Annotated in this window: 415 protein-coding genes, 2 tRNA genes and 12 pseudogenes (2 of these 429 only partly in view); 178 read left to right on the top strand and 251 right to left on the bottom strand. The window is 63.0% G+C overall.

All coding sequences use genetic code 11. The annotated features are described in order from the left end of the window. The 7 genes and pseudogenes from GWK63_RS05620 to GWK63_RS05590 all read left to right on the top strand — a co-directional run. A protein-coding gene (locus GWK63_RS05620) for an efflux RND transporter periplasmic adaptor subunit (RefSeq protein WP_039998722.1) crosses the window boundary here: on the top strand, positions 1-749 show its 3' portion. 73 nt of this gene lie to the left of the window's left edge; 749 of the gene's 822 nt are visible here — the last part of the coding sequence; the start codon falls outside the window, past its left edge; its stop codon occupies positions 747-749. 20 nt (positions 750-769) lie between these two features. Next, positions 770-2,107, top strand: a complete 1,338-nt coding sequence (locus GWK63_RS05615; protein WP_083824419.1) for an efflux RND transporter periplasmic adaptor subunit — start codon at positions 770-772, stop codon at positions 2,105-2,107. A 19-nt stretch (positions 2,108-2,126) separates the two neighbouring features. Beyond that, on the top strand, positions 2,127-3,737 hold the full coding sequence (locus GWK63_RS05610) for a site-2 protease family protein (RefSeq protein ID WP_007397962.1): 1,611 nt from the start codon (positions 2,127-2,129) through the stop codon (positions 3,735-3,737). A gap of 46 nt (positions 3,738-3,783) precedes the next feature. Further along, complete coding sequence (locus GWK63_RS05605) at positions 3,784-4,734, top strand: sensor histidine kinase (protein ID WP_223846647.1); 951 nt, start codon at positions 3,784-3,786, stop codon at positions 4,732-4,734. Positions 4,735-4,924: 190 nt separating this feature from the next. Further along, positions 4,925-5,836 carry a sulfite exporter TauE/SafE family protein gene (locus GWK63_RS05600; RefSeq protein WP_010509936.1) on the top strand — a complete coding sequence of 304 codons (912 nt, stop codon included), beginning with the start codon at positions 4,925-4,927 and terminating at the stop codon, positions 5,834-5,836. 44 nt (positions 5,837-5,880) lie between these two features. Continuing rightward, positions 5,881-6,668, top strand: a pseudogene (locus GWK63_RS05595) (IS5 family transposase). Between the two features lie 69 nt (positions 6,669-6,737). Next, a protein-coding gene (locus GWK63_RS05590; protein ID WP_099046888.1) for an IS5 family transposase occupies positions 6,738-7,486 on the top strand; the annotation gives its coding sequence in 2 pieces (ribosomal slippage) (positions 6,738-7,029 and positions 7,029-7,486; 750 coding nt in all). Between the two features lie 6 nt (positions 7,487-7,492). Here the strand turns inward: GWK63_RS05590 and GWK63_RS05585 are convergent. Beyond that, positions 7,493-8,428, bottom strand: a pseudogene (locus GWK63_RS05585) (IS630 family transposase); the annotation flags it as partial. A gap of 65 nt (positions 8,429-8,493) precedes the next feature. Here GWK63_RS05585 and GWK63_RS05580 point away from each other — a divergent pair. Continuing rightward, positions 8,494-9,708 carry an IS256 family transposase gene (locus tag GWK63_RS05580; protein ID WP_061276891.1) on the top strand — a complete coding sequence of 405 codons (1,215 nt, stop codon included), beginning with the start codon at positions 8,494-8,496 and terminating at the stop codon, positions 9,706-9,708. A gap of 514 nt (positions 9,709-10,222) precedes the next feature. Here the strand turns inward: GWK63_RS05580 and GWK63_RS05570 are convergent. From GWK63_RS05570 to GWK63_RS05515, 12 genes and pseudogenes are all read right to left on the bottom strand, one after another. Continuing rightward, positions 10,223-10,633, bottom strand: coding sequence for an RrF2 family transcriptional regulator (locus tag GWK63_RS05570; protein WP_010511654.1), 411 nt, complete (start codon positions 10,631-10,633; stop codon positions 10,223-10,225). A 169-nt stretch (positions 10,634-10,802) separates the two neighbouring features. Then, the gene (locus tag GWK63_RS05565; protein WP_007396722.1) at positions 10,803-12,140 is read right to left on the bottom strand and encodes a histidine kinase dimerization/phospho-acceptor domain-containing protein; all 1,338 of its coding nucleotides are present in this window, start codon (positions 12,138-12,140) and stop codon (positions 10,803-10,805) included. Beyond that, positions 12,137-12,808 carry a response regulator transcription factor gene (locus GWK63_RS05560; RefSeq protein ID WP_007396721.1) on the bottom strand — a complete coding sequence of 224 codons (672 nt, stop codon included), beginning with the start codon at positions 12,806-12,808 and terminating at the stop codon, positions 12,137-12,139. The genes GWK63_RS05565 and GWK63_RS05560 overlap by 4 nt, the downstream gene beginning before the upstream one ends. Beyond that, positions 12,808-15,882 carry an efflux RND transporter permease subunit gene (locus tag GWK63_RS05555; protein WP_007396720.1) on the bottom strand — a complete coding sequence of 1,025 codons (3,075 nt, stop codon included), beginning with the start codon at positions 15,880-15,882 and terminating at the stop codon, positions 12,808-12,810. The genes GWK63_RS05560 and GWK63_RS05555 overlap by 1 nt, the downstream gene beginning before the upstream one ends. Further along, positions 15,882-17,033 (bottom strand): efflux RND transporter periplasmic adaptor subunit, encoded by a 1,152-nt coding sequence (locus GWK63_RS05550; RefSeq protein WP_019086194.1) that lies wholly within the window; start codon positions 17,031-17,033, stop codon positions 15,882-15,884. Before GWK63_RS05550 ends, GWK63_RS05555 begins: the two co-directional genes overlap by 1 nt. Continuing rightward, on the bottom strand, positions 17,030-18,286 hold the full coding sequence (locus tag GWK63_RS05545) for a TolC family protein (RefSeq protein ID WP_019086195.1): 1,257 nt from the start codon (positions 18,284-18,286) through the stop codon (positions 17,030-17,032). Before GWK63_RS05545 ends, GWK63_RS05550 begins: the two co-directional genes overlap by 4 nt. 11 nt (positions 18,287-18,297) lie before the next feature. After that, positions 18,298-18,774, bottom strand: a complete 477-nt coding sequence (locus tag GWK63_RS05540) for a hypothetical protein (protein WP_370664434.1) — start codon at positions 18,772-18,774, stop codon at positions 18,298-18,300. Positions 18,775-18,972: 198 nt separating this feature from the next. Further along, positions 18,973-19,485 (bottom strand): annotated as a pseudogene (locus GWK63_RS05535) (transposase); the annotation flags it as partial. Between the two features lie 519 nt (positions 19,486-20,004). Continuing rightward, on the bottom strand, positions 20,005-20,304 hold the full coding sequence (locus GWK63_RS05530; protein ID WP_078527732.1) for a type II toxin-antitoxin system PemK/MazF family toxin: 300 nt from the start codon (positions 20,302-20,304) through the stop codon (positions 20,005-20,007). Positions 20,305-20,406: 102 nt separating this feature from the next. Beyond that, complete coding sequence (locus GWK63_RS05525) at positions 20,407-20,559, bottom strand: AbrB/MazE/SpoVT family DNA-binding domain-containing protein (protein WP_053323998.1); 153 nt, start codon at positions 20,557-20,559, stop codon at positions 20,407-20,409. A 69-nt stretch (positions 20,560-20,628) separates the two neighbouring features. After that, complete coding sequence (locus GWK63_RS05520; RefSeq protein WP_223846644.1) at positions 20,629-21,255, bottom strand: MucR family transcriptional regulator; 627 nt, start codon at positions 21,253-21,255, stop codon at positions 20,629-20,631. A 426-nt stretch (positions 21,256-21,681) separates the two neighbouring features. Further along, complete coding sequence (locus GWK63_RS05515) at positions 21,682-21,981, bottom strand: WGR domain-containing protein (RefSeq protein ID WP_112209951.1); 300 nt, start codon at positions 21,979-21,981, stop codon at positions 21,682-21,684. Positions 21,982-22,522: 541 nt separating this feature from the next. On the opposite strand from GWK63_RS05515, the gene GWK63_RS05510 reads away from it, so the two are divergent. The 4 genes from GWK63_RS05510 (at position 22,523) to GWK63_RS05490 (ending at position 25,755) form a co-directional block, all read left to right on the top strand. Further along, positions 22,523-22,912 (top strand): hypothetical protein, encoded by a 390-nt coding sequence (locus GWK63_RS05510; protein ID WP_110569790.1) that lies wholly within the window; start codon positions 22,523-22,525, stop codon positions 22,910-22,912. 61 nt (positions 22,913-22,973) lie between these two features. After that, on the top strand, positions 22,974-23,978 hold the full coding sequence (locus tag GWK63_RS05505; protein WP_172459709.1) for a thiol:disulfide interchange protein: 1,005 nt from the start codon (positions 22,974-22,976) through the stop codon (positions 23,976-23,978). Further along, a complete protein-coding gene (locus tag GWK63_RS05500; RefSeq protein WP_110569791.1) occupies positions 23,975-24,511 on the top strand; it encodes a hypothetical protein in 537 nt (178 codons plus the stop codon). Before GWK63_RS05505 ends, GWK63_RS05500 begins: the two co-directional genes overlap by 4 nt. A 447-nt stretch (positions 24,512-24,958) precedes the next feature. Next, a protein-coding gene (locus GWK63_RS05490; protein WP_082779839.1) for an IS5 family transposase occupies positions 24,959-25,755 on the top strand; the annotation gives its coding sequence in 2 pieces (ribosomal slippage) (positions 24,959-25,298 and positions 25,298-25,755; 798 coding nt in all). A 6-nt stretch (positions 25,756-25,761) separates the two neighbouring features. Here GWK63_RS05490 and GWK63_RS05485 read toward each other — a convergent pair. From GWK63_RS05485 to GWK63_RS05460, 6 genes are read right to left on the bottom strand one after another with little or no spacing between them, the layout of a single operon-like run. Further along, positions 25,762-26,259, bottom strand: coding sequence for a hypothetical protein (locus tag GWK63_RS05485; RefSeq protein WP_112209948.1), 498 nt, complete (start codon positions 26,257-26,259; stop codon positions 25,762-25,764). A gap of 23 nt (positions 26,260-26,282) precedes the next feature. After that, positions 26,283-28,643, bottom strand: a complete 2,361-nt coding sequence (locus tag GWK63_RS05480) for a DotA/TraY family protein (RefSeq protein ID WP_110095200.1) — start codon at positions 28,641-28,643, stop codon at positions 26,283-26,285. A 22-nt stretch (positions 28,644-28,665) separates the two neighbouring features. Beyond that, a complete protein-coding gene (locus GWK63_RS05475) occupies positions 28,666-30,078 on the bottom strand; it encodes a hypothetical protein (protein ID WP_112209946.1) in 1,413 nt (470 codons plus the stop codon). A gap of 10 nt (positions 30,079-30,088) precedes the next feature. After that, positions 30,089-31,273, bottom strand: coding sequence for a hypothetical protein (locus GWK63_RS05470; RefSeq protein ID WP_112209944.1), 1,185 nt, complete (start codon positions 31,271-31,273; stop codon positions 30,089-30,091). After that, on the bottom strand, positions 31,273-31,860 hold the full coding sequence (locus GWK63_RS05465; protein ID WP_010515543.1) for a hypothetical protein: 588 nt from the start codon (positions 31,858-31,860) through the stop codon (positions 31,273-31,275). The genes GWK63_RS05470 and GWK63_RS05465 overlap by 1 nt, the downstream gene beginning before the upstream one ends. Then, entirely contained in the window at positions 31,857-32,246 is a 390-nt protein-coding gene (locus tag GWK63_RS05460) for a hypothetical protein (RefSeq protein ID WP_223846643.1), read from the bottom strand. The genes GWK63_RS05465 and GWK63_RS05460 overlap by 4 nt, the downstream gene beginning before the upstream one ends. On the opposite strand from GWK63_RS05460, the gene GWK63_RS05455 reads away from it, so the two are divergent. The 17 genes from GWK63_RS05455 (at position 32,245) to spt (ending at position 48,344) form a co-directional block, all read left to right on the top strand. Further along, positions 32,245-32,622 carry a hypothetical protein gene (locus GWK63_RS05455; protein ID WP_061275214.1) on the top strand — a complete coding sequence of 126 codons (378 nt, stop codon included), beginning with the start codon at positions 32,245-32,247 and terminating at the stop codon, positions 32,620-32,622. The genes GWK63_RS05460 and GWK63_RS05455 overlap by 2 nt on opposite strands. A 343-nt stretch (positions 32,623-32,965) precedes the next feature. Next, the gene (locus tag GWK63_RS05450) at positions 32,966-33,769 is read left to right on the top strand and encodes a helix-turn-helix domain-containing protein (RefSeq protein ID WP_026019698.1); all 804 of its coding nucleotides are present in this window, start codon (positions 32,966-32,968) and stop codon (positions 33,767-33,769) included. A gap of 247 nt (positions 33,770-34,016) precedes the next feature. After that, positions 34,017-34,895, top strand: coding sequence for a hypothetical protein (locus tag GWK63_RS05445; RefSeq protein ID WP_172459708.1), 879 nt, complete (start codon positions 34,017-34,019; stop codon positions 34,893-34,895). 132 nt (positions 34,896-35,027) lie between these two features. Beyond that, complete coding sequence (locus tag GWK63_RS05440) at positions 35,028-35,663, top strand: DotI/IcmL/TraM family protein (RefSeq protein WP_053323851.1); 636 nt, start codon at positions 35,028-35,030, stop codon at positions 35,661-35,663. After that, positions 35,660-36,640, top strand: a complete 981-nt coding sequence (locus tag GWK63_RS05435; RefSeq protein WP_112209942.1) for a DotH/IcmK family type IV secretion protein — start codon at positions 35,660-35,662, stop codon at positions 36,638-36,640. Before GWK63_RS05440 ends, GWK63_RS05435 begins: the two co-directional genes overlap by 4 nt. Further along, on the top strand, positions 36,640-37,878 hold the full coding sequence (locus tag GWK63_RS05430) for a DotG/IcmE/VirB10 family protein (RefSeq protein ID WP_112209940.1): 1,239 nt from the start codon (positions 36,640-36,642) through the stop codon (positions 37,876-37,878). Before GWK63_RS05435 ends, GWK63_RS05430 begins: the two co-directional genes overlap by 1 nt. 531 nt (positions 37,879-38,409) lie before the next feature. Beyond that, complete coding sequence (locus tag GWK63_RS05425; RefSeq protein WP_223846642.1) at positions 38,410-39,111, top strand: hypothetical protein; 702 nt, start codon at positions 38,410-38,412, stop codon at positions 39,109-39,111. 17 nt (positions 39,112-39,128) lie between these two features. Continuing rightward, positions 39,129-39,674: a hypothetical protein gene (locus GWK63_RS05420; protein ID WP_010515535.1), complete on the top strand. Its 546-nt coding sequence runs from the start codon at positions 39,129-39,131 to the stop codon at positions 39,672-39,674. 960 nt (positions 39,675-40,634) lie between these two features. Continuing rightward, a complete protein-coding gene (locus tag GWK63_RS05415; protein WP_223846694.1) occupies positions 40,635-40,853 on the top strand; it encodes a BrnT family toxin in 219 nt (72 codons plus the stop codon). Continuing rightward, positions 40,822-41,100: a helix-turn-helix domain-containing protein gene (locus GWK63_RS05410; protein ID WP_039736545.1), complete on the top strand. Its 279-nt coding sequence runs from the start codon at positions 40,822-40,824 to the stop codon at positions 41,098-41,100. Before GWK63_RS05415 ends, GWK63_RS05410 begins: the two co-directional genes overlap by 32 nt. 187 nt (positions 41,101-41,287) lie before the next feature. Then, on the top strand, positions 41,288-41,758 hold the full coding sequence (locus GWK63_RS05405) for a hypothetical protein (protein ID WP_112209937.1): 471 nt from the start codon (positions 41,288-41,290) through the stop codon (positions 41,756-41,758). 274 nt (positions 41,759-42,032) lie between these two features. Then, the gene (locus GWK63_RS17205; protein WP_223846641.1) at positions 42,033-42,434 is read left to right on the top strand and encodes a hypothetical protein; all 402 of its coding nucleotides are present in this window, start codon (positions 42,033-42,035) and stop codon (positions 42,432-42,434) included. A 13-nt stretch (positions 42,435-42,447) separates the two neighbouring features. Further along, on the top strand, positions 42,448-42,912 hold the full coding sequence (locus tag GWK63_RS05395) for a hypothetical protein (protein ID WP_223846640.1): 465 nt from the start codon (positions 42,448-42,450) through the stop codon (positions 42,910-42,912). Positions 42,913-43,770: 858 nt separating this feature from the next. After that, on the top strand, positions 43,771-44,904 hold the full coding sequence (locus GWK63_RS05385; RefSeq protein WP_007400087.1) for a hypothetical protein: 1,134 nt from the start codon (positions 43,771-43,773) through the stop codon (positions 44,902-44,904). A gap of 53 nt (positions 44,905-44,957) precedes the next feature. Continuing rightward, positions 44,958-46,697, top strand: coding sequence for a fatty acyl-AMP ligase (locus tag GWK63_RS05380; RefSeq protein ID WP_172459707.1), 1,740 nt, complete (start codon positions 44,958-44,960; stop codon positions 46,695-46,697). Positions 46,698-46,883: 186 nt separating this feature from the next. Further along, on the top strand, positions 46,884-47,135 hold the full coding sequence (locus GWK63_RS05375) for an acyl carrier protein (RefSeq protein ID WP_007400085.1): 252 nt from the start codon (positions 46,884-46,886) through the stop codon (positions 47,133-47,135). Positions 47,136-47,141: 6 nt separating this feature from the next. Beyond that, positions 47,142-48,344 carry a serine palmitoyltransferase gene (gene spt, locus GWK63_RS05370; protein ID WP_007400084.1) on the top strand — a complete coding sequence of 401 codons (1,203 nt, stop codon included), beginning with the start codon at positions 47,142-47,144 and terminating at the stop codon, positions 48,342-48,344. Here the strand turns inward: spt and GWK63_RS05365 are convergent. Both GWK63_RS05365 and GWK63_RS05360 read right to left on the bottom strand, forming a co-directional pair. Continuing rightward, positions 48,328-49,302 (bottom strand): protein-tyrosine phosphatase family protein, encoded by a 975-nt coding sequence (locus GWK63_RS05365; RefSeq protein ID WP_007400083.1) that lies wholly within the window; start codon positions 49,300-49,302, stop codon positions 48,328-48,330. The genes spt and GWK63_RS05365 overlap by 17 nt on opposite strands. A 7-nt stretch (positions 49,303-49,309) precedes the next feature. Continuing rightward, complete coding sequence (locus GWK63_RS05360) at positions 49,310-50,290, bottom strand: diacylglycerol/lipid kinase family protein (protein WP_007400082.1); 981 nt, start codon at positions 50,288-50,290, stop codon at positions 49,310-49,312. A gap of 159 nt (positions 50,291-50,449) precedes the next feature. On the opposite strand from GWK63_RS05360, the gene GWK63_RS05355 reads away from it, so the two are divergent. The 8 genes from GWK63_RS05355 to GWK63_RS05320 all read left to right on the top strand — a co-directional run bounded on the left by GWK63_RS05355 (position 50,450) and on the right by GWK63_RS05320 (position 57,541). After that, positions 50,450-51,367 (top strand): metallophosphoesterase family protein, encoded by a 918-nt coding sequence (locus GWK63_RS05355; protein WP_007400081.1) that lies wholly within the window; start codon positions 50,450-50,452, stop codon positions 51,365-51,367. Further along, positions 51,364-52,596, top strand: a complete 1,233-nt coding sequence (locus GWK63_RS05350; RefSeq protein ID WP_007400080.1) for an LptF/LptG family permease — start codon at positions 51,364-51,366, stop codon at positions 52,594-52,596. Before GWK63_RS05355 ends, GWK63_RS05350 begins: the two co-directional genes overlap by 4 nt. After that, complete coding sequence (locus GWK63_RS05345) at positions 52,593-53,702, top strand: LptF/LptG family permease (RefSeq protein ID WP_007400079.1); 1,110 nt, start codon at positions 52,593-52,595, stop codon at positions 53,700-53,702. The genes GWK63_RS05350 and GWK63_RS05345 overlap by 4 nt, the downstream gene beginning before the upstream one ends. Beyond that, positions 53,699-54,481 (top strand): sterol desaturase family protein, encoded by a 783-nt coding sequence (locus GWK63_RS05340; RefSeq protein WP_007400078.1) that lies wholly within the window; start codon positions 53,699-53,701, stop codon positions 54,479-54,481. The genes GWK63_RS05345 and GWK63_RS05340 overlap by 4 nt, the downstream gene beginning before the upstream one ends. Positions 54,482-54,483: 2 nt before the next feature. After that, positions 54,484-55,251 carry a nucleotidyltransferase family protein gene (locus GWK63_RS05335; RefSeq protein ID WP_007400077.1) on the top strand — a complete coding sequence of 256 codons (768 nt, stop codon included), beginning with the start codon at positions 54,484-54,486 and terminating at the stop codon, positions 55,249-55,251. 19 nt (positions 55,252-55,270) lie between these two features. Beyond that, positions 55,271-55,774 (top strand): MmcB family DNA repair protein, encoded by a 504-nt coding sequence (locus GWK63_RS05330; RefSeq protein ID WP_007400076.1) that lies wholly within the window; start codon positions 55,271-55,273, stop codon positions 55,772-55,774. Between the two features lie 27 nt (positions 55,775-55,801). Further along, positions 55,802-56,590, top strand: coding sequence for an inositol monophosphatase family protein (locus tag GWK63_RS05325; RefSeq protein WP_007400075.1), 789 nt, complete (start codon positions 55,802-55,804; stop codon positions 56,588-56,590). A 132-nt stretch (positions 56,591-56,722) separates the two neighbouring features. Then, positions 56,723-57,541 (top strand): lipid-binding SYLF domain-containing protein, encoded by an 819-nt coding sequence (locus GWK63_RS05320; protein ID WP_007400074.1) that lies wholly within the window; start codon positions 56,723-56,725, stop codon positions 57,539-57,541. A gap of 25 nt (positions 57,542-57,566) precedes the next feature. On the opposite strand, the gene mltG is transcribed toward GWK63_RS05320, so the two are convergent. The 10 genes from mltG to GWK63_RS05270 form a co-directional block, all read right to left on the bottom strand. Continuing rightward, on the bottom strand, positions 57,567-58,571 hold the full coding sequence (mltG, locus tag GWK63_RS05315; protein WP_007400073.1) for an endolytic transglycosylase MltG: 1,005 nt from the start codon (positions 58,569-58,571) through the stop codon (positions 57,567-57,569). Positions 58,572-58,628: 57 nt separating this feature from the next. Continuing rightward, complete coding sequence (fabF, locus tag GWK63_RS05310; protein ID WP_039999889.1) at positions 58,629-59,861, bottom strand: beta-ketoacyl-ACP synthase II; 1,233 nt, start codon at positions 59,859-59,861, stop codon at positions 58,629-58,631. Between the two features lie 123 nt (positions 59,862-59,984). Then, complete coding sequence (locus GWK63_RS05305) at positions 59,985-60,224, bottom strand: acyl carrier protein (protein ID WP_003618476.1); 240 nt, start codon at positions 60,222-60,224, stop codon at positions 59,985-59,987. 258 nt (positions 60,225-60,482) lie between these two features. Beyond that, the gene (gene fabG / locus GWK63_RS05300) at positions 60,483-61,238 is read right to left on the bottom strand and encodes a 3-oxoacyl-[acyl-carrier-protein] reductase (protein WP_034932522.1); all 756 of its coding nucleotides are present in this window, start codon (positions 61,236-61,238) and stop codon (positions 60,483-60,485) included. A gap of 64 nt (positions 61,239-61,302) precedes the next feature. Next, a complete protein-coding gene (fabD, locus tag GWK63_RS05295; RefSeq protein ID WP_039999834.1) occupies positions 61,303-62,229 on the bottom strand; it encodes an ACP S-malonyltransferase in 927 nt (308 codons plus the stop codon). A gap of 116 nt (positions 62,230-62,345) precedes the next feature. Continuing rightward, entirely contained in the window at positions 62,346-62,879 is a 534-nt protein-coding gene (locus GWK63_RS05290) for a YdcF family protein (RefSeq protein ID WP_050800789.1), read from the bottom strand. A 5-nt stretch (positions 62,880-62,884) separates the two neighbouring features. Next, positions 62,885-64,159, bottom strand: coding sequence for a class I SAM-dependent methyltransferase (locus GWK63_RS05285; protein ID WP_007400067.1), 1,275 nt, complete (start codon positions 64,157-64,159; stop codon positions 62,885-62,887). Positions 64,160-64,168: 9 nt separating this feature from the next. Continuing rightward, the gene (locus tag GWK63_RS05280; protein WP_039999832.1) at positions 64,169-64,927 is read right to left on the bottom strand and encodes a glycine betaine ABC transporter substrate-binding protein; all 759 of its coding nucleotides are present in this window, start codon (positions 64,925-64,927) and stop codon (positions 64,169-64,171) included. Positions 64,928-64,962: 35 nt separating this feature from the next. After that, complete coding sequence (locus GWK63_RS05275) at positions 64,963-65,580, bottom strand: Dabb family protein (RefSeq protein WP_039999886.1); 618 nt, start codon at positions 65,578-65,580, stop codon at positions 64,963-64,965. A gap of 81 nt (positions 65,581-65,661) precedes the next feature. Next, positions 65,662-66,486 (bottom strand): acyl-ACP desaturase, encoded by an 825-nt coding sequence (locus GWK63_RS05270; RefSeq protein WP_034932518.1) that lies wholly within the window; start codon positions 66,484-66,486, stop codon positions 65,662-65,664. Positions 66,487-66,671: 185 nt separating this feature from the next. On the opposite strand from GWK63_RS05270, the gene sucC reads away from it, so the two are divergent. The 7 genes from sucC (at position 66,672) to GWK63_RS05235 (ending at position 73,372) form a co-directional block, all read left to right on the top strand. Continuing rightward, entirely contained in the window at positions 66,672-67,871 is a 1,200-nt protein-coding gene (gene sucC / locus GWK63_RS05265) for an ADP-forming succinate--CoA ligase subunit beta (RefSeq protein ID WP_007400063.1), read from the top strand. A 4-nt stretch (positions 67,872-67,875) separates the two neighbouring features. Beyond that, a complete protein-coding gene (gene sucD, locus GWK63_RS05260; protein WP_007400062.1) occupies positions 67,876-68,748 on the top strand; it encodes a succinate--CoA ligase subunit alpha in 873 nt (290 codons plus the stop codon). A gap of 126 nt (positions 68,749-68,874) precedes the next feature. Next, positions 68,875-69,891: a biotin synthase BioB gene (gene bioB, locus GWK63_RS05255; RefSeq protein WP_034932475.1), complete on the top strand. Its 1,017-nt coding sequence runs from the start codon at positions 68,875-68,877 to the stop codon at positions 69,889-69,891. A gap of 85 nt (positions 69,892-69,976) precedes the next feature. After that, positions 69,977-70,612 carry a 7-carboxy-7-deazaguanine synthase gene (gene queE / locus GWK63_RS05250; protein WP_007400060.1) on the top strand — a complete coding sequence of 212 codons (636 nt, stop codon included), beginning with the start codon at positions 69,977-69,979 and terminating at the stop codon, positions 70,610-70,612. A 1-nt stretch (position 70,613) separates the two neighbouring features. Further along, positions 70,614-71,351 carry a 7-cyano-7-deazaguanine synthase QueC gene (gene queC / locus GWK63_RS05245; RefSeq protein ID WP_007400059.1) on the top strand — a complete coding sequence of 246 codons (738 nt, stop codon included), beginning with the start codon at positions 70,614-70,616 and terminating at the stop codon, positions 71,349-71,351. Further along, positions 71,344-71,880, top strand: coding sequence for a 6-pyruvoyl trahydropterin synthase family protein (locus GWK63_RS05240; protein WP_007400058.1), 537 nt, complete (start codon positions 71,344-71,346; stop codon positions 71,878-71,880). Before queC ends, GWK63_RS05240 begins: the two co-directional genes overlap by 8 nt. 31 nt (positions 71,881-71,911) lie before the next feature. After that, positions 71,912-73,372, top strand: a complete 1,461-nt coding sequence (locus tag GWK63_RS05235; RefSeq protein WP_034932469.1) for a SulP family inorganic anion transporter — start codon at positions 71,912-71,914, stop codon at positions 73,370-73,372. A gap of 189 nt (positions 73,373-73,561) precedes the next feature. Here GWK63_RS05235 and GWK63_RS05230 read toward each other — a convergent pair whose 3' ends face one another. The 9 genes from GWK63_RS05230 to GWK63_RS05190 all read right to left on the bottom strand — a co-directional run bounded on the left by GWK63_RS05230 (position 73,562) and on the right by GWK63_RS05190 (position 82,489). Continuing rightward, positions 73,562-74,446, bottom strand: coding sequence for a hypothetical protein (locus GWK63_RS05230; RefSeq protein WP_039999827.1), 885 nt, complete (start codon positions 74,444-74,446; stop codon positions 73,562-73,564). Beyond that, positions 74,443-75,393, bottom strand: a complete 951-nt coding sequence (locus GWK63_RS05225; protein WP_007400054.1) for an MlaD family protein — start codon at positions 75,391-75,393, stop codon at positions 74,443-74,445. Before GWK63_RS05225 ends, GWK63_RS05230 begins: the two co-directional genes overlap by 4 nt. Continuing rightward, positions 75,393-76,088, bottom strand: coding sequence for an ABC transporter ATP-binding protein (locus tag GWK63_RS05220; protein WP_112209933.1), 696 nt, complete (start codon positions 76,086-76,088; stop codon positions 75,393-75,395). The genes GWK63_RS05225 and GWK63_RS05220 overlap by 1 nt, the downstream gene beginning before the upstream one ends. 2 nt (positions 76,089-76,090) lie before the next feature. Further along, positions 76,091-76,993 (bottom strand): MlaE family ABC transporter permease, encoded by a 903-nt coding sequence (locus GWK63_RS05215; RefSeq protein WP_034932466.1) that lies wholly within the window; start codon positions 76,991-76,993, stop codon positions 76,091-76,093. Then, a complete protein-coding gene (locus GWK63_RS05210) occupies positions 76,990-79,332 on the bottom strand; it encodes an adenylate/guanylate cyclase domain-containing protein (protein ID WP_034932465.1) in 2,343 nt (780 codons plus the stop codon). Before GWK63_RS05210 ends, GWK63_RS05215 begins: the two co-directional genes overlap by 4 nt. A 97-nt stretch (positions 79,333-79,429) precedes the next feature. Further along, on the bottom strand, positions 79,430-80,110 hold the full coding sequence (gene dnaQ, locus GWK63_RS05205) for a DNA polymerase III subunit epsilon (RefSeq protein WP_007400050.1): 681 nt from the start codon (positions 80,108-80,110) through the stop codon (positions 79,430-79,432). Further along, positions 80,107-80,736, bottom strand: a complete 630-nt coding sequence (gene coaE / locus GWK63_RS05200) for a dephospho-CoA kinase (protein ID WP_034932463.1) — start codon at positions 80,734-80,736, stop codon at positions 80,107-80,109. The genes dnaQ and coaE overlap by 4 nt, the downstream gene beginning before the upstream one ends. Positions 80,737-80,738: 2 nt before the next feature. Further along, a complete protein-coding gene (locus GWK63_RS05195) occupies positions 80,739-81,641 on the bottom strand; it encodes a shikimate dehydrogenase (RefSeq protein ID WP_371440465.1) in 903 nt (300 codons plus the stop codon). Continuing rightward, positions 81,620-82,489 (bottom strand): N-formylglutamate amidohydrolase, encoded by an 870-nt coding sequence (locus GWK63_RS05190; RefSeq protein WP_050800787.1) that lies wholly within the window; start codon positions 82,487-82,489, stop codon positions 81,620-81,622. Before GWK63_RS05190 ends, GWK63_RS05195 begins: the two co-directional genes overlap by 22 nt. 231 nt (positions 82,490-82,720) lie before the next feature. Between GWK63_RS05190 and argH the strand changes: the two genes are divergently transcribed. Next, complete coding sequence (gene argH, locus GWK63_RS05185) at positions 82,721-84,148, top strand: argininosuccinate lyase (protein WP_007400045.1); 1,428 nt, start codon at positions 82,721-82,723, stop codon at positions 84,146-84,148. Continuing rightward, positions 84,145-84,318 carry a hypothetical protein gene (locus GWK63_RS05180; protein ID WP_007400044.1) on the top strand — a complete coding sequence of 58 codons (174 nt, stop codon included), beginning with the start codon at positions 84,145-84,147 and terminating at the stop codon, positions 84,316-84,318. The genes argH and GWK63_RS05180 overlap by 4 nt, the downstream gene beginning before the upstream one ends. Before the next feature lie 118 nt (positions 84,319-84,436). Here GWK63_RS05180 and GWK63_RS05175 read toward each other — a convergent pair whose 3' ends face one another. After that, positions 84,437-84,835 carry a cytidine deaminase gene (locus GWK63_RS05175; RefSeq protein WP_007400043.1) on the bottom strand — a complete coding sequence of 133 codons (399 nt, stop codon included), beginning with the start codon at positions 84,833-84,835 and terminating at the stop codon, positions 84,437-84,439. A gap of 78 nt (positions 84,836-84,913) precedes the next feature. Here GWK63_RS05175 and lysA point away from each other — a divergent pair, with 78 nt between their 5' ends. Both lysA and GWK63_RS05165 read left to right on the top strand, forming a co-directional pair. After that, complete coding sequence (gene lysA / locus GWK63_RS05170) at positions 84,914-86,284, top strand: diaminopimelate decarboxylase (protein WP_034932513.1); 1,371 nt, start codon at positions 84,914-84,916, stop codon at positions 86,282-86,284. Next, positions 86,281-89,004: a DUF4175 domain-containing protein gene (locus GWK63_RS05165; protein WP_007400041.1), complete on the top strand. Its 2,724-nt coding sequence runs from the start codon at positions 86,281-86,283 to the stop codon at positions 89,002-89,004. The genes lysA and GWK63_RS05165 overlap by 4 nt, the downstream gene beginning before the upstream one ends. A gap of 65 nt (positions 89,005-89,069) precedes the next feature. Here GWK63_RS05165 and GWK63_RS05160 read toward each other — a convergent pair whose 3' ends face one another. The 8 genes from GWK63_RS05160 to glmU all read right to left on the bottom strand — a co-directional run bounded on the left by GWK63_RS05160 (position 89,070) and on the right by glmU (position 97,983). Next, positions 89,070-89,240, bottom strand: a complete 171-nt coding sequence (locus GWK63_RS05160) for a hypothetical protein (RefSeq protein WP_157771998.1) — start codon at positions 89,238-89,240, stop codon at positions 89,070-89,072. A 23-nt stretch (positions 89,241-89,263) separates the two neighbouring features. Continuing rightward, positions 89,264-91,888 carry a cation:proton antiporter gene (locus GWK63_RS05155; RefSeq protein ID WP_007400040.1) on the bottom strand — a complete coding sequence of 875 codons (2,625 nt, stop codon included), beginning with the start codon at positions 91,886-91,888 and terminating at the stop codon, positions 89,264-89,266. A 225-nt stretch (positions 91,889-92,113) separates the two neighbouring features. Then, entirely contained in the window at positions 92,114-92,734 is a 621-nt protein-coding gene (locus tag GWK63_RS05150; RefSeq protein ID WP_007400039.1) for a thiamine phosphate synthase, read from the bottom strand. Next, entirely contained in the window at positions 92,731-93,501 is a 771-nt protein-coding gene (locus tag GWK63_RS05145) for a thiazole synthase (RefSeq protein ID WP_007400038.1), read from the bottom strand. Before GWK63_RS05145 ends, GWK63_RS05150 begins: the two co-directional genes overlap by 4 nt. 4 nt (positions 93,502-93,505) lie before the next feature. Then, positions 93,506-93,706, bottom strand: coding sequence for a sulfur carrier protein ThiS (gene thiS / locus GWK63_RS05140; protein WP_039999822.1), 201 nt, complete (start codon positions 93,704-93,706; stop codon positions 93,506-93,508). A gap of 28 nt (positions 93,707-93,734) precedes the next feature. Further along, the gene (locus tag GWK63_RS05135) at positions 93,735-94,727 is read right to left on the bottom strand and encodes an FAD-dependent oxidoreductase (RefSeq protein ID WP_034932453.1); all 993 of its coding nucleotides are present in this window, start codon (positions 94,725-94,727) and stop codon (positions 93,735-93,737) included. 65 nt (positions 94,728-94,792) lie between these two features. Further along, a complete protein-coding gene (glmS, locus tag GWK63_RS05130) occupies positions 94,793-96,616 on the bottom strand; it encodes a glutamine--fructose-6-phosphate transaminase (isomerizing) (protein WP_007400035.1) in 1,824 nt (607 codons plus the stop codon). After that, positions 96,616-97,983: a bifunctional UDP-N-acetylglucosamine diphosphorylase/glucosamine-1-phosphate N-acetyltransferase GlmU gene (gene glmU, locus GWK63_RS05125; protein ID WP_166498135.1), complete on the bottom strand. Its 1,368-nt coding sequence runs from the start codon at positions 97,981-97,983 to the stop codon at positions 96,616-96,618. The genes glmS and glmU overlap by 1 nt, the downstream gene beginning before the upstream one ends. Positions 97,984-98,098: 115 nt before the next feature. Between glmU and GWK63_RS05120 the strand changes: the two genes are divergently transcribed. After that, positions 98,099-98,779 carry an HAD hydrolase-like protein gene (locus tag GWK63_RS05120; RefSeq protein ID WP_007400033.1) on the top strand — a complete coding sequence of 227 codons (681 nt, stop codon included), beginning with the start codon at positions 98,099-98,101 and terminating at the stop codon, positions 98,777-98,779. A 6-nt stretch (positions 98,780-98,785) separates the two neighbouring features. On the opposite strand, the gene gyrB is transcribed toward GWK63_RS05120, so the two are convergent. The 6 genes from gyrB to mutM form a co-directional block, all read right to left on the bottom strand. Then, positions 98,786-101,254 (bottom strand): DNA topoisomerase (ATP-hydrolyzing) subunit B, encoded by a 2,469-nt coding sequence (gyrB, locus tag GWK63_RS05115; protein WP_034932511.1) that lies wholly within the window; start codon positions 101,252-101,254, stop codon positions 98,786-98,788. 90 nt (positions 101,255-101,344) lie between these two features. Next, positions 101,345-102,469, bottom strand: a complete 1,125-nt coding sequence (gene recF / locus GWK63_RS05110) for a DNA replication/repair protein RecF (protein WP_007400031.1) — start codon at positions 102,467-102,469, stop codon at positions 101,345-101,347. Between the two features lie 25 nt (positions 102,470-102,494). Next, on the bottom strand, positions 102,495-103,619 hold the full coding sequence (gene dnaN, locus GWK63_RS05105; protein ID WP_034932448.1) for a DNA polymerase III subunit beta: 1,125 nt from the start codon (positions 103,617-103,619) through the stop codon (positions 102,495-102,497). A gap of 115 nt (positions 103,620-103,734) precedes the next feature. After that, on the bottom strand, positions 103,735-105,195 hold the full coding sequence (gene dnaA / locus GWK63_RS05100; RefSeq protein ID WP_039999817.1) for a chromosomal replication initiator protein DnaA: 1,461 nt from the start codon (positions 105,193-105,195) through the stop codon (positions 103,735-103,737). Between the two features lie 356 nt (positions 105,196-105,551). Next, a complete protein-coding gene (gene rpsT / locus GWK63_RS05095) occupies positions 105,552-105,821 on the bottom strand; it encodes a 30S ribosomal protein S20 (RefSeq protein WP_034932446.1) in 270 nt (89 codons plus the stop codon). A 105-nt stretch (positions 105,822-105,926) separates the two neighbouring features. Then, entirely contained in the window at positions 105,927-106,799 is an 873-nt protein-coding gene (gene mutM, locus GWK63_RS05090) for a bifunctional DNA-formamidopyrimidine glycosylase/DNA-(apurinic or apyrimidinic site) lyase (RefSeq protein WP_039999815.1), read from the bottom strand. Positions 106,800-106,828: 29 nt separating this feature from the next. On the opposite strand from mutM, the gene GWK63_RS05085 reads away from it, so the two are divergent. The 5 genes from GWK63_RS05085 to GWK63_RS05065 are packed head-to-tail and all read left to right on the top strand — an operon-like array spanning position 106,829 to position 112,399. Further along, positions 106,829-107,626 carry a class I SAM-dependent methyltransferase gene (locus GWK63_RS05085; protein ID WP_039999812.1) on the top strand — a complete coding sequence of 266 codons (798 nt, stop codon included), beginning with the start codon at positions 106,829-106,831 and terminating at the stop codon, positions 107,624-107,626. Continuing rightward, entirely contained in the window at positions 107,626-108,861 is a 1,236-nt protein-coding gene (gene coaBC, locus GWK63_RS05080) for a bifunctional phosphopantothenoylcysteine decarboxylase/phosphopantothenate--cysteine ligase CoaBC (protein ID WP_007400024.1), read from the top strand. The genes GWK63_RS05085 and coaBC overlap by 1 nt, the downstream gene beginning before the upstream one ends. Further along, positions 108,858-109,322 (top strand): dUTP diphosphatase, encoded by a 465-nt coding sequence (gene dut, locus GWK63_RS05075; protein ID WP_007400023.1) that lies wholly within the window; start codon positions 108,858-108,860, stop codon positions 109,320-109,322. The genes coaBC and dut overlap by 4 nt, the downstream gene beginning before the upstream one ends. Beyond that, positions 109,319-111,037, top strand: coding sequence for an ABC transporter permease (locus tag GWK63_RS05070; protein ID WP_007400022.1), 1,719 nt, complete (start codon positions 109,319-109,321; stop codon positions 111,035-111,037). The genes dut and GWK63_RS05070 overlap by 4 nt, the downstream gene beginning before the upstream one ends. A 6-nt stretch (positions 111,038-111,043) precedes the next feature. Beyond that, positions 111,044-112,399: an ABC transporter ATP-binding protein gene (locus tag GWK63_RS05065; RefSeq protein WP_007400021.1), complete on the top strand. Its 1,356-nt coding sequence runs from the start codon at positions 111,044-111,046 to the stop codon at positions 112,397-112,399. A gap of 110 nt (positions 112,400-112,509) precedes the next feature. On the opposite strand, the gene msrA is transcribed toward GWK63_RS05065, so the two are convergent. The 4 genes from msrA to GWK63_RS05045 form a co-directional block, all read right to left on the bottom strand. Further along, positions 112,510-113,064: a peptide-methionine (S)-S-oxide reductase MsrA gene (msrA, locus tag GWK63_RS05060; protein ID WP_007400020.1), complete on the bottom strand. Its 555-nt coding sequence runs from the start codon at positions 113,062-113,064 to the stop codon at positions 112,510-112,512. A gap of 39 nt (positions 113,065-113,103) precedes the next feature. Continuing rightward, positions 113,104-115,797, bottom strand: a complete 2,694-nt coding sequence (locus GWK63_RS05055) for a valine--tRNA ligase (protein WP_039999808.1) — start codon at positions 115,795-115,797, stop codon at positions 113,104-113,106. 304 nt (positions 115,798-116,101) lie between these two features. Next, positions 116,102-117,535 carry a TolC family outer membrane protein gene (locus GWK63_RS05050; RefSeq protein ID WP_039999806.1) on the bottom strand — a complete coding sequence of 478 codons (1,434 nt, stop codon included), beginning with the start codon at positions 117,533-117,535 and terminating at the stop codon, positions 116,102-116,104. Between the two features lie 97 nt (positions 117,536-117,632). Continuing rightward, positions 117,633-118,319, bottom strand: a complete 687-nt coding sequence (locus GWK63_RS05045; protein ID WP_039999804.1) for a protein-L-isoaspartate O-methyltransferase family protein — start codon at positions 118,317-118,319, stop codon at positions 117,633-117,635. Positions 118,320-118,501: 182 nt separating this feature from the next. On the opposite strand from GWK63_RS05045, the gene GWK63_RS05040 reads away from it, so the two are divergent. The 3 genes from GWK63_RS05040 (at position 118,502) to GWK63_RS05030 (ending at position 121,026) form a co-directional block, all read left to right on the top strand. Beyond that, positions 118,502-118,575: transfer RNA gene (locus GWK63_RS05040), tRNA-Cys, on the top strand. 415 nt (positions 118,576-118,990) lie between these two features. Then, positions 118,991-119,578 (top strand): hypothetical protein, encoded by a 588-nt coding sequence (locus tag GWK63_RS05035; RefSeq protein WP_166498134.1) that lies wholly within the window; start codon positions 118,991-118,993, stop codon positions 119,576-119,578. Between the two features lie 95 nt (positions 119,579-119,673). Further along, positions 119,674-121,026, top strand: coding sequence for a purine-cytosine permease family protein (locus GWK63_RS05030; RefSeq protein ID WP_039999882.1), 1,353 nt, complete (start codon positions 119,674-119,676; stop codon positions 121,024-121,026). Here the strand turns inward: GWK63_RS05030 and GWK63_RS05025 are convergent. Next, positions 121,023-123,212 carry a beta-N-acetylhexosaminidase gene (locus tag GWK63_RS05025; protein WP_007400011.1) on the bottom strand — a complete coding sequence of 730 codons (2,190 nt, stop codon included), beginning with the start codon at positions 123,210-123,212 and terminating at the stop codon, positions 121,023-121,025. The genes GWK63_RS05030 and GWK63_RS05025 overlap by 4 nt on opposite strands. A gap of 9 nt (positions 123,213-123,221) precedes the next feature. After that, positions 123,222-124,511 (bottom strand): MFS transporter, encoded by a 1,290-nt coding sequence (locus tag GWK63_RS05020; protein ID WP_223846639.1) that lies wholly within the window; start codon positions 124,509-124,511, stop codon positions 123,222-123,224. A gap of 155 nt (positions 124,512-124,666) precedes the next feature. On the opposite strand from GWK63_RS05020, the gene GWK63_RS05015 reads away from it, so the two are divergent. The 5 genes from GWK63_RS05015 (at position 124,667) to GWK63_RS04995 (ending at position 129,602) form a co-directional block, all read left to right on the top strand. Beyond that, positions 124,667-126,028, top strand: a complete 1,362-nt coding sequence (locus GWK63_RS05015) for an aminotransferase-like domain-containing protein (protein ID WP_007400009.1) — start codon at positions 124,667-124,669, stop codon at positions 126,026-126,028. 75 nt (positions 126,029-126,103) lie between these two features. Beyond that, positions 126,104-126,400: a putative quinol monooxygenase gene (locus GWK63_RS05010; protein ID WP_007400008.1), complete on the top strand. Its 297-nt coding sequence runs from the start codon at positions 126,104-126,106 to the stop codon at positions 126,398-126,400. Beyond that, complete coding sequence (locus GWK63_RS05005) at positions 126,375-127,565, top strand: arabinose transporter (protein WP_039999801.1); 1,191 nt, start codon at positions 126,375-126,377, stop codon at positions 127,563-127,565. The genes GWK63_RS05010 and GWK63_RS05005 overlap by 26 nt, the downstream gene beginning before the upstream one ends. Continuing rightward, complete coding sequence (locus tag GWK63_RS05000; protein ID WP_039999799.1) at positions 127,562-128,794, top strand: Tm-1-like ATP-binding domain-containing protein; 1,233 nt, start codon at positions 127,562-127,564, stop codon at positions 128,792-128,794. The genes GWK63_RS05005 and GWK63_RS05000 overlap by 4 nt, the downstream gene beginning before the upstream one ends. Further along, positions 128,772-129,602 carry a phosphoenolpyruvate hydrolase family protein gene (locus GWK63_RS04995; RefSeq protein WP_007400005.1) on the top strand — a complete coding sequence of 277 codons (831 nt, stop codon included), beginning with the start codon at positions 128,772-128,774 and terminating at the stop codon, positions 129,600-129,602. Before GWK63_RS05000 ends, GWK63_RS04995 begins: the two co-directional genes overlap by 23 nt. 117 nt (positions 129,603-129,719) lie before the next feature. On the opposite strand, the gene GWK63_RS04990 is transcribed toward GWK63_RS04995, so the two are convergent. Continuing rightward, positions 129,720-130,265: a Dps family protein gene (locus tag GWK63_RS04990; RefSeq protein WP_007400004.1), complete on the bottom strand. Its 546-nt coding sequence runs from the start codon at positions 130,263-130,265 to the stop codon at positions 129,720-129,722. 79 nt (positions 130,266-130,344) lie between these two features. Here GWK63_RS04990 and GWK63_RS04985 point away from each other — a divergent pair, with 79 nt between their 5' ends. The 3 genes and pseudogenes from GWK63_RS04985 (at position 130,345) to GWK63_RS04975 (ending at position 132,022) form a co-directional block, all read left to right on the top strand. Then, complete coding sequence (locus GWK63_RS04985) at positions 130,345-130,554, top strand: hypothetical protein (protein ID WP_139064310.1); 210 nt, start codon at positions 130,345-130,347, stop codon at positions 130,552-130,554. Positions 130,555-130,593: 39 nt separating this feature from the next. Continuing rightward, positions 130,594-131,550 (top strand): hypothetical protein, encoded by a 957-nt coding sequence (locus tag GWK63_RS04980; RefSeq protein ID WP_112210168.1) that lies wholly within the window; start codon positions 130,594-130,596, stop codon positions 131,548-131,550. A 75-nt stretch (positions 131,551-131,625) separates the two neighbouring features. Further along, a pseudogene (locus tag GWK63_RS04975) lies at positions 131,626-132,022 on the top strand (transposase). A gap of 138 nt (positions 132,023-132,160) precedes the next feature. On the opposite strand, the gene GWK63_RS04970 reads toward GWK63_RS04975, so the two are convergent. The 12 genes from GWK63_RS04970 to GWK63_RS04915 all read right to left on the bottom strand — a co-directional run bounded on the left by GWK63_RS04970 (position 132,161) and on the right by GWK63_RS04915 (position 147,544). Beyond that, positions 132,161-132,931 (bottom strand): glucose 1-dehydrogenase, encoded by a 771-nt coding sequence (locus tag GWK63_RS04970; RefSeq protein ID WP_034932307.1) that lies wholly within the window; start codon positions 132,929-132,931, stop codon positions 132,161-132,163. Positions 132,932-133,075: 144 nt separating this feature from the next. Beyond that, positions 133,076-133,975 (bottom strand): glucose-1-phosphate thymidylyltransferase RfbA, encoded by a 900-nt coding sequence (rfbA, locus tag GWK63_RS04965; protein ID WP_007400000.1) that lies wholly within the window; start codon positions 133,973-133,975, stop codon positions 133,076-133,078. After that, complete coding sequence (rfbB, locus tag GWK63_RS04960; RefSeq protein ID WP_034932309.1) at positions 133,972-135,048, bottom strand: dTDP-glucose 4,6-dehydratase; 1,077 nt, start codon at positions 135,046-135,048, stop codon at positions 133,972-133,974. The genes rfbA and rfbB overlap by 4 nt, the downstream gene beginning before the upstream one ends. 229 nt (positions 135,049-135,277) lie before the next feature. Continuing rightward, a complete protein-coding gene (locus GWK63_RS04955; RefSeq protein WP_007399997.1) occupies positions 135,278-136,429 on the bottom strand; it encodes an acyltransferase family protein in 1,152 nt (383 codons plus the stop codon). A 30-nt stretch (positions 136,430-136,459) separates the two neighbouring features. Next, on the bottom strand, positions 136,460-137,014 hold the full coding sequence (locus GWK63_RS04950; RefSeq protein WP_034932314.1) for a polysaccharide biosynthesis/export family protein: 555 nt from the start codon (positions 137,012-137,014) through the stop codon (positions 136,460-136,462). 96 nt (positions 137,015-137,110) lie between these two features. Continuing rightward, positions 137,111-138,484, bottom strand: a complete 1,374-nt coding sequence (locus tag GWK63_RS04945; RefSeq protein WP_099963188.1) for an outer membrane beta-barrel protein — start codon at positions 138,482-138,484, stop codon at positions 137,111-137,113. 8 nt (positions 138,485-138,492) lie between these two features. Further along, complete coding sequence (locus GWK63_RS04940; RefSeq protein WP_007399994.1) at positions 138,493-139,971, bottom strand: flippase; 1,479 nt, start codon at positions 139,969-139,971, stop codon at positions 138,493-138,495. Then, a complete protein-coding gene (locus GWK63_RS04935; protein ID WP_007399993.1) occupies positions 139,971-141,122 on the bottom strand; it encodes a glycosyltransferase family 4 protein in 1,152 nt (383 codons plus the stop codon). The genes GWK63_RS04940 and GWK63_RS04935 overlap by 1 nt, the downstream gene beginning before the upstream one ends. Before the next feature lie 18 nt (positions 141,123-141,140). After that, positions 141,141-143,315: a GumC family protein gene (locus tag GWK63_RS04930; RefSeq protein ID WP_034932316.1), complete on the bottom strand. Its 2,175-nt coding sequence runs from the start codon at positions 143,313-143,315 to the stop codon at positions 141,141-141,143. A 41-nt stretch (positions 143,316-143,356) separates the two neighbouring features. Further along, positions 143,357-144,172, bottom strand: a complete 816-nt coding sequence (locus tag GWK63_RS04925; RefSeq protein WP_172459704.1) for a WecB/TagA/CpsF family glycosyltransferase — start codon at positions 144,170-144,172, stop codon at positions 143,357-143,359. 38 nt (positions 144,173-144,210) lie between these two features. Then, a complete protein-coding gene (locus GWK63_RS04920; RefSeq protein ID WP_223846638.1) occupies positions 144,211-145,710 on the bottom strand; it encodes an exopolysaccharide biosynthesis polyprenyl glycosylphosphotransferase in 1,500 nt (499 codons plus the stop codon). 355 nt (positions 145,711-146,065) lie between these two features. Further along, a complete protein-coding gene (locus GWK63_RS04915) occupies positions 146,066-147,544 on the bottom strand; it encodes a mannose-1-phosphate guanylyltransferase/mannose-6-phosphate isomerase (RefSeq protein WP_034932322.1) in 1,479 nt (492 codons plus the stop codon). Between the two features lie 315 nt (positions 147,545-147,859). On the opposite strand from GWK63_RS04915, the gene GWK63_RS04910 reads away from it, so the two are divergent. Further along, the gene (locus GWK63_RS04910; RefSeq protein ID WP_007399986.1) at positions 147,860-149,191 is read left to right on the top strand and encodes a UDP-glucose dehydrogenase family protein; all 1,332 of its coding nucleotides are present in this window, start codon (positions 147,860-147,862) and stop codon (positions 149,189-149,191) included. Positions 149,192-149,387: 196 nt separating this feature from the next. Here GWK63_RS04910 and GWK63_RS04905 read toward each other — a convergent pair whose 3' ends face one another. The 4 genes from GWK63_RS04905 to GWK63_RS04890 are packed head-to-tail and all read right to left on the bottom strand — an operon-like array spanning position 149,388 to position 153,850. Beyond that, entirely contained in the window at positions 149,388-150,353 is a 966-nt protein-coding gene (locus tag GWK63_RS04905; protein ID WP_039999794.1) for a glycosyltransferase family 2 protein, read from the bottom strand. Beyond that, positions 150,350-151,549, bottom strand: a complete 1,200-nt coding sequence (locus GWK63_RS04900; RefSeq protein WP_223846637.1) for a glycosyltransferase — start codon at positions 151,547-151,549, stop codon at positions 150,350-150,352. The genes GWK63_RS04905 and GWK63_RS04900 overlap by 4 nt, the downstream gene beginning before the upstream one ends. Before the next feature lie 2 nt (positions 151,550-151,551). Then, positions 151,552-152,697, bottom strand: a complete 1,146-nt coding sequence (locus tag GWK63_RS04895) for a glycosyltransferase (RefSeq protein WP_007399983.1) — start codon at positions 152,695-152,697, stop codon at positions 151,552-151,554. Positions 152,698-152,740: 43 nt separating this feature from the next. After that, complete coding sequence (locus GWK63_RS04890) at positions 152,741-153,850, bottom strand: GumK N-terminal domain-containing glycosyltransferase (protein WP_034932328.1); 1,110 nt, start codon at positions 153,848-153,850, stop codon at positions 152,741-152,743. Positions 153,851-154,165: 315 nt separating this feature from the next. On the opposite strand from GWK63_RS04890, the gene GWK63_RS04885 reads away from it, so the two are divergent. From GWK63_RS04885 to rfbD, 5 genes are read left to right on the top strand one after another with little or no spacing between them, the layout of a single operon-like run. After that, a complete protein-coding gene (locus GWK63_RS04885; protein WP_039999793.1) occupies positions 154,166-155,347 on the top strand; it encodes an acyltransferase family protein in 1,182 nt (393 codons plus the stop codon). Further along, positions 155,331-156,686 (top strand): hypothetical protein, encoded by a 1,356-nt coding sequence (locus GWK63_RS04880; protein ID WP_034932332.1) that lies wholly within the window; start codon positions 155,331-155,333, stop codon positions 156,684-156,686. Before GWK63_RS04885 ends, GWK63_RS04880 begins: the two co-directional genes overlap by 17 nt. Beyond that, positions 156,683-157,705: a glycoside hydrolase family 5 protein gene (locus GWK63_RS04875; protein WP_007399979.1), complete on the top strand. Its 1,023-nt coding sequence runs from the start codon at positions 156,683-156,685 to the stop codon at positions 157,703-157,705. Before GWK63_RS04880 ends, GWK63_RS04875 begins: the two co-directional genes overlap by 4 nt. Positions 157,706-157,750: 45 nt before the next feature. Beyond that, positions 157,751-158,320: a dTDP-4-dehydrorhamnose 3,5-epimerase gene (gene rfbC / locus GWK63_RS04870; protein WP_007399978.1), complete on the top strand. Its 570-nt coding sequence runs from the start codon at positions 157,751-157,753 to the stop codon at positions 158,318-158,320. 47 nt (positions 158,321-158,367) lie between these two features. Beyond that, positions 158,368-159,252 (top strand): dTDP-4-dehydrorhamnose reductase, encoded by an 885-nt coding sequence (gene rfbD, locus GWK63_RS04865; RefSeq protein WP_007399977.1) that lies wholly within the window; start codon positions 158,368-158,370, stop codon positions 159,250-159,252. Between the two features lie 139 nt (positions 159,253-159,391). Here rfbD and GWK63_RS04860 read toward each other — a convergent pair whose 3' ends face one another. Further along, positions 159,392-160,279 (bottom strand): hypothetical protein, encoded by an 888-nt coding sequence (locus GWK63_RS04860; RefSeq protein ID WP_223846636.1) that lies wholly within the window; start codon positions 160,277-160,279, stop codon positions 159,392-159,394. 345 nt (positions 160,280-160,624) lie between these two features. Between GWK63_RS04860 and GWK63_RS04855 the strand changes: the two genes are divergently transcribed. Continuing rightward, entirely contained in the window at positions 160,625-161,782 is a 1,158-nt protein-coding gene (locus tag GWK63_RS04855) for a DegT/DnrJ/EryC1/StrS family aminotransferase (RefSeq protein ID WP_223846635.1), read from the top strand. Between the two features lie 45 nt (positions 161,783-161,827). Continuing rightward, positions 161,828-163,210, top strand: coding sequence for an FAD/NAD(P)-binding protein (locus GWK63_RS04850; RefSeq protein WP_007399973.1), 1,383 nt, complete (start codon positions 161,828-161,830; stop codon positions 163,208-163,210). Here GWK63_RS04850 and GWK63_RS04845 read toward each other — a convergent pair. From GWK63_RS04845 to GWK63_RS04815, 7 genes are all read right to left on the bottom strand, one after another. After that, entirely contained in the window at positions 163,204-163,362 is a 159-nt protein-coding gene (locus tag GWK63_RS04845; protein ID WP_157998293.1) for a hypothetical protein, read from the bottom strand. The genes GWK63_RS04850 and GWK63_RS04845 overlap by 7 nt on opposite strands. A gap of 137 nt (positions 163,363-163,499) precedes the next feature. Next, positions 163,500-164,870, bottom strand: coding sequence for a sugar porter family MFS transporter (locus tag GWK63_RS04840; RefSeq protein WP_034930897.1), 1,371 nt, complete (start codon positions 164,868-164,870; stop codon positions 163,500-163,502). A gap of 48 nt (positions 164,871-164,918) precedes the next feature. Beyond that, positions 164,919-166,049 carry an L-dopachrome tautomerase-related protein gene (locus tag GWK63_RS04835; RefSeq protein WP_007399970.1) on the bottom strand — a complete coding sequence of 377 codons (1,131 nt, stop codon included), beginning with the start codon at positions 166,047-166,049 and terminating at the stop codon, positions 164,919-164,921. 113 nt (positions 166,050-166,162) lie between these two features. Next, a complete protein-coding gene (xylB, locus tag GWK63_RS04830; RefSeq protein ID WP_039999791.1) occupies positions 166,163-167,632 on the bottom strand; it encodes a xylulokinase in 1,470 nt (489 codons plus the stop codon). A 403-nt stretch (positions 167,633-168,035) separates the two neighbouring features. Continuing rightward, on the bottom strand, positions 168,036-169,178 hold the full coding sequence (locus GWK63_RS04825; protein ID WP_007399967.1) for an acetoin dehydrogenase dihydrolipoyllysine-residue acetyltransferase subunit: 1,143 nt from the start codon (positions 169,176-169,178) through the stop codon (positions 168,036-168,038). 1 nt (position 169,179) lies between these two features. Then, on the bottom strand, positions 169,180-170,208 hold the full coding sequence (locus tag GWK63_RS04820; RefSeq protein WP_007399966.1) for an alpha-ketoacid dehydrogenase subunit beta: 1,029 nt from the start codon (positions 170,206-170,208) through the stop codon (positions 169,180-169,182). A 32-nt stretch (positions 170,209-170,240) separates the two neighbouring features. Continuing rightward, positions 170,241-171,206 (bottom strand): thiamine pyrophosphate-dependent dehydrogenase E1 component subunit alpha, encoded by a 966-nt coding sequence (locus GWK63_RS04815; RefSeq protein ID WP_007399965.1) that lies wholly within the window; start codon positions 171,204-171,206, stop codon positions 170,241-170,243. A gap of 219 nt (positions 171,207-171,425) precedes the next feature. Between GWK63_RS04815 and GWK63_RS04810 the strand changes: the two genes are divergently transcribed. Beyond that, positions 171,426-172,376 (top strand): helix-turn-helix domain-containing protein, encoded by a 951-nt coding sequence (locus GWK63_RS04810; RefSeq protein ID WP_007399963.1) that lies wholly within the window; start codon positions 171,426-171,428, stop codon positions 172,374-172,376. A 202-nt stretch (positions 172,377-172,578) separates the two neighbouring features. Here the strand turns inward: GWK63_RS04810 and msrQ are convergent, their stop codons facing one another. The 9 genes from msrQ to GWK63_RS04765 form a co-directional block, all read right to left on the bottom strand. After that, positions 172,579-173,208, bottom strand: a complete 630-nt coding sequence (gene msrQ / locus GWK63_RS04805; protein ID WP_007399961.1) for a protein-methionine-sulfoxide reductase heme-binding subunit MsrQ — start codon at positions 173,206-173,208, stop codon at positions 172,579-172,581. Between the two features lie 2 nt (positions 173,209-173,210). Continuing rightward, on the bottom strand, positions 173,211-174,155 hold the full coding sequence (gene msrP / locus GWK63_RS04800; RefSeq protein WP_007399960.1) for a protein-methionine-sulfoxide reductase catalytic subunit MsrP: 945 nt from the start codon (positions 174,153-174,155) through the stop codon (positions 173,211-173,213). 361 nt (positions 174,156-174,516) lie between these two features. Next, positions 174,517-178,467 carry a cellulose synthase subunit BcsC-related outer membrane protein gene (locus tag GWK63_RS04795; protein WP_039999790.1) on the bottom strand — a complete coding sequence of 1,317 codons (3,951 nt, stop codon included), beginning with the start codon at positions 178,465-178,467 and terminating at the stop codon, positions 174,517-174,519. 7 nt (positions 178,468-178,474) lie between these two features. Next, positions 178,475-179,632 (bottom strand): acyltransferase family protein, encoded by a 1,158-nt coding sequence (locus GWK63_RS04790; protein WP_039999788.1) that lies wholly within the window; start codon positions 179,630-179,632, stop codon positions 178,475-178,477. Between the two features lie 87 nt (positions 179,633-179,719). Next, entirely contained in the window at positions 179,720-180,388 is a 669-nt protein-coding gene (locus GWK63_RS04785; protein WP_007399956.1) for an SGNH/GDSL hydrolase family protein, read from the bottom strand. Positions 180,389-180,502: 114 nt separating this feature from the next. Then, positions 180,503-185,029, bottom strand: coding sequence for a UDP-forming cellulose synthase catalytic subunit (gene bcsA, locus GWK63_RS04780; RefSeq protein WP_039999867.1), 4,527 nt, complete (start codon positions 185,027-185,029; stop codon positions 180,503-180,505). Between the two features lie 680 nt (positions 185,030-185,709). Continuing rightward, positions 185,710-186,957, bottom strand: a complete 1,248-nt coding sequence (locus tag GWK63_RS04775; RefSeq protein ID WP_007399953.1) for a glycosyltransferase family 4 protein — start codon at positions 186,955-186,957, stop codon at positions 185,710-185,712. A gap of 42 nt (positions 186,958-186,999) precedes the next feature. Then, complete coding sequence (locus GWK63_RS04770) at positions 187,000-188,295, bottom strand: capsule biosynthesis protein (RefSeq protein ID WP_039999787.1); 1,296 nt, start codon at positions 188,293-188,295, stop codon at positions 187,000-187,002. Between the two features lies 1 nt (position 188,296). Continuing rightward, positions 188,297-189,652: a capsular polysaccharide export protein, LipB/KpsS family gene (locus tag GWK63_RS04765; protein ID WP_223846634.1), complete on the bottom strand. Its 1,356-nt coding sequence runs from the start codon at positions 189,650-189,652 to the stop codon at positions 188,297-188,299. Here GWK63_RS04765 and GWK63_RS17200 point away from each other — a divergent pair, their 5' ends adjacent. Further along, positions 189,653-190,114 (top strand): hypothetical protein, encoded by a 462-nt coding sequence (locus tag GWK63_RS17200; RefSeq protein ID WP_223846633.1) that lies wholly within the window; start codon positions 189,653-189,655, stop codon positions 190,112-190,114. Positions 190,115-190,227: 113 nt separating this feature from the next. Here GWK63_RS17200 and istB read toward each other — a convergent pair whose 3' ends face one another. Continuing rightward, positions 190,228-191,073 carry an IS21-like element helper ATPase IstB gene (istB, locus tag GWK63_RS04760; RefSeq protein ID WP_007396167.1) on the bottom strand — a complete coding sequence of 282 codons (846 nt, stop codon included), beginning with the start codon at positions 191,071-191,073 and terminating at the stop codon, positions 190,228-190,230. Beyond that, positions 191,070-191,669 carry a transposase gene (locus GWK63_RS04755; protein ID WP_166498081.1) on the bottom strand — a complete coding sequence of 200 codons (600 nt, stop codon included), beginning with the start codon at positions 191,667-191,669 and terminating at the stop codon, positions 191,070-191,072. Before GWK63_RS04755 ends, istB begins: the two co-directional genes overlap by 4 nt. Before the next feature lie 367 nt (positions 191,670-192,036). Here GWK63_RS04755 and GWK63_RS04750 point away from each other — a divergent pair, with 367 nt between their 5' ends. The 14 genes and pseudogenes from GWK63_RS04750 (at position 192,037) to GWK63_RS04690 (ending at position 205,511) form a co-directional block, all read left to right on the top strand. After that, complete coding sequence (locus tag GWK63_RS04750; protein WP_112209923.1) at positions 192,037-192,657, top strand: sterol desaturase family protein; 621 nt, start codon at positions 192,037-192,039, stop codon at positions 192,655-192,657. 966 nt (positions 192,658-193,623) lie between these two features. Then, a complete protein-coding gene (locus GWK63_RS04745) occupies positions 193,624-194,793 on the top strand; it encodes a site-specific integrase (protein ID WP_034931190.1) in 1,170 nt (389 codons plus the stop codon). Positions 194,794-195,151: 358 nt separating this feature from the next. Continuing rightward, entirely contained in the window at positions 195,152-195,643 is a 492-nt protein-coding gene (locus GWK63_RS04740) for a DUF2946 family protein (RefSeq protein ID WP_029329788.1), read from the top strand. Positions 195,644-195,788: 145 nt separating this feature from the next. Beyond that, complete coding sequence (locus tag GWK63_RS04735) at positions 195,789-197,969, top strand: TonB-dependent receptor domain-containing protein (RefSeq protein WP_082770917.1); 2,181 nt, start codon at positions 195,789-195,791, stop codon at positions 197,967-197,969. A 125-nt stretch (positions 197,970-198,094) separates the two neighbouring features. Further along, complete coding sequence (mbnA, locus tag GWK63_RS17460; RefSeq protein WP_074448733.1) at positions 198,095-198,193, top strand: methanobactin; 99 nt, start codon at positions 198,095-198,097, stop codon at positions 198,191-198,193. A 54-nt stretch (positions 198,194-198,247) separates the two neighbouring features. Then, positions 198,248-199,069, top strand: a complete 822-nt coding sequence (gene mbnB, locus GWK63_RS04725; RefSeq protein WP_010517450.1) for a methanobactin biosynthesis protein MbnB — start codon at positions 198,248-198,250, stop codon at positions 199,067-199,069. Positions 199,070-199,076: 7 nt separating this feature from the next. Next, a complete protein-coding gene (mbnC, locus tag GWK63_RS04720; protein ID WP_166498133.1) occupies positions 199,077-199,631 on the top strand; it encodes a methanobactin biosynthesis protein MbnC in 555 nt (184 codons plus the stop codon). Then, positions 199,628-200,533: an MbnP family copper-binding protein gene (locus tag GWK63_RS04715; RefSeq protein WP_157132976.1), complete on the top strand. Its 906-nt coding sequence runs from the start codon at positions 199,628-199,630 to the stop codon at positions 200,531-200,533. Before mbnC ends, GWK63_RS04715 begins: the two co-directional genes overlap by 4 nt. A gap of 31 nt (positions 200,534-200,564) precedes the next feature. Further along, a complete protein-coding gene (locus tag GWK63_RS04710; RefSeq protein WP_050800618.1) occupies positions 200,565-201,710 on the top strand; it encodes a methanobactin export MATE transporter MbnM in 1,146 nt (381 codons plus the stop codon). A 47-nt stretch (positions 201,711-201,757) separates the two neighbouring features. Next, positions 201,758-203,047 (top strand): aminotransferase class III-fold pyridoxal phosphate-dependent enzyme, encoded by a 1,290-nt coding sequence (locus tag GWK63_RS04705; protein WP_157132979.1) that lies wholly within the window; start codon positions 201,758-201,760, stop codon positions 203,045-203,047. 99 nt (positions 203,048-203,146) lie between these two features. After that, on the top strand, positions 203,147-203,524 hold the full coding sequence (copC, locus tag GWK63_RS04700) for a copper homeostasis periplasmic binding protein CopC (RefSeq protein WP_010517558.1): 378 nt from the start codon (positions 203,147-203,149) through the stop codon (positions 203,522-203,524). Next, the gene (locus GWK63_RS04695; RefSeq protein WP_034931184.1) at positions 203,521-204,411 is read left to right on the top strand and encodes a CopD family protein; all 891 of its coding nucleotides are present in this window, start codon (positions 203,521-203,523) and stop codon (positions 204,409-204,411) included. Before copC ends, GWK63_RS04695 begins: the two co-directional genes overlap by 4 nt. Before the next feature lie 179 nt (positions 204,412-204,590). Then, positions 204,591-204,734 (top strand): annotated as a pseudogene (locus GWK63_RS17525) (LysR family transcriptional regulator); the annotation flags it as partial. Between the two features lie 132 nt (positions 204,735-204,866). After that, complete coding sequence (locus GWK63_RS04690; RefSeq protein WP_228120804.1) at positions 204,867-205,511, top strand: LysR family substrate-binding domain-containing protein; 645 nt, start codon at positions 204,867-204,869, stop codon at positions 205,509-205,511. Between the two features lies 1 nt (position 205,512). Here GWK63_RS04690 and GWK63_RS04685 read toward each other — a convergent pair whose 3' ends face one another. From GWK63_RS04685 to GWK63_RS04625, 13 genes and pseudogenes are all read right to left on the bottom strand, one after another. After that, a complete protein-coding gene (locus tag GWK63_RS04685) occupies positions 205,513-205,752 on the bottom strand; it encodes a DUF2274 domain-containing protein (protein WP_007397926.1) in 240 nt (79 codons plus the stop codon). Continuing rightward, the gene (locus tag GWK63_RS04680) at positions 205,749-206,948 is read right to left on the bottom strand and encodes a TrbI/VirB10 family protein (RefSeq protein WP_110581267.1); all 1,200 of its coding nucleotides are present in this window, start codon (positions 206,946-206,948) and stop codon (positions 205,749-205,751) included. The genes GWK63_RS04685 and GWK63_RS04680 overlap by 4 nt, the downstream gene beginning before the upstream one ends. Then, positions 206,945-207,175, bottom strand: a pseudogene (locus GWK63_RS17400) (TrbG/VirB9 family P-type conjugative transfer protein); the annotation flags it as partial. The gene GWK63_RS04680 and the pseudogene GWK63_RS17400, both read right to left, overlap by 4 nt. 118 nt (positions 207,176-207,293) lie before the next feature. Continuing rightward, positions 207,294-208,064 (bottom strand): annotated as a pseudogene (locus GWK63_RS04670) (TrbG/VirB9 family P-type conjugative transfer protein); the annotation flags it as partial. Next, entirely contained in the window at positions 208,061-208,744 is a 684-nt protein-coding gene (trbF, locus tag GWK63_RS04665) for a conjugal transfer protein TrbF (RefSeq protein ID WP_034933516.1), read from the bottom strand. The gene trbF and the pseudogene GWK63_RS04670, both read right to left, overlap by 4 nt. 5 nt (positions 208,745-208,749) lie before the next feature. Continuing rightward, the gene (trbL, locus tag GWK63_RS04660) at positions 208,750-210,177 is read right to left on the bottom strand and encodes a P-type conjugative transfer protein TrbL (RefSeq protein WP_034933517.1); all 1,428 of its coding nucleotides are present in this window, start codon (positions 210,175-210,177) and stop codon (positions 208,750-208,752) included. 5 nt (positions 210,178-210,182) lie between these two features. After that, positions 210,183-210,986 carry a P-type conjugative transfer protein TrbJ gene (gene trbJ / locus GWK63_RS04655; RefSeq protein WP_034933520.1) on the bottom strand — a complete coding sequence of 268 codons (804 nt, stop codon included), beginning with the start codon at positions 210,984-210,986 and terminating at the stop codon, positions 210,183-210,185. Further along, positions 210,983-213,436 carry a conjugal transfer protein TrbE gene (trbE, locus tag GWK63_RS04650; RefSeq protein WP_110581268.1) on the bottom strand — a complete coding sequence of 818 codons (2,454 nt, stop codon included), beginning with the start codon at positions 213,434-213,436 and terminating at the stop codon, positions 210,983-210,985. Before trbE ends, trbJ begins: the two co-directional genes overlap by 4 nt. A 15-nt stretch (positions 213,437-213,451) precedes the next feature. Then, positions 213,452-213,730: a VirB3 family type IV secretion system protein gene (locus GWK63_RS04645; protein WP_007397919.1), complete on the bottom strand. Its 279-nt coding sequence runs from the start codon at positions 213,728-213,730 to the stop codon at positions 213,452-213,454. Beyond that, the gene (locus GWK63_RS04640; RefSeq protein ID WP_034933525.1) at positions 213,730-214,098 is read right to left on the bottom strand and encodes a TrbC/VirB2 family protein; all 369 of its coding nucleotides are present in this window, start codon (positions 214,096-214,098) and stop codon (positions 213,730-213,732) included. The genes GWK63_RS04645 and GWK63_RS04640 overlap by 1 nt, the downstream gene beginning before the upstream one ends. Beyond that, positions 214,095-215,099: a P-type conjugative transfer ATPase TrbB gene (gene trbB / locus GWK63_RS04635; protein WP_082770880.1), complete on the bottom strand. Its 1,005-nt coding sequence runs from the start codon at positions 215,097-215,099 to the stop codon at positions 214,095-214,097. Before trbB ends, GWK63_RS04640 begins: the two co-directional genes overlap by 4 nt. A 145-nt stretch (positions 215,100-215,244) precedes the next feature. Continuing rightward, positions 215,245-215,691, bottom strand: a complete 447-nt coding sequence (locus tag GWK63_RS04630; protein ID WP_010517994.1) for a hypothetical protein — start codon at positions 215,689-215,691, stop codon at positions 215,245-215,247. Positions 215,692-215,698: 7 nt separating this feature from the next. Continuing rightward, positions 215,699-217,690, bottom strand: coding sequence for a conjugal transfer protein TraG (locus GWK63_RS04625; protein ID WP_010517992.1), 1,992 nt, complete (start codon positions 217,688-217,690; stop codon positions 215,699-215,701). A 288-nt stretch (positions 217,691-217,978) separates the two neighbouring features. Here GWK63_RS04625 and GWK63_RS04620 point away from each other — a divergent pair, with 288 nt between their 5' ends. Further along, positions 217,979-218,233, top strand: coding sequence for a type II toxin-antitoxin system Phd/YefM family antitoxin (locus tag GWK63_RS04620; protein WP_010517990.1), 255 nt, complete (start codon positions 217,979-217,981; stop codon positions 218,231-218,233). Continuing rightward, positions 218,233-218,661: a type II toxin-antitoxin system VapC family toxin gene (locus GWK63_RS04615; protein WP_034932826.1), complete on the top strand. Its 429-nt coding sequence runs from the start codon at positions 218,233-218,235 to the stop codon at positions 218,659-218,661. The genes GWK63_RS04620 and GWK63_RS04615 overlap by 1 nt, the downstream gene beginning before the upstream one ends. A 13-nt stretch (positions 218,662-218,674) precedes the next feature. Here the strand turns inward: GWK63_RS04615 and GWK63_RS04610 are convergent, their stop codons facing one another. The 13 genes from GWK63_RS04610 to GWK63_RS04550 form a co-directional block, all read right to left on the bottom strand. After that, positions 218,675-220,414, bottom strand: a complete 1,740-nt coding sequence (locus GWK63_RS04610; RefSeq protein ID WP_034932823.1) for a relaxase/mobilization nuclease domain-containing protein — start codon at positions 220,412-220,414, stop codon at positions 218,675-218,677. Between the two features lie 282 nt (positions 220,415-220,696). Then, positions 220,697-221,413, bottom strand: a complete 717-nt coding sequence (locus tag GWK63_RS04605) for a lytic transglycosylase domain-containing protein (RefSeq protein ID WP_034932820.1) — start codon at positions 221,411-221,413, stop codon at positions 220,697-220,699. A 4-nt stretch (positions 221,414-221,417) separates the two neighbouring features. Then, the gene (locus GWK63_RS04600; protein ID WP_034932818.1) at positions 221,418-221,756 is read right to left on the bottom strand and encodes a DUF736 domain-containing protein; all 339 of its coding nucleotides are present in this window, start codon (positions 221,754-221,756) and stop codon (positions 221,418-221,420) included. A 1-nt stretch (position 221,757) separates the two neighbouring features. Then, positions 221,758-222,315 carry a S26 family signal peptidase gene (locus tag GWK63_RS04595; RefSeq protein WP_084149795.1) on the bottom strand — a complete coding sequence of 186 codons (558 nt, stop codon included), beginning with the start codon at positions 222,313-222,315 and terminating at the stop codon, positions 221,758-221,760. Further along, positions 222,312-222,809, bottom strand: coding sequence for a DUF2840 domain-containing protein (locus tag GWK63_RS04590; RefSeq protein WP_034932813.1), 498 nt, complete (start codon positions 222,807-222,809; stop codon positions 222,312-222,314). Before GWK63_RS04590 ends, GWK63_RS04595 begins: the two co-directional genes overlap by 4 nt. Next, positions 222,806-223,891, bottom strand: coding sequence for a replication initiator protein A (locus tag GWK63_RS04585; RefSeq protein WP_197713592.1), 1,086 nt, complete (start codon positions 223,889-223,891; stop codon positions 222,806-222,808). Before GWK63_RS04585 ends, GWK63_RS04590 begins: the two co-directional genes overlap by 4 nt. A 7-nt stretch (positions 223,892-223,898) precedes the next feature. Next, positions 223,899-224,150: a helix-turn-helix transcriptional regulator gene (locus GWK63_RS04580; protein WP_084149793.1), complete on the bottom strand. Its 252-nt coding sequence runs from the start codon at positions 224,148-224,150 to the stop codon at positions 223,899-223,901. 221 nt (positions 224,151-224,371) lie between these two features. Next, on the bottom strand, positions 224,372-224,920 hold the full coding sequence (locus GWK63_RS04575) for a DUF2285 domain-containing protein (RefSeq protein WP_223846632.1): 549 nt from the start codon (positions 224,918-224,920) through the stop codon (positions 224,372-224,374). Between the two features lie 19 nt (positions 224,921-224,939). Further along, positions 224,940-225,158 (bottom strand): transcriptional regulator domain-containing protein, encoded by a 219-nt coding sequence (locus tag GWK63_RS17195; RefSeq protein WP_075595803.1) that lies wholly within the window; start codon positions 225,156-225,158, stop codon positions 224,940-224,942. 139 nt (positions 225,159-225,297) lie between these two features. Beyond that, positions 225,298-225,561, bottom strand: coding sequence for a hypothetical protein (locus GWK63_RS04565; protein ID WP_034932810.1), 264 nt, complete (start codon positions 225,559-225,561; stop codon positions 225,298-225,300). A 131-nt stretch (positions 225,562-225,692) separates the two neighbouring features. Then, positions 225,693-225,977, bottom strand: a complete 285-nt coding sequence (locus GWK63_RS04560) for a helix-turn-helix domain-containing protein (RefSeq protein ID WP_034932808.1) — start codon at positions 225,975-225,977, stop codon at positions 225,693-225,695. Positions 225,978-226,133: 156 nt separating this feature from the next. After that, a complete protein-coding gene (locus tag GWK63_RS04555; protein ID WP_166498132.1) occupies positions 226,134-226,286 on the bottom strand; it encodes a hypothetical protein in 153 nt (50 codons plus the stop codon). A gap of 343 nt (positions 226,287-226,629) precedes the next feature. Then, on the bottom strand, positions 226,630-226,953 hold the full coding sequence (locus GWK63_RS04550) for a DUF736 domain-containing protein (protein ID WP_034930119.1): 324 nt from the start codon (positions 226,951-226,953) through the stop codon (positions 226,630-226,632). A gap of 885 nt (positions 226,954-227,838) precedes the next feature. Between GWK63_RS04550 and GWK63_RS04540 the strand changes: the two genes are divergently transcribed. Further along, on the top strand, positions 227,839-228,441 hold the full coding sequence (locus tag GWK63_RS04540; protein WP_239015994.1) for a plasmid pRiA4b ORF-3 family protein: 603 nt from the start codon (positions 227,839-227,841) through the stop codon (positions 228,439-228,441). A 175-nt stretch (positions 228,442-228,616) separates the two neighbouring features. Here the strand turns inward: GWK63_RS04540 and GWK63_RS04535 are convergent, their stop codons facing one another. The 8 genes from GWK63_RS04535 to GWK63_RS04495 all read right to left on the bottom strand — a co-directional run bounded on the left by GWK63_RS04535 (position 228,617) and on the right by GWK63_RS04495 (position 238,277). Then, on the bottom strand, positions 228,617-229,552 hold the full coding sequence (locus GWK63_RS04535; RefSeq protein ID WP_034932802.1) for a DUF2493 domain-containing protein: 936 nt from the start codon (positions 229,550-229,552) through the stop codon (positions 228,617-228,619). A gap of 313 nt (positions 229,553-229,865) precedes the next feature. Continuing rightward, on the bottom strand, positions 229,866-230,912 hold the full coding sequence (locus GWK63_RS04530) for a DUF7146 domain-containing protein (protein ID WP_034932798.1): 1,047 nt from the start codon (positions 230,910-230,912) through the stop codon (positions 229,866-229,868). Next, positions 230,899-231,339 carry a hypothetical protein gene (locus GWK63_RS04525; RefSeq protein WP_034932795.1) on the bottom strand — a complete coding sequence of 147 codons (441 nt, stop codon included), beginning with the start codon at positions 231,337-231,339 and terminating at the stop codon, positions 230,899-230,901. Before GWK63_RS04525 ends, GWK63_RS04530 begins: the two co-directional genes overlap by 14 nt. 84 nt (positions 231,340-231,423) lie before the next feature. Then, positions 231,424-232,626, bottom strand: coding sequence for a DUF932 domain-containing protein (locus GWK63_RS04520; protein ID WP_110581269.1), 1,203 nt, complete (start codon positions 232,624-232,626; stop codon positions 231,424-231,426). A 136-nt stretch (positions 232,627-232,762) separates the two neighbouring features. Beyond that, the gene (locus GWK63_RS04515) at positions 232,763-234,841 is read right to left on the bottom strand and encodes a ParB/RepB/Spo0J family partition protein (RefSeq protein WP_034932831.1); all 2,079 of its coding nucleotides are present in this window, start codon (positions 234,839-234,841) and stop codon (positions 232,763-232,765) included. Positions 234,842-235,307: 466 nt separating this feature from the next. Beyond that, positions 235,308-236,633: a helicase-related protein gene (locus GWK63_RS04510; protein ID WP_197713591.1), complete on the bottom strand. Its 1,326-nt coding sequence runs from the start codon at positions 236,631-236,633 to the stop codon at positions 235,308-235,310. 113 nt (positions 236,634-236,746) lie between these two features. Next, positions 236,747-237,334: a recombinase family protein gene (locus GWK63_RS04500; protein ID WP_034927478.1), complete on the bottom strand. Its 588-nt coding sequence runs from the start codon at positions 237,332-237,334 to the stop codon at positions 236,747-236,749. 340 nt (positions 237,335-237,674) lie between these two features. Further along, positions 237,675-238,277: a cytochrome b gene (locus GWK63_RS04495; RefSeq protein ID WP_223846630.1), complete on the bottom strand. Its 603-nt coding sequence runs from the start codon at positions 238,275-238,277 to the stop codon at positions 237,675-237,677. Between the two features lie 163 nt (positions 238,278-238,440). Here GWK63_RS04495 and GWK63_RS04490 point away from each other — a divergent pair, with 163 nt between their 5' ends. From GWK63_RS04490 to GWK63_RS04465, 6 genes are all read left to right on the top strand, one after another. Beyond that, a complete protein-coding gene (locus tag GWK63_RS04490; RefSeq protein WP_034927481.1) occupies positions 238,441-239,136 on the top strand; it encodes a VIT1/CCC1 transporter family protein in 696 nt (231 codons plus the stop codon). Positions 239,137-239,213: 77 nt separating this feature from the next. Next, on the top strand, positions 239,214-239,567 hold the full coding sequence (locus GWK63_RS04485; RefSeq protein WP_034927484.1) for an ArsR/SmtB family transcription factor: 354 nt from the start codon (positions 239,214-239,216) through the stop codon (positions 239,565-239,567). Further along, complete coding sequence (gene arsC / locus GWK63_RS04480) at positions 239,564-239,986, top strand: arsenate reductase (glutaredoxin) (RefSeq protein WP_034927487.1); 423 nt, start codon at positions 239,564-239,566, stop codon at positions 239,984-239,986. The genes GWK63_RS04485 and arsC overlap by 4 nt, the downstream gene beginning before the upstream one ends. Beyond that, positions 239,986-241,281, top strand: coding sequence for an arsenic transporter (locus tag GWK63_RS04475; protein ID WP_034927490.1), 1,296 nt, complete (start codon positions 239,986-239,988; stop codon positions 241,279-241,281). Before arsC ends, GWK63_RS04475 begins: the two co-directional genes overlap by 1 nt. A 25-nt stretch (positions 241,282-241,306) precedes the next feature. Next, positions 241,307-242,005, top strand: a complete 699-nt coding sequence (gene arsH, locus GWK63_RS04470; protein WP_034927494.1) for an arsenical resistance protein ArsH — start codon at positions 241,307-241,309, stop codon at positions 242,003-242,005. 8 nt (positions 242,006-242,013) lie between these two features. Beyond that, on the top strand, positions 242,014-243,093 hold the full coding sequence (locus tag GWK63_RS04465; RefSeq protein WP_034927498.1) for an ArsO family NAD(P)H-dependent flavin-containing monooxygenase: 1,080 nt from the start codon (positions 242,014-242,016) through the stop codon (positions 243,091-243,093). Positions 243,094-243,358: 265 nt separating this feature from the next. Here GWK63_RS04465 and GWK63_RS04460 read toward each other — a convergent pair whose 3' ends face one another. Further along, positions 243,359-243,757 carry a MerR family transcriptional regulator gene (locus GWK63_RS04460; RefSeq protein ID WP_003618791.1) on the bottom strand — a complete coding sequence of 133 codons (399 nt, stop codon included), beginning with the start codon at positions 243,755-243,757 and terminating at the stop codon, positions 243,359-243,361. A gap of 73 nt (positions 243,758-243,830) precedes the next feature. Here GWK63_RS04460 and GWK63_RS04455 point away from each other — a divergent pair, with 73 nt between their 5' ends. From GWK63_RS04455 to GWK63_RS04440, 4 genes are read left to right on the top strand one after another with little or no spacing between them, the layout of a single operon-like run. Next, entirely contained in the window at positions 243,831-244,481 is a 651-nt protein-coding gene (locus GWK63_RS04455) for a cation transporter (protein WP_010516881.1), read from the top strand. Next, positions 244,474-245,916 carry a TolC family protein gene (locus GWK63_RS04450; protein WP_019088956.1) on the top strand — a complete coding sequence of 481 codons (1,443 nt, stop codon included), beginning with the start codon at positions 244,474-244,476 and terminating at the stop codon, positions 245,914-245,916. Before GWK63_RS04455 ends, GWK63_RS04450 begins: the two co-directional genes overlap by 8 nt. Continuing rightward, on the top strand, positions 245,913-246,947 hold the full coding sequence (locus GWK63_RS04445; RefSeq protein WP_034932598.1) for an efflux RND transporter periplasmic adaptor subunit: 1,035 nt from the start codon (positions 245,913-245,915) through the stop codon (positions 246,945-246,947). Before GWK63_RS04450 ends, GWK63_RS04445 begins: the two co-directional genes overlap by 4 nt. Beyond that, complete coding sequence (locus tag GWK63_RS04440) at positions 246,947-250,081, top strand: efflux RND transporter permease subunit (RefSeq protein WP_112210252.1); 3,135 nt, start codon at positions 246,947-246,949, stop codon at positions 250,079-250,081. Before GWK63_RS04445 ends, GWK63_RS04440 begins: the two co-directional genes overlap by 1 nt. A 455-nt stretch (positions 250,082-250,536) precedes the next feature. Here GWK63_RS04440 and recD2 read toward each other — a convergent pair whose 3' ends face one another. Further along, positions 250,537-252,723 (bottom strand): SF1B family DNA helicase RecD2, encoded by a 2,187-nt coding sequence (gene recD2, locus GWK63_RS04430; protein ID WP_110581322.1) that lies wholly within the window; start codon positions 252,721-252,723, stop codon positions 250,537-250,539. A gap of 241 nt (positions 252,724-252,964) precedes the next feature. Here recD2 and GWK63_RS04425 point away from each other — a divergent pair, with 241 nt between their 5' ends. The 8 genes and pseudogenes from GWK63_RS04425 to GWK63_RS04390 all read left to right on the top strand — a co-directional run bounded on the left by GWK63_RS04425 (position 252,965) and on the right by GWK63_RS04390 (position 258,680). Continuing rightward, positions 252,965-253,153, top strand: a complete 189-nt coding sequence (locus tag GWK63_RS04425) for a hypothetical protein (protein ID WP_070325067.1) — start codon at positions 252,965-252,967, stop codon at positions 253,151-253,153. Positions 253,154-253,166: 13 nt separating this feature from the next. Beyond that, a pseudogene (locus GWK63_RS04420) lies at positions 253,167-254,034 on the top strand (recombinase family protein); the annotation flags it as partial. 91 nt (positions 254,035-254,125) lie between these two features. Then, positions 254,126-254,695, top strand: a pseudogene (locus GWK63_RS04415) (IS110 family RNA-guided transposase); the annotation flags it as partial. Positions 254,696-254,862: 167 nt separating this feature from the next. Beyond that, positions 254,863-255,165, top strand: a complete 303-nt coding sequence (locus tag GWK63_RS17455) for a hypothetical protein (protein ID WP_166498131.1) — start codon at positions 254,863-254,865, stop codon at positions 255,163-255,165. Between the two features lie 129 nt (positions 255,166-255,294). Continuing rightward, positions 255,295-255,543, top strand: coding sequence for a hypothetical protein (locus tag GWK63_RS17450; RefSeq protein ID WP_166498130.1), 249 nt, complete (start codon positions 255,295-255,297; stop codon positions 255,541-255,543). 1,410 nt (positions 255,544-256,953) lie between these two features. Further along, complete coding sequence (locus GWK63_RS04400) at positions 256,954-257,751, top strand: hypothetical protein (RefSeq protein ID WP_039999474.1); 798 nt, start codon at positions 256,954-256,956, stop codon at positions 257,749-257,751. Between the two features lie 180 nt (positions 257,752-257,931). Next, a pseudogene (locus tag GWK63_RS04395) lies at positions 257,932-258,063 on the top strand (IS21 family transposase); the annotation flags it as partial. 179 nt (positions 258,064-258,242) lie between these two features. Then, positions 258,243-258,680 (top strand): ATP-binding cassette domain-containing protein, encoded by a 438-nt coding sequence (locus GWK63_RS04390; RefSeq protein ID WP_223846693.1) that lies wholly within the window; start codon positions 258,243-258,245, stop codon positions 258,678-258,680. 50 nt (positions 258,681-258,730) lie between these two features. On the opposite strand, the pseudogene GWK63_RS04385 reads toward GWK63_RS04390, so the two are convergent. After that, positions 258,731-259,651: pseudogene (locus GWK63_RS04385) on the bottom strand (ParB/RepB/Spo0J family partition protein); the annotation flags it as partial. A gap of 228 nt (positions 259,652-259,879) precedes the next feature. Next, positions 259,880-260,203, bottom strand: a complete 324-nt coding sequence (locus tag GWK63_RS04380) for a hypothetical protein (protein ID WP_139064305.1) — start codon at positions 260,201-260,203, stop codon at positions 259,880-259,882. Between the two features lie 894 nt (positions 260,204-261,097). Here GWK63_RS04380 and GWK63_RS04375 point away from each other — a divergent pair. Continuing rightward, positions 261,098-261,550 carry a hypothetical protein gene (locus GWK63_RS04375; RefSeq protein WP_007399361.1) on the top strand — a complete coding sequence of 151 codons (453 nt, stop codon included), beginning with the start codon at positions 261,098-261,100 and terminating at the stop codon, positions 261,548-261,550. A gap of 25 nt (positions 261,551-261,575) precedes the next feature. After that, complete coding sequence (hpxZ, locus tag GWK63_RS04370; protein ID WP_007399360.1) at positions 261,576-261,965, top strand: oxalurate catabolism protein HpxZ; 390 nt, start codon at positions 261,576-261,578, stop codon at positions 261,963-261,965. A 48-nt stretch (positions 261,966-262,013) separates the two neighbouring features. Here the strand turns inward: hpxZ and GWK63_RS04365 are convergent, their stop codons facing one another. Next, entirely contained in the window at positions 262,014-262,826 is an 813-nt protein-coding gene (locus tag GWK63_RS04365) for a hydroxyethylthiazole kinase (protein WP_007399359.1), read from the bottom strand. A 175-nt stretch (positions 262,827-263,001) separates the two neighbouring features. Here GWK63_RS04365 and GWK63_RS04360 point away from each other — a divergent pair, with 175 nt between their 5' ends. Continuing rightward, positions 263,002-263,502: a hypothetical protein gene (locus tag GWK63_RS04360; protein ID WP_007399358.1), complete on the top strand. Its 501-nt coding sequence runs from the start codon at positions 263,002-263,004 to the stop codon at positions 263,500-263,502. 165 nt (positions 263,503-263,667) lie between these two features. Here GWK63_RS04360 and GWK63_RS04355 read toward each other — a convergent pair whose 3' ends face one another. After that, the gene (locus GWK63_RS04355; protein ID WP_007399357.1) at positions 263,668-265,371 is read right to left on the bottom strand and encodes a thiamine pyrophosphate-binding protein; all 1,704 of its coding nucleotides are present in this window, start codon (positions 265,369-265,371) and stop codon (positions 263,668-263,670) included. On the opposite strand from GWK63_RS04355, the gene GWK63_RS04350 reads away from it, so the two are divergent. Both GWK63_RS04350 and GWK63_RS04345 read left to right on the top strand, forming a co-directional pair. Next, positions 265,370-265,717, top strand: coding sequence for a hypothetical protein (locus GWK63_RS04350; RefSeq protein WP_007399356.1), 348 nt, complete (start codon positions 265,370-265,372; stop codon positions 265,715-265,717). The two genes, GWK63_RS04355 and GWK63_RS04350, sit on opposite strands and share 2 nt — an antisense overlap. A gap of 11 nt (positions 265,718-265,728) precedes the next feature. Then, complete coding sequence (locus GWK63_RS04345; RefSeq protein ID WP_034931616.1) at positions 265,729-266,181, top strand: hypothetical protein; 453 nt, start codon at positions 265,729-265,731, stop codon at positions 266,179-266,181. Positions 266,182-266,420: 239 nt separating this feature from the next. Here GWK63_RS04345 and glk read toward each other — a convergent pair whose 3' ends face one another. Together glk and GWK63_RS04335 are read right to left on the bottom strand one after the other, a co-directional pair. Then, entirely contained in the window at positions 266,421-267,389 is a 969-nt protein-coding gene (gene glk / locus GWK63_RS04340; protein WP_007399354.1) for a glucokinase, read from the bottom strand. 258 nt (positions 267,390-267,647) lie between these two features. Continuing rightward, on the bottom strand, positions 267,648-268,445 hold the full coding sequence (locus GWK63_RS04335) for an SDR family NAD(P)-dependent oxidoreductase (protein ID WP_039999406.1): 798 nt from the start codon (positions 268,443-268,445) through the stop codon (positions 267,648-267,650). Between the two features lie 157 nt (positions 268,446-268,602). Between GWK63_RS04335 and GWK63_RS04330 the strand changes: the two genes are divergently transcribed. Next, positions 268,603-269,763 (top strand): hypothetical protein, encoded by a 1,161-nt coding sequence (locus GWK63_RS04330; protein ID WP_007399350.1) that lies wholly within the window; start codon positions 268,603-268,605, stop codon positions 269,761-269,763. Positions 269,764-269,777: 14 nt separating this feature from the next. Here GWK63_RS04330 and thiL read toward each other — a convergent pair whose 3' ends face one another. The 11 genes from thiL to GWK63_RS04275 form a co-directional block, all read right to left on the bottom strand. After that, positions 269,778-270,752: a thiamine-phosphate kinase gene (thiL, locus tag GWK63_RS04325; RefSeq protein WP_007399349.1), complete on the bottom strand. Its 975-nt coding sequence runs from the start codon at positions 270,750-270,752 to the stop codon at positions 269,778-269,780. Positions 270,753-270,768: 16 nt separating this feature from the next. Beyond that, a complete protein-coding gene (gene nusB / locus GWK63_RS04320) occupies positions 270,769-271,302 on the bottom strand; it encodes a transcription antitermination factor NusB (RefSeq protein ID WP_007399348.1) in 534 nt (177 codons plus the stop codon). Between the two features lie 72 nt (positions 271,303-271,374). Then, a complete protein-coding gene (gene nrdR / locus GWK63_RS04315; RefSeq protein ID WP_034931674.1) occupies positions 271,375-271,881 on the bottom strand; it encodes a transcriptional regulator NrdR in 507 nt (168 codons plus the stop codon). A gap of 63 nt (positions 271,882-271,944) precedes the next feature. Then, complete coding sequence (recQ, locus tag GWK63_RS04310; protein WP_039999403.1) at positions 271,945-273,777, bottom strand: DNA helicase RecQ; 1,833 nt, start codon at positions 273,775-273,777, stop codon at positions 271,945-271,947. Positions 273,778-273,800: 23 nt separating this feature from the next. Beyond that, entirely contained in the window at positions 273,801-274,175 is a 375-nt protein-coding gene (locus tag GWK63_RS04305) for an OmpA family protein (RefSeq protein ID WP_007399345.1), read from the bottom strand. A 136-nt stretch (positions 274,176-274,311) separates the two neighbouring features. After that, a complete protein-coding gene (gene cydC / locus GWK63_RS04300; RefSeq protein WP_007399344.1) occupies positions 274,312-276,009 on the bottom strand; it encodes a thiol reductant ABC exporter subunit CydC in 1,698 nt (565 codons plus the stop codon). Then, on the bottom strand, positions 276,006-277,718 hold the full coding sequence (gene cydD, locus GWK63_RS04295; protein WP_039999401.1) for a thiol reductant ABC exporter subunit CydD: 1,713 nt from the start codon (positions 277,716-277,718) through the stop codon (positions 276,006-276,008). The genes cydC and cydD overlap by 4 nt, the downstream gene beginning before the upstream one ends. Before the next feature lie 98 nt (positions 277,719-277,816). Next, positions 277,817-279,619: a sensor histidine kinase gene (locus GWK63_RS04290; RefSeq protein ID WP_172459703.1), complete on the bottom strand. Its 1,803-nt coding sequence runs from the start codon at positions 279,617-279,619 to the stop codon at positions 277,817-277,819. Continuing rightward, entirely contained in the window at positions 279,620-279,802 is a 183-nt protein-coding gene (locus tag GWK63_RS04285) for a hypothetical protein (protein ID WP_112209917.1), read from the bottom strand. It abuts the gene before it with no gap. Positions 279,803-279,950: 148 nt separating this feature from the next. After that, on the bottom strand, positions 279,951-280,514 hold the full coding sequence (locus GWK63_RS04280; RefSeq protein ID WP_112210166.1) for a sigma-70 family RNA polymerase sigma factor: 564 nt from the start codon (positions 280,512-280,514) through the stop codon (positions 279,951-279,953). 104 nt (positions 280,515-280,618) lie between these two features. Continuing rightward, positions 280,619-281,101, bottom strand: a complete 483-nt coding sequence (locus tag GWK63_RS04275) for a sigma-70 family RNA polymerase sigma factor (RefSeq protein WP_007399338.1) — start codon at positions 281,099-281,101, stop codon at positions 280,619-280,621. Between the two features lie 139 nt (positions 281,102-281,240). Here GWK63_RS04275 and GWK63_RS04270 point away from each other — a divergent pair, with 139 nt between their 5' ends. The 3 genes from GWK63_RS04270 to GWK63_RS04260 all read left to right on the top strand — a co-directional run bounded on the left by GWK63_RS04270 (position 281,241) and on the right by GWK63_RS04260 (position 285,371). Further along, on the top strand, positions 281,241-281,981 hold the full coding sequence (locus tag GWK63_RS04270) for a response regulator (protein WP_007399337.1): 741 nt from the start codon (positions 281,241-281,243) through the stop codon (positions 281,979-281,981). Between the two features lie 130 nt (positions 281,982-282,111). Continuing rightward, positions 282,112-283,503 carry an alpha,alpha-trehalose-phosphate synthase (UDP-forming) gene (locus tag GWK63_RS04265; RefSeq protein WP_007399336.1) on the top strand — a complete coding sequence of 464 codons (1,392 nt, stop codon included), beginning with the start codon at positions 282,112-282,114 and terminating at the stop codon, positions 283,501-283,503. Positions 283,504-283,544: 41 nt separating this feature from the next. Continuing rightward, complete coding sequence (locus GWK63_RS04260; RefSeq protein WP_007399335.1) at positions 283,545-285,371, top strand: ABC-F family ATP-binding cassette domain-containing protein; 1,827 nt, start codon at positions 283,545-283,547, stop codon at positions 285,369-285,371. On the opposite strand, the gene GWK63_RS04255 is transcribed toward GWK63_RS04260, so the two are convergent. Then, positions 285,359-286,378 (bottom strand): Gfo/Idh/MocA family protein, encoded by a 1,020-nt coding sequence (locus tag GWK63_RS04255; RefSeq protein ID WP_034931587.1) that lies wholly within the window; start codon positions 286,376-286,378, stop codon positions 285,359-285,361. The genes GWK63_RS04260 and GWK63_RS04255 overlap by 13 nt on opposite strands. Before the next feature lie 267 nt (positions 286,379-286,645). On the opposite strand from GWK63_RS04255, the gene secD reads away from it, so the two are divergent. Both secD and secF read left to right on the top strand, forming a co-directional pair. Further along, on the top strand, positions 286,646-288,196 hold the full coding sequence (gene secD, locus GWK63_RS04250; RefSeq protein ID WP_007399331.1) for a protein translocase subunit SecD: 1,551 nt from the start codon (positions 286,646-286,648) through the stop codon (positions 288,194-288,196). 13 nt (positions 288,197-288,209) lie between these two features. Further along, entirely contained in the window at positions 288,210-289,160 is a 951-nt protein-coding gene (gene secF, locus GWK63_RS04245) for a protein translocase subunit SecF (protein ID WP_039999455.1), read from the top strand. A gap of 60 nt (positions 289,161-289,220) precedes the next feature. On the opposite strand, the gene GWK63_RS04240 is transcribed toward secF, so the two are convergent. Then, entirely contained in the window at positions 289,221-289,718 is a 498-nt protein-coding gene (locus GWK63_RS04240; RefSeq protein WP_039999398.1) for a hypothetical protein, read from the bottom strand. A gap of 130 nt (positions 289,719-289,848) precedes the next feature. Continuing rightward, positions 289,849-290,361, bottom strand: coding sequence for a large conductance mechanosensitive channel protein MscL (gene mscL, locus GWK63_RS04235; protein ID WP_112209915.1), 513 nt, complete (start codon positions 290,359-290,361; stop codon positions 289,849-289,851). A 254-nt stretch (positions 290,362-290,615) separates the two neighbouring features. Here mscL and rpmE point away from each other — a divergent pair, with 254 nt between their 5' ends. The 3 genes from rpmE to GWK63_RS04220 all read left to right on the top strand — a co-directional run bounded on the left by rpmE (position 290,616) and on the right by GWK63_RS04220 (position 292,444). Next, positions 290,616-290,846 (top strand): 50S ribosomal protein L31, encoded by a 231-nt coding sequence (gene rpmE, locus GWK63_RS04230; protein WP_034931579.1) that lies wholly within the window; start codon positions 290,616-290,618, stop codon positions 290,844-290,846. Positions 290,847-291,039: 193 nt separating this feature from the next. Continuing rightward, entirely contained in the window at positions 291,040-291,603 is a 564-nt protein-coding gene (locus tag GWK63_RS04225; RefSeq protein ID WP_007399324.1) for an Hsp20 family protein, read from the top strand. A 253-nt stretch (positions 291,604-291,856) separates the two neighbouring features. Then, complete coding sequence (locus tag GWK63_RS04220; protein WP_007399322.1) at positions 291,857-292,444, top strand: DUF1013 domain-containing protein; 588 nt, start codon at positions 291,857-291,859, stop codon at positions 292,442-292,444. A gap of 43 nt (positions 292,445-292,487) precedes the next feature. Here the strand turns inward: GWK63_RS04220 and GWK63_RS04215 are convergent, their stop codons facing one another. Next, positions 292,488-292,658, bottom strand: coding sequence for a YdcH family protein (locus tag GWK63_RS04215; protein ID WP_083824484.1), 171 nt, complete (start codon positions 292,656-292,658; stop codon positions 292,488-292,490). 162 nt (positions 292,659-292,820) lie between these two features. Here GWK63_RS04215 and GWK63_RS04210 point away from each other — a divergent pair, with 162 nt between their 5' ends. From GWK63_RS04210 to GWK63_RS04200, 3 genes are all read left to right on the top strand, one after another. Continuing rightward, on the top strand, positions 292,821-293,021 hold the full coding sequence (locus GWK63_RS04210; RefSeq protein ID WP_007399319.1) for a YdcH family protein: 201 nt from the start codon (positions 292,821-292,823) through the stop codon (positions 293,019-293,021). An 81-nt stretch (positions 293,022-293,102) separates the two neighbouring features. Then, the gene (gene purE / locus GWK63_RS04205; protein ID WP_034931662.1) at positions 293,103-293,561 is read left to right on the top strand and encodes a 5-(carboxyamino)imidazole ribonucleotide mutase; all 459 of its coding nucleotides are present in this window, start codon (positions 293,103-293,105) and stop codon (positions 293,559-293,561) included. Further along, positions 293,558-294,706: a 5-(carboxyamino)imidazole ribonucleotide synthase gene (locus GWK63_RS04200; protein WP_034931576.1), complete on the top strand. Its 1,149-nt coding sequence runs from the start codon at positions 293,558-293,560 to the stop codon at positions 294,704-294,706. Before purE ends, GWK63_RS04200 begins: the two co-directional genes overlap by 4 nt. 5 nt (positions 294,707-294,711) lie before the next feature. Here the strand turns inward: GWK63_RS04200 and GWK63_RS04195 are convergent, their stop codons facing one another. After that, positions 294,712-295,383, bottom strand: a complete 672-nt coding sequence (locus GWK63_RS04195) for a JAB domain-containing protein (RefSeq protein WP_007399316.1) — start codon at positions 295,381-295,383, stop codon at positions 294,712-294,714. 83 nt (positions 295,384-295,466) lie between these two features. Between GWK63_RS04195 and GWK63_RS04190 the strand changes: the two genes are divergently transcribed. Continuing rightward, positions 295,467-296,159 carry an HAD hydrolase-like protein gene (locus GWK63_RS04190; RefSeq protein WP_007399315.1) on the top strand — a complete coding sequence of 231 codons (693 nt, stop codon included), beginning with the start codon at positions 295,467-295,469 and terminating at the stop codon, positions 296,157-296,159. A 105-nt stretch (positions 296,160-296,264) separates the two neighbouring features. Here GWK63_RS04190 and GWK63_RS04185 read toward each other — a convergent pair whose 3' ends face one another. Next, a complete protein-coding gene (locus GWK63_RS04185; RefSeq protein WP_223846629.1) occupies positions 296,265-296,942 on the bottom strand; it encodes a JAB domain-containing protein in 678 nt (225 codons plus the stop codon). 106 nt (positions 296,943-297,048) lie between these two features. Here GWK63_RS04185 and GWK63_RS04180 point away from each other — a divergent pair, with 106 nt between their 5' ends. From GWK63_RS04180 to GWK63_RS04160, 5 genes are all read left to right on the top strand, one after another. Next, entirely contained in the window at positions 297,049-299,262 is a 2,214-nt protein-coding gene (locus GWK63_RS04180) for an ATP-dependent helicase (protein ID WP_112209913.1), read from the top strand. After that, positions 299,263-300,165: a 50S ribosomal protein L11 methyltransferase gene (locus GWK63_RS04175; protein ID WP_007399311.1), complete on the top strand. Its 903-nt coding sequence runs from the start codon at positions 299,263-299,265 to the stop codon at positions 300,163-300,165. Further along, on the top strand, positions 300,158-300,676 hold the full coding sequence (locus tag GWK63_RS04170) for a GNAT family N-acetyltransferase (RefSeq protein ID WP_007399310.1): 519 nt from the start codon (positions 300,158-300,160) through the stop codon (positions 300,674-300,676). The genes GWK63_RS04175 and GWK63_RS04170 overlap by 8 nt, the downstream gene beginning before the upstream one ends. Before the next feature lie 29 nt (positions 300,677-300,705). Further along, entirely contained in the window at positions 300,706-302,478 is a 1,773-nt protein-coding gene (locus GWK63_RS04165; protein WP_007399309.1) for an aminopeptidase P family protein, read from the top strand. Between the two features lie 172 nt (positions 302,479-302,650). Then, positions 302,651-303,679 carry an isocitrate/isopropylmalate dehydrogenase family protein gene (locus GWK63_RS04160; protein WP_007399307.1) on the top strand — a complete coding sequence of 343 codons (1,029 nt, stop codon included), beginning with the start codon at positions 302,651-302,653 and terminating at the stop codon, positions 303,677-303,679. 195 nt (positions 303,680-303,874) lie between these two features. Here GWK63_RS04160 and uraH read toward each other — a convergent pair whose 3' ends face one another. The 17 genes from uraH to GWK63_RS04075 form a co-directional block, all read right to left on the bottom strand. Further along, complete coding sequence (uraH, locus tag GWK63_RS04155) at positions 303,875-304,231, bottom strand: hydroxyisourate hydrolase (protein ID WP_007399306.1); 357 nt, start codon at positions 304,229-304,231, stop codon at positions 303,875-303,877. Continuing rightward, positions 304,228-304,755, bottom strand: coding sequence for a 2-oxo-4-hydroxy-4-carboxy-5-ureidoimidazoline decarboxylase (gene uraD / locus GWK63_RS04150; protein ID WP_039999392.1), 528 nt, complete (start codon positions 304,753-304,755; stop codon positions 304,228-304,230). Before uraD ends, uraH begins: the two co-directional genes overlap by 4 nt. Further along, positions 304,752-305,663, bottom strand: a complete 912-nt coding sequence (gene puuE / locus GWK63_RS04145; RefSeq protein WP_034931563.1) for an allantoinase PuuE — start codon at positions 305,661-305,663, stop codon at positions 304,752-304,754. The genes uraD and puuE overlap by 4 nt, the downstream gene beginning before the upstream one ends. Before the next feature lie 20 nt (positions 305,664-305,683). After that, the gene (locus GWK63_RS04140) at positions 305,684-306,913 is read right to left on the bottom strand and encodes a pyridoxal-phosphate-dependent aminotransferase family protein (RefSeq protein ID WP_007399303.1); all 1,230 of its coding nucleotides are present in this window, start codon (positions 306,911-306,913) and stop codon (positions 305,684-305,686) included. Further along, a complete protein-coding gene (locus tag GWK63_RS04135; RefSeq protein WP_039999451.1) occupies positions 306,910-308,181 on the bottom strand; it encodes an allantoate amidohydrolase in 1,272 nt (423 codons plus the stop codon). The genes GWK63_RS04140 and GWK63_RS04135 overlap by 4 nt, the downstream gene beginning before the upstream one ends. Continuing rightward, on the bottom strand, positions 308,175-309,767 hold the full coding sequence (locus tag GWK63_RS04130; RefSeq protein ID WP_039999390.1) for a gamma-glutamyltransferase family protein: 1,593 nt from the start codon (positions 309,765-309,767) through the stop codon (positions 308,175-308,177). The genes GWK63_RS04135 and GWK63_RS04130 overlap by 7 nt, the downstream gene beginning before the upstream one ends. Continuing rightward, positions 309,767-311,140: an AtzE family amidohydrolase gene (locus GWK63_RS04125; protein WP_034931560.1), complete on the bottom strand. Its 1,374-nt coding sequence runs from the start codon at positions 311,138-311,140 to the stop codon at positions 309,767-309,769. Before GWK63_RS04125 ends, GWK63_RS04130 begins: the two co-directional genes overlap by 1 nt. Continuing rightward, positions 311,137-311,370 carry a DUF4089 domain-containing protein gene (locus tag GWK63_RS04120; RefSeq protein ID WP_007399299.1) on the bottom strand — a complete coding sequence of 78 codons (234 nt, stop codon included), beginning with the start codon at positions 311,368-311,370 and terminating at the stop codon, positions 311,137-311,139. The genes GWK63_RS04125 and GWK63_RS04120 overlap by 4 nt, the downstream gene beginning before the upstream one ends. Before the next feature lie 42 nt (positions 311,371-311,412). After that, the gene (locus GWK63_RS04115) at positions 311,413-312,870 is read right to left on the bottom strand and encodes an NAD(P)-binding domain-containing protein (RefSeq protein ID WP_007399298.1); all 1,458 of its coding nucleotides are present in this window, start codon (positions 312,868-312,870) and stop codon (positions 311,413-311,415) included. Between the two features lie 171 nt (positions 312,871-313,041). After that, positions 313,042-313,998 carry a LysR family transcriptional regulator gene (locus GWK63_RS04110; RefSeq protein WP_007399297.1) on the bottom strand — a complete coding sequence of 319 codons (957 nt, stop codon included), beginning with the start codon at positions 313,996-313,998 and terminating at the stop codon, positions 313,042-313,044. Between the two features lie 19 nt (positions 313,999-314,017). Further along, positions 314,018-314,851 (bottom strand): xanthine dehydrogenase accessory protein XdhC, encoded by an 834-nt coding sequence (gene xdhC / locus GWK63_RS04105; RefSeq protein WP_007399296.1) that lies wholly within the window; start codon positions 314,849-314,851, stop codon positions 314,018-314,020. A gap of 3 nt (positions 314,852-314,854) precedes the next feature. Next, positions 314,855-317,224: a xanthine dehydrogenase molybdopterin binding subunit gene (xdhB, locus tag GWK63_RS04100; protein ID WP_050800739.1), complete on the bottom strand. Its 2,370-nt coding sequence runs from the start codon at positions 317,222-317,224 to the stop codon at positions 314,855-314,857. Further along, a complete protein-coding gene (xdhA, locus tag GWK63_RS04095) occupies positions 317,217-318,707 on the bottom strand; it encodes a xanthine dehydrogenase small subunit (protein ID WP_050800745.1) in 1,491 nt (496 codons plus the stop codon). The genes xdhB and xdhA overlap by 8 nt, the downstream gene beginning before the upstream one ends. Positions 318,708-319,012: 305 nt before the next feature. After that, entirely contained in the window at positions 319,013-320,389 is a 1,377-nt protein-coding gene (locus GWK63_RS04090; RefSeq protein ID WP_007399292.1) for an amidohydrolase family protein, read from the bottom strand. 4 nt (positions 320,390-320,393) lie between these two features. Beyond that, the gene (locus tag GWK63_RS04085; protein WP_007399291.1) at positions 320,394-321,890 is read right to left on the bottom strand and encodes a Ppx/GppA family phosphatase; all 1,497 of its coding nucleotides are present in this window, start codon (positions 321,888-321,890) and stop codon (positions 320,394-320,396) included. 48 nt (positions 321,891-321,938) lie between these two features. After that, a complete protein-coding gene (locus GWK63_RS04080; RefSeq protein WP_371440450.1) occupies positions 321,939-324,242 on the bottom strand; it encodes an RNA degradosome polyphosphate kinase in 2,304 nt (767 codons plus the stop codon). 69 nt (positions 324,243-324,311) lie between these two features. Then, positions 324,312-325,079 (bottom strand): HdaA/DnaA family protein, encoded by a 768-nt coding sequence (locus GWK63_RS04075; protein WP_007399288.1) that lies wholly within the window; start codon positions 325,077-325,079, stop codon positions 324,312-324,314. Between the two features lie 136 nt (positions 325,080-325,215). Here GWK63_RS04075 and purM point away from each other — a divergent pair, with 136 nt between their 5' ends. Together purM and purN are read left to right on the top strand one after the other, a co-directional pair. After that, entirely contained in the window at positions 325,216-326,313 is a 1,098-nt protein-coding gene (gene purM, locus GWK63_RS04070; protein ID WP_007399287.1) for a phosphoribosylformylglycinamidine cyclo-ligase, read from the top strand. A 58-nt stretch (positions 326,314-326,371) separates the two neighbouring features. Continuing rightward, positions 326,372-326,944: a phosphoribosylglycinamide formyltransferase gene (purN, locus tag GWK63_RS04065; RefSeq protein WP_237701103.1), complete on the top strand. Its 573-nt coding sequence runs from the start codon at positions 326,372-326,374 to the stop codon at positions 326,942-326,944. Positions 326,945-327,171: 227 nt separating this feature from the next. Here the strand turns inward: purN and ndk are convergent, their stop codons facing one another. Then, a complete protein-coding gene (gene ndk, locus GWK63_RS04060) occupies positions 327,172-327,594 on the bottom strand; it encodes a nucleoside-diphosphate kinase (protein ID WP_034931550.1) in 423 nt (140 codons plus the stop codon). A 159-nt stretch (positions 327,595-327,753) separates the two neighbouring features. Here ndk and GWK63_RS04055 point away from each other — a divergent pair, with 159 nt between their 5' ends. Continuing rightward, positions 327,754-329,640 carry an ABC-F family ATP-binding cassette domain-containing protein gene (locus tag GWK63_RS04055; protein ID WP_039999387.1) on the top strand — a complete coding sequence of 629 codons (1,887 nt, stop codon included), beginning with the start codon at positions 327,754-327,756 and terminating at the stop codon, positions 329,638-329,640. A gap of 102 nt (positions 329,641-329,742) precedes the next feature. Here the strand turns inward: GWK63_RS04055 and GWK63_RS04050 are convergent, their stop codons facing one another. After that, the gene (locus GWK63_RS04050) at positions 329,743-330,936 is read right to left on the bottom strand and encodes an MFS transporter (RefSeq protein WP_172459702.1); all 1,194 of its coding nucleotides are present in this window, start codon (positions 330,934-330,936) and stop codon (positions 329,743-329,745) included. Positions 330,937-331,161: 225 nt separating this feature from the next. Between GWK63_RS04050 and GWK63_RS04045 the strand changes: the two genes are divergently transcribed. Then, complete coding sequence (locus GWK63_RS04045) at positions 331,162-332,286, top strand: AI-2E family transporter (protein WP_007399280.1); 1,125 nt, start codon at positions 331,162-331,164, stop codon at positions 332,284-332,286. A 222-nt stretch (positions 332,287-332,508) separates the two neighbouring features. Here the strand turns inward: GWK63_RS04045 and GWK63_RS04040 are convergent, their stop codons facing one another. The 5 genes from GWK63_RS04040 to GWK63_RS04020 form a co-directional block, all read right to left on the bottom strand. Beyond that, positions 332,509-332,784 carry a hypothetical protein gene (locus tag GWK63_RS04040; RefSeq protein WP_039999441.1) on the bottom strand — a complete coding sequence of 92 codons (276 nt, stop codon included), beginning with the start codon at positions 332,782-332,784 and terminating at the stop codon, positions 332,509-332,511. A gap of 248 nt (positions 332,785-333,032) precedes the next feature. After that, a complete protein-coding gene (locus GWK63_RS04035; protein WP_007399277.1) occupies positions 333,033-333,620 on the bottom strand; it encodes an HAD family hydrolase in 588 nt (195 codons plus the stop codon). Beyond that, positions 333,617-334,111: a hypothetical protein gene (locus GWK63_RS04030; RefSeq protein WP_007399276.1), complete on the bottom strand. Its 495-nt coding sequence runs from the start codon at positions 334,109-334,111 to the stop codon at positions 333,617-333,619. Before GWK63_RS04030 ends, GWK63_RS04035 begins: the two co-directional genes overlap by 4 nt. A 16-nt stretch (positions 334,112-334,127) precedes the next feature. Next, positions 334,128-335,267, bottom strand: coding sequence for a DegT/DnrJ/EryC1/StrS family aminotransferase (locus GWK63_RS04025; protein WP_034931541.1), 1,140 nt, complete (start codon positions 335,265-335,267; stop codon positions 334,128-334,130). Then, the gene (locus GWK63_RS04020; RefSeq protein WP_007399274.1) at positions 335,264-337,234 is read right to left on the bottom strand and encodes a polysaccharide biosynthesis protein; all 1,971 of its coding nucleotides are present in this window, start codon (positions 337,232-337,234) and stop codon (positions 335,264-335,266) included. Before GWK63_RS04020 ends, GWK63_RS04025 begins: the two co-directional genes overlap by 4 nt. 67 nt (positions 337,235-337,301) lie before the next feature. Between GWK63_RS04020 and GWK63_RS04015 the strand changes: the two genes are divergently transcribed. Beyond that, a complete protein-coding gene (locus tag GWK63_RS04015; RefSeq protein ID WP_007399273.1) occupies positions 337,302-338,339 on the top strand; it encodes a glycosyltransferase family 4 protein in 1,038 nt (345 codons plus the stop codon). A gap of 65 nt (positions 338,340-338,404) precedes the next feature. On the opposite strand, the gene GWK63_RS04010 is transcribed toward GWK63_RS04015, so the two are convergent. From GWK63_RS04010 to GWK63_RS04000, 3 genes are all read right to left on the bottom strand, one after another. Next, positions 338,405-338,860 (bottom strand): hypothetical protein, encoded by a 456-nt coding sequence (locus GWK63_RS04010; protein WP_007399272.1) that lies wholly within the window; start codon positions 338,858-338,860, stop codon positions 338,405-338,407. A gap of 49 nt (positions 338,861-338,909) precedes the next feature. Next, positions 338,910-339,332 (bottom strand): MarR family winged helix-turn-helix transcriptional regulator, encoded by a 423-nt coding sequence (locus tag GWK63_RS04005; protein ID WP_112209909.1) that lies wholly within the window; start codon positions 339,330-339,332, stop codon positions 338,910-338,912. A gap of 164 nt (positions 339,333-339,496) precedes the next feature. Then, positions 339,497-340,936, bottom strand: a complete 1,440-nt coding sequence (locus GWK63_RS04000) for a leucyl aminopeptidase family protein (RefSeq protein WP_039999385.1) — start codon at positions 340,934-340,936, stop codon at positions 339,497-339,499. Between the two features lie 127 nt (positions 340,937-341,063). Here GWK63_RS04000 and GWK63_RS03995 point away from each other — a divergent pair, with 127 nt between their 5' ends. The 3 genes from GWK63_RS03995 (at position 341,064) to fdxA (ending at position 344,506) form a co-directional block, all read left to right on the top strand. Then, positions 341,064-343,679, top strand: a complete 2,616-nt coding sequence (locus GWK63_RS03995; protein ID WP_039999383.1) for a helicase-related protein — start codon at positions 341,064-341,066, stop codon at positions 343,677-343,679. 5 nt (positions 343,680-343,684) lie between these two features. Beyond that, positions 343,685-343,984, top strand: a complete 300-nt coding sequence (locus GWK63_RS03990; protein WP_007399268.1) for an RNA-binding S4 domain-containing protein — start codon at positions 343,685-343,687, stop codon at positions 343,982-343,984. Between the two features lie 189 nt (positions 343,985-344,173). Then, a complete protein-coding gene (fdxA, locus tag GWK63_RS03985; protein WP_039732808.1) occupies positions 344,174-344,506 on the top strand; it encodes a ferredoxin FdxA in 333 nt (110 codons plus the stop codon). 132 nt (positions 344,507-344,638) lie between these two features. Here the strand turns inward: fdxA and cyoD are convergent, their stop codons facing one another. From cyoD to GWK63_RS03960, 5 genes are all read right to left on the bottom strand, one after another. After that, entirely contained in the window at positions 344,639-344,968 is a 330-nt protein-coding gene (cyoD, locus tag GWK63_RS03980) for a cytochrome o ubiquinol oxidase subunit IV (protein WP_014106571.1), read from the bottom strand. Then, on the bottom strand, positions 344,968-345,573 hold the full coding sequence (gene cyoC, locus GWK63_RS03975; protein ID WP_034931528.1) for a cytochrome o ubiquinol oxidase subunit III: 606 nt from the start codon (positions 345,571-345,573) through the stop codon (positions 344,968-344,970). The genes cyoD and cyoC overlap by 1 nt, the downstream gene beginning before the upstream one ends. Further along, the gene (gene cyoB / locus GWK63_RS03970) at positions 345,573-347,567 is read right to left on the bottom strand and encodes a cytochrome o ubiquinol oxidase subunit I (protein ID WP_007399264.1); all 1,995 of its coding nucleotides are present in this window, start codon (positions 347,565-347,567) and stop codon (positions 345,573-345,575) included. The genes cyoC and cyoB overlap by 1 nt, the downstream gene beginning before the upstream one ends. 5 nt (positions 347,568-347,572) lie before the next feature. Continuing rightward, positions 347,573-348,499 carry a ubiquinol oxidase subunit II gene (gene cyoA / locus GWK63_RS03965; RefSeq protein ID WP_166498128.1) on the bottom strand — a complete coding sequence of 309 codons (927 nt, stop codon included), beginning with the start codon at positions 348,497-348,499 and terminating at the stop codon, positions 347,573-347,575. A gap of 651 nt (positions 348,500-349,150) precedes the next feature. Next, positions 349,151-349,930 (bottom strand): Bax inhibitor-1/YccA family protein, encoded by a 780-nt coding sequence (locus GWK63_RS03960; RefSeq protein WP_007399260.1) that lies wholly within the window; start codon positions 349,928-349,930, stop codon positions 349,151-349,153. Between the two features lie 197 nt (positions 349,931-350,127). On the opposite strand from GWK63_RS03960, the gene thpR reads away from it, so the two are divergent. The 5 genes from thpR (at position 350,128) to GWK63_RS03935 (ending at position 356,300) form a co-directional block, all read left to right on the top strand. Then, the gene (gene thpR / locus GWK63_RS03955; protein WP_039999380.1) at positions 350,128-350,676 is read left to right on the top strand and encodes an RNA 2',3'-cyclic phosphodiesterase; all 549 of its coding nucleotides are present in this window, start codon (positions 350,128-350,130) and stop codon (positions 350,674-350,676) included. Positions 350,677-351,147: 471 nt separating this feature from the next. Continuing rightward, positions 351,148-353,367, top strand: coding sequence for a PQQ-dependent dehydrogenase, methanol/ethanol family (locus GWK63_RS03950; protein WP_007399258.1), 2,220 nt, complete (start codon positions 351,148-351,150; stop codon positions 353,365-353,367). Positions 353,368-353,420: 53 nt separating this feature from the next. After that, positions 353,421-354,827, top strand: a complete 1,407-nt coding sequence (locus GWK63_RS03945; protein ID WP_007399257.1) for a c-type cytochrome — start codon at positions 353,421-353,423, stop codon at positions 354,825-354,827. A gap of 141 nt (positions 354,828-354,968) precedes the next feature. Beyond that, positions 354,969-355,673, top strand: a complete 705-nt coding sequence (locus tag GWK63_RS03940; protein ID WP_039999377.1) for an NAD-dependent deacylase — start codon at positions 354,969-354,971, stop codon at positions 355,671-355,673. A gap of 9 nt (positions 355,674-355,682) precedes the next feature. Beyond that, on the top strand, positions 355,683-356,300 hold the full coding sequence (locus tag GWK63_RS03935) for a uracil-DNA glycosylase family protein (RefSeq protein ID WP_007399254.1): 618 nt from the start codon (positions 355,683-355,685) through the stop codon (positions 356,298-356,300). 143 nt (positions 356,301-356,443) lie between these two features. Here GWK63_RS03935 and GWK63_RS03930 read toward each other — a convergent pair whose 3' ends face one another. From GWK63_RS03930 to GWK63_RS03920, 3 genes are read right to left on the bottom strand one after another with little or no spacing between them, the layout of a single operon-like run. After that, the gene (locus GWK63_RS03930; protein WP_034931631.1) at positions 356,444-357,172 is read right to left on the bottom strand and encodes a MarC family protein; all 729 of its coding nucleotides are present in this window, start codon (positions 357,170-357,172) and stop codon (positions 356,444-356,446) included. 41 nt (positions 357,173-357,213) lie between these two features. Then, on the bottom strand, positions 357,214-359,313 hold the full coding sequence (locus GWK63_RS03925) for a lysylphosphatidylglycerol synthase domain-containing protein (protein ID WP_007399251.1): 2,100 nt from the start codon (positions 359,311-359,313) through the stop codon (positions 357,214-357,216). A gap of 10 nt (positions 359,314-359,323) precedes the next feature. Further along, positions 359,324-360,931, bottom strand: coding sequence for a lysine--tRNA ligase (locus tag GWK63_RS03920; RefSeq protein ID WP_039999375.1), 1,608 nt, complete (start codon positions 360,929-360,931; stop codon positions 359,324-359,326). Between the two features lie 130 nt (positions 360,932-361,061). Between GWK63_RS03920 and GWK63_RS03915 the strand changes: the two genes are divergently transcribed. Next, on the top strand, positions 361,062-364,004 hold the full coding sequence (locus GWK63_RS03915) for an ATP-dependent DNA helicase (protein ID WP_007399249.1): 2,943 nt from the start codon (positions 361,062-361,064) through the stop codon (positions 364,002-364,004). 51 nt (positions 364,005-364,055) lie between these two features. Here the strand turns inward: GWK63_RS03915 and GWK63_RS03910 are convergent, their stop codons facing one another. Next, positions 364,056-364,259: a cold-shock protein gene (locus GWK63_RS03910; protein WP_010507660.1), complete on the bottom strand. Its 204-nt coding sequence runs from the start codon at positions 364,257-364,259 to the stop codon at positions 364,056-364,058. Between the two features lie 339 nt (positions 364,260-364,598). Between GWK63_RS03910 and GWK63_RS03905 the strand changes: the two genes are divergently transcribed. Then, positions 364,599-365,345, top strand: coding sequence for a class I SAM-dependent methyltransferase (locus GWK63_RS03905; protein WP_007399246.1), 747 nt, complete (start codon positions 364,599-364,601; stop codon positions 365,343-365,345). Positions 365,346-365,468: 123 nt separating this feature from the next. Here GWK63_RS03905 and groL read toward each other — a convergent pair whose 3' ends face one another. From groL to GWK63_RS03890, 3 genes are all read right to left on the bottom strand, one after another. Continuing rightward, positions 365,469-367,118, bottom strand: a complete 1,650-nt coding sequence (gene groL, locus GWK63_RS03900; RefSeq protein WP_007399245.1) for a chaperonin GroEL — start codon at positions 367,116-367,118, stop codon at positions 365,469-365,471. A 63-nt stretch (positions 367,119-367,181) separates the two neighbouring features. After that, a complete protein-coding gene (locus GWK63_RS03895) occupies positions 367,182-367,472 on the bottom strand; it encodes a co-chaperone GroES (RefSeq protein WP_034931502.1) in 291 nt (96 codons plus the stop codon). Positions 367,473-367,833: 361 nt separating this feature from the next. Then, positions 367,834-367,995 carry a hypothetical protein gene (locus tag GWK63_RS03890; protein WP_007399242.1) on the bottom strand — a complete coding sequence of 54 codons (162 nt, stop codon included), beginning with the start codon at positions 367,993-367,995 and terminating at the stop codon, positions 367,834-367,836. 91 nt (positions 367,996-368,086) lie between these two features. On the opposite strand from GWK63_RS03890, the gene GWK63_RS03885 reads away from it, so the two are divergent. Continuing rightward, positions 368,087-368,749, top strand: coding sequence for a dienelactone hydrolase family protein (locus GWK63_RS03885; protein ID WP_039999372.1), 663 nt, complete (start codon positions 368,087-368,089; stop codon positions 368,747-368,749). A 157-nt stretch (positions 368,750-368,906) separates the two neighbouring features. Here GWK63_RS03885 and GWK63_RS03880 read toward each other — a convergent pair whose 3' ends face one another. Together GWK63_RS03880 and GWK63_RS03875 are read right to left on the bottom strand one after the other, a co-directional pair. Further along, complete coding sequence (locus GWK63_RS03880; RefSeq protein WP_007399240.1) at positions 368,907-369,812, bottom strand: S-methyl-5'-thioadenosine phosphorylase; 906 nt, start codon at positions 369,810-369,812, stop codon at positions 368,907-368,909. Beyond that, positions 369,802-370,614: a cytochrome c1 gene (locus tag GWK63_RS03875; protein WP_039999370.1), complete on the bottom strand. Its 813-nt coding sequence runs from the start codon at positions 370,612-370,614 to the stop codon at positions 369,802-369,804. Before GWK63_RS03875 ends, GWK63_RS03880 begins: the two co-directional genes overlap by 11 nt. Positions 370,615-370,789: 175 nt before the next feature. Here GWK63_RS03875 and hemF point away from each other — a divergent pair, with 175 nt between their 5' ends. Then, positions 370,790-371,698 carry an oxygen-dependent coproporphyrinogen oxidase gene (hemF, locus tag GWK63_RS03870; RefSeq protein ID WP_007399237.1) on the top strand — a complete coding sequence of 303 codons (909 nt, stop codon included), beginning with the start codon at positions 370,790-370,792 and terminating at the stop codon, positions 371,696-371,698. 116 nt (positions 371,699-371,814) lie between these two features. Then, on the top strand, positions 371,815-372,897 hold the full coding sequence (locus tag GWK63_RS03865) for a hypothetical protein (protein WP_007399236.1): 1,083 nt from the start codon (positions 371,815-371,817) through the stop codon (positions 372,895-372,897). 27 nt (positions 372,898-372,924) lie between these two features. On the opposite strand, the gene GWK63_RS03860 is transcribed toward GWK63_RS03865, so the two are convergent. The 5 genes from GWK63_RS03860 to GWK63_RS03840 all read right to left on the bottom strand — a co-directional run bounded on the left by GWK63_RS03860 (position 372,925) and on the right by GWK63_RS03840 (position 378,074). Further along, on the bottom strand, positions 372,925-373,539 hold the full coding sequence (locus GWK63_RS03860) for a Smr/MutS family protein (RefSeq protein WP_007399235.1): 615 nt from the start codon (positions 373,537-373,539) through the stop codon (positions 372,925-372,927). Positions 373,540-373,685: 146 nt separating this feature from the next. Beyond that, positions 373,686-375,098, bottom strand: a complete 1,413-nt coding sequence (locus GWK63_RS03855; protein ID WP_007399234.1) for a cytochrome-c peroxidase — start codon at positions 375,096-375,098, stop codon at positions 373,686-373,688. Positions 375,099-375,180: 82 nt separating this feature from the next. After that, positions 375,181-376,071: a DNA-methyltransferase gene (locus tag GWK63_RS03850; protein WP_034931496.1), complete on the bottom strand. Its 891-nt coding sequence runs from the start codon at positions 376,069-376,071 to the stop codon at positions 375,181-375,183. Positions 376,072-376,113: 42 nt separating this feature from the next. Then, positions 376,114-377,340 (bottom strand): murein transglycosylase A, encoded by a 1,227-nt coding sequence (gene mltA / locus GWK63_RS03845; protein ID WP_112209907.1) that lies wholly within the window; start codon positions 377,338-377,340, stop codon positions 376,114-376,116. A 47-nt stretch (positions 377,341-377,387) separates the two neighbouring features. Further along, positions 377,388-378,074 carry a Tim44/TimA family putative adaptor protein gene (locus GWK63_RS03840; protein WP_139064304.1) on the bottom strand — a complete coding sequence of 229 codons (687 nt, stop codon included), beginning with the start codon at positions 378,072-378,074 and terminating at the stop codon, positions 377,388-377,390. Between the two features lie 202 nt (positions 378,075-378,276). Between GWK63_RS03840 and secB the strand changes: the two genes are divergently transcribed. Beyond that, positions 378,277-378,798, top strand: a complete 522-nt coding sequence (gene secB / locus GWK63_RS03835; RefSeq protein ID WP_034931491.1) for a protein-export chaperone SecB — start codon at positions 378,277-378,279, stop codon at positions 378,796-378,798. Positions 378,799-379,020: 222 nt separating this feature from the next. Here the strand turns inward: secB and GWK63_RS03830 are convergent, their stop codons facing one another. Together GWK63_RS03830 and hemC are read right to left on the bottom strand one after the other, a co-directional pair. After that, entirely contained in the window at positions 379,021-379,734 is a 714-nt protein-coding gene (locus GWK63_RS03830) for a uroporphyrinogen-III synthase (RefSeq protein ID WP_039999367.1), read from the bottom strand. 17 nt (positions 379,735-379,751) lie between these two features. After that, positions 379,752-380,834, bottom strand: a complete 1,083-nt coding sequence (hemC, locus tag GWK63_RS03825; protein ID WP_007399228.1) for a hydroxymethylbilane synthase — start codon at positions 380,832-380,834, stop codon at positions 379,752-379,754. Between the two features lie 71 nt (positions 380,835-380,905). Here hemC and tsaD point away from each other — a divergent pair, with 71 nt between their 5' ends. The 6 genes from tsaD (at position 380,906) to GWK63_RS03795 (ending at position 390,927) form a co-directional block, all read left to right on the top strand. Continuing rightward, positions 380,906-382,021, top strand: coding sequence for a tRNA (adenosine(37)-N6)-threonylcarbamoyltransferase complex transferase subunit TsaD (gene tsaD, locus GWK63_RS03820; protein WP_007399227.1), 1,116 nt, complete (start codon positions 380,906-380,908; stop codon positions 382,019-382,021). Positions 382,022-382,127: 106 nt separating this feature from the next. After that, positions 382,128-383,099: an NAD(P)H-dependent glycerol-3-phosphate dehydrogenase gene (locus tag GWK63_RS03815; protein WP_007399226.1), complete on the top strand. Its 972-nt coding sequence runs from the start codon at positions 382,128-382,130 to the stop codon at positions 383,097-383,099. A 105-nt stretch (positions 383,100-383,204) separates the two neighbouring features. Beyond that, the gene (locus GWK63_RS03810) at positions 383,205-383,690 is read left to right on the top strand and encodes a glutathione peroxidase (protein ID WP_007399225.1); all 486 of its coding nucleotides are present in this window, start codon (positions 383,205-383,207) and stop codon (positions 383,688-383,690) included. A 22-nt stretch (positions 383,691-383,712) separates the two neighbouring features. Then, the gene (gene murJ, locus GWK63_RS03805) at positions 383,713-385,269 is read left to right on the top strand and encodes a murein biosynthesis integral membrane protein MurJ (protein ID WP_039999365.1); all 1,557 of its coding nucleotides are present in this window, start codon (positions 383,713-383,715) and stop codon (positions 385,267-385,269) included. Positions 385,270-385,333: 64 nt separating this feature from the next. Further along, the gene (gene mutS, locus GWK63_RS03800; protein ID WP_099963264.1) at positions 385,334-387,949 is read left to right on the top strand and encodes a DNA mismatch repair protein MutS; all 2,616 of its coding nucleotides are present in this window, start codon (positions 385,334-385,336) and stop codon (positions 387,947-387,949) included. Between the two features lie 80 nt (positions 387,950-388,029). After that, positions 388,030-390,927 (top strand): [protein-PII] uridylyltransferase, encoded by a 2,898-nt coding sequence (locus GWK63_RS03795; protein WP_039999363.1) that lies wholly within the window; start codon positions 388,030-388,032, stop codon positions 390,925-390,927. Positions 390,928-391,078: 151 nt separating this feature from the next. On the opposite strand, the gene GWK63_RS03790 is transcribed toward GWK63_RS03795, so the two are convergent. After that, complete coding sequence (locus GWK63_RS03790; RefSeq protein ID WP_007399220.1) at positions 391,079-393,034, bottom strand: tetratricopeptide repeat protein; 1,956 nt, start codon at positions 393,032-393,034, stop codon at positions 391,079-391,081. A gap of 95 nt (positions 393,035-393,129) precedes the next feature. On the opposite strand from GWK63_RS03790, the gene GWK63_RS03785 reads away from it, so the two are divergent. From GWK63_RS03785 to GWK63_RS03760, 6 genes are all read left to right on the top strand, one after another. After that, entirely contained in the window at positions 393,130-394,650 is a 1,521-nt protein-coding gene (locus GWK63_RS03785; protein ID WP_007399219.1) for a carboxypeptidase M32, read from the top strand. Between the two features lie 242 nt (positions 394,651-394,892). Next, positions 394,893-396,044, top strand: coding sequence for an L-dopachrome tautomerase-related protein (locus GWK63_RS03780; protein ID WP_039999361.1), 1,152 nt, complete (start codon positions 394,893-394,895; stop codon positions 396,042-396,044). Positions 396,045-396,121: 77 nt separating this feature from the next. Further along, positions 396,122-397,528: a threonine synthase gene (gene thrC, locus GWK63_RS03775; protein WP_007399216.1), complete on the top strand. Its 1,407-nt coding sequence runs from the start codon at positions 396,122-396,124 to the stop codon at positions 397,526-397,528. A gap of 77 nt (positions 397,529-397,605) precedes the next feature. Then, positions 397,606-398,871, top strand: a complete 1,266-nt coding sequence (locus tag GWK63_RS03770; protein WP_007399215.1) for a M16 family metallopeptidase — start codon at positions 397,606-397,608, stop codon at positions 398,869-398,871. Further along, positions 398,868-400,208 carry a TldD/PmbA family protein gene (locus tag GWK63_RS03765; protein WP_007399214.1) on the top strand — a complete coding sequence of 447 codons (1,341 nt, stop codon included), beginning with the start codon at positions 398,868-398,870 and terminating at the stop codon, positions 400,206-400,208. Before GWK63_RS03770 ends, GWK63_RS03765 begins: the two co-directional genes overlap by 4 nt. Positions 400,209-400,362: 154 nt before the next feature. Then, on the top strand, positions 400,363-401,337 hold the full coding sequence (locus tag GWK63_RS03760; protein ID WP_007399213.1) for a Tim44 domain-containing protein: 975 nt from the start codon (positions 400,363-400,365) through the stop codon (positions 401,335-401,337). 369 nt (positions 401,338-401,706) lie between these two features. Here GWK63_RS03760 and GWK63_RS03755 read toward each other — a convergent pair whose 3' ends face one another. The 13 genes from GWK63_RS03755 to GWK63_RS03695 form a co-directional block, all read right to left on the bottom strand. Continuing rightward, positions 401,707-401,856 carry a hypothetical protein gene (locus tag GWK63_RS03755; RefSeq protein ID WP_007399212.1) on the bottom strand — a complete coding sequence of 50 codons (150 nt, stop codon included), beginning with the start codon at positions 401,854-401,856 and terminating at the stop codon, positions 401,707-401,709. Between the two features lie 35 nt (positions 401,857-401,891). Then, on the bottom strand, positions 401,892-402,851 hold the full coding sequence (locus tag GWK63_RS03750; RefSeq protein ID WP_007399211.1) for a heme o synthase: 960 nt from the start codon (positions 402,849-402,851) through the stop codon (positions 401,892-401,894). A gap of 2 nt (positions 402,852-402,853) precedes the next feature. After that, positions 402,854-404,143: a cbb3-type cytochrome c oxidase subunit I gene (locus tag GWK63_RS03745; protein WP_039999358.1), complete on the bottom strand. Its 1,290-nt coding sequence runs from the start codon at positions 404,141-404,143 to the stop codon at positions 402,854-402,856. A gap of 253 nt (positions 404,144-404,396) precedes the next feature. Further along, on the bottom strand, positions 404,397-405,110 hold the full coding sequence (locus GWK63_RS03740; RefSeq protein ID WP_007399209.1) for a class I SAM-dependent methyltransferase: 714 nt from the start codon (positions 405,108-405,110) through the stop codon (positions 404,397-404,399). Positions 405,111-405,334: 224 nt separating this feature from the next. Continuing rightward, on the bottom strand, positions 405,335-406,345 hold the full coding sequence (gshB, locus tag GWK63_RS03735; protein WP_007399207.1) for a glutathione synthase: 1,011 nt from the start codon (positions 406,343-406,345) through the stop codon (positions 405,335-405,337). Between the two features lie 111 nt (positions 406,346-406,456). Then, positions 406,457-406,993, bottom strand: a complete 537-nt coding sequence (greB, locus tag GWK63_RS03730) for a transcription elongation factor GreB (protein ID WP_007399206.1) — start codon at positions 406,991-406,993, stop codon at positions 406,457-406,459. Then, positions 406,987-407,880: an aldose 1-epimerase gene (locus tag GWK63_RS03725; RefSeq protein ID WP_039999435.1), complete on the bottom strand. Its 894-nt coding sequence runs from the start codon at positions 407,878-407,880 to the stop codon at positions 406,987-406,989. The genes greB and GWK63_RS03725 overlap by 7 nt, the downstream gene beginning before the upstream one ends. Before the next feature lie 43 nt (positions 407,881-407,923). Continuing rightward, positions 407,924-410,167, bottom strand: coding sequence for an excinuclease ABC subunit UvrB (gene uvrB, locus GWK63_RS03720; RefSeq protein ID WP_007399204.1), 2,244 nt, complete (start codon positions 410,165-410,167; stop codon positions 407,924-407,926). Positions 410,168-410,237: 70 nt separating this feature from the next. After that, positions 410,238-411,632 (bottom strand): ABC1 kinase family protein, encoded by a 1,395-nt coding sequence (locus GWK63_RS03715; RefSeq protein WP_034929253.1) that lies wholly within the window; start codon positions 411,630-411,632, stop codon positions 410,238-410,240. After that, positions 411,613-413,457, bottom strand: a complete 1,845-nt coding sequence (locus GWK63_RS03710) for a M3 family oligoendopeptidase (protein ID WP_007399202.1) — start codon at positions 413,455-413,457, stop codon at positions 411,613-411,615. Before GWK63_RS03710 ends, GWK63_RS03715 begins: the two co-directional genes overlap by 20 nt. 194 nt (positions 413,458-413,651) lie before the next feature. Continuing rightward, a complete protein-coding gene (gltB, locus tag GWK63_RS03705; RefSeq protein WP_112209899.1) occupies positions 413,652-418,184 on the bottom strand; it encodes a glutamate synthase large subunit in 4,533 nt (1,510 codons plus the stop codon). Between the two features lie 2 nt (positions 418,185-418,186). Next, positions 418,187-419,641, bottom strand: coding sequence for an NAD(P)-dependent oxidoreductase (locus GWK63_RS03700; protein WP_007399200.1), 1,455 nt, complete (start codon positions 419,639-419,641; stop codon positions 418,187-418,189). Positions 419,642-419,794: 153 nt separating this feature from the next. Then, the gene (locus GWK63_RS03695; protein WP_039999355.1) at positions 419,795-420,688 is read right to left on the bottom strand and encodes a complex I NDUFA9 subunit family protein; all 894 of its coding nucleotides are present in this window, start codon (positions 420,686-420,688) and stop codon (positions 419,795-419,797) included. Positions 420,689-420,912: 224 nt separating this feature from the next. Here GWK63_RS03695 and GWK63_RS03690 point away from each other — a divergent pair. The 7 genes and pseudogenes from GWK63_RS03690 (at position 420,913) to hpf (ending at position 426,717) form a co-directional block, all read left to right on the top strand. Beyond that, positions 420,913-420,999, top strand: a tRNA-Leu gene (locus GWK63_RS03690). A gap of 252 nt (positions 421,000-421,251) precedes the next feature. Continuing rightward, positions 421,252-421,899: a ribonuclease D gene (locus tag GWK63_RS03685; RefSeq protein ID WP_007399197.1), complete on the top strand. Its 648-nt coding sequence runs from the start codon at positions 421,252-421,254 to the stop codon at positions 421,897-421,899. Positions 421,900-421,948: 49 nt separating this feature from the next. Further along, positions 421,949-423,004, top strand: a complete 1,056-nt coding sequence (locus GWK63_RS03680) for a KpsF/GutQ family sugar-phosphate isomerase (protein WP_007399196.1) — start codon at positions 421,949-421,951, stop codon at positions 423,002-423,004. Continuing rightward, a pseudogene (gene lptC / locus GWK63_RS03675) lies at positions 423,001-423,871 on the top strand (LPS export ABC transporter periplasmic protein LptC). Before GWK63_RS03680 ends, lptC begins: the two are co-directional and overlap by 4 nt. Further along, complete coding sequence (locus GWK63_RS03670; RefSeq protein WP_396415489.1) at positions 423,777-425,009, top strand: LptA/OstA family protein; 1,233 nt, start codon at positions 423,777-423,779, stop codon at positions 425,007-425,009. The pseudogene lptC and the gene GWK63_RS03670 overlap by 95 nt, the downstream one beginning before the upstream one ends. Next, the gene (gene lptB, locus GWK63_RS03665) at positions 425,006-425,797 is read left to right on the top strand and encodes an LPS export ABC transporter ATP-binding protein (RefSeq protein ID WP_007399193.1); all 792 of its coding nucleotides are present in this window, start codon (positions 425,006-425,008) and stop codon (positions 425,795-425,797) included. The genes GWK63_RS03670 and lptB overlap by 4 nt, the downstream gene beginning before the upstream one ends. A gap of 284 nt (positions 425,798-426,081) precedes the next feature. Next, a complete protein-coding gene (hpf, locus tag GWK63_RS03660; protein ID WP_034929229.1) occupies positions 426,082-426,717 on the top strand; it encodes a ribosome hibernation-promoting factor, HPF/YfiA family in 636 nt (211 codons plus the stop codon). Between the two features lie 131 nt (positions 426,718-426,848). Here hpf and GWK63_RS03655 read toward each other — a convergent pair whose 3' ends face one another. Next, positions 426,849-427,109, bottom strand: coding sequence for a DUF1150 family protein (locus GWK63_RS03655; protein ID WP_007399191.1), 261 nt, complete (start codon positions 427,107-427,109; stop codon positions 426,849-426,851). A gap of 84 nt (positions 427,110-427,193) precedes the next feature. After that, positions 427,194-427,673 (bottom strand): Hsp20 family protein, encoded by a 480-nt coding sequence (locus tag GWK63_RS03650; RefSeq protein WP_007399190.1) that lies wholly within the window; start codon positions 427,671-427,673, stop codon positions 427,194-427,196. A gap of 223 nt (positions 427,674-427,896) precedes the next feature. Here GWK63_RS03650 and def point away from each other — a divergent pair, with 223 nt between their 5' ends. The 3 genes from def (at position 427,897) to truA (ending at position 430,276) form a co-directional block, all read left to right on the top strand. Beyond that, complete coding sequence (gene def / locus GWK63_RS03645; RefSeq protein WP_007399189.1) at positions 427,897-428,439, top strand: peptide deformylase; 543 nt, start codon at positions 427,897-427,899, stop codon at positions 428,437-428,439. A gap of 81 nt (positions 428,440-428,520) precedes the next feature. Further along, complete coding sequence (gene fmt, locus GWK63_RS03640) at positions 428,521-429,456, top strand: methionyl-tRNA formyltransferase (RefSeq protein WP_039999350.1); 936 nt, start codon at positions 428,521-428,523, stop codon at positions 429,454-429,456. Continuing rightward, positions 429,449-430,276 (top strand): tRNA pseudouridine(38-40) synthase TruA, encoded by an 828-nt coding sequence (truA, locus tag GWK63_RS03635; RefSeq protein ID WP_007399187.1) that lies wholly within the window; start codon positions 429,449-429,451, stop codon positions 430,274-430,276. Before fmt ends, truA begins: the two co-directional genes overlap by 8 nt. A gap of 92 nt (positions 430,277-430,368) precedes the next feature. Here the strand turns inward: truA and GWK63_RS03630 are convergent, their stop codons facing one another. The 9 genes from GWK63_RS03630 to rpmH form a co-directional block, all read right to left on the bottom strand. Beyond that, positions 430,369-431,010, bottom strand: coding sequence for a hypothetical protein (locus GWK63_RS03630; protein WP_007399186.1), 642 nt, complete (start codon positions 431,008-431,010; stop codon positions 430,369-430,371). Beyond that, complete coding sequence (gene dapE / locus GWK63_RS03625; RefSeq protein WP_007399185.1) at positions 431,010-432,167, bottom strand: succinyl-diaminopimelate desuccinylase; 1,158 nt, start codon at positions 432,165-432,167, stop codon at positions 431,010-431,012. Before dapE ends, GWK63_RS03630 begins: the two co-directional genes overlap by 1 nt. A 23-nt stretch (positions 432,168-432,190) precedes the next feature. Further along, positions 432,191-433,039, bottom strand: a complete 849-nt coding sequence (dapD, locus tag GWK63_RS03620) for a 2,3,4,5-tetrahydropyridine-2,6-dicarboxylate N-succinyltransferase (protein WP_007399184.1) — start codon at positions 433,037-433,039, stop codon at positions 432,191-432,193. 122 nt (positions 433,040-433,161) lie between these two features. Further along, on the bottom strand, positions 433,162-434,067 hold the full coding sequence (gene argB, locus GWK63_RS03615; protein ID WP_007399183.1) for an acetylglutamate kinase: 906 nt from the start codon (positions 434,065-434,067) through the stop codon (positions 433,162-433,164). Between the two features lie 72 nt (positions 434,068-434,139). Further along, complete coding sequence (gene yihA / locus GWK63_RS03610) at positions 434,140-434,811, bottom strand: ribosome biogenesis GTP-binding protein YihA/YsxC (RefSeq protein ID WP_034929215.1); 672 nt, start codon at positions 434,809-434,811, stop codon at positions 434,140-434,142. Between the two features lie 11 nt (positions 434,812-434,822). After that, the gene (gene yidC, locus GWK63_RS03605; RefSeq protein WP_039999339.1) at positions 434,823-436,577 is read right to left on the bottom strand and encodes a membrane protein insertase YidC; all 1,755 of its coding nucleotides are present in this window, start codon (positions 436,575-436,577) and stop codon (positions 434,823-434,825) included. After that, positions 436,577-436,873, bottom strand: coding sequence for a membrane protein insertion efficiency factor YidD (gene yidD / locus GWK63_RS03600; RefSeq protein WP_112209895.1), 297 nt, complete (start codon positions 436,871-436,873; stop codon positions 436,577-436,579). Before yidD ends, yidC begins: the two co-directional genes overlap by 1 nt. After that, positions 436,870-437,220 (bottom strand): ribonuclease P protein component, encoded by a 351-nt coding sequence (gene rnpA, locus GWK63_RS03595; protein ID WP_007399179.1) that lies wholly within the window; start codon positions 437,218-437,220, stop codon positions 436,870-436,872. Before rnpA ends, yidD begins: the two co-directional genes overlap by 4 nt. A 76-nt stretch (positions 437,221-437,296) precedes the next feature. Then, a complete protein-coding gene (gene rpmH, locus GWK63_RS03590; protein ID WP_007399178.1) occupies positions 437,297-437,431 on the bottom strand; it encodes a 50S ribosomal protein L34 in 135 nt (44 codons plus the stop codon). A gap of 152 nt (positions 437,432-437,583) precedes the next feature. Between rpmH and GWK63_RS03585 the strand changes: the two genes are divergently transcribed. Then, entirely contained in the window at positions 437,584-437,811 is a 228-nt protein-coding gene (locus tag GWK63_RS03585) for a hypothetical protein (protein WP_166498127.1), read from the top strand. Positions 437,812-437,826: 15 nt separating this feature from the next. Here GWK63_RS03585 and gloA read toward each other — a convergent pair whose 3' ends face one another. From gloA to folK, 20 genes are all read right to left on the bottom strand, one after another. Next, positions 437,827-438,216: a lactoylglutathione lyase gene (gene gloA, locus GWK63_RS03580; RefSeq protein WP_007399175.1), complete on the bottom strand. Its 390-nt coding sequence runs from the start codon at positions 438,214-438,216 to the stop codon at positions 437,827-437,829. Between the two features lie 16 nt (positions 438,217-438,232). Further along, complete coding sequence (locus tag GWK63_RS03575) at positions 438,233-439,105, bottom strand: LpxI family protein (protein WP_007399174.1); 873 nt, start codon at positions 439,103-439,105, stop codon at positions 438,233-438,235. After that, entirely contained in the window at positions 439,095-439,946 is an 852-nt protein-coding gene (gene lpxA, locus GWK63_RS03570) for an acyl-ACP--UDP-N-acetylglucosamine O-acyltransferase (RefSeq protein WP_007399173.1), read from the bottom strand. Before lpxA ends, GWK63_RS03575 begins: the two co-directional genes overlap by 11 nt. A gap of 130 nt (positions 439,947-440,076) precedes the next feature. Next, entirely contained in the window at positions 440,077-440,562 is a 486-nt protein-coding gene (gene fabZ / locus GWK63_RS03565) for a 3-hydroxyacyl-ACP dehydratase FabZ (protein WP_007399172.1), read from the bottom strand. Between the two features lie 94 nt (positions 440,563-440,656). Next, positions 440,657-441,742, bottom strand: a complete 1,086-nt coding sequence (gene lpxD / locus GWK63_RS03560; protein WP_396415485.1) for a UDP-3-O-(3-hydroxymyristoyl)glucosamine N-acyltransferase — start codon at positions 441,740-441,742, stop codon at positions 440,657-440,659. Positions 441,743-441,752: 10 nt separating this feature from the next. Further along, complete coding sequence (locus GWK63_RS03555) at positions 441,753-442,610, bottom strand: OmpH family outer membrane protein (protein WP_007399170.1); 858 nt, start codon at positions 442,608-442,610, stop codon at positions 441,753-441,755. A gap of 7 nt (positions 442,611-442,617) precedes the next feature. Beyond that, entirely contained in the window at positions 442,618-445,035 is a 2,418-nt protein-coding gene (gene bamA / locus GWK63_RS03550) for an outer membrane protein assembly factor BamA (protein WP_007399169.1), read from the bottom strand. Between the two features lie 192 nt (positions 445,036-445,227). After that, positions 445,228-446,337, bottom strand: a complete 1,110-nt coding sequence (gene rseP / locus GWK63_RS03545) for an RIP metalloprotease RseP (protein WP_007399168.1) — start codon at positions 446,335-446,337, stop codon at positions 445,228-445,230. A gap of 48 nt (positions 446,338-446,385) precedes the next feature. After that, positions 446,386-447,543 carry a 1-deoxy-D-xylulose-5-phosphate reductoisomerase gene (dxr, locus tag GWK63_RS03540; protein ID WP_039999333.1) on the bottom strand — a complete coding sequence of 386 codons (1,158 nt, stop codon included), beginning with the start codon at positions 447,541-447,543 and terminating at the stop codon, positions 446,386-446,388. A gap of 44 nt (positions 447,544-447,587) precedes the next feature. After that, positions 447,588-448,430, bottom strand: coding sequence for a phosphatidate cytidylyltransferase (locus GWK63_RS03535; RefSeq protein WP_083824476.1), 843 nt, complete (start codon positions 448,428-448,430; stop codon positions 447,588-447,590). Continuing rightward, a complete protein-coding gene (uppS, locus tag GWK63_RS03530) occupies positions 448,414-449,088 on the bottom strand; it encodes a polyprenyl diphosphate synthase (RefSeq protein ID WP_237701102.1) in 675 nt (224 codons plus the stop codon). Before uppS ends, GWK63_RS03535 begins: the two co-directional genes overlap by 17 nt. Before the next feature lie 129 nt (positions 449,089-449,217). Next, complete coding sequence (gene frr / locus GWK63_RS03525) at positions 449,218-449,784, bottom strand: ribosome recycling factor (protein ID WP_007399164.1); 567 nt, start codon at positions 449,782-449,784, stop codon at positions 449,218-449,220. 55 nt (positions 449,785-449,839) lie between these two features. Next, positions 449,840-450,583 (bottom strand): UMP kinase, encoded by a 744-nt coding sequence (pyrH, locus tag GWK63_RS03520; protein ID WP_007399163.1) that lies wholly within the window; start codon positions 450,581-450,583, stop codon positions 449,840-449,842. 116 nt (positions 450,584-450,699) lie between these two features. Beyond that, positions 450,700-451,617, bottom strand: coding sequence for a GTPase Era (gene era / locus GWK63_RS03515; RefSeq protein WP_007399161.1), 918 nt, complete (start codon positions 451,615-451,617; stop codon positions 450,700-450,702). Continuing rightward, positions 451,614-452,390, bottom strand: a complete 777-nt coding sequence (gene rnc / locus GWK63_RS03510) for a ribonuclease III (protein WP_007399160.1) — start codon at positions 452,388-452,390, stop codon at positions 451,614-451,616. The genes era and rnc overlap by 4 nt, the downstream gene beginning before the upstream one ends. Before the next feature lie 2 nt (positions 452,391-452,392). Continuing rightward, on the bottom strand, positions 452,393-453,199 hold the full coding sequence (gene lepB, locus GWK63_RS03505) for a signal peptidase I (protein WP_034929354.1): 807 nt from the start codon (positions 453,197-453,199) through the stop codon (positions 452,393-452,395). A 127-nt stretch (positions 453,200-453,326) separates the two neighbouring features. Further along, a complete protein-coding gene (gene acpS / locus GWK63_RS03500; protein ID WP_112209893.1) occupies positions 453,327-453,740 on the bottom strand; it encodes a holo-ACP synthase in 414 nt (137 codons plus the stop codon). Positions 453,741-453,743: 3 nt separating this feature from the next. Then, the gene (locus GWK63_RS03495; RefSeq protein ID WP_007399157.1) at positions 453,744-456,035 is read right to left on the bottom strand and encodes a RelA/SpoT family protein; all 2,292 of its coding nucleotides are present in this window, start codon (positions 456,033-456,035) and stop codon (positions 453,744-453,746) included. 60 nt (positions 456,036-456,095) lie between these two features. Then, positions 456,096-456,491 (bottom strand): DNA-directed RNA polymerase subunit omega, encoded by a 396-nt coding sequence (gene rpoZ / locus GWK63_RS03490; RefSeq protein ID WP_007399156.1) that lies wholly within the window; start codon positions 456,489-456,491, stop codon positions 456,096-456,098. Positions 456,492-456,573: 82 nt separating this feature from the next. After that, entirely contained in the window at positions 456,574-457,107 is a 534-nt protein-coding gene (gene folK / locus GWK63_RS03485; RefSeq protein WP_007399155.1) for a 2-amino-4-hydroxy-6-hydroxymethyldihydropteridine diphosphokinase, read from the bottom strand. Between the two features lie 196 nt (positions 457,108-457,303). Here folK and GWK63_RS03480 point away from each other — a divergent pair, with 196 nt between their 5' ends. Further along, positions 457,304-457,912, top strand: a complete 609-nt coding sequence (locus tag GWK63_RS03480) for a LabA-like NYN domain-containing protein (RefSeq protein WP_007399154.1) — start codon at positions 457,304-457,306, stop codon at positions 457,910-457,912. Between the two features lie 72 nt (positions 457,913-457,984). Here GWK63_RS03480 and GWK63_RS03475 read toward each other — a convergent pair whose 3' ends face one another. After that, positions 457,985-459,481 (bottom strand): malate:quinone oxidoreductase, encoded by a 1,497-nt coding sequence (locus GWK63_RS03475; protein WP_007399153.1) that lies wholly within the window; start codon positions 459,479-459,481, stop codon positions 457,985-457,987. Between GWK63_RS03475 and GWK63_RS17040 the strand changes: the two genes are divergently transcribed. Beyond that, positions 459,480-459,923, top strand: a complete 444-nt coding sequence (locus tag GWK63_RS17040; RefSeq protein ID WP_157998291.1) for a hypothetical protein — start codon at positions 459,480-459,482, stop codon at positions 459,921-459,923. The two genes, GWK63_RS03475 and GWK63_RS17040, sit on opposite strands and share 2 nt — an antisense overlap. Here the strand turns inward: GWK63_RS17040 and GWK63_RS03465 are convergent. Further along, positions 459,846-460,799 (bottom strand): bifunctional enoyl-CoA hydratase/phosphate acetyltransferase, encoded by a 954-nt coding sequence (locus tag GWK63_RS03465; protein WP_007399152.1) that lies wholly within the window; start codon positions 460,797-460,799, stop codon positions 459,846-459,848. The genes GWK63_RS17040 and GWK63_RS03465 overlap by 78 nt on opposite strands. Before the next feature lie 185 nt (positions 460,800-460,984). Here GWK63_RS03465 and GWK63_RS03460 point away from each other — a divergent pair, with 185 nt between their 5' ends. Beyond that, on the top strand, positions 460,985-461,373 hold the 5' portion of the coding sequence (locus GWK63_RS03460; protein WP_007399150.1) for an NAD(P)-dependent oxidoreductase. The gene runs 487 nt beyond the window's last position; the window shows 389 of its 876 coding nt (coding positions 1-389); it begins with the start codon at positions 460,985-460,987; the stop codon falls past the right edge of the window.

Genomic DNA, 461,373 nt, shown 5'->3' with positions numbered 1-461,373 from the left:
GACCGGTCGCACCCGCCGGGATGACGCCAGCCACCACGGCGCCTGTCCCGCAGCCTGATATCCCCCCCACGGCAGAACCGGACAGCACGGCGGTCCCTGCCCCCAGCGTACAGGTAACCGCCCCCATGAGTGCGCAGATCAGCGCCAGCATGTCGGGCCAGCTTGAAAAATTTCCTTTGCGCGACGGTGACCACTTCCATAAGGGCGACGTCCTGGCCGAATTCCGCTGCGGCCAGCAGAAGGCAACCCTTGCCCACGCCCATGCCGAATACATCAAGCGCCGTGGCCTGCTGGACGTGCAGAACAAGATGAAGGCACTGGGCCAATGGAGCGTATCGGACCTGCGCTCGGCTGCGGCCGATGAACGCGCGGCCAATGCCGATCTGGAAATGGCCAGCGCCGTTGTGGCGCAGTGCGTGATCGAGGCCCCGTTTGACGGGCGTGTTTCCAATACAATGGTGCATAATTACCAGTATCTTTCAGCCGGAACCCCCATGCTGGAAATACTGGATGATACCTCGCTTGAACTGTCCATGATCGTCTCATCCATGGAACTGCGCCATCTGCAGCCCGGTACCTCGTTCAAGGTCCACATACTGGAAACGGATGCCATTTACCCTGCAACCATCAGCCGCATCTCGGGCAAGGTGGACCCCGTCAGCAAGACCATCAAGGTCTATGGCAAGCTGACCCGTCCCGCCCCCGACCTGCTGCCGGGCATGACAGGAGAAGCCCAGTTCGGTCAATGAGGGCGGATGGCTGACGGATCATGACCTTCCCCCCGCCTGATCCCGCACGCATGCAGCAAGGCCGGCAGGCCGCATTGCTGCGGCTGTCGGCCCTTGTGCATCTATGCGAACGCCTGCGGACCAGCCCGCCCGATGAACTGGATTTCGTGCTGGTCAACGAAAGCCATAATCTCCTTCCCTACCAGCAGGCCGCCCTTTACCGCACGGACAAGGCAGGGATTGCCGCCATATCCGGCACGGCGGTATTCGATGCCTCCGCCCCCTATGTGCGCTGGCTGGCCCAGGTGTTCGAAAGCATCACACCCCGGACAGAGGCCGTGGTACTCGATGCCGCGACCCTGCCTGCGGCACTGCGCGATGAATGGGCGCAATGGATGGCCCCCCATGCCGTGCTCATTCCGCTGCCCGGACGGCATGGCCGCGCAGGCACACTGCTTGTCGCACGACCGGATGCGTGGACACCGCCCGACATCCAGGCCCTGTGCATGATTGGCGGCGAGTATGCGGAAAGTCGCCAGCTTATCGCCTCTCAACCACCCAGGCCACGCGATACACGGATGCGCAGGCGCATCGGTGCCATACTGGCGGCCACGGTGCTGGTGGCGTTCTACCCGGTCCATTCATGGGTCCTGGCCCCGGCCGAAGTCGTGCCGGTGGCCCCTGCCTATGTGCGTGCGCCCTTTGCCGGTATCGTCCACCAGCTTGATATCCCCCCCAATACCGCCGTGCAGGCCGGCACGCCAGTGGTGGAACTGGAGCGCGCGCAGCTTGAAAGCCAGTACCAGGTTGCCCGCAAGGCGCTGGAAGTGGCGCGGACCCAATATGATGAAGCCATTCAGGCCGGTATGCTGGATGCCAAGGCCCGTGCCCAGGCTGGTGAACTCAAGGGCCGTATCGATGAAGAAGCAGCCCAGATGCGCTACCAGAGCGAACTGCTGCACCGCGCCACCCTGACCGCCCCGATAGACGGGCTGGCGCTTTACAACGACCCATCAGAGTGGGTGGGACGCCCGGTCGAGGCTGGCGAGCGTATCCTCATGGTCGCCCCTGCCCTGTCCCGCCGGATCGAGATCCGCCTGCCGGCAACCGAGACCGCACAGTTCCCCCCTGATGCGCGCGTGCGTTTTTTTGACAACGTGCACCCCGATCATCCGGCGGAAGGGCATCTGGTCTTTACCTCCTACGCCAGCACGCCCACGCCTGCGGGCACACTGGCCTATACCCTGCGTGCCGACCTGAACAGCGACATCCGCCTTGGCCTGCGCGGCACCGCGCGCATCTACGGCCCACGGCACATGCTGGTGCTGTGGGCCCTGCGCAAACCACTGGGCGTGGTACGGCAATGGCTTTCCTTCTAGCCAGCCCGCAAGGCGGCGCATGAACGCGCGCGCTCCCTGGCCTGCCCTGCGTGATGACCTGGAACTGTTACGGGGGCCCGTTGTAACCGGCGCGCCGACATGGACCCTCTATGACCCCACCCGCCACCGTTACGTGCGCATTGGCAGCATGGAAATGGAAATACTGCAGCGCTGGGACCTGGCTGACCCGGACACGATTGCCCGCGTGGTCAGTGAACAGAGCACGTTTGATATGCAGCCTGCCGATGTCACGGCCTTCGCCGCCTTCCTGCGGCAGGCCGGGCTGACCACGGCCCAGACCAGCGCGGACAGTGCCCTGCTGGCCCGGCAGGCACGCAAGCCCCCATTGCTGTCATGGATACTGCATCATTACCTTTTCCTGCGGGTACGGTTATGCAATCCTGATCCGGTCCTAAAACGTTGCATTCCACTAACGAACTGGCTTTTTACCCGTCAGTTCTGTACCGGCCTTGTGCTGGCGGTGGGGCTGGCATTGATCCTGGTCGTGCAGCAATGGAGCCTTTATGTCGCAGGGTTCATGCATCTCATCACCCCGCAAGGTGCGATCGGGATTGCTCTGGCGCTGACATGTAGCAAGATGGTACATGAACTGGGCCATGGTATCGCGGCACGCCATTTTGGCTGCCGGGTACCCGCAATGGGGATTGCCTTTCTGGTCCTGTGCCCCGTTTTATGGACCGATACAACTGATGCGTGGCGACTGATCCGTGCGCGCGACCGGCTGGTTATCGACTGCGCTGGCATGGTGGCGGAAATCATGCTGGCGACACTGGCCACCATTATCTGGAGCATCGTGCCCGACGGCGCGCTGCGTGATGGCCTGTTTACGTTAAGCAGTTCGACATGGGTCCTTACCCTGTCGGTCAATCTCAGCCCACTGATGCGGTTTGACGGGTATTATATTCTTTCTGATCTCATGGGCATTCCCAACCTGCAGGAACGCGCATTTGCGTGGACACGCTGGCGCACCCGCAAGTTCCTGTTTGGTATGGATACCCCCCCGCCCGAGGTCTTTCCCGCGTATCGGGGGCTCATGCTGACCGGCTACAGCATGGCGACATGGCTTTATCGTTTTTTCCTGTTCACCGGCATTGCACTGGTTGTCTATCATGCGGTTTTCCCCGCGCTGGGCGTGGTTCTGATGGGAATTGAAATCTGGTTCTTTGTTGCCCGCCCCATCATGGGAGAACTGGCGCAATGGGCACGGCAGGCCCTGCAGGCGCCAGGCAGCCGCCGCGTGCATGTTACGGGCGCCGCTTTGGCCATACTGCTGGCACTCCTGGTACTGCCATGGAGTCACTCTGTGCGCGCACCTGCCGTATTGCGGGCGGAAGGGCAGAGCATGCTTTATACGCAGGATCCCGGCCAGGTGGTGCGCCTGCTCCCGACAGGCAGCATGGTACAGGCAGGCGAAACCGTAGCCGAACTGCGCTCCCCCCAGCTTGACCATGACCGCGCCGTATCGATGGCACGACTGGCGACGCTGGAAGCCACATTATCGGAGCGGATGTTTGGCGTGGAAGATACAGCCTCGCTTGATGATACGCGCGACAAGATCGAACAGGAAACAGCCGAGCGCCTGCGGGCTGAAGCCGCCATAAGTGTCTGACCGAAAATGAGTTGAGTGATTTCAGTGGATTATGATTCATGGGTTTGTGACGATTTCATCCTCGCACATTTCGTGCGGGGGCCGTCCACAACATCACCTCTCAACGATCCTGTGGGGCATTGCAGGATTTGGTCTGATAGGGGTAGCAGGCGGCCTTTTCCTGAGCAACCTGATCCTGAAATGGATCGAGACGATAAGCAGGACGGCACGGAGCATCATGCAGGGCGATATGTCTCGCCGCATCCCGCTACGTGGCACGGATGATGAGCTTGATCATCTCTCGGAGAGCCTCAATGCGATGCTCGACCAGAATGAATACCTGATTGCAAGTCTGAAACAGGTCTCCAATGACATCGCGCACGACATGCGCCGCCCGCTGGCGCGTATGCGCCAGAATCTTGAGCGCGCCATTGGGGCACATGGACCTTCCGATACCATGCATGAGCAGGTCGAGTGTGCAATCGAGGATCTGGATGCCGCATTGGAAATATTTTCCTCGCTGCTCAAGCTGGCGCAACTTGAGTCCGGGGCATGGAACAACGAAATGGAACCCCTCGATCCCGCACGACTTCTGGAATCAGTTCTAGAACCGTATCGCTCCGTTATCGAAGACAATGGACAGCGCCTGGAAACCGAAATCATTCCCGCCTGCCCTACCGTCACCGGTCATCCAGTCCTTTTACGGCAGGCGTTCTCCAACCTGATCGAGAATGCCGTACGCCATACGCCCGACCAGACCACCATCACAGCGACCATAATGCTTTCGGACAAGACCATCACGATAGAAATAGCCGATAATGGTCCAGGCATTCCGGACGAAGCCATGCTTCGGGTATTCGACCGCTTTGTCCGTCTTGATACAAGCCGTACGCATGACGGTAACGGGCTAGGGCTTACCATGGTGAAAGCCGTAGTACAACTGCACCGGGGCACGATCGTCTTGTCTCACAACAACCCTGGCGTAAGGTGTATCGTTAAATTACCCATAGAGCTCTAGCCTTCACGGCCTCATAGACAGCAGACCTCCTGGCTGGTTAGAGATGTGCAAATACGACTGAAGATTGGGGCATTGTAAGCTGACATCCCCGTGAGCTTTCGCCAGAAATAATGATGCCGCGCGCCCATGCGATGTGGCCGCCTGCAACGGTCCCGGCGAGCAGGGATCCAAATCGGGATTCATACAAACCATGCTGCTCTGGTCCCTGATTCTGGTTGCATCAGCCGCGGCATTTGGCCTGAGCGCCGTGTCGGGAGGCGGTGCCGGGCTGCTCCTAATGCCCCTGCTGGGGCTGGTGCTGCCTGGCACTCAGGTGCCAGCCGCCCTGTCGATCGGGACAGTTGCCAGTTCGGCGACGCGCATCATCTCGTTCCGGCAGGCGATCCGGTGGGACATCGTCCGGCATTTTGCGCCCACCGCGTTGCCCTTCGCCGCCCTGGGCGCATGGGCATTGAGCCGTATGGAGCCAGCCTATCTGTCGCTGCTTCTTGGCGTATTCCTGATGGGGAATCTTCCCCTTCTCTTTCGCAAGCCTGCACCCCAGGTCACTGTGAAAACGCCCCACGCTATCGAACTGCACGTGCTGGGTGCTACCGCCGGCTTCATTTCCGGTTTTACCGGAGCGGTCGGCCTGGTGTTCAATGGGTTTTATTATCGACTTGGTCTGCGGAAGGAAGAAATCGTCGCAACCCGCGCGGCCAACGAAATCATGCTGCATGTGCTCAAGATCGCTCTCTACGCTGAGTTCGGCCTGTTGAATACCCGGGCCAGCATTGCGGGTATCGCTGTTGCTGCGGCGGCGGTTCTGTCATCAATAATCATGAAGTACCTGTTGCCGCACCTGCATGATCGCCTGTTTCACCATATTGGTCATGCCGCCATGGTCGTGGCGGGTGTCATGATGGTGATCTCCGCCAGTAGTCAGTTAGCGCGGCAGGCAAATGTCACGGTGCATTTCGCCCACGTAGCCCATGAAGCCGCAGCGTCCGTGTCATGGCGACAACACACTTTCGCGGTCGAATGGGAAAATGGTGATGAACGCGAGTTGAGCCCCCGAGTGCTTTCCAGACTGGCTTCATCCCCTATGATAACAACCCATTGATTTAAGTGCGGGAATCTGATTCAGGCTCTGTGAGGAGACTGGAGATGAGCGACCTGTTTTGGCTGCCGGACGAACAAATGGAGCGTCTGCGGCCCTTTTTCTTTAAGAGCCATGGTAGAGCCTGCGTTGATGACCGCCGAATGCTGAGCGGCATCATTTTTGTCAATCGGAACGGCTTGCGCTGGCGCGATGCGCCCCGGGAATACGGTCCACATAAGACGCTCTAAAACCGTTGGAAGCGCTGGGGCGCCATGGGGATCTGCGCCCGGATGATGGACGGTCTGGCTGCCGGAAAGGCAGAGCCCCAGACCATCATGACTGATGCGACGTATCTCCAGGCACACCGCACGGCTTCGAGCGTGCGGCTAAAAAAGGGGATCCAGGTCGCTTGATCGGCCGCACCAGAGGGGCATAAACACGAAGCTGCATGCGATCACCGACCAGAGTGGGCGACCGCTGAGCTTTTTCATGACTGCGGGACAGATAAGCGATTATACCGATGCCGCTGCCCTGCTGGATAGTCTTCCTGAAGCACAATGGATGCCGGGAGATCGCGGGGATGACGCCGACTGGTTCAGGGACGCCCTGGAAGCAAAAGGTATAAAAGCCCTGCATTTCAGGACAGAAATCTCGCGGAAAACCGGTCAGATACGACAAGAGAAAATATAAACGCCGCAATCGCATCGAGATCATATTCGGAAGGCTCAAGGGCTGGCGGCGGGTTGCAACCCGCTACAACAGATGCCCGACCGTCTTCTTCTCAGCCATCTGTCTCACCGCAACCGTCATGTTCTGGCTATGTGTCCCGAGCCTAGGGCCTGTTAGATCTTAAAATACTTCCTATATTGTATGGATTGAAGAAGGAGACGGAACAGGCACTTTCACTGATGAGACATGGGCGATCTGGGAACCGCTGATTGAGGCGGTTCGGCCAAGGGGCAAGACACCGCCCCATGATCTGCGGCGTACGATAGCAGCGATCTTCTGGCGTCATGAGAATGGTGCGAAATGGCGAAGTATCCCCGCTGAGCTGGGTCCGTGGTGGCGGGCGGCGCAGCTTTTCATCCGCTGGGCGAAACTGGGGGTGTGGGAACGCCTGCTCGAACTGGTTCAGGACCACCACGGAGTGGCGCTGGGCATGACTTTTCTGGATGGCACGAACATCAGGGCTCACCACAAGGCGGCGGGAGCCCAAAAAAAGGGGCCTCTTTCGAAGAGCGAGACCATCGTGAAGCACTTGGCCGCTCTCGCGGCGGCTATGGCACAAAAGTGTGCGTGATCGCGGACGGACACGGAAAAGCCATTGGTTTCGCTCTGGCACCCGGACAGGCCCATGAACTGCCACTGGCGCCAGCCATGCTCGACGATCTCCCCTCTGTTCCCCTGTGGGTCGTGGCGGACAAAGGCTACGCGTCAGACGCCTTTCGTGAACGGATATGGGACATGGGAGCCCGACCGGCCATTCCCGCGAAACGACGCGATGCGCCGGTCGCCTGTCCCAAATGGGCCTATCGATGCCGACATCTTGTGGAGAACCTCTGGGCTCGTCTCAAGGAATGGCGCGCTGTCGCAACCAGATACGAAAAAACAGCAACCTCGTTCCTCGCGGTCATCCACATCGCTGCCGCCGCAGACTGGATCAAGTGCTAACAGGCCCTAGTCACCTGAATCTGAAGTTCGGTTCATTGTCTTGTGACAAAAGCGCTTCACCGAGGCGAGGATCTGGTCGGCTGATTTGACCCACCGATACGGCTTGGGATTTTCGTTATGTGCGTCGATAAAAGTTGTGATGTCGGCTTCGAGTTCAGTTGTTGACCGATGCACGCCGCGTTGGAGTTGCTTGCGCGTCAGTTCGGCGAACCAGCGCTCTACCTGATTGATCCAGGAAGCCGAGGTGGGTGTGAAGTGAACATGCCAATGCGGGCGGCGTGCGAGCCATGTCTTGATCGTGGTCGTTTTATGCGTGGCGTAGTTGTCCATCACGAGATGAACATCCAGGCCAGCAGGGATCTCAGCGTCGATACATTTCAGGAAGTCCAGAAATTCCGTGGTACGATGACGTTTGTAGCATTTGCCGATCACCGCACCTGTTGCGATGTCGAGGGCTGCAAACAGCGACGTCGTGCCGTTCCGGAGATAGGTATGGGTACGTCGTTCCGGCACGCCCGGTGCCATAGGCAGGACTGGCTGTTCGCGGTCCAGCGCCTGGATCTGGGATTTCTCGTCGACGCACAGCACGATCGCACGGTTCGGTGGCGACATGTAAAGACCGACAATATCCCGAACCTTGTCGACAAATAGCGGGTCCGTCGACAGTTTGAAGGTTTCGGCCCGATGCGGCTGCAGACCGAAGGCGCTCCAGATCCGGCGGATGGTCGTATGCGACAGGCCGATCTCGGCAGCCATGGAACGGATCGACCAGTGGGTCGCGTCTTTGGGCGTTGTGTTCAGCGTGCGCTCGATGACCTGCGTAACCTGCGCGTCCGACACCGTGCGGGGCCGGCCGGCACGATATTCGTCGGTCAGGCCTTCAATGCCATCTTCGACAAACCGCCGCCGCCATTTGCCGACGGTGTGCTCATGTACCCCCAGGCGGAGAGTGTCCGATCTTCTGTGTATAATTGATCTGGTCCATACTTCACCGAAAGGAAGTATGAATGACCATCTCGAAGGAACTCCTGGACGAATTGCTGACGGGCGTGAAGCGTCCTGAAGACCTGCTCGGAGACAGCGGGTTGCTGAAGGAGCTGAAAATTCGGCTCATGGAGCGTATGCTGGGTGCAGAGTTGAGCGCGCATCTGGGCTATGAGGAAGGCAAGGCTGCCCCGCCGGGCCAGTCGAACCGGCGGAATGGCTCCACGACCAAGGTGCTGAAAGGCCAGGACGGCGCCTTTCCGGTGACGGTGCCGCGCGACCGCGACAGCAGCTTTGAGCCGGAGCTTATAAAGAAGGGCCAGACCCGGATCGACGGGATCGACGACAGGATCATCGGTCTCTATGCCGCCGGTCTGACGGTCCGGGACATCCAGACCCATCTGCTTGATCTTTATGGCCTGAAGGTCTCTCCCGACCTGATCAGCCGCGTCACCGATGCCGTGCTGGACGAGGTCCGGGAGTGGCAGGGCCGGGCGCTGGATCGGATGTATCCCATCGTGATCTTCGATGCCCTTCGGGTAAAGATCCGCGATGCTGACAGCCGGACCGTTAAAAACAAGGCGGTTTACGTTGCTCTCGGTGTCACCCGCGAGGGAGTGCGCGAGGTTCTGGGGCTCTGGATCGCCGAGAATGAAGGCGCCAAATTCTGGCTTTCGGTCATGAACGAGTTGAAGAACCGGGGCATCCAGGACATCCTGATCGCGGTCGTGGACGGGCTGAAAGGCTTTCCCGAGGCCATCACCGCCGCCTTTCCCGAGGCGATGGTTCAGACCTGTATTGTTCACCTGGTGCGCCACAGCCTGAACTTCTGCTCATGGAAGGACCGCAAGGCCGTGGCTGCCGACCTGCGCCGGATCTACGGGGCGGCGACCGCTGACATGGCGGCCGCAGAGCTCGATGCGTTCGAGGAGAAATGGGCCGGGAAATACGCGTCGATCGCCCCGGCATGGCGCCGGGCATGGCCAGAAGTGATCCCGTTTTTTGCCTTCGATCCGGCGATCCGCAAGATCATATACACTACGAACGCCATCGAGAGCCTGAACCGGGTCATCCGCAAATCGATCAAGACGCGCGGTTCGTTCCCGACCGACGATGCCGCAACGAAGCTGATCTACCTGGCGATCCGCAGCTTCGAGAAAGACGGGCGGAATGTTCGGGAATGGTTTGCAGCCCGCAACCAGTTCGCCATAATGTTCGGCGAGCGCTTCGCCGCTTGAGTATCTGAAAACCCATGGGCCAGGCCAGATACACAGACTTCAGGACACTCCCCCCAGGCGTGCAGCGACTTCCTTGCTCTGCAAGCCTTCGGCGCAGAGCAGAACCATCCGGCAGCGATCCGACAATGACCGCGGCGCCTTGTGACGCCGGACCTGCCCTTCAAGAAACGTCCGCGCCTGCGGACGCAGTACTACCTGACCTGCCTGTCGTCCCGCCATCGTTCTGCTCCCGTCAGTGCGACAGGAATATCATATAATGATGCTTATTTCAGTTCCAGGTGACTAGAAGCCGTCCGTACTTTGGTAAAAATCTTTCAACACCGTAATAATAATAACGTCCGCTATCATTATATTACCCGCAACAAAATGAACTTTGCACCTGAAGATTATATGAATCTTACTTCACACGAGATTCACTATGACTACAGTGACATTTTTTTCATCGACGGCTTCAAATGTTCTATCAACTGTTTGAGGGAGGCATCATGCCAGGATGGAAAAGTGAGCAAACACATTATCCTGAACCACTAGTGAGATCCAGTAAGCTCATTCCATCGGAAAATGCCATAAATGCATCAACGGCCTGTACTATGAGATGGCGAAACTGACAAGCATTGCCCAGTATACACTGGTTATTGCCAGATGGGTGACAGGCGCCAGGGGATTCTTTTTCAGTTTCCATGAGCCGCATAATATGACCGACGTTGATGTTTCTGGCAGACACAGCCAGACGGATGCCACCAGTACCTCCCCGGGTACCTTGTACGATCCCGGCATGACACAGGTGTTGTACAACTTTCACAAGATGATTGTGCGAAATGCCCTGCAACTCAGTGATGTTCCTGACGGTAACACGCGAATCAGGATTACACGCCAAGTGGATCAACACACGGAAAGCGTAGTCGGTACGCAGCGAAAGAGGCATCAACCCCACCACCCATAGGCACGTGTTGACTGATTTTCCCAAGCAGCCTCTAAGAATATTGCCAACGGGCTGCTGTACCAGGCAACCGTGACGCAGGGCATTCGTGACATAGGGGAGTAGAGTACGCAAAATGGAGTTGCCTGCGCGTCTGTTCCTCTACTGTCATGAATTAGGTTACCTTCGAGTTTGGAAAGGTGACACACACACCAAATCCTCTGGCAGATCCTGTAAGTGGGGAACGTAAGCGCAGAGTAACGTCCATTTGGGTAGCGATATTACTGGCAATGGCGAGACCCAGGCCACTGCCATGATTACCGGTCCCGCCGCGCACGAATGGGCTAGTCAGCCGCTGGAATATGCCGGGTGGCAGCGCGGGGCAGTCATTGGTGATGTCGATTCCACCATCTGGTAGCACGGCCACCCGCACGGGCATATGGTGCCCTCCATGCAGCAGGGCGTTTTCAAGCAGGTTGCGCAACATGATGCCGGTCGCATCCATGTCACCATGTACGAATATGTGGTGAATCCCGTCTGGCGCGATGACAATGCCCTGCCCGTCACACGGATTATGCCCAAGATCATCGACAAGGACATGCACTACGGTCATCAGGTCGAAACGGTCGCGCCGGAAAGCGACGCCGGACGAGGCGCGGGAAAACTGCAGCAGTTTTTCCACCGTGCGGCCCAGCCTGCGGGTCCGGTCGGCAATGAGCTCCACCCGCCGGCCCGTATCCGAACCCGCCGGCATCAGTCGGCCCAGCATCTGTACCTGCGCCAGAAGGGCTCCAAGCGGGTTACGCAGTTCATGCGCAGCGCTTGCGGCAAAGGCGCGCTCGGTAGAGAGCGCTGCCTCCAACCGCGCCAACAGCGTATTGATCGAGCGCTGGATGGAGACTAGTTCGTCAGGGAGATCAAGGGGGGGAATGGGCTGAAGGTTGCCGCTGCCACGTGCGCGCATCTCGTCATGCAGCAGGTCCAGCGGGCGCAGGGCGCGCCGCACGATCAGGCGCACCAGCCACCAGATCACCGGCATGAAAAGCAGCATGGGCACGACAGAGATCAGCATCGCGCGCCGGACGGCCTCGCGCCGGTGGAAGGTCGGTTCCCCCACAAGAACGCGGTATTTCTCCGCCACGGGTGACGCGACATAAACGCGAAAATGCGGAACATTAGCAAACCCGGTCCGCCACGCGCGCTCGAATGCGTCCTGCGGGGCATTCTGGGAACGCAACACGACATGCCCGGTCACATCCACGATCTGATAGGCCAGGGTGCGTGGCCCGACTTCCGGCAGCCAGGCGATGGATGACGCCGCACCCGGATCATGCAGTCGTGTCTCCACAGCCGTCTGCAGGCGCTCGGAAACTTCCTGCAGCGAGTTGTCCAGCCGTTCCGTTACCTCGTAGCGGGTAAATCCACCTACCGCGACACTGAGGATCAGCAGCCCCAGTATCACGACCATGAGTACGCTGCTGATGATCCGGGTAGACAGGCTCCAGCTTTTCATGCGCCGTCCCTTGCATCGAGGCAGTAGCCACGGCCGCGTATGGTCCGGATGACCGTGTTGCCGACCTTGCGCCGCAGGCGGCTGATGAAAACCTCGACGGTATTGCTGTCCACGTCCCGGTCCAGCGCATACAGCGCGGTGTCAATCTGCTGGCGCGAATAGATCCGGCCCGGACTGCGCGACAGCAGTTCCATGATGCTCCATTCCCGCGCGGTCAGGTCCAGCCGCTCGCCATCACGCGATACAGACCGGTTCTCCCGGTCTATCGTAATCTCTCCCACGCGGCAGTGCGCGTGCCTGCGCGGCGATGCATACCGGCGGGCCACTGCCGCAATACGGGCCACGAGTTCATTCAGGTCATAGGGCTTGACGATATAATCATCTGCCCCTTCGGACAGACCCGCGATACGGTCACTGATCTGGTCCTCTGCCGTGGTGATGAGGATGGCGATGTCTGATGATGTCCGACGGACCTCACGCAACAGGTCGCGCCCACTTCCATCGGGCAGGCCAAGGTCGAGCAGCATGAAATCATAATCCACCGTTGCCATGGCCGCGCGCGCGTCCTCCAGCGTCGTGAACCAGTCCACGGCATGCCCGTCCAGACCCACGCGCTCCTGCACCGCCACACCCAGATCGTATTCATCCTCGACAATAAGGATACGCATCAGTCCTGATCCTTTTCCCGCATGACCCGGGCATACAGTGATGGCAGCACAAGCAGGGTCAGCAACGTGGACGTGACCAGCCCGCCGATCACCACACTGGCCAGCGGGCGCTCGACTTCCGCGCCCGCACTTTCGGAAAACGCCATGGGAAAAAAGCCAAGGCTGGCGACAAGGGCTGTAGCCATGACGGGACGGAAGCGGGATTCCGCGGCCGCAAAGGCCGCCTGTGCCACGGCCATTCCCCGTGCCCGCAGGGCTGCGATCTCACTGACCAGCACCACGCCATTCAGGATCGCCACGCCAAACAGCGCGATGAAGCCGATCCCCGCCGAAATGCTGAACGGCATGCCGCGCAGCGTCAGCGCCACGATGCCGCCGGTTGCCGCCACCGGCAGGTTGACGAACACCAGCAGCGCGGGCCGCACTGCGCCAAACGCCACCACCAGCAGCGCAAAGATCAGGCCAAGGGCAACGGGCAGCACGATCTCCAGCCGCCTTGTAGCTGATTGCAGGTTACGGAACTGCCCGTCCCACTGCATGGTATAGCCCGCGGGCAGCTTCACGTCCCGCGCCACACGGGCCTGTGCTTCGGCTACATAGGAAGACAGATCACGCCCGCGCACATTGGCCTGCACCACCATGCGCCGGCGTACCCGGTCGCGGCTTATGCGCGGCGGCCCATCGACTTCATGCACATGCGCCACCTGTGACAGCATCGCATTCCCCTGCCCGTCCATCCGCCGGACCTGCAGCGCGCCAATGGCGGCGGCGGATGTCGCCACGCGGGGGTCAAGGCGGACCTGCGTGCCGATGATGGCGTTATCCACGATCACCGGCCGGGCGCCGATATGCCCGCCTATGGCCTCCACCGTATCGAGAATGTCCTGCACCGCCACATTGCGGCTGGCAGCCTGCGTGCGGTCAATGTCGACCACGATCAGCGGCACGGTGCCGTCCCCCGCAGCCGCCACGTCCGCTGCCCCCTTCACGCCGGACATAGCCGCCACCACCCGGTCACCCAGCTCGGCCAGCATGGCCAGGTCATCGCCAAAGATCGAGACGGCAATCTGCGTGCGCACGCCAGAGAGCAGGTCATCCATGCGCATCTGCACCGGCTGGCTCCATGAATACAGCGCATCGGGCAGTTCGCGCCGCAGGGTATCATCCATCGCGGCGACCAGCCCCGCCTGCGTGCGGGCGGTTTTCCATGTGGCGGGTGGGTTGAGGAAGATGAAGCTGTCGGTCTCGTTCACGCCCATCGGGTCGGTGGGAATGGCCGATGTGCCGGTATTGCTGACCACCGCGCGCACTTCGGGGAAGCGGCGCAGGATCTGCTCCTGCTTCGTGACTGACGCCAGAACCGTATCAAGCGAGGCCGAGGGCAGCCGCGTGGTGGTGACCGCCAGCGCCCCTTCATCAAGCTGGGGAATGAACTCACCGCCCAGCCTCATCGCAAGCCCCGCTGAAAGGGCCAGCACCACCAGCGTACCGCCAAACAGGATGCGTGGATGGGTTTCCCCCCATGTCACCATATGGGTATAGGGCCGGCGCAGGAAGGCAATCAGCCGCGTATCACCCGCAGGCCGCACGCCCCCCAGCGCAAGGGCGGCCAGAACGGGCACGCAGATGAAGCAGTACGCCAGCGACGCCAGCAGCGCCATGATGACCGTCTGCGCCATGGGGCGGAACATGTGCCCCTCGATCCCCTGCAGGGTCAGGATCGGCAGATAGACCATGATGATGACCAGTATGGCAAACCCCACCGGGCGCATGACCTGCTGCACGGAGGAGATGACCAGCGGAATGAATTCGGCGTCCGGCTCCTCCTCCCTGCGCGACAGCACATGTTCGATCACCACCAGCGAACCATCGACAATCATGCCGAAATCGATTGCGCCAAGGCTGAGCAGGTTGGCCGAGATACCGAACTGCCGCATGCCCGCCATCGCGCAGACAAGGGCAACCGGAATGACCGAGGCAATGACAAGGGCGGCCTGCCAGCTCCCGATCACCACCACCAGCACCCCCACCACCAGCACGGCGCCCATCAACAGGTTGTCACGCACGGTGGCGATGGTCTGCCCGGTCAGGGTGGCGCGGGTGTAATAGGGTTCGATCGTGACGCCTGCGGGCAAAGCCTGCCGTATGCCCGGCAGCGCACGGTTGATGGCGGCAAGCGTTGCGTTGGAACTCGCCCCGCTTTCCATCATCACCACGCCGATCACGATCTCGCCCTGCCCGTCACGCGTTACCGCCCCCAGACGGGTGCGCGCGCCTGCGCGCACGCGGCCAAGATCGCGCAGCCGCACGGCGGACCCATCGGGGTTGGTGCGCACGGCAATGTTGCCAAAGTCGGCCAGGCTGCCGACCAGCCCGCGTCCGACCACGCTCTGCTGTTCGGCATGGTGCGTGATCCATCCGCCGCCGGATGCCGCGTTGCCGGCATCCACCGCACGATAGACCTCGCCTACCGAAAGGTTGCTGCCGATCAGCCGCGCGGGGTCCAGCGTCACCTCATAGGTTTCTTCCGCCCCGCCATTGACGTTGACATCCACCACACCGGGTACAAGACGCATCTGCGGCACCACGGTCCAGTTCATGATGCGGTTGAGTTCCATGAGCGAACCCCCCGCGCCACGGATCTGGAACTGCATGATCTCGCCCATGCCGGTAGCCAGCGGCCCCATGCTGACGGTAATGCCGGGCACGGATATGCTGGCGCGCGCCTGCTGTATGCGCTCGTTCACGCGGGTGCGGTCCAGGTTGATGTCGGTATCATCGGCAAACTGCACATACACCACCGAGACGCCGCCGCGCGATACGGAACGCAGGTCAGTCATGCCGGGGATTCCGGTCATGCTGGTCTCGACGGGAAAGGTGATGAGTTTTTCCACTTCCTCCGTCGCAAGGCCCGGCGCCACGACCGAGACGAGAACCTGCCGGGGCGAAATATCCGGCACCGCTTCCACCGGCAGGCCCAGGACAGTCATGATGCCCGCGGCCAGCAGCAGGCCAAGACCGCCCAGCACCAGCATGCGCGCGCGGATCAGGGTGGCAAGGTAGGCATGTGCCATCAGTCTGCATCCATTCCGGCCAGACCGATGACGGAACGCAGGGCAAAACTACCATGACCCACCACCGGCTCGCCCTCTGTCAGGCCGGAACGCAGCACTGCCTGCCGCCCGTCATCCAGTGCCACATCGACCACGACCGGCCGGTAGTCCGTCGCGTTCACCCGCACGAACACGACGCTGCGCCCGTCAATCTGCTGGATGGCTTCGGACGGCACGACAAGACCCGCCACGCTGTCACGCTGAGCCAGTGCGGAATCCAGCACCATACCGGGCACCAGCGCGCCAGTGGGGTTTGACACACGGCTTATGACCCGGACCAGCCCGGTCAGGGAACTGGCCATCCCGTCCACCGTATCGATACGGGATGTAAACGGGCCGTCTGCCGTCCGCGTTACCTGCTGGCCGCCTGGTGCGATCCGCGCCGCCTGGTCCGGCGGGATGTCGGAGACAAGCCATATGCTGGACAGATCCGCGACGGTGGCCACATCCATGCTCGGGTCCACATCACCCGCCACTGACGTACCGATCACCTGCACCATGCCGTTGACAGGGGAGATCAGGGTCGAGGTTTCGTCTTCCGCGCCCTGACTGTCCTGCTCCGATGATGAATTGAACTCCTCGGCAAAACGGTGGCCCAACGTGTCCACATCCGCCTGGCGTGCACGCATGGTGGCATCCGCCTGTGCCAGCACGTCCTGCCTGCGGCGCAGTTCGGCCAATGATATGCTCTCGCCAGCCAGTGCCCTAGCCCGCTGCACCGCGCCTGCCGCATCGGTCCGGGCCGCAATGGCGGCAGCAAGCGCTGCACGCATCTGAACCGCCTGCAGGCGCGCAACATGCAGGGAATGATCCTGATAGCGCACCAGCGCCTGCCCCCGCTGCACGGATGCTCCGGGCTGTACCAGTACTGCCAGCACCTTGCCACTGCCGGCGGGATGGATATGAACGACCCGCGTCGTATCGGGCATGACCCGGCTCATGACCGGCAGCATGGGTGCCACGCGACCCGGCGTGGCTGTGACGATGGTTACCCCTTCATTGGCAACCGCCGCCCCGTCCAGCTTCACGATCGGGGGCAGCGTCCCCTCCCCGGCATGGGCAGGCAGGGCGGACAGGCCGAGAAGAAACAGGATGGAGGCAATCCGCTTCATGGCACGACACCTGTTGCAATCAGCATGCGGATGCTGGCGACATGCCATTCCACTTCAGCCCGGACACTGGCCAGTCGGGTATTGGCGGCCGCCTGCCGGGCGGCAAGCGCCGTATCCACACCGGCTTCGCCTACTTGCCAGGCCCGTTCCTGCGCCTGGGCCCGCTTTTCCATATTCTCTGCGGCACTGCGGGTAGCCTGTCGTGCCGTGGTGGCCGCGATCAGGCGTTCACGCACGCGCATCATTTCCAGATGCACCATGCGCCGCGCCTGCGTTTCCTGGCTGGTGGCCGTGGCCAGGCGGTTGCGGGCTTCGGACATGATGGGGGTGTTACGGACCTCGCTGGGCAGGGGGATGCTGAAATTCACGCCCACACGATCATCCCACGGGCTGCCGTACTGCTTTTCATGAATGGCGTCCACGCCGATTTCCGGGTTGGGCATGAACGAACGGCGCGCCAGTTTCATGTTCGCTTCGGCGGCTTCCACATTGCGGTGCGCGACCTTTATGCGGGGATCGTTGTCTTCCATGTCGCGCGGGCTGACAAAACGGGCCTGCGTCACGTCGCCGCCACCATAACGGCTCAGGTCAGGCACAACCGGGCGCCCCAGCAGCACCTCCAGGGCCGTAGTCGCGTTCTGCGCTTCCTCCTGTGCCAGGGCCAGTTCATTGCGCGCGTTCTCCATCGCCGCCTGCGCCATCTGCCCATCGACCGAGGCCAGTTCCCCACCATGCACCGCATGCGTCGCATTGCCGGCCATGCGCGCTGTCGCATCGTACAGGGCATGGGCCACATCCATCCGGGTACGGGCAATCAGGGCGGCGGCAGCTGCGTCCAGCACCCGGATGGATAGCGCCATGTGTTCGACATTGAGCTGCTCATCAATCGACGCGGCTTCCGCGCTGGCTACCTGTTTTGTTGCACTGCCCTGCCCCGGCAACCACAGCGGCACCGATACGCCGCCCTGATAGGTTGTATAGCCTTCGTTACTGCCCAGCATGTGGTCATCCATGTATTCACCCGACAGGGTCGGGCCGCCGGCAAACCATGACCCGGCAGCGCTGGCGCGGGCGCGGGCGGAATGATGGCCGACCTGAAGTTCGGTGCGGACGGGATCGATCGCCCAGGCCATGCCGACGGCTTCATGGAAGGATGGGCCAGGGCGGGCGTCCTGGGCCAGGGCCATCCATGGCAGGGCACAGGCCATGGCGATCGACACGATGGGGGGGATGGGGGGGATGGCGCGGTTCATGCTTCAGGCCATCATGGAATGGCGCGACCACCATGGCTGATCCGTTCGGCCAAATCGCTCCACAGTCGCGCCATCAGCAGATTGATCTCGGACGTGACCGAAAACGGGGACTGCGAACGCGCCAGGGGCGAAAGGGACATGCGTTCCCCGATGACAAAATGCCCCTGCGAGAACAGCCGGGCCGAAATCGCCCCCTGCTGCCCCTGCCCCATGGGCCTCGTAACGGAAATACGCAGGTGTGGCGGCGGGTCGGCAATGAGACCGAAGACATGCCGTTCAGCTTCATCAGAGGGGCACGCCACGCCCTGCAGCACGGCGTCACGCAGTACGGAATGGGGATAACCCCCATACATGCCATCTACATGCAAACGTATACCATGCCGGACCGTCATACATATGCCCTCTGTCCCATCATCCGCCCAAGCGGCCGACACCCCTAGGAAGAAAATACAGGCTGCATACAGACTATCCCGCACTATCCTTTGCATAATAAGCGTCTGTTCCCCGGCGTACATAAAGTTCCTGCCATCACGACGATGACTTTCTGACGGTAACAGAGAAACCTGACGTGAACCTGAACATCCGGTCTACAAAAGAGAATTTATATTATGAAAATGATTATCATTTCTATATTTAGAGTAAGCGATAATTTCATATGTGAATTTAAGGCTCTGTTAGAGCCTGAATTAGAAAGCGGTTTGATTGATTTGTCTCAGCACCCTGCAGATATGGACAATCATCAACTGTGCACAGGATAACGAGATTGGTGCCTCGACATGTTTCGTGAAACGGCGGCAGCGTCCGAGCCATACGAAGCGACGCTCCACGATCCAGCGTTTCGGCATGATGATGAAGCCTTCAGCCCGATCGCTGCGCTTGACGATCTCGATCGTCCGTCGGCCACGTTCGACCAGCACACCACGCAACTTCTCGCCAGCATATCCACCCTCACCAATCAGATGGCGCAGCCAAGCGAACAATGAGCGTATTTTGGTTGCTGCCGGCGGCGCACCGTTATGATCCTGAATGTCGGCGGGATGCACGACAGCTGCCACGACATGACACAGCGTGTCGGTCGAGATATGCCGCTCGCGACCCTTGATTTTTTTTGCTCGCGTCATAACCACAGCGGCCGCTGTTGTAGCGGTTTTAACCGACTGGCTGTCAATAACACCCACCGAAGGCGTGGCGTCTTGCCCACTTGTGCTGCTCTGCCACAGCTGGCTAGGCTCGTATCTCGGATTTGAGCATCTGTTAAAGTTCCTTGCTACGGACGGACATGATGTTGTCGTGCCCTCGGTACCCAGCTCTGCCTTTTTCAACCCGATCACCGGTATCATACATAGGCCCGCGTTGTGCAGCCGCACTCATATGCGGGCTGATGGCTCGTCTAGCCGGTACCCGGCGTTTTGAACGCTCATCGGCGTCAGGATAAGGCTCCAGACTCACCCCGCACCCAGACTGAAACAGGTGATTTCACACCCCTGCCCAATTAGATTACAAAACCCGACCACAGCCCGGTGCCATTGCTAACGTATAGCAACCTACCGCCAGGAATGTGCTGGCAGCCGCAACCGAACGTGACCCTGTTCGGCTGTGCTGCACATCTCATGTTTCCGTTTTCTGGCGCAGAGGCCAACGTTGCCCTGTATGTCGGCGTAGAACGTGGTTGATCGCTCATCAGACAAGCGCATGGAGCGTCGAACCTACAACACATATTAAGAAGTCCGGCAGGACATGTTTGAATACATAGAAATGTTCGGGCTTCCCTGTTTTCCTCGGCCAGCCAGTAATCTGGCATGCTGACGAACTGCCTCAATTTCCTTTGCCGAGACCTTTCCTTTGAGCTTCGCGTTCCGCATCCGCCAGTCCAGACTTCTCACCTGATCAGAGAGGACCACACTGGCGGGTTTTACTACTACGGCTACTTCAAACGGATAGCCTTTGATTTTAGTGGTCATGGGGCAGCAAAGCGTCATCCCCGCTTTGGCATTATAACTTGCAGGGCTGAGAAGCACCGCAGGCCGATGCACAGCCCGTTTCCGCCCCGGCTGAGGGATCAAATTCCAACCAGACAATGTCGCCGCAGTCCGGAACCCACGTGACCTGCGATTTGGTGTTCACCAGCTTTCGTCACCTACAGACTGTCCAAAGTCAATTTCATCATGCCCGTTCAGATCGGTAATCCCGGCGACGAGATCTTCCAGTTTGAGCAGTGTGGCGCGAACTGGCGCAATGATAACTCGAACATCTTCCTCATGAACATTCATCATCTGATCATCCTGACGTTCGGGTGATGCCTGGCTGCCTTATGACAAAGCCGGATAGGCTGGGCTGATCAGTCAGACCTTGGCCCCTTTTGCTTTCGTGCCGGTCTTCCGTACCGCACGCGGTCTCGCTGAAGTCTTGGAACCCGGCGTTTTCTTTGGCGATGCCGCGGAAGATCCGGTTTCAGTTGCCGACGACCTGGATCGCTTCGAAATCGTTTTTTTGGGGGGTAATACAGCCTCTGCAGTGTCGACCAACACTTCTTTCGTCGCACTATCGACAGAAGGTGCTGCGGTTGCTTCGTCCACGGGAGCGGTCTGGGGCACCAAAACCTTACGTCCGAGACCCGCGTCTCGCGCCAGAGTCGCCCGCATTTTGGCATACTCCGGAGCAACCATGGGATAATCCATAGGAAGCTGCCACTTCTCTCGGTATTGCGTTGGCGTCATTCCGTACCTTGTCTGCAGGTGACGCTTGAGCATTTTGAGTTTTTTGCCATCTTCCAGACAGACGATGTAGTCAGGAAATACCGACTGCGCGACTGGAACTGCGGGTTGCTGGGCAGGGATGCTGCTGTTTTTCTCTGTGGCCGGTGTTGTTTCGCGGATAGCGGCGTAGACATCGCGGATAAACGCCGGGACATGTTCTGTCGGCAGAGAGGTATTGGTATTGCCGAGATGCGCTGCCACGATGTCGCTCATGGCAATTACAATTGCCGGGGTTAGGTCGTCTGATTGGTCCATGATAAAGCCTCTCCGCTATATTTTTGCCGAATAACATTGCCGGAGTGTAAGTCTTTATGCAATCGGCAAAATATGGCGTATCGAAAGCTAAATTATATATTGCGGTACGTTGCCTACATCGATCACATTGCACCATGAACATCAAGTTTTACGCAAATTGTATGCGGCGGAGCCTGCCCCTGATTACGCTATCAGACGGCGTAAACTGGCTTATGCAGCGGGCCTTTCACGAAAACTACGGCTCACCTCAATGTCGATGATAAGTTTTTTTAGTCGGAATATATCCACACACGAATTTTCCATGACGTGGTGAGCGGATACAGTATTTATCTCTATCACCTGTCTGATGATCACCCCGGGTTATCCTGCAGATAATGCTGCCAGTCATGACTGTGTAACGATATAGCCGCGTTTCAGGCGATAACGGATCATCGCGGTCAGAGCATTCACCGCAGCGCCTTCGTCGGGATAGAGATCCACGCGCTGGGTGCCAGCTGTCCCGATCCTGCCCCAGTTACGAACAAGTGCAGCACCACCGAACAGGTCGGGCTGAACTGACAGTCCGTAATACCGCCACTCATTGAAACTGGGTTGAATACGGCGCAACTGGACCGATAGCGGGAACAGTCCAAGTTGTATTGTTTTCCCTGAGGGAACGGCGCTCCTTGATCTTCTGGATGTCATATTGGTCCTGCGCATCGCATGATGCTAACATGATCTATTATCCAAGTACAGATATTCTGAACTTCTTTCAGCCTTTTGCAACTCCGCGTGGAGCATGCATGGATCATTTCCTACGATCTATGGGTCGGATGATACGATGCGGATGTCTTCCGATACGTCAATCATCCAGCACATTGGTGGTTGCCTCAAGCCATGACCCGGTCGAAGATGACGTAGAAGACGCTTTTTCTCGCCACTCAGGCGTGACTGCCCTTCGATCAGCCAGAAAGTGCAGGGCATGTTTCGAACATGCGTTGCCCGCAGAATATTGACGAAACACTTGGTAACAATAATGAGATATACGTTACAACAAGACGGAATCGTGTAGATTGAGCAGCCTGATCATGATTCCGTGGAGCCAGGTGACCAGATTAAATCACTACGGAAATCGTCAACAATAGCAAAGTATATCGGGTTATGCCGCTCCAGCGCTCCGTAAGAAACATGGCAACCGTGCACTGCGTTGCTTCAGTGTGTTCGTCTTGATCCGTGTGAGGATGATATGAAGTTTGATGAACTTCGCTCGCGTTTCGAGCTTATCGATGACGAACAATCCGGACAGCTATGTCTGACGCTGGTTCAGGCGATTTTAGCGCTGAGATGCAATATTGAATACATTGCTTCTCCAGCGAAAACATCAACTGCCAGGCGTGAGCAGGCAAGATCATTGCACCCCATTCTGGTGCTTTGCCACGAAAAAGGCCGTCAGTTGAAAGACGACCACCCGAATTCCCATTATTTGCAACTCCGCGTTGATATTCTTGTAAAAATGATAAGCGAGATGTCGGTCGAGGAGTTAGGAAGCGAAGCAGAAGATACGTTTATTCTCTCCCCGATCCCCCCCCCTTTTGAAAATCTCCTGTCTCAAGAAAGGGGAAACGACAAGGGATGATTTTTTAATCGCAGTCGCATGATCAGGGCGTACAGGACATAGGTATTGTCCGGAGTCCGCCATGCGCTGTTTCTACGTGTTGCCATTTCTCCTGCTCATGCACGCGCCAGCGCGAGGACAGCAATGCTCTGTGTCTACTCCGATTGAGTCCAGGAGCGACACCATAGGGCCGACCCTGGAACATGATGATAAAGGTAGGACCGATGCAGTCGCCCACCTTGGGATCGCAGGGGCCAACATCGAAAAACTACCCGATCTCCACGGGTTCGAAGCTGGCATCGCCCATACCCGGAACGAACTCCTGGTCTTTTTCGCCCCGGAAAGCCACGCGATCGTGCTTAGCGGCACGCTGATCCCGGTACCCTACGACACCCTACGTTCCCTGGCCGGGTCGCGCGCCCACGATCTCGCACCGGTCGATGGCATCAGGGGAATGTTTGTTCGGGCGGATAACCGTTTTCAGGTCGTCTATGCGACCCCGGATGGCAAGGCAGCAGTCGCGGCCCGGATGTGGGGTGCCGCTGGACAGGACATCACGAAAGACCAGATCAGGGGCATTCCTGGAGCCGTCCCAGAAATCAGTATCTCTGGCGCTTCATCCGACGCTAACGAACAGTCCGAGTTCCAGGGGCTCTCGGGAGGCCTTATAGGGATACCTTCCGCCCCGGAAGTCATCATGTTCATAGACCCGCAATGCATTTACTCGATGAAGGCGATGCATATCCTTCAGCCCGCAATCGATGCAGGGAAAGTTCGCCTGAAAATAGTCCCGCTGTCATTGCTTGATTACGAGGATAACGGCGCCAGTACCGTCAATGCGAGAGCCATGCTATCGCTCCCGGCAAACGAGATGGCACAAGCGTGGGTCAACGGTCGTCTAAACCCGGGATTGGCTGCACCTGAACCGGATAGTGGGGAGAATCTTGCCCGTAATACCCGGATTGCACGGCAGATAGGGCTCACAGGGACACCAACGTTCGTCTGGATGCACCGCAATGGCGGGACCGGCCGGCTCGACGGCGTTCCCACGGATGTCGCCACATTTCTCACCTCGGTCTCGCAATGAAGACACGACAGGACCAGACCGGCCCGCGGCGTTTTTTTGAAAGAACGCGCAAGGTGGCCCGCGTGGTGATTGGCGACCCACGTACATTGGTCGCCTGGTCCGATGTAACGAGGAATGCCGCGCTGATTGAAGCCCTCGGGAAGGCATTACTGAAGCCTAAAGCCGGTATGCAGGGCCCGCGGGCGCCAGACGGTACCCCTATTGATATCGCCGCGGTCGCTGCCGAATACGGCGTCGAACCCCGCGTTGTGGCGATCTTACTCGATCAGAGACAGCATGAGACATACAGGCGGGCGCTTGCTGCCAGTATGCTCGCTGTTGTTCTGGTGCTTGGCTGGACCGGAGAAATGCTCCTTTCCCACTGGAAGGGCAGCCAACTCCTTGCTGCGCTGGAGTTCGCACCCTTCTGGACATTTCTGACACTCGTGGCGTTTCAGAACGCGTGGCTCAACTGGCAGATCCGCGAACGCCGCCTGGGTTCCGCCCGCCAATTTGTCGCCACCGCCGACAGCCTCATTCCACGCAGGCCGTAACCGCAAGTCCATCTGCTTTACGCTGGTGAATAGATAGGATTGGCGGAGCACTCAGAACGTGCCGGGTGGCGCGTTCTTGTCGCCGCCCTGAGCGCCTGTTGCCCAGGAGGCATGTTCGTAATCCTCGCGCCCCGACATCGCCCGTGGATCATCAGGCCGGACGATCGTACCGGCGCGATCGTACGTAGGGGGTGTCCAGATTACACGTGTCGATCCGTAGGCCACGTGCGGATCATAACGCGCATGCCTGGTCGGGGGAGCCTTTGGGCCATGCACATGTGCAGCAGACGACACGTTGCCAGCGCTGCATGCCGCAAGCCAGGGGGAGAGGACAAGAGGTAGAATGAGATGTTTCACGAATGGTCTCCCGCTTAGAGGAGACCATCCTGACAAAGTATCTTGCGACTAGGGCCTGTTAGATCTTGAATTTCTTCCCATATTGTAGGGATGGAAGAAGGAGACAGAACAGGCACCTTTACGGACGAGACATGGGCGATCTGGGAACCTCTGATTGAGGAGGTTCGCCCGAGGGGCAAGACGCCGCCACATGATCTGCGGCGGACGATAGCAGCGATTTTCTGGCGTCATGAGAATGGCGCGAAATGGCGGAGTATCCCCGCTGAACTGGGTCCGTGGTGGCGGGCTGCGCAGCTTTTCATCCGCTGGGCGAAGCTCGGCGTATGGGAGCGGCTGCTCGCACTGGTTCAGGAACAACAGGGAGTGGCATTCGGAATGACTTTTCTGGATGGCACAAACATCAGGGCTCACCACAAAGCGGCGGGAGCCCAAAAAAAGGGGCCTCTTTCGAAGAGCGAGACCATCGTGAAGCACTTGGCCGCTCTCGCGGCGGCTATGGCACAAAAGTCTGCGTGATCGCTGATGGACATGGAAAAGCCTTCGGTTTTGCGCTGGCCCCTGGACAGGCTCATGAACTGCCTCTGGCACCAGCCATGCTCGACAGCCTTCCCGCCACTCCCCTGTGGGTAGTAGCGGACAAGGGCTACGCGTCGAACGCCATGCGTGAACGGATATGGGACATGGGAGCACGGCCAGCCATTCCCGCGAAACGACGCGATGGCCCGGTCGCCTGCCCCAAATGGGCCTATCGGTGTCGGCATCTCGTTGAGAACCTCTGGGCTCGCCTCAAGGAGTGGCGCGCTGTCGCAACCAGATATGAAAAAACAGCAACGTCGTTCCTCGCGGTCATCCACATCGCTGCCGCAGCAGACTGGATCAAGCCCTAACAGGCCCTAGGACTGCCGCTTTCTCCATTCATTTTCCATGGAAAGATAGCCCCAAATCCGTCGTTCCATGTTCTCGGCTTTAGTCTTCAGCATTGTATGGTCGTCGCTAAGTCGATGGTATTTATCGTGGGCTGCCGCAAGATCGCACGCCAGGCGTTTCTCTCGGTCCCCAGCAGCCTTAAGTTGAACTGCCTGCCGCGCAGTTGCTGCATCTGCGAGAGCGAGAGTGTCTTTCAGGTCTTTGATCTGAGCCTCCAGACCAGAAGCATATTCCCTGGATCTGAGCAGATGCTCCTCAAGTCTGTCAGATTCCGCGTTCTTCTGTCGCAGTAGACTTGTCATCTGCGAAAGCAGGTGAGCAAGTTCATCGGCTTCTGTCGGTCGCGCAGGCCGTCGGCCGTAAAGCGCACGTTGTATGGAGTTCCCCAGCGTCTGTTCGTACTGGTGCGATGCACGTCCCAACATGAACGCTGCAGCCCCGCTCAGGCCACCACAGTTCGACATCTCAGTTCCTCCTGACCCTAAAGTCAGACGCTCTTTTTCATTGTTGTATCACTTATCAGGGCTCGAGCACCAGAAGATATGCCACCGTTGCCTTGTCCCGGCCCATTCTGATTATCTGCTTTATTTCCTGCCAGAGACTGCTGAATCGAGAGCAACGTGCCCGCCATACCGACAACGGCGGCGTCCCTGCTGAACTGGTCGATATCAACGCGATCCACGTCACCAAATCCGATCATCGCGGGAACCCGCTGGGGCAGGATCGAGATCATCCTGAATGAAATGAACGCCAGGGTGACGTGAATCATGACAAAGAGGCTAACCAGAACAATCATGCCGAGGAAGTTGCTGACAATCCAACCGTTTGACAGCACCAGTCCGGCCGCAATGCCGAAACACATGTGGATCAGCCACGACACTGAATCAAATATAAAATATCCGAGGAAAAGCCCGAATAGCATCAGTACCGGCCGGAAGATGACATTGAACAGAAGGGCATAACCCTGTTTTGCATGACCGTGCAGCCCTTCCCCGTTCATGGTCATATGCGCGAGCATCCACAGAGGTGCTGCAATCACGGACTCACAAACCATGATGAACCACCCGGCTACGGCAAACATCCACATGACAAACGGGATCATCGGGATGACATAGGCGATGGTGAGGCCTGGCATAAGCATGGCGAAACAGCCGCCGATAATCGGCGCGCCAAAAAAGTGCATCAGCGCGTGCCCGGCCCCGGCCGCAACGGCGCCTTCTGGATTCCCGCTCAGAAGCGACAGCACGCCGATACCAACGGTCCCGGCCGTAGAAGAAAGAACCGACGCAGTGCCCATGGTGAGAAGGGCAGTCGTGATCATCCAGTTTCCAAGTGACATGAGATTGCCAAACGGATCCGTCCAGTAGCCGTTCGTCCCGGACGGCTCGATAAATCCGGTCACGATCTGCAGGGCGTAATCGTTCAGGTGCAGGGCGCGGAACAGCTGGTCGAGCACTCCCGCACCGTCTCCACCCGGTATTGCGCCCGTGTACAGGTCAGCATTCCCGCCTGGCGCGGTCACGCCGTCCTGCGTCGCAACCATGCTGTCGATGTTCTCCATAAAGGTGTCCGCAGACTGCACCAGGGGCGCAATGTCCGAGGCAAGATAGTTTCCGAGACCGGAATAGGATGGCGTAGTGATGGTTGGCGTTGCGGTCATGAGAGACAGGGTCTGGCCATTGAGGCGCGCGAATTCGAGATAGTAGGCTCCTGCGCCAGTCCACCCGAGATTATCCATCTGGTTGCTGGTGTTGACCGCATCTCCGTTCGTCGAAATCCCCCATTGGTGGAGCGCTAGCGTCTGATTGTTGACCGTGTCCTGAAGCTTCGAGCGCAGTTGTGCCGCCTGCGTCGTGAGACGCGACGCATAATCGTTGGTGGCATTGACGATGATGGTCATGAGTGGGGCCAGGGACGCTGTCGTTTTCGTCTGCCAGTAATTCTGCGCGACCTGCGCAACCTGGCTGCGAATGTCGCCAAGGATCACGGAATCAAGAACCTGTTTTTGCATACCCGCCTGGTCGACCTGGAAACCAGCCAGATTCACTGCGTCAGTATTGGGCGCCTGCAGACTTACGGCCCCGCAAACTGGTGTCCCGTCTCCTGCGCCGGCTGCCATATTGTAAGAATAGTTGATGATTCCCATCTTCCCGCCGGTCACGGACAGGACGGTCTGCCCGGTCGGGGCCGCAATCAGGTTCGTGTTATTCGCAGCAATGTTAATAATGGCCCGGCAGAACTCATTTTTCACAAGACCGGTCACAATCCCTTTTGTGCCGGGGATAAGGGGCTGTGCGATGACCTTGCCGTCTGGTCCGATTGCTTGCTTCGCCTTGTCATAGACGACCTTCGCCATACCGATGCCCCAAAGCGAGCCCTGCACGACAACGGCCTGCGCCGCATTGAAGCCGGTTGTCGGAAGCGGCCACATCAGGATGGCCGCAATCCCGATCCGCACGATCGACATGCTGGTCTGGTTGTTACCAAGGAGTTGTGCTGTTTCTGCACCCCGGTGGATGTTCATGAAGTAGATATAGCTTACGACCGCCATCGCAAATGCCATGACGAACCCGGAGAACCACCCGATCATGGTTCCTATGACGGTCGCCTCGTTGCCGATGCTGGGCGCGCCCGTATCCTGCCCGAAAACCGGGAATACGGACCGGATGACCTGCGCCGCCCAATCACTGCCAGGATCGAGCAGGTCCCATGTCACATTATAGCCCGTGCTGCTGGCTGCATCCCCTGAACCGGTCGCGACGACCGTCTGCGCTGCAGCGGACACGGTAAGAGCCGACAGAAACAGGAGCGGCAGGATGGCGAATACTGGACGGCGAAAGGGCGTCATGGTTTGTCCTCCAGCGGCGAAGTCACGGCGCAGGACTGGCGGTGGGACCGGGATGCATCCGCGTCATGAAATCCGTGACCGCAGTCACAGCCTTGTGCATCATCTCGCGGACCTTCTCGCTCACATCTTCCAGCGCACTGGCCCCTTCTTTTTTTCCGGGCACTTCGGCCGCGGTCCTGCCAATCTCGGCATCGATCTGGGTGAAGCGCTGCGTCACACTGCCGGGCATTCCCATGCGCTGGCCTGTTGCCTCGGCGGCTTCCCTTCCTTTTCCGTAGGCTTCGAGTTTGCTACTGATATTCTCCAGCTGCGCTGCAAACGCCTGGTTATTCTGTTTCTCCGTCACAAACTGGCTATGCAGATCGGCATACCGGCCACCAGCCTTCATCTCCGACAACACACCGGCAACACCGTCAGGATCGCCCTTTCCTGCATCTGAGATCGCCGCCATGATCGAGGAAGCTGGTCGCTCCCTGAGGTCACGCAGGGCCTCCACCGCCTGCTTTCCCAGCCGTTCGGTCGCCTCCAGGCTCTTTTCGTCACGCGCGTTGTGCAGCCGGGTGCTGAAATCGGCGGCCTTTTCCATCCATGATGATGCCGGGTTCGCAGGCTGGCTATCAATGCGCGAGGCAATCGCTTCCGCAAGGCGGGCAAAGCCCCCACCGCGAATAACCTTGACCTCCTCCTGATCCCTGGCCGCCGCGTTCGTTTCCCGTGTGTTCGCTGCCGCCTTTTCCTTTGTGCCGTTGCCATCCATCGTCGATCGGCTTTCCGGCGCATCTTTTGCGGGACCTGTCTGTTTCTCTCGAAAGTCCTTCTGAGGATCCATCGTATGGGTCTGTCCGGGTTGGCTGCTGGCCGACTGCTCCGGTCCTTGCGGAGCGCCCTCCCCCGGCGACGCCATTCCTCGGGTTTTGTCCGCCTGACCTTTCTCATCGTGCGCAGACCCGGCAGCATGGTCATGCCCTGACGCTGGCTGGTGCCCTGGTTCGGGAAAGATGGTCGCCCTCAGGTTCTCGATGGTGTGCGCGATGTCCGGGTGGTCCGGATCCTGATGTCCTTCAACCAGTTCGCTAGCAAGTGTCCGGATCGCGTTTACTTCCGGCTGCTGAAGGCGATGCGTTTCACGCATCATGGCGGCGACCACAGGTTCATCCAGACCTAGATAATGCGCCGCGCGCTCTGTCATTTCAGCATGCAGCGGGTGATCGTCCTTAAGCGTGGGTCCCAGAAGACGCTCCACATCCTGAACAGCATAAGCGACGCGCGTACGGAACCCGGGATCATTCTGGACGTCAGGGTCACGGGATTGCTGCCGCAGCCGGTCATATGCGGCGGCCTGCCCGGGCGCCTGCTTCCTGTATTCGGACTGCACGCGATCGAGGGTTTTCAGCACATCTTCGATATCATCGGTTTTCTGCAGGGCCTCAGACATGACGAACCTCTTATGGGTTGATCGTGGGAGACGGCATCGGGGTGAGGCCGTCCTTGAAGGCGACCTCTTCTTCCTGTGCGACCCGGGTAGCCCCCATGGTCGCCAGATAGAGACTGAGGCGGTAGTTCTGGAGTGCCAGGTAATTGGCCTGCGCCATTTCGGTGGCGACCTCGCGCATGACGGACGCGGGAGGCATTGCCTGGAGCGAGGCGTTCCAGCTTACGCTGGACACCCTGCGATTGACTTCCAGCGCCATGGCCTGCAGCCACGACGCCTTGTCGAGCGGCGTGAGCCCCTCGGCCGTCATTTCAGCCTTCTGGTCCCGCGTGAGCGTGACAGACGGAACGCCAAGTGATGTGACGTAGCCCGCGACCCAGCGGGCAAGAGACATACGGCTGTTGTATGACCGTCGGCGGGTCGCGGCTTCACGTCCACGAAGGCTGGACAGCTGCTCGCCACGCAGGGCTGCAGGCGCTACTGGCTGGATGAGGGTAGTCGCATAATCATTGGCTGCATCCACAGCTCCATCCGCAGATAGGGTATCAGCGCCGAACAGGCTGGCAGCACGCTGGTCGGCGTTCGGCAGCCGGGACACGGAAGAGCAGAGCCCCTGGGCCACGTCGTCCGACGAACAGTAGCGCTTGAGGTGCAGGGACATGTTCGCATCCGTGCCTTGTGACTTGCCGTAATAGGAGGGCGTTCCCTGACCTGCCTCACCGCGGGGATCGCTCACGGTCGCAATGGCGTACACCGCAGAGCGCGCCGCTTTGGACGCGGCCACGGTGGACTGCTGGGCGTCAAGGCCCGCGCAGAATTCCGGGTTCATCATATGCTCGTCCCGGATTCCGGTTTCCTGCTGGCGCCGTAGAAATCCGGCCATCGCTGCGTCCTGGGCATCCATGAGTTGCGACTGGGCACCGACCTGGGCTTTCGCGTAATTGGCAACCTGCGTGAAACCCTTCGTCAGGAGAGACGCAACGGAATTCGGGTTTGTAAGGCTACTGAGGTTTGAATCGATGCTGTCCGTCAGATTTTTTGTCATCGTATTGAGGGCGTTGCCCGTGAACGCCTGAAGAAGCTTGATCGCTGCAACGACAGCGGCGTCACTGAAAAGCGCGTATGCCGGACGCGGCGTGACTGCCAGCACGCAGACGCACGAAGCAACACCAATGATAACCATCTGCAGCCTGCGCATCAGAACACTCCGTCCACGAGATTGCTCAGGCTGTATCCGGTCGGAAGCTGGGGAGATCCGTTGATATACAGATCAGTCGTACCGCTCGACGTCCCCGCAATGGCGGTCGCGATTGGCGGCCCACCACCACCGAAACTCAGGCTCGGGCACATGAGCCCGCTACTCGAGCCAAAACCGAGCCCCAGGTTAACGCCTGACAAACTGAGTCCACATTGGGTCGACCCCATGGCGTTACCCCATGCCGCCTGTGCGGCCTGACAGACCTGGCCACCTATCTGGCCCTCGACGGCCTGCAGGAGTGCCGCGGGGTCAAGGCCGTTCGTGATGAGATTCAATCCGGTGCCGTTGAAAAAATTGCTCAGGCAGGATAGGCCGTTGACGCTATCCGGCTGCTTTTCGTAAGCATCGTTGGCCTGAACGCGTTCGTTTACGGCTGTTGCCGCCGCCTGGGTCAGGGCGGCGCAGCCGACGCTTCCCGTAGATGTCGTGGCGCCAGAGGCGGCTGATGACATGGTCTGCGCATGCCCCTGTATCGATACAAGAGCGGCGGCCACTGACAACAGGACACGGAAGCGCAGACCGATCATGCGGCCTCCTGACGTGTAGCCGGACGCGTCACAGCCTCCAGCAGGGCAATCCTTTCCGGAGCAAGAAGGCGATGAAGCGCCTGGCGCCTGCTTTCCGAGATTACGCCCCGTCCAAAAGGGCTGTCCGCCGACAACAGGTCCCTGCGGCCGCGCAGATAGGGGATCAGCGCGTCAAGGGAGCTGACCAGATCCGGCCATTCATGCGGCGCGACACCAGCGAGGATGGCGTGCCAGGCCGTCCTCGCTGTCATATCATTGTCCAACATCGCGATGACGTCCTCCCCGCCCCTGATGCGCCAGATCTCGCCGAGCGCATCCAGCGCAAGGGAGACATTGGGCATCGGGGAAGAAAGTCCGGATTTCCGGACGGATGAGGGCTTGTTCATGGAACCTTCCTCGGGTGATGACGACGAAGGTGTCGGGCCATCATGCGACCAGTCAGCGAATTCGACGTCGGACCGCGACTTTATTATGACCAACATCAATGACGTCACCCGCCTGGGCTACCGTGGTCGCCAGAACCTTGTTCCATTCCCGGCCGCCCTGCCAGTCAACAGGAACGCTGGTGTCCACGTCCGCCGCGAACACCACACGCACCCCATGCGGAACGATCTGACGCACGGCGAAACCAAGTGGGACCTGCTTTCCATAACCGCTGGCGATATGGAAATACCGACGGGCTGGAACATTCCCGGATGTTCGAGGATCCACACCAGTATCAGCCAATGCGCCCGGACCTTCCTGCCCAGCGTCTCCCGGTGATGGTAAGGCTTCCCCGCCGGTTGTCCCCATCAACGCCGGCTGGGACGGAGTGTCCGGAGAAGTTGTCTGGACAAGATGAAACGCGGCAGGTGTGACAGATATGGGGCCAGAGGCCAGCGCCATAACCACGGCAGGCATAACAGGCATATGAGTGTCTCCATCAAGTTCTCCTGACCAGAGCAGCGGCCTTTGCGACCTCAGACACCTTTTTTGCGGGCTCCAACTCGACTATCATGACGTTCCGTCACGCGTGATCCCCTGTCAGGACGTGACCAGTCGATATCTTCTGGATGTTGGAAGTTTCTTTTGCCGAGGAAAACGCCCGCCGTGAGAGTAAACGAAAATGTCCCATGACAATGGCAAGATGCAAGCCGAGGCTTTATTTGCATCCGGCCAATTATATAGAGACATCGGGAAAATCATTTATGACAGGCGAACTGCGCTTGACTGGACGCAGGTACACCTCGCCAAACTGGCACGGTTGAATGTATCGGTCATACGGAGCATCGAGGCAGGTCGTCCGGTTTCCCTGGAAACATTATCGGCGCTGCTACGGGTATTTAAGATAGATCCGCGCGATATTCTTCCGCAAGGCGCACCGGAAGGTACATGGTTTGCCCATCTGGATCTCGTGGCATCCGCCACGCAGCTGAAAAAGACCATGAAGCAGTGTTCGGACTACAATCTGGCAATCCAGAAATTACGCGACATTATTGGAAATATTTCAAAGACGTTTAACCTGCCGGAAATACCGGCCAGATTGCCGATCGATCATTATTCACACAGTGTCGCCTTCACCTCGGGGGAACGGCAGGACCTCCTTGAGATATTTGGCCGCAGGATTCAGATATTCAGGACGCTTCAGGGGGCAACAGCGAGCCAGATTGCCCATAAATCACATGTTTCCCTGACCAGCCTGAGCCTGATCGAAGCAGGGCTCAGAAATCCGAGCCTTGAAACGGTTTATCGCATCGCCGAAGGACTGGCCGTCTCCGTTTATTACCTGATCCCGGGAATACATGACGACGCAGACCTTTTGCGTTCCCTGGACATGACCGCGTGGGCAATGTCCGCGCAATCACAACTCGAAGCCCTCGCTGATCTCGAGTCCATTATTGGTCACCTCGACGATATCGCAAGCCACTGACCGGGTGATGAAGGTATGGAGACTGTCAGGAAAGAGGTCTCCTTTCTTATGGCAGGCCATATGCCTTGGGCTGTCCATTCCAGGTGATGTGGCCCGGCGGATCACCAACGCGGACCGGAAACCGCGTCTGGAATCATATTAGCGCGTTCTGCGCTATTTATTTCTTGACGGTTATATAACGCTTAAGAGATATTATTCCCAAAACACGTAGCCTATCCCGAAAACGCGATGACGAGGGCATACCGCCATGAAGTCAGCATCGTTCGGCCAGGTCATAAAACACGGTCTGTTTACATGGCTTCAGACCTATCCCACACCAGAAATGACACGCGCCCTTTATGCCAGGCTGCGCGACGAGGTCCTTGTGGCGACAATGCTCACCCTGACAGTGCAGGATGTGCAAGAGTCAGTTGCGCAATGGGCCGACCGACCCCGGAATGTTTTTTATGAAGCGTCTACGCGCAGGGGAGCGTGGACAAGGACCCAGCTACTCATCCTCGGCCAACGGTGGCTCTGTGGTGATAAAACCGCCGACATAGCCGAGATGCTTGGCCGCTCGGCCGGGAGCGTGCGTGCAAAAAGAAAGCAGCTTGGCCTGCCACCGCGCATCAGGCTTTCAAAAATACAGGCGGAGACCATACTTGCCGAAAAGCGGAGCGCCATTCCCGCAGATCCCGAAGCTGTCCTGACATGGGAACAGGCCTTCCTGCTTCCTCATGAAGCCCGGCGGGGACGGACATGGCTTGTCAGGAACAGCCTCAACAGGTTGACCCTCACAGGACATAAGGGCGGAGACAAGGTACGGTGGCACGAGGCCGCCAACATTGAAATCGCCTACCGCCATTTTGCATTTCAGAACCCGCGTGAAATTGCGCGGGACTTCCTTATTTCGGAAAGCGCGCTGAAATCCCAAAGCTGCTGGGAGCAGCTTCCGCCACGACGCGGCGCCAAAGTGCCCTGGTTCATTCATGCGAGGGCCGAATATTATATCGGCGAACACCACTACATCCGGCGGGAATGCCTCTGCAAGAGCGGATGCTTTTTCTGGACCACCCGCAAGGGGGGCGACCGTGTCAGCAGACGATACCGCCGCAGCATTGCCGCCACGCATGGCATTGCCGCCTGAGTAGTAGCGGGAATCATCAAAGAAAAAACGTGCCGGTCGCAAGATAGACTTCCAGCCTGCTCTCATCACCGTCGGGAAATGAGAGTAGAGTGATGATCGCCTTTTTTCATGCCCCCGTAAGGGAGGCGCGCCATGCGGCTGTTTAATTCCGCAGTAACCAGGCGGCTTACCGACCCCGACTTTCAGGGGATTGTTGTAGACAGATCACTGCTGCTCAACATCGCACTGGCGGGCGTGGTCATCGTGTTCGCGGCGCACGACGCCTATATCCGTGCACACCCGCCCACACCCCTCTATTTCTACGTTGACGGCCAGAATGCTCCCCGACCGGCCGTGGCCCTCACCAGTCCGGTACTTGGCCAGGACCAGCTTCTCGGCTGGGCCGTCAAATGGGCGATCGCACCCTACAACATCAACTATCGTGATTTTCCAACCCAGATGAACACCGCGGGCGCTCACTACACGCTCAACGGATGGAACACCTTTGCAAAGTCTTTCATTACGCAGGGGAATCTGGCGAAACTCAGGGATGCAAAACTGCTCTGTTATGCGCAGCCGACACGGGCCGCGACCGTACGCGCCGAGACAGTCGTGCAGGGACACGCGCGCTACGTGATACAGTTTCCTTTCATCCAGACCTGCGAAAACGTCAACCAGCAGAATACGCAAATGCTGATGGCAACCGTGACGATTGATCGCGTGGAGGACCTGGATCACCCGGATGGACTGGCCATCGAACAGCTTGTCGTCTCGTCGGGGAGGGAGTGACAACCGTGCGAATTCTCTCTCTCTTTCCGCTGACCCTGTCCATCCTGCCACTTGCGGCACTCGCACAGCAGCCATCACAGCCCGGGCCTGCGGCAACGACACCTGCAGACGATCAGGATCAGGCAGCCGAAGATGAAGCCGAGCATGAGGCCATTCCGTTCACGCCCGAAGAAATCCTTCGGCTGGGGGAACGCCTGAAGAACGTGCGTCGTGCCACGGAGCAGGTCGGTACGGAATTCGCGACCCCTAATGCGCGCCCTGCGATCCGTGTCTCCTTTGCGCCTGGTCAGCAGACAAGCCTGATCTTTACGACAAAAGGCTATCCGACCGCATTGTCCTTCGTGGACAGCACGGGACAGCCCTGGCCGATCGCATGGAATACGTCTGGCAATTCCGCCAACCCGGACGGCAGCACGAACTGTGCTTCCGGCAAAAGCGGCGCGTCGGCCGGGAATCCTGCGGTCGAGACAACGGGTTTCTATACCTGCGTCCCGTTCAAGGGCTCCAATACCATCAATATCGAACCGATGTCGCTCCAGCCCAGAGGTGGACTGCTCGTAACGCTTCAGAACGCGCCAAAGCCGGTCTCCTTCCTGCTGATCGCGGGGCGTGGATCCTACGATGACAACCTGACCGTTCGCATGTCCGAGGGAGGGCCCAATGCCCGGGAGCCGGTCGACAGCCGCCCCGGAGTGCCCGCGACAGGCGAGCCCTACATGAACGCCATGCTAAGCGGCATTCCACCAGCGTCAGCCGTTCCGCTGGCCGTCGAGGGTATTTCACCCGACGACGTGCGCGCCTGGCGGATTGGAAACGAGGTCTATCTTCGCACGCGCCTTCATCTCATGACGCCCTCCTCGGACAGCATGGAGCACGGTGAAGGGGGATACACGCTCTATGCCTTCCATGAGTCCCCCGTTGTCCTTCTCTCCGATGCGGGACGGACGGTCTCGGCCCATATCAGGGACGCACAGTGATGAAACCCAGATTCAACCAGCTATTCAGTGATGCGTCGCGGGGCGGAAACCGGCGTCTGCTCGCAATCCTTGGGAGTATCGGCACCGTTCTTGGTGTCACGCTGCTCATCTCCACCATCCACCGTAAGGAGCTTCCACGCTCGGACCCCGGCAGGCCGCCCGCCGCCAACCCCCTGCCCGGCGGCCTGAATTCCAATCCGCGTCAGCAGGAACTCCGCGAAGATCAGATCCGCGACGAGGCTGGTCGGGCACAGACTGCGGGACAGTCGTATTCACCTGATATTGCGCCGGGCACGCTCACCCATCCCGACGACAAGCCTCCCCCGCCCGCAGTCGCCCAGGAGGTCGGGGCGGACGCCAACCCGGCGATGGCCAGGGCCGCCGCGGCGCCAGCCCCGCACGCGCCTGAGGTCGTGCCAAGCGTTCCCGTCGTACCAGTGCAGACGGATGCAGCCTTCCGTGCAGCCATGCCACGTGACCCGCAGCTCCAGAAAGACGCCATCACCGCATACAGACATGCGATCATGGATCTCGCGGGCCGTCTTGATGGACGCTTTCCGGTCACAAATGTCCTGTATGAAAAGACGGAAACCGGAAGGGAGCAGACAAAAAAACCGGTGGTCTCCCCTTCAATAACTTCGGCGGCGACAGCAAATTCCCAGACGGCCCTCTCCCGCGTCCTTGTTCCTGCCGGGCGGGGGATTTACGCCCATACGGTTTCAGCAACCAACAGCGATCTCGGGGGAGAAATCATCCTGGAAGCTGATTCAGGTCCACTCGCTGGCGACAGGATGAAAGCATCCGTCAGAAGGGCCGGGGGACATCTGAACAGGCTGGTTGTCCGCGTTGATCAGGTCTTCCATAAGAATGATCCGACCCCGATCCAGGTCGAAGGTATGGTGGTTGCGCCGGACACCATGGAAGCTGCGGTAGCCTCAAGCGTTGACCAGCTATACGTTGAGCGCTTTGTTCTTCCCGCCGCAGCCGCCTTTGTCCAGGGGCTCGGGCAGGCGATCGAGATGACGTCGAACACGACCGGTTCGATCGGAGCCCTCGGCAACGTCAACTACGTCCAGTCACTGAATTTTCCGCAACAACTGGGCGTGGCGGCCGGTGCAGCGGCCTCGCAGGTCAACAGCGCGCTCATGCAGCAGATGCCGACCCAGCCGCGCGTAAATCTTGTCGCTCAGGTCAGTGTTGGCGTGATCTTCATGTCGGACGTCGTCATGAAGAAGTAAGTTTTCGAGCACCGGTCGCATGATATTGGCGAATTCTGCACTCTCTACCAGAAGGCAGCATTCACCATGACCTCAGCCGCAACCGCAACGACGTCCCGGGATCCGTTCAGCGCGGATCGCGGCATCGAATCTGTTCCGTTCCGCAAGCTGGGCACAATGCCCGAGCCTGACCCTTCGCCCGAGGCGGACATAATTGCCGAGCCTCCCTCCCCTCACCCGCAACCTGTGACAGCAGCACCTGACAGGAACCGACCCGTTCCACATGCAATGGCCCTTTTCAGGGCGCTTCCGCGTCGCAGGCAGGTCATGATCGCGGGCACCGCCGTCGGCAGTCTGCTCTCCCTCTTCCTCGTGATGGGCATAGCAAAGAGGCAGGCGTCTCCCGTGGGCCAGGAAGTCGGAATGATTTCCGCCCCGCTGCCATCAGGCCCCAAAGCGTCTCCAGCGCCAGGGCACTCACCTACATCATCGCCATCACCCCCGGCACCTCAGGTCTCGGCTACAGATGAGGATCTCAAGGCACTCCTTGCTATGAAAAAGCCGCCCCATCCCGCCGTCCCAACACCGGCACCTCTGCCGACCGAGAACACGCCCGCGCAGAAACACGACACTGGCATCGAAAAGGCTGTTACGACGGACGATGCGGTCCAGAAAGCAACCCGCCTGCAAGCTGCTCCCATGACATCGGACGACCAGTTGCAGGTGCTGCAGCTTGTAACGGAAGAAGCAGCACTGGTGCAGCGGACCCGCAGCGACATCGCAGCACTCCGGCAGGATCTTGACCGGCTGCGTATCGCAGATACGGCAAAAGCTTCGGATCTCAACCGCCGGATGTCGCTCCTCGAAGCCAAACGGGCCGTGGCCGACGCCGAAGCGCCCCCGTCAGATGGACCGGCCGCCACACGCGCCGCGGCCGACAAGGCACGGGCAGCCCTGGAAGCAGCGGCGGCCGAGCCGCAGCTGGCGCCAACGCCGCCGCAATCTCCAGCGTACCGGACAGCGAAAATGCGCCAGATGCCTCCTGCTCCGCCCCCGACATGGACGCCGCACTACCGGATACTTGCCGCATCTCCCCAGCTTGCCATGGTGCAGGACGACGCTGCGCCGGCCGGGCAACCGCCGCAGTCCGAAATCGAAATCGGCACCGATCTCCGCGGATATGGTCGTGTGCGCGCCATCTCCCAACGCGGCACGATGTGGGTGATCCAGGCTGAACGCGGCATCATCCAGTAAGGCAAGGACACATCGACGTGCAAGGTCTGGTCAACCTCGTCAACGATCTCGCTCTCGCCATGGCCTGGCTGCTGCCAATGGCCTGCTATATTGCAGCGTGGATTGCCTTCCTGACCGGGGCATGGGGATTATGGCAGCAGCGCCAGCCCCAGAACCCGTTCGTCGGGCGCCCCTGGGTGCCCTGGATCGGGATTGTCCTCTCTGGCGTCTTTGCCACCTTTGACAGGATACTCACCAAGTCCACCACCTCTGCCGGTCTCGATACGCAGGTTTCGCTGGGAGCTTCTGTCACCGGCTATACGGATGCCGCGACCGGAAGCGTCATTTCCGGGACGGGCCCAGAGGATGCCATCCTGTCAATCGTCAGTGATTTCGCCCTGTTCTTCGAAATGTTCGGCGCCTGGGCGGCGTTCATGGCGGTCGTTGCGTGGAACGCGTCGGCGACCGGAAAAACAAACCGCTCAAAACTCAGTTGCCTCATCCAGTTCGTTTTCGGGGTAATCCTCCTTAACCCCGTCAAGGAAGCAACCTGGATCCTGAGCCACTGGACAACGTCCGGCTAAAATCATGACCCAACCCGTAGCGCTGAGATTGGCCAAGGTTCGACACTTTCTTCCTGCGCATTTTTTTGATAACCGATAAACATGATAAAATTGGGAAATAATAACCCGAAAAAGCGGGGCGCGCCCCATCTGGAGAGATGGCCACATATGGCCGTGCGCCAGGGCATTAACCGTGCTGGAGCAATCCACCGCCTGATCGCAAGGGAACTTGAAGCCGCCGAACGCGATGGCTGGGATGGGTAATCCTGTTCATAACGAACGGACCAAGCTGCGGGCAAACCTGCTGAATACCGCTGCAGGATCTTGCCTTTCGCTAGGTGTTCTATCTCCTTTGGCTGCGTCATTTTTTAATCTGACAGCCAACCGCGTTCCTGCTCATATCGTTATCTTGGGAGTCGCTTTCTGGCTGGGAATGGCGTATTTTCGCCATCAGCGGGCACAAGCCGTTTTAGGAGGGCTTCGAGAATGACCTTTATGCAGTTCTTCGCCTTCATTGGCATGCCAATCATCATTGGCGTTCTTGGTTATGGTATTTCTAAAATGCCTATCAAGGATAATTGAAAATTTATCGTCCATTCCAACCAACGGTTGACCGTGTGAAACTTGTTTACAATGAGGGTAACAGGCCCATCAAAGTTGAGGTCCGTGCAAAAACAGGGGTGTATTCGCGGTAGTACCTAAACTACGCTCGATCACTTTCGCTTACTGTTCATATTTTCCAGAAATTAAACAAGAAATATTTCGTTATTACTAAGGATTCGAGCGATTCTGGATAAAGATATATGCCCCGGATTTTTATGCTATCGGGCATACGAGGTTGATGGCGACCTGTCGAAATGGCTAAAAGTTACGGGATGCCCGTAGTTTTCACTTTACAATAACTACGGTAATCCCGTATTATCGTCTCATGGATAACAGGTTTGACCCCGCAAAAGACCTCGCCAACCAAAAAAGCACACGCTGTCTCTGACCTTTGGCGACCGTATTTTCGAGGACGATAATCACCTGATCTTGCCCACCATCCGCATTGAGGATGAGGAGGATCGCTACAAAGTGGTTGGCGTCGTGGGCGAGAAGCTGTTCACCGGTGTGTTTGTCTGGCGGGACGATCTGCCCCGCTTCATTTCCGTGAGAAGGAGCAACAAAGGTGAAGAGAGAGCATATCATTCTGCCTGCTGATCCGGCGGATTCCAAAGACCGCGCGGTATCCATCGAAGGCATGGAGCGTGGGCAAAGGGCGCGGTTGATCCGTAAAACCCGTAACGATCTCGGTCTGTCTCAGGTCGAGTTTGCCAGCCGTTTCCGCGTTCCTGTCGGCACGTTACGGGACTGGGAGCAGGCACGGGCGATGGCCCCCGACTTCGCTGTAGCCTACGTTCGGGTCATCGGACGGCACCCCGATATGGTAGCTCAGGCGGTGGCCTGAGCTGCCTTCCCAACGAACCGGGGATTCAGCCCATCAACCCCAAACGCCGGATAGCCATTTTTATACCGAAGTCATAGTATACCATTCGATAAGACAGATTTTTTCGGAAAAAACATTCGCAGTCGCATGTTACTGGCCGAAGACTCCCCCGAGGGACATGCCTCCCTCTTTAACGGAGCCCTTGACCATGAACCTCTCTCGCACAAGCATCCCCGACACGGGGCGATCGACGCGTCTCTTGACCAAACGGGTCGGATACAGCCAGCGTGCCGTCACGGCACTTGGCACATTGGCCGTCCCGATCCTCATTGCCAGCCATGCGCTGGCCCAATCCGCAACCGGCAGCGCAAACGGTATCGGGGCCCAGATGCAGGCCACCGCCCAGGAGGGGCTGACAGCGGGCGGCTTTGTCGCTGCAGCATGCATGTATGTCGCTGCCTTCATCTGCTTCATCGGCGGCGTATGGGCGGCCTGGCAGAGCCGCAACGAACAGAACCGTTCGCCCGGAAAGGTCGGTATGGCAATCGCCGGCATCGTGCTGTGCGGTCTTTTCGCAACGGGTCCGCAGTGGATCAACAAGGCTGCCAACACCGCGTCCGGCGGCTCGGCAACCGTTGGTACGCAGGCTCAGGCCTATCAGTTCACGAGCGGCGGCTAGGAACCCGATCGCAATGGCCCGTCTCACACAGTCTTTCCGGCTGCTGCCGCGCCCATGGGATCCGTCAGCGCCAGGCGCCAGGGAGATGGGTGAGCCGGGCCTTTTCACATGTGCCTGCTGCGGCCTGATAACGCCTGGTCGCAGGTTTCCATGGCATGGTGACGGACCCGGGCCTGTCTGCGCCTTATGCAACATCCTGCAGGATCCGACCCGTCCGGCCATTGAACGCGAAGCCGTCCTGATATGGTGGCCGAAACTGCCGCAGACCCGCATCATGACCCTGACCCGCTGCGCGCATCAGACCCTCATGCAGACGCTCGGCAATGGGCCAAACGGACAGGATGCCGTCTGGCATCGTGCAATAGACGCGATCGCGTCAGGGGCGGATACCGCGATGATGCCTGCGCAATGCAAAAGCGCTCTCGCTGTGCTCCGCGCCCTGCACGCGCGCACTGCCGAAGCCCGGCGGCGGCTGGAGACAACGTCACCCCGGCTACTGGCGACTGCCCTGCTGATGGCGAACCGGGCGGCCCCACAGATCAATGAAAGCGCGACCGCCCTGATGGACGGCATCCGGCTCCTCCCCTTGGGCCGTCTCTATGACGGCGCCACAGATGTCTACCCGGCGCTTGTCAGGCAATGGCTTGACACCGATCCCCAACCGATCATGACATGACAGGATCACATCGATGGGCGGCATTCTTTCCAGTCTGCTGGCCGGCATCAGCCTCGGGCTACGCCAGCCCCTTGCCTCGTTCTGCGATGTGGAAAGTACGCACGGGGACCATCTCATCACCAAACGCGGTGAATATGTCTCCGTACTGCGCATCAATGGCCTGCGTCGCATGTGCACGCGGCAGGAAGTGGAAGCGCTCGCCGAGCAGCAGCGTATTGAACTGCAGGGTCTACTTGAAGAGCGTGGCCATGCCATTGTGGGATGGTATATTTCCGATCCCGAGCGCTCAGGTATCGAGATTGACCGCCTGAGTCTCAATGGTTGCCGGTCCATAGCCAGACAGATCGGAGCGGACCTTTCGGACGTCATCGAAGAGAGGCGCCGGCGCTGGCCAAACGTCATGCGCTGGGAGGCCACCTGTTACGTCCTGTGGACCCGGCCCAGCGTGCTGACGCGTGAGGACCGCAAACAGGTGTAAATGCTGTTTCAAAATTCCCCACATGTGCTGTCGGAAAATTCCCCAGCACGGATATGGTGATCAGCCATTGAGGTGATCGATAGCTCCATGCTTTGGGGGCCTACCGCGGCGCTTTGGCGCTGCCGGTGGCATCAGATTGGCGTGGGCCCGTGTATGCTCGGGGATCAGATCGGCATGCTGGCGCAGGCGATAGCTGGCACCTTCGATGTGGACGACGTAAAATAAACAGAGCCAGTCCAGGCTTCTTAACCATAAAACAGGATAAACCCGCATACAGCTTCAAAACACTCAACGCATATTCCTAAAAAGATACGCCAAGCTACCCTAGACCAGTCTCACCCAGTCCAGGCCGCCAATCATCACCCCCTAAAGAGCAACAACCGCGCCGCCAGCATATCCCTTCCAGATACTCTCTCTATTCTCTTGTCAAAGACCCGCCGGAGCAGCAGCGCCGTCCGGTGAAGGGGCTTTTACGGATATTGGCCCACCCTGTCAACGCTACCCCCAAAACACAGGAAAACAACGGAAATCCGCCATAAACCCCACTTAACATTCACAATGCGAACCAAAAAAACGAAGAAAAAAAGATATTTATGTGAAAAAAGGAGGGGCAGGCCCCTCCCTGTCTCCTGTCGCTGGTTTCCCTGCCCTGCTTCGGCCGCAAATGGATGCCGGGATGGCAATCCATCCGGGTCGCGGATCAGGGTCCGCATGCGCTGGGCAGCCTATATGAAATGTCGGCCGCCCCGCATGACCGATATGATATGTTACTCTTGGTTAGTTCATCTCATGAAATCATTCGGGCTAAACTGTTGCGGCTGTCTTCCTTTTAAGGTTTGCGTCAGGTTTATTATCTAAGTGTCACATATCCTGTTCCCCTATCTTGCCCAGCCACATCAGGAATTCCACTCGCTTCCCATCGCGCTGGAAATGGCCCGGCTTGATCCAGACGTCACGATCCATATTGCCAGCCTGACAGCCGAGCGCGATTCCCGCATCCGCAATCTGTCCAGACTCTATCCTGATGCGCGGGTTGTCTTTGATATCCTGAAGATGCCGGACTGGCTCCGCCGACATGTCCAGCGCCATGGCCCGACCCCGCTGGGCAAGATAGCGGTGCTTTTTCTGAACAGAAATTATTTCAACAGATTTCAGGCCATCGTAGTGCCGGAACGTACATCCCTCCTGCTCCGCAAGATGGGCGTACATCATCCCCGGCTGATCTGGACCCGGCACGGCGCGGGCGACAGGGCCATAGGCTTTGCGCATGATGCGGCGAAATTCGATTACATCCTGATGGCGGGCCACAAGGTGGAAGCCCGCCTGCTTGAAAGCGGCGCCCTGCGGCCAGGGCACTATACATCAGGAGTCTACGCCAAATTCGACATGGTACGCCGCCGGCATGCCAGGAATGCCCCCCTGTTCCCCAACGGACGGCCGACCATACTCTATAACCCGCATTTCAGCCTGGGCCTGTCGTCATGGCCACGATTTGGCATGGATATCCTGCGGTATTTCGCCCGACAGACAAAATACAATCTGGTGTTCGCCCCCCATTACCGACTGTTCGACACAAACCGCGCCAGAGCCATGAAAATGCTGGCCCCCTTTACCGACCAGCCTCACATGATTATTGATCCGGGCAGCGACAGAAGTGTCGATATGACCTATACCATGGGTTCAGACCTGTATCTGGGCGACGTGAGCAGCCAGGTCAGTGAATTCCTGATAAAACCAAGACCCTGCCTGTTCCTGAACGCCCATCATACCCGGTGGCGGGACGATCCCAATTACCAGAGTTGGACCCTGGGGGACGTGCTGGACAGCGTGGATGACCTGGGTCCTGCCCTTGACAGTGCTTTCCTGTCGCATGCAAATTTCCTTGATCGACAAAAAGAGTATATATGGGAGACCTTCGGGTTTGCGGCGCCACAGGATACGGCAGCCAAGGGCGCGAAATCGATCATTGACTTTTTGAGGGTAATTGGTTGAACACCGCCCATTCGCCGTTTCAAGTTACGTCTGTGGAAGTCACATTACCGGAAATGATAAGCCTCCCGACCCCCTCCGATTCTGGTCTGCCGCGTCGTTACGGCAATTTCCCGACGTTCCCGGCTGCGCTGGATTATGCCGCACAGGGCAAGAGCGGTTTCAACATCTACTCTGGCAAGGGTGTACTGCTTGAGGCACTGCCCTACAGCACCCTGCGCGAGCAGGCGATCGAGACCGGCAGGCGCCTGCTTTCCCTGGGGCTTGAGCCGGGTGAGCGCGTGGCCATCGTGGCCGAAAGCGATGGCGATTTCGCACGCATCTTCTTTGGCTGCCAGTATGCCGGGCTTGTGCCCGCCCCGCTGCCGCTGCCCGTGGCCTTTGGTGGGCGTGAGGGTTATGTCGCCACATTGCGGGGCATGATCGAGGGTGCTGCCGCTTCCGCCGTGGTCATTGCCGAGATCATTGCCGGCTGGACAGATGAAATCACGAATGGCCTTGACCTGAAGTTCTCCGGCACGCCCGCCCGGCTGCTGGAAATGCCCATTACCGTCGAGACCCTGCCAGCCGTCCGGCCGGATGACCTGTCCTACCTGCAGTTCTCATCGGGCAGCACGCGCTTCCCCATGGGCATTGCGGTCACGCAGCGTTCGGGCATGGCGAATGCCCATGCCATCGCCCTGAACGGGCTGAAGGTACGGGAAACAGGAGACCGCTGCGTTTCCTGGCTGCCGCTTTACCATGACATGGGACTCGTGGGATTCTTCCTGACCCCCATGACTTGTCAGCTCAGCGTGGACATGCTGCCCACGCGTGAGTTCGCGCGCCGCCCCCATGTGTGGCTGGACCTGATCAGCCGCAACCGCGGTACGATTTCATACAGCCCGTCCTTCGGTTACGAACTGTGCGCCCGACGTGCCACATCGATCGAACTGGATCTCTCGACATGGCGCGTCGCGGGTATCGGCGGGGACATGATCCGCTACCATATCCTGGAAGATTTCGCGCAGCGCTTCGCATCCGCCGGTTTTGACAGCCGGGCGTTCACCGCCAGCTACGGCATGGCGGAAGCAACGCTGGCCATAAGCTTCGCGCCACTGGGGTCGGGCATCCGTACGGATACGATCGACCTGCGTGCCCTTGAGACACGCGGCGAGGCCGTACCATCCAACGACCCGGCACGCGCGCTGCGCACCTTTGTCATCTGCGGCGCGGTCCTGCCCCAGCACGAGCTGGAAGTCCGTGACAGCGAAGGCCGCGTGCTGTCGGACCGCAAGGTCGGCACCGTATTCGTACGCGGGCCCAGCCTCATGCAGGGCTATTTCCGCCGCCCGCAGGAAACCGCGCGCGTGGTGGACGCGGAAGGCTGGCTCAACACCGGTGACCTGGGCTACATGCTGGATGGGCAGGTTGTCGTGACCGGGCGCGCCAAGGACCTGATCATCATCAATGGCCGCAACATCTGGCCGCAGGATCTGGAATGGTCGGCCGAGACGGAAATCAGTACCCTGCGCAGCCGCGACGTGGCTGTATTCTCGGTCGATGAAGATGAAGGCGAGAAGATCGTGGCCCTGGTGCAGTGCCGCGCCTCCTCCCCCGAAGCCCGCGAAACGCTGAAAACCGAGACGGCCAACCTGTTCCGTCGCCAGCATGGGGTGGATGTGTCCATCATCCTGGTACCGCCCCATACCCTGCCCCAGACATCATCGGGCAAGCTGACGCGGGCACGGGCAAAGGCAATGCTGCTGGCGGGCGCTTTCCAGCCACTGGAAGCCTCGTCCGTATCGGTCGTCTGACGTCAGGGGGCGCCATGCCTCCGGTGTCCGCGCAAAGCGGGACTGGTCAAAAACCAGTTTTTCGCCCATAAGACTTCCGATCAGGGGGCGAATACAGTCCCCACCCCCGGTTTATGGATCGTGGGCAGGTCATTCATGCTGTTCCCCTGCCCGTGTGCAGGCTGGACGTGCCATAAGGATGTAGGAATGAGTGAAACGGTAGCGAGCGTCTCCGCGCTGATCGTGAAGACGCTGCTGGCGAACCCAAAGGTTCCCCGTGATATCAATGGCAGCAGCAAGATCGTTGAAGATCTGGCCTTTGATTCACTGGCCGTCATGAATTTTGTCATGGAAATCGAGGATACCCTCGATGTGTCCGTGCCGCTTGACCGGCTGGCTGATATCCGCACCATCGATGATCTGGCGGCCTGCATCGTCTCCCTCAAGCAGGCGTCCTGACGCATCATGTCAATTTTCTCGAAATATGAGGGGCTGGCATCAGCCCTGGCCGCTGTCACCGCCGGCGGTGGCCGCAACCCCTTCAACGTGGTTATCGAAAAACCCATTTCGTCGACGGTCGGGCTGATCGAAGGGCGCGAGACACTGCTGTTCGGGACCAACAACTATCTGGGTCTCAGCCAGTCACCTGCCGCGATCGACGCTGCGGTAAAGGCCGCCCGGGCATATGGGGTGGGCACCACGGGTTCGCGCATTGCCAACGGCACGCAGGGACTCCACCGCCAGCTGGAGGAACGTCTGTGCGCGTTCTTCAGGCGTCAGCACTGCATGGTGTTCTCCACCGGCTACCAGGCCAATCTGGGTACGATCTCGGCACTGGCGGGCAAGGACGATTACCTGCTGCTGGATGCGGACAGCCATGCCAGCATCTATGATGGCAGCCGCCTTGGCCATGCGCAGGTGATCCGCTTCCGCCACAATGATGCCGATGACCTGCACAAGCGCCTGCGCCGCCTGGATGGCACGCCGGGTGCGAAGCTGGTTGTTGTTGAAGGCATCTATTCCATGATGGGCGATGTGGTGCCCATGGCGGAATTCGCGGCCGTCAAGCGTGAGACCGGCGCATGGCTGCTGGCCGACGAAGCCCATTCCGTGGGCGTGATGGGCGAACATGGCCGGGGCGTGGCGGAAGCCGATGGCGTGGAAGCGGATGTGGACTTTGTTGTCGGCACCTTCTCCAAAAGCCTTGGCACGGTGGGGGGATACTGCGTGTCCAACCATGCGGGACTGGACCTGATCCGCCTGTGCTCGCGCCCCTACATGTTCACCGCGTCCCTTCCGCCGGAAGTGATTGCCGCGACCATGGCCGCGCTGGATGAGCTGGAAAACCGGCCGGAACTGCGGGTCCGCCTTATGGACAACGCCCGCAGGCTGCATGCGGGGCTTCAGGCCGCCGGCCTGCGCACGGGCCCGCAGGCCAGCCCTGTCGTGTCCGTCATTCTGGACGAAGTCCCGACGGCGGTCGCCTTCTGGAACCGGCTGCTTGACCTGGGGGTTTACGTCAATCTCAGCCTACCACCCGCAACGCCTGACCAGCACCCGCTCCTGCGGACATCGGTCATGGCGACGCATACGCCGGAGCAGATTGACCGGGCAGTGGAAATTTTTGCCACGGTGGCAGGCGAGATGGGGATCAACCGCGCCGCCTGAAAAAACCGGCCTGCCGTAGCTTCCACAACAGATACGGCAGGCAGATCAGTGGGTGCCGTTCGGAAAACGGGCCAAGCGGCAGAACGATGCCGGAATGGCGCTGTATTTTCCATGCGATGTAGCGCGCGCCCCCTTCAAACGTGAAGGCCCCCTTGGCCAGCCTGCCGATGTTCAGCACACGCCCCAGCCGCCCGCGCAGCCACCAGCCTTCGCGCATCCTGCGGCGCAGGCCCGGCGTAAGGCGGGGGGCAAGCACATCCCCGCTGCGTTCAAAGGGCAGGCCGTCGGCCAGCCATATATCCGGCAGCAGGGTCCTGTAACGCTGCTCATGCCCCTCCAGCAGGGTCCGGGGCCTGCGCCCGTTCTCCACCCGCAGCTCCGCGGCATAGGTATGGCTGAACAGGGCCAGCCAGAAATCATCCGCCGTGCCTGACGCAGGCCCCAGCGCCGCCGCCCAGCGTCCCGCCTGCGCCACCGCGCGCACGATGCAGGCCAGGATGGCATCCGCCGCCTCCGGCCCGCGCACCCATACCAGACGTACCGGCTGACAGAAACGCGCCCACACCGTGGTATCCAGCGATGCCCGCCCCGTCATGCGCCGGAACTGCGCTATGGACAGGATGGCAACCTTGGCGCGGATGATGCGCCCGTCCACGGGAATTTCATGATATTCGACATTGGGGGGCAGCAGCCGGTTGGCCTCGCGTGCCAGGGGGCGCGATCCCCAGTCTTCCAGCCGCTCAACGATGACATAAAAGTCCAGGATACCGTCAGGGTCCGATGCACGCAGGATCGAACCGTAAAAGATCACGCCCAGGGGCTGCGCCCCGCCGACAAGCTGCGCCACGAACGCCGTAACAGACGGAGCAACCGGCTGGACCAGTTCACCGGCCAGCAGGTGCGCGATCCGGCCAGCGGCAGCCAGGCGGCCTGTCGGTGCGGGCTGGGGCATGGTCATCGCTCCTTCAGGCATGGATGAAATCTATGGGGGCGGTGGCGGACAGGATGATGCGCCCGGCCGCACCGGGGGAAAAGACCTCTCCGTCCAGCACGAAGTCGGAATGCAGCAGCATTTCGATCCGGTCCTCGCAGCCGCTGCTGTAATCGGGGCTATGGCGCAGCCATGCGGGCTGCCGTCCACGCAGCAGCGCCCATGCCGCAGCCGCCAGCCGGACCGGATGGCCTGCCACATGCAGGAAATTGATGGCATCGTCACGCATGCCGCGCCCCGTCCAGAACGGCCATATGCGATAGGGCAGCCGCTGGAGGGTGGTGGACAGGAACAGGAAGCAGTTGCCATCCAGCCGTGCCGTCTGCCCGGGCAGGACCGTCATGGGGTCCCCCTGCATCCATTCCTGCCGGGAACGGCGCGTGAGCAGGCGCGCAACGGATGACAGGAAGGAGACGATCACCGCCATCTCATGGGAATAGTTGTTCAGGATTGCGGGCTGGTGGGCCAGTTCTATGCCGCGCGTGAAGGCCGCCGCCCCGTGAAACATGCCCACGACCGGGGGCCGGCCATCGCTATCGGGCCATTGCACCACCAGCCCGCAGCGCCTGCGCACGTTGCGCCGCAGCCGGTCGGACAGGGCAAGCTGCTGCAGCCGTTCCAGTGCCGGGGTGCCACGCAGGCCAAAGCCCACATCCCCCGCAATCAGGTTGGTATTGCCCGAAGGCAGGACGGCAATGGCCGGCAGGCGGTCAGGGGCGTAATGGCGATGCACGGCGCTCAGCACATCGCTTACCGTTCCGTCCCCGCCATCTATGACAATACAGTCCATGGCGCATGCGGCCAGTTCGGCAACATGGGCATCCAGACGGGAACGATCAGCCGGATCGATGAAACTGCTTCCCAGCAGTGCCCGGGCCGTCTGGGCATAGGTACTCGTGTCGCCCATATTCCGCCGGCTGCGCGGGTTGTAAACAAGCGCAAAACGTCCGGTCACTGATTATCCCATCCCTGTCTGAAATTTGACTTACAGGCCATAAGCAACCATCTGCCTTCTATTGCAAGGCACGAAAAGATGGTGTCCCCCCTGTGGTGGTCTGGCACAACACGGACCCGTGCCCGGCCCGGCGGGCATGATGCAAGGAAAGAGGCGAGCTTGAACCCGATCACCATCGCACATCTGTCAGACCCCCATCTGCCAACGGAAATGGCGCCGCCCCGCCTTGCAGACCGCCTTAACAAACGCATGTTCAGCCATATTTCATGGCGGCGGCATCGCCGTTTCATCCATCGCCCCGAAATCCTGGCGCGGGTCATGGCCGATATGGCCGCCACGCCTGTCGACATGATTGCCGTAACCGGGGACCTGACCAACATGGGCCTGCCGGGGGAATGCCGCAACGCCCTGCGCTGGCTGGAACGCATGCCCGCCCCCTGCACAGTCATACCCGGCAATCATGACACCCTTGTGCATGCCGACTGGCAGCAAACCGTGGGCCTGTGGCAGCCGTGGATGGGGGCGCTGCCCTTTCCCTTCGTGCGGCGGGTCGGGTCAGTTGCGCTGATCGGGGTCAGTTCGGCCGTGCCGACGCCGTGGTTCAGGGCGACCGGCACCCTGGGGGTGCGGCAGGCGGCACGGCTGCGCACCCTGCTGCACGAGACCGGGCGGCAGGGGCTGTGCCGCATCGTCATGATCCATCACCCGCCGGTCGCCGGGCTGGCCGTTGCCCGCAAGGCCCTCCGCGACCCGGATAATTTCGCTGCCTGTATTGCGCACGAAGGGGCGGAGATGGTACTGCATGGCCATATTCATACCTCAAGCATATCGTCCCTCCCCGGACCTCAGGGGGCCGTGCCGGTTCTGGGGATTGCCTCGGCTTCCGCCCGCTCGGCGGATCCCCTGCGCGCGGCAGGGTGGAATCGCATCACGGTCCACAGGGGAGACACGGGTTACGCACTGGGTGTCACACGGCGCTGCTTCCCCGACGGGGGGCAGGCTGTTACCAGCCAGGAAACTGTCTTCACGCCCCTTTCGCCTTCCCGTTCCTTTCCGGGTATAAGCATATCTTCATGAACCGCATGTCGTTCCATTCCCGGATATTGGAGAAGCTGGCGCCAACCACCATGGACCGGTATCTGCTGCGCCAGGTCGTGCCACCGTTCTCGATCGCGCTGGGCGTTGTCATGGCGGCGCTGCTTCTGGAACGCCTTCTGGTACTGTTCAACCTGCTGGCTGCCAATGGCAGCTCGATGAAAACCTTCTTCGCGCTGCTGAGCGACCTGATCCCGCATTATCTGGGCCTGGCCCTGCCCGCCGCGATGTGCGTCAGCGTGTTTTCCGTCATCCGGCGGATGAGCGCCAATCACGAAATCGATGCGCTGATGGCAAGCGGGGTTTCGATTTTCCGCATCTGCCAGCCCTTTGTACTGACAGGGGCGATATTCGGCTTCCTGGCTTTCTCGCTTTACGGCTTCATACAGCCCTATGCGCGCTATGATTACCGTTCGGCCTTCTACTTCGCCAGCCATGCGGGCTGGACGCCGCACCTGCAATCCAAGATGTTCGCCCTGTCGGATGATATCGTCCTGACAGCGGAAAACGTCGACCATGCCGGCTCGCGGATGTGGAATGTCTTCATCCGTGACGGGACGGACAAGGCGCATGTCCGCTTTATTTCCGCGCAGAAGGGCTATCTCTTCAATCCGGCGGATGGGTCGAACATACGCCTTGACCTGGTTGATGGCACCGTCATCACCGACAGCCAGGACAAGCCACCCACCATCACCAGCTTCAGCCGGACCACGCGCATGATCTCGACCAAGGGCAAGCTGGATACCGAAGCCTACCGCAAGCGGGGTGAGACCGAACGCGAACTGACCGTGCCGGAACTGTATTACGGCATAAGATACGGCAACCCCACCATCAGCCATTCGTACATGATCGCGGAGCTGAATTTCCGTCTGGCCCGCACGGCGGCCATTCCCTTCATTCCCATCCTGGCCTGTGCCCTGGCGGGTGTACGCAAACGGCAGAAGAACAATCCGGGCCTGGCCATTGCCGCCATCACGCTGGTCGGCTTCGACCATACGCTGCAGATGGGCATGAGCTTCGTCGCCAACATGCATATGTCACCGCTGCTGGTGATCTGGCTGCCCACCCTGGTTTTCAGCCTGATCTGCGTGGGCGTGCTGATCCGTCAGGCAGGCGGCCTGCGCATCCTGCTTGAACAGGGGCCAGCCCTGCCCCCCCGGCAGCTTTCCGCCGATGGCCTGCCGCGCCGCATGATGGAACACCAGGCATGAAGCACCGGCTGCGCCTGGCCAGCGGTACGGTCCTGCTGGGCTACCTGTCACGCGAGATGATGGGCAAGGTATTCGCCACCGCCGTCATCGTGGTCTCGCTCATGGAAATCCTGTCCCTGCTGGAACAGGTGACGGAGATCATGCACCGTCATCTGGGCCTGACGGGGGTGCTGTATTACGCGGTCATGCGGCTGCCGCTGCTGTTCTGCAATGCCATGCCGATCGCCGTGCTGATCGGCGCCCTGCTGGCGCTGGTGCAGATGACCACGTCAAACGAGATCGCGATCATGCGGGCGGCGGGCCTGTCCACACCGGGGCTGATCAAGCTGTTCCTGCCCACAACCATCGCGCTAGGCATATTGTGCGGGCTTGTGAATGACCAGGTCACCCCGCGTACCGAACAGGCCCTGGCCCAGTGGTGGAATGTCACCACGCCCGGCGCCATTGCCGAGGCGCACAACTACTGGGTCCGTTCGGGCAATGACCTGATCAGCATCCATTTCCTGGGCAGTGGCGCCAGTGTCCTCGGGGACGTGACGGTCTACCACCGCGACCGCCAGAGCCTGCTGCAGAAGGTGACCACGCTGGACACGGCGCGCTATGTGCATGGCCACTGGTATGGCACGCCCACACGCATGCTCAGCGTCATCAGTCCCACCCGCATCGACCTGCTGGATGTGCCGCCCGGACAGAGCATCCGGCTTGACTGGCCCGATACGCTGACCCCGGGCTACATCACCCAGCTGACCATAAGTTTCACCCAGTCCATCAGCACGATGCTGGACGAGGAGGCCGGCCGGCTGCCTTCCAGCCAGTCCCCTTCGTTCTTCCTGACGGAAATACTGGGACGCATCATGTTACCCTTAACCTTCACGGTAATGCTGTTACTGGCGGTGCCGGTGGTCTATATCCCCCCGCGGGCTGGCATCCGCAGCTGGCTGCCGGTATGGTGCCTGGGCGCCGGCCTGCTGTTTGTCGTATTCCAGGGGCTGCTGCGCGCGCTGGGAAATGCGGGAACGCTGCCCTCGCTTATGGCGATATTCGTCGGGATTCTTATTTTCATCCTTGGCGTCATCACCGTGCTACTGAGGATTGAAGAGCGATGATTACCAAGACACTGAAAAACAGTTCAATCCGCACGGGCCGGAGCTTCGACCTGGGCAAGATGAACCTGTCACAGCTCTGGATTGCCTACCTCACCTATCCCACCATCCTGCTCTATTTTGCCCTGGTTGCGTGCAGCTTTACCGTCATGGCATATACCTGGACCACCCTCGCGCCGGTTGCGGTCAGCATCGGGGCGGTCATGCTGGTCTACCCGCTGGTCTGGTACGCCATCCACCGCTTCATCCTGCACGGGCGCTTCCTCTATCGCATGAAATGGAGCGCATCGCTGTGGAAACGCATCCATTTCGACCATCATCAGGACCCGCACCTGCTGGATGTGCTGTTCGGCTCGCCGCTCAACACCATTCCCACCATCGCCATCGTGACCATTCCCATCGGCTATGCCATTGGTGGCATGCCTGCGGCGGCGGCGGCCTTTGGCGCCGGGCTGACCATTACCTGCATCTATGAATTCTTTCACTGCATCCAGCACCTCAACTACAAGCCACGCATGAGCTGGATCCAGCGCATGAAGCAGCGCCACGTCCTGCATCACTTCCACAACGAGAACGGCAATTACGGCATCACCAGCTTCGTGGCCGACCGTCTGTTCCGCAGCTATTACCGTGACGCGCGCGGCTGCCCGCGCAGCCCCACGGTGTTCAACCTTGGCTACGACGTCAAGGAAGCCCAGCAGTACCCCTGGGTGATGGAAGAGACCGGCGCCCCCCCGCGTGACCGGCCCGATGGCGCCAACCCCACACGCAACGCGGCATGAGCATGGGGCTTAATGTCCTTATCCTTGCCGGAAGCCGGGCCGGACGGGTTGACCCGATGGCACAGGCTGCCGGTCTTTCGCACAAGGCGCTGCTGCCGGTCTGCGGCACCCCCATGATCAGCCGGGTCGTCACCGCACTGAAATCGGTCGAGACAATTGGCCGGATCGCCATCTGTATCGAACGGCCGGACGTGCTGGATGGCGTCGTGCCCGATGACGTGACCTTCATCCCGCCCGCCGCCGGACCCAGCGCCAGCGTCATGAACGCGCTTGACACGCTGGGCACGCCGCTTCTGGTCACCACGGCGGACCATGCCCTGCTCCAGCCGGGCTGGGTGCGCAGCTTCGTGCAGGCGGCACAGGAAAGCGGGTGTGACGTCGCCGCCGCAATCGCCATGGAACAGTCGATCCTGCGCGATGTCCCAGGCACGAAACGTACCATGATCCGGCTGGCCGATGGCGCGTTCTCGGGCTGCAACATGTTCCTGTTCCGCACGCCTGCCGCGGCCGGGGTGATCCGGCTGTGGCAGAAGCTGGAGGCGGATCGCAAGCATCCATTGAAAATGGCGCGCATTCTGGGGCCGGGCATCCTGCTGCGCTTCGTATTCCGGCGCCTGACACGCGCGGATGTCTGCCGCCGCATCGGCCGGCTTTCCCACGCGCGCGTGGCCCTGATCCCGCTGGCTGATGGCCGGGCCGCGGTGGATGTGGACAAGCCGGCCGATCTGGAACTGGTCATCCATCTGCTTTCCACGGCATCCGCCACCTGAACCGGCCCGGCATTACCCGATGTCAGGCCCCCTGCCTGCCCCCCATATCCAGACGGCGATACGCATGGGCGCAAGCCAGATGTGCAGGCTGCATGGCTGGGCGGTCCTGCATGAATTCGGCCTGCCTGACCGCAGGCGCGCCGATATCATGGCCCTGACGCCGCAGGGCCATCTGGTATGTATCGAAATCAAGTCGGGCCTGCCCGATTTCCGGGCCGACCATAAATGGCCCGATTACCTGCCGTGGTGTGACCAGCTCTATTTCGCGGTCAACCAGGATTTTCCCCACACGGTCCTGCCCGACACCGCCGGCCTGATCGTTGCCGCCACCGGCAGGGGCGCCGATGACAGGCCGACCTGCGTGGATTGCGCACTCATCCGCCCCGCGCCCCACATCCCACTGGCCCCGGCACGCAGGCGCAGTCTGACCCTGCGGTTTGCCATGCAGGCCGCCGAACGGCTGGGCCGGACAGAGATGCCGCAACTGGACCAGACACTCAGAACGGCATTACGTGTGGAATAGCATTTCCATCCCATGAAAGGTGACCCGATGACCCAAGCCATCCTGACCCGCTTTGAAGCCGCGCGCTCCGTCGTGCGTGATGCCGCCGCCCTGGCGATGAAGATGCGACCCGCCCCCGGCGGCCCGCAGGGCACCCAGAAAAGCGCGCAGGACTGGCTGACGGAAGCCGATGGCGCGGTCGAGGCGTTCATATCGGAGCGAATCGGCACGCTGTTCCCCGAAGACGGATTTCAGGGCGAGGAAGAAGGACGCACCCGCACCGGTGCCCTGCGCTGGGTGGTGGACCCCATTGATGGTACGTCAAACTATGCCCGAGGCCGCAACCGCTGGTGTGTCTCGCTCGGCCTGATGGAGGGCGATACCCCGGTTGCCGGTATTATCGAGGCCCCGGCCCTGGGCGAGACCTATACGGCGGTGCGGGGCCATGGCGCCTTCCTCAACGGCCAGCGCATCAAGGCCTCCCCCGTGACGGATACGGCGTCCTCCCTGATCGAGATGGGGTGGAGCAACCGCGTGCCGCCCGGCGTGTTCCAGCAGAAGATTGATGCGATCCTGAACCTTGGCGCCATGCCGCGCTCGGGCGGTTCGGGGGCCATCGCGCTGGCCGAGGTCGCCTGCGGGCGACAGGATGGCTATCTGGAAATCCGCATCAACCTGTGGGACGTGGCGGCCGCCCTCGTGCTGCTGGAAGAAGCGGGGGCCTGCGTCTCCCCCTTCCTGCGCGATGGTGGCCTGACCGATGGCATCAGCATCCTTGCCGCTGCTCCCGGCATTGCCGATGCGTTTTCCCGCGCTGTCGGGGTTTCCCTTAAATAACGGCAATATATGGCGGCGGGCCGCCTGGCGGGCTTGCCTTGCGGGCCATGATTCGGCCATGAAAACAGACCACTCCATGGCACGGGCCGTTTTGGTGGATCTGCCGTTACGAATCGGAAGGGGAGCACGGTTTTGCGCACATCTCATTTCATCAGGACATCACTTGCCACCCTAACCCTGATGATGCCGCTCCACAGTGCCCTTGCGGCCAGCATGGAGGAAGAACAGAGCCTGGTTGACCGTGCCACCCTGACCGTGCGGGACATGTTTTCCACTGCCACGGCGAACAGCAAGGTCACCCGCTATCTGGCGCAGTCGCGCGGCGTGATTGTCTGCCCCTCTGTCTTTCGCATGTCCATTGCCTTTGGCGGCGGCGGCGGCGGCTGTGTGTTCCTGACACGTGATGCCCATGGCTCATGGTCGGACCCGGCGTTCTACCGCATGTCCTCGGCCAATTTCGGGCTACAGCTTGGCATGCAGGATGTGGAAGTCATGCTGTTCGTCATGACGGACCAGGGCGTGCAGTCCCTGCTGGACAGCCAGTTCAAGCTGAGTGCGGATGTCGGCACATCCTTTGCCTCATCCGGCTCGGGGCTGGAAAGCGGCACGGCGGGTGAGCACAACACCAGCATCAAGGGCGTGCAGAAATCCAAGGGACTGTTTGCCGGTGCCGCGCTGGGTGGGTCCAAGATGCGGGTGAATAGTGCTGCCAATCGCGCCTATTACAACCAGATCGTGGGGCCGGAAGATATCGTGGTGTCCATGCGGGTCAACAATTCCGGTGCGGACCCGCTGCGCTCTGCCCTGACCGAAGTGCTGACCACGGCCCAGAGCCGCCCGGACAAGAACGGGCAGGCCACGACCGGCACAACAGCGGCCCCGGTGGCGCAGGAGCCTACGGCCGTGGCGCCGTCCGGCTCGGTCAGCAGCCAGAGCCTGCCGCCCCAGTAACATCAGGCAGGGCGCGGCATGGCCCCTATTTTTCCCCGGCTACGGGCTGCTGCCCCCGCCTTGTCGCGCGGAAGGCCGAGACATTGCGGTTATGATCACCCAGCGTGGTTGCAAAGTCATGACCGCCATGGCCATTCGCCACAAAATAGAGCTGATCCCCCGATGCGGGATGGGCCGCCGCCTCCAGTGCCGCCACGCCGGGTGAGCAGATCGGGCCGGGCGGCAGGCCGGTTATGACATATGTATTATAGGCCGTGGGCTGAAGCAGGTCGGCACGGGTCAGGGCATGGCCCAGTGGCCCGACACCTTTGTTCAGGCCATACACCACGGTCGGGTCGGATTGCAGGCGCATGCCCTGATGCAGGCGGTTGAGAAAGACACGCGCCACCATCGGTCGCTCATCCGCGCTGCCCGTCTCGCGTTCGATCATGGACGCCAGCACCAGCAGGTCATGGCGGTCCATGATGGCGGGATCGGCCACCCGTCCTTCCCATGCACGATCCAGCGCGCGGCCCATGGCATGCTGCATGCGCGCCAGCATCTGCGCGCGCGGCATGCCCCATTCGTAATCATAGGTCAGCGGCATGACCGACCCTTCATCGGGGAAGGGAAAGCTGCCGTCCATATAGGGCGCCTGTTCCAGCAGGGCCGCGATCTGGATGGCGGACAGCCCTTCGGGGATGGTCAGCCTGTGTATGACCGGCCTGCCATGGCGCAGGACCTGCAGCACCTGATGGATGGAAGCATGGGCGGGAAAAACCAGTTCCGCCGCATGGAAGGCCCCGTCCACCCGTGTCAGGGCGGTTGCGATCTCAAAGACTTTCCGCGTGATCCAGTCACGTTCCAGCACGCCCGTGTCCTGCAGTGTGACCAGCACCTGCGCCACTCCGCCATGCGGGATCACTACCGTATGCTGGTCGGCCAGTGGGCCGGGGGCATCATAGTGCCGCACCCCCAGGAACGCGATGCCGAGACCTGACAGGACAAGCAGCAGAAAGGCCCCTGCCAGTACCGCCAGAATCCTGCGCACGCCATCCCCTTGTTCGTCTTGCCAAAAATGGAAAGGGCGCCCGCAGGCGCCCCGGTCTCATACGCCGCGCAGGATCACGCTGGCATTGGTCCCGCCAAAGCCGAAGCTGTTGGACAGGATCGTATCGATCTTGCGTTCCTGCGCCGTATGGGCCACCCGGTCGATCACGCTCTCCCGCGACGGGTTGTCCAGATTGAGCGTGGGCGGCGCCACGTTATCGCGGATGGCCAGAATGGAATAGATCGCTTCCACAGCGCCTGCCGCTCCCAGCAGATGGCCCGTGGCCGATTTGGTGGAGGACATGGCCAGCCTGCGCGCATCATCGCCAAACAGGCGTTCCACGGCTTCCAGCTCCAGGTCATCGGCCATGGTCGAGGTGCCATGCGCGTTGACGTACTGGATATCCGCCGTGGTCAGGCCCGCGCTGCGCACGGCGTTCTGCATGGCGCGGAAAGCCCCTTCATGCCCGGGGGCAGGTGCGGTGATGTGATGCGCATCACCCGACATGCCGTAGCCAATCACCTCGGCATAGATATTGGCGCCACGAGCCCTGGCGTGCTCGTATTCTTCCAGCACGACGATACCGGCACCCTCACCCATTACGAAACCGTCGCGGTCGCGGTCCCACGGGCGGGATGCCTTCTCCGGCGTGTCATTGAAATGGGTGGACAGCGCCTTGGCCGAGCAGAACCCCGCGATGCCCAGCGGACACACGGCGGCTTCCGCCCCGCCAGCCACCATGACATCGGCATCACCCAGCATGATCATGCGGGCGGCGTCACCTATGGCATGCACGCCGGTGGCGCAGGCCGTAACCACCGAATGGTTTGGCCCCTTGAATCCGTATTTGATCGAGACATGGCCCGAGACCAGGTTGATCAGGGCGGACGGGATGAAGAAAGGCGAAAGCCTGCGCGCCCGTCCTTCCTTTACCGTCACCGATGCCTCGTAGATGGTCTGGAGTCCGCCGATACCGGCACCGATCATGACGCCGGTGCGGCAGCGGTCTTCCTCGGACTCCGGCTTCCAGCCGGAATCCTCGACCGCCTCGGTCGCGGCCACAAGACCAAGATGGATGAAGCGATCCATCTTTTTCTGGTCCTTGACCGGTATCCAGTCCGAAAGGGTCAGGCCGCCACTTTCCGTCGGCCCCGCGGGGACTTCGCCCGCAACCTGTGCCGGCAGGTCGGATGCGTCGAACGAGGAAATGCGGCCAAAGCCGTTTTCCCCGGCCAAAAGGCGTGACCAGTTACGCTCCACACCCAGTCCGAGAGGGCTGACAATACCCATACCGGTCACGACAACGCGCCGCTGTCCAGACGTCAATCCGGTAGACTGCATCAACCCGTCCTGCTCCTGAAAGTAACGATACCTGACTGAATTCGTAAAAACATGATCGGAAAAAGGGACCGATCAGGCAGCTTTCTGCTTCTCGATGTAGTCGATCGCGTCCTTTACGGTCGTGATCTTTTCAGCCGCGTCCTCGGGGATCTCGACACTGAACGCTTCCTCGAAAGCCATGACCAGCTCAACCGTGTCGAGGCTGTCCGCACCCAGATCGTCGATGAACGAGGCATCGGGGGTAACCTTGCTTTCGTCCACACCAAGGTGCTCGACTACGATCTTCTTAACCTTATCAGCGATTTCGCTCATCTGTCTCTGCTTCCTGTCTGCCCCTGAATGAAACGGGCGGTTCGAAACGTGTTCGTCCTGTACGTCCCTGCAAACCGGCGTTGCGTACCGGCCCGCTTCGGACGAAGCTGCGGGCGATTAGCACGGTTTTGATGTGATCGCCAAGGCGGCGATTGCATTTCCTGTCCGCGCGCCCTGCAATCAGGGACAGCCGGGGCCTGATGGCCCCTTCTTTTTCTGTCACCTGCAAGTCTGCTGTCGGGCAGAATATCACATCTGTCAGGGCATCGCCATGCCACCATTGACATGAATTGTCGCCCCCGTGATCCAGCCCGCCTCGTCCGATGCAAGGTAGACCACGGCGGGTGCGATATCCTGCGGCTGGCCCATGCGGCCCAGCGGGATGGCGCCTACCAGCTTTTCCTTCTGCGCATCAGGCAGGACATCGGTCATGGCGGTCTGGACAAAGCCCGGCGCCACGGTGTTCACGGTCACGCCCCGGCTGCCCGCTTCCTGCGCCAGCGACTTGCCCATGCCGATCATGCCGGCCTTGGCGGCGGCATAATTGGCCTGTCCGGCATTGCCCGTCACCCCCACCACGGAAGCGATGTTGACGATCCGCCCCGCCCTGCGGCGCAGCATGCCCTTCAGGGCGGCGCGGCACAGGCGGAAGGGGGCGGCAAGATCCACGTCCAGCACGCGGCTCCAGTCCTCGTCCTTCATGCGAATCGCAAGCGTGTCGCGCGTCAGGCCAGCATTGTTGACCAGAATGGCCAGTGGCGCCCCCGCCTTTTCCTCGGCCGCCGCCACCAGGGCTTCGGCAGCCGCCGGGTCGGACAGGTCGGCCGCACAGACATGCACCCGTTCAGCCCCGCCCTGCGCGCCAATTTCGGCCGCCACGTCCTCCAGCACGCCCTGACGGGTGCCCGACAGCACGACACCCGCCCCCTGCGCATGCAGCGCACGGGCGATCTCGCGCCCGATTCCCCCCGATGCGCCGGTTACCAGTGCTATTTTTCCATCCAGCCTGAACATGACCTGTCCGTTTCCTTCGGTATCCATCAATGAAACATGCCCCGTGACGCGGGCATGGGCTTTTTCAGCGTGCGGCCAGATAGGCCTCGATATCGGCAGGCGTGCCGACCGAGCGGGTCGCCACGTCGCCGTTGATGCGGCGCACCAGCCCCGCCAGGACCTTGCCCGAACCGATCTCGACAAAGCTGTCGATCCCCATGCCCACCATGGCGTCAACGCTTTCGCGCCAGCGTACCGTACCGGTGACCTGGCGGACCAGCAGGTCACGGATCGTGGCCGGGTCCGTGACCTTGGCCGCCGTGACATTCGCCACCAGCGGCACAGCCGGGGCTGCGATGTCCGTATCGGCAAGGGCCGCGCGCATCGCGTCCGCCGCGGGTGCCATCATGGAACAGTGGAAGGGGGCCGAGACCGGCAGCTTGAGCGCCCGCTTGACGCCCTGCGCCCTGGCCAGGGCAATCACGCGGTCAATCGCCGCCATCTGGCCCGCCACGACCACCTGGCCACCGCCATTGTCGTTGGCGACCTCCAGCACCTCCGTGTGGGTTTTGCCGGCTTCGTCAGTAAAGGTCGCGGCTTCGGCGCACAGGCTGGCGGCACGGTCCATGTCCATGTCCGCGCCGATCAGGGCCGCCATGCCACCCTGGCCGGGGGGAACGGCTGCCTGCATCGCATTGCCGCGCAGGCGCAGCAGGCGGGCGGTCCGGGCAATGCCCAGCGCCCCGGCTGCGGCCAGGGCGGAATATTCGCCCAGCGAATGCCCCGCCACCAGGGCCACATCGCGCTTCAGGTCCAGCCCGCCTTCGCGTTCCAGCACCCGCAGCACGGCCAGCGAGACGGCCATCAGCGCCGGCTGGGCATTGTCGGTGCGGGTCAGCTCCTCCATCGGCCCTTCGAACATGAGCGTGGAGAGATGCTGCTCCAGTGCATCATCGACTTCCTGAAACACCTCGCGCGCGGGGGCAAAGGCTTCGGCCAGATCGCGACCCATTCCAACTGACTGGCTTCCCTGACCGGGGAAAACAAAGGCTTGCACAGGCATGACTTCCATCCACACTCATGTTGTTTTTCGTGTCCCCCGCGTGATGCGGGCTTGGGCGGACGGTGTCAATCACCATCACGCCCGGCCCGCAGCCGCCACAGGACAAGCAGCAGCACATCCCACGGCAGGGCCGCCCCTTCCCGCAGGCGCCAGAACCAGCGCCTGCCCCACCGGCGCGCGGCGGGCACCGGGGGCGGCGGCACGCGCCGTACCCGCCAGCCCATCATCCGCATGAGTACAAGGCAGCGTGGCAGATGATAGGCACTGCTGGCCACCGCCACCGGCCCCGCATGCCCGGTCGCCCGCAAAAGCCGCGTGCAGGCGATGACGGAGGCCAGCGTGTCCGGCGCCGTATCTTCCACCAGCACGCTGCCCGGCGCGGCACCGGCATCAAGAAGCAGGCGGGCCATCACGCTGGCCTCCGTCAGGCCCGATGGCCATGAAGGGCCGCCAGTGGGCATGTACACGACCGCGCCGTGCTGGCGACCAAAGGCGTGGGCGGCTTCCACCCTGCACCGCAATGTGCGGGCCGCCGTGCCATCGGGCCGCAGTTTCGCGCCGAATATGACAACCGGCAGCACGCCGCCCCCCTGCCGCACGCCTGTCAGCGCGGTGCGCGCAGCAGCACCCGGTTAAGCGATTCCAGCGTGGTGAACATCTGTTCCCATACCCGGGCGAACCGGCTGGCGGATACGCCACGCGTTTCCATGATCGCGGCGATGTCGCCCACCGTGCGTTCGCCATCGATCAGCGGCAGGATGCCGCGCGCCTGCGGCGGCAGCGCAACGGCGACCTGCAGGGTGCCAAAGGCGAAGGGCAGCCGGTCATCCGGCCCCATCATGCGGGCCAGTTCAAGGCCGGGGATCTCGCGCATGACCGGCACGGCACCGGGCGCCAGCGCATCCGCGCGCTTCACAGGTTCACACGCACGGCGGACATAGGCGACGTGCGTCGCCATGTTCCCCGCCACATCCTCGGCCACGGCCTGACGCGCCCGTTCGGGCAGGCCGGCAATGCGTTCACGCAGGCGCGGGTCGGGCAGCAGCAGGGCGGGATCGTAGCGGGCGGGTTCCATCAGGCAGGCCGCCGCCAGCCCCGCGCGGTCCAGCAGCGCGTGGAAGGCGGTGATGTCATACGCCCGGTCACGCGGGTTGAGCAGCAGGTCATACAGCCCGGCATCCCCCCCGCTCAGATGGTCGCCAAAATTGACGTTCTGCCGCAGCCATGCGGTAGCGGGCAGGTGGCGCATGACCCGGCGCGCAACGTCCAGCCTGCGCGCGGGGGCGTCATCCACCGGGGCCAGACGTTCCAGCGCGTCCTGCAGCATGTACACGCCGGTGCGCCCGTAAGGGGCATAGACCATGAGGCCCATCCCCCCACCGGGCGCCAGCACGCCTTCCAGCGCCGCCAGCCCGGCATCGGGGTCCGGCAGGTGATGCAGCACGCCGCAGCAGTCGATATAGTCGAACGGCCCCGGCGCCACCGTGGCAAGGCTGGACAGGTCACCGCGCACGAAGCGCATGTTGCCCAGCCCACGTATTTCCGCCCGGCCGCGCGCGATCTCCAGCGCCCTGGGTGAGCGGTCAAGGCAGAGCACCTCCCCCCCGCGCCCCGCACGCGCCATGTGGGTGGCCAGCATGATCGCGCCATCGCCCGTGCCACAGCCCGCCACAAGCACCCGCAACGGGGTGGATTGCGGACGCATGGCGCCAAAAACCCAGTAATCGATTTCCCGCAGGTGACTGGGGCTGCCAATCAGCAGCCTGTCCTTTTCCTCCCGCGGGTCACGGGCGGGATAGGGATACTGCTCGTACTGGGCCTTCAGGCCCACGTCCCGCGCATCATGGGCGGGAGACCCGTCACCTTCATGCATGGTCATGGCGGGGCCTCAGCGCGGCAGCAGCTTGCCGCGCTGCCACGCCTCGGCCGCGTCCTCGGCGCTCATGCCCTCGGTGCGCATGGCGTGGTCCAGCGCACTGACAACCTTGTTGCCCAGTGTCAGTTCATCCAGCTCGTCCAGCAGGTCCTGGTCCATTTCCGCACGGATGGCGGAGCGGAGCAGGATACGCGCGTCCTGTTCCGGTCCGCAGGCCCCCTTGGGGTCTTCCAGCTGGACCACGCGCTGGCCGTAATGGACGAAGGAGGGCTGCCAGACGGGAATGATCTCGGGCAGGCTGTTTTCCAGCACCTGGGCGGCATGATCGCAGGCTTCCGCATCGGGGCGGACGGCGATGGTGTAGCCCGCTTCGGTCAGGTTGTAGGCCGCGACGACCTGGCGCACCAGATCGATGACCGAGGCCGGGGCCACGATCTCACGCCCCACCGGACAGTCGGCGGCGGCCAGTTCGGCAATGGAGGTGATGCCGGTGGCGGCCGCTTCGGGCACGCACCAGCCAAAGGCCGGACGGTAGAGCTGCCCGAAGGCTTCCATGCCCAGCCCCTCCGCCAGGAAACCCGCATCGACATCGGGGAGCCATGCGGAGACGAACAGGTCCACATCCCCCTGGCGCATGTGCGCTTCCATCCCGGCGCGGGAGGCCGCCACGTATTCGACCTCAAGGTCATAGGCCTCCAGCACACGGGCCACGGCGGCGGCACTGGCCTGCTGCACGGTATTGTCCAGATGCCCGAGGGTCACGGTTGTCATGATGGTGTCACTCCTTGAAGGGGATATCCGGTCCGTCAGCCCTGCTGCCGGGGAACCTGCGCGCCACCGGTGCGGACCGGCACGGCGTGCTGGGGATGGGGGGTGGGAAGGGCATAGTCGAACACGACGGCGGAAACGATATAGGGGGCCGCGAATTTCTTGAATGCTTCATGCGCGGGATCGAAATAGGCGGGATCGGTCACCACGGGGCGGCCGACATAGTAATTTCGGTCCCCTTCGGAGCGGAAGGTCACGACAAAGGCCTGCTGCAGCCCTTCATCCGCCCCCTCGCCGCTGATCTGGGCGCCCGTCTCGATGGCGGAAATGACGGGGGAGCCGTCCTCGCGCCGTGAAACCTGACCCAGCGCCATGAAACGCCGCACCACTTCGGCACGCTGCGCGTCGGTAATGGTGGGCAGGAAACGCAGCAGCACGATATGGCGCACCCTGCCCGGATGGAACCCGGCGGCGGTAAAATTGCGCAGCCCGATCTGCGATGCCATGAGCCGCTCGGCGCGCGTGGCGTCGCTGATCCGGGATTCAGGCGCTGAATCCACCCCGGCGGGAGCCGGCGTGGCCGGCACGTCCGCCCGCGCGGCCCCCGCCAGCATCAGGCAGCCCGCGGCCAGAAGGGCGGCGCCGCGCGTTTTCATGCCCTGAACCGTCATACCGTCTATCTTCATTCCTGTCCTATCTTCATTCCTGTCAGTGCCGTTGTAGCGGGACGCAACCGGTCAGGCCGTGGCCAGGACGCGGGCAAAGCGGCGCTGGCGCATCATCAGCAGCCGGTACAGCCCGCGGGCGATCAGCGCATGCAGGCGGCCATGGGGCGTCCAGCCTATGGTCTTGAGAATCATGCCCGTCACCCTGACGGCGTGCCGTGGCTGGTAGAAACGCAGCGCGCGCGACATGTAGGCCGCGATGCAGCGCCGGTGGTCATAGGGCAGGCCCGCCGGTTCGTTGGTGGTGTGGTAGGCGGAGGCCAGTTCATCATCCTCGCTTTCCGTCACCCGCCCGAGCGCGATACGGGTGCGCTGCCATACGCCCAGCCGCTCCCGGCGCAGGTAGCGGTTCATATGGTCATAGAACAGCTTGAAATGACGGTATTCATCCGCCGCGATCTGCCGGCATATCGCCCTGAGCACCGGCTCGTCCGTTGCATCGGCCAGGGCGGTATAGAAGGATGACGTACCCGTTTCCACCATGCAGCGCGCGATCAGTTCCCCCGTGCGCGACCCGCGGATGGAGGCATCCACATCCAGATCCAGCCGGTAGGACTGCCGGTAACGCTCGAACGCGGCCATGTAGTCCCATGCCGGATCAGCCAGCATGGCCCACCGGCCCAGCGCATCGCCGTGCTGGACTTCCTCCTCCGCCCAGTTGTCCGCCGCCTGCCGGAAAGCGGGATCATCGGCAAAGACGTTCTTGAGATAACGGGCATAATCCAGCCCGTTACGCTCCACCACCGATGCGGCCTTCACCAGCGGGACAATGTCAGGGTCCACCCGCTGCGGGTCGAAACGTTCCCAGTTCATCTGTTCAATGCGCCAGTGTTTCATCGCAACCTGTTCTTCTGCATTTTCTCCATCACGGCGCGCCGCGCGTGCCACTGCCTGCGACGACATGACACATGTTTCATGTTTACGCCAATTCTGCCTGTATCCCACCCCTGTCATTGCGGGGCCAAATCGTGCTAGGGGCGTAGCCCGACACCGCCAATAAGAACGACAGATTGGGTCGCCAAATGAATATTCACGAATATCAGGCAAAGGCGCTGCTGCGCTCCTACGGCATGCCCGTGCCTGAAGGACGTGCCGCCACCACCGCAGCCGAAGCCCTGGAAGCCGCGCGCGGCCTTGCCGCGCCCGTGACCGTGGTCAAGGCACAGATCCATGCGGGCGGACGCGGCGCGGGGCATTTTGCCGGCAGGCCCGAAGGCAAGGGCGGCGTACGCCTGGCCCGCAGCCTGGACGAGGTCGATGCCGCAGCCCGCTCCATGCTGGGTGAGGTACTGGTCACCAAGCAGACGGGACCCGCAGGCCGGAAGGTGCGCACGCTGTATATCGAGTCCGGGTGCGACATCGCACGCGAACTGTATTTCTCCATGCTGGTGGACCGGGTCAGTGGCCGTATCGTGATCGTGGCCTCCCCCGATGGCGGCATGGAAATCGAGGAGGTGGCCGCCCGCACCCCCGAGCGTATCCTGAAGGAGTATGTCGACCCGGCAAAGGGGCTGTGCGATTACCAGTCCCGCGATCTGGCGGTGCGGCTGGGCCTGACGGGCCGTGCAATCCGCGCGTTCCAGAACGTGGTGCGCGCGGCCTACACCGCCTTTACCGGCCTTGATGCCGCGATTGTGGAAATCAACCCGCTGGTAGTGACGGGCAGTGGTGACCTGCTGGCGCTGGACGCCAAGATGTCGTTTGACGAGAACGCCCTGTTCCGCCACCCCGAACTGGCCAGGCTGCGTGACGAGCACGAGGAAGACCCACGTGAGCGTGAGGCCGCCGGCTACGGCCTGGCCTATGTGGGGCTGGACGGCAACATCGGCTGCATGGTCAACGGCGCGGGCCTGGCCATGGCGACGATGGACATCATCAAGATGGAAGGCGAGGAACCGGCCAACTTCCTTGATGTCGGCGGCGGCGCCTCGAAGGAACGCGTGGCGGCGGCTTTCCGCATCCTTGTCAGCGACCCCAAGGTGCGCGGCATCCTGGTCAACATCTTCGGTGGCATCATGCGCTGTGACGTGATTGCCGAGGCCATCATCGCCGCCTCGCACGAAACCGGGCTGAATGTGCCGCTGGTCGTGCGCCTGGCGGGCACGAATGTGGAACGCGGCAAGGCGCTGCTGGCTGAATCCGGCCTGACCATCATCCCTGCCGATGATCTGGGCGATGCCGCCCGCAAGATCGTGGCCGCCGTCCGTAACGCGGGAGCCTGAGTGAATGTCCATTCTTGTCAACAAGTCCACCAAGGTCATTACCCAGGGCTTTACCGGCGCGCAGGGTACCTTCCATACCGAACAGGCCATCGCCTATGGCACCCGCATGGTTGGCGGGGTCACGCCGGGCAAGGGCGGCAGCGAGCACCTTGGCCTGCCCGTGTTCGATACGGTCTGCCAGGCGCGTGAGGCCACGGGGGCCGATGCCTCCGTCATCTACGTGCCACCCGCGGGGGCCGCGGATGCGATACTGGAGGCGATCGCCGCCGAAATCCCGCTGATCGTCTGCATTACCGAAGGCATTCCGGTTCAGGACATGGTGCGCGTGCGCGCGGCACTGGAGCGCTCGGGCAGCCTGCTGATCGGCCCCAACTGCCCCGGCATCATCACCCCCGATGAATGCAAGATCGGCATCATGCCCGGTCCCATCCACCGCCGCGGGCATGTGGGCATCGTCTCGCGCTCGGGCACCCTGACCTATGAGGCCGTGGCCCAGACATCGGCCATTGGCCAGGGACAGAGCACCTGCGTCGGCATTGGTGGCGACCCGGTCAAGGGCATGGACTTTACCGATGTGCTCGAACGCATGATCGCGGACCCCGACACCCATTCCATCGTCATGATCGGTGAGATTGGCGGCACGTCCGAGATCGAGGGCGCGGAACTGATCCGCGCCAGCGGCACGCGCAAGCCGGTGGTGGGCTTCATCGCGGGCGCCACCGCGCCGCCGGGCCGCCGCATGGGCCATGCGGGGGCGGTCATTACCGGCGGGCACGAAACCGCCAGCGCCAAGATCGAGGCGATGCGCGAAGCGGGCATCCATATCTCGCACAGCCCGGCGGAACTGGGTGTGACACTGGCCCGCGTGCTGGGCTGATCCCCCCGTCGCTGATCCCCTGTCCCGGCAATGACCCCATAACGATAAAAAAGTGGTCATTGCCGGTTTTCTGTGGCACAGCCAGTGCCGTTTTCCACCTTCATCATCGCCACAGGAGCCAGACCGATGCCCGATGGGAGCAGCCCGGACACCCTGCCGCATGCCGGCCCCACCAGCCTGCCCCCCGTCAGGACGGACTGGACGCGCGATAAGGTGGCGGCCCTTATGGCCCTGCCCTTTCCCGACCTGATCTACCGCGCGCAGACGGTCCATCGCGCCCGCTTCGACCCCACGGAAATGCAGATTTCCACCCTGCTCTCCATCAAGACCGGCGGCTGCCCCGAGGACTGCGCCTACTGCCCGCAGAGTGCGATGCACGAGGATGGCGGCGTAAAGGCCAGCCGCCTGATGGCGGTGGAGGACGTGCTGAAGGAAGCCCGCGCGGCAAAGGCCGCCGGGGCCGCGCGCTTCTGCATGGGGGCGGCGTGGCGCAGCCCGAAGGAACATGACCTGGAAACCGTGTGCGCCATGGTGGAAGGGGTCAAGGCGCTGGGGCTGGAAAGCTGTGTCACGCTGGGCATGCTGGACAATGCCCAGGCGCACCGGCTGAAGGATGCCGGGCTGGACTACTACAACCACAACATCGATACCTCGCCCGAATATTATGGCGACATCATCTCCACCCGTACCTTCCAGGACCGGCTTGATACGCTGGAAAACGTGCGGGACGCGGGCATCAATGTCTGCTGTGGCGGCATTGTGGGCATGGGCGAGGACAGCACCGACCGCGCGGGCATGATCGCAACACTCGCCAGCCTGCCCCGCCACCCCGAGAGCGTGCCGATCAACATGCTCGTGCGCGTGGAGGGTACCCCCCTTGCCAGCCGGACGGAAGAGGCGGTCGATCCGATCGAATTCGTGCGCACCATTGCCGCCGCCCGCATTACCATGCCCGCCAGCCGGGTGCGTCTTGCCGCAGGGCGTGAGGACATGACGGATGAAGCACAGACGCTGTGCTTCCTTGCCGGTGCCAATTCCATTTTCTATGGCGAGCGCCTGCTGACCACCCCCAATCCCGCCGCCCTGCGCGACCGGCAGTTGCTGGACCGGCTGGGCATGCATACATCCCACAAACAGGGCTGAACCCGACGCAGCCGGGCGCGGGACCGGCCGGGGCATTTTCCCACGCTGGCCCGCGGCCTGCCGCGTTCAGTATGAAATCCGGAACATGTCCTATACCGTAAAGGAAATATTCCCCACCCTGCAGGGTGAGGGCGCGCATGCGGGCCGCACGGCGGTATTCTGCCGCTTTACGGGGTGCAACCTGTGGTCGGGGCTGGAGCGCGACCGGGCACGGGCGACCTGCCGGTTCTGTGACACGGATTTCATCGGCACCGATGGCGCTGGCGGCGGCCGCTTCGCCAGTGCCAGCCTGCTGGCCGACGCCATCGCCGCCCACTGGCCCGCCCCGGACAGGAAGGCCGCCTTCGTGGTCTTTACCGGCGGCGAGCCCCTGCTCCAGCTTGATGACGCACTGATCACCGCCGTGCATGCACGCGGGTTCGAGATTGCCGTGGAAACCAACGGCACGCTCCGCGCGCCCGGCGGGATTGACTGGATCTGTGTCAGCCCCAAGGCGGGTGCGCCACTGGTGCAGACCAGCGGCCATGAACTCAAGCTGGTCTATCCCCAGCCGGATCTGCTGCCCGGACAGGTGGCGGGACTGGACTTCAGCCAGTTCTGGCTGCAACCCATGGACAATGCCGCGCGCGATCACAATACGCGTGCCGCGGTTGACTATTGCCTGCATCATCCGCAATGGCGTCTGTCATTACAGACCCACAAGCTGATCGGGATACCCTGACATGAGCGTCTCCCCCCCTCCCTCCACGCCCGCACGCGAAGCGGCACTGGTCCTGTTCTCCGGCGGTCAGGATTCGGCAACCTGCCTGGCATGGGCGCTGGCCCGGTTTGGGCGGGTGGAAACGCTGGGCTTCGATTACGGGCAACGTCACGCGGTGGAACTGGAATGCCGCGCCACCCTGCGCGAAGGCATGGCGACCGAAAACCCGCAATGGGCCGCACGGCTGGGAGCGGACCATACGCTGGATCTCGCGGTTCTTGGCACCCTGTCGGATACGGCCCTGACGCGTGAGGCCGAGATCACGCTGAACGAGAACGGTCTGCCCAACACCTTCGTACCCGGCCGCAACCTGCTGTTCCTGACCTTTGCGGCGGCACTGGCGGCGCGGCGTAATATCCGCCACATCATAACCGGCGTGTGCGAGACGGATTATTCCGGCTACCCCGACTGCCGGGATGATACGATCAAATCCCTGCAGGTGACCCTGAACCTGGGCATGGCCAGCCATTACGTGCTGCACACGCCGCTCATGTGGCTGGACAAGGCCCGGACATGGGAACTGGCCCGCACGCTGGGGGGTGACGCGCTGGTCGGTCTGATCAACCGCGAAAGCCACAGCTGCTACCTGGGCACACGCGGCACGCTGCACCCCTGGGGCCATGGTTGCGGGACGTGCCCGGCCTGCCAGTTGCGCAAGGCGGGGTGGGAGCGCTTCCTCGCGGAATGTTGCCATGTTTGAACTGGTCTTTACCCGCCGTTTTTCCATGGCGCACCGCCTGCTTGCGGGCGGGAGCGAGCGTTGCGCCCTGCCCCACGGCCACAACGAATATGTCCGTGTCAGCCTGCGCGCCACGGCCCCCACGGCCCTTGACGGGCATGCGAACATGGTCCTGCCCTTCCAGCGTGCAAAGGGCATCTGGCACCAGTTCATCGACAATCATGTCGATCATGCCCTGCAGCTGGCGCAGGATGACCCCCTGCTGGGCTGGTTTGCCCAACATGAACCCCAACGCGCCCAGCGCATCCTGGTCACGCCGGGAGACCCGACCACGGAACTTCTGGCCTGCCTGCTCATGGCCAAGCTCAATGCCTTCCTGGCCGCCGATGGGGGTATCCTGTCCTGCGCCAGCATAGAAATTGACGAGACCCCCACCAACACGATCCGCTACGGCGGCGACCCGCTTGCGGTGCTGCCACAGCCGCGTCCCGCCGCGCAGTGCTGGTGGCGCCGGGCGGACATGACCATCGCCGATACCGGCCTATCCTGACCAACCCGCCCTGAAAGGTTCCGCCCCGCCCATGTCAGCTCTTACCCGCTACCGCCAGGAATGGTTCGGCAACATCACACGCGACACATTGGCCGGCATGGTCGGGACCTTTGCACTGATCCCCGAAGTGATCGCCTTTTCTTTCGTGGCGGGCGTGGACCCGGCGGTGGGGCTTTACGCATCCTTCGTGATAAGCGTGGTGATCGCGCTGACCGGCGGCAGGCCGGGCATGATATCGGGGGCGGCGGGATCGGTGGCGCTGGTGGCGGCCGCCCTGGTGCGCGGCCATGGCGTGCAGTACCTGCTGGCGGCCACCCTGCTGTGCGGGCTGCTGCAGGTGGTGTTTGGCATATTGCGGCTGCATGTCCTCATGCGCTACGTCTCGCGTCCGGTGCGCACGGGGTTCGTCAACGCGCTGGCCATCCTGATCTTTTCTGCACAGCTGCCGCATATGCTGCATGTAACGTGGCATACCTACGCCATGATCGCGCTGGGGCTGGTGATCATCTATTCCGTGCCGCGTGTCTTCTCGGCCATCCCCTCGCCACTGATCTGCATCGTGGTACTGACGGTGATTGCCGTCCTTTATCCGATGCCGCTGCATACGGTGGCCGACCTTGGCCGCCTGCCCGACAGCCTGCCGCATCTGGTCTGGCCTGACGTGCCCTTTTCACTCGATACCCTTGGCATCATCGCCCCCTATGCGCTGGCCATGGCGAGCGTGGGCGTGCTGGAATCCATGATGACCGCCCGCGTGGTGGATGACCTGACCGAAACCCACAGCAGCAAGCAGCGCGAATGCCTGGGCCTTGGCGTAGCCAATATCGCGGTCGGCCTGTTTGGCGGCATTGCGGGCTGCGGCATGATTGGCCAGACGGTTGGCAACCTGCGCTATGGCGGGCGGGGACGGCTGTCCACCTTTGTGGCGGGTGCCTTCCTGCTGCTGCTCATGGTCCTGCTGCGCCCATGGGTGGCCCAGGTGCCGGTGGCGGCGCTGGTGGCCATCATGATCATGGTCTCGGCCAGCACGTTCTCGTGGTCGTCGCTGCGGGACCTTGTGCATCATCCGCGCACCACCAGCGTCATCATGCTGGCCACGGTTGCGGTGGTCGTGGGCACGCATGACCTTGCGGCAGGTGTTGCGGTGGGCGTGCTGCTCAACGGGCTGTTCTTCGCCTTCCAGGTCTCGAACATGCTGACGGTCGACAGCACGCTTTCGGCCGATGGAACCGGCCGGACCTATGTGGTCGACGGGCAGGTTTTCTTTGCCTCATCCGACAGCTTTGCCGATGCTTTCGACCTGCATGATACCGCCCGTCACATCACCATCGACCTGACCCGCGCCCATCTGTGGGACATGACAGCGGCAGGAATGCTGGAAGAACTGGTGGGAAAGATGAAGGCACAGGGCATGCAGGTCCACCTGGTCGGCCTGAACAGCGCCACCACCGCCCTGCTAAGCCGCCATACCGGGCTGGAGAACCTTGCCTGATCACCGGCCCGGCCCCTGCTCCGCCGCGCTGAAAGCAGTGTACTGATAAAAAACAGGGCGGTTCCGGATGTCGCCTTTTTTCAAAAAGACGACATCCCCCGCAGCTTTTTTGAAAAAAGCTTCCCCTAACACTTCCTTATAATGTGCAGGCTGTCTTCAAAAACCGACTTTTCAGACAGTCTGTTCAGCCTACTTCCCGCGCGCGGGCGGTGCGGGGTCCACAAAGGGATCGGCCGCCACGGCGGACCCGGCCTGCCTTGCCCACTGGTCGGCCGCAGCCGTATCACCGGCCTGCCGCGCGCTCTGGCTGGCGCGGGCATAAAGCTGGGCCGCCGCCTGCGCATTGCCCGAACGGTCCGCCGCACGGGCCGCGACACCCAGCGTGCGTGCCATGTCACGGTAATCCACCTGTGTCTGGTGAAGTGTGGCCGCCTGCATGGCATCCTGCCATGCCGTCTGGCTGCTGCCAGCGGTGGCCAGCAGGTTGCGGGCTGCGATCTCCCGTGCATCAGCGGTCCAGCTATCGGGCACCTTGCCGGTCAGGGTGGCGAAATAGGCCGCCACCGAAGCCAGGGTGGCATGGTCCCCGCTATCATCGGCAATCAGGCCGCGGATAAGCTGGGCCTTTTCCGTAATATCCGCATCCTGGCCCGAGGCCGCGCGTGCGGCAGCGCCAGCTGCTTCCGTCTCGCGGCCCAGCCGGTGCAGCGCACCGGCCTGTACCAGATCCAGCCCGGCATCATCCGCCGTCTGCCCGCGCAGCGAAAGGGCTGACCGGGTCGCGGCCAGTGTGGACAGCGCATCCGCCGGCCTGTTCTGATCCAGTTGCACGGTCGCCAGATTGTAACCCGCATCGCCTATGGCCGTCACGTCGTCACGCGCCAGTGCCCGCTTGCCTGCGGCGCGGTACTGCTGTTCCGCGACCGCCAGCCGGTCCAGCCCCACGGCGTCATGCGCGCTGTCCATATGCTGTGACAGCGTGCTGTCGACAGGGGAGACAGCCTTCCCCCCCCCACCACATCCGGCCAGTGCAAGGGCAAGCCCCAGGGCCAGGTAATCTTTCCTCATCTTCATGGCTGCACCTTCTGCGGTGACAGGCGTGCGTGCCTGGCTGTTGTCTTGCTGCCACTGCCACCCAGTATCCACAGGCCCCGCATCTGGTCGACCAGCTTCTGCAGGCTGGCCGCCGTTGTCTGGGCCTGTACCAGAAGCACGGGAAGCTGCTGGCTGGCATCCTTCAGGTTCCGGGTGATGGCAGGGGTTGCATCACTCAGGTCACCCGTCGCCTTCTGCACATTGGTCATGCTGGCATTGGCCCGCTCCATCACGGTGCCAAGCTGTTTTTCAATGGGTGTAAGCTGGCTGACCGTGGCGTTCAGGCTGGTGATCATCTGCTCGGCCTGACGGATCAGGTCATCATTGGTCATGAGCCGCCCGATCGATCCCTTGCCCGCATGCATGTCGGTAATGGTGGCATCCAGCGTTGCCATCATGTGCTGGGCATTGTCCAGAACCGGGATGACACGGTCACGGATGTCACTGAAGGTCTGGGTAATGGTATCGGCCGGGTTCGGGGCATTGGTGGCGCTGAGCACCGCATAGCTCCAGTCCAGCTTGTCCCCTACCCCGCGTGAGATATCGATGTAGCTGGCCCCGGCCACCACAAAGCGCCTGCGGATGATGGCCGTGCTGTCCCGGCGGATATAGGGTTCGATATCCGGATCGATTTCGGCAATGGCATACATGCCGCCCGCGGGGTTGATGCGCACCCGGCGCACGGTGCCGGCATGAATGCCCATGACCTCCAGATCATCGCCAACGGACAGGCCGCTGACCCCGTTTTCGGGCAGCACGATCCGCAGCCTGCCCGCGGGCGTCAGCCAGTCACGCAGCACACCCGCCTCGATCACCGCGCCAAGCAGGATGACAAGTGCCAGCAGGACAAGAATGCCCACCCATTCATCGGCGTAACGGACCCGCACGAGCTGCCGGATACCATCTGACTGTTGTTTCTGGACCATTACACCACCCGCATGGAAAAAAGACCTTCATCAAGAAGGCGCATGTGGATATTCACCGCCTTGCGATAATCATGCCAGGCCGCCCCCGAACGGACGAGCCACAGGACCCCGCACCCCCGGTCACGGGCGGCGGTCAGCATTTCAAGGAACGGCAGCACCGTCTCTTCGGGCAGCATGTCGGATATGTCCTCCAGCACCAGCAGGGCCGGCCGCCCCATGAAGGCCCGCACGCAGGCCGCGCGCGCCAGATCCGCCGCCGAAAGCCGGTCCGGGGCCGAGATGGGCAGGCCGGGCAGGCCGAATTTGTGCCCAAGCTCCGTGGCATGCAGCACGACATGATCAAACGGCTCGGATGTATGGTACAGGTGCGGCAGCATGATGTTGAGATGCGTGCCGAACATGTCCAGCCAGCCACCATGACGTGAAATACGGCCAATGCGCTCGCGCAGTGCATTGAGCTGCCGGTCACGCAGCACGCTCCAGTCCAGCCCCATGAATTTGATGCTGCCCTGCGTGAGCGAGATCATGCCCGTGCACAGATCGGCGAACAGTGCCGCGCGCTCGACATCGCGACAGTCTATCACCGCGCATTCGCCGGGCATGATCCGCAGGTTGTAGGGCGCGGGCATGAGCCCGCTTTCCTCGAACGACGGGACGGCATCACGCAGTTCCAGCAGGGGCGCGTTTGCTGCCATGATCAGAAATCCAGCATGAAGAGAATGTTGACCACCAGCACCAGCATGATCCCGCGCGCGAAGCCGCGCGGCATGATGGTGGCCATCGTATCGGTGCTGCTTACCGTCAGGCCGGAAATACACGCACCCAGCCCCACGAAAAAGCCGACCAGCACGAATTTGAGCGGGATGATCAGGTAATCCCACGTGGTCATGGCCGCAAGGACATTGAAGAAGAAGGTCCAGACCGAAGACGTGATGGCCCCGCTGGCATGCGCCACGACAAAACCCATGAGCAGCGAGACCACGGCAAAGATCATACCCAGCGTGAAGCCCCCCAGCGTGAAGGCAAAAGTACGTGGCATGACCAGCGCCAGGAACGGGTCGATGCCCCGGGCCTGCAGCCCCCGCACTTCGCCCCCCAGCACCATCATCCCGATTTCGGTCAGCGACAGCATGCCGCTGCGCCCCATAAGGATAATGCCCACCAGGATGGGCGAGATTTCACGCACCAGTACCGATACCAGAATGGACCCCGTCATCTGGGCCATGCCGGCATAGCCCAGCCAGTAAGCCGCCTGGGACACCACCATGAGACCCGCAAGGGTGGCCGTGATCACGATGCTGAGGAACCCGCCACTGACCACCTGCCGCAGGGTGGCGCGGAATTCATACTTGACCGGCCTGCGCCACGAATTGGGCCGCAGGCTTTCACGCAGCGTGCCCCACCCGGCGCCGATCAGCAGCAGCGTGAAACGGACCTGATGGCGCGTCAGCCGCCCGATGGCCGCAAGCCACGGCGCAAAACGGCCCAGCAGCGCGATCAGGCGCCCCCTGTTTTCGGGTTCAGGCTGCGCGGATGGAAGGGCCATGCCACCGGGCCGCGCCGTGCCCTGCCCTGTTGTGTCGGGCGGGGTTCCGGTCATCGGCGGCCAGCCAGCACGTAGGTGCGGGTCAGCCCCGCACCCGGTATGAAGAAGCGCCCGCGCTCACGGAACAGGAAATACTGCCGCAGGTCGAGATAGACATCCTCCGACACCTGGATCGTACCCACGTCCGGTGCCCCCTGCGCCATCATTTCCGCCATGCCCATGGCATCGCCCCACAGGTTGAATGCCTGGGGGTCCTTGCCCAGCATGCCGCCATAGACCGGTCCCACATCGATGCCGATGCGGAAGACCGGGTCGAGATCGGCCTGAGACAGGGCGGCCAGCGTGCTCTCGCGCATCATGAGCGCGGCATTGGCAATGCGGTAGGCCGCCCCCTTGTCCGGCGTGCGGGACCATCCCGCCACGCACACCACGCGATGGCCCAGCATGCGGATGGAATACAGGCCGCACTGATGGGCGATATCCTGCAGCATGCCCGCCATGGAATCGAGCAGCTTGATATTGGACGTGGGGTCGTTCTGGGCCGTCATCACCACATCGGACAGGCTGATCACCATGATGGCCACGGCGGGATAGAATCCCTCGATACTGGCCGGATCGGGCGCGCCTGCCCCCCCATGCATGGACAATGCACCGGGCCGGAGCAGGAACCCCTGGCTGGGATCGCGCTGCATGTCTTCCGTCGAGGGTTCGGACTCCAGTTCTTCCTTCGCCGCGGCAACGGCGGTGTAATGCTGGGCCGAGAAACGGGCGGCGGTGACCCCTGCGATCATGTCCACGAAATGCGAGACCATTGCCGCGCGCGGCGCATCTTCCAGCGTGATCACCCCCACCGGGCCGGTGCTGCCCTGGATCGGGCTGCAGAACAGCGCCGTGCTGCCGAAACTGCGCATGTACACACGGTAGAAGGCCACCGAGCGCTCATCCTTTGAGGCATCCTGCGCCACCAGCGCGTCACCATGCGAGACGGAATCGAAAAAGCTTTTCAGGTCGGTGGTGGACATTTCAAACCCACCGGAATGCACGTCCTGCTGGCGGTCATAGGAATCGATGCACATCAGGGTGTGCCCGTCATGCAGGATGCGCCATATTGCCGCACGGCGGGCATGCGACTGGTCGGCCAGCGTCTCGGTCAGGACAAGCGCGTTGTCCTCGGGGTTGAACAGGTCGGGATAGCTTGCCACGGACTGCAGGGCATGGCTTTCGTAATTGGCCACGGCGCGGGACTGCGCGATCTGGCCGCGCATGCGGTCGGCCCGCCGGGCCTGCAGGAACAAAAGCAGCCCGAACGCCAGGGCCATCAGCACGACCAGCACGAAGAACACCAGGTTCTGCCGGCCATCCGCCATGGCAAAGCGGGAGAAGTCATCCTCCGGTGCCACCAGCAGCAGGACCCAGCTGTCCTTGCCCACCGGCAGCTGGGCCGTAATGGTGACGTATTTCTTGTTCTTGACCGTGACCGTGCGCGCGCCATACCCATGCACGCGGTACTGGTCGAACGCCTTGGTCATGACCGGGAAACGGGCGGGGTCCAGGGTCATCCGGTCCGCATCGCCATGCGCCCTGGCCTGCGCTTCCGCCATGCCATGCCCGGCCACGACGTGCCCTTCCTGATCCATCAGGATTGCCGTGCCGCTCTCGCCAATCCTGAGGGAGTTCAGGAAATTGTTGAGGTGGTTGAGCGACATGTTGATGGCATAGACATAGGTCTTGTCATTCGTGCCCTTGTACGGCACGGCCGCGGTAATGGTGATCTGCTTGGTAACTTCCACCACATAGGGATGGGTCCAGGCCAGCTGCCCGGCCTTGACCGTGTCGGCAAACCAGGCATGGCCACGCGGGTCATACGTACCCGCCGGCGTCTCCCACTTCTTGAGTACCTTGCCGGTGGGGTCTCGCAGTTCGTGGGTGAAACCCGCCTTGGGCGTGTCCTGATCGTGCAGGGTGGTTATGGCGACATCCTGACTGTTGTCACCATGTTCAAGCGTGCTGAAATTGCCGTCGCTATCGGCAATATAGAAGGACTGTATCTGCTGCACGTTGCGCAGCATCGTGCTGCTGTAGGCGGTGAATATCTTCTGTTCCACCTCCGGCGCGCCATGTTCGAGCATGTCGCGCGCGACAATGGCACCAGCGGAGGCCGGCATGAGAAAGGAGCTGACTTCCTTGGCAATATAGTCCTGCTGGCTGACCAGCAGGTCATGCGTAAGGGTAAGGGCGCCGGTACGCACCGTGCGGTAGGAATGCCACCCCACGGCCGCGATGATGCCAATGGTCGAGACGACAGCGGCTACCGGAATGCCGATATGGAACAGGAAGCGCCTGACCTGATCAGAAGGGGCAATCGTGGGATCGACAATCTCGTCCGTGGACAATGCTCTCTTCCTGTTCAAGACATCCATTATTCCGAATGTGATCCAGTGTACCCGAAACGGGCCACCGCGACCACCGTCTTTGTTACATGGCGCCCATTCAGTCGTTCCACAGCGGGCTGGACAGCCTTGCCACAAAGGTTTCGTGGGCCGCGATTTCAGCCGCGTCGGGCGTTACGCGCACCACCGCGTGGCCTGCCGGGCGGACATAGTCATAAGTGGCGATGCCGCCCCCGCCGTCCTCGACCGCCAGGCTCAGGCCACGCTGGCGCCCTCCGGTCAGTTCCAGGTAGACCGCGGCCAGCAGCCGGCAGTCCAGCAGGGCGTTATGGGTGGTCCGTTCCGACAGGTCGATCGAAAAACGGCGGCACAGCGCATCCAGGCTGTTGGGCATGCCCGGAAAACGTTCGCGTGCCATGTCCAGCGTATCGACCATGCGCCCCATGTCCAGAACGGGCTGGCCCGCCCGCGCCAGTTCCGCGTTGAGGAAGCCGAAATCGAAGCGCGCGTTATGCGCGATCAGCGGATCATCGCCCACGAATTCCAGGAAGCCGGAAGCCACTTCGGCAAATTTCGGCTTTCCCTCCAGATCGGCGCGGGTAAAGCCATGCACGCGCGAGGCTTCCTCGGGCACATCGCGTTCAGGATCGATCAGCACATGGAAATTACGCCCCGTGGGCAGATCCCCCACCAGCTCAAGGGCCGCGATTTCAATCACCCGATCCCCCTTGAGCGGATCAAGCCCCGTGGTTTCGGTATCGAACAGGATGGTCCGTTTCATGCCCGCTTTCCCCTTGCCGCGGCCCATGCGGCGGGGCCTCCCTCACGCATCGCCTGCAGCAGACGCCGCACCTGCCTTACTGTTTCATGCCGTGACAGGCCGGTCCTGATCACGGCATCCGCCCGTCGCCGCCGCAGGGCATCGGGCATCTGCCGGGCCAGAACGGCATCGATCTGCCCCGATGTCATGGTACCCCGGCGCATGACGCGCGCACGCTGGATGGCGGCTGGCGCGCTGACCACGGCCACGCGGTCACACTGCCGCTGGGCGCCCGTTTCAAACAGGAGCGGGATATCCAGCACGACCCACCGGCACCCGTCACGCCGCGCGCGGGCAAGAAAACGCTGCCTTGCCCTGCGTACCAACGGGTGCATGATCGCCTCCAGCCCGCGCATGACCGCGGGGTCCGCCAGTGCGGCCGCCCGCAGGGCCACACGGTCCAGAACCCCGCCCCGCACGCAGCCGGGCACAAGCCGGTCAATGGCGGGAAGGGCGGCCCCATGCGGGGCCTGCAGGGCGCGGACCACGGCATCGGCATCGAATATCCTGACCCCCGCCCGCCTCAGCAGGCGGGCCGTGGTGGACTTGCCCATGCCGATCCCGCCCGTCAGTCCCAGCACCCGCATGCTCAGCCCGCGTCCCGTGCCCGCGGGTGGCGCAGGTCGGCATCCAGCAGGGCTTCGACCGCCGGCCCGATATCCGGTTTCGCGCCGAACCATTTCTCGAACCCCAGCCCGGCCTGATGGATCAGCATGCCCAGCCCGTCAACCGTACGCAGCCCATGCCCGGCCGCCCATTCCAGCAGTCCGGTCCGGCGGGGCACATAAACGATGTCACAGACCACAAGCGCCGGATCGGCCTGTGCCAGATCAAGCGGAAACTGTGCCTGCGCGCCCCCTTCCATCCCGATCGAGGTGGTGTTGACCAGCATGGCGCAGCCGGGCAGGACACTGCCTGCCTGCGCCCAGTCCACCACCACGACCCCTTCAAGCGACGCGGCAAGGGCATCGGCACGGGCACGCGTGCGGTTGGCCACCAGCACTTCCATCCCCCGGTCCAGCAGGCTGGCGGCAATGGCGCGCGCGGCACCGCCCGCCCCCAGCAGCAGGGCGCGGCCGCCGTTCACGGCAATGCCATGCGCCTCCACATTGGCGACAAAGCCGTCACCATCGGTGGAATAGCCCTCGATTTTGCCATCACTGTCAAAGACCAGCGTATTGACCGAACCCGAACGCCGGGCGGACCGGTGCAGGCGGTCCACGATCCGGTAGGCGGATTCCTTGTGCGGAATGGTGACATTCACCCCACGGAATCCCGCCGCAAGCAGGCCCCGCACCGCCGTCTCGAACTGACCGGGCGCCACGGGCAGCGGCACGTAGGCGCCATTGATCCCGCCCTGCCGCAGCCACCAGTTATGCATGAGCGGCGAGCGCGAATGGGCCACCGGCCACCCGATTACCCCGGCCAGCAGCGTGTGCCCGTCAATCCGGATGTTCCCTGCGTCGGGCATCATGTCCCCTGTCTTTTCCATCGTGCCTTTCCCTGCGTGGACGGGCCTGAAGTCTGGTGACTGAACTCCTGCCAGGCCTGCGGCAGGATACGGGCCAGACGGGCGGCCCATTCCGCCTGCCCCTGCGGGGTCGCGATCAGGTCCTGGCGTATCTCGATTTCAAGATAGGGCAACCCGCGCCCTTCCGCATGCACCGGCACGGTATAGTCGCTGCTGTCGGTCAGGGCATAGGGTTCGTTACTGCCCACCACCAGCCCGTCCTCGGCCGCCAGCAGGTCCCGCACCCGCAGGCCGAAGGCGGGGTTGCGGTTATGCAGCACGCCGGTATGCCACGGGCGGTCGGCGCCGTTCATACGGTCGGTAAAACTGTGCAGCGAGACCAGCACCACCGGCAGCCCCGCTTCCAGCCTGGTCGTGATCTCGTCACTGATCTGCCGGTGGTAGGGCAGGAATATCTCTTCCACCCGGCAGCCTTCCTGTGCGGCGGTGATGCCGGTATTGGCAGGCACGGCCGTGCCGTCGCTGTGCCGCACGATCGATGTGGGATGGCCGGGCGCGCGGTTGCAGTCAATCACGAGGCGGGAATAGGCCTGCTCGATCAGGATGCAGTCCAGGTGCTGCGCCAGCAGGCGCCCGGTCTCCGCCATACCCAGGTCACAGGCGATATGGCGCGCGCGGTCCTGCGCGCTGACCCCCATGTCCCCCAGTGCCGCGGGAACGGCGCGGCCCGCATGGTCGCTGACCAGCACGAAGGGCAGGCCGGGCGGCTGGGCACCTTCCATGACCGATGTGCCGAACTGGATGACAGGCGCCGGGTCATCACACGTCAGCAGGCGTGACGGTTCCTGCGCAAGGGCTGCATGTTGCATCGTAGCGGCGCGTCCTCTGGCCATGGGCGGGTTGGATGGCCGACCCTACAGGCCCGGCCACGGGAACGAAAGACCCCTGTCCACGCACCCTGCCCCGCCCGCCACGCCGCGCGGCATGGGCAGGGTGATTGTATCTGGCGCTTCACCCCGGTAGTGTGCGCCACGCCGTGGCCTGATGCCATGACAGGCACGACATGATCATTTTCACACTTTGGGTAGCTGGAATACACGATGCCGGGGAACGCAAAAACGCCGACGGATCAGGACGCGCACAAGGCCAATGCACAGTGGGGCGGCCGGTTTGCCGGCGGGCCTGCCGCCATCATGCAGGACATCAACGCCTCCATCGGGTTTGACAGGGCATTGTGGCGACAGGACATCGCCGGTTCAAAAGCCCATGCCGCCATGCTGGCGAAAACCGGCATCATTTCCGCAGACGATGCCCGGGCCATTACCGAAGGGCTGGATCAGATCGGCGGCGAGATTGCGGCGGGCACCTTTGAATTCAGCACGGCGCTGGAAGATATTCACATGAATATCGAAGCCCGCCTGTCCGAACGGATCGGGGAGGCAGGCAAGCGCCTGCACACCGCGCGCTCGCGCAATGACCAGGTGGCCACCGATTTCCGCCTGTGGGTGCGCGATGCGATTGACGGGCTGGAACACCAGGCGGCCTCGCTCCAGCGCGCCCTGGCGCGCCGGGCACTGGAACACGCGGCCACCCCCATGCCCGGCTTCACCCACCTGCAGACCGCCCAGCCCGTGACCTTTGGCCATCACCTGATGGCCTATGTGGAAATGCTGGCCCGCGACCGGGGCCGGCTGGCTGACGCGCGGCGCAGGCTCAATGAATCGCCGCTGGGGTCGGCCGCCCTTGCGGGCACGTCCTTCCCCATCGACCGGGAGATGACGGCCCGCGCGCTGGGCTTCGACCGCCCCACCGCCAACTCGCTCGATGCCGTGTCGGACCGGGACTTCGCGCTGGAATACCTCTCCGCCCTGTCCATCATGGCGATGCACCTGTCACGGCTGGCGGAAGAGATCGTGATCTGGTGCTCGGCCCCCTTCTCCTTCATCCGCCTGTCCGATGCGTTCACCACCGGTTCTTCCATCATGCCGCAGAAGCGCAACCCGGATGCCGCCGAACTGGTCCGCGCCAAGGGCGGGCGCATTACCGGCGCGCTGGTGGGCCTGCTTACGGTCATGAAGGGCCTGCCGCTGGCCTATGCCAAGGACATGCAGGAAGACAAGGAACCCGTCTTTGCCGCGACCGATGCCGCCAGCCTCAGCCTGGCGGCGATGGACGGCATGATCCGTGACCTGAGCGTGAACACGGAGCAGATGCGCGCCTATGCCGGGTCGGGATTTTCCACCGCCACCGATCTGGCCGACTGGCTGGTGCGCGTGCTCAGGGTGCCGTTCCGCACCGCGCACCATGTAACCGGACGGCTTGTGGGCAGGGCGGAGGCAAGGGGGGTTGGCCTGTCCGACCTGACACTGGAGGAAATGCAGGCGGAAGAGCCGGGCATCACCGCCGATATCTTCTCGGTGCTGACGGTCGATTCCTCCATCGCCTCACGGACCAGCTACGGCGGCACGGCGGCAGGCAATGTGCGCGCGCAGGCCACGCGCTGGCTTGATGCACTGGAGACGGCATGATGCGCAAGCCTTCCCCGACACGTCCCCGCTTCATGCCCGCCTTCAGGCTGGTCACGCTTGGCATGCTGGTCCTGGCAACCACGCTTGGCGCGTGCGGGCGCATCGGGCCGCCGCACCAGCCGGCGGGCACGCGTGATTACTACCGGACCTACCCCAGCCCGGACCGTTAAAAGGCTATTTCAAAAAAAACTCCGGCTACCGCCTTTTTTTCGGAAAGGCGGCATTACCCGGGATTTCTGAAAAAAGCTTCATCCGGAACGTATCCGGCCCTGCCGCCACGCCCCCTGTTCAGCGCAGGTTGTCCGGCCCGAAACTGTCCGGCAGCAGTTCCGCAAGCGTGCGCACCAGACGCACCGTCCCGCTGGGGGAAACCATCGTAACCGGCGTTTGGGGCGCCCCGAATTCACGGATCTTCTGCCTGCACCCGCCACATGGCGTGCAGGCGGCATCCCCCCCGCCGCACACCACGACACGACGGATATGCCGCCCGCCCGCCATCACCATGGCCGCTATGGCGCCGGCTTCGGCGCAGGTGCCTTCGGGGTAGGCCGCGTTCTCCACATTGCCGCCGGCGAATATACGGCCATCATCCGTCTCCACCGCCGCCCCCACCTGGAAGCGGGAATAGGGCGCATAAGCGCGCCCATATGCGTCAACTGCCGACTGCACAAGGGGCTTGATATCCATAACCGGTTGTCCTTCTCGTTCTTTCCTGCGCCAGACACCTTGGAAGGGAGGGGGCAAGGCGGTATCGTGCATTCCATCATGGCTGAAGCTTCCCCCCCCTGTCCCGGACAGGACCCCTCCGTTGCCGCTCTTCTGGCCGTCCGCCCGGCGCTGTCCATGCATGCCATGGACGGGCTTGTGCTGGAAGAGGTGCCCCTCAACACCATTGCCGACGCGCTTGGCACGCCCACATGGGTCATGAGTGCCGGCACCCTGCGCGCCCGCTACCAGCGCCTTGCCACGGCATTCAGGGCAACGGGGCGGCCGGTTTCCATTCACTTCGCCGTCAAGGCCAATGACCATCTGGCCGTACTGCGCGTGCTGGCGGCACAGGGGGCCGGGGCGGATGTGGTCAGCGGGGGCGAACTGCAACGCGCCTTGATGGCGGGCATACCGGCGGCGCGCATCGTCTTTTCCGGCGTGGGCAAGACCATGCCCGAGATGCAGGCCGCCCTGCGCGCGGGCATTGCCCAGATCAACGTGGAAAGTGCGGAAGAGCTTGAACTGCTGTCCACCGTGGCGCAGGCCGAAGGGCTGGAAGCCCCGGTCGCCCTGCGCATCAACCCCGATGTGGACGCGGGCACCCACGCCAAGATCACCACCGGCCTTGCCACCAACAAATTCGGCATTCCCTACAACCGCGCGGTCGATCTGTACGCCCATGCCGCCACCCTGCCCGGCATCCGCCCCGTGGGCCTGGCCATGCATATCGGCAGCCAGATCGTGCGCATGCAGCCCTACCGCACGGCCTATGCCCGGCTGGCCGATCTGGTCCGCGCCATCCGGGCGCGGGGCCTGCACATTGAGGCCCTGGACTGTGGCGGAGGGCTGGGCATTTCCTACCGCGATGAAACCGAGGGGGCGCCCGAGGCGCTGGCGGCCGCCATCCACGGCGAACTGGGCGGGCTGGGCACGCGACTGGCCATCGAGCCGGGGCGCTGGCTGGCCGGTCCCGCCGGCCTGCTGCTGAGCACGGTCATCCTGCGCAAGCGTGGCTATGAGGGCATGCCGCCCTTTCTGGTGCTGGATGCGGCCATGAACGATCTCATGCGCCCCAGCCTGTATGATGCGTGGCATGGCATCATTCCCCTGTCGGCCAGGGACGCCGTCGCCCCTGCCGAGCAGGTGCATGTTGTCGGCCCCGTCTGTGAAAGCGGCGACACCTTCGGCCATGACCGCACCCTGCCGCACATGGACGCCGGCGCCCGGCTGGCCCTGCTGGATTGCGGCGCGTACGGCATGGTGATGAGTTCAACCTACAACGCCCGCCCGCTGGCGGCACAGGTCATGGTTGATGGCGGCCACTGGGCCGTGATCCGTGAACGGCAGGCAATCACGGAACTCTGGGCCGCCGACAGCATTCCCCCATGGGTGGATGAAACCCTTCTCCCATCTGGCGGAGGCCTATGACAGCCGGGCAGGACAGCCCCCAGACCAGCGGCGGCCTGCCGCAACGCCTGGCCCGTGCCCGCCGGCAGGCCCGCCGCGCCCTGTGGGCGGAGCGGCTGTGGCCGCTCATGCTGCCTGCGGCGGATACGGCCATGGGCATTGCCCTGCTGGGCCTGACCCGCCTGCCCCAGCACCTGCCCGACAGCCTGCATGCCATCCTGCTGGCCGGCTGTATCGCGGGAGTGGGCCATGCCACATGGCGGCAATGGCGCGGGATACGCCGCCCCACCCCGGCCGAGACCGACCGGCGGGTGGAGCAGGCATCCGGCCTGAGCGGCCAGCCGCTGCGCACCCTGCAGGACCGCCCCGCTTCCCCCCCCACACCGGAAACCGGCTATCTGTGGCAGCTTCACCTGAACCGTATCATGGCAGGCATGGGGCCGCTGCGCGGGGGGTGGCCACGGCCGCGCCTGCGGGGCGCACGATGGTGGGCCGCGACGCCGGTCCTGGCCGTACTGCTGGCCGGTGGGCTGGCGTGGAACGGCAGCCATGCCCCCAGCCGGATCATGGCCGCCTTCCTGCCCGGCGTGGATGACAGCGACACCCCCGTCCCCCAGATCAATGCATGGATCACGCTGCCCGATTATGCCCCCGGCGCCCCGGTCTTCCTTGATGCCGCGCATGACAGCGCAGACGTGCCCGCGGGCGCACAGCTGAGTGTAACCCTGAACGGGCTGGACGGCCGGCCCGTCCTGCGCGCACGGGCCAGCATGGGGCCACATGGCTTTCATGCACTGGGCAATGGCAGCTGGACCATGCAGGCCACCGTGCTGGCCAGTGGCCGCCTGACCCTGCGCGGCCGGGGCCGGACGCTGGCGCGGTGGACCCTGCACGTCACCCCCAATCCCGCCCCCGACATTGCATGGGGCAAGGACCCTGGCAGCAGGGAGGGGGAATGGCGCACCCGCCTGCCCTATCACGCAGCCCAGCCCTATGGCATCGCGTCCATCCATGCCGAACTGGTCATGCCCGACAGCCCGCATGATATGCTGGACGTGCCCATTCCGCTCAATGGCCATCCGCGCGTGGCCGATGGTGTCGCCACACCCGACCTGTCCCAGAACCCGTGGGCGGGAGAGGACGTGACCGCACGGCTGGTCGCCACCAGCAACAGCGGCACACACGCCACATCCGCCCCCGTGCGGCTGCGCATCGGGGCACGCCCCTTCGTCAATCCGCTGGCCAAGGCCATACTGGACATACGCAAGCGCGTGGCCCTGCACCGTGAAAACCGCGTGCAGGCCGGGCGTGAACTGCTGGCACTGGCGCAGGCCGATACCATGCTGACCCACCATGCCGGGCTGATGGTGGCGCTAACCAGTGTCGCCGCCGTGCTGGGCAGCGACGACGTGACGGATGACTACGCCATAGCCCAGGCCACCGGACGGCTGTGGTTCCTGGCGCTGGATATCGAGCATGGCCGGCGCGACATGGATAACGCACAGGCCGATTTTGGCGTACAGGCCGCGCAGGAAGCGGTGCGCGAGCAGCTTGAGCACATGCGTGAAATGGGGGCGAAGGGACAGGGGCCGGACCAGCAGGCGGAACTCCAGCACCGCATGCAGGCGCTCAGGGACGCCATTTCACGCAAGATGCAGGCACTGGCCCAGCAGGCCATGCGCGACCATGCCGCCATGCCCGCCATTCCAGAAATGACATCGCGGGGGGAACAGAACCTCTCGCAGATGATGCAGCAGCTGCAGGATGACGCGGCAGGCGGCCATAATGCCGACGCCATGCAGAAACTCCAGCAGATGGAGGACATGGCCGAGGGCATGCGCAACGCCACCCCGCAGGACATGGTCGCCCTGGCCCGGCAGCTGCAGGCCCGCCAGCAGGCAATGGAACTGCGCCGTGACCTGCGTGATCTGGTCAGCCGCCAGTCACAGTTGCTGGACCACGCCCAGCTGCGCATGGATCAGGACCAGCGCCAGCGCGATCAGGAAGCGGCCAGCCACCAGACCGACATGGATGAGGACGGGGGCGACCTGTCCACCATGTCCACGGCCGACCTGCTGCGGCAGCTGGGTGTCACCCCGCCGGGTGCTGCCCCGCAGCCGCAGCCCGCAACGCCCACACCCGCCAGCATGACACCGGAGGCCCGCGCCACCCAGCAGCATGCCGACCGTGCGGTGCAGCATGCCCTGGCCCGCGCCCTGCATGAACTGCAGCGCGAGTTCAGGCAGCTTGGCGGCAAGGACATGCCCGCGCTGGACAAGGCACAGGCGGACATGAAAGCCGTGCGCGCGGCACTGGGCGCGGGCAAGGACCCCGATGCCGCCAGCGCCGAGAAAAAGGTACTGGCCGACCTGCAGCAGGGTAGCCAGCAGATGCGCCAGTCCATGCGCAGCCAGAGCGCACAGGGGGCGATGACCGTTTTCCTGCCCATGCTGTCACAGGAGAACGGCAGGGGCAGTCATGGCAGTGGGGGCGATCATCCCGCCAGTGAGGATGACGAGGACGACACGGACCAGCAGGCCGGGGGCAGCGGAGACCGCGACCCGCTTGGCCGCAAGACCGGCGGTACCCATGCGGGCATGGATAACGACACCCATGTGCCAGACAAGGCCAGCCGTGAGCGCGCGCGTGAAATCGAACAGGAACTGCGCCGCCGCGATGCCGACCGCACCCGGCCGCCGGAAGAACTGGAATATCTCGACCGGCTGCTGCGCGCTTTCTGACCCGTGGGCAGGACTGGTCGCCCGCTCCGCCATGCGGACAGGGGTTCATAACCGCTTTGTTGCGGTCATAAGCCAGCCCCTTTCCACAAAGCTTCAGGGAACGCCGCCTTTTTGAAAAAAGGCGGCACCCAAAAACTTTTATTCTTTATCAACAAGTTATTTTGTGGCGGCCATTCACGCCCCGTTGTCCATGCAAAAAACGCCCGCAGCCACGCCAGGGCCAACGGGCGTTCCATGGAGACCGGCTCCCCTCATGGGATCAGGCGTCGGTTGCCTCGCTGTCATGATTGATCGGAATGGCGCGTGTGACCGGGGCCGTGGCCAGGTCAATGGCATCATAGGACGGCGGGCTTTCCGGCGCATCTTTCCCGGCCTGTGGCAGAAGCTGGGCATCGGGCAGTTCACCCTTGCTGCGCGCCTGCACCAGACGTTCAAGGTTTTCACCGATACGGGGATAGTCTTCCACCAGCTTGCGGAAATCGCGTGCGCTCATGGTCATGAAATGGCCGAACTGCAACGACCGGCTGGTTGCGGTTACCCGTTCGTCGCGCAGCGCTTCCTCCGCCCCCAGTACGGCGCCCGCGCCAAAACGGACATCGTGCTTGGGGTAATGGGTCTCTGCCAGTCCCGCGCTGATGAAATAGACCGTGCGCACCTTCTGCCCCTTGCGGTACAGCCGCTCACCGGGGGAGGAAAAGTGGATGGACATCTTCATCGCCACGTCATGCAGCACGCCATCGGCAACCCCTTCGAACAGGGGGAAGTTGTGGATGCGGCTTTCAATCCCGGCGCGGATGTTGAACTTCAGGCGGAAATCAAGCTGTTCACGCCGATGTTCCACATCCTTGTGCAGTTCGCGGTGCAGTTCCTCGCTCAAAAGCGAGTCGGCCATCAGGGTATCGTATTTTTCCTCTTCCAGCCTGAGCGCGATCTGGCGCAGCATCCGGTTTTCCAAGGCTTCGGAATAACCGTGATAATGCAGCCGCAGGGTTTGCAGGGCTTCATCCAGCAGCTTGCACTGGCGGCCCAGCACCTCTCCCACGATTTCACTGATGCGCGTACCAAGCGTGGGCTCCATGCGCTGGCGCATGAAACGTGTAAGCGAAAGCGAGACGAAATAGCCGATCATCAGCATCTCGAACCGCTCCATCATGCAGTACATGAGCGGCGTATCGAAATTGAAGCGGTGATGGATGACCTGCGCCACACGGAAACGCAGCGAGGGCCGCAGCCGGCGCCGCAGGGCGCGGACATAGCCAAAACGCCCTTCCAGCCGCGCGCCGTCCACCATCGCCTCGGCCGAACGGAGCAGCGTCTCCATCACCCGGCGCGACAGCCCCTGTATGCGGAACAGGTCCAGCAGGATGGAACGCTCCCGGTTGGCAATGACAATCAGCGCCAGTGTCACACGCTGCCGGTCCCCCAGGGCAGTGTCAAAGGTATTGGCCTGCTCTTCCGAATGGACGCGGCGGTCCAGCACATCGACCACGGTAGTGGTGACATTGGGCGAGAAACCCAGCTCCCCCGCCACTTCGCGCGTCTGGTCACGTACCTCTCCCAGCCCGATGGCCAGGATCTGGTGGCGCAGCGCCTGATCGATCAGCGGAAGCTGGTCCAGCTTGAGAAACAGCACGAGATAGCGCAGCGACAGGCCGTTGACGAACAGCGTGATCAGCACGAAGCCCGTGGCGATGATGCCGATGAAATGGGCAACACTGCTGGAAACATGTTCGTTCTCGGTCACCGCCAGCGCCAGCGCCAGTGTGATCGCACCGCGCAGCCCCCCCCACACCATGGTCACCTTGAACGGCGTTGGCACCGGTGGCGACAGCTTGGTGGCGGCAAGAACGGGCAGCATGCCAAACACCACCGCCCCGCGGGCCAGCAGCCCGGCACCTGCGGCCAGCAGGATCAGCACGCAGTCCCATCTGGTCATGCCCACCAGCAGGCGCGGCACCAGCATGGACGCCAGCACGAACACCAGCGACCCCGCCCAGAACACAAGCTGCTGCCACAGCTCGTTCAGGAACCGCCATGTCTGGGGCCGGAAGGTGGACGGGCCATAGATGGAGATGGTCAGCCCAGATGCCGCCGTGGCCACGACACCGGAAAACCCCAGGAATTCATCACAGACGATATAGGCCAGGTAGGGCAGCGCCACGGTCAGCGTGACTTCGGCCGCCGGGGCCGCCCCCAGCGCCGGAATGAGCATGAGCGTCAGCCGCCCGAACACCACGCCGATGATGAGCGCGCCGATGAAGGAGACGAGGAATTCCAGCATCGCCCCGCCCAGCATGATCTTGTGATGCGAGGTGATGGAGCCGAGCAGGATGGTGAAGATGGAAATGGCGGCGGCATCATTGAGCAGCGCCTCGCCCTCCACCAGGCGGGTCAGGCGGCTTGCGGCACCGATTTCCTTGAAGATGCCCGCCACCGCCGACGGATCGGTCGTGGCCACGATGGAGCCCAGCAGCAGGCACACCGCCAGCGGCATGCCGGCAAAGGGATAGAGCGCGAAGCCGATCGCCGCCGTGGACACGGCCACCGCCACCACGGCCAGAAGCAGCACGGTCGCGGTTTCATGCGCAAGCCTGCGCACGTCAATGCCCAGCGCGCCCTGAAACACCAGTATGGGCAGGAAGATCAGCAGGAAGGCTTCGCTATTCAGCGGGAAGTCCAGCAACGTCTGCGCCGCGCCACTGAAAATTTCCATATGGGAATTGCGCAGTACCAGATCGGCCGCGCCACCAATCACGATGCCCACAATGGCCAGCAGGACGGTTTCGGACAGTTCCAGGCGGCGGGCAAGCGGCTGCACCGCACTGACCACGACAAGCAGTACGGCAATTGCCATCAGGATTGCTGCCAGACCCGCTATCTCCATTCAAAATCCCCGATTCATGGCCATGCGACGACTATAGTCCAATCCTAGTGACCGACCATGAACAGATTATGTTCATTACATTGCAGATCAGCGAAACGGGACCTGAGACGACCGGTATCCGGTGGCATGGAAGCACGGCCACATGGATTGCCCGGTCAAGTATCAATAATGCCACAGGCCCGTTGCAGGAACAACATAGGCCAGATCACTTTATGTTCCAGTCCTTCACATCCCCGCCGGGACTGCCGTTGCCGCCAGCCATGCCTTTACCTGCGCCTGCGGGTCGGGCATGCGGATGAAGTCGGATACGGCGGAAACACAGTCCGCCCCGGCCGCCAGGCACAGCGGCGCGCGTTCAAGCGTAATCCCGCCAATGGCAACCAGCGGGATGGTGCCGATGCGCTGCTTCCACCGGGTCAGCTTGCCCGTTCCCTGCGGAGCCCAGGGCATTTTCTTGAGTTTTGTGGGCCAGACCGGACCCAGCGCAACGTAATCGGGTGCAACCGACAGGGCACGCTCCAGCTCCGAATCGCTATGCGTGCTGACCCCCAGCCGGATGCCTGCGGCACGGATGGCGGACAGGTCCGCCGTATCCAGATCCTCCTGCCCCAGATGGATGTAGTCCACCCCTTCCGCTATCGCGATCCGCCAGTAATCATTCAGCACCAGCGTCACGCCATGCGCCCGTGCCTGGCGGATTCCTTCGCGGATTTCATGGTGCAGGGCCTCATCCGCCATGTCCTTCAGGCGCAGCTGTATCAGCCTTGCACCCGCCTGCCCCAACCGGGCAACCCACTGCGCGGTATCGACAACCGGATAGATGCGCGAGGGCAGCGGGGTGTTCATAGTACCGCCTGCCCGATGACGGGGGTGGAGGGCACGGCCATGTCGCGCTCTTCCATCGGGTCGGCCACATAGGCCATGCGCCCGGCCTCGACCGCCAGGGCAAAGGCACGCGCCATTTCCGCCGGGTTGCCGGCCTTGGCAACCGCCGTATTGATCAGCACCGCATCATAGCCCAGTTCCATGGCCTGCGCCGCATGCGAGGGCACGCCGATCCCGGCATCCACCACCATCGGCACATCGGGGAAATGGGCCCGCAGCGCGCGCAGGCCGAACAGGTTGTTCAGCCCCTTGCCCGAACCGATGGGCGCGCCCCAGGGCATCAGGACCTCACACCCCGCGCGCAGCAGGCGTTCGGCGCCGACTAGGTCCTCCGTCATGTAAGGAAAGACCCTGAAGCCATCTTCCACAAGAATCCGCGCGGCCTCGACCAGTGCGAACATGTCGGGCTGCAGGGTATCGGATTCGCCAATCACTTCGAGCTTGATCCAGTCGGTGCCAAACACCTCACGCGCCATCTGCGCCGTGGTCACGGCTTCGCGCACGGTATGGCAGCCCGCCGTATTGGGCAGCACGGGCACGTCCAGTTCCCGGATCAGGTTCCAGAACGCTTCCCCCGCACGCGATCCCGCTGCCTCGCGCCGCAGCGATACCGTCACCACCCCGGCGCCGGCACGCCGTACCGCGTCACTCAGGATTTCGGGCGAGGGATACTGGGCCGTGCCCAGCATCAGGCGTGACGTCAGCGCCGTGCCATAGAAAAGGGTCATGCCGTCATCCTCCCTGCATGGGGGCCAGAATTTCCACCCGCGCACCCTCGTGCAGCGGCTGGGCAGCACGCCTGCCCGCCGGTACGAAGGCACCTTCCACGGCCGTGGCAATGCGGGCCTTCGCGTCATAGCCCAGTTCTTCAAGCAGGGCCGCGAGTGTGGTGGCCGTTACGTCGTGGTGGTTGTCGTTCACCATAATCTGCATGTCCAACTCCTGTGCGGGAGGGTCCGGTTCACGCGCCGAACACGATATCTGCCGCCTCCGCCGCCCTGACGGGGGAAAGCAGGAAGCCATGGCGGTACATGCCATTGATGTGGATGTGCCGCCCGTCGCGCCGGACGGCGGGCATGTTGTCGGGATAGGACGGACGCAGGCCGGTACCGGTCTCCAGTATCTCGGCCTCGCCAAAGGCCGGGTGCAGGGCATAGACCGCGCCCAGCATCTCCACCATGGAGCGCAGGGTCATGGGACCTGCGTTTTCACTTTCGATCATGGTCGCGCCCACCATGTACACATGGTCGGCACGCGGCACGATATAGATGGGAATGCGCGGATGCAGCATGCGCACGGGCCGGCGCAGCCCCACATCGGGACAGCGCAGCAGCAGCATCTCGCCCCGCACCCCGCGCATGTCCGCCATCTGGCTGCGTGCCGCAATGCCCGTGCAGTCCAGCACCCAGTCATGGCCGTCCATGGCCTGACCGGCGGGAACGTTGAAACTGATTTTTCCACCCAGGGCCACCAGCCTGTCCGCCAGCGCCACCAGCGCCCGGCGCGGATCGACATGGCCTTCGCCGGCAAAGAACAGCGCACGCGAAAAACGGTCCGCCAGATCGGGTTCAAGGGCCGCGATCTCGCCCTCGCCTATGGTGGTGAAATGCGCGGTCCGGCGGCCGAAACGCGCGATCTCACCCACATCGCGCGCGGGGGCAAGGACCAGAGTGCCATTGCGCACGACACCGGGCACATGCGCATCCCACCAGTCGAGGGAGGAAAGGGACTGCCCGGTCACCTCCGGTGTTGCGGACTCCGCCTCGCACCATGGGGCCAGCATGCCCCCCGCCTTCCATGAAGCCCCCGAACCGACCCGTGGCCCGCTTTCATGCACATGGACCCGCGCCCCCCGTTCGGCCAGCGTCACGGCAGCCGTCAGGCCGGAAACGCCCGCCCCCCGTACAAGGACGGATGGCCCCGATCCGGTAGGTAAAGCCGTTTGTGCTGCCATGCGCTGCGTCCCCCTGCTGTTGTCGCGACGACCCGCGATGATTGTGCCGACCCGCTCCCGCCTGTCTATTCAACAGTAACGGACTTGGCGAGGTTGCGGGGCTGGTCCACATCCGTACCCTTGAGCAGGGCCACTTCATAGGCCAGGATCTGCACCGGAATGGTCTGGAGAATGGGGGCCACGAATTCATCCACCGTGGGAATGGCCACGACGCATTCCGCGATTTCACGCAGGCGCGGCGCCCCGGCCATATCGGTAAACACCAGCAGCCGCCCCCCGCGCGCACGGGCTTCCTGCAGGTTGGACAGGGTCTTCTCGAACAGGGGCCCCGAGGGCACGGTCGCCACCACCGGCACGCTGCTGTCGATCAGCGAGATCGGCCCGTGCTTCATTTCCCCCGCCGCATAGGCCTCGGCATGGATATAGGTGATTTCCTTGAGCTTGAGTGCCCCTTCCAGCGCCACGGGAAACATCGCCCCGCGCCCCAGATAGAGGACATCGCGCGCATCCGCCACAATGGCGGCCATGCGGCGGATCTCGTCATGGCGTTCGAATACTTCCGTCGCCTTGCTGGGCAGGTCAAGCAGGGCGGTGACCATCGCCTCTTCCGTGGCGCCATCCAGCAGCCCCCGCGCCCGGCCAAGGGCAATGGTCAGGCACGCCAGCACCGAAAGCTGGGCAGTGAACGCCTTGGTACTGGCCACCGATATTTCCGGTCCCGCCACCGTGCCCAGCACGGCATCGCTTTCGCGCGCCATGGTGCTCTGTTCCACATTGAGCACCGAGACGATATGCTGCCCCGCCGCCCGCATGCCGCGCAGGGCGGCCAGCGTGTCCGCCGTCTCGCCCGACTGGGAAATCAGCAGCCCCAGCCCCCCCTGCGCCAGCGGCGGGTTGCGGTAGCGCATCTCGCTCGCCACATCGATATCGACCGGCAGGCGGGCATACTGCTCGATCCAGTAACGCCCGATCATACCGGCGTAAAAGGCTGAACCGCAGGCGGTCAGCACGGCACGGGGAATGGTGGCCAGGTCAAAGGGCAGTTCAGGCATCACCACGCGGCGGGTGGCCGGGTCGATCAGGCGCTGCAGGGTCTGGCCGATCACCACCGGATGCTCGTGCAGTTCCTTTTCCATGTAATGGCGGTACCCATCCTTGCCTACGGATGCCGCGATCAGCGCGGTCAGACGCACCGGACGGTCAACCGGATTGCCCGCCATGTCAAAGAACTCCGCGCCCTGTGGCGTGATCACGCTCCAGTCGCCATCATCAAGATAGGCGATGCGGCGGGTCAGCGGCGCAAGGGCCAGACTGTCGGAACCGAAGAACATCTCGTTGTCCCCGAACCCCACCACCAGCGGCGCGCCATGCCGCGCGCCGATGACCATGCCGTCATGCCCGGCAAAGATCATGGCCAGCGCATAAGCACCCTCCAGCCGCTTGAGGCACTCATGCGCCGCCTCCCGCGGGGAAAGGCCACGCTGGAGGTGATAATCCACCAGCTGGGCAATGGTCTCGCTATCCGTATCGGTCGAGAACACCTGCCCTGCCGCCTCCAGTTCGTGGCGCAGTTGCTCGAAATTCTCGATAATGCCGTTATGCACGACCGAAACCCGCTCCGTCCCATGCGGATGGGCATTGTTTTCGGTGGGCGCGCCATGGGTGGCCCAGCGTGTATGGCCAATCCCGGTAACACCCGGCAGCGGCAGGCGCGCCAGCAGGCTGGCCAGATGATCCAGCTTGCCTGCCGCGCGGCGGCGCTCGACCTGCCCCTGCTCAAGCGTTGCGATACCGGCGGAGTCGTAACCGCGATATTCCAGCCGGCGCAGCGCGTCCAGAATGACTGGCGTGGCCTGATTGCTTCCTACAACCCCAACAATGCCGCACATCAGCCCTGTTCCTTCTTTTTCTTCAGCCGGTCCCGAAACGTGTCGGCATGGCCTGCCCGGTTGGCCTGCCGGGCACGCCCCAGGGCCATGGCGCCATCGGGCACATCATGGGTGATCACGCTGCCTGCCGCCGTCAGCGCCCGCGCGCCCACCCGCACGGGCGCCACCAGTACCGAATCCGAACCGATGAAGCTGTCCGCCCCGATTTCGGTGGCATGCTTGAACACCCCGTCGTAATTACACGTAATGGTGCCCGCGCCAATATTGGCGCGGGCACCCACCGTGGCATTGCCAAGATAGGTCAGGTGGCTGGCCTTGGCCCCCGCGCCAAGGGTGGTGGCCTTCAGCTCGACAAAATTGCCCACGCGCGCCTGCGCGCCAACGTCCGTTCCGGGACGCAGGCGGGCATAGGGGCCGATCTGGGCATCGGGACCGACCACGGCGCCTTCCACATGCGAGAAGGCGTGGATTTCCGTGCCCCGCCTGACATGCACGCCCGGTCCGAACACCACATGGGGATGCACCACCGTATCGGGTTCCAGCACGGTATCGGCGCACAGGAACACCGTATCGGGCGCAACCAGCGTCGTGCCACCCGCCATGGCCGCCTGCCGCAGGCGGGCCTGCACGCAGGCTTCGGCCTGCGCCAGTTCGGCACGGGAATTGATGCCACGCAGTTCGTCCTCTGGCGCGACCACGGCACGCACATGCCGCCCATCCGCCACGGCACGGGCCACCACGTCGCCCAGATAATACTCACCCTGCGCGTTGTCGTTGCTGATCCCATCCAGCCAGCGGCGGAAATCGGCCGCATCGGCACACAGCACGCCCGCATTGCACAGCCCGATCGCGCGCTCGGCCGGCGTGGCGTCCGCCCATTCCACAATGCGCACGACCTGCCCGTCGTGCGTCACGACACGGCCATATTTCGCCGGGTCCGCCGGCTCCATGGCCAGCAGGGCAAGTCCCGTATCATCGCAACGCCGCTGGGCCAGCAGCGCGCGCATGGTGCCGGGCGTAATCAGCGGATTATCACCATACAGGACCGCCACATCACCATAGCCAAAGACACTTTCGGCCTGGCGGGCGGCATGGCCGGTGCCAAGGCGGTCGTGCTGCACCACCACCGCATGCGGGGCGGCCAGTGCCGCCACATCGTCCATGCCGGGTCCGATCACCACCACGATCCGGTCAAACACCTGCGCTGCGTTATCCAGCAGGTAACGCAGCATGGGCCGGCCCGCCAGCGGATGCATGACCTTGGGCCGCTCCGACTTCATGCGGGTGCCCCGCCCCGCTGCCAGGATGACAGCGGTCGACAGGCGGGCGGGGGGAGAGGATAGTGCGGGATCGGTCTTGGTATTCATGGCAGTGTGCGGGTACTCCGCCCCCGCGCACCCTGTCAAACCCTTATGCATGCCCGAGACCATCACTTAGAATTTCCGATTGCTACTTTCCCGCCCGGATCATCACGAGGAGTTCATGATGACATCTTCCCTGCCCCGCCTGGCCGTTTTTGACATGGACGGCACGCTGATCGACAGCCTGCCCGACCTTGCCGCCTGCGCCAGCCGGCTGCTTGTGCATTACGGCCTGTCCCCGATCACCCCCGATCTTGTACGTCCCATGGTTGGCGATGGCGTGGCGATGCTTGTCCGCCGCCTGCTTGCCCATGCCGGACCGGCTGCAACGGGAATTGACCCCACCGAGGCCACGACCCGCTACATGGCCGATTATACCCCGCATTCAACCGACCTGTCCCGCCCCTTTCCCGGCACGGAGACCATGCTGGCCCGCCTGCGGGCGGACGGATGGCACATGGCTGTCTGCACCAACAAGCCCGTTGCCGCCGCGCGCCATATCCTGAAAGGTCTGGGACTGGAGGACTGGTTTATCGCGGTTGGCGGGGGCGACAGTTTCGCCGCCCGCAAGCCCGACCCGTGCCCCCTGCTGGGCACCATAGAACTGGCGGGCGGCGACCCGCGCCGCGCCATCATGACCGGGGACCATCATAACGACGTGGCCTGCGCCCTTGGCGCGCATGTCCCCGCCATATTCGCCCGCTGGGGTTACGGGCAACCGGACATGGAAGCCGGTGCCACGGTTGGCGCCGATTCCATTGCCGAAATTGCCCGCCTGGCAGGCGAACTGATCCCGGCCTGACGGCTGCTACACGTCGAGATTGGCAACCTTGAGCGCGTTGCCCACAATGAAGTCGCGGCGGGGTTCGACCACATCGCCCATCAGGGTGGAGAAGACCTGCGCCGCATTCTCGATGTCACCCACCTTGACCTGCAGCAGCGTGCGCATGGCGGGGTCCAGCGTGGTTTCCCACAGCTGCTCGTCATTCATCTCGCCCAGGCCCTTGAAGCGGTTGATGGACAGGCCCTTGCGGCCCTGCGCCAGAATCCGTTCATACAGCGATGCCGGACCATTGAAGGACTGGGGCGCGCCATCCAGCAGCAGGGTGATCGGCTGCGTGAAATCGGCCACAAGCCGCGCATGGCGTTCAGCCAGCCAGCGCACTTCCGCACTCCGCAGGGCCGTGGCCTCCAGCCGGTAAACTTCCCCGACACCGCGCACGCTGCGCGCCATTTCAAGCCCGCTGTTACTGACCGCGACCTTCCACCCACGCTCGGCCGGGGGGGAAACCGCATCCAGCCTTGCCTGCAGGTCCACGATCCGCTCCGGCATGGCCTGCAGGTCGGGACGCAGCACGCCCGCGATGGCCGCCTGTTCCAGCACCCATACCGGCACCCGCGCCGACAGGCGCGACAGGGCACGCGTCACGTCACGGATGAACAGGACTTCGGCACGCATGGCCTCGCCCGTGAGTTCACGCCCGTCGGCATAACGCAGCGCCGCATTGGCCAGCGCCTTGTCCAGCAGGTAAGATTCAAGGGCGGCATCATCCTTCAGGTACCGCTCGTCATTGCCCCGCTTGGCGCGGTACAGCGGCGGCTGGGCGATATACAGGTACCCCTTCTCAATCAGTTCGGGCATCTGGCGGAAGAAGAAGGTCAGCAGCAGCGTGCGGATGTGCGAGCCATCCACGTCGGCATCGGTCATGATGACAATGCGGTGGTAGCGCAGTTTCTCGATGGAAAAGCCGCCATGTTCCACGTCACCCCGGCCGATGCCGGTGCCCAGCGCCGTGATCAGCGTGCCGATTTCAGCCGAGCCGAGCATACGGTCGAAACGCGCGCGCTCCACATTGAGGATCTTGCCCTTGAGCGGCAGGATCGCCTGAAAGCGCCGGTCCCGCCCCTGCTTGGCGGTGCCGCCCGCCGAATCCCCCTCAACCAGGAACAGTTCACATTTGGAAGGGTCACGCTCCTGACAGTCCGCCAGCTTGCCCGGCAGGGAAGAAATGTCCAGCACACCCTTGCGCCGCGTCAGTTCCCGCGCACGGCGCGCGGCCTCACGGGCGGCTGCGGCATCCATCACCTTGGCCACGATGTGGCGGGCTTCCTTGGGGTGGGTCTCGAACCAGTGGGAGATCATGTCGGCTGCGGCCGCATGCACCACCGGCTGCACTTCGGAGGAGACCAGCTTGTCCTTGGTCTGGGATGAAAATTTGGGGTCGGGCACCTTGACCGACAGCACGGCGGTCAGGCCCTCGCGCATGTCCTCGCCATTCAGGGCGTGGCTGTCCTTCTTGGTGGCGTTCGCTTCGGCATACCGGCCCACCACACGGGTCAGCGCCTGACGGAAACCGGCCAGATGCGAGCCGCCGTCACGCTGCGGAATATTGTTGGTGAAGCACAGCATGGTTTCATGGAAGCTGTCGTTCCATGTCAGCGCGAATTCGACCTTGATGCCATTTTCATCATTCTGCAGGCTGCCGGTGATCGGCGGCTCGACAATGGCGGTCTTGCCCTGGTCCAGCCATTCCACGAAGGCGCACAGGCCGCCTTCGTAATGGAAGTTTTCCTCCCGCGCGGGCTCATGGCGCTCATCGCGCAGGACAATCTTCAGCCCGGAATTGAGGAAGGCCAGCTCACGCAGGCGGCGCTCAAGGATCGGGAACTCGAATTCGACCTTGGCAAAGGTCTGGGCGCTGGGCTTGAAGGTGACCTGCGTGCCGCGTGGCTCGGCACTTTCCCCCACCACGCGCAGCGCCTCGTCACGCTCGCCATGGCGGAAACGGATCACATGCTCCCGGCCTTCACGCCAGATGCGCACTTCCATCCATTCGGACAGCGCGTTGACCACCGCCGCCCCCACGCCGTGCAACCCGCCCGAGACCTTGTAGGAGTTCTGGTTGAACTTGCCCCCCGCATGCAACTTGGTCAGCACGACTTCGGCGGCACTTACCCCTTCCTCATGATGCATGTCGGTCGGGATGCCGCGCCCGTCATCGCGCACGGTCACGCTGCCATCGCCATTGAGCGTCACGATACAGGTGGTTGCAAACCCGGCCTGTGCCTCATCCACGGCGTTATCAATGATCTCGAAGGCCATGTGATGCAGGCCCGAACCATCATCGGTATCACCAATATACATGCCGGGGCGCTTGCGTACCGCATCAAGCCCGCGCAGAACCGAGATGGATGCCGCATCGTAATCCGCAGCGGGAGGGATGCTGCCTGCGACCTCGGCATCGTGTTTCTGGTCGGGACTGGATTGATCGGACATGCCGGCAGATGCTCCACAGCGGATAACAACAAAACAACAGAATGCATTATAGCCCGAACCGGCCCCCGTAACCAGCATTCCCGGCCGAAATCATGCACCGTGTGCAAGATTGCCCTCACCCGGCGTCACGAATTCGGCGCTCTGGCGGAGCGGGTCAAACTGTTCCCTGTCCGTTCCGGTCAGCATCACCCCGGTCCGCATGCGGCCCATGGCATGGAACAGGGCATCACGCCGCGCCGCATCCAGATGCACCAGCGGTTCATCCAGCAGCAGCAGCGGGGCCTGCCCCCGGCAGGCGGTCAGAATCCGGGCATGCGAGAGTATGATACCCACCAGCAGCGCCTTCTGCTGGCCCGTGCTGGACTGGCCGGCCGGTCGGTCCGTCAGCCGGTCGGCCATGTGCAGGTCGGCCCGGTGGGCGCCAAAACGGCTGCCACCGCGCTGCCGGTCCACCGCGCGCGTGCCGGCCAGGCATTCGGCCAGCCAGTCTTCCACCGCCAGCGCGGGTTCGTGTGCCAGACGCCGTGCGATCACACAGTCCAGCGCAAGCCGGGCGGCGGGAAAACCATCAAGCAGGGCCTGCCCGTCGGCATTGAGGCGCGCCACCATGTCCGCCCGTGCCGCCGTGGCCGCCACCGCATGCCGGGCCATGGTCCGCTCCAGCGCGGCCAGCCAGTGCGGGTCCGCCCCGTACTGCGCCAGCACGCGGCCGCGTTGCAGCATGGCCCGGTCATGCGCCGCCACTTCCCGCGCGTGGCCGGGTTCCAGCGCCAGGACCAGCCGGTCCAGAAAGCGGCGACGTCCGGCAGCGCCTTCCTGAAACAGGCGGTCCATCTGCGGTGTCAGCCATACGGCGGCAAAATATCCGGAAATACCATCGCGGTTACGCAGGGTCTGGCCATCTACCCGGAACGTCCGACGCTCGGGCCGGAGCGGGTCCGCCCCCGTGGCCAGCGATACCGGCAGGCCATCCGGCCCCGGCAAGTCCGCCACGTCGGCCGCGATCCCCCACAGGGCCTCGCCATGCCGGGGCAGTTCATCCATGCGTGCCCCACGCAGGCCACGACCCGGCGCCAGCAGGGACAGCGCTTCAAGCAGATTGGTCTTGCCGCTGCCATTCGGCCCGGTAATGACCGTGACCGCCCGCTGCGGCCGCCATGAAAGATGGCGGTAATTACGGAAATCCGTCAGCACCAGCCGGTTGACAAAGGCCATGCCGGGGTAGCCTGGCCCGGCGCGCTTACACGCGCATCGGCATCAGCACGTACAGCGCGGAAGGACTGTCCACGTCGCGCACGATGGTCGGGGCCGAACTGTCGGAAAACGCGAATTCGACCTCACGCTCCACCTGATCGGTAATATCGTTGAGGTAGCGGGCCTGAAAACCGATCTCGATTGGACTGGCCGCATAGGAGACGTGGTTTTCATCCAGTTCCTCGGTGGCCGTGCCCTGGTCCTGGCTGGCGGCGGACAGCGTAAGCAGGTTGTGTCCCATGCTCAGCTTGACCGGGCGCGAACGCTCCTGGCTGATCGCGGCCACGCGCGATACGGCATCGGAGAAGATCTTCTTGCCCACACGCAGGATCTTGTCATTGCCGTGCGGAATCACACGCTCGTATTCGGGAAAGGTCCCGTCGATCAGTTTCGAGGTCAGCGTGATGTTGCCGATCGAGAACTGGATGCGCGTGTCGGACAGCGCCACGGCCACCTGCTCCGGGCCTTCATCCAGCAGCTTGCGCAGTTCGGCCACGGTCTTGCGCGGCACGATCACGCCGGGCATGCCCGCGCTGCCCGCGGGCAGTTCGGTCTCGACCCGGGCCAGACGGTGGCCATCGGTCGCAACCGCGCGCAGGACCGGCCCCGTCTCGCCTTCCGCCACATGCAGGAAGATGCCGTTGAGGTAGTAGCGCGTCTCCTCGGTGGAGATGGCAAAGCGCGTGCGGTCGATCAGGCCGCGCAGCACCTGGGCCGGCATGCTGAATTCATGCGGCAGCGCCCCGGCCATCATGGAGGGGAAATCATCCACGTCCAGCACGTTCAGGCTGGTGGCGAACCGCCCGGCCCGCAGCCCCAGCGGCGCGTCACCGCCCGCATGGTCAAGTTCCACCTGCGCGCCATCGGGCAGCTTGCGCACGATCTCGTACAGGACCGCAGCCGGCGCCGTCACCGCGCCATCGCGCTGTGTTTCGGCCGCAACGCCTTCCACCACCGCAATTTCCATGTCGGTTGCGGTCAGCGTCATCGCCCCGTCCACGACATTGATCAGCACGTTGGCCAGAATGGGGATGGTATTGCGCTTCTCGGCAACGCTCTGGATATGGGCCAGTGCCTTGAGCAGCGTTACGCGGTCGGCCTTCAACTTCATCGGTACGATATCCTCCACCCCGCGCCACGATCGGGCAACGCCATGACGGGGCCGACATGTCTAGCAGGCGTGCACGACACAGGTAAAGGGGCGCGGGTGCCCCTGTGGCCCGGCATCAGCTTTCCAGCATGCGGCGCAGCAGTTCCACATCCTCGGCAAAGGCCGGGTCTTCCGCCATGAGGCCCGTCACGCGGGAGACGGCATGGATGACGGTGGTGTGGTCACGATTACCGAACTTGCGCCCGATTTCCGGCAGGGAGCGGCTGGTCAGCTGCTTGGCCAGGTACATCGCCACCTGCCGGGGGCGGGCCACCGCCCGCGCACGGCGCGCGGAAGACATGTCGGTCAGGCGGATGTTCCAGTGCTCGGCCACCTTGCGCTGGATTTCCTCGATCGTGACACGACGGTCATGCGCCTTGAGGATGTCGTGCAGCACATCCTGCGTCGCCTCCAGTGTTACGGGGCGGCCGAACAGGTTGGCATGGGCGATCAGGCGGTTGAGCGCGCCCTCAAGCTCGCGCACGTTCGACGTGATCTTGTGCGCAAGGAATTCCAGCACCTTGGCGGGCACCACCACGCCGGATGCGGTGGCCTTGGCCTCAAGGATGGAAATGCGCAGTTCGAACGTGGTGGCGTGGATATCGGCCACCATGCCGCAGCCAAGGCGGGTGCGCAGCCTGTCCTCCAGCCCCGACAGGTCGGAAGGCGACTTGTCGGCCGAGACCACGATCTGCCGCCCCGCATCCACCAGTGCATTGAAGGTGTGGAAGAATTCTTCCTGCGTGTTGTCCTTGCCGATCAGGAACTGCAGGTCATCGATCATCAGCACATCGACGGAACGCAGCTGCTCCTTGAATTCCATGGTGGACTGGGAGCGGATGGCGGCGATGAAGCGGTACATGAACTTCTCGGCCGACATGTACGCCACCGAAACCCGCCCCTCCCGCACCAGTTCGGCGCCGATGGAATGCATGAGATGGGTCTTGCCCAGCCCAACCCCGCCGTACAGGAACAGCGGATTGAATCCGGGGCTGGAGGGCTGCTCGGCCACGCGGCGGGCGCAGGCATAGGCGAATTCGTTGGGTTTGCCCACGACGAAAGTGTCAAACGTGAAGCGCTGGTCCAGCGGGGCAGCCAGATCGGTACGCACCTCGGCAGGGCGCGGCTCCTCGGGCACTGGCGCGGATGCCGCCGGACGGGGGGCCGCCCTGTCGGGCGACGGGGCGGCGGGTACGGGGGGCGTATCCTCCCGCCCCGCGGGCGCGGCATCGGTGGCAGGGCGGGCAACCTGCAGTTCCACGCGCCGGATGGCGGGCACTTCCGCGTTCCACAGCGTGCCCAGCCGGTCACCATACTGCCCGCGCACCCAGTCCCGCAGGAAGCGGGTGGGCAGGTAGAGGGTAATCTCATCCTCATCCACCGGGCCGACCGTGATCTGGCGCAGCCATGTGCGGTATTCGACCTCCCCCACCTCGACCTTCAGCCGTTCGCAAATGCGCGACCAGTGAATGGCGAGCACACTTTTCTGCGCGTTGGCTTCCGCCACAGCGTCATAGCCTCCCAGTCCACCCGTCATATCCGCTCCCGGCCATATGGGGCACGGCCGCCATGCGCCCCCGCGCATGCCCCCTGCCCCCTTATTCAACCTGTTCCGCAACGCCATCCGCCCCGCACAGGGCAGGCGGACGGCCGTGCCCCCGACACGACCCACAATCCGGCCCGAACGGGCCGGATCAACGATGACGCTGGAGTTATCCACACAAGCTAGAGCACGGGATGGTACGAAGCAACGGGAATCTGCCGCCCCACCATCAAAACCCGATTACGTCTGGCAACAGAAATACAAAAAGGGCTGCAACCGCCAATATTGACGGCGCGCAGCCCCTTCCGTTACTTCCGAAATTCTTTCAGGCGAAAGAAAACGGCCGTATATTACGCGGCAGCAAGCGACTTGATGCGTGCGGACAGGCGGGAAATACGGCGTGCGACCGTGTTGGCATGCATAACACCCTTGCCAACGGCGCGCTGCAGTTCCGGCTGGGCCTCACGCAGGGCGACAGCGGCCTCGTCCTTCTTGCCGGCCAGAATAGCGGTCTCCACCTTCTTGACAAAGGTGCGCACGCGCGACATGCGCGCCGTGTTGCGGGCGTTGCGGACTTCGTTCTGACGGATGCGCTTGCGCGCGGATGCTGTATTGGCCATTGCTCTCAGTTCATCTGCATAAATCAGGTTACGGCGGTCCGCCACCCGATCGTTGCGGACATCCACATATCAGGCAGGCGGTCTAGTCCACCCGGGGCCTGTTCGTCAAGACAAGTCTTTGCCCCCATCGTTTTTCATCCCCTGCCGGCGGGGGCAGAAAAAGGTCGAACGCCCGGACTGGGTGATGCGCACCACCCCGCCACACACGGGCGGGCCGGGGCAGTCAGGGCAGCCCTGCCCCGCGCGCCCATATACACGCCATGCATGCTGGAAATAACCCAGCTCCCCATCGGGTTGCACGTAATCACGTAGGCTTGAGCCGCCAGCGGCGATCGCCTCTTCCAGCACGGCACGGATTTCGGTGGCAAGCCGGTCATATTCCGCCCCGCTCACGTCACCTGCGGCGCACGCGGGGTGGATACCGGCACGGAACAGGGCTTCAGACACATATATATTGCCCAGGCCCGCCACCACGCGCTGGTCCAGCAGCAGCGCCTTGATACTGCTGCGCCGCCCCCTGCCGCGCGCGGCAAGCCATGCGCCATCAAAGCGGTTGCCCAGCGGCTCCGGCCCCATGCCCGCCAGCAGGCGGTGGCCTTCCACCGCACTGGCGGGCACCAGGTCGACCATGCCGAAGCGGCGCGGGTCAACCAGCCCGCAGCGCGCGCCCTCGGCCGTTTCAATCACCAGATGTTCGTGCAGCGCGGGGGAAACAGTCCCTGCCGGCGTCGAGAGCAGCACGCGCCCCGACATGCCCAGATGCACGACCAGCACCATGCCACCCGAAAGGGTGATGAGGATATATTTTCCCCGCCGGGCGAATCCATCCACCCTGCGCCCCGCGAGCGCATCAGCCAGACCGGGGGGAAACGGCCATCGCAGCCCGGTATGGTGCGTGCTGGCGCGTGAAATAGTGTGGCCTTCAAGATGCACTCGCATCCCGCGCATCACAGTTTCGACTTCAGGGAGTTCCGGCATGGCCTCATCTGGGGTTATACCTGTGCATCATGACCGACAATAGCCAGCCACACCACCCCTCCCCTTCCGCAGGCCGTCCCGGTGACCGCTCGGCGGATACCACCGATTTCGGCTTCCGCGATGTGCCATTGCGCGAGAAGAAATCCCTGGTCCGCAACGTCTTTGACAGCGTGGCCTCCAAATACGACATCATGAATGACGTCATGTCGCTTGGAATCCACCGCGCGTGGAAGAAGATATTCGTCAACGAACTCGCCCCGCATCCCGACCTGTCGCTGCTCGACCTGGCCGGCGGCACGGGTGACATCTCGTTCGGCTGGCTGCGCGGTGGCGGTGGCCCCGCCATCCTGTCCGACATCAATGTCAGCATGCTGAGCGTGGGCCGCAACCGCGCGCTGGAGCGCGGGCTTGTGTCCGGCCTCAACTTCGTGGCCGTCGATGCCGAGGCCATTCCCCTGGCCGACAATTCGGTGGACCGCGTCTCCATCGCCTTCGGCCTGCGCAACTGCACCGACAAGCTGCAGGTACTGCGTGAGGCACGGCGCATCCTGCGTCCCGGCGGGCGGTTCCTGTGCCTTGAATTCTCCCGCGTGCAGGTCGCGGCCTTCGCCCCGGTCTACGATGCCTGGTCCTTCCATGTGCTGCCCCGCATGGGGGCTGCAATCGCGGGCGACCGGGAAAGCTACCAGTACCTGGCCGAGAGCATCCGCATGTTTCCCGATCAGGAAACGCTGGCCGACATGATGCGCGAGGCCGGGCTTGAGCGTGTCTCCTACCAGAATCTGTCGGGCGGGATTGCCGCGATCCACTCCGGCTGGAAGATCTGATGGGGGCACCGGCGGAACGCTCTGTCCTGCTGGTGGTATGCGGGGGCATTGCCGCCTACAAGGCGCTGGAGCTTGCCCGCAGGCTGCGTGAGCACGGCATGCGCGTCCGCCCGGTGCTGACGGCGGCGGGTGCCCGATTCGTCACCCCTATGGCGCTGCAGGCGCTGTGCGGGGAGCGGGTATCGGGTGACCTGTTTTCCCTGACCGAGGAAAGCGAGATGGGCCATATCGCCCTTTCGCGCAGCAGCGACCTGATCGTGGTCTGCCCCGCCACGGCCGACATCCTTGCCCGCATGGCGGCAGGGCTTGCCGATGATCTGGCCACCACCCTGCTGCTGGCCACCGATACCCCCGTGCTTGTTGCCCCCGCCATGAACGTACGGATGTGGGAACACCCTGCCACGCAGGCGAATGTCGCCACCCTGCGCGCGCGTGGCGTGGCCTTCGTGGGGCCGGAGCACGGGCTTATGGCATGCAACGAGACCGGCCCGGGCCGCCTGGCCGAGCCGGAAGCCATACTGGCCGCCATCCTATGCCAACTGGATGAGGATAAACCCCTGTCCGGATACACCGCGCTGGTGACCGCCGGGCCAACCCATGAACCTGTTGATCCGGTGCGCTACCTGGCCAACCGCTCATCGGGCACGCAGGGCTATGCCATCGCTACGGCACTGGCACAGGCGGGGGCCACGGTCACGCTGGTCAGCGGGCCGACCACGCTGCCCGACCCGCCCGGCGTCACCACCATACGGGTGGAGACAGCGCGTGACATGCTGGATGCCTGCCAGCAGGCGCTGCCGTGTGACATCGCCATCTGCGCCGCCGCCGTGGCCGACTGGCATGTCGCCCCCAGCGCCCAGAAGATCAAGAAAACGGCAGACAGTACGCCGCCCGTGCTGCATCTGGTCCCGAACCCGGACATTCTGGCCACCCTGAGCCAGCCCTCCCCCAACCGCCCCCGTCTGGTCATCGGCTTTGCGGCGGAAACCGAGCATGTCCTGGCCCACGCCACCGCCAAGCGCCTGCGCAAGGGATGTGACTGGATGGTGGCCAATGATGTCAGTCCCGCCACCGGCATCATGGGCGGGAGGGAAAACGAGATCATCCTGATTGACAATGCGGGATCCGCACACTGGCCCCGACTGGACAAGCTTCAGGTCGCCCATCGGCTGGTCGCGCGGATCGCAGCCTTCCTTCACCCAGCCCAAGCGAAACCTGACGGACTCCAGACATGACCACGACCGCCCCCCTTTCCATCCAGGTCCGCCGCCTGCCCCACGCGCACGGCCTGCCCCTGCCATCCTACGCCACGGACGGAGCGGCGGGGATGGACCTGCTGGCCGCCGTGAGCGAACCCGTGACCATACAGCCCGGTGGCCGCGCGCTGGTGCCCACGGGGCTGTGCGTGGCCCTGCCCCGGGGCTTCGAGCTACAGGTGCGCCCCCGCTCGGGCCTGGCGCTGAAGCATGGCATTACGCTACCCAATTCGCCCGGCACGATCGATGAGGATTACCGCGGCGAGATCGGCATCATCATCCTCAATGCCGGCAGCGCGCCCTTTGTCATCGAACGCGGCATGCGCATCGCGCAGGGCGTGCTGGCCCCGATCGTGCGCGGGACATGGGTCGAATATGCGGAACTGGAAGAAACGGCACGCGGCGCGGGCGGCTTTGGCAGTACGGGCACCGCAGGGTGAGTGAAACCGGACTGCCGGGCAACCTGCGTGTCCGCCCCAACCTGGCGGACCTGCTGGGGCTGCTGGCGATCATGGCGGGGGCGGCTGTCATTGCCACTGCCGGCCGCCACATGCTGGTGCCCATTCCCGCCAGCGAGACGGGCACCATACACCTCAGCCCCGCATGGCTGCCCGCCTATGCCGTGCGAACCACGCTGCGCATGTTCGCAGCCCTTGCGGCATCGCTGGTCTTTACCTTCACCTATGCGGTCTGGGCGGCCAAGAGCAGGCGGGCGGCGCAGGTGCTCATTCCCCTGCTCGACATCCTGCAATCCGTGCCCATCCTGGGGTTCCTGACCTTTACGGTCGTATTCTTCCTTGGCCTGTTTCCGGGCCGGATGATGGGGGCGGAACTGGCCGCCATCTTCACCATCTTTACCAGCCAGGCCTGGAACATGGCCTTTGCCATGTACCAGGCGCTACGCACCGTCCCGCCCGATCTGGAGGAAGCGGCGCGCTGCTTCGGCCTGACACCATGGCAGCGTTTCTGGCGGCTGGAAGTGCCCTTTGCCATTCCATCACTGGTCTGGAACACCATGATTTCCATGTCCGGCGGATGGTTCATGGTCGTGTATTCCGAAACGATCACGGTGGGCAGTACCGACATCGCCCTGCCCGGAATCGGTTCCTATGTTGGCGTGGCCATAGAACAGCGCAACATAGGGGCGATTTTCTACGCCATCATCGCCATGCTGGCGGTCATCACCATCTATGACCAGTTGCTGTTCCGCCCGCTGGTGGCATGGTCCGCCCGGTTCAGCACCGATGATGGCGCGACCATGGCCGCCCCTGACCCATGGGTGCTGACCCTGCTGCGCCGGACCCACCTGCTGCGCCAGTTCTGCCTGCGGCTGGGTGACACCATGACGCGCATCGGCTGGCTGGCTATAGGCCCGCGTCCCTCGCAGCCCGTCCGCGCCATCATTCCTTCCCGCCTGATGGACGGGGCATGGGGCATGGCACTGGCGGTCTGTGCGCTGACCATCGGCTGGAAGACGTGGACCTACGGCAGTTCCCATTACAGCGTGGCGCAGGTGCTGCATGTGGTCATGCTGGGCGGGATCACGCTGCTGCGGGTCATGGGCACGGTTATCGTGGCCTCACTGGTGTGGGTACCGCTTGGCATATGGCTGGGCCTGTCCCCCCGCCGGGCACGGCATGCGCAGATGGCGGCACAGTTCATGGCGGCCTTTCCGGCCAACCTGTTCTTCCCGCTTATGGTGATCGGGATCGTGCACTGGCATCTGAACAGCAATATCTGGCTGACCCCGCTCATGCTGCTGGGCACGCAGTGGTATATCCTGTTCAATATCGTGGCGGGTGCCTCTTCCTATCCCGGTGACCTGCTGGAAGCTGCCAGGAACTTCCATGTCAGGGGCTGGCTGTGGTGGCGGCGCATCATGCTGCCGGGCATCATGCCCTATTTCATTACCGGGGCGCTGACCGCATCGGGCGGGGCATGGAACGCGGCCATCGCAACCGAAGTGGCAAGCTGGGGTGACACCACGCTCAGCGCGCAGGGCCTGGGCGCCTATATCGCGCATGCCACCGTGGCGGGTGCGACCGACCGGGTGGGGCTGGGCATGGCCATCATGGCGGGCTTCGTGCTGCTGCTCAACCGCGTACTCTGGCGCCCGCTCGCCAATTATGCCGCCCGGCACTATACCTTTGACTGAGAGTTCATGATGCAGCCCAACACCGCCGCCCCCACCACGGCAAAGACCGGGACGGAGCTTGTCCGGATCGTCAACTGCCGCCAGGCCTATCACAAGGAAAGTGCCACCGACCTTGTGGTGCTGGACGGGGTCAACCTGTCCATACGCAGCGGGGAAATCGTGGGGCTGCTGGGCCGGTCGGGTTCGGGCAAGTCCACGCTTCTGCGCATCATCGCGGGGCTGCTGCCGCCCACATCGGGCGAGGTGATCTGGAAGGGCAGGAAGCTGGAAGGCCCGGCGGATGGCATTTCCATGGTGTTCCAGTCCTTTGCCCTGTTCCCGTGGCTGACGGTACAGAAGAATGTGGAACTGGGGCTGGAAGCACAGGGTGTTGCGCCCGCCGAACGTGAGAAACTGGCGGAAGATGCCATTCACCTGATCGGCCTTGGCGGGTACGAGAACGCCTATCCCAAGGAACTGTCGGGCGGGATGCGCCAGCGCGTTGGGCTGGCGCGTGCGCTGGTGGTGCGACCCGACCTGCTTTTGATGGACGAGCCCTTTTCCGCGCTGGACGTGCTGACGGCAGAGAACCTGCGCACCGACCTGGTGGAACTGTGGGCGGAAAAGAAACTGCCCATCCAGTCCATCCTGCTTGTTACCCATAATATCGAGGAAGCGGTGCTGATGTGTGACCGCATCCTCATCTTCTCCTCCAATCCCGGAAGGGTGGCGTACGAACTGCAGGTCCCCTTCGAACACCCCCGCAACCGCGAGGACATGGCCTTCCGCCAGTTCGTGGACCGGATTTACGCACTCATGACCCGTCGCGCACCGGTCGTGTCGGAAGCGGACATGGCCGATCCCGAGATGCGGCATGTGCAGATTACCGCCGATGCCGTGGCCCTGCCCGCGCTGCCGATCAACACCATTGTGGGCATGATGGAAACCCTGGCGGCGGACCCGCTGCATGGCCGCGCCGACCTGCCGCTGCTGGCCAGCCGGCTGCAGCTTGAACTCGATGACCTGTTCCCCCTGGGCGAATCCCTGCAACTGCTGGGCTTTGCCGAACTGGAGGACGGGGACATCCTGCTGACCCCCGAGGGCTTGCGTTTTGTCCAGAGCGAGCATGACACGCGCAAGACGATCCTGCGCGCCAGCATGCTGCACAACCTGCCCATGGTACGCACCATCCGCGCGGTGCTGGACGAACGGCCCAACCACCGTGCCTCCGCCGAGCGCTTCCGTGACGAACTGGAGGACAGCATGTCCCCCGACTATGCCCGCCAGACATTGCAGACCCTGATCGGCTGGGCGCGCTATGCGGAACTGTTCGACTTTGATGAGGAAGCCGACCAGCTTTTCCTTGAGGACGAAACCGAGTAGACGCGTTTGAAAAAATAGAAGTCTTTGGTGAAGCTTTTTTCAAAAAGCTTCAAGGAACGCCGCCTTTTTGAAAAAAGGCGGCACCCAAAAACTTTTATTCCCTTTTCATACTAACCCGCCGTATCCACCAGCCGGTCACGGAACAGGCGGCGCATCTTGGCGATCTTGGGCGGGATGACCGCGTTGCAATACGGATTGCCGGGATTACGGGCAAAGTAGTCCCGGTGATAATCCTCCGCCGGCCAGAAATGATCCAGCTTTACAATCTCGGTCACCAGCGGGTTCGGCCACACACCTGCCGCCGCGATCTCGTCACGAATGGCGCAGGCAGTCTTTTCCTGCTGTGCATCCTGCCAGAAAATGGCGGAACGGTACTGCGTGCCCACATCATTGCCCTGCCGGTTGAGCGTGGTGGGGTCATGCATGACAAAGAAGATACGCAGCAGGTCGGCGCAGGACAGTTCGGCGGGGTCGAACGTCACGCGCACGACCTCCGCATGGCCGGTGCGACCCGTGCAGACCTGCTCGTAGGTCGGGTTGGGGGTCTGGCCGCCCGCATAGCCGGGTTCGATCGCCTGCACGCCGCGCAGTTCCCTGAACGGGGCTTCAATGCACCAGAAGCAGCCCCCGCCCAGCACCAGTGTTTCCAATGCCTGTCCGGTCATATCTGCGTCTCCCCCTGTTCCATGCGGTTGTAGCGGGCCTCAGCCGATACGGGCCAGGGCCGCCTGCAGGCGCGTGCGTTCCGCCATGAACGCATCCAGCCGCTCGCGGTTTTCCGCCACCACTTCCGGCTTGGCACGGGCAACGAAATCCGCATTGCCCAGCTTGCGCTCGACCTTGGTGATCTCGCCCTCCACCTTGGCGCATTCCTTTTCCAGACGCAGGCGTTCCTGCGCGATGTCAATGATGCCCGCAAGCGGGATGACCAGCGTCGCCTCATCCACCACAAGCTGGGCCGCGCCCTGCGGCATGTCGCCTTCCAGCGGCAGCACTTCGGATACGCGGGCCATGCGGCCAATGGCTTCCGACCACTGGGCCGCGCGCGCCACGGTGGTGGCGGATGCATCACGCAGCAGCACCGGGGCAAGGCGGGATGGTGGCACGTTCATTTCCGAGCGCACGGTGCGGATGGCGCTGATGAAGCGGATCAGCCACTCCATCTCGTCACGGGCTGCCGCCGCTCCTTCCAGATGTTCGGGCTGCGGCCACGGCGCGGTCATGAGCGTGCCTTCCGCCCCGAAGCCGAAATGCTGCCACAGCGTATCGGTCATGAAGGGGGTCACGGGCTGCATCAGGCGCAGGATGGTACCCAGCACATGGGCCGCCACCGCCCGCGTCTCGACCGCTTCCGCCGTCTCGCCCGCGCCAAAGACCGGCTTGGCGAATTCAAGGAACCAGTCACAGAAGCAGTTCCACACAAAGCGGTAGCAGGTCGCGGCATATTCATCAAAACGGAAGGATTCGAGCGCCTTCGTGGCGTCTTCCACCGCCTGGGCCAGTTCGGCCAGAATCCACCGCCCCAGCGGGGACCGGACGCTGGCGGGGCTGAACCCTTCAACCGGCGCCACGCCGTTCATTTCGCAAAACCGCGCGGCGTTCCAGATCTTGGTCATGAAGGAACGGTATTCCTCCACCCGCTTGCGGCCCAGCTTGACGTCACGCCCCAGCCCGGTCAGCGCGCAGATGCAAAAGCGCGTGGCATCCGCGCCATAGGTGTCGATCATTTCCAGCGGGTCAATGCCGTTGCCCTTGGACTTGGACATCTTCTGCCCACGCTCATCGCGCACCAGCCCGTGGATGAACACCTTGCGAAACGGCACATCCTTCATGAAGTGCAGGCCCATCATCATCATCCGCGCAACCCAGAAGAAGATGATGTCAAAACCCGTAACCAGAACATCGGTCGGGTAGTAGCGTGCAAGGTCCGCCGTCCGCTCCGGCCAGCCAAGGGTGGAGAACGGCCACAGGGCGGAGGAGAACCATGTGTCCAGCACGTCCTCGTCCCGTGTCAGCGCCGTGTCCTGCCCGTAATGGCTGCGGGCCTGTGCTGTCGCGTCGGCCTCGTCATGGGCTACGAACACATGTCCGTCCGGGCCGTACCACGCCGGGATGCGGTGCCCCCACCACAACTGGCGGCTGATGCACCAGGGCTGGATGTCGCGCATCCAGGCGTAGAAGGTGTTTTCCCACTGCCGGGGCACGAATTCGATCTGGCCACTTTCAACCGCTTCGATCGCGGGACCGGCCAGGGTCTTGGCATCACAGTACCACTGGGTGGTCAGGCGCGGCTCGACCACGGCACCGCTGCGTTCGGCATGGGGTACCTGGTTGGTGTGGGGCTCGATCTTTTCCAGCCATTCCAGGCGTTCCAACTCGGCCACCATCGCCTTGCGCGCCGCATCCCGCGGCATGCCCTCCAGCGTGCGGACGAAGGCGGGATCGGCCAGCCCTTCCTCCGCCCGCAGTTCGCCCTCGATCTCGGCCAGCGTGATGCGCGCTTCCTCATCCAGCACGCTGGGCATGTCCAGCCTGTGGCGGCGGCCGACCTCAAAATCGTTGAAGTCATGGGCGGGCGTGATCTTGACCGCGCCGCTGCCCTTGGTCGGGTCGGAATGTTCATCGGCCACAATGGGAATGCGGCGGCCGGTCAGCGGCAGGATGACGTTCCTGCCCACAAGATCGGCATAACGCGCGTCATCGGGGTGGACGGCCACGGCCATGTCACCCAGCATGGTCTCGGGCCGGGTGGTGGCGACCGTGATGGTGCGGCCCGGCTGCCCCTCGACAGGGTAGCGGATATACCACAGGCTGCCACGCGTCTCGCGGTTGTCCACTTCCAGGTCCGAAATGGCGGAACGGAAAGCCGGGTCCCAGTTGACCAGACGGCGGTCGCGGTAGATCAGCCCCTCACGATAGAGGGTGACGAACACCTCTTTCACCGCGTCCGACAGGCCATCATCCATGGTGAAGCGTTCGCGCTTCCAGTCCAGTGAACTGCCAAGGCGGCGCAGCTGTTTCGTAATGCCGCCGCCGGATTCGGCCTTCCATTCCCACACACGCTCGACAAAGGCGTCGCGGCCCATTTCCTGGCGGGACGTACCCTCCTTCTGCAGCATCCGCTCGACCACAAGCTGGGTGGCGATACCGGCATGGTCGGTGCCCGGCTGCCACAGCACGTCGCGCCCCTGCATGCGGCGCCAGCGGATGAGCGTGTCCTGCAATGTCATGGTCAGGGCATGACCGATATGCAGCGTGCCCGTCACGTTGGGCGGCGGGATCATGATGGTATAGGGCGCGGCCGTGCTGGCTGGCTGTGCGCCAAAGGCGCCGCTGGCCTCCCACAGGGCATAGAGGGAAGTTTCTGTCCCGTCGGGGGAGAACGACTTGTCAAGCATCACGAAAAACCAGATCCACCATAATCAGACGCAGGGCCGGACAAGACGCCCGACCAAGGGCAGATATACCCCAAACCGGCGCGAAGGGAACGCCACTGCCGCAATCTTTATGCGCGCCTGCCGGATGGACGGGTATCGTGCGCCGCAAGGAACCGTTTCCCATCGTCCTGCCAGAAATTGTCGGGTAAATCAGGCAGGCGCTTCCGGGAAAACCTTTTTCAGAATGCTTCCGGTTACGTCTTTGAAGAAAGGCGACCCCCAGAAACTTTTATCTGTCACCGATTGTCTGTTTTTAAAGACTTCCCTAGCGGCCGGGCTGGCTGGTGGCGTAGTCACTTATCCCCCACAGCCGGTCATGCACGGCATGATAATAGGCGCGCTCATCATATAGCGGCACATCAAGGTTGAGATCACGCGCCGTCAGGCGGCCAATGGCCGCTGTGGCCTGATAGGTGGACTGGACAAGGTTGCCCGCGCTGCGGACCAGCGCGATCTGGGCCTGCAGCAGGGTTTCCTGCTGCTGGAGCACGGACAGCGTGGTGGTGGTGCCCACAATGGCCTGACGCTGCATGCCGTGCAGGGCGGTGGCATCGGCGGCCACGGCCTCGCGGTTGCTGTCGATGGCCGCCCGGTTGGCCTGCATGCGCTGCCAGCTTGCCGCGGCCAGCTGCACCGCGGTCCGGCGCTGCACGTCCACCGCCTGTGCGGCTTCCGCCGCCTGCTGGCGGGCCATGCGCACGGCGGCATATTCCCCACCCCCCTGATAAAGGGGCAGGGATGCGGTTACGACGGCATATTTATTGTCCGCCAGCGAACGCCCTTCATCCTGATTGATGCCGTGCATGTAGGCCGCCTGTGCATTGATGGTGGGCATGAGGGCGGCAAAGGCCACACCGACCGCATCCTTCTTCGCGGCTTCATCAAACAGGGCGGCGATGACCTGCGGGTTGTTCTGAACCGCCTGTGTCATGATTTCCTGTTCGGTACGCAGCGGCAGCACCAGCGGCTGGGGCGGGGTCAGGTCGTCGGGCGCGTCGGTTCCCACGACCTGGCGGTAGGTGGCACGGTCGGCCTGCAACGTGCCTTCGGCCAGCTGCCGCACCGCCCGCGCATTGGCCAGCGCGCCCTGCGCCTGCGCGACATCGGTATGGGTAATCTCACCACCATGGGCGCGCAGTTCGGTGGCGCGCAGCTGGGCGGCGTAGACCTGTTCGTTATTGATGTCGATGCTCAGGATCTGTTCGTCCTCGACCACGTTGATGTAGGCATTGACCACATCGGTAAAGACCAGCTGCTCCGCCGCGATCAGCCGGGCGCGTTCGGCCATGACCGCATGGCGGGCCTTGTGCGTGGTGGCCGTGGTCTTGCCACCGGTATAGATGGGCTGGGCAATGCTGACGCCACCGGAATAGCCGGGTGTGTCGTACTGGCGGGCATACCCGTCTTCCCCCGCCGTGGGGGCCATGCGGGTCACACCGGAATAATAGGACATGGAGGCGGTACCGGTAATGGTCGGCCGCCAGCCCCCCAGCGCCTGGGGCACCTGTTCATCGGTTGCGCGCAGGCTGGCACGCTCCTGACGCAGGACCGGATTGCTCAGGTAAGCCGCCGCCAGAGCCGCACTGAGGGTATGCGGCACCTCCGTGCCGGGTGGGTCCATATGGGGCGTGCGCCCCAGTGCCGTGCCGCAGCACAGGATGGCCGCGCTCCCCGTTCCGATTACCCACTGACCCTTCATTGCCTCACCTGCCACCTGACATGCCATGCAGGGCCCTGGCCCTGACGGCACGTCTAGCAGCAGGATATTGCCCCCACGTTAACCGGGGACACGGGCATCAGAACACGAAGGCCGGGGCCGGTTCCAGTTCGGGCAGGAGGGGAACCGCCGCGTCGAACAGCGGCTGCGCCGCACTACCCTGCGGGGTGGGCAGCACAAGGCTGACCGATGTCACCCCCCCATCGGCACATATGGGCGCGATGATCCGCCCCCCTTCGGCCAGTTGCGCCACCAGTGCCGGGGGCACCTGCCGCACCGCGCCATCGATCAGGATCAGGTCATAGGGGCCATCAGCCGCATCCCCCTTTACCAGCGCGCCTTCGTGCCAGTGAACGTCCGGCGCCCATTGCCGGCACAGGTCCCGGCCAGCTGCCGCCAGCCGTGCATCCGATTCCAGTGCCGTGACCACAAGCCCCTGCCCCATGCCGGCCAGCAGCGCGGCCACATAACCCGTGCCCGCGCCCACGACCAGAACCCGTGCCCCGGGATGGATGTCGGCCACCTGCAGCATGCGGCCGGTCACGCGTGGTTCGGTCAGGTAGCGCCCCTCGCCCAGCGGCAGGTTCTGGTCGGCATAGGCGAAGGCCCGCAATGCGGGCGGTACCGCCAGTTCACGCGGCAGCGCGCGCATGGCGGCGATCACCGCCGGGTTGCTGACCTGCGCGGGACGGATCTGCGCATCCACCATGCGCTGGCGGGCGGCTACGGGATCAAGCGGGGCGTAATCGGGGTCTGTCCTGTCCATAACGTTTCCTTGAAGCATGGCACCCAGGCCCTGGGTATCGCGCTGCGGCCCGGCCGGACGGGCGGGAAGTTCCCGGCTTTTTTCATATTTATGCGCCCCTTTTACACGGAAACAACGCCCGACCCGCACACAACGGCTTGACCTGCACCACATTTCGGCAGATATACCCCCTGTGTCGCTGAGGTCTGGTGGCAGAATGGTGATGCAGCGGACTGCAAATCCGCGTACGTGGGTTCGATTCCCGCCCAGACCTCCAGTCCATCCCCGTCAGGGGAGGACAATGATTGACACAATCCCCGAAAATCTGCCGTTTCCTTTCCTCATGCTACGATAGCCAATGACGGGGAAAGACGCCGGATGAGCAGGTGTAGCGGGAATATCCCAGCTCACAGCCTTCGCGCCTTTCCACTGGCCCTGCAACCGATACGGCGCCAAGGCGTTCTTCGTCATGGTCGTGATGCTGCGGGGCGGCCGTGCGGATGGTGCCCGCCAATAACCAGCATGACGAGGACGTCCTGTCATGCCTGCATGTTGTTCCCTTCTGCCGGAAACGCATTCCCCTGTTCTGCGACTTTTAATGAATTTGAAAATTTTAACCGCGACCATGGTCCCGGATTCATATCAGACAGGAATCATTACAGACATGATGACAAACATATGACAGGAATATCATGAAAAAGATGATCCTGTGCCTGGGCATGCTGGGTATGGCAGGCTGTGCCGCGCAGCCTTCGGCGGTCACTGCGCAATACGTCAATCCCGAACCCTTCATGCGCCGGACCTGCGCACAACTGGCCTGGCTGGACGAAACGGACACACAGGCCCTTGCCACGGCGGGCACCCGCGCACCGGCATATGCCCGCCCTTCAACACCCGGCCAGATCAGGGGGGAACTGGAAGCCGTCCATACCGCCGAACGGGGCAAGAACTGCGTCGGCCGCTATAACGCTACGGATTATGACAGCAGCGGCGCGGTCTATCCCGACCGGATACTGCCAGACAGCACCGCCCCGGCCGCCACGCCCCTGCCACGCTCCCTGCCCGCCCGGCCCGATGTGAATGCAGGCACAGGCACAGGCACAGGCACAGGCACAGGCACAGGCAGCATCACAGCCCATTCCTCGGTCGCACAGCAGAAACTCTCCACGCCGGGCTACACGTCCCCTGCCAGCCGCCCCGCCAGCTACCCCACCCCCACCATGCCGGTACCGGCCGCGGGCTATACATCCCCTTCCTATTCCACCAGTCCGTTCCAGTAACCGCGCCCGCTGCCTGGCCACCGGAACCGGCCGCCTCCGTTCCCGGCCATACGGTGGATATATCCATCACAGGGTTCATCAGGCATACAGTCCTGATGAGCACGGCGTTTGAAAACCATACCATCTACCAGATCCCCCATGACCAGCGGCATGGGCGGATACGTGACCTGTTTGCCGTATGGTTCAGCACGAACCTGACGTTGCTGACCGTCGTGACCGGGACGCTGGGCACCGACCTGTTCGGGCTGTCGCTGCCGCTGGCCATGCTGGCCATCGTGCTGGGCAACCTGGTGGGTGGCGTGGTCATGGCGCTGCATGCGGCGCAGGGCCCGATGCTGGGCGTGCCCCAGATGGTGCAGAGCCGGGGGCAGTTCGGCTCCTTCGGGGCAATGCCCATCATCTGCCTTGTCGTGCTGATGTATATCGGGTTCGTGGCCTCCAACTTTGTGGTGGGGGGAGAGGCGCTGTATACCGCCCTGCCCGCCACCGGACGCACCCGTGCGATCCTGCTCATCGCGCTGCTCAGTTTCGTGCCCTGCTGCATGGGCTACCGTATCATCCATGCGTGGTCCAAGGTGGTGACGTGGGTAGCAGGCAGCGTGATCCTGTATTGCCTGTGGCTGGGCTGCACGGCGCTTCCACCGGGTACCATGGTGGACATGCACGGTTCCGTTGCCGGGTTCTGCAGCACGTTTACCGCTGCCGCCCTGTGGCAGATCGCCTATGCGCCCTATGTTTCCGACTCGTCACGTTACCTGCCCGCCAATGAATCCGGCAGCCGCGCCGCCTTTCTGACCACCTATGCCGGATCAGTCACCGGCACCGTCCTGCCCATGATCCTGGGCGGCATGATCGGGCTGCTGGCCCATGGTGCCCCGGTCGCCACGGTCATGGCCCGTCTGGCGGGAGCATGGGCGACGCCCGTGCTGGTTGTCCTGTCGCTTTCGATTGCACTTGGCAATGCCATGAGCCTGTATGGCGGGGCCCTGTCCGCCATAACCGTGATCCAGACCTTTATGCCCGACTGGCGCGCGGCATTGCGCGAACGCACGCTGGTCACCCTGCTGCTGGTCGGGGCGGCACTGGCCATGGGGCTGGGCATGGCTGACAGTTTCCTGAAATCCTATGCCGCCTTTCTGGACCTGCTCATGGCGGTGATGGTGCCCTGGACCGCCATCAACCTGGCGGATTACTACCTGCTGCGCCGGGGCCGGTATGATATACCCTCGTTTTTCCGTCAGGACGGCGGGGTGTATGGCTACTGCAACCTTCCCGCCCTGTGGGCATATGCCATCGGGGTGGCGGTGGAACTGCCCTTCATGCAGAACGGGTTTCACAGCGGCTTTCTGGCGCGCGCCCTGCATGGGGTGGACATATCGTGGGCCGTGGGGCTGCCGGTCACCACTTGGCTGTATGTCCGCGCGGCCCCGCATCGCAACCGGGACTAGCCCCCGGGCCGGGCCGCCGCCACCAGCGCGGCAATGCCCGGGGTTACGGCCTGCAGCAGGTCACCCGCGGGCTGGGGCATGGTCCTGACGGCCAGAATGGACTGGCTGGCCGCAAACTGGGCCCGGGCCGTGGCCAGCACGTCGCGCGCACGGGGCTGCCAGCCGGTATGCGCATTCTCCAGCGCATCCAGCCCCGCCTGCGCCAGTTGTGCCAGCAGGGCCGATGCGGGCAGGGCTTCATCAAGGGCCGTATCAACCCGCGCGGCCTGCCGCAGCCGTCCGTCGTTGTCACGCCACAGCTCCAGCCGGACACGCAGGGTGGCGGCCAGATCACGCCGCCCGGCCAGATAGGCCTGCACGTCGCGCATGAACGCGGCTGCCGCAAAACTGTCAGGCGTTGCGATGTCGGCCACCCGGTCAAGTGTCTGCGGGGTCTCGGTGGGGGGAATACGGCCCGGACCAAAAACGTGGTTAAGGGCGTAATTGCGCACGGGGCTTACGACTGAAAGCAGGGTTGCAAGGGGGGCCGTAGCGTGCGGCGCAAGGCGGTCCATCATGCGCTGTCGGTCCAGCGTGGCATGGTTGCCCAGTTTTTCCAGTTCCGCCTGCACCACGGGCAGGCGCATGGCCAGACTGTCCGCATCCCGCACGGATGCCGGTGACCAGAACCGCTCCGCCAGGGCTGCGCTACGCGGCCACAGGCGGGAATCCAGCATGTCCTCCGTCACGATTTCGGTCCACAGCGCGGCTTCGGCGCCCATTACGCGCCGGTCCTGTGCCGGGGTCATGCGGGCCGTGGGGTCAAGCGCGAAGGCATCAAGAAAGGACGCATGCGCCTGCGCCACCTGATCTGGCGGCAGGCCATTGCCCTGCGGGTCCAGCGGATCGACGCGGTAGTGCTCCTGCGCGGGCAGCAGCAGGTCGAGATAATACCCCGCCGAAACCACAACCGGATGCCCCGCCGCCGTGGCCTGCGCCGTATAGCGTGACCCCCGCCACGGCTCGATCACGATGGAGGCGGGCACCGGGGCCTGGATCAGTTCATCCCACCCCATCATGACCTTGCCCGCCTGCGCCAGCATGGCCTGTATGCGCTGCGTGAAGGCCGCCTGGAGTGCTGGCGCGTCGGCATAGCCATGCTGCTTCATGAAAGCGCTGATCTTCGGGTTGGCGGTCCATTCATCGGGCCGGACTTCATCCCCGCCTACATGGAAATAGGCATCGGGGAACAGCCCCGCCATTTCATGGTACAACTGCGCCAGGAAAACATAGGTCTGCGGGTTGGAGGGATCGAGTGCGGCGCGCACCACCCGTCTGGGGTCCATGGGGGTGGTAACGGGCTGGGCGGCATACTGGGGGTAGGCGCGCAGCAGGGCATAGCTGTGGCCCGGCGCATCAAACTCCGGCACGATGCGGATACCCCGATCGGCCGCGTATCCGACCAGCGCACGGACCTGCTGCCGGGTATAATACCCGCCTGCCCCCGCAACCTGCTGCAGGCGGGGGAACAGCCTGCTTTCCACCCGGAAGCCCTGCCCATCGGACAGATGCAGGTGCAGGACGTTGAGCTTGGTCAGCTCCATCATGTCCATCTGCCGCTCCAGCGCCGTGACCGACATGAAATGGCGGCTGACATCAACCAGCAGCCCCCGCCATGCAAAACGCGGGCTGTCATCCACAACGGCACCCGACAGCACGGCCCCGGTGTCACGCGGCTCCACCAGTTGCAGCAGCGTGCTCAGGCCACGCAGCACGCCCGCCGGACCATCCGCCACCAGGGTTACGCCCTGCGGCCCCGTGCGCAACCGGTAGTGCTCGCGCATGTGGATGGTAAGCCAGTCCGGGTCGGGGTTGCGGCAGGTAATGCGCAGGATCAGTCCCGGGCTGCCATCCGGCACGGCATTCCAGCCGGACAGTGCCGTCAGCCGTGCGGCAAAACGCACCACCGCCCTGTCCAGTACGGTCGGGTGGGCGCCCTGCCATTCCACTTTCATGCCGCCGGTCAGGGCCAGCGTGCCGCCCCGCTGGTGATAGTCCATGGGCTGCGGCATGAGCACGGGTGCCGCGCGTCCCCGCCCCATTGCGGCAAACACCCCCATCGCCAGCAGCAGTGGCAGGCGGGACCGGATGCAGCGGGCACGAAACATGAGCGTACTCTTTTCCACGATCAGATGAACAGGGGCCATGCTGCCCCATTACGCCCCGCTTCCCAACCCTTTCGTCACCGGATGCGCCGCCCACGCGGACAGAACGAGCGCATACAGCCCGATCAGCAGGTAGGAGCCGGTCATAAGCCCGATAAACGCCACCTGCATCCCCACGGGACCGATCAGCAGCGCAAAGACCTGCGGCATGACCGCCCCGCCGGAAAAGGCCATGACCAGCAGGGCCGCCGCCCGGTCCTGCCTGTCCCCCGCCGCGTGCAGCACCAGCGGGAACACGATGGGCATCATCATGGCATTGGCCAGCCCGAGCAGGGCGATGCACGCAACCGACCCCGCGCCCTGCAGGCAGGCCGCCACAAGGCACAGCACGATGCCCAGCGCCGCGCTCCCTGCCAGATAACGCGCTACCCCGCACCGCGCCGGCACGACCAGCGTGCCCACCCCGTAACCCGCCAGCATGGCCCCAAGGGTAAGGGATGTCAGAAACCGCACGCTTCCCAGCGAAAGCCCCATTCCGCGCCCATACAGGCCAATGCCATCCCCCGCCATGACTTCCACACCCACATAGACAAACACGATACCCACCCCCACCCATGCCCGCACGGGCATGCGGCGCATGGCCGCCGGCATACGTGGCGCGGGCAGGCACAGGGCGGGCAGCCCCGCATGACGCAGCCCCACGGCGGCCAGCAGCAGCACCAACGCCAGACCACGATAGGGCACCACCACGGCCCGGGCGAACGCCGCCAGCACCCCCGCGCGCTGCCCGCCGTCCACCGCCGCAGCCAGTCGGGCCACCACGCCGCCGATATCTGGCATGACAAGGAGTGAAAATACAACAGGTGCGATAATACCAGATACCTTATTGGCAATCCCCATGATTGCAATACGCCCCGCCGCCCGGCCCGGCGCGCCCAGCAACGTGACATACGGGTTGACCGTAACCTGCAGCAGCGTCAGCCCCGCCCCCAGTACGGACAGGCCACCCAGCGCGCCCGGATACCACAACCGCCCCACACATTCGCCAAACAGCAGCGTCCCGCCCGCCATGATGGCCAGCGCCAGGCTGATCCCGCCACGCAGGCCCGTCCACCGCGCCACCGCCATGGCGGGAAAGGCACAGACCAGATAGGACAGATAGAAACACAGCGGCACCAGAAACGCGCCCACCGGCCCCAGCCCGAAGGCGACCTGTACGAACGTGATCAGCGGGCCGTTGAGCCATGTCACGAACCCGATCACGAAAAACAGCCCGCCCATGACCATAAGCGGCCGCCTGCCATATGTTCCCTGCCCCACCGATGCCTGATCCCCGCCCACAGCCGCCTCCTGTCGTCCCCACGCGCCCCCGCACGACGCCGGTTATGACGATAGCGTAACATGCGGCCCCGAAACCTGTCCCACCCGCCGGTTCCGTAACGGGGGCCGGGCTGCTATGGCTTGGGCGCCCCATCAACAGGACAGGCTGGCCCGCGATGCGCCTGCGCTCCCCATGGCCCCCCCATCTGCCCGCCGGTGACACGCCAGCCGCCGAACGTCTGGCCGATGCACTGGCGGGTGACATACTGGGGGCCAGACTGAACGCGGGCGACCGCCTGCCCGCCCATCGGGACCTTGCGTGGCGGCTGGGCATCGGGATCGGCAGCGTCACCCGCGCCTATGGCATGCTGGAACGCCGGGGGCTGGTGCGCAGCGTGCGCGGGCGGGGCACCTTCGTGGCGTCGCATCCCGGCGGCAATGGCTGCGTGATCGACCTGTCCGCCAACATGCCGCCCCCCATGTTCGGTGACCGCGCGCTGGCACGCACGCTTTCACGGCTGGCCCGCACGGTGGACCCGGCGCTGTTCAACGTCTATCCCCCCGTTGCCGGGCATATCGAACACCGCCGCATCATGAGCCACTGGCTGGCGGAACTGGGTGTGGATATCGCCCCCGACGGGCTGCTGCTGGCCAGCGGGGCACAGCAGGCGCTTGGCGTGGCGCTGGCGGCAAGCCGGCAGGTGGCCCGCACGGTCCTGACCGAGGACCTGACCTATCCCGGCATGCTTTCCCTGCTCCGCCAGGCGGGGCTGCCCCCGCAGGGGCTGGCAATGGATGCATGTGGCGTGCTGCCCACGGCGCTTGAACACGCATTGCGCCGCAACGGCCACGGGCAGTGCGTGCTGTATGTCACGCCCACCATGCACAACCCCACCACCGCCACCATGGACCTTGCCCGCAGGCAGGACGTGGTGCGCCTGTGCCGCGCGCATGATGCCCTGATCATTGAGGACGATGTCTATCACTGCGTAGCCGATGACACGCTGCCCGCACTGGTTACGCTGGCACCGGAACGGACCTTTCATGTCAGCAGCCTGTCCAAGACACTCAGCCCCGGCCTGCGGATTGGCACGCTTGCCCCTCCGGCCCCGTTCATGGCGGCGGCGTGTGAGGCGCTGCTCAACTCATCGCTCATGATCGCACCGCTATCCTATGCCCTGATGGCGCAGTGGATGCTCGATGGCACGGCCGTCTCCGTGCGCCGCGCCCTGCGCACGGAAGCCCGGCGGCGCAGGGAACTGGTCCTGCACAGGCTTGGCCCCCATGTCACCCCGCCGCGCCATGATGCCTTTCATGCCTGGATGCCCATGCCGCAGGAACAGGCCCTGCGCCTTGAGGCGGAAGCCGCACGCCATAACGTGAAAGTGACACCGCTGGCCCCCTTCATGACCAGCCCGCGCGCATGCGGCCATGCGGGCATCCGCCTGTGCCTTGGCCCGGCCCCCCTGCCGGACCTGACGGAAGCCCTGTGCCGCCTGCGTGCGTTATGCGGTGAGCAGGGCAAAAGTGTCACGTGACACTTTACCGATGGAAGAAAAGTGTCACACCCGCCTATCATCGTTCCATAGTCACAGCATCCGGTAGATACACCCATGACGGATCAGCCCATTACGGTCATCGCCACCCTGCGCGTGCGCCCCGGACACGAACGGGCGGCGCTGGACGCCATCCGCCACTGTGTTGCGGCATCACGGCAGGAGGCGACCAATCTTTCCTATCAGTGCCACCGTGACATCAGGGATGGGGACGTGTTCGTATTCGTCGAACGCTGGGCCAGCCCCGAAGCCCTGGCGGTACATGAAACCACACCGCATTTCCGCGCCATGGCGGATGTGTTCAAAACCGCGCTGGCCGAACCGCTGCATGTCCGCATCACCCGTGAAATCTGACCCGGCGCCGCGGCTGCTGGTCCGTCTGGCCGCTGCCCTGTTCCTGTCCTACATGGCGGTGGCGCTGCCGCTGGCGGCCCTGCCGGTCTCGATCCTGCACTGGCCGGGCTATGGCAACGGGCTGGCGGGGCTGGCGGTGGGGATTGCGTTCTTCTCCACCATCCTCAGCCGCAACCATGCCGGCGCCTATGCCGACATGAAGGGCGGGCGGCCGTGCATGCGCGCGGGTCTTGCGCTGTATGTCACGGCCAGCATGATCTGTGTACTGGCCGGATTGTCCGCACTGCCCTTCACCATCCGTTACGCCATACTGATCACGGGCCGCCTGCTGCTGGGTGTCGGTGAAAGCCTGACCATTGTGGGCATGCTGGGCTGGGGCATCGGGCTTATGGGGCACGAACGCGCGGGCCGCGTGCTGGCCTGGACGGGGGCAGCCATGTACGGCGCCTTTGCCGCCGGTGGCCCGATCGGGCTGGCGCTGTATGAACACGGTGGCATCGCAACCCTTATGGCGGTATCGGCCCTGCTGCCGCTGGCAGGGCTTGCCCTGGTGCATGGCGTGCCCGCCACCACACCACATGCCGGGGCAAGGCCACCGTTCTGGCGCATACTGGGTACCATTCGCTGGCAGGGCATGGCGGTTGCCCTGCAGGGGGTGGGATTTGCGGCACTGGGCGCGTTCCTGCCGCTGCGTTTCATCCATGCGCACTGGTCCCATGCCGGGCTGGGACTGACCTGCTTCGGGGTGGCGTTCGTGGCCGGACGGGTTGCCTGCGGGCACCTGCCCGACCGCATTGGCGGGCTGAAGGTGGCGCTGTTCTCGCTCATGATCGAGGCGGCAGGGCAATACCTGCTCTGGTGCGCGCCTTCCCCGCTGCTGGCCTTTGCGGGCGCGGTCCTGACCGGGGCGGGGTGTTCCATGGTCTATCCCTCGCTTGGGGTGGAGGTGGTGCGCCTGGTGCCGCCGCACATGCGCGGCACGGCACTGGGCGGTTTCGCCGCCTTTCAGGATCTGGCCTATGGCGCGACCGGCCCGCTGGCGGGGCTGCTGGCGGACCGCTTCGGGTATGACATCGTATTCCTGCTGGGCGGCCTGTGCGCCACCGGGGCCGTCACCATCGTCCTGGCGCTGCTGAACGCCCCCGTGGCGGAGGGTACGCGGTGACGGCAGGCTGCGTGTACGTTCTGGGCACCTGCGACACCAAGCTGCCCGAACTGACCTATATCCGCCAGATCCTGCATGACAGCGGGGTGGACGCACGGATCGTGGATGTCAGCACCCGCGGCCACGCGGGCCATGCCGATATCAGCGCCCGCACGGTGGCCGGTTTCCACCCGCAGGGGGCAGGCCACGTATTTGGTGATGACAGGGGCCGTTCCATCGCCGCCATGGCGGAAGCACTGCGCCACTACCTGACCACGCGTGAGGATATGCGCGGCGTGATTGCCATTGGCGGTTCGGGGGGCACGGCGCTGGTGGCCCCGGCATTGCAGGCGCTGCCGCTCGGGCTGCCCAAGCTGGTCGTCTCCACCGTGGCCTCGGGCAATACCGCGCCTTATGTGGGTGGAGCGGATATTGCCATGCTGTATTCCGTAACGGACATGGAGGGGCTGAACCGCCTCTCCCGCATCATCCTGTGCAATGCCGCCCATGCCATGGCGGGCATGGTGCGCACACCCTGCCAGCCTGTGGCCGACCCGCGCCCGGCCATCGGGCTGACCATGTTCGGGGTCACCACGCCATGCGTGAACCATGTGCTCCGGCACCTGTCCGCCCGCTTTGACTGCCTGGTATTCCATGCCACCGGCACGGGAGGCCAGGCCATGGAACGGCTGGCGGACGCGGGCATGATACGCGGCTTTGTCGATACGACCCTGACCGAGTTCTGTGACCGGGTGGCAGGCGGCATATTCCCGTGTGACAGTGACCGGCTTGGTGCCGTGATCCGCACCCGCCTTCCCTATGTGGGCAGTTGCGGCGGGCTGGACATGGTCAATTTCGGCGCGCGCGCCACGGTGCCCGCGCAGTACCGGAACCGCGTTCTTGTCGAACACAACCCCCAGATCACCCTCATGCGCACCAATCCAGCGGAATGCCGGGCCATGGGCCACATGATCGGCCATCAGCTGAACCGGTGCGAAGGCGAGGTCCGTTTTCTCTATCCCGAGGGCGGGTTCTCCCTGCTTGACCAGCCGGGCGCGCCTTTTCATGACCCGGCGGCGGATGAAGCCTTTTACGCGGCCCTTGCCGAAACACTGGAACAGACCCCCCGACGCCGCCTGATCCGCCTGCCCCATGCGATCAACGACCCGGCTTTCGCCGCGGCGCTGGCGCATGAATTTTCACGCCTATTCACGGAGAATACAGACAATGCCCCGTATCCCACGCAGTGAGATCCTTGCCAGGTTCCGCACCCTGATCGCTGAACGCAAACCCATCGTGGGCGGTGGCGCGGGCACCGGCCTGTCCGCCAAATGCGAGGCGGCGGGCGGCATCGACCTGATCGTGATCTATAATTCCGGTCGCTACCGCATGGCCGGGCGTGGTTCGCTGGCGGGCCTTCTGGCCTATGGCAACGCCAACCAGATTGTCATGGACATGGCGCGCGAGGTCCTGCCCGTGGTGCCGCATATTCCGGTCATGGCCGGTGTAAACGGTACGGACCCGTTCGTGGATTTTGACGTGTTTCTGGACGACGTGAAGCGCGTGGGCTTTTCGGGCATCCAGAACTTCCCGACCGTAGGGCTGATTGACGGCACCTTCCGCAAGAACCTGGAAGAAACCGGCATGAGCTACAGCATGGAAGTGGATGTGGTGGCCCGCGCATGCCGCAAGGACCTGCTGACCACGCCCTACGTGTTCAACGAAGCCGAGGCGGTGGACATGGCCAAGGCGGGTGCCGATGTGCTGGTGGCGCATATGGGCCTGACCACCGGCGGCGCCATCGGTGCGGAAACCGCGTTCACGCTGGAGGATTCGATTGCCCGCATCAACCAGATTACCGAAGCCGCGCGTGGCGTGCGCTCCGACATCATCGTGCTGTGCCATGGCGGCCCGATCGCCATGCCGGCGGATGCGCAGAAAGTGCTCTCGGCCTGCCCGGACTGCCACGGGTTCTATGGGGCGTCCAGCATGGAACGCCTGCCGGTCGAGGTTGCGCTGACCGAACAGACGCGCAACTTCAAGGCCATGACACGCTGAACATCAAGCCTGTCGGACAGAGAACGTTTCCGGGAGCCGCCTTTTTTCAAAAAGGCGGCGTCCTCTGAAGCTTTTTGAAAAAGCTTCACCAAAAACCTTTATTTCCTATTTAATTCTTCAACTATTGTGCCCAAAGGCCGGGCGGGTAGCCTCAAACAGGAACCATGTCCGGCGTTCGGTCTCGTCAATCCAGGTTTCCAGCAGGCTGGCGGTGGCGACATCATTGCCTTCGTCGCACACCGCATGCACCGCGCGCAGGCGGGCGGTCAGGGCCAGGTTGTCCTCACGCAGTTCGGCCAGCATATCCTCGGGCGTGACGTATTCCGCATCATTATCGGCCACCCTGGTCAGGCGGCTGATTTCACCCACCGAATGGAGCGTATTGCCCCCGATCTTGCGCGCGCGTTCAGCCAGCGGGTCGGTCATGGCGAAGATCTGCTCGCCCTGCTCATCCAGCAGCAGGTGGTAATCACGGAAATGCCGGCCACTCATGTGCCAGTGGAAATTCTTGGTCTTGATGTAAAGCGCGAACACATCCGCCAGGACCGATTTCAGTCCGCCGGCTATTTCCCGCACCGCTTCGTGCTTCAGGTCCGTGGGCGTACCCAGATAGGTCCGGACATGGGCCTTGCCCGCTTCTGCCGCCGCCTTGTTTGTCATCATTGTCTCCACTGCTTGTGTTCCATCGGGGAAACAGGCGTGCCGACGTCACGATGTTTTTTCTGTCCGTGCGGCGGCCTGCATGCGCACCCATAACGCCCATCTGGCGGCAAGTTGCATGCATGGCGGCCCTGCGGTGGAGAAAGGGCGGAAAGACCATTTTTCAGTTGCAATTGATATTCGTTTGCAATATCAAAAAAACACTCACGGCTTTCTCAGACAGTTTTCCCAACCGTCGATTTCCCAGCACCCGGCCGTGAAAACTCATGCGGCATCACCACACGCAGGGTGATGCCGCACTTCTTCCTTTCATGCAGGGATCATGTCCATCATGAGTGAAACCACAGGATGCACGGCCGACTGGCACCTTGAACACTCCGCCCCCGCCCGGTTCCTCCGCTATCTTGATCCCTGCCGTCCCTTTGCCCGGCAGATCAACATGCTGGCCGGGCGCTTCCGTGATGTACAGGCCCTGTGCAGCGCGGGTACGCACCCGCCGGAACTGACCCGGCTGCGCAATGCACTGGCGTTCCACCTGGTCAAGATGTCACGCTGGTGGCGGTTTGACTTCTGTCCCCGTGGCGTGACCGGGGTACGCAACCCGCTTTTCCTGACCTATGTGAAGGCCCATGCCGAACGGGTGGTGGAAGATGAAGCCCTGTTCGACCTGTTTACCATGCAGCGCCACATGCATGCGGGCGATGGCGGGCATATCCTTGTACTGGGGCGTGACGGGGCGACAACGCCCGCCCTGTCCATTCTGTATGGCGTGGACGGGCAGCGGAATTTCCGCTTTGCCACCGGCTCCCCCGGGGTTGAGCCGTTATGGAACGGGCAGGCCTACCCGGATTTCGCATCCGCATGGCTGGCGGCACAGGCCGTGCATGCCCTGATCCGCGATGACAGTACCGGCCTGCATGAATACGAGACCGCCAACCGCGAGCATCTGTGGGCACGGGCGTGGCATCAGCAGCATTTCCACCGCAGTGGCCAGCTTCCCCTTATCCGGCTTTACGCACAGGCCCATACCCAGTTGCAGAACTGCCAGTCCGCTTTCGGCAAGGCCGAGATGAAGACGATCGTGGACCGGCTGGCCTTTGAAATCACGCGCGCGGCCTACCACCGCCACATGACCGTGGCGGACATGATAGAGGAAAGCGACATGCTGGCCATCAACCTGCGCTCGGCCAACATGATCAAGCAGCGCGCCCGGGCCTATGTCGCCACCTGCATGGACCCCGTGACCCGGCCGGAACTGGATATCCTGCTGGACCGCGTGGTGTCTTAGTGTCTGACCGAAAATGAGTTGAGTGATTTCAGTGGATTATGATTCATGGGTTTGCGATAACCTGATGAGATCAAGATGGCCTGGACTGAAATCACCCGCGCGCAGTATCGCCGGGACGACCTGGAGTATGCAAGCGACCTTCGCGATGCGGAGTGGGCGCTGATTGCGCCTTTGATGCCCGAGAAGAAACGACTGGGGAGACCACGACGTACGGATTTATGCCGGCGAGAAGTTGCGTGGTGCGCTGGCTGAACTCGGCCGATGGACGATCGAGATCGTCAAGCGTAGCGATCGGGCCGAAGGCTTCGTCGTCCTGCCCAAACGCTGGATCGTGGAGCGCAGCTTTGCATGGCTCGGACGCTGCCGTCGCCTCACGAAGGATGTCGAGGCAACAATCTCTTCATCCCACGCGTGGTTGATGATTGCCCATATCCGCAGAGTTCTGCGAAAAATCAATCAAACCGCTTTCTGATTCAGGCTCTTACATCCCGCGCCGCTGCCCCTGAGTGCCGGCATCGGAAAGTTTTTGGGCGTCGTCTTTTTGAAAGAAGACGACGCCCAAAAAACTTTTACTTCTTATCTTCAGGAATACACTGCAGAACAACCGCCTTTATTGTGCGGTATAACCACCATCAATAACCAGTTCGCTTCCGGTCATGAATTTGGATTCATCGGATGCAAGGAACAGGATTCCGTAGGCAATGTCATCCGCCTCCCCCAGATGGCCAAGCGGATGCAGGTCGATCAGCTTCTGGCGGGCGGCTTCCTGATCCGGTGTCCCGGACGTAAGCCCCTGCACCATGGGGGTCCAGATATAGCCGGGATGGACGGAATTGACCCGGATCTTGTAGCCAGAGCGCGCGCAGTGCAGGGCAGCGGACTTGGTGAACAGCCGTACGCCCCCCTTGCTGGCGTTATAGGCGGCCAGCGTGGGATCGCCCACCAGCCCCTCGATGGACGAAAGATTGATGATCGACCCGCTACCCTGCGGCTTCATGGCCTCCACCGCGTAACGGGTGCCCAGGAACACGCCATCAAGGTTGACCGCCTGAACCCGACGCCAGTCCGCAAGGGAAGTGCTCTCGACCGTGCCGGTATAGGCAATACCGGCATTGTTGACCGCAATGTCCAGCCGCCCGAAGCGGGCCTTGATCGCGGCCATGGCCTTGCTCCAGTCCTCCTCCACCGTCACGTTGAGGGGCACGAACAGGGCCTCCCCTCCCGCTGCCTCGATCTCGGCCACCACGGCGTGACCTTCCTGCGCCTTCATGTCGGCCACGACCACCCTGGCCCCTTCACGCGCCAGCAGCAGGGCCGTTGCCTTGCCAATACCCAGCGCAGCCCCCGTAACCAGCGCCACCTTTGCCGATACCCGTCCCATGATTCTCTCCCCGGTTTCAGGTCCTGTCAAAACGATGGGCGGAGCCTGCCCCCTTTATGCGAAGGACACACTGATCCAGCCCCGACAACACCACTTTATGATATGCTTGCCCCTGTATCCGGGTGGCCGGAACGGGACGGATGTTCAGAATTCCCCCGTGGCGATTTCCATAAGGATACGCCCGAGTTCGGTCTTGATCATGCGCCGGGCATAGGCCTCCAGCTGGGTGGCATCGATAAAGCCCATGCGGAACGCCACTTCATGCGGGGACCCCACCAGCAGCCCCTGCCGGGACTGGATGGTATGCACGAACTGACCGGCTTCCATCAGGCTGTCGGGCATGCCGGCATCAAGCCATGCACAGCCGCGCCCCAGACGCTGCACATGCAGCGCCCCCTTCTGCAGGTAAATCCGGTTGAGGTCGGTAATCTCCAGCTCGCCCCGGGCGGATGGCCTGAGACCGCGCGCGTATTCACGCACGTTGCCATCATAGAAATACAGACCGGTCACGGCCCAGTTGGATTCCGGGTCGGTAGGTTTTTCAACAATATCGTGTGCATGGCCATCCTCGCCAAAACTGACCACGCCATACCGTTCGGGATCACGCACCTGATACGCAAAGACCGTGGCCCCCACCGGCCGCGTGGCGGCAGCGCGCATCTGCTTGCCCAGATGGTCGGCAAAGATCAGGTTGTCACCCAGCACCAGCCCGCAGGGCGCGTCATCCAGCCAGTCATCGGCTATGACAAAGGCCTGGGCAATGCCATCGGGTGACGGCTGTTCACGATAGGTGAAGGTAACACCCATATCCGACCCGTCCCCCAGCAACCGCTGGAACTGCGGCAGGTCGGCCGGGGTGGAAATGATCATGATATCGCGTATGCCCGCCAGCATGAGGGTGGAGAGCGGGTAGAAGATCATCGGCTTGTCATAAACCGGCAGCAGCTGCTTGCTGACCGCGAGCGTCATCGGGTGCAGGCGGGTGCCCGACCCGCCCGCCAGCAGGATACCCTTGGTCGGCTTCTGCTGTATCTGTTCGTTCATGCTGCTGTTCCCATTGTCTTTCCTGCCTGCCCCAGGCGCTGGCCCGCATAGCGGGCGGCCCGTATGGCTTCCCACCATTCCCGGTTATCAAGATACCACTGTACCGTACGGCGGATACCGTGTTCAAAATCATGCCGCGCGCGCCAGCCCAGCGCGCGTTCGGCATGGGAGGGATCGATCTCGTAGCGGAAGTCATGCCCCGGCCGGTCGGCCACATGCCGGATCAGACGCGCATGCGGGCCGGACGGGTCCGGGCGCAGTTCATCCAGAATGGCGCAGATCGCTTCGACCACCTGCATGTTGGTGCGTGGCTGGCGGGCCCCTATGGCGTAGGTCTCGCCCGGCTGGCCATGTTCCACCGCGCGCACCAGTGCCTCGGCATGATCTTCCACGAACAGCCAGTCCCGCACGTTCTGCCCCGCGCCATAGACCGGCAGTTCCTGCCCTTCGATCGCATTGATGGTGACAAGGGGGATCAGCTTTTCGGGGAAGTGCCAGGGGCCATAATTATTCGTGGTATTGGTAACAAACGTGGGCAGCCCATAAGTATGGTACCAGGCCCGCACCAGATGATCCGATGATGCCTTGCTGGCCGAATAGGGGCTGCGCGGGTCATAGGCGGTCTGTTCGGTAAAGGGCGGATCACCGGGCCGTAGCGCGCCAAAGACTTCATCGGTGGAAATGTGATGGAAGCGGAAGGCCCCGCGCCGCGCCGCATCCAGCCCCGACCACCAGCGCCGCGCGGCTTCAAGCAATGTATAGGTGCCAACAATATTCGTACTGACAAAGGTACCGGGACCATCAATGGAACGGTCAACATGACTTTCGGCCGCCAGATGCATCACGGCATCGGGCTGGAATTCGGCAAAGACCCGATCCATGGCCGCCGCATCGATGATATTGGCGACTTCCAGCCGGTAGCGCCCGCTCTCGGCAGCCGCCTGCGTGGCCTGCGTGCTGGCGGCATAGGTCAGGGCATCCACATTGAGGACGTCATGCGCGGTCTGGCCGATCAGATGCCGCACGACTGCGGAGCCGATAAATCCGCAGCCTCCCGTTATGAGTATACGCATTCCTTGCTTCCTTCCTCCCTTGGGACGCCGCACATTATCCTGCCCTGCCGGACCGGAAAAGCCGGGCCGGCCCATCCGTCAGGCCCGCGCGGGAAAAGGGCAGGCCCACCCGCGCGTTGATATGAATCGTGACACTGTAATGTGCGGTGTGTGTCAGAAATGTGGGCACCATGCCCCTGTCTGTCAAAAAGGGAAAAGCGTGCCATGGCATGATCGTCTGAACGGGCATTCATGCAGTCCGCTGCGCCCCGGTCAGGGCGTCATGTGCTTCAACCCGCTGCATGACACGCCGCCCCAGGCGCTGCGATGGCCGTTCAACCAGATGGTAACACGCAACACCCGCCAGCAGGCATACGGCGAATATGGCAATCGTTGCCATCATACCCCCGACAAACCCGAGACTGCGCAGCCACTCCCCCATGGCCCAGGACAGGATGCCGATGATCAGGTAATGCGTCAGGTAGAATGAAAACGATATGCGGCCCAGCCACATGACCGGCCCCGAGCACAGGAACGCATTGATTGCCCCGCGCTGATAGGCCAGACCAAAGACAAGGGCCGCAAAACCAAATACATCACAGACCGGCAGCACCGGAAAGAACAGTGTAGCGGCAATAAACGCCACCGCCCCGACCGTAATGGCCGCCCCGTACCGGGCGGTACCTTCGGGGGCGAGATGATAGGCGCGGTACAGCATGATCCCGGCGGCAAAGCAGAAGAACATGCGGATGGCGCCAAACGTGCCGGTCGGGTTGTTATTGGCATGATGGCAGGCAAACAGGATGGCAACCAGCGTGACCAGGCTTGCCACGCACAATGCCAGCGCGCTGCGCATGCTGGCCACGCGCATGGCCATCATGGCCAGTAGCGGGAACACGATGTAGCCCAGCACTTCCGCGCTCAGCGTCCATGATACGATGTTCCATTCCCCCAGTTTCAGTACCGTCCAGCTCTGCACAAGCAGCAGGGTCTGGATGAAACCGGGAACCGAAAGGTTATGCGCGCGGTAGGCAAAGGCGGGATCGGTATAATGGCGCTGCATGGCAACATAACCGGGTGCAAACAATACAAGCGGCACCAGCGCAAGCAGGACAAAAGTATTGAGCGGATAGACGCGAAAGAAACGGACAATGAAAAAATCACGGATGACAGGCCAGCGCAACTGTGCGAACTGCCCCTCATGCACATGCATGAGGATAAAGCCCGACAGCACGAAAAACAGGTCAACCCCACGAAAGCCATTGAACAGGAACAGCGAGTTCATCAGCCATGGCTGATGCAGCATGTCGGCAGCAAGACCATAGAAATGGGTCATGAAAACCCACAGCGCCGCAACACCGCGCACACCGGTCAGGCTGGGGATGGAACGGGCCCTGGGCATGTTATCCCCTTATGCATATGGGTTCGGGTTCTAGAAAAATCTTTCGTCAATCGTTACGACATCGCCGGGCAGCAGTTCGGTCGCGCGTGTAATGCGGCCTTCATGCGGCGCGGTATTCAGGTCCTCGTGGCGCACATCGGTCGCATGGCCGGTTATGGCGCGGTAGGTAAACCCGCCCGCCAGGGCTACCGCCGTCAGCATGGTCATGCCCGGCTGGTAGGGATACTGCCCGGGATGGTTGACTTCCCCCAGGATGTAGATGGGACGGTACTGCGCCACCTCCACCGAAACGCTGGGCTGGAACAGGATGCCCCTGCTTTCCAGGCTGGAGGAGATGCGCCGCGCCAGGTCCCGTGGCGCGGCCCCTGCCGCGGGCACCACGCCCAGCAGCGGGAAGTCGATGTTGCCGTTGTCACTTACAGTAAAGGTATTGCTCAACTGCGGATCGTTATAAGTAATGACACGCACCTGGTCGCCGGGGCCAAGATGGTAGGCGCGCGCATCAACCGATGCAAAGGACTGTTCCCGTGCCGATGCACATGACCCCAGTGCCAGCAGGGCTGTAGCGGCGATTGCCTGCGTCATTCCAGGCCGACACGTATTCCGTATCATTGCAAACATGGCCACTCCCAAATCATTGAATGCGACTTCTCCCGTTCCGATGCCCCGCCGGGGCTCTCCCTAACCGGAGAAGGAAAAGCCCAATAGTACCGTATTGCTCGTAAACGTCGAAAGACGTCCGGGGATGTTCAGATAATTCACGTTTCCGCCCGATGTGGCGTTATTGACATAGTTATAGGTCAGGGAGGCGCGAATATGGCGGTCGATGTTCCAGAAAACCGATCCGCCAAAATGGATCTGCTTCTGCAGCCGGCTGCCCGCCAGTGTGGTGGAGGTCGTGCCGGACACCTGCGTGCTGGACTGGGAATCACTCTCGCCAAACTCGCCATAGGCGCGCAGGAACACGTTATGGCGCAGTTCATGGTCCCATTGCAGGCGCACGTCGGTAATCACCTGGTTACGGGCAAAGGGGGTTTCGGGGTCGCTCAGGTGGCGGCCGGCCGTCAGGTTGACCGTGTCGATCCTGCGCGGCATCCATGATACGTTGACCTCGAACGTGGGCGTGCTGACGGACGGGCTGTAGCCGTTGGCAAAGCTGCGCGTCTCACCCCCCACCAGCAGCCGGTACTGCCAGACCTGTCCGCTGCGGAAATCCACCCCGGCAAAACCTGCCCCGTCGGCATAGTTGTTGGTCGAGGCCTGGAGGGCCGCATCATACTGCGCGGCGGAACCCCGGAAAACCACAACCGCCGAATTCCCCGGCGAGAACGCGAAGCGCGAGGTCAGTGAGCCGGTTTCCACCTTGTGGCTGATGGTGCCGTAATCAATGGAGATCGGCCCCGGTGCCGTCCCGAACGAGAAATCCTGATAATCAAAGGCCGGGATCAGGCTGAAGCGCCCGAACACCTTGGTATAGGTCAGCCGCCCGTCATTGACCTGATAGGGCACGGGATAGACCACGCCGTACACGCCCAGATTGGTCGCGGAAAGATGATACTGATAATGGGAAAAAGCGGCACTGAGCGTGTCATGCCCCAGGTTGAGCGTACCCCCGATGCTGCCATGCCAGTTGGTGTAGCTGGCGATGGACTGCGTGGGGTAGCGATGGTCATCCATCCCCACGGACGCGCCCAGCGCGTGCCTGCGCCAGCGCGAGCTGGCGCTGACATTCGCCGATGTCTGCACCGCCGGGCTGCCCGAACCGGGAATACCCAGCGTATTGGTGTTGTAGCCCACGTTTTCCGATGCGGTGGGCCGCAGCAGCCAGCTGCCCAGACCGATCCCGTCGCCCTGCTGGCCCATCATCTGCCGCGTCACGACCGAGCCGGTCATGTCCGTGGCATAACCCGGCACATCGGAAGGAAAAAGCTGCTGGATCAGCTGTGCATGCGCCTTGCCCGCATGCAGCCCGATCCCCAGAACCATCACACTGACGGGCCCCCACGACAGGCAACGCCCCACCGTGGCGTTGCACCGCAACCGCCTGACCTTCATACCGCATCCTAACCTGTGATCGTAAGACGGGGATTGCCCCCCGCGCGCTGGACAAACCGGTGCACGACATCACGCAAACCCGGGTCCAACCGGTATGCAGCAAAAGCCATGGCAAGTCCCGCTACCGTGGCCGCACAGGCGGAAACCACAAGGTTCATGGGAACCAGCAGACTCACAATCAATGCCCCTGTCATGACTATCATTCCCGGCACAAGCCGCCAAGTCTGCCTGGAAAGGCAATCCGACAGGAGATAAAGGGCAATTAAATTAATCGTGACCCGTAACGTCCAGGCCGCGGCGGCCCCCGGCAGCCCCCACCATTTTATGAACAGCCACAGCACGCAGAAGAAGGGCAGGATCTCCACCATGGACACCTTGGCCGTGATATGGGGCCGCCCCTGCCCCTGCAGCAGCCCGTAGGGCAGGAAGGCAATGCCGTTGGTCCAGGCGCCGAACATCAGGATCTCGGCAACCGGGCGGGAGACCTCGGCAAAGCTGCCGCCCACCCACATATGCAGGAATGCGCCCGAAAACAGCACACCCGGCGCGCAGATCATGCCAAACCCGTAGGTGAGCGAGGCCGTGGCCCGGCGGGTCAGGTCAACCGCCTCCCCCCGGTCAGCGCGCGACAGGCGGGGGAACAGCGTGCGGGCAAGTGCGGTAGCCACCACCTGCGAGCGCATGGCCAGGTTCATGGGCACCGTGTACTGCCCCACCGATGTCACCCCCAGCGTCGCACCGATGATAAGCTGGTTGGAGGTATCCAGCAGCGGGTTGATCAGGCTGGAAATACTGACCCACGACCCGTAGCCCAGCAGGCGCTTGAGCCATGTCACGTCAAAGTCCAGCGGGCGGATCGGCCATTCCAGCGCCATGACCACGCAGTAGGACAGCATGATCATGCCCAGCCGGGACAGGACGATGGAGGGCAGGACAACCGTAAGTTGCGGCCCCAGGAAATGGATGCAGATCAGCGGAATGATCTGCCCCGCCATGGTGGTACTGGAATTGAGCATGTTGGAGAGCAGGAAACGCTCCCGCGATTCCATGGCCCCCGTGGCCACGCCATTGATCATGCCCAGCGGCAGCATGACCGCCATCCACGGATAGGCATGACGCGTTTCGGCCATAAGGTCGGGCGGGATGCGGACAAAATGCAGCAGCACCATATCCCCGATGGGGTACAGGATCAGCCCCCCCAGCGCGCCAAGGCCAAGATTGCTGTAGAATGCCGTCATCAGCACCGGCGAGCGCTCGCGCGACGTGGCATGCCCCAGCTGCGCCAGCGCATTGGCCGAGGCGCGCGACAGCCCGAAATCCAGGAACCCCAGATACCCCAGCAGGATCCACGATATCGCCACGATACCGTACCGGTCCGTGCCGATCAGGCGCAGGTAGAAGGGCACCGTACCCAGCGAGACGACAATGGGGAAAATGGAACCGAAAACGTTGAAAAGGAAATTGGTGGAAAATTTGCTCTGTGCCATTACTCCGCCCCTGCCGTCAGCATGGCGGACCGGGGCCGGGAATGGCCAAGGACCTGCTGGTACACACGCACATATTCCTGGGCCACGCTGTTCCAGTCATACCGGCTGGCCACATCGATGTTGCGTGCCCGCAGGGCCTCCCCCGTTTCGGGCAGGGAGGCGGCCAGGGCTTCCACATCCCGCGCGCCGGGGGCAAGGTTGTCCGGGTCGATCATCACCCCCGCCGCCCCCTGCTGCATGAGCCGGACAAACGGGGTGATGGTGCTCAGGATGGGCACAAGCCCGGCCGACATGGCCTCGACCGCCGCAAGGCCAAAGCCTTCATGCGCGGAAAGACAGCCAAAGAAACTGGCCTCCGCCATCAGGTCCCGCAATGCCGCATCGCTCGGGCCGGGCACGATGCGCATGCTGTCCCCGATCCCGCAGGCACGGGCCTGCTGGCGCAGGTCATCGGCGGTCAGGTTGGAATCCTGTCCCGCCACGATCAGCTTCCATTGCGGATTGTCACGGCGCAGGCGCGCGACCAGTTCAAACAGAAGCCCCAGCCGCTTGTGCACCGCAAACCGCCCGAATGCGAGGATGGTGCGGTTGGGCGTGCGCGATGCGGCATCGCGGAAGCGGGTCTGGTTGATCCCGTTCTCGATTGTCTGCAGCCGTCCTTTCGCAACCGTGGCGAACATGTCGGCATCGCTGTAACTGCACGCAACGATGCGCGAATAGGCATGGACCGAGACGGGGGTGATGGTGCGGAACCAGACTTCCTTTACCCGCCGCAGTGCGCCGGTATGGAAAAAGCCGCCATGGGTTGACGCGATCATGGTCCTGCGATGCAGCGGCCAGGTCCAGGCAAGAAAATCGAAGAAGAAGTCGATTGCATGCACATGCAGCAGGTCAAACCCGCGGATGTGGCGCAATACATCCGGTGCAAAGGGGTAGCGTGTCGAACCACGCCACGGAATGCGGGTGACGGGTATGCCATCAACCACGTCGCGGTGCGGCAGCTTTCCGGGACGGCCGAAAACACTGTCGAGTGTCAGCACCTGCGCATCCACGCCCAGCTTCTGGCGCTGGCTGCGCGCCAGGTTGAGCAGTGAATCTTCCAACCCGCCAACAGAGGGACTGAACTGACGGCAAATATGCAGGACTTTCAATGTTTCATCCCCCTTCGTTCATTTCTCGTCAAAGCGGCTCAGGATCTTGATATCCCGGTTGCCGTAGCTATAACCCATCACATCCATGGCGTTGTCCTCCACCATGGTGGCGACCACGCCCGCCAGTGGCGCGCCACTGGCCTCCAGGCGTTCAAGACAGGCCATGACGGCACGCTGCGCCGTGCTCTTCCAGCGGCAGACAAAGATCACCTGATCGGCCATGTTGGCATGCACCAGCGCATCGCTCAGCCCCAGCAGCGGCGGACAGTCGATGATGATCAGTTCATATGTCCGCTTCAGTTCCACCAGCATGGCGCGCAGGCGGCGGATCTCGACGGGGCTGAAGGCGTGCTCCATCGTGCGGCCGGCGGGAATGTAGTCAAAACCGGTATCGGGGTCGGTACGGATCACCTCCTCCACCCGCGCGCCCGTGGTCACAAGATCGCTCATGCCCAGCGACGGGCGGCCCGTCGTCACATCGGTCAGGTACTGGTCCAGCATGCCGCGCCGGTGGTCCGCATCAATCACCAGCACCTTCTGTCCACCCCGGCGGGCGATGGTCGCCATCCACAGCGCCAGCGTGCTCTTGCCTTCCTCCGGCCCGGCGGAGGTAATGGCAAGGCAGAGCGGCTGCCCCCCGTCATGCACCCGCATGGACAGTTGCATGACCAGGCTGCGCACCGCTTCCGTGGCACGGGAATAGGGATGGTCGAGCACATGCCGGCGTACGCCCTGCTCGGTGCGGGCACGCACCTTGGGTATCACGGCCATAAGAGGCAGCGGCACGGCGGCGCGCAGGCGCTCGATCTCGGTAAAGCCCGCGGTGAAGTAATCCCGCAGCAGCACGATGCCGGCACCCGCCGCAAGGGCCACGGCAACAAGGCCCATGCCGATCTTCCTGCGGTTGGGGAAGCTGGGCACATCGGGAGCCGAAGCGTGCGAGACAAGGGAGATGGGCGGCTGCAGCAGGGCCGCGCGATCGACCACTTCCTTGGCATGTTCAAGGAAGGTTTCGTATACCGTGCGCGCGCTCTGCGCTTCCTGGTCCAGTGTGCGGTATTCGGCCTGGGGCGCGCTCTGCCCGCCTGCCTTCTGGCGCAGCAGGTCAAGGTTCTCGTTCAGGCGGTCCACTTCCGCCCTGGCGGAAATCTGGTCTTCACGAATGGAGTTCAGCGCCGCCTGCGTCTCGGCCGCAAGGCTTGCGCGCGTGACCGCAATCTGCTGGTCCAGCGCGCGCAGGCGCGGGTGCTGCGGGCCATAGGTTGCCGCTTCCTCCTGCCGCGTGCTCTGCAACTGCATGAGCGCATTGGCGGTGCTGACAAGGATCGGTTCCTGCGACAGGGCGACCGCCGCCCGCGCATCCCCGCGCGATGCGGCGTCGCGCAGCGCGTCCGCCCGTGCCTGGGCTGCGGCAAGCCGGCCCTGTGCCTGGCTGAGATTGGCGGCCGTATCGGCAATCTGGCGTTCGATCAGCGGGCTTGAGGTACTGCCCTCACTGGTATTGGTCAGGCCATGGGCGGTATCGAAGGCATTGGCCTTTTCCACCGCATCCATCCAGCGCTGGCGCAGTTCCGCGGTGCGGCTGTCCAGCCATGCGGCCACGCGGTTGATGTCCGCCGTCTGGCGCGCAAGGGCCAGGCGCTGGTAGTTCGTCACCACCGCATCGGCCAGGGCGGCGGCACGCGCGGCATCACCATCCACCACGTTGATGTCGAGGATCTGGGTATGGGCCTCGGGGGTGATGGTCAGGTTGTTAAGGAAGGCATCCTCGTCCCGCGCGCGCTGCACCGCGGGGTCCACCGGCTGTGCAGCGTGGCACAGGAAGCCAAGCCCCATATGGCACAGCCTGTCACGCAGCCCGACATGGGGGGCGGCAGCCGGGGGCGGCAGCTGGGCCAGCACGGCGGCAGCCACGTCGCGTGAATGGATCATCGCCGCCTCGGTCTGGACCAGCGAGTCATCCGGCGGGGCCTGGTTCTGCTGCTGGCCATTGGGGGCCAGCGGGTCCTGCTGCGCACGACCGGACACCACCACCGTGGCGGTGGCGGTATAGCGCGGCTTGAGCGTCATCATGACTGCCCCCCCCGCGACCAGCACGCCAAGCACCGTCAGCACGAAAAGCAGCCGGTGCCGCAGAAAGGCCCGCACCGTCTGGCGGATGACGAGACCCACGTCCTGTGCTGTCCATGACATTGAAGTGGCCCGTCCCTGTAAGGAAACATAATTCATGCTGATTACCCGGCAAGTTTCCGCGAGATGGAGGATGCAGGCGTGGCGCGCATCCTGCGCTGCAGATACAGCAGCACGTAAAAACCGAATACCGGCAGCCCCAGCAGGTAACGCCGCCACAGCCTGCGCGGTTCACGCACCAGCCGCACCAGCCATTCCAGCCCCATGTTCGCCACCCATCGCGGCGGGCGGTGTACATGGCCTGCCGCATGATCGACCAGCGCGCCCGCCGTCAGCATCACACCGGAGGGGATATGGTCCATGTTGTCGCGCAGCCAGCTTTCCTGACGTGGCATGCCCATGGTCAGCAGGATGATGTCGGGCCGGGTTTCATGCAGGCGCGCCAGCAGCTGCGTGGCCTCAGGCGAGCCGGGCATCTGGTCAAAGAAACCATGCTGGGTGCCCGCCGTGCGCACGCCATAACGCGCGGAAAACGCGCGGGCCGCCTTTTCCACCACGCCGGGCTTTCCGCCAATCCAGAACACCGAGGCCTCCGCCCCCAGTTGCGACAGCACCGGCCCGATCCATTCCGGCGGCGTGGTGCGCGGCAGGTGGCGGCCCGTCAGCACCATGCCGGCAAGCTGCACCCCCGCCCCGTCACAGAACGCGATATCGGCCCGGCGGAACAGGGTACGCAGCCAAGTCTGGCGTTGTGATACCACGGCCATATGCGCATTGGCATTGACGATGACCAGCTTCTGGCGTGCCCGGACAGCGGTGACGACGCGTTCGATGATGTCCTCGCGTGATATGTCGCGCAGGGGCAGGCCCATGACATCGACAACCGTGTCATCCACCATGATTTCAGTATTTGCGTTCATTTTGAATACACCGTTCATCATCGGGTGAAATTGGGAGTTCAGAATGCATTGCGGCTAAAGATCTCGCGCTTCACGGTCAGGAAAATGATCTTGATGTCCAGCCAGATCGACCAGGCGCGTATGTATTCAAGATCCAGCACGACACGGCGGCGCAGGTCATCGCGCGTGACCAGTTCGCCACGCGATCCGTTGATCTGCGCCCAGCCGGTAATGCCGGGCTGCACGCGATGGCGCGCAACGTATTCTTCCATCGCCTCATGCAGGAGCTGGCCGCCGGCACGGGTCTGTGGCGCGTGCGGGCGCGGGCCGACAAGCGACATATCGCCACGCAGCACGTTGAACAACTGGGGCAGTTCATCAATGCTCAGGCGCCGTATCCATCTGCCCACGCGCGTCACCCGCGGGTCGGTACGCGATGTCTGGCGGGCCGCGTCACGATCGGCCATGTCCGTATACATCGAACGGAACTTGAATACATCGAAGTAAAGATTGTTGTATCCCAGACGCGGCTGGCAGAACAGGACCGGCCCGCGGGAGTCCAGCTTGATCGCCAGCGCCACCAGCACCAGAACGGGGGAAAGCGCCAGCAGCAGCAGCACGCTTGCCGTAAGGTCGAAGGCGCGCTTTTCCAGCATGTCCCATTCACTCAGCGGCCGGCGCTGCAGCACGGTAAGCGAGAACGGCCCGAACCGTTCAACCGGCCAGCCATGGCAGTCTTCCGTCATCAGGGTTGGCACGACATAGACATCCGCCAGCATGCCGCGCAGGCGCCACAGTTCCTCCATGACATGCTGCTGGCCGCCCTCCTCGGGGGAGAAGTTCATGATGACCGCATCAATCCCCTCCTCACGCGCCCGCACGACCAGTTCCTCTACCGTGCCATCCACCTTCCCGCCCCGGTCATCAAACAGGCCGACCAGACGGAAGGAACGCTGCATGCCGGCATTGATGCGCGCGGCCATGCGGAGTGCCGCAGGGCCGGAACCGATAATGGCGACCCGGCGCGCCAGGCGGTGCGCCACCGCATCGGTATGCAGCAGGTAGGTCCCCACGATGCGTTCCGCCGCCAGCATGAGCGCCACGAACACCAGCCATTCCGACGCACGGCGCAGCGTGACCCCCATGGGCCAGGACAGCATGAGCAGGACACCACAGAAAACCATCGCGCCGAACAGCACGGGCGGCAGCAGGTAACGCAGCTGGGCGGAGAGCCGCGTCACATCGGGAATGTCAAGCAGCGGGACATTGCGGGGGAACAGAAAAAACGCCCCTGCCGCCATGATGTTGGCCAGCAGGAGCGCCCCGGACAGTTCAGGCATGTCATAAAGACGCTGCCAGGCAATGCACGCCATGACGGCAAGGCAGACACACAGCGCATCCGACAGGATCACGATCTGCGGCAGGACGGGGTGACGGTAGGAAAAGCTGCCGTCATCAGCCCGGCGCCCCAGATGCGGGAGCCTGAGCCTGCTTTCACCCATCGTGGATAGCGACAGGTCGGGTTCGCCGTTCTTCAACTGCCTGAGTGCCTCGCTCATCTTGAAACATCTCCTGTCGACGCGGAATACGACCTGACGCCGGATTAAGGCCTTGCCCGTCATTTTCCGCACTGCACAATCGAGTGCGAAAAAACCCCCGTTTTATTGTTATTATTCCAGACTCGGTACTACCCGGCCCGATCTGGCAATACTCTGCCTGTTTTGGGGCCAAAATATGTCATGCACACAATACAGTAACATAAGTCCCCCCATCCCTTCATTTTCATAAAAAATTAACCAATCCGGCAAACCGTTATTATTACGTAACGAGTAAGCCCGCACGACCCTCCGCCATCTTCTTTTCCACGCTCACCACTTCCCCACAGGTCCATGCGAACCCATGGGGGCCCCTGCCCTACTGCCGGCCGTACGTGTCCTCGAAACGGACGATATCGTCTTCCCCCAGATAAGGCCCGGACTGCACTTCGATCAGGGTCAGGGGAATACGGCCGGGGTTTTCCAGCCGGTGCATACACCCTAACGGCAGATAGACACTTTCGTTTTCCTGCAACAGAAGTTTTTCATCGTCGCGCGTCACCACTGCGGTACCGCTGACAACAACCCAGTGTTCCGCGCGATGGAAATGTTTCTGCAACGAAAGTTTCTGCCCCGGATACACCACGATCCGCTTGACCTGGAAACGCTCGCCCTGGATCAGCCCTTCGTAAAAACCCCAGGGCCGGTAACAGCGGTTGTGAATATCGGCCTCCGGCCTGCGGCTGGCCTTGAGCTGAGCGACCAGCGCCGATACATCCTGCGCGTAGTCACGATGGATGGCCAGCACCGCATCGGATGTGACAACCAGCGCCACATCCGTCAGCCCCGCCACCACGGTCAGCATGCCCTCGCTGCGCACGTAGCAGTTATGGGACTGTTCCAGCACCACATCGCCCGCCACCACATTGCCCCGCGCATCCTTGTCACCCAGTTCCCACAGCGAATTCCAGTTGCTGACATGGCTCCAGCCCAGATCCGCCGGTATGACGACGGCCCGGTCGGTACGCTCCATCACCGCATAGTCAATGCTGACGCTGGGGCAGCGCAGGAATGCCGCCGCATCAAGACGGCGGAAGGTCAGGTCGCTCTGGCTATGGGCCAGCGCCGCGCGCACGCATTCCAGCACAGCGGGTTCATGCCGCGCCAGTTCCGCCAGCAGAAGCGAGGCCGGGGCCATGAACATGCCGGCATTCCACAGATAGCCCCCATCCTTGAGCATTTCGGTAGCCCGCAGCCGGTCCGGTTTTTCAACAAAACAGGCCACCCGGTGCGCATCCATAACGCCACCATCCGGATGCAGCGGCGCACCGGTCCGTATGTAGCCATAGCCGGTTTCCGGCGCGTCGGGCCGGATGCCGAATGTCACGATATAATTCTCACGCGCGGCCTGCGCCCCTTTTTCCAGTGCCGCCGCCAGGCGTTCGGGGTGGCGGAAGGACGCATCGGCCGCCATGATCCACAACAGGGTGTCAGGGTCCTCGCGTGCCGCCAGCAGGGCGGCGGCGGCAATGGCCGCAGCCGTGTTGCGCGCGGCGGGTTCAAGGATGATGCGCCCGTCCTCGCAGCCACTTTCACGCAGGCTTTCAGCCACGAGGAAGCGGTGCTCGTTGTTGCAGACCACGATCGGGGGGGCAAAGTTTTCCCCCGTCGCGCGCCGCAGCGTCTCGCCTATCATGGTGCGCTCCGATGTCAGCGCCCAGAACTGCTTGGGGTGGCTGGCACGCGAGACAGGCCACAGGCGCGTGCCCGTCCCACCCGACAGGATGACGGGCGTGATGGTGCGCCCGCTGGCCTGCGCGGGGGGAATGTGTACATCCGTTACTGTCATAAAAGTCATGGATCGCAACTCCGTCGTGCAGGTTTCATGATATGCGTATCCGCGGCCATGGCCACGGAACGGCATCTTTCGTGCCAGCCATTCCTGTCGGGGAGGAACTTAGGCCTATTTTTTTTGTCAAGAATGTGGTGCGCAAACATATTTTCGTCGTGTTCATGCCCTTGTGTAGCTTTTGCATGACACATTCCGCGTTACGGAACATGCACCCGTCATTACTGTGGGTTTCATTCAAACTGCTTTGAAAGCTTTGGGTTCGCGCCTGTTAGGGATAATAGGGCGCGGGACATAATCAGGGAGGTCCAGGTGCGAATTGCTATGATCGGTGGGGGCTACGTCGGGTTGGTCTCCGGTACGTGCTTTGCTGAATTCGGCACGGATGTTGCCATTGTTGAAACCAACCCGGACCGGCTGGCCGCCCTGCGGGAAGGGCGCATACCGATTTATGAACCCGGCCTTGACCGCCTTGTGGCGGAAAACGTGGAGGCAGGCCGCCTGACCTTTGGCGATGACATGGCCGCCGCCGTAAAGGGGGCGGATGCCGTGTTCGTGGCGGTCGGCACCCCTTCGCGCCGGGGCGACGGGCAGGCCGATACAAGTTACGTCTATGCGGCGGTCGAGCAGATTGCCCGCGTAGCGGAAGGCTATACCGTTATTGTAACAAAATCGACGGTCCCCGTGGGCACCGGGCGCGAGATTGCGCGGATCGTGCGGGAAACGCGGCCGGACCTTGATTTCGACGTGGCCTCGAATCCTGAATTCCTGCGCGAAGGCAACGCCATCGTGGACTTCATGAAGCCCGACCGCGTGGTGATTGGCACGGATCAGGACAAGCCCGGCGGCACCCAGCGCGCGCAGGACATCCTGCGCAAGCTCTACCGCCCGCTTTACCTGCTGGAGCGGCCGATCGTCTTTACCGGGCTGGAAACGGCGGAACTGATCAAATACGCCGCCAACTCGTTCCTGGCGATGAAGATCACCTTCATCAATGAAATCTCGGACCTGTGTGAAAAGGTGGGCGCGGATGTGAACGATGTTGCCCGCTCCATCGGGCTGGATGGACGCATTGGCAAGAAATTCCTGCACCCAAGCCCCGGCTTTGGCGGGTCGTGCTTCCCCAAGGATACACGCGCCCTTACGGCCATCGGGCGCAATGCGGGCTCTCCCGTGCGGCTGATCGAAACCACCGTCTCGGTCAATGAAGCGCGCATGAAGGCCATGGGCGAGCGCATTATCGCCTTTGCCGGTGGCGATGTGCGCGGCCTTACGATTGGCGTGCTGGGGCTGACCTTCAAGCCCGAGACCGATGACATGCGCGAGGCGGCGTCCATCGTGATCCTGGACCAGCTGGACAGGGGCGGCGCGCATATCCGTGCATTCGACCCCGCCGGCATGCAGACCGCCCGCCCGGTACTGCCCAAGGCGGTTACTTACTGCAAGGATGCGATGGATGCGATGGAGGGCGCGGATATTCTGGTCGTCCTTACGGAATGGAACGAATTCCGTGCCTTTGCCCCTGAAAAACTCAAGAAGCAGATGAAGGGCCGCAAGATCGCGGACCTGCGGAACATCTGGGACCCGCAGGCCATCAGGGAAGCGGGATTTGACTATATCTCGCTTGGCCGGCCCGACGTGCGGGCCGCGTCCTGATTACACGGGCAACCCGGGCCATGGCAGCATGGCCCGGACCGCCCGGGAACTGCTTCAAAACCACATTGACAAACACGAATCTTATGAACGCCGCCTTTCCCAGAAAAGGCGGCGTTCCCTGATGCTTTTTGGAACAAGCTTCAGCATTCCGGATCGGGCGGATCACACCAGGCGGAAATCTCGCCCACCAGATGGATCAAGAGTGACAGAGCCTGCGCCTGAGCGCCATCGCCACCTGACGGATCATGGCGGGCAGGAAGGCAGGCCGCCTTATGATCCGCCGCACGATCGCCCCCACCGCGCCCGCACGCAGGGCCACGGATACGAAATGGGAATCATCCAGCCGCTGCAGCCCTGCGGCGCGCCGGTGCAGCAGGTCAACCAGCACCGGGTCATCGCAGATCCGCGGATCACGCGCCAGCGCCAGCGCGGTATCATGCATGTCCCGATAGGCGATGGTGGTGCGTGACATGCCCGATGCCCGCCCGCTCACGCTTCCCTGGCGCTGGGTATAGAGATAGCTCGCGTGGTCCGTCAGGCAGAACCGCCCCCCTGCCAGCAGGAAGGAGACCATAAGCAGAAAGTCCTCCCCATGGCGTACCAGGGGATCGTAACGTATGGCCTGCTCACGCAGGAATTCCCGACGGAAAACCGGCTTGAGCAGCCCCCAGTCGAACCCTTCCCCGCCCGACAGGTTATGGCCAACATAGTCGCGCAGGCTGACCGGTGCCTGCGGCACCCTGCCCGCGCCCATTGCCCGGCCCGTGACCTGACCCGCAGCCGCGTCGTAATAGGCCAGGTCATCGGCAACGCCATCACAGTCGCCCTGTGCCGCGCGCGCCATGATCACATCCAGCCGGTCGGGTGCAAAGGCGTCATCCGCGTCCAGAAAGGCGACCCAGTCCCCCTTTGCCGCATCCAGCCCCACATTGCGTGCAAGCGACGGGCCACCGTTGCGGGGGGTGGAAAGCAGCCGGATACTGTCATGCCCGTGCTCCAGCCTGCGCAGTATCTCGGGCGTGCCATCCGTGGAGCAGTCATCCACCACGATTATTTCCAGTGGCGGCCTTGTCTGTTCCAGGGCCGAACCGATGGCCCGCATGATGAAGGCCTGGGCATTGTAGGTGGTAATGATAAGGCTGACGGACATGGGCGTGTTCATGATGGGCGTCCTGTCATGCTGTCGTAGATGTCTTCCAGTTTTCCGGCCCAGCGTGACAGGTCATGCTGTTGCGCCACAAACGGGGGGCCGGCTGCGGACAGGCGTACGGCAAGACCGTCGTCGCGCAGGATGGCCAGCAGATGGGCACTGAGGGCCGCCACATCCCCTTCGGCAAAGGCAAAGCCGGTTTCACCATTCAGGATGCCTTCGGTCGCGCCCCCGCGCGCGGATGTCACGACCGGCACGCCACTGGCCTGCGCTTCCAGCAGCACAAGCCCCATGCCTTCCGCATCCCCATTGCGCGCCGTGACGCTGGGCAGGCAGAACACGCGCGCTTCCTGCAGCAGGGGCTGCATCTGGGCTGCCGAATAGCGGCCGTGGAAGGTGATCCCTTCCATATCCGCCGCCATGGCGGACAGTGCGCTACGCTCGGGGCCATCCCCCGCAATGACCAGACGTGCCTGCGGCATCTGCGCGCGCACGGTACGGAAGGCCTCGATCAGATAACGGCAGCCCTTCTTTTCCACCAGCCGGCCCGCGAACAGGATGACCGGCTCCCGTTCGGCCACGGGCCTGCCCGTATGCCGGAAGCGCTGCACATCAATCCCGATGGGGCAGACATGGATGCGCTGCGGGGGAAGCCCCGCGCGGATGGCGGCCTCGCGGATACTGTGGGAGACGGCAACAAAACTGACCCGGCGTTCGGCCGCAAGCCGTTCAAGCCTGCGCGGATAGGCCCGCCACCGCCGCCCGCCGCCGCCAGAGGCAAACCAGTGCATGTGGGTTGTGATGTCGGAACCATGCAGCGTAACCAGCAGTGGCACGCCAAGCGCGCGCGCCACCGGCCATGCCTCCACCCCGTCAAAACCGAAATGGGCGTGCACCAGGGCGGGCGCGACATCACGCATCAGCCGCAGCATGCCGGGCACCGGGCGGTCAAGATAGCGCGAACCCATGCCGATCAGGCGCTGCAGCAGGGTTGGCGGCCCGTCATGCAGCGCACGCACCGCCATGCCATCAAGCGGAAGCTGCCCGATCGTGCGCTCACCGGTCAGCACCGGCCGCCAGCGCCGCAATGCACAGGCCTGGTCGCGCACGAAGGTTTCCGAAATGGGCAGGATCTGGGTCCGGTAGATGGCAACACAGGGCCGGGACGGGCCGGATGCCAGGGCGCCATCCCCCGGGGACACTGCCACGGTCATGCCGCCACGGCCTGCGGGCTGGCCATGGTGGAGGCGCTGCCCCGGTGGCATGCCCGGTCCGTGCGCGAGGATTCACGGCCAAAACGCCGTACGACCGGGGCAAGCAGCACGCCCAGCACCGCATCCTTTTTCATGGCCCGGGGGCCAAACGTCCAGAACGAGCGTTCACTATAGCCGCCTGCGCGCACCAGGCGGGCAAAGGCCGCGATCCGGCGCGGCAGGCTGGCGGAGCAGACCTCCGCCCGCGCGCTGTAGAGAGGTTCCAGCGACCGCCATGCCGCCGCTGCCGCGCGTGCGCGCGTGCGCAGTTCCTCCGGCAGCGCCGCATCCTGCGCCAGGTCGGCGAAAAGGTTGCTGTCCTGCACGGTCATGCGGGCAAGATAGCGGTAGGTATCGGCCCGGTCTTCCAGACGGTAGCGCCAGCGGTCGATGAAGGTGGGGCTGGTGCGCTTGCCCGAACCGACCGTATTGCCGCCATGTATGCGATATTCGGCCAGTTCCTCGTCCAGGTAGGCAATGCTGCCAAGGCCGGATGCGACAAGGAAGAAATACAGGTCATGCCCCATCTCCTTGCCCGGATTGTAATGGTCGCGCATGCGTGGCCACAGCGCCGCCGCAGGCTTGAGCACGCTGCGGAAAGTCTGCATGAAGCCGTATGAAAAGCTCCAGGGCTGTAGTGTCAGCGGGCGGGCAATGGCGGGCATGGGCGCAGTGGCGTAGAAGGTGGAGATGTCATTGCGCCGCGCATCAACCAGACGCGCGTTGTGAAAGACCATCATCACGTCGGAATCATCCGCGAAGGCACGCCGGACCTTTGCCAGATTGTCGGGTTTCCAGAAATCATCCTGATCACAGAACGAAATCAGGTCCCCCGATGCAAGCCCGACGGCCCGCATGAAGTTGCCCTTGTAACCCAGCCGTTCGGGATTGCGGTAAATCCGGACGGGAAAGGGCGCGTTACGCGCGAAATCCGCCGCAATATCCAGTGTCGCGTCGGTTGATCCGTCATCGGTTATGATCAGTTCAGCGGGCAGGCACGTCTGCGCGGCCAGGCTGTCAAGCTGCTCGCGGATATGGGCCGCGCCATTATAGGTTGCCATGACAACCGAAATGCCGGACCCGCCCTTACCTGCCTCACTCATGTCCATCGCTCTTTCCTCTACTCGGCGCAGGCCAGTCCTGCGGTCATACATGCGTGTCGGGATAGTCCTGCGGCGTAAGGATGCGCTGCACGATCTCGGGCCAGCTATGGGCCTCGAGTTCTATCGGGTCGGAAAACCGCAGGGCATCCCCGATCGCCTGCCCGATGGACCGCGCATCGCCCGGCCGGTAGCCAAAGCGCCCCGCGGTCTCATTCAGCGCGAAATCCGGGCAGACGGCAGGAATGCCGAACAGTGCGAACTGGCGCAGCTTGAGCGACGTATCCAGCAGGTAGCGCGGCGTATTGGCGTCACGATACGGGGCCACGCCAAAACTGGCATGCTGCAGATAGGCCAGCGTGCGCTCGAACGCCATTTCGGGATGGATGATGATGTTGGGCGCGTCCAGCCCGTCGGCGGCGTGCCCCGCGCCAATGATGTGAAAATCGATATCGGGGCGCAGCTGCGCCGCAAGCTGGAAGAATGTCCTGTCAAACAGCATCGAACCGATCGAGACACAGCTGATGCGCCCCGGCCGGTAGGGATCGGGATATGTTGCATCGGCGATGCTGCGGTCAATGCCGTGTGGCGCGAAAACGGCCGAACGGGCATGCGGCAGGCGCTCCAGCAGGTAGCGCGAGGGCATGCGAACCGTATCGATCATGTCGAAATTGCGCACGAAATCCTTCTTGATCGTATCCGCACAGCCTACGACCTCCAGATCATCGGACATCAGGTAAATAATACGCGCATCCGGATTAAGTTTCCTGACATCGGCAATAAATATTGGTGCCATGCCGGATTCAATAAAAACGGTATCCGCACGCCGTATCCACCTGCGCGCGATGGCGGGCAGCATCCGCCGGTAAAGCCAGAACAGCCCCCGTTCCACCGGGGCCAGCGCCGCCCGGCGCAGGTTGAACGGGTGCCAGGGCATGCGCCACAGATAACATTCGACCCCGTCAACCACTTCCACCCGGTTGGCGCGTTCCACCAGGTTCGCGCGCGTGTCACCGCGCCGCAGCGAAAGGGCACTCAGCCCTATGGACAGGAACGCGACCGGCCCCCTGCGCGCCATTTCCGCCGCGATAAAATGGATACTTGCCTTACGGAGACTGCGGAAATCATGAACGGAAATAAACAGGGACCGTGTCATGGAAAAGGAGACTCCTGTCTTGCGCCATCCCGCACGCATGCGGGCATGACGGGGCAGCGGCATGCGGTTCAGCCGCGACTGCGTGGTTCATCCAGGGCCACGACACCCCCGACCCTGTGGAACGCCTGAATCGACCCCCGGATTAAGGCAGCATGATGACAAGTTCGTGCCCTGATGGTGGCGTCGAGACAAAGAACTGTGTGAGCATATTTTACGTGTTTTCCACATTTATATTCTGTTAGGCTCTGCCGGCCATTGCATAAACACTGTCTTCGCCTCAACCACGCCATATCTTGCGCCGGGGGAAACCGAATAATGCCATCCGTGACAGAAACGTCGGGAACGGAACGGAATTATCTGCACCAGCTGACATCCCTGCGCGGTGTCGCCTGCCTGATCGTGCTGTTTGGCCATGCCATACAGGTGTTTCGTTACAGCCAGCCCCGGCGCCCGGCGCCACAGGCCATGATGCATGATCTCGTGACCTATGCCTTCAATGCGGAAGCGGCCGTTGTCCTGTTCTTTGTATTGAGCGGATGCGTGCTGTCGCTGTCGTTACGAAAATATACACATATGACCGGACGCATTATTGGCAGTTTTTATGTAAAGCGCATCTTCCGCATCTACCCGCTGCTGTGGTTTTCCATCATCCTTGCCATTGCCAGCATGGTCATTGCGCGCGGCTGGGCGGGCGATGGCGTATTTGTGGGCTGGCTGTCACGCAACCTGCAGACACCGGTTTCCATCCGCAATACCGTTGCCTCAGTCACGGGCCTGTTCACCCGCTATAACGGCCCGATGTGGTCGCTGCGTGTCGAACTGATGTATTCCGTGGTGTTTCCGCTGCTGTTCGTGCTGGTCCGCACGCCCCGGCTGCGCGTCGTGACACTGGTGGTGCTGGCCGCCATTGCCCTGCTGCCCCTGCCGCATGAGGTGGGAACGGTCTTTGCCCTGTCCTTCGGGCTGGGGGCGCTGATCCCGCTTCTTCCCGCCACCCTGCCCCGCCGGCACGGACTTTATGCGCTGCTGGCGGTCGGCGTACTTTTATATGACCGTTACGCCCTTGCGCCATTCGCCCTGCCCGAACGCATTGCCGACATGATCGAGACGGCAGCCGCCTTTGTCGTGATCCGCGACCTGTATGCATCGGGACGGCAGTACCGCTTCCTGCTCAGCAAGCCGGTCATCGCGGTGGGTGAACTCTCGTATGGCATCTACCTTCTGCACCTGCCGGTCATGCTGATCGTGTTCAGCCTGGCTGGCCACGTCCTGGGCACGCCTGCCATTCTCTCCCATCCCACGCCTGCGCAGTTCGGGCTGGGAATGGTGACGGCTGTCCTGACCACGGCGCTGGCGGCGCTGACCTATACGGTGCTGGAACTGCCGCTGCATAATATGGGGCGCCGCCTGGGCCGGAGCATACTCAGCCCGGCGGCGGCCAGCCCCGCCCCCATTGCTTCAGGACAGGGGGCGGATACGCATGTCTCTCGCGTCTGACACCCCATTCCTTGCATTCGCGGCCGCGCCCGCGCGCGCCGCTGCCCGTCCCGCCACCCGCGCGCCAGCGCTGTCACGGGCGGATGGCGTCTCATGGCTGGTGGTGGCGGGGGCGGTGTTCAACCTTGCCCTGTGCTTCATCAACACGCGACATGTCATCACGGTCCACAGTTCCGAAATCGCCCTGTGCGAACTGGCCATAATCTTCCTGGCCTTTATCGAGGTCCGCAATACCATATCCCCCGCCGTGGTGCGGATCACGGCGGTCATGCTGTGTTTCGAGATCGGGGCAAAACTCATCAATCCCCGGCTTGACCTGAAAATCCTGCATGACCTTGCCATCGCCTACCTGTTCTACCAGCTGGGCACGCGCTCCACCCTGCGCTCGGGGGAACGGACCATGTGGGTGCTCATGGCGATGATCCTGTTCATCGGATTTTTCGAGCTGCTGTTCACCAACCTGTTCGGCATGGTGTTCGATGTCTGGACCTATTACGTCAACAAGGGCGTGATCAGCACCAGCACCGTCAATTACAGCAATACCAACCTGTTCATCAGCGGCAACCGGGGGGCGGCGGCGTCGCGTACCTTCTTCCAGTCCATATTCGGCTCGCACCGCGTGTCCTCCCTGTTCCTGGAGCCGGATTCACTGGGCAACTTCTCGGCCATAGGCTTTGCATGGTGCCTGAGCACCAGCCTTGGCTCTCGCCTGCGCCATGCGTTCCTGTTCTTCCTGTCCGCGCTGTGCTTCGTGCTGGCGGATTCCCGCTTCGCCTCGGGCTGTGCCATGGCCATGATCGGGCTGCGCATGACGCCGCTCTACCGCTCGCGCTTCGTGGTCTTTGCCATGCCGGTCGCGGTCATGATGGGGCTGATGCTGCAGGGCGCCAATCATGAAATGCCGGGCATCCTGCCTTCCATCATCGGGGATAATTTCTCGGGACGGCTGCTGTTTTCGGGGCGGCTGCTGGATTACTGGTACCTGCCGCAATGGTTCGCCATGGCCCCGTCACAGGTCTATACGGCCGATACCGGCTATGCCTACATCATCAACAATCTGGGCCTGCCGCTGACGCTGTTCCTGCTGGCGCTGTTCGCCATGCATCCGGCGCGCACGGAATCCGCCGTGTCGATGAAGGCGATGATTTCGCTCTATTTCGCCACATCGCTGTGCATCGGGGCCTCGGTCTTCACCATCAAGACGGCGGCACTGCTGTGGTTCCTGTATGGCACCACAAACAGTGTCGTAACCCCGGCGGACGCGCCCGCGGCCACGACGGCACGCCTGAAATATTTTCGCTTCAACCGCTTCTCCCCCTCACCGGAGCATGGTGCATGAAACGACCTTTTCCCGACCGCATCGGTCACTGGCTTGCGGGCTGCGTGGGGGTGGCGGCACTTGTGCTGCCCACCCTCCATCCCGCCATGGCCCAGACCTGGCGGGGCGTGAACCTGGCAGGAGCGGCCTATTCATCCTCCAGGCTGCCGGGGCGGTACGGGTACGACTATATCTACCCAAAGCCCAGCGAAGTGGACTATTTTACCCAGGCGGGCATGAACATATTCCGCCTGTCGGTGCTGTGGGAGCGCCTGCAACCCAGCCTGAATGGCCCGCTGGATGAAGGGGAACTGCGGCGCGTGCGCCAGTTCGTCAGCTACGCGCGGGACAGGGGGGCCAGCACGGTACTCGACATTCACGATTATGGCCGTTACCGGGGGCAGGAAGTCGGTTCCACCGCCGTGCCGGATGCGGCCTTTGCCGATCTGTGGTCACGGCTGGCCCAGGCATTCGGCACGGATAGCCATGTGCTGTTCGGACTGATGAACGAACCCCAGCAGCATTCAGCCCAGGCCTGGAAGAACAGCGTGCAGGCCGCGATCGACGCGATACGCAAGACAGGAAGCCACAATACCATCCTTGTGCCCGGCATTGGCTGGGACGGGGCGCAGTCCTTTGCGTCGCTTAACGGGCCAAGCCTTGGCACGCTTACGGATCCGGCCCATAATCTGGTTTATGAAGTGCACGAGTATTTTGACACCGATGCGTCAGGCACAAAGCCTGCCTGTATCTCACGCGATCAGGCGGTTGCCCGGCTCCAGTCCTTTACCGACTGGCTGCGTGCCCACAGGGCCCATGGCTTCCTGGGGGAATTCGGGGTCAGCCGCCAGCCCGAATGTGTGGCCCTGCTAGCGCCCCTTCTCTCCCATATGCGGGAAAATGCCGATGTATGGTCCGGCTGGACCTACTGGGCGGCGGGTCCATTGTGGGGCAACTACATGTTCACGCTGGAGCCCGACCATGGCGCCGACCGGCCCCAGATGCAGGCCATCCGGCCCTTCCTTGGCAAAAGCCGCTGAATTTCAGATCATGGTATTCTCAACAGGGACACAGGAACCCCACGCATGGATATAAAAACGTTCAACATCAAAGGTCTGGTGTTGCTGACCCCGCCCCGTTTCGAAGATGACCGTGGCTATTTCACGGAAACCTATAATGCCGCCCGCCTGAAGGAAATCGGCATTACCGAACCCTTCGTACAGGACAATCACAGCCTTTCGCGCCAGCGCGGGGTCGTGCGCGGCCTGCACTGCCAGTTGCCCCCACATGCGCAGGGCAAGCTGGTGCGCTGCACACGGGGCAGCATATGGGACGTGGGGGTGGACATACGCGCAGGCTCCCCCACATTCGGGCAATGGGTGGGGGAAACCCTCTCGGCAGAAAACGGGGCGCAGCTCTGGATTCCCGCAGGCTTCCTGCACGGGTTCTGCACGCTGACGGACAATGCGGAAGTGCAGTACAAATGCACCGATTTCTGGAACCGTGAATGTGAACGTTCCGTCCGCTGGGACGACCCGCTGCTTGCAATCGACTGGCCGGTCGCCGCAGGGGAGGCGATCGTATCCGCCAAGGATGCCCAGGCACTGGCTTTTTCCAGCGTGGATGACTGGTTTACCCACACAGCCGACGCATGAGCGTGCAGGTTCCCTTTTCCTGTCATTGAAGAAGAAAACATATCGAGATGCAGTCATCCATTCTGGTAACCGGCGGCAGTGGCCAGCTTGCCTGCGCGCTGGCCGCGCATGCGGATGTAATACGGGTGGGCCGCCCGGATCTTGACTTTGACCGCCCCGATACGATCGATACCGTGCTGCGGGCACACCGGCCCGCGATTGTGGTCAATGCCGCAGCCTGGACGGCAGTGGACGCGGCGGAATCCCATATGGAGGAGGCCGACCGCGCCAACCACACGGGTCCCGCCCGCATGGCGGCACGATGTCGGGAGATGGGAAGCCGGTTCATCCATATCTCGACGGATTACGTATTCAGCGGTGACAAGGGCAGCCCCTATGTGGAGTCCGACCCGGTGGACCCGCGCTCGGTCTATGGCAGCACGAAGGCGGCTGGCGAGCAGGCGGTACTGGCAGCATGCCCCGACAGTATCATCCTGCGCACGGCATGGGTCTATTCCCCCTATAACCGCAACTTCGTACGCACCATGATCGAGGCCGCAGCCAGGCGCCCCGAACTGCGCGTGGTCGGTGACCAGATCGGCAACCCGACCAGTGCGGACGCGCTGGCGGATGTGATCATGCACATCATTGCCCGCATCCGCGATACGGGATGGCGGCCGGAATACGCCGGCATTTACCATGCGGCGGGCGAGGGCAGCGCCAGTTGGTACGAACTGGCCTGTGCCGCAATAAAGGCGGCGGCACGGCACGGCAATCCTGAGTCCGTGATTGAACCCATTACCACGGCGGACTGGCCCACCCCCGCCCACCGCCCGCATGATGCGCGGCTTGACTGCACGCGGCTGAAACAGGTCTTTGACTGCGCGCCCGGCCCCTGGCGGCCGGAAGTGGAACGGGTTGTGGGGGAACTGATGGCACGCCAGCAGCCCTGAATCCCTCCCCTGCGCCAGCCATCAGGCAAGTGTTGGTGGGGCTGCTTTCAGGCCGCTTCAGGGACCGTCGCCTTTTTTTGGAAAAGGCGACACCCGGAGCATCCTGCCCATCCGTTACCGATGGGTTCCACATGAACACTCATACACCACCCCACGCCAGTCGCAGGCGCTCCCCGGCACGGCGGGCTGCGGCGCGGTACAGTTGACTGCGCGAGACCTCACCGGAGAAACGCGCAAGTTCCCGACGCAATGCGCTACGCGGCATGAAATAATGCCGGACAAAATGGGTATGCCGCAGCAGGCTGGCAATATAACGTTTACGATCCAGTACCGGATGAATGAAGGCAGGCCCGACTGGCGGGGCGACCAGATCCGTTTCCAGCACGGGCGGGAACCAGTTATAGCGCGTAACATCGCCATAACGCGCCAGCGGCACGAAGCTCAGGCCCGCCGCGGCCACCTCCGATGCCACAAAGGCTTCCCCCAGCGGCCAGAATGCGATCCCTGCGCCATTATCTGCCGACATGGCAAGCCGCCTGCCCGCCAGATGGGACAGCGCCCGGGCTGAAAAAAACGAAATACAGTTAAGGGATGCACGCAACCGCCCGGCGGGATAGACCCCGGCATGAAAGCGCGCCCAGTACCATCGTGGCCCTGATGAAATGGGATGGGCCACAAAATCGGCGCCATCGGCCATCATGGCCGCCAGCAGGCATTGGCCATCACCCGTAATACAGGCATCATATTCCACAAACAGGTAATAATCATAATCCGGAATGCGGTCATGTACCTGGTAATGGGTATAATCGGCATTCCACCAGATCAGGCTGCCCTTTTCAAAACGGTTGGCAAATCCCATGGCCACCATGTCCGCATTACAGGTACGCAGTACGCGGTCATGCGCAACGGTACCGACAAATCCGTTCGTTTCGTCAACGGATACAAAAATATCCGTATCGGGGAAGGTGGACTGCAACCGCCTGAGCTGTCGGTGGACAAAACTGTCCCATGCATATGTCTTCAGCACAACCGCGCATTTTCTGGCTGTGATCACGTCCGGCACTCCACAGGATCGGGTCGATTCATATGTAAAGGAGAAGATGAATATTTTACACTTTCTTCAACATGAATATGTCCTATAGACATGCCGATTTTATAATTTTCAATCATGCATGAATTTAACGGTGTTTTTTCAAAAATTGTATACTTCTCCATGTTACACATGTCACATAAACGTGTGGTAAATAATATATTTATATTTCCGGTGAACTTGTACTGACCGTTCGAGTTTAGTATTGGCTGCACGGACACGCGGTTTTTCTGCACCTGCGGACAGATGTGGCCATCGGATTTCAGGAAGCGGAATATAAAGATGACAGAAATGTCGTATCCGGAAATATCGTTCATTCGTTCCAATATTCCGAAGATAAGCCAGTTGTCCGATGGCATCATCGCAATGGAAGCATCCGGCATCTACACCAATTACGGCCCGATCAACCAGAAGTTCGAAACACGTCTGGTTGAACAGATGTTTGGCGGGGTGGGCCGGTGTGTCACGGTATGCAATGCCACGATCGGCCTTATGATGGCGCTGAAATATGCCACCCGGCATACTGATCCGGCCCGGGCACGTTACGTCATCATGCCATCCTTTACTTTTGCCGCGGCTGCCCATGCCGTATTATGGGCCGGTTTTACACCACTGTTCTGTGATATTGATCCACTGGACTGGATGGCATCACACCAGTCGGAAGATGACCTGCTACGCAAATATGATGGGCAGGTGGCTGCCGTCTTTCCTTACGCGACATTTGGCAATGCCATCGATATCGCGCATTACACGGAACTGGAAAAGACGACGGGGGTGCCTGTCGTCATTGATGCAGCGGCCTCCCTTGGCGCGCATGACGCGCAGGGCCGGGGGTTTGGAAGCGGGTCCCCACACGCCATTGTCTGTTCCCTGCATGCAACAAAAACAATGGGCATTGGCGAAGGCGGCTTCATATACGCGAACAACCCCGACATGATCGAAGCCCTGCGCGCGATGGGTAATTTCGGTTTCGGGCAGATCCGCCACGCCACCATGCCGGGACTCAATTCCAAACTGCCGGAAATCGGGGCCCTGCTTGCGCTGTCGGGACTGGACCATCTGGATGGCGTGATCAGAAAGAAAGTACAGATAGAGCAGCTTTACTATGAACTGCTGCACGGCCTTGAATTCCAGCACCAGCGCGGTACGCGTACATCCTACCAGTTCCTGCCCGTACGCCTGCCCGCCCATCTTGTTCCCCATCGCGGCGCCATACTTGAACGCATGAAAAACAGGCGGATCGGGACATCCACCTACTTCTCCCCCCACCTGCACGAGCAGAGCTATTTCTCCATCCACAGCCAGGCAGGCGATCTGGGCGCGACACGCGCCCTGTCCGCTTCCATCGTGTCACTCCCCCTGTGGCATGAAATGACACCGGAGATGGTGCAGTACGTATGCCGGGAATTCCTGGATGCCTGCGCCGCCTACGATATGTAGAAGCCCCCCGCTCCCCCAACCCTGCGGAAAACGGATATATACGCCATGCCATCCTATCCCCTGACACCCGTCCTGATCGCCGGTGGTGGTCCGGCGGGGATTGCCCTGCTGCTTGCAGCCTCCCGCATGGGCGAACTGTCCCGCCTGCTGGATGAAGGCATTACCCTGGTTGAACAGGGCCACACCATTGGTTCCGGCATGCTGGGGCGCTATGTCATCAATTCCGACAGCGCGGCGGAAACCTTTGTCGATGCCCTGACCGACAATCCGGTACCCGAACTGGCCCGACTGCGCACCCACCCGCTGGTGGAGATGATCCAGGCCCATGGCAAGGACACCCTGCCCCTGCGGGTGGTGGCGGATTATCTGGATCTGGTGGGGCATGTCCTGACCGGACTGATCCGGAACCATCCGGCCTCCCGGCTTCTGACAGGCTGGCGGCTGGCAAGCCTGCGTCAGGACGACAGGGGGGAATGGGCCGCCCATCTTGTCTCGGCCGATGGGGCCCGGGCACAGCATGTCAGGGCGGCAAAGGTTGTTCTGGCACTGGGTGCCATACAGCCCGAATGCCGCCTGCATGATGAACAGGTGGGAGGGGCCGCGCTGCTGCCGCGTTACAGCGGCAGGCTCATGCAGTCCGATGACCTGCTTGCCCCTGATGGCATCAGCCGGCTGCGCACGCTGGTGGCCGGAAGCGAAAAGCCGAAGATCGCCATAATCGGCGGTGCCAGCAGCGCGCTGTCCGTTGCCCGGGTCATCCTGCGGGATATGGGGAACCGGATCGTGCCGGGCAACCTGACGCTGCTGCACAGGTCCCGCCTGAAACTGTTCTACCGGACGGCAGAAGAGGCCCTTGCCGATGGCTATACCGATTTCGGCGCGGCCGATATCTGTCCGATCAGCCATTTTGTGTACCGCTTCGGGGGGCTGCGCTATGATTCGCGCAATCTGGCCATGCAGCTGATGGGCATTGCCAACGCCGCCCCCGAACCCCGGCTGCACACGATGCAGATGACAGGACATAATGACAGCGCGGTGCAGGCCACGCTGGACAGTGCGGATGCCCTTGTCGCCTGTCTTGGCTACCGCCCCCGGCGCGTGGCCATCATGGACCGTGACAACCATCCCATGGCGCTGGCCACGGACCATCCCGATGGCAGCCTGACCGGACCGGACTGCGGCATAATGGATGGGTCCGGCCACGAAATTCCGGGGCTGTTCGGCCTGGGGCTGGCTTCGGGCTACAGCGCGTCCGCCACCATGGGTGGGGAAAGCAGCTTTAACGGACAGGTCAACAGCCTGTGGTTGTGGCAGAATGCCATTGGCGAGAAAATCCTGTACCAGCTACTGCCTGAAGAAGCCCCCCTGCCCCGTATCCCAATGGCCCATGCTTCCGTAATCGACGCGCATCACAGTATCCATCACTGATCCCGGCTGGTACGTTTCCTCCTGCCCACAGGCCGCCCTGCCACCCGCAGGGCGGCCTGCTTATGGAAAAATCCATCAATCATATAGAAGTCTTTAGGTGTCGCCTTTTTTAAAAGGCGGCGTTCTGTCGAAGCTTTTGCAAAAAGCTTCACCAAAAACTTTCTTCAATCCCAAAGCGCTATCATGAGCTGACTGATCAGACAGTCTTGTAGAAGAACGCTGCCTATCTGAAAAACAGGCAGCGCTTAAAAAGCTTTATTGTTTCCTGTCCCGAAATAATGCCGTGCACTCAGGTCAACTGGTTGAAGGTGCCATCTTTCAGCGCCGTCTCGATATCCTCCAGCGAGCGTCCACGCGTTTCAGGCACACAACGCCAGACAAACACGAACGCCAGCAGGTTGATCCCCGCATACATCCAGAACGTACCCGCCGCCCCCAGCGCCTGTACCAGGGACAGGGTGGTCAGCGAAATCAGCAAATCGGCCACCCAGTGCGTGGCGGCTACCAGACTCATGCCCTTGCTGCGGCATGACAGGGGATAGACCTCCGCCCCCACAAGCCATATGGCCACAGACAGGCTGCCCACGTTGAATATGGCGTAACACACCACGGCTGCCGCCGTGATCCAGGTGTTGATACCCTGTGTCGAGCCGATGCCAAACATCGTGGCCAGCACCATAAGCGATACGACCGCACCGGGTATGAGCCGCAACAGCAGCCGCCGCCGCCCCCACGCATCCACCGCCCAGCTGCCAAATGCGGTAGACAGGACCATGGCCACCCCAATGGCGATGGAGGTGAGCAGGGCGGAACTCTGTCCAAATCCCACACCCGCGAAAATGGTGGGGGCATAATACAGCACCGCATTGATGCCCGTGATCTGGCAGAACAGCGCCACCCCCACCGAAGCCACGACCGCGGGCCGCACCCAGGGCTGCAGCAGGGCCGACCATGGCGCCTGCTCATCATGCATGGCGACGATGGCGTCCAGTTCCGTGCGCGCGGCCTGCGGGTCACGCCGCAGGCGCTGCAGGACTTCGAACGCGCCTTCAAGATTGCCCTTCATGGCCAGCCAGCGCGGGCTGCGCGGCAGCACCGACATGCCACCGAACAGAATGACCGCCGGTATGATCCCCAGCCCGAACATGAGCCGCCATGACTGGTTGCGGCACAGATACCCCGCAATGAAGGACACCAGGATGCCGGACACGACCGCAAGCTGGAACAGCACGACCATCTGCCCGCGTTTTTCCCGCGGGGCGATCTCGGCAATATAGACCGGCACGATCTGCGAGCACATGCCAACCGCAAGCCCCAGTATGAACCGCGCGCAGACCAGCAGCACCACCCCCGGCGCCAGGGATGCCACCAGCGTGCCGACAATAAAGACCAGGGCCGCGAACATAATCATGTAGCGCCGTCCCAGCCGGTCCGACAGCGGCGCCGCCATAAGGCAGCCCCCCAGCGCACCCGCCACAATGGCCGATGTCACGACCTGCTGGCCCAGCGTATCCAGTGCGAAGTCGGGTGTTATCTGCAGCAGGGCCGCGGATATGATGCCGGTATCGTACCCGAACAGCAGCCCGCCCGTTGCCGCCACCCCGGCAATCAGGTTGACAATACCGGAACCGGGGGAAGCCATCTGCCTGTCATGCGCCATTATCATGCGTTCTTTCAGCTTGCCGGTCCGGACGGGTGCCGGCCGGGTTTATTTAAGGGGAATGCGCACCACGAGCCACGGGCGCTCCTCCATGTCCTTCCCGTCGTGGAAAACGGGCAGTCGCCCCCACTGGCCCACGGTCAGCCATAACGCGCCGTCCTTCAGCGCCAGCCCGTCGGGCGCGATCAGGCGCGGGTCATGGGCCAGCACATCCAGATGTCCGTCCGCCGTGCGGCGCAGCACGGCATGGCGCTCGATATCGGTCAGGTACAGCGTGTTGTCCGGCCCGGTGGCCATGCCGTCCACCACGGCGTCCTCGCCTTCATCACGCACCGACTGCTCCAGTTGGGCAGGCTTGGTGGCGGGATTGGCCAGCAGCGCGGTGGGGGCACTGTACAACCTGCGGCTGGACAGGGGCTGCCAGTAAAGCCTGCTGGAATCCGTGCTGAGTGTCAGGCCATCGATTCCCCCCTGTCCCATGGCCGGATGCGCCATGTCATAGCGCAGCATCCGTCCATCCAGTTCCATGGCGAAACCCGGCTCGGCACGGGTGGAAGGGGCGTTTTCCAGCACACGGCGCGCCTGCCCGGTGGCAATATCCACCACGATGATCGCGGGATGGTCCATAAGCGAGGTATCGCTGACATAGGCCGTGCCCTGCGCCCCATGCGTCATGTCCACGCGCACGTCATTGACGTGGCTGTCAGGCAGTGTGGCACCCTTGTCCAGCGGGATATCCGCAATGATCTGGCCCGTATGCCCATCCATGCCGATCAGGGCCGGGGTAGGCGGGGTTTTCTGGCCCGCAACCGTGCCTTCATCGACAATCCACAGCCGCCCCGATGCATCCACCGTCATGCCAAGGGGGGAGATCAGGCGGGCCTGTGTCGCCGCGTCGGGAAAAGGGGTAACCCTGCCGTCACGCAGCAGGCCAAGGCGAGGCCCCTTGTGGTCGGCCGCACTGCGCGGAAAGGCCAGCACCACCCGCCCATCGGGCAGGGCCGCGATGCCGGAGGGCTGCATGTCGGCAAAGCGCGCGACAACGCTGACATTTCCGGTGGCGGCCGCCCCGTGGTCAACGCTGTCTGCCGCACGGGCCGCAACCGGCGCCAGAAGCGACAGAAGCAGGGCCGCGCCCGCGCGGCGGTGCAAAATCGTGGAAAGCAGGCCTGTTTTCATACTGGTTGATCCATTTCCGTATTCTTGCCCAGCCGGGCGGGATGAACGACCCTCTGGCTATACCAGTCTTTTGTCCCGGTCAGGAATGCGGGCGCGTGGCAGGGTGGCCATTGTCAGGCAGGTAGCGTGTCCATGGCGCTGCGCACGGCCGGATAGAGCGCACGATAACGGGCCAGCGGGGCGGCATAGGCCGGGCTGACCTGCGGGTCGGGCACCAGCGTCTCCTCGCGCTTTAGCGGCAGGCATACGCTCTCTACCTCCTCCCCCGTTACGGCAAGGCGGGCCAGGCGGGCCGCGCCAAAGGCACCGCCCTGCGCCCCATGCGCCAGGCGGTGCAGCGACAGCCCGGTCACGTTGGCCAGGATGGACACCCAGACACGGCTGTTCGAACCGCCCCCGATCACATCCGCTTCCCGCACCACGGACCCCGCCGCCGCCAGCACGTCCACCACGTCACGAAAGGAGAACGCCACCCCTTCCAGCACCGCCTGCGTCATCTGTGCCCGCGTCGTGCCCTGCGACAGGCCGGCAAAGACACCCCGGATGCGCCCGTCGTTATGCGGCGTGCGTTCACCCGACAGGTACGGCAGGAAAATGACAGGGGAAGGTTGCGTGACAGGATCGGGCAGTTCCGCCAGCAGGGCCGCCTCCGTCATGCCGGTCGTGCGCGCCCACCATGCCAGCGATGCCGCCGCCGACAGCGTGACCCCCATCTGGTGCCACCTGTCGGGCACCGCATGGCAGAAGGCATGGATGCCACCCTGCGGGTGGGGCCTGAAGCGCTCTGTCGTAAGCCACAGCACGCCGGACGTACCCAGCGAGAGAAAGGATGAACCCGGCGTCACCGCCCCCAGCCCCACCGCGCCCGCCGCATTATCGCCCGCGCCCCCCGCCAGTACCGGGCGTACCTTCATCCCCCACCGACGCGCCAGACCGGCATCCAGCGCACCTGCCCGCGCCGTGCCTTCCACCAGAGCGGGCATGGCGCGCGTCTCCAGCCCGCAGGCGGCCAGCGCGCCATCGGACCAGCAGCGCCTGCCCACATCCAGCCACAGGGAACCCGATGCGTCGGACATGTCCTCGATCATCTCGCCAGTCATGCGATAACGCAGCCATGCCTTGGGCAGCAGGACATGACGGGTGGCACGAAATACATCCGGCTCATGTTCCGCCACCCATATCAGCTTGGGCGCGGTAAAGCCTGGCATGGCCATGTTGCCGCATACCTGCCGGAATTCGGGGAAGCGACGCTCGAATTCCCCACATTGCGCTGTGGCGCGGGTATCGTTCCACAAGATGCATGGACGCAGCACGCCCCCGTCTTCCCCCAGCAGCACGGCACCATGCTGCTGGCCCGACAGGCCAATGCCCCTGACCACCGCCATTTCACGCGGATGGCGGGCGGCCAGCACGTCCATGGCGGCCAGAAGGGCGACCCACCAGTCCCCCGGTGCCTGCTCGTTCCATCCCGCATGGGGGGATGTGACATGCAGGGGATGCGTGTGACTGGCAAGGACGCGCTGCGCCCCATCAACCAGAACGGCCTTCAGGCCCGAAGTGCCCAGATCAATCCCGACAAACATTATTATTATTCCCGTGCCGGGACCGGCGTACCGGTCCGGCCTTCTTGCTTTGCCGCGTTCGTGTGCTGCAAGTGAATGCATACTGCCCGCAACAGCGCAAGTACGGGCTGCACACCTTCTGGTGACCACCCCCCGGCAGGCATGATGCCCGGGCACGGGACAGTAAGGTCGGGAACAGTTGAAATATTACTTACTGAAAACGGTTTCCCTTTAAATGAAAAAAGGGAAAAGCCTGACCGGCCTTTCCCCTCCATGCGCCTTTGACGCCTGCATTGACGACATGCCACAAATCTTAAAGAAGCTTCTGACAAGGCTTGTTTTTAAAGCCTCGAAGAACGCCACCTTCCTGAAAAGACGGCGCCCAGAAGCTTTTATGTTTATCAAGGATTATTTTGAGCGGTTTTCAGGACGTGGCGACCTTCGTTTTTATGAACTCCTCAACAATCGTATTGACGGCCGTGGCACTTTCAAGCTGGGGCATGTGCCCTATGTCCGCCAGCATATGGCGGGTAATGGCGGCGGGCAGGCCCTCGGCCTGTGTTGCGGGCAGCACTTCATCCGCCTGCCCCCAGATCAGGGTGACCGGCATGTCGGCCGCCTGGATGTCGGGGCGCAGGTCATCACCCTGCTGGCCCGCGGGGAAGCAGGCGGCCGCGATCGTGCGCAATGCCGCCTCCGCCCCGTCCAGCCGTTTGTAGCGCAGCACGTCATCGGCCATGCGCCGCCCGATCAGCGATTTGTCATGCACCAGGTATTTCAGCACATCCTGCAGGGCACGGACCCGGTCGGCCGCGATAAAGCCGTTGATGAAGTCCATGTTGATCTGGCGGCCCAGCCCGGCCGGGGCAACCAGCACAAGGGATGCCACCCGCTGCGGGGCCATGCGCGCAAGTGTCAGCGCAATGCCGCCACCCAGCGAATGCCCCATGACATGCACGCGCGGCAGGTCAAGGTGATCAAGTAACCGTATGGTTACACCAGCAAAGAATTCCAGCGTGCCCGGCCCCACATCCTTCGAGGAACCACCATGCCCCGGCAGGTCAAAGGCAATGACGCGCCGCCCCTGGGCAAGGGCTGCGTGATTGAACATCCAGTTCTTCAGGTCACCGCCAAAACCGTGGATGAGCACGAGCGGTATCTCATCCCCCTCGCCCCGTTCATGCAGGCGCAGGGTGTATTCCCCCACCGTAACCGTAACCGGCTCATCAACGGCCGCGTCACCTTCCCCATCACCGGCACTCTCGGCAAATTCGGCCTGGAAACGGGTAATGAACGCATCAATGTCCGCATCCGGCACCGCCGCATCGGCCACGACGCCAATCAGCGCGCCCACGGGCAGCATCTCGCCATTGGCCGCGACCTGCCGGCGGAATGTGCCCGCAAGCGGACTTTCGAACGTGTTGGTGATCTTGCTGGTCTCGATATCGACCAGTTCCTCGCCCGCCGTAATGCTGGCACCGGGTTCGACCAGCCAGCCGGCAATCTTGCCCTCCGTCATGGCAAGGCCGAATTTGGGCATGGTGATGGGGGTGATGTCCTGTGCCATGTCAGACTTTCTCCACTACACGATGGTTCATGGTGGCGGTTACGGCTGCCTCGATCTTCTCCACACTGGGCATGTACAGGCTCTCGAGCACCGTGGCGAAGGGGACCGGCGTGTGCGGCGGCACCACGCGGCGGATGGGCGCGCGCAGGGTGTCGAACGCTTCCTCCGCCACCAGGGCCGCGATGTCGGTCGCCATGTTGCAGCGCGGGCTGGACTCATCCACAATGACCAGCCGCCCGGTATCGGCCACGCATTCCAGAATAGTGTCGCGGTCAAGGGGGGATGTGGTCCGCGGGTCGATGACCGTGCAGCTGATTCCCTTCTTTTCCAGCCGGTCAGCGGCCTGGTTGGCAAATCCCACCATGCGGCCGAACGCCACGATGGTCACGTCATCGCCTTCGCGTGTCAGGTTGGCTTCACCGAAGGGAATGGTATAGGCCTCGTCGGGCACCTCCTCTTCCTCGTCATACATCACCTTGTTTTCGAGGAAGATGACCGGATCGTCATCCCGTATGGCCGAGATCAACAGGCCCTTCGCCTCATAGGGGGAAGACGGGATGACGACCTTCAGCCCCGGTATGTGGGTAAACAGCGGGTACAGCGCCTGGCTGTGCTGGGCGGCGGCGTTGAAGCCCGCGCCATACATGGCGCGGATGACCAGCGGCGTGCGTGCCTTGCCGCCAAACATGTAGCGGAACTTGGCTGCCTGATTCATGATCTGGTCAAGGCAGCAGCCGACAAAATCCACGAACATCAGTTCCGCCACCGGGCGCAGGCCGGTAACGGCCGCACCGGCGGCAGCCCCGATATAGGAGGCTTCGGTAATCGGGGTATCCAGCACGCGGGTGGCACCAAACTCTTCATACAGTCCCTTGGTCACACCCAGCACACCGCCCCATGCATCCGTAACACCAGCGGAGCCGCCACGGCCCCCGGCCACGTCCTCCCCCATCAGGATGACGGTCGGGTCACGCCGCATTTCCTGCCGCAGGGCTTCATTGATCGCCTGCCGAAAGCTTTTCTTGCTCATTGTACATTTCCTTCCTGCTGTAGGGGACCGGCTCAGTAACGGACGTAGACGTCGGCCATGAGATCGGGCGCCTGGGGCAGCGGGTCGTCCTTGGCGCGCAGCACGGCGGACTCGATTTCATCCGCCACGGCGGCGTCCACTTCATCCAGCGCGCTGCCTTCAAACAGGCCCGCCTGGGTTACCCGCTCACGGAAAAGCCTGAGGCAGTCATGGTCACGCCGGGCCTCGGCCACCTCGTTGGGGGCACGGTATGTCATGGCATCGCCTTCAAAATGGCCGTACCAGCGCGTCAGGTGCACATGCAGCATGGCCGGGCCGTTGCCGCCGCGCGCATGGGCTATCGCCTCCCCCGCCGCCTGGTGCACGGCAAAGTAGTCCGAGCCGTCACATTCGATATACGGCATGCCAAAGGCCGCCGCCCGCGCGCGCTGGGTGCCCGCACAGGCATAGGATGCGGCCGTGGCCTCGCCATAGCCATTATCCTCCACCACGAACACGGCAGGCAGTTGCCACACGCTGGCAAGGTTCAGGCTTTCCAGCGTGGTGCCTTCGTTGGACGCGCCATCGCCATAGAAGGCAACCGCCACCGCGCCATCGCCCAGCGTCTTGTGCGACAGGGCCGCCCCACAGATCAGCGGCGGGCCGCCGCCCACAATGCCGTTGGCCCCCAGCATGCCGCAGCTCAGGTCGGCAATATGCATCGACCCGCCCTTGCCACGGCACACGCCGGTGCTGCGGCCATAGATTTCGGCCATCATGCCGGCAACGCCCACGCCCTTGGCAATGCAGTGGCCGTGGCCACGATGGGTGCTGGCGATGGTGTCGTTATCCGTCAGGTTGGCGCATACGCCCACGGCCGAGGCTTCCTCGCCGCAGTACAGATGCACGAAGCCCGGTATCTCGCCGGTTGCGAATTCGACATGCAGGCGCTCTTCAAACATGCGGATGGTACGCATGGCCCGATACGAGCGCAGCAGCGTTTCACGCGCTATTTGCATGGGTGTTTCCCCTGTTCTTTACTGCCTCCGCCCCTCATGCGCATGGGCATGCGGCGGGCTGGGGGCAGCACACACGCTTTGCCTGCCTGCCGGCAACAACGCGGTGGACAGGTTTCACGGCCATGTGACAGGGACGGTACGAAGTGTCGCGAAACCGCGACACGGGGCAGGTCCTTTAGCTGCTATCGTCCCCTCTTTTTCAAAACCTGTAGGAACAGCATGCTGCATGGCGCCCGTTTCCTGTTTTCCGCACCACCCATTGCCGCCATCCCCTCGGCCGGGACCGGGCTGGAAGGTTCATGGCGGCGCTGCCAGCATGAATACGGGCTGGACCCCGCCACCCCGGCGCTGCCCTGCGTGCTGTCGGGCGCCGAACTGCGCCAGTCCTGCCAGCGCGCCGGGCGTGTCATGCATTTCGCGGCGCCGGAACTGGATCTGCTGCACGCGGCACTGGAACCGGTGGGCTATACGGTCATGCTGGCCGATATCGGGGGCGTGGTACTGGACCACCGCACAGCCCCCCCCATCCGGCGCGGCTGCCGACGGTGGCATTTCTGGCCCGGCGCCGTATGGCACGAACGCGATGCGGGCACCAACGGCATAGGCACCTGCCTGGCTGAACAGCGCAGCGTAAGCGTGCACCGCAACCAGCACTGGCGCAGCGGGCTGCATGGGCTGGCGGGGGTGGCCACCCCGGTCTATGACGCGACGGGCCGCATGGCGGCCTGCCTAAACGCCAGTTCGTTCCGTCCCACGCCAGAGGGTACGATGGGCGCGCTGCTGGCATCGGCCCTGCTGCAGGCAGCGCGCCAGATCGAGCGGACCTGCTTCATGGATCGCTACCGTGGCCACGCCATCATGCTGCTGGGGGCGGCGATGGGGTCGTCCGTGCCCATGGTGGCCCTGGACCGGGAGCGGCATGTGGTAGGCGCCACCTTTGCCGCGCGCATGCAGATGGGCATTGCCCCGGCACAGGATGTCAATCTGTGCCTGCTGGATGACACGACGGCACCGCGCCCCGGCGCCCCCCTGCGTGAAGCCCAGACAGTGGCCATCCAGACCGCGCTGGCCAGTGCGCGCGGCAAGGTGGCGGTGGCGGCCCGCATGCTGGGCGTCAGCCGCTCGACCCTGCACCGCAGGTTGCGTAATCTGGAAAGCCCTCCCGCCTGAGACGGCAATACGGCTCCCTGCCGGTGGTATGGTCTGGAGATTGTTTTAAATAACAGTTTCCGGATACTGCCCCTGTTCAATAAGGCAGCGTTCTTCGAAGCTTCTGAAAAATGCTTCCCCAAAAAAAACTGTGTTGGTTTTTAACGGCAGGCTTTCCGGCCAGCCACCGGGCATAACGGATGATCTGGCGCACGCGACCGCATTATGCCGCCCGTCGTCGCCACCTGCGCCACGCAGCCTGGCACCGCCACACGACCATGGCCATGAGCAGGCCGGCATAGGTCACGCTGGTGACGTTATAGGTCTTGAATGCCATAAGGAAATGCACGGCCACCAGCAGGGCCACCCCATAGACCAGCCGGTGCAGCCTGCCCCACCGCCTGCCCAGCCTGCGCATGGCCCCGTCAGTGGACGTGATCGCCAGCGGCACCATCAGCATGAAGGCCGCAAACCCGATCATGAGGAACGGGCGCCGGGTCAGATCCTGCACCAGCACGCCAATATTGCCCTGCTGGTCCAGCCCCACATACACGCCCACATGCAGGCACACGTAACAGAAGGCCAGCAACCCCAGCATGCGGCGGTAGCGTATCAGGTTCAGGCCGGTCAGCGCGCGCAGCGGCGTAACCAGCAGCCCCGCCAGCAGAAAGCGCACCGCCCACAGCCCCAGCCAGCGTTCGAACACATTGACCGGGTCCGGCCCCAGCGCATCATGCGCGCCGTACCAGAAATAGAGGATGGCAGGCAGCAGGCCCAGCAGGGCCAGGGCCGCCCGCTCACCCCACCACGGTACGAGCAGGCGGTTGCGGGGCGTACCGGACAGATACGGCACGTTCAGTAATTCCGCCGCAGGTCCATGCCGCCATACAGCCCGGCCACCTGTTCGCCATAACCATTGAACATGAGGGTTTTCTTCCGCCCGCCACCAAAGAAGCCGCCCGCGCCGATAATCCGTTCCGACGCCTGGCTCCAGCGTGGATGATCGACTTCGGGATTGACGTTGGCGAAGAAACCGTATTCCTGCGCGTTCATCTGGTTCCACGTTGTAGGGGGCCGGCTTTCCACCAGCCGGATACGGGTGATCGACTTGATGCCCTTGAACCCGTATTTCCATGGCACCACCAGCCGGACGGGCGCGCCATTCTGGTTGGGCAGGATCTCCCCATACAGTCCCACCGCCAGCAGGGTCAGCGGATGCATGGCCTCATCCAGCCGCAGACCCTCCACATAGGGCCATGCCAGTGAATCAAGCCCGTTGCGCTGGCCGGGCATCTGCGCGGGCCGCACGACGGATTCAAAGGCGACATAACGCGCGCTGCCCAGCGGTTCCGCCTGTGCAAGCAGGCTGGCAAGCGGAAAACCATCCCATGGAATGACCATGGACCATGCCTCGACACAGCGCATGCGGTACAGGCGTTCTTCCAGTGGCATCGCGGCAATCAGCTGGTCGATATCCCATACGCGCGGACGGGCGACCAGCCCCTCGACCGAGAGCGTCCATGGCCGCGCGGCAAAACGGGCGGAAAGGGCGGCGGGATCTCCCTTGTCGAGGCCAAATTCATAGAAATTATTATAATGTGTCACATCCTGAAGCGGGGTCGGCCGTTCCGCGGCCTGAAAGGGGCCGGGCCGTACGGACAATGTCTGTGCCCCCGCGCGCGAGACAAGATGCGTGGCCGCCCCCGCCGCCGCACCGGCCAGCAGCGCGCGCCGCGACAGCCATGCCGAACGTGGCGTGATCTCGCCAGATGAAGGCCGGGGATAGGACCGGTCTGCCATGATGCGCCTCCTGCCCGGGTTACGGGGGTTCGACCCTGATGCCATACGCCCGGCCTGTCCCCGCCATGCGGGCAGCATACGCCATCCTCTCTCCCCTATCGACTGTTTTAAAATCCTGCCCATGCAACGGGCGGCATCCTGAAAGAAGGTCCTGCCAGGAAACTCCCCAAAACGCCGTATTTAAAAAAAATCATTACCCGGACCATTTCATTTACTGAATATCCATGGCCTGCATGGACCGTCATGAATGGGCGACGCGGCAGGCCGCCTTTTTTCAGCCTGCCGACAATCCATGACCGCCCATGCCGCGCCGCGCTGTCATTGTCATGGACAGGGCGCGGCCCGGCGCATGGCTACGGCATTACTGGCCATCAAAAGTATAGTGTGCCATCCACATGCCGCTGGTTTCCGACCAGTTTCCTGCCCGGCTGTAACCACCTTCCATGCCCAGACGCAGGCGGTGGGTGAACTGATAGACAACACGGCCACGTATGTTCCCCGCAAGGCCGCTTTCCCCCTCATCACCATAATAATCGGGCTGGTGCGCCACAGAAAGCGCCTGCAGGGCGGAATCCGTCGGGTAATAAGGCGCGCCATTGCTGTGATAGTGCTGGAAACCCGCTTCACCACGCAGGAACCATGTCCACCGCCGGTCATGTCCCGACCATTCGACCGGTATCATGGCGCCGTAATACTGCTGCGGCGAGAAGTATCCCCCCTGCCCCCATGTAAAGGAATAGGTATCGCGCTTGTAGCCGAAATACATCAGGTCAAGCCCGACCCGCAGCCACTGCCTGTCATGCGACTGCCATACCGTGGCACTGCCACCCGCGCCGGCCTCCACTTCGGTATTGTCAACGACATGGGTGCCACCCAGATAGGCAAAACCACCGCCCGCGTACAGGTTCCATGTCGGCTCCGACCATTCAAGCGCGCCATGGCCGAACATGCGTGTCACACCGCCCCATAGCCTGCCGGTGCCCGGATCGCGCATCCCGGCATAGGACAGTTCGCTATCCGTCACCATGCGGCGGCCACCACTTATGCGCAGGCCGAGGTTGCGGGTCAGGCGTGGCGCGAATTCAACCCCGCCCACCACATTGGTAATGGGAAAGCCCAGTGGCGACGACCCCACATCCGCCGAGAACCAGTGATTGACGTAATTCAGGCTCAGCCCCACGCCCTGCGTGTAATAATGGTGGGATGAGCCGGGCAGCGCCCCATTGATGGCATAGGTACCGAATTCATGCGCCGAATAGGGATTGGCAAGCGGATTGCCGGTGAACAGGAGCGTGGGCACGATCGAGAAGGACAGCCTGTGCTCCCAGGATTCAAACGGTAGCGTGCCCGTAATCGGCACGGCGAATTCCGTCAGCTGCCCCAGCCCCGCGGTGCCCGTGCGGCTGCGCACGTAGGAATTGGCATCGATCTGGGGCGATACGGAATCCCGCAGATAGACGATCTGGCGGTCCATTGCCTCCGGCCCGTCATCTTCGGGAATGTAGTGATAGGTTGCAGGCAGGGTCGCGCCATGCAGGTTGATGTAGTTGCTGTCGATCTCAGGCCAGCGATAGTCCGGTAGGAAGCTTTCATGCTGCCCGTCGCATGTCCCTTCACCATCAAGCGTGCACTGCGCGTGGCGCGCATGCTCCACATCCACCAGCTGCGCGCGTGTGTTGCCCTCTATCCGTTCGATATCGGAACGGACTTCCCAGCTCATCGGGCCATCGGGGTCTTCATGTGCCAGCCGGGTGGAATAGTCTTTTGCCTCTGCCATCTGGTGCAGTCCCCCCGCGTCACGCGCGGCGGCGGCAAGGGCGTATATGTTGTGCGGTTTCAGGCGCAGGGCGATCTGGTCCTCTTCCAGTGCGCGACGGGCCATGTTGCGGGTCTGGTAGACGCGCCCCATGGCCAGATGCGCCTCGGCGGAATCCGGATGTGCCTGCAGCACCGGCGCCAGTACCTGGTACGCCCGCGCCGTCTGGCCATAACGGTTGAACCCGTCCGCCGTCATGATGGCAAGGCCAATGGCGATCTGGTTGCGTATCTCCTGCTGGTCCGCCGTGATGTCGGTGGGCCGGGCCCGGGCCATCGCATCAAAGGCATTGAGGCATCGCGTTGCATCAACAGCGGAATGCAGCCGCAGGTACACACCCGCATAGGCAAGGAGCTGGGATGGCTGGGGCGGCTGGGTCAGACGTTCTTCCGTTGCCAGTACCTGCTGGGCATCCTGTGGGGCATGGCGGTCAAGCAGCGCGTTGGCGATACGCATGCCACGTTCACCCGTGGGGTCAGGCCGGTCGGCCAGCGCCACAAGGAGTGCGTTGGGCGCACGCGGCACGCGGTTGAGTTCCTGTATACGCCGGACCAGTTCGATCTGCTCGGCCACGCGGGCCATGCCGGGGCTTTCGATACCGGGGGGCAGCCGCGCCAGAAGCTGTTCCGCCCTGGCCATGTCATGGCGGCCCATTGCATAGAGGATCGCGGCCTGCAGGTCATCGGGGGTGACGGCGCGGCCACTGGTCACGCCATCCATGATGGCCTGGGCCTGCGCATGGTTGCCCGCTTCATCCAGCGCGCGCGCCAGCTTGAGCCGTATCCACGGGTCCGTGGGGGCCATGGCCATGGCCCGGTTCAGCAATGAAAGTTTTTCGTCATTATTGCGTGTCCGGTCCGACCGGGCTGAAAGCCCGGCCACTTCCAGATGCCGCGCAAGGTCGGGACGGATGTGCGCAAGACGCGCGATGATGTCCTGCGCTTCGGCCTCGCGTCCGGTTTCGATCAGGATCCCGCCCAGATTGAACAGCGCATCGGCATTGCCCGGCGCGCGGCGCAGGATCTCACGATACAGGCGCTCGGCTTCCTCCATATGGCCCTGCCTGCGCGCCAGCATGCCCTGCAGCGCCTGCAGCGTGATCGTGTTGCCCCGGCGGCCCAGCAGCGCCAGGTCAGACTGTGCCGCATCATAATGTCCGGAATTGATGGCCTGTATGATCCGTGCCACCAGCGGGTCCATCCCGCCTCCACCGCCTGCCTCCATCGCCTTCAGGGCCGCGCGCCAGTGGGCTGCGGAATCCGGGTCCGCCTGTATGGCCTGCTGGAAATAGTGCCGTGCCAGGGCGGGCTGCTGGCGGGCCTGCGCCACAAGCGCCATGCCGCCAAGCGAGTCCGCGTCATGGGCGTTGATGGCCAGGGCGCGATGGAACAGGTCGGCGGCCCCTTCGATATTCCTGCGCGACAGCAGCACGAAACCCTGCTGGCGGTAATTCGCGCCATCAATGATATTCTGCGCATCCTGCGCCTTGTGCCGGCGGTCAATGATTTCCGCATCCCCCGGATGCAGGTCAAGCCACTCGTTATACAGTGCGATGGTGGGCCCCGTGACCGGTTCCCACAGCAGGGCGTCACGCCAGGCGGCAATGGCCCCGTCACGTATCGCGGCGGAAGCATTGGAACGGGCAAGCTGGCGCAGGCCCTCCAGCCCCTCGTCACGCGAGGTGACATGATAGGTCAGGATCCGGTCCAGCGAAAGTTTTGCGTCCAGGTCACGCGGGTTGCGCGCCACCCAGGCGGCAAGCCTGGTGGCGGCTTCCTGATAGCCAAGGGTGGTGGCCCCCAGAACGCGGTAATATTCCATGGCCAGGTCGGGCGGCGGGTCACCGTTCTTGAACAGGGCGCGGTATTTGAACATCGCGGGCATCATCTTGCCCTCGGCCGCAAGGGCGCGGGCTTCCGCCAGCCCCCTGGGGTCTATCGGACCGGCATGGATCTGGGCCCTGAGATCAGCCACCAGACCCGGTGCATTCCCGTTCTGGATCAGCCTGCCCAGTGTGGCGGCGGCAAGCTTCGTCTGGCCTTCCGCCATCTGCAGGCGACCCAGCAGGAAAAGGGCCTCGTTATTATCCGGCTCGATGGACAACGCACGCTGGATCGTCTCGCGTGCCTTGGGCAGGTTGTGCTGCCCCAGCCAGTAATATCCCTGGTTCAGCAGCAGTTCCAGCACGGCCGCGGCATGCGCCAGATGCGCGTTGGCCGCGTTCTGGCCTGCATCGGGGGTCACGGTAATCTGGGTGCTGCCACCGGCGGGGGACGCCGCGCTGTCCGGTCCTGCCGTCCAGGCGGGTTCCGCCTGCGCGATCTCCCCAGCCATGATGACACCGGCAACCATGCCACAGATGATTTTCCATCCACCCCCGGCCAGCCATGCCGATGACGGCCGGCAGGCGGCGGGGCGCATGACCCACGCCGCAGGCGCCTTCCGCCATGCCACGGCAGGCTGCCGCCCACGGGCGGGACAGTATTGTCGAGTCATGTATTTCCTAATGAACACGGGACACACGGGAGACGTAGAACAGGACCATGGCCAACACCATGCATGACCCCACCAGCAGGGCCGCCCCACGGTTGCGGACGGCGGAGACGACCCTGTCCTCGTAATCCAGGCCGGTACGTTCCACCAGCAGGTAACTGAACAGGCTGACCACGAGCACGATGCCCAGAACCGCCGCCATGACCAGACCATGCACCTGAAAGAACAGAAGGTAGTTTGCCACCACAATACCCGGCCAGTGCCAAAGATAGACCGAGTAGGAAATGACCCCCAGCGGGGAAAGCGGCACCAGGCACAGCCTGCCCGCCTGCGTCTGGGGCAGCATGATGATGGCCGCAACGGCCACACAGGGAAAAACCGCCATGCAGGACGGACAGGCAAAGCGGAGCGTATAGAACAGGGCCGCGCCCACAATCACCCCAACGGCCCCGGCATGGATGGTATTCGCCGCCACCGTCGACAGTCGGGGGCGCGGGAACATCCAGATCATCGTGCCAAGCGAGAACTGCCACAGCCGGGCAAAGATGTTGTAATAGGCCTGCGTATCCCCCCGGATGTCGCAGCTGATGCAAAAGGCAAACGACGCCACGCAGATGCCCGACAGTACCAGCCTGCGGTGCCGTGACAGCGGCAGCAGCAGGGCCATCAAGAAGATGATGGCATAGAACTGCATTTCCAGCGAAAGCGACCATGTATGCAGGAAGGGGTAGGCAATGCTCTGCCCCTGGAAATAGCCGACATGCCCCGATGCCCAGATATTGGACAGGTAGACCAGGGCATAGGCGCCGTTATCGGCGATATCGGCCCGGTCACTCTGCAGCACCCACCACAGCATGCCGGCCGAGACCAGCGCGATCATGCACAGCAGCGCGGGAAGCAGGCGGTAAAGCCTGCGGCAGACAAAGCGCATTGGCTGGAACGGATGCTGCATGAGCGCCGAACGGCCCATGAAATAGCCCGAGATCACGACAAAGACGTCAACCCCGACAAAGCCCCCCTTCAGCCAGCCCGCATGGAACAGGACAACAAGGGCAACGGCAAGACCACGCAGCCCGTCGATATCGCGCCGACGGTTTTGGGGAAAGAAGTCCTTCCCGAACATGTCCCGCCATCTGCTGGCGGGGGCGGCGTCATTTACTTGCAGCATCAACAAATTTCCACGTATGCGTCCGTATCCGGCAAGATGGGAACATCCCGCGACATGTCAGGGACAGTGCCGTGGCGTGAGCGGTCCCTACTGTCCCGCCGCGGCGGGAGACTTCAGCTTCTCCAGTTCCGGCAGCGCTGCCTGCACGATGGCATTGCCCCAGACCCGGTAGCTTTCCGGTGTCGCGTGAATGCCATCGGTGGTACTGACGCTTCCCTGCCTGAGCAGCGCCGTGCCATCGATATAGGTGCATGGCGCCACTTCCCCCTTCAGGAAGCTTGCCATTTCCATCGCGCGCTGGTCGGTCTTGCCATAACGCGGGCTGAACTGCCCCCAGGTCGGCCCGACCCAGATGCACGCGGTCCTGCCAATCGTATAGGTCAGGGACTTGACCTGCTCGTCCACCCAGTCTTTCGAGACCGCGCCCTGCCCATAGGCGGCCATGGTATCCCCCAGGATGACCATGACCGCGTCGGGGTGCCATTTCGCAATCAGTTCGGCCACCGGCGGCGGCGAGGCAGGTTTCATGTCGGGCGCGCCGATCGGGGCGGTGCCGATGCGTTCGGCCGCCCCGCATCCGTTATTGGGATTAGGCACAACCCAGTCCGCCGCGGTGGAGGAACACACACCATAGGTCACGACCCTTGCGCCCTGCCTGGTAAATTCATCAGGCAGGACCGAAAGCAGGGTGTCTTTGAAGGTTACGTGACTATCACCGATAATCAGAAGTGTCAGGCCAGCAAGAAGAGCATTCATCGATCATTTCCAAACAATATAATTCGTCTTTTGAAAATCCAGGACTATGCGCCAATAGACTCGATGACAACATTGATTTCATTCAACATTTACTACCTCCTGCAGGGGGAACGGTTACTGTTCCCCGGCCAGTTCCTCATTCTCGATACGCCTGCGCGACAGGCGCCGCAACCAGCCCCATACACCCAGCGCCGTAAGCGCGGCCCCGGCAAGGCCGGTCAGGTAAAGCGCAAGGGGATGATGGCTGAGATACCAGTCCGCCCGCACCCATAGCGGCAGGGACCCCACCGTGTAGGTCGGCGCCGTGCGGTAGCTGGTGAACTGGTTGCCATTCTTGATGACCAGATCCCCCTGCAGCGACGGCAGGTCCGTCTTGTTGCGAAGGCTGAGGACCAGATCGTGAATCCGCTCCGGCGTATCACCGGTGAAGGCCACGACGGAACGCGCATGGTCATAGGGGGACTGGGCCGCCAGCATGAGCCCCGCCTCGACGATCGGGGCATTCAGCCTGGCGGTCACACCGTTCTTCAGCCCCGCGTGGTCACGGTCCTGGAACAGGTACCAGATGCCCTGCAGGCCCATATGTTCGCCAACCTGGATGCGGCCGTCCCGGATGACGTAAGGAGAGCGCGACAGCAGGCTCGTCGCGCTGCCCAGCTGTTCCGCCGTGCCCAGCACCACGATATCGCCCCCGGGCTGCGCGGCGCCCACCTGGTCTGCCGTCATGATCTGCACACCGGCGGCCGGGTACCACGTCGAGGCCCCGAAGAAACCCATCAGGTCCAGAAAGGCGCCCGCCGTCCCGGCATCGACATGGGATGGCAGGACCACCGTCGTTTCGGACAGGTCGGCCATGCGGGAGAAGGGAAATGCCGCCTCGGCGAAATAGGACAGGTTGGGCAGTTCGGCAAAATGGTAGCCGCGGCGGAAATCAAGCGTTGAATCGGAATCCACGCTCATGCGGATGTCACCGGGGGTGCGGCGGCAGGCCCCGCGGTCGATCGGCCGGGCGTCAAAATTGAACAGCAGCTGGTTCTGGCCAAACAGCAGCCAGGTGGGCAGTGCCGTAGTATGTCCCACCGCCCCGGCATGAAGGTTCACCAGCCGCTGCGACCACCGCTGCCATAGCCCCGGCGGCGAAAGCGTATAGCTTTGCAGATAGTTGTTGTTGAGACTGACATCAACGCGGGATGTCTCCAGATCGACCACGGGGCCACCGGGCGCACGGATCCACATGTCCATCAGAAAGGGCCGGCCACGCCAGGTATAGAGATCGGGCGGCAGGTGGAAGGGCAGCGTCATGCCGGCGGGTGTGAAACCGCCGCCCTGCAGGTCGGCGGCCCCGACCAGTTCACCAAAACGCACAAGCCGGTCGGTCGGGACAAAAGCGGGCGCGTCATAGGGCTGGCGCGCCTCCAGCGACACGTCATCAACCACCTTGGCGGCAACCCCGCCCAGTGTATCGGCCGAAAAGACCAGGGAACGCGCGGCCGCTTCCACTTCCTGCGCATTGCGCCCGGTCACGACCAGGATGGTGCCCCAGCGGTCGTTGGGATTGGCGATTTCCGCCAGCATGGGGCCACGTGGCCGGGTGCCCGTCTCGTCAACGGGCAGGTTTTCACCCACCTCCACCGCATTGCCCGATGCCGGGATGGCGGTAAAGACCGGAAAGGACAGCTTGCGGAAATCGGCAATCTTGCCAAACCACGAAGCAACCAGTCCCGCCGCCTTCAGGCTGCTTTTCGAATTCGTATCGGGCAGCACGACCGGTACCCGCAGGGTCGAACGCAGGTTGGGATCGAAAAACGGCGCGGGCAGCCGCGACAGCTTGCGTTCGGGGGCGATGCGGACAGTCGTGAGCGTGATCTGTGACATATCGGAGATACGCGCCCACAGGATCTCGTTGAAGAGATCATTACAGTCACGCCGGTATTCGCCCGCAAAACGGAAATTGAGCTTGTTGTCGCCCGTGAAATACAGCGGGTCGATATCGAATGTCAGCGGCCCGAACTGCGGGTGTTCGGGATCGACCTTGATCGTGCCGATATACTGCTCGTTCAGCGTGACCGTAACCGCGCTGGCTTCCGGCAGCAGGGAGGGCGAAAGGGCGCCGGAAATGGACAGCCGCGCATGCGTGACCACCCTGTTGGCGGGCACGATCACATCCAGCCCCTGCAGGGGGGAATAGCCACGCAGCGTCAGCGGGCCTGACGTGGCCCCCAGATTGCGGAAGGACAGGGTGCGGGTCACTTCCGAATCACTGATCCGGTCCGCCGCCGCCTGATCGATAACCGGAATCATGTCCGGCACGGTCCCGGTATTGCTGTCCCCGAACGGGGTTTCGGCGCTGACGCCCGTCTGGTCCGGCACGGAAGCGGATGCGGCGGGCTGCACCTGCGCCATCGCGACCGGGCTGAGGGCGGCAAGAGCCACCAGAAGGACAGCGGATGCGGCAGCACCATTCCGGGCACTGCGTCGAACAGGTTTCAGCACGAGGCTTTGTTTCTCCAGTTTTGCTTCCACGACAGGCGCCTTGGCCTCTTCGTCATCCGCCACATGGCGTGGGATCTCACGCGCCTGCCATTTAAAAAGGCCACCAATACTCCTGAGCACCATGGCAATGCTGCGCAGGGGGCGATCGGGCTCGAAATCGGCCCAGTTCGCCCAGGCATCATTCCGGCCAAAGACCATGTCCACGATCTGGCTTTCATCTTCCAGATCGCGGCGTTCCCATTGCAGCCGCATGGAACGTTCATCCAGGGCCAGGACCGTTGCGGGCACGGTGGCATGGATCCCGTCCCGCTCGTTTACATATTCCATCATGACCCTGTCGGGCCGTGCGACATCCGCGGGCCAGTGCAGGTCAACCCCCAGTCCACCCAGCGAGATATCGCGGGTATGTCCGGCAAAACTCCGGCCTTCCATGTCGGTTATCCTGACCGGCAGGGCCACGGCAATGCGCGGGGCGGCACGGGTCTGGCGTGTTTCACGCCCGACCGCGATGGAAGCCAGCACGATGATCAGGCTTATGACCACCCACAGCGTATTGAGCGCGAAGGACTGCAGGGCCAGGCGGTCATGGAACTGCCATACAATGCCGAATATGCCCCGCAGGAATGCGGCGAACAGGATGACCGCAAGGATGACGTTGGGATAGACGGCCCCCACGTCAAAATAGCTTTTTTCCAGCAGGCCGCCCTTGTCCGTCACGTTAAAGGTCCCCTTGTGAGGCTGCAGCAGCGTGACGATGGTGATCCTGACCAGGAAAAGGGCAAGCGAGGTTTCGTAGATCTCGCTCCAGAATGAATACCGCCAGCGGCTTTCAATACGCGACAGGGTCAGGATGGAATGGAAGATGTGCGGCAGCGCATAGACACTGATGGCCAGTGGCGAGGCCGCGATGATATTCTGCCCCAGGAACAGGTACGCCAGCGGCGAGACAAGGAAGGTCACGCGCGGAATGGCGAACAGGAAGTGCGACATAGCGGACAGGTAACACAGCCGCTGCTCCCACCGCAGGCCGCGCCCCAGCAGGGGATTGTCCACCCGCATGATCTGCAGCATGCCACGCGCCCAGCGCACGCGCTGGCCGATATGCAGGATCAGCCGTTCGGTCGCAAGCCCGCCGGCCAGCGGTTCACGCAGGTAGGCGGTCCGCCAGCCCCTGCGCTGCATCTTGAGCGCGGTATGCGCGTCTTCCGTCACCGTCTCGGTTGCAAAGCCGCCAATGCCCAGAACAGCGGAGCGGCGGATGACCGCGCAGGAACCGCAGAAGAATGTTGCGTCCCAGAAATCATTGCCATCCTGCACCAGACCATAGAACATGTTCCCTTCGGGGGGGACATGGGCACCCGCTACAAGATTGCGCTGGAACGGGTCGGGCGCATAGAAATGGTGCGGGGTCTGCAGCAGGGCAAGCTTGGGATCGGCGATCATCCAGCCGATGGTTCTTTTCAGGAAGCCGCGCGTGGGCACATGATCGCAGTCGAAGATCACGGCGAACTGGCCATCGGTAATCTTCAGCGCATGATTGAGGTTGCCTGCTTTCGCATGGTTGTTTTGCGAGCGGATGATGTAGCCCGCCCCCGCTTCCAGCGCAAAGTCACGAAAGGCGACCCGGCGCCCGTCATCAAGGATGTAGACGTGAAGCTTGTCCTCTGGCCAGTCAAGCTTCAGCGCGCCCAGCACGGTCGAGCGGACCAGGGACAGTTCCTCGTTATATGATGGAACATATATGTCCACATGTGGCCACGAGGACGTATCCTCGGGCAGGGGATGCTCCTTGCGCCCCAGCGGCCAGGCCATCTGGAAATAGCTCAGGCACAGGGTGGACAGGGCATAGACCTCGGCCAGGAGCAGCAGGATGGACAGGGCGGACTGTATCCACCCATGGAACTCGATCGTCGATGTCAGCCGCCAGACCACGTAACGCATGGACACCAGCAGCGAGAGCATCATGAGGAATATGGTGATGCCGCGCCCCTTGAACCGGTTCAGCACAAGCAGCAGCAGGACCGTCCCGATTGAAATCAGCCCCTGCATGTCCGGCAGCAATGCAACCGAACCCACAAAGCTCATCATGACGACACCGATCACGATCGGCACCCATGAAGGCACCCTGCCGGTAGCCGCCTGCTCCATGAATCTGGTAATTTTATCCACAAACTGCGCCATGCATACCGTCAGATCTGCCTAAAACCCAAGAATGCGATACCCGCCCTGCGTAGAACCACACATCCGCACGAAGAGCAGCGTGCAGCCCCCCCCAGATGCCCGCCGCAAAACGGCACAAGCCGAAATCCCTGCACAAAAACAGGTACCTGATCACCTGACCTGACGTAAAACCATGCGGATCGCCACTTTTCAGTCATATTATTGACTTAATTTTTCATAGAAGCCCAGTTGTTAGTTTTATGGCAAACGATTGTCAAGAAATAAAAAATGGGGATTTAATATATTTTTCACATATCTTAACGCTGCAATACCAGATATATATGATTATATATAAATAAATAAAAAGAAATATTTTTAAGTTATTTAATTTTATGATTTGGTATAAACATATTATATATTTGTAATTACAAGTGAAATTATATATTTATGCGGAATAATATTATTAAATTTTATATTTATAATATTTGTATATTTGTATACGTTTTTAAAATTACAGTATTATTTGCATTATTTTTATTTATAATATGGTATTGATTTTTAAATATTTTCTCTTATCTATTTGTTTTGAGTTCGAAATGATAAACATGTTTCTATGGAATACATGTAATATCAAAATCTATTTTGATAAAAAAACGTGCCGATGCGTTTTACGCAGGTATCAGGCCATTACGTCGATATTTTTCAATGATGGAATCCGCCGCCTGTATTCCCTTGCCGACCTGCTCCGGCCACTGAAACAGATCGGGCGCCCTGAAATCGCTCCCCCCTGATGCGGTAGCAGGGGCCTTTCCCCTGCTGGCATCACGGATTGCACGCATCCACGCAGGCCCATCGGTTGGATCGATATAGGTAACGTCACTTCCGGCAAATTCATGAAAAACCGGAATGTCGCTACATATGACCGGCACACCCAGTACAAGCGCCTCGGCCAGGGGCAGGCCAAACCCTTCACTGAAGGATGGGAACACAAGAGCCGCACAGTCCTGCAGCAGGGCCGCGACTTCCGGATCGGTCAGGCCCTGGCATTCATGAACGCAGCCACGCAATGCCGGACAGCGCTCCAGCATATCAACCACATTTTCATTTTCCCAGCCGCGCTTGCCCACAACAACCAGATGCGGCACCTGCGCGCCCATTTCCTCTGCCATGCTGCGCCAGATATGCAGGAGCAGCAGGTGGTTCTTGCGCGGCTCAATCGTACCCAGACAGACAAAATAGGGGCGCCCCTTCTGCATCAGATCCTTCTGGAACGCACCTTTTTCCGGAACGGTCTCCCCCAGATGCACGCCGTGCGGCACAACCGCCACATGCTCCCTGGCCGGACTGTGCCGCAGATATGGCGCCAGCGATCGGCCAACGGCATGTGACGGCACAATGGCCCCGGCCCCCAGGCGTGCGACCGTCCGCATCCGGACAAGATGCTTTTCCGCTTCCCCCGGTCGACCGTATTCCGGAAATTCCATGGGAATGAGATCATGCACCATGGCAATGAAAAGCGCATTGTAACGAACCAGGAAATTCCCGATGCTGCGCGGGCGCGTCAGGTGATGATGCGACACATTAAGGTACATGGCGGGAGAGGAAACACCCTGCCCCCTGTCCGCCGCCTTCAGCGCCTGCCATATCAGGCGCCGCCCCTGCCAGCGCAGGCCGGAACAGAGTTCGCGCGCGCCGTCCCAGGCACGACCGGTCCGTCCCACAAAATCCCGGGCCTCTTCAAACGGTATCTCGCCAATCCGGCCGACGGGATGAAACGCGACAAAATGCGTCCGGTGCGCCTCATGTTCCAGAAGATGGCGGGCATACTCATATTCGACCCGGTCTATGCCTGTGGGCACAGGCACGCCGGCCCGCGCGATCAGACGTGACAGATCCATGAAGATATGCACCGACATACCGCTGGCATTCCTATTATGTCTTGTGGGCAACGGTATTGCCTACCGCCTTACAACCTGCAGGCGTTCCAGATGGGAGGTAACAAAGCTTGACCCGTCATCCGAACGGGCAGGCGACTGGATGCGCTGCAACGTGCCGCGTACCAGCAGGTCCAGCCCCTGCTCGGAGAAGAAGCCCCCTTCAATCAGGCAACGATCAATCAGTACCCTGCGGAAAGCATTGAATATCTCTTCATCCGGCGGCGGTGGATTGCACCAGAAGTCATTCAGGCTTCCCTGATAGGTAATACCGGGAATATCATAAATCGCCTGCCCCAGCGTAATGATCGGCACGCCGGATGCCAGTGCAAGCGTGCCCGTCGTGCTGTTGATGGTCACGACCCCGCGCGCCGCGCGTACCAGTACGGCAATATCCCCACATTCCAGATAACGGACACGATCCTGAATGCCGTATTTGCGGGCAATGCGCATGACCAGCCTGCGCCAGTCCTTTACGCCATTGTCCAGTGGATGTTCCTTGACCAGCAGGTACAGATCAGCTGGCGCATGCCGTGCAAAGGACTGAAGGACATAGTCAATGGCCCCTTCATTCCCCTTGAATTCGGAATGCAGCCTGATCTGCGCATCCGCATCAAGCTGGAGTGGAAAAAGCATATAGGGCAGCGCCTTTTCCCTGACCTCGGCCATGATGGCATCGGTCCGCACCTGGGCGGCGTCACGGTTCCGGAGGCGTTTGAGCCAGCCAATACCTTCTATCCACGGATGCCAGGGGCGGTAATCATTCCAGTGCCGGAAATACCACCGGGTCAGGATATCCGCCGCATTATAGGCCACGGCCTCCAGTGCCCGCCGACGGAACGAAGAAGGCACGTAGGAATGCGGCCCCAGCGGCGGCAACAGCGCCGCACGGTGTACATACCATTCCGGGTCACGCGGCAGGTGAGAATGCCCGTTCACCCCATCCAGTTCCAGCGTCACCCAGTCAGGCCGGATATAGCCTTCCTCGAATACATAGACCCGCACATGCATTTCATGACAGATGCCGATCGCCACGCGATGCAGGGGGCGGCAGTCACCAAACAGCATGACATCCGTAATGCCGTGCTCACGAATGACCCTGCGCACGAAGTCCGGCCACTGCGCGCTGGACCCGGTAAAGTCCAGCCCGTTGGGCAGGCGCCAGAACAGCTGGTCCCCCCCATTGAAGTTGATCTTGTAAACTTCGTATCCGGTCTTGCGCAGGGCAATGCCGACCCGGCGGAAAAAAGGCCCCATAAGCCCCTGCAACAGAAGAAACCTGCGGGGACCGCCTGCAGGAACCTGCATATCCTGTACCATATTACTTGCTTTGGCTCCTGCTGGCCCATGCGCCCTGACTGATACGATGCAACAACATTACCTTCGTCCTTCCATAGGCCGTCTTGACCTGCATGAGCGGGGTTGGACGCCACAAGGCCGGATCTTCGAAGCGATTGACAAGGATCTCGGCCTCACAAGGTAACCGGGTCAACGGATCAAGGTAACGTGGGTAAAGAATTAAGGCACCGGCGACAAGCTCTTCAATATGCAACATGCGTCCGCGTCTGGACCATGGCACGTCTCCCATATCCGTCGTCAGACCCCAGCCTGCATAAAACGGGCCCCCGTAGGTCACGACCCTGATCCCCCGCAACAGGCCCTCAAACCCCGCAAGCGACGTCAGGGTATGGATTTCGTCAACGCGTTCCATCAGGGCGGTTATCGAACCGCCATAACTGACATGGTCCGCACAGGACAATACGTCCTTATCGTTCAACGCACCAGAGCGGTAGCCTGAAGTCACATCGGGATGCGGGCGGTAAATGATGAAGGCGTCCGGATTATGACGGCGCACCGCCCGCAGCAGTTCCAGATTACCACGAATTCGGCCACCGCCACGCAGCACGGACTGATCATCACTGACCTGACCCGGCACCAGGATGGTACGGCGCCCACCGCTGTCCCACCCGGCAATCCCGGCCTGGTCGGCCCTGCCGTATTTTGTAATGCCTTTATGAACCAGGTAATGACCAAGATGACGGGCACGCTGGCGCAGTTGCGGGTCGAACCGGGCCGTTGCCAGGATATGCTCAAGGTCGCTGGGCCCGGCCGGATCGTAATAGATCCCCCTTTTATCAAGAATAATGGATGCGGGAACCTGCAGGCCACTTCCCAAGCCAACAGATCTTACAAACCCGTCTTCCACCCGCCAGATAGGAATGTTTTCTTTCGCTGCCTTTTCCTCCAGTCCCGGCGGCACACGCGTCGCCCACATCGCGACTGATGCGCCACGCTCCCGGCACAACCGCAGTGCCCGAGCAGCCGAACGGACAAATCGCGGGCTGGTTGGGGGGATCGTCAGAAAATCCGCTATTCTGCCACGCTTCCACCATGACATCCCGACGCATGCCCCGATATGGCGGTTTTCATCAATGATCTTACGCCACAGCGTCAGAATTTCTATAATATTATTGATATCAGTAAAACGTTTATCGAATGGATTAATATAATGCCAGTCTGACAGTAATCCATGCAGAACCGTATCGCCATCAAGCGGGGTCGGTTCCCGATGGTCTGTCCCACCCTGCTGCGGCAGCGCATAACGCCACACAGGCAGGCCGCGCAGGCTGGCCAGCGTCCCTATATCTCCATTGCCCAGTTCATGGACCTGTCCCACATGATCCAGCAGATCATGTGGATCACATGGAGTACAGACGTGGCGGATCCGATGCTGCCTTGCAAATCGGGCAACCCGGCCATGCCGAAAAGGATAAAAGAGCAGGATATCAGTTTTGTCATGCTGCCCAAGCACACGCTGAAGCAACTGTACGAGGGGCTGGGATGTTGTACCCTGCATGCCGGAACAGCAGACAAGAACGGGAAAGGAACGACCGGGATGCCGGGCTGGTGCCCAGAATGTGCCCCCCACCCGCCGGGTTACGATTTCATGGCGCAGCCAGGCAATTTTTTCGTCTGTGCCAACACAAAGGGAACGACCGGATGGAACGGCAAGGCGGACGGGCTTCGTCTCACGAAACGGGGGGCAACGAAACAGGCTATGGCAGGCCAATCCATGTTCCTCTCAACATCTGGGACGTCTCCTAATGCATTTCCGTATCTTTTTCCACAGGCCAGATAGACCTCTGGCAAGGAAAATGGTATTGCCCTGCCCTTGATCAGATCATGCTGTAAATGCTGTTTCAAAATTCCCCACATGTGCTGTCGGAAAATTCCCCAGCACGGATATGGTGATCAGCCATTGAGGTGATCGATAGCTCCATGCTTTGGGGGCCTACCGCGGCGCTTTGGCGCTGCCGGTGGCATCAGATTGGCGTGGGCCCGTGTATGCTCGGGGATCAGATCGGCATGCTGGCGCAGGCGATAGCTGGCACCTTCGATGTGGACGACGACAGCATGGTGAAGTAGCCGGTCGAGCAGCGCGGTGGCGACGACCGGGTCGCCGAAGACCTCGCCCCACTCGGCAAAACCGCGATTGGAGGTCAGGATCATCGCTCCCTTTTCGTAGCGGGCATTGACCAGCTGGAAGAAGAGGTTGGCACCACCTGGCGTGATTGGCAGGTAGCCAATTTCATCGACGATCAGCAGCGAAGCCCGCGTGTAGAAGCGAATTTTCTCGGCCAGACGCCCCTCGCGTTCGGCTCTGGTGAGCGCCTCGAGCAGTTCTGCCAGAGAGCAGCGATAGACGCTGCGTCCGGCCCTGACGGCGGCCACGCCGATGGCTGTGGCCAGATGGGATTTTCCGGTGCCTGGCGGGCCCAGAAAATGCAACACCTCGGCCCGATTGATGAACTCGAGCTGGGCCAGCGCGGTGATGCGATGCCTGTCGAGTGAAGGCTGGAACGAGAAGTCGAAGCTCTCGATAGTTTTGATCGGCATGAGGCGGGCGGTGCGCAGTGCTACGCTGATGCGCCGTCCCTCGCGCAGGTTCAGTTCTTCGGCCAGCAGATCGTCGATGGCCTCGATGGCGCTGATCTCGCCCTTTTCCAGCCTGCCCAGCGTGTGATCAAGCGTTTCGAGGGCGCGTGCCATATGGAGAGCCAGCAGGCTTTGTCGGATGCGTTCGGTGACAGACATCATGCGGTCCCTTTGGCATTGATGTTGGCCAGGCGTTCACCCACCGCGCCGTAGAAAGCCAGAGGACGCTGGAGGATCGGCACCGCCGGTGTCGTCGGCAACATCTCGGCGTGTTGAACCGGTGGGGCCTTGCGGTGGCCTGGCTCGATCCGCTTACGGTTTTTGCCTTCCAGCACGGGATGCCGGGCGATGAGTTTCCCTTCCTCGAAGATCAGGACTTCATGTGTATGGTGCTGGATCTCGACCACGCGACGGCGGGCAGTGTCAGGCACACTGTAATAATTGCCGGCCACCGCCACCATCCCCTCGCGGCTGATCCGCCGCTCGACGCTCAGAACAGCATCGTAGCGCAGGGCAGGCAATGGATGCAGATGGGGCAGTCCGGGATAACTTGCCATCCGCTCCAACAGATAGGTTCGATAAGGTTCTGCTGCGCTGGCCACCGGTTTACGCGGTGCATAGGCTGGAGTCTCCAGCCCATTGGCCAGATACTTCTTCACTGTCTTGCGATCGAGCCCTGTCTGGCGCGCGATGGCGCTGATGCTGAGCCCCTGTCTTTTGAGTTCCTGGATCAAAACGACCTCCCTGAGTCCTATCACCTGCTCGCCCTTCCTTTGGCATCAGCAGGGATAAATGTGCCGCGTGATCGTCATGGGGGCATGCCCCCATGACGATCACGCACAGTCCTCAAACTGGGGAATTTTCAACCAGCACATTTGGGGAGATTACAACCAGCACTCACACATGCTGCGAACAGGAACAGACCGGGGTGTGACAGAAGCATTTGGCTGGCGTTTCGGATAATCGTGTATTAAGAAGCAGTGCGTCTTTCCGGGGCAGAGAGACGAACTGCATGGTAGGTTGTGCCGAAAATTTATGATAGAAAATTTGGCATCTTCACGGAAGCCGCCAATAGTAAAAAAGGCGCAGGACAATTACCACAATTCAACTTCAAGGATGTCTTACATGCGTCGGGTAGGCAGAAATGAAACCGATGATATGCCGATCCGGTTATTCAAAAATCCTGTTTTTGAATGCATGACACTGCTGTCCTTCCCCATATTTCTTGTCGTATGGGGTATGATCCTGTTTATTGCCCTGCTCTATGCATTCAGCCATGCGTCCTCGGTAACGGCTTTCGTGATCTGTTTCCTGATCGGGTGGGTTATCTGGTTTCCGATGGAGTATCTGCTCCACCGTTTCCTCTTCCACCTGAAGGGCACATCGACGTTCGTGAAGTCCATGGTCTTCCTGATTCACGGCAACCACCATGAACAGCCGAATCATCCACTGCGCAATCTCATGCCGTTAAGCGTGTCCCTGCCCCTGGCTGCGGTCATATGGACAGGCTGTGTCTGGTTCATGGGAAAAGGCAATGGTAGCGCTGCTGCCGCAGGTTTCATATGCGGTTATATTGGCTACGACATCATTCATTATTCATGCCATCAGTTCCCCATGAAATCAAAATGGCTAAAGAAACTGAAGGTGCATCACATCAAGCATCATTATAAAGATCATGATGCCAACTATGCCATTACTGGCATATTTATTGATGGTATATTTAAAACAAGTTCAAAACAGAAATAGTAACCATATTTTATAAAAGTCCTGACAGAATATGCCAATATGAAGGCATCAGGGCTTTTGCCATAGATCCTGACCACACGTTCCGCAAAAGAAACTTAGAGACTGTTTGAAAACAAGTCATTGATAAAAAATAATAAAAGTTTTTGGGTGCTGCCTTTTTTCAAAAAGGCGGCGTTTTTCGAAGCTTTTTGAAAAAAGCTTCACCAAAAACTTCTTTATGATTGCTGGATGTTTTCCGGCCTAATTTTTCAAACAGTCTCTTAACAAATTATCCAATGCCAAATCTGGCGCCAGTCTGGAGATGCCACAACAGGTATTGGGAAAGACATATATTTCTGTTCCCGATACAGATGGCAGAAGTGCGCCAAAATGTATCGTCAGCCAGCATACGGTTCCAGAATGCGTGTACTTCCACCCAATTCTTGATGTTTCCTTTGCTTTTCAGAGAGAGAGCAGGCATGCAGCAGTACCGTCTGGGTGGGGTGGACAGTCCGTAAAAACCATTCATCCTATCTGTATCAAACAGGCATAGGCTGCCGCTGGAGCAGGAAACCGGGCAGAGTGGGCACACTCTGATCAGTCTCTACGCCGCATGATTGACCCTTTCTATGTTTCCCATAGTGACTTTCAGACCCGAAAAAAGTCTCCTTTCCGCGTGTTTCCCATGTGTTTCCTACGGTGGAATTCAGGACGCAAAAAAGCCGCCTCTGTGGGCGGCATTTTTTGTTAGATATCAGTATGTTCGGCTTGGTTGCGGGGGCAGGATTTGAACCTGCGGCCTTCAGGTTATGAGTTTGTAGGCAAGAGCTACGCCCTGCCACGAAATTCCCCGACGCATCCCGAAGAACCACTACTATCCTATTATTTTAATTGAATAAGTCGTTCATTTTGGCTCTTCTGTCTACGCTTACTCACGCTGACGTTTCAATCCCATTTGCATCCTATACGCATCCTGTGGAGGCAGCCATGCCCCGGATATCAAAGCGCATAATCGCCACCCTCCAGCCTGCTGAGAAGGACTACATCGTCTGGGACGATCAGGTCGCCGGCTTCGCCCTGCGGGTCTGGCCTTCGGGTCGGATGAGCTACGTGGTTCATTATCGAGCCAATGGCCGGTTCCGACGTTATACGATCGGCCATCATGGTCCCTGGACGGCAGACAAAGCACGCGATGAAGCGATTAAAATCCTCGCTCGTGTGAAAGACGGCAACGACCCAAACACCGAACGCGGCGAAGAGCGGACCTCCCCCACAATCAGTCAGTTCTGCAAGACTTTCATTGAACGGCATGTAAAGACGCATCTGAAATCAACCACACAAGCCGAATATCAACGCGCGATTGACCTGTTCATTATAAAAAAAATTGGCAGCCGGATGGTGGCCACCCTGACCCACTCGGATGTGGTCGCATTCCACCACGCCTATCGCCATATCCCGTATCAGGCGAACCGGACTCTGGGTGTGCTGTCGAAAATGTTCTCTCTGGCAATCCTCTGGGGTGTGCGGACAGACAACGTCAATCCATGCAGGGGCGTGAAACGCTATAAGGAGCAGAAGCGCGAGCGCTACCTCACAACAGAAGAACATCAGCGTCTTGGCAAAGCACTCGACGACGGCCGTTCCGCAATGCCGGAAGCCGTCAACGCGTTCCAACTCCTGCTTTTAACCGGTTGCCGCCTGCGGGAAATCCAACGTCTGAAATGGGAATATGTTTTTCTGGACGAAGGGATAATCAGATTACCTGACAGCAAAAATGGTGCCCGCACGGTTCAGTTGGGCGAGAGTGCGATCGGCTTGCTTGGAGACATCACGCGGGTTGAGGGCAATCCCTATGTCATCACGGGACGGAAAGACGGTGGTCACCTGACCGATCTGGAGAAGCCGTGGCGGCGCATCCGAAAGGAAGCCGGGCTGCATGATGTCCGCATTCACGATCTCCGCCATTCCTTTGCATCCGATGCGCTGGAACTCGGCGAGGATCTGGTCATGATCGGGAAACTGCTGGGTCATCGCGATCTCAAATCGACCGCACGTTATGCTCACCTCAAGAAAGAACCAATCCAGCGTGCAGTCAAAGGGATCGATTTGAAAATTTTTACGGCACTTGTTTCAGGAGGCAGCGAGAGCAACATCTGAACACGTCAATTATGCCCTGCCTCACAGAACTATTTTTAAAAATACCTAAAAATATATTCGGCTTTGTTGCACAATTCACTGATTGGTCGTGCTGAACGCTCTTATGTTTTTTGTTATACGACCGCCTAAGTGATTGAGGTTCCGAGCGTTGTGAAGCGGTTAAAAGTAGCAACGTGGATGTGAACTTCGGCGATCTTCCACGTATTTGCGAAACAAAGCCGCCGCCAAGCCAAAATGGGCTCTTCAAGCATCCTGGTAGGAATGCCTGCCATGTGTGTGCAATATCGGGTTGACAGGCTCGCAACCATAATGGATTTTATAAAAAGTCTACCGTGACAGGAGCATATGTTTTCAAAAGATGGCCCATGCCATACATCCTGCGCCCCGCTCTTCATTGAGCCGCTGGTTTCTGGTCGCGTTCACGCTCATGGGCTTTCTGGGGCAACTCCTGATCCAGAGTCAGGCAATGCCGGGAGAAATGCCTCGTGCTACCATCCTGCGCCTGACAGGCATTGATATCGCTCCACATCTTTATCACACGCCACATAAGCACTCCGTCTGTGCGGATATGCCTGGCATGACAATGGACAATGTGACGCAGGCTGTGTCAGCCGACAATGAGGGCGACCACGACCACATGTCCGGGCATCCTTCTCATCACGATGGAAGCTGTCCGTTATGCCCCCTCCTGCACCTGCCAGTATTCCTGTTCACAGCTCTCGTGATCTTGCTGGCACTGGCGTTTATTCGTTGGCAACGCCACGTCAACATCGTTAACCCCCGTGCTCCACCTGTCATCACACTTGGTGTTCCTTTCTCCTGTGGCCCCCCTGTGTCTGCGGTCTTCTAGCGCCCGCAGGCCGTTTAAGCTGTCATTCATCGACCGTACGCGTTCACTTAACGCATAGTGCGTCGCTGACGTCATAAACTAATGACGAAAAAGACAATGACCGTCCTGCTGGCTGAACGATATTCTCAGCTCAGGATCAGCTTCCATGTCTTCGACACATGTTTGCGCACACACGTTCCATCGCGCGCACTTACTTTCTGCCGCCGCAATTTTTCTTATCCCGTCCTTCGCGGCGCATGCCAATGAACTGCCCGGAAAAGAGCGTGAGAGTGCCGCATCAACCAGGCAGGCGGCGATTAAAAAAACTCCGGAACAGTCATCACGAAACACGTCAAAACAACTCGGCGCTCACGTAAAAACAGGAGCAGCCGTCCCTATATCCAGCAACGCAGCTGAGCGGCTCGTTGTCACAGCCACGCGAACGCCACAGCAGATCCAGGACGTTCCCGCCTCGGTCAGCCTGATAACACGTCAGGACATCCAAATGAGGCAATCTTCCACGATTTCAGATGCCCTCAATCGCTTGCCTGATGTCGATATGGTCGGCACGGCGCGTATGGAAGGTCAGGTTCCCCAAATCCGTGGGTTTGCGGGACGCGAGATCATTTTGATGGTCGATGGCGCACGGCGTAATTGGGATTCCCAAGGGATTGAAGCGCCGCTTTATATCGATCCCGCCTTTATCCAGAGTGTAGAAGTTGTCGCCGGATCAGCGTCCACTCTTTATGGAACAGGTGGTCTCGGCGGAGTTATGTCAATTAAGACTATTGACGCAAAGTCCCTTCTGAAACCGGGTCAAGGCTTGGGCGGAGAAATTGATGGCGGCTATCAAAGCGCCAACGGAAATGGGAAGGGATCAGCAAAAATATACGGAAAATGGGGCAAGTTCGATGCGCTTCTTGCTTATTCTGGGCAAACCTTCAACTCGATACGATTAGGGGGCGGCGAGAGACTTTCACCCAATGACGGGCAAAGCCACAGCGCACTACTTAAACTTGGATATGACATCAATGACCGAATTAGAATAGATTTTGGTCAGCAATTTTATCTTGATGAAAACTATAGATCTTCAGTGCCACAAAAAGGTCCTTCCACTTACCACTGTTCTACCTGCCAAGAGCAAAATGTCCGACAGGACGAGTCAACATTGCACCTCACAACACGTAACGAGCAAGGCGAGGAAGATGGAAGGCTGACCCTTTACAGAACGAAAATGGCCTCAAAGCAGGTGCCGAACAGCATGGACTCTAATGGCGGGTCCACTGTCCTTGAGACCTATGGTTTCGACTTACAAAAATCATACTTTCGTAATTTCGGATTGTTTGGAAGACATAAATTTACTGGAGGCGTAAATTACTACCGCGATTTTTATACGTACACCACATCTGGTTCAAATACACCCAACGCACAACAGCAGGTATATGGGGTTTACGGGCAAGATGAAATAAAATTTCGCCACCATGTCACTCTTTCCCCTAGCTTGCGTTACGATAGATACAATACCTTTCCTGAACACGGGAAAGGTCTCTCAAATAGCTCAAACGGTGCTATTCTTCCAAAAATAACATTATCGTGGCAACCAACACGCGAATGGATGATATATCTCAGTTGGGGGAAAGCTTATAATGCTCCCACCCCAGCGCAAAGCGACATGGATTTGACAGGCAATCAATGGTTCGCAAATTTTGTTTCTAACAAAAATCTAAAACCCGAATCTGCCAAAACATACGAAGGCGGATTTACTTATACAAAGAGCGCACTGTTTAGCGAGCACGATCGTGCGAGCGTCCGCGCTACAGGTTTTTACGAAGACGTAACCAATCTCATTCAAGAAGTTGCTATCGGGCGTTTTAATGGAAAATATGGGAAAAACAGACCCATTTATCAATATCAGAACGTTGGACACGCCACACGTTACGGTATTGAGCTACATAGTAATTACGACATAGGAAACTGGGGGTTTGATCTGAGCTTCAGCCACATAAGAGTCACAAACGCTCGGACCGGTGCTGGGTTGTACTCGCCTCCAGATAAAGTTGCCGCTGATATGCGTTACCGTTTTCCGAACATCGGACTGACTTTAATGTACAGCCTCATGGCCGTAGACGCTCAGAACTACGATGCAACTATTATTCGTCGGCGTCCCGGCTATATGGTGCACGACATACTCGCAACCTGGGCACCTCCTCGCAAGCCTTGGCGAATTAATTTTGCTGTTACCAACTTATTCGACAAGGAATACAGTATGTATAAAATGGCTTCCACAAACGTTGATTTTCCTGAAGTAGGTCGCAGCTTTCGCTTTGATCTATCATATAGATTTTGACAATCGCCAGGAGGTTATTCTGAAATAAATCAAATTATTACACGTAATTCCATTGATTTATTTCCTGTTTTTATGTATAATTAGACGCCGCATAGAATGTCTATTGTGGTTACTGGAGGTATGAAATGGCTATTACTATAACTATACTTAAAACCAAACAAATTTCTGTACCTGTCCGGGCCGGACTGCAGTGTGGTTCGGGTGTCTGCGGTTATAACGCTTAAAACAATACAGAGACTGGCGCCTTTCCGCGCCAGTCTCGCCCTAGGAGGTATACGATGTGTAACGGTTCTATTGGCATAAATTTCACTGGCGGCCAATCTTACTCATCTATTATGTCCCTTATTGACGAGGGACATATAGATTACGTCGAACTCCTGATCGACAATTTTTTACATCTCAATCCAACAGAAATTGCAAAGAAATTTCCTTGCCCTGTCGCATTCCATATTATGCAATCCCGTTTTTTGGAGCGAGGTGAGGAAGAATTAAAGTATATATCAAGCAGAATAACGCAAATGTCTGAGGCGTTTCAGCCACTTTATATTTCCGATCATATCGCACTTTTCGAGCATAACGGAACTAATTTTTATCAACTCGCCGAAATAAATTATGCAATAGGGTCAATATATTTTGATAAAATTCGGCGATGGCAGGATATGCTTGGTCATACTCTATATTTAGAGAATTATCCTTCACTGCTCGACGGTTCTTATGAAGCTCCAACTTTCTTCGAGCATATATCAAAGAAAACTGAATGTAATGTGTTGTTTGATATATCCAATGCTGTTTGTGCCTCTAGGAATACGGGCGCAGACATAGACGACTGGAAGAATGTAATATCGAAAACGCTACACTATCATGTTGCAGGATACACTCCAGCACCAAGCGATAATAATATTTTAATTGATTCACATTCGGAGCAGATTTCATCAGAAACGGAGATCTTCATAGATCGTTATGCTGATCTGTTTTTTCGTGAAAATACTACAATTACTTACGAACGAGACGGAAATTTTGATTACGACCTTATAGTGGAAGATTTAAACAGCCTTCGCTTGAAATCGAAAAACCAGAGTGTATACAATGAACAATCATAGAAAATATTTGCGTGATATCGATGTCATAGACTTTATGTCGCGCCCAGATCAGTTTTCTTTGTTTTCTGACAACAGGCGCGCGTTGGTGCGATTAGATATTGCGTGGCGCGGTTATTGGCATGCTCTTTATGATCCATGTCCATCCCTACTGGATTTTTCTGGTGATCAAGACGGATTCAATATTTTTCGGCCCTTTATGAGGTGGGGTTCTGAGCGAAAAATTTGTTTTGGTTGGCCATTACACCTCTGGGTTATCATTTGGTTGCAAGAAAATGAGATGCTGAATAGTTCTAATTCCGAAATCATTCTATCGGAATTGGCGGGAGCTGCAGCTGCTCGGTGGGCCATATCTGATCGCACAGAAGCACTAGGCATCGCCATTTACCGCGGTATCAAACAAAACTGGACTGTCGGCTGGAAGTGCCGTGCGGTAGATCTGCAACGAGAAATTCAAGAAATTGAAATTGGTGCGGATTTAAGCCCGGAAGATGATATTCCGTCGTATTTCCTTATTTTTGATAACAAAATTTCTGTATTCCCTGGATGGAGCCGCATACTGTGAGCAATTTGACCTATGCGCCGTCAGTGTATAGAATAAATTTTTTTTTGTTATTCATTGGGATGGGTCTATTTATTTTCCCGGCCTTTTCTTCAAACGAAGCCCACGCAGCACCAAAGCTCGGGCGCCTTACTTTCCAGGCGGCATTCGGAAACCAGCCGGTAAGTTGTGCTAGAACCATAAGCCCGGTGGGGACAAGCGACAATACGGTCCGCATCAACGATCTACGCTTCTACATCCACGATGTGGCGCTGCTCACGAAGGACGGCCGTGCGGTGCTGGTCAAGCCAGGGCCGTCCGGCCTCTGGCAGCGTGACGGGATAGCGCTGATCGACCTGATCGATCGCAATATTCCATGCAGCGATACGACTCCGTCGCCGAACTCGGCTATCAGTTTTGTTTGGCCGCAAGGCCATTTCACCGGCCTGCGCTTCACCGTTGGGCTGCCTATGGCCGCCAATCACGGCGATCCTACGATTGCACAGCCACCACTGAACATGACGAGCATGTTCTGGACCTGGCAGTCAGGATATCGTTTTTTCACGCTCGACATCACGATGATTCCGAAGCCTGGCGACAAAGCGCGACCGCACGGCTTCCCTGTCCATATCGGGAGCACCGGCTGTGAGTCCGCCAGCGCGGTCGAGGCGCCGAAGGGCGCGTGCACGGCCCCGAACCTCGTCACGGTCACGCTGCCGGAGTTCGATCCGGCGCATCAGACCGTGAAGCTCGACATAAGTCGACTGCTCGCTCTGAGTAATGTCAGCACCAACCAGATTAATAGTGCGCCAGGTTGCATGTCTGGACCGGACGACAAGGATTGCGCAGGTGTGTTCCGTGAGTTCGGCCTGCCATTCGGATCAGAGACCTCTCCGCCGGCTCAGTCGGTATTTCGGGGTCGATAAGATGCGCACGTTATTTCGCAAAGTTCTCCAGATGGCCCTTCTGGGTGGGGGGGCGCTGCTTCTATCGGCCGCAACCCGGCCCACGACGTGGCATTGGGACATCCCCTCCTGGGCGCCTGCGCCAGTCGTCCCGTCCGACAATCCGATGAGGGCAGAGAAGGTCGCACTGGGGCGGCGGCTGTTTTATGACAAACGGCTATCGGAGAATGGGACGCTCGCCTGCGCGTCGTGCCATCTCCAGAAACTGGGCTTTGCCTCTGGTGTCCCGACGCATGTAGGCGCGCATGGCGAGCCGGGACTACGCACGCCGATGCCACTGGCGAACGTAGCCTATCTGCCGAGCTACACCTGGGCCAATCCACAGCTCACCACTCTGGAAAAGCAGATGCTGATCCCGATGTTCAGCGACCAACCGGTCGAGCTGGGCATGGGCGGCCAGGAAAAGGCGCTGTTTGCCCGGCTCTCGGATGATCCCTGCTATGCGCGCCTGTTCCGTGTCGCCTTCCCCGAGGCGAAGGGCGCGATCACACTCTCCACGGTCACGAAGGCGATTGCATCCTTCGAGCGCACGCTGCTGTCCTTCGACAGTCCCTACGACCACTCGCTGCATGGCGACAAGACGGCGCTGTCCCCGGCCGCGCAACGAGGCGAGGCGCTCTTCTTCGGCGAGAAGCTCGAATGTTCGCATTGCCATAATGGCCTGAATCTGACCGACAATATCCGCGCGGCTAACATGCCCTTTCCAGAAACAGGCTTTCACAATACCGGCTTGTATAACGAGGACGGCAAGGGGGCCTATCCTGCCAGTGATCACGGGCTGCGGACAGTGACAGGCAATGCCGAGGACGAGGGGAAATTCCGCACGGAAAGCCTGCGCAACGTCGCTCTGACGGGTCCCTATATGCATGATGGCTCCATCGCCACGCTGCACGACGTGCTGGCAGCACATTACTCGAAGGGAGGTCGGTCGGCGACAGGGCCACACGGAGAGAACCCGTTGCGCGACCAGTTCATAGAGCCGTTCGATATCAGCGAGGCGGAGATCGCGGACGTGATCGCCTTCCTGAACTCCCTGACGGATCAGAGCTTCCTCACCAACCCGGCGTTCTCAGATCCGGGAAAGACCTGCCCTTTGGCTCTGCCCTCAGCCTCTCCCTCTGGTAAAGGCGCACAATGATGACTTCGCGACTGGTGTACGGCTTATCGCATCTTAGCAACTCCGCCATGTCATCAGGCGTCGATATGGTATCTGGATCTGGTGTCTTCGTCTTCGATTCTTCGGGTAAAGACTATATCGACGCGGTGTCGGCACTGTTTTGCGCTACGCTCGGCTTTCATAATGAACGCCTGATCGAAGCCGCCACACGCCAGATGCGAGAGCTGCCAGTCTATCCCACCGCGCTAAACCGGACGGTCCCTGTCGTCCACGCGCTTGCGGACGCGCTCAGCGCGGCAGCGCCGATACCGGACGCTCACGTTCTTTTCGCCACAACCGGATCGGAAGCTATCGAAACTCTCATTAAAACGACTTGGTATATCAATAAACAACGAAATCCAAAACGGCATAAAATAATCACGCGTCGGGGGAGCTACCATGGATCGACGATATTTGCCACGAGACTTGGCGGGATCGAAAGCATTATCAATTCATTCGATCTGACGGGTGACGATATTCTGTATGCTGCGCAACCCCGCTGGCCACGTGACGCGTTGGCTGGAGAAACAGAAGAAGATTATGCACATCGCCTGGCGCTGGAACTGGCAGAACTGATAGATCACACGGGTGCCGAAAATATCGCGGCCTTCCTCTGCGAGCCAGTCTCGATTGCTGGCGGCATGTACCCAGCGCCGGAAGGATATTTTGAAGCAATCCGCAACGTCTTGTCGATGCGCGATATTCCTCTTTATTTCGATGAAATCGTGACGGGCTTCGGTCGAACCGGAAAGATGTGGGGAAGCCAGACCGTCAACCAGACGCCCGACTGCCTCGTCGCATCGAAGGGGCTTTCAGCGGCCTATCAACCGATTTCGGCGGTCGTCATGAATGATGATTTTCACTCCGCATTGGTGGACTGCTCGATTATGCACCATGGGTTTCATCATGGCGGCACATATCACGCACATCCTGTTGCCGCTGCCGTCGCCCTTGAAACGCTAAAAATCTATGAGGATGAAAGAATAGTAGATCATGTGCGGGATATTTCAGAACATTGGATAAAGATGATTTCGAAACTTGCGGCACACGAACTGGTCCGATCCACACGGACAATCGGATTATTAAGCGCGATTGAAGTCGGATTCCGTAGCTACAGGGAGCTTGATTTCCGAAATGATGAGAAGAGAGACATCAAACGGTCAGTTGTGAAAGCATGTATGGAACACGGCGTCCTGATAAGAATCTCACACGATAGCATAATTTTAGCACCACCTCTCATTATTTCTAAAAAAGACATTGATGAGCTTGAGCAACGCATGACGAAAGCTTTCAATACTATTCTGTTTTCAACAGCATAGCTGCGTCGAAGGTATCCTTTTCGTTGGTCAATAAGAGACTTTTTTCTCTGAAAATATTTGTCTTTCTGCTGTAATTCACACCAAGCAAGGAAAGTAAACATGACTTCTATCCGTAAAATCGTTGCCTCTATGTGTCTCGCAGGGAACTTCGTTCTGCAGATGGCGGACCCTGCCTATGCACATGCCCACCTGAACGCCGAAATACCCGCTGCGGATAGCACGGGAACGGCGCCGCAGAGCCTGACGCTAGGCTTTACTGAAGCAGTAGTTGTCAAGCTCACCGGCGTCGTTGTCACTGGCCCCAAGGGTAATGTTATAGAAACAGGAAACGTTTCCCTGTCGGATGACGGCAAGACTCTGACGATCCCGCTCAAAATTGACCTCGTGCCTGGACGATATTCCGTAACCTGGCACGCCCTTGCCGTCGATGGACACAAGACTCATGGCGTCTACGGGTTCACAGTTACTAACCGATGACACCGGATGCTTTCCTGATCCTATGTCGCGCCGCACGAGACAGCCTGGCGCTCTTTCTTACAGGTAGCCTGCTTTTTGCAGGGTGGCTGGCTCCGCGCAAACTCGGAAACGCACTCTCTGCCCGCCTGGGAAAGTTTTGGGCATGGGGGAGCGTTTTTACGACGGTAATCGTCGTTGCAACACTGCCAGCCGAAGTCTCCGAGGTCGGAGATGGATGGCAGGATGCCTTCTCGCCGACTTTAAGCAAAGCCGTGCTTGTTGACACCACCATTGGACAGGCATGGATCATTCAGGCCGTAGCTGGCGTCTGTCTTCTACTTCTAACTTGGCGTAAATGCGGCGCGGTCCTGTCGGTCATACCCGCATGCGTGCTTCTGACGGCGACAGCCTTGACAGGTCACGTGCGCATGATCGGTGTGGGCGCGATGTTCTTCCAGGCCGTGCATTTGCTTGCAGGTAGTTTCTGGTGCGGGGGCCTCATCCCCGTTGCCATGCTTGTCAGTGATACACGAAAAAAGAAGTGGGATTGCTCCATGCAAGTGGCGTTAGCACGGTACTCGGCTGCGGGGCATATCGCGGTGCTTCTGGTCCTGCTTACCGGCTCTGGACTCGGCCTGAATATCCTGGGGGGATGGCCGAAGCATGTCACTGTCTATTCTACACTACTCATTCTCAAGCTGGGATTAACGAGCGGTATGGTCTGTATCGCCTGCGTCAACCGCTATGTATACGTGAAAAATCTACGCCAGAAAAGAAACATTACGGTTAGCCTTAAATATCTTCAACGCGGAACAATAGCCGAAATTGCACTTTCTATTGCTGTTATTGCAATTGTTGCCGTTGCTGGGAGAATGGACCCGACAATCTTATCTCTGCCTACAAACTAGAGTCATGCGCGCATATCTATAGATGCGAATAAATATATCTAGGTATTAATTGTGGTATATAAGACATATATAAATATTACATTATATTTTTCATGTATACATAAATTATATTATTGTGCGTTACAACACTCACACTACAAACTGTCGAATTTTAATTTGTATGAGAGGAAAGAAATGGAATGGTAAGACACCCTCCTCTTGATCTACGGGAACTGCAATGCGTATGCGCAATTGCTCTTCAAGGAAGCATCCATGGCGCGGCACGCGCTCTAAATTCCAAACAGTCCGCAGTCAGTCGTTCACTTCGGCTACTTGAGGAGCGCGTCGGAATTCAGCTTTTCCGCAGGACATCATCTGGCACAACGCCTACGCCAGTCGGCGAAGCATTCCTCCGACAAGCTGAGGCTCTGTTGCACGACACAAATGCTCTTTATGAATATACTCGGAGATGCGCCTTGGGTGAAAGCGGTATCGTATCAATAGGAATACAAAGTAATGTACCGCCAGGACGGGTGTCGGCCTTCATCGAACCGTATAGAATTCTTTATCCCGGTATTTCGTTTATATATCGTGACGTATCCAAGAGAGATGTAATTTCGGCTCTTTTCGACGGTATCGTTGATTTAGTAATTATAGCCCTTCCGCTGAACGAATCTTGCGCAGCTACCTTACCACTGTGGAGCGATCGAATTGTCGCTGTGACACCGACAAACCATCCTCTTGCTTCGTCTGTCACGACATGTTGGAGCGATTTACGGGAAGAAACTTTTGTCTTCGGTAACGATGATACAGGAGAGGACATGTCTACACTGTTAAAACGCAAAGCAAGCATTGCTGGCTTTCTACCAACAGTGTGTAGGGAAGAAATCATAAGTCTGCGGACGATCGCTCTCGTCATTAACGGACATGGTATTACGCTCATGCCGGCTGGCTGGCTCGCATTTTTTCCAGGTACGATCCTTGAGCAGGTAACTGTGCTAGAAGTGCGCGACGGCGACGGTTTTTCACATCTTGATTACGGCATTGGATGGCGCGATAGAAATTTGTCGACCGTCGCACATAAAATACTTGTTTTCTTGGGAAAGCAGAATCTCGAATAGACTAAGTTTCTCTGCTTACTATCTGCTTAGCTCGCGCACGCTTAAGCTTCGCGAAAGCTCGATCAGATGCAATGAATCCACGGATCATGTGCGGCACGAGACGGGTTGGATCGACGGGCTGACCATTCTGGCTGACCAGTGCTGCGTAAGTCACCAGATCACGATGGAGGTCCGCCGGTAAGTCCACGGGCATGCGGACCGGCTTTTCATCCGGAATTTCAGTGATGCGCAGCGTTGTCATGGTGCTGTTTCCTTTGCGTGGCGAGGTTGCAGGACAAGGTCGCGGTTAAGGATCAAGGTGAAAGGCAGCCCCGGCCGGTCGGTTAGGGTCGGCTGGATGTTGAGGCTGCGATCAACCAGCCGGTTACCAACCATGGAAAACCCATTGCTGGCCCCAGAACGGATGGCCTGCGCCAGATTGTTCTCGCTCTGACTGGTTCCGGCCTCTGATCCGACGCTCAGGAGCGTGGTCACGATGGCAGCCCTGAAAAGCTGGCCCCAGTGGTTGTTCACTTCATCGGACAGGCCGGACTGGCCGATGGCGTCGCCACCGGGCAGTTTTTCCAGCACCAGGCTCTCGCCGTTCGGGTAAATCAGCCGGGTCCAGATGATCTGGGTACGCTGCTGCCCGAAAGAAATGCCGCTGTTATAGGCCCCGAACAGCAGGCTTCCCTGCGGGATCAGCAGGAAACGACCGGTCGGGCTGTCATAGACGTTCTGCGTGACATGGCCAGTAATCTGACCCGGAAGGTCAGAGCTGATTTTCGTGTTCAGCGCCCCCGCGATGACAGTGCCCGCCTGAAGGATATAAGGCGAAGCTGACGGCATGATGCGATCCGGGCTGGTCGTCGCGCGGTCAGGCTGGCCTGCCAGAAAGGCACGGTTGCCTGATTGGGCGTCGGTCGAAGAAGATGGATTTGCCTGGGACGCAGATGCACCCGATGTGGGCGAAGTTGCCTGGTCGGTACCCCGGTCGCGTTCTCCCGTCTGCACGAACAATTTGCTGGCGATTGCGGCCTCGATCTCCTGCGCGGCACGGCGGTCGTCGCCACCCGAGGCTGCCTTTCCCTGCTCCTGTGCGTGGAGGATGGTATGCCCCAGATCACCGGGCAGCGCTGGTCCCAGCTTCGGCACATCCTTGCCGACATAGTCGGACGGCAGTCCCGCCAGCCCGTCGGCAGAGGGACGCACATCCGCGTCCTGCGCGGCAGGCGTGGATGACACCCGATGGCTTGCCTGAAGGGCATAGCCCAGCGCGAAGGCCACCGCGATCATGCCAACCCCGCCCAGCGACCAGACCACGGTGCGGGAAAGCCGCACGACACGCGGTCGTTCCGTCCGCAGACGCAGATCAGGTGGCGGCGGTGATGCTGCGGAATTTCCCCCTGTGGCCGGAGCCGCAGAATTTTCTCCCACTGTGTGAGCCTGCCCGGTCATGACTTCCTGCCGTCAATGCGGACAATGCGCACCCGCTGCTCGGAATGCTTATCGCCCAGCCGCAGTTCAGCGGCGGCGAACAGCCGATCCACGATCATCCAGTTCTGCCGCACCCGGTAATTGACCAGTTCCGGGCCGCCATCCGCCCCCAGCACGAAGAGCGGCGGCAGTTCCCCCTGCCCGATCCCGGATGGAAAAGCGATATAGACCTTGTGACCGTCATCAAAGGTAACCGGCCGTTTGAGGCCGCCTTATGATTGAGGATTGTGACTGGTAACTTACCGAATACACTGCACAGACAGGCCGCATAATCAAGGCGGCCCAGAGCGGCCGGTTACCATCAAAGGCCCGGCCGGGTAACCAGGGCGGCGTGCCGCCTTTCACCGGCTGGATGGCATAGCGGAAATTCAGGGTATCGAGATTCAGCCCCGCGTCCACTGGGGCAGAGTCATCGGCCGCGTCGTCCTGCCGGTGCAGGGCAATCAGATCGTCCTCGGGATAGTTCCACGAGACCGACGCCATGTATGTGGGGGGTGTTGACCTCAATTCCGCCAGATAAGTCCGTCGGTCAGTATTGATGATCAGATTAGTGGTCAGATCCGGCCGGGTCGGCTTCACCAGGATATGGATGCGTTTGGTCGCCCCTTCTCCGCTTTCGGTGTCACCGATGGCCCAGCGCACCGTATCCCCAGCAGCAACTGGGCCGGTGCCCACCAGTTTTTCACCCTGCTGGAGCATGATGTCCGTGATCTCGCCTGGCGAGGTATAGACCTGATAGAGGGCACCCGGAGAATAGGGATAGACCTGCACCGCATTGATGAAACCGGCCCGCGTCGGCTGGATGCGCGCCGCCAGATTAGCCTGGGTCACGCGCGTGGTCGGATCAGTAACCTCGGGGACCGGATGGGCCGTGCGTCGTGACGGCAGTGGCTTGAACTGGCCCGGCAGAGGAAGTGGCTGTGGCACCTCCACCACCTGCACGGGCTTCGGTGGATCGGGAATTCTCGTCGCGCGCGCGGCGTCATCGTACCGGATGACGGGCGGATGGTAACTGCCCGCGCAACCGGCAAGCGAGAGCAGCGCCACAGGAAGGGCTGCGAAAATGAAGCGCGTCATTGACCAAGCTCCTTCGACCAGTTGATGGCGGAGACGTAGATTCCGAGCGGATTTTTCCTGAGATGGTCGGCATCGCGTGGCGTGTGCAGAACGACCGACACGATGGCGGTCCAGCGTTCGGTGCCGGTGAACGCGCCGTCGCGGTAATGGCGCTCGCTCCAGGCGACACGGAAGCTGCCGGGAGACGCCCGGATCACCGAGGCGATGTCCACCTCGACCTGCTCATGCCCGATGCGCGAGAACGGATCATTGAGGCGGGCATAATCGTTAAGCGCCTGAGCGCCCGACGTGGTGGTGAAATCATAGGCGCGTAGCCAGTTCTGCCGCACCACCACAGGGTCCGACGACAGAGCGCGCACGTCATGAACGAACTGCGCCAGATACCAAGCGATCTGCGGATCGGTGGGCATATAGCCCGCTATCGCGGGGGCCACGACCTGCGCCTGCCCCAGCCGATCGACCTGCACGACCCACGGCGTGATGGTACCGCGCGCGGACTGCCAGACCAGCCCTACGCCAAGGCCTGCGGACAGAAGCAGAGAGCCGAACGCCATCAGCCGCCAGTTACGGGCCTGTACACGGGCGGAGCCGATGCGCTCGTCCCAGACTTGCGCGGCTTTCTGATAGGGCGTGACAGGCTCGGGCGTGGTCCCGTAGCGGGTGGTGGAGCGACGGAACATCGTCCTCATTCCTTTTCCGACAGATCGATGGAGGAAGATCCGCCCCCGCCATCGGCGGAGCGGATAACATGGGCGGCCTCAGCAGCATGAGCGGCGGCATTGCGGCGCTTCATCTTCTGAGCCCAGCGGGGCGGTTCGCCGGAACCGCCACCATCTCCACCAGACGGACCCTCACCGGTAGGGCCGCCACCCGTGGGGCCATCCCCTTCTCCGGCAGGACCACCGCCTCCAGAAGGTGCCGGTCCGTTATCCCCGGCTCCGCCTTCGCCTCCCTCCCCCATCCCGCGCGCGGCCCAGCGTCCACCGGCGGCATAGCTTTCCTTGAGGGATGAACCGGCACGCGAAGCCGCCCCTTTGACGGCATTCGCGACATTTCCACCGACGGCCCGGCCCATGCCTCCGATCCCGGCGGCCATGCTGCCCGCGCCGCCAGACGCGCCTGCGGCTCCGGCCGAATAGGCGGAGGTAGCAGCCCCGGCAATCGCGGCCCCTCCCCGCGCGGCGGCAGCCGTGGCGCCGAGGGCTGCGGCACCACCGGAAGCAACAGCCCCGACACCGGCCGCCGCAGCAGCACCCATGGCGCCAACCGCCATGCCGGTACCGACTGCCGCTCCCGCGCCAAGCTGCGGTGCGCCGGAAATCAGCCCATTGGCGATGCTGCCGCCAAAAATGGACAGGCCGACAATTGCAAGGGAGGCCAGCACCACCGAGACGGACTGCCCGATCGTGGGAACGTCGCTGCCGTAGGAGGTTGAGAACTGGGCGAACAGAACCGACGCGATAGCGGAAATGACCGCCAGCACCATGATCTTCACACCCGACGAGACGACATTGCCCAGCACCTTTTCCGCCAGAAAGGCGGTGCGGCTGAACAGGGCGAAGGGGATCAGGATGAAACCCGCCAGCGTGGTCAGCTTGAATTCGATCAGGGCAACAAAAAGCTGCACGGCCAGAATGAAGAACGCCGCGAGCACGATCAGCCACGACAGACAGAGCACAAAGATCTGAATGAAGTTCGTAAAGAAGGCGACAGGACCAAGGAGATTATGGACTGAATCCAGAAGCGGCTGGGCTGCATCGAAACCCGTGGATGCCAGTCGGCCGGGCCGCAGGAAGTCTCCGAGTGCCAGATTGCCGCCACCGGCTCTCAGGCCAAGGGCCGCAAAACTGTCAAAGACGGTCTTCGACAGACTGGAGAAATTGCTGATCAGAAAGGAAAAGAATCCGATATAGAGCGTCTTCTTCACCAGACGCTGGATGATGTCCTCATCAGCAGCCCAGGCCCAGAACAGGCCAGCCAGCGCCATATCCAGCACGGACAGTGTTCCTGCTAGTGAGATCACATTCCCCTTCACCAGACCGAAGCCGCTGTCGATGGTGGTGGTGAAGGTATTCAGGAAAGTGTCGATAACGCCCACATTGCCCATCGCCATGGCGGTCAGTTCCCGCTGCTGCCGAAAATGGACACCGTGCCGGGCACATAGGCGTCATGCTGTGAAAAATGCTGATACTGGGCTTCACTTTCCGCTTCCGTCGCAGCATCGCGCGCCTGTTGCAGGGCTGTGGCGCGGCCATTGGCAGCAAGTTCGGCCTGAATGTCGGATAACTGACGGGACTGTAGCGCCAGAAGCTGGTTTCCTGCCTGCGCCGCCTGCAACGCGCCCGTGGAGGTCTGGCTGGAAGAGACAAGCTGGGTCATGGCCGAACTGTCGCTGGGGATGTTTCCTACCACCCGAGCCTGAAGCTTCAGGGCATCTTCGAACCCGCCCACGGAATTCTGCCACCGTGTCTGTGCCTGGCTGAACAGGGCACTGTCTGACATGCCGGACGAGATTGAGGTGTACGCCTGCTGGTATTGCTGCTCGACCGAGGTCACCGAATAAGCGATGTTCTGTGCCTGCGCGAGCAAGGCTGTTGTCTGGGAAATCGTTGATTGCAGCGTCGACAATGTCGACAGTGGCAGGCTCGCCAGATTACGGCCCTGGTTGACCAGCATCTGCGCCTGATTGGCAAGAGATGTGATCTGGTTGTCGATCTGCTGAAGCGTGCGGGCCGCGATCAGCACGTTCTGGACGTGGTTCGCCCCATCATAGACCGCCCATTGGGCACGGGCCGGTCGTGAAAGGTCGAACGTTGCACCGAATGCCAGCGTAACAGAGGCGACAAGAGCAGTGCGATGGAAATGTTTTTCTCTCACACGCGCAAAAAAATCGGTCCGAAGCTGGCAATGTCTTTCCGTCATGGCACGTCCTCCGCCCCGCGATCGTCGCGCAACAGATCCGCCGCCCATGACACGCCCCGCGCGTCAAACCACGCGAGGAGAAAACCGTCCCGGCCGTGTTCCGCCAGCACTGCATCGATCAGCTTGTGATCGTCCTTCCCTGATGCTGCGCATAAGGCGAGTGCGACAGGCCCGAGCCCCAGTTCGAACAGGCGATTGCCGCGTTGCGTCTGGCAGTAATAGTCCCGCTTCGACGCGGCCCGCGCGATGATGGCGATCTGTCGGTCGTTCAGGCCAAAATCCCGATAGAGCGCCATGATCTGCGGCTCGATCGCCCGCTCGTTAGGCAGGAATATCCGTGTCGGGCAGCTTTCCACCACCGCCGGAGCAATGCGGGAATTGGCAATATCCGACAGGGACTGGGTGGCGAAGATGACGCTGGCGTTCTTTTTGCGCAGGGTTTTCAGCCACTCTCGCAACTGGCCGGAGAAATCCCCGTCATCGAGAACCAGCCAGCCCTCATCGATGACCAGCAGGGTCGGCCGGCCGTCCAGACGGCCTTCGATGCGGTGGAACAGGTACGACAGAACGGAGGAGGCCGCGCCCGAGCCGATCAGACCTTCGGTTTCGAACACCACCACATCGGCATCCCCGATACGCTCGGCATCCGCATCCAGGAGGCGGCCGTAGGGACCACCGAGGCAGTAGGGCGCCAACGCCTGCTTCAGGGCGTTGGACTGGAGAAGCGCGACCAGGCCGGACAGGGTCCGCTCACGGGCAGGCGACGATGCCAGCGAATTCAGAGCCGACCAGAGGTGAGACTTCACCTCCGGGGTCAGCGCCACCCCCTCGCCGACAAGGATCTGACCGAGCCATTCACTGGCCCATTTGCGCTTATCCGGATCATCGATCCGCGCCAGCGGCTGAAGTAATACGCCGCTGCCCTCTTCTCCAGACAGATCGGCATCTGTCAGTCCACCCCCGAGATCGCGCCAATCGCCTCCCATCGCCAGCGTTGCCGCGCGCATCGACCCGCCAAAATCGAAGGCAAAAATCTGCGATCCCGCATAGCGACGGAACTGGAGCGCCATGAGCGCCAGCAGCACGGATTTACCTGCCCCGGTCGGTCCCGCGATTAGCGTATGACCCACATCGCCGACATGCAGGGAAAACCGGAACGGCGTGGCCCCTGCCGTTTTGCCATAAAACAGCGGTGCGGCCTTGAAATGCCCATCCATCTCCGGCCCTGCCCACACGGCGGAAAGCGGAATCATGTGCGCCAGATTCAGGGTCGAGACCGGGGGCTGCCGCACATTGGCGTAGACATGCCCCGGCAGAGATCCCAGCCACGCCTCCACCGCGTTCAGGCTTTCCGCCATGCAGGTGAAGTCACGGCCCTGAATGATCTTTTCCACGAGGCGAAGTTTTTCCGCCGCTATGCTGGCGCTGCCATCCCACACCGTCACCGTGGCCGTGATGTAAGCCTGCCCGACATCATCCGCGCCCAGCGACTGCAACGCCAGATCGGCATCGGCTGCCTTGTTGGCGGCATCGTTATCCACGAGAACTGACGCCTCATTGGTCATCACTTCGCGGACAATGGCTGCGATACTCTTGCGCTTTGCGAACCACTGGCGCCTGATTTTCGTCAGCACCTTGGTGGCGTCGGTCTTGTCCAGCAGGATGGCGCGGGTGGACCAGCGATAGGGCATGGCCAGCCGGTTCAGGTCGTCCAGGATTCCGGGGAAAGTCCGCGACGGGAAACCCGTAATGGTCAGGGTTTTCAGGAAGGCATCGCCCAGCTTTGGCTCCAGACCACCCGAAAGCGGCTGGTCCACCAGCAGGGCATCCAGATGCATCGGAATTTCCGGCACCCGGACCCGCTGGTTCCGGGTGGAGATGGTACTGTGCAGATAAGTCAGCATCTCACCGTCATCCAGCCATGCCGCCTCGGGCATGAAGCCATCCAGCAAGGCCAGCATCCGATCCGTGCGGTCCACGAACGTATGGAGCATGCCATGCGGATCGGGACCATCGCGTTCCCTGCCTTCATAGAGAAAACGCTCGGCGCGACCTGATGATTCCGCCGGTGGCAGCCAGACCAGGGTCAGAAAATACCGACTCTCGAAATGCGCGCCCTCATCCTCGAACTGCTCCCGGCGCTCCAGGTCGACCATCTGGCTGGCTGCGTCGGGAAAGTCACCGTCAGGATAGAGTGTCGCCGGGACGCGCTGCGCTTCCACGAACACCGCCCAGCCTGAGCCAAGGCGACGGAGCGCATTGTTCAATCTTCCGGTCACACCGACCAGTTCCGCTGGTGTTGCGCTATCGAGATCGGGACCACGTATTTTTGCGGTGCGCTGAAAACTGCCGTCCTTGTTCAGGACGACGCCCTTTTCGACCAGCGCGGCCCAGGGCAGGAAATCAGACAGCAGGGAGTTTCGGTTGCGATATTCGCCAAGGGACATCATGGCCCTGTCCTCCCTCTACGCACGAAGCCAGGCGGGATAACGGAGATGCCGTCGTCCCACCTCGATGAAGACCGGATCGCGTTTCGCACCCCAGACCGCGAGCCCATGGCCGACGATCCAGAATGCGGCCCCGATCAGCCACAGCCGCAGACCAAGGGCGATCGCTGCCGCCAGCGTGCCGTTGGCGATGGCAACGGCGCGGGGCGCACCACCGAGCAGGATGGGATCGGTCAGCGAGCGATGCACCGGGACATGGAAGCCCGGCACGGCATCATCGTCATATCCCACGGCCATCAGATCAGCGCCCCACCGGAGAACGAAAAGAACGACAGGAAGAAGCTGGACGCGGCAAAAGCAATGGATAGACCAAAGACAATCTGGATCAGGCGGCGGAACCCGCCGGATGTTTCCCCGAAGGCCAGCGTCAGGCCGGTCACGGTAATGATGATCACCGAGATGATTTTGGCGACCGGTCCCTGCACGGATTCCAGAATCTCGTTGAGCGGGGTTTCCCACGGCATGCTGGATCCTGACGCCCATGCCGACGACGCGAAAGCAAACGACAGCAACAGGGACGTTCCGAATACACGGAGATCCCGCACATGCCAGTCAGGACGTGCGACAGCGCACACGACGGCGCGCAGACGTGAAGGCGGCCTCATGATGACTCTCCATTGGCAGAGCAGGATGTTTCGGGAGACGAGAAGCTGACCGGACGGATGCGATAGGCACCCGTCACGGGATCTAGGCCATCGATTTCTGCCAGTTCGGACAGGTGGCGGGCCGTGCCGCGTCCGGACAGGACCGCGATGACGTCGATGGTTTCCGCGATCATGGCGCGTGGCACTGTGACCACCGCCTCCTGGATCAGTTGTTCCAGCCGATACAGGGCCGCGAGCACTGATCCGGCATGTAGTGTACCGATACCGCCGGGATGGCCGGTGCCCCATGCTTTCAGCAGGTCCAGCGCCTCGGGGCCGCGCACCTCACCAATCGGGATACGGTCGGGCCGCAGGCGCAGGGCGGACCGCACCAGTTCGGACAGGGTTACGACACCATCCCTTGTACGCATGGCGATCAGATTGGGGGCTGTGCATTGCAGTTCCCGCGTATCTTCGATCAGCACGACGCGATCACCGGTTTTCGCGACCTCGGCCAGCAGCGCATTGACCAGCGTGGTCTTGCCGGTCGATGTCCCGCCGGCGACCAGGATGTTTTTCCGTTCCGCGACCGCGCGGCGCAGAAATACCGCCTGCCCCACCGTCATGATTCCGGCGGCGACATAATCGTCGAGGGTGAACACGGCCACGGCGGGCTTGCGGATGGCGAAACTCGGGGCGGTCACGACGGGCGGGAGCAATCCCTCGAACCGCTCACCGGTTGGCAGTTCCGCCGATACGCGCGGTGCTGCCTCATGCACCTCCGCCCCGACATGGTGCGCGACCAGGCGTACGATGCGCTCGGCATCGGCCGGCGTAACCCTGTCGCCGGTATCGCCCAGCCCCTCGGACAGGCGGTCGATCCACAGCCTGCCATCGGGATTGAGCATCACCTCGACAATGGCAGGATCAGCGAGGTGCCGGGCAATCGCCGGTCCCATCGCCGTGCGCAGCATGGACATGCCGCGTACCGTGGCCCTTTCATGGATGCTGGAAACTGACATGATTTTCCCCGCTATGAGCCGAACACGATGCGCGGACAGCAACGGGGCAATTAAGAAAGGCAGGAAACCACGCGGTTCAACAGGAATTCATGCGTCGTAGGGCGGTGGGGAAACGTAGGGCAAAAATACTTGCAGGGTGCGGAAATTACGAATCCGGTTCATCCTGTAAGGCAGGATCGGAAACATCGTCTGGAATTTCCTGCTGGAGTCTCGGTCCCTGGGCCAGCCTGCGACCGAGGGCCGAGACAAAATTATCGTAACGCGCCCCGGCCTGCGCCCGTGCTGCCCTGGCAGCCGGTTCAGGCAAGGGCGGGGTCGTGGTGAGCCAGAAGCGGATGAACAGCGCCAGGGTCTCCACCGTGATGCCGATATCGCGCTCCAGCCGCGCAAGACGCCGGTCCTGCCGGTCGAGGCGCTTCGATGTTGCAGCCTCGCGGCGCTCCTCCCCGTCGGGCGACAGAAAGGAAGCGACGGCAGCCTCCACGATCAGGGACATCGGCTGCGCACGTCGCGCGGCATAGGCGGAGAGGGTCTTCATCACATCAGGGTCGAGATAGACGGAGATCTGGGCTTTCTTTTTTGCCATCACCATACTTTCCTCACAGTTCCAGCTCGTCGCCACAGTCGAGCGATGCCTGCCGGGCCACACCGCGCATGAGATCGTTCATCCGGTTGTTACGGGGCGCGATGTCGTCGAATTCGTCAGTCGGGTCGGGTGCGAATTCATTTTCCATCGGCTCCTTCTTCTCGACCGTTCCCTCACCCAGTTCTGGCTGACGGCGGCGGGCAGACTGTTTCGGGTCTTCATCCCCCTCGTCCTCCGTCGGCTCCGCCCCGGCATCCGGCGCCGGTGGGCGTGGCGGCAACGGTCGCGTGCTCCAGTCGTCGGGACGGCCATCTTTCGGGCGCGGAAGATCAGGCGGAGGAAGAACGCGCTCGCGGAAGCGGTCATCCTCGAAATAGCGGGCCTTCTTCGCGCGGATCGGATAGAGACCGGAGACCATGACGATCTCGTCCGCTGGCGGGAGCTGCATGACTTCTCCCGCCGTCAGCAGCGGGCGTGCCGTCTCCGAGCGCGAAACCATCAGATGGCCCAGCCAGGGCGAAAGCCGGTGCCCCGCGTAGTTCTTCATCGCCTTCATCTCGGTGGCAGTCCCAAGCGCGTCAGACACACGTTTCGCCGTCCGCTCATCGTTGGTGGCGAAGCTCACCCGGACATGGCAGTTGTCGAGGATCGAATTGTTCGGCCCATAAGCCCGTTCGATCTGGTTGAGGGACTGGGCGATCAGGAAGCTTTTGATCCGGTAGCCCGCCATGAAAGCCAGCGCCGATTCAAAGAAATCCAGACGCCCGAGGGCCGGAAATTCGTCGAGCATCAGTAGCAGGCGCCGTCGCTGTGCCGCAGCCTCCAAGTCTTCCGTCAGCCTACGGCCAATCTGGTTCAGCACCAGCCTGATCAATGGCTTGGTGCGGCTGATATCCGAGGGGGGCACGGTCAGGTAAAGCGTCACTGGGCGGTCCCCTCCAACGATGTCGGCAATGCGCCATTCGCAGCGCCGGGTGACTTCCGCCACCACCGGATCACGGTACAGGCCAAGGAAGGACATGGCAGTGGAGAGCACGCCCGAGCGTTCATTGGGCGATTTGTTCAGCAGCTCGCGCGCGGCCGATGCAACAACAGGATGTGGCCACTTCTCACCCAGATGGTTTGTCCGCATCATGACCGACAGCGTGGTGGCGATCGGGCGCTTCGGGTCCGACAGGAAATTGGCGACACCGGCGAGGGTTTTGTCTGGCTCGGCATAGAGGACATGCAGGATGGCGCCGACAAGCAGGGAGTGTGAGGTTTTCTCCCAGTGATTGCGCTTCTCCAGACTGCCTTCCGGGTCCACGAGGATATCGGCGACATTCTGGGCATCGCGGACTTCCCACTCTCCACGCCGGATTTCCAGTAACGGGTTATAGGCGGACGAGATCGCATTGGTCGGGTCAAACAGCACGACGCGACCGAAACGGGCGCGAAATCCCGCCGTCAACTCCCAGTTCTCGCCCTTAATGTCGTGGACAATAGCTGAGCCAGGCCAGGTCAGAAGCGTCGGGATGACCATACCGACACCCTTGCCACTGCGCGTTGGTGCAAAGGTCAGGACGTGCTCCGGTCCGTCATGGCGCAGATAGGCCTTGCCATACCGGCCAAGCACCACCCCATCCGGGTCAAGCAGCCCGGCTTTCGCGATCTCGTCCGGGTCCGCCCAGCGTGCCGACCCGTAGGTTTCGATTTTCCTGGCTTCACGGGCGCGATGGACCGACAGCGTCACGGCGGCGGCGAAAGCCAGCACCCCACCCGATCCGGCCATCCACGCCCCGCGCGCAAAGACGTTCGGGGCATAGGCGTCGAATTCGAACCACCACCAGAAAAACAGCGGCGGCGCGTAGACCGACCAGTGATGGAACAGCACGAACCAGGGCCGACCGAGTTCAGGCTGGAAGCCCAGTTCCCAGGCCGTCCATTGGGTCGCGGCCCACCAGGACAGGACGACAATGGACAGGACCACCGCGACCTGTCCCCATTGAATTTTGGTTCCCGGCATTTTCGATTCCTCCTTGCGCAGGAACAGGTCGGGCGGCCATTTTCCGTTCCGCAAGGGCTTTTCCCGCGTCGTCGCATCCCGGCGCATGGCAGGGAAAAAATACTTGTCCGGTGCGGCCCAGACCGTCATCACATTGAGCGAAGGTCGCGGGAGTCGAATGATAACCGGGTCTTGTGGCTGGACGGGTGCTGCGGCCAACGATGATGCGAACCCCGACCAGACATGGATTTTCTGGCACTCCCTCTCATTATGTAGTAATGTTCCTACATTGCAGTCTGGAGGCCGGACATGAGCATCACCACACTTTCAAGCCGCGAGTTCAACCAGGACACCAGCCGGGCCAAGAAGGCGGCGGCCGAGGGACCGGTGTTCATCACCGACAGGGGACGCACGGCCCATGTCCTGCTCAGTATTGAGGAATACCGCCGTCTGACACACCATCCGCGCAAGATCGCGGACGCTCTGGCGATGCCGGAAGCTGCGGACATCGCATTCGATCCGCCTCGCGCCAATATCACACTCCGCCCGGCCGATTTTTCCTGATGTTCCTGCTGGACACGAACGTCGTTTCAGAACTGAGAAAAATCCGCGCCGGGAAGGCCGACCCGAACGTGGCGCTCTGGGCCGACAGCGTGGAGGCGGACGATCTGTATCTCTCCGCCATCACCGTCATGGAACTGGAAACCGGCATCCTGCGCGTGGAGCGCCGCGACGGAGCCACCGGCACGATCCTGCGGACCTGGCTGGAACAGCATGTCCTTCCCGCGTTCGAAAGGCGTATTTTTCCCGTCGATACGTCCGTAGCCCTGCGCTGCGCCCGGCTCCATGTTCCCGATCCCCGTTCGGAACGCGATGCGCTCATCGCCGCAACCGCGCTGGTTCATGGCAAGACGGTCGTGACCCGCAACGTCGCGGATTTCCTGCCGTGCGGCGTCCCCCTGCTCAACCCGTGGGAACCCCAGCCGAACTGACAGGAGCGCTGGTTCACAAACCCAGCCCCCTGTTCCGGGTGAAGGTCCAATCAACCCCGCCATCGTCGCGAGCGACACCGGAGACGTGCCTGCCCTGCTGCTTCTCCAGCGAGGGCGTCCAGGGCACGAGTTGAAACTGAAGCCCATCATCGATCATCGCATAGCGGCCGGAGGCCAGCACCATGCGCTGACGGTAGGTGCCCGTGATATACTCCCCCGAACCCGACTGGCTGAATGTCCGGCCTGTCTCGCTGGCCAGCCGCTCTCCAACCTCGTGAACCTCCCGGTCCCTGAGTTTGCCGATCAGATTACGCGCCAGCACCAATTCCTGTGCGCGGTGCTCGGCGAGCCCCTGCTCGATCAGTTGCTCGGCGCGCCGCTCCATCGCGTCACGTACTTCGGCGCCAAAACCCGCCTGCCCCAATGCGACAGGATCACGCGCCACCGCCTGCCGGTCGAGCCAGGTGGCCCCGCGCGCCGTCACCTGATCCTCGATCGACAGGTCAGAACGAACAGCCAGCGCAACACGACGCTGCCCCTTCCTGTCATCGAAGGCACGAAGCTCCACGACCGCCCCCATACTACCATCACCGGTCGCATCCAGATCGGGAAAGCGGATATGATGCGTGCGACCGTCCACACCGTCGATGACGGCGTAGGCCGTGCCTTTCAGTTCATCGTCCAGCCCGCGATCGACCAGCCTGCCGACGACAGGGACGTCGAGGCTTTCACCCGCCAACACATAGCTCGACGTGCTCCGCTCGATGCCGCGTTCAGTCAGGGAACGGTGAATGCGCTTGATGATGTCGCCGCGTTCGCCCAGTTCGCGTAACGTCGCTTCGGCGGACTCATCCAGCATCCATTGTCCCTGTCCGACCTGATGGGCGAGGCCGAGCCCCTCCAGGCGGCGCAGGCGGCCGACCTTCAGGGCCTCAAACGGATCAGGCTGCCGATCCGGCGCTGGCGCCACGTCGATGATGCCGCTGCGGCCCGCGTCGCGGACGAGTTGCCGGTCAAGCTGGGTCCAGTATTCGGCATCGACCTGACGTTCGAGGGCACGGTGAATTTCGATGTCATTGCGTTGCCCGAGTTCTTGCGTCACCAGATCCTGCGCACGGGCGCGCAACCCGTCTTTGATATAATCCCGCGAGATCACGAGGTCGCTGCCATCCTCGGCTACGCCGCGCACGAGGATGTGGACGTGGGGATGCCGGGTGTTCCAGTGATCCACCCCCACCCAGTCGAGTTTCGTGCCGAGATCTTTTTCCATCTGCCCGACCAGTTCGCGGGCATAGCCCTTGAGGTCAGCCATGTCCGGCGCGTCCTCCGGCGAGACGATGAAACGGAAGTGGTGGCGGTCGTCTTCGCAGCGTTCGGCGAAGGCCTTCGGGTCCGCATCGTCGATGCCGGGACCGAAGAGCCGTACCTTCTCACCGTCCTTCGTCACCCCTTCCCGGCGCAGGTAACGCAGATGGGCCGCGAGTGGAGCCTTGCGCCCGCTATGGCGTACGACACGGGCCTTGACGGTCACGCGGCGGGCACGGCTGGTCAGCAGGCGATTGGCCCTGGCTGCCGCGACACGGCCACGCCCGAAGGCCGAACGGGAACCGCCGCCGTTGCGACCCGATCGGAACCCACCGCCTCCGGCACGCTGGGCCGAGGCGAGGGCCTGGGCGACGAAGGGCTTGAGCCGCTGGGCGCGTGGTGAGCGGATGCGACCCAGACGGGGCTGGAAGTCATTCTCGCGCGCCATCACTGCCTCCAATGTGCGAAAAAGCCAGGAGCAACAACGAAATACGGGGTCGGCAAACATTGCCGGTAAGGGCGGAACATTGTCGGAAGGCAGAAAAAACACAGAAAAACCAACACCCCAACCGAGGCGCAATGTGCGCCCTTTTATCTCGCCTCTCCTTAACCCCACCCCAAAGTGCCTGTTCCACCCTGCCAGCACCCAATCCGCGATGCTGGTCCCTGCCCCGATTGCCCTGCGCGAACCACCGCATACCGGTAGAGGAAATGATGCCTGGACGCGCATTCATGGCATCGCTCGTGATGCGGAAGAGACGACGAACAACCCACCGGAAAGCGGCCTGACAGGCGCAAGACCATGCGCGATGATGTCACTTCGAACACCATTCGGCGGCAGCTTCATTGCAACCGGAACGCCTTTCCCCGCATCGTCCGACTGCGCGGCAAAAATCGGCGCGCTGGTCCAGAACAGCGGGTCGGGATGCGAAACCAGCAGCAATGGATCTACACCGCCCTGACCGATCAGGGGCAGCAATCCGGCGACATAGGCGCGCGTTTCGGGTGGCAGCGGACGTTGCCGATCACGGTAGTCCTCATAGCGCCCCGGCCCGGCGTTATAGGCTGCCAGAAAGCCCGGAGAGCCATAGCGATCATGCATCTCGCGCAGGAACGCAGCGCCTGCAAGAATGTTGTCATGCACATCGAACGGATCGCTTCCCAGCCCGTAACGGGTACGAAGGTCGCTCCAGGTCGTGGGCATGATCTGCATGAGGCCGAGCGCGCCTTTTGATGAAATCGCGCTAATATCACCACCGCTCTCAGCGCTCATTACGGCCCGTATCCATGTGGCGGGAATGTCGAAGCGCTGCACGGCTTCAGCGATCACGGCACCATAAGGATCGGTGTCAGCGGGCGCTGGAACCGATGCCGCCCATGACAGGTCAGGTGCGCCCGATACGCCGATTGCAATGACACCAACAGCGAGGAAGAAGATGCGTCGCATCGTCTCATTCCCCGCGTTCGACACGTCGTGACGGACGCGTCCAGTTCAGCACCCAAACCGCACGCTCCCCACCGGCACGGAAGAGATTGGCCCGGATCGGTTGTGCAAAGGCGGGGTCGTCGAGGGCTACGGCGATGTATTCACCAGCCCTCTCGCCGGTGCGTTTCCAGCCAGCACCAACCTCCGGGCCATCGGCATCGGTGAGATGGATGCGGTAATCCGAGGCATGTTCGGCGTCGGAAAACTCAGCCGGAACGAGAAGGATATCCTGCGCCACGGTGAGGGTGCGAATGCGCCCGGCAAAACCGGTTTTCGTGCGCGTGAAAAGACCGATCTGTGCCATTTCATTGCCCTTTCGGAGACGGGTTGGTGGTCACGATGGCAGGCTGGTTACTCCCGGATGGAAGCCAGACCGGGGTGGCACGACCGATGACGGTGGAAACGGGCAACGGGCCGAAATACCGACCATCGAGACTGCGTGGTTCAGCCGTGTTCATGACAAAAATCTGGCCGGAATCGAGACGATGGCAGCCCTGCCAGAAGGGGAGCGGACGGCCACGGTGATCGACGGATTGCGCGTCGCCAGCGAATTGCCCGTCGATGGTGATGCGTTGTCCCGTACGGCACACGGACTGCCCCGCGACAGCCGCTACGGGCTTGAGCAGGGGCACGCCAGACGGCAGATACCCCCGACGCGCCAGCAGCATCGCCTCGCGCTCGGGCAGACGGACAGCAACCAGATCACCGACATGCGGCGCGGGAACCGGGTGCAATCGGTACAACCCGACGGGCACGCTCGCCGTCTCGTTCCAGATCAGGCGTGGCGCAGGATGAACGACCATTGACGCGCCCACACCGAGCACGGCGAAATAGGTCGCAAAGAACCAGCCACGCCGGGTCATGACGTCACCTGCCGCCGCTTGAGCCATGCTGAATGTTGCTCGCGCGTATAGGCACGCGGCTCATGTCCGGCCGTAATGCGATGGTGCAGATGCCGCCAGTATTCGGGCGCTGCATCCGCCGGATCGAGACCCAGTGCCTCAATGGCGTCGACCGCCCGGAGCACATGTTCGACCCGTGGCCAGCTATCGACACGCAGGAGGATTTCGCCGCCGGGACGCACGAACGGCAAAGTCTGGAACACTTCGCCAGCCCTGACCGCGCGCACGATATCCAGCCGGGAGACGGTGATACCGAGGTCATTGGACGCCCAGCGCACAAAGGCGAAAACACTTCCTGGCGCGAAACTGGAAATGCGGCGGCGGTCATCGAGTATCTGCTCGTCACTGCAATGCCCGAAGCGCAGCCAGTGTTCGATGCGCCTGTCGATCCAGGTCAGTTCGACATGCGTCAGTGCCGCCGGATGCCGGTGGGAGATAGGAGACTGTCTGGTCATGGCCCTACTCCCGGCCCCTTGAAGGGGGCAATGGACGGGCAAGAGGGGTTATCCGCAGAACGGCGCTTCCCATCAACATAAGAGTTAGATTCTAAGTTAGATAAGTTAAGGGCCGGAATCACCGTTTCAGGCCAAAGACTTAGCTGGGGTTTGTGCGTGTGAAGTCCCGATAGTCCTGCGTGTGATGTCCCGATAGTGGATGCGTGTGAAGTCCCGATACCATTCGCATAGTTATCCACAGGATGTGTGGATAAATCAGTTGGCAGGATGCGCAGTAACTCGCGCGCGCCAGCACGTTCAATGTTCAGGCGATAGCCTGGCAAGGGCTGGCTGGCGGCGGCACGCCGGATCTGGATGGCAAAGTCCGAGGGACGCATCAGGCTGCCGGATTTCTGGTGCAGATGCCCGATCTCGAAAGTCCAGCCGGTAGGTTGACGACCCGCGTGTTTGCGGGCCACGCGGTAAAGCCAGCGCTCGATGCCGCCCGTCAGCCGGAAATAGGCCGGGTCGATGGCCAGCACCAGCGAACGGTCGATCACGCCACGATAGAGCCATTCCGGAATGACGATCTCGACACCAGCGGCGCGACCGTTCCGGCTGGCGCAGATTTCCCACTCGGTAATCCAGGAAAACTGCTGCCGTCGCCAGTTCTGGCCGTTGCGGATCGTGGTGGCGACCACGGTGGACTGGAGCCGGGCAAGTGCCGCCCTGAGCAGCCCATAATCCCGCGCCCCGGTCTGTCGGCCGATACCGGTGAGCAGCTGATAGGGAGTGAAGCGCAGGAAGCGTGACGTTGTCAGGCCGAGATTTTCCGCCTCGACAATCTGGCTGGCGGCCCAGATCAGCACGTCAGCGTCCCAGATCGTCGCCATGCCGTGCTCGGGCATCCCGAACACCTCAACGCGCGTGTCCCCTACTGCGTAGAGGATTGGCGTCGTGCGCTTCGTTTTGGACAGGGAGAAAAACGGTCGCTCCATCAGATCGCGCTGGTCGCGCGGACTGATCTCGCCGCTGGCGACAACGAACGGCAGGAGCCTGCTGCGCTCACTGGCCGTGAGGATGTGGCGGGCCTGCATGTCCATCCTCCCCTCACCGGCGATTAAGGCCGGCAGAGCGGGCCTCGTCATAATTCGGATCAGAGGTGGACCGGCAGGCGCTGGCGGTAGCCCAGGCGTCGAGGTCGTCGATCAGGTAGACGACACGACCGCCAAGCTTGCGGAAGGTCGGACCACTGCCATGGCAGCGGTATTTTTCCAGCGTGCGGGGAGAAAGGCCTAGAATCTGCGCGGCCTGATGTGTGCGCAGGTAGCGTGCCGGTGACGGCGCGTGTCTGTCGAGCATGGTATGCCTCCATCTGGTCTCGAAGCGCCGCAGGAATGATGCGGCGGATCGGGATGACGGTGGCGAAGAAAGCAGGCGTTGGGGGTGGACGAAGATTTTTCAGACTCAGTGTCCACCCTTCGTGTACCGGGACGTGCATGGGCGATACCGCGCGGAGCCGGGCGTGAAGCAGCGTGGGGAAAATGGGGGATCGCAGCGGGAAGGAGCGAAAACAGGCAGCACTATTTTCCGCGTAGAAAATCCAGATAACCGCCTTTGACCCGGTTCCGGGCGTCAAGAAGCAGGCGCTCCGCATGGCGACGCGCCGCCGTGTTGCGCCATTCGACCGCCGGTAAATCCGCCTGCCATGAACGATTGGCCGCAATGGCGATATCGCGGACGGTGCCGCCCGCTTCGTGAATATCGAAGGCGAGAAGGAGCAGTATCTGCCGCGCACGTTGCAACGGGGTCAACTGGAGGGCGCGCGGAAGCAGGCCAACGCGCTGGCCGCGCTGCCTGCGAAAGAAACGCAGCGCCACGTCGAGACGCAGTTCAGCGGCGTCGTCCATCGGCAGGAGCACGGCGGGTCGAACGATAGCCAGCGGGCTCAGAAGCCGAAGGTAAAGATTGCCAGCCACATCGCCGATCACCAACCACGCGTCGTCTTCCGCATCATGACGGGCCAGAAGGGTTCCAAGCACCGCCGGATTGATCGGGGTCACGATGGCGAAATCCGATGGCGCGGGCGTGAGGATCAGTGTGGCCGGTGAAACCTCGGGCCGCCAGATCATGCGCCCCTGAGGGACGGGTTCATCGGGCGCATGGACAAAAGCAGAGCCCCCAGCGTCGGGAGAACGCCGCGCACTCGGCGGCGGAATCCACGCCCCGACGGCCGATCCGCCGTTGCAGGCGGGCATAGTCGCGGCGATAGGTGGTGTTACGGCGGAGAAATTCGACGGCGAAACCGGAGCGGTCCAGACGGCTGATATGGTCGCGCAGTTCCGGTGAACGCCATAAAGGTGTTGGCATGCGGGCCTCCCTGTCTGTCCCCCCATGCGGCAAAAGGGGAAGCTTCCATCAGCCAGAGCGGGAGCGGGAGTGCATAGACCCTGATTTTTTATCGGGGAGAGAAGCGCAGGGCAGATGCGGGTGCCGGGGCGAAGCCCGGCTATTGCAGGCGCGGTTGCAGCAGATACTGGAAACCGGCTTCGCTCATCCAGCGCGCCCGTGCCAGATGCCTGCCATGAACGGCTTTCGCACGCAGCGGTTCGCGAACCGGGTCAATTTCGAACAGCACCGCAACGACTTCGCGCCAGTCCGCCCCTTCCTCGTCCGCGACCAGAAGGCGCAGGTAAAGCCCGAGATGCGCTTCGTCGTAGGCGTTTACCCGTTCGGTGAGAGGGGGATGGTCAAGGAAAGACGGGTCGGTCATGGCGGTTCCTCACGATACCGCTGCCAGATCGGTTCGATAACAAAGATCGGGATTGCCGACCGGCCAGGTTTGCATGACCCCGCCAGAAATCAGCACGCCCAACGGGGAAGGAATGACATGAACGGAACAGATCAGGGCGATTCCGCCCGACTACGCCCCCTACCCTGCCGCGTCTGGATATCGGAAGTCTCGTTAAGAAACATGACGCCGCGTCCCTGTCCGGACTCGATGAACAGAATGCCCGCCGCTTCCAGCGCGCGACGGACCTGATCGATCGTGCCCTCATGAACGCCCAGACCGCGTTCGGATTCTAGGCGCTTGAGCGCGGTCAATGCTACGAGGGCCTTTTCAGCGAGCCTTTCCTGTGTCCAGTTCAGGAGTGCCCGTGCCGCCCTTACCTGTCGGCCAGTGATCATCCACGATCACATCCGACACGCGGAGCCTGCACACCAGAAATACGACTATAATAGTCGCTTTGTGGATATTCAACATCGTTCTTTCAGGGGGATACCGAAAGAGAGTCGGCGTCTGGTTCCCGATTGTATTGGCGACCATGCAAAAAGACCCCCGCTCTATGCGGGGGCCGTCTCGTCGTGGCGCTCTGTTGCGCATCGTGCAAGCGCCTCGTTCAGTTCGCGCTCGATCTGCCGGCGCTCGCGGCGGCTCAGGTGAAAGCTGGTCAGTTCGGCGCGCAGCATCTGGATCTGGTCGTGTAGCGTGGTCATCGTCCTGCTCCTTTCGTTTTTCGAAGACAGGACGGACGGCTCATGCCGGGGTGGACCGGGTCAGGGATCGCCGAAGGCGACCGGCTTGCCGGCGTGTGGGGGAGCCGATTTTGTGCGGTGCGCCCGAAGGGTGCATCGGGCAAAATTGGGGGGACCACGCGTCCTTGACGCGGTTCGCCCTCGCGCATGGTACAATGGGAAGGCTGAGGGAAAGCCCCGTGTTCCTCCTGCGTCTCACGTCGGGCGACCTGCACTGCCGCCCGCGCCCCGGAAAAGCACGTGGGAAAATGAAAGCCCGGAAGGCCCCGCCCGGGGAGACCGGGCGGGGTTGGTGGTGGGGCGCTTACTCCCCGTTCCGGCTGCGGGGCCGGGTCCAGATGAGCGAGTAGCCCTCGCCCTCCTCGTCGGTGAACAGGTTGGCGAAGATCGGGGCGGCGAAGGAGGGATCGTCCAGCTTCAGACTCAGATAGGTGCGGCCTTCGCTGGAGCGGCGGGTCCAGGCGGCACCGAGTTCTACCCGTCCGAGGTAGACGCGGTAGTTGGGGGCGTTGTCGTTGGCGCGGTTGGTTTCGGCCACCAGACGGACGTTGCGGGCCTGCAGGGCCAGGGTGACGATTTCGCCTTCGAAGCCTTCGCCCACCTTCTTGAAGGAACCGATGTTAGCCATTGTCGTATCTCCATGCTGTTATCGGGCCGCGACCACCGTGGCCTCGATGGCGATCGACCAGCCGGAGGCGAGCGGCAGAGCACCCCTCGGGGCCGAAGCGCAGCGGAGGACGGCAGGGCCGGAACTTTCTTGTTTCGCGAGGAATGACGGCGCAGCCGGCAGGGGAAGAAAGTTCTGGAACGCCGTTGCGGCCAGCCGATCGAGGCGCAGCCGGTCTTCGGCTAGATCAGCCATCCGACAGAGGCCATGGTGTGCGGACCCGCCAGCCCCAAAGAGATACGATGCCGGCATGACCGGTCCGACAGGTGGGGGGACGATGCGATCTGGCGCGAGACTGTCACGCTGGCATTTTGGGAAACTGGCCCCGTCCGGTGGTCGTTTTTGCCGTCCCCGATGTTACGCCCCCTTTTCACCCGCTCATGGGCAGGGTTGCCCGTGCGGTGCGACAGGCCCCCGCTCCCGGCACAAGCGCATCCCGTTAGAGCGGGCCGGATGATCCCTCGTTCGCTGCCTGCCGTCCCGGCCCTTTCACCGATGGGGTTGGCGCGGGCGTTTCATCCCCATGGACCGTCCCCGCAGACACACGGGGCTGCCATCGAACTCCGTCCCGCCGGTTCTCCGGGCGGGGACTTCCAGGGGGCGGGCGAACGTGCCTACCGCCATCAGGTGCGCAGGAACTGGGGAGCCCGACGTCATTGCGGCTCAGACGTCAGACTTCATGTATCATGACGGTTTTACAAACCGTCGTGGAAATAATGCCCACCACGCTCTGTAAAAACCGTGCCGAGAAATCAGCACTGATCTTACACCCCGCCACACGCAACTTTCTTGACTTTATCAGGAATTACCATTTTTCTTGAAACCATGTTTGGACCTCCCAATGCTATGCAGATCAGAGTCTCAATCGACGATATCGAACCAGCCGTCTGGCGGCGTCTCGTCGTGCCTAGTGCGTGGAACCTGGAGCAGCTTCACCTCGCGATCCAGGCGGCCTTTAACTGGTGGAATTATCATCTCCATGAGTTCGAGATCGGGGGACTGCGTTACGGAAATGCCATTGAGGCTGCGGAAGGATCGGCCATCGGCGATCCTCAGGTCTTTGACGAGCGCCAGGTCCGGTTGCGAGATTTCCGCAACGCGGGCACGGCGTTCACCTACGTCTATGATTTTGGCGACGACTGGCGCCATACCGTAGAAATCGAAAATCTGCTTTTCCTCGAAAGCGCTCCCCAGCACGCGACCTGTGTTGACGGCGCGCGAGCCCGTCCGCCTGAGGATGTCGGCGGCATTCCAGGCTATGAGCAGTTTCTGGAGGTAATCGGCTCCCTCAAGGATCCCGAGCATCGGGAAACCAAGGCCTGGTGTGGTGGCCATTTCGATCCCGAGTGGTTCGATCTTGCAACCGTCGACAAGGATGTTCGAAACGCATTGAAGCCGAATGTGAAAAGAAGGCTTCATCAGCCGAAACCGAAAAAAAGCAAGTTGTAGATATCACTAAGTCAATCAGGCGTGTTTCAAGGTATAAGGTCAATGTTGTCGATCGGGATCGACGGCAGAACCGGGTTAAACGCGCCATGCCTTATCTTTCAGGCATTGAAAGACCGTCAATACGGTAGCCCTATGCTACCGTGCCGATTTCTCGGCACGGTTTCCTCACAACCTGTCAGGCACTATTCTTTTTCTGAAACCGCCAGACCGGGATACCCATCTGCTTCGCCTTGTCGGCCAGATTGTCCTGAATGCCCGAACCCGGAAATACCATGACGCCGACGGGCAGGACTTTCAGCAGGGCGTCGTTGCGCCGGAACGGGGCGGCTTTGCCGTGCCGGTTCCAGTCCGGTTTGAAGGCAATCTGTGGAATTTCGCGATGATCGGCCCAGCGGGAAGCGATGAATTCCGCGCCCTTGGGCGAGCCACCATGCAGCAGCACCATGTCGGGATGCTTCTCACGCACCTTGTCCAGCCGGTTCCAGATCAGGAGATGGTCCTCGTAATCGAGCCCGCCGGTCACTGCGACCTTTGGCCCGGGTGGCACGAGCAGCTCCGTTTCGGCCTTGCGGCGGGCGTTGAGGAAATCGCGGCTGTCGATCATCGACGCCGTCAGGGTGCTCCGGCTGACCAGCGAGCCGGAGCGTGGCCGCCAGGGCGACATCGTCAGGCGTTCGAACTGGTCGCAGGCGAGGGCGCGGAATATCTCATAGGCATTGCGTCGCTCCAGCAGGGTCAGCCCCTCGGCGATGAGGCGCTCCAGTTCCACCGAGCGGATCTCGCTGCCATCCTGTTCCTGCTGGCTGCGTTTCTGCGCCTGCTCGTTACGGTCAAGATCACGCTCCACCTGCCCGACCATACGGTGAAAGACGTTGACGGTGGACCAGAGCAGCGGTTCGAGATCAGGTTCCAGCCGCGTGTCGGTCAGTGTGGCTGACAGGGCATCGAAGATATCGGCAATCGCGCCCTCGATCTGGCTGGCGTCGGGCAACGGCCTCGCGTCCGGCTCGTCCTCGAAGGGACGATGGCCGTAAAGCTGGAGTTCCGCCAGCACATGAGCGGTGGAAGAGGTAGCGTGTGCGGGTTCGAAATCGTGCTGTGTGCGGGTCATGGGTCTGTCCTCCGGTTCTGGCCGCGCCCCTCGCGGCCTTTCCGGGGGCGGACAGCGGCAGACGAAGGCCGGGCCGGAACCGCGCAACGCGCGGCCGCAGCGCAGCGGAGGATGGCAGGGAGACGGCTATTTTGCTTCGCGATGCAAAGCGCGGCACGCGCGGCGGAAAATAGCCGGTTCCGCCATTGCAGGCCCGGCCTGGCTGACGCCCGCTCCCCTTCCAGAAAGGCCGCGGGCGCGCCCCATCCGGAAACAGGACAGCCCTGCGCACACTGGAAAGAAGAAGACCCTCACACCCCCTTCCCGGGCCGCCTCAGTGCGTGACGGGATGCAGAAACCGCGCCACGTCCTGCGGGGCAAGCTGGGGATGCAGGATTGCCCGCATCGCGCCACGCCCGAGGTAGCGGAGATCATCGTTGAAGTCCGCCAGACGCGGTGACAGCACGAGGCACTCGATCCCGGCTTCCTGCGTCCGGGTCTGCAGGATCGTCACCGCATGGTCTCCGGCCGGATCGTCATCGCGCAGCACGTAGAGGCGGCGCAGCGTATTTGGAAACATCATGGCGGCGAGATGCGCCGAGGACAGGCAGGCGGCCAGTGGCAGAGCGGGCATGATCTCATGGAGCGAGAGCACCGTCTCGATGCCCTCGCCCGCCGCCAGAACGTCGGACACCGTGCCAAAGCGCACGGCATTGCCGAGCAGGTCGCCCAGGGCACGGCGCGGATGATCGACCGGCGCCTTGCCGCGCCCGTCCGCCGCCAGCCAGGTCCGATGAACCCCGGTCAGGGTGCCGTCGAGGTCGGTGACGGCGGTGATCATGGCGGGCCAGGTCTCGGTCGGACTGTCCTCGTCCGGACGGTAAAAGCAGCGCGGATGGAAGTGCAGGGCTGCGGTTCCGTGCAAACGCGTAATGTCGCGTCTGCGGAGATACATTTCTACGGACGTGCCCGCGATCGGCCCGGACATGGCCCAGAGCCGTCGCGCGGCTTCGGACGAACTGGCGGAACCACGCTCACGGGCAGGCCGGTCCTGTGACGGCGGCACCGGATCAGGGCGAGGCAGACTGAGGAAGGCGCGCGCCTCGTCGACCACGTCGCGGAAATCCACCAGACCGAGGCTTTCGCGGATCACGTCAAGCAGGTCGCCATGCTCGCCAGACTGCGCATCGGTCCACTTACCGGCCCTGCCGTTGGCGGTATCGTGCAGCCGGACAAACAGCGACCGGCCGGGGGTGTTGCGTACGTTACCGACCAGCCAGTAATTGCCATGACGGCGACCGGCGGACAGATAGCGTCGGCATACCGCCTCCGCGTTCTCCGCCAGACGGTGAGCCAGATCCCCAGCATCATGTCCAGTCATCGCCTTGCCCTCCTGTGTCGGGATTGCCTCCGTCCAGGGCAATCGCCAGCCAGCGATCAGTGGTCATCCATGAAATCGCTTTGCGCCTGCCAAGGTCAAGCAGATGCGCGCCGCCGCTGAAGGCGCCGATCCGGGGGCGGGATGCCGTATTGGCCCACTGGAATCCCCATCGGCCCCGCAACCGGAATGTTCGCGCACAGCGCAGCACGAACTCCACAACCTGATGCGGATCTCCGGTCGTCTCATCGTGCATCCAGAGTTTCGTGCCGCCATATTCAGGCACGATCGACAGAATGAAACCGTCAGAGGGCGGGTCTTCCGCCGCCAGTTCGTCCATGAATTCATTGTAGAGATCGAGCCCCTTTGCGGCATTGTCCACCGTGCCCACGTCGAGCACGCAGGAAAAATGCGTGAAAAAATCAGCCATCGGAAAAACTCCCGAAACGAAAAAAGCCCGGCGCAGGGGCCGGGCTCGTAAAAACGTATTGGCGGAAATACAGAAAAGCGGCTTTCAGGACGCACGCTCCATCAGCCTGCGGGCCTTTTCTTCCAGATCCAGCCGCGTATCCTGATTGGCTTTTGTGCGTGCCAGTGCGGTAATCCCCTGCACGAAATCGAACACGCTCTCGGGCTTGCGGCCCTCTTCGTGCAGCACGGTTTCGATGATCTTCGCGGTTTCCGGTTTCGAGAACCCGCGACGGCGCAGGAAACTTTCGCGATCATCATCGGTTCTGGCCACCAGCGCCCGACGCGAAGCCTGGATACCGGAAACAAACGAGGCCGGGCTGGCCGTGGCGAAATTCCGGAGCGCTGGTGTCGCCTGATGCACGAAGCGGGATGCTGCAAACTTGCTATGCCGGATCGTGATCTGTTCGAAATTTTCGACGCCCCAGAGCATGCGATTTTGGCACACTCCGCGCAGGTAAAATGACGCAATACCAAGGCTTTTACTGCCGACTTCAGAATTCCACGCATAGAAACCCCGGAAATAGAGATCGGGATCGCCATTGGGCAGGCGTCCGGCCTCAATCGGGTGTGTATCGTCCACGAGGAACAGAAAAACATCGCGATCTGATGCGTAGAGCGTCGTCGTCTCCTTCGTGATATCCACATACGGATTATGGGTCATGGTCGCCCAGTCGATGACACCGGGCACCTTCCAGTTGGTATCACCTGTGCCGTCACCGGCAATTTTCCGCACCGCGCCGACCAGTTCGTGGTCCCAGATGCGGCCGTAATCTGGCCCGGTGACCGCGCGCAGTTCCACGCGGCCGTCCTCGGTTTCCAGTGTTTTGATCAGTTCAACCCGGTGTGACAGCAGGCCGTGCTGGAGATTGATCGCCGCCAGTGGAGCCGGAAGGTTACGCAGGTAGGACGATGGCGCGCTGATCAGACTGCACATCTGGCCGAACGACCAGTGTGTGGGGGCAATCGGCTCCTGCTGCCCCGGTACAGTCAGGGTCAGGCGCTCGGCATTGTCGCGCGAGGCTTCCACGCGAATGGCGCGGCTTTCCACCGTGCGGGTCGTGGCCCGATCTGCTCGCGCCAGGGTCGCGGCATGCAGGTCGGACAGCGACAGATAGCGTTCGTCATCGGGGCGGGAAAACCACTCGGACGATACGCGGGCACTGCGCTCCCCACGCGAAGGATCGATCCTGAAGCCGCCGGATGCGGCACCACGGGACGCGGGGGACAGGATGGTGGTTGTGATCATGGAAAACTCTCCTCTATGCCGGTTATTCGGCACAGAAGGCGAAGCCGACCTCTCCCTCTTTCCGGTATGCCGGACACGAAAAAAGCGGCTTCCGGGCACCGGAAGCCGCTGTCTCACAATTCCAAAACTCATTGCGTCACTCGGCGGCGATGGCCTCCATATCCCCGCCTGACGTCACCGTTTCAACCTGTGCCTGATCGGCCAGCCCCACGGTCCGCAACGCCTCGGGCAGCCAGCCCGAACCATCAAGCAGCCGCTCGGCCTCGCGCGCCATGTCGGGCTTCTTCATATGAACTATGCGGTCAGCCGCTTCGTCGCCACGTGCATCCCGCACCGCCTGCAGGATGCGCGCCTTGGTCACCCGGCCGAGATAGTTCTCGACCGTGGGCTGCCAGCCAGCCTCAATCAGATCAAGGCTGAGGGCCGACGCCAGTCGATTGGCCCGCTTGAGGCGTTCGGTCACGCTGCGCTGGGACACCGCACCATAGGCGGGCATGCGCTCATAGAGCGCGTTAATCCCGAAGGACAGGCAATGCGCCAGCAATGCCATGCGGCTGGTATCATCCAGCCCGGCGATCCAGCGCCACAGCGCGTCTTCGTCGTCCGGCAGATCGTGCTTCCAGCCATCGTTACGCTGTCGCAGCGCGTGGGCTGGCAGGCTGCCTGGCATGTCGGAGGAATGGACCGGCAGCGGGATTTCCCGGACATAGGCTTCCAGGCAATCCGCACCCGGTGTCTGCCAGTAAACATCGCGCACCAAGGTATGCAGCAGTTCGGTCAGCGCGATGTGCGGGTTGCTGGCAAAGGCGTCCCGCAGGGCGAGCGTGCGCCAGGCCGTCAGTTCGGTAAGCAACCGGTCAGGCAGCGGCTTGATCCCGTCTTCTTCCTCGGGTTCCACGTCGGGAGAGATGCTATCGCTCTTCCCCTCCTGATAACCATCGCCTGCGCTATCGTGCTCCTGCCCATCATACGCAGGGCAATTGTATTGATCGGCGTTGCCCGCATCATCGGTCTCTTCCGGCTCAGCCGGCATGTCCTCGGGGAGCACAAACCCCCGCTCCAACTGCAACGTACCATCGCTGGCGAGGCTTACGAAGGCCCCCGCCCGCGCCATGTCAGCGGGATCGAACGCCAGAGGCCGTTCTTCGAGGGCAAGGATGGCCTGTTCGATCTCGCCCAGCCTTGCATCAACCTCATCCGGGTATTCATCAGCCTGGGCATATTCAGCCTCGATGCTTTCCTGCTCGGCGCGCAGGGCTGCAAGCCGGGCAGTCTCCTCATCGGACAGCGGCATTTCCGTGCCATCGATCTCCGCAAACTGCCGTGTGTGGCCCCATGGGAATGACAGGGCGGTTTCGACCCATTTCCAACCCTCTGCACGGATATCTTCGGCGGCTGCATGCAGCTTTTCCATGACCAGCCGGTCCAGAATGGCCGGATCCTGCAACCAGCCGCCGTCATCGGCCTCGAACAGGTCGCGCATGATGGGACCACCCGCTACGATATAGGCCTCCAGCCCGACGAAACGGGCACGGGCGTCCGAAGCCCGCACGGTCTTTTCCGTCAGCATGCGGCGGATGACATAGGGTTCGCGGTTATGGCTCTGGGACACGATCTCCCAGACCTGTTCCTGACGGGCATGGTCATCGCTGATGGAAAAGGCCATCAACTGTTCCAGCTTCATGCCGTCCTGCTCGTAGATATCCAGCAGCTTGTCCGACACCGTCATCAGCCGCAGGCGCTGTTTGACCACGGTCGGTGCGACGAAGAACGCGGCAGCGATTTCTTCCTCGGATATACCCTTCTCCAGCATGTCACGAAAGGCGCGAAACTGATCCAGCGGATGCAGGGCTACCCGCTGGACATTCTCGGCCAGGGAATCATCTTCGGCGAGAATGGCCGACCCTGCCTCGCGCACGACGCACGGCACGGGTGCCGTTTTCGCCAGTTTCTTCTGCTTCACCAGCAGTTCGAGCGCGCGAAAACGACGCCCACCGGCCGGCACTTCGTAGGTACCGGTCTCAACCCCGGCATCGTCAACGACTGGCCGGACATTCAGGCTCTGCAGCAATCCGCGGCGCTCGATATCGCGGGCCAGTTCCTCGATCGACAGGCCGGACTTCACACGCCGCACATTGGACTGGGACAGGACCAGCCGGTTGAACGGGATATCACGGGACGAACTGAGGCTGATTTTGGGAATAGCGGTCGCCATGGCGAAAAACTCCATGACGGGCGGACAGGAGACTCTCTCCCACCCTCTCAACCCGTCACGAAATTTCGCGCAGCCCTCTGACTCTAAAAGGCCCGGACGCACCCAAAATCCGCAGCCTTTTCCCGGCAGAAAACGACGGCAACGGGGGGGGAAGCGGAATGTCCGGTTGTGGCTTAGAAATTAAAACAGCGGACATTCATTCGGACTGACGTCGGTTTTCGATTGTTCTCAGTAAAAAATATGACCTTAGAAGGGGCAGAGAGAGACCCCCGCCGGGGTCTGGTGGCCTTTATTTATTTCCCAATCGATTGTTAATAAGAACAAAATAACCTTTAAAATCATACGCTATGATAGAAGACAGATTTCATATACCATTGCAGTATTAGAGGCTTTGACACGTACGATCACGACTGCACACGGTGAAACCAGCAACACTGGGCATCCATCATGATGTAATTATGGTGTCTCAACCTACCTGCTTAGAGATTTCGACGTAACCTACTAACTCTGCCGAATAACTTTTGTTGCCATTCGCATCCCCCCTATGTCTCAGCTCCCGTTGCAGGGTTGGCTCTACCATGTGAGTAAACAGATCGTTCCGCTGATCGGGCAGAAAGATAGGCGTCGTCGGGGATGCTTGTAGGTATGTTTCACAAAGACGCTCGACCGCTGGAACACGCGTCCCGTCTTGTTTGACGGCAATGGGCAGCATCATTACGCGGCGCTCGCCCTTATCGGAAGATACTTCAACCACCCATATAGACAACAGCACCGGCTCTTCTACGTCGCCGAACACGGCAATACCGACTTCCTCTGGCGCCAGGCCACGCCAGCGAGTCAATTCCTCCTGTACCAACGAATGATCCAAGCCCATCAGTTGCAGATTATCCTGATTGGTCGCAGCTTCGCGGCTCAGAGTAAATTGAATGCTAGGGGCGCCATCGACATTGACGAGGTCGTATGTCGCGTCGTTCACCTTGATCAGTTTCTGCTTACGATCCACGACCGCCGCCGACAGAAAATGAACCAGACGATCTAAGCTGGATGATACGTCAGAGAAAGGTTTGTAATCGTCAAGACTGAAACCATCCAGGTCTTGGAACAAGTCGAACACCACCTGCCGTGCCTCTCGGGAGTTCGATAGTGCAGCCTCTAATTCCACCTGTGTTCGCTTTAATTCGGGGTCGGAAAGCGCCTCCTGATACAGACGGTCGTAATTCAATCGTTCTGATAACTGACCAAGAATCTGCGCACGTAAGTCTTCGGCCACATTGCCATGCTCATCCACCTTACCGACGGTACGCGCGATCTCGATCAGTTTCTCGTCAAGCAATAGGAAGATGCGACCTTCGATAGTATCCGACAGCACCAAGTTGTAGACCTGCGCGGTATGGCTCTGGCCGTAACGATGGATGCGCCCGATGCGTTGCTCCATATCCATCGGATTCCACGGCAGGTCGAAATTGAACAAAACGCGTGCGAACTGCAGATTGATAGTTGCCCATGCGTTGAGCCATGATCTGGTCGAAGACGGATCCGTCACCGCGTGATAGAGCGCGGCCATCAAGTGCGATTTACCGAGGCCACGTTCGCCGATCACGACTACAGGCCGACCTTTATTAGGACCAACGGCCTCAATGCCTTTTAGCAAATCATGCGTGGGATAAGTAATTTCCAAAAACTGTTTGGCGGCAATTTGAGTCGCGCCGGTTTGCTGGTCGTTAGACAGCTCGATAGCTGTGCCTTTGAGGCGCTTGCCTCTAAATTCTTCTCTGAGCGTAAGACCGAGCATTACATCAAATTCCGTAGTTAGTTTTTATGAATGAACGGAATGCGGGTCGCACCCCTGCTATTGCTGTTTTGCCTACATTCGGCAGATCAAAATAATTCGTACATGTGGGGAATTTAAAAATCTGCATTACGCGATTTCTTCGGCAGCACAGCCCCTACGTGCTTGTACAAAGTAGTTCTCGAAATACCATACTGCCGCGCCACCGCCGCCACCTGAATCTCTGGGTCGCGCAAGAGAGCTTTAATCTCGCGCACCTGCTTCTCCCCCAACTTGGGTTTCCGACCACCTGAACGCCCTCTGGCACGTGCCGCAGCGAGCCCTGCGTGAGTGCGTTCACGGATCAGGCTACGCTCAAACTCCGCAAGGGCCGCGAAGACGTGAAAAACCAACTTGCCCGCCGCACTGTTCGTTTCGATTTTCTCGGTTAAGCTCTCGAAACCAATTCCCAAACATTCCAACTCGGCCACGATTTGCACAAGATCAGGCAAGCTACGCCCAAGTCGATCCAACCGCCACACCACCAGCGTATCACCGCTGCGCAGCGCCTTCCGGCATTGCTCCAGCTCCAAGCGCACAGCGTTCTTGCCAATCGCCGCCTCTTCATAGATGACACGGCAACCAGCCTGCTGAAGCGCATCACGCTGCAGGTCTAAATGCTGGTCCTCCGTGGAAACCCGCGCGTAGCCGATCCTCTGATTCATTGACACAACCGGGACGTTGAAAAACTGACGCCAATGTTAACGGAACAATTATGGTTGCGATAGCCCAATATGGGAATTTTCAGCATGTCTAGAAAACTACCGTTTAATGGACATTTCTTGGCTGTCCGCTATGCGGAAATCAAATCGCTATGTCGCATGTCCGCCATGTAGGCGGCTGCCGCCTGTTTGCTTCACTTTCCTTGAGCGGATAGGCAGTTTAGGGGGGGGGGGACAGCGGAACATCTGTTGTACAACGGAAGCCGAAAAAAGCTGACGTTGTTGGCAATCCAGCATCACGATGCTGCCCAATCATGAAAATCAGATAGGTTCCCGATCGCAATCACTGACTGAGTGAGGAACCCCGCGGCAGCATGCGTCCAAGCACTTTGTCTTTCAGGACAAACTGATGAAAAAGCGCCGCCGCGCCATGGCCTGTCGCAAGACCCATAATCAACCAGGCGTTCCAGTAATGTAGCGTCTGAAACCACGTCACGGTTTCCGCCGGGAACCGCGCGAACGGGGATGGAATCAGGAGGCCGAAAAAACTCATCGTCTGCCCGGCACCCCATCGCCAGAGATAGCCCAGCAAGATTTCCGCCAGAAGCAGCACATAGAGCGTGTACTCTGCTCCAAGGGCGAATACCCGGTCCACAGGCACGAGAAGGTCCGACAGATGCCGGCCTTTCGTCAGACGCCAGACAATGCGGAACACCATAATTGCGGTCAGCAGGATGCCGGCTGTCAGATGCGCGACCACCATCAGATGATGGACGGGTTTTGTTGGCCAGTTCCAGGTTTCGCCAAGAGCAAACTGAAGCAGCACCAGAAAGGCCGTCATCCAGTGAAAGATGATCGTCGGCCTGTCGTAACGCAGCAGGCTATCCGTGATGTCCGGCGTTGAATAAGGCATATACGTCTCGGCAAAAAAGAACCCTGAATCCACTTCCGTATCATGCTTACCTGACAGGATTCTGAACAGAACAGATTTTCCTAAAACATAAATAATATTGAAAATAACTCGCAATATCAGAATGAAATATCTGTTGTCGCGGCAAATGATGCATTTTAACCTTTATTTGTATTCACCAGAAGCAGCAGGTCATCTTATGTCGCGCCTCCATCCTTTGGCCGAACGTCATGCCGTCGAGAAACTGGGATGGCTGCGTGCGGCTGTTCTCGGCGCCAATGACGGAACGCTGTCGACCGGCAGCCTCATCGTCGGCGTTGCCAGTTCTCATGCGACACGCGGCAGCATTCTCATCGCGGGTTTGTCCGCACTTGTCGCAGGCGCCCTCTCCATGGCGGCGGGCGAGTATGTCTCGGTCAGTTCCCAGGCCGATTCTGAACACGCCGACATCGCCCGCGAGAAACAGGAACTGGTCACGGACTGGGAGGGCGAAGTCACCGAACTGGCCGGGATTTATCAGAAGAGAGGGCTGGATGAAGACCTCTCGCGCAAGGTCGCCGTTGCCCTCATGAAGCATGATGCGCTCGGTGCCCATGCAAGGGATGAACTGGGTTTGTCCGAGGCCACGGCGGCACGACCCATACAGGCGGCATTCGCCTCGGCAACCGCCTTTTCATCCGGAGCATTACTGCCCGTGCTGGCAGCTGTTCTGGCCCCCGTGGCGTGGGTATCCTGGGGCGTGTCCTTGACGTCCGTCGTGCTTCTCGCTGTTCTGGGGGTCGTTGGCGCGATTGCCGGCGGCGCAGCGCCTCTGCGCCCAGCACTGCGTGTGACGTTCTGGGGTATTGTGGCAATGATCGTCACGGGCGGGATCGGCCGCCTGTTCGGCGTGTGACGCCGCGTTCCAAGCTCTGAACGAGGCATGTCCTGGGTGGTCTTGACTTCATCCCATATATCCGTGATCGTCGATTTATGGATACAGAATCCGCACTCTCGGCCCTCAACGCCCTGTCCCAGTCCACGCGGCTGGAGATCTTCCGCCTGCTGGTGCGCCACGAACCGGACGGGCTGCCCGCCGGGGACGTCGCGCGGCACCTTGATGTCCCGCAGAACACGATCTCGGCCCATCTTGCCACCCTGACACGCGCGGGCCTGCTGACCTCGCAGCGCCACAGCCGGCTGATCGTCTATCGCGCCTGTCTTCCGAGCCTGCGGGGCCTGATGCTTTTCCTCGTCAGGGACTGCTGTGCGGGCAGCCCAGAACTCTGCGCGCCCCTGATCGCAAACCTGTCCTCCAGCTGTCCGTCCCCGGAATCCTGCCCATGACCGTCACCATCTACCACAATCCGGCCTGCGGCACGTCGCGCAACGTGCTGGCACTGATCCGCAATGCGGGAATCGCGCCCGCGATCATCGAATATCTGAAAACGCCACCCAGCCGTGCGGAACTGGTCGATCTGATCGCCCGTATGGGGGTTCCGGTGCGCACGGTCCTGCGGGAAAAGGGCACGCCCTTTCATGAACTCGGCCTCGATAATCCGGCCCTGAGCGATGATACGCTGATCGACGCCATGATCGCACACCCGATCCTGATCAACCGGCCCATCGTTGTCACACCGCTTGGCGTGAAACTCTGCCGTCCCTCCGAGGTGGTTCTGGACATTCTACCCACGCCACAGAAGGGTGCTTTCGCCAAGGAGGACGGCGAGAAGATCGTGGATGAGGCCGGGAAACGGATCGTCTGATGCTGGCCCTTGCCATTTTCATTGCAACACTGGTCTTCGTCATCTGGCAGCCACGGGGTCTGGGCATCGGCTGGAGTGCGATAGCCGGTGCCGCCGTGGCACTGGCGACCGGTGTCATCCACTGGCACGATATTCCTGTCGTGTGGCACATCGTCTGGGACGCGACCTTTACTTTTATCGCGTTGATCATCATCTCGCTGCTCCTGGATGGGGCCGGGTTCTTCCATTGGGCCGCCCTGCATGTCGTGCGCTGGGGCAAAGGGCGAGGCCGGACGCTGTTCCCGCTGATTGTGCTGCTGGGGGCGGCCATCGCGGCCGTGTTCGCCAATGATGGCGCGGCCCTGCTGCTGACACCGATCGTCATCGCCATCCTCACCCAGCTTCGCCTGAGCCCCGCCGCTTCGCTCGCCTTTATTATCGCGACCGGCTTTGTCGCGGATACAACCAGCTTGCCGCTGGTAATTTCCAATCTTGTGAACATCGTCAGCGCCAATTTCTTCGACATTCCCTTTGACCGCTACGCCGCGATCATGGTCCCCGTCGATCTGGCCGCCCTTGGCGCGACACTTGCCGTGCTGTGGCTCTGGTATCGGCGGCAGGTGCCCCAGACCTATCCCGTCGCCGAACTGCCAGCACCCGCCACCGCCATTCGTGACCGCCTTGTGTTTCGCGCGGCTTTTCCGCTGCTGGCCCTGGTGCTGGCGGCTTATTTCCTGACCGCGCCATTTCATATTCCGGTCTGTATCGTGGCTTGCCTGGCTGCCATTACCCTGCTGGCAGTTGCTGGATATGGAAGGGTCATTCCCATCCGTCGGGTGCTGCGCGACGCCCCGTGGCAGATCGTGATCTTCTCGCTGGGGATGTATCTGGTGGTCTACGGACTGCGCAATGCCGGGCTGACCGATCATCTGGCGGCGGCACTGGTCTGGCTTGGCCATCAGGGTCCGTTCACCGCCACGCTTGGCACCGGCTTTCTGGCGGCAGCCCTGTCGTCGGTTATGAACAACATGCCCAGCGTTCTGATCGGCGCGCTGGCGATCCAGCAGGCGCACGACATTACGCCTTTGACCCGCGATCTGATGGTTTACGCCAACGTCATTGGCTGTGACCTCGGGCCGAAATTCACGCCAATCGGCAGTCTCGCCACCCTGCTGTGGCTGCATGTGCTGGCATCCAAAAACCATCGGGTCACTTGGGGGCAATACATGACGGTGGGTCTGGTGATCACGCCACCCGTCCTGCTGGTCACACTTGCCGCACTGGCCTTGTGGCTGCCCCTGATCAGCCATCCCTGACAAGACCGAAGGATCTGACGGAACGATGTCCAAACCGGAAATGCCCGCCCTGCACCCGGAGTATCTCGAACAGGTCGATCTCGCACGATTGGAACCGCAACCACGGGTTGACCACCCACCACGCATCCTGCTGCTGTATGGCTCGCTGCGTCCTCGGTCCTTCAGCCGCCTGCTGGTGCTGGAGGCCGAACGCATCCTGAACGTACTGGGGGCCGAGACACGGGTGTTCGACCCAACCGGTCTTCCGATCGCGGATTCCGTACCGGCCACGCACCCGAAGGTGCAGGAACTGCGTGAACTCTCGATCTGGTCGGAAGGCCAGGTCTGGTGCAGCCCCGAACGCCACGGCAACATGACGGCAGTATTCAAGAACCAGATCGACTGGCTTCCCCTCACGGAAGGTTCGATCCGACCCACACAGGGCCGCACGCTGGCTGTCATGCAGGTCTCCGGCGGGTCACAGAGCTTCAATTCCGTCAACGCCCTGCGGGTGCTGGGCCGATGGATGCGGATGTTCACCATCCCTAACCAGTCCAGCGTGCCGATGGCCTACACCCAGTTCGGTGACGACGACCGAATGAAACCGTCTCCCCTTTATGACCGGATGGTGGACGTCATGGAGGAGTTGATGAAGTTCACTTGGCTGCTGCGGGACCGGGCCGACTACCTTGTCGATCGCTACAGCGAGCGCAGATCAGAACACCGCCTGCCTGAAAAGCTGTGAGCCGGGAAATGGCGGAACAGTTCGATGTTGTGATCGTGGGGGGTGGTCAGGCAGCACTCGCCGCCTCTTATTTCCTGCGCCGGGCCGGGCTGACCTATGTCATTCTGGACAACGGCGCACAGGCGGGAGGGGCGTGGGTGCATGGCTGGGACTCCCTGCATCTGTTCTCGCCGGCGTCCTACAGTTCGCTGCCCGGCTGGCCGATGCCAGACACACCGGATGGCAGCTATCCGACCCGTGACGAGGTGCTGGACTACCTGCGCCGGTACGAGGCGCGCTACACCCCGCCGATCCGCCGTCCTGTAACGGTCGGGCGCGTGGAACGGGCCGGTGGGAAATTCCTGAATATCCGCACAAACGCGGGCGATTTTCTGAGCCGCGCCGTCATCGGTGCGACCGGCACATGGTCGGCCCCGTTCATTCCTGATGTCGCGGGGCATGAATTCTTTGGCGGGACGCAGATCCATTCCGCGCACTATCAGATCCCCGCACCTTTTGCCGGTCGGCGCGTGCTCGTGGTCGGTGGCGGTAACTCCGGGGCGCAGATTCTGGCGGAAGTGTCACTGCTCGCGAACGCAACGTGGGTGACGCTGCAGGATCCGGTATTCCTGCCCGACGATGTGGATGGACGGGTTCTGTTCGAACGGGCGACCGCACGTGTCCTGGGCAACGCCGGCGCCATGCCGACAGGAGGCTTTGGCGATATCGTCATGGTGCCGCCCGTACGGGCCGCCCGGGAGCGCGGTGTCTTCCACGCGGTGCGCCCGTTCGTGCGCATGACGGCTACGGGCGTCGTCTGGCCCGGCGGACAGGAAGAAGCCATTGACGCGATCATCTGGTGTACAGGCTTCCGTCCCGCGCTCTCTGCATTTGCACCACTCGACGTGATCGAGCCGGACGGGCTGATCCACGTGAACGGGCAGCAGGCCATCAGGGAGCCACGCCTGTGGCTGCTGGGATATGGCTCTTGGTGCGGTCCCGCATCCGCAACCCTCCTGGGGGCGGGCCGTGTCGCGCGATCCATGATCCGGCAACTCACGGACTGGCTTGCATCACCGACACAGGATGTCCGCTTACCAAAACCTTGAGCGACTCTCTTTACGACCGACATGACGGCGACTGCCGCCTGTCTGCTCCTACATCACTGAGCAGACAGGCGGACTAGGGGGGGAAGCCGAATGTCTGCTTCAGAACTGGCCTGATCATAAACTGCCACCATGGGAGCACGTATAGTCCTTGAATTTTCCATGAGGATTTTTCAGATTCTGACACGTGAGGATGAGGCCGCATAACTATTTCGGGTAATCTTCCGTCAAATGCAGAATCGACTGGCTGCGAAAAAAGTCAGGAGAACTAATTATCAAACGGAGAAAGTGCTTCAATAATTCGGCATTCTGAAATATTACCTCCCCCGCATGATTCTATCATCGTAGAAAGTTCATGGCGCAATGCGATGAGATCCGCAATTTTGCGCTCAATTTCTGCCATATGGTCACGAGCAATTCTATCAACTGTCTTACAATCCTGGGTTCCCTGATCCGTTAGGGATAATAGAGCTCTTACCTGGTCTAATGAAAAACCCAGATCCCGAGATCGACGAATAAAAGACAGTCTCGCGAGTGCCTCATCATCATAAGTGCGATAATTGCCATCGGTCCGCTGTGGCGGAGCCAGAAGACCGATCCGTTCGTAATAGCGGATCGTCTCGACTTTGGTATTCGTCGCCTTCCCCAAGGCACCAATCGATCGCATTCCCTGCCTCTTGACCCTGTAGTTGCTACAGGGAGCATACATTAAAACAGATGATTCGTCAGGGAGGCGCTGGATGGCAGGAGGATGCTGTGGTGGATGCACAGATACGCCGCTACCAATCAATAAATCATGGCGGAGAGCGCTCCTGATCGCGCTTTTTCTCAATGCCAGCATGTTTGCCGTTGAAGCTGGGGCTGGCGTGTCGGTTGGATCTGCATCCGTACAGGCGGACGCGATTGATTTCCTTGGCGACAGCGCCAACTACGCAATAAGCCTCAGTGTTGCCGGAATGGCATTGCGATGGCGAGCTGGCGCGGCCTTTCTGAAAGGCCTGACCCTGTTCATGGCTGGGCTATGGGTAATGGCCAATGCTGGGTGGATAGTAATGAACAGCAACCATCCGCCTCACCCAGACGCAATGGGCGGCATTGGTCTGCTTGCCCTCGCGGTCAATCTGGCCTGTGCCCTCATATTATGGACACACCGGAAAGGTGATGCCAACCGCCGTTCTGTATGGATCTGCTCTCGTAATGATGCGATCGGAAATGTTGCCGTTGTGCTGGCAGCTCTGGGCGTGTTTGGCACTCGTTCTGCGTGGCCGGATATTGCGGTAGCTGCCATCCTTGCGATGCTTGGTATTAGTGGAGGTGTGCAGATTATGCGACAATCGAGAGTAGAACTAACAGATAACAAATCAGATATATCACGACATATCAATGTATAAATCATATAATACTCTAGAATATATTAAGCAGGTAAGGAGACGCACACGCTATAATGCGGCATTCATTCTCCTGATTTTTCCCCTGCTCTGTGGCTGTACAAATAGTGATCACTCAAATATTTCGCCGGAATCAGATGTCCAGAAATTTTCCAGCCGTCAATTTACGGATGCCGGATTGCAAGAATTCATTACAAAAGTTCTCGGACCAAACGTATCGAGTCAGGAAAACGCATGGGGCATCACTCGCCTGACGCTTGCTACCTTGTATTTTCATCCCGATATCCTTGTAGCTAAAGCTGAACTGGAAACGGCTCGCGCTGGAATCAAGACAGCCGGTCAACTGCCCAATCCCAGTTTCACGGTGCTGGGTGGCCCATCGGCTCATTACGTCGGCTACGGCGCGTCAATACTGATCGAATTTTTCGGCAGGCGTTATCACCGTATCAAAGAAGCCAGATATCGGGCTGCCGTCGCGCAATGGGAAGTCATCAATACTGCATGGAAACTACGCAGCGACACGCGGTCTGCTCTTCTCGGCGTCTGGGCTGTATCCGGGCGCCTCAAGCTTGTGGAAGAGACTGCGGCAGCTAAACGCGAACTCTTTACCCTGGAACAGGCACGTTTTGATCAGGGGCGAGCATCCGCTCTCGAAATATCGCAGGTACGGACGGAAATGATCCATGCCGAGTTGTCTGTCAGTGATCTGCGGCGCGAGTATGCCGTCCGTAAGGCAGCTCTGGCAGGAGCAATCGGGGTTCCTGCCGAAGCACTTGATTCCATTGCTCTTGATACAAAAGCATTTGATGTCTGTCCCGACCTCATGGAATACCGCGATTCACAGGACATGAGATACCAAGCCGTAATGCAACGCGCGGATCTGCGGGAACTTCTTGCGTCTTATGACGCCGCCCGACAGGCTCTACGGGTCGAAGTTTCCCGACGCTATCCCGATGTCACCATCAGTCCCGCCTATAACTGGGATATTTCAAATCGCTTTGAGGTAAATCCCTCTCTGCAAATTCCGATTTTCAATCAGAACGAAGGCCCCATAGCTGAAGCTGTTGGGCAGGAGCATGAGGCGGCGGCTCGTCTCCGGCGTGCAGAGAACACGGTGTTTAAGTCCATCTCGCAGGCTACGGCCAATTACCGCGGCACGACATCAATTCTGCTACAGGCGGATGAACTTGCCAAAACCGTACGGGTAAGGCTGAACCAGATGCAGCACCGCCTTCAGTCAGGCGCAATCGACCGACCAACGATGGTTATGACTCATATAGAGCAGATTCAAGCAGAGACCGCTCTTCTTGAAGCAGAAATTCAGCAACGGCAAGCCATAGGTCAGATCGAAGATGGCATGCAGCAGCCCATTTTTGATCACACCAGTGCCGCGCAGGTTTCCGGCCTGCTTGAAAATAACCAAAGGAACTCACCATGAAAGCGAGGGCCTTCTGGCTGCCTCTTGTAGGTCTTTCTGTCTTCCTAGTTCTAAACGTGGCGGACATTGCTATTGCAGATGATGATGATCCACCAGTTTCGGTTCTTGGCGAAGAGGCGACCGTGACGGTCTCCCCGGAAGCAGTTACGAAGAGTGGCATCGCTTCTGCACGACCCAGCATCGTGCCTTGGAGAAAGTTGGTTCCCGCCTATGGTTACGTTCTGAACGCAACACAACTTATCACTCTTGTTAGTGATTATGCTGACATGAAAGCGCGGCTGGAGAGCATGCAGGCACAGCAGACGCTTGCCCGTGCGAAACTCGATCGTGACAAAGGACTGTATCGCGACCGGCAGAATATCTCTCAGGAACAATTCCAGGAGACAACAGCCAGATTTCAGTCCAACTCAGCTATGGTAAAAGCAGAACAGGTCCGGGTGAATAACGCACTTAATATTATCAGACAGCAATTTGGTTCGGTCATATCTGACGCTACCGAAAAAAATACAATTTTCATTACACAGTTACTTCAACAACAAGTGGTCTTGGTCAAGGTGACCCTTCCACCAGATACGGATCTACCAACCCCACCAAGTCAGGCGGATGTGACCGATTATGGAAACACGGGTGGACACGGGACAATGCTCCACTATTTGTCTCCTGTAACCATGACCGATCCTGCTATTCAGGGGCGTAGCTTTTTCTATTTTGCGTCGGCTGAAAGTCAGCTTGTCGCGGGCATGAATGTTTCCGTTCTCCTGCCTACCGAAGAGGAACGTCCCGGTATCCGGATACCTGCATCAGCTATTATCTGGCTGCAAGGTAAGTCGTGGATATACCGTGATAACGGACACGGAAAATTTACACGCCTACCCCTTACGACCGACGTGCCGGACCGAGAAGGTGGCTACCTGATCCAAGATACTCCAGGACAAATCACACACGAAACGCAAATCGTCGTAGAGGGTACGCAATTACTTCTGTCTGAAGAATTCCGAGCTCAGCTTGAATCAGGAGACGATGACGACTGATGACGGGACGTTCTTTCAGCCTTCAGGCAGCTATTATCGGGTTTTCGATCCGCTTCCGGGGCGTGGTTATCGCAACCGCATGTCTGTTGTTCTTCTATGGCCTGTATGGCTTGAGACATGCCAGCTATGATGTGTTTCCGGAATTCATTCCGCCACGGGTCACGATCCAGACCGAAGCCGCTGGTTTTACGCCGGAACAGGTCGAAACATTGGTTAGTCGCCCAATGGAAATTGCCCTGACCGGCCTCCCGGGTATTCAGCGCGTGCAATCGACTTCGATTCAGGGACTGTCAGTCGTCAACGTCCTGTTTGCGACATCGACCGATATTTATCGCGCCCGGCAACTGGTCGGGGAACAAATGAATGTTGTTGCACAGCAATTGCCAGCCGGTGTTCATGCTCCGACTATGACGCCACTGACCTCATCCGCCGGTCTGGTACTGGTGATTGGTCTGACGTCGGAACAACAGTCCCTCATGCAGTTGCGCACGCTTACTGACTGGTCATTAAGGCCGCGTCTGCTGGCGTTGCCTGGTGTGGCTGGAGTCAGTGTGTTTGGCGGGGAGCGTCGGTCACTCCAGATACAGGTACATCCAGACCAACTCATCTTGCATCATATCGGACTTGATGACGTCCTTGCGGCTGCCCAGGAAGCAACTGGCATACAGGGGGCCGGCTTTATTGATACCCCGAACCAAAGAGTCGTTCTTCAGTCTGACGGTCAGGCCCTGACGCCAGAAAGTCTGGCCCGCACTGTGATTGTCCGCTCTGATAATGGTGCTGTCACACTGGGCAGTATTGCCACTGTAACTGAAGCCCCTATTCCCGCCTTCGGCGCGGCCAGTATCGAGGGAAAGACAGGCATTGTGGTTAATATATGGGAACAGTACGGTGCCAATACGATGGCTGTGACCCGGGAAATCGAGGCGGCACTTACCGATTTCCGCCCGCAATTGCAGGGACAGGGGATTACATTGCATGCTGACCTGTTCCGACCCGCCAATTTCATTACGACCGCATTGGGGAATGCCACACGAGCATTGCTTCTGGGCGGTTTTCTAGTGGTTGCCGTAATCTTTCTTTTCCTTTTTGACCTGCGAACCGCTGCAATCTGTTGCGCCACCATACCTTTGGCTATTCTGATAGCCCTGTCGTTGCTGGAGACACTCGGGGTTACTTTGAATGCCATGACCCTGGGGGGGCTTGCTATCGCCATCGGCGAGGTCGTGGATGACGCCGTGATCGGGGTCGAAAATGTTACACGCCGATTGCGTGAAAACCGGCTTCTGGTCCAGCCCGCATCTACAGCGCGCGTCGTACTCGATGCATGCGTTGAAGTCCGCAGTGCAGTGGTTTACGCGACCTTTGCTGTCATTATCGTTTTCTTGCCTGTCATCGCCCTTCCCGGACTTTCGGGACGACTGTTTGCTCCACTGGCAACAGCTTATGTTCTTGCGGTCATGGCTTCTCTTGCCGCTGCTGTAACCGTTGTACCTGCACTCTGCGCATGGCTCTTGGCGACGCCTGGAGAAACCCGGAGAGAGCCCCCCCTGGCAGGATGGACCGCCAGAGCTTATGAATGTCTTCTGGCCAGATTAATGCGCCATCCCCGATTTGTTATAGGCGGGATGATCCTGACCACCTTGATAGGGTTTGCGGCCCTTCCATTCCTTGAAAGCGATTTCATTCCTGATTTCAAGGAAGGTCACCTTATCATTCATATGACGGCTGCTCCGGGGACTTCCCTGGAACAGTCTCTGAAATTAGGTAGACAGGTTACAGAAAAACTTCGTCAGCTTCCCGAAATCCGTTCGGTTGCTCAGAGAGTCGGACGCGCCTCGCTGGATGAGGACACGTATGGACCACATACCAGCGAGTTTGAGGTTGATTTGAATCAGGTGGATGGGAAGGCTTCCCGACAGATTGATGCCCGCGTTCGCAAAGCGCTTGACGGGTTCGTTGGGGCCAGTTTTTCTGTCAGTAGTTTTTTGACGATGCGCGTAAACGAAACCCTTTCTGGTTCGTCTTCGGCTGTGGCAATCAATATTATTGGCGATGATCTGGATGTATTGGATATCCAGGCAAATAATATTGTCCGCATGTTGCATCAGATACATGGCGCAACAGATGTCCGGATAGAAGCACCCCCTGGTGTTCCGGAACTTGCTATTCGGCTACGCCCTGCTGATCTGGAGCGCTGGGGGCTTCGGTCGGCGGATGTACTCCGATCCATCCATACAGCCTGGCAGGGTGAAACCGTGGGGCAGATATACGAGCGTTCTGCGGCTTTTAATGTTATGGTTCGTCTTGATGACGCAAGTCGTAATGATGTTGCGTCTGTCGGCTTCCTGCCACTGCATACTGTTCACGGAAACTACGTACCACTCCGCGCTGTCGCAGACATATATGAGACGAACGGTCGCTATCAGGTGTCACATCTGGGAGCACAGAGAACACAGACTGTCACCGCAAATGTTACAGGACGATCAGCTCAATCTTTCGTTCAGGACGCACGCACGGCTATAGCAAAAAATATCAAACTGCCTCTTGGAACCTACGTTCAGTTTACATCCGCAGCGGAAGCTGAATCACAATCACGCAAGGAACTGTTTATAAATTCCGGGCTCGCTGCCATAGCGGTCATGATTCTGCTCTCAATAATCACACAAGGATGGCGCAATCTCGCTCTGATACTCGTCAATCTTCCCTTCGCATTTGTCGGCGGCATTCTGGCAATCATTGTTTCCGGCACAACGCTAACTCTTGGGGCAACAGTCGGCTTCGTTACTCTATTCGGGATTACGCTTCGGAATTCGGTGATGATGATTTCGCATTTTGAGACTTTGGTCGAGCGGGAACATCTCACATGGGGAGTAACAACAGCGCTCCGGGGGGCCAGAGACCGCGTCGTCCCCGTACTCATGACATCGCTCGTTACGGCGCTTGGACTGGCGCCTCTGGCTGTTGATATGAATGCGCCTGGGCGGGAAATCGAAGGACCTATGGCAGCTGTCATTCTTGGAGGGCTCATGACATCAATGATACTTAACCTGTTTGTTTTGCCTATTCTTGCTGTCAAATTTGGTAGTTTTTCTGAAAACGAAACGGGATTTCCGGAAACCTTGTTCAAGTGACAGGTATGGGCCACTGCTGCACAGAACTCCTTGAAGATTATGTCCGATATGCCAATAGAACCCAGAATGAAAACTGCTTCCGTATCACGCTCGGCCACCATTCGGTCTGGCTCGACCTTCTGGTTGGGTTCGGAATTGCCTTCATGAATCTTGACGCTGTCCAGAAAATCTGGATTGCCGCCCGCACCGAACATCATCGTGTCAAGGCCGAAAACCGAAAGCATCGTTGCCCGATCCAAATGATTTATACTCCCTGCCCAGTGGCTTCGGGCGTGTCTTGCTACGGCCAACCTAAGCGCCTGTATTCTTGCTGGTTATTTCCCATAACGATCACCCCACTCTCGGCTCCAAGTGATAGCGGGGGACTGCGCGGACTATGTCCGTTATGCGAAAGGCGAGCCAACCCACTTTTATGTCCGACATGAGGCGGAAGCCGACATGGAGGCATCGCTCCGTCATGCAAAACTACCCGCAAGCCACTCCCTGAGCTTCGACCACCGTCGCCTGCCACCCTGATTGCGCACGGCGATAGCAAGCGCCTTCTTCTGGCCCACGAGCACGACGAGCTTCCGCCCCCGTGTGACGCCGGTGTAGAGCAGGTTCCGCGCCAGCATGGCGTAATGCTGCGTCACCAGCGGAATCACCACCGCCGGGTATTCCGAGCCCTGGCTCTTGTGGATGGTGGTGGCGTAGGCCAGCACCAGTTCGTCCAACTCGCCGAAGCCATAAACGACATCCCGTCCATCGAATGAGACCGTCAGTTCGCCCTCTTCCACATCGATCCTGCCGATAACGCCGAGGTCTCCATTGAAGACATCCCGGTCATAATCGTTGGCGATCTGCATCACCTTGTCGCCCGGACCATAGGTCCAGCCGAACCGCTCGACCTTCACCTCGTCCGGCGGGTTCAGCGCCTGCTGCAATTCGATATTCAGCGACCGCGCCCCAAGGCCACCCCGGTTCATCGGGCAAAGCACCTGCACGTCGCGAACAGGGTCCAGCCCGAACCGCGCCGGGATGCGATCCCTCACCACGGCCAGCAACTTGCGCAGCCCGACCTCGGGCTCGGCCGCCTCCACGAAGTAGAAATCCGATCCCTCTTCCGCGCTCAGTTCGGGCATCCTGCTCTCGTTGATCCGATGCGCATTGGTGATGATCCGGCTCTGTGCCGCCTGACGGAACACCTCGGTCAGCCGCACCACAGGCACGGCGTTGGAGCCGATGATGTCGGCCAGCACCTGCCCCGGCCCGACCGACGGCAACTGGTCCACATCGCCGACGATCAGCAACGCGGCGTTGTCAGGCAAGGCGCGCAGCAGGGATCGCATCAGCAGCACATCGACCATGCTGGCCTCGTCCACGACCAGCAGATCGCAGGTCAGCGGGTTGGTATCATCCCGCTTGAAGGTGCCACTGGCCGGATCCGTCTCCAGCAGTCGATGGATGGTCTTGCCTTCCAGTCCGGTGCTTTCCGACAGGCGCTTCGCCGCCCGACCGGTCGGGGCGCAGAGCTGCACGTCCGTGCCCTTGGCGGTCACGATCTTCAGGATGGCGTTGACCAGCGTGGTCTTGCCCACGCCAGGACCACCCGTGATCACCAGCACCTTGCTGTTCAGGGCAAGGCGCACCGCCTCCTGCTGGCTGGGCGCGAGCGCAAGCCCGGTCTTCCGTTCCACCCAGGTCATGGCCTTTCCAGCGTCGATCTCGGGCCAGGGCGGACGGCCGACGACACAGGCACGCAATCGCTCGGCGATGCTCTGCTCCGCGCGATAGAGACCCGCCAGGAAGATGCATCCCGTCTCGCCCACGCTGTCGGCAATAACGTCGCCCGCCTCCAGCTCCAACGTGAGAGCCGTCTCGATCAGGGGTGCCGCGACCTCCAGCAGTTCGGCGGTGCTGGTCAGCAACTCCCGGACCGGCAGGCCACAATGCCCCTCATCCATGGCCTCGCCAAGCGCGTAGGAGATCCCGGCCCGCACCCGGATCATGGCGTCGGCCGCAATCCCCATCTTCCGGGCAATCTGGTCGGCGGTCTTGAAGCCGATCCCCCGGATGTCCTTCGCGAGCCGGTAGGGGTTCTCGCTGATCAGTTGGACCGCGTCCTGCCCGTAGGTCTTGAAGATCCTTACCGCCCGCGAGGTGCCGACGCCGTTGCTGTGCAGAAACAGCATGATCTCGCGGATCACCTTCTGGTCCGCCCAGCCACCGACAATCCGTTCGGCCCGCTTGGGGCCGATGCCCGTCACCTCCCGCAGACGTCCAGGTTCCTGCTCGATCAGGTCGAACACCGCCTCGCCGAACGCTTTCACCAGCTTCTTCGCGTAGACCGGACCGATGCCCCGGATCATGCCGGAGCCAAGATAGCGCTCGATCCCCTCAACCGTGGTCGGCGGACTGGCTTTGAGAAACTCCGCCTTGAACTGCAACCCGTGGGTGTGATCATTGAACCAGCGCCCCGACATCTGCACGAACTCGCCTGCCGAGATCATGGCGGCATGGCCGACAACAGTGACCAGATCGCGCTGCCCCCGCACCTTCACCCGCAGGACGCAGAAGCCGTTCTCGGCGTTGTGGAACGTCACCCGCTCCACGAGGCCAGCCAGCGCTTCCGTGGGCGAAGAGTCGATGGCGCGCCCGCTCATCCGACCTGCCGGAAGAACGGCACTCCCGTATCGTTCATGACTCGCCCTCCCCTTCCGTGATGCCGCCGTAAGCCAGTATTTGTACGACGCGCCACTATCCGGGACTACCCATAACTACGATTCCGCACTCTGGAGCACGCGCATGCACGCCTTCTCGTATTACCGTTTTCCATTGAAATAACAGTCATCTGTCCGGATCGTGTGTCTGTTTTCCTTGCCTTACGGTCGGAAGAGAGCGACGATGACGGACAGACCCAGCCAGTCCATTGCCACGGCGTATCGGCCGCCCGAGCCCGAGTTGCGGCTCGTCCTGCGCCCCAATGCCCCCGACCCGCGTCTTGTGGCGCTGGTCCGCCTCATGGCCCGTCGTGCGGCACGGGACTGGTTCCGGTCGCAGCAACAGGAGCAGCGCCGCCGCTCCGGACCGTAAGGGATACCCCGTCATGAAGGTCGCGCTCTACGCCCGCTATTCCTCCGACAACCAGCGCGACGCCTCGATCGCCGACCAGCTTCGGGTCTGCCGCACCCACGCGGAGAAGCAGGGCTGGAGCATCGTCGAGGAGTATACCGACCACGCCATCTCGGGTGCCTCCCTGATGCGGCCCGGCATCCAGGCGCTGATCGCGGATGCACAGCGCGGACGGTTCCAGATCGTGCTGGCCGAAGCGATGGACCGTTTGTCCCGAGACCAGGAGGACATCGCCGGCGTCTTCAAGCGCATGAACTATGCTGGCGTGCGGATCGTCACTCTCTCCGAGGGCGAGGTGTCGCATCTGCATGTCGGCCTCAAGGGCACGATGAACGCCCTGTTTCTGAAAGACCTGGCCGAGAAGACGCATCGCGGCCTGCGAGGCCGGGTCGAACAGGGCAAGTCCGGCGGCGGCAATGCCTACGGCTATGACGTGGTGCGCAAGCTCGACGCCAACGGCGAGCCGATCCGGGGCGACCGCACCATCAATCCAGCGGAAGCCGACGTGGTCCGTCGCATCTTCCGCGACTTCGCAGCCGGACTGGGACCACGCGCGATCGCCTTCCGCCTCAATGACGAAGGTATCCCGGCACCGGGCAGTGGTGCGTGGGGCTTCTCGACCATCAACGGCAACCGGCTACGCGGCACCGGTATTCTCAACAACGAGATGTACGTGGGCAGGCTGGTGTGGAACCGCCAGCGCTTCATCAAGGATCCCGACACCGGCAAGCGTCAGCGCCAGCCGGGACACACGCGACACGTCATCGCCCGACCACTTCCGCGAGAAACGCCGCCCCCGTTACCTGTTCTCGGGCCTCAGCAAGTGCGGTTGCTGTGGTGGCTGTTGATTTTCACTGAGAACTGATGGTGTGGACGGCTCCCTGTGGTCCTGAGAGGATGCTGAGGAGTTGAATGTCAGTGAAGGAAACCATCATGCATCAGTTGGTCCGTATCGGCATGGATACCTCGAAAAAAGTGTTTCAGCTCCACGGCGTGGATGCCGAAGAGCGGGTTGCACTAAGCCGGAAACTGAGCCGACATCAGATGATCCGGTTTTTCGAGAAACTGCCGCCGACAGTGATTGGCATTGAAGCCTGTGGGGCCTCCCATCACTGGGCCAGAACCCTTGGCGCGCTCGGCCACGAAGTGAGGCTGATGGCGCCACAGCTTGTCAAACCTTACGTCAGGCGCAGCAAGAATGATGCGGCAGATGCCGAGGCCCTCTGTGAGGCGATGAGCCGTCCAACCATGCGTTTTGTGCCAGTCAAGACGGTTGAGCAGCAGGCAGCCCTCATGCTTGTCGGCATGCGGGAGCGGCTCGTTGGCAGACGTACGCAGCTGGCCAACTCCATCCGGGGATATGCTGCCGAATTCGGATTGACTGCTCCCCTTGGTCTCTCCCGCGTTGAGCCGTTCCTCAGGCAGATTGCGTCCGAGGATATCCTTCCCTCCCTGGCGCGCGAGATGTTTGCACAGATGGCAGAAGAGTATGGTTCCGCAGAGTTCTGCGAAAAATCAATCAAACCGCTTTCTGATTCAGGCTCTGAGATAAAGGCAGCGAAATCAAACTGGCCCGATGGCTTCGATAGAATGTCTCTGGCGACCCGGAAGGGTACAGCCCCCTGCGAGAACAATGCCTCCAGCTTTTCCGCGACTGCCCTATCATAAGGATGGCCCGCAAGGTCGGACAGGGTACGCCCGGAAGAATCGACAAGAAGATAACCTATGCCACGTGGCTGAAGATGCTTGATCGCCGCCAGGCCTTTTTCCACGGTCTGTTGGCGGAACATGTTGAAGATCGGCTTCACCTCAATCACCAGAATCCTGCCCTCCCGGTCCCGGACCACGGCATCGGGATAATAGAGTTTCTCCTGCCCTTCCATCGTATAAGGAAAGGCGACTGGTTGCTCCTGATACCAGGATACCTCTTCCGACCGTTCAAGCCAGGTAAAAACTTTTACTTCCATGCCTGATTCACACATCACCATTCGCCCCAACTTGTCGCTGCGCAGGGGAATTGCGGCTCCCCGGCTTCCTTCAACAGGGGAACGTTTCCGCCCGATCATGTCTTGGGGAGGTGTATTAAAATAGGCGAACTGACCATGCATGATGGCCTTCAAGGCCACATCTGCCCATCGGTCGAGCTTCCAATGCCCGAGCAGTTCCGGATCCCGGCAGGCTTCCATGGCAGCCTGCCCGGCCGCATGGCGCAGGGCGGGCGTCTGACCAGGGGCGCCGGAAGCGATCATCAGCATCAGCGTGAGCTGCTGTGCCGCCACGACATTATCGTTGACGATTTTGACAATGCCGCGGGCCGCCACAGCCGGATTGCTCCAGTCCGCTTTCGGTGACAGTTCAGCCAGCACAATGCGAAGCCGGTCCCTGCTCCCCTTCCTCCGTGGAAGGGCGGCGTTAATCGTTCTAAAAGCCCTGTTGCGCCGCTGTCGAATCCGCTCATGACTCCGGCCCAACTCATGGCTGAGTTGAGCGAGGGTCACATACTCGCCATCTCCTACCAGTCCCAGTAGCCGAAGGGCGATGATCTGATCCATCGGGTCGGACACGCAGCTTTCTACCGAGTTGGCCAGAGCCGCCCGGAACCGGTCTGGCAGTGGATCATCCGATGGAGCCTCCCTGGTTGAAAGGGGCGACATCGCCACGGTCTCACGCAAAAGGACGTTGAGATAATCATAGGCCCGCGCCACTGTAGCAATGGCGCGCCGCCCGGGTGGCGCCAGCTCAGCCTGCTCCTTCAGATTGAGCAGGGTTGCGACAAGTTGATCTATGCCTGCCGAGAGCCGCGTTTCCAATGGCTCTTTCTCCGCATGGATGGCAGCAGAATCAGAAGCAGATGGTGTGGATGGCCCCGTTTCTATCAGACCCAGGCGCTTGAGCCGGCTGCGGATGGCACCAACGCTGCGTTTATGATGGTCCGCCAGTTGATCGACTGAAACGCCGCTTCGAAGCGCCGCTTCCAACGCCTCATCTTCCTCCGGCAACCAGGATTGCCCATGACGGTGCTGCATTTCCCCGATCCGTCGATCCACAATGATGCTCATATAACAATGATTGTCACACGAACGGCAGCTGGATAGGAATTATCTTTATAATGCCCTATCACTTTTACATTCATTTCCCGGATGGGGCCGTAGACCGGCGATGGGTTTCAGGATGTATGCGGGCGGACGGCCATGTCCAGAATGGGCGCCCATACGGTTTTGTGACGGCTGCGGCGATTGCAAGGGCCACGATGTTGATAACCAACGAGGACAGACAGAATGGAACTTGTCCCGTGTTGTCCACAGGTTACGACAGGAGGAATGGAACCTGACTATCAATGCATTTGGAGCATTCTGAACGTCCCTTAACCCACTCTGAGAAGTTCAGGTTGGAAACGCCCGACCTGGCGGCCAATGATGCGCCTCGCCTGGCTTCGGGCAACCTGACGACTTCAGACTCCAGGCGCGATACCATGCGTGCGGGCCGCCTCGTCTGGTTTTGGACCCGTATATCCCTGATCCACATAAGTCAGTTCATCGCGGAACAACGGGTCGAAAGTGGCGCGAAATCCCGTGGTGAGCTGCCAGTTTTTCCCCTTTATGTCATGGATAATGTCCGAACCAGGTCAGGTCGGCAGGGTTGGAATGCATTGACCGCGAGCCGCGCGCGAAGCGCCAGACTCGCGCCCCTACGAACGAGAGCCCGATTCCGGCCAGTTGAGGCCGGGAGACGTCACCAACAAGCCACATAACCATATCAAGATGCCTGTGCCCCTATGGCAAAAGAAGGAACAGGTGGTTTCTATGCTTCACTCTCTCCTACATATCGTTTCAAGAAAAACGCGGCAGACATTAGCCGAGGAAAGCTTTCTTGCCGAACCGTTACCTATCATCATTAGCGAGATTGTCAGGGAAACTGCGCCTGACCGGAGATCAAAACGGGAGAAACAGATCGCTAATTTTTTATGTATATTCATCCCGATTGGTTTAATATCCATAATATTATTTTCAATTTTATTATTGTCATTTATCAAAAAAGAGAGTGCCACATATTCCATCATTCTCTTTATTGTTTTAGGTGCAGAAATTTCTATAATTCCATTGCTCGTCGTTATTTCTCTCCTGGCCCTGAAGGATGTTGTAGGTTTTTTTCGAGATGTACACGAATGGCCGCTGCTTTACGCACAGAAAGAATTGGATGCTGATCGCACATATATCGAGCGTCTCAAACGCAGCACGCTGGCTGATCTGCAAACCGCACGCCGCACCTACGCCAGGAAGTTCGAGGGTCTGACCGGTCGGGCTACCCTGCTCGGTGGGAATCCCGCCAAAGCGGGTCTGGCATGGCTGGCTGTCGGCGCGGCTATCACCGCATGGCAATCGAATATGAAAGAACAAATACTTGAGAAATGGCCTTCACCTATCTGGGCGATGATTATAATTGCCACCAGCTTCGCTCTTTTCTCGTTCTTGATTGCCAGCTCTGCGGAGAAAAGAGTTCGAGCGTTCGATCTTCTCGACCAAGCCATAGAGGAGCGCAAGACAGCCGAGGAACCATGACACGCTATGGCCCCGACTGTTAATTTTCACTGAGCACTGACCCGGGTAGTATGGAAATTCTCATCGAGAACTGACCCATGCCTTCACACTCCCCGGCAGCATCTGCTGGGGGTTTGATGAGTGATCGACATGGAGCTTCTGAGTGTAATCCGTCGGTAGCACTGCCGGGATCATCTTCCGATCCGCGAGATCGAACGCCGGACGGGACTGTCACGCAATACGATCCGGAAATATCTCCGGGCAGAGAGTATTGAGTCGCGTATCCAGGTTCCCGAACGCCCCAGTCGACTGGACCCGTTTGCTGACAGGCTGCCTGATTGACGGTGCGGCTGTTCCGGGATGCCCGTGGAGGCATGACGTCGACTGGTGCAATATGTCCCGGCCGAACCTGGATGGTGGTCCGATCATATGGCGGACAGCGATGAAGTGCGAGGCCTCATGATGTTTTTTGGGCTTGCGGGGCACTATCTTCTCATACACCGCTTTCGCGCCTGTCAACGGGGGAACGCCAGCGACTGGCGCTGCTCCGGGCGATTTTACTGCATCCCGGGGTGCTGTTGCTCGACGAACCCTGTTCCGCGCTGGATGAGACCTCAACCGGCCGGATCGAGCGTGTCCTTCAGGCCTTACAGACGCGGGGAACCGCCATCGTTCTTGTCTCCCATGACATGCGACAGGCCGGGCGTATGAGCGCCTGCAGTCATCCATTTCAAAAACAAAATCGTCCTGACGCCCTCTCTTTCTGCTTCAGGCGTGCATCATGCTACCGGACAGTCATGCAGAAAGGGAGAAATGAATTCTGCTTCGCTGCCGAGTTCATGCTCAATTTCAAGCAGACGGTTAGCCGATCGTCGGCGGCGCCTGGTGCAAAGGCCGTCAATCATGTCCTGGCGAGGCGTAGTCGATGTAATGGTCTACCGCGTTGGTGATCCGCAGCAGTAGGCGCTGGAATAATCCTCTCAATAGCTTCATGTCGTGGATCCGTGCCGTCGATTTCCGCGAACTGCCGGGTATGCCCCCATGAGAAAGACAGGGCCGCCTCAACCCATTTCCAGCCCTCGGCGCGGATATCCTCGGCGGCGGCCGTCAACTTCTCCATGACCAGCCGATCCAGAATGGCGGGATCCTGCAGCCATCCTCCATCATCGGCCTTGAACAGGTCACGCATGATGTGACCACCTGCTGCAACATAGGCCTTCAGCCCCACGAAGCGGGCACGGGCGTCTGAAGCGCGCACGGTCTTTTCCGTCAGCATGCGGCGGATGACATAGGGTTCGCGGTTATGGCTCTGGGACACGATGTCCCAGACCTGTTCCTGGCGGGCATGGTCATCGCTGATGGAAAAGGCCATCAGCGATTCCAGCCGCATGCCGTCCTGCTCATAGATATCCAGCAGCTTGTCGGAAACGGTCATCAGCCGCAGGCGCTGTTTCACCACGGCTGAAGCGACGAAGAACGCTGCGGCGATTTCCTCTTCGGACATGCCTTTTTCCAGTATGTCACGGAAGGCGCGAAACTGGTCCAGCGGGTGCAGGGCCACGCGCTGGAGGTTTTCGGCCAGAGAATCATCCTCGGCAAGAATGGCCGATCCGGCCTCGCGCACGACGCAGGGCACCGGGGCGATCTTCGCCAGCTTCTTCTGCTTCACCAATAGTTCTAGGGCACGGAAGCGACGCCCACCGGCCGGAACTTCATAGGTACCGGTCTCGGTCCCTTCGCCGTCAAGGACGGGACGGACATTCAGGCTCTGCAGCAGTCCGCGGCGTTCAATGTCACGAGCGAGTTCCTCAATCGACAGGCCGGACTTCACGCGCCGCACGTTGGACTGGGACAGCACCAGCCGGTTGAACGGGATATCGCGGGACGAACTCAGGGTGATTTTGGGAATAGCGGTCGCCATGGCGAAAAACTCCATGACGGGCGGACAGGAGACTCTCTCCCATCCTCTCAACCCGTCACGAAAATCCGGGCACCCCTCTGACTCTGCTGGCCGCACCCGAGCCAGCACGCTCTCCTCCTTTCCCGGCAGAAAAATGTCGGCAATTGGGGAGGGAGAACGGAACATCTGCTCTCGCATGAACATCATTAGGTAGCTGCAGTCCTCGATCGGATCAACTACAACCAATTTCTAAAATTGCGTGACTTCCAACCAAATAGGGTCATCGCTTTGCTGCAGCTGCGACATGATTTTACTAGCACGAGATGTTTTTGATCTTTCTGGGATGTAGAGTCTTCCGGACCTGCCATTAGCTTCTTGCAAAAATCCTGAAGAGACAAGAGTGCGTAACACCTTCCCTTGAAGCTTTGCATCTCCATATTCTCCAAGGCCACGTAGTAATGCTTCCTCTTTTCGACCGCTACCAGGCTGAAAGAAGGTTTTTCTCAAAATAGTGACTAGTATTATTTCTGAAGGCTTAAGAGGTGTTTTCCGAATACGAGACACAGTATCCAAGTTCGATTTTTCTCCAATTTCACAATTCTTAACCCAATCAGGAACTTCGCTTCCCGAGACTCCATCTAAAGTCTCAATAATTGAATCGGAAATAATTGTATCAATTGTATTGGAGTTAAATATATTTAATTATCTGATTTCGCATCCCGATAAATGGAGGCCTTCTATTTTCTTTCCTGATAAATCGAGGGTAGAAATGTAACCTCCACATATTTCCGACCCAGAAATATCAATCTCGCCAATCGATGATAACGTAAGTCCACCAATAATATCGCAGTTAAGCGGCCCTTCATTTTTGCCTATTCCATTTTGTATACGCATAACCGCATCAATAATAGTAAATGATTTATTTAGTCTATTTGCAATTATTTCTAGACCAAGGTTTCCTGCTCCATATTTCCATTCTGAACTATTAGGGCCTGTTAGATCTTGAAATTCTTCCCATATTGTAAGGATGGAAGAAGGAGCCGCGCCGCCAGCATATCCCTTCCAGATACTCTCTCTATTCTCTTGTCAAAGACCAAAGCCCAATCGGGCCGAATAACCTAGCAAATCTCACCAGCAACCTCAAGAAGTTTCCCTCAGCGCCGCCGGTGAGTGCGGATATAGGTCCCACCCCCAAAACCGTCAATCAGAAAATGCACATCATTGGAAAAAAATTTCACGCGCCATGATCCAGAAGCCTGAAAAACCCTGCTCTACCGCCCTTCCGGGACCATGGCAGCCTTCACCGCAATATCGGCCAGAACCGATGGCGTGCCGGATTCCGTGAATGGAGACGCCATTTTCCCCTTTCCCGGCATAAATCCTATCTAACTCCCGGTGGACGCAAGCCGACATGTTTTGAGACATATAGGCGGAACCCCATGTAGACATAGCAACAGGCTGGAACCCATGTCCCGATCACCCAAACCATCCGCCCTGATCCAACAGGTCAATGATCATGTAGCCGTCCGCATGACGATCATTTTCGGGAGCATCTGGTGCGTCTACGCCTTTCTTGTCTTTTCCCTCATCCCGCTGGCAGCCCCTGCCTGGCAGAATACGCTGCTCTATATCAGCAACTGCATCCAGCTTGTGGCCCTGCCTGCCCTTATGGTTGGCAATGCGGTCCTGAGCCGCGGCACGGACCAGCGCGCGGCGGAAGACCATGCGGCGCTGATCGAGATCCTGAATGACGTGCGTGCCGAAGTTGGCGAACTGAAGGCCGTCACCAACGATCTGGCCCGCAAGACCGATGCGGCCGCACATCGCCCGCCTTCCGAGGTTGTATCCATTTCGGATGAAGCGGTTATAAATGTGATGGATGAGGCCCCCCGCACGACGGTATCCTCCAGACCTGCATAACCCTAGCCTTCCCGTAGGAACGACCATGCCGCCAGAACTCAATCGTCCAGACATCGTGGCGGAGCTTGCCGCCGTATCCGACCGTTATGAGACCGCACTGGGCAGCAACGACATACCCGTCCTTGATGCCCTGTTTTACCAGGGACCGGAAACCGTGCGGTATGGCGTGGGAGAGATGCTGTACGGATTTGACGAAATAGCCGCCTTCCGCCGTAACCGTCCGGGCGGTTCGCCGCCGCGTGATGTCCTGCGCCGCCATATCACCACCATCGGGACCGATATGGGAACGGTTGACCTGGAATTCCGCCGTCACGGCGGCACGCGCATCGGTCGGCAGAGCCAGACATGGATCCGCACGCCCGATGGCTGGAAGATCATCGCCGCCCATGTTTCCCTTATGGCGGATGTTTCCTGACCCCTTTCCGGACAGGATTTTTCAGACGGCCGCCCCGTAGCGGACCAGTCACCCTGCCGTCTGCTGCAGACGTGACAGGGCATCGACAAACCCCATAGCGAAAGATGCCGTGCCCTGTGCGTTGCGGGCCGCCATTTCGGCGGCGCGGGCATACAGGGCATGGACCGCCACGACCGCGACAGGACGCTCCGGCCCGGCCTGCGTTACGGCAAGGGCCGCCGCGATCAACCCGCCCAGCGCGCACCCGGCCCCCGTAACGGCGGTCAGAAGGCGATGCCCCCCGGGCACGACAACCATCTGGCCATCGGGGGCAAGGATATGGTCTTTCTCCCCGCTTATGGCCACGATCGCGTTACGCTCACGCGCCAGTACCCGCCCCAGCGGCACGGCCTGCGCGATCGTGACCGTGGTTTCCACCCCGCGCGCCGTACTGGCGCCCCCTGCCAGCGCCATGATTTCACTGGCATTCCCCCGGATGACAGCAGGACCACTGCCAGCAAGCTGCCGGACAAGGGCGTCATATTCCGCAACCCCCGCGCCCATGGCCACGGGGTCCAGCACCCATGGCACCTGACTGGCGTTGGCCGCCGCGACGGCAACCTGCATCGCCGCCATGCTGCCGTTGATCAGCCCCGCCGCATTGATCCACACCGCACCGGCCCGGGCGCCAAAACCGCTGGCCCAGCCGGGTGCCGCGCCGATGGCAGGTGCGGCCCCCACCGCCAGAAGCACGTTGGCGCTCAGGGTTGCCGCGACATAGTTGGTCAATCCATAAACAAAGGGGGCCTGCGCCCGAATCTTGCGCCCGATGGCCCGACAGGCCGGATGATCGTAATCCATGGAAACAGGAGAAGGCTGCATTGACCAGGGTCCTTCCACCCCATTGTCGGTCCGTGGGTACCCGACCGGACGGACAGGGGGTTGCCTTTTGATTGTAATGGACTGAAATACAAAGGACGCAGCCGGTCAAGCGTGCCGGCTTGCCCCTTATTTCACATATGCGCCTTTATACGCGGCATATTGTCAGGAACACACCGTGCGCCCAGTCCGCCTTTCCGCCCCTTTCCTTCTTGCCGTTGGGCTACTGGCCGCCCCCTCCGCACGGGCAGCGGATGACGCACTGGGACAGCCAACCGCCAAGCTGTGCTTCGGCCTGCGCGATGTCGCGCTGGCGGGAGGATATTCCTGGGGGAAAGGGCGCCTTTATTTTGGCGGACATTCCTATCCCGTCAGGATCAGTGGCGGTGGCGCGGTCGGAATCGGTTACAGCAGGCTGCGCGGCGAAGGAACGGTGTACAATCTGGCCCGCCTGTCGGACATCAACGGGACCTACTGGTCCGTCCGGGCGGAAGCGACCATTGCCCGTGGCCGTAACGTGGCGGTACTGGACAACAACCATGGTGTGGATATCAAGACCACCATGCACACCACCGGCGCGCATCTGGCCGCGGCCGTGATGCGACTGACCCTGCGTGTGGACCCGGGCGGTGAACGGGTTGAAACCGCGCCCGCCCGCTGCACCTTCCCCATCCATTAACAGACTGCTTTAAAACAGAAAAATTTTTCCGGATGTCGCCTTTTTTCAAGAAGGCGACGCCTCTCGAATCTTTCTGGAAAACGCTTCACCAAAAACTTTCATATGCGTTCGGGATACCGTCCCGACTGGCTTTTCGGATAGCCGTCAGGACTGGGCGCAACGGCTTCATACAACCGTACTGATCACGATTTCCACCAGATTGGGACGGCCCGAAGCCATGGCGGCCTCGATGACGGGGGCGATGTCGTCTGCCCGTGTCACAAGGCGGGAATCCAGCCCATAGGACATTGCCATGGCCTGATAGTCGATGGGGGGGTCACGCAGGTCCATGGCCAGGAAATTGCCTTCCCGTGCCGAGACATAATGTGTCTGTCCGCGCATAAAGCCCTTGAGCACATTATATTCGCGATTATTCATCACCACGAAAGTCACCGGCAACTGCTCATGCGCGGCGGTCCACAGCGCCTGGGGGGAGTAGAGCGCCGCACCGTCGCCCACCAGGCAGACCACCGGCTCACGCCCCAGCCCCAGCGATGCCCCGACCGCGGCGGGCATGCCCCAGCCCAGCGCCCCCCCGCGCAGGAAGGAGTACTGCGCGGCCCAGTCACTATCGAGGAACATGCGGGTATAGGAGGATGTGGCAATCGCCTCATCCACAATCGCAACAGCGGGGCCGATGGCCCGCACCGCCTCATAGGCCGCGACGCAGGGTGCGACGACCGGATCATGGCGATGGCGGGCAACCAGTTCACATGCCTGCTCCTGCCGCGCCGCGCGGGCGGCCACAACCCGGTCACGCGCCGCCGTGAAGGCCGCCTGCCGGGGGCGGGTTTCCTGCACCAGCAGGGGCAGCAGTGCCTCAAGCGAGGCACGGATGTTACCCACGAGCGAAAGCGGGGTCTGGAACGTACGGCCCAGATCACGCGCATCGGCCGAGACCTGATAGACCGCGCATCCCGGCGGCACGGGGGAACCTTCGGAATACAGGATGGTGATCAGCGATTTGCCACCCAGCGCAAAGATCGCATCATAATCCGCCAGCCGGTGGGCGATGTCGGTTGCGCGCGTGGGCATGTTGCCCGCCCATAGCGGGCACGACGTGGCAAAGGGTATGCGCGACGGCCATGACGCGCCATAAACCGGCGCCCCCAGCACTTCGGCCACCGCCGCGACCTGTGCCGCCGCGTTCGCGCCATGCACCTCATCGCCCGCAATGATGGCCAGCCGCCCCGGCGTGATGGTGGCCAGCGCCCGCGCCAGTTCCGGCAGGCCGCCTGCTATCGAGTCCCGGTTGATGACGGACGGGAACCCGATATCGACATCACTGGCTTCCTCCATCACATCCATGGGCAGCGAGAGAAAGACCGGGCCGGACGGCGCGGCCATCGAATCGTTGAAGGCACGGCGCACCAGCACCGGCAACTGATCGGCATGCAGCACTTCCTGCGCCCATTTGACGGCGGGGGTGGCAATGCTGACCAGATCACCAAACAGAAGCGGGTCGGAAATCGTGTGCCGGGAATCCTGCTGTCCCGCCGTCACGACAAGTGGCGTCTGGGAAACACTGGCATTGAGCAGGTTGCCCATGCCGTGACCCAGACCGCCCGCCGTATGCAGGTTCAGGAAACCGGGCCGTCCCGCCGCCTGGGCATAGCCATCGGCCATGGCCACCACGCTCGCTTCCTGCAGGGCCAGGATATATTTCAGGTCCGGCCGGCGCTGGAGGGCATCGATCAGCGGCAGTTCCGTCGTGCCGGGATTGCCGAAGATGTAGCGGACCCCTTCACTTTCCAGAATTTCCAGCAGGATGTCCGCCCCACGCCGCCCCCCGGCGCGCCGTGCGGCAACTTCAAGCGGTGTAATGGCCATGCTGTTCCCTGCCTGCTTTTGTCATTATGGCCATGGCACCACGTTTTCAGGATCGGGTCCACCGCATGTCACTGAAGTGGATATCATTTTTTCCTTGAAAATGATAATAATTATTATTATCAATAACACAACCCGTGGGTTACCCGACAGCTTTCCAACCGTCGATTTCCCAACCTTCCTCACGGAACCTCAACGGCATCACCCCGGCCCGGGTGATGCCGTTCTTTTATGGACCGCAGCGATACGGAAGGCGCATATTTTCATGGCAGGCGTGCGCGGCCGGGCACTCTTTCAATTGACCCGCACGGGGGAACGCGAAGATGATACGGTCCATGTGCCGAAATGAAAGCAAACTCCTTGCCTGCTGACAGTCCTGCCGTTCACACGCCCGCATCCCCCGACACGGCGCACGCGACCGAACTGCCGCTGCCGACGGTCATCGAGGTCCTGCACCGTATCGGCACGCTCAATGCGCAGCATATTGCGGCGGCCCGTTTCTGGGCCACGGATTACCGTATTGGCGTGATGGGGGAAGATGACCCGCATCTGGACCGGACATCGCTCGGCCTGTCCCGCCGCCCCCTTAACGGACGCATGGGGTCGATCAACCGCTACAGATATATTCATGAAATCATTGGCAACCGCTACGAACGGGTCCTGATCGCCACCATGATCAACAATATGCCGATGCATGAACTGGCATACCATACCCAGCATGATGCCCATGACGTGGCGCATCTGATCACGGTGCTGCTGGAATTCCTGACCCGGCAGTACGATGCCATGCCCGGCCATCTGTGGCAGGGCTGAAAGCCCTGTCGCCACGCCTGCGGCGGTATCCGCCCCACGGGCAACAATACCGCCGGACGGATACGGACAGAATGCCTGAACGCTGCCTGAAACAGCCAATTCAGGAAACATCCAAGAATCACCGGAAAGTTCCAGGTGAAGCTTTTTTTTAAAGCTTCAAGGAACGTCGCCTTTCTGAAAAAAGGCGACACCCAAAAACTTTTATTATTTTTAAAAAATAAATTATTTCAAACAGGCTCTTAGCGATAAGCCTCGGCAAAGGCCGCGGCAGCACCCAGCAGTCCGGGCTGGGGGTAGGTGATCAGCTTGACGGGCATTTCCGCCATCATGCCTTCAAACCGGCCCTTGGCCACGAACCGCTCGGCAAAGCCGGAACTGGGCAGATGCTTGGCCAGGCGCAGCCCCAGACCGCCCGCGATCACGACGGCACTGCCCCCCTGCGCCAGGGCCAGGTCACCCGCGACCGTGCCAAGGCTGAGGCAGAAACGCTCCAGTGCCGCGGCGGCCACCGGGTCCGAGCCTTCCAGCGCCATGGTCCACAATGCCTTGTCATCGCGCGCCTTGACCGAAAGCTCACCCATTTCGGCAATCGCCTCATACAGGTTCAGCAGCCCCGGCCCGGATACCACGCGTTCGACCGATACGCGGCGGTAACGCCGGCGCAGCACGGTCAGGATCCGGTCCTCCAGCGGGTCAAGCGGGGAAAAATCGATGTGGCCGCCTTCGGTCTCGCACACGAAATAGCCGTTCTTGCGGCGCACGACATAGGCCGACCCCAGCCCGGTGCCCGGCCCGACAACGGTTGTCACACCCTCCTCGGGCAGCGGCACGTCCGGGCCGCAGATATGCTGGAGACTGTCCGCCCCCACCTGCGCCACCGCATGGGCCACGGCCCCGAAATCATTGACCAGGATCAGTTCATCCACCCCCAGCTTGACCGGCAGCCACGCGGGCTGGATCACCCACGGGTTATTGGTCAGCTTCAGGATATCGCCCTTGATGGGGCAGGCCACCGCAATGCCCGCGGCACGCGGCAGGGGGCGGTCGATCACGCTGGCAAAGGCTTCCCATGCCAGCTGAAGGCTGGCGTGATCGGCACATTTCAGGGTCGTGGCTTCCCCCAGTGTGACAACCCGGCCCTGGTCCACCTGGGCAATGGCGAAACGGGCATGCGTCCCGCCGATATCAACTGCTACGATCTCTTTCATGTCCGGTCACGCTCCGTGCCCATGCGGCATGCTCCTTGCCTGCAATTGCAATAAAAACAGTCTACGATCATGCCCCTCCCATCACATCTTGCGCAACAGGGGACAAAAATCAGGCATCGCAGGCCTGGTTGTTAACATATCTGTGCAGGAAACAAGCCCATGCTCCGGCCAATTTCATTGATCAATGTCACGAAATGGCCACAATCATCCAGATCCGCAACGAACGCCGTGCCCATGGGATGGCAGTCCTCCTGCCGCTCAGCCGGTCTGGTCGGCTTTGATTGCTGACAGAATGCGCCGCTTGAGCGGCCACGGCACCAGGGTATCGACCAGCCGCAGCACGGAAAACAGGAACGGAAAGACCAGATGCGGCCGGTCACGGTCCACCGCGCGGGCAATCCGGCGCGCGGCCATGGGGGCAGTCTGCAGGAACGGCTTGGCCCCCACCACGCGGCGGCTCATGGGCGTATCCACAAACCCCGGCGAGACCAGGGTCACCCCGATGCCAAGCGGGGCCAGCGCCATCTGCTGTGCCTCGGCAAAGCGTTTCAGCCCCGCCTTGGAGCCGGAATAGGCAGCGGCGAACGGCAGGGCATGGAAGGCCGCCACCGAACCGATCAGCACGATATGCCCCCGCCCGCGCGGCACCATGCATTCGGCGGCGGCGGCGGCCATGGCCGAAGGTGTTGCGTAATTGACCAGACCCAGCCTGAGCACGTCCTCCGCCCGTTCCACCACATCATCCCCGCGCCGCATGTCGCCCAGCCCCGCGGCAAGGATGACGATATCTAGCGGGTGGCTGGCATCGTCCTCTCGCAGGGCGGCGATGGCGGCCGTGCCATCGGCCACGTCCAATACGCGGGTCCGCACATCCACCCCGCAGCCACGCGCCCGGGCGGCCACGTTTTCCAGCCGTCCGGCATTGCGCCCCCACAGCACCAGCGGCCGCCCGCGGGCGGCGTAAAGCCACGCCAGTTCCGCCCCGATCCCGCTGGATGCACCCGTAATCAGCACATATCTGCCTTCATCCATGCGTGAAGCGGTCCTTACTGTCATTGTCCATCTTCCTTTTCAGGGTCCATCTGTGCAATGAGCACAACAACAGGACGGACCACCGAATCACTTCTCTCAACCCATGCCTGCATAGCCTGCGCGGTTCCACCATGGAAACAAGGGCCCATGCCGGTAATGTTCAGGATGCAACGAACCGGTCATGAACGAAACCGATCGTCTTACTATCATTCCCGTTTCCGGCTTTCGTCAGATGACCACCTTTATCCAGTTGCCCCGCCGCCTGTACGCCGGCCTGCCCGGTTACGTGCCGCCACTGGACCTGACCCAGCGCGACCTGCTGACACCGCGCAAGAACGCCTTTTTCCGGCTGGGCCGGGCGCAGTATTTCCTTGCCATGCGCGGCGGGCGCGCGGTGGGCCGGATCTCGGCCCAGATCGACCCGGTCTCCATGGCGCATTATGGCGAACCCGTGGGCTTTTTCGGGGCACTGGACGCGATTGACGACCTGGAGGTGGTCTCCGCCCTGCTGGATGCAGCGGGCACATGGCTGCGCCAGCATGGCATGAAACTCATGCGCGGGCCGCAGACGCTGGACAGCAATGGCGAATTCGGCGTGATGATCGAAGGCCATCACGCCATGCCCATGGTCGCCATGCCGTGGCACCCGCAATGGCTGCCGGGCATGATGGAGGCCTGTGGCTGCGTCAAGATACGCGACCTGGTGGCCTACCAGATGCGCACCGGCCCCGATGCGGAGGAAGCGCATCTGGTCCCCGCCAGCCTGCGCCTGGGGGAAGGACGGCTGGGCAATGTCACCACCCGTGGCCTGCGCATGGACCGGATCGAGGAGGATGGCGAGATCCTGCGCACGCTTTACAACGATGCGTGGCGCAACAACTGGGGTTCGATCCCGCTGGCGCGCGAGGATGTGCAGTCCATGATCGTGGAGATGAAGCCCATCCTGCGGCCGGAGCATTTCGTGCTGATCGAACAGGCCGGCAAGCCGGTCTGTGTTGCCTTTGTGGTGCCCAATGTATTCGATATCTCATGGGACCTGAACGGCGACCCCTCGCCGCTGGGCTGGCTCAAGCTGGGCAAGCGGCTGCTGCGGCATGAATTCCATTCCGCCCGCGTCATCCTGCTGGGGGTCAGTTCCACGCTGGATGGTACGGCGCTGGGCGCCATCATGCCCGCCCTGGCCATTACCGAACTGATGAAGCGCGGCCGCAGCCTGCCCTACCGCACCATCGAACTGGGCTGGGTACTGGAAACCAACCTGCCCATGCGCCGCCTGATCGAGCGCATCACGCCCCGGCCGTGCAAGCGCTACCGTGTGTACGACCGCCCGCTGGCGGACTGAACGCGCCTAGCCGCCTACATGGCATGGCTCCAGCCGCGCCGGGCCAGCACCATCTCTGCCCCGCTGGCGTCAAGCACGCGCACGCCCGCCCTTGCCACCACCTGCCCGATGCGGGTGACGGACACCCCCTGCCGCGCCGCATGGTCACGCAGCAACGCCTCATGCCCCGGCGGCACCGCCAGCAGCAGTTCATAGTCATCCCCCCCACCCAGGCAGGTGGGCAGCCATTGCGGCCCGAGCGCACGCACGGCGGGGGAAAGTGGCACCTGTGCCGCATGGATGACCGCGCCCACACCACTTTCGCGCGCCATGTGCCCCAGGTCCTGCACCAGCCCGTCGGAAACATCCATGCCAGCGGAAGCAACCGCACCAAGCGCCAGCCCCAGACGGGGGCGTGGCAACTGGTAGCGACCCGCCAGGTAGCCATCCCTGTCGGCTATCTCGCCCCGGCGTGCCAGAAGGCCCATCGCGCCATCGCCAATGGTGCCTGTCACCCATAGCCCGTCCCCCACGCGCGCCGTATTCCGGCGCAGTGCCATGCCGGGGGCGACATGCCCCAGCACGGTCAGCGAGAGCACCAGCGGGCCGGTGGTGGATGTGGTATCGCCCCCCAGCAGGGTAATGCCGAATTCCTGCTGGTCACGCGCAAGCCCGGTCGCAAAGCCCGCGAACCAGGCCTCGTCACGCGCGGGGGGCATGGATACCGTCAGCAGGTAGCCCAGCGGCGTCGCATCCATGCCCGCAAGGTCGGACAGGTTGCAGCGCAGCAGCTTGCGGCCAACGGTCTCCGCCGGGTCATCGGGCAGGAAATGCACGCTCTCCACCATGGCGTCGGCCGCGATCACGATCTGTCGGCCCGGTGGCGGGGTAAACACGGCGGCATCATCACGCAGGTCCAGCGCGCCATGGCCTGCAAGCGGGCGGAAAATACGGGCTATGAACCCGAATTCGGCTGGCAGCCCGGTATCGGGCAGGTCACGGCACGCCATGGCCGCCCATCCTGCTTCAGGATTCCGGGGTATCGGGCGTCACGTCCATGGCTGGCTGCGCCGCCGGTTCCTGCAGGCGCCGTGACAGCGCATCAAGCACGCCATTGAGCATGCGCGGCTCATCCCCCGCCAGAAAACCGTGGGCGATATCCATGTATTCATTGATGATGACACGCGCGGGGACGGGGTCCGCCCCCGTCATTTCGCCACCCGCCGCATGCATGATCGCGCGCAGCACCGGGTCCAGTCGGGCCAGCGGCCACGAAGCCGGCAGGATCTCGTGCAGCAGGCCGTCTATGCGCTCCTGCCGCGCCACGGCACCACGCACCACGATGCCAAACAGGCGGGCATCGGCATCGGGCACCTGCCCTTCGGCATAGCTGCCGTCCTGCACCACGGATGTGCCCAGCCGGTGGCGGTTGAACTGATTTATGACGTGCTCGGGGCTTTCGCCAGCCTGCTCGATCTGGAACAGGGCCTGCACCGCCGCCACGCGCGATGCGGTGCGGGAACGGACCTTGGGCTGCCGGTCACCGTCTGTCTGTGTCATGGCGGGGTACTCCTGCTGTGGCGATGCTGCGAAATCAGGGCTTCATCGCCTCTTTGGGCCGCGGGGTCCAGTTCAATCTTTGTCCTTGGCACCGTCGGGGGCAAAGTCGCTGCCCTCCTCCCCCGATACGGAGGCGGAAATCGTGTCCAGGATATCGGCAAAATCCTTGGTATCCCGGAAATCCCAGTGCACGCTGGCAAAGCGGATATAGGCCACGGAATCAATCTCGCGCAGCGTTTCCATGACCAGCCGCCCGATATCGCGTGAAGGGATATCCGTCTCCCCCATGGCTTCGAGACGGCGGACAATCCCGTTGACGATCCGCTCGATCCGCTCGGCATCGACCGGGCGCTTGCGCAGCGCGATGCGGACCGAGCGCGCCAACTTCTCGCGCTCGAACGGCACGCGGCGCCCGTCGGCCTTGATGACCACAAGATCACGCAGCTGCACCCGCTCGATGGTGGTGAAGCGCTGCCCGCACGCACCGCAGATACGCCGGCGCCGGATGGCGGCGCCATCTTCATGCGGGCGGCTGTCCTTGACCTGGGTATCATCATTTCCACAAAAGGGGCAACGCATGCGCAACGGGTTCCCGACTACAGCATAAAACAGGGGCGGCCCATGCCGGCCAGCCGGACGGGACTAGCCGCCCACTTCCGCCAGCACATCCAGCACGGCTTCACCATAACGGGCCAGCTTGGAGCCACCAACCCCACGGATCATACCCAGCTCATCCAGCGTGGATGGCCGCTCCATGGCAATGTCATGCAGCACGGCATCATGAAAGATAACGTAAGGCGGGATTTCCTGTTCCCGTGCCTCTCCCAGCCGCCAGGCCCGCAGGGCTTCGTACCGCGCGGCGGCCTCGGGCGCAAGATCGGGCCGTTGCGGGCGGGCATTCCCCATCGTGCGGGCGGCGGCCTTCAGGTCCTCGGTCGCGTCCTCGCGCAGCATGATCGGCTCCTCGCCACGCAGGATGGGGCGCGCGCGCCCTTCCTCCAGCGCCAGGGAGTTGTATTCACCCGTCACCTTTATCGCGCCACGGGCAATCAGCTGGCGGATCACCCCACGCCAGAAGGGTTCCGGCCGGTCCTGGCCGATGCCGAACACGCTCAGCTTCTCATGCCCGTGGCGCGAGACCATGTCCGATCCCTTGCCCCGCAGCACGCCCACCACATGCACCGCGCCAAAACGCTGGCCGGTGCGGTAGATGGCGGACAGCACCTTCTGCGCCGCCACCGTGCCATCAAACGTGGCGACAGGATTGCGGCAGTTGTCGCAATGCCCGCAAGCATGGTCCAGTTCCTCACCAAAACAGGACAGGAGGGACTGGGTACGGCAGCCGGTGGTCTCGGTCAGGGCGATCATGGCTTCCAGCCGCGCACTCATGATGCGTTTCTGGGCATCGGGCGCGTTGGACTGTTCCAGCCAGTAGCGTGCGCGCGCCATGTCATCGCCGCCATCCAGCAGCACCGTCTCGGCCTGTTCGCCATCACGGCCCGCGCGGCCGATCTGCTGGTAATACCCCTCGGGCGAGGAAGGCATGTCCAGATGCACCACCGCGCGCACATCGGGCCGGTCAATCCCCATGCCAAAGGCGATGGTGGCCACGATCACCACCGGCTCTCCCGAACGGAAGCGCATCAGCGCCGCACGCTTTTCAACAGGGGAAAGCCCGGCATGGAAGGGCAGCGCCGGATACCCCTTGCCCACCAGCGAACGCGCCACGCGCTCGGTCTTGCTGCGGCTGCCGCAATAGACGATGGAGGCCGCCCCCCGGTGCCGGTCCAGTATGGCGGTCAGCTGACGCAGTTCCGATGTCTTGGGCCGGACGGCGATATCAAGGTTGGGGCGGTGGAAACTGGCCTTGAGCACCGTGGCGTCGGGCATGGCCAGGGCTTCAAGGATGTCACTGCGGGTACGCGCGTCCGCCGTGGCGGTCAGGGCAATGCGCGGCACATGGGGGAAATGCTGCGGCAGCGCCGCAAGTTCGCGGTATTCGGGCCGGAATTCATGGCCCCAGGCGGAAATGCAGTGGGCTTCGTCAATCGCGATGACGGACAGCGTCAGCCGTCCCAGCCGCTCCAGCATGCCCGGAGAGAGCAGCCGCTCGGGCGAGACATAAAGGATATCCAGCCGTCCCGCCACCAGGTCGGCGCGCACGCGGGCGGCCTCGTCGGGTTCCAGTTCGGAATGCAACGCGCCGGCATTGACCCCCAGCTGGCGCAGGGCGGCCACCTGGTCATCCATCAGGGCGATCAGGGGCGAAATGACAAGCCCGGTGCCCGGCCGGGCCAGGGCGGGCACCTGATAGCACACGCTCTTGCCGCCGCCCGTGGGCATGAGCACAAGGCAGTCGCGCCCGGCCATGACCTCATCCACGGCCTGCTGCTGCAGGCCGCGAAAGTCGGGAAAACCGAAAACATCGGCCAGCACGCCGCGCGGGTCGCGCGACGGGACTGCGTGCGGTGTCATGGCATGAAGCGGTGCGCCGTCGCTCAGTGTCCGCCCACCTCGATCTCGACGCGGCGGGACGCCAGCGCACCGCTTTCATTGTTCATCGGGCCGCGCGGCTGCTGGCGGATGCGGCTGGTGTCCACGCCATCCACCACCAGCTGGCGGGCGACGACCTTGGCGCGGTCAATGGCCAGCAGTTCATCGGCCGACAGGTCATGGCTGGCGGCGGCGTAACCTTCGACACGCACATTGGCGTGGCTGGCCACCGCCCGCTGGGCCGCCTGCGTGATGACGGTCTGGGCCGGCGTGTCAAGCTGGGTGGAGTTCTCGGTAAAGAACACGACATATTTGCCCGGATGGCCACCAGCGCATCCTGTCAGCAGACCAAGACCAAGAAGAAGGGACAGGCGACGCATGATGAACTTACTCCTGTTTCAGAGATTCAAAAGACGGACCGCTTGCGCGCTTCTGGTGCGTCCGACCCGGTTTTCCGCTACTTCGTGCCCTGCGGGGCTGGGCACGTCAATCCTCTGGACCGACATGCCCGCCTTCTTATGCACCAATACCGGCCATCTTGCCGCCAGAAATCCGCCATGCGTGATCCAGTTTTTCAACCCCCGCCAGCCGGTGGGCAATCAGGATGACCGTGCGGCCGCGTGTGACTTCATTCAGGGTCAGCAGGAATTCCTGCTCGGTCCGCGCATCAAGCCCCGTGGCCGGTTCATCCAGAATCAGGATTGGCGCGCGTGAAAGCAGGACACGCGCCAGCGCAAGCCGCCTGCCCTGCCCGCCCGACAGGCTGGCCCCGCCTTCCCCCAGCCAGCTGTCCAGCCCTTCGGGCAGGTCACGCACCACATCGGCCACCCGGGCCTGCTCCAACGCGGCCCACAGTTCCGCCTCGTCCGCGTCGGGCCGACCCAGCAGCAGGTTGGCACGAATCGTATCGGCGAACAGATGCGTCGCCTGTGAAAGCCATGCAATGCGCCCGCGCAGGTCGTCATCGCGGATGGTGGCGATATCCTGCCCCCCCAGCGTGATGCGTCCCGCCTCGGGCGCCACCACCTTGAGCAGCAGCGCCGCAAGGGTGGACTTGCCCGCCCCCGATGCCCCGAGTATCGCAACGCGCTCGCCCGCCGCTATAGTCAGGCTCAGGTCATCCAGCACCGGCTGGCGGTGGGCATCCCAGCGGAAGGTAACGTGCTCGAAGCGGATATCCGTGCCGGCCGGTGCCGGTTCGGTGCCTTCGGGCGGGGCATGTTCGGGCATGGCGCCCACCGCCACCACCCGCGCCGCCGCACGGGTAATGCTACCCGCCAGCGCACCGGCACGGGTCAGGCCGCCCACGCTTTCAAACGCCGCCACGGTCAGGAACAGCACGGCTGCCGCGGGCAGCGGGGCAATGCGCGGCAGGCCCAGGCCAAGGGCCGCCGCCAGCACGGCCACGACCGCCGCCTGCCCGCACAGATAGGACGCGGCACCGGCCAGGGCCAGCATGCGCGCCTGCCGCATCTGTGCGCGGAACAATGCCGCGTCACGGGCATGGACATGGTCACGCATGCGGCCTTCCGCGCCAAAGGTCGCGATCTCGCGCAGGCCGCCCACCATATCCAGCACGCCAATGCGCAGCTGCGCGCTGGCATGGCTGACCAGCCCGCCCTCGCGCCGCCCCAGAATGGCGGCAAGCAGGGGCAGGCCAAAGGCGCCACAGGCGAACAGCCCGCTCACCACCAGTGCCAGTTCGGTATCCACCATATTGATGGCAATGAACAGGAACGGCAGGACCAGCAGCGCGCCCGCAAGCGGGATGATGATGCGCAGGTAAAGCCCGTCCAGCGCCTCGACATCGGACACCAGACGCGACAGCAGGTCACCCGCGCGGCGGAAGCCAAGCCCCGCCGCGGCGCCGCGCGCCAGATGGCGGAAGAACCAGACCCGCACATCCGCCAGCGCGCGGAACATGGCATCATGCGTGACCAGACGCTCGGTATAGCGCAGGATAACGCGCGAGGCGCCAAAGATGCGCAGCGCCCCGGTGGTGACCACCAGCATGCCCACCGTCATGGCCGCCACACGCAGCCCCGCCGCCCGCATGAGCAGCAGCCCGATCAGCAGCGCCAGCAGCGACAGCAGCGCGCCCGCCGTCAGCAGCGGTGCGCGGCGCTGCCATATCTGCAGGATCTGCAGCACCGGGGCCAGCACGCCCTCGCGCCGTGCCTGGCGCGAGAATTCCCGGTTTTCCGTGGATTTCACGATGCATGCTCCCCGCTGGTGACAATCCGCCCGTGGTCAAGGTCGATCCGCTGGCCGCCAAAGCCAGCCGCCGCCGGCGAATGGCTGGCCAGGATGACGGTGCGATGTTCCGCCAGCCTGCGCAGGCTGGCGAACACATCCGCCTCGGTTTCCGGGTCGAGATGCGAAGTGGGTTCATCCAGCAGCAGCAGCGGCGCGTCCTTGAGAAAGGCGCGTGCGATCGCCACCCGCTGGGCCTGCCCGCCAGACAGGCCGAACCCGCCTTCGCCAATGCGCGTATCAAGCCCGTGGGGCAGATGGGCCACGAAACTGTCCGCCGCCGCCGCTGTGACGGCGGCCTGCAGCTGGGCCTCGGTCGCAGCGGGACGGGCAAAAAGGATGTTTTCGCGCAGCGTACCCGCGAACAGCACCGGCTTCTGCCCGATCCACGATGTGATGGCCACCAGTGCGGCGGGGTCGATGGCCGCCATGTCGGTGCCATTGAAGGTGATGCGCCCGGCTGCGGGCTGGATGAAGCCCAGCAGCATCTCGATCAGGGTGGACTTGCCCGAACCCGACGGCCCCCACAGCACGACGGCCTGCCCGGCGGGCACGGTGAAGGAAATGTCCTCCAGTGTCGCCCCCCGCGCGGCGTCCCACGCGAAACCCACGTTCTCGAACGCCACCCGCACGCCCTGCCCCGCGTCACACAGCGCCCGGCCTTCGGCCCGCGCGGTGACGGCATCGGGCAGGATCCGCATGGCCGCCGCCGCACCCGAGGCATGGGCACGATCCTGATAGGCCAGCGCCAGACTGCGGAAGGGGGCGAAGAACTCCGGCACCAGCAGCACGACAAACAGCCCGCGCGCCACATGCGCCGCCATCACGGTGGCGGGCACGCCCTGTTCATGCAGCGCCATGATCTGCGCCCCGTTGCGCAGCGCCACCAGCACCAGCGCCACGACCAGCGCGCAGTCAATGGAGGCGGAGGAGAGGAACGCGACACGCAGCACCTTCATGGTCCGCATGCGCAGTTCCTCGGCGCTTGCGGCAAGGCGACGGGTCTCGTCCTCGGTCCGGCCGGACAGCACGATGGTGGCAATGCCACGCACCCGGTCCAGAAACCGCGCCTGCAGACGGGTCATGGCCAGGAACTGGTTGCGCGACGCCACGGCGGCCCCGATGCCGAACAGCGCCTGGCCAAACGGCACGGCAAGGCCGCATGCCGCCATGATCAGCGCCGAACCCGGCTGGACCAGCGCCGCAAGGACGCCAATGACAAGCGGCGCCGCCACCCACAGCACGGAAGCGGGCAGCCAGCGGGCGAAAAACCCGTCCAGCGCCTCGATCCGGTCAACGGCAAGGGCCGTGAGTTCCCCGCTATGGTGATTACGCAGCAGGCCCGGCCCGCCGCGCAGGATGGCATCGACCACGCCCCCGCGCAGCCGCGCGCGCGCCTTCATGCCCGCACGCGCGGCCAGCACGTCAATACCCATCTGCAGCGCGGCGCGCAGCACGGCCAGCCCGACAAGACCGGCAAGCGGCCATGCCGCCACCTTCGTACCGCCCGGCACCAGCACGCAGGCCAGTATGCTGGCCACGCACCAGACCTGTCCCACCGCCACACCGGCCACCGCCAGCCCCAGCAACACTACAGGCATGGCCAGCCTGCGCCCAAGGCGCGACTGTGCCCTGGTCCACGCCTTCATCACTGTCTTGTCATCGTTCATGACCGCTCCCTATACCGAATGACACGGCACAGGGACAGTCATCATGCGCCGCCCCAAACTGCCCGGAACATAACTCTGCCATGCATTTTTGCATGCGATCAGGGGGCCATTTCGTCTTCTTCGGGCTGCTTTAGTGGAAAAACAAGGACATAACGTGTCCCGTTTTCCTCAAAAATCTGCAGGTTGCCCCCCAGCTGGCGCGCAAAGCCCCGGATCAGCTGCATGCCGATGCCACTGCGGGCCTCATGTTCATGCGCATTGCTGCGCACGGCGGCCATGCCCACGCCGTTATCGGCAATCCACAGGCAGGCCCGCCCGCCATCCAGCGCGCGCAGCCCCACTTCCAGCGTGCCGCGCTGCTGGTCGGGGAAGGCATACTTGATCGTGTTGCTGACCGCTTCCGTCACGATCAGGGCCAGCGGCACGGCCTGGTCGGGCACCATGAGCAGGTCATCCACGCGGATGTCGAGCGTGATCCGCCCTTCGTCGGATTCGCCAATGGCGTGCATGATCTGGCCGCACAGTTCGCGCACGAAGCTCTGCATGTTCAGGCTGTACAGTTCCCCATCGGCGTACAGGTAGCGGTGCAGGGTGGCCAGCGCGCGCACGCGGTCGCGCGCCTGGGCGAATTCTTCCCTTGCCGCGGGCTGGCGGATCCGCCCGGCCTGCAGGTTGAGCAGGGACGCCACGATCTGCAGGTTGTTCTTGACGCGATGATGCATTTCCTTGAGCAGCAGTTCCTGGCGCACCTGCGCGCGTTCCAGCCGCTTCTCATGCCGCGCCAGCCTGCGCGTCGCCTTGCTGAAGGCGTGGGCAAGCTGCCTGACCTCCAGCGGCATGGCCCAGTTGGAACGGACTTCATACATCCCCCCCAGCTGCCACTGGTTGACCGATGCCGTAAGCCTGCGCAGCGGCGTTATGACCAGCACGTCGGCGCTCTTGGACGCACCCAGCAGGCCGACAAGCAGCAGCAGCCCGCTGCTGACCAGCGATATGGCGAACATGACCACCGCGTGCCGCTCCCCCGCGTTGCGCCGCGTCATGGTCAGCACATGCACGCCCCCCAGTACGCGCCCCACGGAAAACGCGCCGTCCGACAGCGTGACATGGACCTGTTCGTGCCCCTGCGCCATCATGGCGCGCGCCCACTGCATGATCCGCGCCGGGGGCCGGGTGACCCAGTTGCAGTCCGCGCACAGCGGGGCTGCCATGCGGGCGCGGGCGTCCAGCACCCATATCTCGATCGGGCCATTCTGCTGCAGCAGGTCAAGCCGGGGATCGCTGGACTGCAGGATGCTGCTGCGCCAGGACAGGGGCATGACGGCGGCAAGATAGCCCGCGCGCGCCGGGCGGCCCATGTCGTCACTGATCATGGTGGCGACGGTAATGCGGAAGAAAGCGGGAACGTTGGTCAGCGGATCGGTAATGACCCGCATGCCGATATCACCCTGGAAGCGGGGCATGTCATCCACCGTAAGCGGGATGACATCCGTCATCCGGCCCACGGCGGTCAGGATGTTGCCGCGGTCATCGGTCAGGGCGATCTGGCTGTAATGCTGCCCGGTCAGGGACTGGACCAGTTCAAGCATGCGGTGCAGGCCGCCGTCATCAAGCCGCATGCGCGAGACGGCCCTGAGCAGCGAGCCGAGATGCTCGGATTCGTGGCGCAGTTCCAGATCAATGCGCGCCACGGCCAGGTCCGTGCGATAGCCCGGTGCCTCCAGCGTGTTGTGATAGCTGTGCCACGCCTGCACCGCGCCGATCATGGCAATGGGGGTGGCGGCCAGCAGGATGATGGCCATCATCCGGCCACGCACGGCATCGAACACACGACCGATACGGGTGAACAGGCTACGGTGGCGGCCCTGCCTGCCCTGACCCGGGGAGCGAAATACGGACATTTATTTTGTCCGTTTCCGGTCTTCCTCAATCAGGCGCAGCAGTTCCTCGGGGACAGGTTCCTTGGTCACATCATCGAACAACTGATGCAGCCCCCGCTTCAACCATAGCTCGAACGCATCATCCAATCTGTTTGTGGACTTCTTTCCTGGTTGCCTGGGAGGACACTTGTCCTTCAGAGCCATCGCATTATCCCGAAGTAAATTCCCACCTCAACCACATCCCCGCACATGCGGGAACGTGCATCTTACCCTGCTGTATCCTGACAGACTGGCGCGGGCATACCTGTCAGTGCCATATTAACACCACAATTCAAAGTGGGAATTCGCTTGGTCAGAACGATGCCGCAACAGGTTCGCCCACGCGGGCGCGCAGGCGCTGCACGGCCCCGCGCAGTTCGACGGTCGACAGGTCACGCTCTTCGCCATACAGCCATGTGGCAAGCTGGCGGCGGGCACGGAACACGCGGCTCTTGGCGGTGCCCACGGCACATCCCGTGGCGGCGGCCAGTTCGTCATAGCTCATGCCCTGCATCACCACCAGCACCAGCGCCTCGCGCTGGTCGGCGGGCAGGCGGTTCATGGCTTCGGCCAGTTCCTTGACCACCAGGCTCTCTTCATGCGCGCCGCTTCCCGCCATGGCGGACGCGGGCACGTCCTCGATATTGCCGGTCTCGCGCTTCTTGCGCAGGTCGGAAATGAAACGGTTGCGCAGGATGCGGTGCATCCAGGCGGAAAAATTGGTGCCGGGCGTGAAGCTGTGCTGCGCAGCCAGCGCGTTGCACACGGCATCCTGCACCAGATCATCCGCCGCCGCGCGGTTGCGCGTCAGCGACAGGGCCTGAACGCGCAGGCGGGGCAGGATTGCAATCATCTCGTCATGGAAGCTGCCGGTCATCTTGGTCTCCGCTTTGATGTCGTTCATGCAGAGGGAATGAACAGGAAGCGCGAAAGGTTACATCCGGGCATATAACGAAAACGCGAGCAGGCGGAAAAAGGCCCCTACGCCCCCCGGCCCGGGCCACCGTCGCCCATGTATTCCATGATCTGCGCGCGCGCGCGTGACACACGGGCCTTGATCGTGCCGACCGTCACGCCGCACACGGCCGCGGCCTCCGCATAGGTCATTTCCTGAACGCCCACCAGCACCAGCGCCTCACGCAGGCGGGGGGAGAGCCGCCAGATCGCGCCGTTGAGGTCACGCAGGGCATCGGCCTCCCCTTCCGGCGTGCCGCTTTCGGGGCGGTCGGGACGCAGGGCGTAATCCGACATCACATCGCGCTCGCGCCGCCTGTGGCGCGCCTGCTCGTAGAACAGGTTGCGCGCGATGGTGTACAGCCACGCCTTCATGCTGGTGCCGGGCGTGAACTGCCCGATCGCATCCAGCGCCCGCAGCACGGTTTCCTGCACCAGATCGTCCGCCGCCGCCGCCTGCCCGGTCAGGAAACGGGCAAAACCCCGCAACTGGGGGAGAAGGGCAAGCATCTCCCCACGCAAGTGCGTGACCGCCGACGGATCAAGTGGTATTCTGGATTCCAGTTTGTTTACTCTTCAACTCTTGCAGCACAGCCTAACGCTGTCATGATCCGGAGTGTAACAGTTTATCTGGGGAGATGAATGCCTCATGCCGCTATCACGGCGTCAAGACCTGCTTCGCGCCCTGCCCTATGCCCGGCGTTACGCCCGCGCATTATGCGGCAGCCAGTCCAGTGGCGACCTGCTGGTGGCCGAGAGCCTGCGCGAACTCATGGCGGTGGATGATCCCGCCATGCCACCAAGGCTGCGTCTGTACCAGTGGATCTCGCGTCACCATGCGCAGAACGGCACGGAAAACACGAAGGCGGGCGGCATGCCGCCCATGGCGCGCAAGCTGCTGCTGCTGACATCGCTGGAGGAACTGAGCCCGGCCGACGCCGCGCGCGTGCTCTCGCTCAGCCCCACGCAGGCCGCCACCATGCTGGAAGATGCCCATGCCCGCCTGCGCTCCTGCGCGCAGACCAGCGTGCTGATCATCGAGGACGAACCCATCATCGCGATGGACATCGAGGAACTGGTGCGCCAGTGCGGGCATACCATAGCCGGTGTTGCCAGCAGCGAGGCCGAGGCCATCCGCCTGGCGCGCGAGACCCGTCCCGGCCTGATCCTGGCCGACATCAACCTGGGTGACGGGGGGGACGGCATGCACGCGGTGTCCAGCATCCTGCAGCATCAGGACATTCCCATCATCTTCGTCACCGCCTATCCCGAGCGCCTGCTGACCGGCGACACGATCGAGCCGGCCTTCGTCATCACCAAGCGGTTCGAACCGCTGACCCTTGCGGTCTCGACCTACCAGGCCGTTTCCGGTGGCGTGCCCCTGAACTGACGCAACCGCATGCCAGCACTGGCGTCAGTGGCATCCCCTCCCCCCGCCGTTGCGTGTATGCTGAACGTTCCGGCCGTGCAGTCGGGCGGTGCTGGTGCACTACTGCAACCGCTTAATTCAAGAGGGCAGAATGAAACGGCTGGTCATCGTCTCCAATCGCGTTCCCGTTCCCAAGGAAGGACTGCGCCCCGGTGGCCTGGCCGTCGTGCTCAAGGACCTGCTGGCACGCAAGGGCGGCATGTGGTTTGGCTGGAACGGCACCTGCCACCCCGACGCGGCCCACCTGCCCCCCGCACTCCAGAAGGCCGAAGGCGTGGAATACGCCACCATCGGCCTGACCCCGGCCGAGCACCGCAATTACTATACCGGCTTTTCCAACTCCACGCTGTGGCCGCTCATGCATTCCCTGCCCGAGCACATCCACTTCGAACGGCGCGAGCTTGCCAGCTACTGGTCGGTCAACGAACGGTTCTGTGAAAACCTGCTGCCGCTGCTGCGCGCGGATGACGTCATCTGGATCCATGACTACCACCTGCTGCCGCTGGCCGCCCTGCTGCGCCGCCATGGCGTGCGCCAGCCCATCGGCTTTTTCCTTCACACCCCGTTCCCCGCGCCGGACATGCTGGCCACCGCCCCCGATGGCGGCACCTTCCTGCGCGACCTGCTGCGCGCCGACCTGCTGGGTTTCCAGACGGCGGATGACACGGCCAATTTCATCTTCGCCGCCACCCGCAAGGCAGGCGCCGTGGCCATGGGCGACGATGCCCTGACATTTGAAGGGCATACGGTGCGGGTCGGCACCTTTCCCGTCGAAATCGACCCCACCCGCTTTGCCGCGACCGCGCGCGATGCCGCGGACCTGGAGGACCTGCGCCGGCTGTCGGGTTCGCTGGCGGGGCGCAGGCTGGTCTTTGGCGTGGACCGCATGGACCCCACCAAGGGGCTGGACCACCGGCTGGCGGGCTATGAACGCTTCCTGGAAACCTATCCGCAGCGCGAACGCCAGGTCACGTTCCTGCAGATCGCGGCCGAAAGCCGGACGGATGTGGCATCCTACCAGGCGCTGCGCAACAAGCTGGAACACCAGATCGGCCAGCTCAACGCCCATCGCGGGCAGGCGGACTGGACACCGCTGCGCTTCCTGACACGCGGCAGCCCGCGCCCGACGGTGGCAGGCTACATGCGGCTGGCCGATATCGGCTACATTACCCCCCTGCGCGACGGAATGAACCTGGTGGCCAAGGAATTCATCGCAGCCCAGGACCCCGAAGACCCTGGCGTGCTGATCCTCTCCCGCCTGGCTGGCGCCGCAAAGCAGCTGGATGCCGCGATCCTGGTCAACCCGCTTGACCATGATGACATGGCCGACGCGCTGGAACGCGCGATGGTGATGTCGGCCGCGGAACGGCGCGAGCGCTGGCAGTCCTGCTGGAACAGCATCGCCAGCCGCACCGCCCTGGGGTGGGGGCTGTCGTTCCTGAACATACTGGAGGGGGCGAAACAGGCGTGCCCGCCCGCGTAGCAGCCCTTGCGCACCGTGCCATGGAAGGGACATAAGCGGACATGGCTTCTCCTCCCCTTCTTCTCCTTCAGGATATTACCCTTACCCTTGGTGGCGCGCCGCTGCTCAACGGGGCGGGATTTGGCGTGGGCGCCGGTGAGCGGCTGTGCCTTGTCGGCCGCAACGGATGCGGCAAGTCCACCCTGCTGCGCATCGCGGCGGGTGAGATACAGGCCGATGATGGCACCGTTTTCGTCCAGCCCGGCACCACGATACGCTACCTGCCGCAGGAACCCGACCTGTCGGGCTTTGCCACCACGCTGGATTACGTGCGTGCCGGCATGGGGCCGGGCGACCCGGATTACCGCGCCGAACTGCTTCTGACGGAACTGGGGCTGAACGGTACGGAAGACCCGGCCACCCTCTCGGGCGGGGAAGCGCGACGCTGCGCGCTGGCCCGGGCACTGGCCCCCGAACCCGACCTGCTTTTGCTGGATGAGCCGACCAACCATCTGGACATGCCCACCATCGAATGGCTGGAGCGTGAACTGCTGTCGCTCTCTTCCGCCATGGTCATCATAAGCCATGACCGCAGGCTGCTGGAGACGCTGTCGCGTTCGGTCGTGTGGCTGGACCGGGGCATCACCCGCAGGCTGGACCAGGGATTCGCGCGCTTCGAGACATGGCGCGAGGACGTGCTGGAGCAGGAAGAACGCGACAGCCACAAGCTGGACCGCCAGATCGCGCGCGAGGAAGACTGGATGCGCTACGGCGTGACCGCGCGCCGCAAGCGCAATGTCCGCCGCGTGGCCGAACTGGCCGAACTGCGCAACACCCGCCGCAATGCCATCCGCCCGCAGGGCGGGGTAAAGATGGAAGCACGCGAGAGCGACCTGTCAGGCAAGCTGGTGGCGGTGGCCGAGGACATCTCGCGCGCCTATGACCCCGCCCACCCGGTGGTCAGCCATCTTGACCTGCGCATCCTGCGCGGGGACCGGCTGGGCATCGTGGGCGCCAATGGCGCGGGCAAGAGTACGCTGCTGCGCCTGCTGACGGGCGTGGACAGGCCGGATTCGGGCTCCATCGCCATTGGCAGCGCGCTGAACGTGGTCACGCTGGACCAGCAGCGCCGCACGCTCGACCCCAATGCCACCCTGGCCGATACGCTGACCGGCGGCGGCGGCGACATGGTGCAGGTCGGCACCGAGAAGCGCCACGTCATCGGTTACATGAAGGACTTCCTGTTCCGCCCCGAGCAGGCGCGCACGCCGGTGGGCGTGCTGTCGGGCGGTGAGCGGGGGCGGCTCATGCTGGCCTGCGCGCTGGCCCGGCCCTCAAACCTGCTGGTGCTGGACGAGCCGACCAACGATCTTGACCTTGAAACGCTGGACCTTTTGCAGGACATGCTGGCCGGCTATTCCGGCACGGTGCTGCTGGTCAGCCATGACCGTGACTTCCTCGACCGGGTCGCCTCCTCCATCCTGATGGCGGAAGGCGGCGGGAAATGGGTGGAATACGCCGGTGGCTACAGCGACATGCTGGCCCAGCGCCGTGATGACACGCTGGCCGCCCGCCCGCGGCAGGAGCGCACGGACACCACACCGGCCAGAACCGACGTGACGCCTTCCGCGTCCCCCCGCCAGCCCGCGCGCAAGATGTCCTACAAGGACAGGCACGCGCTGGAACAGCTGCCCAAACAGATGGCGGCGCTGGAAAGCGAGATCGAACGCCTGCGTGCCCTCCTGAGCGATGCGGGACTTTACGCGCGCGACCCCGCCGCCTTCACCGCCGCCACCACGGCGCTGGAAAAGGCACAGGCCGACCTGACGGCGGCGGAAGAACGTTGGCTGGAACTGGAAATGCTGCGCGAGACGCTTCAGTCCCCCTGAACGGGGGGAATGATCAGGCCCGATGCTTCCATCCGCGCACGGGTGGCGGCAATGCCCTGCGTTACCGCAAGGGCCGCCGCCAGCGCGCGGCGTCCGGCCACGGCATCGACCAGCACTTTCGCCCCATCAAGGCAGGAGGCGGCAAAGGCCGCGTGCTCGGCGGCCAGCGTGTCATGGTCGCGCCATGTCACGGCTTCGCGCCGGAAGCCGCCCGTGCCCGGCAGCGGCAGGCCACGCTCGCGCCCGATCATGGTCAGTTCACGCTTCATGAAATCGGCGGACAGGTAGCCTTCCTGCGAGAACAGGCGCATCCGCCGCTCGGTCTTGAGCGAGATGCGGCTTGCGGTAATGGTGGCGACACAGCCATTTTCAAAACGTACGCGGGCGTTGGCAATGTCCTCGAACGGGGAACTGACGGCCGCCCCCAGCGCGTCCACGCTCTCGATCGGGCTGTCCACGATGGCCAGCACCAGATCAAGGTCATGGATCATGAGATCAAGGATGACCGAGACATCCGTGCCGCGCGGCTTGTAGGGGGCGATGCGCGTGGCCTCGATATAGAGCGGGCGGGAAATGCGTTCGGTAATGGCCCGGTGCTCGGCCGAATAGCGCAGCAGGTGCCCCACCTGCAGCACCACACCCTTCGCATGGGCCAGACGGGCCAGTTCGTCAGCCTGTTCCAGCGTTGCGGCCATGGGTTTTTCCACCAGCACATGGCGGCCCGCCGCAAGGGCCTGCCGGGCCAGGTCGAAATGATATTCGGCAGGGGCCGCGACGATGATCGCATCCGAACAGGCCAGCAGATCGGGATAGGACAGCACCGGCACGCCACCGGCTTCCCGCGCCACCACGCGCGCGCGGTCCCCATCCGGGTCATGGATGCCCGTCAGGACCTCACGCGCGGAATCCAGCACCTTGAGCGCATGGAAACGGCCAAAATGCCCGGCCCCCACAATGCCGATGCGCAGCTGCCGCCCCGCCGTACCCGCGCCTGCCGCCTGCGTCATGCCCCGTTCCTGTCCTGTCGTGTTCCCTCCATCCCGATTAGCAGCCAGGGGTGGCGGCGCACACCCCCGCCACGCTCACACCCGGCATGAATGAAAAAACGGAATGCGGCAAAACGGCAACGTCCACCATGCCTGTGGCGCATCAGCGGTTGCATCATCGGGCCGGGAGCGGCATGTTCCCGCCACTGAATTTCGTGCACACGAGACATTGACCATGCCGGGCAAGGGAACCGGCCCAGCCGGGCGTAGGGAGCTTTCCATCAAGTCATGATGTATTACAGTCGGCTCAGAATGGCCTCGGTCATTGGCGTATGTCTGATCGGGCTGGCGCTGTGCCTGCCCAATGTCATACGCCAGCCCGTGGCATCCCTGCCCTGGCGCCAGATCCATCTGGGCCTGGACCTGCGGGGCGGGTCCTACCTGCTTCTGCAGGTGGACATGAACAGTGTCGCGGCCGACAGGCTGCGCGGCCTGCAGGATGAAACCCGCCAGACGCTGCTGAAAAACAGCCTGGGCTACCGCAACCTGGCCACCACCGCGCACGGCGTGACCTTTACACCCCGCACCCCCGAGGAAACCCAGCCCGACCTGAAGGCCCTGCGCGCCATGCCGATGAACGTGCCGGGCGAGTTCACGGTCGAACAGGGCGGGGACGGGCAGATCACCCTTACCCTTTCGGCCGACGCGGCCCGCCAGCGCGCCTATGACGCGGTGACCCAGTCGATCGAGATCGTACGCCGCCGGATCGATGCCACCGGCGCGATCGACCCCGAGATCACCCGCCAGGGCGAGGACCGGATCATTGTGGAACTGCCCGGCATCAGCGACCCCGAGCGGGTGAAGAACCTGCTGGGCACCACGGCGAAGATGACATTCCATCTGGTGGCGGATTCCGCCATCGGTTCCTCCGTCCCGCCGCCGGGCGTGGACCTGCTGCCCATGAGTGATGGACAGGGCACGCTGCCGGTATTCTCGCATGTGGACGTGGATGGCGCGGACCTGACCAATGCCAGTGCCTCGATCGACCAGCAGAGTGGCGAATGGGCGGTGAACTTCACCTTCGATTCGGCCGGGGCGCAGGAGTTTGGCGACGTGACGCGGGCGAATGTGGGCAAGCGCTTCGCCATCGTGCTGGATAACAAGGTGATCGAGGCCCCGGTCATCCGCACCGCCATTACCGGCGGCAGCGGGCAGATTACCGGCGGGTTTTCCGCCCAGCAGGCCACCGACATGGCCCTGCTGCTGCGCGCGGGCGCGCTACCCGCCCCGCTCAACGTGATCGAACAGCGCTCCATCGGCCCGTCGCTGGGTGCGGATTCGATCCGGGCCGGCGGCTACAGCCTGGCCGCGGGCTTCGTGCTGGTGATCGCGTTCATGGCGCTGTTCTACGGCCGGTTCGGCTGGTACGCGAACATTGCGCTCCTGGCCAACCTTGTGCTGATGACGGCCATCCTGTCGCTGTTCGAGGCAACACTGACCCTGCCGGGCATGGCGGGCATGCTGCTGACCCTGGGCATGGCGGTGGATGCGAACATCCTGATCAACGAACGCATCCGCGAGGAAGTGGCCCGTGGCCGCAGCGCGCTGCAGGCCATGCAGGCCGGCTTCGAGCGGGCCACAGCCACCATTGTGGACAGTAACGCCACCGCCCTGCTGGCGCATGTGATGCTGTTTGTTTTTGGAACCGGGCCGGTGCGCGGCTTCGCGCTTACCATCACGATCGGTATCGTGACGACCCTGTTCACCACCCTTCTCCTGTCCCGGATGCTGATGGTGCGCTGGTATGCCCGCACGCGCCCCAGCACCCTGCCGGTCTGAGGCGCGCCGCATGATGTTTGACCGTCCCCTCCTTCGGTTCGTGCCGCGCGGCACGAAAATCAACTTCATGCGTGGCCGGTTCATCGGCCTCGCCACATCGGCCGTGCTGTCCATCGCCTCGCTGATCCTGTTCTTCCACCCCGGCCTGACGCTGGGGCTGGATTTCCGCGGCGGGATCGTGGTCGAAGCCCGCACGCAGGGCCCGGCGGATTTCAACGCCATCCGCGCGGCCCTGAACGCCCAGCATGTCAATGCCGCCGGCGTGCAGTCCTTTGGCGGGCCGGATGACGTGCTGATCCGCCTTGATACCCCCCCTGACAGCGAACCCGACCACGAGGCCCGCACGCAGGCCATGGTCGATTCCGTGCGCCACGCCATTGCCACCCTGCCCGGCGCGCAGGTGCTGCGGGCGGATGCGGTGGGGGCTTCGGTATCAAGGGAACTGTTCCGCAACGGCATGCTGGCGCTGGGCATCAGCCTGCTCATGATCCTGGCCTATATCTGGTTCCGTTTTGAATGGGAGTTCGCGGTCAGTGCGGTGGTGACGCTGGTGCTGGACCTGACCAAGGCGATTGGCTTCCTGGTCATCACGCATTTCGAGTTCGATCTGGTGATGGTGGCCGCCATCCTGACCATTCTGGGCTATTCCACCAATGACAAGGTGGTGGTGTATGACCGCGTGCGCGAGAACCTGCGCAAGTACCGCACCATGCCGCTTGCCGAACTGATTGACCTGTCCATCAACGAAACACTCAGCCGCACACTGGGCACGTCGTGCACCGTGTTCCTGGCGGCGCTTCCTCTGGCGCTGTTTGGTGGCGCCAGCCTGTCGGGCTTTGCATGGGTGATGCTGTTCGGGATCGTGGTCGGCACGTCCTCATCCATCTTCATCGCCGCCCCCCTGCTGCTGCTGATGGGGGAGAAACGGCTGCGGCGTGACGCCCGGCCGCCCGCGCGCCCCTGAAGCCAGGGGGGCGGGCCAGACCACACGGTCATGACCCGCGCGATTCCTTATCGCGCCACGTTATCTGTGGGCAGGTCCGTCCGGCTGTGGCGGCACCTGCCCATTTGCGTTGGGCGCACTGGCGCCGGATGCACTGGCGCCAGGGGCACTGCCGCCGGAGCCGAATAACGGCACACCGGGAAGGCAGCGCGCGGGCGTGCCGCCCCCCAGCGTGGACGGATCGACCTGATTGGTGCAGGCCAGCATGATCTCGATCGCCTGCTGCCCCCTGCGCCGCGCGGCATGCGAGGGATGGCTCAGCGCCTCAAGCAGCATGTGCTTGCCATATTTGAGCGAGGTGGCCATGTCATATACCTGCTGCCCCGACAGGCCGCCATCCTGCAGGCGGCTGACAAGCCCCCCTTCCGCCATGAAATAGGATGTCACCAGCAGGTAGTCCTGTGCGGAAGGCGGCAGGTGGGCCATGTCGCGTCCGGGCGTTGCATGACAGCCGGACAGCAGCCCCCCGGCCAGTAACGCCAGCAGGCCCGCGCGTATATGTCGTTTGAAATCAGTCATGAAACAGCCCCCCAATACGGGGGGATATTGGGCAGTTCGGACAGGGGGCACAAGACCGGCCGGCCGGTGCGCACAAAAAACGGGCACCCTTCCGGGTGCCCGCCATGCCGTTCCAGCATGTTGAACGCGTTCAGCCCTTCGGCGTGGTCGCGCCCTTCTGTGCGGCTTCGGCCTTGAGTACATCAAGGATATCCTGCAGCAGCACCTCGTTGCGCGGCGGTGCCGGGGGGGTGGCAGGCTTCTCGGCCTCTTTCTTCACGGTCAGGCGGTTGATCACCTTCACGACCCAGAAAATCACGAAACCGATGATGATGAACTGGATCACCGCATTGAGGAACAGCCCGACATTGAGCGTGACCGCCCCGGCCTTCTGCGCATCGGCCAGGGTGGCAAGATGCGGGCCGCGCAGGGCAACGAACAGGTTGGTGAAATCGATGCCACCGATCAAAAGCCCCAGGATGGGGGTAAAGATATCCTTGACCAGACTGTTCACGATGGCGGTGAACGCCGCACCCACGATCACACCGACCGCCAGGTCCACCACATTGCCGCGCATGAGGAATGCCCGGAATTCCCCCAGCCAGCCCGGTACATGAATATCCTTTACGTGCAGTTCGGGCACATGGTCCGGCAGTTTTGCCATGAAGGCCAATCCTTTAATTTGATGGAGATGACCTATCTCTAGCAACAACCCGCCGCCATGACGACCATATATTGCCATATACCCTGTTCGCGTGCCCGTTCGTGATGCAATGCGGTAACACCCCTGCCCCACGGGGGGCCATGGCGGCTTTTGTGGCCATGGGGTGTTGATCTTGGCGGCCCTTGTCGTCTATACGCCTGCCGATACATCGCCCCCGGTCGGCATCGGTGGGCCCAGCGCGAAAGTTGTTTGAAATGAAATCCGGCATCCACCCCGACTATCACGAGATCACCGTCATCATGACCGATGGCACCGAGTACCAGACCCGTTCCTGCTACGGCAAGCCGGGCGATACGCTGCGCCTGGACATCGATCCGAAGTCCCACCCCGCCTGGACCGGCGTGCAGCGCATGATGGACACCGGGGGCCAGGTGGCCAAGTTCAACAAGAAGTTCGGCGCGCTGGGGCAGCGCAAGAAGGGCTGATTGCCCCCTGCCTTACACTTCATGAAGTCATGACTGCGGGAAATGCCCGGTCCCTTGAACGGGGGGCCGGGCATTCCCATGTCTGGAATGCGCCGGACGCCCAAGCGGGTCCATGCGCATCACCCGGAAATGGCGGCCCGCTCGACGCAGGGGCCGCATCACAGCAGACCTTGCTTCATGGAGGTTACAGAACATGGCTTACGATTTCGCGCCGCTGTTCCGCAGCGCCATAGGATTTGACCGTCTGGCCCAGCTTGTCGATACGGCGGCCCAGAACCCGGTCAGCCCGTCCTACCCCCCCTATAACATCGAAAAACTGTCCGATGCCCAGTATGCCCTGACCATGGCGGTGGCGGGTTTTGGCCCGGATGACATCGAACTGACCGTGCAGGACAACACGCTGATCGTGTCCGGTCGCGTGGGAGATGCCCCGGCACAGGGCCGGGAAATGCTCTATCGTGGCATCGCCACCCGTGCGTTCGAACGCCGCTTCGTGCTGGCTGACCATGTGGTGGTGGAAAACGCCGACCTGACCAACGGCCTGCTTCGCATCGCCGTCCGCCAGATCGTGCCCGAAGCGCTCAAGCCGCGGCGCATTCCCATCTCGTCGGGGCATGCCATGGCAGCCGACACGGCCCGGCCCGAACCCGCCCCGGCCGGCAGCCCCGAACCGGACAGCGCGCAAAGCCTGCCCCCGGTCGTTGCGGCCCATGCCACGGCACCGGCCCCACAGCATGCGGGATGCTGCGCGGCATAAGGGCCGGCACCCACGATCCGGCGCAGGGGCGGGCCAATGGTCCGCCCCTGTTTTTTATTGATGAGAAACATTCCGGGCGCGCGGATTGAAGTCTTGACCTTTGCCACCCGCAACCTTCATATCACTGCCACGAGTGTTTTCTGTTTCTGGCGCGCCAGCAGGTACGCACGGTTCCCACGCGGATAGGGAACCGTTCCGAACACCCTTTCAGGTGCCTGCGTGTGGCGCCACACGCTGTAGGACCTGATTGATAATGACTGCCCTGCCCCTGATGCCCAAGGCAACCGCCGTGTGGCTTATTGAAAAGACGGCGCTGACCTTTACCCAGATTGCCGAATTCTGCGGAATGCACCCCCTTGAGGTCCAGGCGATTGCCGATGGCGAAGTGGCACAGGGAATCGTGGGCTACGACCCCATTGCCAACCACCAGCTGACCCAGGCGGAAATCACCCGCTGCGAAAAGGACCCCGAGGCACGGCTGAAGATCCTGCCGCCGGCCAATCCGATCAACCGCCGTTCCAAGGGCGCGCGCTATACGCCGGTGGCCAAGCGCAACGACCGCCCGGATGCGATTGCCTTCATCCTGCGCAATTTCCCGCAACTGTCCGAACAGCAGACCAGCAAGCTGCTGGGCACCACCAAGGACACGATTGAAAAGGTACGCAGCAAGCAGCACTGGAACAGCGCCAACATCAAGCCGCGCGACCCGGTCACGCTGGGGCTGTGCAGCCAGACCGACCTGAACGCCATGGTGCTGGCCGCCAACGAGCGTCTGGCACGCGAAGGGCAGGCCGTGCCCCAGCCGCTGGAACTTGATGACGAGGACGACCACGCCATCTGATCCCTTTCCGCCGCACCCGCACGGGTGCGGCGGATACCGGGGTTCAGCCCAGCCGGGCCAGGCGTTCGATTTCTTCCTTTACGCGCAGTTTCTCAAGCTTGAGGCGGCGTAGGGCGCCCTCATCGGGCAAGGGCCTGCGATCCTCGTCAAAGATACGGGCATCGAGGCGGGCATGACGGGTCTTGAGGCTGTTGATACGTGCTTCGTACGACATGGAATCCTCCAGCGTTTCGTGCGGCAACCCGATCAGGCTAGACCAGACGCGCGGGCGAATTCCATGTTAAAATTGCAGGCCATGGCGCCTTTTCCCGGCATGTCGCCTTTTGCGGCGGATATGCTTAGGATGGTAACATGCCCACCTAACAGATGAGCCGCCATGCTGACAGATCGGGATACCCTCCTTCGCAAGCTGCACGAACTGCGCAGTGAACACCGTGATCTTGATACGGTCATAAGCCGCATGGCCCTGCAGGTAACGGACCAGTTGCAGCTGCAGAGGCTGAAAAAGCGCAAGCTCCTGCTGAAAGACGAGATTACATGGCTGGAAAGCCGCCTGATCCCGGACAGCATTGCCTGAATATCTGACGAGAGTACGCCAAACGTGACCATCCCTTCCCCCTCGCCCGCCTCCACGGCCGCCCCACGCATCGGGGTGATCATGGGCAGCCAGTCCGACTGGGAAACCATGCGCCACGCCACCGAGGTGCTGGACCGGCTGGAGGTTGCGCACGAGGTGCGCATCGTCTCCGCCCACCGCACGCCCGACCGGCTGGCCAGCTATGCCAGGTCAGCGCAGGGCCGGGGGCTTTCGGTCATCATCGCGGGCGCGGGCGGGGCGGCCCACCTGCCGGGCATGTGCGCGGCCTGGACCGCGCTGCCGGTGCTGGGGGTACCGGTCGAATCGCATGCGCTCAAGGGCATGGACAGCCTGCTTTCCATCGTGCAGATGCCCGGCGGCATTCCCGTGGGCACGCTGGCCATCGGCAGGGCCGGGGCAACCAACGCCGCCCTGCTGGCCGCGTCCATTCTGGCGCTGGCCGATCCGGAACTGGGGGACAGGCTGGCCGCGTGGCGCGCGATGCAGACGGCATCGGTCGCGGATGAGCCGACCCGATGAACAGGCTTCCCCCTGGCCGCGTGCTGGGCATTGTGGGTGGCGGCCAGCTGGGCCGCATGTCCGCCATCGCCGCCGCCCGTCTGGGCTATCGCGCCCATGTCCTGACCCCCGAGGCCGATGGCCCGGCGGCCCAGGTTTCCCATGGCGTGACCGTGGGCCGGTATGATGACCATGACGCCCTGCGCCGCTTTGCCGGTGCGGTGGATGTCATTACCTTCGAGTTCGAGAACATCAGCGCCGACGGGCTGGACCTGCTGTCCGGCATCCGGCCGGTGCATCCGGCGGGTGCGATCCTGCGCATAAGCCAGGACCGTATCGCCGAAAAAAGTTTCATGGGGGAAAACGGCGTTCCCGTTGCCCCGTGGCATGCGGTGGAAAACCGGGCCGATCTGGACCGGGCGGCGGACGCGCTGGGCTATCCCTTCATCCTCAAGACCACGCGGCTTGGCTATGATGGCAAGGGACAGGCGCGCATCCATAGTGCAGCGGAACTGGACCACGCATTCGACACGCTGCGCCCCCACCCGCTTGTGGCCGAAGGCATGGTGCGCTTCGCCTGTGAGGTCAGCGTGATGGTGGCGCGCAATGCGCGTGGCGACATCAGCACCTTTGACGTGACCGAGAACCGTCACCGCAACGGCATTCTGGACATAAGCCTGGCCCCGGCCCGCATTCCCCCCGCCCTTGCGGCGCAGGCACAGGAACTGGCGCGACGCATCGCCACGGCCCTTGGCCTGATCGGCCTGCTGGGGGTGGAGATGTTCGTGGACCATGATGGCAGCCTGCGGGTCAATGAAATTGCCCCACGCCCCCATAATTCCGGCCACTGGACCATGAATGCCTGCCCCGTGGACCAGTTCGAGATGCATGTGCGCGCGGTCACCGGCCTGCCGCTGCCGCCCGCCATCCGCCACAGCGATGCAGTGATGAAAAACCTGATCGGCCCCGACGACATGGCGCTCTGGCCCGAAATCCTGGCCGCCCCACGCCTGCTGGCCCATCATTATGGCAAGGTGGAAGCCCGGCCCGGCCGCAAGATGGGGCATGTCAACGTGCTGTTCCCCGCAGGCGGCCTGCCGGGGGAATTCGGGGTGGAGGCCGCCCTTGGCCCACTCGCCACACCACCAGCAGACGACGCGGCATAAGCCCGCTAGCCAAGCAGACCCGCCGCCCGGAAGCTGAGCGTGCGGCCATTGCCCACGATAATATGGTCATGCACCTCCACCCGCATGAGCCTGCCAAGCTGGGCAATGCGCAGGGTCATCTCGATATCCGCACCCGATGGTTCCGCCCTGCCGGCAGGGTGATTATGCGCCAGCACCAGCCTTGCCGCCCCCAGCCGCAGGGCGCGGCGCATGATCTCACGCGGGTAGACGGGGGAATGGTTGACCGTGCCGGTACCCATCAGTTCATCGGCCAGCAGGTGGAACCCTTCGTCCAGAAACAGGACACGGAACTGCTCGATCACTTCATGGCCCATGCAGGCCTGCAGATATGCCTCCAGCCCCGCCTGGCCTGACAGCACGTCCGTGCGCCGCACCCGGCCGCGATACAGCCGTAGCGCCGCCTCCCGCGCCACGGCCAACAGGGGGGGCATGACCGTGCCCCGGCCCGCCACTTCATCCAGCGCGCCCACATGCGCCGACAGCATCATTCCCGCCGAGCCAAAGCGCGCCAGCAGGTCCGCCGCCAGCCGGTCGGGGGCGGGATGCGCGGGATCAAGCGTGCGGATCAGCCGCTGTACAAAGGCATGGTCATCCGCCCGGCTGACCGTTCCCGACAGGGGAACCGGAACCGGGGCCTGCGGCCTGTGATCGGGCAAAATGCTACGTTCCCAACAATTTCAGGACAAAAGCCGCCCCGATGGTACATGATGCAGACAGAAAAGGGAGGTTATAGACCTGCATGCATTTCAACAGATCCCATACCGTACTCTTTGATCTGGACGGAACCATCGTCCGCTCCCGCGATGGCATTGTGGACTCCATTCACGCTGTCCTGCGCGACCTTGGGCATGAGCCTGACCTGTCGATCGACCTGACATGGGTGGTGGGTCCGCCGCTGGAAGAACTGATCGCCCATATCCTGGCCCATTATGGCGATGACCGGGTACACGAAGCGATGGCGCTGTACCGCAGGCATTACGAATCGGAAGGCATGCATAAAAGCCCCGTATTCGAGCATATGCGCGAGACGATCGAGACCCTGTCCGCCAAGGGCGTGCGGCTGTTCGTTGCCACGTCCAAGCCACGCCACCTGGCGCGCAGGATCCTGCACCTGCGCAACCTGGTGCAGTATTTTGATGGCCTGTCCGGCGCGCGCGCGGATGACAGCGGTGCGGAAAAACCCGAACTGATCGCCGCCGTGCTGCGTGAGCATGACATACGGCGCGAGGATGCGCTGATGATCGGCGACCGCCGCTTCGACATTAGTGGCGCCCATGCCAACCATGTCCGCGCACTGGGTGTATTGTGGGGCTATGGCACGCGCGAAGAACTGACCGAAGCCGGGGCCGATGCGCTGGTCAGCCAGCCGTCCGAACTGCTGGAGGCCATAAGCCAGCAGTTTGCCGCAGCCGAAGCCCATCCCCACAGCTAGGGAACGGTCTGGAAGATAGAAAAGTTTTTGGTGACGCTTTTTTCAAAAAGCGTCAAAGGACGCCGCTTCTTCGAAAAAAGGCGGCCCCCGAAGGCTTCTGTCATGTCAGGCCACCAGGACGGGGCGCAGGCTGACTGTCCTGCCCCCGCCCCGGATCAGGCAGTCCTGCACGTCCATCCCCATCAGGCGGGCATGATTGTACAGCATGCGCCCCCAGCGCTGGTCCGCCATGCTGCCCTGCGGCGGGGGAACCGCCGCACCCGTGTCGCGCATCGTGATAAGCGAGACGGCATGCAGTTCCAGCGCGCGGGCCAGTATGGCACGGCACATCTCGGCTGCCGCCGCCTGCGGCACCACTTCATCCGCCAGCAACTGGCCTGCTGAATCCAGATGGAACACGCGCACACCATCGGGGTCCCGGTTGGGCAGCCGGTCGCAATAGGCCAGCAATGCCGCCATGTCCGCAAACAGCACACACCCGCGCAGGTCGGCATGGGCAAGCCGCCCGGCCACCAGCGCCGGACAGGCCATGACCGCAACCCCGCGCGGCCCAAGCCCCGCCGCGCGCAGACTGGCGGGGGAGGCTTCCAGCACGGCTTCAAGACTGCCAAAATGGGCCAGAAGCGCCTTGGCCTGCGGCTTGGTGTCACGGCGGGGGATGGCGGCGAACAGCAGCACTTCCAGCAGTTCATAATCGGCCAGCGACTGCGCGCCCGCCACGCGGATGCGCTGGCGCATGCGCCCCCGGTGGCCACCCGGCCCCGTTGCAACCGGCTTTTTCATGCCCGCCCCCTTCTGCAACCGCAATTCCTCCTGTCGTGTCCCCATTTCATGGGGCACCCGATAGCATTGGTGCCCCCGCGCCGGGATTGCTATAGAAGATAACGCCATGGACAGCCTTATCCCAACCGGCCGCGCGCCGGATTACCTGAACCGACTCAATCCCGAACAGCGGGATGCGATCGAGACCACGGATGGCCCGCTGCTGGTCCTTGCCGGCGCGGGCACGGGCAAGACGCGGGTGCTGACCACGCGGTTCGCGCATATCCTGCTCTCGGGCCGGGCGCGCCCGAACCAGATCCTGGCCGTGACCTTTACCAACAAGGCCGCGCGCGAAATGCGCGAGCGCGTGAGCGCCCTGCTGGGTGAACCGGCGGAAGGTCTGTGGCTGGGCACGTTCCATGCGCTGTGCGCGCGCATGCTGCGCCGCCATGCGGAGCATGTCGGGCTGACCAGCAGCTTCACCATCCTTGATACCGATGACCAGCTCCGCCTGCTCAAGCAGGTGCTCGAACCCTACCGCATCGACACCAAGCGCTGGCCGCCACAGGCCATAATGGGCGTGATCCAGCGCTGGAAGGACCGTGGGCTGGTGCCCGACGCCATCACGGCGGCTGAGGATACCGACTTCGCCAATGGCCGCTGTGCCGAGATCTATACCGACTACCAGCAGCGCCTGAAGCAGATCAACGCCTGCGATTTTGGCGACCTTATGCTGCATATGACGGAAATCCTGCGCAGGCACCCCGATGTGCTGGCGCAGTACCACCGTTTTTTCCGCTACATCCTGGTGGACGAATATCAGGACACCAACACCATCCAGTACCTGTGGCTGCGCCTGCTGGCCCATCGGGACGGGCAGCCATCGAACATCTGCTGCGTGGGCGATGATGACCAGTCCATCTATTCCTGGCGCGGGGCGGAAGTGGAAAACATCCTGCGCTTCGAACGCGACTTCCCCGGCGCGCGCGTGGTGCGGCTGGAACGCAATTACCGCTCCACCCGCCAGATCCTGGGCGCGGCGTCGGGCCTGATCGCCCATAACGAGGAACGGCTGGGCAAGACGCTCCACCCCGGCCGCGAGGATGCGGAAGGCGAGAAGGTGCGCGTGATTTCGGTGCAGGACTCGGACGACGAGGCCCGCATGGTCGGCGCCGAGGTCGAACGCCTGCGCGCCGATGGCCACCCGATGGCCGAAATCGCGATCCTTGTCCGCGCCGGTTTCCAGACCCGCGCGTTCGAGGAACGGCTGATCACGCTGGGCCTGCCCTACCGCGTGGTGGGCGGCCTGCGCTTTTACGAACGCGCCGAGATCCGTGACGCCATTGCCTATATGCGCGTGGTCAACCAGCCATCCGATGACCTGGCGTTCGAGCGCATCATCAACGTGCCCCGCCGGGGCGTGGGCACCACGGGCCTGCAGAAAATGCACATGCACGCGCGCGCGCGCCAGATGCCGCTGACCGCGGCCGTGCTGGAAATGCTGGCGGCGGGCGAGATCAGGGGCCGGGCGAAGGACCAGCTTGCGGCCCTGATGCGCAGCATCGCCACCACGCGCGAGATGCTGGGGCGCGAGGGGCATGTCGTCGCCATTGACCACCTGCTGGAGGACAGCGGGTATATCGACATGTGGAAGGCCGACAAGTCCCCCGATGCGCCGGGGCGGCTGGAAAACCTGAAGGAACTGGTCCGCTCGCTGGCGGATTACGAAAACCTCAGCGGTTTCCTTGAACATGTCGCCCTTGTCATGGATGCCGAGGACAGGTCCGGCGCCGACAGCATGAGCATCATGACCCTGCACGGCGCCAAGGGGCTGGAATTCGATACCGTGTTCCTGCCGGGATGGGAGGAAGGGGTCTTCCCGTCCCAGCGCACGCTGGATGAAGGCGGGCTGAAGGGGCTGGAGGAAGAACGCCGCCTGGCCTATGTCGGCATTACGCGCGCACGCAGGCTGGCCATCATCAGCCACGCCGCCAACCGCCGCATATACGGCAACTGGCAGTCCGCCATTCCCAGCCGCTTTGTGGAAGAACTGCCCGCCGAGCATGTCGAGACACGCGGCGATACCGCCAACAGCCGGCGTGCCTTCCCTGGCCGCCCCGCCGTGTTTGGCAGCACGCCCTTCCCGCTCATGGCCACGCGGCGCGTACATGACGTGACACCCCCCACCGCCGCGCGGTCGGGCATGAATGTGGGGGTGCGTGTGTTCCACCAGAAATTCGGCTACGGCACCATTACCTCGGTCGAGGGAAACCGGCTGGAAGTCGCGTTTGAAAAAGCAGGCCCCAAGCGGGTGATCGATACATTTGTTGAGCAGGTATAAATGAGCCTTTCCCCCCGGCGTCACGCCACAGAACTGGAAACCATATCGGTCACGGTACCGCCGGATGCGGTGGAAGCCTATGAATCCGCCCTTTCCACCGTATGCGCCACCATCGGCATTTTCGAAGTGGACGACAGCCAGACGCTGTGGCGGGTGGAAGGTGTGAAGGACATCGGCAGCGGCGAGGACGAACTGCGCGCGGGCCTGATCATGGCAGCCCTTGCCACCGGCGTGGATGCCGAACTCGAACGCACCCATACCGAGGCCGAAGGCTGGCTGGCGCGCACCTACGAGTCCTTCCCCGAGCAGCTTGCAGGTCAGCGCTTCGCCATCCGTGGCACGCATCTGGACGATGCGCCCAACCCGCAGCGCATCACCATCACGCTGGATGCCGGGGTCGCCTTCGGCTCGGGCGAGCACGGGTCCACGCGCGGCTGCCTGCGCGCGCTGGAAATGGTGGCCTGTCGCAGGCCACGCCGCATCCTTGACCTTGGCTGCGGCTCGGGCATCCTGGCCATGGCGGCGGCCGCCCTGCTGCATACGCCGGTGCTGGCCACCGATATCGATCCGTGGTCCGTGCGCGTGACCCGGCGCAATGCCGCCATGAACGGGCTGGGCAACCTTGTCTCGTGCCATCTGGGCAATGGCTGGGCCACGCCCGCCATCCGCCACCATGCGCCCTATGACCTGGTATTCGCCAACATCCTGGCCCGCCCGCTCTGCGCCATGGCGGCCGATCTGGCCCGTAACCTGCTGCCCGGTGGCACCGCCATCCTGGCGGGGCTGCTCAACACACAGGTCCGCATGGTGCTGGCCGCCCACCGCCGCCATGGGCTGGTGCTGGAACACCACCTGCGTGAAGGGGACTGGGGCACGCTGATCCTGCGCAAGCCCCATGGCTGATACGCCTGATCTCCTGATCCGCGATGCCACGGACGCGGACATTCCGGCCATTGTCGAAATCGTGAATCACGCCATCCGCAACAGCACGTCCATGTGGGAGACGCACGAGACCGACATCGCCACCCGGCTGGAATGGCTGCATTCCAGTCAGGCCAGCGGCTTCCCCGTCCTGGTGGCGCAGACGCCCAATGGCCATGTGGCGGGCTACAGCAGCTGGAAGACGTTCCGCCCCTTTTCAGGCTACCGGCATACGGTCGAACACTCGCTGTACATCTCCCCGGCGTACAAGCGCCAGGGCATTGGCAGCGCCCTGCTGCAGGCATTGCTGGACCGGGCAAGGGAGGCCGATGTGCATGTCATGATAGCGGGCATCACCTCCACCAACATCGCATCGCGCCGGCTGCATGAGCGCTTTGGCTTCCAGCACGGTGGCCTGCTGCCCGAATGCGGCACGAAATACGGAAGGTGGATGGACCTGCTGTTCCTCTACCGCATCATGTCCCCCGCCTGATCTTTCACCCCCGACCAAGGATGGTTCCCATGCCCCCTGCCCCCAACCGAGCCAGCGCACTGCGTGCCGTTCTCAGCCAGATGGGCGTTGACGGTTTTATCCTGCCCCGTGGGGATGAACACCTGGGCGAATATGTCGCCCCCTGTGCCGAACGGCTGGCATGGCTGACCGGCTTTACCGGCAGTGCCGGCATAGCCGCCATCCTGCCCGACCGCGCCGCCGTGTTTTCCGACGGGCGCTACATCACCCAGATGGACCAGCAGGTGGATGCTGGCGTGTGGGAACGGCTGCATATCCGTGAAACCCCGCCGCCCGCATGGCTGGCGGCCCATGGTGCCAGCCTGCGCATCGGTTATGACCCGCGCCTGATTGGTGAAAGCGCGCTGCGCCCCTTCAGCGACGCGGGGCTGGCACTGGTTGCCCTGCCCGCCAACCCGGTGGACCGGATCTGGACCGACCGTCCCGCCGCCCCCTGCACGCCCTGCGTGCCGCAGCCCGAAGACCTGGCGGGACAGTCCAGCCACGACAAGCGCGCGGCCCTTGCGGCCAGCCTGCGCGGTGCCGGTGACAGCGCGCTGGTGCTGAGTGACCCGGCCTCCATCGCATGGCTGCTCAACATCCGGGGGCAGGACGTGCCTTACACCCCGCTCAGCCTGTCTTTTGCCATCGTGCATGACACCGGGCATGTCACGCTGCTGATCGACCCGGCCAAGCTGTCCGGTCCCACGCGCGCGTGGCTGGGGCCGGACGTGACCCTGCTGCCCCCCGATGCGCTGGAAGAGACCCTGCGTGCCCTAGCACCCGCGCGCGTGCAGGTGGACCCGACCGGCAACGCCATCTGGTTCATCCAGACGCTGGTGGATGCGGGGGCCACGGTCATCCGCAAGGAAAATCCGTGCGTGCTGCCCAAGGCGATCAAGAACCCGACCGAACAGGAGGGCAGCCGCCACGCCCACCTGCTGGATGGCGTGGCCATATGCCGCTTCCTGCACTGGCTGGAGGGGAACGCAACCCGCACCACGGAACTGGAGGCGGCAGACCGGCTTGACCGCTTCCGCGCGGCCAGCCCCGATTACCGGGGCGAGAGCTTTCCCGCCATTTCGGGTGCCGGGCCAAATGGCGCGGTCATCCACTACCGTGTCACACCTGAGACCAGCCGCGCGCTGCAGGCAAACGAAGTCTACCTGATCGACAGCGGCGGGCAGTATCCCTTCGGCACGACGGACATCACCCGCACCGTCTGGACCGGTCCTGACGTGCCCGATGCTGATATCCGCAACGCCTTCACCCGTGTCCTGCGCGGGCATATCGCGCTGGCGCGGGCGCGCTTTCCCACCGGGGTGACCGGCCACGCGCTGGACGCGCTGGCCCGTCATGCCCTGTGGGACGGGGGGCTGGACTACGACCACGGCACCGGCCACGGCATTGGCAGCTACCTGTCGGTGCATGAGGGGCCGGCGACCATCGCCCCCGTCTTCCGGCCCGTCATGCTCCGTGCCGGCATGATCCTGTCCAACGAACCGGGCTATTACCGCCCCGGCGCATTCGGCATCCGGCTGGAAAACCTGCATCTGGTACAGCCATCCCCCATTGGGGAAGCGGGGCGCACGTTCCTGGAATTCGAGGTGCTGACCCATGCCCCCTTTGACCGGCGGCTGATTGATGCAACCCTGCTGCAACCTGACGAAATTGCATGGCTGGACCGCTATCATGCGCGGGTTCTTGAAAGGATCGCCCCACAGCTTGAGAGTTCGGCACGCACATGGCTGGAAGCCGCCTGCGCGCCCCTTAACGCCGGATAATGTGACTGCAAAACCACGGCCATCGCCCCGTGGCCCGATTGTCACACGGGGCGGGGCGGCCTAGGACTTTTAACCAGTTCCGACGGGGCACCCGGCAACGAACCGGGTCCGCCAAGCCGGTGCGCATGCTGAAACGCTTTTCAGTAGCAAGCACAAAGGGAGACGTTCGAGAATGTCTACAGAAAAAACAATTCCCGCTACCCTGATTCCCGGTGATGGAATCGGGCCTGAGATTGTCCAGTCCGTTGTCGAGATCCTGGATACGGTTGGTGCGCCCTTCAAATGGGAAAAGGCCCTTGGCGGTGTCGCGGCACTTGACGCCACCGGCAGCCCGCTCCCCAAGGAAACCATCGAGAGCATCCGCCGCACCGGCCTTGCGCTGAAAGGCCCGCTGACCACCCCCGTCGGTGGCGGCTTCAAGTCCATCAACGTGACACTGCGCCAGGAGTTCGGCCTGTTTGCGAATGTCCGTCCCACAAAGACCATCGTGCCCGGCGGCCGGTTCGAGAACATCAACCTCGTCATCTTCCGCGAAAACCTTGAGGGGTATTACGCGGCGATGGAAAACTACATTCCCTATGGTGACGACCCGCATGCCATCGCCACCAGCGCGGGCTACACCACGCGCAAGGAATGCAACCGCATTGTCCGCTATGCCTTTGAATACGCGGTCAAGAACAACCGCAAGCGCGTGACCCTGGTGCACAAGGCCAACATCCTGAAGCTGCTGACCGGCCTGTTCCTGGAAGAAGGCCGCAAGGTTGCCAAGGAATATGAAGGCCGCGTGGAAGTGAACGAGCGCATCGTTGACGCCTGCGCCATGCAGCTTGTGACCGATCCGTGGCAGTATGACTGCATTGTCACCACCAACCTGTTCGGTGACATCCTGTCCGACCTGACGGCGGGCCTGGTTGGCGGCCTTGGTCTGGCGCCGGGTGCCAATATTGGCGAGAAGGCTGCCGTGTTCGAAGCCGTGCATGGCTCCGCACCCGACATTGCGGGCCAGAACAAGGCCAACCCGACCTCGCTGCTGCTGGCTGCGAACATGATGCTGGCCCATGTGGGCCGCCAGGATCTGGCTACCCGCATCGACAAGGCCATCGAGAAGGTCATCACCTCGGGCGCCGTGCGCACGGGCGACCTGGGCGGCAAGGCCAGCACGACCGACCTGACCGCAGCCCTGAAGCAGGCGCTGGTCTGATCCGGCCCTTCCCCATGGTGGCCTGACCGCCATGGGGAAGATAAAAAAGGGGCCGTGGCGCATCAAACGCCACGGCCCTTTTTGTCTATGACAGTTTTCGGGTGCTGCCTTTTTTCGGAAAGGCAGCGTTCCTTGAAGCTTTTTGAAAAAAGCTTCACCAGAAACCTTTCCCTGATTGATCGGCGTTTAAGCCGGTCAGCTTCCGCGATAGGTCGAGAACCCGTACGGCGAGACCAGAAGCGGCACATGGTAATGCCCCCCCTTTTCCCCCGCCGCTACCTGCGCCATGCCAAAGGCGATCGGCACGACATCAAGGAATGGCGGGTCGGACAGCACCACATCCTGCCCCCTGAAATAATCTGCCACCGCGAATTCCAGCCGGTAGGCCCCGGCCTGCATCGCGCCCGTCTGCTGGCCCAGTTCGGGGCAGCGGCCATCGGCATTGGTCACGCCACGGAACAGGCAGTCCTGCCCCGCCCACAGGCTGATCGCCATGCCAGCCGCAGGCCGGCCCGATACAAGGTCAAGCACATGGGTGGAAAGGGTGCTCATGCCTCCGCCTCCAGCTTTGCCAGTACATCGGTCAGGCGCAGGGCCGCAATCTTGTTGATTTCAGCCAGGGCCACCTGCTGTTCGGCAGCACTCGTGTTTTCCAGCCGGGTTTTCATGCCGTCCAGAATGCCCTGCTTGTCCGAACGCCGCACGCAGATGATGAACGGAATGCCGAATTTGGCCTGATAGGCATCATTCAGCGCGCGAAAGGTGGTGAACTCCTCCGGCGTCAGCCGGTCCAGCCCGGCGGAAGCCTGTTCGGCGGCGGATGCCGAGGTCAGGGTCGGGTCCACCCCCATGCGCTGCGCCAGTTCGGGATGCGCGCGGATCAGGGCCAGCTTCTCATCCTCGCTTGCGTGCGCCAGCTCATGCTGCATGGCGGCCAGCAGGGCCTGCGGGTCGGCAAAGGGCGCATGGGCATACGCGCGCTGGGCAATCCAGGGGGAGTGTTCGTATATCGGGCCAAACAGTTCGACAAACCGCACGGCGGAAAGGGCATTGACCCGGTCCATCACGCCGCTCATGCCGGATGCACCTGCAGCCAGTGGCGCGCGATATCAAGCCGGGTGGCCACCCATACCTTCTCCCGCGTGGCAATATAGTCCAGAAAACGCGCCACCGCCCGTGCCCGGCCCGGACGGCCCGCAACACGGCAGTGCAGGCCGACCGACATCATGCGCGGCCTGTCGGCCCCTTCCTCATACAGTTCATCGAACGTATCGCGCAGGTAGTTGAAGAACTGCTCGCCCTCGGTAAAGCCGTTCAGAGCGACGAAACGCATGTCGTTCACATCCAGCGTATAGGGCACGATCAGCTGTGCGCGGCCGTTGCTGCGGTCATAATACGGCAGGTCATCGGCATAGGAATCCGCGTCATAGACAAAGCCACCCTCCTCCGCCACCAGGCGTGCGGTATTGGGGCTGGTGCGCCCCTGGTACCAGCCCAGCGGGCGTGAGCCGGTCAGCTTTGTATGCAGCGCGATGCATTCCTGTATGTGCGCGCGCTCCACCGCTTCGGGCACATGCTGGTAATCAATCCAGCGCAGCCCGTGGGAGGCGATTTCCCACCCCGCTTCCTTCATCGCGGCCACCGCCTGCGGATTGCGCGCCATGGCGGCCGCAACCCCGAATACGGTCAGCGGCTGGTTGCGCCGGGTAAAGATGCGGTGCAGCCGCCAGAACCCGGCGCGCGAGCCGTATTCATACAGGCTTTCCATCGCAATGGCGCGTGCGCCGGGAATGGACTGCGCGCCCACCATTTCGGACAGGAACGCCTCTGACCCGCGATCACCGTGAAGGATCGAATTCTCGGCGCCCTCTTCGTAATTGATCACGAACTGGACGGCGATGCGCGCGCCGCCGGGCCATTTCGCGTCGGGCGGGTTGCCCGCATAGCCCACAAGGTCGCGCGGATAGGAAGCGGATTCAGACATGAGGGTGTGTTTCCCGGTCATCATGCACCATAAGCGGCAAGGGCTGCGTCCACACCCGCGCCCGCGACAAAGTGGTGGCCCTCGGCACGCAGTGCGGCTTCAAGCGCGCCCAGCGTGAGCAGTACCTTGGATTTTTCAGCATTATAGCCCATCGCGCCGATGCGCCAGATCCTGCCCTGCAGCGGGCCGAACGCGGTGCCGATCTCGATTTCGAAATCATTGCGCATGCGCGCCCGCACCCGCTCGCCATCCACGCTGGCGGGAATGTACACACCCGTCACGTTGGTCATGCGATGCGCATCGCTGCCAAACAGGTCCAGCCCCATGGCGCGCAGGCCCGCGCACATGGCTTTCGAGGCACTGGCATGACGGGCAAAGCGGGCTTCCAGCCCTTCTTCCACCATGATGCGCGCGGCCTCGCGCGCGGCGTACAGCATGCTGGTCGCCTCGGTATGGTGGTTGAGCCGCTTTTCGGACCAGTAATCCATGATCATGGCCAGATCGAGATAATTCGACGGGATGCGCGCGCGCACGCCATCGGTCGTATCCGCGCCACGGATGCCCGCTTCCACATGCCGGCGGGCAAAGATATGCGCCGCCGCCCGGTCGGAAATGGTGATGGGGGCGGAACCCGGCGGCCCGCCCATGCATTTCTGCAGGCCACCGCTGACCACATCGATCCCCCAGTGGTCGGTCGCAACCGCCATGCCCCCCAGGGTTGCCGTGGCATCGACATAGGACAGCACGTCATACTCGCGGCACAGTGCCCCCACGCCATCCAGCGGCTGGGCCATGGTGGTGGAGGTATCGCCATGGATGCAGGCCAGCACCTGCGGGCGATGGGTCTTGATCGCGCCTTCAATCTGCTCCAGCGTGGCCACTTCCCCCCACGGGATGTCCAGCGTTGCAATCTCGGCCCCGATACGGGTGGCAATTTCGGACAGCAGCAGGCCAAAGCGGCCCGCGCGGACGATCAGCAGCTTCATCCCCGGCTCAACCAGCGAGACGAGTGCCGCCTCGATGCCTGCGCGCGCCGTGCCATCGACCAGCATGGTCCAGCGGTTTTTGGTCATGAACACCCGGCGATAGAGGTCCATCGTCTGGTTCATGTATTCCGTCATCTCGGGATCGAACTGTCCCAGCATGTCGGCGGCCATGGCGCGCAGCACGCGCGGATGGGCGTTGACCGGCCCCGGCCCCATCAGGAGGCGGGCTGGCGGGTTGATCTGGCCGTAGAAGGTCTGCGTCATCCGGAATGTCTTTCAAGAAGTCCGATAAAGGTGATGAGGGCACGGAAGGCCGCATCGGTGTCGGCGGGTGTCACGGATTCGGCGGGATTGTGGCTGATCCCCCCCGCACAGCGGATGAACAGCATGGAAACCGGGGCCAGATGCGCCATGATCATCGCATCATGCCCCGCCCCGCTGACCAGCACGGGCGCGGGCGCGCCGGTCACGCTGCCAACCGCCTGTTCCATCAGTTCCGTCAGCCGTCCGTCACAGGGTGTCGCGTCAAGATCCTGCTGGAGGGTGATGTCCATCTCAAGCCCGCGCTGGGCACAGGTATGGCGGGCCGCCTGCAGTATGTCCGCCACCGCCTGGTCACGCCCCGCATTGCTCCCGGCGCGGACATCAAGGCTCAGCACCACCTCTCCCGGCACCACGTTGGCGGCCCCCGGCACCACGTCCAGCGAGCCAACCGTGGCCACCAGCCCGTCCGTGCCCGCGCGCCCGATCCGCTCGGCCGCCAGGATGATGTCGGCAGCCCCCGCCAGCGCATCGCGCCGCAGCGCCATGGCCACGGTACCCGCATGGCCCGCCATGCCGCGCAGGGTGATGCGGTAGCGCTGCTGGGCGGCAATGGCGCTGACCACGCCCAGCGCGCGATCCGCCGCCTCCAGCGCGGGCCCCTGTTCGATATGGGCTTCCACATAGGCCAGAATGCCGTCCCGCCTGCGTGCGGCACGGTGCATATGCCCGGCATCAAGGCCGAATTCCGCCAGCGCGCTGGCCAGCGTCGCCTCCCCCGCCCAGTCGGCCATGGCCGGGTCCGGGTCCTGCGGCACGCCCGCCACGGCGTGGGAAGTCAGCATGCCGGTGGGAAAGCGCGATCCTTCCTCATCACCAAACCCGATGACTTCCAGCGCGAAGGGAAAGCGTTTCCCCGCATGCGCGAAATGCGCCACCGTCTCGATCCCCAGAATCACACCCAGCATGCCGTCATAGAAACCGCCATCACGCACGCTGTCGATATGTGAGCCGAGCAGCACGGCCGGGGCATCAGGGACCAGCCCCTCATACCGCCCGACCAGATTGCCCGCCGCGTCCATGCGCGTGGCCATGCCCGCCTGTTCCATCCACTGCGCCAGCCGTTCGCACGTTGCGCGGTAGGATGGGCCGAGATAGGGGCGGAACAGCCCGCCCTCCATATCCGAATACGGTGCCCGGCCCAGTTCGGTGCAGCGCGCGACCGCACGCTGGCCCGAGGGGGTATCAAGCCTGTCCATCAGAATTACCATGCTGCCACACATCCATCGCTACGCGGGTCGGTCGCCCCTTCCAGCAGGCCGGACGGGTGGCGCACCAGCGCCCCCGCATGCCCCATGGTGGAGGAAAACGCCTCCACCCGTTCCATCTGGTGGCCCGCCGCCTGCATGCGGGCAATCACTTCGGGGTCGAAGCGGTCCTCGTATTTCAGGCTGACGCTTGCCTCCCCCCATGTCCGCCCCAGCAGCCAGCGCGGTGCCGTGACCGCCTGCTGCAATGGCACGCCATAGCGGGCGTAGCGGGTGAAGATGGCGGCCTGTGTCTGCGGCTGGCCCTCGCCCCCCATGGTGCCATAGACCATGGTGCGCCCGTCATCGAACCGGGCACCGGCGGGGTTAAGGGTATGGAAGGGCTTGCGACCGGGCTGCAGGCCGTTCCACCCCTGCGGGTCAAGCCCGAAGCTGGTGCCACGGTTCTGCCAGACCACGCCGGTGCGGGGCAGCACGATACCCGAACCGTATTCGAAATACAGGCTCTGGATCATGCTCACTGCCAGCCCGTCGGAATCGATCACGCCCAGCCAGACCGTATCGCCCGCCTGCGACTGCCATGGCCAAGGGGCGGCGTGGTCGGGGTCGATGGCGGCGGCCATGCGGTCCAGCGCCTTGCGGTCATCCAGGATGTCCTGCGCCTGCACGGTCATGTAGGCGGGATCGCCCACATGGGTATCACGGTAGCGGAAAGCCTGCTTGGTTGCTTCCACCAGACCATGCAGGTAATCGAAATCATCCACCTGCCCCGCCCGCAGGCGGTCAAACAGGGCCAGGATCAGCAGCGAGGCCACGCCCTGCGTGGGGGGGGCCATGTTATACAGGTCCACCCCACGGATGCGGGCATGCAGCGCGGGCTGGTGGCTGGCCCGGTGCGCCTGAAGGTCCGCCAGCGTAAGCGGGCTGCCCAGATCGGCCAGGTCGGCGGCCAGTTCACGCGCCACCGTGCCACGATAGAAGCTGTCCAGCCCCTGATCCGCCAGCTGTCGCAGCGTACCGGCAAGACGGGGGTTGTGCAGGATGTCGCCCACCTGCGGCAGGCGGCCACCGGGCATGAACTGCGCGGCAAATCCGGGCACGTCACGCAGTTCGTCCGCTTTCCGCGCGGTCAGTTCGGCGGCACTTGCGGTAACGGGCGCGCCCTGTTCGGCATAGTACAGTGCATCACGCAATATGCGCCCCAGCGGCAGGCCCGGCGCCACGGCATGGCTCCATGAAAGCGCCATGTCCCAGCCGGACACGGTACCGGCCACCGTATTGGCCGCAAACGGGCCGCGCCACGGAATGGCATCCAGCCCGGCGGCACGGTAGAAGCCCACATCGGCCCGGGCGGCGGCCGCCCCGCAGGCATCTATGGTTTCCACGCGGCCATCGGGCCACATGGTCAGCCAGAAGGCATCCCCGCCAATGCCGGTCATGTGCGGATAGACCACGGCAAGGGCCGCAGCCGTGGCGACGGCGGCCTCCAGCGCGGTGCCACCGGCCTTGAGTACATCCAGTCCCGCCTGGCTGGCCAGATGATGCGGGGATGTGACCATGCCCCGGCACGAGCGCGGCGTATTGAGCATCAGCTGTCCTTCCGCGCGTAACCCGCACCCAGCGGGCGGCAGGCCGCAAGACCCGCGCGCTGCAGTTCGGCCGCCACGGCAAACAGCCGGTCCTCGGCGCCGGGGGCGCCAACAAGCTGGATACCCAGCGGCATCCCCGCCACCGCCAGCGGCACGGCCAGGACGGGCAGGCCCGTCAGGCTGATCGGCTGGGTGAAAATACCAAGATTGGCGCGGGCCGACACGCTTTTGCCATCCACGATGATGGCGGGCTGGTCGATGCGTGGCGCAACGCCCACCGTGATGGGGGCCACCAGCACATCGGCCTGCGCCAGGGCTTCATGCACCCGGGCACGGAACCAGCGGCGGAAGCGCTGTGCCTGCACGAAGGTGGCGGCAGGCAGCATGGCCCCGGCCATAAGCCGCGAACGCGTTGCCGGATCATACTGCATGGAACGCAGGCGCAGGCGCGGCAGGTGCAGGTTGCCCCCTTCGGCCGCCGTGATCAGGAAGGCCGAGGCCCGCGCACGCGCGACTTCTGGCAGTTCGATCACCCTGTCACCGCCCAGATGCGCCATGACCGCATCAATGCCCGCCGCCATTTCAGGGCTGATGTTGCTGGCAAACCAGCCGCCCAGACGGGCAACACGCACCGACCCCACATCCGGCAGCGCCATCGGGCTCCGGTCCGCCATGATGGTATAGACGGCCTGCAGGTCCTCAACCGTGGACGCCATCGGCCCGACCACGTCAAGACTGGCCACGAACGGATAGACCCCCTGCAGCGGCACCTGCCCATAGGTGGGCTTCAGCCCCCACACCCCGCAGAGCGAGGACGGCACGCGGATCGAGCCATTGGTGTCCGACCCAAGCGCGAACGGCAGCAGCCCCGCCGCGACCGAAGCCGCCGACCCGCCCGATGAGCCACCGGCCAGGCATGCCGGGTCATGCGGGTTGCGGGTGGTGCCGGTATGCGCGTTTTCGGTGGAGAAGCCGTAGGCGAACTCATCCATGTTCAGCGTCGCCACCGGCACGGCACCCGCCGCGCGCAGGCGGGCCACCACGGCGGCATCCCGTGATGCGGGCAGGTTGTCACGCAGCACGATGGAGCCTGCGGTGGTCACTTCGCCCTGCACGTCAAACAGGTCTTTTACGCCAAAGGGCACGCCCGCCAGCGGGCCGGGGTCCCGCCCTGCCGCCACGGCCCTGTCCACGTCCTCCGCCTGCGCCACGGCGGCGGGGCCAAGAATGCGGGTCACGCTGTTGAAGCGGGTGTCCCGTGCCTCGATATCCGCGATCACGCCCGTCACGACCGAAACCGCGCTGCGCCGTCCGGCCCGCACGTCCGCCGCAATGGCAAAGGCCGCACCGCCGGGCTGCATGTCAGCGCTCATGGCGTGTACTCATAGGCGGGTTCACACGTATCGGGCAGCGCAAATCCCGCAAGCAGATCGGCATAGCCCTGCAGCAGCACGGCATTCGCCACGACGTCGGGCAGGCTGGCGGCCGGAACGGACAGCCCGATGCCCCGCGCCATGTCGGATACGGGTGGGACCTTGCGGTCATCATGTCCCCCCGCGCCGGTACCGGGCGCGGAAGGGGAAAGGCGTGCAGCGCTGCTCATCTACTCACTATCTCCCGAATGGATAAATCTACCCGGGACGCATCATGCAACAGGTGGGTCAAGACTGACCAGTTCCTGCACGTCATAGGACAGCAGACTTTCCAGGTGCTTCTGGCCATCCGCCACATAAAGGTCACGCCCCAGCCCGTGGGCCAGGCGCTCCACGCCAAAGCGCATGCCGCTGATCGAGGCCCCCGAAAGCCCCATGCTGGGCGTGGCCGAAAAGGTGAAATTGTGAATGTTCGCAAGCATTGGCGCCAATGGGTCATCCTTGCTGCGCGGCTGGAACTGATAATTGGCGCCCAGATAGGGATAGCTTTCCAGCACCGCACTTTCCGAACCCCCGGGCGCGGTGTAACGGTCCCCCCACAGCGCCACGGATGCGGCAAACGACTTCGTTTCCGGCCGGAGCGCGAGATCGGTTGCAAAGCCGGTCCCGATGATCACGAAATCGAAGCGCATCTCACCAGTGGGCGAATCGACCACGATCTCGTCGCCTTCCATGCGCACCGCCGTCCACGGGCAGCCGGTGCGGTAAGAGAAATTGGCATGGCGGCGGCAGCGCCAGAACGTATCCTGCGGCGGCGGCTGGTTCAGCTCGAATATCCGGCGCATGAAGCCCCAGCGCAGGTCATCGGACAGGGCGGGGTAATAGGCCAGGAAGCCGGTATTCTCCATCCACCGGTACGGGTTGATGGAGGGGATTTCCTTACGCCGCAGGCACAGCGTGACACTGCCCGCGCCCTCTTCCAGCGCGGTGGCCGCGTTATCGAAGGCGGACGCCCCCGCCCCCAGCACGCCGATGCGCTTACCCTTAAGCGCCGCGAAATCAATGGCTTCGGATGTGTGGGCATAGCGCGTGCGCGGCAGCCCCTCACGAATGAAATCGGGCACATTCCACGTACCACAGCCTTCAATGCCGGTGGCCAGCACCAGCTTGCGGGCATAATGCACATGCGTCGTGCCATCGGGCCGGCCAAAGGTCAGGCGCAGCAGGCCGTTTTCCCATGTAACACCCTGGAAATCATGATCATTGGCAACCGGCAGGTCCAGGATGTCGCGGTACCAGTCCAGATAGGCCTGCCACTGCCCGCGCGGGATCTTGTCCAGCTTTTCCCAGGCTTCGGCCCCGAACTGCGCCTCATACCATGAACGCGGCGTGAGCGAGGGCACGCCCAGATCGGGCCCGGTCACGTATTTGGGCGTACGCAGCGTGATCATGCGCGCAAACGTCACCCACGGGCCTTCGCCCCCCTTCGCGGCACGATCGAAGATACGGACATTGGTGATGTTGTTGCGCTTGAGGGCAAAGGCCGTGGCAAGCCCGCCCTGCCCCGCGCCGATAATGGCGACATCCAGCACGCGCCGGCCATCATGCTCGATGGCGGGAACCCATTCCCTGCGCGGGTAGCGGATGATTTCCAGATCGCGGCGCACCGCCGCGTCCAGTGCTGCAAGCCCGCCCTGTGCCCCGGTACCGGGCTGCGTGTTGGTATCCATCTGCGGGTCCCCGTCTGTTTTCAGCGTTTGATGATGCAGCCCGCATGGCGCCCCCCGGCGCCATGCGGATATCCCCCAACCGCACCATGATGGTTAAATCTAATCAAACCAGACGGTGTTCCGTCCAGTATAATGATCTGACCGTTCCGTTGCCCAAAACGCAACACAGGGTCAGACAATCCGTTCATCACCCACCCCCTGCACACGGCGCAGTTCCTGACGCAGTTCCTCGATCACGGTTTCCAGCAGTGGCGGCAGCCAGCGGGATTCGCGCACATAGGCGCCAAGGTCGGTCACCGCGCGGGTATCGCGCAGGGGCACATGGCACAGGCGTTCCTGCCCCGGCCGGGTCTCCAGCGCCAGGGGGGACTGGAACGCAAGCCCCGCCCCCGCCTGCACCATGCGGTTGGTCAGTTCGATCGATCCGGTATGCAGCACCACGTTCAGCCGGTCCTGCCACGGGCGCAGCATCGGTTCCATCACCCGGTAGAGCGAGAGCGTGCGCGTGGGCAGGATCAGGCGGTAGGCCACGCATTCCTCTACCGTAACCGTACGCAGCGCCGCCAGCGGATGGTCCGGCCGCACCACGGCCCCCACGGGAAAATGCGCCACCGCCACCCGCCGCAGTTCGGGATAGAGCGCCAGCGAGAACGCAATGCCCAGATCCACCCGCCCATCCTGCAGGGCGGAGACGATGGTCTTGGGCGACCCCACCTCCACATGCAGTTCAACAGTGGGAAACGCGCCCAGTATCCGCTCCAGCAGGGCGGGCATCAGCTGTCCCGCGATCCCTTCCACCGCCATGATGCGCAGCCGCCCGTCATGGCGGCCGGACAGGGCGTTGATCTGTTCTTCCGTCCGGGCGGCGTCCTGCATCACGGTCACGATATGCCGGGCCATGATGGTGCCCACGTCGGTCAGCACCATGCCCTCGGGCAGGCGGTCGAACAGCGGGGCGCCGATCTCGGCCTCCATCTGCGCCAGCTGCCGGGTCAGGGCGGACGGCGTGACATTGAGCCTGCGCGCCGCCTCACGGATGGAGCGGCATTCCCGCACGGCGTTGAAATACGAAATGCCGCGCGCATGCAGGCGCATCATGCGCGGGGTGCGGGAAAGCGGATCATTCATAAGGTCGTGTCATCCCCGTTTATCCTGTGCCCTCATCCTGCGCCGGATGCAGGAAACGGGTCACGATTTCCGCCGCCACCAGTGCCGCGATCACGGCGGGACGCTTGTCGCGCACGCCCCGGTCGCCTATCGGGCAGACCATGGTGGCGATCCGCGCATCGGGCAGGCCGATCTGGCGGAACCCCGCTTCAAACCGCCGGCGCTTGGTGGCCGAGCCGATCAGCCCGACATAGCGAAAATCACCCCGTTCGAGAATGGATGCAACAATCAGGCTGTCCAGCGCATGGCTCTGTGTCAGGACCAGTGCGCCGGAACCGGGGGGTGCCGTGGCCACCAGCCCTTCCCAGTCCCCATCATCATGCACCGTGACGCCGGGGGGAATGGTGGGGCCGAATTCATGCGGGCGCGAATCGCACCATGCCAGCCGCAGCGGCAGGGGGGCGAGCACATGGGCCAGCGCGCGCCCCACATGCCCGGCACCAAACAGCAGGAGCAGCGGCTGGGTACGCCGCGCCTGTTCAAGCCGGGCCAGCACGTCTTCCAGTTCATCCGCGTCGGGCAGGTCAAGCGTAAGCGTGACTTCCCCGCCGCAGCACTGGCCCGAGTTACCGCCAAGGCTTATGCGTACCTCCTGCCGCGCACCACCCGTGCGCAGCAGGGCGCGGGCCTGATGGATCGCATTCCATTCCAGATCCCCGCCACCAATCGTGCCCGACTGTTCACTGGCCGTAAGCAGCATGAAGGTCCCGGCCGCGCGCGGGGTGGAGCCACGCGCGCCAGACACGCTGACCCGTGCCACGGGCTGGCCTTCCAGCCGCCACCGCACCAGATCGGCCCGCATCTGCATGTCCATGGGTCAGGCGGCGGGCAGCGGGCCGTTGCGCATGCGTTCCACCGTGCGCAGGATCATCTCCGGCGTGGCGGGGGCATCCAGCCGCGGGCAGGTGCGGTAGCCATCAAGGCTGGCCAGCGCATCCGATATGGCCTGCAGGACCGAGACACCATGCACGAAGGGCGGCTCCCCCACCGCCTTGGAGCGGAAGATGGTGTGCTCCCGATTGGGCGCATTTTCCAGCAGGTCCACATTGAACACACGCGGACGGTCGGAACAGGCCGGGATCTTGTAGGTGCTGGGCGCGTGGGTGCGCAGGCGGCCCGCGCCATCCCATACCAGTTCCTCACATGTCAGCCAGCCCGCCCCCTGCACGAAGCCCCCCTCGATCTGGCCGATATCGAGCACCGGGTTCAGCGACTCGCCTGCATCATGCAGGATATCGACGCGCTCGATCTTCATCTCGCCCGTCAGCAGATCGACAATGACTTCGGAACAGGCGGCGCCATAGGCGAAATAATAGAATGGCCGCCCCTGCCCCGTATCCCCGTTCCACGAGATCTTGGGCGTCTTGTAAAACCCGTTGGCGGACATGGAGATGCGGGCAAAATAGGCCTGCCGCGTCAGGTGGGCGAACGCGATCACCTTCTGCCCCACATGCACGCCATCGGGCAGGAAGCGGACTTCATCCTCGCCCACGTTCCAGTGGGCGGCCGCGAATTCCACCAGCCTGCGCTTGATGCGGCGCACCGCGTCCAGCACCGCCATGCCGTTGAGGTCCGCGCCACTGGACGCAGCGGTGGCCGATGTATTGGGCACCTTGCCCGTGGTGGTGGCGGTAATGCGCACCCTGTCAGTGCCCAGCCCGAGTTCGCGCATGACCACCTGCACCATCTTGGTATGCAGGCCCTGCCCCATTTCGGTGCCGCCATGGTTCACCTGCACCGACCCATCGGTATAGACATGCACCAGCGCACCGGCCTGGTTGTAATGGGTGGCGGTGAACGAGATGCCGAACTTGACCGGTGTTATGGCAATGCCGCGCCGCAGGTGGCGGCTGCCCGCGTTGAACGCGCGGGCGGCCTCGCGCCGCTGCGCATAGTGGCAGCGCCGGGCCAGCTGGGGCAGCAGGTCGTGGGTGATCGAATCCTCCACCACCATGTTGTAGGGCGTCACGTTACGGTCATGCGTGCCGTACACGTTGCGCAGCCTGACTTCCAGCGGGTCGAGGCCGGTGGCGAAGGCCACTTCCTCGATCACGCGCTCGGCGGCAACAATGCCCTGCGGGCCGCCAAAACCGCGATAGGCGGTGTTGGACTGGGTATTGGTGCGCAGCGGCTCGGAACGCAGGCGCACATCGGGGTAGAAATAGGCGTTATCGGCATGGAACAGCGCCCGGTCGATCACCGGGCCGGACAGGTCGGCCGACCAGCCGCAGCGCGCGGCCAGCACCATGTCCACCGCCACGATCCGGCCTTCATCGGTAAAGCCGACATCATAGTCGATCACAAAGTCATGCCGCTTGCCGGTCATGGTCATGTCGTCATCACGGTCAAGGCGCATCTTGGCCGCACGGCCGGTGCGGTCGGCCACGAGGGCTGCGAGGCAGGCGCAAGCATTGGCCTGCGTTTCCTTGCCACCAAAACCGCCACCCATCCGCCGCACTTCGGTGGTGATGAGGTTGGACGGGCGGTCGAGCACGTGGGCAACCATGTGCTGGGTCTCGGTCGGGTGCTGGGTGGAGGAGATGACATGCATCTCCCCTTCCTCACCGGGGCGGGCCAGGGCGATCTGGCCTTCCAGATAGAAATGCTCCTGCCCGCCCACGGTCATGCGGCCCGACAGGCGGCGCGGCGCGTGGGCAAGGCCGGCCTGCGCATCGCCACGCTTCATTTCCATGGGCCGCCAGACCATGGGGCTACCGGCCTCACGGGCCTGCGCCACGTTCAGGATGGCGGGCAGGTCTTCATACTCGACCCGGGCCAGCCGTGCCGCCCGGCGCGCGGCCCCGCGCGTGGTGGCGGCCACGACAAACAGCGGCTGACCGTAAAACGCGACCAGATCGGTCGCCAGCAGCGGCTCATCGCCCTTGCCCACCGGGCTGATCTGGTTGTCACCGGGAATGTCGGCGGCGGTATAGACACCCACGACCCCCTCGGCCTGCCGCACGGCGCTCAGGTCCATGGACAGCACGCGGGCATGCGCGCGCGTGCTCAGGCCGGGCACAAGGTGCAGCGTGCCACGGGGTTCGGGCAGGTCATCAATATAGCTGGCGCTGCCCTGCACATGCATGGCGGCACTTTCATGCCGCAGGCTGCGTGAGGCCCCGCCGGGCACGATCGTGTCCGCCACGGCCGGGATTGCGGCGGCGGCAGGCATGTTTGCGTCAGCCATGGGCGTGTTCTCCGCGTCCGGTGCAGGCGGCCTGCACGCTGATCGGCGCGCGCGCGCCCTCCGGCCCGCAATCGGCATACAGGCGTGTCAGCAGGTTGGCGGCAACGGTGCGGCGGTACCAGTCACTCGCCCGCATGTCGGAAATGGGGGCGAAATCCATCGCCATTGCCGCGCGCGCGGCTTCCAGCGTGGGTTCATCCCATATCCGGCCGCGCATGGCCGCTTCCGTATGGCTGGCACGGCGCGGGGTGGCCGCCATGCCACCAAAGGCGATGCGGATATCGGCAATGCGGCCATCAGGCGCCAGCGTAAGCGAGAATGCCCCCAGAATGGCCGAAATGTCCTGATCGAACCGCTTGGACACCTTCCACGCCCGGATGGCCGTATCCGGCCCCGGCACGGGAATGGTGACGCCTTCCACAAACTCATCCGGCGCGCGGTCCTGTTTGCCGTAATCGATGAAGAAATCCTCCAGCGCCATGCTGCGCCGTACGTCACCACGGCGCAGGTGCAGCCGGGCACCCGCCGCGATCAGCACCGGCGGTCCGTCCCCGATGGGGGAGCCATTGGCAATGTTGCCGCATACCGTACCCGCGTTGCGGACCTGCACCGAACCGATGCGGCGGAACACCTCCTCATCCGGCTGGGGCAGCACATCGGCCAGCGCCGCGCGGGCTTCCTGCCATGTGACAGCGGCCCCGACATACAGGCCGTCCGGCCTGTGTTCGATCCGCCGCAGTTCGGGTATCTGGCCAATGGAGACGACATGCGGCAGCACGCGCAGGCCCTTGGTCACCCACAGGCCGACATCCGTCGCCCCCGCCACGATCCGGGCATCGGGGTGTTCCTGCATGGTCGCGGCCAGCCCGTCCACGGTCGCGGGAATGCTCAGGCTGCCGGTCGGGCCACTGATCTCCACAGTTGCGCCATCGCGCAGGCGTTCCAGCCTTGCTGCCATGTCCTGCGCCATGGCGTCAAAATGGTCGGGGCCGGCTTCCATGGCGTGGCGCATGGCGCGCACGATGGGCGCGTAGCCGGTGCAGCGGCACAGATTGCCCGCCAGCATGTCATCAATGCCGCGCTCGTCCTGCGCCAGCCCCGCCGCCTTGCGCCCCGCCACCATGGACATGACAAAGCCCGGCGTGCAGAACCCGCATTGCGAGCCGTGATGGTCCACCATGGCCTGCTGCACCGGGTGGAGCGTACCGTCGGGCGCGCGGATGTCCTCGATGGTCAGTACCTGCGCGCCATCAAGCATGCATACGAACTGGATGCACGCATTGACCGCGCGCCAGACCAGCCGGTCGCCTTCCAGCCGTACCACCAGCACGGTGCAGGCACCGCAATCGCCTTCGTTACAGCCTTCCTTGGTACCGGTGCGGCCCTGCTCCTCGCGCAGCCAGTCCAGCAGCGTGCGCGTGGGCGGCGTATGCGCCAGCGTGTGGCATTCGTCCCCCACATAGAAACGAATGGTGTGTCGGATCTCCGTCAACTCTGTTCCCCCCGTCATGCCGGCCACAGGACTGCCCTGCCCCCCTCAAGGCCGACAGCCGGAACAGCCGCGTGTTCCCTCTTGCGTTATATATGGAACCTGCCCGGCTCCTGTCACCTCACCAAAAAAGGCAATGGCCCCATCGCAGAATGAGTGCGCCACGGGACAAAACGCTCCAGCCCCCGTCATCCGGCGTGCAGACATCTACAGCAGGTCACGCAACCCCCGCCCCCCCGCGGACCCATGGGTTACCCATCGCCATCCGGTGCAATGAATGGCGTGGCCCCTGTCCGGGATCAGCCATCGCGCAGGGACAGGCGGGCCGCCTCGCGCAGTTCCACCGACAGGCCGGAGCGGAAGGCCGGGCACGGCACATAGGTCCCGTAACAGCCGTCATCATACAGCCGGTTGTCCTTCCACACCGTAACCCCGCCCCGGATCACCTGCACCGCGCGGCCACCCAGCATGATCCCGCCATAGGGGGTACCGGGGCCGTGGGGGCTGGTTTCCTGAGCATCGGGGTCCCACAGCACCAGATCGGCATCAGCGCCGGGCATGATGGCCCCCTTGCGTGGATAGATGTTGAAGGCACGCGCCGCCGCCTGCGCGGTCACGGCCACGAATTCCTCCGCCCCCAGCAGCCCTGCCTGCACGCCATGCCGCCAGACCACGCGCATGCGTTCCGCCAGGCCACCGGGCAGGCCATTGCCCGGCCGGCCCACCGGGCGGAACCCGCTGGCCACCATGCCGATGGTGCCACACGCCAGTGCCCCCCACAGCGCACGCCGGTGCGTGCCGTCACGAAAGGGCGGCAGGCTGGTCCAGGCGGCACCACCCCCGGCCGCATCGGCGTCATGGGCCGTCTCGTCCACCACCAGATGGGGGGCCAGCACATGCCCCTCCACGCGCTGGCCGTTCAGGCGGGCGGCGGCCAGGCAGGCTACGGCCCCCGTGGTGGAAACCGGGCCGACCTGCACCGGCGCGCCCTTCAGCCCCGCCAGCATGAGGGCACGGCCCGTGGCCTCGGCCTCGACCGGCGGGGGCGCGCTGAGCAGGCAGGCCTCGCCCCCCGTAATGCCCGCCCGCGCCAGTTCCGCGCGCAGATAGGCCACGGCCTGCGCGTTCTGCGCCTCGATCCGGCATAGCGCGCCACAGGCGGCGGCGTGGCCGGCCAGTTGCAGGATGGCGCGGTCGGACAGCCCGTCGGCCATGGACAGGTGAAAGGCGTTGACCCCCCTGCGCGCCACCAGCACGTCCATGCCCTGCAGCACATCGGGGCTGGCTGCGGGCAGCGCCATGTGCACCCCCACATCGACCCGTGAACGCGCCGCCGCATGCCACCATGCGCGCCATGCATCGTCCAATGAAGCACCCAGCGGGTACAGGGTATCGAGTATGGTGGTGGTGCCCCCCGCAAGGGCCTCGGCCGTACGGGCAAAACCGGCTTCATCCGCGCCGATGGCGGTATGCGGGTCAACCCCGCCGGGCATGACCAGCAGGCCACCGGCATCGACCACCGTGCAGCCAGCCGGTATGTCCAGATCCGGCCCGACGGCCAGCATCTCGCCCATGCCGCCACACAGCACATCCACCCGCAGCGAGGCCTGCCCCGTCACCACCATGCCGCCACGCACCAGCAGCAGGTCACGCACCACCCCGTGCCGCGCGCCCATGCCGCTAGTGATCGCGGATCTTGACGGACAGGCCCAGCGCCGCCCCCAGGCGCTCAAGCCTGCGGCGCACGCTTTCCCCCTGCACCACGTCCCGCCCCGGGGCGAAATGCAGCGACAGGACGCCGCCTTCACACTCCAGCCGCGTGCCATCCAGCAGCGCCTCGGTCCCGCCGCTGACACTGTAGGCCAGCCGCAGGGCCTGCCCCAGCGCCACGGCATGGCCAAAACGCATCGGGTCGAGCAGCAGCCGTGAGGGTTGCAGGTAATCCATCGACAGGTCAGCCCCGTACCGCACCGCCAGCGTAAGCGACAGGAAAGCCCGCGCCGGATGGGTAAAGCCCACGCCCTGCAGGCGCAGGATGCGCAGATAGGTCTGTTCGGCGCGGTATTCCGGGTGGTCATGCGCGCCCACATCCGACAGGCCGCAGGCCACATGGCGCAGGCGCCGGGCGTCCTCATCCTCCTGCACGAAAAGCGGGGCGGTCCAGTCCGCCAGCCGACCCGGCAGGGTCATGCTGCGGCCCAGCATGCGGCACATTTCATGCGCCACCGCGTCCTGCGGGTCATTGGCCGCGACCGAAGCGGCGACATTGCGCATGTACCACCCTTCCCGCAGGCCATCGACACAGAACACCACCCCGCGCGACTGCGTGCGCCGCATGAGGCGGCGCAGCACGGTCGCGGCATAGGGCGTATCCTCCAGCCGCTTGCGCGGCACGCCGGGCAGGCGTTCAAGCGAACGCCGGCCGGCCCCGATGATCCAGTCCGCCATCTCACGCGCGGTTTCGGGCGGCAGGCTGTAAAGATGGACGATGTTGAGCGGATAGGCCGTGCGCGCGATCTGCAGGCGTGCCAGCGCGCGGAAGGCGCCGCCCACCAGATAGATGTCCTGCCCCTGCACGTCATCCAGCCAGTCCACGCGGGACAGGTCCTCATCCACCAGCGCGCGGGCGCGGGCCAGGTCGCCATCAGCCCGGTCATTAAGCCGGATCACCCCCAGCGGCAGCGTGCAGGCATTGCGCTTGCGCCCGTTCTCCAGCCGGATCAGTTCCAGCGAGCCACCACCGATATCGGCCACCAGCCCGTTGGCGTCCGGTATGCCGCACAGCACGCCGGTGGCGGAGTAGTCGGCTTCCTCCTCCCCGCTCAGGATGCGGATCGGCACGCCGGGCAGGCGCGCGCGCAGGCCCGCCACGAATTCCGGCCCGTTGGAGGCATCGCGCACGGCGGCGGTGGCCAGTACCTCGAAGGGGCTGGCCTCCATCCCGCGCGCAATGGCGTTGAAGCGGGCCATGACTTCCATGGCCAGCGGCACGGCTTCCTCGTTCAGCCGCCCCGTGGCGTTCAGCCCCCGGCCCAGGCGCAGGACCACCTTTTCGTTGAAGATGGGGGCCGGATTGCGCGAAATGCCGTCAAACACCACAAGGCGGACGGAATTCGACCCCAGGTCTATGACCGCCGAGCGGTGAAACCCACCATTACCCGTCACATCCGGCCCCATATGCTGCCTGTCCCCCATGCCATGCGCGCGCCATCCATGCCGTTGCCCTCAGTCCTCAATATTCTGTTCCGTATGCCATGGCTGGGAGGCGCTGACCCGGATGGGGGCATCCCCCGCCGCCGTGCCGCGCCCCATCGGCCCCGGATGCTCCATGAAATATTCATGCGATGAAAACGGCCTGCGTCCCGGCTCCAGCCTGCGCCACACGCCGTTGCGCTGCAGGATCCATGACTGCAGGTTGTCCTTCAGGTCAATGACCATGATCTGGTCCAGCACGCGGGCATGGATCTGCGGGTCCAGCATGGGCACCATGCTTTCCACCCGCCAGTCCATGTTGCGCTGCATCCAGTCCGCCGAGGAAATATAGAGCTTCGCCTGCCGGGAAGGCAGGCGGTGCCCGTCACCAAAGGCATAGATGCGCGCGTGTTCAAGGAAGCGGCCGACGATGGACTTGATCCTGATGTTTTCCGAAAGCCCCGGAACACCGGGGCGCAGGCAGCAGATGCCGCGCACCACCGCCACGATGCGCACCCCGGCGCAGGAAGCTGCGTACAGCCGGTCGATCAGGTCGGGGTCCACCAGCGAGTTCATTTTCAGCCAGATATGCGCAGGCCGGCCCGCCTGCGCATGCGCGATCTCGCCCGCGATCAGTTCCTCCAGCGTGCGGCGGATCGTGACGGGGGAAAACGCGATCGCCTCCATCCGGGCGGGCACGGCATAGCCGGTCATGTAGTTGAACAGCCGTGCCGAGTCCCGCACCAGTTCGGGATTGCAGGTGAAGTAGGACAGGTCGGTATAGATGCGCGCCGTGATGGGATGGTAGTTGCCGGTGCCGAAATGGGCATAGGACCGCAGTGCCCCCCCCTCGCGCCGCACCACAAGGCTGAGCTTGGCATGGGTCTTGAGGTCGGAAAAACCAAAGACCACCTGCACGCCCGCCGCCTCCAGCGCACGCGCGAGGCGGATGTTCGCCTCCTCATCGAAGCGTGCGCGCAGTTCGACCATGGCGGTCACGGCCTTGCCCGCCTCCGCCGCCTCGATCAGCGCCTTGACGATCGGGCTGTCGCGCGACGTGCGGTACAGCGTCTGCTTGATCGCCACCACGGCGGGGTCAAGCGCTGCCTGCCGCAGGAACTGCACCACCACGTCAAAACTCTCGAAGGGGTGATGCACGATCATGTCACGCGCGCGGATGGCGGCAAAGCAGTCACCGCCGCAATCGACAATCCGTTCGGGAAAACGCGGGGTGTAGGGCGGGAACAGCAGGTCCGGCCGGTCATCGACGATCAGCTGCTTGAGGTCCACCACCCCGATCAGCCCGGACTGGACGGATACCTCATCGGGAGGCGGGGCCAGCCCTTCGGCCATGGAGCGGGCCAGGTCCTCGGGCATGCGGGATTCGATATCGAGATGGATCACCACCCCGCGCCTGCGCCGCTTGAGCGCGCTTTCGTACGAGCGGACCAGATCCTCGGCCTCGTCCTCGAACTCCACGTCCGTGTCGCGCACGATGCGCATCACCCCCCAGTCCCCCGCCACCAGGCCGGGGAACAGGCGGTCGATGCACATGACAATCAGGCGTTCAAGCAGGATGAAGCGCGTCACACCGGGGGGCGACAGGCTTGCCGGCAGCCGGATGAAGCGCTCGATGCGCGCGGGCAGCAGGATCAGCGCCTCCATCACGAACTGCCCGGTCTCGGCATTGAGCAGCCGCAGCGCCTGCGCAATGCCCATGTTGGGAATGAAGGGCAGCGGATGGGCGGGGTCTATGGCCAGCGGGGTCAGGACGGGGAATACCCGCTCCATGAAGCAGCTTTCCAGCCAGGCCTGTTCCTCGGCGGTAAACGAGACCTCGTCACACAGCACGATGCCCGCCCCTTCCAGCTCGCGCTGCAGGTCGCGCCAGATGCGCTGCTGTTCATACAGCAGCCTGCCGGTCCGCTCACGCACGGCGGCCAGCTGCTGCTGGGGGGTCAGGCCATCGGGCGAGGTCTTGACCAGCCCCTCGCGCACCTGTCCCACCAGCCCCGCCACACGCACGGAGTAGAATTCATCAAGGTTGCTGGCGCTGATCGACAGGAAGCGCACCCGCTCCAGCAGCGGGTTGCGGGGATTGTCGGCCTCATCCACCACGCGCTGGTTGAAATCGAGCCACGACAGTTCCCGGTTGATGAACCGCTGGGGCGACGTGGCATCGGGCAGCGGCATCACGGGTTCACGCACCACCATCTGCCGCCCCGTGCTGGCAGGCTTGCGGCTGCGCGTACGGGCACGCGGGGCCGGTGCGGGCTTGGCTGCGGACTTGCGTGGCGGTCTGGTCACTGGTTTCAAGCTCCCGTTCGGCGGTGGCATTATGTTTGTTGCAATCGACCCTAAAGAGCCATGCGGGTCCTGGCCAGAGCATGGATGCCGGCACGCCGTTCAGGGACCGGGACCGGGCGGCGTATCCCCGGCCCCCGCCAGCATGTCGGACAGCACGCTTGCCGCCAGCGCGCGGGTGACGGGGCGCCCCGTGGCCAGGGCCGCGTGATCAAGCCGGCGCACGGCGGCCTGCATGGCGCGCGCGGTACGCGGCAGGCGGCGCAGCAGCCATTCCACCACCGGCTGGGCCACCACGATCTGCCGTTCCGCCAGCAGGCGCAGCAGCAGCACGCGCAGCAGCCCGTCCCCCGGCTGGCCCACGGCCACGGCCATGGTCGCGCGCAGCCTGCTGGCCAGATCGGGCAGGATGACCGGCCAGCGCGCCGGTGGCGTGCGCGCGCCCAGCAGCACGGCCATGCCCTGTTCCCGCGCGCTGTTGAGCAGGTGCAGCAGCGCATGCTCGTCACCGCACATGTCCGCCCCGTCCAGCGCCATGGCCATGGGTGGCCTGCGCCCGCCACGCGCGGCAAACAGGGCCGCGACATGCGCATGCGTCAGGCTGCCGCCGTGCAGGAGAAGGGCCTCATGCCGCCGCGCCCAGATATCGAGCATATGGGTCTTGCCGGTGCCCGCCGGCCCCCACAGCGCCAGCCTGCGTTCGGGCCACGGGGTGGGACCGAGCAGCCAGCTGCGGGCGGCGGCGTTGGAGGCGGAAAACACGAAGTCACTGGCGGCAAAGCGCGGCGTGTGGGCAAACGGCAACACCAGCTGCCCGATCGCCCCGGCAACCGTGTTTTCATCCGTTTTCAGCTTCGTGCGCCCATCCACTGCTTTGTGCGTAGCCCCGCCATGACGTAAAGAGAGCCGGAAGTCCGTTTGGCCCCGGTTCCATATGGCGGTTTTCATAGCCTGCCCGCGGGAGTCCGGGGAAGTGATAGTTTGATTACGAAAAAAGGCCCGCCGCATGACGTCCGCCCCCCGCCCGCCCGTTGCCCCCGCCGATACCACGCCCGCCACCTACCGCGATGCCGGGGTGGACATTGCCGCCGGTGACGCGCTTGTCGAAGTGATCAAGCCCGCGGCAAAGGCCACGGACCGTCCCGGCACGATGGGGGGGCTGGGCGGATTTGGCGCGCTGTTCGACCTGAAGGCGGCGGGCTTTGCCGACCCCATCCTTGTCTCCTGCACCGATGGGGTGGGCACCAAGCTCATGATCGCGATCGAAAGCGGGCTGCATGAGACCGTGGGCATCGACCTTGTGGCCATGTGCGTGAACGACCTGGTGGTGCAGGGTGCGACACCGCTGTTCTTCCTGGACTATTTCGCCACCGGCAGGCTGGCGGTCGAGGATGCGGCCAAGGTGGTGCGCGGCATTGCAAAAGGCTGTGCCGACTCCGGCTGCGCGCTGGTGGGCGGCGAGACGGCGGAAATGCCGGGCATGTATGCCACGGGCCATTACGACCTGGCCGGTTTCTCGGTCGGGGCGGCGGAACGCACGGCGCTGCTGCCCGGCACCATCCAGCCCGGTGACACGCTGATCGGCCTGCCCTCTGCCGGTGTGCATTCCAATGGCTTCTCGCTCGTGCGCAGCATCGTCACCCGCAGCGGGCTGGGCTGGGACGCGCCCTGCCCCTTCGCCGAAGGCCAGACACTGGGCGAGGCGCTGATGACGCCCACCACGCTGTACGTCCATCCCGTGCTGGACCTGCATCATGCGGGGCTGCTGGTGGGGGCGGCCCATATTACGGGCGGCGGCCTGCCGGGCAACCTGCCGCGCGTGCTGCCCAAGGGTGTGTGCGCCGTGGTGGATGGCACGAGCTGGCCCATCCCGCCCGTGTTCAGCTGGCTGGCCAGCACCGGCAATGTCACGACCGAGGAAATGCTGCGCGTGTTCAACTGCGGCATCGGCATGGTGCTGGTGGTGCGCGACAGCGCCGCGGCCCTTGCCCATCTGGCCGAACGTGGCCAGCAGGCCTTCGTGATCGGCTCGATCGTGGCGGGCGAAAGCGCGGACAGCCCGGCCACGCTGGCGTTTGACGAACTGCCCGAACTGCGTGACTGATCCGGCCGTGCAGCACAAGACACCCATCGCCATCCTGATCAGCGGGCGCGGCAGCAACATGCGCGCGCTGATCGAATCGTGCGCCCGCCCCGACTACCCGGCCCGCATTGCCCTGGTACTCAGCAACAACCCCGACGCGCCGGGGCTGGACGTGGCGCGGGCTGCGGGCCTGACAGCGCAGGCCATCGACCACCGCCCCTATAAAAAGGACCGGGCGGCGCATGAGCGCGCACTGGATGCCGCCCTGCGCGCGGCGGGCGTGGACTATGTCTGCCTTGCGGGATACATGCGCCTGCTTACCCCGTTCCTGACCACGGCATGGCGCGGGCGGATGCTCAACATCCATCCCAGCCTGCTGCCCGCCTTCCCCGGCCTGCACACGCATGAACGCGCGCTGGAAGCGGGCAGCCGCATCCATGGCTGCACCGTGCACTGGGTGACCGAAGGCATGGATGAAGGCCCCATCATCGGGCAGGCGGCGGTGCCCGTCCTGGCCGATGACACGCCCGATATGCTGGGCGCGCGCGTGTTGCGGCAGGAACATCGCCTGTATCCCGCCGCCCTGCACCGCGTGCTGGCGCCCGACGCGGCACCCGCCGCCGCCACGTCAGACTGCCTGCTGTCGGTCTGATCCCTGATCCGTAAACGTTTTCGGGTGCTGACTTTTTTCAAAAAGGCGGCGTTCCCTGAAGCGTTCCGGGCTTTCTGAAAAAAGCTTTACCAGAAACTGCCTTGTGACGGGCATGATGGTGCCAGGGCCAATTGTTCAGACAGCCTCCGGGCATGAAAAAAGCCAGCCCGAAGGCTGGCTTTTCCATTGGCGGGGACAAAAGCCCCCGCCACCATGACCCGTAAGGATCAGGGCAGGATTTCGGTGCCGGCGAAGAAGAAGGCGATTTCGTTCTTCGCGTTTTCCAGGCTGTCGGAACCGTGGACGGAGTTCGCCTCGATGCTTTCGGCAAACTGCGCGCGGATGGTGTGGGCCTCGGCCTTCTTGGGGTCGGTGGCACCCATCACTTCGCGGTTCTTCAGCACGGCGCCTTCGCCTTCCAGCACCTGCACCACGACCGGGCCGGAGATCATGAAGGACACGAGGTCGTTGTAGAACGGACGCTCCTTGTGCACTTCATAGAAAGCGCCCGCGGTCGCCTTCGTCAGCTGGATGCGCTTCTGGGCAACGATGCGCAGGCCATTGCCTTCGAACACGGCATTGATCTTGCCGGTCAGGTTACGGCGGGTCGCATCGGGCTTGATGATGGAGAGGGTACGTTCGACTGCCATGGGACAGCTCCTTTCAAACAGATACTGAAATGCACGGGGCGGCATTGGAGATGACCCGACATCGCCCTACAAGGGCCATCTAGAGCATATCGCCGCGGACTGGTAGGTACAACCCGCACGAAACCAGCCATGTCCCCCATATTGCCGGAGTTTTCCCCCGTGAGCCTGCTCGTCATAACCGACCTGACCCTGCGCATTGCCGGCCGCACCCTGCTTGATGGTGCCAGCCTGAGCATTGACCCGGGTCGCAAGATCGGCCTTGTCGGCCGCAACGGGGCCGGGAAATCCACGCTTCTGGCCGCCATCGCAGGCGATATCGCGCCCGATGGCGGCACGATCCACCTTTCCGCCCGCGCCCGCATGGCACGCATCAGGCAGGAAGCGCCCACCGGCCTTGGCTCCCTGCTGGATACGGTGCTGGCGGGTGATACCGAACGCACCAGCCTGCTGGCCGAATCCGAAACCTGCGCCGACCCCGCCCGCGTGGCCGACATTCACGAGCGCCTGCTGGCCATCGACGCCCATAGCGCCCCGGCGCGGGCGGCGGCCATCCTGTCCGGGCTGGGGTTCAGCACGGAAGCACAGGCGCGCCCGGTATCGGATTTTTCGGGCGGGTGGCGCATGCGCGTGGCCCTTGCCACGGCACTGTTCCTCAACCCCGACCTGCTCCTGCTGGATGAGCCGACCAACCACCTTGATCTTGAAGCCACGATCTGGCTGGAAAACTGGCTGGCCCGCTTTGCGGGGGCGGCGCTGATCGTCAGCCACGACCGGGGCCTGCTGGACCGCGCGGTCGATGCCATCGCCCATCTGGACCGCGGCAAGCTGACCCTGACGCCGGGCGGGTACGAGGAGTTCGTGCGCATCCGCACCGAACAGGCGCTGCAGCAGGCCCGCATGGCCGAGCGCATCAACGCCCGGCGCGCGCACATGCAGTCCTTCGTTGACCGCTTCCGCGCCAAGGCCACCAAGGCAAAGCAGGCGCAGGCCCGCATCAAGGCGCTGGAAAAACTGCCGCAGATTGACAGCGTGGTGGAGGATACGCCCAGCCACTTCGCCTTCCCCGAACCCTCCGCCCTGCCGCCGCCCATGCTGACCATGGAGCGGGTCTCGGCCGGGTATGGCGATCACACCATCCTGTCCAACCTGTCACTGCGCATCGACATGGAGGACCGGATTGCCCTGCTGGGTGCGAACGGCAACGGTAAATCCACCTTCGCCAAGCTGGTGGCGGGCAGGCTTGCCCCGCAATCGGGCACGATGCAGCACAGTCCGAAGCTGAAGGTGGGCTATTTTGCCCAACACCAGGCCGAGGAACTGCGCCCGGACGAAACCCCGGTAGACCACATGGCCCGTGCCCTGCCCGGTGCCACGCCGCCTGCCGTGCGCGCGCAGCTGGCCCGCTTCGGGCTGGATGCGGAACGGGCCGAAACCCCCACCCGCGACCTGTCAGGCGGCGAGAAGGCCCGCCTGCTGCTGGCACTGGCCACGCGGGACGCGCCGCACCTGCTGATCCTGGATGAACCCACCAACCACCTTGACCTTGACGCGCGGGATGCGCTGATCCGGGCGCTGGCGGAATTCGAGGGCGCGGTCCTGCTGATCAGCCATGACCCGCATCTGGTGGAACTGGTGGCCGACCGGCTGTGGCTGGTGGGGGACGGCACGGTGCGCCCGTTTGAGGGCGACATGGCGGAATACCGCACATGGCTGACCGAACGCGCCCGCGCGGTCTCGAACAGTGATCCCGCACGCCCCGCCGCCGCCCCCAGGCGTGACGACCGCCGCGAACGCGCCGAAGCCCGCAAGGCCACGGCCCCCCTGCGCAAGCGCATCCGCGACGCCGAACAGCTCATGGCCCGCCTGGTAGCCGAGCGTGCGAAGCTGGAAGCCCGTCTGGCGGACCCCAAGCTGTATGAAAGCGGCAGGGCGGAGGATGTCACGGCACTCAACACCCGGCTTGCCGCCATCGCGCGCGAACATGACAGGGCGGAAGAAGACTGGCTGGAGGCGGAGACGGAACTGGAAGCTGCCAGCGCGGAGTGAAATGTAATAAAAGTTTTTGGGTGTCGCCTTTTTTCCAGAAAGGCGACGTTCCCTGAAGCTTCTTGAAAAAAGCTTTACCAAAAACGTCTTTTCGTTTTTCTGTCAGGCTGGCAGGCGCCGCAGCCCGGATCGCTGGACCAGTATGCCCAGCCCGAACACCGCAAGCCCGGTAGCTGACAGGCAGGCTGCTGCCCATCCGACCGACTGCATGCCGTAACCCGCCGCAATCACAGCGCCCCCCAGCCACGCCCCGAAGGCATTGGCGATATTGACGGCGGAATGGTTCAGGGCGGCGGCCAGCACCTGTGCATCCGCCGCCACATCCATAAGCCGCGCCTGCAACGCGGGCAGCAGCCCGATGATGCCGCCCATAAGGCTGATCACCAGCAGGATCGCCACCATATTGCCCGCACACAGCGCAAACAGGCAGGACATGAGCGTGCTGCCCGCCAGGATCACCGCGATCGCCCGCACGGGGCTGGCATCAACCAGCCTGCTGCCCGCGATATTGCCCGCGACCATGCCCACGCCCCATAGCGACTGCGCCAGCGGCACCACCCCTGCCGGCACATGGGTGACCGTAAGCAGCACCCCGGTCATGTAGGAGCCGATGCAGAACATGCCGCCAAAGCCGATAGCCCCTGTGGCCAGCGTGAACCACAACGGCCCCCGCTTCAGCACGCCCAGTTCGCGCAGGGGCGAACTGGCGGGTCCCGCCGCCATTTCGGGCACGTTGCGCGCCAGCAGGCCCAGCGCCACCACGCCCATGAGCGTGATGACCCCGTACATCGCCCGCCAGCCCAGCACCTGCCCGCCCCATGTGGTCAGCGGCACCCCCACCACATGGGCCACCGTCAGCCCGACGAACACCCCCGCCACCGCGCGTCCCCGGCGCGCGGGGTCCGCCATGGCGGCCATGATCAGGGCAGCCACGCCGTAAAAGGCCCCATGTGGCAGTCCGGTCATGAACCGTGCGTAAACCAGTGAGCGGTATCCTGGCGCCAGGACGGAGGCCGCGTTGCCCATAATGAACAGAACCTGTAGCGCCAGCAGCAGCCTGCGCCGCGACAGCCCGGCCCCCATAATGGTGATGAGCGGCGCGCCCACCACCACCCCCAGCGCGTACGCGCTTATGACATGCCCCGCCACCGGCACCGATACGCCAAGCGTACGCGCCATGTCGGGCAGCACGGCCATCAGCGCGAACTCCCCCGTGCCAATGGCAAAGGTGGCGACGGCCAGCGCCAGCCCGGCATGGCCCACCAGCGGGCGGCGGCCCGCGGGGCCGGAAGGCATGTCAGGACTGGTCACATATCCGCCCTTTCGTGGCAGTAAGGATTGGCTTACGGCTTGCAGGTCAGTGCGGGGCCGGCCCTGTCATGCGTAATGGGGCGGCATGGCCCCGCATTGCAGTCCGGCCCGGCGCGACCCAGGCTTCGTGCCAAACGTTATCGTGGTTCCATCTGTGCCTGCATTCACGCACGGCACAACCCGTTTCATGCCCACCATATGGACATTTAGATGACACTCTCATCCCCTTCGGCCCCTTCCCACGTCCCACCGGAGTCCGGACACGGCACGGAAAAAAACCATTCCGGGGATCCCCGCGCCGTACAGCTTGCCCGTATCTATGCCCTGCTGCGCCTGACGCTGGCCATCACCATCGTGGTCATGCTGATCTGGGTGGTGGGCGATGTACTCATGGTCATCTTCGCCGCGACCCTTGTCGCCGTTATCCTGCACAATCTTGCCGGCATTGTGGAACGCCGCACGCACATGCCCTACTGGCTGGCACTGGGCGCCGTGGTGGTCGTGCTGATCGGTGCCCTGACCGGACTGATCTGGAGCAGCGGCCCCGAAATCTCGGAACAGGCGGTCAAGCTGCGCACCGCCCTGAGCGAACAGGCCCACAACCTGCGTAACGGCATGGGCGATTCCTCCACCGGGCGCATGATCCTGGACAACCTGCCCACCACACTGGGCGGCAATGAAGCCACATCGGGCAATAGCGGCTTCGGTTCGCTGGCCGGGTCCATGACGGGCTTCGTCTCCTCCGCCTTCGGGGCGGCGGGCACGCTGGCGGTCATCCTGATCGCGGGGCTGTATTTCGCCATCTCGCCCGAACTGTATGTCAACGGCATGCTGCGCATGGTGCCCCATCCCTACCGCATGACGGCGCGCGAACTGCTGCTTACGGCGGGGCGCACCCTGTGGGCCTGGACGGCGGGGCAGGCACTGGACATGACCGTGGTGGGGCTGCTGTCCTTCATCGGGCTGTGGTGCATTGGCGTGCCGCTGGCGCTGGCGCTGGGGGTTGTGGCGGGGCTGGCCAACTTCATCCCCTATATCGGCGCGTTCGTGGGCGCCGTGCCCGCCGTGCTCATCGCGCTCTCGCAGGGCACGCGGGAGGGGTTCATGGTGATGGGGCTTTATGCCGCCATCCAGTTCTTTGAAGGCAATGTCATGGCGCCCCTGATCCAGCGCCACGCCGTGCAGATGCCGCCCGGGCTGACCATCCTGTCACAGACGATCTTTGGTACCATCCTTGGCATTCCGGGGCTTATCCTGGCATCTCCCCTCACCGCCGCCCTGCTGGCGGTGGCGGACCGCGCCACCCCGGAACTGAAGGAAGACGAGCGGGTCTGAAGACCGTTTCACGATAATGGATTGATCATGAACGAGCGTTTTTGGGGCCGTTTAAAAAAACGATCCCAAAAACTTTGACCCTACCGGAACTGCTGGTCGAAAGCCCATGACCAGCGATGTCCCGGTCCGGATGGATGGCAGTGTCATCCTGTTCTGTCCGGCCTCTTCATGTATTCTCAAAAAAGCTGGCATTCCCCGTTTTCCGGGATTTCATATGCAGGATCATGACCAGTCATCATACCTCCGGTAACGGGGATCGCGAGGAGTGCAGATGACCATAAAAAAGTAGATAATTCCGGCGATTATCCAGATTCCCGCGAGTGCCAGAGCCGCGATGACAAAATAGTACGCCACAAACAGTGGCCAGAGCACGACATGCAGAAACGTATGGAACGTTATGTATTGAATACCAGGTAATCCAAAGATGAATACCTGAAACATGACCCCCAACAGCAGGTAGAACAGGACTAACTTAAAGGTGGAAGGCGTCTCTGTCACATTCCGATTCCTGTAGCCGGATGTTTCCATATAGGCAGGGTATGCCTGCCCTAGCACATTATAAGACCACATTGTCTATATTATTTATGAAAAGCGCAGGCAGACATCTGCCTCAGGGGCCGCATGCCCATTCCTGACCATGCCCCCGATCATACCCGGGGGCTGTAGCCAGGCCACAGCCCCGGTGCACTGCCCCCGCCGGTGTCGATATATTTCGGGCGGACGAAGTGGACCCGGTCCGGTTATCCCTATCCGGCCAGCAGGGTATTCACATCCACATGCGCCATGCCCGCGCGGGTGGCGGCCAGCATGCCCTCGCGGCTGTCCTCGAACACCAGGCAGGCACCAGGTTCAAGCGCCAGCCTGCCCGCCGCCAGCAGGAACATGTCCGGCGCGGGCTTGGGGTTTTCCACGTCATCTATGGTGATGATGGCGTCAAACAGCCGTTCCAGCCCCAGATGGCGCAGGCAGGCCGAAACGATCCGCCGCGACCCGTTGGATGCCACCGCCATGGGCAGGCGACCATGGTAATGGCGGGCAATATCCGCCACCACCGTGATCTCGCGCAGCGCATGCAACTGCTGGAGCATGCCATCGCGCGCCCGAGTTATGATGCCCTCGCGGTCCACGCCGCGGCCCAGCTTTTCCTCGATGATGTCAAGCACCATGTGCTCCGACATGCCACCATGGCCATGGAACCACTCCAGCGGCACGTTCTGGCGCAGGCTGTCCTCCAGCGCCGCGATCCAGCCCTCACGGTACATGGGCAGGCTGTCGACCAGCGTGCCATCACAGTCAAAGATCAGCCCGGCCGTGCTGTGTGGCACAAGGCTCATGGGAAAGCGGACCGGGGATAGTCATACTGGTTGACCAGATCACGCAGCGCGTTGAAATCCTTGTCCTTGTAGTGATGGAAGCGGATGACGGCGCCCGGCTTTTCCTCCACGAACACGGTATTGTTCCAGTCCGCCGCACTGATGCCGGTCCAGAGCGTGATACGGTAGGGAGCGGGCTGCCCCCCTGCCTGCGGCTGCTGGCCGGCAGGCGGCGCCACCTGCATTTCCAGCACGGCATCCCCGCTGGAAGGCGGCGTCTGGCCCAACGGGCCCCAGCCCTTGGTATGGGCCTGCATCCAGTCATTGAGCGCATGGACCTGGGCTGCGGTCAGCGGGCGCTCCGCGCGCATCGGGCCGATTGAAATGGTGCCGCTTTCCATGGTGGGAAAGCTCATCGGGCGGAAATTGGGCATGGCCATGTACCACAGCCCCGCCGCCGTACCGATGGTAATGAACAGGAACCCGATCAGCAACGCTGTCTCGCGTCTCATTGTCGTATGATCTCCCTCAGGACTCGCACACGGCCGCGATAATCCGGCCTACGTCGTTATCCGACAGTTCAGGATGCAGCGGCAGCGCCATGATGCGGCGCGACAGGTCCTCGGCCACGGGCAGGGCCGCCCCGTCATGGCTGGCCCTGTAGGCAGGCTGCTGGTGCAGCGGGCGCGGATAGTAGATGGCCGAGGCGATGTTGTGCCCCTTCAGCCTGTCCTGCAATGCGGCGCGCGCGTCTTCCCCCTTCGTCAGTACGGAATAGACCGACCACGACCCGTGGCTGTCCGGCACGCGGGCGGGCGGGATGACATGGCCTGCAAGGCCACGGTCATAGGCCGCGGCGATTTCGCGCCGGCGTTCAAGCTCCATGTCGAACACATCCAGCTTGGCCAGCAGGATGGCGGCCTGGATCGTATCAAGCCGTGCGTTCATGCCGGTGCGCAGGACTTCGTAGCGGGTCCTGCCTTCGCCATGCGTGCGCAGCGAGCGGTAAAGTTCGGCGCGCGCCGGGTCATCGGTCAGGATGCCGCCCGCATCGCCATAGGCCCCCAGCGGCTTGGAGGGGAAGAAGGACAGCGTGGTCGCCACCGCCTCACGCCCCAGCCTGCGGCCGCCCAGCGTGGCACCAAAACCCTGGGCGCAATCCGCCATCAGGAACAGCTTCTCCTCCGCCGCGATCGCGCGCAGTTCCGCCCACGGCGCGGGCTGGCCGAACAGGTCCACCCCGATCACCGCGCGCGGGCGCAGCCTGCCCGCCCTGCGCACGTCGGCGATGCGGCTGCGCAGGCTGGCGGGGTCGATCTGGAAAGTAGCGGGGTCCACATCCACGAATACCGGGGTTGCGCCCAGCACCAGCGGCACCTCCGCCGTGGCGGTATAGGTGAAGGCGGGCAGGAACACGGCATCGCCCGCGCCGATTCCCTCCGCCATCAGCACGATCTGGATGGCGTCCGTGCCCGATGACACGCCAACACACTGCGCGGCACCGCTGTAGCTGGCCAGCCGCCCCTCCAGTTCCGCGACTTCAGGACCCATGACAAAGCGGCAGTGCTGCATGACCGCATCGACACGCTGCCTGATTTCCTTGGCGATCAGGCTCTGCTGCTGGGGCAGGTTCAGAAAACCTATGGGTGTCTCCACCGGAGCGTTCATGATGCATTCCTTTCCACATCGATCTGCCCCGCCGGGTCGGGCATGTCCATGCCATGCGGGTTATGGGCAAATTCGGGTACAAGCCTCCGGACCAGATCCAGCGCACGGGCGCCATCACCATCCCGGCATGCCACTGTAAGTGCATCCATGATATTGGCGACCTGCGCAAGGTCCACCGTACGCGGCGTTGCCATCCGCAGGCCGGGATAGCCGGTGGGCTGCAGGATTTCCTTTTTGTAAAACAGGTCTTCCGTCAGCTTTTCGCCCGGTCGCAGGCCCGTGAAACGGATGTCGATGTCACGCCCCGGCCGCAGCCCGGCCAGCACGATCATCTGGCGTGCCAGATCCACGATCCTGACCGGCGTGCCCATGTCCAGCACGAACACCCCCCCCCGGCGCAGCGGGGCGGCAAGCCCCGTGGCCTGCACCCCCGTGCCACAGGCCGTGGCCTGCAGGACCAGCCCCACCGCTTCGGACACGGTCATGAAATACCGCTCCATGCGCGGATCGGTGACCGTAAGCGGGCCACCACGCTCCAGCTGGTGGCGGAACAGCGGGATGACCGATCCGGTCGATCCCATGACATTGCCAAACCGCACGCTGACGCAGCGCATGCCGGTGGCGCCATCCGTCATGTTGCAGGCCTGTACGTCCAGTGCCTGACAGTACATTTCCGCCACCCGCTTGGACGCCCCCATGACCGAAGCGGGATTGACCGCCTTGTCCGTCGAGACCAGCACCATCGCCCGCGCCCCATGCCGGGCGGCGATATCGGCCACGATACGGGTGCCCGTCGCGTTGGTCAGCAGGCCCTCGCAGGGGTTTTCCTCCACCATGGGAACATGTTTCAGCGCGGCGGCGTGAAAGACCAGTTCCGGCTGGAAACGGGCAAAAACCCGTTCCATGCGGGCAGGATCACGAATATCGGCCAGCACCAGATGGCGTGCCGGCTCCGGCGCGTTTTCCGCCAGGTCTATGTCCACCTGCCACAGCGCGAACTCCCCCACATCCAGCAGCACCAGTTCAGCGGGGCGGTGGCGGGCAATCTGGCGGGCCAGTTCACTGCCGATCGTGCCACCCGCCCCGGTAATCAGCACGCGCCTGCCCCCCAGCAGGCCAGCCAGTCCCTGCGCATCGGGCAGCAGGGCCGGGCGGTTGAGCAGGTCCGCCAGCCGGACCGGATGCAAGGGGCCCGCCTGCCCCCCGGCAATACCCGACAGGTCGGGCATGCAGCGCACGCGGGCACCCGTATCCTGCACCATCCGCAGCACACCGGAAAGCCGCTCCCCCCTGAAGCGCCCGTCCGCCACGACCAGCAGCACGTCACCATCCCGCGCCATGGTGGAAACGATACGGCGCAGTTCCGTCACCTGCCCCAGAACCGGCACGCCGCGCACCCGCCGCCCCGGCCTGCGCTGGCGGCTTTCCACCACCATGCCCACGACACGCCCCGCCATGGCGGGCATGAGCTTCAGGAACCGCGTGGTGTCGGCCTCACTACCCAGCACGATCACGGGGCAGCCCACCCGCCCGGTACGCGGGCCTGCCTGCCGCCAGCGCTGGTAGGCCGCCCGCGTGGCCGCCATGCACACGAAGGCCGCCATGCCGTAGCTGACGCACCAAGACGCGGCCCCGACCCCCCTGTCGCCCGCTGCCGCCAGCACCCCCATGACCAGTACGCCCGCCAGCACGCAGGCGCAGCCCAGCCGCCAGAAATCCGACCGCCCGGCAAAGCGCCAGTGCTGTACGAAAATGCGAAACGGCAGTCCCCCCGCCGCAATGCCGCCCAGTCCCAGCCCGGCCACGCCCCATAGCGGCCAGCCCCCGGGCGCGTGACCGCACAGGCCAACCGCCCCAAGGGCCGCCACGGCCCCCATGATCACATCAAGGGCGCTGTTTACCGCTATGGTCCGTGTCATGCGCAGGCATGAGGCAAGAGAACGGCTGCCGGAGGATTGCGTCACCATTACTCTCTCCCTATAGCCGAGCAGGGCAGGGGCAAGAAGGAGAGATCATGCACCGCACCGTGCTTTCATGACGCCACCGCCTTCCACGCATGACGGGGCCGCCCTCGCCGCCGCGCTGCTGGTGGGTGCCGCTGCCGTGGCGGCACTGCTGTCGCGCCGGGTCATCGGGCTGCATGTCATGGATTATCCGGGCAGCCGCAGTGCGCATGCCGCCCCCGTGCCCAAGGGCGGGGGACTGGCCATCCTGACCGTTTTCGTCATTGGCGTGCCGCTGCTGCAGCGCATGTTCCACCACCATCCCGATGTGGGGGACGTGACACTGCTGGCCGCAACCGCATGGCTGGGCCTGTTCAGCTGGCGTGACGACATGCGCCCCATGCCGCCGCTGTGGAAGCTGGGGGCACAATGCGCCGCGGGCATGCTGGTGGCATGGGGCGGCATGGCGGCGTCAGGGCACGGCGTAACCCTGCCGGGGCTGGCATGGCGCATGCTGTGGCTGGTCATGCTGTGCAACGTGCTGAATTTCATGGACGGGCTGAACGGACTGGCCAGTGGCTGCACGCTTATCGCGGCCCTTGCCACAGCGGCACTCTGCCTGATGGCGCAGGGCGGCGTGGAGACATGGGGCACCGCACTGCTGCTGGCGGCGGGCATAGCGGGCTTCCTGCCCTTCAACTTTCCCCATGCCCGGCTGTTCATGGGGGATGTGGGCAGCCAGTGCTGCGGGCTGGTGCTGGGCGCGCTGGGGCTGCACATGGCCACCATGCCCCGGCTGGCGCACGGGACGGCGCTCATGCCGCTCATGCTGTGTGGCCTGCTGGCCGATGTGGGCCTGACCCTGCTGCGCCGGGCGTGGCTGCGGCGGCCCGTCATGCAGGCGCATCGTGAACATGTCTACCAGATGGCCCATCGCGCGGGCCTGCCCGCCCCCTTTGTCACGCTTCAGGCATGGGGGGCGACACTGTGCGGCGCGCTGGCGGCCATGGTGGTGGGCCTGCATGGCGCGCGCCCGGCCATGTCCCTTGGCGTGCTGCTGTGCCTGCAACTGGCCTGGACCGTGGTCGTGGCCCGGCTTGTGCGCCGCACGCCCGGGCTGCACTGGTAGCAAAAGGAACAGGGGAACGGCCTGCTGGCCATTCCCCTGTCCGTGCAGCCGACAGTGGATCGTATTTATTTGGTCAGGGTAATCTTCATGCCCTGTGCCGCGGCGGCCAGACGACCGCCGGAACTGGATGTATCAAGCCGGATACGCACGCCCGCCGGATTGTTGAGCAGTACGGCCCCGATGCCGGTCCCCGCCGTCACATCACCGTTGACGGCGGCGTAGCTTCCCTCGAAATCCTTGACCCGGGTCAGGTTATAGACCGTGCCATGTCCCTTGATGTTGGCATACCCCACCGCCGCCAGTGACCCGCCTTCGATCCTGAAACGATAGGTATGGTGCTGGAACACGAGCTTGCCCGTGCCCCATGTGTGACCAACGCCGATATCAAGCGACTTGAACTTCATGGTCACCTCGCCCGACGGCGTGCCAAGCGTGGACTCCTCGGCCATGGCGGCGTGGGGAAGACCGGCCAGCGGAGCCAGGACGAGTGCGAGAACAGCCAGACGGCGTGACATAAGCATGGGATCAGACCCTTTCCATCCTTGGGTGCAATATTGACCCGCAGATAACTCAGCCCGCGCGGCGCAGTTCCTCGACCCCGCGCACACGCTGCGGCCTGCGGGCCGGGGCGGCTTCCTTTTCCTGGATCGCGGTTGCGGTCTCGGTCACGATCTTGCACAGCTCACGCAGGTAGGCCTTGCCCTTGGGCGTGTAGCGGATCAGCACGGAACGGCGGTCCATCTGGTCCTGCACGCGGCGCACCAGGAACAGCGCCTGCAGCCGGTCCAGCGCACGGGTGATGGCGGGCTTGGACACGTTCAGCTCTGCAGCAAGACCGCGGACCGTCTGCTCGTCATTGGTGAGATAGCAGGTCAGGAACACGGCCAGCTGGCGTGCCGAAAGATCCAGCCCGTCGCGGCGGACCATGGCGACAATGGTGTCGCGCAGGGCGTTAATCGTCTGGTCCTGATTAGTCTGTGATGCCTTGACCATCGGTTGAAATCCTCTGTCGAATGTCAGGTCCGGCTCCCTGCCCGCGCAAGTGCGGGAATCGGGCCGGACCTGGAATGATGTCGTTTGCTACTGCCTATATAATTGGCATTTACGGCATATATAAGTCGCAGCAAGCAAATTAGTTCGCATCCGGCATTGTTTCTTTAGTGGTGCATTCTGTCCTCGATATTAAATATTTTTAATATCCCTTCGTAAGTCGCTCTTAAACCAAGACTTTCTCCACCTTCCGGTTTGCCAGGCCGTGCAGAATCATTCCATCCGTAGGTGTCGATATGAACCCAGCGCACATCAGTTTTGACAAAATTCTCCAGAAAAAGGGCCGCCGTAATGGCCCCGGCCATCGGTTTGGATGAAATATTGTTCAGGTCTGCCACCGGACTGCGCAGCCATTTCCGGTAGCCCGGCCATAGCGGCAGCCGCCACAGCGGGTCGCCACAGGCCATGCCCGCGGCAACGAAAGCGGCACCCGTTTCCGCATTGTTGCTGAACAGGGCTGGAACATCCGGGCCAAGGGCCACGCGGGCCGCGCCGGTCAGGGTGGCCGCGTCAACCAGCAGGTCGGGCTGGCGCGCGCAGGCCGCGTGCAGCAGGTCGCACAGCACGAGTCTGCCCTCCGCATCGGTATTGCCGATTTCCACCGTCAGCCCCGCGCGCGTCCGCACCACGTCGGACGGGCGCATGGCATGACCGGATACGCTGTTTTCCACGCAGCCCAGCCGCAGTTCCAGCCTGACGGGCAGGTCACGCAGCATGATCAGGCGCGCCAGCCCGAGCATGATGGCAGCGCCCCCCATGTCCTTTTTCATCCGCAGCATGCCGGCTGGCGGCTTGAGGTCGTAGCCACCCGTATCAAAACACACGCCCTTGCCCGCCAGTGAAAGAAGCGGGGCATCATCCGTGGCGGTGCTGCCCTGCCAGTGTGCTTCCACCACGCAGGGCGCGCGCTCCGATCCCATGCCCACATGCCGCACGGTCGGGAAATCCTGCGCCAGGCGGGCACCACGCAGCACCGAGACATGCGCCCCCAGTGGCAGCAGGGCCGCTTCCGCCGCCGCTGCCAGATCATCCGGCCCCATGAGGTTGGGGGGCGTGTTGATGAGCGAGCGGGCCAGGTTCATGCACTGCGCCATCTGGCTGGCGCCATGCCCCTCCGCCCCCACCACCAGCCGCGCCGCCGGGGCGGCGGGCGCGTTTTCCCGCCCGAATGCCGGCATCCGATAGGCGCCAAGGCAGAAGCCAAGCGCGATGTCGCCCGCTGCCACCTCCGCCGGGGCGCTGACCCGCCACAGCCCGGCGGGCAGCGAGTCGGGCAACGCGCCGAATACGAACGGGTCGGCCCCTTCCACTTCATCCCCCATGCCCAGCAGGGCGGTGGCAACCGTGCCATCGGCCCCCGGCAGCAGCTGGATCTGGCCATGCCGGGCGACAAACCCGGCCTGCGTGGCAAAGCGGGCCGCCCCTTCCCCCACCAGCGCGGCCAGTTCACCCAGCATGCCGGGGCGGATGGCATGCACCACCCCTACCGGCTCATGCCCCACATGATCGGCGGCGACCAGACTGTCCTGTCCTTGCAAGCTGTTCATCGAACGTCCCTTCGTGCATGGCTTTATATCAGGCAGGGTGCGTCCGGCTTTGCGCCAACGCAACACCCCGGCTGGCCCGCATGCTGTTTTGCTTGCATTTGCGGCCACTTGGCCGGAGCATGGGGACATGACGGGTGTACCCAAGGGCACTGGTGGCCCCTATCGCGCAGCGGCCGGGCAGGGTTCCGGCCTCCCTTCCGACACGACGGTGCGGGCCGTACTCGGCCCGACCAATACCGGAAAGACCCATCTGGCCATAGAACGCCTGCTGTCACATGGCTCGGGCATCATCGGTTTCCCGCTACGGCTGCTGGCGCGCGAGAACTATGACCGCATGGTGGCCCGCAAGGGCGCGCAGGCCGTGGCCCTGATAACGGGTGAGGAAAAGATCGTTCCCCCCAATGCCCGCTGGTTTTCATGCACGGTGGAAGCCATGCCGCTGGACCGGCGGGTGGAATTCGTGGCGGTGGACGAAATCCAGCTCTGCGCCGATCCCGACCGGGGCCATATCTTTACCGACCGCCTGCTGCATGCGCGCGGCACGGCGGAGACGATGTTCCTGGGTGCCGACACCATCCGCAACCTGATCCGCAGGCTGGTGCCGGGCATCGAGATCGAACACCGGCCCCGCCTGTCGCAACTGACCCATGCCGGGGGCTGCAAGCTGACGCGCCTGCCGCCGCGTTCGGCCATTGTCGCCTTTTCCGCCAGTGAAGTTTACGCCATTGCCGAACTGCTGCGCCGCAGGCGGGGTGGGTGCGCCATTGTCATGGGCCAGCTTTCACCGCGTACGCGCAATGCGCAGGTTGCCCTTTATCAGGAAAAGGAAGTCGATTACCTGGTTGCGACCGACGCCATCGGCATGGGGCTGAACATGGATGTGAACCATGTGGCCTTTGCCAGCCTGTCCAAATTCGATGGCACGCGGGTGCGCCCGCTCAACGCGGGGGAAATAGCCCAGGTGGCGGGCCGTGCCGGGCGTGGCCTGCGCGATGGCACGTTTGGCACCACCGGCACCTGCCCGCCCCTCCATGAAGAACTGGCCGAAGCGGTGGAGGAACACCGCTTCGACCCGCTGACCCGCCTGGCATGGCGTAACAGCACGCTTGATTTCTCGTCCGCCCCGGCCCTTCTGGCCAGCCTCAACCAGGCTTCCCCCCGGCCGGAACTGGTGGCGGGGCATGAGGCCAGCGACGTACTGGCCCTGTCGGCCCTGGCGGCAAGCACCGAGATCCGCCCGCTGATCCATTCCCGCGCGGCGACGCGGCTTTTGTGGGAAAGCTGCCAGATCCCCGATTTCCGCAAGCTGGGGGATGACAGCCATATCCGCCTGTGTGGCCGTATCTTTACCCATCTCATGACCGATGGCCGCATCCCCGCCGCGTGGATGGAAAACCAGATCACCCATTTCTTCCAGACCGAAGGCACCATAGACAGCCTGATGCAGCGGCTGGCGGGCATAAGGGTATGCAGCTACGTCGCGGCCCGTACCGGATGGATCACCAATGCCGCGCACTGGCAGGCCCGCACGCGGGAGGCAGAGGACCGCCTGTCCGATATCCTGCACGAACAGCTGACCGCCCGCTTTGTCGACCGCCGCGCCACCACCCTTATCCGCAGGCTGGATGAAGGCGGGCATGATAGCCTGCTTTCTGCCGTGACCGCGCAGGGCAATGTGGTGGTCGAAGGCCACGAGGTCGGGCGGATTGCCGGGCTGGACCTGATTGCGGGCGACCATACGGATGCGGAGGATGGCCGCCTGCTCATGCGCGCGGCGCGTCGGGCGGTGCGCAGCGAGATACCACGCCGCGTGGCCCTGCTGGTGGGGGATGATGACCGGCAGTTCGCCTTCTCCGCCGATGGCACGCATGTCATATGGCAGGGCATGCCGATTGCCCGCATGCAGCCGGGCAGCACAATCCTTTCGCCGCGCCCGCAGGTGCTCGACAATCCGTTGCTGGACAATGCCCAGCGCGAGCGCATCCGGGGCCGGCTGCAGTCATGGATCAGCCAGGTGGTGCATGAACATCTTGCCCCCCTGTTTGCCGTGCAGGCTGCCGTGGCCGGCACACCCGAGCTGAGGGGACTCGTCCACCGCCTGGTGGAAGGCGCGGGCATCGCCCCCCTGCCCCGTGGCGAGCGCCCCCGCCCCGACATGCTCCGCCGCCTGCGCCAGCTTGGCATACGGGTCGGGCATTACAGCCTGTTCATGCCCGCGATCCTGAAGGAACGCCCGCTGCGGCTGCGCGGCTGGCTGGTGGCGATCAGCCTGAACATGGCCTGCCCGCCCCTGCCCGCCATGAGCCGCATCACCCTGGCACCCGATGCCCTGCCCGCCCCCTTTCTGGACCGGATGGGCTGGCTGGACGCGGGGCCGGTGCGCATCAGGCTGGATATCGCGGAGAAGTTCATCCTGGAACTGGCGCGCATGACCCGCCATGCGCCCATACCCCTGCCCGCGCTGCTGGCATCGCGCCTGGGCGTGCGGCGCGAGATGCTGCCCGCCCTGATGAAGGGGCTGGACATGCGTGTCTATCACCCCCGGCCCATGGCGGCTGACAGTTACGGCCCGCCAGCCCCCCTCATGATCCGGTTCCAGCCCCGAACAGGAGAGAACCGGAAGGACAACACGACCCGTGCCCCGCGCCGCAAGGCTGGCAGACCACCGCCGGTCACGTCGGCCCGCGCCACGCGGCCCGACAGCCCCTTTGCCGCCCTCGCCACCCTTTTCAAGCGCTCCTGACCGCCATGAAACAGACCCCGCCCCCTGCAATGCCAACCGCCCAGCGACTGGACCTGTGGCTGCTCCATGCCCGCTTTGGCCGCAGCCGCACGGCCTGCGCGCAACTGGCAACAGGGGGACATGTGCGCATAAACCGCCAGCGTGTGACCAAGGCCCACGCCCAGGTGCATGTTGGCGATATCCTGACCCTGCCCTCGCCAGACAGGAAAACGGTGATCGTAATTCGCGTCAGGGCCTGCGCAGAACGGCGGCAATCCGCCCCACTTGCACAACTTCTGTATGAAATTGTTCCGGAAACCGCCTGAATATTGTGGCGCTACCGCCAATGCTGGCACTGATTGTGCATTACCTGCGGTCTTGGGCTTGCCACGGCCCGAAAACACTCTCATATCTTCCGCCATTCCCGATGAGGTCGTATCCCCTGTGATGCCTCATCCCTTTCAATGGCCGGGCCTATTGCCGCAGGCCGCACAAATAATGATCGGAGATAGGCGATGACCTATGTGGTCACCGAAAACTGCATTCGCTGCAAATTCACGGATTGTGTCGAAGTCTGTCCGGTTGACTGCTTCTACGCGGGTGAGAATTTTCTCGTAATCAATCCGGATGAATGCATCGACTGCGGTGTGTGCGAACCCGAATGCCCGGCTGAGGCCATCTTCCCCGATAGCGACGACCGCGCCACCCCCTGGGCCGAGCTGAACGCCAAATACGCCGCCGTGTGGCCCAACATCACGCGCAAGCTCGATGCCCCGGCCGATGCCGAGGAATGGAAAGACAAGCCCAACAAGAAAGAGCTTCTCTCTCCCGAACCCCAGAAGGGCTGATCCCGGCTTCTTTACCGCAGGGTCGCTTTTCCCAATAAAAAAGACCGGCACGGTTCCCCGTGCCGGTCTTTTTTTATGCTGTCTGGCCCGGGGGTGGTTTGACCCACCCCCTGAACCCCGACATGACGCCGCTTAGCGCGACATCATGTTGATGGACGTGTCATGCATGATGAACATCGTGCCGGCCACAAGGACCAGAACCGACAGCACCGTGAAGACAAATGCCATGACATTCCAGCGCTGTTCGGACGAACCGTTCATGTGCAGGAAGTAGATCAGGTGAACAACGATCTGGACAACCGCCAGCAGGGCAATCGCCCCGCCCGTGGCGGAGGGTGACATCGCATGCGACATCACCAGACCAAACGCCGCAACCGTCAGGATCACGGCCAGTACGAACCCGGTAAGGTAAGACCCTACGCTCCCGTGGCTCTCTCCCGAGGAAGAAATATGGTCTCCCATCAGATCACACTCATCAGATAGACAAAGGTGAAGACACAGATCCAGACGATGTCCAGAAAGTGCCAGAACAGGCTGAGGCAGGTCAGCTTGCCGATCATGCGCTCGTTCAGCTCGGTCTTGCCAGCCGTCTGGAACAGCAGGACCGCCATCCACAGCAGGCCGCAGGTGACATGCAGGCCATGCGTGCCAACCAGCGTGAAGAAGGACGACAGGAACGCGCTGCGATCCGGGCCGTTACCTTCGGCAATCATGTGCGAGAACTCACGGATTTCCATGAACAGGAAGCCCAGGCCCAGCAGGAAGGTCACCCCGAGCCAGGTCCGCATGGTGCTGACCTTGTTCTCGTGGGCGGCAATCATGCCAAAACCATAGGTGATGGAGCTGAACAGCAGGATTGCCGTTTCAATGCCAACACCCGAAAGCTCGAACACTTCGTGGCCGGTCGGACCGCCGGCAAACTGGTCACGCAGCACCGCGAACACTGCAAACAGTGTACCGAAGATGATGCAGTCCGTCATCAGATACAGCCAGAACCCGAACACCACGGGAGATTCGTGGTGTTCATCATGGGCATGGGCTGCATCAGCAGTCATGTTTTGCGCCATTATTCCGCTGCCTGTGCTGCCATAAGGTTATGGGTGTGCTCCTGCTCAATGCGAACCACCTCGGACACCGGCACATAGTAATCGACGTCATTGTCGGACGAACGGGCGATCACCGTAGCGATGACGCCAATCAGACCAACAGCCGCCAGCCACCAGATGTACCAGATCGCGCCGAAGCCAAGCACGAAGCTGAAGGCACCGATCAGGAAACCGCATGCCGTGTTCTTGGGCATGTGGATCGGCTGATAGTTGCCACCGGCCTGACGGGTGTCGATACCGGCTTCCTTGTCATGAGCAAAGGCATCCAGCTCATGCACTTCCGGCAGGATAGCAAAGTTGTAGAACGGCGGGGGCGAGGACGTGGACCATTCCAGCGTACGAGCGTTCCAGGGATCGCCCGTCAGGTCACGGTTCTCGGCCAGGTTACGGTCACGGATCGAGACATACAGCTGGGTCAGCTGGCACACGATACCGCAAGCGATCATGACAGCGCCAACTTCAGCCAGCAGCAGCCACGGGTGCCATTCGGGGTTGTCGTAGTGGTTCATACGACGGGTCATGCCCTCGAAACCAAGGACATACAGCGGAACGAAGGCAAAGTAGAAGCCAACGAACCACAGCCAGAACGCGCGCTTGCCCCAGGCTTCGTTCAGCTTGAAGCCGAAAGCCTTCGGGAACCAGAAGTTCATCGCGGCAACGTAACCGAAATACACGCCACCGATGATCACGTTATGGAAGTGGGCGATAACGAACAGCGAGTTGTGCAGGACGAAGTCAGAGGCCGGGATGGCCAGCATGACACCCGTCATACCACCGATCGAGAAGGTGATCATGAAGCCGATCACCCAGTACATGGTCGCATGGAATTCAATGCGGCCCTTGTACATCGTGAACAGCCAGTTGAAGATCTTCACGCCGGTCGGAACCGCGATGATCATCGTCATGATACCGAAGAACGCGTTGACGTTCGGGCCGGCACCCATGGTGAAGAAGTGGTGAACCCACACCACCAGCGACAGGACCATGATGGAAGCGGTCGCATAGACCATGGTCTTGTAGCCGAACAGCGGCTTGCGGGAGAAGGTCTGCGTGATTTCGGAGAACGCACCGAAGGCAGGCAGAACCAGGATGTACACTTCCGGATGGCCCCAGCCCCAGATCACGCTCAGATAGAGCATCTGGTTGCCGCCGCCGTCATTGGTGAAGAAGTGCATGCCCAGGTAACGGTCCAGACCCAGCAGGCCCATGGCCACGGTCAGGATCGGGAAGGCAACCATGATCAGCACGGTCGTGCAGAAAATGGTCCAGGTGAACACCGGCATGCGCATGTAGGTCATGCCCGGCGCACGCATCTTAACGATGGTGGCGAAGAAGTTCACACCCGTCAGCAGCGTGCCCACACCGGACAGCTGGACCGCCCAGATATAGTAGTCAACACCGACGCCGGGGCTGAACTGCTGCTCGGACAGGGGCGGATAGGCCAGCCAGCCGCACTGCGAGAACTCACCGATGAACAGCGAGACGTTGACCAGCAGGAAGCTGATGGTCGTCATCCAGAAGCTCAGCGTGTTCACGAAGGGGAAGGCCACGTCGCGCGCACCGATCTGCAGCGGCACCACGATGTTCATCAGACCCTGCATGAACGCCATGGCCATGAAGAAGATCATGATGGTGCCGTGGGCGGAGAAGATCTGGTCATAGTGGTGCGGCGGCAGGTAGCCGGGGTTGCCGGCATAGGCCAGCGCAAGCTGGGAGCGCATCATGATCGCGTCCGCAAAACCACGGAACAGCGCCACGAGGGCCACAACGATATACATGACACCAATGCGCTTGTGGTCGACCGAGGTCAGCCATTCACGCCACAGGTAGCCCCATTTACCGTAATAGGTGATGAGACCGACAACAGCGAGGCCAGCAATGGCCGCACCGATGAACGTCCCAACAAGGATCGGCACATCATAAGGAATGGCCGACAAAGTCAATTTGCCAAACATCTGTCCTATTCCTTCATGTTCATGTCGGACATCGCGGACTGCTGCACATGCAGCATCTTGCCGGTGCTCTTATCCATGACCATGCCGTTGTTGTACTTGGCAACGATCTCATCAAAGAGACCCGCATCGACATGCGAGAAGTATTCAACCGGGTTGGCCTCGCTCGGCGCGGCCAGCTTCGGATAGCTTGCGCTGTCCAGCTGCTCGGAAGAAGCCTTAACCTTCTCTACCCACGCGCTGTACTGGTCCGCGGGCATTGCCAGCGCACGGAAACGCATGTCGGAGAAGCCACGGCCACTGAAGTTGGAGGATTCACCCTGGAAGTCACCCGCTTCATTGGCAATCAGGTGCAGCTGTGTCTGCATGCCTGCCATGGCGTAGATCATCGTGCCGAGCTGCGGGATGAAGAACGAGTTCATCACGGAGTCAGACGTGATCCGGAAGTCAACCGGCGTGTTGACCGGCATGGCCATCTGGTTGACGGTCGCGATTCCCTCATCCGGATAGATAAAGAGCCACTTCCAGTCCAGTGCCACAACATCGACATGAATGGGCTTGACATTGGCGTCAGCCTCAATCGGCTTGTACGGGTCAAGCGAATGACATGTCTGGTAGGTCAGCACCGCCAGGAACAGGATGATCAGGCTGGGAACGGCCCAGATGACCACCTCGATCTTGTTGGAATGCGACCATTTCGGCAGGTATTCCGCCGCGGTGTTGGACTGACGGTAGTGCCATGCGAACACCAGCGTCAGGATGCAGACCGGTATGACAACCAGCAGCATCGCGTAGGTCGAGGTCAGGATCAGTTGTTTCTCGTGTAAACCGATCACGCCCTTGGGGTCGAGTGTATCCCATGTGCAGCCTGCTAGCAGCGCTGCCGAAGATAGACTCATCAGCTTTGTTAATCTTGGCAAGATTTTTTTCTTCATCTCACGCCTCGTTGGTTTCGACATCACCCTGTTTTGCTCACATCCTCGCTTCATCCACGGGCTTAGACAACAACGGCCACGTTATACGCTTGGCAGGGAAAATGCATCCGGCTTTCCCCCTGGCACCCAGCGACATCGCGCCTACGTCGACTTCCGAAATCGAAAAACGCTCTCTTTCGGTTTGCATCCGTCATGAGTTAGTTGCCGACCGGCTGACCATGATCTTGATCAATACGGCCCGCCAGACCTTACGTAATCATTACTGTCAGGGCAGATCGGACCATAAATCGCGATGCCGTCCTGTGTGCTGAAGCGCATGTCCTGTGCCGCATACCCTTTCATATGGTTTCTCTATTCAAGGGTTATCCGACCGGAATGGCCTTAGAAGCAAGCCTTCACATAATATTTCAATAGATTTCATTGCTAAAAATTTATTCAAAAAAATCATTGTTTTACAATGGGTTGCGCAAGTGTCACGAAGCTCACACTCTCGTCATTTAATATTTTCTATATATGAATAAGTCTTATCTTTTTTAACAACTGCCCCGTCAGGGTCATCATTTCATACGAAAAAGGGCCACCACTTGCGTGGCGGCCCTGCTGGCCCCTCATATCAGACCGTATCGGTCTTGATAGGTCAGGACTCCTGTCTCAGTCGTTGCTGTTGCTGCGCACGCCCATGAACTGCAGCAGGAACTGGAACAGGTTGATGAAGTTCAGATACAGGTTGAGCGCGTCATAGACGGACCGCTTGGCAGCCTGATCCGCGCCTTCGTAATAGGCGAACTGCTGATAGGTGGCCTTGATGCGCTGGGTGTCGAACATGGTCAGCCCGACAAACAGCAGCACACCGACCGCGCTGTAGACAAAATACAGTCCCGGGCTGTGCAGGAACATGTTCACCAGCCCCGCAATGACAAGACCGAACAGTCCCATCATCAGGAAAGAACCGAACCGGCTGAGATCGGTACGAGTCGTGTATCCCCAGATTGACATGGTGCAGAAGGTGGCGGCCGTAATGAAGAACACCCGCGTGACCGAAACACCCGTAAACACCATGAAGATGTTGGACATGCTGGCACCCATCACCCCGCAGAACAGCCAGAACAGGGTCTGTACCGTCTGGGTGGACAGGCGGTTGACGCCAAACGACATGACCAGCACGAAGCCCAGCGGCGCGATCATGGCCAGCATGGACAGCGCGGTCGGCCGCAGTGCCACCCCACCCATGGGCAGCGGCACATGCTGATAGAACAGCGCCTGCAGTCCGGTATTGGCAATCAGATAGGCGACGAGTCCGGTCAGGACCAGTCCTGATGCCATCCAGTTGTAGACTCGCAGCATATAGGCGCGCAGGCCCATATCGACAGAGTCCACGGCGCTGTTAGCGGTGGGGCGGATGAAGCTCCGCGAATCAGGGCCAAAAGCCATTGTGTTTCCTTCCTCCACGTCCTGGACCGACGTGCCTCTCCCAGCATGTGGGGCTACGGTAGAACACGTTCAAGAACTACAGCGTGTCCAACACATTACAATACGGCAACATGCCTCCCGGGCACATCACACTATATATACTGTACACCTGTCAGTCCGGCATATGCCGTTTCTCCCTTTTTACCGGCAGGATCATCATGCGTCTTTTCATTGGCCTGGAACTTCCGCCTTCCATCTCGCTGGCACTGGCTGACCTGCGGGGCAGCCTGCCGGACGTGGCGTGGACTGCCCCCGAATCCTGGCACCTCACCCTGCATTTCATCGGTGAGGTCACCCAGCCACACCAGCTGGAAGAAATTCATCACGCCCTCTGCGCCATTCACGCCGCCCCTCCCCTGCTGGAACTGGCCGCCCCCGGCCTGTTCGAAACCCATGGCCGTCCCGCCCGGGACGTGCTGTGGATTGGCTGCGCACCGGATCCCGCCCTGCTGCACCTGCGCAGCCGGGTGCGCGCGGTGATGAATCGCATCCTGCCCGCCACGGTACCAAACAGCCGGCGCTTCGTACCGCATGTCACGCTGGGGCACCTGCACAATCCGGGCCCGGAGCTGCGGCAACGCTGGCTGGCTACCGCCCTGCCCGCATCGCAGCCGCAGACAGTCGGGCATTTCACGCTTTTCCGTTCCATCCGCCATGCTGATGGCCCCTTCCACGAAGCACTGGAACACTATCCCCTGCCGTCCTGATTCTCCGCACGGAAGCTGGCGGGGGAGGGTCCATTACGGTTCCGGCAAGGCAGCCCGATCCATAATTCATGCCATTTATGAATAATAAAAATATATTTCTGACGAATTATTGTGAACCACATGCCACCGACGACCAGACACGTATTGTAATTTTCCTAGATATATCAACACATTTTTAGGATTTCTCCACAATGTCCAGCTATCCGTATCATTGCTTATCGGACACCATGTTCACGTTTTAGTGAGCCTGAACACTAAAATGTCAGGAGACGGGCGTGCTAGCCTCTCTATGTTCGGATGAAACGGACTGCCTGCTTTTCTACCCTGCCTGAAGCCGGTTTCCTGTCTGGTCGGAAAAGAGGCGCACCCCGCGCTTTTTTACCGGGTACATTCAGAAAGCCTGCCCCGGCGGAAAGTTGCAGCGGCGGGCGTCCTGAATTCGAAACCGTTAGTTTTCTGAGGACATCACATATGATTTCTGCCGTTTTCGGAAAAAGACGTTCTCTGAGCAGAACGCTTACAGCCGGAACGATATGTGCGGCTCTTATCTCGGGTCATGCCGTCATGGCATCCGCGGATGACGGGCAGGGCGCCACGGGGGAAGCGATCATCCACGCCGATGATCACCCCGGCAACTGGATGACCTACGGCCGCACCTATTCTGAACAGCGCTACAGCCCGCTGGACCAGATCAACCGTTCCAACGTTGGTAACCTCAAGCTGGCCTGGTATCTGGACCTTGATACCAACCGTGGCCAGGAAGGCACGCCGCTGGTTGTCGATGGTGTCATGTACGCCACCACCAACTGGAGCATGATGAAGGCCGTCGATGCCGCAACCGGCAAGCTGCTGTGGTCCTATGACCCGCGCGTGCCCGGCAACATTGCCGACAAGGGCTGCTGTGACACGGTCAACCGTGGCGCCGCCTACTGGAACGGCAAGGTCTATTTCGGCACGTTCGATGGCCGCCTGATCGCGCTTGACGCCAAGACCGGCAAGCTGGTCTGGAGTGTCAACACCATCCCGCCCGAAGCCCAGCTGGGCAAGCAGCGTTCCTATACGGTTGATGGCGCGCCGCGCATCGCCAAGGGCCGCGTGATCATCGGCAATGGTGGTTCCGAATTCGGCGCCCGTGGCTTTGTCACGGCTTTCGATGCGGAGACCGGCAAGGTCGACTGGCGCTTCTTCACGGTTCCGAACCCCAAGAACGAGCCGGACCACGCCGCATCCGACAGCGTGCTGATGAACAAGGCCTACCAGACCTGGAGCCCGACCGGCGCCTGGACCCGCCAGGGTGGCGGCGGCACGGTTTGGGATTCCATCGTGTATGACCCCGTGGCCGACCTGGTCTACCTGGGTGTTGGCAACGGTTCGCCGTGGAACTACAAGTACCGTTCCGAAGGCAAGGGCGACAACCTGTTCCTGGGCAGCATCGTGGCGCTGAAGCCGGAAACCGGCGAATACGTCTGGCATTTCCAGGAAACGCCGATGGACCAGTGGGACTTCACCTCGGTCCAGCAGATCATGACGCTTGACCTGCCGATCAACGGTGAGACCCGTCACGTCATCGTTCACGCGCCGAAGAACGGCTTCTTCTACATCATCGATGCGAAGACCGGCGAGTTCATCTCGGGCAAGAACTACGTCTATGTGAACTGGGCCAGCGGCCTTGATCCCAAGACCGGTCGCCCGATCTACAACCCCGATGCGCTCTACACCCTTACGGGCAAGGACTGGTACGGCATTCCGGGTGACCTTGGCGGCCACAACTTCGCGGCCATGGCGTTCAGCCCCAAGACCGGGCTGGTCTATATCCCGGCGCAGCAGGTGCCCTTCCTGTACACCAACCAGGTTGGCGGCTTCACCCCGCACCCGGACAGCTGGAACCTGGGTCTGGACATGAACAAGGTCGGCATTCCCGACTCGCCCGAAGCCAAGCAGGCATTTGTTAAGGACCTGAAGGGCTGGATCGTGGCCTGGGACCCGCAGAAGCAGGCCGAAGCCTGGCGCGTGGACCACAAGGGCCCGTGGAACGGCGGTATCCTGGCAACTGGCGGCGACCTGCTGTTCCAGGGCCTGGCAAACGGCGAATTCCATGCCTATGACGCGACGAACGGTTCCGACCTGTTCCACTTCGCGGCTGACAGCGGCATCATCGCGCCGCCCGTCACCTACCTTGCCAATGGCAAGCAGTATGTCGCGGTCGAAGTGGGCTGGGGTGGCATCTATCCATTCTTCCTTGGTGGCCTTGCCCGCACCAGCGGCTGGACCGTCAACCATTCGCGCATCATCGCCTTCTCGCTCGATGGCAAGTCCGGCCCCCTGCCCAAGCAGAACGACCAGGGCTTCCTGCCCGTCAAGCCGCCGGCGGAGTTCGACAGCAAGCGTACGGATAACGGTTACTTCCAGTTCCAGACCTATTGCGCCGCCTGTCATGGTGATAATGCCGAAGGTGCGGGTGTGCTGCCTGACCTGCGCTGGTCCGGTTCCATCCGCCACGAGGATGCGTTCTACAATGTTGTCGGCCGCGGCGCGCTTACCGCCTACGGTATGGACCGCTTCGACAGCAGCATGAACCCGACCGAGATTGAGGACATTCGTCAGTTCCTGATCAAGCGTGCGAACGAGACCTATCAGAGGGAAGTTGACGCCCGGAAGAACACTGCCGGTATCCCCGAGCAGCTGCCGTAATCTCCCGGTTTTGACAATTTTTCGCATCGACGCGACGCATGATGGTGAACATAATGATCAACAGGCTTAAGGTGACATTCAGCGCGGCAGCGTTTAGTCTGCTGGCAGGGACGGCATTGGCTCAGACGCCCAGTGCCGACTCCGCGCTAGTCGAAAAGGGGGCGTATGTCGCACGACTGGGTGACTGCGTAGCGTGTCATACCGCCCTCCACGGTCAGGCTTATGCGGGTGGGCTTGAAATCAAGAGCCCCATCGGCACAATCTATTCCACAAACATCACACCGGACCCCACCTACGGTATCGGTCGCTATACGTTTGCGGAATTCGATGAAGCCGTCCGCCACGGTATCCGCAAGGATGGGTCCACGCTCTATCCGGCCATGCCTTATCCTTCCTTCGCCCGTATGACGAAGGAAGACATGCAGGCGCTGTATGCGTATTTCATGCATGGGGTGAAGCCGGTGGCACAGCCGGACAAGCAGCCGGAAATTTCCTGGCCGCTGTCCATGCGCTGGCCCCTGGGCATCTGGCGTATGATGTTCTCGCCCGCGCCGGCGGATTACACACCGGCTCCGGGCACGGATGCCGACGTGGCGCGTGGCGAATACCTGGTCACGGGTCCGGGCCATTGCGGCGCCTGTCATACCCCGCGTGGCTTCGCCATGCAGGAAAAGGCACTGGACGCCAAGGGTGGGCCTGACTTCCTGGCCGGTGGCGCCCCGATTGACAACTGGGTTGCCCCCAGCCTGCGCAACGACCCGGTCGTGGGTCTGGGCCGCTGGTCCGAGGATGACATCTACACCTTCCTCAAGTCCGGCCGTATCGACCACTCCGCCGTATTCGGTGGCATGGGTGACGTGGTGGCATGGAGCACCCAGTACTTCACGGATGCGGACCTGCATGCCATGGCGAAGTACCTGAAGAGCCTGCCGCCGGTACCGCCCTCGCAGGGCAACTACACCTACGATGCGTCCACCGCGACCATGCTGGCTTCGGGTAACACCGCCAGTGTCCCGGGTGCCGATACGTATGTGAAGGAATGCGCCATCTGTCACCGTAACGACGGTGGTGGCGTGGCCCGCATGTTCCCGCCGCTGGCTGGCAACCCGGTTGTCGTGACCGAGAACCCGACCTCGCTGGTGAACGTGATTGCACATGGTGGCGTGCTGCCGCCAAGCAACTGGGCACCGTCCGCAGTGGCCATGCCGGGTTACAGCAAGTCGCTGTCCGCTCAGCAGATTGCTGACGTGGTCAACTTCATCCGCACCAGCTGGGGCAACAAGGCACCCGGCACCGTTACGGCGGCGGATGTGACCAAGCTGCGTGACACGGGCGCCCCGGTTTCCAGCTCGGGCTGGAACAGCATGAGCAGTGGTTGGTCGGTCTTCCTGCCGCAGCCCTATGGCTCAGGCTGGACGTTTGCACCGCAGACGCACACCGGTCAGGACGCCGCGCAGTAATGCGGCAGGGTGGCTCCCCGGAGCCACCTTTCCCTGAATGCTGACCAGGTAAAACCGCCATGGGTTCCACCCATGGCGGTTTTCCTGTTTTAAGGGCCCTGTTCATACTGCATCACGCCATTATCGAACGGAGACTCCAGCATGCGGCACATCGTGGTACTGACCGGCGCGGGCATAAGCCAGGAATCCGGGCTCCAGACCTTCCGGGGACCGGACGGATTATGGAACCATGAGCGGATCGAGGATATCTGCACGCCCCAGGGCTTCCGGCGTGACCCGCTTCGAGTGGATCGATTCTACAATGGTTTAAGAGCCCAGCTGGCCGACGTGCAGCCCAATGCCGCCCACCGCGCACTGGCCGAACTGGAACAGGCCGCGCGCACCGGCCGGTGGCAGGGGCAGGTCACCATCGTTACCCAGAACATAGACGACCTGCATGAACGCGCGGGCAGCCGGAATGTGATTCACATGCATGGCGAACTGCTGCGCCTGCGCTGCACCCGCTGCCATGCCACCCCGCCATGGCATACCGACTGCTATCCCGACACACCCTGCCCCCATTGCGGCCAGCCCGCGCTACGGCCCGATATCGTATGGTTTGGGGAAATGCCCCATCATATGGACGCCATTGCCCGGCATCTGGCGGCATGTGACCTGTTTGTCGCCATCGGCACGTCCGGCGTTGTGTATCCAGCGGCGGGATTTGTGGAGAACGTGGCCGATCATGCGGATACCATGCTGTTCAACCTTGACGCGCCACAGGGGCCATCCGCGTTCGAACAGGTCATTCTGGGGCCGGCCACCCGCACCGTGCCGATCTGGACACACGACCTGATGGCGGCGTAAGGCTGGACCATGGCCGAAACCCTGCAAGACCTGCTTGATGCCATCCGCGCCTGCCAGACCTGTGCCGCCCACCTGCCGCTTGGCCCCCGCCCGGTCCTGCATGTCTCGCGCACGGCACGGCTGCTGATTGCAAGCCAGGCCCCCGGCACGCGGGTGCATGAAACGGGACAGTCCTTCAATGATGCCTCGGGCGATCGGCTGCGCGGGTGGATGGGCATAGACCGGGCCACATTCTATGATTCAAGCCGGATCGCGCTGGTGCCCATGGGCCTGTGCTATCCCGGCCGCCTGCCGCAGGGGGGCGACTGCCCGCCCCGCCCTGAATGCGCGCCGCAGTGGCGGGCCCGCATCATGGCGCAGATGCCTGATATCCGGTTGACCCTTGTCGTGGGGTCGTATGCCCAGCAGCACATTCTGGGCAAGGGGCGGGTCAGTGAGCGCTGCCTCGACTTCCGCCGCTACCTGCCACGCTATTTTCCACTCCCGCACCCATCATGGCGCACCGGTGCATGGGAACGGCGCACACCCCGTTTTGGCAGTGACGTGCTGCCTGCCCTGCGCGCATGTGTACAGGCCGTTCTGGCAGGCCAGCCACTACCTGTTATTGCGCCCGCGCCTGCGGACTGAAGACCTGACCCACAACAATAAAGGTCTCTGGGTGCCACCTTTTTTCAAAAAGGCTGCATTCTTCAAAGCTTTTTGAAAAAAGCTTCACCAGAAACTTCTCCATGATTACAGAATTGAGCCAGCGCGCTGGACGCAGGCCGTGATCAGCTGGCCATGAGCAGTACGGCATGCGCGCTGGACAGGATCACACCCTGCACGCCCGTAATCAGGATCTGTACCCCGATCGAAAGCAGGATCAGCGCAGCCAGGCGCGAGACAATGCGTGTGCCCGTGGTACCCAGCAGGCACAGCAGCTGGTCGGCGTAGGTATAGGCGGCCCATACAATCCCCGCCACCAGCAGTCCCGCAAGCGAAAGCACGCCATAGAACACGAAATGGTTGCCCCCCGGCGGCCCTTCGGACCCCAGGGCAATCGCTACCGCAATCGTGCCGGGGCCAACGGTAAAGGGCATGGTCAGGGGAAAGAATGCCTGCCCCATGATGTTGGCGCTGGCCTGCACCGCGCTGCCCTGGGCCTGCTTGCGGGCTTCCTCCGTTTCCGGTGCCTGCAGCAGGGACCACGCCCGCACCGCCACCACCAGTCCGCCGGCAATACGCAGTGCGTCGATGGTAATGCCGAAAAATGAAAGAACCAGCCCCCCCATCCAGATGGAGGCCAGCATGAGCACGGCGGAATAGAGTGCGACCTGCCGCGCCAGCGCAATACAGTTGCGGCGTGACTGCCCGGCCGTAACCTGCGCGAAAATAAGCGCCGCCCCCAGCGGGTTGACGATGGAAAACAGCGCCGGAAACGCCATGAGAAAGGCACCCGGCAGGCTGGGCAGCCCCACCACGGTGGAAAAATGGGTCAGCAGTCCCGCATGCGCCGTCATGGCCTGCGCCTGCTGCTGCACGGATCATGGCACATGGTGGCTCAGTCCCTTTCCGGCCCGGTTGGCACGAAGGTCCGGCGCATGAGCGCCCGGACCATGTTCAGGTCATCGGCCGCGGCACACAGGAACCAGGGGTGACTGGGATCGCCCTCTTCCGTCAGCGGCCAGGGGGTCAGCCCCAGTTCGTTATAGACCGGCAGCAGGCATATGCCCGTGCGCCAGAATGCCGGCTGGCAGCCTTCCTGCACCGCAAGGTCACGCAGCCACCAGATGGTGGAAACACAGTCATCCATGCTGCCCGCCGGATCACCCAGCCCGATCAGGTACGGCCCCAGCCGCACAAACGGCAGCAGGGCCTGCCGGCGTGCCCCCGGTATCAGCCCCGCGGGCGGCGGCGTGCGCTGCCCCAGCCCCTCCAGCGCATGGTCCAGCGCGCCATAACGCGCGCGCGTGGCGCTGTCCCATGGCAGGACATGGATGCGCCCCGGCCGCACCAGCCGCACGATCATGACCAGCCCCAGCATGACCGCCAGCCCCAGCGTCCACTGCGCAATGCCGGGACGGGTGGCAAACAGCATGATCTCCCACCAGCTTCCGCCCGCCGAATCATGCGGTCCCGCCAGCACCAGCACCACGACGGAACTGATCAGCAGCACAAGCGACACGATGGTGTGGGACGAAAGCGGCTCGCTCATGATCCGGGCATGGCGGTAATAGGAACTGCGGAAGGGCGCGATCAGCATGCAGACCAGCAGCAGCAGCCCCGGCACCGCCATGGGGGAGCCACGCAGCAGGGTCAGCGCGCAGGCACCGCCCAGCAGGACCAGCGTGGCCTTCCACGCCAGCGTTACACGTTGCGAGAGGCCAATGCCCAGCCCGATCAGCGCAACACCCGCAAGCGAGAGCAGGTAATCCCCCACCATGGCAAAAACCGGCTGCAGCCGTCCGGCATTGAGCCAGTTTTCGGGATCGAGCAGCGTCAGCGCCAGCAGCAGCCCCCCACATAGTGATACGGCGCCCGTGGCCACGGCCACGGAAAAATCGGCCTCGCTTTCCCGTATGACCTGACTGGCCCGGCCCGTGCGCGGCCCACGCAGCGGACTGCGGGCACCCGCCTTGCGCGCAAGGGCGGCATCACCGCGCAGGAACAGTTCATGGGCGGCGAACATGATTCCCGCCACGAACAGGGGCACGATGTAGTAGAACAGCCGGAAGATCAGGATGGCGGTCACGATACGGGTCGCGGGCACATAGGCGCCCAGCGCCAGCATCATGGTACCATCGAATACCCCAAGCCCGCCGGGCACGCTGGCCACCAGCCCTGCCGTGTAGGAGGCGATGTAGATGGCAAGGAACGTACCGTAATCCAGCCCCGGCGCCACGGGCAGGAACGTGTAGGCAATCGTGGCGGTCGCGGCCACTTCCAGCGCCGCCACCACGGTCTGCATGACCGCCATGGTGGATGAGGGGAAGGTGATCTGCCACCGCCAGATCTTCACCTCGTTCACATAATGGCCCATGACCACATAGGCGATCACCCCGCCCCACAGCAGCACGCCCGCCAGCCGCATTACCATGGCGGGCAGCGCATTGCCGATGAAGGGCACCGTGCCCGGTTCCAGCACAAGCACGCCACCGATCAGCACGGCGGCCCCCAGCAGGTAGGTGGCCGAGCAGAAGGCGATGATCTGGGCCACCTGGAATGGCCTCAGCCCCCAGTTGCCATACAGCCGGAAGCGCACCGCCGCCCCGGAAATAGCCGAAAACCCGAGATTGTGCGACAGCACATAGGAACAGAAGGCCGCGAACGCCGTGCGCCGGAAGGCCAGCCTGCACCCCACCTGCCGCACCGCAAGCCAGTCATAGAAAGACAGGACAAGATAGGACAGCAGCGTAAAGCCCGCCCCCGCCCACAGCGTGCCGGCGGGAATGGCCGCCAGCGCAAGACTGATGTCATGCCAGTGCAGGCTGCGGACCTCGCGCTGCACCACAATCACAGCCCCTACCAGCAGCAGCAGCCCGATCCCGTGGGGCAGGTGGCGGATCAGCGCGCTCCTGCGCCGCGCGGGTGACGGACCTGGTGCCGACTGCCCTGCTTCGTCCGGCAGCCGGTCGTCAGCTTGCGATGGACGTTCAGCCATGGGCTGGCCCTCAGGCCGCTGTTCCTTCGGTGCGGGTCAGGGCCGCCTCGATCAGGGCCACGGTCTCCGCAACGCCGTACAGGGCTACAAAAATCCCGAAACGCGGCCCTTCCTTCTGCCCCAGCAGCACTTCATACAGGCAGCCGAACCATGCCCGCAGCGGCTCGAAGCCATGGGTCTTGCCGATCTCGAACACCAGGTTCTGGCAGGCATCAGGGGTTATCTCCGCCCCTTCAAGCCCGCGCAGGGCTTCGGCCAGATCAGCCAGTGCGCGGCGCTCATGCGCATCGGGCGCGCGGTAATGCTTCGTGGGGCGCACGAAATCGGCGTAATAGACAATGGCGTGTTCCACCAACCGCGCCAGCATGGGGCAGCTTTCGGGTGTGGCCTGCGCATCATAACGCTGGATGAACTTCCACAGCACATCCGGCGTCTCGGCATTGGCCACGCTGGCCAGGTTGAGCAGCATGCCAAACGTGACGGGGCTGCCCGCATCCGCCGGGATCAGGCCCTTGTGGATGAACCAGGCCGGGTTGGTCAGAAGCTGCGGATCATCGGTGGCAAGGGTCTTGGCCTTGGCCACATGCGCCAGGTATTCATCCGTTGCCTTGGGGATCACGTCAAAGAACAGGCGCTTGGCACGCTGCGGGGCGTTGAACATGTACTGGCCAAGGCTTTCAGCCGGGGCATAGCGCAGCCATTCCTCGACCGATATGCCATTGCCCTTGGACTTGGAGATCTTCTGCCCGTTCTGGTCCAGAAACAGCTCATAGGTCAGCCCTGCTGGCGGCTGGCCACCAAGGATGCGGCAGATCCTGCCCGACAGGCGCACACTGTCGATCAGGTCCTTGCCCGACATCTCGTAATCCACACCCAGCGCATACCAGCGCATGGCCCAGTCGGCCTTCCACTGCATCTTGGCGTGGCCGCCGGTGACGGGGGTCTCGAACGTCTCGCCATCTTCATCGGTCCAGCGCACCGTGCCCGCCACGGGGTCGATCGCATCCATCTTCACCTGCATGACCTGGCCGGTGCGCGGGTGAATGGGCAGGACGGGGGAATAGGTTGCGCGCCGTTCCTCGCCCAGTGTCGGGGCAATCACGGCCACGATCTGGTCATGCACTTCCAGCACGCGCTTCAGGGCCGCATCAAAACGGCCGCCTTCGTAATACTGCGTGGAGGAGGCGAATTCGTATTCAAACCCGAACCCGTCAAGGAAGGACCGCAGGCGGGCATTGTTGTGGGCGGCAAAGGAGTCATGCGTGCCGAACGGGTCGGGCACCCGCGACAGCGGCCTGCCGATATACTGGCGCAGCATGTCCTGGTTGGGCACATTTTCCGGCACCTTGCGCAGGGCGTCCATATCATCGGAAAACGCCAGCAGCCGCGTGGGCAGGCCGGTCAGCTTCGTGAAGGCCTGCCGCACCCATGACGTGCGCGCCACCTCGCCAAACGTGCCGATATGGGGCAGCCCGGACGGGCCATAGCCGGTTTCCAGCAGGGCGGGACGGGACGGCGTCACCTCGCGCCCGCCCACATGGGCCGCGAGTTTCGCCGCCTCCTCGAACGGCCAGGACTTGGGAAGGGGCGAGATAAGGGAGGGGTGCTGTTCTGACATGGACCGGCAAGCTATGGGCAGGAAGGACGCGGGTCAATTATCCTATTCCACACCCTGTGGTACAGCAATGAGAATACATGACACACGACGGGCGACAGACGTCCGCGCGTGCCCTATATCATGTACCAGCATGCCAGACACCCCGCCCCTGCCGGACAGCGCGCCGGCACTCCTGCCGCGCAATGGCGCCTGGTCGGTCCTGACCCCGGATGGGGAACTGCTGACCATAACGGCAGCAGACATACGGCGCGAACTGCCGCACTGGCCCGCGCCGCTTGTCATCCATGCCCCCGCCATGGCCCGCAGGCTCGACCTGCCGCCGCTGCCACGCCCCGGCCCGTGGCTGGACCTGCTTGAGCTTTTTGCCTTTGTCATGCCCGCCCGGGGCGTGCCCCCCACCGCGCGCGGACTGGGCGGGGCACTGGACATTGCAGCCCACAGGCTGGACGCGCCCGAGGCCGACCTGCTGCCCGACCTGGCCTTCGCGCTGCTGCACCGCCTGGCCCGGACGCGCGACACGCCCGAGGCGGCCATAAAGACCGCGCTGGCCTGGCGCATGCGTGAAGCGGGCTGGCCATGGGGGGCTGCCACCTGTGCCGCACTGGGGCTTGGCCCGGACGAACGCCCCCCGGCCGACGCCATCCAGCCCAATGACGCGCTGCGGGTCTGGACCCGCCTGCCCCAATGGGAGGAAACCGCCCCGCTCCCCGCTCCCGGCGCGCATCCGGTCACGGGGGAGGAAGCACGCGCCCGCCTGCGCGCCATACTGGGTGAAGGGGCCGAACAGCGCCCCGCGCAGGAAGCCTTCAGCCATGTCGTGGCCAGCGCCTTCGCCCCGCGCGCAACGCAGGGCGACCCGCACATGGTGCTGGCGGAAGCGGGAACCGGCACCGGCAAGACGCTGGGCTATGTAGCCCCTGCCAGCATCTGGGCACGGCGCAATGGTGGCAGTGTATGGATCAGTACCTATACCCGCCACCTGCAGCGCCAGATCGAATCGGAACTGGGCCGCCTGCACCCCGACCCGGCCACGCGCATGGCGCATGTGGTGGTGCGCAAGGGGCGGGAGAACTACCTGTGCCTGCTCAATATGGAAGAGAGCGTGAACATCGCCCTCTCACGCGGGCAGGCGGGCAATGGCGCGCTGGTCGGGCTGGCGCTGATTGCGCTGTGGGCCGCCCATACGCAGGATGGCGACCTGTTTGGCGGCGACCTGCCCGGCTGGTTTGCCGACCTGTTCGGCCGTGGGCTGCTGGTCAGCATTGCCGACCGCCGTGGCGAGTGCATCCATGGCGCCTGCCCGCATTACCAGAGCTGCATGGTGGAGCATTCCATCCGCCGCGCCCGTACGGCGGACCTTGTCATTGCCAATCACGCGCTGGTCATGTCGCAGGCGGCATGGCACGCGCTGGACGGGTCGGACACCAGTAACGAGGACCACACCCCCACCCGCTACATCATGGACGAGGGGCACCACATTGCCGATGCGGCGGACAGTGCCTTCGCCCTTGAACTGTCGGGGCTGGAGGCCGCCGAACTGCGGCGCTGGCTGCTGGGGGCCGAAGGGGCACGCTCGCGCGCCCGTGGGCTGCGGCGCCGGCTGGAAGACCTGCTGACCCATATCCCCCGCATGGAAACCCCGCTCGATACCGCCCTGATGGCCGCCCGCGCGCTGCCGGCACCAGGATGGTCGGCGCGCCTTGCCGCCCTTGATCCCGTGCACCGCGCGGCCACCCCGCCCGCCGCTGCCGGGACGGAATCAGGTGAGCCAACCCTGTCCAACCCCACCGAGATGCTGCTGCACGAACTGCGCCAGCAGGTACTGGCCCGCACGCAGGGCAGCCCCGAGGGCGGCCCCCGGCGAAGCGACAGTGAATGTGATCTCTATCCCATGCCCGATGCGCTGCGCATGGCGGCGCAGGCCATGGAGCGCGCCCTGCGGCGGCTGGCCGAACCCCTGCGCACGCTGGTGGCGCGACTGGATGAGGCGCTGGAGACCGAGGCCGACTGGCTGGATACCCCGATGCGCGAACGCATAGCCGCCGCCAGCCGCTCCATCCGCCGGCGCGCGCTGGCGCGGGTGGATGGCTGGTGCGCCATGCTGGGCAGCATCCAGGCGGAAAAACCGCAGGTGGATGGCGAAACCCCGCAATATATCGACTATATCCGCATGGACCGGCGCGAGGGCCAGAACCCCGGTGAGCGGGATGTAGGGCTGTACCGCCACTGGCTGGACCCGACCATTCCCTTTGCCAGCGTGCTGGCCGCCCCTGCGCATGGCGTGCTGGTCACTTCCGCAACCCTGCGTGACGAGACGGGGGATGCATCGGATGATGAAGGGGCGGACCGCGCCTGGGATGCGGCCGAAGCCCGTGCGGGCGCGATCCATCTGCCCTCCCCCGCCATCCGGGCGTCCTTCCCCAGCCCGTTCGATTACGCGCGGCAGAGCCGGGCCTTCATCATTACCGATGTGGCGCATGATGACCCGGCTGCCCTGGCCGGGGCCTACCGCACGCTGTTCATGGCATCGAACGGGGGGGCGCTGGGGCTGTTCACCGCCATCTCGCGGTTGCGGGACGTCTACCGCCGCATCGTGACCCCGCTGGAAGCAGCCGGGCTGCCGCTTTACGCCCAGCATGTGGACCCGATGGACAACACAACACTGGTGGACATACTGCGCAGCGAGCACAATGCCAGCCTGCTGGGCACGGATGCGATGCGTGACGGGGTGGATGTGCCGGGCGCGGCACTGCGGCTGGTCGCGTTCGAACGCGTGCCCTGGCCACGGCCCGACATCCTGCACCGGGAGCGGCGCATCCATCTGTCGGGCGGGGAACCGGGGCGGTATGACGACAGGATAGCCCGCCTGCGCCTGCGGCAGGCCTTTGGACGGCTGATCCGCAGCCGTCAGGACAGGGGTGTGTTCGTCCTGCTGGACAGGCGCACCCCATCACGCCTGCTATCGGCTTTTCCCGCCGGGGTAACGGTGCGCCGCCTGGGCCTGCGTGCCGCGGCGGCGGAGATCGGGGCCTTCCTGCATGAGCAGGATACGGCAACCGGCCAGCTTCACTGACCGGACGCCCGGGCCCTTCCCGCTACACCATTCCCCGGAGCGGGAGAAGTGTCAGAGCGCCTTGAGGTTGGTCGCGGCGGCCTTGCCACGTTCCATGGCGATGTCGTAGCTGACAGCCTGATCCTCGTTCAGGCCACGCAGGCCAGCCGCCTGCACGGCAGTGATATGCACAAACACGTCCTTGCCGCCATCATCGGGCATGATGAAGCCAAAACCCTTGGTTGCGTTGAACCATTTTACTTTTCCGGTAGCCATAGCCAGTCTCTTCTCCAGCGCCATCCTTGCCGGTCCTAATACCGGCAATCCGGGCGCGTGCCTTTACGGCCATGAAAAAAACGGGGCATCCGGAAAACACCCTGCAGCTTTCACGTCGTTCGTGCACCATAGGGGCAGCATGAAAAGGGCCGCCCTGTCAAATGATGACGCGCGCTGGCCGCGCAGATCGGGACATAATCAATCAAAAAATAGTGACTGCCCGCCTATGGGGCCCACCGTTCGGCCGCCGCCCCGCCCGCATGGCATGCCTTACCGGCGGCCCGGCAATGCAATACACTTTAAACCGTAACGAATCAGACCGCGCGGAACCCACTGCCCATGAGCCAGAACATTTATGACCAGCCCGATTTCTTTCATGGCTACAGCCAGTTGCCCCGCTCACGCGCGGGGCTGGATGCCGCGGCGGAATGGCCCGCCATGCAGGCCCTGCTGCCGCCGCTTGCGGGCGCGCGCATTGTTGACCTGGGCTGCGGCTTTGGCTGGTTCTGCCGCTGGGCCAGCGCGCGCCATGCCGGATCGGTACTGGGGATAGACCTGTCGGAAAACATGCTGGCCCGCGCCCGCGGCTTCGGCCATGACGCGGCCATTACCTATGCCCGGCAGGATCTGGAAACGCTGGACCTGCCCGCAGCGGCGTTCGATCTGGCCTACAGTTCGCTGGCGCTGCACTATATCCGCGACCTTGCCCCCCTGCTCCGCACCATTCACGCAGGGCTGGTACCGGGCGGGCACTTCGTGTTTTCCACCGAACACCCGATCTATACCGCCCCGTCCCGGCCCGACTGGATACAGGATGCCGCGGGCACCCGTGTCTGGCCGCTCAATGACTACCAGATCGAAGGTCCCCGCAGCACGGACTGGCTGGCGCCGGGCGTGATCAAGCAGCACCGCACGCTGGGCACCCTGCTCAACCTGCTGACCGGCACGGGATTTGCCATCACGCATGTGGAGGAATGGAGCCCGAGCGACCAGGACCTTGCAACCCACCCCGACTGGGCACCCGAGCGTGACCGGCCAACCTTCCTGCTGGTTGCCGCGCGGAAACCGGCTTCCCCCACGCCATAAAAAAACGCCATAAAAAAACGGGTGTGACCGAAGTCACACCCGTTTTTCCGAAAAGTCCGCAGGGGGTGGGGAAGGCGGGCGGACCCGCCATCCCCGGACACCCGGCATGGCCTGAGGCTATGCTCAGAAGTCCATGCCGCCCATGCCACCCATTCCGCCCATGCCACCTTCCGGCATGGCAGGAGCCTTCTTCTCGGGGCGCTCGGCCACCATCGCTTCGGTGGTGATCAGCAGGCCCGCGACCGAGGCCGCATCCTGCAGCGCCGTGCGCACGACCTTCATCGGGTCGATGATGCCGGCTGCCACCAGGTCCTTGTAGTCACCCATCTGGGCATCGAAACCGAAGGTGTAGGTGTCGTTTTCCAGAACCTTGCCGGCAATGACCGCACCGTCTTCACCCGCGTTGTGGGCGATCTGGCGCAGCGGGGCCTGCAGGGCCTTGCGGATGATGTCCGCACCGACGCGCTGGTCGTCGTTATGGAAGTGCAGGCCACCCAGCTTGGTCGAAGCGCGGGCCAGTGCCGTGCCACCACCGGGGACAATGCCTTCCTCAACCGCCGCACGGGTCGCGTGCAGGGCATCGTCAACGCGGTCCTTGCGCTCCTTCACCTCGATCTCGGTGGAGCCACCGACGCGGATCACGGCAACGCCGCCAGCCAGCTTCGCCAGGCGTTCCTGCAGCTTCTCACGGTCGTAGTCGGAGGTGGTTTCCTCGATCTGCGCACGGATCTGGCTGCAACGGCCCTTGATGCCCTCGCTGTTGCCAGCGCCTTCGACAATGGTGGTGTTTTCCTTGTCGATGTGCACCTTCTTCGCGGTGCCCAGCATGTCCAGCGTCACGCTTTCCAGCTTGATGCCCAGATCTTCGCTGATCACCTGGCCGCCGGTCAGGATCGCGATGTCTTCCAGCATCGCCTTGCGGCGGTCGCCAAAGCCCGGGGCCTTGACGGCGGCGATCTTCAGGCCACCACGCAGCTTGTTGACCACCAGGGTCGCCAGCGCTTCGCCATCAACATCTTCCGCGATGATCAGCAGCGGACGGCCGGACTGCACAACAGCTTCGAGCAGCGGCAGGATCGGCTGGAGCGAGGAGAGCTTCTTCTCGTGGATCAGGATGTAGGGGCTGTCCAGATCGACGGTCATCTTCTCCGCGTTCGTCACGAAATACGGGGAGATGTAGCCACGGTCGAACTGCATGCCCTCGACCACGTCCAGCTCGGTGTGCAGGCCCTTGGCCTCTTCCACCGTGATGACGCCCTCGGAACCGACCTTCTGCATGGCCTTGGAGATCATTTCACCGATCTCGGCCTCGCCATTGGCGGAAATCGTGCCGACCTGTGCCGTCTCGGCCGGGGTCGTGATCTTCTTCGCGTTCTTCTTCAGCTCTTCAACAACAACGCCAACCGCCTTGTCGATGCCGCGCTTGAGGTCCATCGGGTTCATGCCAGCGGCCACGGCCTTGGCACCTTCACGCACGATGGCCTGCGCCAGCACGGTGGCGGTGGTGGTGCCGTCGCCCGCGATGTCGTTGGTCTTGGAGGCGACTTCGCGCACCATCTGCGCGCCCATGTTCTCGAACTTGTCGGCCAGTTCGATTTCCTTGGCGACGGAGACACCGTCCTTCGTGATGCGCGGTGCGCCGAAGCTCTTGTCGAGCACGACGTTACGACCCTTGGGGCCCAGCGTCACCTTGACTGCGTCTGCAAGAATGTCCACGCCACGCAGCATGCGCTGGCGGGCTTCACCGCCGAACTTTACGTCCTTGGCTGCCATTTTCTTATTCTCCGGTATGGAAAGTTTTTCAGGAGGTTACTCGGTGCGGAAAACGCGGGTGGGTCAGCCGACCACGCCCATGATGTCGCTTTCCTTCATGATCAGCAGTTCTTCACCGTTGATCGTCACTTCCGTGCCCGACCACTTGCCGAACAGCACGCGGTCACCCGCCTTTACGTCCAGGGCCACGATCTGGCCCTGCTCGTTACGGGCACCCGGGCCTGCCGAGATCACCTCGCCTTCCATCGGCTTTTCCTTGGCGGTCTCAGGAATGATGATACCACCTGCGGTTTTTTCCTCGCTCTTGAGGCGACGGACGACCACACGGTCATGCAGGGGACGAAATTTCGTCATGGGATGGATCGCTCCATAATATCTAAAGGTAACGCCCTTGAATCAAGCAACGCCACCGGTTGGCGCGCGCGCCAGGCCGCATCGCGTTAGCACTCCCCTCATGAGAGTGCTAACAACCAGATAGGAAGCCCCCCTACGGGTGTCAAGAAGCGGGACGGGGCTGATGGCGTGGAATTCGCGTGTCCAGTACAACAAAGCTGGATGTCAGGATTTTATCTTTTAATATCAGACACCTGTTTTCCCCAGGCCCGACCCGTCAAAAGGGGAGGCCCTGCCCTCCGTGCAATGCATGATGGGGGTGGCACCGATTCCGTCCCTGCCCCCTGCCATGCCAGGGGAATGCGCTCTCCCTGCATGGGGCTTAACGGAACCAGTACCGGTCGGGCGTCGGCACCGGCAGTTCCGTCTCATCCGCCGCCGTGCTGTGTTTTCCAGTCGGCCCATGCATCCACATGCCCGATGGTGCCGTCCCGGTCGGGCGGATGAAAGCCGGGATATGGTGCGGGCAGGAGAAAATTCTCATAAACACCGTCCTCACGCGGGTTTCATATTGACGCGATGATGCCCCGCATCATTGTGTGACGGACAATAATGGAACAAATGGAGTAGAGGCCATGGGCGCAGTCATCACCATTACCGCGACCGACGGGCATGCATTTTCCGCTTACCGGGCCGGTCGGCCAGATGCCGCGCGCAGCGTTGTGGTGGTGCAGGAAATATTCGGGATCACGCCCTATATCCGCGCCGTATGCGATTCCTTTGCGGCACAGGGCTATCAGACCATTGCCCCCGCCCTGTTTGATCGCGTGCGGCGCGATGCCATCCTGCCCTATGACAGCGCCGGCATACAGGAGGGCCTGGCCCTGCGCAGCCGGATTGCACAGGCCGACACACTGAAGGACCTTGTTGCCGCGGCCGCTATCCTGCCAACGGACAGGAAAGGCATTGTCGGCTTCTGCTGGGGCGGCAAACTGGCATGGGAAGCAGCCTGCCACACCAGGGCCTTTGCCGCGGCCGTGGCCTGGTATGGCGGCGGCATTGCCCAGACCCGCAGCCAGGTGCCCGACTGCCCCGTGCAACTGCATTTTGGCGCAGACGACGCGCATATCCCCGCAAGCGAGGTGGAAGCCATCCGCGCGGCGCATGAGGATATCGAGATCTTCACCTATGAAGGGGCCGATCACGGCTTTGGCTGCACTGACCGCCCTTCCTATAACGAAGCGGCCGCAACGCTGGCCATGCAGCGCACGCTGAGCTTTTTCGAGCACTGGCTGTAACGGGCCCGCATGAAAAAACGCCCATGCCGGCAAGGCATGGACGTTCCTTCAGGAGCCAAGAGGAAAGACGTTCCAGGCAAGGCTTCTTTCAAAAAGCTTCAGAAAGGTGCGGCCTTAAAAAAAGGCGGCACCCGGAAACTTCTGTTGCCTTCCCGGATCAGGCCCGGTTCAGCACGCGGCCGGCGACGGCATCCAGCTTTTTCAGCAGGGCCGGGTCACGTCGATCAGGGGCCGTGATGATGGCATGTTCCAGCGCCCGGTCACAGCCCGCGTAGCAGGGGCCACGCTTCGCGCCCAGCTTCGGGATGACAGAACGGACAAGGGCGCGCGCACGGCTGGCATTTTCCTGCATGACCTTGACCACCGCATCCACCGTCACGCTGTCATGACCGTCGTGCCAGCAGTCGTAATCGGTCACCATGGCCACGGTGGCGTAGCAGATCTCCGCCTCACGGGCGAGCTTGGCTTCAGGCATGTTGGTCATGCCCACCACCGAACAGCCCCAGGAGCGGTAGAGGTTGCTCTCGGCGCGGGTGGAGAACTGCGGCCCTTCCATGACCAGATACGTGCCGCCGCGCGTCACATCCAGCCCCAGTTCGCGGCACTGGCCTTCCAGCACGTCGCCAATGCGCGGGCAGAGCGGGTCGGCCATGCCCACATGGGCGACACAGCCGGTATCGAAAAAACTTTTCTCGCGCGCGAACGAACGGTCGATGAACTGGTCGATCACCACGAAATGGCCCGGCGGCAGTTCTTCCTTGAGCGACCCCACGGCGGAAAGCGACACGATATCGGTCACGCCGGAACGCTTGAGCGCATCGATATTGGCCCGGTAGTTCAGCCGTGAGGGCGGCAGCGGATGCCCGCGCCCATGGCGGGGCAGGAACACGCAGCGCACGCCATCGAGCCGGCCGAACAGAAGCTGGTCGGAGGGCTTGCCCCATGGGGTCTCGACGGTGCGCCACTCCTTGTCTTCAAGGCCTTCGATATCATACAGGCCGGAACCACCGATCAGGCCGATAACCGGCTCGATCTGTTCGCTGCTGGCAGGGTTAGGGGACATTGGACCAGGTTCTCCGTTTCAGGCAGATGGAAAGGACAAGCAAAACCAGCAGGAACACCACGGCCCCCACGCCCACGCGGTGCCGCGCGGTCAGGTGGGGACTGGCCACCCATGCCAGGAAGGTCGTGACATCGCGCGCCTGCTGGGCAACGGTTGCGGGCGTGCCATCGGGATAGGTGACACCGCCCTCATGCAGCGGGGGCGGCATGGCGGTCTGCCCGTTGGCGGCATAGGGGTTGTAGAACAGGCCCGGCGGCACGGCGGTGCCGGGCGGCGGGGTCTCGCCATAGCCGGTCAGGAAGGCCAGTATCCGGTCCACCCCGCCGGGATGGACCACCGCCAGCCGCGACTGGTCGGGCGGCATCACGCCGTGATTGGCCGCCGCCGCCGCATGGGGATTGGGATAGGGCGAGAGCAGGTGGTCATCCATGTTGGCCGGGCGCGTGACCGGGTGGCCGCTGCCGTCCACCCCGGCGGGCACATGGTGGGCGCTGGCAATGGCGTTGACATCCGCCATCTTCAGTCCCAGCCCCGCAAGGTCGCCATAGGTTACGGACTTCATGCCATGGCAGGCGGAACAGACCTGGGCATAGACCGTATAGCCACGCTGGACGGCCGCCATGTCGAAATGCCCCAGCGGGCCGCTGAAGCTCCATGCCTGCGGCGGGGGGGCACGGTAGTCGTGTCGCGGCTGCGCCAGTGCCGTACTGGCGGGCAGGCCAAGCGCCGCCAGCAGCAGGCCGCGCCGCAACCAGCCCCCTGCGCGCGCGCCATGGCCGCGCTGATGACGCCGTTCCTGCATGTCCGCTCCGTTTCCGCCCCAGTGATCGGTCTTCCTTCCGCATCGGATGCAAAAGGCTGGCCCTTCCTAGCGGCTGGGAGCGTGCCCTTGCAATCGCCCGTCTTGCAATAGGCGGTGCAAACGGGCACCCGTAATATCCATTGCGAACGACCAGAACGGGCAGAATGATACAGCCATGACAACATCCCGCACCCCTGTCGCCCACGACGCCCTCAAGGATACGGCCCGGGCCTGGTTCGAAAGCCTGCGCGACCGGATCTGCAGCGCCTTTGAACAGATAGAGGACGAGGCCGCCGCCGCCGGCAGCCCCACCCTGCCCGGCAAGGAAGCTCCCGGCCGCTTCATCCGCACCCCGTGGGAGCGCACGAACGATGACGGCACGCCGGGTGGCGGGGGCGTGATCAGCCTCATGCGCGGGCGTGTGTTCGAAAAGGTGGGCGTGAACGTTTCCACCGTAAGCGGGGAGTTCAGCCCGGGCTTTCGCGATTCGATACCGGGGGCGGCACAGGACCCGCGCTTCTTTGCCACCGGCATAAGCCTTGTGGCCCATATGTGCAGCCCGCTTGTGCCCGCCGCCCACTTCAACACCCGCATGATCATCACCACGCAGGGCTGGTTTGGCGGCGGTGGCGACATCACCCCCATGTTCCCCGAAAGCGCCGAGGCCATCAGTGACGCCGCGCGCTTCCATGATGGCTTCCGGCTGGCCTGCGAAAAGCATGACCCGGACTACTATCCCCGCTTCAGGGAATGGTGTGACCGCTATTTCTACCTGCCCCACCGCAATGAACCGCGCGGGCTTGGCGGCATCTTCTATGACCGGCTCAACACCGGGGACCTGGACGCCGACTTTGCCTTCACGCGCGATGTGGGGCTGGGTTTTCTGGAAACCTACCCCGACATCGTGCGCGGGCGGATGATGGAACCGTGGACCGAGGCCCAGCGCAAGGCGCAGCTGGTCCGGCGCGGGCGGTATGTGGAGTTCAACCTGCTGCACGACCGGGGAACAATTTTTGGCCTTAAAACGGGTGGAAATACCGAAGCCATCCTCATGAGCCTTCCCCCGGAAGTCCACTGGCCATAAGAATAGCCCATGCCCGCCTTACCCACCCAGCCAGACCCGCTCCCGATCCCGCCCCGCCCGTTGCGACGGGGCCATGACCGGCAGGCGCCCCCCGCCCCCGCGCGCGTGGCACGACCATGATCACCCGCCGGGCCCTGCTGGGCATGCTGGCGGCGGGCACCGCCATGGGGCGCGCCATGGCGTCCGAACTGCCCCGGGAACGGCTGTCCATGCCGGCAAACCCGTCCGGCACGCCCGGCCTGCTGCTGGCCGGGGACCATAGCGCCATGGCCGACCGATGGAGCCCGATACTGCCCGCAGCCCTGGCACAGGGGTTTGGCCTGCCTGCCCCGCTGCCGGTGCGCAACACCGTGGGGCAGGACGGGGTAACGGGCGCCAACCTGTTCGACTCCCAGTTTGCATCCGATGGCATGATGGCGCTGGCGGCGCCCGGCTCGGCGCTTGTCTCCTCGCTGTGCGGTGACCTGCGCATCCATTTCGACTACAGCCGCTGGCTGCCGCTACTGCTCAGCATGACGGTACCGGTCGTGATCGGGCGGGCGCAGCTGCACCGCAGTCTGGGCAATTTCATGCGTGACCGGCCGGTGCGCATTGCCGTATCCACCCTGACCGGCATCGAACTGCCCACCGTGCTGGCCATGAGCCTGTTCGGCCTGCGCCCCATTCCCGTAACCGGCCTGGCCACCCCGCAGGCCGCCGCCGCCGCCCTGCATGACAATCAGGTCGATGCCATACAGATCACCGACCCGCAGGGCGCGCCCGATACGATGGCGCTGGTCGAGTCACTGACACAGGCGGGCTTTGCCCCCCTGTTCACGCTGTCCACCCGCACCACCGCCTTCAGCGTGCAGGGACAGGCCGTGATGGGCATGGAGGACCGCCTGCGCCAGGATGCCCGTTCCGCGCTGGGCAGCCTGCTCTATGCCGCCTGGAAACCGCTGGCGGGGGCCGCGTCGGTTGACCTTGCCCTTGTGCTGCCCATGCTGACACAGGCCGCAACCCTTGCGCGCTGGCGCACGGCCACGGCTGCGGCCATGCGTGATGGCGCCATACAGGCCATGGGCCACGATACCGGCCGCACGCTGCTGACCGGCACGGACGCGACACAGGCGCTACAGCAGATTTCGGGCGATACCACGACCATCATGGCGCTGCGCCGCTGGCTTGCGGCCAAGCTGCCGACCTGGCGGCTGGACTAAGATAATAACGCAGGCCCGGCGCGCATCCTAGCGCGATGCCCGGCCGGGCCGGCGCAGCAGCACGCGCACGGCACCCTGATTGGCGGAATGGGGATGCACCACCGCCAGGATCAGCCGCCCCAGATCCCCCCGCCCCAGCCAGAACGGCAGTTCCCGGCGCAGGATGCCACCATTATGGCCACTGCCCAGCCCGGTAATGATTTCAATGCAGCGCACGTTGTCCGCGTGCGCCTGAATGATGAAGGCATGCAGGCGATGGAACGCCGTCTGGGCCACCTGGCCATGCAGGTCCAGCCTGCGCGCGGGCCGCAGCTTGCCACTGACCAGGCCGCGCCAGCTCGTATCATCCAGCCCCGGCCTGCGCACACCAATCTCGAATGCGCCGCCCTTCCCTTTCTGCACGGTCACGGCGTGGGACGCGGTGGCATGCACGGCATGCACCGCCCCGGCCGTTATCCGCGCCATGATATCCGCCCGGTCCATGCCGGGCCTTGCATCAGGATCAGGTGGCGTGGCGGCAGGCGCGCGGCCCGTGGCGAAGGATGCGGGCGGAAGATGGCGGGCCGTGCGTAACGGCGCGATACCCTGCGCGAAGGCCGACCACAGGGCCTGTTCCTCCTCGTTCAGTCTGCGCTGCCTCACGGTCTGCTTCCCCTTCCCCGGCACCATGGCCTGCGGTGCATAGAATCACACCCGCCCGGGCAGGTCCATGGTTTCAGGCACGGACCATAACGCAAAAGCCCCGCCGCGTATGCGGCAGGGCCATGCAGGGGGCAAGCGGGAATTGGTCAGGGCGTCGTATTACGCAGGATCTCGCCCTGATAGCGCCCGGTCAGCGTATTGAGGAAAGCCACGATATCGGCCACGTCCTGATCGGAAATGCTGTGGTCGGGCGTCTGGTAGCGCGCCATCTTGCGCACCGCGTCATCCAGCGTCTTCACACTGCCGTCATGGAAATACGGCGCGGTCAGCGCGATGTTGCGCAGGTTGGGCACCTTGAAGCGTTCCATGTCCGCCGGGTTGTGGGTTACCGTGAAGCGTCCCTTGTCCGCATCGGTCAGGGCGCCCCCACGGGCGGCGAAATAGTCCCCTTCCAGCCCCATCGGCTCGAACGCCTGCCCGCCCATGGAAACCCCGGTATGGCAGCCAGAGCAGCCAATCTCCTTGAACAGCCTGTAGCCCTGCTTTTCCTGTGTGTTCAGGGCCGCGTCATCGCCCTTCAGGTACTGGTCAAAACGGCTGTCAGGGGTGATCAGTGTCTTTTCGTACTCCGCGATTGCCCCGGTAATGGTGGCCTGGTCAATCGTGTCGCTGCCAAAGGCGGCCTGGAAACCCGCAACATAGCTCGGGTCCTCACGCAGGTGGGCCGCCACGTCCGACCAGTCATGCGAACCCATTTCCAGCGGGTTCATGACCGGACCGGCCGCCTGGTCGGCCAGCGTCGCGGCGCGCCCGTTCCAGAACTGGCTTTTGTTGAACACCGCGTCAAATACGGTCGGCACATTGATCGGCCCCTTGCGGCCATAAATGCCCGTTGCCGTGACAAGCCCGTCCACACCACCATGCTGCAGGCTGTGGCAGCTTGCGCAGCTGGACTGCCCGTCCCCCGACAGGTGCCTGTCAAAGAACAGGCGCTGGCCCAGCGCCACCTTGGGCGCATCGACCGGCACGGATTCGGGTATCGGCTGCACGGGTTCGGCCGCGAACCGGTCGGCCACCCCTGAAGTGGCGTAATGCTGGCGGCGGACCTGTGCAATCCAGGCCAGCATGCTGTCACGCTGGGCGGCCGACAGGTGGGCATGCCAGTGCATGAGCAGGTACAGCGTGGGCGGCATGCGGTTCTGGTTGATCACTTCCTCGATGCGGGCCAGCGGCTCCTCATCGGGCACGCTGCCATTCTGCAGCGCGGTAATGACCGGCTCCACACGGAAATGCTTCAGCCCTTCCGCGCGGTCACGGCTCATGAGCGTATTGGCCACCGGCAGGCTGAAATAGAAGGGCAGGTCGACATTGGCCGCGTGGCAGTAGTCGCAGCGTGCCTCCCGCACCACATTCAGGGCGTTGGCGGACACGGCGTCCACGCCAGCCGCCGCGGGCGCCGGCGCCGTGGCGTGATCGAAATGCGTGAGATAGGCGACCGTCCCGCCATACACCACGCCGCCTGCGGCGATTGCCCCCAGAACTGCCTTCCTGACCGACATGCGAAATCCCCTTCCCAAGACTGGAAGTGGTTTTGGCCGATTCAGGAATTATTTGTCAATATAATCGTTTCAATGGAAACGATCAAACATTTCGATCATCCGTTCCGGCAGCACCCGCCGCCTGCGCCTGCATGGCCTGCCGGACCCGTTCACGCGCCACGTTGACATAGATGGTATCGAGATCGATCCCGATCCCCCGCCCCCCTTCCCGCACGGCCGCGACCAGCGTGGTGCCGGTGCCCATGAACGGGTCCAGCACCACGGGCGCGCTCTTGCCATGCAGGCGGATGCACATCTGCGGCAGCAGCACGGGAAACGTGCCGGGATGGTGGAATTTCTGCGCCCTGCCCTGCACGGTTTCATAGGGGATGAACCAGGTATCGCCCCGGCACCGGCGGTCCTGGCGGTGGCCACGGCGCACGATGTTGGACTTGTCCTTGTAGGGCACGCCGATATCGAGCCGCTTCAGTCCCACCTCCCCCTTCAGCGTCAGGTGGAACAGGTGCTCATGATTGCGGTTGAGGTAGCGGTGGCTGTTGACGGGCTTGAAATGGCCATGCGTGTCGACCCCGACCGAGATCGACTTGACCCACGAGATATGGTTCTGCAACACGAACAGTTCGCGCAGCCGGACCATCAGTTCGAACGGCAGCCACGGCTGGGCGGAAGACCCCGCGACATTGAGGAAGAACGAACCGTCGGGCCGCATGACCCGGCGCACTTCCGCCGCGACCTCGACCATCCAGTCCAGGTAGCCGTCTTCCTCCAGCCGGTCACGATAGGTGCGGTATTTCAGCCCGATATTGTATGGCGGCGAGGTGACGACCACATCCACGCTGGCCGCTTCCATGCGGCGCATGGCGCGCACGCAGTCGCCACGGACCAGCAGATGGGGACCTTCGGTGTAACGGACCGTCCGCGGCGGGCGGGGTGTCGGTACGGAAGCCTGCGCCGCGCGGGGTCGCCCTGTCATGATGTTCCTGCGCTCTTTACTCCGCCCCGGGCGGATCTGGTGTTACTGGGCGGATGCTTCGTGTTCGTGTTCGTGTTTCGGCCTGCTTCGCGGCACCAGCACGATCATCTGCCCACCCGAATGCAGGTTGCCCGCGGCCTGCGCCGCTTCCGGTCCCCAGCCCATACACAGGTCGGCACGGTCCGGTCCCTTGATGTCAGTGCCCAGATCCTGTGCGAAGTCAAGCCGCTCCCATGTTGCGGGGTGACCGTCCACCTGCACCTGTGCCTGCACCCATACCGGGCTGCCCAGCGGAATGTAGGCCCGGTCCACCGCAACCGAACGCCCCGGCACAAGCGACACGCCCAGCGCGCCCGGCGCACCGGCCCGGACGTCCGCTCCATCCAGTTCACGGAAGAAGACGTAGTTGGGGTTCTTCTCCATCATCTCCCGTGCCTTGTCGGGATTGGCCTCAAGCCAGCCGCGGATGGAGGCCATGTTCACGTCATCCGCACCCAGCAGCCCCTGCGCCACCATGACGCGCCCCAGCGGCACATAGGGCTGGCCATTCAGGCCATCAAAGCCAAGGCGGATGATCGTGTCATCGGGCAGGCGTACCCGCCCGGCCCCCTGTATCTGCAGGAAGAACAGGTCAACCGGATCGGCAAGCCAGAGCATTTCCAGCTTCTTGTGCGCAAGCCTCCCCTGATCGATCTCGGCACGGGTCCAGTAGGGCACGATCTGCCCGTCCTGCCTGCGGCCGGTCACGATATTGCCCTGTGCGTCGCGTTCACGCACCAGATCGGGCGGGCGGCGGTAGACCGGGGTCTGGTACATGCCCCCCCGCCGCAGGGAACCCCTGATCTCGGGTTCGTAATAGCCGGTAAACAGCATGCCACCCGCGCGCGGACCCGCCGGCATGGTGTAGGGACGGAACCACTGTTCAAAAAATGCCCGCGCCGCCGCCCGGTCGCCCACCGGCACGTCACGCGCGGCCTGGCAGGCCGCCTGCCAGTCCCCTACCACCCGGCCGGGACGGGACGTGGCTTCCCCCCCCAGGCTGCTGTCCGGGGGCAAGCTCGTGATCTTGTGGCAGTCTTCCAGGAATACGGACAGCGCCTCTTCCTGCGCGTCATTCTTCCATCCGGGCAGGGCATGGAAGGGGACATGACGTACCCGCGCCGGGGCGGGGCTGCGTTCCTGGGCGGCACCGGTGACGGGGGACTGGGTATGGCAGCCACACAGGGCAATAACGGCGCACAGCGGCGCAATATGCTTGAATACTTTCATGCACACAGACAGATCATGAGTTTATCGGGAAATTATGGCACGGCGGCCTATGCGCTGCGGCTGGCACCCAGCCGCCAGCCGGCCCCGGGCGCATTGACACCCAGCAGGCGCTCGAACGTCCACAGGTCCGAGAATTCGGTCACCGCGTCCACGCCGGCCACGGGGTGGCCGCTGCTGTCTACCGTCAGGCTGATCTGGTCCGATACGATCCGCACCTCAATACGGGCAAGGGGACTGGGGCCTGCGGCCTCATCCACTTCCGCGCCGATGATGGCGATGTCGGTAATGTCACGGATTTCACTGCGCAGGACCTCGCCCGCCTGCTGGCGGGACTGGATCGCCGCCTCGAACGCGCCAAAGGTGGCGGCTGTCAGCCGTTCGCGCAGCACGTCCAGATCACCCGCCGCATAGGCACCCACGATCTGGCGGAAGGCGGTCTCGGTTCCCCGGGCGAATTCCTGGGGTGTGAAGCCGGGCTGGAGGGCCGCGATGCGGGCCAGCACGCCGCCCACGCGGGTATCAGGAGTGGGAATTTCATAGGTAATGGCGGGCGGCGGGGGTTCGACAGGCTTTTCCACCATCGGCTGGGCCGCGGGCTGGGCCGCCATGGGGCGCACCGCCGGTTCGGCCCCGACCCTGCGGCCGAGGATGCTGCGCAGGCGCAGGACAAGGAAGACAGCCACCAGCCCCAGAACAACAAGATCCAGCGGAAAATGACCAGAGATAAAATTCATGCCGCGCGTCCATAACGGCAGGCGGGCGCCCTGCCAGAAGTTACCCTGCGCCACAACATAGGCAAGGCCCTTTGCCAGCACAATGCACAAGAGGCGTTAAAATTCCGGCACGCGGTATGGCATCGCCCGCATGCCCATGCTACGGCCAGAGAATACGGGATTCTTTCCTTTTTCCACTGACCTCCGGGAAATACAGACAAGCATGTCCGACACGACCCAGCCGACCAGCCCTGAAAACGGCCAGAGCGCGCCCCCCGCCCTTCCGCTGGCAATCAACCTTCAGTACATCAAGGACCTTTCGTTCGAGGTGCCCGCCGGGGCGGAAATATTCGCAACGCTGCGCACCAACCCGCAGATCTCGGTCAACATCGACGTGCAGGCCAACCGCCTGGAACAGGAACAGCCGGTGTTCGAGGTGGTCCTGACCGTAAAGGCCGAAGCGAGCGAAGCCCCGCAGACCGAGGGCGGCCCCGCCGGCCGGCCGGTTTTCATTGCCGAGCTGTCCTATGCGGCAATCGCGACACTGAACAACCCGCCCGCCGAGCTGATCGAGCCGATCCTGCTGGTGGAAGTGCCGCGCCTGATCTTCCCCTACGTGCGCAATATCCTGAGCGAAGTCACGCGCGATGGCGGCTTCCCGCCCGTGGTGCTGCAGCCGATCGACTTCGTGGCGCTGTGGCAGGCCAAGCGCAACTCGTTCGACCAGACGCCGGGCCATGCCTGAGCCTGTGTCGGGCCACATAGCCTGACCAAGGCAGCCAGAAAGGCCGGGGGCATCGTGCTCCCGGCTTTTTTTATGCAAGGTCGCGCATACGCCCCGCGCGCCAGCCCGGCCTGAAAAGTATCAGGGAAGGTTCTGGTGAAGCTTTTTCAAAAAGCTTCAAGAAACGCCGCCTTTTTGAAAACAGGCGGCTCCCAAAAAGTTTTATCGTTTTTTATCAAATGGTTAATTTGAATCAGGTCGCCCAAGGCTGTCCAGCATGGCGTCCTGGTCGGGATGGGTCGCCACCCTTACGGCCCGCCAGTGCGGCCCGCCCGTCAACGCCGCCGCAACCGTGCCCGACATGGCAATCGCGTCCACCCGCGCCAGCATCCCCGCCACAACCGGGTCCAGCGCCGCCACGAAGGCTTCCGCCGTGCGGGTGGAATAGAACATGACCGCCGCCACCTGCTCCGCCCGCAGATCCGCTTCCGTCGCATCGGGCAGCACCCGCACCGGCTCGATGGCATAGACACACCGCCGCGCCACGCGGAAACCGGCACCGCGGAGTTCATTTGCCATGTCGCCCCCATAGCCACGCCCGACCGCCAGCAGCAGCCTGCTTCCCGCCCGGCAGGACGCACGCAGCAGCGCCACAAGCTCCGCCGCCGTGCCGGAGGCCGGAATGACATGACTGAAACCCGCCGCCCGTGCCCGGCGGGCCGTCGCCTGCCCCACCACATAGCAGGGGCAGGCATGCAGGCGCGGATCGTCCAGCGCCGCAAGGGCCTGCCCGCTGGTCAGCACAACGGCATCGGGACGGAAGGCCCCCAAGGTCAGGCCAAGGGGCACGACATGCAGCATGGGGGCCGCGATGGGCCGCCACCCTGCCCCCGCCACCGCCGCCATGGTGGGGGCAAGGCCGGGCGGGGGGCGGGTAATGATCACCCCGTCACGCATGGGCGCGACAGGAGTGGTTATTTTTCTTCAACAAAAATATCGGCCGGGCTGTCGGCCCGCAGGCTGCGGCCAAGGTCGCGCCCCAGACGCGCCGCATCCGCCGGTGCCCCGCTTATGGAGCGCTTGAGCAGGAACGACCCGTCCTCGCGCGCGACAAGGCCGGTCAGGTGCAGTTCCGGCGCACCACCAGCCACCACCGGGATCAGCCGGGCGTAACCGCCAATGGGGGTGCGGCACGACCCGTCCAGTTCCGCCAGCAGCGCGCGCTCGGCCGTGGCGACGGCGCGGGCCTCGTAATCCTCGATGGCGGAAAGCAGTTCGCGCAGTTCCACATCGCTTTCCCGCACGGTCACGCCCACAATCCCCTGTCCGGCGGCGGGCACCATGATGGTGGGGTCAAGGATCACGTCGGCGCGGTCTTCCATGCCCAGCCGGCGCAGCCCGGCATAGGCCAGCAGGGTGGCATCGCACTGACGGGCGGCCAGCTTGTCCAGCCGGGTCTGCACATTGCCGCGCAGCAGGCCGAATTTCAGGTCCGGGCGCACATGCAGCATCTGCGCCTGGCGGCGGACGGAGGCACACCCCACCAGCGCGCCCTGCGGCAGTACGGAATACGGGTCTGCCGGGTCCGGCTCCCCACAGCCGGGGCCAAGGATCAGCACATCACGCGCATCCTCGCGCTTGAGCGTGCAGGCCAGCACCAGCCCCGGCGGCAGCGTGGTCTCCAGATCCTTCAGGCTATGCACCGCGAAGTCGATCCGCCCATCCAGCAGGGCTTCATGGATTTCCTTGGCGAACAGGCCCTTGCCGCCAATTTCCGCCAGCTTGCGGTTCTGCACCTGATCGCCCGTGGTGCTGATCTGGTGTTCCTGGAACGCCCCCATGTCCCGCAATACAGGGCAGAAACGGGTCAGGACCGTAAGGAACGCCCGTGTCTGGACCAGCGCCAGCGGAGAGGCACGCGTTCCGACCTTCAGCGGCAGCTGCCGCCGGTGGGGTTCGGGATGTGTGGCTTCCTTTCGCTGGCGTGCAGCAGCCTCGGCCGCGACTTTCTGTAGCGCGGACGACGGAAACGGGGCGGATGGCTTTGCGGACTCCATATCGCGTGTCTATTACCGCACCGCGATAAAGGAAAGATGACATTCGCCACACCCGCATTGTAAATTGCGCCATGCCCGATACCGAACAGACAGGCCCCGATCTGCCAACTCCCGTTATGGCCATTGAATCTTCGTGCGATGACACCGCCTGCGCCATCGTGCGCGCGGATGGCGAGATACTGGCAGAAACGACATTATCGCAATCCGGCCATGTGCCATTTGGCGGGGTCGTGCCCGAAATCGCGGCCCGTGCCCACCTTGCCGCCCTGCCTGGCCTTGTGCGTGACACGCTGGCCCGGGCGGGCCTGCGCCCCCGTGACTTGGGCGCCATTGCCGCAAGCTGCGGGCCGGGGCTGATCGGCGGCCTGATCGTGGGTGCTGACATGGGCAAGGGCATGGCCATTGCGCTGGACCGGCCCTTCATTGCCGTCAACCATATCGAGGCCCATGCCCTCAGCCCCCGCCTGCCCGGCGTGGCCGGCAATGGCGCGCCCTTTCCCTACCTGCTGCTGCTGGTCTCGGGCGGGCACTGCCAGTGCATCGCGGTGGAAGGCGTGGGCCATTACCGCAGGCTGGGCGGCACGATTGATGACGCGGCGGGCGAGGCGTTTGACAAGGTGGCCAAGATGCTGGGCCTGGGCTGGCCCGGCGGCCCGGCAGTGGAACGGCTGGCGCTGGAGGGCGACCCGCATGCCATTGCCCTGCCCCGCCCGCTCATGGGCCGGGCAGGGTGCGATTTTTCCTTCTCCGGCCTGAAAACCGCCGTGGCGCAGAAACTGCCCGCCGAGGTGCGGACAGCCCTGCCGCGCCCGCTTGCCGCCGATATTGCCGCAGGCTTCCAGCAGGCGGTCAGCGATATCGTGATCGACCGCCTTGGCCACGCGCTGGACATGATGGAACGCCCCACCACGCTGGTGGTGGCGGGCGGCGTTGCGGCCAATGGCGTGCTGCGGGCGCGCCTGCGGGCATTCGCCCATGAACATAACCTGCCCTTCGCCGCCCCGCCGCTGCGCCTGTGCACGGACAACGCGGTAATGGTGGCATGGGCCGCGATCGAGACCATGCGCGCGCGCCGTGCGGCGGGACTGCCCATACCCGATGATATCGCCCTGCGCCCCCGTCCGCGCTGGCCACTGGCGGAGATAGCACAGCGGATGACCGCGACAGGCACCGACATCCCCGCCTGACATCGCGGCGGCAGACAGCCCCTTGCACCGCAACCCGGACAGGCGCACTGCGATAAGGCAACACCAGAATGCCGAATACGGCACACGATGCTCAGGGAACGAACGGATGACCCATACCGCACGGATTGCCGTGATTGGCGCAGGCGCATGGGGCACGGCCCTTGCGCTGCAGGCCGCGCGCGCGGGGGCGGAGGTCTGCCTGTGGGCGCGCGACCCCGCCACCATGTCCGCGGGCCGCGTCATGCCGCGCCTGCCGGGCTATGCGCTGCCCGCCGCCATTACGGTTACCGGCACCCTGCCGCGCCAGGCCGACCTGATCCTGCTGGCCTGCCCTGCCCAGCACCTGCGCGCGACAGCCCGCACCGTACCGCCCTGCGCGCCCATGATCGCATGCTGCAAGGGAATCGAACAGGCAACCGGCCTCATGCCCCTGCAGGTACTGGCCGAACTGTTCCCCCACAGCATGCTGGGCGTGCTGTCCGGTCCCAATTTCGCGCATGAAGTCGCCGCGGGCCTGCCTGCCGCCGCCGTGCTGGCCTGTGCCGAGCGCACGCAGGCGCGCAGGCTGGCCGACCTGCTCACCACCCCCGCCTTCCGCCTTTATGCCAGTGACGACCCGACCGGCGTGCAGATCGGGGGGGCCGCCAAGAACGTGGTGGCCATCGCGGCAGGGGCCGCCATGGGGGCCAGACTGGGGGAAAATGCACGCGCGGCCCTGATCACCCGCAGCATTGCCGAGCTTGGCCGCCTGTCCCATGCACTGGGGGGGCGGCTGGAAACCCTGTCCGGCCTTGCGGGAATCGGGGACCTGCTGCTGACCTGCACCGGCCTTGCCTCGCGCAATTACCGGCTGGGGCTGGCCATTGGCAACGGCACCCCCGCGCAGGAAGCCGCCAATGCGCTGGAAGGTGTTGCCGAAGGCATGGCCACCGCCCCCGCCCTGCACGACCTGGCCCGGCGCCACGGGGTGAACGCGCCGGTCATCGCCACCGTGGCCAGCCTGCTGGCGGGCACGACCACCATGGCTGACGCCAGCAGGCAGCTTCTGGCACGGCCGGTGGGACATGAATTTGCCTGAGGCGACCACCCCATACATCCCACATCTGCAAACAGGCGGCTTGACCCCCGGCAGCGCAGCCTGCAATCCGGTCCTTCCGGCGCGCATACGAGACCGAGCATCCCGATGACCACACTATACGATTTCATCCTGCCTGCCCTCAACGGACCCGACATCGACCTGTCGAAGCTGCGGGGCAAGCCGATCCTGATTGCCAACACCGCCTCCAAATGCGGATTCACCCCGCAATACGAGGGCCTGCAGAGCCTGTGGACGACATGGCGCAGCCATGACCTGACGGTCATTGGCGTGCCATCAAACGATTTTGGCGCGCAGGAACCGGGCACGGCCGAACAGATCGGCACGTTCTGCCAGCGCAACTACAACGTCACCTTCCCGCTTGCCGCCAAAAGCCATGTCCGGGGGCCACAGGCCATCCCGCTGTTCCGCTGGCTGGCGCGTGAGGGCGGGTTCCTGTCGCTGCCGCGGTGGAATTTCTACAAATACCTGATCGGGCGCGACGGGCAGCTGGTCAACTGGTTCACTTCCGTCACCTCGCCCGAATCCCGGCGGGTGCGCATGGCGGTCGAACGCGCGGTGATGGACCACTGATGCCGCGCAGCCGCCGCGCGCCATGCTGAAGGGATTCCTGACCGTAAGCGGCTGGACCATGATCAGCCGCCTGCTGGGACTGGTGCGTGACCAGCTGCTGGCGGCCCTGCTGGGCACGGGAGTGGCGCAGGATGCGTACCAGATCGCCTTCCGCCTGCCCAACATGTTCCGCCGCCTGTTTGGCGAGGGCGCGCTCAACGCCGCCTTCGTACCCCTGTTCTCCAGCCTGCTGGAGCGCGAAGGCAGGGAGACCGCCCAGCGCTTCGCCAGCGAGACGATGAGCGTGCTGCTGTCATGGCTGCTGCTGCTGACCGTGCTGGGCGAGATCTTCATGCCCGGCGTGCTGCGCCTGATTGCCCCGGGCTTCACGCACGGGGGCGTGCGCGATTCGCTGGCCATATCGCTCAGCCGCATCACCTTTCCCTACCTGCTCATGATCTGCGGGGCGGCACTCGTATCCGGCGTGCTGAACGGCATGCACCATTTTGGCGTGGCGGCGGCGGCCTATGTCAGCTTCAACGTGGTGGGGATTGCGGCCATCCTCGTCCTGCCCCCCTTTACCGGCGATGTGGCGCATGCCGCCGCGTGGGGGGTAAGCGTATCGGGCGTGATCCAGTTCGGCATCCTGCTTTACGCGGCGCGGCGGGCGGGCATGCGCCTGCGGCTGGTCGTGCCATGGATCACGCCACAGATCCGCACGCTGCTGGCGCGCATGGGGGTGGGGCTGGTGGGCAGCGGCATTACCCAGATCAACTTCCTGGTCGATACCATCATCGCCACCCTGCTGCCCGAGGGCAGCGTGTCACTCATGTATTTTGCCGACCGGGTCAACCAGCTGCCGCTGGGCGTGCTGGGGGCGGCGGCGGGCACGACCCTGCTGCCCGTGCTGACCCGGTACCTGGCGGCAGGCGACATTGCGGGCGCGCACACCACCCAGAACCGGGCCCTATCCTATGCCCTGATCCTGACGCTACCCGCGGCGGCGGGGCTGCTGGTGGTCGCCGCCCCGATCATGATGGCGCTGTTCGGGCATGGGCAGTTTTCGGCGCATGACGCGGTGCTGGCCGCGCAGTCGCTGCGGGCCTATGCGGTGGGACTGCCCGCCTTCGTGCTGGTCAAGGTGCTCTCGCCCGGCTTCTTCGCGCGCGGTGACACGCGCACGCCGGTACTGGTGGGCATGGGCACGCTTGTGCTGAATTTCGTGCTCAACCTGAGCTTCATGCACTGGCTGGCGCATGTCGGCCCGCCACTGGCCAGCAGTCTGGCCGCCATGGTCAATGCGGGCGTGCTGGCATGGCTGCTCATGCGGCGCGGCGCGCTGCTGCCCGATGCCGGGCTGGCACGCCAGCTTGCGGGCATGCTGGGCTGCGCGGGCCTTATGGCCGGGGGGCTTGTCGTGCTGGGCCAGACCCCGCTGGGTGGGGCGATGCAGGCGGGGGCGCTCATGCGGCTGGTGGATGTGGGCGTGCTGATCATGCTGGGGGTGGCGCTCTATCTGGGGGCGCTGCAGCTGCTGGGGGTGGCGGATGTGGGGCAGGCCGTGGCCGCGATCAGGCGGCGGCTGGGCCGGACCGGCTAGCCCACCGGCATCCCGCTGGCAGATCCCACTGGCGAATCCTCCACCCCGTCGGTAGACAACGGGAATGACATTCCCATCCCCCGAAGGCGCCACCCCCGCCATGGCGCAGTGGTTTGCGCTCAAAGCCGAACACCCCGACGCCCTGCTGTTCTTCAGGATGGGGGATTTCTACGAACTGTTCTTCAATGACGCGGAAGCCGCCGCCGCAGCCCTGGACATATCGCTGACCGCGCGCGGCACGCATGGGGGGGAGCCCATTGCCATGTGCGGCGTGCCGGTGCATGCGGCGCAGGCCTATCTGGCGCGGCTGATCCGGCGCGGCTTCCGGGTATCGGTGGCCGAACAGACCGAGCAGCCGCGCAAGGGCCGCCCCGCATCCAAGGGACCGCTGCGGCGCGAGGTCGTGCGCCTGATCACGCCGGGCACCCTGACCGAGGACGAACTGCTTGAGGCCGGGCGGCAGAACCTGCTGGCCGCCATCATCTGCCCCGGCGCGCGCGGGGGCGGCAATCCGGGGATCGCCTGGATCGACATCTCGACCGGCCTGTTCGAGACCGCCACCGTGCCGGCGGCCGACCTGCACGACCTGCTGGGCCGGCTGGACCCGGCGGAAATCCTGTGCGCCGACAACGTGGACCTGGGTGATTTCGCCCCGCGCCGCACGCCTGTCGTCCCCCCCGCCAGCGTGGACGCGGCCCGCGCGCGCATGGCCGAAGCCTTTGGCGTGGCAAGCCTTGATGCCTTTGGCACCTTCAGCGATGCGGAGGCACTGGCCGCGGCCTGCGCCATCGACTACATCCGCCGCAGCCAGGCGGGCCAGCTGCCCCGCCTGTCACACCCCCGCCCCAGCGACAGCCAGGACGTGCTGGGCCTGGACCCCGCGACCCGCGCCAGCCTGGACCTGCTGCGCACGCGCGATGGCACGACGGAACACACCCTGTTCGCCGCGGTCAGCCGCACCGTGACCGCCGCGGGCAGCCGCATGCTGGCGGACTGGATCGCGGCCCCCCTGACCGACCCCGCCCGCATCACGCGCAGGCAGGCGGGCTGGACATGGCTGCTGGACAAGCCGGGCATACGCGACGACCTGCGCGCGGCACTCCGCACCGCCCCCGACATGGCGCGCGCATTGGGGCGGCTATCGCTCGGGCGCGGGCAGCCACGGGATGCGGTGGCCATCCGCCTGGCACTGGAAGTGGCGCGTGCGATCCGGCGCATCCTGGGGGCGCAGCCGGAACTGCCCCCCATCATGGCGGGGGTCATGGGCCATCTTGACCGCGCGCGTGAACTCGAGGCCCTGCTGGGCCGCGCCCTGAGCGAGAACCCGCCCGCGCGCATGGATGATGGCGGCATCATCGCCACCGGATTTGACACCGAGCTCGATGCCCAGCGCGAACTGCGCGATGGCAGCAGGCGCGTCATCGCGGCCCTGCAGCACGACTATGCCGAAAGCCTTGGTGTCTCCAGCCTCAAGATCCGCCACCATGCCCAGCTTGGCTACGTGATCGAGGTACCCGCCGCCGCAGCCAGCCGCCTGCGCGGGCGTGATGACCTGATCATGCGCCAGGGTACCGCCAGCGCCAGCCGTTTTTCAACCGAGCGGCTGATCGCGCTGGACCAGCAGATCGCGCAGGCGGCCGAGAACGCGGCCCTGCGCGAGCGGCATCTGTTCACGCAGGTCGTCTGCCAGATCCTGGACGAGACGGCGCTGCCCGACATCGCCGCCGCGCTGGCCTGCATCGACATCCTGCAGTCCTGCGCGCTGCTGGCCGGGGGCGGCACATGGTGCTGCCCCGCCGTGGTGGATGACACGTCCTTCACCATCCGCGCGGGCCGCCACCCGGTGGTCGAGGCGGCACTCCCGCGCAACGCACGCTTCACACCCAATGACTGCGATCTGGAGCCCGATCACCGCATCATGCTGCTGACCGGGCCGAACATGGCGGGCAAGTCCACCTTTTTGCGGCAGACGGCGCTGGCCGTCATCCTGGCGCAGGCGGGGCTGCCGGTGGCGGCGGCTTCCATGCGCATCGGGGTGGTGGATCGCCTGTTCTCGCGCGTGGGGGCGGCTGACGACCTTGCGCGCGGGCGCTCGACCTTCATGGTGGAAATGACCGAGACGGCGGCCATCCTGAACCAGGCGGGTCCGCGCTCGCTGGTGGTGGTGGACGAGATCGGGCGCGGCACCTCCACGCTGGACGGGCTGGCCATTGCCTGGGCGGTGCTGGAAACGCTGCATTCCACCCTGCGCTGCCGGGCCATCTTCGCCACACATTTCCATGAACTGGCAGAACTGTCGGACAGCATGCCCCGCCTGTCCCCCCACACCATGAGCGTGCGGGAATGGAAGGGGCAGGTGATCTTCCAGCATGAAGTCGTTCCCGGTTCCGCCCGGCGCAGCTGGGGGGTGCATGTCGCCCGCCTGGCGGGCGTGCCGGAACCTGTGGTGCGGCGCGCGGGGCGCCTGCTGGCCATGCTGGAAAAGGAACGCGGCAGGCAGGCCCCGCCCCTGCCACTGTTCGAGCAGCAGCCCCCCCGCACCGAAGCGGAAGCGGAACCGGCCGCCCCCACCGTGCCACCCGCCGCGCACGCGCTGCTGGCGGAACTGGACCCCGATGCGCTCAGCCCGCGCACGGCGCTGGAAATGCTGTATAAACTCAAAAAACTGATGAAACCCTGACACACCTCTGGACCTGACCCCACCAAGGGCTGCACACTCCCTGCTCCCGTCGCCACATATCAGGACGCCACCTGGCCACAATGTCCAACGCAGCCCCCTCCTCCGCCACCTCTGTCGATGCGATGACAGACGCCCTTCACGCAGCCCTGCTTCCCCCCGGAAGCGGTGAGGGCGGGCCTGTCCCGCCGCGTGAGGAAGCCATCGGCCTGGTCCGCCGCCACCTGTCGCGCTACCAGGCCCATGTGCGCGAGGCGTTCGAGCACCACCGTCTGGGCGGGGCGGAAGCCGGCAAGCTGCTGGCCGCCTATACGGACGGGATGATCCGCGTGCTGGCCGCCTTCGCCATGCGCCAGACGGGCATCGACTCGCAACCCGAGGCCCCTTTCGCCATCGCGGCCACGGGTGGGTACGGGCGCGGGCTGCTGGCCCCTTTCAGCGATATCGACCTGCTGTTCCTTACCCCCGACGGGGAAGTGGAAAACGTGCGGGCCTGCGTGGAATACATCCTGTATTTCCTGTGGGACCTGGGGCTGAAGGTCGGCCACGCGACGCGCACCATCAATGAATGCATTGCCGAGGCGGAGGCCGATACCACGGTCCGCACCACGCTGCTCGATGCCCGCATCCTGACGGGCAGCGAGTCGCTGTTCGAGATGTTCCAGGCCCGCTACATCGTGGCCTGCGTGCGCGCGGGCGCCGACCGCTTCATAAGCGACAAGCGCAAGGAACGTTTCGCCCGCCACCAGCGATTCGGGGACAGCCCGTACCTGGTCGAACCCAATGTAAAGGAAGGCCGTGGCGGCCTGCGTGACTTGCAGACGCTGTACTGGATGTGCCGCTACACCTTCGGCACCCGCCATGTATCGGACCTGCTGGCCCCCGGCTTCAGCGAACTCGGGCTGCTGACCGAACCCGAGGCCAAGCGCGCGCGCCGGGCGTGGGACTTCCTGTGGCGGGTGCGCTTCCACCTGCATTACGTATCGGGCCGGGCGGAGGAACGCCTGACATTCGACGTGCAGCCCGTGGTGGGTGGCCGCATGGGCTATACGCGCCATGGGCGGCAGGTGGGGGTGGAACGCTTCATGCGCCACTACTTCCTGACCGTGCGCGAGGTCATGCGCCTGACCCTGGTGCTGGAGCCCGCCGTACTGCGCCAGGCGCTGGGACCGGTTGCCAATGCACCCGAAGCCGACAGCCAGATGCGCGACGCGGGCTTTACCGTGCTGGATGGCCGCATCCTGCCCCAGCGCGGCACGTCGTTCGAGGACGAACCCATCCAGATGATGCGCCTGCTGGACTGGGCCAAGAAGCGCAAGCTGCCCATCCACCCCATGGCCATGCACCAGCTGATCCGCTGGGAACGCAAGGCCGCCAGCCTGCGCGGCGACCCCGAGACCGCGCGCATCTTCCTTGACCTCATGTGTGGCGACCCGCCCGAGCGCGCCGCCCGCACCCCCCGCACGGGCGAGACGGCGGAAGCACCCGATGCCTCCCCCAGTTTCCACCTGATGGATGAGGGGCGGCGCAAGGGCAATGCCTACTGGCTGCACATCCTCAACGAGACCGGGCTCATGGGCCGCCTGCTGCCCGACTGGTCGCGCGTTGTGGGGCAGATGCAGTTCGACACCTACCATGTGTTCACGGTGGATGAGCACATCATCGACGCGCTGCGCATCCTGGGCCGGGTGGAACATGGCCAGATGGCCGACGAGATCCCCGTTGCCTACGATCTTGCGCGCAACCTGCATTCCCGCCGGGCGCTGTATGTGGCGGTCATGCTGCATGACATTGCCAAGGGCCGGGGGGGTGACCATTCCGAGATCGGATCGCAGATCGCGCTGTATGTCTGCCCCGAACTGGGCATGGACAGCGAGGAGACGGAAACCGTGTCGTGGCTGGTGCTGCATCACCTGCTGCTCAGCCATACCGCCTTCCAGCGCGATATTGACGACCCCAAGACCATCCTTGACCTGGCCGACATCATCCAGTCGCCCGAGCGGCTGCGCCTGCTGCTGCTGCTGACAATCGTGGACATGCGCGCGGTGGGGCCCCGCGTATGGAATGCGTGGAAGGCGACGCTACTCAACGAGCTGTACATGCGCGTGGCCGAAGTGCTGGAAGGCAGCCTTGCCACCACCGAGCGCGACGTGCGCGTAGAGCGCGCCAAGACCGCCACCGCCCAGTGGCTGATGGAAGACGGGATGGATGAAGCCACTGTCCAGCATTTCATGGGGCTGGGCTATGGCAGTTACTGGCTGTCCTTCGACCATGACACCCATGCCCGCCACGCCCTGCTGATTGCCGAGTCCGAGCGGCTGCATTCCCCCCTTACGGTCGAGACCCAGCCCCTGCCCGCGCGCGGGGTGACGGAAGTCACGATCTATGCCGCCGACCATCCGGGCCTGTTTTCCAAGATCGCGGGGGCGGTGGCCATTGCCGGGGCCTCGATCGTGGATGCGCGCATCCATACCATGACCAACGGCATGGCGCTGGATACGCTGTGGATTCAGGATGCGGGCGGGGCCGCCTTCGAGGAACCGCAGCAGCTTGGCCGCCTGTCGCTGCTGATCGAACAGGCGCTGACGGGCCATATCGACATCAACCGCGAGATTGCCCAGTGCGGCCGCAGGCTGAGCGGGCGGCGCATGCGCGCGATCCATGTGCCGCCGCGCGTGGTGATTGACAACCGTGCCTCCAATACCTGCACGGTGGTGGAAATAAACGGGCGTGACCGCCCCGGCCTGCTGCATGACATCACGGCCGCACTGAGCGAGCAGAAACTGCAGATCGCCTCGGCCCATATCACCACCTATGGCGTACGGGCGGTAGACGTCTTTTATGTCAAGGACCTGTTCGGCCTCAAGATTACGGACAGGGAACGCCTCGACCGCATACGCACCACCCTGCTGGCCGGGTTGCAGGAAGCGGAAGCGGCGGCGCAGCGCCGCTCCTCCGAACTGGAGAGCATCACGATCTGAAGCCCGGAAAGCGTGTGAAAAGCCGGCCCTGACATCCTTCAAACCATCAAGACGTTCTTGGTGAAGCTTTTTTCAAAAGGCTTCAGAAGATGTCACGTGCCTGAACAGAGACGACACCCGGAAGCCTTCATTTTTCATGAGCAGCCCGATTTCAGGACGGGCTGCAAGCAAAACGCAGCGCCGCACACAGCCGCGCCACCACAGCCCCCCATGCCCGCGCGGGTGGGGCAAGCCGTGCCTGCCGGAACTGCCGTAGCGTGGGGTACCACTGGCTGGCTGGTGCATGGGCCGGTGATGGCACCCGGCCCGGCACACCGGCCCGCCCCGCTACCGCGCAACCGGGCGCCTGCACATCAAATGCCGCCGACCAGCGCCAGTCCCCGCCAAATCGGCTAAGCAGCCAGACCGGACACCCCATGGCCCCCGCCAGGTGGGCGACAAGCGTATCCACGCTGATCACCAGATCCAGTGATGCAATAAGCCGCGCGGTATCCAGCAGGTCCGCATCCGGTGGCAGTTCATGCCGCATAAAAGGCAGGGACCCCGCCTGCGCATCCGCCGGGCGCAGCGATATGAACGTCACCCCCGCCACATCCCCCAACGGGGCCATGTCCGCCACACTGGCCGAACGCCGTGCATCAAACCGGTAGGCTGCATTCCCCGCATGGCACAGGCCAATGCGCAGGGGGCCGGCACGCCCTTCTTCAGGGGGCTGCCAGCGCCCTTCACCCAGATAAGGGGCAAAGGCGGGCACGGCATGCATACGCAATAGGAACGGCAGGCTGAACAGGTCGCATTGCGCGGCAATGTCCAATCCATCATATTCATCATGAGTGATAATTTCAATTCCATGATCACCCGCCTGATCCAGCGTGGCCGCCAGCCTGCCCATGACGGCGGGCACACGCAGCACGACCGGCACCCTGCATGCCGCAAGCGGCACGTAGCGCAGGAAGTGCACCCCATCCCCCAGCCCCTGCCCCATATGCATCAGCAGCCTGCGCCCTGCGGGCAATGCCCGCCCGTCCCACTGCGGCAGGCAGGTCGTGGCCGGATGCGGCGGCATGAACGCCAGCCGGGATTCCCAGAGCGCCCATCCCCGCGCCAGATCGCCCCGCGCCAGCAGGCCGACACCCAGATTGAAGCGGGTACGGGCCAGGGTATCGCCATCAGGGCCAGGTTCGCGCCCCAGCATGGCTTCATATCGGGCGCAGGCCGCGCGTACCGCGCCACCTTCAAACAGGCCGGTCGCGTGGTTAAGGGCAATCCGCGCGTCATCGGGGGCAAGGCGCAGGGCCGCGCACAGGGCCGCATCGGCCCCCGCCATGTCACCCAGCGCCATAAGGGCAAGGCCGAGGTTATTGCAGCTTTCCGCCTCCGGCATCCGGGCAACCGCGCGACGGAGCAGGCCGGCCGCGTCACCCATCCGCCCGCGCGCGAAGACAAGTGCACCCAGAAGCGCGCAGGCGCGGGCATCCGCCGGGTGGTGGGCCACAATCATGCGCAGCACGGTCTCGGCCCCGGCCCTGTCATCATGGGCCAGCAGCATCTCGGCCAGTTCATGGGCCATGACGGCATCCCGCGGCGCAAGGTTCATGACATGGCGCATCTGGGCAATCGCCGCCGCCCGCCGCCCGCGCCGCCACAGAAAACCGGCATGCAGCCTGCGTACAGGCACGTTGCCGCAACCCGCCAGCCGGGCCGCCTGTGCGAACGCCCGGGCTGCTTCCTGCACCGCGCCGGTGGCTTCCATTATCTCGGCACAGGCCAGATACGTGGGCACATGACCGGGCTGGCGCTGGCAGGCCAGCCGGATTGCGGCACATGCGGCCTGCGGATGCCCCTGCGCCAGCAGGGCACGGGCCAGCACTTCATGAAACGGACCCCGTGGGGCAACCTGCAACGCCCTGCCCGCAAGGCCGATGGCAAGATCCGCCCGCCCCGCCGCCAGCGCCACGCAGGCCAGCCCGTGCAGGGCATCGGGGTTGTCAGGCTGCATGGCCCTTATTGCGGCAAACTGGCTGCGCGCCGCCGTGACGTTCCCCGCATGCAGGGCGGCATGGCCCTGCGCCAGCAGGTTCTGGCGGTCATATCCGGCATTCATCATCGCGTGGGTTCCCTTGCATGGCGTGGCTGGCTCCCGCACACTCGCCCTGTCGTTCATACGCGACGGAACGTTAAGAATTTCAGTCAGGACCCCGCATGAACATCCAGTCCGGCACCGCCAGCCAGCAGGCTTACGAGACATTGCGACAGCGCTTTGCCCGCATGGGCCACATCCGCAACGCGCTGGGCATTCTGGGCTGGGACAAGGACACCATGATGCCCACCGGCGCCAGCCACAGCCGGGCCGAAAGCATTGCGACCCTTGCCGTGCTCTCGCACGAACTCATGACCGCACCCGACATGGCCGCCCTGCTGGACCGGGCGGATGCGCCGGATGATGCCATGGCACGCGCCAACCTGCGTGAAATGCGCCGCCAGCATGCCCATGCCGCAGCCGTGCCGTCCGATCTGGTGGAAGCTGCCTCCCGCGCGGCCTCGCACTGCGAGATGGCCTGGCGCACCGCCCGCCGGGACAGCGACTTTGCCGCCCTGCTGCCGGCGTTGCAGACCGTGCTGTCCCGCACGCGCGAAATCGCGGCCGCCAAGGCCGATGCCCTTGGCCTTTCCCCCTATGATGCCCTGCTGGACCAGTATGATCCGGGCACGCGGCAGGCTGACATCGACCCGGTCTTTGCCGAACTGTCCAGCGAACTGCCCGACCTGATCGCAACCGCGCTGGACCACCAGAAAGGCCAGCCCGCCCCCCTGCCCCTGCCCGGCCCGTTTGAAGTTCCCGCGCAGGAGAAGCTGGGGCGCGACACCATGCGCGCCCTTGGCTTTGACATGGCGCGCGGGCGGCTGGATGTCAGCCTGCATCCCTTCTGCGGCGGAGCGGAGGATGATGTGCGCATCACCACCCGTTATGAGCGCGATGACTGTCTCAACGCGCTGATGGGCGTGGTGCATGAAACCGGGCATGCGCTGTACGAACAGGGCCTGCCCGGAGCCTGGCGCGCCCAGCCGGTGGGCGAGGCACGCGGCATGAGCCTGCATGAAAGCCAGTCCCTGCTCATGGAAATGCAGATCTGCCGCTCAAGGCCCTTCATGGACTGGATGGCGCCACGCCTGCGCGCGGCCTTTGGCGGCAGCGCGACCGATGCGGCCTGGACGCCCGAAAACCTGCATCGCCTTGTAACCCGCGTGCGCCCCGGCTTCATCCGCGTGGATGCGGATGAAGTGACCTATCCCGCCCATATCCTTGTGCGCTACGAGATGGAAACCGCGCTGATCGCGGGAAAGATGAAGCTGGCCGACCTGCCAGAAGCCTTCAACACCCGTATCCACGACCTGCTGGGGCTGAAAGTGCCCGAGGACCGGCTGGGCTGCCTGCAGGACATTCACTGGCCTTCGGGTTCATGGGGGTATTTCCCCACCTATACGCTGGGCGCGATCCTTGCGGCCCAGTTGCGTGAGGCGGCGGAACGAGACACCCCCTCCATCATGCCCGCCATCGGCAATGGTGATTTCGCCCCCCTGCTGGACTGGCTGCGTCCACGCGTCCATGCGCGCGGCAGTGGTGCCTCCACGGTGGAGATCGTGCGCGACGCCACGGGGGCGGTGCCCAATACAGGGCCGTACCTGCGTCATTTGCGGCAACGGTACTGCGCGGAAGCGTAAAAGACTGCCTGAGCACACTATACATGATGAAAAATTGAAATTTCAGGGTGCCGCCTTTTCCAGTAAAGGCGGCATTCCCCGAAGCCTTTTGCAAAAAGCGTCACCAAAGCCCCCTTCATGACCGGCAGCATGCGGCACAGGCGTCCAGGCATGCCCCGTAACGGGCCACCGGCTGGCGGCAGGGCGGGCATGCCGCATCATCCTCTTGCCATTCGTCCCGGTTCGTGACGAGATATCGCGCGATGTACGCGAAATCCCTTCCCGCCCTCCGCCGCCTGCGCCATGTGGGCCTGCTCCTTGCCTGTAGCGCCAGCCTGCCGGGCATGCTGCCTGCCGCCCATGCCGCCAAACCGGCCCCCCCGCTCAACCCGCCCGCAGCGCTGGAGGACGTCGCCTCGTCCTCCACCAGCGCATGGGACCGCGTGGCCGTGCTGCCCGACGGGCGGCTTCTGGTCGAACTGCCGCGCTGGGCGGGCAATAATGGCCCGGCCCTTGCGGTGCTGGACGCCGGCGGCAACCCGCAGCCCTACCCCGATGCCACATGGAACGACCCCGCCGCCCCGCCCTCCTCGCGGTTCGTGGCGCCCTCTGACATACAGCTCCAGCCCGATGGCACGCTGTGGGTGCTGGATAGCGGCCAGCCCGACCCGGCTGGCAGGCCGCTGGAAGGCGGCCCCAAGATCGTGAAGCTTGATACGCACGGCCAGCGTGTGTTGCAGACATGGCCACTCAACCCCGACATGCTGCGCCCGGGCAGCTACGCCGCCACCATGCGGGTGGCGCGCGGCCATGCCTTTGTGGGCGATGCCGGGGTTCCGGCCATGATCGTGGTAAAGCTGGACACCAACACCCAGCGCCGCCTGATGGAACACACCCCGGCGCTGACCGCCCACCAGCCCATTACGGTGGACGGCAAGGTGGCCACCAACCCGGCGGGCCATACCGCCATTGTCAACATAAGCCAGATGGACATCAGTGCCGATGGACAGTGGCTGTATTTTGAACCCCTCTGCGGCCCGGTCTACAAGCTGGATACCGATCTCCTGGTTGACCCCAAGGTCACGCCCATCGAACTGGAGGAAGGCCCGACCCTGTGGTACAAGACACCCCCGCTGGGCGGTATTACCGCAGGCCCTGATGGCACGCTGTATTTCAATGACGTGTCCACCGGCAGCATCTTCCGGCTGATGCCCGACCGCGTTTACCAGAAAATCGTGACCGACCCGCGCCTGCACTGGCCCGGCGGTTCCTTTGCCACGAAGGACGGGCAGCTTTACGTGCCTGCCGCCCAGCTTGACCGCACGGCCCCGCTCAATGGCGGCGTGAACGCCATACAGTGGCCGGTGCATATCTACCGCATCAATACAGGCAGCCTGCCACCGCCCAAATTCTGACACGCCACGCGGGGAATTGCGCATGCCGGCGCATGCGCCCCCTTCGCGCGCGCGGCGGTTGGGATTATGATGGTGCAATGCGCTATATTTCTACCCGGGGGAATGCCCCCGTCCGCGATTTTTCGTCCGTTCTGCTGGCGGGGCTGGCAGAGGACGGTGGCCTGTACCTGCCGGAAAGCTGGCCTGAATTCCCGGTCACCGAGTGGCGTGCCCTGCGCGACCTGCCCTACCCGGAACTTGCCGCCCGCATCATCGCCCCCTTTGCCGAAGGGTCGATCACGCATGACGTGCTGCTGGGGCTGTGCCGCGACGCCTACAGCCGATTCGACCACCCCGCCATCGTACCGCTGACACAGGTGGAGGACGGGCTGTTCGTGCAGGAACTATTCCACGGCCCCACGCTGGCCTTCAAGGACATGGCCATGCAGCTGCTGGGCCGCCTGTTCGACCATGTGCTGACCGAACGCAACGAGAAGGTGACCATCGTGGGCGCCACTTCGGGCGATACGGGATCGGCCGCGATCGAGGCCTGTCGGGGGCGCGAGCGCCTGCAGGTCGTGATCCTGCACCCCGAGGGCCGCACATCGGAAGTCCAGCGCAGGCAGATGACCACGGTACTGGAACCCAACGTGACCAACCTGGCCGTGCAGGGCACGTTCGATGACTGCCAGGACCTGGTCAAGGCGATGTTCGCCGACCTGCCCTTCCGCACCGACATGCACCTCTCCGCGGTCAATTCCATCAACTGGGCGCGCATCGCAGCGCAGGTGCCCTATTACGTCTATGCCGCCCTTGCGCTGGGCGCGCCGGACCGGGAAGTGTCGTTTGCCGTGCCCACCGGCAATTTCGGCAACGTGCTGGCCGCATGGGTCGCCCGCCGCATGGGCCTGCCCATCCGCGCGCTGTGCGTGGGCTCCAACCGCAACGACATCCTCTCGCGCTTCCTTAACGAGAATGACATGAGCATCCACGGCGTGGTGCCCAGCCTGTCGCCCTCGATGGATATCCAGGTCTCCTCCAATTTCGAGCGCCTGCTGTTCGAACTGCTGGACCGCAACGCCACCGAATGCGCGCGCATCATGACCGACTTCCGCAAGACCGGGGTCATGAAGGTCTCCACCCCCGTATGGGACAGGGCCAATGCGCTGTTCCATGGCCTGTCGCTTGATGATGCGGCAACGGAGGCGGAAATCCGCACGCTCAACACCCGCAGCCATTATCTGGCCGACCCGCACACGGCCATCGGCATCGCGGCGGGGCGCACCTTCCGTGAGGCCGGGATTCCCATGGTGGCCATGGCCACCGCGCATCCCGCCAAATTCCCCGATGCCATGGCGCAGGCAACCGGCATCCGCCCCGCCCTGCCCGCCGCGCTGGCCGACCTGTATGACCGGCCCGAGCGCTACAGCGTGGTGCCTGCCGATCTGGGCGTGATCGAGGACCGGGTGCGCGCCGCCGTTCTGGCCAATACGCCCACCGGCTGACCGCCCCTTTCCCATTTTTCAAGCAAACAAGGGGCGGCAGGGATGCAGTTGCGCATCCTGCCGCCCGCAGGACCAGCATGACCGACCTGATCAATGTGACCCGACTGGACTCCGGCCTGACCATCGTGACCGAACGGATGGACAGGGTGGAGACCGTCTCCCTCGGGGCGTATGTCGCCGCGGGCACCTGCAATGAAACCACGCCCGAAAACGGGGTCTCCCATTTTCTGGAGCATATGGCCTTCAAGGGCACCAGCACCCGCACCGCCGCAGGCATCGCGGAGGAAATCGAGAATGTGGGTGGCCACATCAACGCCTACACCGCGCGCGAGCACACGGCCTATTACGTCAAGCTGCTCAAGGAAAACCTTGATCTGGGCGCGGACATCATTGGCGATATCCTGACCCACAGCAGCCTGGCACCCGATGAGCTAGAGCGCGAGCGCGGCGTGATCCTGCAGGAAATCGGACAGGCCAACGACACGCCGGATGACATCGTGTTCGACCATTTCCAGGAAACCGCCTTCCCCGATCAGGCGATGGGCCGCCCCACGCTGGGTACCGAAGCCGGTATCCAGGGCATGTCGCGCGCGACGCTGGTCAACTACATGGGCACCCATTACACGGCTGGCAACACCATTATCGCGGCGGCGGGCAACCTTGAGCATGCCCGCGTGGTGGATCTGGTGCAACGCCATTTCGCCGACCTGCCCACCGGCACCGTGCCGCCGCAGCCCGCCGTCAACTACGTGGGCGGGGCGTTCACGCGCGAACGCGACCTGGACCAGGCGCATATCGTGCTGGGCTTTCCCTCCATGCCCTATGGCGACATGGATTATTACCCTGCCCTGCTGCTTTCCACCCTGCTGGGCGGTGGCATGTCCTCACGCCTGTTTCAGGAAATCCGTGAAAAACGCGGGCTGGTCTATTCGGTCTATTCCTTCAACGCGCCCTTCCGTCAGGGCGGGCTGTTCGGCATCTATGCCGGCACGGGCGAGGCACAGGTGGCCGACCTGGTGCCCGTAACACTGGAGGAACTGCGCAAGGTGCGCCATACGGTCAACGCGGCCGAACTGGCGCGGGCGCGGGCACAGCTCAAGTCCTCGCTGCTCATGTCGCTGGAAAGCACGGGCAGCCGGTGCGAGCAGCTTGCCCGCCAGCTCCAGATCTTCGATCGCCTGATCCCGACAGCCGAGACCGTGCGGCGCATCGACGCCGTCACCATCGCGGACGTGCAGCGCGTCGCCACCCGCATCTTCAGCGGCCGGCCGACGCTGGCCTCGCTGGGGCCGGTCAGCAACGTCCCCTCGCTTGACAGCATTGCAGGAGCGCTGGCGGCATGAGTTCCGAACCGCTTGACCTGATCAGCACCCTGATCGCCCGTGCCCGCGCCGCCGGTGCCGATGCGGCGGACGCCATATACGTCAGCCGCACCGCCCATGGCGCGCAGGTGCGTAACGGCCGCACCGAGGACCTTGAACGCTCCGAGACATGCGACCTGGGGCTGCGGGTCTTCGTGGGCCAGCGCGCGGCCATTGTCTCGGCCACCGCCCTTGATCCCACGCGGTTCGACACGCTGGCCGAACGCGCCGTGGCCATGGCCCGCGTCGTGCCCGAGGACCGTTTTGCCGGGCTGTGCGACGCGGCGGAAAAGGGCTTTGCCGATGCCACCGGGCTGGACCTGTTCGACCCGGCAGCCCCCGGCACCGCCGATCTGGTCGACCGTGCCCGCGCGGCCGAGGACGCGGCGCTGTCGGTCGCGGGCATTTCCAACAGCAATGGCGCGTCCGCCAGCTTTGGCCTGTCGGACATCATCCTGATGACCTCGGCCGGCTTTTCCGGCCGTTATGCCCGCACCAGCCATTCCGTCTCGGCCAGCGCGGTTGCGGGCAGCGGCACGAAGATGGTGCGTGATTACGACTACCATTCCGCCGTCCACCTGTCCGATCTGGAAGACGCGGCCCTGATCGGCCGGAATGCGGGGGAACGCACGGTCGCCCGCCTCAACCCGGTACGCCCGCGCACCGGCCGGCTACCCATCGTGCTGGACCCGCGTATCTCCACCAGCATGCTGGGCCATCTGTCGGGCGCGATCAACGGCATCGCCATCGCGCGCGGTACCTCTTTCCTCAAGGACAGGATGGGGGAGCGGATCATGCCCGCGGACGTCACCATCATCGATGACCCGCGCCGCGTGCGTGGTCCCGGTGCCCGTCCGTTTGATGGCGAAGGCATGCTGACCGCCACCCGCACGCTGGTCGAGGATGGCGTGCTGAAAACATGGGCGCTGGACTCCCGTTCCGCCCGGCAGCTCGGGCTTGCGCCCACAGGCTGCGCCAGCCGGGGCACGTCAGGGCCGCCCGCGCCATCGCTGGGCAACATGCACATGCGGCCCGGCCGCCTGACGCCCGCCGAGCTGATGGCGGACATTGCAGAGGGCATCTACGTGACCGAACTGATGGGGTCCGCCATCAACGGCATTACCGGTGACTACAGCCGTGGCGCGGCGGGCTTCATGATCCGGGACGGCATACTGGCCGAGCCGGTGGCGGAACTGACGGTGGCGGGCAATCTCAATGACATGTTCGCCCGTCTGGTCCCGGCCAGTGACCTGAGCTTCCGCATGGCCACCAATGCCCCCACCATCCGCATTGATGACATGATGATTGCCGGGGCCTGATCGTTACCCTTTCCGTGATTTCATGTTTCTGCAAGCCCGTTGCCCCTGTTTTCGGGGCACGGGCCTGCTTATATCTGTAACAGGCGGCCCGATCCCACGCAGGCCGCACGGATAAAGATGGTTCCGACACAGGATTGCAGATACCCTGACCCAGATGAAAAAAGATCCTTCGCGCCTGATGCCGCGTAAAAGCATCGTCCTCGCCGCCAGCGCGGCCCTGACCATGCTGCCACTGCTGGCCCATCCGCATGATGCCGATGCCCGTGCAGGCGGCGGCATGTCCATGGGTAGCCGTGGTTCACGCACCTACAGCGCGCCGGCTCCCTCCCAGACCGCACCGATGGGGGCCATGCCCTTCCAGCGCACCATGACGCCACGCCAGCCCGATGCGGGCTATGGCGCACGGGCACCCTTTGGGGCCGGCGCGGCCAGCATGGCCATGGCCCGCCCCCGCCATCCGTTCATGAGCGGGTTCATGGGGGGGCTGATCGGTGCCGGGCTGTTTGGCATGGTGTTTGGCCATGGCATGTTCGGCTCGGGCATGGGGGGCAGTGGCTTCCTGGGCCTGCTGATCCAGCTGGCACTCGTATTCTTCATCGTGCGGTGGGCCATCCGCCGTTTCAGCGGCAGGGCAGCGGGGAACACCGTCAGCAGCCCGTTTTCGCCCGGTGCCGCCCCGGTTGGCGGGGGGAGCGCGCGTGGTGGCGGACAGCCCGTGGGGGTGGCCATTACGGCGGCGGATTACCAGGCCTTCCAGCAGGCGCTGATCAATATCCAGACCGCATGGAGCCAGCAGAACGTGGCCGCCATGCAGCATATGGCCACGCCGGAAATGGTATCCTACTTTAACAACCAGCTAAGCGAGCTGGCCAGCCGTGGCGCGCGCAACGTGGTGTCCGACATACGTTTCGAACGCGGCGATCTGGTGGAAAGCTGGCGTGAGAATGGCATGGATTACGCAACCGTGGCCATGCAGTATTCCATGATCGACATCACCACGGACATGACCGGCCGCGTAATTGACGGGGACCCGGCCAACCGCACCACCGTGGCCGAACTGTGGACTTTCGTCCGCGCGGCGGGTACGGGCACCTGGCTGCTTTCCGCCATCCAGCAGACGCGCCACTGACCGGCGGCGCCTGCCCCCGGACCGGAACAGGCCCGCATCACCCGATGCGGGCCTTTTTCATGACCGGGCCACAGGCGCGGCCCGGCTGGCACCCATACCCATAATCCCGCGGCTGGCCAGGAAGCGCCCGGCAGGTCGGCTGGCCCATGAAAACAGGACCGGCATGCATCAATCTGCGGAATGGCAAAGCCGGGCAGCATGATCAGAAACCGGGCACCGTCGCGCCTGCGGACCGTTCCGGAAACCTGCCCATAAAAAACGCCGTCTTTTTTAAAAAGACAGCGTTCTTTCGAAGCCTTTGCAAAAAGCTTCACCAAAAACTTCATTAATTTTAAAGCGTCATCATGAACTGACTTATCAAACGGTCTTTTACAGATGCGCCAGACTCAGCGCATACAGGATGACCGCCAGCGCCGAAAGCGCAAGGGCCACGCCCCGGATGCGCCCCGCATGGCGGCGCATCGCCTCCCGTGCTTCCATCTGTGGCGTAATCTGGCCCGGTGTTGGCACCTGATCCATCAGCCCGAACTCCCTATGGGTAAGAAATGGTCCCGTCAGTGGACGATAAAGGCATGATCGGCCAGCAGGCCACAGAACAGGAAAAACAGATAGGCCAGCGAATAACGGAACGACCGCCGCGCCGCCCCATCCCCTGTCAGGCTGACCCCGTTGGCATCCTGCCTGTCGCGCAGTACCTGAATGGCGCAGTAGATGAACCCCGCCCCCAGCACACTGGCGACACCCGTATAAAGCCAGCCCGCCAGGTGCAGAAAGGACGGTACAAGCGAGACGGCAGTCAGGATAATGGTGTACCACAGGATCTGCCAGCGGGTATGGCGCGCCCCCCTGACCACCGGCAGCATGGGGATGCCCGCCCGCCCGTAATCCTTGCACGCATAAAGCGAGAGGGACCAGAAATGCGGTGGCGTCCACAGGAAGATGATGCCGAACATCACCACCGGCATCACCGCCATGGAACCCGTGGCCGCAGCCCACCCGATCATGGGCGGGAAGGCGCCTGCGGCCCCACCGATCACGATGTTCTGCGGCGTGGAGCGTTTGAGCCACATCGTATAGATCACGGCATAGAAGAAGATGGAAAAGGCAAGGATGCCCGCCGCCAGCGCATTCGTTGCAAGCCACATCAGGATAACGGAGGCAACCGACAGGCCGATACCGTAACCCAGTGCGGCCTCCGGCCTGATCCGCCCGTCGGGGATGGGACGGGTCACGGTGCGCTTCATCACCGCATCGATATCACGGTCGTACCACATGTTGATGGCACCCGCCGCCCCCGACGCCATGCAGATGCACAGGATGCTGACCGCCGCCACCAGCGGGTTGAGCGGCCCCGGCGCCATGGCCAGTCCCGCCGCCCCCGTGAACACGACAAGCGAGATGACACGCGGCTTGAGCAGTGCCAGCCAGTCGCGCGCATCGGTACCGACACGGCTGGCATCATAGGTCAGGCCCGCGCCCTCAGGCGCACCGGGCAGTGTGGCGGAACCGCTCATGCTCATGCATCCCCACGGGCGGGCATGTGCGCCTGCCATTCCGGCGTACGGGCGCCGGGGCCCCAGTAATTATCCGGCAGGGCTTCGGCCGGCCGCAGCCCCGCCCGCACCACGATACCGGCAAACACCAGCACCGACAGGCCCATAAGCACCGCCCCCAGCACGCCAGCCATGCCATGGAACGCCAGCAGCGACAGCACCGTGCCACCAGCCGTCAGGCCAAAATGCACGCGGCTGGCACCAGCAGGGGCAACATGCCCCACCATCTTGCCAATCCAGTAATAGAAGCCGGCAAACAGCGCGAAGACCGCGGCATAGAGCGTGGCCGCATGCACATCCGCCATGCCACCGGGCAGCAGCGACATGACCGACCCCGCAAGCAGGAGCGCCACGAAACCCGCCGCCCATTCCATCGGAACCGACGCCCGGACCCGCCCCATGCGCACCGTCCGCCCCCAGGCCACCAGAACGGCCAGTACCGGCAGCACGATCAGGCCAAGCTGCACCATGGCGGCTGGGGCCTGCATGTGCTCCAGCCCGCCATGCAGCAGGTCATGAACCCACACCGATGCACCGCCGACGGACATGACAGTCAGTGCCCCCAGCACCACGCGGGGCATCTGCAGCGGGACATTGGAAAATGTCTCGACAACCTGTGACACGATCCCGATGGAAGGCAGCAGCAGCAGGGCGATCTCGGGGCCGGCAAAGACATGCAGCAGCGTGTCGATCCGCGCGCCCATATCGCCCCCCGCCAGCATGATGCGCGTCAGCCCGCCCGCCAGCACCGGCATGACCATGACAGCCATCATCGCCGTAAGGCCCTGTGCCCATACGAACATGGGCAGGTCACGCAGGCGCTGGCCCATCGGTCCCATGTTCAGGATCGTGGCCACCATGTTGATGGCCTGCAGCAGCATGCCCAGACACCAGGCAATCAGGGCCAGTACCGAAACCTGTGGCGCCACGGCGGGCGACAGGCCCGCCAGCACCGCGACAAAACCCGCCGCCACAAGTACCCAGCCCGCAAGCGCCATGCGCGGGAAGGCCAGCGCGCGGGCCCGCAGCAGGAGCGGCACGAACCAGTTGCCGAACCCGCCACACAACGCCGGCAGCGCACAGAAGAACACCATCATCATGCCATGACGGCGGGCGATACGGTCCGCCGCCCCCGCCGCATCACCGCCCGCCCATGCGTCCAGCAGCCCCTGTGGCAGCAGGCCGGCCTGCAGGCCCACGGCAAGCAGGCCACCCGCCAGGCCCGCCACGATCGCCATGACGAGGTACAGCATGCCGACCGTCCTGTAGCTACAGGACGTGGCTGCCCCCCGCGCGGCATCTGCCCCGAACTGTGTGCCTGTGGGCATACGATGTACTCCCTGCTGCCATGCACCGCATCCCGGCATGGCCAATCGTTACCATGATTTCATCATATACCCCGACCGGTACGCAAAAACGACCCTGCAGGCCGCTCCGGCAGTCGCGCAGATGTCATTTCAGCCCTGCCACAGGGGCAGGGCTCCCGGTCCGGGGCAATCGTCGCGCTCAGGCCACCATGGGGCTGGCGGAGGTACCGGCTTCCCGCTCCAGCGTGACAAGCGTGAACAGGCCCGCCGGCGGCACCGGCTGGAGCGTCGCGCGGCGCAGGTCGGCTGGCGGCAGCAGGGATTCAATGGCAAAATCCGGATGCCAGCCCAGCGAATGCGAAGCCCGCGCCATGCCGCGCTCCACCGCCAGCCGCACGCCGCCCTGCGCCAGGAAGTGGTTGACGAACAGGATATGCCCACCCGGCCTGACCACACGCTTGAGTTCGGCCAGAAGGGCGCGCGGATGCGGCACGACGGAGGCCACGAACATCGCCACCGCGATGTCAAAGGCACCGTCCTCGAACTGGGTGGCCTCGGCATCCATTTCCAGCAGCCTGTCCACATTGGCCAGCTTCAGGCGGCGTACGCGCTGGCGCGCGCGGTCCAGCATGTCCCCCGACAGGTCGATGCCGGTAATATGCTTGTCGGCATGGTAATAGGGCAGCGCCAGCCCGGTGCCCACACCCACTTCCAGCACCCTGCGGCCCGGGAGCGCGTTCACCGCTTCCACCGCGCGCCTGCGCCCGAAGGCCGAAACACTGCCGAACAGCGCATCGTACACACCAGCCCAGCGGCGGTAGGCGGCCTTGACCGCAGCCGCGTCCATGGCGGATTTGGGAGAGGGAATTTCCACCACCTTCTCGGCGGTCTCATCATGCAGGACGTCGCTCATCAGGCCGCTCCCATGCCCTGGTCATGGAAGATGGCACACCCGGCCCGCTTTCGTGCTGCATCCGCCATGATCAAATCCGTCCCGTTCTGCTGCATTGCAATTCCACCTGACATGCCCGCGCGCCAACCGGCCCGCACAACCGCCTGTAATCCATACCTGATGCCATGCCACATGGCATGGCCATCACGACCACCGTGCCTGCCATGAACACCATCGCCCATGCCCTAGGCGCCCACGGTCCCAGCCGCCAGACGGGCCTCGATCGCGTCCCATATCAGGCCTGCCGTATTGATCCCGTCAAAACGGTCGATTTCCTGCAGGCCGGTGGGCGAGGTGACATTGATCTCGGTCAACCATTCACCGATCACATCAATTCCCACAAAAATAAGCCCCGCATCACGCAGCATGGGGCCGATGGTGTCACAGATCTCGCGGTCACGCGCGGTCAGTTCCGCGCGGACGGGCCTGCCACCCACATGCATGTTGGAGCGTGTCTCCCCTTCCGCCGGGATGCGGTCGATCGCGCCGACGGGCCGGCCATCGACCAGGATGATCCGCTTGTCCCCCCTGCGCACGGCGGGTTCGTAGCGCTGGATCATCAGCGGTTCGCGCGAGCGGGCGAAATGCATTTCCAGCAGGGCGTTGAGGTTGGGGTCATCCTCGCGGATGCGGAATACGCCCGCCCCCCCGTTGCCGAACAGGGGCTTGACGATGATGTCCCGCCACTTCGCCCGGAATTCCAGTATTGCCTTCACATCCCATGTCACCAGTGTTGGCGGCATCAGGTCGGGATAGTGCGTGACCAGTATCTTTTCGGGCGCGTTGCGCACGGCGGCGGGATTGTTGACCACCAGCGCCCGGTCCGGCCCCACGCCATGGATATGTTCCAGGATATGGGTGGCGGTGATGTAGGCCATGTCGAATGGCGGGTCCTGGCGCATCAGCACCACGTCCATGCCGGCCAGGTCAATCACCTGCTCGGCCCCGGCCGTGGCGTGATCCCCCGCCTTGCGCCGCACCGTGACCGGACGGGCGCGGGCCGTCACGCGGTCGGTACGCTGCCGGCCATGGGGGACCGTGCGGCCCTCGCTCAGGCTCAGTGCCTCGACCTGGTAGACGAACAGTTCATACCCCCGGGCCTGTGCCTCCAGCATCATGGCAAAGGTTGAATCGCCATTGATGTCGATACCACCAAGCGGGTCCATCTGGACGGCAACCTTCAGGGGGCGTGACATGTAAGTGTTTTCTCCACACGGGACGGAACCGGCTCCAGCCGACAGTCACGGACTGAAACTGTCCGCGACAAATGTCATAATATGCCTTGGGCCGCACTGCCAGCCCCCTTGTTACGGCGCGGGCGGATAGGAAATGGCCAGAACCTCTATCATCTCCTCGCCACGCGGGGTGGCAAGCCGGACCTCGTCGCCCACGGCCGCGCGCATCAGCGCACGCGCCACGGGCGAGACAAGGCTGATCTGCCCCGCCGCCATGTCGGCCTCGTCCACGCCAAGGATGGTAACCGTCCGTTCCTCGTCGCGTTCCGTAACATAGGTCACGGTCGCGCCAAAAAACACCCGCCCGCGCTGGGGCTGGGCCGCCGGATCGACAACAACGGCGTTATCTATACGCTTGGTCAGGAAGCGGATGCGGCGGTCGATCTCGCGCAGGCGCCGCTTGCCGTACTGGTAATCCCCGTTTTCGGAACGATCGCCATTGCCTGCCGCCCAGGAAACGATCTCGACAATCTTCGGCCGTTCATCGCGCAGCAGGGCATTCAGCTCGGCGCGCATCACGGCGATTCCCGCCGGTGTGACATAACATGACAGGCTGGTGGAACCGGGCCTGCCATCCTTCGGGCCGGACGGCGCGCGGCCGTTCAGCATCGGGCCACCGTCATGCGGATATGGCCTTCCATCTTCTGGCCGGGGGCCAGTACGCGCATGCCGGCATCGGCTATACCGGGACGGTTGAGGCCATCATTCATGTTACTGACCGGCTCCAGCCCGATATAGGGATGCGCGGGGGGTGTGAACAGGACCAGATGGCGCAGTTCGGGGCTGGCTTCCACCGTCAGCGCATAGCCCCTGCGGGGCCAGCGCAGGAAGGCACTGCCGGACCACCCGCCATAGCAGTTGTCAATGGCGGCCTGCCCCACATCGCGCATATGGGCGAACGACCATGGCCCTTCCGCCGGAATGCGCAGGGCAGGCATGTGGTCCGGCCCGTTCGTCCAGACACTGCTGGCGGCAAAACCCAGTTTCAGCCCGTCATGACGGGGAAAATAGGGATGGAACCCCATGCCCACGGGCTGGTCGCGGGTATCGGTGTTCTCCAGCAGGAGACCGATGGAAAGACCCGCTTCCCGCAGGTCATAGCGCAGTTGCGCGCGATAGCTGAACGGCCACTGGGGCGCGAGTTCGCGCGTGGCCGTGTGCTCCAGCGTCAGGGTGGCGCTGCTGTCCGACAGCATGTCGATTCGCCACCGCCGCTGCCACCCGTTGCCGTGGATGGCGCAGTTCTCGCCGGCAAAACTGGGGGCAAGGTGGTAGTCCACCCCCTCAAAACGGAAATGGTCGCCTGCCACACGATTGGAAAACGGCACAAGCGGGTAACCCGCCACCGCCCGGCCATGCTGGGCCACAAGGTGGGGGTCGGTTACGGGGCGCAGGAATTCCATATCCCCGCTCCGCCAGTATGCGATGCTCCCCCCCACGTCGGGCAGCAGCCCCAGGGCCGCCTCCCCCGCGCACAGTTCCAGCGTGGAGGAGATGCCACGCTCATGCTGGCCCGCACAGGGTGCGGGTGTCGCCCTGTCATCCACGCCGCCTGCCCCTGCCCTTTGCCTGTTGCGGATCATACCCGCCGCCCCCCGGCCCCAGCGGCACCGGGCCACGGTTGCGCCGTGCGATCGCCTTGGGGCTGGTACCCGGCCTGCCCGCGCTGGACTGCGGCAGCGGCGGTGGCTCAATACCCAGTTCCAGGGCTTCCAGCCTGCGGATCTCGTCACGCAGGTGGGCCGCGGTCTCGAATTCCAGTTCCGCCGAGGCCGCGCGCATCTTCTTTTCCAGTTCGGCAATGGCGGCCTTGTAATCCTTGCCCACCATTTCCTGCACGCTGCCATCGGCCGTGGGGGACACGGTCACGTAATCCTGCTCGAAGACCGAGGAGATGGCCTCCCCGATATGCTTGCGCACGGACTGGGGTGTTATGCCGTGCTCCTCGTTCCACAGGTTCTGCTTTTCACGTCGGCGCGCGGTTTCCTCGATGGCATAGGCAAGGCTGTCGGTCATCCTGTCGGCATAGAGCAGCACGCGCCCGTCCACGTTACGCGCGGCACGGCCTATGGTCTGGATGAGTGAGGTGCGCGAACGCAGGAAGCCTTCCTTGTCGGCATCAAGAATGGCCACCAGCGAGCATTCGGGAATATCCAGCCCCTCCCGCAGCAGGTTGATGCCGATCAGCACGTCAAACGCGCCCAGCCGCAGGTCACGGATGATCTCGATACGCTCCAGCGTGTCCACATCCGAATGCAGGTAACGCACGCGGATGCCTGCCTCGTTCATGTATTCCGTCAGGTCTTCCGCCATGCGCTTGGTCAGGGTGGTGACCAGCACGCGCCCGCCATCGGCAATGGTCTGGCGGCATTCGGCCAGCAGGTCGTCCACCTGGTGCTCAACGGGGCGGACGATGGTGACCGGGTCGATCAGGCCGGTGGGGCGGATCACCTGTTCGGCAAACACGCCTTCCGTCCGGCGCATTTCCCACGGGCCGGGGGTGGCGCTGACGAACACGGTCTGCGGGCGGTACGAATCCCATTCGGCAAAGGTGAGCGGGCGGTTGTCCAGGCATGATGGCAGGCGGAAGCCGAATTCCGCCAGCACCGACTTGCGGGCGTGGTCGCCGCGCTCCATGCCGCCAATCTGGGGCACGGTCACATGGCTTTCATCCACGATCAGCAGCGCGTCCTCGGGCAGGTATTCAAACAGGGTGGGCGGTGGCTCGCCCGGCGCGCGGCCCGACAGGTAGCGCGAATAGTTCTCGATCCCCTTGCACACGCCTGTCGTCTCGATCATTTCAAGGTCGAAGGTCGTGCGCTGCTGCAGGCGCTCGGCCTCCAGCAGCTTGCCTTCTTCATTGAAGCGGGCCAGCGTCTCGCGCAGTTCCTGCTTTATGCCCGTCATCGCCTGCGTCAGCGTGGGGCGTGGGGTGACGTAATGGCTGTTGGCATAGATGCTGATGGATTCGAGATCGCCGGTCTTCTCGCCCGTCAGCGGGTCGAATTCGCTGATCTCGTCGATCTCGTCGCCGAACAGGCTGATGCGCCAGGCCCGGTCCTCGTTCTGGACGGGAAAGACATCGATCGTCTCGCCCCGCACGCGGAAGGTGCCGCGCTGGAATGCGGCATCGTTACGACGGTACTGCAGTTCGACCAGCCCCCTGATCAGCTTGTCGCGGTCGATCTCGCCGCCAACTTCCAGCTTGACCACCATGCGCGAATAGGTCTCGACCGAGCCGATACCGTAAATGCACGAGACCGAGGCCACGATGATCACATCGTTACGCTCCAGCAGCGCCTGGGTGGCGGCGTGGCGCATGCGGTCGATCTGCTCGTTTATCTGGCTGTCTTTTTCGATATACGTATCCGACCGGGGCACATAGGCTTCGGGCTGGTAGTAATCGTAGTAACTGACAAAATACTCCACCGCGTTATCGGGGAAGAACTGCTTCATCTCCGCATAAAGCTGGGCGGCAAGTGTCTTGTTGGGGGCCAGCACCAGGGTCGGCTTCTGCGTCGCCTCGATGATCTTGGCCATGGTGAAGGTCTTGCCCGACCCGGTCACACCCAGAAGTACCTGGTCCCGCTCGCCCCCCTCCACGCCGCTGACCAGTTCGGCAATGGCCGTGGGCTGGTCGCCCGCGGGTTCGTAAGGGGAATGGACCCGGAACCTGTTGACCTTGGGCTTTGCCGCCTGCCGCTCCGGCTGGAACAGGACAGGCATGTCCGCCGGGTCGATGTCGGTCGTTTTCTTTTTCCTGCTACGCGATGCTGTTGCCATGACTAGACACAGTGGGGATGCCGCCGCCGCGACGCAAGGGCCACATGGCGGGATCGCACCCCCCTTTCCATCACGCCCGTGCGCCCAGGGGCGGCGGCACGCGGGCTTCGCGCAGGGCATCGGCCTGCCGCCGGGCCAGTGCGGCTTCATTGAAATCCGCCGCCACTTCCTGAAACAGCCGGTGCCAGTTCACTTTTGCCTTCAGCCGCAGGAACACGCTGCCCAGCCCCACGGCGGACCGGTCCACCAGCACGAATTCGCGCGGCGGCTGCACCCCCCCGGTACGCTTCAGGCCGTTATAGACCCGCTCGGCCACGGCCCGGCCGTATTGCGGGTCGTTATCTTCCTGAATGAAGCGTTCACGGTCGTCCAGCAGCGGGCCATAGATGAAGCGCGCCCATTCATTGAGTACGCGCATCGTGTCACGCGACAGGTTGGTAAAGCCCCATGCCGCATAGGCATGCATGGCCAGATCCTCGTCATCCGTCTCGATCGCCCTGTGCAGGTCGATGATGCCCTGGACAAAACGCGGCGGGAAAATGCGGATCGCACCAAAATCAAGCAGGTTGATCCCGAAATCATCGCGCACGGTAAAATTGCCCATGTGCGGGTCCCCATGGATCACGCCGTAACGGTAAAGCGGGGCATACCAGGCGCGGAACAGGGCACGCGCCATGCTGTTGCGCTCTTCCTGCGTGGGGTTGGTGTCCAGCACCTTCTGCACGCCGCGCCCGTTGACCCATTCCATGGTCAGCAGGCGCCGGGTGCACAGGGCATCGATGGGCCGGGGAATGGTCACGTCCGGAAAATCGGCCAGCATCAGGTGGTAGAGCCGCATGTTCGCGGCCTCGCGCTGGTAATCCAGTTCCTCGTACAGCCGGTCCTGAAGTTCTTCCAGCACGTCATCCTGGCAGATCGTGCTGTCCAGCCGGTAGAACAGTCCCACCGCCAGACGGAACTGGCGCAGGTCGGATTCGACCGTTGATTTCATGTCCGGATACTGCAGCTTGCACGCCACCTCCCGCCCGTCGGGCAGGACCGCGCGGTGGACCTGCCCCAGGCTTGCGGCGGCCGAGGCCTCGCGGCTGAAGGAGCGGAAACTGCGCTCCCAGTTCGGTCCCAGTTCGGCGGACATGCGGCGGCGGACGAAATTCCACCCCATGGGCGGCGCATTGGCCTGAAGCTGGGCCAGTTCCTTGGCGTATTCCTCGGGCAGGGCACCGGGAATGGTGGACAGAAGCTGCGCGCCCTTCATCAGCGGGCCTTTCAGCCCGCCCAGCACGCTTTTCAGGTCCTCGGCATGGATGCTCTGGCTGGAGGGGCGGAACCCCATCTTGTGCCCGGCAATACGGGCGGCAATGCCGCCCACCGTGCCCGACGTGCGCACCATGCGGCGGAATTCACCAAACAGGCCGGTATTGTCGATATTCCGTTCATCCGCCACGTCAGACACGCTCCAGTTCATCAATAAATCCGGCGATCACATCCAGCCCCTTCTGCCAGAAACCGGGGTCCGCCGCATCCAGCCCGAAGGGGGCAAGCAGTTCACGGTGCCGCTTCGTGCCGCCTGCCGCCAGCATGTCGAGATACTTGTCCTGAAAACCCGGATGCCCGGAGCGGAACACACCGTATAGCGCGTTTACCAGACAATCACCAAAGGCATAGGCGTACACATAAAATGGTGAATGGATGAAATGCGGGACATAGGTCCAGTACACATCATAATCCGGCGTGAAGTTGAAGGCGGGGCCAAGGCTTTCGGCCTGGGTCTGGCGCCAGATCTCGCCAATGCGCGCGGGCAGCAGTTCGCCCTTGCGGCGTTCCTCATGCACCAGTGTCTCGAAACGGTAGAAGGCGACCTGGCGCACCACGGTGTTGAGCATGTCCTCCACCTTGGCCGCCAGCATGAGCCTGCGGCGTGTGGGATCGGTCTGGGCATCAAGCAGCGCGCGGAAGGTCAGCATCTCGCCAAACACGCTGGCGGTCTCGGCCAGGGTGAGCGGCGTGCTGGACATGAGGTAGCCCTGCCGTCCCGCCAGCACCTGATGCACGCCATGACCCAGTTCATGCGCCAGTGTCATCACATCGCGCGTGCGGCCACGGTAGTTGAGCAGCAGGTAGGGATGGACCGACGGCACCGTAGGATGGGCGAACGCGCCCGACGCCTTGCCCGGTACCGGGGGCGCGTCAATCCATGCATGGTCGAAAAATTCCTTCGCCACCTTTCCCATGCGCGGATCGAAGCCCTCATAGGCACCCAGCACCTGCCCGGTCGCCTCCTTCCACCCGATCAGCGGTTCATCCTGCGTGGTCAGCGGGGCATTGCGGTCCCAGTATTCCAGCTTTTCCAGCCCCAGCCACTTCGCCTTGAGCGCGTAATAGCGGTGCGACAGGCGCGGATAGGCTTCGGTCACGGCCTGCACCAGCGCGTCGACCACCTCGTCCTCGACCATGTTGGCGCAGTTGCGCGCCGATGTGGGGCGCGGGTAATGCCGCAGCCCGTCCATGATCGCCTTGTCCTTGGCCAGCGTGTTGGTAATGAGCGAGAACAGCTTCACGTTCCGGCCCAGTTCATCGCCAATGGCGCGCGCGGCACTGGCGCGCACGCTGCGATCGGGACTGGACATGGTATCCAGCGCGTTGCCCAGTGTCAGGCTCTCGCCGCCCACGCGCACGCGCAGCCCGGCCATCGTCTCGTCAAACAGGCGGTTCCACGCGGCCGGGCCGGTGACCGATTTTTCATGCAGCACCGCCTCCACCTCGTCGGGAAGCTGGTAGGGGCGGAAGACACGCAGGTCACGCAGGAAAGGCGCCCAGTGGGCCAGTGCCGGATCGCTCATCTGGGCGGCCAGCACGTCATCGGGAATCCGGTTGATCTCGAGCGTGAAGAACAGCAGATGGGTGGAAATGGCGGTCAGCCGCTCATTGACCGACTGGGCGAAGCGCGCCACCTCCGAATCCGATGTATTGGCCGCGAACAGCAGCTGGGCATATGACCCGGCCCGGCCCAGCACTTCGTCAATCCGCTGGTATTCGGCAATAGCCTGCGCAAGTTCGCCGCCGGGCACGCTGGCCAGGCGGCCCTGCCACACGCGGGCGAAATCCTGCGAATCCGCATCCGCCTGATCCAGGTCGGTGGCAAGCTGCGGGGCCTGCGGGCCTTCATACAGATCCGACAGGTCCCATCGCGGCAGGCCCGACAGGCCGGGCGCACCGCCAGAGGGCTGGCCCGCTTCCTCCCGCACGGGCGAAAGGGCGGATACGGGAGCGGAAAAATACGCTTTGGACATAGATCGACCACCAACCATCACATCAGGCAGGCCCGGCACCCATGCGCCAGCCCCGCGATTCCCATGTGGTCAAACCTAATGCGTCCCGCAAGCCCGCGCGACCCCACTGGCCAATATTCTGCCCCGCATACGAAAGGAGCCGGGCATTGCCGCCCGGCTCCCCTGCTGGTCATGACTGGAAAAAAGGCGGCGGCTTACGCCCCCCGTGCCAGGGCCGGGGCCTCGAAGCCGATCACGCGCGCATATTCCGTGGGCACGACATGCCAGAAACGCGGCAGCGTCCTGTCCCAGTTATGCAGCAGCAGTTCGGCATAGTGGCTGCCGGTCTCGCGGGCATGGATCTCGACCTGTTCACGCAGCACGGCTTCCCATTTCGGGTCCTGCACGCGGCACCACATGACGGTATCGGGGTTCACACGCTCGGCAAAGGTGCCGCTGGCGTCGTATACAAACGCCATGCCGCCGGTAAAGCCCGCGCCAAAATTGTCGCCTGTATCGCCCAGGATGACCACCGTGCCGCCGGTCATGTATTCACAGCCGTTGGACCCGCAGCCCTCGACCACGGCGGTGGCACCCGAGTTACGCCCCGCAAAGCGCTCGCCCGCCTGGCCTGCCGCATACAGCGCACCGGCCGTGGCGCCATACAGCACCGTGTTGCCGATAATCGCGTTCTCGTTCGAGACAAGGCTGGAGGAAGGCGAAGGCCGCACCACGATGGTCGCCCCCGAAAGCCCCTTGCCCACATAGTCGTTGGCATCGCCCAGCACCTCGAGCTTGAGGCCCTGCACCGCGAACGCCCCCAGCGACTGCCCGGCCGAGCCACGCAGCCGCACCGTAAGGTGGCCCGGTGCCAGCGTGCTCATGCCGAACTGCCGCACGATCAGCGAGGAAATGCGCGTGCCGATGGCGCGATGCGTGTTCTGCACGTTGTACTGCAGCTGCATCTTCTCGCCATGGTCGAACAGCGGGCGCGCATCGGCAATCATCTGCGCATCCAGCGTCTCGGGCACTTCGTTGCGGCCCTCTCGCGTGCAGTAGCGGCCATAGGGGCCGGGGTCCGCCTGGGCCAGCAGCGAATTGAGGTCAAGGTCATCAAGGTAGTCCGCCCCGCGCAGCACCTGATGCAGCAGGTCGGTGCGGCCGATGATCTCGTTCAGCGTGGCAAAACCCAGCGAGGCGAGGATGTTACGCACGTCCTCGGCAATGAAGGAGAACAGGTTGATCACCTTCTCCGGCGTGCCCTCGAACTTGCGGCGCAGTTCGTCATCCTGCGTGCACACGCCCACGGGGCAGGTGTTGGAATGGCACTGGCGCACCATGATGCAGCCCATGGCCACAAGGCTTGCGGTGCCGATGCCGAATTCCTCCGCCCCCAGCATGGCGGCGATCACCACGTCACGCCCGGTTTTCAGCCCGCCATCGGCGCGCAGCTTCACCCGGTGGCGCAGGCGGTTGAGCATCAGCACCTGATGCGCTTCCGCCAGCCCCAGTTCCCACGGCATGCCCGCATACTTGACCGAAGACTGCGGGCTTGCGCCCGTGCCGCCGGAATGACCGGAAATCAGGATCGCATCCGCCTTGGCCTTGGCCACACCGGCCGCGATCGTGCCGATGCCGGAGCGGGCGACCAGCTTCACGGTCACGGTGGCCTCGGGGTTGATCTGCTTGAGATCGTAGATGAGCTGGGCCAGATCCTCGATCGAATAGATGTCATGGTGCGGCGGGGGCGAGATCAGGGTCACGCCTTCCGTCGCGTGGCGCAGCTTTGCAATCAGGCCCGTGACCTTGAAGCCGGGAAGCTGCCCGCCCTCGCCGGGCTTGGCCCCCTGCGCCATCTTGATCTCGATCTCGCGGCAGTCATTGAGATACTGCGCGGTCACGCCAAAACGGCCCGACGCGATCTGCTTGATGGCAGAGGATGCGTTATCCCCGTTGGGGCGCGGCTTCGCGCGTGCCGGGTCTTCACCGCCCTCACCCGAATCGGACTTGGCGCCGATGCGGTTCATGGCGATGGACAGCGTTTCATGCGCTTCGGGGCTGAGTGCGCCCAGCGAAATGCCGGGGGCGATCAGGCGCTTGCGCAGTTCGGTGATGCTCTCAACCGATTCCACGGGGATGGCCGTGCGCCCGCCACGGAAATCCAGCAGGTCACGCAGCGCCACCGGCGGCTGGCGGCGCACCGCATCGGCATAACGCTGGTAGACCGAGAAGCTGCCCGTGGTCACGGCGGTCTGGAGCATGTGGATCAGGTTGCCGTCAAAGGCATGCACCTCTCCACTGCGGCGCAGCTTGTAGCGCCCGCCAACGGACAGGGTTTCGACCTGCCGGTTCCATGCCTTGTGATGGAAGCTGAGCACATTGCGCGCGATACCGGTCAGGCCGATGCCGGAAATGCGCGAGGGCATGCCGGGAAAGAACTCCGCCGTCAGTGCGCGCGACAGCCCGATGGCCTCGAAATTATAGCCGCCACGATACGATGCCACGATGGAGATGCCCATCTTGGACATGATCTTGAGCAGGCCCTTGTTCACCGCCTTGCGGTAGCGCTCCACCGACTCGCTCAGTGTCAGCTTGCCAAACAGGCCACGGCGGTGGCGGTCGGCAATGCTTTCCTGCGCAAGATACGGATTGACCGTGGTCGCCCCCACCCCGATCGTGACCGCGATGGCATGCACGTCCAGCGCCCCCGCCGAACGGACATTGAGCGAGGTGAACGTGCGCAGCGACTGGCGCACAAGATGCGTATGCACCGCAGCCGTTGCCAGGATCATGGGAATGTAGGCGTGTTCACCCGACTGGTGCTCATCGGTCAGGAAGACATGGGTGCAGCCCTGGCGCACGCGGTCCTCGGCCTCGGCGCGGATGCGGGCGATGGCGGCGCGCAGGCCCGCTTCCCCGTCGGCGGCGGGGAAAGTGCAGTCGATGATGCAGGCATCCTTGCCACAGAAATCGACCAGCGCCTGGAATTCACCCGTGGTCAGCACCGGAGAGGGCAGCTGGAGCAGGTCGCACTGGCTCTCGCTTTCCTCCAGGATGTTGCCAAGGTTGCCCAGACGGGTCACGAGGCTCATCACCCGTGTTTCACGCAGGCTGTCGATGGGCGGGTTGGTGACCTGGCTGAACGCCTGGCGGAAATAATGCGCAAGCCCCCGGTAGCGGGTGGACAGCACGGCCAGCGGCGTATCATCCCCCATCGAACCGATGGCCTCGGACGCATTTTCCACCATCGGCTGGAGAATGGTCTCAAGGTCTTCCAGCGTCAGGCCAACGGCAAGCTGGCGGCGGCGCAGCATCTCGGCATCATACAGCACCGGCTCGCTGCCATCGGGGCGGACGATGCTGGAGATTTCCTGCGTGCGCCTGACCCAGGCGGAGAAATCCTGCCGGCCGGACAGTTCATCCAGCAGTTCCTCGTTGCTGTAGAGCCTTGCCGTATGCAGGTCGAGTGCGAGCGACTGCCCCGGCCCAAGGCGGCCACGGCTGACGATATCGGCTTCGGGCACCTTTACCATGCCCGTCTCGGACCCCACGATCAGCAGGCCGCTGCCGGTCACGGTATAGCGCAGCGGGCGCAGGCCGCTACGGTCAAGGCCGGCCACCATCCAGCGCCCGTCGGTGGCACAGATGGCGGCAGGTCCGTCCCACGGCTCCATCACCGCGTTGCAGTAGGAATACATGTCCCGGTGGCGCTGCGGCATGGCGGAATTGCCGCCCAGGCTGGCCGGTACCATAAGGCAGCGCGCCATGGGCGCGTCACGACCGGCGAATGTCAGCAGTTCGAACACGTTGTCGAAACACGCCGTGTCCGACCCCTGCGCCTGCACCACGGGCTTGAGGTCGTCCATGTACGGGTCAAGGACGGGATCGGCCAGCCGGGTCTCGTGGCTTTTCATCCAGTTGACGTTGCCCGAGATGGTGTTGATCTCACCATTATGGGCCAGCCTGCGGAAGGGCTGGGCCAGCTTCCATGTGGGGAAGGTGTTGGTCGAGTACCGCTGGTGATAGATGGCAAAGCGGCTGACGAAGCGCGGGTCGAGCAGGTCGGGATAGAACTCCGTCAGGTGCTCGGCCAGGAACATGCCCTTGTAGATCAGTGAACGGCACGACAGCGAGCAGACATACAGGTCCACCTGGTTGGCGATCGCACTTTTCTCGATCTTGCGGCGGATCACGTACAGGTCGCGCTCGAACTCGGCCTCGGCACTGCCGGGCAGGTTGCGGATCAGGATCTGCTCGATCTCGGGGCGGGTGGCATTGGCCTTCTCACCAATGCAGTCGGTGTTGATGGGCACCTGCCGCCAGCCATAGATGCTGTAGCCAAACGCCAGGATCTCGCTTTCGATGATCTGGCGACACCGCTCCTGGGCCGCGATATCGGTCTTGGGCAGGAAGACCATGCCCACCGCGATCTGGCTGTCCACCCCGCCCTCGGCGCCACCGGCATGGATCGCGTCGGCAAAGAAATCCTGCGGGATCTCGACATGGATGCCCGCGCCATCGCCGGTCTTGCCATCGGCATCGACAGCACCCCGGTGCCACACGGCCTTCAGGGCCGCGATGCCCGCTTCCACCACGTCGCGGCGCGGCTTGCCATCAAGGGCTGCGACCATGCCCACACCACAGGCATCGTGCTCATCAGCAGGGGTGTACAGACCGGAGATGGCCTGTGCGTTGTCCTGCCATTCCTGAACAAAACCGGTGGGCTGGTTTTCAAACTGGTCCATCATGCTTACTCCGCCACCTCGGCCTGTGCGGCCGTCAATTCCTCAAGCCATGCGTGCATCTGGGCTGCGGCATCCCGCCCGTCGCGGATGGCCCACACCACCAGGCTGGCCCCGCGCACGATGTCGCCGGCCGCGAACACGCCGGGCAGGCTGGTCATGAACGTCTTGCGATCGACCATGAGCGTGCCCCAGCGCGAGACCTCCAGTTCCGGCTGGCCCCACAGCATGGGCAGCGGTTCGGGGTCGAAGCCCAGCGCCTTGACCACCATGTCGGCTTCCAGCGTAAAGGCGCTGCCTTCCACCGGCTCGACCGACTGGCGGCCGGAGGCATCGGGCAGGCCCAGCTTCATGCGGGTCGCACGCACGCCGGTCACGCCGCCCTCGCCCTCGAATGCCTGCGGGGCGGCAAGCCAGACGAACTCCACGCCCTCTTCCTCGGCATTCTTCACTTCCCGCACCGAGCCGGGCATGTTGGCGCGGTCGCGGCGGTACAGGCACTTCACCGACTTCGCACCCTGCCGGATGGCGGTACGCACGCAGTCCATGGCCGTATCGCCACCGCCAATCACCACCACCGACTTGCCCGCGGCATTCAGTTCGCCGCTGTCATATTCGGCAACCGTGTCCCCCAGCGAGACCCGGTTGGATGCCGTCAGGTAATCCAGCGCGCGCACGATGCCGCCCAGCCCCGCGCCGGGGCCACCGATATCGCGCGACTTGTACACACCCGTTGCGATCAGCACGCCGTCATGGCGCGCGCGCAGGGTGGAAAACGCGATGCTGTCCGCGCCGTCCGTATCGCCAATGCCCTTGCCCAGATGGAACTGCACGCCCGATTCCACCAGCAGCCTGTGGCGGCGCAGGACGATGTCCTTCTCCAGCTTGAAGCCGGGGATGCCGTACATCAGCAGGCCGCCAACACGGTCGTACCGGTCATAGACATGGACCTGGTAGCCCTGCTCGCGCAGCTGCACCGCAGCAGCCAGCCCGCCGGGACCGGCACCGATGATGGCAACACTTTCATCCCGCTCGACCATCGGCTTTACCGGCCTGACCCAGCCGTTATCAAAGGCGGTATCGGTAATGTAGCGCTCGACCGCGCCGATGGTGACGCTTTCGAATCCTTCCTCGATCACGCAGTTGCCTTCGCACAGACGGTCCTGCGGGCAGATGCGGCCACAGATTTCGGGGAAGGTGTTGGTGGCGGACGACAGTTCGTATGCCTCCTCCATCCGTCCCGCCGCCGTCATCATCAGCCAGTCGGGGATGTTGTTGCCCAGCGGGCAGTGTACCGAGCAGAACGGTACGCCGCACTGCGAACAGCGCGAGGCCTGCGTCTCGGCCTTTGCGGGCACGAACTCGGCATAAATTTCGTTAAAATCCCTGCGGCGCGCCCCGGCAGGCCGTTTGTCCGGCTGCTCCTGCGCCACAGAGACGAATTTCAGCATGCGCTCGGCCATCGGTCTGCCCCTGGTGTGCGGATGAGAAGGAAGCCACGGCAGCACCAGCGCGCCCATGGCGAAGGACAGACCTACGCACCACCGCGCGAAAATAAAAGACAGTAGTGCTGACCTTTATGGGGAAAAACGGCAAATTTCCCCAGTTTCCCTCCCTTATCCCAGGATCAGGTCCATCGGCGCGGGGATTATGCCCAGCATTTCGATGGTGCGCGCGCCGGGCGCCACGACGTTATCGACATAGAGCAGCCTGACCTGGTCACGCGTCAGCACCTTGCCGGGCAGGTGCTCCAGCACGCTGGCCTGCGCATTGGCCAGCCAGCGCGGCACCTCGAACAGCGGGCGCGGATGCCCCGCCCAGCGCGCCGACCACGCCACGATCTGGCGCATGGTCATGATGCGCGGGCCGCCAAATTCGAACACGGCCCCGGCCATGGACCCATCGGTTGCAAGGCGCAGCATGCCTTCGGCCACATCCCCCACCCAGACCGGCTGGAAACGGGTGGCCGCCCCGAACACCGGCACCACCGGCATGAAGCGCGCCATGCGCGCGAACATGGCGGGAAAGGGGCCGCCCACCCCGAATATAAGCGAGGGGCGGATGATCACCGCCCCTGGCATGGCGCGGGTGACGGCGCATTCCCCTTCCGCCTTGCTGCGGGCGTAAGCGGACGGACTGCTGACATCCGCCCCCAGCGCCGAGACATGGATCAGCCGCTCCACCCCCGCGCAGGCGGCCAGACGGGCCACGCGCGCGGCACCTTCGACATGGATCGCCTCGAACGTCGCCGGCCCGCGTGGCGAGAGGATTCCCACCAGGTTGATGGCCAGGTCACACCCCTCCAGCGCCGCGACGCAGCCCGCCTCATCCATGATGGAGGCGACAACGGGCACCACCTGACCCACATCCCCCAGCATGCGCAGGGTCGCGGCCAGCCGTGCGGTGCGCCCGGCCACGCGCACCACATAACCCGCCCGCGCCAGACGCCCCACGACGGACTGCCCGACAAAGCCCGATCCACCAAAAACCGTTGCCACCTTCCGTGTCATGACCTGCTCCCGTATGTGGCGCGTGAGTGCGCTGCCGCCTTTTTTCGCATGCGGGGCCGGGGGCGGCACAGTCAATTCTCCCGCCCGCGCGCCCCATGCCACGGGGCGAAAAGAAAAAAATGCGCCTGATTTCAAAAAAAACCATTTAGCCTGTTGACCGCCCCCGCGTGCCGGACTAAACAGCGCTCACACCACCCCGGCGGCCTCCGCTGGGGAGCCTCTGAGCCCAGATGGCGGAATTGGTAGACGCGCAGGTTTCAGGTACCTGTGGCCGCAAGGTCGTGGAAGTTCGAGTCTTCTTCTGGGCACCAGCTTTTCTGAAAAATCGGATACTACTCCCCTCCGGGGGTTGGTCAGGGCAGCCCCGCCGGGTCTGCCCCGTATCTTTTTTGCCTGTTTCCCGGTTCAAATTGGTGTAAACCGCCCCCTATGCATCCTTCGCGCGCAGGTTCGCCCGCGCGGCCCGGCACCTGCCGGACCTGCACTGCAACGGCCGGCCTTCCTTGCGGTTGCCTGCCAGACCTGCCACCGTGAAGGGCCTATCGTGACGGAGCGTTCTCAACATGGCTGCAAGCCCGGTACCCGATGCCATCCATTTCCATCGCGGCGACCTGCCCGCCGATGTGACCTTTACCGGCATGGTGGCCGTCGATACCGAAACGATGGGCCTTAACCCGCACCGTGACCGCCTGTGCCTGGTCCAGCTTTCGGCAGGGGACGGACAGGCCCACCTCGTGCAGGTTCCCCCCCACGCAACGGCGGCCGGCTTTCCCAACCTGGTGCGCGTGCTGACCGATGCCCGCGTGCCCAAGATCATGCATTTCGCCCGGTTCGACGTGGCGATTCTCCAGCACACGTTCAATGTGACCGTAGCGCCGTGCATCTGCACCAAGGTCGCCTCCAAGCTGGTGCGCACCTATACCGACCGCCATGGCCTGGCCAATCTGTGCCGGGAACTGCTGGGGGTGGAACTGAGCAAGCAGCAGCAGAGTTCGGACTGGGGTGCTACGGACCTGACGCGCGAACAGCTATGCTATGCGGCATCCGACGTGCTGTACCTGCATGCATTGTGGGAAAGGCTGGAGGCCCTGCTGCACCGCGAAGGCCGGCGCGACGTGGCGCAGGCCTGCTTTGATTTCATGCCAGCGCGTGCACGTCTTGATATACTGGGCTATCAGGATCCGGACATTTTCGCGCATCGGGCCGCCTGACACCGCTCCCGGCCCCGCCGGCAGCCTGTCGCAACAACACAGATCGGGCATGAACAGCAGCCTTTCCCCCTTTCCCCCCTCCCCCCCCGATGCAAGCATGCCGACGCCACAGGCGCGCATACTGCTGGATGCATGCGGCGTGCTGCGCACCGAATCCGCCGGCCTGCAGGCCATGATCACCGCACTGGAGGCCCCCCCGAGACCGGGGGAGGCCGGTCTGGGACAGGCCTTCATCCAGGCGGTCGAGCGCATCCTGTCGGACAACATGCGCGTGGTGGTGACCGGCATCGGCAAGTCAGGGCATATCGGGCGCAAGATACAGGCGACCCTGGCTTCCACCGGCACGCCGGCCATCTTCGTGCATCCGGCCGAGGCCTCACACGGGGATCTGGGCATGCTGCAGAAGGGGGATGCGGTACTCGCCATCTCCAATTCCGGCGAGACGGCGGAAATGGCCGACGTCATCTCCCATGCCCGCCGCTTCGGCATGCTGCTGATCGCCATGACATCCTGCGCGCACTCCACTCTGGCACGCACGGCGGATATCGTGCTGCTGCTGCCCCGCGCGCCCGAAGCCTGCCCCAACGGCCTGGCCCCCACCACCAGTTCCACCATGCAGCTGGCGCTGGGCGATGCGCTGGCCATCGTGCTGCTGCAGCGCCGCGGGTTCAGCGCCAGTGACTTTGGCGTCTTCCACCCCGGCGGGCGGCTGGGCACGCAGTTGCGCCGCGTGCGTGAACTCATGCATCCCGGCCCGAGCATGCCGCTGGGCACGCCCGACACGCCGCTGCGGCAGGTGATCATGGAAATGACACGCAAGGCCTTTGGCTGCATGGGGGTGGTGGATGCGAACAACCGTCTGGTCGGGCTGATCACCGATCGTGACCTGCGCCTGGCGCTGGAACTGGACCTTGACCATACGCGCGCCGCCGACATCATGAACACCCAGCCCCAGACCATTGGCTCCGACGTTCTGGCGGCGGAAGCGCTGCGCATCATGAATGACCGCCCCCGACCGATCTCGAGCATCTTCGTGCTGAATGACACGGACCAGCCCGTCGGCATCGTCCACCTGCACGACCTGCTGCGTGCTGGCATTGCATGACGGACCAGCCTGACGACAGGAACGGGGGCAACGCGCCCGACCGCATCGAGCGCGAGGACTATGCCCGCAGCGCCGCCGATGTGGAGCGCCAGCGCAGCATATTCGACCAGTCCACCCGCAGGCGGCTGCTGCCCAATGCCGCCGATCTTGCGCGGCGGCAGACCATCATGCGTTCGGCCAAGTGGATGCTGCCGCTGCTGGCCCTTGTCCTGCTTGGCTCCATCGCGGCATGGCCCGCCGTGCAGCGCGCCGTGATCATGCATACCGGCACCATGGCGCAGATGAGCCATGTGCGCGTGAAAAGCGGCAGCATGCTCAACCCGACCTATGGCGGGCTGGACGAACATGGCCGCCCCTACATGATCACCGCCGATGAGGCGCGCCAGATCTCATCCGAACGGATTGACCTGACCAACGCCGCCGCCGATACCCTGATGGATAACGGAAACTGGCTGTACGTGACCGCCAGCGAAGGCGTCTATATCCAGCATGCCCAGATGCTGGACCTGACGCATGCGGTCACGCTCTATCGCAATGACGGAACCCTCATGCTGACCCCCACCGCCGATATCGACATGCGCCACAACATTATCGTAACCGACAGCTGGATCCATGGCGAAGGCCCGATGGGCGTGATGGACGTACAGGGCGGCATGCTGGACATCCATGGCGGCGTCATGCTGTTCCGCGGGCCGGGACGCATGATCCTCAACGCAGCGGAAAGACCGAACTGATGGCGCGCATGCGCTCCACCCTCCCGCTGGGCGGCCTCATGCTCGGGCTGGTGGCGGCAGCCCCCGCCATGGCGCAGGGGCTGGACATGTCACACGGCCAGCAGATCAATGTCACGGCCGCGGGCGGCTTTGACTGGGACCAGAATGCCCAGACCGTCACCGCCTATGACCGCGCCCAGGCCATCCGGGGCGACGTGACGGTGCGCGCCGACCGTCTGGTCGCCTTCTACCGCAAGAAGGCCACGGCCCCCACGACAGCGGCCCAGGCCCCGCAGGCGGGCGGCCCGGCCACGGCGGCACCGAAGCCACCGGGCGCCGGCGCCCCGCTGGCCGACCATATGGGGGTTGCCCCCCCGCTTGAAACCCGACGCCCCCACATCACCGACGACTCGGCCACGCCTGCCGCGTCCCCCGCAGCACAGCCCCCTGCCGCGCCCGCCCTGCCCGGCGACCCTGATGTGGATACCAGCCTCGCCACCACATCCGATACCCTGCCCCAGGACCTGCCCACCCCCGACAGGCCGGCTCCGGCGGGCGCGCCCGGTGGCGCGGGTACAGGTGCCGCATCCACAAATACGCCGGGCGACAGCAGCGGCCCCGGTGGCGCCAGCGAGGTGTACCGGCTGGAAGCCCTGGGCCATGTCCATGCCTTCAATACCAGCGACCAGGCATGGGGCGACCATGCGGTCTATGATGTGGACCAGGCGATCCTGGTCATGACCGGCCAGCACCTGAAAATGACAACCCCGCAGGACATCCTGACCGCGCGCGACGTGCTGGAATATCATTCGCACGAGCACATGTCCGTTGCCCGTGGCAATGCCACCATGACCACCGATGACGGGCGGCAGATCCGTGCCGACGTGCTGGTGGGCTATGACAGGCCGAAGGACCAGCGCAGCCACCCCCGGCGCGAATGGAACGAGACACATCCCAACGGCAAGAAGGACACGCCGGTCGATACCGCCGATGACAGGCCCGCCCCCGGTGCGGGCACGATCGACCATGTCGATGCCTTTGGCCATATCGTGATCCGTACCCGCACCGAAACCGTAACCGGGGACCGGGGCGTCTATGTGCCCGATACGGGCATTGCCCGACTGGTGGGCAACGTGCATATCACCCGTGGGGAAAATCAGGTCAGCGGCACATCGGCCATCGTGAACATGCATACCGATATCGCGACACTGACCGACAACCCCGGCTCACGTGTGAGCGGCCTGGTCATTCCGAACCAGGCCGGCAAGGGTGACAAGGGATCAGCACGATGAACACGACGCCCAAGGCAGAAGCGGCAGACGGGGCGGCCACGACCGAACAGCCGGTTGCCCCCCCCTCCGGCGGGCTGATCGCCAGCGGTATCGGCAAGAGCTACAAGAAGCGGCAGGTGGTGCGCGATGTCTCGCTGCAGGTGCAGCGGGGCGAGGCCGTGGCCCTGCTTGGCCCCAATGGCGCGGGCAAGACCACCAGCTTCTACATGATCGTGGGTCTGGTCCGGCCCGACATGGGCACCATCACGCTGGATGGCGCGGACATAACCCAGTTGCCCATGTACCGCCGCGCGCGGATGGGCATTGGCTACCTGCCACAGGAATCGAGCATCTTCCGTGGCCTGACCGTCGAGCAGAACATCATGGCGGCACTCGAGATCGTGGAACCGGACCCCGACCGGCGGCAGACGATGCTGGATGGCCTGCTGGGGGAATTCGGCATTACACGCCTGCGGCATTCCTCATCACTGGCCCTGTCGGGTGGTGAGCGGCGGCGGCTGGAAATTGCCCGCGCACTGGCCAGCCAGCCGCATTATGTCCTGCTGGACGAACCCCTGGCCGGTATCGACCCCATCGCGGTGGGCGAAATCCGTGACCTGGTGGCCCATCTGAAGGATCGCGGCATCGGGGTGCTGATTACCGACCACAACGTGCGCGAGACGCTGGAAGTCATTGACCGGGCCTACATCATGCATAGCGGGCAGGTGCTGACCGAAGGGCGGCCGGAGGAAATCGTGGCGAACGAGGACGTGCGCCGCGTATATCTGGGCGAGAAATTCACCCTCTAGCCACGATGTCCATCCCCTGTAGGCAGGGGGTGGAATGCAAGCCCCCATTGATAGGAAAATCTGCCATCTCTTATGCAAATAAGGAATGGACAGCAGGCGTGCAACCATGCCCAAATGTTTCCCGTTCGGGACCATGTGCCCGACTGGTACAACACAATAGCATACGCATCGCAGCCCGCATGGGAGCACACGCTCGGCCCTGTAGAGACATCATCATGAACTGAACGACCGTACTGCGTCTCCCGCAGGTGACTGCGCTGTGATCAGATAAGGAGTTGTCCCTTATGCACATCAGTGTTGCCGGAAAGCAGATCGACCTGTCCGATGCCCTGAAACACCGGGTAAGCGCCCATCTGGACCGTATTTCGGAAAAGTATTTCGGGCAGGCCATGGAAGCGCGCGTTACCTTCAGCCGTGCGCGCTCGTTTTTTACCTGTGACATCAACCTCCATGCCTCACGCGGGCTGACCCTGCGCGGCGAGGGCGAAGCCGCCGATGCCCATTCGGCCTTTGACGATGCGGCCGAACACATCGCCCGCCGCCTGCGCCGCTACCACCGCAAGGCCACCAACCATGGCCACATGAAGACCCGCCAGCAGGTGCCCGAATTCGGGCGCAGCTATGTCCTGCGCCCCGGCATGACCACCCCCGCCGCCGCAGGCGAGGAGGAAAGCCCGCTTGAGGAAGAGGACTCGGCGTTGGCCAGTGCCGGACCCTATGCCACGATCATTGCCGAGCGCCCGGCCGAGATCCCGACCCTGAGCGTAAGCGAGGCCGTGATGCGCCTTGACCTGGCCGACAGCCAGATCCAGCTTTTCCGCAACAGCAGGACCGATACCGTCAACGTGCTCTACCGCAGGCCCGATGGCAACATCGGCTGGCTTGATCCCACGGTCAGGGCAGGCAACCAGACGGTGTGAGACCCCTACGGGATGGGAGGGCCGTGCCGCCGGCCCCCCCATCCTGCCCCAGTGCGTTGTGGGGTCTGCCACAACATAAAAGGCCCTGTCCGTGCATGCCGGACAGGGCCTCTGTCTAAGAAAGAAAAGAATTAGTGAAGGGGAACCAGCATCATTTCATGCTGGAGGATGGCCCTGACGGCCGTCTCGTGGTCATCGGTTACCGCAAGCGGGGTACCATCCGCGGCATGGATGGCAAAGGCCCCCTGGCCTTCCATTTCCACCGCGCGGATGTAGGCCACCGTTTCCATGCCCAGTCCCCGCAGTTCACCGGCCGTTACGGCATGGGGGCCGGCTACCGTTTCCGGGTCATTTTGCAGCAGTACCCGGCCATTCTGTGTCGTGACTCTCATCGCGTTATCTCCTGCATCATGAAGGGATGTCCGTCCCTTCGGGTCCGCATCGCAATACTGGCCGTTCCATTACGGCTTATGCTGTCATTCCTCGTCAATCACCCTCACGACACGTTGCTTGCGCCCCATGGGCACATCCACCACGGGTGGAACACGATCACGCGACGCAGGGGGGGCTGATGGCGCGCGCGAGATCTCGATCTTGCGCACGCGTACTTCCGGCTGCGGGCGGGCCAGTTCGATATGCAGCAGGCCGTTATCCATCCACGCCCCGCCCACCTCGATTCCCTCGGCCAGCACGAACGCCTTCTGGAACTGGCGGGCCGCGATGCCACGATGCAGGAAAATACGCCCCTGCCCGTCATCACTCTGCCGCCCGCGGATGACCAGTTGGTTGTCTTCCTGCGTGATGTGCAGGTCCTCCATCACGAAACCGGCCACCGCCAGCGTGATGCGCAGGGTCGTGGGGCTGACCTGCTCTATATTATAGGGCGGATAGCCGTCCGTTGCGTTTTTTGATGCCCGTTCAAGCATCTGTTCAAGATGGTCAAACCCCAGGAACATGGGGGACCCGAAGACTCTTCCCGACAAATCGGCCTCCTCTGCTGCGAGCGAGACAAGAAACGTGAAGCGGACCCGCTCAGGCATCCGCTTCCGTCTTTTTACGATATGGGAGAATAATAGCCATGCGCAAGGGGAGGCTCCCGTTCCGTCATGCCGGTACCCTGCGCCATTTTGACCCTATCCCTACTGGCATCACGGGTACGGACACGCTAAATGGCGATCTATGATTGAACATGATGTCATCGCTCAGGCGACCCCCATGCCGATCCTGGTCGCGCCCCAGGCGGTCCTGCGCCAGAAAACCCGCCTTGTCCGCCCCGAGGACATGGACGGCCTGCGCACCATCATCCCCCGCATGTTCGCGGCCATGTACCAGGCCCCCGGCATTGGCCTGGCCGCGCCGCAGGTGGGACTTGGCATGCGCTTTGCCATTGTCGACGTGTCGGACAAGGACGGCCCGCGCAACCCCATCGTGCTGATCAACCCCGAGGTGATTGCCGAGACGGACAGCATGGCCGCGCGTGAGGAAGGCTGCCTGTCGCTGCCCAACCAGTATGCCGAGGTCGTCCGCCCCGAAGCGGTGCGCGTTCGCTACCAGGACATGGAAGGCAAGGTGCAGGAACTGGAAGCCGATGACCTGCTGGCCACCTGCCTGCAGCACGAGATCGACCATCTGGAAGGCATCCTGTTTGTCGATCACCTCTCCACGCTCAAGCGCAACATGATCATGCGCCGCCTGGCCAAGGAACAGCGCCAGAAGCACTGACCCACGCGTGTGGATCACACCGCCGGGGCCTTGGGTTTTCTACAAAAAGGGTCCGGCCCAGCCTGAACGGACCCCAACGCCATGCGACTGGCCTTCATGGGCACGCCCGATTTTGCCGTACCCGCCCTTCGCGCCCTGCACCAGGCCGGGCATGACATCGTAACCGTGTACAGCCAGCCCCCCCGCCCCGCGGGCCGGGGCAAGAAGCTGCGTCCCTCCCCCGTGCAGCAGGCGGCGGAAGAACTGGGCATTGCCGTGCGCACCCCGCTCTCGCTGCGCCGCAATGCGGAAGAACACGCCCATTTCCGCAACCTTGACCTTGATGCCGCCGTGGTGGCCGCCTACGGGCTGATCCTGCCGGTAGACATGCTTGAAGCCCCGCGTCGCGGCTGCCTGAACATCCATGCCAGCCTGCTGCCGCGCTGGCGCGGTGCCGCCCCCATACAGGCCGCCATCCTGGCGGGGGACAGTGAAAGCGGCGTCACCATCATGCAGATGGACGCAGGACTGGATACAGGGGCCATGCTGCTGCGCGACCATGTGGCGCTGACGCCGCGCACCACCGCCACCACGCTACATGATGACCTGGCGGCCATGGGGGGGCGGCTGATTGTCGAGGCCCTGCGCCAGCCCCCCCATCCCGGCACGCCGCAGCCCGATACGGGCGTAACCTACGTGCAGCGCCTGAGCCGGGAGGACGGACGCATCGACTGGCGGACCCCGGCCACCACCATTGACCGCCAGATCCGTGCCCTGACCCCGTGGCCGGGCACCTTTACGGTACTGGACGGCACGGTCATCAAGATCGGGGCGGCGGAAATCGCACCGGGCGGCACACCGGCAGCCCCCGGCACCGTCATGGATGACCGGCTTCATGTTGCCTGCGGGGATGGTACGATACTGCGCATCACCCGCCTGCAGCGCCCCGGGCGCGGCATGATGGAAGCCGGTGATTTCCTGCGCGGGCAGGCCATTGCACCCGGTACACGACTGGGCATGGAGCAGCCCGATGCCTGACAGCACGCCTGCCCTCTCCCGTCCGGATGATGCCGCGCCCCCGTCGGTCTGCCGCTGGGCGGTGCTGATGGAATATGATGGCCGTGGTTTTGTTGGCTGGCAGCGCCAGAAAACGACCGGACTGCTGTCGATACAGGGCCTGCTGGAAGATGCCGCCACCCGCCTGACCAATGGCCACGACGTACGCAGCATTACCGCGGGCCGCACCGATGCGGGCGTGCATGCCAGCGGACAGGTCGCGCATCTGGACTTTCCGGCCGATGTCACCCTGTCCAGCGCCACGGTACGCGACGGGCTGAACTTCTACATGAAGCCCCACCCGGTTGTGGTGCTGATGGCCCGTCCGGTCCTGCCACAGTGGAATGCGCGGTTTTCCGCCATTTCACGCGCCTACCGCTACCGTATCCTCAACCGCGCCGCCCGCCCCGCGCTGGAGGACGGACAGGTGTGGCATGTCCGCGCGCCGCTGGACGTGGACGGCATGCGGCAGGCGGCAGCCCATCTGCTGGGCCGGCATGACTTCACATCCTTCCGCGCCACGGCCTGTCAGGCACGCAGCCCCGTCCGCACGCTGGACCGGCTGGATGTGAAGCGTGAAGGGGAATACGTGGTCATTGAAGCGGCGGCCCGCTCCTTCCTGCACCATCAGGTCCGCAACATGGCGGGCACCCTGAAACTGGTGGGCGAAGGCCGCTGGGAGCCCGCACAGGTCGCGCATGCCCTTGCCGCGTGCGACCGCCGCGCGGCTGGCCCCACCGCCCCACCGGAAGGGCTGTGCCTGACCGGCGTGGGTTACGCGGAAAACCCCTTCAGCCGCTGAATAATCCATTGATGGAAAACAAGGGAAGTGTCTGGATGCCGCCTTTTTGAAAAACGCTTCACCAAAACCTTCTGATCTGCTGGCAGACGGGTTTAGTGCGCAGCACCCTGCTGCACCAGCATCGGGTACAGGAATTCATGCCACGCACGCTGCCCCGGTGAGAGCAGGCCGGTCAGGAGCACCAGCAGCCCAAGGCTGCCAAGGATGGCCAGAACCAGCACCACAGCCTGCCCCCGGCGCAGCAGCAGGCCGATACGCGCCACATACCAGGTCAGCCACAGGCTGTAGGCAAACTCCACACCATTGAGGATCATCGCCCCCATGGCGGATTGCAGCAGCCTGGGAGATGCCAGCGCCATGAGCAGCGCCACCCCCAGCCCCACGAACAGCGTGACCCAGTCCGTCCACCATGTGGCGGTGATATAGCGCGGCCACAGCGCCTCGCGCTTCCAGCGATGCGCCAGGCTATAGGTCACCACGGCGGGCAACAGGATCAGACACAGCGCGAACAGCACCTTCACCCCGCTTATGGCTTGCGGGGCATAGCCGATGGTCAGCCCCCCCAGCACCAGCCACAGTGCCAGCCGGGGCGCCAGGGCTGACAGCACGGCATCACGCGTGCCGCCAAAATAGGTAATGCCCTCCGCCCGGCCACGGCCCAGCAGCAGCATTCCCTTCAGGATACCGCCAAACCCCGCCGCGCTGGGGCCGGGAGATGCGCCGCGATCAGACATCAATGCATTACCTTTTCCAGAAAACCGGTATAAATCGCCGTCAGCTGCCGCAGGTCCGTCAGGCTGACATGCTCGTCCGTCTTGTGCATGCTGGCACCCACCAGCCCGAATTCCGCAACGGGACAGTAACGGGCGATGAAACGGGCATCGGACGTACCGCCCCCCGTGTCCAGCCGGGGAACATGGCCCGTAACCGCCCGTACGGACGCCCGCAGGGCCTCCACCGCAACCCCCGGTTCGGTCAGGAAGGATTCACCGCTTATGGAGATGTCCACCCGTGCCCGGGGCGCATGACGGGCTGCCACCGTGCGGAGCCAGCCCGCAAGGTCAGCCCCGGTATGCAGGTCATTGAAGCGGATGTTCAGCCGGGCCTCGGCCTGTGCGGGAATGACATTGGTGGCCGTGTTGCCCACGTCAAGGCTGGTGACCTGCAGGCTGGACGCCTCGAACCAGTCACTGCCGCCATCCAGCGGGGCGGCTGTCAGCTCATTCAGTAGTGCCAGAAGCCGGTGGACCGGGTTGTCCGCCCGGTGCGGATAGGCCACATGCCCCTGCGTGCCCGGCACGACAATACGGGCGTTCAGGCTGCCCCGGCGGCCGATCTTGATCATCTCCCCCATGCCGGCGGGATTGGTCGGCTCCCCCACCACGCAGAAATCGGGGATCTGGTCATGTTCCGCCATCCATTCCAGCACGCGCACGGTGCCGTTGGTGGCGGGGCCTTCCTCATCGCCGGTAATCAGCAGGCTGATCGACCCCGGCGGCGTGCCCACCTTATGGAGATAGAGCCGGACGGCGGCAACAAAGGCGGCGATGCCCCCCTTCATGTCGCACGCACCGCGGCCAAACAGGATACCGTCGTGGATCTCCCCGCCAAAGGGGTCATGGCACCACTGCGCCGCATCCCCCACCGGCACGACATCCGTATGCCCGGCAAAGCAGATATGGGGCTGCGCCGTGCCCAGGCGCGCGAACAGGTTGGGGGTGTGCGCGCTCCCCTCCCCGAACGGCAGCATCGTCACACTGAAACCGATCCGTTCCAGCACGGCGGCCAGGGTCTTGATGGCGCAGCCGTCATCCGGTGTTACGGACGGGCAGCGGATCAGGTCACGCGCAAGGGTGACGACGCCACCGGGGTCCTGCTGCGTATCCGTCATGGCGCCGTCCGTCATGATGCCGCTCAGCCGCGCAGCAGGTCGTTGATCGAGGTCTTGGAGCGCGTGCGTTCATCCACGCGCTTGACAATCACCGCGCAGTCCAGTGACGGCAGCGGCCTGCCATCGGTGCTGGTGGCCTGACGCGGCGGCAGCGTGCCGGGCACCACGACGGAATAGGCGGGCACGCGGCCCATGAACACCTCGCCCGTGGCACGGTCCACGATCTTGGTGGACGCGCCAAGGAAAACCCCCATGGACAGCACGCTGCCCCGCTCGACCACAACGCCCTCGGCCACTTCCGAACGGGCACCGATGAAGCAGCCGTCCTCGATGATGACGGGGGCCGCCTGCAGCGGCTCCAGCACGCCACCAATGCCCACGCCACCGCTGATATGGCAGTTCTTGCCAATCTGGGCGCAACTGCCGATCGTGACCCAGGTGTCGACCATCGTGCCGCTGTCCACATACGCGCCGGCATTGACGAAGCTGGGCATCAGCACCACGCCGGGTGCTATGAAGGCGGAGCGGCGCACGATGGAACCGGGCACGGCGCGGAAACCGGCATCGGCAAACGTCGCCTGGTCCCAGCCCGCGAATTTCAGCGGTACCTTGTCATAGCTGGGCGCGCCCGCGCCACCGCCTTCGACCAGGCGGTTGTCGTTCAGGCGGAAGGAGAGCAGCACCGCCTTCTTCAGCCATTCATTGACGGTCCAGCCCCCTTCGCCGGGTGTTGCCACGCGCAGCCTGCCGGAATCCAGCGCCAGCAGCGCGGTCTCGACGGCTTCACGGTCAGCGCCGGTGGTTGCGGTGGACAGCGTCTCGCGACGCTCCCACAGGGCCTCGATCTGGCTCCGGAGGGATGTATCGGTCATATCGGTAAAATCCTGTCTGGGGCGGGATCCCTGCGGCCTGCGCCGGGTGCCCCCGCCTGTACTGATTGCCTGCGGACCATGCGAAGGATCGGGGCCGATGTCAACGCATGGTCCGGGTATGGCTACGCGCCGCGGATCAGGGTGCCCGGCCCGGCTTCGGTAAACAGTTCAAGCAGGCAGGAATGCTGCACCCGGCCATCAAGGATGACAGCCGCCTTCGCACCCGCGCGCACGGCTTCAAGGCAGGTTTCCACCTTGGGGATCATCCCGCCCGAGATCATGCCGCTGGCAATGCCACGGCGCGCGTCCTCTGCCGTAAGCTCCGGGATCAGCCTGCCATCGCCATCCAGCACACCGGGCACATCCGTCAGCATGAGCAGGCGGCTGGCACTGACTGCCCCCGCAATCGCACCGGCGGCCGTATCGGCGTTGATGTTATAGGTCTCGCCCTGCTCACCCGCCCCGATGGGGGCGATCACCGGAATCAGGCCCGAGCCGGACAGCGCGTAGATCACGCGCGGGTCAATGCGCGCGGGTTCCCCCACAAAGCCAAGATCGAGCATCCGGTCGGTTTCCACCCCGTTCTCCCGCGCGCGGCGCAGCAGGCGGCGCGCGGTGATCAGCCCGCCATCCAGGCCCGAAATGCCAACCGCCAGCGCACCGGCGCGGTTGATCAGCCCCGCCACCTGCTTGTTCACCTTGCCCGCCAGCACCATCTCGATCACATCGATCATGGCGGCATCGGTCACGCGCAGGCCATCAATGAAGGTGGATTCAATCTGCAGGCGCCTGAGCATGGCGCTGATCTGCGGGCCGCCGCCATGCACCACCACCGGGTTCACGCCCACCTGCTTGAGCAGCGCGATATCATGGCCGAACGCGGTGGACAGCGTGGTATCGACCATCGCGCTGCCACCATATTTCACCACCACGGTATCACCCGCATAGCGCCGCAGGTAGGGCAGCGCCCTGGCCAGAACCTCGGCCCGTACCTGTGCTTCCCGGTCGCCCGGTCCTGTTGCTGTCATCCGAACGGTCCCTTCGCTCCTGACGTGTCATCCATCCTGCCGCCATGCCGGGGCAGTCCCTGATCGGGATGGCTATGCCGGCGGGTTGGCCAGCCGTGCAAGTTCCGCGCGCAGATCCTCGATCCCCAGCCCCGTTTCGCTGCTGGTGGCCAGCACATGGGGAAAGGCCGCCGCATGCGTGGCCACGATCTCGCTGACCTCACGCAGCTTGGCCGCCAGCGCGTTCGGCTTGGGCACGTCGCATTTGGTCAGCACCACCTGGAACGTCACGGCCGCGCGGTCCAGCATCTTCATGATTTCCCGGTCGCTTGCCTTGACCTCCACCCGGCTGTCCAGCAGCAGCACCACACGGCGCAGCGTCGGCCTGCCGCGCAGGTAGGAAAACATCATGCCCTGCCAGTCTTCCTTTACCGCCCTGGCGGCCTTGGCAAAACCATAGCCGGGCATGTCCACCAGCGTCAGGCGGTGGGCCATCTCGAAAAAATTGAGCTGCTTGGTCCGCCCCGGCTCCGAGGAAGCCCGCGCCAGCGCGCGCCTGCCGGTCAGCGCATTGATCAGGCTGGACTTGCCCACGTTGGAGCGCCCGGCAAAGGCGATTTCGGGCAGGATCGGGTCGGGCAGCTGCCCAAGCTTCTGCGCGCCGAACACGAAGTTGAATTCCCCCGCGAACAGGACGCGACCGGTTTCCCGGTCACGTTCCACTTCTTCGGGTGTTGGTGTGGAGGAGGAAAATTCCACCGTCATGCTCCGCGTATCTATTTCTTCCTGGCCGGAAGCTTGGGCTTCGCAGGCGGCGGCACGGCAGGCGTGCTTTTATTCATGCGGCGCTGGATCAGGGTCTGCTGCGCCATGGTCAGCAGGTTGTTCCAGCAATAGTAGATCACCAGCCCCGACGGTTGCCGCGCCATGAAGAAGGTAAAGATGATCGGCATGAACTGGAACATCTTCTGCTGCGCGGGGTCTGCCGTGGGCGTGGGGTTGAGCCGCATCTGCGCGAACATGGTCAGGCCGAAGGCAATGGGCCACAGGCCAAGCTGGAGCATGGGCGAGATGACCGACGGATTCCACGGGATCAGGCCGAACAGGGTGAACAGGTTTGTCGGGTCGAACGCCGAAAGGTCATGGATCCAGCCGAAGAAGGGCGCGTGCCGCATCTCGATCGTGACATACAGGTCCTTGTACAGGCACCAGAAAACCGGGATCTGCAGCAGCATGGGCAGGCAGCCGCTGGCGGGGTTCACGCCCTCCTGCTTGTACAGCCCGATCATCTGCTGGTTGAGCGCCATCTGGTCATCCTTGTAGCGCTCACGCAGGGCTTTGATCTTGGGCTGGAGCTGGCGCATCTTGCCCATGGAATGGAACTGCTTGGTCGCCAGCGGGAAGAACAGCGCCTTGACCAGCAGCGTGAACGCCATAAGCGCAAGGCCAAAATTGCCCAGCATGGTGTTCAGCCAGTCCAGCACCGTGAAGATCGGGCGTGTCAGGAACGCGAACCAGCCAAAATCCACCGCTTTCCAGAAATCGGGGATATGCAGGCTGGACTCATATTTTTCCAGCAGCGGCACTTCCTTCGCGCCGGCAAAGACATGGCTTGCGGTGCTGGCCTCGCCGCCCGCCGCCACCACCAGCGGCGCGCGCGCGGTAAAGCCGACATCATAGGTGCCCTTATCCCCATTGCCCGCACCCTGATAGGCATAGGTGCCTGCGACATCGCTATCCTGCTGGGGAATGACGGCGGCCAGCCAGTATTTGTCGGTAATGCCGGCCCAGCCGCCCTGGCCTGCCTTGGTCCAGGCAATATTGCCCGGCGGCACGGCGCCCTTGCGCAGCGACTTGTAGGAACTTTCATCCAGCCGGTGGTCAATGACGGAAATCGGCCCCTCATGCACAAGGTAGCCCCCCGTCTCGACCGGGGTATAGCCCCGTTCCACGCGTGAGAAAGGATAGAGCGAGACCGGCTCGCCCCCATGGTTCGTCACCTTCTGCGTGACCGAGAACATGTAGTTCTGGTCAATTGCGACGGTGATGCTGAACACCTGGCCCTGTCCATTGTCCCAGCTCAGGGTAACGGGCCGGGCCTGGGTCAGGCTGTCATGGTCGGCGGTCCACAGCGTGTTGGCATCCGGCACGGCCACATGGCCACCGCTGACATTGGCCCAGCCGACTTCCACCAGGTTAGGCTGCTCCTGCCCGCGCGGTTCCAGCACGCGCACCAGCGGGCTGCCGTTCTGCACGGTCTCATGATAATTCTTGAGCACAAGGTCATCAAGGCGCGCGCCGCGCAGATCGAGCGAACCATGCACGCGGTCGGCATCGATCGCCACGCGCGGGTCCGGCTGGTCGGAAGCGGATGGCGCCGCGGCCGTCACCGGGGTGGACGCCGGCGGCGCTTCCGGCGCGGGGGCCTGCTGCTCGACCGTCTTATGGTTCTGCTGTGGCAGGAAATATTCAAAACCGACCAGCACCACGGCAGACAGTGCCGTTGCCACCATAAAACGCTTGATATCCATCAGCGACCCGCCAGACTTTTACTGTTTTTCATGGAGTCATGCATGTCACAGCCGCAGGCCGTGCCGGGAACGGGATCGTGCCCACCCGCATTCCACGGGTTGCAGCGCAGGATGCGCCAGCCCGCCAGCACACTGCCCCGCATTGCCCCATGGCGGGCAATCGCGTCGCGTGCGTAATGACTGCATGAAGGAGTGAAACGGCAATGCGCGCCCCATATGGGGCGGATCACCAGCTGATACGCGCGGATGCCCGCACGCAGCATATGGGCAAGTGGACTGAGGGAAGACGCCGTCACGATTCTTCCTTCACCCCCGCCTTGCGCAGGGCCTTGCGGTAATCGCCCATCAGGGCGTCAAACCGCCGCCCGCATGTGCCTGACCGGCCAATCACCACGATATCGACGCCCCTGAGCGCCTTTTCGCGGCCCAGAAGCCGGACCACCTCACGCAGGCGCCGCCGCGCGCGGTTACGCACGACGGAATTACCCACTTTCTTGGTAACGGTAAAACCGTACCGGGCTGCTTCCGTGTCGCCGCGTTCAAGCGCCTGAAGCACCAGCCCCGGCGCGGGCGCCTTGCGGCCCTTGGCCGCAACCCGCAGGAACTCGGCGCGTTTTTTAAGGCGCGTGGACTGATCGGCCACTTTCAGCCGCCCCTGTTATAGAGACATTCATGGCCCCGGGCAGTGTCATGCCCGGAACGTACAGACGTCACCTGCCTCAGGCAGAAAGACGCTTGCGGCCCTTGCTGCGACGGTTTGCAACAACTTTGCGGCCACCAACGGTTTCCATACGCGAACGGAAGCCGTGGCGACGCTTGCGGACCAGCTTCGAGGGTTGATACGTGCGCTTCACAACGGCACTCCCAGATTGACAATGACAGACAGGTTACGGAAATAAGTCTACCGGGCACCGCATGACGCGGATGCCCCGAGCGGCGCCTTATACTGCCGCTTCGGGGCAACGTCAATGCTGATACCCATCTGCGCCACAACCGGATGATTTACATGACCAGCCCCGCCAGCGACTCTGCCCCGTCCCGTGATGAAACGCTGCGGCGGCACATCCATGACATTCGCGGCCATCTCTCCCCCGCCATGCTGCGCGCGGATTCGCTGGCCCTGAGCCAGGACGAACGCACAAGGCGGGCGGCACAGGATATCCTGACCGCACTGGATGCCGTGACAAGGGAACTGGGCATCATGCGCCGCCTGCTTGCCCGCCCCGCGCCATAAGGCCGGGGCCGGGCATCAGGGCTTCTGGATCAGTTCGATCTTGTAGCCATCCGGGTCTTCAACAAAGGCAATGAAGCTCGTGCCGAATTTGACCGGTCCCGGCTCGCGCGTGACCTTGCCGCCGCCTTCGCGCACCGTTTCCACCACCGCCTTCACATCCGGCACGCCCACGGCAAAATGACCGAACCCCGTACCAACCGCGTAGCCATCATCCTGGCCCCAGTTATAGGTCAGCTCGATTTCCGCCTGGCCGGAGGCATTGTCACCGTACCCGATGAACACAAGGGTGTATTTCCCTTCCGGCACGTCCCGGCGGCGCAGTTCATGCATGCCCAGCAGGCGGTAGAAATCAAGGCTGGCCTCAAGGTTGCGCACGCGCACCATCGTATGCAGGTAAGTTCCCATCCGGCGTTCTTCCCTTTCAGGTTATCTTTTCGTCCCCACCACCAATGCCGGTCAGGAAAAGACCGGCCTCATCGGCCATGGCGGTGCATGCGGCGGGATCGGTGATCAGCGTAGCACCTGCTTCCATGGCAATGCCACGCAGGCCCGCGGCCATGGCGCCTGCGATCGTGCGCGGGCCGATGGTTGGCAGGTCGGCCCGGCGTTCCTGCCCCGGCTTGGCCATCTTGACCAGAACGCCACCGGGACGGTCGGGTTGCCGCAGGGTGGCCACGCGCTCGAGCATCCTGTCGGTGCCCTCCAGCGCCTCGACCGCCAGCACAAGCCCCCCCTGCACCACGCAGCCCTGGCCGATATCAAGTCGGCCCAACTGCCGCACGACATGGCGGCCAAGGGCAATATCGGCGCGCGCCGTGGCATCGGGCGTGAGCGTGCCCAGCGCACCGGGACGGGCAACCGAACCGGGCAGGTATTCATGCGCGCCACGGATGGTGAAGCCTTCTTCCCCCAGCACGCGCACGATGGCCCCCAGAAGCCCGTCGTCTCCGGCAAACAGGGCCTTGCCGATGCGCGTGAGAATGCGCGCGCCCGCGGCATCGGGCCGCAGGCTGACAAGGGATGGCCGCCTGACCGGCCCGATCAGCACAAGGTCACGGCAACCGTGCTCATGCAGGGCGGACAGGATCTCGCCCGCCGCCGCCAGCCGGACCATGCGGTGCGGCCAGTGCCCGATTACTTCAGGTTCCGCAAAACCCTGGAACCCTATTATGAAAACACGCCCGCCCGCCCGTTCCACCGCGCGCGCGACCTGGCCCGGCAGCGGCCCGCCACCGGCCAGAATACCGACACACGCCCCATGAAGCCGGCCATCGGGCAGGACTTCAGGCGCCATCGCTCTCGATCATGTCCCCACTCTGGACACGCACCAGACCACGATGGGTGGGGGCTGCGATAAAATCAAGGATCTCGACCACGCGCGGGTCATTGCCATAGGTCTGGCGGACATGCTCAAGCCGGGTCTGGAAAACCGCGTCCGTAGCATGGGCGGCCTTGGGATACAGCGCCCGGAAAGCCTGTCGCATACGGCGGATCTCGTCAGGCTGCACGCCATTGCGGCGCAGCCAGATCCAGTGCAGCCCCACCAGACGCGCCCGGTTACCCAGCACGCTGCCATAAGGGATGACATCGGCCTCGACCCCGCATACGCCCCCGACCAGCGCCGCATGGCCGATCCGCACGAACTGGTGAAGTGCAGCCGCCCCCATGATGCGCGCGCCATCGCCAATCACCACATGGCCACCCATGACCACGTTGTTGACGATGATGACACCACGCCCCAGCGTGCAGTCATGCGCCACATGGGAATTGGCCATGATCAGGCAGTCCGGTCCGATACGGGTCACGCCGGTGCCGGTTGCCGTACCACGGTGGATGGTCACGTTCTCACGGATGATGGTACGCGCGCCGACCACGCAGGCCGTCGGCTCGCCCCGGTATTTCAGGTCCTGCGGCGCCATGCCCACGGTGGTGAAGGGGTAGCACACCACGCCCTCACCCAGGGTGGTATGCCCGTCGATCACCACATGGGAGATCAGCTCGACATTTTCCCCGATCTCCACATCCGGGCCGACCGTACACCACGGGCCGATCCGCACGCCGCGCCCGATGCGCGCACGGCTGGAAACGATGGATGACGGATGGATTTCGGGCGGTTTTCCACGCCGTTCATCCATTTGGTGACCGTCAGATGAACTTCCTGCCAGAATAGCCTCCATCCCCGCAAGTAACTATGGCCTGCAGAACCGGCGCAGGCTGCGGGCGCGCCCCGGGGCGCACACCCCACCTAAACAACCGCGTGCGGGATCAACCCATGATCATGGCGCTGAATGTCGCCTCGGCGACAGATACGCCATCCACGCGCGCAATACCCTTGAATTTCCAGACATTGGCGCGGCTGCGTTCTTTTTCGACATGAATGCGCAGCTGGTCGCCCGGCCCCACGGGTCGGCGGAATTTGGCGCCGTCGATGGTCATGAAATAGACCAGCTTGCCCTCGAATGCCGGCCCCAGCGTCAGCACCACCAGACAGGCCGCGGTCTGGGCCATCGCCTCGATGATCAGCACACCCGGCATGACCGGCCGCGCCGGGAAATGCCCCTGGAAATGCGGCTCGTTGACCGTGACATTCTTGATGCCAACCGCCGACTGCCCCAGCGTGATGTCAACCATGCGATCAATCAGCAGGAACGGGTAGCGATGGGGTATCGCTTCCATGATCCGCATGATGTCGATCGATTCCAGAACTGCGGGCGTTGCGTCCGCTGGCAGTGCCTCTACTTCTTTATCCACGTCGTCCAACCACTTGTTCGGTCAGGAGCGCTGGCCTGCCAACAGTCGGGACAGGCCGGTTCCTACCGGTTGAATATCTGATGGAAACAGGCAATCAGGCCCTGTCGGCCTTTTCCCCGGCTCCATCCTGCGTCGTTTTCTTGGCCATCCGGCGCAGGAAGGCCACATTGCGGAAAAACTCCCGGAACGGCATGGCCGGACTGCCAATGACATCCGCCCCGGCCTCCACATCGGACATGACACCGCACTGCGCCCCGATCCGCGCCTTGGTACCGATCTTGATATGCCCGATCAGCCCGGCCTGGGCCGCGACCGTTACAAAATCACCCAGTTCGGTCGAACCGGAGATGCCCGCCTGGGACACGACGATACAGCAGCGCCCCAGCCGCGCATTATGGCCAATCTGCACCAGATTGTCGAGGCGTGAGCCCGCGCCGATCACCGTATCGCGCATCGACCCGCGATCAACGGTGGAGTTGGCGCCGATTTCCACCCCGTCCTCCAGCACGACCAGGCCAAGCTGCGGCACGCTTTCAAAGCCTTCGGGCGTTACGGCAAAGCCAAACCCGTCCTGCCCGATCCGCGCGCCGGGCAGGAGTGTCACCCGCTCCCCCAGCAGCGCATGCGATATGGCGACATGGGCGCCAATGCGGCACCGTGCCCCGATCCGCACGCCCGGGCCGATACTGACATGCGTGCCGATATCCACGCCCGCCCCCACCTGCACCCCGTCCCCCAGCACGGCAAAGGCACCGATAGCGGCGGTGGGATCGATCACGCACCCGGTCCCGATCACGGCAGTCGGGTGGATGCCCGGATTGACCGGCGGCGGCGGGTAGAACAGGGACGCAATGCGCGCCCAGGCCTGGTACGGCGTTCTGGATACCAGGGCCGCGGCGTGGAGAGGCACCTTGTCGGCAAAGGCAGGGGCGACAATGACCGCCCCGGCCCCCGTTCCCGCCAGCAGGGGCAGGTAGCGCCTGTTGTCAAGAAAGCTTACCTGCCCGAGCGTGGCGGACTGCAGCGGCGCGATGCCGGTAAAGCTGCCGGGGGCCGCCGAACCGTTCACTGCGGCCCGCAGTTCCGCACCGCCATGGCGTGCCAGTTCCTCCAGCCCGAATGGCCCATGCCTTGTAAAAAAACGTGGATCGCCTGGTATGTTATCCGGCGTCACTGTCATGAAGCGGACCTTAATGCTTGGCGGGAGCGACGGAAGCCGGTGCGGCGGCAGGCCTGTCGGCATCGGCCGTGGTCGGCATGGTGCCGGACTTGGCCAGCACTTCCGGGTCCACATTCGCGGCGGGAATGAACACGGTGGGCAGCACCGCGTTCAGCTGGGTCGCCACCTGCTGGGTGATGTCGAGGCTTTCCTGGCTCAGGGCCACCTGTTCACGGTGCAGCACCAGGTTCATGCCCCGGCTGGCGGCAAGCTGGCGGATGATCTGGACAAGCTCACGCTCAATCTGCCCAAGCGAGACCTGTGCCGCTTCCTGGATGATGCGGTTGCGGTTGCGGAAGTCCTTCTGCGCCGCGATCACACGTTCCTGCAGCTTGCGCTCGCTGGTCTGGATCTGGTCGGACGACATGGTCTTGGCCTGGCCCTGCAGCTTCTGCTGCTCGTCGCGCCATCCGGCCTGTTCCTTCTGCGCCTCACGCGCCAGATCGTCACGGCGCGCGCCCAGCACACGCTCGGCCTGCTGCGCCGCGCTGGACAGCCGCATCACTTCCGGCACGCTGATCACGCCGATGACCGGCGCGGGCGGCGGCGCGCTCTTGGGCACATCCGGGGCCTTGGGCACCGGCGGCACGGGCAGGATGGGCGGATTCTGGGGCTGGGCGTCCTCGCTGTCGGCAGGGGCGGCAGGCAGGGCGACGGGGGCCGGCGCGGCTTCGTGCTGGGGCGCATGGGCGGCGGGCTGGGCGGCCTTGGGCACGAACCAGCCGGCATTCCCGCCACTCCCCTGGGCATGGGCGCCCTGTACGATCACAGTTCCCCACCCGATCAGAGCGGTTGCGGCAAGCAGACGGATGCCGGATTTACGCAACATTATCACCTCAGAATTGTTGGCCGAAGCCGAAGCGGAGCAACTGGGTCCGGTCGTTCGTGCCCTTGTGCAGCGGAACGCCCAGATCGATGTTCACGAGACCGAACGGACTTTTCCATGCAATACCCACGCCGGTCGAGACCACCGGCGTCAGCGTATCGTCATAGACAGGGGTATATTTGGGCCAGTCCTTCATGGATGTATAGCGGCGGCGCACGCGCAGCCCGTCCAGCCCGCCCATATCCACGAAGTAGCGGCCCTTAATCCCCATGGCCGATGCAAACGGAATGGGGAAGTCCACCTGCGCGGACGCGGTGTACATGAACCGCCCGCCCAGGAAGTCCTGCTGTGAGTGCATGACGTTACCGTCACGCGCGGGAATGGCGTAGCTTCGTGGGCCGACACCACCATCCATGAAGCCGCGCAGCGAGTTGCCGCCCAGATAGAAGTTGTCGATGATGTCGCTGCGGCCACCGCCCCAGTTCATGATGTCACCCGCACCCGCACGGAAGCTGACGGTCCAGTCATGGTTGCCCATGATGCTGTCCAGCGGGATGTAGTACGCGGCATCCACCTTGCCACGCAGGTAGCGCTCATTGCCACCGATACCGGCAAAGTCACCGCCCACGCGTACCACGAAACCTTTATGCGGCTGCTGCCTGCGGTCGCGTGTATCGTATGTCAGTGTGGTGCTGAGCTGCGACAGCAGGGACCAGCCATTCTGGTCATGGATGTAATAGGACGAATCCGACCACGTATCCCCGATGTCACGATCGGTCAGCGTATAGCTCCACGATTGCGACAGGTGGTTGTTATAGGAATACCCCATGCGCAGCGTCATGCCGATACGCGCTTCGGAATAGCTCTGGTAGGTCATGTAGCGGTTCTGGATACCGAACAGGTCGATGCCCGCCACAAGGTTGCGGTTGAGGAAATACGGATCGGTAAGCGAAATGTCCGCCTGGTCCTCGTAATACGCGGCCGTTCCGGTAAAGCCCGCGTCAATACCCGTGCCCAGCAGGTTATGCTGCTTGAGGCCAAGGTTGCCCAGCACGCCGGCATCGGTCGAGTAACCGCCACCCAGCGAGAACTCACCCGTCGGCTTTTCCACCACATCGGCCGAAATATTGACCTTGTCCGGCGCCGAACCGGGGGTCTGGTCGATCGAGACGGTCTTGAAGAACCCGAGATCCTCCAGGATCATCTTGGAATACTTGCGGTCCAGCGGGGTGTACGGATCACCTTCGGCCATCGGCAGCTGGCGGCGGATCACCTTGTCCTCGGTAATGGTGTTGCCGTTGATGTCGATGCGCTCGACATACATCCGCGGCCCCTCGCTGATGTCAAACAGCAGGTTGACGGTATGCTTCTCGGGGTTGCGGGCAATTTCGGGATGGACCATGGCGAAGGGATAGCCCTTGCCCTGCAGCATCTCCTGCATGTCCGTGGCATTGTGCTGGATGGCCGAGCCATCGTACCACTGATTGTGGAACAGGGAGATGTATTTGCGCATGGACTCCGCGCTGACATGGCGCAGCGACGAACGCACATCCATCTTGTTCAGGCGGTAGCGCGGGCCTTCATCCACCGTATAGGTGATGTAGAAGCTCTTTCGGTCGGGCGAGAGTTCACCCGTCGCGTTCTTGACCTGAAAATCGACAAAGCCGTTCTTCAGGTAGAAACGATGCAGCAGTTCCGCATCGTATTTCATGCGTTCGGGGTTGTACTGGTCACTGGAAGCGAAGAAGCGGTACCACGCCGTCTCCTTCGAAGAGACGACACCGGCCAGCGCCGCCGTGCTGAACGCACGGTTGCCGACGAAGCTTACCTTCTTGATCAGGGTTTTCTGCGCTTCGTTGATGTGGAAGATCACATCGACACGGTTATGCGCAAGGCGGATGATCTGCGGCGTCACGGTTGCGGCGTAGCGCGCCTTTTCCGCGTACACGCCCAGGATCTTCTGCCTGTCAGCCGAGATTCCCTGCGGGGAGTAGACCGCACGCGGACGCAGCGAAATGACCTTCGTCAGGTCCTCGTCCTTGGCGGAATGATTGCCTTCAAACACGATGCGGTTGACGATCGGGCTTTCGACCACATGCACTTCCAGCACGTTGCCCACGCGCTTGAGCGTCACATCATGGAACAGGCCGGTGGCGTAAAGGGTCTTGAGCGAACGATCAAGCAGGTCCTGGTTGAACCGGTCACCCGGCTGGACAACCATGTAGGACAGGATGGTGCTGGTCTCGATCCGGCTGTTGCCCTTGATGTCAACCGCCTCGATCGGGTCTTCAAGCGGGGGCGCCTTGATCGCTTCGACCGCGGGTTCCTGCTGGTCCACACCGGACACCGGCGCCATGTCCCCACCGAATGGCGTGTTCTGTGCCGCTTCATCCTGCGCATATGCCCCGGCCGTCCAGAACAGCGGCATAAGGCAGGCAGACGCAAGCAGCGCTGAACGTTTACTCGACAAAATCGCTATTCCTCACCACTCGGCATGCGGATCAGCCATGCATTGAGACCGGATGGAGGGCCGGCTCCCTTCCTGTCATGTATCAGCTTTCGTGGCGGACCTATCCGATATACGCCACCGTGTGCAAGCACTTGTATCACTCCGTGCATCTTACCCCTGTCCGGCACGCGAAGCGAGCCACTGAAACAGGCCAAAATGTGACAGATCGTTAAAGGTTGAAAACAGGAACAGCCCCGCAATAAGCGCGAAGCCGGCCTGGAAGCTGATCTCCTGCACCCGACGGGAAACGGGCCGGCCCAGAATAGCCTCAAAAATATAAAATACCAGCCGACCCCCATCAAGAATCGGCACCGGAAACAGGTTGATCAGGCCAAGGTTGATCGACAGCAGCGCCATGAACGAGACCAGGCTGGGCAGCCCGTACTGCGCCACCTGCCCCGACATCTGGGCAATGCGCAGCGGGCCGCCAAGATCCCTGGTGCTGTGCTGGCCGGTAATCATCTGCCACAGCCCCTGCAGCGTCTGGACCGAGACGTTCCAGGTTTCCCTTACCGCCGCGACGAACGCGGCGGGCAGCGATCTGGGACTGCCCATTTCCATGGCGAAGGAGACACCGATCTGCCCGTGCGGCATGCCCCCCTTCTCCGCCACGCTGCCGATATGCACGGGCAGCGTCGTATCCGCATCCCCCCGGTGCACCGTAAGCGTGGTCTGTGCGCCCGCCTGCCCGCTGACAAAGGACTGCAGGTCGGCCACGTCGCGCACGACATGGTCGCCCACGCGCAGGATCACGTCACCCTTTTCCACCCCGGCGGCTGCGGCGGCGCTGCCGGGCACGACCTGTGCCACCTGATTGAGGATATGCGGCTGCCCCACGGTGGCGAACAGCCCGGTGAACAGGACGATGGCAAGCAGGAAATTGAAAACCGGCCCCGCCATGATCACGATCGCCCGCGACAGGACCGGCTTGTCATGGAAGGTACGACCGGGCTGCCAGGCGGCCTTCTGCTCCTCGGTCGCGTCTTCCGGCCCCTCGAATCCGTGCGGGCGCACATAGCCGCCCAGCGGCACCGGGCACAGCCGCCATTCCGTGCCCACGCTGTCATGCCAGCGCAGGAGCGGACGACCGAACCCGATCGAGAACACCTCCACATGCACCCCGCGCCAGCGCGCGGCAAGGTAGTGACCCAGTTCGTGGATGAAAACCAGCACCCCGAGCACAAGGGAGAAGGCCAGAACGGTCCGTATCAGATCATGCATGAACGCTACGCTATCTCCCGATGGCCCGAAACGCCATCCAGAATCATGTCAGGCCGCGCGAGCCACGGTGCGAAGACGCGCGACACGGCGGGATTCCGCATCCCAGTGCAGCACGTCCTCCAGCGTGTCGGCCCGCTGCGCACCGATGGAGTGCATCACATCCTCCACGATCCGTGCAATATCCAGAAACCCGATTTCGCGCTTCAGGAACGCCTCGACCGCGATTTCATTGGCACCGGACAGGATGGCGGGCATGGCGCCACCCGCGCGCAGGGATTCGCGCGCAAGGCGCAGCGCGGGAAAGCGGACCTCGTCCGGGGCTTCGAAATCAAGCCGCGCCAGCGCCGCCAGGTCCAAGCGGGGCGAATTGGTGGCCATGCGCCTGGGCCAGGCCAGCGTATGGGCGATGGGAATGCGCATGTCGGCCGAGCCAAGCTGGGCCACGACCGAACCGTCGGTATACTGCACCATGCTGTGCACGATCGATTGCGGGTGCACGACCACGTCCAGCCTGTCTTCCGTCACGTTGAACAGGCGGGCGGCCTCGATCAGTTCCAGCCCCTTGTTGAACATGGTGGCGGAATCGATGGTGATCTTGGCCCCCATGCTCCATGTCGGGTGCTTCAGGGCTGCTTCGAGCGGGGCCTTCTCCATTTCCTCCAGGGTGGCACGACGGAACGGGCCGCCCGAGGCTGTCAGGATGATCTTCTCGACCTGGTCCACCTGCTTGTCCGCCATGGACTGGAACACGGCATTATGCTCGGAATCGACCGGAAGCAGTGTTGCGCCCGCCTCTTCCACGGCCCGCAGCATCACATCGCCCGCGCAGACCAGCGCTTCCTTGTTGGCCAGCGCCACATGGGTGCCATTGCGCACGGCGGCCAGTGTCGGCTCCAGCCCGGTGGCCCCGGTAATGGCCGCCATGGTCCAGTCCACCGGCAGGCTTGCGGCCTCGATCACGGCGGCACGGCCACCGGCGGTCTCCACGCCACTGCCCGCAAGCAGGCTTTCCAGTTCCGGCAGCAGGCTTTCATCGGCAATGACGGCGCGCCGCGCACCCAGCGCGCGGGCCTGTTCCGCCAGCCTTGCAACATTACGGCCACCGACCAGCGCGCCGGTACGGAACTGATCGGGCGCCTGCAGCAGCAGGTCCACCGTGGAACAGCCAATGCTGCCCGTGCTGCCCAGAACGGAAACTGTTTTCATTCTTGTGTCATTCCCCAAAACTGTTCATGGCCGGGACCATGGCTTCAGTGCAGGCCCACATACCAGAAAGCGGCGCCACCCGCTGCCCCCAAAGAAAGCAGTGCCGCCACGGGGGCCGCCACCAGCAGGCCATCAAAACGGTCCAGCAGGCCACCATGGCCGGGCAGGATGGTGCCGGAATCCTTGACCCCCCGCGCCCGCTTGAGTGCACTTTCCGCCAGATCCCCCACCTGCGCCGCAATGGCCACAAGGCCGCCGAACACGGCGCCACGCCACAGGGCACCGGGTTGGGCACCGGGCATCAGGGCCGCGACCGGCATGCCCGCCACCACGGCGCAGCACAGCCCGCCGATGGAGCCGGACCATGTCTTGGCCGGGGAGATGCGCGGCGCAAGCTTGGGGCCGCCGAACAGCCGGCCCGCCATATAGGCCCCGGTATCACTCAGCGCCACACAGGCAACAAGGAACAGCACGACCCCCGCACCCGGCTCGCTCATGTAGCGCAGCCACAGCAGCGACAGCCCGGCACAACCAATGGCCACCTGCCCCGCCCACAGCGCAGGCCCCAGTACAAGCCCGGCCGCCATGACCAGCAGCGCGCCGCCCCAATGCCCGGCCACGGCCGCAATACCCATGGCCGCCGCCCATGCCAGACACAGCTGGCCACGCCGCACATCCAGCCCGAAGCCGAACATGCGCGCCCATTCCGCCGCCATGCCCGCCATGGCCAGCACGATCATCGCGCCATAGACCAGCCCCCCCAGCCACACGCAGAGTGCGGCAAGCGGCACCAGCACGGCGGCGGACAGCACGCGCGCACGCAGGTCCTTCCAGTTGCCCGATGGCGGCGGGGGCGGGGCAGGCGTTCTGTCAGGCTGGTCGGGCACCGAATCGCCTTTCACGCCGTGAATAGATGTTCAGCACGGTATCGAAATGCGTCTCGTCAAAATCCGGCCAAGGAGTATCCAGGAAAACCAGCTCGGCATAGGCCGACTGCCACAGCAGGAAATTGGACAGGCGGCATTCCCCGCTGGTCCGCACCACAAGGTCCGGGTCGGGCATGCCCGCCGTCAGCAGCGCGCCCGCGAATGTGGCCTCATCGATATCGGTCGCGGCACGCTCGCCCCGCCCCACCGCCTGCGCCAGGCGGATGGCGGCCTGCACGATATCGGCCCGCCCGCCATAGGAGAGCGCAAGCACCAGCACCAGCCGGGTATTGGCCGCCGTGACCGTTTCCGCCCGGCGGGCTTCTTCCTGTATATCTACGGGGAAGCGGGCCAGGTCACCGATGAAGCGCAGGCACACCCCCTCACGCGACAGTTCGGCCACCTTGTGGCGCAGGTAGTAGCGCAGCAGTCCGGTCAGGTCAGCGACCTCACCCGGTGCCCGCCGCCAGTTTTCAGATGAAAAGGCATAAAGCGTGACCCATCCCACCCCACGGCTTATGGCCGCGCGCACGGTGCGCTGCACCGCATCCGCCCCGGCACGGTGCCCCGCCAGCAGGGGCAGGCCCCGCGTGCTGGCCCACCGTCCGTTCCCATCCATGATGATGGCGACGTGCCCGGGCAGGCTGGCATGGCCTGTGGCACGATGATCTGATCCCGACAAGAGCTGGCTGCCCCCCTCAGTCACGCATACGATGGAGCAGAATGGATATGAGGCTCACGGATCAAATCAGACCTGCTTGATCTCACGCTCTTTCTCGACCAGCAGTTCGTCCACGCGCCTGACGTACTGGTCGGTCAGCTTCTGGATGGCATCGGACCATGTCTTGACATCATCCTCGCTGATGTCACCCGCCTTTTCCAGTTTCCGGGTCTGGTCCATGCCGTCACGGCGCACGCCGCGCACTGCAATCCTGCCATTCTCGGCATATTTCCCGGCAGCACGGGCCAGTTCGTTGCGGCGCTCTTCGGTCAGCTGCGGAATGGGCACGCGCACGGTCTGGCCATCGGCCGCCGGGTTCAGTCCCAGCCCCGCGTCACGGATCGCGCGTTCGACCGCGCCCACCAGCGTGCGGTCCCATACCTGCACCGTCAACATACGGGCTTCGGGCACGGCAATGGAGCCGACCTGCGTCAGCGGCACTTCACCGCCATAGGCTTCCACCCGCACCGGCTCCAGCAGGGCGGGGCTGGCACGGCCCGAACGCAGGCCCGCGAAGTCACGGCGCAGGCTTTCAATCGCGCCGTCCATACGGCGGGTCAGATCCGCCAGCAAACTTTTCTGATCGACAGACACTGTGGCCCTCCTTCTAATTCTTCATACACGCGACATGCCCGAAAGCAGCCCGGATTCAGTCCGCCGCCACGATGGTGGTGAACCGCCCCTGCCCCTGCATGACGCGGGAGAAGGCATTCGGCTCATGGATGTTGAATACCACGATCGGGAGCCGGTTCTCACGCGCCAGGCTTATGGCCGCGGCATCCATGACATTAAGGTCATTGGCCAGCACATCGCGGTAGGTCAGCGTGTCAAAACGCTGCGCATCGGGCACCTTGCGCGGGTCGGCGGAATACACGCCATCAACCTGCGTGCCCTTGAACAGGGCATTGCACTCCATTTCGGCCGCGCGCAGGGCGGCCCCCGTATCGGTGGTAAAGAACGGGTTGCCGGTACCGGCGGCAAAGATCACCACCCGTCCCTTTTCCATGTGCCGCACGGCGCGGCGGCGGATATAGGGCTCGGCGATGGAGGACATGTGGATGGCGGTCATCACGCGCGTGGGAATGCTGTGCCGCTCCAGCGCGTTCTGCATGAGCAGGGCGTTGATGACGGTGGCCAGCATGCCGGCGTAATCACCCTGCGCACGGTCCATGCCCCGCGCCGCCGCCGCCACCCCGCGGAAGATGTTGCCGCCACCGATCACAAGGCAGACTTCGATGCCGGTGCGGGCGACAGCGGCCACATCGGCGGCGATGCCATCAACGGTTGCCGGATCGATACCATACGATCCGCTGCCCATCAGGGCCTCCCCCGATACCTTGAGCAGGACGCGCTTGTAGGATGACGGGGCTTGGGGTTTGACGGACTGGGTCATTGATCCTCGGCGCAGGTCAGGCAAACAGGACTGGGGACGGGCAGGCCGCCCGACCATGCCCTGTCATATAGAGGGATGCCCCCCCCCACAAGCCGATCCCGCCCTCTTTTGAGGATTCAGGACGCATCATCCAGGCCGATGGCACGCAGGCGGGCACGCTCCTCATCCCATCCCGCCCGCTCCTTCACGTTCAGGAAAAGATGGCATGTCCGCCCCAGCAGGCGGCCCAGTTCATGGCGCGCCTTTTCGCCAATGGCGCGAATCCGGCTGCCGCGCTCGCCAATCAGGATGGCCTTGTGCGAGGCGCGCGCGACATAGACCGTCACCTCGATCCGGACGGACCCGTCGGGACGTTCCTGGAAGGCCTCGGTTTCCACCGTGGCGGCGTAGGGCACTTCCTCATGCGTCTGCAGGAAGATCTGCTCGCGCACCAGTTCGGCCGCCAGCAGGCGGTCGGGCAGGTCGGTCAGGTCGTCCTCGGGGTAGAGATACGGCCCCGCGGGCAGGGCCGCCGCCAGGCGGTCAAGCAGGTCATCCACCCCCTCGCCCGAGCGCGCGCTGACCATGAACACATGTTCGACCGGCAGGATGGCCGACAGTTCCGCCGTAAGCGGCAGCAGCGTGTCGCGCTTCACGAGGTCGGTCTTGTTGAGCACAAGCCACAGCCTGCGCTTCTGCTCGGCCAGACGGGCGGCAATGGCGCGCAGCGCATCGGTCATGCCCGCGCGTGCATCGACGATGAGCAGCGTGATGTCCGCATCATCCGAACCCGTCCAGGCGGCGGCGACCATGGCGCGGTCCAGCCTGCGCCTGGGCTGGAAGATGCCCGGCGTGTCCACCAGCAGGATCTGCGCGCCGTGGCGCATGAGGATGCCCAGCACCCTGAAGCGCGTCGTCTGCGCCTTGGGGCTGACAATGGACAGCTTGGTACCCGCCATGCGGTTGAGCAGCGTGGACTTGCCCGCATTGGGCGCGCCGACGATGGCTACGAACCCGCAGCGTGTGGTTGTGGTGTCGTGGTCCTGCCCGGTCATTGTCCATGCCCCCTGCGGTCGGTGGAAGATGCGGCCTGCCCGTCCGTGCCCAGCTGGCGCAGCAGGTCGGCCGCGGCATCGCTTTCGGCCGCGCGCTTGCTGCCCGCCACTCCCTGCCCGGTTTTTCCCTGCGCGTCCACCGCAATGACAAAACGCGGCGCATGGGATGGCCCTTCGGCCGAAACCACGCGGTAGCGCGGCAGCGGCAGGCCGCGCCCCAGCACCCATTCCTGCAGGGCGGTCTTGGGGTCCTTGGGCGGGCGGGCCTGGGCCACGATGGCGTCCTGCCACATCCGCCGCACGAAGGCGCGCGCAGGGTCCAGACCGCCATCAAGGTAGATGGCGCCCAGTATGGCCTCCACCGCATCGGCCAGCACGTTGGCCATCTGCCGCACCCCGGCGCGGGCCTCGTGCTCGGCCACGTCCAGCGCGGACTGCAGCGCCATGGCATGCGCCACCTCCGCCAGTACGGTGCGCGAGACGAGATGGGCGTGGCGGGGACCAAGCGCGCCCTCCTGCTCGGTGGGGAAACGCTCAAGCAGCCATTCGGCCATGACCAGGCCCAGCACCCGGTCACCGATGAACTCCAGCCGTTCGTTGGACCCGGCCCCCCGGGTCGCCACATTCTGGCGCGTGCGGCGGTTGCCACTGCGCTCATGGGCGGCGGAACGATGGGTCAGCGCGCGCAGAAGCAGTTCGGGCCGGGTGAAGTGATAGCCCAGACAGGCTTCCAGTCGCCTGATCTCGGCCGCGGGAACGCGGTCTTCCGCCACGGTCAGCGCACCCCCATGAACAGCCGGCCCCAGCGGATCTCCGCCGGCCAGTACCAGACCTGCCAGAAGGGATGCGCCGCATCGACGGACATGAAGATCCACTTGGCCTGCCCGATCAGGTTCTCCATCGGCACGAAGCCCAGATCCTGCGGTTCATCGCCCATGAAGCGGCTGTCGGCACTGTCGTCGCGGTTGTCGCCCATGGCGAAGAAATAGCCCGGCGGCACGACATATTCCGGCGTGTCGTTCTTGCCGCCCTCATCGGTCAGTTTCAGGATATCATGCGCCACCGGCCCGTGGCCGCCACTGCCGGGCAGGATCTCGCGGTAGCGGTCGCCCTCCATGCGGGTACGGTGTTCGTCTATGGCGGTGTATTCGCCTTCCGGCTCGCGGGGGATTTCCTGGTTGTTGATGTACAGCCTGCCCTCGCGCATCTGGATCGTATCCCCCGGCAGGCCCACGATGCGCTTGATGTAGTCGATCGACGTATCCTTGGTGAAGCGGAACACCGCGACATCACCCCGATGGGGCGTGCTGTCCCATATCCGGCCGGTGAACAGGTTGGGCGAACCGGGCAGGGAAAAATGCGAATAGCCGTAGCTGTATTTGGCAACCCACACATAATCCCCCACCTGCAGCGTCGGGATCATGGAGCCGGAGGGGATGTTGAAGGGCTCGAACAGCACCGTGCGCACACTGACCGCCAGCACACCCGCAATGACGACCGTGCGGACCAGGTCCAGTATCCCGCCCTCGCGGCGCGGCGCATCGGAATGGGAGGAAGCGGAAACCGTCTTGTTATCGTCCATGGGCATAACTGTTCTTTTATCCGGATCTGGCATCGACCGGACAGGCATTGCCGGACGAATAACGGGGAGGGATCAAGCCCACGCGGGCCCCACCTGTCAAGCACCGGCCCGTGGGCCGGGACGCGGTTCAGGCGGTGGCCACCCTGTGCGCCGTAATCATGACCTGGGCGAAGGCGTAGGGGTGTTCATCGGTCATGGTCAGGAAAATCCGGGCTTCATACCCGGCGGGAAGCAGTTCCTGCAGCCGCGCCAGCGCGCCACCCGCCAGCCGCATGACCGGCTGGCCACCAGGCAGGTTTTCCACCCCCATGTCCCGGTGGAACACGCCGTGGGCAAAGCCGGTACCCAGCGCCTTGGCGCAGGCTTCCTTCGCCGCCCAGCGCTTGGCATAGGTACCCAGCCGGGCGTTGCCCTGCCGCCGCTGCGCCGCCGCGCGCTCACGCGCGGTAAAGACGCGCTGCTCAAAGCGTGCGCCGTGGCGGGCCAGAACCGTCTCGATGCGCCGGGCATCGCACAGATCGGACCCGATGCCGACCAGCATGGCCTACCCCCTTGCCCGTTCGACCTGCACCACGCCGGGCGCCGCGCGCAGCGCCACCATGATGGCGGTCAGGTGCCGCAGGTCACGCACCTCGATATCGGCAAGGATCTCCATGAATTCAAGCTGGCGGTTGACGATGCGCAGGTTGACCATCACCCCTTCGTGCTTGGCGGCGATATTGGTCAGCGTGGCCAGCATGGCGGGTTCGTTGGCGGTCACCACGCTCAGCCGCCCGGTATGGGTGCCGGTGGCGTTGCGGGCAATCAGGTCGTAATCCCAGTCAAGGTCCATGAACCGCTCGGGGGTGGCGGCAAAGGTCTCCAGCGTCTGGCAGCCCAGCGTGTGGACCGTGATGCCCTTGCCGGTGGAGACGATGCCCACGATCCGGTCCCCCGGCAGCGGGTGGCAGCACCCGGCAAAATGCACCGCCATGCCAGCACCCACACCAGCCAGCGCCATGCCCGCCGCGGGTTTGCGCCGCCCGGCCGCCGCACTGGCCGCCCCGCCGCCGCCCGGCGCGCGCATGGACAGTCCCGGCACCATGCGTGGCGCACGCGGCGCACGGCGCAGTTCGGGATAGGCAAGCTGCACGACCTCACGCGCGGACTGGTTCCCGTTGCCTACCGCTACGTACAGGTCGGCCACCGATTGCAGTCGCAGGTCCTTCAGCAGGCTTTCCAGCACCTTTTCCGACCCGTCCACCCCTTCCTGCCGGAAGGCCTTGGCCAGTGCCACGCGCCCGCTTTCCAGATGCGCCTCACGCTGCTGCAACGCCACATGCCGACGGATGCGCGCGCGCGCCTTGCCGGTCACGACAAACCGCTCCCACGATGGGGAGGGCGTGCCGCCGCGCGCGGTCATGATCTCGACCTGATCGCCATTCTGCAGTTCATGGCGCAGCGGCATGAGCCGGCCATTGATGCGCGCGCCCACGCAGGTATCGCCCACCTGGCTATGCACGGCGTAGGCAAAATCCACCGGTGTCGCCCCGCGCGGCAGGGAAATCAGCTGCCCCTTGGGCGTGAAACAGAAAACCTGGTCCTGATAGAGTTCGAGCTTGGTATTTTCCAGGAACTCGTCCGGTGCGGCCGAGTCCTCAAGGATGTCAAGCAGGTCCTGCACCCAGCGCAGGCCGGACACAACACCCTTTGCTTCCCTGCCCCCCGCCGCATCGGGCAACTGCTTGTACAGCCAGTGCGAAGCCACGCCGTTTTCGGCCACGTCATGCATTTCCGGCGTGCGGATCTGCACCTCGATCTTCTGGTTGCGCGGGTGGCGCAGGGTCACACCCGTATGCAGGCTCTGGTAGCCGTTGGCCTTGGGGGTGGAGATATAGTCCTTGAACCGCCCGGCAATGACCGGATAGGCGGCATGCACCGCGCCCAGCGCCACATAGCAGGCCTCCCGCGAGGGCACGAGGATACGGAACGCCATGATGTCGGACAACTGCTCGAAGGCGACGTTGCGCCGCTGCATCTTCTCCCAGATGGAATAGGGCGTCTTCTCCCGCCCCGTCACCTCCACGCCCTCCAGCCCCGCCTGCGCGCACAGGGCCTGAAGCTCCCGGCGGATCTCCTCGATCACGTCCGCCCCCTGCCCGCGCAGGTAGTTCAGGCGGGCGCGGATGGTGGCCATCGCCTCGGGCTCAAGGGCCGCGAACGACAGGTTCTGGAGTTCCACCTTCACCTTGTCCATGCCGATACGGCCGGCAAGGGGGGCGTAGATCTCCATCGTTTCACGCGCGATGCGCTGGCGGCGGTCCAGCCGCTGCACGTAATGCAGCGTGCGCATGTTGTGCAGCCGGTCCGCCAGCTTGACCAGCAGCACGCGGATGTCGCGTGACATGGCCAGCACCAGCTTGCGGAAGTTTTCCGCCTGCTTGGTCCGGTCGGACTGCAGTTCCAGCCGGGTCAGCTTGGTGACGCCATCCACCAGTTCGGCCACGGTGTCGCCAAACTGCTCACGCAGTTCCTTCTGCGTAACCCCCGTATCCTCGATCGTGTCATGCAGCAGCGCGGTGATGATCGAGGCGGTATCGAGATGGAATCCCGCCAGTATGTTGGCGACCGCCAGCGGATGGGTGATGTAGGGATCGCCGTTGTCGCGTGCCTGCCCGGCATGGGCGGCCTGGGCCACGGCAAAGGCCCGGCGGATCAGGTCCGCATCGGCCGTGGGGTCATAGGCGTGAATGCGACGGATCAGTCCCTCGCACGATATCACGCGCTCCCCTCCCCCCGCCATGGCGGGAAGGCTGGCCGCATCCGCGGCCACGCCGCCCGTGACGGGCACGGGCATGGAGGAAGATGGCGTTTCCGATCTGACCGGGTCAGTCACCTTCCACCCCTTCGTCAGATATTACCGGCCCCGTCCGCTCAGGGCGGCCTCGACCGAGGCTTCCAGTTCCTCGGCGGACATGCCGCCGCCGGCATGACGCGCCTCTTCCTCGGCCGAGACATCCTGCAGGCCGAAGATGTTGTGTTCGGTCGGGATCAGGTCGGCCACTTCCTCATCCGCGGGTTCGGGTTCGGGCGCGCGCGCCAGCGAACGGATAAGGTCGCTGCGGATCTGCTCCAGCCCCACGGTCTGGTCGGCAATCTCGCGCAGGGCGACGACGGGGTTCTTGTCGTTATCGCGGTCGATCGTCATTTCCTCGCCACGCGACAGGGCGCGTGCGCGCTGGGCCGCCAGCAGCACCAGTTCAAAACGATTGGGAACCCGCTCAACGCAGTCCTCGACAGTGACGCGTGCCATCAGGCCTGAACTCCGGTTGTTAATTGGTTGTGTTGATCAGAATTTACCTTATTACCCGCTGCCCTGTCCCGGCGCAAGCATTTCAGTCGGCATCGGCCATGGGGGCAATCTCCTGCCCCGCAACGCCGGGCAGGAAGGCATCAAGCCCCTGCCCGCTTACGGGGTCACGCCATTCGGGCATGACATCGCGCAGCGGCAGCAGCACGAACGCCCGCGCGGTGGCGCGCGGGTGCGGCAGGACGGGGTCGGGTGCCGCGCGCACCAGATCACCCATGGTGATGATGTCCAGATCAAGCGGGCGGGCGGCGTTGCGGACGGTGCGCCTGCGGCCGGCTTCGGCCTCGATCGCGTGCAGCCGTGCCAGCAGCCAGGCCGGGTCCACCCGGCCGGACAGCCGCACGACTCCGTTCACGTAAGGGGGCTGCCCCGAAGGGGGCACCGGCGCGCTTTCATACCATCGTGAGACCGCGGCCACGCGCAGGCCGGGCAGGCGCGCAAGCTGGCGCACCGCCCACCGGCAGGTCATGGCCGCAGTTTCACCACTTTCGCGTGGCAGGTTGGCGCCTACGGCAATTGTTATATCGTCTGCCGGGGCAGCATATTGCGGCATTGTCATGTGAAAACTGTATTCCGGCGGCTTCGTGTCGGTTAGTAATCCCTGCCCATGGGGAACTTCCTGTCGGGCCAGGGTTTCTGCATATCAAGGATCATTGCTGCAAGACGACTTTACACCTCGATACAAAATACATGCCAAGCCTGAATTTAACCCGGTCATGACATATTCACTTTCTTGTTTCAGGGACAGATCATAAATGTTTTTTCAACCTCAGGAGCGGCTTTGTCTTTTTATAGACGGCACCAGCCTGTACTCCGCATCCCGCAATCTTGGTTTTGAGGTCGATTATCGCAAGCTGCTGCAGTTCTTTCGCGCCAAGTCAAATGTCCTGCGTGCCTATTACTATTCCGCCGTACTGGATACCGAGGAATATTCACCCCTCAAACCCCTTACGGACTGGCTTGTCTATAATGGCTACACGCTTGTCACCAAGAACGCGCGCGAATTCATAGACCATAATGGCCGCCGCCGCGTGCGGGGCAACATGGACGTGGAACTGACGGTGGACATGATGGAAATGGCGCCGCATATCGACCATGCTGTGCTGTTCAGCGGGGATTCGGATTTTCGCCGCCTGCTGGAATCCGTCCAGCGCCAGGGCGTGCGCACCACCGTTGTCGGTTCGATCAAGACCACGCCGCCGCTGATCGGTGATGAACTGCGCCGGCAGGCCGACCAGTTCATTGAACTGGCCGATATTTCGGCCAACTTCATGCGCCGCCATATCGAAAGCCGCGCACCGCGCAACACCGCCCCCCCCGTGCGCCACCCGGCCGACCAGATGAGCGAGCACGACGAGGACTGAACCGGGAAACGCCCTGTCCCGGACACAGGCCCCGCCCCGCCCCATGCGGGGCGGGGTTTTTTAATACGGGGTTCAGCCGTCCAGCTGCAGGGCGGTTCGGGTGCGCGCGCGCACCTGCGCGCACAGGGCCGCATCCTGCCCCAGCTTGACACCGTAGGAGGGGATCATCTCCCGCAGACGGGCCTCCCACTGCGGCAGGCGGGCGCCAAAGCAGCGCTGCAGGACCGTCAGCATGATCGGCGCCGCCGTGGACGCACCGGGGGATGCCCCCAGCAGGCCCGCAATCGACCCACCGGCCCCTGTCACCACCTCGGTGCCGAACTGCAGCACGCCGCCGCGCACGGGGTCCTTCTTGATCACCTGCACGCGCTGGCCTGCGGTAATCAGTTCCCAGTCCTCCTTGCGCGCGGTGGGCACGAAGTCACGCAGGGCCCTAAGCCGGTCCTCGCTGGACTGGAGCACCTGCTGGATCAGGTATTTGGTCAGCGGCATGTTATCGCGGCCCACGGCCATCATGGCGCCGATATTGTCCATGCGGATGGAACGCGGCAGGTCCAGCCACGACCCCTGCTTGAGGAACTTGGTGGAGAACCCGGCATAAGGCCCGAACAGCAGCCCACGCTGGCCATCGATCACGCGCGTGTCCAGATGCGGCACCGACATCGGCGGCGCCCCCACCGATGCCTTGCCATACACCTTGGCCTGGTGCCGGGCCACGATCTCGGGGTTGGTGCAGCGCAGGAACTGCCCGCTTACGGGGAAGCCGCCAATGCCGCGCGCCTCCGGTATGCCGCTTTTCTGCAGCAGGTGCAGCGCGCCACCGCCCGCGCCCACGAACACGAATTTGGCGCGCACCCGGCGTTCCGCCCCGCCATGCATGGCCCGGACCGATATATCCCATTCGTTATTGCCCGCGGGCTTGAGGTCTTCCACCTCCTGCCCCAGGTTCAGCTCGAACCCCGGCCTGCCACGCAGCAGGTCAACCAGGCGGTGGGTCAGCGCACCGAAATTCACGTCCGTCCCCGCCGGGTGCCAGGTGGCGGCAAGCTTCTGGCCGGGCGCGCGGTCTTCCATGACCAGCGGCATCCACTGGCGCAGCTGTGCCCCGTCAGAGGAAAGCGACATACCCTCAAACAGCGGATGCTGCTGCAGGGCCGCATAGCGCCGCTTCAGGAAATCCACGTTTTCGGCACCCCATACAAAGCTCATATGCGGGACGGGGGTCAGGAAATCACGCGGGCTGGGGATCTGCCCCGTCTCCACCAGATAGGACCAGAACTGGCGTGAAACCTGAAAGGCCTCGTTCACGTTCACGGCCTTGGAGATGTCAACGGTTCCGTCGGGGCGCAGCGGGGTGTAGTTCAGTTCGCACAGGGCGGAATGGCCCGTGCCCGCGTTGTTCCAGCCATTGGAACTTTCCAGCGCCACGTCATCCAGCCGCCCGAACAGCGCGATGGACAGGCCCGGCTCAAGCTGGCGCAGCATGGCGCCCAGCGTGGCACTCATAATTCCGCCACCAATCAGGACCACATCGTAGGTGGAGGCGGCGGAAGGGGAAGTCGAGGTCATGGCATTCTCCGGATCGGCATCGGAAACCCGCTGCGTGGCTGGTCATCGGCTTGACCGGGCAGCCACCCGGCGGCGCGGGGAACCCGGCCTGATTGCACGTTCATGGTCTGGTACCGGCCTGACCGGCACCCCGGCCCCCATGGCGCGCGCCACATGGCCGGTACACTCTGTCAGCCCTTTCCTTGCCACCATGTGGGGCAGGCCACGGCATCATCTCTGCGCGAGGAACACAGCCCTCCGCCCCACCGCATGGCTGGAACCGCGCTGCAAGAGCGCACCGGCCGCCCCAAAAGCGGCGACGGCCCGCATGGACAACATCCCGCGAGCGGGCGCGGCCCCTGCTTACACCCATCATGGCCCGCCGTCATCCGCGCGGGGCCACGGGGGCAACCGGATTCCCCCCGTAACCCTGCCCGATCATGGCCGCCGCCACCATGCATGACAGCACGCGCACCGGCACCGGGTCGGCCCGGCTGGTCAGGATGACCGGGACGCGCATGCCCATGACAATGCCCGCCGCGCGCGCCTGCCCGATGAAGGTCATCTGCTTGGCCAGGATATTGCCCGCCTCCAGATCCGGTACCACCAGTATGTCCGCCAGTCCCGCGACGGGAGAGGTAACACCCTTGCACCGCGCGGCTTCGGGACTGATCGCGTTGTCCAGCGCCAGCGGCCCGTCCACCACGCCGCCGGTAATCTGGCCACGTTCGGCCATCTTGCACATGACCGCCGCATCCAGCGTGGAGGGCAGGTCGGGGTTGACCACCTCCACGGCAGAAAGCAGCGCCACCCGTGGCCGCCCGATGCCCAGCATGTGCGCAAGGTCGATGCTGTTCTGCACGATGTCGCACCGCGTACCCAGGTCCGGGGCGATGTTGACCGCCCCGTCACTGACCAGCAGCACGCGCGGGGCCTGCGGCGCATCCAGCACATAGACATGGCTCATCCGCCGCGCCGTGCGCAGCCCGCCCTCGTGATGGCCCAATTCATGAAGGAAGATGCGCGAATGCAGCGATCCCTTCATCAGCGCCGCGATCCGGCCTTCATGCGCCATGGCCACGCCCGTGCGGGCCGCCTCCTGCGGGGTGGGCACGTCCACCATCTGGCAGCCCTCAAGCGAAATGCTGGCGGAAGCCGCAAGCTGGCGGATCTCGGCCACCGGCCCGATCAGGAAGGGCACGGCCAGCCCCTGCCGGACAATCCCGGCCACCGCGTGCAGGGCGGGCAGGCTGCAGGGATAGACCACGCCCAGCGTGATGGGCGGCCTGTTGGCAAGGCCGTGTGCAAGATCATCAAAAAAACGCAGGCTGCGCATCATGTCTCCTTCCCGTTACGGACAGGCTGTCGCCACCTGATGCCACACCACCCCGCCTTCCGCCGCCATCATCTTTATGCGAGCCATCCCGCCAGGGTGACAGCGCGGCCTGTCGTCATGCATGCTGGCGCCCACATCATGCACATGGCCCGGATGGCCATGACTGAAACCTGGCAGGAGAAACACGCATGTCTACCGCACCCCTGATCGGATTTGTCGGCTTCGGGGCCATGGCGTCCCGCATGGGGGCCAACCTGACCAAGGCGGGCTACCGGATTGCCGCCTATACCCCATCGGGCAAGGGGGGGGATGGCAGCACGCGCTTCCTGCCCACCGCCCGCGCGCTGGCGGCGGAAGCCGATATCGTGCTGGTATCCGTGCCCGATGACGAGGCGCTGGCCGGGACGCTGCATGGCCCGGAGGGCGTACTGGCGGGGCTGAAGGCGGGGGGCGTGCTGATCAACACCAGCACCATCGCCCCCGAAACCGCCGAGGCACTGGATGCGGAAGGCACGGCACGCGGCCTGTATGTGATCGACGCCCCCGTGGCGGGCAGCACGCCGGAGGCGGAAGCGGG

Origin of the sequence: Komagataeibacter rhaeticus (assembly GCF_011611525.1) — a bacterium.
GTDB classification, from domain to species: domain Bacteria; phylum Pseudomonadota; class Alphaproteobacteria; order Acetobacterales; family Acetobacteraceae; genus Komagataeibacter; species Komagataeibacter rhaeticus.
Note: the sequence above shows the minus strand (reverse complement) of the source record. Positions and strands in the feature narration are given on the sequence as shown.

What these genes read in the sequence shown, in the direction of transcription:
- GWK63_RS05615 (WP_083824419.1), top strand. Translation starts at nt 770, where the DNA reads ATGACCTTCCCCCCGCCTGATCCCGCACGCATGCAGCAAGGCCGGCAG.
- GWK63_RS05610 (WP_007397962.1), top strand. Translation starts at nt 2,127, where the DNA reads ATGAACGCGCGCGCTCCCTGGCCTGCCCTGCGTGATGACCTGGAACTG.
- GWK63_RS05600 (WP_010509936.1), top strand. Translation starts at nt 4,925, where the DNA reads ATGCTGCTCTGGTCCCTGATTCTGGTTGCATCAGCCGCGGCATTTGGC.
- GWK63_RS05580 (WP_061276891.1), top strand. Translation starts at nt 8,494, where the DNA reads ATGACCATCTCGAAGGAACTCCTGGACGAATTGCTGACGGGCGTGAAG.
- GWK63_RS05570 (WP_010511654.1), bottom strand. Translation starts at nt 10,633, where the DNA reads ATGCCTCTTTCGCTGCGTACCGACTACGCTTTCCGTGTGTTGATCCAC.
- GWK63_RS05565 (WP_007396722.1), bottom strand. Translation starts at nt 12,140, where the DNA reads ATGAAAAGCTGGAGCCTGTCTACCCGGATCATCAGCAGCGTACTCATG.
- GWK63_RS05560 (WP_007396721.1), bottom strand. Translation starts at nt 12,808, where the DNA reads ATGCGTATCCTTATTGTCGAGGATGAATACGATCTGGGTGTGGCGGTG.
- GWK63_RS05555 (WP_007396720.1), bottom strand. Translation starts at nt 15,882, where the DNA reads ATGGCACATGCCTACCTTGCCACCCTGATCCGCGCGCGCATGCTGGTG.
- GWK63_RS05550 (WP_019086194.1), bottom strand. Translation starts at nt 17,033, where the DNA reads ATGAAGCGGATTGCCTCCATCCTGTTTCTTCTCGGCCTGTCCGCCCTG.
- GWK63_RS05545 (WP_019086195.1), bottom strand. Translation starts at nt 18,286, where the DNA reads ATGAACCGCGCCATCCCCCCCATCCCCCCCATCGTGTCGATCGCCATG.
- GWK63_RS05540 (WP_370664434.1), bottom strand. Translation starts at nt 18,774, where the DNA reads ATGCAAAGGATAGTGCGGGATAGTCTGTATGCAGCCTGTATTTTCTTC.
- GWK63_RS05525 (WP_053323998.1), bottom strand. Translation starts at nt 20,559, where the DNA reads ATGATGAATGTTCATGAGGAAGATGTTCGAGTTATCATTGCGCCAGTT.
- GWK63_RS05520 (WP_223846644.1), bottom strand. Translation starts at nt 21,255, where the DNA reads ATGAGCGACATCGTGGCAGCGCATCTCGGCAATACCAATACCTCTCTG.
- GWK63_RS05515 (WP_112209951.1), bottom strand. Translation starts at nt 21,981, where the DNA reads ATGACATCCAGAAGATCAAGGAGCGCCGTTCCCTCAGGGAAAACAATA.
- GWK63_RS05510 (WP_110569790.1), top strand. Translation starts at nt 22,523, where the DNA reads ATGAAGTTTGATGAACTTCGCTCGCGTTTCGAGCTTATCGATGACGAA.
- GWK63_RS05505 (WP_172459709.1), top strand. Translation starts at nt 22,974, where the DNA reads ATGCGCTGTTTCTACGTGTTGCCATTTCTCCTGCTCATGCACGCGCCA.
- GWK63_RS05500 (WP_110569791.1), top strand. Translation starts at nt 23,975, where the DNA reads ATGAAGACACGACAGGACCAGACCGGCCCGCGGCGTTTTTTTGAAAGA.
- GWK63_RS05485 (WP_112209948.1), bottom strand. Translation starts at nt 26,259, where the DNA reads ATGTCGAACTGTGGTGGCCTGAGCGGGGCTGCAGCGTTCATGTTGGGA.
- GWK63_RS05480 (WP_110095200.1), bottom strand. Translation starts at nt 28,643, where the DNA reads ATGACGCCCTTTCGCCGTCCAGTATTCGCCATCCTGCCGCTCCTGTTT.
- GWK63_RS05475 (WP_112209946.1), bottom strand. Translation starts at nt 30,078, where the DNA reads ATGTCTGAGGCCCTGCAGAAAACCGATGATATCGAAGATGTGCTGAAA.
- GWK63_RS05470 (WP_112209944.1), bottom strand. Translation starts at nt 31,273, where the DNA reads ATGCGCAGGCTGCAGATGGTTATCATTGGTGTTGCTTCGTGCGTCTGC.
- GWK63_RS05465 (WP_010515543.1), bottom strand. Translation starts at nt 31,860, where the DNA reads ATGATCGGTCTGCGCTTCCGTGTCCTGTTGTCAGTGGCCGCCGCTCTT.
- GWK63_RS05455 (WP_061275214.1), top strand. Translation starts at nt 32,245, where the DNA reads ATGGAACCTTCCTCGGGTGATGACGACGAAGGTGTCGGGCCATCATGC.
- GWK63_RS05460 (WP_223846643.1), bottom strand. Translation starts at nt 32,246, where the DNA reads ATGAACAAGCCCTCATCCGTCCGGAAATCCGGACTTTCTTCCCCGATG.
- GWK63_RS05450 (WP_026019698.1), top strand. Translation starts at nt 32,966, where the DNA reads ATGTCCCATGACAATGGCAAGATGCAAGCCGAGGCTTTATTTGCATCC.
- GWK63_RS05445 (WP_172459708.1), top strand. Translation starts at nt 34,017, where the DNA reads ATGAAGTCAGCATCGTTCGGCCAGGTCATAAAACACGGTCTGTTTACA.
- GWK63_RS05440 (WP_053323851.1), top strand. Translation starts at nt 35,028, where the DNA reads ATGCGGCTGTTTAATTCCGCAGTAACCAGGCGGCTTACCGACCCCGAC.
- GWK63_RS05430 (WP_112209940.1), top strand. Translation starts at nt 36,640, where the DNA reads ATGAAACCCAGATTCAACCAGCTATTCAGTGATGCGTCGCGGGGCGGA.
- GWK63_RS05425 (WP_223846642.1), top strand. Translation starts at nt 38,410, where the DNA reads ATGAAAAAGCCGCCCCATCCCGCCGTCCCAACACCGGCACCTCTGCCG.
- GWK63_RS05405 (WP_112209937.1), top strand. Translation starts at nt 41,288, where the DNA reads ATGAACCTCTCTCGCACAAGCATCCCCGACACGGGGCGATCGACGCGT.
- GWK63_RS17205 (WP_223846641.1), top strand. Translation starts at nt 42,033, where the DNA reads ATGACCCTGACCCGCTGCGCGCATCAGACCCTCATGCAGACGCTCGGC.
- GWK63_RS05395 (WP_223846640.1), top strand. Translation starts at nt 42,448, where the DNA reads ATGGGCGGCATTCTTTCCAGTCTGCTGGCCGGCATCAGCCTCGGGCTA.
- GWK63_RS05380 (WP_172459707.1), top strand. Translation starts at nt 44,958, where the DNA reads ATGATAAGCCTCCCGACCCCCTCCGATTCTGGTCTGCCGCGTCGTTAC.
- GWK63_RS05375 (WP_007400085.1), top strand. Translation starts at nt 46,884, where the DNA reads ATGAGTGAAACGGTAGCGAGCGTCTCCGCGCTGATCGTGAAGACGCTG.
- spt (WP_007400084.1), top strand. Translation starts at nt 47,142, where the DNA reads ATGTCAATTTTCTCGAAATATGAGGGGCTGGCATCAGCCCTGGCCGCT.
- GWK63_RS05365 (WP_007400083.1), bottom strand. Translation starts at nt 49,302, where the DNA reads ATGACCATGCCCCAGCCCGCACCGACAGGCCGCCTGGCTGCCGCTGGC.
- GWK63_RS05350 (WP_007400080.1), top strand. Translation starts at nt 51,364, where the DNA reads ATGAACCGCATGTCGTTCCATTCCCGGATATTGGAGAAGCTGGCGCCA.
- GWK63_RS05345 (WP_007400079.1), top strand. Translation starts at nt 52,593, where the DNA reads ATGAAGCACCGGCTGCGCCTGGCCAGCGGTACGGTCCTGCTGGGCTAC.
- GWK63_RS05340 (WP_007400078.1), top strand. Translation starts at nt 53,699, where the DNA reads ATGATTACCAAGACACTGAAAAACAGTTCAATCCGCACGGGCCGGAGC.
- GWK63_RS05335 (WP_007400077.1), top strand. Translation starts at nt 54,484, where the DNA reads ATGGGGCTTAATGTCCTTATCCTTGCCGGAAGCCGGGCCGGACGGGTT.
- GWK63_RS05330 (WP_007400076.1), top strand. Translation starts at nt 55,271, where the DNA reads ATGTCAGGCCCCCTGCCTGCCCCCCATATCCAGACGGCGATACGCATG.
- GWK63_RS05325 (WP_007400075.1), top strand. Translation starts at nt 55,802, where the DNA reads ATGACCCAAGCCATCCTGACCCGCTTTGAAGCCGCGCGCTCCGTCGTG.
- fabF (WP_039999889.1), bottom strand. Translation starts at nt 59,861, where the DNA reads ATGGGTATTGTCAGCCCTCTCGGACTGGGTGTGGAGCGTAACTGGTCA.
- GWK63_RS05305 (WP_003618476.1), bottom strand. Translation starts at nt 60,224, where the DNA reads ATGAGCGAAATCGCTGATAAGGTTAAGAAGATCGTAGTCGAGCACCTT.
- fabG (WP_034932522.1), bottom strand. Translation starts at nt 61,238, where the DNA reads ATGTTCAGGCTGGATGGAAAAATAGCACTGGTAACCGGCGCATCGGGG.
- fabD (WP_039999834.1), bottom strand. Translation starts at nt 62,229, where the DNA reads ATGGGTCGCGATCTGGCCGAAGCCTTTGCCCCCGCGCGCGAGGTGTTT.
- GWK63_RS05285 (WP_007400067.1), bottom strand. Translation starts at nt 64,159, where the DNA reads ATGACCATGCATGAAGGTGACGGGTCTCCCGCCCATGATGCGCGGGAC.
- GWK63_RS05280 (WP_039999832.1), bottom strand. Translation starts at nt 64,927, where the DNA reads ATGACAACCGTGACCCTCGGGCATCTGGACAATACCGTGCAGCAGGCC.
- GWK63_RS05275 (WP_039999886.1), bottom strand. Translation starts at nt 65,580, where the DNA reads ATGAAAACGCGCGGCGCCGCCCTTCTGGCCGCGGGCTGCCTGATGCTG.
- GWK63_RS05270 (WP_034932518.1), bottom strand. Translation starts at nt 66,486, where the DNA reads ATGAAACACTGGCGCATTGAACAGATGAACTGGGAACGTTTCGACCCG.
- sucC (WP_007400063.1), top strand. Translation starts at nt 66,672, where the DNA reads ATGAATATTCACGAATATCAGGCAAAGGCGCTGCTGCGCTCCTACGGC.
- sucD (WP_007400062.1), top strand. Translation starts at nt 67,876, where the DNA reads ATGTCCATTCTTGTCAACAAGTCCACCAAGGTCATTACCCAGGGCTTT.
- bioB (WP_034932475.1), top strand. Translation starts at nt 68,875, where the DNA reads ATGCCCGATGGGAGCAGCCCGGACACCCTGCCGCATGCCGGCCCCACC.
- queE (WP_007400060.1), top strand. Translation starts at nt 69,977, where the DNA reads ATGTCCTATACCGTAAAGGAAATATTCCCCACCCTGCAGGGTGAGGGC.
- queC (WP_007400059.1), top strand. Translation starts at nt 70,614, where the DNA reads ATGAGCGTCTCCCCCCCTCCCTCCACGCCCGCACGCGAAGCGGCACTG.
- GWK63_RS05240 (WP_007400058.1), top strand. Translation starts at nt 71,344, where the DNA reads ATGTTTGAACTGGTCTTTACCCGCCGTTTTTCCATGGCGCACCGCCTG.
- GWK63_RS05235 (WP_034932469.1), top strand. Translation starts at nt 71,912, where the DNA reads ATGTCAGCTCTTACCCGCTACCGCCAGGAATGGTTCGGCAACATCACA.
- GWK63_RS05230 (WP_039999827.1), bottom strand. Translation starts at nt 74,446, where the DNA reads ATGAAGATGAGGAAAGATTACCTGGCCCTGGGGCTTGCCCTTGCACTG.
- GWK63_RS05225 (WP_007400054.1), bottom strand. Translation starts at nt 75,393, where the DNA reads ATGGTCCAGAAACAACAGTCAGATGGTATCCGGCAGCTCGTGCGGGTC.
- GWK63_RS05220 (WP_112209933.1), bottom strand. Translation starts at nt 76,088, where the DNA reads ATGGCAGCAAACGCGCCCCTGCTGGAACTGCGTGATGCCGTCCCGTCG.
- GWK63_RS05215 (WP_034932466.1), bottom strand. Translation starts at nt 76,993, where the DNA reads ATGACCGGAACCCCGCCCGACACAACAGGGCAGGGCACGGCGCGGCCC.
- dnaQ (WP_007400050.1), bottom strand. Translation starts at nt 80,110, where the DNA reads ATGAAACGGACCATCCTGTTCGATACCGAAACCACGGGGCTTGATCCG.
- coaE (WP_034932463.1), bottom strand. Translation starts at nt 80,736, where the DNA reads ATGCGGGTGCTGGGACTGACGGGCGGGATCGGCATGGGCAAGTCCACC.
- GWK63_RS05195 (WP_371440465.1), bottom strand. Translation starts at nt 81,641, where the DNA reads ATGGAAAAGACAGGGGACATGATGCCCGACGCAGGGAACATCCGGATT.
- GWK63_RS05190 (WP_050800787.1), bottom strand. Translation starts at nt 82,489, where the DNA reads ATGCAACATGCAGCCCTTGCGCAGGAACCGTCACGCCTGCTGACGTGT.
- argH (WP_007400045.1), top strand. Translation starts at nt 82,721, where the DNA reads ATGCCGGGGAACGCAAAAACGCCGACGGATCAGGACGCGCACAAGGCC.
- GWK63_RS05180 (WP_007400044.1), top strand. Translation starts at nt 84,145, where the DNA reads ATGATGCGCAAGCCTTCCCCGACACGTCCCCGCTTCATGCCCGCCTTC.
- GWK63_RS05175 (WP_007400043.1), bottom strand. Translation starts at nt 84,835, where the DNA reads ATGGATATCAAGCCCCTTGTGCAGTCGGCAGTTGACGCATATGGGCGC.
- lysA (WP_034932513.1), top strand. Translation starts at nt 84,914, where the DNA reads ATGGCTGAAGCTTCCCCCCCCTGTCCCGGACAGGACCCCTCCGTTGCC.
- GWK63_RS05165 (WP_007400041.1), top strand. Translation starts at nt 86,281, where the DNA reads ATGACAGCCGGGCAGGACAGCCCCCAGACCAGCGGCGGCCTGCCGCAA.
- GWK63_RS05160 (WP_157771998.1), bottom strand. Translation starts at nt 89,240, where the DNA reads ATGGAACGCCCGTTGGCCCTGGCGTGGCTGCGGGCGTTTTTTGCATGG.
- GWK63_RS05155 (WP_007400040.1), bottom strand. Translation starts at nt 91,888, where the DNA reads ATGGAGATAGCGGGTCTGGCAGCAATCCTGATGGCAATTGCCGTACTG.
- GWK63_RS05150 (WP_007400039.1), bottom strand. Translation starts at nt 92,734, where the DNA reads ATGAACACCCCGCTGCCCTCGCGCATCTATCCGGTTGTCGATACCGCG.
- GWK63_RS05145 (WP_007400038.1), bottom strand. Translation starts at nt 93,501, where the DNA reads ATGACCCTTTTCTATGGCACGGCGCTGACGTCACGCCTGATGCTGGGC.
- thiS (WP_039999822.1), bottom strand. Translation starts at nt 93,706, where the DNA reads ATGCAGATTATGGTGAACGACAACCACCACGACGTAACGGCCACCACA.
- GWK63_RS05135 (WP_034932453.1), bottom strand. Translation starts at nt 94,727, where the DNA reads ATGGCAGCACAAACGGCTTTACCTACCGGATCGGGGCCATCCGTCCTT.
- glmS (WP_007400035.1), bottom strand. Translation starts at nt 96,616, where the DNA reads ATGTGCGGCATTGTTGGGGTTGTAGGAAGCAATCAGGCCACGCCAGTC.
- glmU (WP_166498135.1), bottom strand. Translation starts at nt 97,983, where the DNA reads ATGAATACCAAGACCGATCCCGCACTATCCTCTCCCCCCGCCCGCCTG.
- GWK63_RS05120 (WP_007400033.1), top strand. Translation starts at nt 98,099, where the DNA reads ATGATGACATCTTCCCTGCCCCGCCTGGCCGTTTTTGACATGGACGGC.
- gyrB (WP_034932511.1), bottom strand. Translation starts at nt 101,254, where the DNA reads ATGTCCGATCAATCCAGTCCCGACCAGAAACACGATGCCGAGGTCGCA.
- recF (WP_007400031.1), bottom strand. Translation starts at nt 102,469, where the DNA reads ATGGCCTTTGTCAACCGGCTGGTGCTGACGGATTTCCGTAATTACCGC.
- dnaN (WP_034932448.1), bottom strand. Translation starts at nt 103,619, where the DNA reads ATGAAGTTGAAGGCCGACCGCGTAACGCTGCTCAAGGCACTGGCCCAT.
- dnaA (WP_039999817.1), bottom strand. Translation starts at nt 105,195, where the DNA reads ATGACGGGTGGACTGGGAGGCTATGACGCTGTGGCGGAAGCCAACGCG.
- rpsT (WP_034932446.1), bottom strand. Translation starts at nt 105,821, where the DNA reads ATGGCCAATACAGCATCCGCGCGCAAGCGCATCCGTCAGAACGAAGTC.
- mutM (WP_039999815.1), bottom strand. Translation starts at nt 106,799, where the DNA reads ATGCCGGAACTCCCTGAAGTCGAAACTGTGATGCGCGGGATGCGAGTG.
- GWK63_RS05085 (WP_039999812.1), top strand. Translation starts at nt 106,829, where the DNA reads ATGACCGACAATAGCCAGCCACACCACCCCTCCCCTTCCGCAGGCCGT.
- coaBC (WP_007400024.1), top strand. Translation starts at nt 107,626, where the DNA reads ATGGGGGCACCGGCGGAACGCTCTGTCCTGCTGGTGGTATGCGGGGGC.
- dut (WP_007400023.1), top strand. Translation starts at nt 108,858, where the DNA reads ATGACCACGACCGCCCCCCTTTCCATCCAGGTCCGCCGCCTGCCCCAC.
- GWK63_RS05065 (WP_007400021.1), top strand. Translation starts at nt 111,044, where the DNA reads ATGATGCAGCCCAACACCGCCGCCCCCACCACGGCAAAGACCGGGACG.
- msrA (WP_007400020.1), bottom strand. Translation starts at nt 113,064, where the DNA reads ATGACCGGACAGGCATTGGAAACACTGGTGCTGGGCGGGGGCTGCTTC.
- GWK63_RS05055 (WP_039999808.1), bottom strand. Translation starts at nt 115,797, where the DNA reads ATGCTTGACAAGTCGTTCTCCCCCGACGGGACAGAAACTTCCCTCTAT.
- GWK63_RS05050 (WP_039999806.1), bottom strand. Translation starts at nt 117,535, where the DNA reads ATGAAGGGTCAGTGGGTAATCGGAACGGGGAGCGCGGCCATCCTGTGC.
- GWK63_RS05045 (WP_039999804.1), bottom strand. Translation starts at nt 118,319, where the DNA reads ATGGACAGGACAGACCCCGATTACGCCCCGCTTGATCCCGTAGCCGCC.
- GWK63_RS05035 (WP_166498134.1), top strand. Translation starts at nt 118,991, where the DNA reads ATGAAAAAGATGATCCTGTGCCTGGGCATGCTGGGTATGGCAGGCTGT.
- GWK63_RS05030 (WP_039999882.1), top strand. Translation starts at nt 119,674, where the DNA reads ATGAGCACGGCGTTTGAAAACCATACCATCTACCAGATCCCCCATGAC.
- GWK63_RS05025 (WP_007400011.1), bottom strand. Translation starts at nt 123,212, where the DNA reads ATGGCCCCTGTTCATCTGATCGTGGAAAAGAGTACGCTCATGTTTCGT.
- GWK63_RS05015 (WP_007400009.1), top strand. Translation starts at nt 124,667, where the DNA reads ATGCGCCTGCGCTCCCCATGGCCCCCCCATCTGCCCGCCGGTGACACG.
- GWK63_RS05010 (WP_007400008.1), top strand. Translation starts at nt 126,104, where the DNA reads ATGACGGATCAGCCCATTACGGTCATCGCCACCCTGCGCGTGCGCCCC.
- GWK63_RS05005 (WP_039999801.1), top strand. Translation starts at nt 126,375, where the DNA reads ATGTCCGCATCACCCGTGAAATCTGACCCGGCGCCGCGGCTGCTGGTC.
- GWK63_RS04995 (WP_007400005.1), top strand. Translation starts at nt 128,772, where the DNA reads ATGCCCCGTATCCCACGCAGTGAGATCCTTGCCAGGTTCCGCACCCTG.
- GWK63_RS04990 (WP_007400004.1), bottom strand. Translation starts at nt 130,265, where the DNA reads ATGATGACAAACAAGGCGGCGGCAGAAGCGGGCAAGGCCCATGTCCGG.
- GWK63_RS04985 (WP_139064310.1), top strand. Translation starts at nt 130,345, where the DNA reads ATGCGCACCCATAACGCCCATCTGGCGGCAAGTTGCATGCATGGCGGC.
- GWK63_RS04980 (WP_112210168.1), top strand. Translation starts at nt 130,594, where the DNA reads ATGAGTGAAACCACAGGATGCACGGCCGACTGGCACCTTGAACACTCC.
- GWK63_RS04970 (WP_034932307.1), bottom strand. Translation starts at nt 132,931, where the DNA reads ATGGGACGGGTATCGGCAAAGGTGGCGCTGGTTACGGGGGCTGCGCTG.
- rfbA (WP_007400000.1), bottom strand. Translation starts at nt 133,975, where the DNA reads ATGAACGAACAGATACAGCAGAAGCCGACCAAGGGTATCCTGCTGGCG.
- rfbB (WP_034932309.1), bottom strand. Translation starts at nt 135,048, where the DNA reads ATGCGTATACTCATAACGGGAGGCTGCGGATTTATCGGCTCCGCAGTC.
- GWK63_RS04955 (WP_007399997.1), bottom strand. Translation starts at nt 136,429, where the DNA reads ATGCCCAGGGCCCGTTCCATCCCCAGCCTGACCGGTGTGCGCGGTGTT.
- GWK63_RS04950 (WP_034932314.1), bottom strand. Translation starts at nt 137,014, where the DNA reads ATGACGCAGGCAATCGCCGCTACAGCCCTGCTGGCACTGGGGTCATGT.
- GWK63_RS04945 (WP_099963188.1), bottom strand. Translation starts at nt 138,484, where the DNA reads ATGAAGGTCAGGCGGTTGCGGTGCAACGCCACGGTGGGGCGTTGCCTG.
- GWK63_RS04940 (WP_007399994.1), bottom strand. Translation starts at nt 139,971, where the DNA reads ATGGCACAGAGCAAATTTTCCACCAATTTCCTTTTCAACGTTTTCGGT.
- GWK63_RS04930 (WP_034932316.1), bottom strand. Translation starts at nt 143,315, where the DNA reads ATGTCATGGACAGCACAGGACGTGGGTCTCGTCATCCGCCAGACGGTG.
- GWK63_RS04925 (WP_172459704.1), bottom strand. Translation starts at nt 144,172, where the DNA reads ATGAACGCAAATACTGAAATCATGGTGGATGACACGGTTGTCGATGTC.
- GWK63_RS04920 (WP_223846638.1), bottom strand. Translation starts at nt 145,710, where the DNA reads ATGAGCGAGGCACTCAGGCAGTTGAAGAACGGCGAACCCGACCTGTCG.
- GWK63_RS04915 (WP_034932322.1), bottom strand. Translation starts at nt 147,544, where the DNA reads ATGACTTTTATGACAGTAACGGATGTACACATTCCCCCCGCGCAGGCC.
- GWK63_RS04910 (WP_007399986.1), top strand. Translation starts at nt 147,860, where the DNA reads ATGATCGGTGGGGGCTACGTCGGGTTGGTCTCCGGTACGTGCTTTGCT.
- GWK63_RS04905 (WP_039999794.1), bottom strand. Translation starts at nt 150,353, where the DNA reads ATGAACACGCCCATGTCCGTCAGCCTTATCATTACCACCTACAATGCC.
- GWK63_RS04895 (WP_007399983.1), bottom strand. Translation starts at nt 152,697, where the DNA reads ATGAGTGAGGCAGGTAAGGGCGGGTCCGGCATTTCGGTTGTCATGGCA.
- GWK63_RS04890 (WP_034932328.1), bottom strand. Translation starts at nt 153,850, where the DNA reads ATGACACGGTCCCTGTTTATTTCCGTTCATGATTTCCGCAGTCTCCGT.
- GWK63_RS04885 (WP_039999793.1), top strand. Translation starts at nt 154,166, where the DNA reads ATGCCATCCGTGACAGAAACGTCGGGAACGGAACGGAATTATCTGCAC.
- GWK63_RS04880 (WP_034932332.1), top strand. Translation starts at nt 155,331, where the DNA reads ATGTCTCTCGCGTCTGACACCCCATTCCTTGCATTCGCGGCCGCGCCC.
- GWK63_RS04875 (WP_007399979.1), top strand. Translation starts at nt 156,683, where the DNA reads ATGAAACGACCTTTTCCCGACCGCATCGGTCACTGGCTTGCGGGCTGC.
- rfbC (WP_007399978.1), top strand. Translation starts at nt 157,751, where the DNA reads ATGGATATAAAAACGTTCAACATCAAAGGTCTGGTGTTGCTGACCCCG.
- rfbD (WP_007399977.1), top strand. Translation starts at nt 158,368, where the DNA reads ATGCAGTCATCCATTCTGGTAACCGGCGGCAGTGGCCAGCTTGCCTGC.
- GWK63_RS04855 (WP_223846635.1), top strand. Translation starts at nt 160,625, where the DNA reads ATGACAGAAATGTCGTATCCGGAAATATCGTTCATTCGTTCCAATATT.
- GWK63_RS04850 (WP_007399973.1), top strand. Translation starts at nt 161,828, where the DNA reads ATGCCATCCTATCCCCTGACACCCGTCCTGATCGCCGGTGGTGGTCCG.
- GWK63_RS04840 (WP_034930897.1), bottom strand. Translation starts at nt 164,870, where the DNA reads ATGGCGCATGACAGGCAGATGGCTTCCCCCGGTTCCGGTATTGTCAAC.
- GWK63_RS04835 (WP_007399970.1), bottom strand. Translation starts at nt 166,049, where the DNA reads ATGAAAACAGGCCTGCTTTCCACGATTTTGCACCGCCGCGCGGGCGCG.
- xylB (WP_039999791.1), bottom strand. Translation starts at nt 167,632, where the DNA reads ATGTTTGTCGGGATTGATCTGGGCACTTCGGGCCTGAAGGCCGTTCTG.
- GWK63_RS04825 (WP_007399967.1), bottom strand. Translation starts at nt 169,178, where the DNA reads ATGGCACAGGACATCACCCCCATCACCATGCCCAAATTCGGCCTTGCC.
- GWK63_RS04820 (WP_007399966.1), bottom strand. Translation starts at nt 170,208, where the DNA reads ATGAGCAAGAAAAGCTTTCGGCAGGCGATCAATGAAGCCCTGCGGCAG.
- GWK63_RS04815 (WP_007399965.1), bottom strand. Translation starts at nt 171,206, where the DNA reads ATGCAAATAGCGCGTGAAACGCTGCTGCGCTCGTATCGGGCCATGCGT.
- GWK63_RS04810 (WP_007399963.1), top strand. Translation starts at nt 171,426, where the DNA reads ATGCTGCATGGCGCCCGTTTCCTGTTTTCCGCACCACCCATTGCCGCC.
- msrP (WP_007399960.1), bottom strand. Translation starts at nt 174,155, where the DNA reads ATGGCAGACCGGTCCTATCCCCGGCCTTCATCTGGCGAGATCACGCCA.
- GWK63_RS04795 (WP_039999790.1), bottom strand. Translation starts at nt 178,467, where the DNA reads ATGACTCGACAATACTGTCCCGCCCGTGGGCGGCAGCCTGCCGTGGCA.
- GWK63_RS04790 (WP_039999788.1), bottom strand. Translation starts at nt 179,632, where the DNA reads ATGCTGCAAGTAAATGACGCCGCCCCCGCCAGCAGATGGCGGGACATG.
- GWK63_RS04785 (WP_007399956.1), bottom strand. Translation starts at nt 180,388, where the DNA reads ATGAATGCTCTTCTTGCTGGCCTGACACTTCTGATTATCGGTGATAGT.
- bcsA (WP_039999867.1), bottom strand. Translation starts at nt 185,029, where the DNA reads ATGGAGCAGGCGGCTACCGGCAGGGTGCCTTCATGGGTGCCGATCGTG.
- GWK63_RS04775 (WP_007399953.1), bottom strand. Translation starts at nt 186,957, where the DNA reads ATGTCGGTGCATATCTTCATGGATCTGTCACGTCTGATCGCGCGGGCC.
- GWK63_RS04770 (WP_039999787.1), bottom strand. Translation starts at nt 188,295, where the DNA reads ATGGTACAGGATATGCAGGTTCCTGCAGGCGGTCCCCGCAGGTTTCTT.
- GWK63_RS17200 (WP_223846633.1), top strand. Translation starts at nt 189,653, where the DNA reads ATGATCCAGCAGATCATGTGGATCACATGGAGTACAGACGTGGCGGAT.
- istB (WP_007396167.1), bottom strand. Translation starts at nt 191,073, where the DNA reads ATGATGTCTGTCACCGAACGCATCCGACAAAGCCTGCTGGCTCTCCAT.
- GWK63_RS04750 (WP_112209923.1), top strand. Translation starts at nt 192,037, where the DNA reads ATGCGTCGGGTAGGCAGAAATGAAACCGATGATATGCCGATCCGGTTA.
- GWK63_RS04745 (WP_034931190.1), top strand. Translation starts at nt 193,624, where the DNA reads ATGCCCCGGATATCAAAGCGCATAATCGCCACCCTCCAGCCTGCTGAG.
- GWK63_RS04740 (WP_029329788.1), top strand. Translation starts at nt 195,152, where the DNA reads ATGGCCCATGCCATACATCCTGCGCCCCGCTCTTCATTGAGCCGCTGG.
- GWK63_RS04735 (WP_082770917.1), top strand. Translation starts at nt 195,789, where the DNA reads ATGTCTTCGACACATGTTTGCGCACACACGTTCCATCGCGCGCACTTA.
- mbnA (WP_074448733.1), top strand. Translation starts at nt 198,095, where the DNA reads ATGGCTATTACTATAACTATACTTAAAACCAAACAAATTTCTGTACCT.
- mbnB (WP_010517450.1), top strand. Translation starts at nt 198,248, where the DNA reads ATGTGTAACGGTTCTATTGGCATAAATTTCACTGGCGGCCAATCTTAC.
- GWK63_RS04710 (WP_050800618.1), top strand. Translation starts at nt 200,565, where the DNA reads ATGGCCCTTCTGGGTGGGGGGGCGCTGCTTCTATCGGCCGCAACCCGG.
- GWK63_RS04705 (WP_157132979.1), top strand. Translation starts at nt 201,758, where the DNA reads ATGTCATCAGGCGTCGATATGGTATCTGGATCTGGTGTCTTCGTCTTC.
- copC (WP_010517558.1), top strand. Translation starts at nt 203,147, where the DNA reads ATGACTTCTATCCGTAAAATCGTTGCCTCTATGTGTCTCGCAGGGAAC.
- GWK63_RS04695 (WP_034931184.1), top strand. Translation starts at nt 203,521, where the DNA reads ATGACACCGGATGCTTTCCTGATCCTATGTCGCGCCGCACGAGACAGC.
- GWK63_RS04685 (WP_007397926.1), bottom strand. Translation starts at nt 205,752, where the DNA reads ATGACAACGCTGCGCATCACTGAAATTCCGGATGAAAAGCCGGTCCGC.
- GWK63_RS04680 (WP_110581267.1), bottom strand. Translation starts at nt 206,948, where the DNA reads ATGACCGGGCAGGCTCACACAGTGGGAGAAAATTCTGCGGCTCCGGCC.
- trbF (WP_034933516.1), bottom strand. Translation starts at nt 208,744, where the DNA reads ATGTTCCGTCGCTCCACCACCCGCTACGGGACCACGCCCGAGCCTGTC.
- trbL (WP_034933517.1), bottom strand. Translation starts at nt 210,177, where the DNA reads ATGGCGATGGGCAATGTGGGCGTTATCGACACTTTCCTGAATACCTTC.
- trbJ (WP_034933520.1), bottom strand. Translation starts at nt 210,986, where the DNA reads ATGACGGAAAGACATTGCCAGCTTCGGACCGATTTTTTTGCGCGTGTG.
- trbE (WP_110581268.1), bottom strand. Translation starts at nt 213,436, where the DNA reads ATGATGTCCCTTGGCGAATATCGCAACCGAAACTCCCTGCTGTCTGAT.
- GWK63_RS04645 (WP_007397919.1), bottom strand. Translation starts at nt 213,730, where the DNA reads ATGGCCGTGGGATATGACGATGATGCCGTGCCGGGCTTCCATGTCCCG.
- GWK63_RS04640 (WP_034933525.1), bottom strand. Translation starts at nt 214,098, where the DNA reads ATGAGGCCGCCTTCACGTCTGCGCGCCGTCGTGTGCGCTGTCGCACGT.
- trbB (WP_082770880.1), bottom strand. Translation starts at nt 215,099, where the DNA reads ATGTCAGTTTCCAGCATCCATGAAAGGGCCACGGTACGCGGCATGTCC.
- GWK63_RS04630 (WP_010517994.1), bottom strand. Translation starts at nt 215,691, where the DNA reads ATGGTGATGGCAAAAAAGAAAGCCCAGATCTCCGTCTATCTCGACCCT.
- GWK63_RS04625 (WP_010517992.1), bottom strand. Translation starts at nt 217,690, where the DNA reads ATGCCGGGAACCAAAATTCAATGGGGACAGGTCGCGGTGGTCCTGTCC.
- GWK63_RS04620 (WP_010517990.1), top strand. Translation starts at nt 217,979, where the DNA reads ATGAGCATCACCACACTTTCAAGCCGCGAGTTCAACCAGGACACCAGC.
- GWK63_RS04615 (WP_034932826.1), top strand. Translation starts at nt 218,233, where the DNA reads ATGTTCCTGCTGGACACGAACGTCGTTTCAGAACTGAGAAAAATCCGC.
- GWK63_RS04610 (WP_034932823.1), bottom strand. Translation starts at nt 220,414, where the DNA reads ATGGCGCGCGAGAATGACTTCCAGCCCCGTCTGGGTCGCATCCGCTCA.
- GWK63_RS04605 (WP_034932820.1), bottom strand. Translation starts at nt 221,413, where the DNA reads ATGCGACGCATCTTCTTCCTCGCTGTTGGTGTCATTGCAATCGGCGTA.
- GWK63_RS04600 (WP_034932818.1), bottom strand. Translation starts at nt 221,756, where the DNA reads ATGGCACAGATCGGTCTTTTCACGCGCACGAAAACCGGTTTTGCCGGG.
- GWK63_RS04595 (WP_084149795.1), bottom strand. Translation starts at nt 222,315, where the DNA reads ATGACCCGGCGTGGCTGGTTCTTTGCGACCTATTTCGCCGTGCTCGGT.
- GWK63_RS04590 (WP_034932813.1), bottom strand. Translation starts at nt 222,809, where the DNA reads ATGACCAGACAGTCTCCTATCTCCCACCGGCATCCGGCGGCACTGACG.
- GWK63_RS04585 (WP_197713592.1), bottom strand. Translation starts at nt 223,891, where the DNA reads ATGGACATGCAGGCCCGCCACATCCTCACGGCCAGTGAGCGCAGCAGG.
- GWK63_RS04580 (WP_084149793.1), bottom strand. Translation starts at nt 224,150, where the DNA reads ATGCTCGACAGACACGCGCCGTCACCGGCACGCTACCTGCGCACACAT.
- GWK63_RS04575 (WP_223846632.1), bottom strand. Translation starts at nt 224,920, where the DNA reads ATGATCTGGCGGCCCGAGGTTTCACCGGCCACACTGATCCTCACGCCC.
- GWK63_RS17195 (WP_075595803.1), bottom strand. Translation starts at nt 225,158, where the DNA reads ATGCCAACACCTTTATGGCGTTCACCGGAACTGCGCGACCATATCAGC.
- GWK63_RS04565 (WP_034932810.1), bottom strand. Translation starts at nt 225,561, where the DNA reads ATGACCGACCCGTCTTTCCTTGACCATCCCCCTCTCACCGAACGGGTA.
- GWK63_RS04560 (WP_034932808.1), bottom strand. Translation starts at nt 225,977, where the DNA reads ATGATCACTGGCCGACAGGTAAGGGCGGCACGGGCACTCCTGAACTGG.
- GWK63_RS04555 (WP_166498132.1), bottom strand. Translation starts at nt 226,286, where the DNA reads ATGACCACGCTACACGACCAGATCCAGATGCTGCGCGCCGAACTGACC.
- GWK63_RS04550 (WP_034930119.1), bottom strand. Translation starts at nt 226,953, where the DNA reads ATGGCTAACATCGGTTCCTTCAAGAAGGTGGGCGAAGGCTTCGAAGGC.
- GWK63_RS04540 (WP_239015994.1), top strand. Translation starts at nt 227,839, where the DNA reads ATGCAGATCAGAGTCTCAATCGACGATATCGAACCAGCCGTCTGGCGG.
- GWK63_RS04535 (WP_034932802.1), bottom strand. Translation starts at nt 229,552, where the DNA reads ATGACCCGCACACAGCACGATTTCGAACCCGCACACGCTACCTCTTCC.
- GWK63_RS04530 (WP_034932798.1), bottom strand. Translation starts at nt 230,912, where the DNA reads ATGACTGGACATGATGCTGGGGATCTGGCTCACCGTCTGGCGGAGAAC.
- GWK63_RS04525 (WP_034932795.1), bottom strand. Translation starts at nt 231,339, where the DNA reads ATGGCTGATTTTTTCACGCATTTTTCCTGCGTGCTCGACGTGGGCACG.
- GWK63_RS04520 (WP_110581269.1), bottom strand. Translation starts at nt 232,626, where the DNA reads ATGATCACAACCACCATCCTGTCCCCCGCGTCCCGTGGTGCCGCATCC.
- GWK63_RS04515 (WP_034932831.1), bottom strand. Translation starts at nt 234,841, where the DNA reads ATGGCGACCGCTATTCCCAAAATCAGCCTCAGTTCGTCCCGTGATATC.
- GWK63_RS04510 (WP_197713591.1), bottom strand. Translation starts at nt 236,633, where the DNA reads ATGCTCGGTCTTACGCTCAGAGAAGAATTTAGAGGCAAGCGCCTCAAA.
- GWK63_RS04500 (WP_034927478.1), bottom strand. Translation starts at nt 237,334, where the DNA reads ATGAATCAGAGGATCGGCTACGCGCGGGTTTCCACGGAGGACCAGCAT.
- GWK63_RS04490 (WP_034927481.1), top strand. Translation starts at nt 238,441, where the DNA reads ATGTCGCGCCTCCATCCTTTGGCCGAACGTCATGCCGTCGAGAAACTG.
- GWK63_RS04485 (WP_034927484.1), top strand. Translation starts at nt 239,214, where the DNA reads ATGGATACAGAATCCGCACTCTCGGCCCTCAACGCCCTGTCCCAGTCC.
- arsC (WP_034927487.1), top strand. Translation starts at nt 239,564, where the DNA reads ATGACCGTCACCATCTACCACAATCCGGCCTGCGGCACGTCGCGCAAC.
- GWK63_RS04475 (WP_034927490.1), top strand. Translation starts at nt 239,986, where the DNA reads ATGCTGGCCCTTGCCATTTTCATTGCAACACTGGTCTTCGTCATCTGG.
- arsH (WP_034927494.1), top strand. Translation starts at nt 241,307, where the DNA reads ATGTCCAAACCGGAAATGCCCGCCCTGCACCCGGAGTATCTCGAACAG.
- GWK63_RS04465 (WP_034927498.1), top strand. Translation starts at nt 242,014, where the DNA reads ATGGCGGAACAGTTCGATGTTGTGATCGTGGGGGGTGGTCAGGCAGCA.
- GWK63_RS04460 (WP_003618791.1), bottom strand. Translation starts at nt 243,757, where the DNA reads ATGCGATCGATTGGTGCCTTGGGGAAGGCGACGAATACCAAAGTCGAG.
- GWK63_RS04455 (WP_010516881.1), top strand. Translation starts at nt 243,831, where the DNA reads ATGGCAGGAGGATGCTGTGGTGGATGCACAGATACGCCGCTACCAATC.
- GWK63_RS04450 (WP_019088956.1), top strand. Translation starts at nt 244,474, where the DNA reads ATGTATAAATCATATAATACTCTAGAATATATTAAGCAGGTAAGGAGA.
- GWK63_RS04445 (WP_034932598.1), top strand. Translation starts at nt 245,913, where the DNA reads ATGAAAGCGAGGGCCTTCTGGCTGCCTCTTGTAGGTCTTTCTGTCTTC.
- GWK63_RS04440 (WP_112210252.1), top strand. Translation starts at nt 246,947, where the DNA reads ATGACGGGACGTTCTTTCAGCCTTCAGGCAGCTATTATCGGGTTTTCG.
- recD2 (WP_110581322.1), bottom strand. Translation starts at nt 252,723, where the DNA reads ATGAGCGGGCGCGCCATCGACTCTTCGCCCACGGAAGCGCTGGCTGGC.
- GWK63_RS04425 (WP_070325067.1), top strand. Translation starts at nt 252,965, where the DNA reads ATGACGGACAGACCCAGCCAGTCCATTGCCACGGCGTATCGGCCGCCC.
- GWK63_RS17455 (WP_166498131.1), top strand. Translation starts at nt 254,863, where the DNA reads ATGGCCCGCAAGGTCGGACAGGGTACGCCCGGAAGAATCGACAAGAAG.
- GWK63_RS17450 (WP_166498130.1), top strand. Translation starts at nt 255,295, where the DNA reads ATGCATGATGGCCTTCAAGGCCACATCTGCCCATCGGTCGAGCTTCCA.
- GWK63_RS04400 (WP_039999474.1), top strand. Translation starts at nt 256,954, where the DNA reads ATGCCTGTGCCCCTATGGCAAAAGAAGGAACAGGTGGTTTCTATGCTT.
- GWK63_RS04375 (WP_007399361.1), top strand. Translation starts at nt 261,098, where the DNA reads ATGTCCCGATCACCCAAACCATCCGCCCTGATCCAACAGGTCAATGAT.
- hpxZ (WP_007399360.1), top strand. Translation starts at nt 261,576, where the DNA reads ATGCCGCCAGAACTCAATCGTCCAGACATCGTGGCGGAGCTTGCCGCC.
- GWK63_RS04365 (WP_007399359.1), bottom strand. Translation starts at nt 262,826, where the DNA reads ATGCAGCCTTCTCCTGTTTCCATGGATTACGATCATCCGGCCTGTCGG.
- GWK63_RS04350 (WP_007399356.1), top strand. Translation starts at nt 265,370, where the DNA reads ATGCTGTTCCCTGCCTGCTTTTGTCATTATGGCCATGGCACCACGTTT.
- GWK63_RS04355 (WP_007399357.1), bottom strand. Translation starts at nt 265,371, where the DNA reads ATGGCCATTACACCGCTTGAAGTTGCCGCACGGCGCGCCGGGGGGCGG.
- glk (WP_007399354.1), bottom strand. Translation starts at nt 267,389, where the DNA reads ATGAAAGAGATCGTAGCAGTTGATATCGGCGGGACGCATGCCCGTTTC.
- GWK63_RS04335 (WP_039999406.1), bottom strand. Translation starts at nt 268,445, where the DNA reads ATGACAGTAAGGACCGCTTCACGCATGGATGAAGGCAGATATGTGCTG.
- GWK63_RS04330 (WP_007399350.1), top strand. Translation starts at nt 268,603, where the DNA reads ATGAACGAAACCGATCGTCTTACTATCATTCCCGTTTCCGGCTTTCGT.
- thiL (WP_007399349.1), bottom strand. Translation starts at nt 270,752, where the DNA reads ATGGCGTGCCGTGACCTGCCCGATACCGGGCTGCCAGCCGAATTCGGG.
- nusB (WP_007399348.1), bottom strand. Translation starts at nt 271,302, where the DNA reads ATGACACAGACAGACGGTGACCGGCAGCCCAAGGTCCGTTCCCGCACC.
- nrdR (WP_034931674.1), bottom strand. Translation starts at nt 271,881, where the DNA reads ATGCGTTGCCCCTTTTGTGGAAATGATGATACCCAGGTCAAGGACAGC.
- recQ (WP_039999403.1), bottom strand. Translation starts at nt 273,777, where the DNA reads ATGACACCGCACGCAGTCCCGTCGCGCGACCCGCGCGGCGTGCTGGCC.
- GWK63_RS04305 (WP_007399345.1), bottom strand. Translation starts at nt 274,175, where the DNA reads ATGCGTCGCCTGTCCCTTCTTCTTGGTCTTGGTCTGCTGACAGGATGC.
- cydD (WP_039999401.1), bottom strand. Translation starts at nt 277,718, where the DNA reads ATGAACGATGACAAGACAGTGATGAAGGCGTGGACCAGGGCACAGTCG.
- GWK63_RS04290 (WP_172459703.1), bottom strand. Translation starts at nt 279,619, where the DNA reads ATGTCCGTATTTCGCTCCCCGGGTCAGGGCAGGCAGGGCCGCCACCGT.
- GWK63_RS04285 (WP_112209917.1), bottom strand. Translation starts at nt 279,802, where the DNA reads ATGGCTCTGAAGGACAAGTGTCCTCCCAGGCAACCAGGAAAGAAGTCC.
- GWK63_RS04280 (WP_112210166.1), bottom strand. Translation starts at nt 280,514, where the DNA reads ATGACCGGCAGCTTCCATGACGAGATGATTGCAATCCTGCCCCGCCTG.
- GWK63_RS04275 (WP_007399338.1), bottom strand. Translation starts at nt 281,101, where the DNA reads ATGCTTGCCCTTCTCCCCCAGTTGCGGGGTTTTGCCCGTTTCCTGACC.
- GWK63_RS04270 (WP_007399337.1), top strand. Translation starts at nt 281,241, where the DNA reads ATGCCGCTATCACGGCGTCAAGACCTGCTTCGCGCCCTGCCCTATGCC.
- GWK63_RS04265 (WP_007399336.1), top strand. Translation starts at nt 282,112, where the DNA reads ATGAAACGGCTGGTCATCGTCTCCAATCGCGTTCCCGTTCCCAAGGAA.
- GWK63_RS04260 (WP_007399335.1), top strand. Translation starts at nt 283,545, where the DNA reads ATGGCTTCTCCTCCCCTTCTTCTCCTTCAGGATATTACCCTTACCCTT.
- GWK63_RS04255 (WP_034931587.1), bottom strand. Translation starts at nt 286,378, where the DNA reads ATGACGCAGGCGGCAGGCGCGGGTACGGCGGGGCGGCAGCTGCGCATC.
- secD (WP_007399331.1), top strand. Translation starts at nt 286,646, where the DNA reads ATGATGTATTACAGTCGGCTCAGAATGGCCTCGGTCATTGGCGTATGT.
- secF (WP_039999455.1), top strand. Translation starts at nt 288,210, where the DNA reads ATGTTTGACCGTCCCCTCCTTCGGTTCGTGCCGCGCGGCACGAAAATC.
- GWK63_RS04240 (WP_039999398.1), bottom strand. Translation starts at nt 289,718, where the DNA reads ATGACTGATTTCAAACGACATATACGCGCGGGCCTGCTGGCGTTACTG.
- mscL (WP_112209915.1), bottom strand. Translation starts at nt 290,361, where the DNA reads ATGGCAAAACTGCCGGACCATGTGCCCGAACTGCACGTAAAGGATATT.
- rpmE (WP_034931579.1), top strand. Translation starts at nt 290,616, where the DNA reads ATGAAATCCGGCATCCACCCCGACTATCACGAGATCACCGTCATCATG.
- GWK63_RS04225 (WP_007399324.1), top strand. Translation starts at nt 291,040, where the DNA reads ATGGCTTACGATTTCGCGCCGCTGTTCCGCAGCGCCATAGGATTTGAC.
- GWK63_RS04220 (WP_007399322.1), top strand. Translation starts at nt 291,857, where the DNA reads ATGACTGCCCTGCCCCTGATGCCCAAGGCAACCGCCGTGTGGCTTATT.
- GWK63_RS04215 (WP_083824484.1), bottom strand. Translation starts at nt 292,658, where the DNA reads ATGTCGTACGAAGCACGTATCAACAGCCTCAAGACCCGTCATGCCCGC.
- GWK63_RS04210 (WP_007399319.1), top strand. Translation starts at nt 292,821, where the DNA reads ATGCTGACAGATCGGGATACCCTCCTTCGCAAGCTGCACGAACTGCGC.
- purE (WP_034931662.1), top strand. Translation starts at nt 293,103, where the DNA reads ATGGGCAGCCAGTCCGACTGGGAAACCATGCGCCACGCCACCGAGGTG.
- GWK63_RS04200 (WP_034931576.1), top strand. Translation starts at nt 293,558, where the DNA reads ATGAACAGGCTTCCCCCTGGCCGCGTGCTGGGCATTGTGGGTGGCGGC.
- GWK63_RS04190 (WP_007399315.1), top strand. Translation starts at nt 295,467, where the DNA reads ATGCATTTCAACAGATCCCATACCGTACTCTTTGATCTGGACGGAACC.
- GWK63_RS04185 (WP_223846629.1), bottom strand. Translation starts at nt 296,942, where the DNA reads ATGAAAAAGCCGGTTGCAACGGGGCCGGGTGGCCACCGGGGGCGCATG.
- GWK63_RS04180 (WP_112209913.1), top strand. Translation starts at nt 297,049, where the DNA reads ATGGACAGCCTTATCCCAACCGGCCGCGCGCCGGATTACCTGAACCGA.
- GWK63_RS04175 (WP_007399311.1), top strand. Translation starts at nt 299,263, where the DNA reads ATGAGCCTTTCCCCCCGGCGTCACGCCACAGAACTGGAAACCATATCG.
- GWK63_RS04170 (WP_007399310.1), top strand. Translation starts at nt 300,158, where the DNA reads ATGGCTGATACGCCTGATCTCCTGATCCGCGATGCCACGGACGCGGAC.
- GWK63_RS04165 (WP_007399309.1), top strand. Translation starts at nt 300,706, where the DNA reads ATGCCCCCTGCCCCCAACCGAGCCAGCGCACTGCGTGCCGTTCTCAGC.
- GWK63_RS04160 (WP_007399307.1), top strand. Translation starts at nt 302,651, where the DNA reads ATGTCTACAGAAAAAACAATTCCCGCTACCCTGATTCCCGGTGATGGA.
- uraH (WP_007399306.1), bottom strand. Translation starts at nt 304,231, where the DNA reads ATGAGCACCCTTTCCACCCATGTGCTTGACCTTGTATCGGGCCGGCCT.
- uraD (WP_039999392.1), bottom strand. Translation starts at nt 304,755, where the DNA reads ATGAGCGGCGTGATGGACCGGGTCAATGCCCTTTCCGCCGTGCGGTTT.
- puuE (WP_034931563.1), bottom strand. Translation starts at nt 305,663, where the DNA reads ATGTCTGAATCCGCTTCCTATCCGCGCGACCTTGTGGGCTATGCGGGC.
- GWK63_RS04140 (WP_007399303.1), bottom strand. Translation starts at nt 306,913, where the DNA reads ATGACGCAGACCTTCTACGGCCAGATCAACCCGCCAGCCCGCCTCCTG.
- GWK63_RS04135 (WP_039999451.1), bottom strand. Translation starts at nt 308,181, where the DNA reads ATGGTAATTCTGATGGACAGGCTTGATACCCCCTCGGGCCAGCGTGCG.
- GWK63_RS04130 (WP_039999390.1), bottom strand. Translation starts at nt 309,767, where the DNA reads ATGCTCAATACGCCGCGCTCGTGCCGGGGCATGGTCACATCCCCGCAT.
- GWK63_RS04125 (WP_034931560.1), bottom strand. Translation starts at nt 311,140, where the DNA reads ATGAGCGCTGACATGCAGCCCGGCGGTGCGGCCTTTGCCATTGCGGCG.
- GWK63_RS04120 (WP_007399299.1), bottom strand. Translation starts at nt 311,370, where the DNA reads ATGAGCAGCGCTGCACGCCTTTCCCCTTCCGCGCCCGGTACCGGCGCG.
- GWK63_RS04115 (WP_007399298.1), bottom strand. Translation starts at nt 312,870, where the DNA reads ATGGATACCAACACGCAGCCCGGTACCGGGGCACAGGGCGGGCTTGCA.
- GWK63_RS04110 (WP_007399297.1), bottom strand. Translation starts at nt 313,998, where the DNA reads ATGAATGATCCGCTTTCCCGCACCCCGCGCATGATGCGCCTGCATGCG.
- xdhC (WP_007399296.1), bottom strand. Translation starts at nt 314,851, where the DNA reads ATGGACATGCAGATGCGGGCCGATCTGGTGCGGTGGCGGCTGGAAGGC.
- xdhB (WP_050800739.1), bottom strand. Translation starts at nt 317,224, where the DNA reads ATGGCTGACGCAAACATGCCTGCCGCCGCCGCAATCCCGGCCGTGGCG.
- GWK63_RS04090 (WP_007399292.1), bottom strand. Translation starts at nt 320,389, where the DNA reads ATGGGCGCGCGGCACGGGGTGGTGCGTGACCTGCTGCTGGTGCGTGGC.
- GWK63_RS04085 (WP_007399291.1), bottom strand. Translation starts at nt 321,890, where the DNA reads ATGGGGCCGGATGTGACGGGTAATGGTGGGTTTCACCGCTCGGCGGTC.
- GWK63_RS04080 (WP_371440450.1), bottom strand. Translation starts at nt 324,242, where the DNA reads ATGCCACCGCCGAACGGGAGCTTGAAACCAGTGACCAGACCGCCACGC.
- purM (WP_007399287.1), top strand. Translation starts at nt 325,216, where the DNA reads ATGACGTCCGCCCCCCGCCCGCCCGTTGCCCCCGCCGATACCACGCCC.
- purN (WP_237701103.1), top strand. Translation starts at nt 326,372, where the DNA reads ATGCGCGCGCTGATCGAATCGTGCGCCCGCCCCGACTACCCGGCCCGC.
- ndk (WP_034931550.1), bottom strand. Translation starts at nt 327,594, where the DNA reads ATGGCAGTCGAACGTACCCTCTCCATCATCAAGCCCGATGCGACCCGC.
- GWK63_RS04050 (WP_172459702.1), bottom strand. Translation starts at nt 330,936, where the DNA reads ATGCCTTCCGGCCCCGCGGGCCGCCGCCCGCTGGTGGGCCATGCCGGG.
- GWK63_RS04045 (WP_007399280.1), top strand. Translation starts at nt 331,162, where the DNA reads ATGACACTCTCATCCCCTTCGGCCCCTTCCCACGTCCCACCGGAGTCC.
- GWK63_RS04035 (WP_007399277.1), bottom strand. Translation starts at nt 333,620, where the DNA reads ATGAGCCTTGTGCCACACAGCACGGCCGGGCTGATCTTTGACTGTGAT.
- GWK63_RS04030 (WP_007399276.1), bottom strand. Translation starts at nt 334,111, where the DNA reads ATGAGACGCGAGACAGCGTTGCTGATCGGGTTCCTGTTCATTACCATC.
- GWK63_RS04025 (WP_034931541.1), bottom strand. Translation starts at nt 335,267, where the DNA reads ATGAACGCTCCGGTGGAGACACCCATAGGTTTTCTGAACCTGCCCCAG.
- GWK63_RS04020 (WP_007399274.1), bottom strand. Translation starts at nt 337,234, where the DNA reads ATGGTGACGCAATCCTCCGGCAGCCGTTCTCTTGCCTCATGCCTGCGC.
- GWK63_RS04015 (WP_007399273.1), top strand. Translation starts at nt 337,302, where the DNA reads ATGACGCCACCGCCTTCCACGCATGACGGGGCCGCCCTCGCCGCCGCG.
- GWK63_RS04010 (WP_007399272.1), bottom strand. Translation starts at nt 338,860, where the DNA reads ATGCTTATGTCACGCCGTCTGGCTGTTCTCGCACTCGTCCTGGCTCCG.
- GWK63_RS04005 (WP_112209909.1), bottom strand. Translation starts at nt 339,332, where the DNA reads ATGGTCAAGGCATCACAGACTAATCAGGACCAGACGATTAACGCCCTG.
- GWK63_RS04000 (WP_039999385.1), bottom strand. Translation starts at nt 340,936, where the DNA reads ATGAACAGCTTGCAAGGACAGGACAGTCTGGTCGCCGCCGATCATGTG.
- GWK63_RS03995 (WP_039999383.1), top strand. Translation starts at nt 341,064, where the DNA reads ATGACGGGTGTACCCAAGGGCACTGGTGGCCCCTATCGCGCAGCGGCC.
- GWK63_RS03990 (WP_007399268.1), top strand. Translation starts at nt 343,685, where the DNA reads ATGAAACAGACCCCGCCCCCTGCAATGCCAACCGCCCAGCGACTGGAC.
- fdxA (WP_039732808.1), top strand. Translation starts at nt 344,174, where the DNA reads ATGACCTATGTGGTCACCGAAAACTGCATTCGCTGCAAATTCACGGAT.
- cyoD (WP_014106571.1), bottom strand. Translation starts at nt 344,968, where the DNA reads ATGGGAGACCATATTTCTTCCTCGGGAGAGAGCCACGGGAGCGTAGGG.
- cyoC (WP_034931528.1), bottom strand. Translation starts at nt 345,573, where the DNA reads ATGGCGCAAAACATGACTGCTGATGCAGCCCATGCCCATGATGAACAC.
- cyoB (WP_007399264.1), bottom strand. Translation starts at nt 347,567, where the DNA reads ATGTTTGGCAAATTGACTTTGTCGGCCATTCCTTATGATGTGCCGATC.
- cyoA (WP_166498128.1), bottom strand. Translation starts at nt 348,499, where the DNA reads ATGAAGAAAAAAATCTTGCCAAGATTAACAAAGCTGATGAGTCTATCT.
- GWK63_RS03960 (WP_007399260.1), bottom strand. Translation starts at nt 349,930, where the DNA reads ATGGCTTTTGGCCCTGATTCGCGGAGCTTCATCCGCCCCACCGCTAAC.
- thpR (WP_039999380.1), top strand. Translation starts at nt 350,128, where the DNA reads ATGCGTCTTTTCATTGGCCTGGAACTTCCGCCTTCCATCTCGCTGGCA.
- GWK63_RS03950 (WP_007399258.1), top strand. Translation starts at nt 351,148, where the DNA reads ATGATTTCTGCCGTTTTCGGAAAAAGACGTTCTCTGAGCAGAACGCTT.
- GWK63_RS03945 (WP_007399257.1), top strand. Translation starts at nt 353,421, where the DNA reads ATGATCAACAGGCTTAAGGTGACATTCAGCGCGGCAGCGTTTAGTCTG.
- GWK63_RS03940 (WP_039999377.1), top strand. Translation starts at nt 354,969, where the DNA reads ATGCGGCACATCGTGGTACTGACCGGCGCGGGCATAAGCCAGGAATCC.
- GWK63_RS03935 (WP_007399254.1), top strand. Translation starts at nt 355,683, where the DNA reads ATGGCCGAAACCCTGCAAGACCTGCTTGATGCCATCCGCGCCTGCCAG.
- GWK63_RS03930 (WP_034931631.1), bottom strand. Translation starts at nt 357,172, where the DNA reads ATGACGGCGCATGCGGGACTGCTGACCCATTTTTCCACCGTGGTGGGG.
- GWK63_RS03925 (WP_007399251.1), bottom strand. Translation starts at nt 359,313, where the DNA reads ATGGCTGAACGTCCATCGCAAGCTGACGACCGGCTGCCGGACGAAGCA.
- GWK63_RS03920 (WP_039999375.1), bottom strand. Translation starts at nt 360,931, where the DNA reads ATGTCAGAACAGCACCCCTCCCTTATCTCGCCCCTTCCCAAGTCCTGG.
- GWK63_RS03915 (WP_007399249.1), top strand. Translation starts at nt 361,062, where the DNA reads ATGCCAGACACCCCGCCCCTGCCGGACAGCGCGCCGGCACTCCTGCCG.
- GWK63_RS03910 (WP_010507660.1), bottom strand. Translation starts at nt 364,259, where the DNA reads ATGGCTACCGGAAAAGTAAAATGGTTCAACGCAACCAAGGGTTTTGGC.
- GWK63_RS03905 (WP_007399246.1), top strand. Translation starts at nt 364,599, where the DNA reads ATGAGCCAGAACATTTATGACCAGCCCGATTTCTTTCATGGCTACAGC.
- groL (WP_007399245.1), bottom strand. Translation starts at nt 367,118, where the DNA reads ATGGCAGCCAAGGACGTAAAGTTCGGCGGTGAAGCCCGCCAGCGCATG.
- GWK63_RS03895 (WP_034931502.1), bottom strand. Translation starts at nt 367,472, where the DNA reads ATGACGAAATTTCGTCCCCTGCATGACCGTGTGGTCGTCCGTCGCCTC.
- GWK63_RS03890 (WP_007399242.1), bottom strand. Translation starts at nt 367,995, where the DNA reads ATGAGAATTTTCTCCTGCCCGCACCATATCCCGGCTTTCATCCGCCCG.
- GWK63_RS03885 (WP_039999372.1), top strand. Translation starts at nt 368,087, where the DNA reads ATGGGCGCAGTCATCACCATTACCGCGACCGACGGGCATGCATTTTCC.
- GWK63_RS03880 (WP_007399240.1), bottom strand. Translation starts at nt 369,812, where the DNA reads ATGTCCCCTAACCCTGCCAGCAGCGAACAGATCGAGCCGGTTATCGGC.
- GWK63_RS03875 (WP_039999370.1), bottom strand. Translation starts at nt 370,614, where the DNA reads ATGCAGGAACGGCGTCATCAGCGCGGCCATGGCGCGCGCGCAGGGGGC.
- hemF (WP_007399237.1), top strand. Translation starts at nt 370,790, where the DNA reads ATGACAACATCCCGCACCCCTGTCGCCCACGACGCCCTCAAGGATACG.
- GWK63_RS03865 (WP_007399236.1), top strand. Translation starts at nt 371,815, where the DNA reads ATGATCACCCGCCGGGCCCTGCTGGGCATGCTGGCGGCGGGCACCGCC.
- GWK63_RS03855 (WP_007399234.1), bottom strand. Translation starts at nt 375,098, where the DNA reads ATGTCGGTCAGGAAGGCAGTTCTGGGGGCAATCGCCGCAGGCGGCGTG.
- GWK63_RS03850 (WP_034931496.1), bottom strand. Translation starts at nt 376,071, where the DNA reads ATGACAGGGCGACCCCGCGCGGCGCAGGCTTCCGTACCGACACCCCGC.
- mltA (WP_112209907.1), bottom strand. Translation starts at nt 377,340, where the DNA reads ATGAAAGTATTCAAGCATATTGCGCCGCTGTGCGCCGTTATTGCCCTG.
- GWK63_RS03840 (WP_139064304.1), bottom strand. Translation starts at nt 378,074, where the DNA reads ATGAATTTTATCTCTGGTCATTTTCCGCTGGATCTTGTTGTTCTGGGG.
- secB (WP_034931491.1), top strand. Translation starts at nt 378,277, where the DNA reads ATGTCCGACACGACCCAGCCGACCAGCCCTGAAAACGGCCAGAGCGCG.
- GWK63_RS03830 (WP_039999367.1), bottom strand. Translation starts at nt 379,734, where the DNA reads ATGCGTGACGGGGTGATCATTACCCGCCCCCCGCCCGGCCTTGCCCCC.
- hemC (WP_007399228.1), bottom strand. Translation starts at nt 380,834, where the DNA reads ATGGAGTCCGCAAAGCCATCCGCCCCGTTTCCGTCGTCCGCGCTACAG.
- tsaD (WP_007399227.1), top strand. Translation starts at nt 380,906, where the DNA reads ATGCCCGATACCGAACAGACAGGCCCCGATCTGCCAACTCCCGTTATG.
- GWK63_RS03815 (WP_007399226.1), top strand. Translation starts at nt 382,128, where the DNA reads ATGACCCATACCGCACGGATTGCCGTGATTGGCGCAGGCGCATGGGGC.
- GWK63_RS03810 (WP_007399225.1), top strand. Translation starts at nt 383,205, where the DNA reads ATGACCACACTATACGATTTCATCCTGCCTGCCCTCAACGGACCCGAC.
- murJ (WP_039999365.1), top strand. Translation starts at nt 383,713, where the DNA reads ATGCTGAAGGGATTCCTGACCGTAAGCGGCTGGACCATGATCAGCCGC.
- mutS (WP_099963264.1), top strand. Translation starts at nt 385,334, where the DNA reads ATGACATTCCCATCCCCCGAAGGCGCCACCCCCGCCATGGCGCAGTGG.
- GWK63_RS03795 (WP_039999363.1), top strand. Translation starts at nt 388,030, where the DNA reads ATGTCCAACGCAGCCCCCTCCTCCGCCACCTCTGTCGATGCGATGACA.
- GWK63_RS03790 (WP_007399220.1), bottom strand. Translation starts at nt 393,034, where the DNA reads ATGATGAATGCCGGATATGACCGCCAGAACCTGCTGGCGCAGGGCCAT.
- GWK63_RS03785 (WP_007399219.1), top strand. Translation starts at nt 393,130, where the DNA reads ATGAACATCCAGTCCGGCACCGCCAGCCAGCAGGCTTACGAGACATTG.
- GWK63_RS03780 (WP_039999361.1), top strand. Translation starts at nt 394,893, where the DNA reads ATGTACGCGAAATCCCTTCCCGCCCTCCGCCGCCTGCGCCATGTGGGC.
- thrC (WP_007399216.1), top strand. Translation starts at nt 396,122, where the DNA reads ATGCGCTATATTTCTACCCGGGGGAATGCCCCCGTCCGCGATTTTTCG.
- GWK63_RS03770 (WP_007399215.1), top strand. Translation starts at nt 397,606, where the DNA reads ATGACCGACCTGATCAATGTGACCCGACTGGACTCCGGCCTGACCATC.
- GWK63_RS03765 (WP_007399214.1), top strand. Translation starts at nt 398,868, where the DNA reads ATGAGTTCCGAACCGCTTGACCTGATCAGCACCCTGATCGCCCGTGCC.
- GWK63_RS03760 (WP_007399213.1), top strand. Translation starts at nt 400,363, where the DNA reads ATGAAAAAAGATCCTTCGCGCCTGATGCCGCGTAAAAGCATCGTCCTC.
- GWK63_RS03755 (WP_007399212.1), bottom strand. Translation starts at nt 401,856, where the DNA reads ATGGATCAGGTGCCAACACCGGGCCAGATTACGCCACAGATGGAAGCA.
- GWK63_RS03750 (WP_007399211.1), bottom strand. Translation starts at nt 402,851, where the DNA reads ATGAGCGGTTCCGCCACACTGCCCGGTGCGCCTGAGGGCGCGGGCCTG.
- GWK63_RS03745 (WP_039999358.1), bottom strand. Translation starts at nt 404,143, where the DNA reads ATGCTGTACCTCGTCATGGCGATCGTGGCGGGCCTGGCGGGTGGCCTG.
- GWK63_RS03740 (WP_007399209.1), bottom strand. Translation starts at nt 405,110, where the DNA reads ATGAGCGACGTCCTGCATGATGAGACCGCCGAGAAGGTGGTGGAAATT.
- gshB (WP_007399207.1), bottom strand. Translation starts at nt 406,345, where the DNA reads ATGTCACGCCCCCTGAAGGTTGCCGTCCAGATGGACCCGCTTGGTGGT.
- greB (WP_007399206.1), bottom strand. Translation starts at nt 406,993, where the DNA reads ATGCTGAACGGCCGCGCGCCGTCCGGCCCGAAGGATGGCAGGCCCGGT.
- uvrB (WP_007399204.1), bottom strand. Translation starts at nt 410,167, where the DNA reads ATGGCAACAGCATCGCGTAGCAGGAAAAAGAAAACGACCGACATCGAC.
- GWK63_RS03715 (WP_034929253.1), bottom strand. Translation starts at nt 411,632, where the DNA reads ATGAACTGGAGCGTGTCTGACGTGGCGGATGAACGGAATATCGACAAT.
- GWK63_RS03710 (WP_007399202.1), bottom strand. Translation starts at nt 413,457, where the DNA reads ATGTCCAAAGCGTATTTTTCCGCTCCCGTATCCGCCCTTTCGCCCGTG.
- gltB (WP_112209899.1), bottom strand. Translation starts at nt 418,184, where the DNA reads ATGATGGACCAGTTTGAAAACCAGCCCACCGGTTTTGTTCAGGAATGG.
- GWK63_RS03700 (WP_007399200.1), bottom strand. Translation starts at nt 419,641, where the DNA reads ATGGCCGAGCGCATGCTGAAATTCGTCTCTGTGGCGCAGGAGCAGCCG.
- GWK63_RS03695 (WP_039999355.1), bottom strand. Translation starts at nt 420,688, where the DNA reads ATGACACGGAAGGTGGCAACGGTTTTTGGTGGATCGGGCTTTGTCGGG.
- GWK63_RS03685 (WP_007399197.1), top strand. Translation starts at nt 421,252, where the DNA reads ATGGCTGCAAGCCCGGTACCCGATGCCATCCATTTCCATCGCGGCGAC.
- GWK63_RS03680 (WP_007399196.1), top strand. Translation starts at nt 421,949, where the DNA reads ATGAACAGCAGCCTTTCCCCCTTTCCCCCCTCCCCCCCCGATGCAAGC.
- GWK63_RS03670 (WP_396415489.1), top strand. Translation starts at nt 423,777, where the DNA reads ATGCTCGGGCTGGTGGCGGCAGCCCCCGCCATGGCGCAGGGGCTGGAC.
- lptB (WP_007399193.1), top strand. Translation starts at nt 425,006, where the DNA reads ATGAACACGACGCCCAAGGCAGAAGCGGCAGACGGGGCGGCCACGACC.
- hpf (WP_034929229.1), top strand. Translation starts at nt 426,082, where the DNA reads ATGCACATCAGTGTTGCCGGAAAGCAGATCGACCTGTCCGATGCCCTG.
- GWK63_RS03655 (WP_007399191.1), bottom strand. Translation starts at nt 427,109, where the DNA reads ATGAGAGTCACGACACAGAATGGCCGGGTACTGCTGCAAAATGACCCG.
- GWK63_RS03650 (WP_007399190.1), bottom strand. Translation starts at nt 427,673, where the DNA reads ATGTTCCTGGGGTTTGACCATCTTGAACAGATGCTTGAACGGGCATCA.
- def (WP_007399189.1), top strand. Translation starts at nt 427,897, where the DNA reads ATGATTGAACATGATGTCATCGCTCAGGCGACCCCCATGCCGATCCTG.
- fmt (WP_039999350.1), top strand. Translation starts at nt 428,521, where the DNA reads ATGCGACTGGCCTTCATGGGCACGCCCGATTTTGCCGTACCCGCCCTT.
- truA (WP_007399187.1), top strand. Translation starts at nt 429,449, where the DNA reads ATGCCTGACAGCACGCCTGCCCTCTCCCGTCCGGATGATGCCGCGCCC.
- GWK63_RS03630 (WP_007399186.1), bottom strand. Translation starts at nt 431,010, where the DNA reads ATGTCTGATCGCGGCGCATCTCCCGGCCCCAGCGCGGCGGGGTTTGGC.
- dapE (WP_007399185.1), bottom strand. Translation starts at nt 432,167, where the DNA reads ATGACGGATACGCAGCAGGACCCCGGTGGCGTCGTCACCCTTGCGCGT.
- dapD (WP_007399184.1), bottom strand. Translation starts at nt 433,039, where the DNA reads ATGACCGATACATCCCTCCGGAGCCAGATCGAGGCCCTGTGGGAGCGT.
- argB (WP_007399183.1), bottom strand. Translation starts at nt 434,067, where the DNA reads ATGACAGCAACAGGACCGGGCGACCGGGAAGCACAGGTACGGGCCGAG.
- yihA (WP_034929215.1), bottom strand. Translation starts at nt 434,811, where the DNA reads ATGACGGTGGAATTTTCCTCCTCCACACCAACACCCGAAGAAGTGGAA.
- yidC (WP_039999339.1), bottom strand. Translation starts at nt 436,577, where the DNA reads ATGGATATCAAGCGTTTTATGGTGGCAACGGCACTGTCTGCCGTGGTG.
- GWK63_RS03585 (WP_166498127.1), top strand. Translation starts at nt 437,584, where the DNA reads ATGACCAGCCCCGCCAGCGACTCTGCCCCGTCCCGTGATGAAACGCTG.
- gloA (WP_007399175.1), bottom strand. Translation starts at nt 438,216, where the DNA reads ATGGGAACTTACCTGCATACGATGGTGCGCGTGCGCAACCTTGAGGCC.
- GWK63_RS03575 (WP_007399174.1), bottom strand. Translation starts at nt 439,105, where the DNA reads ATGGCGCCTGAAGTCCTGCCCGATGGCCGGCTTCATGGGGCGTGTGTC.
- lpxA (WP_007399173.1), bottom strand. Translation starts at nt 439,946, where the DNA reads ATGGATGAACGGCGTGGAAAACCGCCCGAAATCCATCCGTCATCCATC.
- lpxD (WP_396415485.1), bottom strand. Translation starts at nt 441,742, where the DNA reads ATGACAGTGACGCCGGATAACATACCAGGCGATCCACGTTTTTTTACA.
- GWK63_RS03555 (WP_007399170.1), bottom strand. Translation starts at nt 442,610, where the DNA reads ATGTTGCGTAAATCCGGCATCCGTCTGCTTGCCGCAACCGCTCTGATC.
- bamA (WP_007399169.1), bottom strand. Translation starts at nt 445,035, where the DNA reads ATGCCGCTGTTCTGGACGGCCGGGGCATATGCGCAGGATGAAGCGGCA.
- rseP (WP_007399168.1), bottom strand. Translation starts at nt 446,337, where the DNA reads ATGCATGATCTGATACGGACCGTTCTGGCCTTCTCCCTTGTGCTCGGG.
- dxr (WP_039999333.1), bottom strand. Translation starts at nt 447,543, where the DNA reads ATGAAAACAGTTTCCGTTCTGGGCAGCACGGGCAGCATTGGCTGTTCC.
- uppS (WP_237701102.1), bottom strand. Translation starts at nt 449,088, where the DNA reads ATGGATGGGAACGGACGGTGGGCCAGCACGCGGGGCCTGCCCCTGCTG.
- pyrH (WP_007399163.1), bottom strand. Translation starts at nt 450,583, where the DNA reads ATGACCCAGTCCGTCAAACCCCAAGCCCCGTCATCCTACAAGCGCGTC.
- era (WP_007399161.1), bottom strand. Translation starts at nt 451,617, where the DNA reads ATGACCGGGCAGGACCACGACACCACAACCACACGCTGCGGGTTCGTA.
- lepB (WP_034929354.1), bottom strand. Translation starts at nt 453,199, where the DNA reads ATGGACGATAACAAGACGGTTTCCGCTTCCTCCCATTCCGATGCGCCG.
- acpS (WP_112209893.1), bottom strand. Translation starts at nt 453,740, where the DNA reads ATGCTGGTCGGCATCGGGTCCGATCTGTGCGATGCCCGGCGCATCGAG.
- GWK63_RS03495 (WP_007399157.1), bottom strand. Translation starts at nt 456,035, where the DNA reads ATGCCCGTGCCCGTCACGGGCGGCGTGGCCGCGGATGCGGCCAGCCTT.
- rpoZ (WP_007399156.1), bottom strand. Translation starts at nt 456,491, where the DNA reads ATGGCACGCGTCACTGTCGAGGACTGCGTTGAGCGGGTTCCCAATCGT.
- folK (WP_007399155.1), bottom strand. Translation starts at nt 457,107, where the DNA reads ATGACAATGCCGCAATATGCTGCCCCGGCAGACGATATAACAATTGCC.
- GWK63_RS03480 (WP_007399154.1), top strand. Translation starts at nt 457,304, where the DNA reads ATGTTTTTTCAACCTCAGGAGCGGCTTTGTCTTTTTATAGACGGCACC.
- GWK63_RS17040 (WP_157998291.1), top strand. Translation starts at nt 459,480, where the DNA reads ATGGCATTCTCCGGATCGGCATCGGAAACCCGCTGCGTGGCTGGTCAT.
- GWK63_RS03475 (WP_007399153.1), bottom strand. Translation starts at nt 459,481, where the DNA reads ATGACCTCGACTTCCCCTTCCGCCGCCTCCACCTACGATGTGGTCCTG.
- GWK63_RS03465 (WP_007399152.1), bottom strand. Translation starts at nt 460,799, where the DNA reads ATGATGCGCAGCCTGCGTTTTTTTGATGATCTTGCACACGGCCTTGCC.